This is a genomic window from Streptomyces sp. JLBG701 (genome assembly GCF_058544905.1).
Genome location: NZ_CM178588.1, coordinates 1127856 through 1583070, shown reverse-complemented (window position 1 = coordinate 1583070; position 455215 = coordinate 1127856). Strand labels below are relative to the sequence as shown.

At 70.3% G+C, this 455215-nt stretch carries 399 protein-coding genes and 8 pseudogenes (2 of these 407 only partly in view); 195 read left to right on the top strand and 212 right to left on the bottom strand.

Going from position 1 to position 455215, the window contains the following annotated elements; translation table 11 throughout:
• The 3 genes from AC5DRG_RS07240 to AC5DRG_RS07230 form a co-directional block, all read left to right on the top strand.
• Window positions 1-541, top strand: partial view of an NAD-dependent epimerase/dehydratase family protein gene (locus AC5DRG_RS07240; RefSeq protein ID WP_491808955.1) — the 3' portion only. It extends 455 nt beyond the left edge of the window; 541 of the gene's 996 nt are visible here — the last part of the coding sequence; its start codon lies beyond the left edge, outside the window; the stop codon is at window positions 539-541.
• On the top strand, window positions 538-1791 hold the full coding sequence (locus AC5DRG_RS07235) for a nucleotide sugar dehydrogenase (RefSeq protein ID WP_491808953.1): 1254 nt from the start codon (window positions 538-540) through the stop codon (window positions 1789-1791). The genes AC5DRG_RS07240 and AC5DRG_RS07235 overlap by 4 nt, the downstream gene beginning before the upstream one ends.
• A gap of 249 nt (window positions 1792-2040) precedes the next feature.
• Window positions 2041-3093 carry a hypothetical protein gene (locus tag AC5DRG_RS07230; RefSeq protein ID WP_491808951.1) on the top strand — a complete coding sequence of 351 codons (1053 nt, stop codon included), beginning with the start codon at window positions 2041-2043 and terminating at the stop codon, window positions 3091-3093.
• Here AC5DRG_RS07230 and AC5DRG_RS07225 read toward each other — a convergent pair.
• Window positions 3065-4435, bottom strand: a complete 1371-nt coding sequence (locus AC5DRG_RS07225) for an O-antigen ligase family protein (RefSeq protein ID WP_491808949.1) — start codon at window positions 4433-4435, stop codon at window positions 3065-3067. The two genes, AC5DRG_RS07230 and AC5DRG_RS07225, sit on opposite strands and share 29 nt — an antisense overlap.
• Before the next feature lie 18 nt (window positions 4436-4453).
• On the bottom strand, window positions 4454-5872 hold the full coding sequence (locus tag AC5DRG_RS07220) for a tyrosine-protein kinase domain-containing protein (protein ID WP_491808947.1): 1419 nt from the start codon (window positions 5870-5872) through the stop codon (window positions 4454-4456).
• A 113-nt stretch (window positions 5873-5985) separates the two neighbouring features.
• On the opposite strand from AC5DRG_RS07220, the gene AC5DRG_RS07215 reads away from it, so the two are divergent.
• Genes AC5DRG_RS07215 through AC5DRG_RS07205 form a run of 3 tightly spaced genes read left to right on the top strand, consistent with a single transcriptional unit; the run spans window position 5986 to window position 8755 of the window.
• A complete protein-coding gene (locus AC5DRG_RS07215) occupies window positions 5986-7050 on the top strand; it encodes a glycosyltransferase (RefSeq protein WP_491808945.1) in 1065 nt (354 codons plus the stop codon).
• Between the two features lie 32 nt (window positions 7051-7082).
• A complete protein-coding gene (locus tag AC5DRG_RS07210) occupies window positions 7083-7808 on the top strand; it encodes a sugar transferase (RefSeq protein ID WP_491808943.1) in 726 nt (241 codons plus the stop codon).
• Window positions 7808-8755 (top strand): NAD-dependent epimerase/dehydratase family protein, encoded by a 948-nt coding sequence (locus AC5DRG_RS07205; RefSeq protein WP_491808941.1) that lies wholly within the window; start codon window positions 7808-7810, stop codon window positions 8753-8755. The genes AC5DRG_RS07210 and AC5DRG_RS07205 overlap by 1 nt, the downstream gene beginning before the upstream one ends.
• 13 nt (window positions 8756-8768) lie before the next feature.
• Here AC5DRG_RS07205 and AC5DRG_RS07200 read toward each other — a convergent pair whose 3' ends face one another.
• On the bottom strand, window positions 8769-9740 hold the full coding sequence (locus AC5DRG_RS07200; RefSeq protein ID WP_491808939.1) for a class I SAM-dependent methyltransferase: 972 nt from the start codon (window positions 9738-9740) through the stop codon (window positions 8769-8771).
• Window positions 9741-9925: 185 nt separating this feature from the next.
• Here AC5DRG_RS07200 and AC5DRG_RS07195 point away from each other — a divergent pair, with 185 nt between their 5' ends.
• The 7 genes from AC5DRG_RS07195 (at window position 9926) to AC5DRG_RS07165 (ending at window position 18614) form a co-directional block, all read left to right on the top strand.
• Window positions 9926-11245: a glycosyltransferase family 4 protein gene (locus tag AC5DRG_RS07195; RefSeq protein ID WP_491808937.1), complete on the top strand. Its 1320-nt coding sequence runs from the start codon at window positions 9926-9928 to the stop codon at window positions 11243-11245.
• Window positions 11246-11285: 40 nt separating this feature from the next.
• Window positions 11286-12611, top strand: coding sequence for a UDP-glucose dehydrogenase family protein (locus AC5DRG_RS07190; protein WP_491808935.1), 1326 nt, complete (start codon window positions 11286-11288; stop codon window positions 12609-12611).
• 15 nt (window positions 12612-12626) lie between these two features.
• Window positions 12627-13604 (top strand): UDP-glucuronic acid decarboxylase family protein, encoded by a 978-nt coding sequence (locus AC5DRG_RS07185; RefSeq protein ID WP_491808933.1) that lies wholly within the window; start codon window positions 12627-12629, stop codon window positions 13602-13604.
• Window positions 13601-14668, top strand: a complete 1068-nt coding sequence (locus AC5DRG_RS07180; RefSeq protein ID WP_491808931.1) for a glucose-1-phosphate thymidylyltransferase — start codon at window positions 13601-13603, stop codon at window positions 14666-14668. Before AC5DRG_RS07185 ends, AC5DRG_RS07180 begins: the two co-directional genes overlap by 4 nt.
• Complete coding sequence (gene rfbB / locus AC5DRG_RS07175) at window positions 14665-15660, top strand: dTDP-glucose 4,6-dehydratase (RefSeq protein ID WP_491808929.1); 996 nt, start codon at window positions 14665-14667, stop codon at window positions 15658-15660. The genes AC5DRG_RS07180 and rfbB overlap by 4 nt, the downstream gene beginning before the upstream one ends.
• A complete protein-coding gene (gene rfbD / locus AC5DRG_RS07170; RefSeq protein WP_491808927.1) occupies window positions 15657-16562 on the top strand; it encodes a dTDP-4-dehydrorhamnose reductase in 906 nt (301 codons plus the stop codon). Before rfbB ends, rfbD begins: the two co-directional genes overlap by 4 nt.
• 183 nt (window positions 16563-16745) lie before the next feature.
• Window positions 16746-18614, top strand: a complete 1869-nt coding sequence (locus tag AC5DRG_RS07165) for a glycoside hydrolase family 15 protein (protein WP_491808926.1) — start codon at window positions 16746-16748, stop codon at window positions 18612-18614.
• A 51-nt stretch (window positions 18615-18665) separates the two neighbouring features.
• Here AC5DRG_RS07165 and AC5DRG_RS07160 read toward each other — a convergent pair whose 3' ends face one another.
• The 9 genes from AC5DRG_RS07160 to xylB all read right to left on the bottom strand — a co-directional run bounded on the left by AC5DRG_RS07160 (window position 18666) and on the right by xylB (window position 34126).
• Complete coding sequence (locus tag AC5DRG_RS07160; protein WP_491812986.1) at window positions 18666-23171, bottom strand: aminotransferase class I/II-fold pyridoxal phosphate-dependent enzyme; 4506 nt, start codon at window positions 23169-23171, stop codon at window positions 18666-18668.
• A gap of 280 nt (window positions 23172-23451) precedes the next feature.
• Window positions 23452-24549, bottom strand: a complete 1098-nt coding sequence (gene galE / locus AC5DRG_RS07155) for a UDP-glucose 4-epimerase GalE (protein ID WP_491808924.1) — start codon at window positions 24547-24549, stop codon at window positions 23452-23454.
• 352 nt (window positions 24550-24901) lie between these two features.
• Window positions 24902-26425 carry an acetaldehyde dehydrogenase ExaC gene (gene exaC / locus AC5DRG_RS07150; RefSeq protein WP_491808922.1) on the bottom strand — a complete coding sequence of 508 codons (1524 nt, stop codon included), beginning with the start codon at window positions 26423-26425 and terminating at the stop codon, window positions 24902-24904.
• 191 nt (window positions 26426-26616) lie between these two features.
• Entirely contained in the window at window positions 26617-27897 is a 1281-nt protein-coding gene (locus tag AC5DRG_RS07145) for a winged helix-turn-helix domain-containing protein (protein ID WP_491808921.1), read from the bottom strand.
• A 154-nt stretch (window positions 27898-28051) separates the two neighbouring features.
• Window positions 28052-28651, bottom strand: coding sequence for an N-acetylmuramoyl-L-alanine amidase (locus tag AC5DRG_RS07140; RefSeq protein ID WP_491808919.1), 600 nt, complete (start codon window positions 28649-28651; stop codon window positions 28052-28054).
• A 61-nt stretch (window positions 28652-28712) separates the two neighbouring features.
• Entirely contained in the window at window positions 28713-29726 is a 1014-nt protein-coding gene (locus AC5DRG_RS07135; RefSeq protein ID WP_491808917.1) for an acetamidase/formamidase family protein, read from the bottom strand.
• Window positions 29723-31216 carry an APC family permease gene (locus AC5DRG_RS07130; protein WP_491808915.1) on the bottom strand — a complete coding sequence of 498 codons (1494 nt, stop codon included), beginning with the start codon at window positions 31214-31216 and terminating at the stop codon, window positions 29723-29725. The genes AC5DRG_RS07135 and AC5DRG_RS07130 overlap by 4 nt, the downstream gene beginning before the upstream one ends.
• Window positions 31217-31461: 245 nt before the next feature.
• Window positions 31462-32670 carry an ROK family protein gene (locus AC5DRG_RS07125; protein ID WP_491808913.1) on the bottom strand — a complete coding sequence of 403 codons (1209 nt, stop codon included), beginning with the start codon at window positions 32668-32670 and terminating at the stop codon, window positions 31462-31464.
• A gap of 7 nt (window positions 32671-32677) precedes the next feature.
• The gene (gene xylB / locus AC5DRG_RS07120; protein ID WP_491808912.1) at window positions 32678-34126 is read right to left on the bottom strand and encodes a xylulokinase; all 1449 of its coding nucleotides are present in this window, start codon (window positions 34124-34126) and stop codon (window positions 32678-32680) included.
• Between the two features lie 178 nt (window positions 34127-34304).
• On the opposite strand from xylB, the gene xylA reads away from it, so the two are divergent.
• A complete protein-coding gene (gene xylA, locus AC5DRG_RS07115; RefSeq protein WP_491808911.1) occupies window positions 34305-35471 on the top strand; it encodes a xylose isomerase in 1167 nt (388 codons plus the stop codon).
• A 387-nt stretch (window positions 35472-35858) separates the two neighbouring features.
• Entirely contained in the window at window positions 35859-36131 is a 273-nt protein-coding gene (locus AC5DRG_RS07110) for a hypothetical protein (protein WP_491808909.1), read from the top strand.
• A 62-nt stretch (window positions 36132-36193) separates the two neighbouring features.
• Here AC5DRG_RS07110 and AC5DRG_RS07105 read toward each other — a convergent pair whose 3' ends face one another.
• From AC5DRG_RS07105 to AC5DRG_RS07095, 3 genes are all read right to left on the bottom strand, one after another.
• On the bottom strand, window positions 36194-37540 hold the full coding sequence (locus tag AC5DRG_RS07105) for an esterase-like activity of phytase family protein (RefSeq protein WP_491808907.1): 1347 nt from the start codon (window positions 37538-37540) through the stop codon (window positions 36194-36196).
• A 168-nt stretch (window positions 37541-37708) separates the two neighbouring features.
• Window positions 37709-38986, bottom strand: a complete 1278-nt coding sequence (locus AC5DRG_RS07100; protein WP_491808905.1) for an SWIM zinc finger family protein — start codon at window positions 38984-38986, stop codon at window positions 37709-37711.
• The gene (locus AC5DRG_RS07095; RefSeq protein WP_491808904.1) at window positions 38983-41841 is read right to left on the bottom strand and encodes an SCO1167/SCO6262 family helicase; all 2859 of its coding nucleotides are present in this window, start codon (window positions 41839-41841) and stop codon (window positions 38983-38985) included. The genes AC5DRG_RS07100 and AC5DRG_RS07095 overlap by 4 nt, the downstream gene beginning before the upstream one ends.
• A gap of 227 nt (window positions 41842-42068) precedes the next feature.
• On the opposite strand from AC5DRG_RS07095, the gene AC5DRG_RS07090 reads away from it, so the two are divergent.
• Window positions 42069-42251, top strand: a complete 183-nt coding sequence (locus tag AC5DRG_RS07090; RefSeq protein ID WP_491808901.1) for a tail-anchor membrane protein — start codon at window positions 42069-42071, stop codon at window positions 42249-42251.
• Between the two features lie 66 nt (window positions 42252-42317).
• Here AC5DRG_RS07090 and AC5DRG_RS07085 read toward each other — a convergent pair whose 3' ends face one another.
• The 3 genes from AC5DRG_RS07085 to AC5DRG_RS07075 form a co-directional block, all read right to left on the bottom strand.
• Window positions 42318-43220: a hypothetical protein gene (locus AC5DRG_RS07085; RefSeq protein ID WP_491808899.1), complete on the bottom strand. Its 903-nt coding sequence runs from the start codon at window positions 43218-43220 to the stop codon at window positions 42318-42320.
• A gap of 136 nt (window positions 43221-43356) precedes the next feature.
• Entirely contained in the window at window positions 43357-43653 is a 297-nt protein-coding gene (locus AC5DRG_RS07080; RefSeq protein ID WP_491808898.1) for a hypothetical protein, read from the bottom strand.
• Between the two features lie 184 nt (window positions 43654-43837).
• Window positions 43838-44437, bottom strand: a complete 600-nt coding sequence (locus AC5DRG_RS07075) for a class I SAM-dependent methyltransferase (protein ID WP_491808896.1) — start codon at window positions 44435-44437, stop codon at window positions 43838-43840.
• A gap of 152 nt (window positions 44438-44589) precedes the next feature.
• On the opposite strand from AC5DRG_RS07075, the gene AC5DRG_RS07070 reads away from it, so the two are divergent.
• The 5 genes from AC5DRG_RS07070 (at window position 44590) to AC5DRG_RS07050 (ending at window position 49665) form a co-directional block, all read left to right on the top strand.
• Window positions 44590-45384 (top strand): MHYT domain-containing protein, encoded by a 795-nt coding sequence (locus tag AC5DRG_RS07070; protein ID WP_491808894.1) that lies wholly within the window; start codon window positions 44590-44592, stop codon window positions 45382-45384.
• Window positions 45385-45428: 44 nt separating this feature from the next.
• Window positions 45429-47993 carry a sensor histidine kinase gene (locus AC5DRG_RS07065; RefSeq protein ID WP_491808893.1) on the top strand — a complete coding sequence of 855 codons (2565 nt, stop codon included), beginning with the start codon at window positions 45429-45431 and terminating at the stop codon, window positions 47991-47993.
• Window positions 47990-48427: a roadblock/LC7 domain-containing protein gene (locus tag AC5DRG_RS07060; RefSeq protein WP_491808890.1), complete on the top strand. Its 438-nt coding sequence runs from the start codon at window positions 47990-47992 to the stop codon at window positions 48425-48427. The genes AC5DRG_RS07065 and AC5DRG_RS07060 overlap by 4 nt, the downstream gene beginning before the upstream one ends.
• A gap of 23 nt (window positions 48428-48450) precedes the next feature.
• Entirely contained in the window at window positions 48451-48864 is a 414-nt protein-coding gene (locus AC5DRG_RS07055) for a DUF742 domain-containing protein (RefSeq protein ID WP_491808889.1), read from the top strand.
• A 192-nt stretch (window positions 48865-49056) separates the two neighbouring features.
• Window positions 49057-49665, top strand: coding sequence for a GTP-binding protein (locus tag AC5DRG_RS07050; RefSeq protein ID WP_491808888.1), 609 nt, complete (start codon window positions 49057-49059; stop codon window positions 49663-49665).
• A gap of 10 nt (window positions 49666-49675) precedes the next feature.
• Here the strand turns inward: AC5DRG_RS07050 and AC5DRG_RS07045 are convergent, their stop codons facing one another.
• Window positions 49676-50104, bottom strand: a complete 429-nt coding sequence (locus AC5DRG_RS07045) for a PPOX class F420-dependent oxidoreductase (RefSeq protein WP_491808886.1) — start codon at window positions 50102-50104, stop codon at window positions 49676-49678.
• Between the two features lie 92 nt (window positions 50105-50196).
• On the opposite strand from AC5DRG_RS07045, the gene AC5DRG_RS07040 reads away from it, so the two are divergent.
• Both AC5DRG_RS07040 and AC5DRG_RS07035 read left to right on the top strand, forming a co-directional pair.
• Complete coding sequence (locus AC5DRG_RS07040) at window positions 50197-50610, top strand: roadblock/LC7 domain-containing protein (protein WP_491808884.1); 414 nt, start codon at window positions 50197-50199, stop codon at window positions 50608-50610.
• Between the two features lie 126 nt (window positions 50611-50736).
• Window positions 50737-51627, top strand: coding sequence for a DUF6397 family protein (locus AC5DRG_RS07035; RefSeq protein ID WP_491808882.1), 891 nt, complete (start codon window positions 50737-50739; stop codon window positions 51625-51627).
• 1 nt (window position 51628) lies between these two features.
• On the opposite strand, the gene AC5DRG_RS07030 is transcribed toward AC5DRG_RS07035, so the two are convergent.
• Entirely contained in the window at window positions 51629-52495 is an 867-nt protein-coding gene (locus AC5DRG_RS07030) for an acyl-CoA thioesterase (RefSeq protein ID WP_491808881.1), read from the bottom strand.
• Between the two features lie 19 nt (window positions 52496-52514).
• A complete protein-coding gene (locus AC5DRG_RS07025; RefSeq protein ID WP_491808879.1) occupies window positions 52515-55028 on the bottom strand; it encodes a DEAD/DEAH box helicase in 2514 nt (837 codons plus the stop codon).
• A gap of 145 nt (window positions 55029-55173) precedes the next feature.
• On the opposite strand from AC5DRG_RS07025, the gene AC5DRG_RS07020 reads away from it, so the two are divergent.
• Window positions 55174-55968 (top strand): metal-dependent hydrolase, encoded by a 795-nt coding sequence (locus tag AC5DRG_RS07020; protein WP_491808878.1) that lies wholly within the window; start codon window positions 55174-55176, stop codon window positions 55966-55968.
• Window positions 55969-56006: 38 nt separating this feature from the next.
• On the opposite strand, the gene AC5DRG_RS07015 is transcribed toward AC5DRG_RS07020, so the two are convergent.
• The 4 genes from AC5DRG_RS07015 to AC5DRG_RS07000 form a co-directional block, all read right to left on the bottom strand.
• Complete coding sequence (locus AC5DRG_RS07015) at window positions 56007-56276, bottom strand: type B 50S ribosomal protein L31 (RefSeq protein ID WP_491808877.1); 270 nt, start codon at window positions 56274-56276, stop codon at window positions 56007-56009.
• Between the two features lie 60 nt (window positions 56277-56336).
• Complete coding sequence (locus AC5DRG_RS07010) at window positions 56337-56807, bottom strand: DUF5709 domain-containing protein (protein ID WP_491808876.1); 471 nt, start codon at window positions 56805-56807, stop codon at window positions 56337-56339.
• A 270-nt stretch (window positions 56808-57077) separates the two neighbouring features.
• The gene (locus AC5DRG_RS07005; protein ID WP_491808875.1) at window positions 57078-58859 is read right to left on the bottom strand and encodes an ABC transporter ATP-binding protein; all 1782 of its coding nucleotides are present in this window, start codon (window positions 58857-58859) and stop codon (window positions 57078-57080) included.
• On the bottom strand, window positions 58856-60694 hold the full coding sequence (locus tag AC5DRG_RS07000; protein WP_491808874.1) for an ABC transporter transmembrane domain-containing protein: 1839 nt from the start codon (window positions 60692-60694) through the stop codon (window positions 58856-58858). The genes AC5DRG_RS07005 and AC5DRG_RS07000 overlap by 4 nt, the downstream gene beginning before the upstream one ends.
• Window positions 60695-60957: 263 nt before the next feature.
• On the opposite strand from AC5DRG_RS07000, the gene AC5DRG_RS06995 reads away from it, so the two are divergent.
• Together AC5DRG_RS06995 and AC5DRG_RS06990 are read left to right on the top strand one after the other, a co-directional pair.
• Window positions 60958-62565 carry a peptide-N4-asparagine amidase gene (locus AC5DRG_RS06995; RefSeq protein ID WP_491808873.1) on the top strand — a complete coding sequence of 536 codons (1608 nt, stop codon included), beginning with the start codon at window positions 60958-60960 and terminating at the stop codon, window positions 62563-62565.
• A gap of 172 nt (window positions 62566-62737) precedes the next feature.
• A complete protein-coding gene (locus AC5DRG_RS06990) occupies window positions 62738-64150 on the top strand; it encodes a cation:dicarboxylate symporter family transporter (protein WP_491808872.1) in 1413 nt (470 codons plus the stop codon).
• Between the two features lie 99 nt (window positions 64151-64249).
• Here AC5DRG_RS06990 and AC5DRG_RS06985 read toward each other — a convergent pair whose 3' ends face one another.
• Window positions 64250-64705 carry a MarR family winged helix-turn-helix transcriptional regulator gene (locus tag AC5DRG_RS06985; RefSeq protein ID WP_491808871.1) on the bottom strand — a complete coding sequence of 152 codons (456 nt, stop codon included), beginning with the start codon at window positions 64703-64705 and terminating at the stop codon, window positions 64250-64252.
• A gap of 113 nt (window positions 64706-64818) precedes the next feature.
• On the opposite strand from AC5DRG_RS06985, the gene AC5DRG_RS06980 reads away from it, so the two are divergent.
• Both AC5DRG_RS06980 and mltG read left to right on the top strand, forming a co-directional pair.
• Entirely contained in the window at window positions 64819-66627 is a 1809-nt protein-coding gene (locus AC5DRG_RS06980; protein ID WP_491808870.1) for an ABC transporter ATP-binding protein, read from the top strand.
• A gap of 43 nt (window positions 66628-66670) precedes the next feature.
• Window positions 66671-67510: an endolytic transglycosylase MltG gene (gene mltG / locus AC5DRG_RS06975; RefSeq protein WP_491808869.1), complete on the top strand. Its 840-nt coding sequence runs from the start codon at window positions 66671-66673 to the stop codon at window positions 67508-67510.
• Between the two features lie 13 nt (window positions 67511-67523).
• On the opposite strand, the gene AC5DRG_RS06970 is transcribed toward mltG, so the two are convergent.
• A complete protein-coding gene (locus AC5DRG_RS06970) occupies window positions 67524-68615 on the bottom strand; it encodes an NAD(P)-binding domain-containing protein (protein ID WP_491808867.1) in 1092 nt (363 codons plus the stop codon).
• A gap of 73 nt (window positions 68616-68688) precedes the next feature.
• On the opposite strand from AC5DRG_RS06970, the gene AC5DRG_RS06965 reads away from it, so the two are divergent.
• From AC5DRG_RS06965 to AC5DRG_RS06955, 3 genes and pseudogenes are all read left to right on the top strand, one after another.
• Entirely contained in the window at window positions 68689-69111 is a 423-nt protein-coding gene (locus AC5DRG_RS06965; protein WP_491808866.1) for a secondary thiamine-phosphate synthase enzyme YjbQ, read from the top strand.
• A gap of 84 nt (window positions 69112-69195) precedes the next feature.
• Window positions 69196-69369, top strand: coding sequence for a hypothetical protein (locus tag AC5DRG_RS06960; protein WP_491808865.1), 174 nt, complete (start codon window positions 69196-69198; stop codon window positions 69367-69369).
• A gap of 133 nt (window positions 69370-69502) precedes the next feature.
• Window positions 69503-70306: pseudogene (locus tag AC5DRG_RS06955) on the top strand (IS256 family transposase); the annotation flags it as partial.
• Between the two features lie 15 nt (window positions 70307-70321).
• On the opposite strand, the pseudogene AC5DRG_RS06950 reads toward AC5DRG_RS06955, so the two are convergent.
• The 5 genes and pseudogenes from AC5DRG_RS06950 to AC5DRG_RS06930 all read right to left on the bottom strand — a co-directional run.
• Window positions 70322-71431, bottom strand: a pseudogene (locus AC5DRG_RS06950) (ISAzo13-like element transposase-related protein); the annotation flags it as partial.
• Between the two features lie 122 nt (window positions 71432-71553).
• Window positions 71554-72984, bottom strand: coding sequence for a group II intron reverse transcriptase/maturase (gene ltrA, locus AC5DRG_RS06945; RefSeq protein WP_491808863.1), 1431 nt, complete (start codon window positions 72982-72984; stop codon window positions 71554-71556).
• Between the two features lie 648 nt (window positions 72985-73632).
• Window positions 73633-74496, bottom strand: coding sequence for a transposase (locus AC5DRG_RS06940; RefSeq protein ID WP_491808862.1), 864 nt, complete (start codon window positions 74494-74496; stop codon window positions 73633-73635).
• A complete protein-coding gene (locus AC5DRG_RS06935; protein WP_491808861.1) occupies window positions 74493-74969 on the bottom strand; it encodes a transposase domain-containing protein in 477 nt (158 codons plus the stop codon). The genes AC5DRG_RS06940 and AC5DRG_RS06935 overlap by 4 nt, the downstream gene beginning before the upstream one ends.
• An 88-nt stretch (window positions 74970-75057) precedes the next feature.
• Window positions 75058-75933, bottom strand: a pseudogene (locus tag AC5DRG_RS06930) (ISAzo13 family transposase); the annotation flags it as partial.
• A gap of 110 nt (window positions 75934-76043) precedes the next feature.
• Here AC5DRG_RS06930 and AC5DRG_RS06925 point away from each other — a divergent pair.
• On the top strand, window positions 76044-78185 hold the full coding sequence (locus AC5DRG_RS06925; RefSeq protein ID WP_491808859.1) for a site-specific integrase: 2142 nt from the start codon (window positions 76044-76046) through the stop codon (window positions 78183-78185).
• Entirely contained in the window at window positions 78182-78868 is a 687-nt protein-coding gene (locus tag AC5DRG_RS06920) for an SPFH domain-containing protein (RefSeq protein ID WP_491808858.1), read from the top strand. Before AC5DRG_RS06925 ends, AC5DRG_RS06920 begins: the two co-directional genes overlap by 4 nt.
• 139 nt (window positions 78869-79007) lie before the next feature.
• Here AC5DRG_RS06920 and AC5DRG_RS06915 read toward each other — a convergent pair whose 3' ends face one another.
• A complete protein-coding gene (locus AC5DRG_RS06915; protein ID WP_491808857.1) occupies window positions 79008-80018 on the bottom strand; it encodes a hypothetical protein in 1011 nt (336 codons plus the stop codon).
• 256 nt (window positions 80019-80274) lie between these two features.
• On the opposite strand from AC5DRG_RS06915, the gene AC5DRG_RS06910 reads away from it, so the two are divergent.
• From AC5DRG_RS06910 to AC5DRG_RS06845, 14 genes are all read left to right on the top strand, one after another.
• Complete coding sequence (locus tag AC5DRG_RS06910; RefSeq protein ID WP_491808856.1) at window positions 80275-81528, top strand: ATP-grasp domain-containing protein; 1254 nt, start codon at window positions 80275-80277, stop codon at window positions 81526-81528.
• Window positions 81522-82763: an MFS transporter gene (locus AC5DRG_RS06905; RefSeq protein ID WP_491808855.1), complete on the top strand. Its 1242-nt coding sequence runs from the start codon at window positions 81522-81524 to the stop codon at window positions 82761-82763. The genes AC5DRG_RS06910 and AC5DRG_RS06905 overlap by 7 nt, the downstream gene beginning before the upstream one ends.
• 5 nt (window positions 82764-82768) lie before the next feature.
• On the top strand, window positions 82769-83953 hold the full coding sequence (locus tag AC5DRG_RS06900) for an ATP-grasp domain-containing protein (RefSeq protein ID WP_491808854.1): 1185 nt from the start codon (window positions 82769-82771) through the stop codon (window positions 83951-83953).
• 64 nt (window positions 83954-84017) lie between these two features.
• Window positions 84018-85316: a lysine N(6)-hydroxylase/L-ornithine N(5)-oxygenase family protein gene (locus tag AC5DRG_RS06895; RefSeq protein ID WP_491808852.1), complete on the top strand. Its 1299-nt coding sequence runs from the start codon at window positions 84018-84020 to the stop codon at window positions 85314-85316.
• A 13-nt stretch (window positions 85317-85329) separates the two neighbouring features.
• Entirely contained in the window at window positions 85330-86952 is a 1623-nt protein-coding gene (locus AC5DRG_RS06890) for a phosphotransferase (protein WP_491808851.1), read from the top strand.
• 67 nt (window positions 86953-87019) lie between these two features.
• Complete coding sequence (locus AC5DRG_RS06885) at window positions 87020-88249, top strand: ATP-grasp domain-containing protein (RefSeq protein WP_491808850.1); 1230 nt, start codon at window positions 87020-87022, stop codon at window positions 88247-88249.
• Window positions 88250-88410: 161 nt separating this feature from the next.
• Entirely contained in the window at window positions 88411-88599 is a 189-nt protein-coding gene (locus tag AC5DRG_RS06880) for a hypothetical protein (protein WP_491808848.1), read from the top strand.
• Between the two features lie 85 nt (window positions 88600-88684).
• Window positions 88685-90421 (top strand): aminotransferase class V-fold PLP-dependent enzyme, encoded by a 1737-nt coding sequence (locus tag AC5DRG_RS06875; protein ID WP_491808847.1) that lies wholly within the window; start codon window positions 88685-88687, stop codon window positions 90419-90421.
• A gap of 59 nt (window positions 90422-90480) precedes the next feature.
• Window positions 90481-91494, top strand: coding sequence for a ParB/RepB/Spo0J family partition protein (locus AC5DRG_RS06870; RefSeq protein ID WP_491808845.1), 1014 nt, complete (start codon window positions 90481-90483; stop codon window positions 91492-91494).
• 146 nt (window positions 91495-91640) lie between these two features.
• The gene (locus AC5DRG_RS06865) at window positions 91641-91901 is read left to right on the top strand and encodes an acyl carrier protein (protein ID WP_491808844.1); all 261 of its coding nucleotides are present in this window, start codon (window positions 91641-91643) and stop codon (window positions 91899-91901) included.
• Between the two features lie 86 nt (window positions 91902-91987).
• A complete protein-coding gene (locus tag AC5DRG_RS06860) occupies window positions 91988-93958 on the top strand; it encodes an amino acid adenylation domain-containing protein (RefSeq protein ID WP_491808843.1) in 1971 nt (656 codons plus the stop codon).
• 34 nt (window positions 93959-93992) lie between these two features.
• Complete coding sequence (locus AC5DRG_RS06855) at window positions 93993-96434, top strand: beta-ketoacyl synthase N-terminal-like domain-containing protein (RefSeq protein WP_491808842.1); 2442 nt, start codon at window positions 93993-93995, stop codon at window positions 96432-96434.
• The gene (locus tag AC5DRG_RS06850; protein WP_491808841.1) at window positions 96431-97729 is read left to right on the top strand and encodes a condensation domain-containing protein; all 1299 of its coding nucleotides are present in this window, start codon (window positions 96431-96433) and stop codon (window positions 97727-97729) included. The genes AC5DRG_RS06855 and AC5DRG_RS06850 overlap by 4 nt, the downstream gene beginning before the upstream one ends.
• Window positions 97730-97751: 22 nt before the next feature.
• A complete protein-coding gene (locus AC5DRG_RS06845) occupies window positions 97752-98567 on the top strand; it encodes an alkaline phosphatase family protein (RefSeq protein WP_491808840.1) in 816 nt (271 codons plus the stop codon).
• Window positions 98568-98591: 24 nt separating this feature from the next.
• On the opposite strand, the gene AC5DRG_RS06840 is transcribed toward AC5DRG_RS06845, so the two are convergent.
• The 6 genes from AC5DRG_RS06840 to AC5DRG_RS06815 all read right to left on the bottom strand — a co-directional run bounded on the left by AC5DRG_RS06840 (window position 98592) and on the right by AC5DRG_RS06815 (window position 105088).
• Window positions 98592-99914 (bottom strand): condensation domain-containing protein, encoded by a 1323-nt coding sequence (locus AC5DRG_RS06840; RefSeq protein WP_491808839.1) that lies wholly within the window; start codon window positions 99912-99914, stop codon window positions 98592-98594.
• On the bottom strand, window positions 99911-100201 hold the full coding sequence (locus AC5DRG_RS06835; RefSeq protein ID WP_491808838.1) for a phosphopantetheine-binding protein: 291 nt from the start codon (window positions 100199-100201) through the stop codon (window positions 99911-99913). The genes AC5DRG_RS06840 and AC5DRG_RS06835 overlap by 4 nt, the downstream gene beginning before the upstream one ends.
• Before the next feature lie 50 nt (window positions 100202-100251).
• Entirely contained in the window at window positions 100252-101475 is a 1224-nt protein-coding gene (locus AC5DRG_RS06830) for an aminotransferase class I/II-fold pyridoxal phosphate-dependent enzyme (protein WP_491808836.1), read from the bottom strand.
• 59 nt (window positions 101476-101534) lie between these two features.
• Window positions 101535-102290: a thioesterase II family protein gene (locus AC5DRG_RS06825; protein ID WP_491808835.1), complete on the bottom strand. Its 756-nt coding sequence runs from the start codon at window positions 102288-102290 to the stop codon at window positions 101535-101537.
• A complete protein-coding gene (locus AC5DRG_RS06820) occupies window positions 102287-103858 on the bottom strand; it encodes an amino acid adenylation domain-containing protein (protein WP_491808833.1) in 1572 nt (523 codons plus the stop codon). The genes AC5DRG_RS06825 and AC5DRG_RS06820 overlap by 4 nt, the downstream gene beginning before the upstream one ends.
• 78 nt (window positions 103859-103936) lie before the next feature.
• Window positions 103937-105088, bottom strand: coding sequence for an acyl-CoA dehydrogenase family protein (locus AC5DRG_RS06815; protein ID WP_491812984.1), 1152 nt, complete (start codon window positions 105086-105088; stop codon window positions 103937-103939).
• A gap of 105 nt (window positions 105089-105193) precedes the next feature.
• Between AC5DRG_RS06815 and AC5DRG_RS06810 the strand changes: the two genes are divergently transcribed.
• On the top strand, window positions 105194-106453 hold the full coding sequence (locus tag AC5DRG_RS06810; protein ID WP_491808831.1) for an MFS transporter: 1260 nt from the start codon (window positions 105194-105196) through the stop codon (window positions 106451-106453).
• A 42-nt stretch (window positions 106454-106495) separates the two neighbouring features.
• On the opposite strand, the gene AC5DRG_RS06805 is transcribed toward AC5DRG_RS06810, so the two are convergent.
• From AC5DRG_RS06805 to aepX, 3 genes are read right to left on the bottom strand one after another with little or no spacing between them, the layout of a single operon-like run.
• The gene (locus AC5DRG_RS06805) at window positions 106496-107584 is read right to left on the bottom strand and encodes a 2-aminoethylphosphonate aminotransferase (RefSeq protein WP_491808829.1); all 1089 of its coding nucleotides are present in this window, start codon (window positions 107582-107584) and stop codon (window positions 106496-106498) included.
• The gene (aepY, locus tag AC5DRG_RS06800) at window positions 107581-108735 is read right to left on the bottom strand and encodes a phosphonopyruvate decarboxylase (protein ID WP_491808828.1); all 1155 of its coding nucleotides are present in this window, start codon (window positions 108733-108735) and stop codon (window positions 107581-107583) included. Before aepY ends, AC5DRG_RS06805 begins: the two co-directional genes overlap by 4 nt.
• A gap of 10 nt (window positions 108736-108745) precedes the next feature.
• A complete protein-coding gene (aepX, locus tag AC5DRG_RS06795; RefSeq protein WP_491808827.1) occupies window positions 108746-110431 on the bottom strand; it encodes a phosphoenolpyruvate mutase in 1686 nt (561 codons plus the stop codon).
• Between the two features lie 110 nt (window positions 110432-110541).
• Between aepX and AC5DRG_RS06790 the strand changes: the two genes are divergently transcribed.
• The gene (locus AC5DRG_RS06790) at window positions 110542-111843 is read left to right on the top strand and encodes a JmjC domain-containing protein (RefSeq protein ID WP_491808826.1); all 1302 of its coding nucleotides are present in this window, start codon (window positions 110542-110544) and stop codon (window positions 111841-111843) included.
• A gap of 165 nt (window positions 111844-112008) precedes the next feature.
• Window positions 112009-113586, top strand: a complete 1578-nt coding sequence (locus tag AC5DRG_RS06785) for a B12-binding domain-containing radical SAM protein (RefSeq protein ID WP_491808825.1) — start codon at window positions 112009-112011, stop codon at window positions 113584-113586.
• Between the two features lie 82 nt (window positions 113587-113668).
• Here AC5DRG_RS06785 and AC5DRG_RS06780 read toward each other — a convergent pair whose 3' ends face one another.
• On the bottom strand, window positions 113669-114733 hold the full coding sequence (locus AC5DRG_RS06780; protein ID WP_491808824.1) for an amidinotransferase: 1065 nt from the start codon (window positions 114731-114733) through the stop codon (window positions 113669-113671).
• Window positions 114734-114894: 161 nt separating this feature from the next.
• Between AC5DRG_RS06780 and AC5DRG_RS06775 the strand changes: the two genes are divergently transcribed.
• Window positions 114895-115341, top strand: a complete 447-nt coding sequence (locus AC5DRG_RS06775) for an adenylyltransferase/cytidyltransferase family protein (RefSeq protein ID WP_491808823.1) — start codon at window positions 114895-114897, stop codon at window positions 115339-115341.
• Here the strand turns inward: AC5DRG_RS06775 and AC5DRG_RS06770 are convergent, their stop codons facing one another.
• Together AC5DRG_RS06770 and AC5DRG_RS06765 are read right to left on the bottom strand one after the other, a co-directional pair.
• Window positions 115342-116631 carry an ATP-grasp domain-containing protein gene (locus AC5DRG_RS06770; RefSeq protein ID WP_491808822.1) on the bottom strand — a complete coding sequence of 430 codons (1290 nt, stop codon included), beginning with the start codon at window positions 116629-116631 and terminating at the stop codon, window positions 115342-115344.
• 354 nt (window positions 116632-116985) lie between these two features.
• Window positions 116986-117717, bottom strand: a complete 732-nt coding sequence (locus AC5DRG_RS06765; protein WP_491808821.1) for a transposase — start codon at window positions 117715-117717, stop codon at window positions 116986-116988.
• On the opposite strand from AC5DRG_RS06765, the gene AC5DRG_RS06760 reads away from it, so the two are divergent.
• Complete coding sequence (locus AC5DRG_RS06760) at window positions 117626-118336, top strand: hypothetical protein (RefSeq protein ID WP_491813404.1); 711 nt, start codon at window positions 117626-117628, stop codon at window positions 118334-118336. The genes AC5DRG_RS06765 and AC5DRG_RS06760 overlap by 92 nt on opposite strands.
• Here the strand turns inward: AC5DRG_RS06760 and AC5DRG_RS06755 are convergent.
• Window positions 118292-119530 (bottom strand): IS256 family transposase, encoded by a 1239-nt coding sequence (locus AC5DRG_RS06755; RefSeq protein WP_491808820.1) that lies wholly within the window; start codon window positions 119528-119530, stop codon window positions 118292-118294. The genes AC5DRG_RS06760 and AC5DRG_RS06755 overlap by 45 nt on opposite strands.
• Window positions 119531-119700: 170 nt before the next feature.
• On the opposite strand from AC5DRG_RS06755, the gene AC5DRG_RS06750 reads away from it, so the two are divergent.
• The gene (locus tag AC5DRG_RS06750; RefSeq protein WP_491808819.1) at window positions 119701-119988 is read left to right on the top strand and encodes a hypothetical protein; all 288 of its coding nucleotides are present in this window, start codon (window positions 119701-119703) and stop codon (window positions 119986-119988) included.
• Between the two features lie 289 nt (window positions 119989-120277).
• On the opposite strand, the gene AC5DRG_RS06745 is transcribed toward AC5DRG_RS06750, so the two are convergent.
• Both AC5DRG_RS06745 and AC5DRG_RS06740 read right to left on the bottom strand, forming a co-directional pair.
• Window positions 120278-121174, bottom strand: coding sequence for a S1 family peptidase (locus AC5DRG_RS06745; protein WP_491808818.1), 897 nt, complete (start codon window positions 121172-121174; stop codon window positions 120278-120280).
• A gap of 755 nt (window positions 121175-121929) precedes the next feature.
• Window positions 121930-123294 (bottom strand): glycoside hydrolase family 125 protein, encoded by a 1365-nt coding sequence (locus AC5DRG_RS06740; protein WP_491808816.1) that lies wholly within the window; start codon window positions 123292-123294, stop codon window positions 121930-121932.
• Window positions 123295-123586: 292 nt separating this feature from the next.
• On the opposite strand from AC5DRG_RS06740, the gene AC5DRG_RS06735 reads away from it, so the two are divergent.
• The 4 genes from AC5DRG_RS06735 (at window position 123587) to AC5DRG_RS06720 (ending at window position 127911) form a co-directional block, all read left to right on the top strand.
• The gene (locus AC5DRG_RS06735; RefSeq protein WP_491808815.1) at window positions 123587-124450 is read left to right on the top strand and encodes a carbohydrate ABC transporter permease; all 864 of its coding nucleotides are present in this window, start codon (window positions 123587-123589) and stop codon (window positions 124448-124450) included.
• A gap of 61 nt (window positions 124451-124511) precedes the next feature.
• Window positions 124512-125360, top strand: coding sequence for a carbohydrate ABC transporter permease (locus tag AC5DRG_RS06730; protein ID WP_491808813.1), 849 nt, complete (start codon window positions 124512-124514; stop codon window positions 125358-125360).
• A gap of 78 nt (window positions 125361-125438) precedes the next feature.
• Complete coding sequence (locus tag AC5DRG_RS06725) at window positions 125439-126734, top strand: ABC transporter substrate-binding protein (RefSeq protein WP_491808812.1); 1296 nt, start codon at window positions 125439-125441, stop codon at window positions 126732-126734.
• A 139-nt stretch (window positions 126735-126873) separates the two neighbouring features.
• Complete coding sequence (locus AC5DRG_RS06720) at window positions 126874-127911, top strand: LacI family DNA-binding transcriptional regulator (RefSeq protein ID WP_491808811.1); 1038 nt, start codon at window positions 126874-126876, stop codon at window positions 127909-127911.
• On the opposite strand, the gene AC5DRG_RS06715 is transcribed toward AC5DRG_RS06720, so the two are convergent.
• Window positions 127905-129083 carry a glycoside hydrolase family 76 protein gene (locus tag AC5DRG_RS06715; protein WP_491808810.1) on the bottom strand — a complete coding sequence of 393 codons (1179 nt, stop codon included), beginning with the start codon at window positions 129081-129083 and terminating at the stop codon, window positions 127905-127907. The two genes, AC5DRG_RS06720 and AC5DRG_RS06715, sit on opposite strands and share 7 nt — an antisense overlap.
• Window positions 129084-129410: 327 nt before the next feature.
• On the opposite strand from AC5DRG_RS06715, the gene AC5DRG_RS06710 reads away from it, so the two are divergent.
• Window positions 129411-130874 carry a glycoside hydrolase family 76 protein gene (locus tag AC5DRG_RS06710; protein ID WP_491808809.1) on the top strand — a complete coding sequence of 488 codons (1464 nt, stop codon included), beginning with the start codon at window positions 129411-129413 and terminating at the stop codon, window positions 130872-130874.
• A 13-nt stretch (window positions 130875-130887) separates the two neighbouring features.
• Here the strand turns inward: AC5DRG_RS06710 and AC5DRG_RS06705 are convergent, their stop codons facing one another.
• The 4 genes from AC5DRG_RS06705 to AC5DRG_RS06690 form a co-directional block, all read right to left on the bottom strand.
• Entirely contained in the window at window positions 130888-131424 is a 537-nt protein-coding gene (locus AC5DRG_RS06705; RefSeq protein ID WP_491808808.1) for a cupin domain-containing protein, read from the bottom strand.
• Between the two features lie 62 nt (window positions 131425-131486).
• Window positions 131487-133007 carry an aromatic amino acid lyase gene (locus AC5DRG_RS06700; RefSeq protein WP_491808807.1) on the bottom strand — a complete coding sequence of 507 codons (1521 nt, stop codon included), beginning with the start codon at window positions 133005-133007 and terminating at the stop codon, window positions 131487-131489.
• Window positions 133004-133939 carry a 3-hydroxyacyl-CoA dehydrogenase family protein gene (locus tag AC5DRG_RS06695; protein WP_491808806.1) on the bottom strand — a complete coding sequence of 312 codons (936 nt, stop codon included), beginning with the start codon at window positions 133937-133939 and terminating at the stop codon, window positions 133004-133006. Before AC5DRG_RS06695 ends, AC5DRG_RS06700 begins: the two co-directional genes overlap by 4 nt.
• Window positions 133936-134664, bottom strand: coding sequence for a GntR family transcriptional regulator (locus AC5DRG_RS06690; RefSeq protein WP_491808805.1), 729 nt, complete (start codon window positions 134662-134664; stop codon window positions 133936-133938). Before AC5DRG_RS06690 ends, AC5DRG_RS06695 begins: the two co-directional genes overlap by 4 nt.
• Window positions 134665-134686: 22 nt before the next feature.
• On the opposite strand from AC5DRG_RS06690, the gene hutU reads away from it, so the two are divergent.
• The gene (hutU, locus tag AC5DRG_RS06685; RefSeq protein WP_491808804.1) at window positions 134687-136363 is read left to right on the top strand and encodes a urocanate hydratase; all 1677 of its coding nucleotides are present in this window, start codon (window positions 134687-134689) and stop codon (window positions 136361-136363) included.
• A 4-nt stretch (window positions 136364-136367) separates the two neighbouring features.
• Here hutU and AC5DRG_RS06680 read toward each other — a convergent pair whose 3' ends face one another.
• From AC5DRG_RS06680 to AC5DRG_RS06670, 3 genes are read right to left on the bottom strand one after another with little or no spacing between them, the layout of a single operon-like run.
• Window positions 136368-137267, bottom strand: coding sequence for an amidohydrolase family protein (locus AC5DRG_RS06680; protein WP_491808803.1), 900 nt, complete (start codon window positions 137265-137267; stop codon window positions 136368-136370).
• Complete coding sequence (locus tag AC5DRG_RS06675; RefSeq protein ID WP_491808802.1) at window positions 137264-138790, bottom strand: HAL/PAL/TAL family ammonia-lyase; 1527 nt, start codon at window positions 138788-138790, stop codon at window positions 137264-137266. The genes AC5DRG_RS06680 and AC5DRG_RS06675 overlap by 4 nt, the downstream gene beginning before the upstream one ends.
• Window positions 138787-139788 (bottom strand): ornithine cyclodeaminase family protein, encoded by a 1002-nt coding sequence (locus AC5DRG_RS06670; RefSeq protein WP_491808800.1) that lies wholly within the window; start codon window positions 139786-139788, stop codon window positions 138787-138789. The genes AC5DRG_RS06675 and AC5DRG_RS06670 overlap by 4 nt, the downstream gene beginning before the upstream one ends.
• Window positions 139789-139923: 135 nt before the next feature.
• On the opposite strand from AC5DRG_RS06670, the gene AC5DRG_RS06665 reads away from it, so the two are divergent.
• From AC5DRG_RS06665 to AC5DRG_RS06640, 6 genes are all read left to right on the top strand, one after another.
• Window positions 139924-141051, top strand: coding sequence for an ABC transporter ATP-binding protein (locus AC5DRG_RS06665; RefSeq protein WP_491808799.1), 1128 nt, complete (start codon window positions 139924-139926; stop codon window positions 141049-141051).
• A complete protein-coding gene (locus AC5DRG_RS06660) occupies window positions 141048-141713 on the top strand; it encodes an ABC transporter permease (protein WP_491808798.1) in 666 nt (221 codons plus the stop codon). The genes AC5DRG_RS06665 and AC5DRG_RS06660 overlap by 4 nt, the downstream gene beginning before the upstream one ends.
• Window positions 141710-142399 (top strand): ABC transporter permease, encoded by a 690-nt coding sequence (locus tag AC5DRG_RS06655; RefSeq protein ID WP_491808797.1) that lies wholly within the window; start codon window positions 141710-141712, stop codon window positions 142397-142399. Before AC5DRG_RS06660 ends, AC5DRG_RS06655 begins: the two co-directional genes overlap by 4 nt.
• 38 nt (window positions 142400-142437) lie before the next feature.
• On the top strand, window positions 142438-143370 hold the full coding sequence (locus AC5DRG_RS06650; protein ID WP_491808796.1) for an ABC transporter substrate-binding protein: 933 nt from the start codon (window positions 142438-142440) through the stop codon (window positions 143368-143370).
• 5 nt (window positions 143371-143375) lie between these two features.
• The gene (locus AC5DRG_RS06645) at window positions 143376-144242 is read left to right on the top strand and encodes a MurR/RpiR family transcriptional regulator (protein WP_491808794.1); all 867 of its coding nucleotides are present in this window, start codon (window positions 143376-143378) and stop codon (window positions 144240-144242) included.
• Window positions 144243-144366: 124 nt separating this feature from the next.
• Window positions 144367-145536, top strand: a complete 1170-nt coding sequence (locus AC5DRG_RS06640) for a cytochrome P450 (RefSeq protein ID WP_491808793.1) — start codon at window positions 144367-144369, stop codon at window positions 145534-145536.
• Here AC5DRG_RS06640 and AC5DRG_RS06635 read toward each other — a convergent pair.
• Window positions 145533-146726: a CdaR family transcriptional regulator gene (locus AC5DRG_RS06635; RefSeq protein WP_491808791.1), complete on the bottom strand. Its 1194-nt coding sequence runs from the start codon at window positions 146724-146726 to the stop codon at window positions 145533-145535. The two genes, AC5DRG_RS06640 and AC5DRG_RS06635, sit on opposite strands and share 4 nt — an antisense overlap.
• A 158-nt stretch (window positions 146727-146884) precedes the next feature.
• Here AC5DRG_RS06635 and AC5DRG_RS06630 point away from each other — a divergent pair, with 158 nt between their 5' ends.
• The 4 genes from AC5DRG_RS06630 to AC5DRG_RS06615 all read left to right on the top strand — a co-directional run bounded on the left by AC5DRG_RS06630 (window position 146885) and on the right by AC5DRG_RS06615 (window position 150838).
• Window positions 146885-147058, top strand: a complete 174-nt coding sequence (locus tag AC5DRG_RS06630; protein ID WP_491808789.1) for a transporter substrate-binding domain-containing protein — start codon at window positions 146885-146887, stop codon at window positions 147056-147058.
• On the top strand, window positions 147055-148332 hold the full coding sequence (locus AC5DRG_RS06625) for an NAD(P)/FAD-dependent oxidoreductase (RefSeq protein WP_491808788.1): 1278 nt from the start codon (window positions 147055-147057) through the stop codon (window positions 148330-148332). The genes AC5DRG_RS06630 and AC5DRG_RS06625 overlap by 4 nt, the downstream gene beginning before the upstream one ends.
• Before the next feature lie 83 nt (window positions 148333-148415).
• Window positions 148416-149201, top strand: a complete 786-nt coding sequence (locus tag AC5DRG_RS06620) for a cyclase family protein (protein ID WP_491808787.1) — start codon at window positions 148416-148418, stop codon at window positions 149199-149201.
• A complete protein-coding gene (locus AC5DRG_RS06615) occupies window positions 149198-150838 on the top strand; it encodes a thiamine pyrophosphate-binding protein (RefSeq protein WP_491808785.1) in 1641 nt (546 codons plus the stop codon). Before AC5DRG_RS06620 ends, AC5DRG_RS06615 begins: the two co-directional genes overlap by 4 nt.
• Here the strand turns inward: AC5DRG_RS06615 and AC5DRG_RS06610 are convergent.
• The 8 genes from AC5DRG_RS06610 to AC5DRG_RS06575 form a co-directional block, all read right to left on the bottom strand.
• Window positions 150789-152732 (bottom strand): SpoIIE family protein phosphatase, encoded by a 1944-nt coding sequence (locus AC5DRG_RS06610; RefSeq protein ID WP_491808784.1) that lies wholly within the window; start codon window positions 152730-152732, stop codon window positions 150789-150791. The genes AC5DRG_RS06615 and AC5DRG_RS06610 overlap by 50 nt on opposite strands.
• Window positions 152665-153345, bottom strand: a complete 681-nt coding sequence (locus tag AC5DRG_RS06605) for a class I SAM-dependent DNA methyltransferase (RefSeq protein WP_491808783.1) — start codon at window positions 153343-153345, stop codon at window positions 152665-152667. Before AC5DRG_RS06605 ends, AC5DRG_RS06610 begins: the two co-directional genes overlap by 68 nt.
• 75 nt (window positions 153346-153420) lie before the next feature.
• Window positions 153421-154368 carry a PDR/VanB family oxidoreductase gene (locus AC5DRG_RS06600; protein ID WP_491808782.1) on the bottom strand — a complete coding sequence of 316 codons (948 nt, stop codon included), beginning with the start codon at window positions 154366-154368 and terminating at the stop codon, window positions 153421-153423.
• A 22-nt stretch (window positions 154369-154390) separates the two neighbouring features.
• The gene (locus AC5DRG_RS06595) at window positions 154391-155857 is read right to left on the bottom strand and encodes a glutamine synthetase family protein (protein WP_491808781.1); all 1467 of its coding nucleotides are present in this window, start codon (window positions 155855-155857) and stop codon (window positions 154391-154393) included.
• A 5-nt stretch (window positions 155858-155862) separates the two neighbouring features.
• A complete protein-coding gene (locus AC5DRG_RS06590) occupies window positions 155863-157215 on the bottom strand; it encodes a Rieske 2Fe-2S domain-containing protein (protein ID WP_491808779.1) in 1353 nt (450 codons plus the stop codon).
• Window positions 157216-157255: 40 nt separating this feature from the next.
• Window positions 157256-159214, bottom strand: coding sequence for a primary-amine oxidase (locus AC5DRG_RS06585; protein WP_491808778.1), 1959 nt, complete (start codon window positions 159212-159214; stop codon window positions 157256-157258).
• Window positions 159211-160836 (bottom strand): gamma-glutamyltransferase, encoded by a 1626-nt coding sequence (locus AC5DRG_RS06580; protein WP_491808777.1) that lies wholly within the window; start codon window positions 160834-160836, stop codon window positions 159211-159213. Before AC5DRG_RS06580 ends, AC5DRG_RS06585 begins: the two co-directional genes overlap by 4 nt.
• On the bottom strand, window positions 160833-161492 hold the full coding sequence (locus tag AC5DRG_RS06575; RefSeq protein ID WP_491808775.1) for a cyclase family protein: 660 nt from the start codon (window positions 161490-161492) through the stop codon (window positions 160833-160835). Before AC5DRG_RS06575 ends, AC5DRG_RS06580 begins: the two co-directional genes overlap by 4 nt.
• 137 nt (window positions 161493-161629) lie before the next feature.
• Between AC5DRG_RS06575 and AC5DRG_RS06570 the strand changes: the two genes are divergently transcribed.
• Window positions 161630-162319, top strand: coding sequence for a GntR family transcriptional regulator (locus AC5DRG_RS06570; protein WP_491808773.1), 690 nt, complete (start codon window positions 161630-161632; stop codon window positions 162317-162319).
• 26 nt (window positions 162320-162345) lie between these two features.
• Here the strand turns inward: AC5DRG_RS06570 and solA are convergent, their stop codons facing one another.
• The 12 genes from solA to AC5DRG_RS06510 form a co-directional block, all read right to left on the bottom strand.
• Entirely contained in the window at window positions 162346-164793 is a 2448-nt protein-coding gene (gene solA, locus AC5DRG_RS06565) for an N-methyl-L-tryptophan oxidase (RefSeq protein WP_491808772.1), read from the bottom strand.
• A complete protein-coding gene (locus AC5DRG_RS06560; protein ID WP_491808771.1) occupies window positions 164790-166247 on the bottom strand; it encodes an aldehyde dehydrogenase family protein in 1458 nt (485 codons plus the stop codon). Before AC5DRG_RS06560 ends, solA begins: the two co-directional genes overlap by 4 nt.
• A 79-nt stretch (window positions 166248-166326) precedes the next feature.
• The gene (locus AC5DRG_RS06555) at window positions 166327-167175 is read right to left on the bottom strand and encodes a creatininase family protein (RefSeq protein WP_491808769.1); all 849 of its coding nucleotides are present in this window, start codon (window positions 167173-167175) and stop codon (window positions 166327-166329) included.
• A gap of 31 nt (window positions 167176-167206) precedes the next feature.
• The gene (locus AC5DRG_RS06550; RefSeq protein WP_491808768.1) at window positions 167207-167665 is read right to left on the bottom strand and encodes a cytidine/deoxycytidylate deaminase family protein; all 459 of its coding nucleotides are present in this window, start codon (window positions 167663-167665) and stop codon (window positions 167207-167209) included.
• Window positions 167662-168426 (bottom strand): amidohydrolase family protein, encoded by a 765-nt coding sequence (locus AC5DRG_RS06545; RefSeq protein ID WP_491808767.1) that lies wholly within the window; start codon window positions 168424-168426, stop codon window positions 167662-167664. The genes AC5DRG_RS06550 and AC5DRG_RS06545 overlap by 4 nt, the downstream gene beginning before the upstream one ends.
• Window positions 168423-169451 carry an ABC transporter ATP-binding protein gene (locus AC5DRG_RS06540; RefSeq protein ID WP_491808766.1) on the bottom strand — a complete coding sequence of 343 codons (1029 nt, stop codon included), beginning with the start codon at window positions 169449-169451 and terminating at the stop codon, window positions 168423-168425. Before AC5DRG_RS06540 ends, AC5DRG_RS06545 begins: the two co-directional genes overlap by 4 nt.
• Window positions 169448-170494, bottom strand: a complete 1047-nt coding sequence (locus AC5DRG_RS06535) for an ABC transporter ATP-binding protein (RefSeq protein WP_491808765.1) — start codon at window positions 170492-170494, stop codon at window positions 169448-169450. Before AC5DRG_RS06535 ends, AC5DRG_RS06540 begins: the two co-directional genes overlap by 4 nt.
• Entirely contained in the window at window positions 170491-171180 is a 690-nt protein-coding gene (locus AC5DRG_RS06530) for an alpha/beta hydrolase (RefSeq protein ID WP_491808764.1), read from the bottom strand. Before AC5DRG_RS06530 ends, AC5DRG_RS06535 begins: the two co-directional genes overlap by 4 nt.
• Before the next feature lie 5 nt (window positions 171181-171185).
• Window positions 171186-172235 (bottom strand): ABC transporter permease, encoded by a 1050-nt coding sequence (locus AC5DRG_RS06525; protein ID WP_491808763.1) that lies wholly within the window; start codon window positions 172233-172235, stop codon window positions 171186-171188.
• A gap of 26 nt (window positions 172236-172261) precedes the next feature.
• Window positions 172262-173140 carry an ABC transporter permease gene (locus AC5DRG_RS06520; RefSeq protein WP_491808761.1) on the bottom strand — a complete coding sequence of 293 codons (879 nt, stop codon included), beginning with the start codon at window positions 173138-173140 and terminating at the stop codon, window positions 172262-172264.
• A complete protein-coding gene (locus AC5DRG_RS06515) occupies window positions 173133-174788 on the bottom strand; it encodes an ABC transporter substrate-binding protein (RefSeq protein ID WP_491808760.1) in 1656 nt (551 codons plus the stop codon). The genes AC5DRG_RS06520 and AC5DRG_RS06515 overlap by 8 nt, the downstream gene beginning before the upstream one ends.
• Window positions 174789-174893: 105 nt before the next feature.
• Window positions 174894-175694 (bottom strand): N-acyl homoserine lactonase family protein, encoded by an 801-nt coding sequence (locus AC5DRG_RS06510; protein ID WP_491808758.1) that lies wholly within the window; start codon window positions 175692-175694, stop codon window positions 174894-174896.
• 148 nt (window positions 175695-175842) lie between these two features.
• On the opposite strand from AC5DRG_RS06510, the gene AC5DRG_RS06505 reads away from it, so the two are divergent.
• From AC5DRG_RS06505 to AC5DRG_RS06495, 3 genes and pseudogenes are all read left to right on the top strand, one after another.
• Window positions 175843-176493 carry a TetR/AcrR family transcriptional regulator gene (locus AC5DRG_RS06505; RefSeq protein WP_491808757.1) on the top strand — a complete coding sequence of 217 codons (651 nt, stop codon included), beginning with the start codon at window positions 175843-175845 and terminating at the stop codon, window positions 176491-176493.
• A 201-nt stretch (window positions 176494-176694) separates the two neighbouring features.
• Window positions 176695-177099 (top strand): annotated as a pseudogene (locus AC5DRG_RS06500) (zinc ribbon domain-containing protein); the annotation flags it as partial.
• 231 nt (window positions 177100-177330) lie between these two features.
• Window positions 177331-177978: a hypothetical protein gene (locus AC5DRG_RS06495; protein WP_491808756.1), complete on the top strand. Its 648-nt coding sequence runs from the start codon at window positions 177331-177333 to the stop codon at window positions 177976-177978.
• A 181-nt stretch (window positions 177979-178159) separates the two neighbouring features.
• On the opposite strand, the gene AC5DRG_RS06490 is transcribed toward AC5DRG_RS06495, so the two are convergent.
• Window positions 178160-180970 (bottom strand): SpoIIE family protein phosphatase, encoded by a 2811-nt coding sequence (locus tag AC5DRG_RS06490; RefSeq protein ID WP_491808755.1) that lies wholly within the window; start codon window positions 180968-180970, stop codon window positions 178160-178162.
• A gap of 182 nt (window positions 180971-181152) precedes the next feature.
• Here AC5DRG_RS06490 and AC5DRG_RS06485 point away from each other — a divergent pair, with 182 nt between their 5' ends.
• Window positions 181153-184026, top strand: coding sequence for an NACHT domain-containing protein (locus tag AC5DRG_RS06485; protein ID WP_491808754.1), 2874 nt, complete (start codon window positions 181153-181155; stop codon window positions 184024-184026).
• A gap of 102 nt (window positions 184027-184128) precedes the next feature.
• Window positions 184129-185091, top strand: coding sequence for a LysR family transcriptional regulator (locus AC5DRG_RS06480; protein ID WP_491808753.1), 963 nt, complete (start codon window positions 184129-184131; stop codon window positions 185089-185091).
• A gap of 80 nt (window positions 185092-185171) precedes the next feature.
• On the opposite strand, the gene AC5DRG_RS06475 is transcribed toward AC5DRG_RS06480, so the two are convergent.
• From AC5DRG_RS06475 to AC5DRG_RS06445, 7 genes are read right to left on the bottom strand one after another with little or no spacing between them, the layout of a single operon-like run.
• Complete coding sequence (locus tag AC5DRG_RS06475; RefSeq protein ID WP_491808751.1) at window positions 185172-186377, bottom strand: vWA domain-containing protein; 1206 nt, start codon at window positions 186375-186377, stop codon at window positions 185172-185174.
• Window positions 186374-186976 (bottom strand): SRPBCC family protein, encoded by a 603-nt coding sequence (locus AC5DRG_RS06470; RefSeq protein ID WP_491808750.1) that lies wholly within the window; start codon window positions 186974-186976, stop codon window positions 186374-186376. Before AC5DRG_RS06470 ends, AC5DRG_RS06475 begins: the two co-directional genes overlap by 4 nt.
• The gene (locus AC5DRG_RS06465) at window positions 186973-187866 is read right to left on the bottom strand and encodes an AAA family ATPase (RefSeq protein WP_491808748.1); all 894 of its coding nucleotides are present in this window, start codon (window positions 187864-187866) and stop codon (window positions 186973-186975) included. Before AC5DRG_RS06465 ends, AC5DRG_RS06470 begins: the two co-directional genes overlap by 4 nt.
• Before the next feature lie 3 nt (window positions 187867-187869).
• The gene (locus AC5DRG_RS06460; RefSeq protein WP_491808747.1) at window positions 187870-188745 is read right to left on the bottom strand and encodes an XdhC family protein; all 876 of its coding nucleotides are present in this window, start codon (window positions 188743-188745) and stop codon (window positions 187870-187872) included.
• A gap of 9 nt (window positions 188746-188754) precedes the next feature.
• Window positions 188755-191151, bottom strand: coding sequence for an aerobic carbon-monoxide dehydrogenase large subunit (locus tag AC5DRG_RS06455; RefSeq protein ID WP_491808746.1), 2397 nt, complete (start codon window positions 191149-191151; stop codon window positions 188755-188757).
• Complete coding sequence (locus AC5DRG_RS06450) at window positions 191148-191663, bottom strand: (2Fe-2S)-binding protein (protein ID WP_491808745.1); 516 nt, start codon at window positions 191661-191663, stop codon at window positions 191148-191150. The genes AC5DRG_RS06455 and AC5DRG_RS06450 overlap by 4 nt, the downstream gene beginning before the upstream one ends.
• Window positions 191664-191666: 3 nt before the next feature.
• On the bottom strand, window positions 191667-192548 hold the full coding sequence (locus AC5DRG_RS06445) for an FAD binding domain-containing protein (RefSeq protein ID WP_491808743.1): 882 nt from the start codon (window positions 192546-192548) through the stop codon (window positions 191667-191669).
• Between the two features lie 272 nt (window positions 192549-192820).
• Between AC5DRG_RS06445 and AC5DRG_RS06440 the strand changes: the two genes are divergently transcribed.
• The 3 genes from AC5DRG_RS06440 (at window position 192821) to AC5DRG_RS06430 (ending at window position 195952) form a co-directional block, all read left to right on the top strand.
• Window positions 192821-193975: an ABC transporter substrate-binding protein gene (locus tag AC5DRG_RS06440; RefSeq protein WP_491808742.1), complete on the top strand. Its 1155-nt coding sequence runs from the start codon at window positions 192821-192823 to the stop codon at window positions 193973-193975.
• Between the two features lie 85 nt (window positions 193976-194060).
• Window positions 194061-195308, top strand: a complete 1248-nt coding sequence (locus tag AC5DRG_RS06435; protein ID WP_491808741.1) for a sensor histidine kinase — start codon at window positions 194061-194063, stop codon at window positions 195306-195308.
• Complete coding sequence (locus AC5DRG_RS06430) at window positions 195305-195952, top strand: response regulator (RefSeq protein ID WP_491808740.1); 648 nt, start codon at window positions 195305-195307, stop codon at window positions 195950-195952. The genes AC5DRG_RS06435 and AC5DRG_RS06430 overlap by 4 nt, the downstream gene beginning before the upstream one ends.
• A gap of 23 nt (window positions 195953-195975) precedes the next feature.
• Here AC5DRG_RS06430 and AC5DRG_RS06425 read toward each other — a convergent pair whose 3' ends face one another.
• Entirely contained in the window at window positions 195976-196368 is a 393-nt protein-coding gene (locus AC5DRG_RS06425) for a DUF5997 family protein (protein ID WP_491808738.1), read from the bottom strand.
• A 58-nt stretch (window positions 196369-196426) separates the two neighbouring features.
• Here AC5DRG_RS06425 and AC5DRG_RS06420 point away from each other — a divergent pair, with 58 nt between their 5' ends.
• Window positions 196427-197200, top strand: coding sequence for a LysR substrate-binding domain-containing protein (locus tag AC5DRG_RS06420; RefSeq protein WP_491808737.1), 774 nt, complete (start codon window positions 196427-196429; stop codon window positions 197198-197200).
• A gap of 15 nt (window positions 197201-197215) precedes the next feature.
• On the opposite strand, the gene AC5DRG_RS06415 is transcribed toward AC5DRG_RS06420, so the two are convergent.
• Window positions 197216-200029: a beta-L-arabinofuranosidase domain-containing protein gene (locus AC5DRG_RS06415; protein WP_491808735.1), complete on the bottom strand. Its 2814-nt coding sequence runs from the start codon at window positions 200027-200029 to the stop codon at window positions 197216-197218.
• Between the two features lie 218 nt (window positions 200030-200247).
• Between AC5DRG_RS06415 and AC5DRG_RS06410 the strand changes: the two genes are divergently transcribed.
• Both AC5DRG_RS06410 and AC5DRG_RS06405 read left to right on the top strand, forming a co-directional pair.
• On the top strand, window positions 200248-202962 hold the full coding sequence (locus AC5DRG_RS06410; protein WP_491808734.1) for a helix-turn-helix transcriptional regulator: 2715 nt from the start codon (window positions 200248-200250) through the stop codon (window positions 202960-202962).
• A 129-nt stretch (window positions 202963-203091) separates the two neighbouring features.
• Window positions 203092-204498, top strand: a complete 1407-nt coding sequence (locus tag AC5DRG_RS06405; RefSeq protein ID WP_491808733.1) for an FAD-binding oxidoreductase — start codon at window positions 203092-203094, stop codon at window positions 204496-204498.
• Here the strand turns inward: AC5DRG_RS06405 and AC5DRG_RS06400 are convergent.
• The 4 genes from AC5DRG_RS06400 to AC5DRG_RS06385 form a co-directional block, all read right to left on the bottom strand.
• Window positions 204482-205972, bottom strand: coding sequence for a S8 family serine peptidase (locus AC5DRG_RS06400; RefSeq protein ID WP_491808732.1), 1491 nt, complete (start codon window positions 205970-205972; stop codon window positions 204482-204484). The genes AC5DRG_RS06405 and AC5DRG_RS06400 overlap by 17 nt on opposite strands.
• A gap of 47 nt (window positions 205973-206019) precedes the next feature.
• Window positions 206020-206328, bottom strand: coding sequence for a hypothetical protein (locus AC5DRG_RS06395; protein ID WP_491808730.1), 309 nt, complete (start codon window positions 206326-206328; stop codon window positions 206020-206022).
• Window positions 206329-206443: 115 nt separating this feature from the next.
• Window positions 206444-207145 carry an HAD family hydrolase gene (locus AC5DRG_RS06390; protein WP_491808729.1) on the bottom strand — a complete coding sequence of 234 codons (702 nt, stop codon included), beginning with the start codon at window positions 207143-207145 and terminating at the stop codon, window positions 206444-206446.
• A 20-nt stretch (window positions 207146-207165) separates the two neighbouring features.
• The gene (locus tag AC5DRG_RS06385; protein WP_491808728.1) at window positions 207166-207642 is read right to left on the bottom strand and encodes an Lrp/AsnC family transcriptional regulator; all 477 of its coding nucleotides are present in this window, start codon (window positions 207640-207642) and stop codon (window positions 207166-207168) included.
• A 208-nt stretch (window positions 207643-207850) separates the two neighbouring features.
• Between AC5DRG_RS06385 and AC5DRG_RS06380 the strand changes: the two genes are divergently transcribed.
• The 3 genes from AC5DRG_RS06380 (at window position 207851) to AC5DRG_RS06370 (ending at window position 211936) form a co-directional block, all read left to right on the top strand.
• Entirely contained in the window at window positions 207851-209347 is a 1497-nt protein-coding gene (locus AC5DRG_RS06380; RefSeq protein ID WP_491812982.1) for an FUSC family protein, read from the top strand.
• Between the two features lie 138 nt (window positions 209348-209485).
• Entirely contained in the window at window positions 209486-210853 is a 1368-nt protein-coding gene (locus AC5DRG_RS06375; RefSeq protein ID WP_491808726.1) for a nitric oxide synthase oxygenase, read from the top strand.
• A gap of 48 nt (window positions 210854-210901) precedes the next feature.
• On the top strand, window positions 210902-211936 hold the full coding sequence (locus AC5DRG_RS06370) for a lactonase family protein (RefSeq protein ID WP_491808724.1): 1035 nt from the start codon (window positions 210902-210904) through the stop codon (window positions 211934-211936).
• A 97-nt stretch (window positions 211937-212033) separates the two neighbouring features.
• On the opposite strand, the gene AC5DRG_RS06365 is transcribed toward AC5DRG_RS06370, so the two are convergent.
• Complete coding sequence (locus AC5DRG_RS06365) at window positions 212034-212957, bottom strand: sirohydrochlorin chelatase (RefSeq protein WP_491808723.1); 924 nt, start codon at window positions 212955-212957, stop codon at window positions 212034-212036.
• A 147-nt stretch (window positions 212958-213104) separates the two neighbouring features.
• On the bottom strand, window positions 213105-214106 hold the full coding sequence (locus AC5DRG_RS06360; protein ID WP_491808721.1) for an N-acetylglucosamine kinase: 1002 nt from the start codon (window positions 214104-214106) through the stop codon (window positions 213105-213107).
• Between the two features lie 123 nt (window positions 214107-214229).
• Between AC5DRG_RS06360 and AC5DRG_RS06355 the strand changes: the two genes are divergently transcribed.
• On the top strand, window positions 214230-214907 hold the full coding sequence (locus AC5DRG_RS06355) for a uracil-DNA glycosylase (RefSeq protein ID WP_491808719.1): 678 nt from the start codon (window positions 214230-214232) through the stop codon (window positions 214905-214907).
• Window positions 214908-214946: 39 nt separating this feature from the next.
• Here AC5DRG_RS06355 and AC5DRG_RS06350 read toward each other — a convergent pair whose 3' ends face one another.
• Entirely contained in the window at window positions 214947-215366 is a 420-nt protein-coding gene (locus AC5DRG_RS06350; protein WP_491808718.1) for an arsenate reductase ArsC, read from the bottom strand.
• A 205-nt stretch (window positions 215367-215571) separates the two neighbouring features.
• On the opposite strand from AC5DRG_RS06350, the gene AC5DRG_RS06345 reads away from it, so the two are divergent.
• Window positions 215572-216354, top strand: a complete 783-nt coding sequence (locus AC5DRG_RS06345; protein WP_491808716.1) for an aquaporin — start codon at window positions 215572-215574, stop codon at window positions 216352-216354.
• A gap of 29 nt (window positions 216355-216383) precedes the next feature.
• Here the strand turns inward: AC5DRG_RS06345 and AC5DRG_RS06340 are convergent, their stop codons facing one another.
• Window positions 216384-216695: an ArsR/SmtB family transcription factor gene (locus AC5DRG_RS06340; protein WP_491808715.1), complete on the bottom strand. Its 312-nt coding sequence runs from the start codon at window positions 216693-216695 to the stop codon at window positions 216384-216386.
• 124 nt (window positions 216696-216819) lie between these two features.
• Here AC5DRG_RS06340 and AC5DRG_RS06335 point away from each other — a divergent pair, with 124 nt between their 5' ends.
• On the top strand, window positions 216820-217251 hold the full coding sequence (locus tag AC5DRG_RS06335; RefSeq protein WP_491808713.1) for an arsenate reductase ArsC: 432 nt from the start codon (window positions 216820-216822) through the stop codon (window positions 217249-217251).
• Window positions 217252-217399: 148 nt separating this feature from the next.
• Here the strand turns inward: AC5DRG_RS06335 and AC5DRG_RS06330 are convergent.
• Both AC5DRG_RS06330 and AC5DRG_RS06325 read right to left on the bottom strand, forming a co-directional pair.
• Window positions 217400-217770 (bottom strand): annotated as a pseudogene (locus tag AC5DRG_RS06330) (ArsR/SmtB family transcription factor).
• A gap of 41 nt (window positions 217771-217811) precedes the next feature.
• Window positions 217812-218183, bottom strand: a complete 372-nt coding sequence (locus tag AC5DRG_RS06325) for an ArsR/SmtB family transcription factor (protein ID WP_491812981.1) — start codon at window positions 218181-218183, stop codon at window positions 217812-217814.
• Between AC5DRG_RS06325 and AC5DRG_RS06320 the strand changes: the two genes are divergently transcribed.
• Window positions 218165-219541, top strand: a complete 1377-nt coding sequence (locus AC5DRG_RS06320; RefSeq protein WP_491808712.1) for an FAD-dependent oxidoreductase — start codon at window positions 218165-218167, stop codon at window positions 219539-219541. The two genes, AC5DRG_RS06325 and AC5DRG_RS06320, sit on opposite strands and share 19 nt — an antisense overlap.
• A complete protein-coding gene (locus tag AC5DRG_RS06315) occupies window positions 219537-220739 on the top strand; it encodes an MFS transporter (RefSeq protein WP_491812979.1) in 1203 nt (400 codons plus the stop codon). The genes AC5DRG_RS06320 and AC5DRG_RS06315 overlap by 5 nt, the downstream gene beginning before the upstream one ends.
• Window positions 220740-220770: 31 nt before the next feature.
• Here the strand turns inward: AC5DRG_RS06315 and AC5DRG_RS06310 are convergent, their stop codons facing one another.
• On the bottom strand, window positions 220771-221856 hold the full coding sequence (locus AC5DRG_RS06310; RefSeq protein ID WP_491808710.1) for a WD40/YVTN/BNR-like repeat-containing protein: 1086 nt from the start codon (window positions 221854-221856) through the stop codon (window positions 220771-220773).
• 298 nt (window positions 221857-222154) lie between these two features.
• Here AC5DRG_RS06310 and AC5DRG_RS06305 point away from each other — a divergent pair, with 298 nt between their 5' ends.
• Entirely contained in the window at window positions 222155-222733 is a 579-nt protein-coding gene (locus tag AC5DRG_RS06305) for an Rv1733c family protein (RefSeq protein ID WP_491812978.1), read from the top strand.
• A 116-nt stretch (window positions 222734-222849) separates the two neighbouring features.
• Here the strand turns inward: AC5DRG_RS06305 and AC5DRG_RS06300 are convergent, their stop codons facing one another.
• Window positions 222850-224874: a HEAT repeat domain-containing protein gene (locus AC5DRG_RS06300; RefSeq protein WP_491808709.1), complete on the bottom strand. Its 2025-nt coding sequence runs from the start codon at window positions 224872-224874 to the stop codon at window positions 222850-222852.
• An 87-nt stretch (window positions 224875-224961) separates the two neighbouring features.
• A complete protein-coding gene (locus AC5DRG_RS06295) occupies window positions 224962-226626 on the bottom strand; it encodes an acyl-CoA dehydrogenase family protein (RefSeq protein WP_491808708.1) in 1665 nt (554 codons plus the stop codon).
• A gap of 65 nt (window positions 226627-226691) precedes the next feature.
• Here AC5DRG_RS06295 and AC5DRG_RS06290 point away from each other — a divergent pair, with 65 nt between their 5' ends.
• Window positions 226692-227423: a PaaX family transcriptional regulator C-terminal domain-containing protein gene (locus tag AC5DRG_RS06290; RefSeq protein ID WP_491808706.1), complete on the top strand. Its 732-nt coding sequence runs from the start codon at window positions 226692-226694 to the stop codon at window positions 227421-227423.
• Between the two features lie 75 nt (window positions 227424-227498).
• On the opposite strand, the gene AC5DRG_RS06285 is transcribed toward AC5DRG_RS06290, so the two are convergent.
• Together AC5DRG_RS06285 and AC5DRG_RS06280 are read right to left on the bottom strand one after the other, a co-directional pair.
• A complete protein-coding gene (locus AC5DRG_RS06285; RefSeq protein WP_491808704.1) occupies window positions 227499-228302 on the bottom strand; it encodes a pectate lyase in 804 nt (267 codons plus the stop codon).
• 46 nt (window positions 228303-228348) lie between these two features.
• Window positions 228349-229329: a pectate lyase family protein gene (locus AC5DRG_RS06280; protein ID WP_491808702.1), complete on the bottom strand. Its 981-nt coding sequence runs from the start codon at window positions 229327-229329 to the stop codon at window positions 228349-228351.
• Window positions 229330-229680: 351 nt separating this feature from the next.
• Here AC5DRG_RS06280 and AC5DRG_RS06275 point away from each other — a divergent pair, with 351 nt between their 5' ends.
• Window positions 229681-230964 carry an extracellular catalytic domain type 1 short-chain-length polyhydroxyalkanoate depolymerase gene (locus AC5DRG_RS06275; protein WP_491812976.1) on the top strand — a complete coding sequence of 428 codons (1284 nt, stop codon included), beginning with the start codon at window positions 229681-229683 and terminating at the stop codon, window positions 230962-230964.
• A 310-nt stretch (window positions 230965-231274) separates the two neighbouring features.
• Here the strand turns inward: AC5DRG_RS06275 and AC5DRG_RS06270 are convergent, their stop codons facing one another.
• Complete coding sequence (locus AC5DRG_RS06270; protein WP_491808700.1) at window positions 231275-231877, bottom strand: TetR/AcrR family transcriptional regulator; 603 nt, start codon at window positions 231875-231877, stop codon at window positions 231275-231277.
• 110 nt (window positions 231878-231987) lie between these two features.
• Between AC5DRG_RS06270 and AC5DRG_RS06265 the strand changes: the two genes are divergently transcribed.
• The gene (locus tag AC5DRG_RS06265) at window positions 231988-232785 is read left to right on the top strand and encodes an SDR family NAD(P)-dependent oxidoreductase (protein ID WP_491808698.1); all 798 of its coding nucleotides are present in this window, start codon (window positions 231988-231990) and stop codon (window positions 232783-232785) included.
• Window positions 232786-232823: 38 nt separating this feature from the next.
• Window positions 232824-233761, top strand: a protein-coding gene (locus AC5DRG_RS06260) for an IS5 family transposase (RefSeq protein WP_491808697.1) whose coding sequence is annotated in 2 segments (ribosomal slippage) — window positions 232824-233619 and window positions 233619-233761 — 939 coding nt in all. Because the reading frame shifts where the segments join, the coding sequence is not laid out codon by codon here.
• Window positions 233762-233776: 15 nt separating this feature from the next.
• Here the strand turns inward: AC5DRG_RS06260 and AC5DRG_RS06255 are convergent.
• Both AC5DRG_RS06255 and AC5DRG_RS06250 read right to left on the bottom strand, forming a co-directional pair.
• Window positions 233777-235135, bottom strand: a complete 1359-nt coding sequence (locus AC5DRG_RS06255) for a nucleobase:cation symporter-2 family protein (RefSeq protein ID WP_491808695.1) — start codon at window positions 235133-235135, stop codon at window positions 233777-233779.
• 116 nt (window positions 235136-235251) lie between these two features.
• Window positions 235252-236595 carry an FAD-dependent oxidoreductase gene (locus AC5DRG_RS06250; RefSeq protein WP_491808693.1) on the bottom strand — a complete coding sequence of 448 codons (1344 nt, stop codon included), beginning with the start codon at window positions 236593-236595 and terminating at the stop codon, window positions 235252-235254.
• A gap of 205 nt (window positions 236596-236800) precedes the next feature.
• Here AC5DRG_RS06250 and AC5DRG_RS06245 point away from each other — a divergent pair, with 205 nt between their 5' ends.
• Window positions 236801-237268, top strand: coding sequence for a DUF6214 family protein (locus AC5DRG_RS06245; RefSeq protein ID WP_491808692.1), 468 nt, complete (start codon window positions 236801-236803; stop codon window positions 237266-237268).
• A 25-nt stretch (window positions 237269-237293) separates the two neighbouring features.
• Here the strand turns inward: AC5DRG_RS06245 and AC5DRG_RS06240 are convergent, their stop codons facing one another.
• Entirely contained in the window at window positions 237294-237953 is a 660-nt protein-coding gene (locus AC5DRG_RS06240; RefSeq protein WP_491808690.1) for a DUF305 domain-containing protein, read from the bottom strand.
• A gap of 192 nt (window positions 237954-238145) precedes the next feature.
• On the opposite strand from AC5DRG_RS06240, the gene AC5DRG_RS06235 reads away from it, so the two are divergent.
• Window positions 238146-239648 carry an LVIVD repeat-containing protein gene (locus AC5DRG_RS06235; RefSeq protein ID WP_491808688.1) on the top strand — a complete coding sequence of 501 codons (1503 nt, stop codon included), beginning with the start codon at window positions 238146-238148 and terminating at the stop codon, window positions 239646-239648.
• On the opposite strand, the gene AC5DRG_RS06230 is transcribed toward AC5DRG_RS06235, so the two are convergent.
• The 6 genes from AC5DRG_RS06230 to AC5DRG_RS06205 form a co-directional block, all read right to left on the bottom strand.
• Entirely contained in the window at window positions 239636-240418 is a 783-nt protein-coding gene (locus AC5DRG_RS06230) for a TetR/AcrR family transcriptional regulator (protein WP_491808686.1), read from the bottom strand. The genes AC5DRG_RS06235 and AC5DRG_RS06230 overlap by 13 nt on opposite strands.
• A 194-nt stretch (window positions 240419-240612) precedes the next feature.
• The gene (locus tag AC5DRG_RS06225) at window positions 240613-241302 is read right to left on the bottom strand and encodes an HAD family hydrolase (protein WP_491808684.1); all 690 of its coding nucleotides are present in this window, start codon (window positions 241300-241302) and stop codon (window positions 240613-240615) included.
• Window positions 241303-241354: 52 nt separating this feature from the next.
• Window positions 241355-241684: a hypothetical protein gene (locus AC5DRG_RS06220; protein WP_491808682.1), complete on the bottom strand. Its 330-nt coding sequence runs from the start codon at window positions 241682-241684 to the stop codon at window positions 241355-241357.
• A 120-nt stretch (window positions 241685-241804) separates the two neighbouring features.
• Complete coding sequence (locus tag AC5DRG_RS06215) at window positions 241805-242491, bottom strand: phosphatase PAP2 family protein (RefSeq protein WP_491808680.1); 687 nt, start codon at window positions 242489-242491, stop codon at window positions 241805-241807.
• Window positions 242492-242559: 68 nt separating this feature from the next.
• Window positions 242560-243495 (bottom strand): M56 family metallopeptidase, encoded by a 936-nt coding sequence (locus AC5DRG_RS06210; RefSeq protein WP_491808678.1) that lies wholly within the window; start codon window positions 243493-243495, stop codon window positions 242560-242562.
• A 107-nt stretch (window positions 243496-243602) separates the two neighbouring features.
• A complete protein-coding gene (locus AC5DRG_RS06205) occupies window positions 243603-244151 on the bottom strand; it encodes a DUF5134 domain-containing protein (protein WP_491808676.1) in 549 nt (182 codons plus the stop codon).
• Between the two features lie 171 nt (window positions 244152-244322).
• Here AC5DRG_RS06205 and AC5DRG_RS06200 point away from each other — a divergent pair, with 171 nt between their 5' ends.
• The 3 genes from AC5DRG_RS06200 to AC5DRG_RS06190 all read left to right on the top strand — a co-directional run bounded on the left by AC5DRG_RS06200 (window position 244323) and on the right by AC5DRG_RS06190 (window position 249257).
• Window positions 244323-246002 (top strand): FUSC family protein, encoded by a 1680-nt coding sequence (locus AC5DRG_RS06200; protein WP_491808674.1) that lies wholly within the window; start codon window positions 244323-244325, stop codon window positions 246000-246002.
• A complete protein-coding gene (locus AC5DRG_RS06195) occupies window positions 245999-246556 on the top strand; it encodes a MarR family winged helix-turn-helix transcriptional regulator (RefSeq protein ID WP_491808672.1) in 558 nt (185 codons plus the stop codon). Before AC5DRG_RS06200 ends, AC5DRG_RS06195 begins: the two co-directional genes overlap by 4 nt.
• A 115-nt stretch (window positions 246557-246671) precedes the next feature.
• Window positions 246672-249257 carry a cellulosome protein gene (locus AC5DRG_RS06190; RefSeq protein ID WP_491808671.1) on the top strand — a complete coding sequence of 862 codons (2586 nt, stop codon included), beginning with the start codon at window positions 246672-246674 and terminating at the stop codon, window positions 249255-249257.
• Window positions 249258-249276: 19 nt separating this feature from the next.
• Here the strand turns inward: AC5DRG_RS06190 and AC5DRG_RS06185 are convergent.
• Window positions 249277-249761, bottom strand: a pseudogene (locus AC5DRG_RS06185) (VOC family protein).
• Window positions 249762-250040: 279 nt separating this feature from the next.
• On the opposite strand from AC5DRG_RS06185, the gene AC5DRG_RS06180 reads away from it, so the two are divergent.
• Window positions 250041-250712: a hypothetical protein gene (locus AC5DRG_RS06180; protein WP_491808669.1), complete on the top strand. Its 672-nt coding sequence runs from the start codon at window positions 250041-250043 to the stop codon at window positions 250710-250712.
• Window positions 250713-250920: 208 nt separating this feature from the next.
• Window positions 250921-251984: pseudogene (locus tag AC5DRG_RS06175) on the top strand (transposase).
• A gap of 9 nt (window positions 251985-251993) precedes the next feature.
• Here AC5DRG_RS06175 and AC5DRG_RS06170 read toward each other — a convergent pair.
• Complete coding sequence (locus AC5DRG_RS06170; RefSeq protein WP_491808667.1) at window positions 251994-252386, bottom strand: VOC family protein; 393 nt, start codon at window positions 252384-252386, stop codon at window positions 251994-251996.
• Between the two features lie 71 nt (window positions 252387-252457).
• On the opposite strand from AC5DRG_RS06170, the gene AC5DRG_RS06165 reads away from it, so the two are divergent.
• Entirely contained in the window at window positions 252458-253003 is a 546-nt protein-coding gene (locus tag AC5DRG_RS06165; RefSeq protein WP_491808666.1) for a GNAT family N-acetyltransferase, read from the top strand.
• Between the two features lie 30 nt (window positions 253004-253033).
• Here AC5DRG_RS06165 and AC5DRG_RS06160 read toward each other — a convergent pair whose 3' ends face one another.
• The gene (locus AC5DRG_RS06160) at window positions 253034-253717 is read right to left on the bottom strand and encodes a glycerophosphodiester phosphodiesterase (protein WP_491808664.1); all 684 of its coding nucleotides are present in this window, start codon (window positions 253715-253717) and stop codon (window positions 253034-253036) included.
• Between the two features lie 389 nt (window positions 253718-254106).
• Here AC5DRG_RS06160 and AC5DRG_RS06155 point away from each other — a divergent pair, with 389 nt between their 5' ends.
• From AC5DRG_RS06155 to AC5DRG_RS06145, 3 genes are read left to right on the top strand one after another with little or no spacing between them, the layout of a single operon-like run.
• Complete coding sequence (locus tag AC5DRG_RS06155; protein ID WP_491808662.1) at window positions 254107-255504, top strand: DUF6421 family protein; 1398 nt, start codon at window positions 254107-254109, stop codon at window positions 255502-255504.
• Between the two features lie 41 nt (window positions 255505-255545).
• Window positions 255546-256292, top strand: a complete 747-nt coding sequence (locus AC5DRG_RS06150; protein WP_491812975.1) for an SDR family oxidoreductase — start codon at window positions 255546-255548, stop codon at window positions 256290-256292.
• Window positions 256289-257359: a threonine aldolase family protein gene (locus tag AC5DRG_RS06145; protein WP_491808660.1), complete on the top strand. Its 1071-nt coding sequence runs from the start codon at window positions 256289-256291 to the stop codon at window positions 257357-257359. The genes AC5DRG_RS06150 and AC5DRG_RS06145 overlap by 4 nt, the downstream gene beginning before the upstream one ends.
• Before the next feature lie 123 nt (window positions 257360-257482).
• Here the strand turns inward: AC5DRG_RS06145 and AC5DRG_RS06140 are convergent, their stop codons facing one another.
• The gene (locus AC5DRG_RS06140) at window positions 257483-258211 is read right to left on the bottom strand and encodes a lysophospholipid acyltransferase family protein (protein WP_491808659.1); all 729 of its coding nucleotides are present in this window, start codon (window positions 258209-258211) and stop codon (window positions 257483-257485) included.
• Window positions 258212-258396: 185 nt separating this feature from the next.
• Window positions 258397-258813: a DUF4395 domain-containing protein gene (locus AC5DRG_RS06135; protein ID WP_491808658.1), complete on the bottom strand. Its 417-nt coding sequence runs from the start codon at window positions 258811-258813 to the stop codon at window positions 258397-258399.
• Between the two features lie 76 nt (window positions 258814-258889).
• Between AC5DRG_RS06135 and AC5DRG_RS06130 the strand changes: the two genes are divergently transcribed.
• The 4 genes from AC5DRG_RS06130 (at window position 258890) to AC5DRG_RS06115 (ending at window position 262057) form a co-directional block, all read left to right on the top strand.
• Complete coding sequence (locus AC5DRG_RS06130) at window positions 258890-259303, top strand: TlpA family protein disulfide reductase (RefSeq protein WP_491808657.1); 414 nt, start codon at window positions 258890-258892, stop codon at window positions 259301-259303.
• A gap of 209 nt (window positions 259304-259512) precedes the next feature.
• Entirely contained in the window at window positions 259513-260022 is a 510-nt protein-coding gene (locus AC5DRG_RS06125) for a flavin reductase family protein (RefSeq protein ID WP_491808656.1), read from the top strand.
• 233 nt (window positions 260023-260255) lie between these two features.
• Window positions 260256-261041: an electron transfer flavoprotein subunit beta/FixA family protein gene (locus AC5DRG_RS06120; RefSeq protein WP_491808655.1), complete on the top strand. Its 786-nt coding sequence runs from the start codon at window positions 260256-260258 to the stop codon at window positions 261039-261041.
• 53 nt (window positions 261042-261094) lie between these two features.
• Window positions 261095-262057, top strand: coding sequence for an electron transfer flavoprotein subunit alpha/FixB family protein (locus tag AC5DRG_RS06115; RefSeq protein WP_491808654.1), 963 nt, complete (start codon window positions 261095-261097; stop codon window positions 262055-262057).
• Window positions 262058-262118: 61 nt separating this feature from the next.
• Here AC5DRG_RS06115 and AC5DRG_RS06110 read toward each other — a convergent pair whose 3' ends face one another.
• Window positions 262119-263021 (bottom strand): endonuclease/exonuclease/phosphatase family protein, encoded by a 903-nt coding sequence (locus AC5DRG_RS06110; RefSeq protein WP_491808652.1) that lies wholly within the window; start codon window positions 263019-263021, stop codon window positions 262119-262121.
• 206 nt (window positions 263022-263227) lie between these two features.
• Here AC5DRG_RS06110 and AC5DRG_RS06105 point away from each other — a divergent pair, with 206 nt between their 5' ends.
• On the top strand, window positions 263228-264532 hold the full coding sequence (locus tag AC5DRG_RS06105; protein ID WP_491808650.1) for a DUF6986 family protein: 1305 nt from the start codon (window positions 263228-263230) through the stop codon (window positions 264530-264532).
• A 106-nt stretch (window positions 264533-264638) separates the two neighbouring features.
• The gene (locus tag AC5DRG_RS06100) at window positions 264639-266414 is read left to right on the top strand and encodes a serine/threonine-protein kinase (protein WP_491808649.1); all 1776 of its coding nucleotides are present in this window, start codon (window positions 264639-264641) and stop codon (window positions 266412-266414) included.
• Here AC5DRG_RS06100 and AC5DRG_RS06095 read toward each other — a convergent pair.
• Together AC5DRG_RS06095 and AC5DRG_RS06090 are read right to left on the bottom strand one after the other, a co-directional pair.
• Window positions 266360-267136 carry a hypothetical protein gene (locus AC5DRG_RS06095; RefSeq protein ID WP_491808647.1) on the bottom strand — a complete coding sequence of 259 codons (777 nt, stop codon included), beginning with the start codon at window positions 267134-267136 and terminating at the stop codon, window positions 266360-266362. The genes AC5DRG_RS06100 and AC5DRG_RS06095 overlap by 55 nt on opposite strands.
• A gap of 7 nt (window positions 267137-267143) precedes the next feature.
• Window positions 267144-268193 carry a LacI family DNA-binding transcriptional regulator gene (locus tag AC5DRG_RS06090; RefSeq protein ID WP_491812974.1) on the bottom strand — a complete coding sequence of 350 codons (1050 nt, stop codon included), beginning with the start codon at window positions 268191-268193 and terminating at the stop codon, window positions 267144-267146.
• 274 nt (window positions 268194-268467) lie between these two features.
• Here AC5DRG_RS06090 and AC5DRG_RS06085 point away from each other — a divergent pair, with 274 nt between their 5' ends.
• Window positions 268468-269421, top strand: a complete 954-nt coding sequence (locus AC5DRG_RS06085; protein ID WP_491808645.1) for an ROK family protein — start codon at window positions 268468-268470, stop codon at window positions 269419-269421.
• 91 nt (window positions 269422-269512) lie between these two features.
• On the opposite strand, the gene AC5DRG_RS06080 is transcribed toward AC5DRG_RS06085, so the two are convergent.
• A complete protein-coding gene (locus AC5DRG_RS06080) occupies window positions 269513-271534 on the bottom strand; it encodes an NPCBM/NEW2 domain-containing protein (RefSeq protein ID WP_491808643.1) in 2022 nt (673 codons plus the stop codon).
• A 211-nt stretch (window positions 271535-271745) separates the two neighbouring features.
• On the opposite strand from AC5DRG_RS06080, the gene AC5DRG_RS06075 reads away from it, so the two are divergent.
• Together AC5DRG_RS06075 and AC5DRG_RS06070 are read left to right on the top strand one after the other, a co-directional pair.
• Window positions 271746-271937, top strand: a complete 192-nt coding sequence (locus tag AC5DRG_RS06075; protein ID WP_491808641.1) for a hypothetical protein — start codon at window positions 271746-271748, stop codon at window positions 271935-271937.
• A gap of 146 nt (window positions 271938-272083) precedes the next feature.
• Window positions 272084-273124 (top strand): NUDIX hydrolase, encoded by a 1041-nt coding sequence (locus AC5DRG_RS06070; protein ID WP_491808640.1) that lies wholly within the window; start codon window positions 272084-272086, stop codon window positions 273122-273124.
• A 141-nt stretch (window positions 273125-273265) separates the two neighbouring features.
• Here the strand turns inward: AC5DRG_RS06070 and AC5DRG_RS06065 are convergent, their stop codons facing one another.
• Window positions 273266-274621 carry a dipeptidase gene (locus AC5DRG_RS06065; RefSeq protein WP_491808638.1) on the bottom strand — a complete coding sequence of 452 codons (1356 nt, stop codon included), beginning with the start codon at window positions 274619-274621 and terminating at the stop codon, window positions 273266-273268.
• Between the two features lie 133 nt (window positions 274622-274754).
• Between AC5DRG_RS06065 and AC5DRG_RS06060 the strand changes: the two genes are divergently transcribed.
• Window positions 274755-275960, top strand: coding sequence for a geranylgeranyl reductase family protein (locus AC5DRG_RS06060; RefSeq protein WP_491808636.1), 1206 nt, complete (start codon window positions 274755-274757; stop codon window positions 275958-275960).
• A gap of 28 nt (window positions 275961-275988) precedes the next feature.
• On the opposite strand, the gene AC5DRG_RS06055 is transcribed toward AC5DRG_RS06060, so the two are convergent.
• The gene (locus AC5DRG_RS06055; RefSeq protein WP_491808635.1) at window positions 275989-276441 is read right to left on the bottom strand and encodes a nitroreductase family deazaflavin-dependent oxidoreductase; all 453 of its coding nucleotides are present in this window, start codon (window positions 276439-276441) and stop codon (window positions 275989-275991) included.
• A 200-nt stretch (window positions 276442-276641) separates the two neighbouring features.
• On the opposite strand from AC5DRG_RS06055, the gene AC5DRG_RS06050 reads away from it, so the two are divergent.
• From AC5DRG_RS06050 to AC5DRG_RS06040, 3 genes are all read left to right on the top strand, one after another.
• Window positions 276642-277346, top strand: a complete 705-nt coding sequence (locus tag AC5DRG_RS06050; RefSeq protein ID WP_491808633.1) for a TetR/AcrR family transcriptional regulator — start codon at window positions 276642-276644, stop codon at window positions 277344-277346.
• Window positions 277347-277463: 117 nt separating this feature from the next.
• Window positions 277464-278717 (top strand): sensor histidine kinase, encoded by a 1254-nt coding sequence (locus AC5DRG_RS06045; protein ID WP_491808632.1) that lies wholly within the window; start codon window positions 277464-277466, stop codon window positions 278715-278717.
• Window positions 278714-279379 (top strand): response regulator transcription factor, encoded by a 666-nt coding sequence (locus AC5DRG_RS06040; protein ID WP_491808630.1) that lies wholly within the window; start codon window positions 278714-278716, stop codon window positions 279377-279379. Before AC5DRG_RS06045 ends, AC5DRG_RS06040 begins: the two co-directional genes overlap by 4 nt.
• Here the strand turns inward: AC5DRG_RS06040 and AC5DRG_RS06035 are convergent.
• Both AC5DRG_RS06035 and AC5DRG_RS06030 read right to left on the bottom strand, forming a co-directional pair.
• Complete coding sequence (locus tag AC5DRG_RS06035; protein ID WP_491808628.1) at window positions 279340-279639, bottom strand: DUF6332 family protein; 300 nt, start codon at window positions 279637-279639, stop codon at window positions 279340-279342. The genes AC5DRG_RS06040 and AC5DRG_RS06035 overlap by 40 nt on opposite strands.
• 73 nt (window positions 279640-279712) lie before the next feature.
• Window positions 279713-281203: an MFS transporter gene (locus AC5DRG_RS06030; protein WP_491808626.1), complete on the bottom strand. Its 1491-nt coding sequence runs from the start codon at window positions 281201-281203 to the stop codon at window positions 279713-279715.
• A gap of 85 nt (window positions 281204-281288) precedes the next feature.
• On the opposite strand from AC5DRG_RS06030, the gene AC5DRG_RS06025 reads away from it, so the two are divergent.
• Entirely contained in the window at window positions 281289-281684 is a 396-nt protein-coding gene (locus AC5DRG_RS06025) for a MarR family winged helix-turn-helix transcriptional regulator (protein WP_491808625.1), read from the top strand.
• Between the two features lie 12 nt (window positions 281685-281696).
• Here AC5DRG_RS06025 and AC5DRG_RS06020 read toward each other — a convergent pair whose 3' ends face one another.
• The 3 genes from AC5DRG_RS06020 to AC5DRG_RS06010 form a co-directional block, all read right to left on the bottom strand.
• The gene (locus tag AC5DRG_RS06020) at window positions 281697-282437 is read right to left on the bottom strand and encodes a maleylpyruvate isomerase family mycothiol-dependent enzyme (RefSeq protein ID WP_491808624.1); all 741 of its coding nucleotides are present in this window, start codon (window positions 282435-282437) and stop codon (window positions 281697-281699) included.
• A gap of 87 nt (window positions 282438-282524) precedes the next feature.
• Window positions 282525-283691 carry an MFS transporter gene (locus tag AC5DRG_RS06015; protein WP_491808622.1) on the bottom strand — a complete coding sequence of 389 codons (1167 nt, stop codon included), beginning with the start codon at window positions 283689-283691 and terminating at the stop codon, window positions 282525-282527.
• Between the two features lie 80 nt (window positions 283692-283771).
• Window positions 283772-285559: a protein kinase domain-containing protein gene (locus AC5DRG_RS06010; RefSeq protein WP_491808621.1), complete on the bottom strand. Its 1788-nt coding sequence runs from the start codon at window positions 285557-285559 to the stop codon at window positions 283772-283774.
• 215 nt (window positions 285560-285774) lie between these two features.
• Between AC5DRG_RS06010 and AC5DRG_RS06005 the strand changes: the two genes are divergently transcribed.
• The 8 genes from AC5DRG_RS06005 to AC5DRG_RS05970 all read left to right on the top strand — a co-directional run bounded on the left by AC5DRG_RS06005 (window position 285775) and on the right by AC5DRG_RS05970 (window position 295600).
• Window positions 285775-288192, top strand: coding sequence for an ATP-binding SpoIIE family protein phosphatase (locus AC5DRG_RS06005; RefSeq protein ID WP_491808620.1), 2418 nt, complete (start codon window positions 285775-285777; stop codon window positions 288190-288192).
• Between the two features lie 2 nt (window positions 288193-288194).
• Window positions 288195-289145: a LacI family DNA-binding transcriptional regulator gene (locus tag AC5DRG_RS06000; protein ID WP_491808618.1), complete on the top strand. Its 951-nt coding sequence runs from the start codon at window positions 288195-288197 to the stop codon at window positions 289143-289145.
• 46 nt (window positions 289146-289191) lie between these two features.
• Window positions 289192-290436, top strand: coding sequence for an ABC transporter substrate-binding protein (locus AC5DRG_RS05995; RefSeq protein ID WP_491808617.1), 1245 nt, complete (start codon window positions 289192-289194; stop codon window positions 290434-290436).
• Window positions 290433-291374 (top strand): carbohydrate ABC transporter permease, encoded by a 942-nt coding sequence (locus tag AC5DRG_RS05990; RefSeq protein ID WP_491808616.1) that lies wholly within the window; start codon window positions 290433-290435, stop codon window positions 291372-291374. The genes AC5DRG_RS05995 and AC5DRG_RS05990 overlap by 4 nt, the downstream gene beginning before the upstream one ends.
• Complete coding sequence (locus AC5DRG_RS05985; protein WP_491808615.1) at window positions 291371-292198, top strand: carbohydrate ABC transporter permease; 828 nt, start codon at window positions 291371-291373, stop codon at window positions 292196-292198. The genes AC5DRG_RS05990 and AC5DRG_RS05985 overlap by 4 nt, the downstream gene beginning before the upstream one ends.
• A gap of 8 nt (window positions 292199-292206) precedes the next feature.
• Window positions 292207-294258 carry a glycoside hydrolase family 31 protein gene (locus AC5DRG_RS05980; protein ID WP_491808614.1) on the top strand — a complete coding sequence of 684 codons (2052 nt, stop codon included), beginning with the start codon at window positions 292207-292209 and terminating at the stop codon, window positions 294256-294258.
• A 67-nt stretch (window positions 294259-294325) separates the two neighbouring features.
• The gene (locus AC5DRG_RS05975; protein WP_491808613.1) at window positions 294326-295210 is read left to right on the top strand and encodes a pirin family protein; all 885 of its coding nucleotides are present in this window, start codon (window positions 294326-294328) and stop codon (window positions 295208-295210) included.
• Between the two features lie 150 nt (window positions 295211-295360).
• A complete protein-coding gene (locus AC5DRG_RS05970; RefSeq protein WP_491808611.1) occupies window positions 295361-295600 on the top strand; it encodes a hypothetical protein in 240 nt (79 codons plus the stop codon).
• Here the strand turns inward: AC5DRG_RS05970 and AC5DRG_RS05965 are convergent.
• Entirely contained in the window at window positions 295584-297248 is a 1665-nt protein-coding gene (locus AC5DRG_RS05965; RefSeq protein WP_491808610.1) for a dolichyl-phosphate-mannose--protein mannosyltransferase, read from the bottom strand. The two genes, AC5DRG_RS05970 and AC5DRG_RS05965, sit on opposite strands and share 17 nt — an antisense overlap.
• A gap of 69 nt (window positions 297249-297317) precedes the next feature.
• Window positions 297318-298364, bottom strand: coding sequence for a LacI family DNA-binding transcriptional regulator (locus AC5DRG_RS05960; RefSeq protein ID WP_491808609.1), 1047 nt, complete (start codon window positions 298362-298364; stop codon window positions 297318-297320).
• Between the two features lie 130 nt (window positions 298365-298494).
• On the opposite strand from AC5DRG_RS05960, the gene AC5DRG_RS05955 reads away from it, so the two are divergent.
• Window positions 298495-299550, top strand: coding sequence for a glycoside hydrolase family 5 protein (locus AC5DRG_RS05955; protein WP_491808608.1), 1056 nt, complete (start codon window positions 298495-298497; stop codon window positions 299548-299550).
• A gap of 61 nt (window positions 299551-299611) precedes the next feature.
• Here the strand turns inward: AC5DRG_RS05955 and AC5DRG_RS05950 are convergent, their stop codons facing one another.
• The 3 genes from AC5DRG_RS05950 to AC5DRG_RS05940 form a co-directional block, all read right to left on the bottom strand.
• Window positions 299612-300430, bottom strand: a complete 819-nt coding sequence (locus tag AC5DRG_RS05950) for an SAM-dependent methyltransferase (protein ID WP_491808607.1) — start codon at window positions 300428-300430, stop codon at window positions 299612-299614.
• 86 nt (window positions 300431-300516) lie between these two features.
• A complete protein-coding gene (locus tag AC5DRG_RS05945) occupies window positions 300517-300777 on the bottom strand; it encodes a DUF397 domain-containing protein (RefSeq protein WP_491808606.1) in 261 nt (86 codons plus the stop codon).
• Window positions 300774-301652 carry a Sco1979 family transcriptional regulator gene (locus AC5DRG_RS05940; RefSeq protein ID WP_491808605.1) on the bottom strand — a complete coding sequence of 293 codons (879 nt, stop codon included), beginning with the start codon at window positions 301650-301652 and terminating at the stop codon, window positions 300774-300776. Before AC5DRG_RS05940 ends, AC5DRG_RS05945 begins: the two co-directional genes overlap by 4 nt.
• 207 nt (window positions 301653-301859) lie before the next feature.
• On the opposite strand from AC5DRG_RS05940, the gene AC5DRG_RS05935 reads away from it, so the two are divergent.
• Window positions 301860-302300, top strand: coding sequence for an ATP-binding protein (locus tag AC5DRG_RS05935; protein WP_491808604.1), 441 nt, complete (start codon window positions 301860-301862; stop codon window positions 302298-302300).
• Window positions 302301-302319: 19 nt separating this feature from the next.
• Here AC5DRG_RS05935 and AC5DRG_RS05930 read toward each other — a convergent pair whose 3' ends face one another.
• Window positions 302320-303762, bottom strand: coding sequence for a PP2C family protein-serine/threonine phosphatase (locus tag AC5DRG_RS05930; RefSeq protein WP_491808603.1), 1443 nt, complete (start codon window positions 303760-303762; stop codon window positions 302320-302322).
• Between the two features lie 45 nt (window positions 303763-303807).
• On the opposite strand from AC5DRG_RS05930, the gene AC5DRG_RS05925 reads away from it, so the two are divergent.
• Window positions 303808-304620, top strand: coding sequence for an SAM-dependent methyltransferase (locus tag AC5DRG_RS05925; RefSeq protein ID WP_491808602.1), 813 nt, complete (start codon window positions 303808-303810; stop codon window positions 304618-304620).
• 32 nt (window positions 304621-304652) lie between these two features.
• Here AC5DRG_RS05925 and AC5DRG_RS05920 read toward each other — a convergent pair whose 3' ends face one another.
• From AC5DRG_RS05920 to AC5DRG_RS05895, 6 genes are read right to left on the bottom strand one after another with little or no spacing between them, the layout of a single operon-like run.
• The gene (locus AC5DRG_RS05920; protein ID WP_491808600.1) at window positions 304653-305672 is read right to left on the bottom strand and encodes an ABC transporter ATP-binding protein; all 1020 of its coding nucleotides are present in this window, start codon (window positions 305670-305672) and stop codon (window positions 304653-304655) included.
• Window positions 305669-306715, bottom strand: a complete 1047-nt coding sequence (locus AC5DRG_RS05915; protein WP_491808599.1) for an ABC transporter ATP-binding protein — start codon at window positions 306713-306715, stop codon at window positions 305669-305671. Before AC5DRG_RS05915 ends, AC5DRG_RS05920 begins: the two co-directional genes overlap by 4 nt.
• A complete protein-coding gene (locus tag AC5DRG_RS05910) occupies window positions 306708-307676 on the bottom strand; it encodes an ABC transporter permease (protein ID WP_491808598.1) in 969 nt (322 codons plus the stop codon). Before AC5DRG_RS05910 ends, AC5DRG_RS05915 begins: the two co-directional genes overlap by 8 nt.
• A gap of 5 nt (window positions 307677-307681) precedes the next feature.
• Window positions 307682-308707: an ABC transporter permease gene (locus tag AC5DRG_RS05905; protein WP_491808597.1), complete on the bottom strand. Its 1026-nt coding sequence runs from the start codon at window positions 308705-308707 to the stop codon at window positions 307682-307684.
• Window positions 308704-310428 carry an ABC transporter substrate-binding protein gene (locus AC5DRG_RS05900; protein ID WP_491808596.1) on the bottom strand — a complete coding sequence of 575 codons (1725 nt, stop codon included), beginning with the start codon at window positions 310426-310428 and terminating at the stop codon, window positions 308704-308706. The genes AC5DRG_RS05905 and AC5DRG_RS05900 overlap by 4 nt, the downstream gene beginning before the upstream one ends.
• A 50-nt stretch (window positions 310429-310478) precedes the next feature.
• The gene (locus tag AC5DRG_RS05895) at window positions 310479-311375 is read right to left on the bottom strand and encodes a proline iminopeptidase-family hydrolase (protein ID WP_491808595.1); all 897 of its coding nucleotides are present in this window, start codon (window positions 311373-311375) and stop codon (window positions 310479-310481) included.
• A gap of 202 nt (window positions 311376-311577) precedes the next feature.
• Here AC5DRG_RS05895 and AC5DRG_RS05890 point away from each other — a divergent pair, with 202 nt between their 5' ends.
• Window positions 311578-312393 (top strand): FadR/GntR family transcriptional regulator, encoded by an 816-nt coding sequence (locus AC5DRG_RS05890; protein WP_491808594.1) that lies wholly within the window; start codon window positions 311578-311580, stop codon window positions 312391-312393.
• Here the strand turns inward: AC5DRG_RS05890 and speB are convergent.
• The gene (gene speB, locus AC5DRG_RS05885) at window positions 312377-313318 is read right to left on the bottom strand and encodes an agmatinase (protein ID WP_491808592.1); all 942 of its coding nucleotides are present in this window, start codon (window positions 313316-313318) and stop codon (window positions 312377-312379) included. The two genes, AC5DRG_RS05890 and speB, sit on opposite strands and share 17 nt — an antisense overlap.
• Before the next feature lie 110 nt (window positions 313319-313428).
• Between speB and AC5DRG_RS05880 the strand changes: the two genes are divergently transcribed.
• The gene (locus tag AC5DRG_RS05880) at window positions 313429-314115 is read left to right on the top strand and encodes a GntR family transcriptional regulator (protein ID WP_491808591.1); all 687 of its coding nucleotides are present in this window, start codon (window positions 313429-313431) and stop codon (window positions 314113-314115) included.
• The gene (locus AC5DRG_RS05875; protein ID WP_491808590.1) at window positions 314115-314966 is read left to right on the top strand and encodes an urea carboxylase-associated family protein; all 852 of its coding nucleotides are present in this window, start codon (window positions 314115-314117) and stop codon (window positions 314964-314966) included. Before AC5DRG_RS05880 ends, AC5DRG_RS05875 begins: the two co-directional genes overlap by 1 nt.
• On the opposite strand, the gene AC5DRG_RS05870 is transcribed toward AC5DRG_RS05875, so the two are convergent.
• From AC5DRG_RS05870 to AC5DRG_RS05845, 6 genes are read right to left on the bottom strand one after another with little or no spacing between them, the layout of a single operon-like run.
• The gene (locus tag AC5DRG_RS05870; RefSeq protein ID WP_491808588.1) at window positions 314963-315667 is read right to left on the bottom strand and encodes a GntR family transcriptional regulator; all 705 of its coding nucleotides are present in this window, start codon (window positions 315665-315667) and stop codon (window positions 314963-314965) included. The genes AC5DRG_RS05875 and AC5DRG_RS05870 overlap by 4 nt on opposite strands.
• A 20-nt stretch (window positions 315668-315687) precedes the next feature.
• On the bottom strand, window positions 315688-317184 hold the full coding sequence (locus tag AC5DRG_RS05865; RefSeq protein ID WP_491808586.1) for an aldehyde dehydrogenase: 1497 nt from the start codon (window positions 317182-317184) through the stop codon (window positions 315688-315690).
• Window positions 317181-317972: an alpha/beta fold hydrolase gene (locus tag AC5DRG_RS05860; protein ID WP_491808584.1), complete on the bottom strand. Its 792-nt coding sequence runs from the start codon at window positions 317970-317972 to the stop codon at window positions 317181-317183. Before AC5DRG_RS05860 ends, AC5DRG_RS05865 begins: the two co-directional genes overlap by 4 nt.
• Window positions 317969-318520 carry an amino acid synthesis family protein gene (locus AC5DRG_RS05855; protein ID WP_491808582.1) on the bottom strand — a complete coding sequence of 184 codons (552 nt, stop codon included), beginning with the start codon at window positions 318518-318520 and terminating at the stop codon, window positions 317969-317971. Before AC5DRG_RS05855 ends, AC5DRG_RS05860 begins: the two co-directional genes overlap by 4 nt.
• A complete protein-coding gene (locus AC5DRG_RS05850) occupies window positions 318517-319119 on the bottom strand; it encodes an amino acid synthesis family protein (protein ID WP_491808580.1) in 603 nt (200 codons plus the stop codon). Before AC5DRG_RS05850 ends, AC5DRG_RS05855 begins: the two co-directional genes overlap by 4 nt.
• The gene (locus AC5DRG_RS05845; RefSeq protein WP_491808578.1) at window positions 319116-320240 is read right to left on the bottom strand and encodes an LLM class flavin-dependent oxidoreductase; all 1125 of its coding nucleotides are present in this window, start codon (window positions 320238-320240) and stop codon (window positions 319116-319118) included. The genes AC5DRG_RS05850 and AC5DRG_RS05845 overlap by 4 nt, the downstream gene beginning before the upstream one ends.
• Before the next feature lie 233 nt (window positions 320241-320473).
• Between AC5DRG_RS05845 and AC5DRG_RS05840 the strand changes: the two genes are divergently transcribed.
• The 7 genes from AC5DRG_RS05840 to AC5DRG_RS05810 all read left to right on the top strand — a co-directional run bounded on the left by AC5DRG_RS05840 (window position 320474) and on the right by AC5DRG_RS05810 (window position 327925).
• Window positions 320474-321397 (top strand): flavin reductase, encoded by a 924-nt coding sequence (locus AC5DRG_RS05840; protein ID WP_491808576.1) that lies wholly within the window; start codon window positions 320474-320476, stop codon window positions 321395-321397.
• Between the two features lie 229 nt (window positions 321398-321626).
• Window positions 321627-322901, top strand: coding sequence for a branched-chain amino acid ABC transporter substrate-binding protein (locus AC5DRG_RS05835; protein WP_491808574.1), 1275 nt, complete (start codon window positions 321627-321629; stop codon window positions 322899-322901).
• 104 nt (window positions 322902-323005) lie between these two features.
• Window positions 323006-324052: a branched-chain amino acid ABC transporter permease gene (locus AC5DRG_RS05830; RefSeq protein WP_491808572.1), complete on the top strand. Its 1047-nt coding sequence runs from the start codon at window positions 323006-323008 to the stop codon at window positions 324050-324052.
• A 2-nt stretch (window positions 324053-324054) separates the two neighbouring features.
• The gene (locus AC5DRG_RS05825) at window positions 324055-325311 is read left to right on the top strand and encodes a branched-chain amino acid ABC transporter permease (protein ID WP_491808570.1); all 1257 of its coding nucleotides are present in this window, start codon (window positions 324055-324057) and stop codon (window positions 325309-325311) included.
• Entirely contained in the window at window positions 325308-326129 is an 822-nt protein-coding gene (locus tag AC5DRG_RS05820) for an ABC transporter ATP-binding protein (RefSeq protein ID WP_491808568.1), read from the top strand. Before AC5DRG_RS05825 ends, AC5DRG_RS05820 begins: the two co-directional genes overlap by 4 nt.
• Window positions 326126-326869 carry an ABC transporter ATP-binding protein gene (locus tag AC5DRG_RS05815; RefSeq protein ID WP_491808566.1) on the top strand — a complete coding sequence of 248 codons (744 nt, stop codon included), beginning with the start codon at window positions 326126-326128 and terminating at the stop codon, window positions 326867-326869. The genes AC5DRG_RS05820 and AC5DRG_RS05815 overlap by 4 nt, the downstream gene beginning before the upstream one ends.
• Window positions 326870-326920: 51 nt before the next feature.
• Entirely contained in the window at window positions 326921-327925 is a 1005-nt protein-coding gene (locus tag AC5DRG_RS05810; protein WP_491808564.1) for a DMT family transporter, read from the top strand.
• Here AC5DRG_RS05810 and AC5DRG_RS05805 read toward each other — a convergent pair.
• Genes AC5DRG_RS05805 through AC5DRG_RS05795 form a run of 3 tightly spaced genes read right to left on the bottom strand, consistent with a single transcriptional unit; the run spans window position 327922 to window position 330672 of the window.
• A complete protein-coding gene (locus AC5DRG_RS05805) occupies window positions 327922-328665 on the bottom strand; it encodes an SDR family NAD(P)-dependent oxidoreductase (RefSeq protein ID WP_491808562.1) in 744 nt (247 codons plus the stop codon). The genes AC5DRG_RS05810 and AC5DRG_RS05805 overlap by 4 nt on opposite strands.
• On the bottom strand, window positions 328643-329389 hold the full coding sequence (locus AC5DRG_RS05800; protein WP_491808560.1) for an SDR family NAD(P)-dependent oxidoreductase: 747 nt from the start codon (window positions 329387-329389) through the stop codon (window positions 328643-328645). Before AC5DRG_RS05800 ends, AC5DRG_RS05805 begins: the two co-directional genes overlap by 23 nt.
• Before the next feature lie 8 nt (window positions 329390-329397).
• Window positions 329398-330672, bottom strand: coding sequence for a flavin-containing monooxygenase (locus AC5DRG_RS05795; RefSeq protein WP_491808558.1), 1275 nt, complete (start codon window positions 330670-330672; stop codon window positions 329398-329400).
• Between the two features lie 117 nt (window positions 330673-330789).
• On the opposite strand from AC5DRG_RS05795, the gene AC5DRG_RS05790 reads away from it, so the two are divergent.
• From AC5DRG_RS05790 to AC5DRG_RS05765, 6 genes and pseudogenes are all read left to right on the top strand, one after another.
• Window positions 330790-331713, top strand: a complete 924-nt coding sequence (locus AC5DRG_RS05790) for a LysR family transcriptional regulator (protein ID WP_491808556.1) — start codon at window positions 330790-330792, stop codon at window positions 331711-331713.
• Window positions 331714-331813: 100 nt separating this feature from the next.
• Complete coding sequence (locus AC5DRG_RS05785; protein WP_491808554.1) at window positions 331814-332929, top strand: Gfo/Idh/MocA family protein; 1116 nt, start codon at window positions 331814-331816, stop codon at window positions 332927-332929.
• A complete protein-coding gene (locus AC5DRG_RS05780; protein WP_491808552.1) occupies window positions 332926-333864 on the top strand; it encodes a DUF6807 domain-containing protein in 939 nt (312 codons plus the stop codon). Before AC5DRG_RS05785 ends, AC5DRG_RS05780 begins: the two co-directional genes overlap by 4 nt.
• Complete coding sequence (locus AC5DRG_RS05775; protein WP_491808550.1) at window positions 333858-334616, top strand: cupin domain-containing protein; 759 nt, start codon at window positions 333858-333860, stop codon at window positions 334614-334616. The genes AC5DRG_RS05780 and AC5DRG_RS05775 overlap by 7 nt, the downstream gene beginning before the upstream one ends.
• 82 nt (window positions 334617-334698) lie before the next feature.
• Window positions 334699-334923 (top strand): annotated as a pseudogene (locus tag AC5DRG_RS05770) (extracellular solute-binding protein); the annotation flags it as partial.
• Window positions 334924-335075: 152 nt separating this feature from the next.
• Window positions 335076-335486, top strand: coding sequence for a VOC family protein (locus tag AC5DRG_RS05765; RefSeq protein WP_491808548.1), 411 nt, complete (start codon window positions 335076-335078; stop codon window positions 335484-335486).
• Here AC5DRG_RS05765 and AC5DRG_RS05760 read toward each other — a convergent pair.
• Entirely contained in the window at window positions 335483-335968 is a 486-nt protein-coding gene (locus tag AC5DRG_RS05760) for a DUF6174 domain-containing protein (protein WP_491808546.1), read from the bottom strand. The genes AC5DRG_RS05765 and AC5DRG_RS05760 overlap by 4 nt on opposite strands.
• 161 nt (window positions 335969-336129) lie before the next feature.
• Between AC5DRG_RS05760 and AC5DRG_RS05755 the strand changes: the two genes are divergently transcribed.
• Window positions 336130-336627 (top strand): hypothetical protein, encoded by a 498-nt coding sequence (locus tag AC5DRG_RS05755; RefSeq protein WP_491808544.1) that lies wholly within the window; start codon window positions 336130-336132, stop codon window positions 336625-336627.
• Between the two features lie 10 nt (window positions 336628-336637).
• Here AC5DRG_RS05755 and AC5DRG_RS05750 read toward each other — a convergent pair whose 3' ends face one another.
• Complete coding sequence (locus tag AC5DRG_RS05750) at window positions 336638-337774, bottom strand: acyl-CoA dehydrogenase family protein (RefSeq protein ID WP_491808542.1); 1137 nt, start codon at window positions 337772-337774, stop codon at window positions 336638-336640.
• A 307-nt stretch (window positions 337775-338081) separates the two neighbouring features.
• Here AC5DRG_RS05750 and AC5DRG_RS05745 point away from each other — a divergent pair, with 307 nt between their 5' ends.
• Window positions 338082-339212 carry a GNAT family N-acetyltransferase gene (locus tag AC5DRG_RS05745; RefSeq protein WP_491808540.1) on the top strand — a complete coding sequence of 377 codons (1131 nt, stop codon included), beginning with the start codon at window positions 338082-338084 and terminating at the stop codon, window positions 339210-339212.
• Window positions 339213-339217: 5 nt separating this feature from the next.
• Window positions 339218-340450, top strand: coding sequence for a DegT/DnrJ/EryC1/StrS family aminotransferase (locus tag AC5DRG_RS05740; RefSeq protein WP_491808538.1), 1233 nt, complete (start codon window positions 339218-339220; stop codon window positions 340448-340450).
• A 46-nt stretch (window positions 340451-340496) separates the two neighbouring features.
• Here AC5DRG_RS05740 and AC5DRG_RS05735 read toward each other — a convergent pair whose 3' ends face one another.
• The 9 genes from AC5DRG_RS05735 to AC5DRG_RS05695 form a co-directional block, all read right to left on the bottom strand.
• Window positions 340497-341564 carry a glycerophosphodiester phosphodiesterase family protein gene (locus AC5DRG_RS05735; RefSeq protein ID WP_491808536.1) on the bottom strand — a complete coding sequence of 356 codons (1068 nt, stop codon included), beginning with the start codon at window positions 341562-341564 and terminating at the stop codon, window positions 340497-340499.
• Between the two features lie 122 nt (window positions 341565-341686).
• Window positions 341687-343522, bottom strand: coding sequence for a glycoside hydrolase family 15 protein (locus AC5DRG_RS05730; RefSeq protein ID WP_491808534.1), 1836 nt, complete (start codon window positions 343520-343522; stop codon window positions 341687-341689).
• A gap of 71 nt (window positions 343523-343593) precedes the next feature.
• Window positions 343594-344331, bottom strand: coding sequence for a class II aldolase/adducin family protein (locus AC5DRG_RS05725; RefSeq protein ID WP_491808532.1), 738 nt, complete (start codon window positions 344329-344331; stop codon window positions 343594-343596).
• A gap of 1 nt (window position 344332) precedes the next feature.
• Window positions 344333-345496: an aromatic ring-hydroxylating oxygenase subunit alpha gene (locus AC5DRG_RS05720; RefSeq protein ID WP_491808530.1), complete on the bottom strand. Its 1164-nt coding sequence runs from the start codon at window positions 345494-345496 to the stop codon at window positions 344333-344335.
• Complete coding sequence (locus AC5DRG_RS05715; protein WP_491808528.1) at window positions 345493-346350, bottom strand: sugar phosphate isomerase/epimerase family protein; 858 nt, start codon at window positions 346348-346350, stop codon at window positions 345493-345495. Before AC5DRG_RS05715 ends, AC5DRG_RS05720 begins: the two co-directional genes overlap by 4 nt.
• Window positions 346347-347414: an ABC transporter ATP-binding protein gene (locus AC5DRG_RS05710; protein ID WP_491808526.1), complete on the bottom strand. Its 1068-nt coding sequence runs from the start codon at window positions 347412-347414 to the stop codon at window positions 346347-346349. The genes AC5DRG_RS05715 and AC5DRG_RS05710 overlap by 4 nt, the downstream gene beginning before the upstream one ends.
• Window positions 347411-348244, bottom strand: a complete 834-nt coding sequence (locus tag AC5DRG_RS05705) for an ABC transporter permease (protein WP_491808524.1) — start codon at window positions 348242-348244, stop codon at window positions 347411-347413. Before AC5DRG_RS05705 ends, AC5DRG_RS05710 begins: the two co-directional genes overlap by 4 nt.
• Window positions 348244-349104, bottom strand: a complete 861-nt coding sequence (locus tag AC5DRG_RS05700; protein ID WP_491808522.1) for an ABC transporter permease — start codon at window positions 349102-349104, stop codon at window positions 348244-348246. Before AC5DRG_RS05700 ends, AC5DRG_RS05705 begins: the two co-directional genes overlap by 1 nt.
• On the bottom strand, window positions 349101-350261 hold the full coding sequence (locus tag AC5DRG_RS05695) for an extracellular solute-binding protein (RefSeq protein WP_491808520.1): 1161 nt from the start codon (window positions 350259-350261) through the stop codon (window positions 349101-349103). Before AC5DRG_RS05695 ends, AC5DRG_RS05700 begins: the two co-directional genes overlap by 4 nt.
• Before the next feature lie 141 nt (window positions 350262-350402).
• On the opposite strand from AC5DRG_RS05695, the gene AC5DRG_RS05690 reads away from it, so the two are divergent.
• On the top strand, window positions 350403-351311 hold the full coding sequence (locus tag AC5DRG_RS05690; protein ID WP_491808518.1) for an Lrp/AsnC family transcriptional regulator: 909 nt from the start codon (window positions 350403-350405) through the stop codon (window positions 351309-351311).
• An 89-nt stretch (window positions 351312-351400) separates the two neighbouring features.
• Here the strand turns inward: AC5DRG_RS05690 and AC5DRG_RS05685 are convergent, their stop codons facing one another.
• The gene (locus tag AC5DRG_RS05685) at window positions 351401-352180 is read right to left on the bottom strand and encodes a DeoR/GlpR family DNA-binding transcription regulator (RefSeq protein WP_491808516.1); all 780 of its coding nucleotides are present in this window, start codon (window positions 352178-352180) and stop codon (window positions 351401-351403) included.
• A 133-nt stretch (window positions 352181-352313) separates the two neighbouring features.
• On the opposite strand from AC5DRG_RS05685, the gene AC5DRG_RS05680 reads away from it, so the two are divergent.
• The gene (locus AC5DRG_RS05680) at window positions 352314-353195 is read left to right on the top strand and encodes an SIS domain-containing protein (RefSeq protein WP_491808514.1); all 882 of its coding nucleotides are present in this window, start codon (window positions 352314-352316) and stop codon (window positions 353193-353195) included.
• Between the two features lie 16 nt (window positions 353196-353211).
• Window positions 353212-354063, top strand: a complete 852-nt coding sequence (locus AC5DRG_RS05675; protein WP_491808512.1) for a class II fructose-bisphosphate aldolase — start codon at window positions 353212-353214, stop codon at window positions 354061-354063.
• Here the strand turns inward: AC5DRG_RS05675 and AC5DRG_RS05670 are convergent.
• Entirely contained in the window at window positions 354041-354814 is a 774-nt protein-coding gene (locus AC5DRG_RS05670) for a class I SAM-dependent methyltransferase (protein ID WP_491808511.1), read from the bottom strand. The genes AC5DRG_RS05675 and AC5DRG_RS05670 overlap by 23 nt on opposite strands.
• A gap of 24 nt (window positions 354815-354838) precedes the next feature.
• Window positions 354839-355972, bottom strand: a complete 1134-nt coding sequence (locus AC5DRG_RS05665) for a methyltransferase (RefSeq protein WP_491812973.1) — start codon at window positions 355970-355972, stop codon at window positions 354839-354841.
• A gap of 81 nt (window positions 355973-356053) precedes the next feature.
• Here AC5DRG_RS05665 and AC5DRG_RS05660 point away from each other — a divergent pair, with 81 nt between their 5' ends.
• Window positions 356054-356728, top strand: a complete 675-nt coding sequence (locus tag AC5DRG_RS05660) for an alpha-ketoglutarate-dependent dioxygenase AlkB family protein (protein ID WP_491808509.1) — start codon at window positions 356054-356056, stop codon at window positions 356726-356728.
• A 24-nt stretch (window positions 356729-356752) separates the two neighbouring features.
• The gene (locus tag AC5DRG_RS05655) at window positions 356753-357991 is read left to right on the top strand and encodes an ROK family protein (RefSeq protein ID WP_491808507.1); all 1239 of its coding nucleotides are present in this window, start codon (window positions 356753-356755) and stop codon (window positions 357989-357991) included.
• On the opposite strand, the gene ilvY is transcribed toward AC5DRG_RS05655, so the two are convergent.
• Window positions 357988-358836, bottom strand: a complete 849-nt coding sequence (ilvY, locus tag AC5DRG_RS05650) for an HTH-type transcriptional activator IlvY (protein ID WP_491808505.1) — start codon at window positions 358834-358836, stop codon at window positions 357988-357990. The genes AC5DRG_RS05655 and ilvY overlap by 4 nt on opposite strands.
• Window positions 358837-358924: 88 nt before the next feature.
• Here ilvY and AC5DRG_RS05645 point away from each other — a divergent pair, with 88 nt between their 5' ends.
• A complete protein-coding gene (locus AC5DRG_RS05645; protein ID WP_491808504.1) occupies window positions 358925-360394 on the top strand; it encodes a ketol-acid reductoisomerase in 1470 nt (489 codons plus the stop codon).
• Window positions 360395-360419: 25 nt separating this feature from the next.
• Here the strand turns inward: AC5DRG_RS05645 and AC5DRG_RS05640 are convergent, their stop codons facing one another.
• From AC5DRG_RS05640 to AC5DRG_RS05630, 3 genes are read right to left on the bottom strand one after another with little or no spacing between them, the layout of a single operon-like run.
• Window positions 360420-361328: a phosphotriesterase family protein gene (locus AC5DRG_RS05640; RefSeq protein WP_491808502.1), complete on the bottom strand. Its 909-nt coding sequence runs from the start codon at window positions 361326-361328 to the stop codon at window positions 360420-360422.
• Window positions 361325-361621, bottom strand: coding sequence for a DUF4865 family protein (locus AC5DRG_RS05635; RefSeq protein ID WP_491808500.1), 297 nt, complete (start codon window positions 361619-361621; stop codon window positions 361325-361327). The genes AC5DRG_RS05640 and AC5DRG_RS05635 overlap by 4 nt, the downstream gene beginning before the upstream one ends.
• A gap of 49 nt (window positions 361622-361670) precedes the next feature.
• Window positions 361671-362243 (bottom strand): TetR/AcrR family transcriptional regulator, encoded by a 573-nt coding sequence (locus AC5DRG_RS05630; protein ID WP_491808498.1) that lies wholly within the window; start codon window positions 362241-362243, stop codon window positions 361671-361673.
• Between the two features lie 195 nt (window positions 362244-362438).
• Between AC5DRG_RS05630 and AC5DRG_RS05625 the strand changes: the two genes are divergently transcribed.
• The 3 genes from AC5DRG_RS05625 to AC5DRG_RS05615 are packed head-to-tail and all read left to right on the top strand — an operon-like array spanning window position 362439 to window position 366036.
• The gene (locus AC5DRG_RS05625) at window positions 362439-362729 is read left to right on the top strand and encodes an SHOCT domain-containing protein (RefSeq protein WP_491808496.1); all 291 of its coding nucleotides are present in this window, start codon (window positions 362439-362441) and stop codon (window positions 362727-362729) included.
• The gene (locus AC5DRG_RS05620; RefSeq protein ID WP_491808494.1) at window positions 362726-363478 is read left to right on the top strand and encodes an ABC transporter ATP-binding protein; all 753 of its coding nucleotides are present in this window, start codon (window positions 362726-362728) and stop codon (window positions 363476-363478) included. The genes AC5DRG_RS05625 and AC5DRG_RS05620 overlap by 4 nt, the downstream gene beginning before the upstream one ends.
• A complete protein-coding gene (locus AC5DRG_RS05615; protein WP_491808492.1) occupies window positions 363475-366036 on the top strand; it encodes an ABC transporter permease in 2562 nt (853 codons plus the stop codon). The genes AC5DRG_RS05620 and AC5DRG_RS05615 overlap by 4 nt, the downstream gene beginning before the upstream one ends.
• Before the next feature lie 29 nt (window positions 366037-366065).
• Here AC5DRG_RS05615 and AC5DRG_RS05610 read toward each other — a convergent pair whose 3' ends face one another.
• Together AC5DRG_RS05610 and AC5DRG_RS05605 are read right to left on the bottom strand one after the other, a co-directional pair.
• Window positions 366066-366596: an ATP-binding protein gene (locus tag AC5DRG_RS05610; RefSeq protein ID WP_491808490.1), complete on the bottom strand. Its 531-nt coding sequence runs from the start codon at window positions 366594-366596 to the stop codon at window positions 366066-366068.
• Window positions 366597-366781: 185 nt separating this feature from the next.
• A complete protein-coding gene (locus AC5DRG_RS05605) occupies window positions 366782-367105 on the bottom strand; it encodes a hypothetical protein (RefSeq protein WP_491808488.1) in 324 nt (107 codons plus the stop codon).
• Window positions 367106-367454: 349 nt separating this feature from the next.
• Between AC5DRG_RS05605 and cds1 the strand changes: the two genes are divergently transcribed.
• Window positions 367455-368588, top strand: coding sequence for an L-cysteine desulfhydrase Cds1 (gene cds1 / locus AC5DRG_RS05600; RefSeq protein WP_491808486.1), 1134 nt, complete (start codon window positions 367455-367457; stop codon window positions 368586-368588).
• A 1-nt stretch (window position 368589) separates the two neighbouring features.
• Here cds1 and AC5DRG_RS05595 read toward each other — a convergent pair whose 3' ends face one another.
• Complete coding sequence (locus AC5DRG_RS05595; protein WP_491808484.1) at window positions 368590-369063, bottom strand: SRPBCC family protein; 474 nt, start codon at window positions 369061-369063, stop codon at window positions 368590-368592.
• Window positions 369064-369127: 64 nt separating this feature from the next.
• Window positions 369128-369958, bottom strand: coding sequence for a DeoR/GlpR family DNA-binding transcription regulator (locus AC5DRG_RS05590; RefSeq protein WP_491808482.1), 831 nt, complete (start codon window positions 369956-369958; stop codon window positions 369128-369130).
• Between the two features lie 289 nt (window positions 369959-370247).
• On the opposite strand from AC5DRG_RS05590, the gene AC5DRG_RS05585 reads away from it, so the two are divergent.
• Window positions 370248-372650: a hypothetical protein gene (locus AC5DRG_RS05585; RefSeq protein WP_491808480.1), complete on the top strand. Its 2403-nt coding sequence runs from the start codon at window positions 370248-370250 to the stop codon at window positions 372648-372650.
• Here AC5DRG_RS05585 and AC5DRG_RS05580 read toward each other — a convergent pair.
• The 4 genes from AC5DRG_RS05580 to AC5DRG_RS05565 form a co-directional block, all read right to left on the bottom strand.
• Entirely contained in the window at window positions 372620-375058 is a 2439-nt protein-coding gene (locus tag AC5DRG_RS05580; RefSeq protein ID WP_491808478.1) for a right-handed parallel beta-helix repeat-containing protein, read from the bottom strand. The two genes, AC5DRG_RS05585 and AC5DRG_RS05580, sit on opposite strands and share 31 nt — an antisense overlap.
• Before the next feature lie 125 nt (window positions 375059-375183).
• Entirely contained in the window at window positions 375184-375789 is a 606-nt protein-coding gene (locus AC5DRG_RS05575) for an Rv1733c family protein (RefSeq protein WP_491808476.1), read from the bottom strand.
• Between the two features lie 178 nt (window positions 375790-375967).
• Window positions 375968-376792, bottom strand: a complete 825-nt coding sequence (locus AC5DRG_RS05570; RefSeq protein WP_491808474.1) for an MOSC domain-containing protein — start codon at window positions 376790-376792, stop codon at window positions 375968-375970.
• 42 nt (window positions 376793-376834) lie between these two features.
• Complete coding sequence (locus AC5DRG_RS05565) at window positions 376835-377257, bottom strand: DUF6643 family protein (RefSeq protein WP_491808472.1); 423 nt, start codon at window positions 377255-377257, stop codon at window positions 376835-376837.
• A 300-nt stretch (window positions 377258-377557) separates the two neighbouring features.
• Here AC5DRG_RS05565 and AC5DRG_RS05560 point away from each other — a divergent pair, with 300 nt between their 5' ends.
• Window positions 377558-378775, top strand: coding sequence for a TerD family protein (locus AC5DRG_RS05560; RefSeq protein WP_491808470.1), 1218 nt, complete (start codon window positions 377558-377560; stop codon window positions 378773-378775).
• Between the two features lie 18 nt (window positions 378776-378793).
• Here the strand turns inward: AC5DRG_RS05560 and AC5DRG_RS05555 are convergent, their stop codons facing one another.
• Window positions 378794-379987, bottom strand: a complete 1194-nt coding sequence (locus tag AC5DRG_RS05555; protein WP_491808468.1) for a glycosyltransferase — start codon at window positions 379985-379987, stop codon at window positions 378794-378796.
• Between the two features lie 39 nt (window positions 379988-380026).
• On the opposite strand from AC5DRG_RS05555, the gene AC5DRG_RS05550 reads away from it, so the two are divergent.
• Window positions 380027-380812 (top strand): glutamate racemase, encoded by a 786-nt coding sequence (locus AC5DRG_RS05550; protein WP_491808466.1) that lies wholly within the window; start codon window positions 380027-380029, stop codon window positions 380810-380812.
• Window positions 380813-380918: 106 nt separating this feature from the next.
• Entirely contained in the window at window positions 380919-381461 is a 543-nt protein-coding gene (locus tag AC5DRG_RS05545; RefSeq protein ID WP_491808465.1) for a hypothetical protein, read from the top strand.
• Between the two features lie 2 nt (window positions 381462-381463).
• Here AC5DRG_RS05545 and AC5DRG_RS05540 read toward each other — a convergent pair whose 3' ends face one another.
• Window positions 381464-382531, bottom strand: coding sequence for an O-antigen ligase family protein (locus AC5DRG_RS05540; RefSeq protein ID WP_491808464.1), 1068 nt, complete (start codon window positions 382529-382531; stop codon window positions 381464-381466).
• A 219-nt stretch (window positions 382532-382750) separates the two neighbouring features.
• On the opposite strand from AC5DRG_RS05540, the gene lnt reads away from it, so the two are divergent.
• From lnt to AC5DRG_RS05520, 4 genes are all read left to right on the top strand, one after another.
• Complete coding sequence (lnt, locus tag AC5DRG_RS05535; RefSeq protein WP_491808463.1) at window positions 382751-384361, top strand: apolipoprotein N-acyltransferase; 1611 nt, start codon at window positions 382751-382753, stop codon at window positions 384359-384361.
• A gap of 68 nt (window positions 384362-384429) precedes the next feature.
• Entirely contained in the window at window positions 384430-384909 is a 480-nt protein-coding gene (locus AC5DRG_RS05530) for an NUDIX hydrolase (RefSeq protein ID WP_491808462.1), read from the top strand.
• A gap of 54 nt (window positions 384910-384963) precedes the next feature.
• The gene (locus AC5DRG_RS05525; protein WP_491808461.1) at window positions 384964-385767 is read left to right on the top strand and encodes a 3-hydroxybutyrate dehydrogenase; all 804 of its coding nucleotides are present in this window, start codon (window positions 384964-384966) and stop codon (window positions 385765-385767) included.
• A 77-nt stretch (window positions 385768-385844) separates the two neighbouring features.
• Window positions 385845-387785 (top strand): helix-turn-helix domain-containing protein, encoded by a 1941-nt coding sequence (locus AC5DRG_RS05520; protein ID WP_491808459.1) that lies wholly within the window; start codon window positions 385845-385847, stop codon window positions 387783-387785.
• Window positions 387786-387840: 55 nt separating this feature from the next.
• On the opposite strand, the gene AC5DRG_RS05515 is transcribed toward AC5DRG_RS05520, so the two are convergent.
• The 7 genes from AC5DRG_RS05515 to AC5DRG_RS05485 all read right to left on the bottom strand — a co-directional run bounded on the left by AC5DRG_RS05515 (window position 387841) and on the right by AC5DRG_RS05485 (window position 398061).
• Window positions 387841-389238, bottom strand: coding sequence for an MFS transporter (locus tag AC5DRG_RS05515; protein ID WP_491808458.1), 1398 nt, complete (start codon window positions 389236-389238; stop codon window positions 387841-387843).
• Window positions 389239-389460: 222 nt separating this feature from the next.
• Window positions 389461-390321 carry a 3-hydroxybutyryl-CoA dehydrogenase gene (locus AC5DRG_RS05510; protein ID WP_491808457.1) on the bottom strand — a complete coding sequence of 287 codons (861 nt, stop codon included), beginning with the start codon at window positions 390319-390321 and terminating at the stop codon, window positions 389461-389463.
• A 26-nt stretch (window positions 390322-390347) separates the two neighbouring features.
• The gene (gene icmF / locus AC5DRG_RS05505) at window positions 390348-393578 is read right to left on the bottom strand and encodes a fused isobutyryl-CoA mutase/GTPase IcmF (RefSeq protein ID WP_491808455.1); all 3231 of its coding nucleotides are present in this window, start codon (window positions 393576-393578) and stop codon (window positions 390348-390350) included.
• 84 nt (window positions 393579-393662) lie between these two features.
• A complete protein-coding gene (locus AC5DRG_RS05500; protein WP_491808454.1) occupies window positions 393663-394637 on the bottom strand; it encodes a PDR/VanB family oxidoreductase in 975 nt (324 codons plus the stop codon).
• Between the two features lie 19 nt (window positions 394638-394656).
• A complete protein-coding gene (locus tag AC5DRG_RS05495; RefSeq protein ID WP_491808452.1) occupies window positions 394657-395847 on the bottom strand; it encodes an acetyl-CoA C-acyltransferase in 1191 nt (396 codons plus the stop codon).
• A 30-nt stretch (window positions 395848-395877) separates the two neighbouring features.
• Window positions 395878-396483 carry a histidine phosphatase family protein gene (locus tag AC5DRG_RS05490; protein WP_266896124.1) on the bottom strand — a complete coding sequence of 202 codons (606 nt, stop codon included), beginning with the start codon at window positions 396481-396483 and terminating at the stop codon, window positions 395878-395880.
• A gap of 39 nt (window positions 396484-396522) precedes the next feature.
• Window positions 396523-398061 (bottom strand): AMP-binding protein, encoded by a 1539-nt coding sequence (locus AC5DRG_RS05485; protein WP_491808451.1) that lies wholly within the window; start codon window positions 398059-398061, stop codon window positions 396523-396525.
• A 193-nt stretch (window positions 398062-398254) separates the two neighbouring features.
• Between AC5DRG_RS05485 and AC5DRG_RS05480 the strand changes: the two genes are divergently transcribed.
• From AC5DRG_RS05480 to AC5DRG_RS05470, 3 genes are all read left to right on the top strand, one after another.
• A complete protein-coding gene (locus AC5DRG_RS05480; protein WP_491808450.1) occupies window positions 398255-399493 on the top strand; it encodes an acyl-CoA dehydrogenase family protein in 1239 nt (412 codons plus the stop codon).
• Between the two features lie 93 nt (window positions 399494-399586).
• Window positions 399587-400351 (top strand): SDR family NAD(P)-dependent oxidoreductase, encoded by a 765-nt coding sequence (locus tag AC5DRG_RS05475; protein ID WP_471040522.1) that lies wholly within the window; start codon window positions 399587-399589, stop codon window positions 400349-400351.
• 3 nt (window positions 400352-400354) lie between these two features.
• The gene (locus tag AC5DRG_RS05470; protein ID WP_491808449.1) at window positions 400355-401152 is read left to right on the top strand and encodes a ThuA domain-containing protein; all 798 of its coding nucleotides are present in this window, start codon (window positions 400355-400357) and stop codon (window positions 401150-401152) included.
• A 36-nt stretch (window positions 401153-401188) separates the two neighbouring features.
• Here the strand turns inward: AC5DRG_RS05470 and AC5DRG_RS05465 are convergent, their stop codons facing one another.
• From AC5DRG_RS05465 to AC5DRG_RS05450, 4 genes are read right to left on the bottom strand one after another with little or no spacing between them, the layout of a single operon-like run.
• Window positions 401189-402232, bottom strand: coding sequence for an NAD(P)-dependent alcohol dehydrogenase (locus tag AC5DRG_RS05465; protein ID WP_491808448.1), 1044 nt, complete (start codon window positions 402230-402232; stop codon window positions 401189-401191).
• Between the two features lie 2 nt (window positions 402233-402234).
• Complete coding sequence (locus tag AC5DRG_RS05460; protein ID WP_491808447.1) at window positions 402235-403365, bottom strand: ABC transporter permease; 1131 nt, start codon at window positions 403363-403365, stop codon at window positions 402235-402237.
• A 27-nt stretch (window positions 403366-403392) separates the two neighbouring features.
• Window positions 403393-404904: a sugar ABC transporter ATP-binding protein gene (locus tag AC5DRG_RS05455; protein ID WP_491808446.1), complete on the bottom strand. Its 1512-nt coding sequence runs from the start codon at window positions 404902-404904 to the stop codon at window positions 403393-403395.
• A complete protein-coding gene (locus AC5DRG_RS05450; protein WP_491808444.1) occupies window positions 404901-406043 on the bottom strand; it encodes a sugar ABC transporter substrate-binding protein in 1143 nt (380 codons plus the stop codon). Before AC5DRG_RS05450 ends, AC5DRG_RS05455 begins: the two co-directional genes overlap by 4 nt.
• 357 nt (window positions 406044-406400) lie before the next feature.
• Between AC5DRG_RS05450 and AC5DRG_RS05445 the strand changes: the two genes are divergently transcribed.
• From AC5DRG_RS05445 to AC5DRG_RS05430, 4 genes are read left to right on the top strand one after another with little or no spacing between them, the layout of a single operon-like run.
• Complete coding sequence (locus AC5DRG_RS05445; RefSeq protein ID WP_491808443.1) at window positions 406401-407807, top strand: aromatic ring-hydroxylating oxygenase subunit alpha; 1407 nt, start codon at window positions 406401-406403, stop codon at window positions 407805-407807.
• Between the two features lie 8 nt (window positions 407808-407815).
• A complete protein-coding gene (locus tag AC5DRG_RS05440) occupies window positions 407816-408118 on the top strand; it encodes a 2Fe-2S iron-sulfur cluster-binding protein (protein WP_266896144.1) in 303 nt (100 codons plus the stop codon).
• Window positions 408119-408125: 7 nt separating this feature from the next.
• Window positions 408126-408341, top strand: a complete 216-nt coding sequence (locus tag AC5DRG_RS05435) for a transposase (protein WP_491808442.1) — start codon at window positions 408126-408128, stop codon at window positions 408339-408341.
• 4 nt (window positions 408342-408345) lie between these two features.
• Window positions 408346-409377, top strand: a complete 1032-nt coding sequence (locus AC5DRG_RS05430) for an NADP-dependent oxidoreductase (protein WP_491808440.1) — start codon at window positions 408346-408348, stop codon at window positions 409375-409377.
• A gap of 52 nt (window positions 409378-409429) precedes the next feature.
• Here AC5DRG_RS05430 and AC5DRG_RS05425 read toward each other — a convergent pair whose 3' ends face one another.
• The 4 genes from AC5DRG_RS05425 to AC5DRG_RS05410 form a co-directional block, all read right to left on the bottom strand.
• A complete protein-coding gene (locus AC5DRG_RS05425) occupies window positions 409430-409744 on the bottom strand; it encodes a putative quinol monooxygenase (protein ID WP_351564158.1) in 315 nt (104 codons plus the stop codon).
• Between the two features lie 70 nt (window positions 409745-409814).
• Window positions 409815-411551: a PEP-utilizing enzyme gene (locus AC5DRG_RS05420; RefSeq protein ID WP_491808439.1), complete on the bottom strand. Its 1737-nt coding sequence runs from the start codon at window positions 411549-411551 to the stop codon at window positions 409815-409817.
• A gap of 31 nt (window positions 411552-411582) precedes the next feature.
• The gene (locus AC5DRG_RS05415; protein WP_351564154.1) at window positions 411583-412374 is read right to left on the bottom strand and encodes an SDR family NAD(P)-dependent oxidoreductase; all 792 of its coding nucleotides are present in this window, start codon (window positions 412372-412374) and stop codon (window positions 411583-411585) included.
• Between the two features lie 29 nt (window positions 412375-412403).
• A complete protein-coding gene (locus AC5DRG_RS05410) occupies window positions 412404-413687 on the bottom strand; it encodes an aromatic ring-hydroxylating oxygenase subunit alpha (RefSeq protein WP_491808438.1) in 1284 nt (427 codons plus the stop codon).
• A 155-nt stretch (window positions 413688-413842) separates the two neighbouring features.
• On the opposite strand from AC5DRG_RS05410, the gene AC5DRG_RS05405 reads away from it, so the two are divergent.
• The 4 genes from AC5DRG_RS05405 to AC5DRG_RS05390 all read left to right on the top strand — a co-directional run bounded on the left by AC5DRG_RS05405 (window position 413843) and on the right by AC5DRG_RS05390 (window position 417795).
• Complete coding sequence (locus tag AC5DRG_RS05405; RefSeq protein WP_491808437.1) at window positions 413843-414298, top strand: VOC family protein; 456 nt, start codon at window positions 413843-413845, stop codon at window positions 414296-414298.
• 97 nt (window positions 414299-414395) lie between these two features.
• Complete coding sequence (locus AC5DRG_RS05400; protein WP_491808436.1) at window positions 414396-415397, top strand: thiamine pyrophosphate-dependent dehydrogenase E1 component subunit alpha; 1002 nt, start codon at window positions 414396-414398, stop codon at window positions 415395-415397.
• Between the two features lie 5 nt (window positions 415398-415402).
• Window positions 415403-416428: an alpha-ketoacid dehydrogenase subunit beta gene (locus AC5DRG_RS05395; RefSeq protein ID WP_491808435.1), complete on the top strand. Its 1026-nt coding sequence runs from the start codon at window positions 415403-415405 to the stop codon at window positions 416426-416428.
• Window positions 416425-417795, top strand: coding sequence for a dihydrolipoamide acetyltransferase family protein (locus tag AC5DRG_RS05390; protein ID WP_491808434.1), 1371 nt, complete (start codon window positions 416425-416427; stop codon window positions 417793-417795). The genes AC5DRG_RS05395 and AC5DRG_RS05390 overlap by 4 nt, the downstream gene beginning before the upstream one ends.
• An 8-nt stretch (window positions 417796-417803) precedes the next feature.
• Here the strand turns inward: AC5DRG_RS05390 and AC5DRG_RS05385 are convergent, their stop codons facing one another.
• Window positions 417804-418409 (bottom strand): TetR/AcrR family transcriptional regulator, encoded by a 606-nt coding sequence (locus AC5DRG_RS05385; protein ID WP_491808433.1) that lies wholly within the window; start codon window positions 418407-418409, stop codon window positions 417804-417806.
• Window positions 418410-418552: 143 nt separating this feature from the next.
• Between AC5DRG_RS05385 and AC5DRG_RS05380 the strand changes: the two genes are divergently transcribed.
• Window positions 418553-419206 (top strand): TetR/AcrR family transcriptional regulator, encoded by a 654-nt coding sequence (locus tag AC5DRG_RS05380; protein WP_491808432.1) that lies wholly within the window; start codon window positions 418553-418555, stop codon window positions 419204-419206.
• 7 nt (window positions 419207-419213) lie between these two features.
• Here AC5DRG_RS05380 and AC5DRG_RS05375 read toward each other — a convergent pair whose 3' ends face one another.
• From AC5DRG_RS05375 to AC5DRG_RS05345, 7 genes are all read right to left on the bottom strand, one after another.
• The gene (locus AC5DRG_RS05375) at window positions 419214-419891 is read right to left on the bottom strand and encodes an SDR family NAD(P)-dependent oxidoreductase (RefSeq protein WP_491808431.1); all 678 of its coding nucleotides are present in this window, start codon (window positions 419889-419891) and stop codon (window positions 419214-419216) included.
• 44 nt (window positions 419892-419935) lie between these two features.
• The gene (locus tag AC5DRG_RS05370) at window positions 419936-421090 is read right to left on the bottom strand and encodes a thiolase family protein (RefSeq protein ID WP_491808430.1); all 1155 of its coding nucleotides are present in this window, start codon (window positions 421088-421090) and stop codon (window positions 419936-419938) included.
• Complete coding sequence (locus tag AC5DRG_RS05365) at window positions 421087-421506, bottom strand: Zn-ribbon domain-containing OB-fold protein (protein WP_491808429.1); 420 nt, start codon at window positions 421504-421506, stop codon at window positions 421087-421089. The genes AC5DRG_RS05370 and AC5DRG_RS05365 overlap by 4 nt, the downstream gene beginning before the upstream one ends.
• 18 nt (window positions 421507-421524) lie before the next feature.
• A complete protein-coding gene (locus tag AC5DRG_RS05360; RefSeq protein WP_491808428.1) occupies window positions 421525-422643 on the bottom strand; it encodes an acyl-CoA dehydrogenase family protein in 1119 nt (372 codons plus the stop codon).
• The gene (locus AC5DRG_RS05355) at window positions 422640-425234 is read right to left on the bottom strand and encodes a putative PEP-binding protein (RefSeq protein WP_491808426.1); all 2595 of its coding nucleotides are present in this window, start codon (window positions 425232-425234) and stop codon (window positions 422640-422642) included. The genes AC5DRG_RS05360 and AC5DRG_RS05355 overlap by 4 nt, the downstream gene beginning before the upstream one ends.
• Entirely contained in the window at window positions 425231-425863 is a 633-nt protein-coding gene (locus tag AC5DRG_RS05350; protein WP_491808425.1) for a hypothetical protein, read from the bottom strand. Before AC5DRG_RS05350 ends, AC5DRG_RS05355 begins: the two co-directional genes overlap by 4 nt.
• A 94-nt stretch (window positions 425864-425957) precedes the next feature.
• Entirely contained in the window at window positions 425958-426794 is an 837-nt protein-coding gene (locus tag AC5DRG_RS05345) for an enoyl-CoA hydratase/isomerase family protein (protein ID WP_491808424.1), read from the bottom strand.
• Between the two features lie 118 nt (window positions 426795-426912).
• On the opposite strand from AC5DRG_RS05345, the gene AC5DRG_RS05340 reads away from it, so the two are divergent.
• The gene (locus tag AC5DRG_RS05340; protein ID WP_491808422.1) at window positions 426913-428133 is read left to right on the top strand and encodes an acyl-CoA dehydrogenase family protein; all 1221 of its coding nucleotides are present in this window, start codon (window positions 426913-426915) and stop codon (window positions 428131-428133) included.
• A gap of 289 nt (window positions 428134-428422) precedes the next feature.
• Here AC5DRG_RS05340 and AC5DRG_RS05335 read toward each other — a convergent pair whose 3' ends face one another.
• The 5 genes from AC5DRG_RS05335 to AC5DRG_RS05315 are packed head-to-tail and all read right to left on the bottom strand — an operon-like array spanning window position 428423 to window position 433006.
• The gene (locus AC5DRG_RS05335) at window positions 428423-429406 is read right to left on the bottom strand and encodes a Dyp-type peroxidase (protein WP_491808421.1); all 984 of its coding nucleotides are present in this window, start codon (window positions 429404-429406) and stop codon (window positions 428423-428425) included.
• A gap of 45 nt (window positions 429407-429451) precedes the next feature.
• On the bottom strand, window positions 429452-429991 hold the full coding sequence (locus tag AC5DRG_RS05330) for a YbhB/YbcL family Raf kinase inhibitor-like protein (protein WP_491808420.1): 540 nt from the start codon (window positions 429989-429991) through the stop codon (window positions 429452-429454).
• Between the two features lie 47 nt (window positions 429992-430038).
• Window positions 430039-431055: a carbon-nitrogen hydrolase family protein gene (locus AC5DRG_RS05325; protein WP_491808419.1), complete on the bottom strand. Its 1017-nt coding sequence runs from the start codon at window positions 431053-431055 to the stop codon at window positions 430039-430041.
• Between the two features lie 56 nt (window positions 431056-431111).
• Window positions 431112-432194 (bottom strand): enolase C-terminal domain-like protein, encoded by a 1083-nt coding sequence (locus tag AC5DRG_RS05320; protein WP_491808417.1) that lies wholly within the window; start codon window positions 432192-432194, stop codon window positions 431112-431114.
• A gap of 8 nt (window positions 432195-432202) precedes the next feature.
• Window positions 432203-433006 carry a class II aldolase/adducin family protein gene (locus AC5DRG_RS05315; protein WP_491808416.1) on the bottom strand — a complete coding sequence of 268 codons (804 nt, stop codon included), beginning with the start codon at window positions 433004-433006 and terminating at the stop codon, window positions 432203-432205.
• Window positions 433007-433141: 135 nt separating this feature from the next.
• Between AC5DRG_RS05315 and AC5DRG_RS05310 the strand changes: the two genes are divergently transcribed.
• From AC5DRG_RS05310 to AC5DRG_RS05265, 10 genes are all read left to right on the top strand, one after another.
• Window positions 433142-434944 carry a helix-turn-helix domain-containing protein gene (locus AC5DRG_RS05310; protein ID WP_491808415.1) on the top strand — a complete coding sequence of 601 codons (1803 nt, stop codon included), beginning with the start codon at window positions 433142-433144 and terminating at the stop codon, window positions 434942-434944.
• A 228-nt stretch (window positions 434945-435172) separates the two neighbouring features.
• Window positions 435173-435478, top strand: a complete 306-nt coding sequence (locus AC5DRG_RS05305; RefSeq protein WP_491808414.1) for an MSMEG_0570 family nitrogen starvation response protein — start codon at window positions 435173-435175, stop codon at window positions 435476-435478.
• Entirely contained in the window at window positions 435475-436806 is a 1332-nt protein-coding gene (locus AC5DRG_RS05300) for an MSMEG_0569 family flavin-dependent oxidoreductase (RefSeq protein ID WP_491808412.1), read from the top strand. Before AC5DRG_RS05305 ends, AC5DRG_RS05300 begins: the two co-directional genes overlap by 4 nt.
• An 11-nt stretch (window positions 436807-436817) precedes the next feature.
• Window positions 436818-437633, top strand: coding sequence for an amidohydrolase family protein (locus AC5DRG_RS05295; protein WP_491808411.1), 816 nt, complete (start codon window positions 436818-436820; stop codon window positions 437631-437633).
• Between the two features lie 47 nt (window positions 437634-437680).
• Window positions 437681-438202, top strand: a complete 522-nt coding sequence (locus AC5DRG_RS05290) for an MSMEG_0572/Sll0783 family nitrogen starvation response protein (RefSeq protein ID WP_491808410.1) — start codon at window positions 437681-437683, stop codon at window positions 438200-438202.
• A gap of 10 nt (window positions 438203-438212) precedes the next feature.
• Window positions 438213-439304: an MSMEG_0568 family radical SAM protein gene (locus AC5DRG_RS05285; protein WP_491808409.1), complete on the top strand. Its 1092-nt coding sequence runs from the start codon at window positions 438213-438215 to the stop codon at window positions 439302-439304.
• Window positions 439274-440767 carry an MSMEG_0567/sll0787 family protein gene (locus tag AC5DRG_RS05280; RefSeq protein ID WP_491808408.1) on the top strand — a complete coding sequence of 498 codons (1494 nt, stop codon included), beginning with the start codon at window positions 439274-439276 and terminating at the stop codon, window positions 440765-440767. The genes AC5DRG_RS05285 and AC5DRG_RS05280 overlap by 31 nt, the downstream gene beginning before the upstream one ends.
• Window positions 440764-441612 (top strand): carbon-nitrogen hydrolase family protein, encoded by an 849-nt coding sequence (locus AC5DRG_RS05275; protein WP_491808407.1) that lies wholly within the window; start codon window positions 440764-440766, stop codon window positions 441610-441612. The genes AC5DRG_RS05280 and AC5DRG_RS05275 overlap by 4 nt, the downstream gene beginning before the upstream one ends.
• Window positions 441609-442445, top strand: a complete 837-nt coding sequence (locus AC5DRG_RS05270) for a carbon-nitrogen hydrolase family protein (protein ID WP_491808406.1) — start codon at window positions 441609-441611, stop codon at window positions 442443-442445. The genes AC5DRG_RS05275 and AC5DRG_RS05270 overlap by 4 nt, the downstream gene beginning before the upstream one ends.
• Entirely contained in the window at window positions 442442-443518 is a 1077-nt protein-coding gene (locus AC5DRG_RS05265) for an MSMEG_0565 family glycosyltransferase (protein ID WP_491808405.1), read from the top strand. The genes AC5DRG_RS05270 and AC5DRG_RS05265 overlap by 4 nt, the downstream gene beginning before the upstream one ends.
• 37 nt (window positions 443519-443555) lie before the next feature.
• On the opposite strand, the gene AC5DRG_RS05260 is transcribed toward AC5DRG_RS05265, so the two are convergent.
• The 6 genes from AC5DRG_RS05260 to benA all read right to left on the bottom strand — a co-directional run bounded on the left by AC5DRG_RS05260 (window position 443556) and on the right by benA (window position 451554).
• Window positions 443556-446372 (bottom strand): helix-turn-helix transcriptional regulator, encoded by a 2817-nt coding sequence (locus tag AC5DRG_RS05260; RefSeq protein ID WP_491808404.1) that lies wholly within the window; start codon window positions 446370-446372, stop codon window positions 443556-443558.
• Complete coding sequence (locus AC5DRG_RS05255) at window positions 446365-447732, bottom strand: MFS transporter (protein WP_491808403.1); 1368 nt, start codon at window positions 447730-447732, stop codon at window positions 446365-446367. The genes AC5DRG_RS05260 and AC5DRG_RS05255 overlap by 8 nt, the downstream gene beginning before the upstream one ends.
• A 139-nt stretch (window positions 447733-447871) precedes the next feature.
• Window positions 447872-448657 (bottom strand): benzoate diol dehydrogenase BenD, encoded by a 786-nt coding sequence (gene benD, locus AC5DRG_RS05250; protein ID WP_491808401.1) that lies wholly within the window; start codon window positions 448655-448657, stop codon window positions 447872-447874.
• Window positions 448654-449688 (bottom strand): benzoate 1,2-dioxygenase electron transfer component BenC, encoded by a 1035-nt coding sequence (gene benC / locus AC5DRG_RS05245; RefSeq protein WP_491808400.1) that lies wholly within the window; start codon window positions 449686-449688, stop codon window positions 448654-448656. The genes benD and benC overlap by 4 nt, the downstream gene beginning before the upstream one ends.
• Window positions 449689-449701: 13 nt before the next feature.
• Window positions 449702-450211, bottom strand: coding sequence for a benzoate 1,2-dioxygenase small subunit (gene benB, locus AC5DRG_RS05240; protein ID WP_491808399.1), 510 nt, complete (start codon window positions 450209-450211; stop codon window positions 449702-449704).
• Window positions 450208-451554 (bottom strand): benzoate 1,2-dioxygenase large subunit, encoded by a 1347-nt coding sequence (benA, locus tag AC5DRG_RS05235; RefSeq protein ID WP_491808398.1) that lies wholly within the window; start codon window positions 451552-451554, stop codon window positions 450208-450210. Before benA ends, benB begins: the two co-directional genes overlap by 4 nt.
• A gap of 239 nt (window positions 451555-451793) precedes the next feature.
• Here benA and AC5DRG_RS05230 point away from each other — a divergent pair, with 239 nt between their 5' ends.
• The 5 genes in view from AC5DRG_RS05230 to AC5DRG_RS05210 are tightly spaced (at most 59 nt apart) and all read left to right on the top strand, a layout consistent with a single transcriptional unit that may run on beyond the window.
• Entirely contained in the window at window positions 451794-452717 is a 924-nt protein-coding gene (locus AC5DRG_RS05230; RefSeq protein ID WP_491808396.1) for a LysR substrate-binding domain-containing protein, read from the top strand.
• Window positions 452714-453817 carry a mandelate racemase/muconate lactonizing enzyme family protein gene (locus AC5DRG_RS05225; RefSeq protein ID WP_491808394.1) on the top strand — a complete coding sequence of 368 codons (1104 nt, stop codon included), beginning with the start codon at window positions 452714-452716 and terminating at the stop codon, window positions 453815-453817. Before AC5DRG_RS05230 ends, AC5DRG_RS05225 begins: the two co-directional genes overlap by 4 nt.
• Before the next feature lie 59 nt (window positions 453818-453876).
• Window positions 453877-454737 carry a catechol 1,2-dioxygenase gene (gene catA, locus AC5DRG_RS05220; protein ID WP_491808393.1) on the top strand — a complete coding sequence of 287 codons (861 nt, stop codon included), beginning with the start codon at window positions 453877-453879 and terminating at the stop codon, window positions 454735-454737.
• Window positions 454738-454743: 6 nt separating this feature from the next.
• A complete protein-coding gene (gene catC, locus AC5DRG_RS05215) occupies window positions 454744-455028 on the top strand; it encodes a muconolactone Delta-isomerase (RefSeq protein ID WP_491808391.1) in 285 nt (94 codons plus the stop codon).
• Window positions 455028-455215 carry the beginning of a CoA transferase subunit A gene (locus AC5DRG_RS05210; protein WP_491808390.1) on the top strand. Its footprint extends 568 nt past the window's final position, so only the first 188 of its 756 coding nucleotides appear in the window; its start codon is at window positions 455028-455030; the stop codon falls past the right edge of the window. Before catC ends, AC5DRG_RS05210 begins: the two co-directional genes overlap by 1 nt.

Sequence of the window (455215 nt, the reverse complement as noted above, 5' to 3'; positions counted from 1 at the left end):
GCTCGACGAGCTGATGGCGTACTGCTACTGGCGCCAGCACGGTCTGCGGGCCGTGATGGTGCGGCCGTTCAATGTCGTGGGTCCTCGGCAGACCGGTCGCTACGGCATGGTCCTGCCGACCCTCGTCGGGCAGGCGCTGGCCGGCCGGCCGCTCACCGTCCACGGAGACGGCACCCAGCGGCGGTGCTTCTGCGCGGTCGGCGACATCGTCCCCGCCCTGGCGGCGCTGGCGATGGACGAACGCGCGTACGGCCGTGTGTTCAACCTCGGCGGCACGGAGGAGGTGTCCGTCCGAGAGCTCGCCGACCGTGTCCTGCGCGTCACCGGATCGGACAGCCCGGTCGTCCACATCCCGTACGAGCGGGCATACGGGCCCGGCTTCGAGGACATGGCGCGCCGGATGCCCGACACGACCAGGGCACGCGAACTGATCGGATTCCGGCCGCGGACGGGCCTCGACGAAATGATCGCCGCAGTGGCGGCCGACAGGCGCGGAGGCATCCGGGACGCCGTGGGCGCCGTGCACAAGGAGTCGAGATGACAGACCTCGCTGTGATGGGGCTCGGCTATGTCGGGCTGCCGCTGGCCCGGGAGGCGGCCGCGGTCGGGCTGGGCGTGACCGGGTACGACGTGAGCCACCGTGTGGTGGCAGGGCTCAACGCGGGCCGGTCCCACGTGGACGATGTGTCCGACGCCGATGTGCGGGCCATGCTCGCCGCCGGTTTCACCGCCACCGACGAACCGTCCGTGCTGGGCACCGCGCAGGTGGTGGTGATCTGCGTACCGACGCCGCTCCATGCCGACGGCAGCCCGGACCTCGCGCCGGTCCGTCGAGCCACCGAAACGCTTGCCCCTTACGTCGGCCGGGGCATGCTCGTGGTGCTGGAGTCGACGACGTACCCGGGCACGACCGACGAGGTCGTGTGCCCGGTCCTGGAGCAGGCCACGGGGCTGACTGCCGGGGCCGACTTCCATCTGGCTTTCTCCCCCGAGCGGATCGACCCGGGCAACACGGGCTTCGGGCTGCGCAACACACCCAAGGTGGTGGGCGGTCTCACACCCGGCTGCGCCCAGATCGCCGCCGCGTTCTACGGCAAGGTCTGCGACAGAGTGGTGGTGGCCAAGGGCACCCGTGAGGCGGAGATGGCCAAGCTGCTCGAGAACACCTACCGGAACGTCAACATCGCGCTGGTGAACGAACTCGCCATGGTCGCCCACGATCTGGACGTCGACCTGTGGGACGCGATCGAGTGCGCGGCCACCAAGCCGTTCGGCTTCCAGGCATTCCGGCCGGGGCCGGGCGTCGGCGGGCACTGCATCCCGGTCGACCCGAACTACCTGATCCACCAGGCACGCAGGGCCGGCAGCGCGGTGCGGCTGGTCGAGCTGGCACAGGAGATCAACCAAGGCATGCCCGCGTACGTGGTCCGGCGCGCCGCCGAAGTGCTGGGCGGCATCGGCAAGCCGCTCAAGGGCGCCACCGTTCTGCTGGCCGGAGTGACGTACAAAGCGGACGTCTCCGACTTGCGTGAGACGCCGGCGCGGCCGATCGTGCGGGGGCTGCGAGCCGAGTCCGCGGACCTCATCTACCACGACCCGTACGTGGACCGGTTCACCGTGGACGGCGAGCCGGTGGGCCGGGCGGCGAGCATCGTGCAGGCGGCGGCGGCGGCAGACCTGACCGTCCTCCTCCAGGCTCACACGGCGTACGACCTGAACGCGATCGTGGCTGCCGCGCCGCTCACCCTGGACGCACAGGGCTACACCCGCTCGGGCGCCGAATTGCTGTAGCGCGTTTGGGGAATTGCTGTGTCGGTAACTGCAGCGCCCCCGCGACCACGCCGCGCAGGTTGAAGATCAAGTTGGGGAAATCCGCGATATGTCAAGTCTGGCGATTCAGTGGACTCCGGGTAGAGTGCGCCACTCGAGCGGCGCCGGCCGCTGAAATTCATCCATGCACACGGAGTTCCTGGTTTGTTCCGAGCACAGAGATCACACACGGAGATGTTCTCCAGTTCCAGCCCTGTCTCCCGAAGGGCGATGCTGGCGCTGGCGTCAATCCCTCTTCTGGCTGCCGGGCGACGCCCTTCCAGCAACAGCGGCAGTGTTCTCGTAGCGGACTACGCTACGCCTCAGTTGGCGGCCAACGCTGCCGTCGGCAAGCGCCTCGTCTTCCCGGTGGGGCGGACGTATACGGTCACGTCGCTGTCGATTCCGTCCAACTGCTACGTCGAGGGCAACGGTTCAATCCTGCGGTTCCCGGACAACTCCACCGCGTCGACCACTCAAAGCGACGCGATCCTGACGGTGAGTGGATCGGGCGTCACGATTGACAACCTCAAGTTCGACGGGCGTGCGTCGAACCAGGGAGCCACCTGGTCCCAATTCCGCCACTGCGTGAAGATCCATGGAAACTTCAGTGACGTCGTTGTCACGAATTGCGAGTTCAGTAATATCATCGGCGACGGCGTCTATGTGAACCTTGGAAGTTCCGCCAGGAACTGTGTTGTTGGGCCGAACAATACGTTCACGTCCGAGCACTTCAACCGGAACGGTGTTTCCATCGTCACCGGCAGGCAGATCGAGGTGCACAACAACACTTTTACCAAGTGTTCGCGCTCCGGGATGCCCGGGCCGATCGACATTGAGCCCAACTCGTCCAGCGAGACCCTTTCCGATGTATTCGTTCACCACAACACCATCGTGGGCGGTTCCACGACCGGTACGGGTACGCTGCCGGGTATTGTATACAGCGGCTTCCAGAATGCGGCAGCCAACAACATCAATATCTGCGACAACAACATCAGTGGAACCAGGTTCACGCACGGCGTCATGATCATCGGCATCAGTGGCGGTCCGTTCAACGCCGCGACGAACCTGAACGTCTACCGGAACAACATCCACGACATGGGAAGTGCGAACAGGTTCGGAGCCTGCATCAGCCACTACATCGGCGCGAATGTGTACGACAACACATTCAATGGTATGCAGTGGGGCGTATACAACTACAAGGGTGCTCTGGGTGCGTCGACCGGCAACGCGTTCATCGGAGTGGCAACGCCCCTTACGAATGACGATCCGCACTATGCATAGCTGACCGGGGCGGCCCGTCGAGGATCTCCGCCCGGATGCGCGCACCGATCGGCATGAGCGTGGCCGCAACGAGTGCGAAGGTCAGCGAATTGCTGATGCTGAAGGACCAGGGACGTTCCAGGACCGAGGAGAGCAGGACGGGGAGCAGGACACAGGCCGCCGCGGGAAATCCTCTGGTGCCGCCCCGGAACAGGAGAAATACCAACAGTCCGGCGAAGAGAACGAGTCCGATGACTCCGCCCGCGTACAGGACGTCTATCCATTGATTGTGCAGCGAGGGCGAGACAGCCGCGGGAATCTCGCCCTGGTGATATTTGCCTGACCAGGCTTTGCCTCCGTACCCGAGGAGCGGTGAGCCGGTCCACTCCTCCTTCGCCAGGTCCCAGATGGCGCCACGCAATCCGAGGTCGCCGGAGGCCACATGGCGGAAAGGTATGGCGAGACCGACGGCGGCCGCCGCGGCGAGGGTGACCCCGGCCAGGAGGTTGCGTCCGGGTGTCGCTCCTTGGGCCCCACCGGCCTCTTCGTCCAGGAGCCTGGGGCGCAGCATCGCGAGAAGGGCCACCGCGGCGATTGCCGTTGCCGCGGCCAGTGCGCTGCCGGTGGCAACCGCCACGAAAGCGAGGTAACACGCCAGAACGATGCGTACGCGTCCGCGCAGGCCCAGCCAGACGAAGGGTATGCACACGACCAGCAGCAGACTGAAGATGTTCTCGTTCGTGAAGACGCCCGCGTACAGGACCCCGAGGACACTGCATGCGTTGTCGCTGCGGCAGGGCCGTATGACGGTGGCCGGCTCGATGAGCGCCTCGATCCCGCCCAGCACGGTGTACAGCATCGCGACGGCTGCACCGCCGAGCAACGCGGAGCGCCCTGGACGCGCGACCGCCGCCGCGAGCAGGGCCGCGAGAAGGGTGAGCTGTCTGGGCGTCCAGAGCTGCTGTCCGTGCAGGCCGTCGGAGGCGGCGAGTACCAGGACGAGTACGACGGCGACGAGTGGTGCGGCGTTGATGCGAGCCCGCGCGATCAGCAGCCGGTGGACGACGAAGACCAGGCACCCGAGAAACAGCACACCGTTGGATACAGCGGCCACCCGGTTCACCCAGTCCGGGAACCCGATCACGGTATCGCCCAGGGGGTCCAGGCGCTCCTGTCGGCCGCCGGCGATCACATACACGATGGCGGGCAGGTTGGCCAGCACTCCGGCCAGGAAGACCAGTGTCGCGGTGAGATCCCAGTCACCGAAGTGGCCGGCCCTGCGGAGGGCCATCGTCCAGGGGATCAGAGACAGCAGCGCCAGGATCCCGATGATCAGTATCGCGGTGGACTGCTCCTGCGTCATCCGGAGCCTCCCCTATGCCTACCGGCCGTGTCCGGCCGGGTCGCGGATGTCGGCGGATACCGGCGGCGGCCCGTGCTCCGGTGTCGGAGCACCGCTCCGCCACTCCGGTTCGCCGCGAGGGTGCCTGCCGGTGAGCTTCTCGGGCGGCGTGCCGGTGAGAACGGCACCCAGGACGTGGCCACGGGCGGCGGCCAGGCTGTCGAGCGCACGGCGGACCAGGTCGTAGCGGGTCCTGCCGACCCGGATGACGAGGAGCACGCCCTCCGTCTCCGAGGCGAGGATCGCCGCGTCAGCGAAGGGCAGCAGCGGCGGGCTGTCCACCACCACGAGATCGGCGTCCGCCTCGAGCGTGCGCAACAGTTGGGTCATGTACCGGGACGAGAGCAGTGCGCTCGGGTCCGGCGGCGGAGCGCCGCTTGTCAGCACCCGTATCGGCCCGGCGTCCCAGCTCTGAAGGGCGTCGCCGAGTGTCACTCCACCGGTGACGACGTCGGTCAGTCCGGCTGTGTCACGAAGGCCGAGCGCTTCGGCCAGGCGTGGTCTGCGAAGGTCCGCCTCGACGAGAACGACGCGCCGACCGGTTCGCGCGACGTTCGTGGCCAGATCGATGGCGGTCTCGGTCCTGCCTTCGCCGGGGAGACTGCTGGTGACGAGCAGCGAACTCGGCATGCGGCCCTTGCTGGAGAAGCGAAGACGGGCCCGAAGCTGACTCAACGCCTCGTCGCGCCGCGTCGTACCGGCCGGGGTTCTCGCGCGCGACCGAAGCCGGTGGGGCTTCGGGAGAGCGCCTAGCGTCGTGAGGTCCAGACGACGACGGACGTCGCCCGGCGAGCGCACACTGGCATCCAGCGCATGACGCAGTACGGAGCCCGCCGTGCCGACGACGAGTCCGAAGAGCAGTCCGATCGCCAGATTCAGTGCCGGACGGGGGCTCGTCGGCGTCGACGGAGGCTCCGGGTCACCGACCACGCTGGCCTTGACCAGCGGTGGGGCGTCCGCCGAGGACTTCTCGATGCTGTCGATGTACTTCGTGAACTCGACGGCTGTCTCGTCGGCGATCGCCTGCGCACGTGTGGCGGACCGGTCCTGAACCCGAATGTCGACCAGGGTGGTGTCGAGCGGCGCCTGCGCGCTGATCTTCTTCGCCAGTTGCTCGGGTGTGGCGTTCAGACCCAGCCGCGAGATGACTTCATCGAGTATCGCCTGGCTGTTGGCGATCTTCGTATAGGACTTGACTCGCTGCTGCGTGAACAGACCGCCCGCGTACGCGTTGGCGCTGTCCTTGTCGCTGGTGGCGATGAACAGCTGAGCCTTCGCCGTATAGGTGCGCGGCGTCAGGACCGTCACGGCAACGGCTGCCGCCAGTCCCAGAAGGACGCACACCACGACGAACCGCCACCGCTGGCGCAGCACATCGATGTATTCGCGGAGATCCATGGGAGCTCCTCTGCGTATCCGCGCGGGCAACTTGACCCTGCATGGAGATAAGGGCATATTCTTGTTTACAACGTAAATGTACGGTATCAGCGTTTAGCCCGGGATGTGAAGCCATGGATCGTCTCCTGGATCACTGCGCGATCACCCCCTATGGCCGGAGAGCCGGCAGTTCGCGGGTCCGCGTCTTCGAATGGCTGGACCGCGTCGACACGGACTTCACGGTCAGCAGCTATGCCTCACTCGCCGATGCCGCCCCGTCCCGGCTGGCCCGGCATCCCGTGTCCGTGGCGCGGGCGGAACTGCGGCTGCGCCGCCTCTCGTCCACGCGACCGCGACGCCTGCTGCTGCATCGGGAGGCGTCCCCGCTCAGCCGCGGCTGGTGGGAACGGCGGCTGCTCACCTGCGCGGAATTCGCCGTGTACGACTTCGACGACGCCCTGCAGTGGGACCGGGGTGCCGGTGGTCTGGCCCGCAGGCTGGCGCCGAAGGCCGGCAAGGTACGGACAGCCGTGAGTCATGCGGACCGGGTCATCGCGGGCAACGATGTTCTCGCGGACTGGGCCGCACGACACCATCGCGATGTCGTGGTGATCCCCAGCTGTGTGGCGCCGGAGGACTACACACCGAAGACCTCCTACGCGCTGCACGACCCACCGCGGCTCGGCTGGATCGGCTCGCTCCACAATGAGGCGTACTTGCTCCTGATGGCGGGAGCCCTGGAGGAGGTGCACCGCCGCTGTGGCGCCCGCCTGACGCTCGTCGGTGCGACGCGGCTCTCTCTGGGCCGCATGGAAGCCTTGATCGACCGTGTCGCCTGGAGCCCTGACAGCCAGCGAACCGCACTGGCCGACGTCGACATCGGTCTCATGCCACTCCCGGCGACCGACTACAGCCTGGGCAAATGCGGCTACAAGCTGCTCCAGTACGGCGCCGCGGGCCTGCCCGCGGTGGCCACACCGATCGGCGTGAACGCCGACATCCTGCACCAGTTCCGGATGCCGGCCGCCCGTGACAACGGTGAATGGGCCGAAGCGATCCAGGGGCTGCTGGACGGCTCGGACGCCACCCGGGAGCTGCTGGGACGCGGTGCCCGGGCAGTCGTCGGCCGACGGTACTCCTACGACGCCTGGCTTCCCCGATGGACGGCGGCCCTGGAACTCGGGGAGGCGGCGTCATGACCGAGACCGGAATCGACGAAGGAATACCTTCCATGCACACCACTCGTCACCTTCACCGGCAGGTTCAGCCGCCCATGACCCCGGTGCGGCTCACGGTGTCGCGCCGGGCTCTGGACATCGCCGTCGCCCTGGTACTGCTTCTCCTGATGTCGCCGCTGCTGCTGTTTCTGGCCGTGCTGGTGCGCACCACGAGTGGTCGACCGACGATCTTCCGACAGCAACGCATGGGGGAAGGCGGACGTGAGTTCACCCTCTACAAGTTCCGCACCATGCGGCCCGACGCCACCGGTCCCCGACTCACCAGCGGCTGCGACCCACGCGTGACCGGCACGGGACGCCTGCTCAGACGCTTCGCCCTCGACGAACTGCCGCAACTGTTCAACGTCCTGCGTGGCGACATGACCCTGGTCGGCCCGCGCCCGGAACCCGCCGAACTGGCCCGCCGATTTCCGCCGGAGTACCGGTGGATGTTCCGCCACCGCCCCGGGCTCACGGGGCCCTGCCAGCTCCTCTCGCGCTCACACGCGGCGCTGCTCGACGGCATGCCGGATCCGGAGGAGTACTACCTCTCGGTCATGGTTCCGCGCCGCGCCGCGATGAACGCGGAGCTTCTGGCGCACATCACCCTGACCACCGTCGTGCGCTACATCGCCCGAACACTGTGGTACCTCCTGTCCGCCACCTGGGACCGTTCCGGCGGATCCTCCGACCCGCCGGTCAGGGACGCGACACGGTGCACCGAGGAGGGACGGTCCTGATGCGTGCCGTAGTGACCGGGGCAGCCGGATTCATCGGCTCCCATCTGTGCGAACACCTGCTGTCCTGCGGCGACGACGTGACGGGCGTCGACGCGATGACGGACTACTACGACCCCGGGCGAAAGCGGGAGAACCTCGACCCACTCCTGAGCCGGGACCGGTTCACCTTCCGTCGGGTGGATCTGATGGCGTCCGCCCTGGAACCGATCTTCGCCGGCGCCGACGCCGTCTATCACCTCGCGGGCCAGCCCGGCGTACGCGACTCCTGGGGCCCGGAGTTCGCCGTCTACGTGGAACGCAACGTCCTGGTCACCCAGCGCGTACTGGAGGCGGCCCGCGCCACCGGACTGCGCCGGCTGGTCTTCGCCTCCAGCTCGTCGGTCTACGGGGACGCCGAGACGTACCCGACCAGCGAGGCACTCCGCCCCAGCCCTGTGTCCCCGTACGGCGTGACCAAACTGGCCGCGGAGCATCTGTGCGAGACCTACCGCACCGCTTTCGGTGTTCCCACCGCCTCCCTGCGGCTGTTCAGCGTCTACGGCCCCCGGCAGCGACCCGACATGGCCTTCTCCCGGCTGGTCACGGCCGCCCTCCACCAGCGGCCGTTCCCGCTGTACGGCGATGGTGAACAGAGCCGCGACTTCACCTATGTCACAGACGTGGTGACCGCCATGCGCCGCGCGGCACTCTCCTCGTGGAGCGGCGTGGCCAACGTCGGCGGCGGCTGCGAGGTGACGATGAATCAGGTCATCGCCCTGCTCCGGCTGTTCGGGGCCTCCGTCCGCGTGGTCCGGATGCCCCGCCCGCCCGGCGATGCCCGCCGTACCGCCGCCGACATCACGCTCGCGCGCCAGGCCTTCGGTTACCGGCCCGCGACGGACGTACGGGAAGGACTCGCGGCGATGGTGGAAGCCGTGCGCACGGGCCGGCCGGTGCCGGCCGTATGACCGCCGGGCGGCTTCAGCCGTCCTTCTGCGCGCCGCGGTAGTAAGCCACGATCTCCGCCGCCGACATCGCGCCGTCCCGCTTGCGCCCCAGGAAGTAGTAGGCGGAGGCGTCGTCCGCCGCGAAGCTCGCCGGGACCAGGCGGTCGAGGGCGCGCAGCCAGCACAACAGTCCCCGCACGACGCGGCCCGTGAGGGCGGAACGTGTCAGCCCGCGGACCAAGTGGTCGACGCTCCACAGCAGTTGGGTGCCGGGGCCCGCGACCGGACCGGCGCCGAGTTCCTCGAACCGCCGGAAGAGATAGCGGTGGCCACTCGCGGTGAAGCGTGTGAAGTCGTACGCGCCGGCGTGCACCTGTTGCAGGAAAGGGGTCTCCGCGTAGACGAGTCCGTCGTCCTTCAGGACGCGGTGGATCTCGGTGACGACCAGCGCCGGGTCGAGTACGTGCTCCAGCACGGCCTGCACCAGTACCGCGTCGACGCTGCCCGTGGGCAGCGGGATCTGGTGGGCGTCCGCGACGAACTGGGTCACCGGGCTGGGGGCGATGTCGAATCCGATCACCTGGACACGGGGATCGCGGTAGACGGCGTCCACACCGTTGCCGACCGTGGCTCCGCCGACCACCAGCAGCCTCGGGGCGGGGCCGAGGAGACCCCGTAGCAGCAGATCGACGTTCCGGGGCGCGACGCGATTGGGCGGCTTCCAGACGCGGGCCAGCACGGCGGGCAGCCGATCGACACGCGCGGCGGGGTTCGGAGATGTGAGGCCCTCACAGTTTGCCCCGGTTGAGAGTGCCTCGCGGTTCAGAACGCTGCGCTCGAAGTCGACGAGGACCGGCCACCTCCCCGTCACGGGGAAGTCCGCCGACGCGTGGTACGGGCAGCCGGGCGATGTGCAGTGGAACGCCCCGCGCCCATCGGCCAGCGGGGACCGGCAGCGCGGACACACCAGCAGATGCCTGACGCGTTCCAGTTCGACCAGGGCCATGGGCGCTCCTCCGTAGGGCCTGGGGCCCTCCTCGGGTCAGTATCGACGGCCCGGCCCGTACCGGCATCCGGAGTGGCCGGTGTGCTTCCGCGTGCTCGATCGTCCCGGCTTGACCTGTCTTGAGACGAGAGAGAGCATGTACGTATACGCCGTAAATATACGCATCAACGAAGTGGTGATGGGCGATGGCGAATCGGGCTCTCGCAGCAGCGACCGGTCGGCCGAGCACCGCGCCCGGCTGGCCCGCACCGCCCCCGCCTGTGGCACCGGGGGACCGGCTGCCGCCCGCGCCGGTGCTGCCGCGGATCAAGGTGCTCCATGTGATCACCCGCCTCCAGGGTGGAGCCGGCGGCAACACCCTGCTGTCGGCCGTGGGCATGGACCCAGGCCGGTACGAGGTGTGGATCGCGGGCGGGCCGGGCGGTGAGCTGTGGGACCGGGCGCGGACAGCGGGGGTGCGCACGGTCGAGATACGGCGGTTCCGCCACGTCCTGACCCCTGCGGACGTTCTCGTGCTGTGGCGGCTGATACGCCTCGTCCGCCGCGAGCGCTTCACGATCGTGCACACCCATTCCGCGAAGGGCGGGTTCCTCGGGCGCCTGGGGGCGTGGCTGTGCCGCACACCCGTGGTGGTGCACACCTTCCACGGCCTCAGCTTCCACGACCGTATGCCCCGGACCCGACGTGCGATGTACCGCTGCCTGGAACGGGCGACGAGGCGTTGCGCCCACCGCTTCATCGCTGTCGCGCCGCGCGTGGCGCGACAGGTCGTGGAGGAGCACCTGGCTCGCCCTGGCAGCGTCCAGGTCGTGCCGTCGGCGGTGGAGCTGGGGCGCGTCCCCGACCGGTTCGATCCGGCCGCGCGGCACGCGCTCGGCACGCCGCCCGGAGTGACTCTCATTGGAACCGTCGGACGGATCGACGCTCAGAAGGCCCCCCTGGACTTCGTCCGGATGGCCGCCACCGTCCACGAGAAGTTCCCGGACACCGCTTTCACCATGATCGGTGACGGCCCCCTGGAAGGGGAGGCCCGGCGACTCGCCACGAGACTGGGCGTCGAGGTGAGGTTCACAGGACACCGTCCGGACGCCGCCGAGCTGGTGGCCGGTCTGGACGCCTTCGTGATCACGTCCCTGTACGAGGGGCTCGGCCGCGCGCTCACCGAGGCACTCGCTGCCGGTCGCCCGGTGGTCGCGACGGCCGTCAACGGGGTCCCGGACATGGTGGAGCACGGTGCCACGGGTCTGCTCGCGGAACCGGACGACCCGGAGGGCCTCGCCCTGATGGTCTGCTGGCTCCTCGAACACCCCGAGGAAGCCGCCGCCATGGGACGGCAGGGACGGGAGCGCGTGCGCTCGGTCTTCGCACCCGAGATCATGTGCAACTCCCTCGACGCCTGCTACCGCGACCTGCTGGGCCTGCCCAACACGTGGTCGGCCCCGACCGTCACCCCCAGCCATCGCCGCACGGCCCTCGCCGATCCGGTGCGGGCATACACCGCGTGACATCCGCGTCATCGACATCCCTAGCGCCCCGGAGACCGACATGCGCCTGACAGTCATCGGCACCGGATACGTCGGAGCAGTCCACGCCGCCTGCATGGCGGACATCGGACACGAGGTCCTCGGCGTCGACATCGACGCGGAGCGGATCGCCGCGCTCACCAGCGGAAGTCCCCCCTTCTACGAGCCCGGCCTGTCCGAGATGCTCATGAAGGCGGTGGACACGGGCAGGCTGCGCTTCACCACCTCACTGGCCGAGGCCGCCTGGTTCGGCGACACACACTTCATCTGTGTCGGTACTCCGCAGCACCCCGCATCGGGCGCCGCCGATCTGCGCCACGTCGAGGCCGCCGTCGACGGTCTGGCGCCGTATCTGCACAACAGCGGGTACCAGCGGGTCCTGGTGGTCGGCAAGTCCACGGTGCCGGTCGGCACGGCGGACCGGCTGACCGAGCGGCTGCACGCGGCCGCTCCGAACGCCGACCTCGCCTGGAACCCGGAATTCCTCCGTGAGGGTTGCGCGGTCCAGGACACCCTGCGGCCGGAGCGCATCGTGGTGGGCGCCCGTTCGGAGCGGGCCGAGGCGCGACTGAAGGAGCTCTACGCACCTCTGCTGGACGCCGGCACCCCGTTCATCGGCACCGACCCGGCCACCGCCGAACTGGTCAAACTGGCGTCGAACTCCTTCCTCGCCACCAAGATCTCCTTCATCAACGCCATGGCCGAGATCTGCGACGCCGCGGGCGCCGATGTGCTCACGCTCGCCGAGGCGATGGGCCGGGACTCCCGTATCGGCCCCCGCTTCCTGGCGCCGGGCCTCGGCTTCGGCGGCAGCTGTCTGCCCAAGGACATCCGGGCCTTCACCGCCCGGGGCGAGGAGCTCGGGCTGAGCGAGTCGGTGGCCTTCCTCCGTCAGGTCGACGAGATCAACACCCGGCAGCGTCTGCGCACCGTGGACCTAGCACAGCGACTCGTCGGCGGGTCCTTCGTGGACCGGAGCGTCGCGGTGCTGGGGGCCGCCTTCAAACCCCACAGCGACGATGTACGGGACTCGCCGGCGCTCGCGGTCGCGGACGAGATCCGGCGCCGCGGAGCCCGGGTCCGCGTCCATGACCCCGAGGCGGTCGACAACGCCCGGGCGGCCCACCCCGCGCTCCAGTTCGCCCTGGACGTGGCCAAGGCGTGCGAGCAGGCCGACGTCGTCCTGCACCTCACCGAATGGCCGCAGTACCGGGAGCTCGACCCCGCCGCCCTCGCCACGGTGGTGCGCACCCCGGCCGTCGTCGACGCGCGCAACACCCTCGACCCGGCGCCCTGGCGCGCGGCGGGATGGACGCTGTGTGCGCTGGGCCGCCCGCGGCTCGGCTGACCGGGAGGAGGAGCCATGCATGTCGTCGTATCCGGTGGAAGCGGCTTCCTGGGATCGCATCTGTGCGAAGCGCTGCTCCGCAGAGGCGACAGCGTGCGCTGCCTGGACAACTTCACCTCGGGCAGATCGGCCAACATCGCCCATCTCCTGCGCGAGCCCGGCTTCGACTGCACGGCCTGCGATGTCACGGTCCCGTTCAGGTCCTCCGGGGACGTGGACGCCGTCGTACATCTCGCGAGTCCCGCGTCGCCGTTCGACTACGGCCGTCTTCCGCTGGAGACGCTGGCCGCCGGCAGCCGGGGTACGGAGAACCTGCTGCGGCTGGCCGGCCGCCACAGCGCGCGTTTCGTCCTGGCGTCCACCAGCGAGGTCTACGGCGACCCCCAGGTGCATCCCCAGGACGAGGACTACTGGGGAAACGTCAATCCCATCGGACCCCGCAGCGTCTACGACGAGGCCAAGCGCTTCGCCGAGGCCCTCTCCATGGCGCACCGGCGCAGCCAGGGGGCCGATGTCGGGATCGTCCGGATCTTCAACACGTACGGTCCGCGTATGCGTGCGCACGACGGCCGGGTGGTCTCCAGCTTCATCAGGCAGGCACTCGGGGGAGAGCCGCTGACCATCTTCGGAGACGGCAGCCAGACCCGGAGCTTCTGCTATGTCGACGACATGGTCCGCGGCCTGCTGGCCATGATCGATTCGCAACTTCCGGGCCCGTTCAACCTCGGCAATCCGGCGGAGCGGACGGTCCGGGAGCTCGCCGAGCTGGTACTGCTGATCACCGGATCGGGCAGCGAGCTGAGCTTCCTTCCGCTGCCCGTCGACGATCCCGGCCGACGACGGCCTGTCATCACCCGCGCCCGCCAAGGGCTCGGCTGGCATCCGCGGGTGCCGCTTGAAGAAGGGCTGAGGCACACCGTCGACTGGTTCCTGTCGCAGCCGGACACGCTCGTACGACCCCGGGAGCAATCCCGAGTGGGGCGGCCATCATGAAAGCACTCGTACTGTGCGGGGGAGCGGGCACCCGGCTCCGTCCGATCACCCACACCTCGGCGAAACAACTCGTGCCGGTGGCCAACAAACCGGTGCTGTTCTACGGCCTGGAGGCCATCGCCGCCGCCGGTGTCACGGAGACCGGCATCGTGGTCGGGGACACCGAGCGCGAGATCCGCGAGGCGGTCGGCGACGGTTCCCGGTTCGGTCTGGACGTGACCTACCTGCCGCAGGAAGCCCCCCTCGGGCTCGCCCACGCCGTCCTGATCTCCCGGGACTTCCTGGGCGACGACGACTTCGTGATGTACCTCGGTGACAACTTCATCGTCGGAGGGATCTCCGGCGTGGTCGACGACTTCCGCCGTGAGCGGCCCGACGCGGCGATCCTGCTGACCCGTGTGCCCGAACCCACCGCTTTCGGGATCGCCGAACTCGACGCGGCGGGCCGCGTGGTGGGACTCGAAGAGAAACCGCAGCGGCCCAAGAGTGATCTGGCACTGGTCGGCGTCTATCTCTTCTCTCCCACCGTGCACGCGGCCGTACGGGCCATCGGGCCGTCCCGCCGCGGTGAGCTGGAGATCACGGACGCCCTTCAGTGGCTGATCGAGACGGGCCGCGACGTGCGTTCCACGACGATCTCCGGGTACTGGAAGGACACGGGGAACGTCACCGACATGCTGGAGGTGAACCGCTCCGTCCTGGAAACGGTCGAACCGGGGATCGACGGCAGTGTGGACGGGGCGAGTGAGATCATCGGCCGCGTCAGGATCGAGGACGGCGCCAAGGTCTTCGGCAGCCGTGTCGTCGGCCCGGCCGTCATCGGCGCCGGCACCGTGATCGCAGATTCCTACGTCGGGCCGTTCACCTCGATCGCCGAGGACTGCCGGATCGAGGAGAGCGAGATCGAGTACTCGATCGTGCTGCGGGGGGCGTCCATCGTCGGCATGCGGAGGATCGAGGTCTCGCTGATCGGCCACAACGTCGAGGTGACCCCCGCCCCCCGCACACCCTCCGTGCACCGGCTGGTGCTCGGCGACCACAGCAAGGTGCAGATCCCGTCATGACCACGACCCGCATCCTGGTCACCGGCGGAGCCGGGTTCATCGGCTCCCACTACGTCCGCACGCTGCTGGGCCCGGACGGTCCACCCGACGTCGCGGTCACGGTGCTCGACAAACTCACCTACGCCGGCAACCCCGCCAACCTGGACGAGGTACGCGACGCGGACGGCTTCGCCTTCGTACGGGGCGACATCTGCGATCCGGAGCTCGTCGGCAAGCTGGTCTCCGAGCACGACCAGGTGGTGCACTTCGCCGCGGAGTCCCACGTCGACCGGTCCATCCTGGACGCCGCCGCGTTCATCCGTACGAACGTGCTGGGCATCCAGACCCTGCTGGACGCGGCCCTGCGCCACGGCCTCGGCACCTTTGTGCACATCTCCACCGACGAGGTCTACGGATCCATCGCCGAGGGCTCCTGGCCGGAGACCGACCCGTTGCAACCCAACTCGCCCTATGCCGCGTCCAAGGCAGCATCGGACCTGATCGCGCTGGCCCACCACCGTACCCACGGCCTGGACGTACGCGTGACCCGGTGCTCGAACAACTACGGACACCACCAGTTCCCCGAGAAGGTCATCCCCCTCTTCATCACCCGTCTGCTGGACGGCAGGCCGGTGCCGCTCTACGGCGACGGCCTCAACATCCGCGACTGGATCCACATCGACGACCATGTGCGGGGCATCGAACTCGTCCGTACCGGCGGTCGCCCGGGCGAGGTCTACAACATCGGCGGCGGCAACGAGCTGTCCAACCGGGAACTGACCGAGTTGCTGCTGCGCGAGTGCGGCGCAGACTGGAAGTCGGTGAGGTTCGTCGAGGACCGCAAGGCTCACGACCGCCGCTACTCGGTCGACTTCACGAAGATCCGTAGGGAACTCGGCTACGCACCGCGGAAGGAACTGGCCACGGGGCTCGCGGAGACCGTCGAGTGGTACCGGACTCACCGCTCCTGGTGGGAGCCGCTGCTCCGACGGGCTGGCAGGTGGGCGGCATGACCTGCGAGTGGCTCGTCACCGGAGCGGACGGCATGCTGGGCCGGGAACTCGTCTCCCGGCTGAAGGCCGGCAAGGTGGACACTGTCGCCGCGGACCACCGTCGCCTGGACATCACCGACGGTGACGCGGTGCGCGCGGCCCTGGACCGGTACCATCCCGCGGTCGTGGCGAACTGCGCCGCGTGGACGGACGTGGACGCGGCGGAGTCCCACGAGGCGGAGGCGCTCGACGTGAACGGGAACGGCCCGGCCCATCTCGCCGAGGCCTGCCGAGTCCACGGCACGATCCTGCTCCACCTCTCCACCGACTACGTGTTCTCCGGTGACAGCGACAGGCCGTACCGGGAGACCGACACCCCGGCCCCGCGCACCGCGTACGGGCGGACCAAGCTCGTCGGGGAACGGGCCGTCCTGACGTCTCTTCCCGAGACCGGCCACGTGGTCCGTACGGCTTGGCTGTACGGGGCGGGAGGCGGAAACTTCGTCCGGGCCGTGATCAGGCAGGAAGAGGCCCAGGACGCCCTCTACGTCGTCGACGACCAGCGTGGGCAGCCCACGTGGACCGGGGACGTCGCCGACAGGTTGATCCTGCTGGGGAACCGCGCGCGGGCGGGTACCGCGCCGCCCGGCGTGTACCACGCGACCAACAGCGGTCCGGCAACCTGGAACCGCCTCGCACGTGAGGTGTTGCGGTTGCTGGGCGCGGACCCGGCAAGGGTGCGCCCCATCTCCAGCGCCGCCCTGCCGCGTCCCGTGCCTCGCCCCGCGTACAGCGTTCTCGGTCACACTCGCTGGTCGGACGCGGGGCTGCCGACGCTGCGCCACTGGTGCTATGCCCTGGTGGAGGCGTTCCCCGAGCTATGTGCCGCCGAACGCGGGCGATGGGCACGGCACGCCGCGTAGGCGGGCAGCAGCCCATCGCGCCGGGCCGGTCGATGCCGAGCGACGCGTCCAGCGGCGGCGCGGATGTCGGCCACGACATCCACGAGGGGACAAAGGCGATGAGTAGGCGATGAACGGGCGCCCTCACCCAGGATCGCCGTATCATGGAAGTGCGGCAAAGCGTACGACGGCGTAATTCCGATCATGAATACACCCATCGAGAATTACGCCCTCATCAGCGACCTGGAAACCGCCGCCATGGTCGGCAGCGACGGGTCCATCGACTGGCTGTGTCTGCCCCGATTCGATTCGCCGGCCTGTCTGGCCGCCCTGTTGGGCACTGAGGACAACGGATTCTGGCGGGTCTCTCCCATCGCCCGTGGTCCCTGTACGCGCCGGGCGTATCGCCCGGACACGCTGGTACTGGAATCGCGGTGGGACACCGCGACCGGGTCGGTGCGGGTCACGGATTTCATGCCGCCCCGTACTCAGTTGCCGTGCATCGTCCGCGTGATCGAAGGACTGTCGGGTTCCGTGACCATGCGCAGTGAACTGCGGCTGCGTTTCCACCAGGGCCGCGTCGTGCCGTGGATCCGCGTCACCGAGCGCTGCACTGTCGCCGTCGCCGGGCCGGACGCCGTCTGGCTGAACGCCGACGGTCCGGTGCGAGCAGGCGACAGTCATGACAGTGACGACACCGCGATCGGTGACTCGACGGTTCTCGACTTCACCGTCCCGGCCGGCCGGCGGCTGGCTCTCACCCTGGTGTGGTCGCCGTCTCATCTGCCGGAGCTGCCCGCACCGCTGGTCGTCCCGGCGGAGACGGTTCTGAAGGAGACCGGCGACTTCTGGCGGCGCTGGGCCGGCCAGTGCCGCTATGAGGGGCCGTGGCGGGACGCCGTGGTGCGCTCACTGATCACGCTGAAGGCGCTCACCTACGCTCCCACGGGCGGCATCGTCGCGGCGCCGACGACCTCGCTTCCCGGATGCATCGGCGGCGAACGCAACTGGGACCACCGGTTCTGCTGGCTGCGCGATTCCACCCTGACCCTGTCCTGCCTGCTGCGCAGCGGCTACCGGGACGAGGCGACGGCATGGCTGGACTGGCTGGTGCGGGCCATCGCGGGAGACCCCGCCGATCTGCAGACCGTCTACGGCGTCGGGGGCCAGCGGCTCCTGCCGGAGATCGAGGCGCCGTGGCTGCCCGGTTACGAGGGGTCGCGGCCGGTCCGGTTCGGTAACTCCGCGGTGAGCCAGTTCCAGTTGGACGTGTACGGCGAAGTTCTGGACACGCTCCATCTGTCGCTGCGGGCGGGCATCCCCATGCCGGCGCACGTGTGGGGTCTGGTGGAGGCGTTGATGGGCCACCTCCACCGGCACTGGCGTGAGCCGGATCAGGGGTTGTGGCAGGTCCGCGGGCCGCAGCGCCAGTTTGTGCATTCCAAGGTCATGGCGTGGGTGGCCGCTGACCGCGCCTTGCGGATGGGGGAGCTGCTCGGTAGGAACGGGTCCTCGGGCGAGTGGCGGGCCATGCGGGACGAGGTGCACCGGCAGGTGTGCCGGGAGGGGTGGGACGTGGAGCGGCGGTCCTTCGTGCAGTCCTACGGCTCGTCGGACCTCGACGCCTCGGCTCTGCTGATTCCCCGGCTCGGCTTCCTGCCGGCCTGGGACGAAAGGGTGCGCGGAACCGTCCGCGCGATGCGGGAGCTGGATCACGGCGGGTTTGTGCGGCGGTACGCACCCAACGGCCAAGGGGCGCACGACAGCCAGGGCGTGCACAGCGTGGACGGCATGCACGGTACCGAGGGCGCGTTCGTGGCGTGCTCCCTGTGGTACGCCGACGCCCTCGCCGCGACCGGCCACGCGGAACAGGCCCGGGAGGCCTTTGAGAGGGTTCTCGCCATCCGTAACGACGTCGGTCTGCTCTCGGAGCAATGGGATCCGGACGCAGGCCGTCAACTGGGCAACGCGCCACAGGCGTTCAGCCATATCGCTCTGGTGGAGACGGCGTTCGCCCTGTCATCGCCACCGTCCCCGAGGCGCCGTGGTCCGCAGGCGCAGGGTCGGCGTTGATCCGGGTCAACCGCGAGGCGCAACCGATGCGCCACATCCGGCGTGCCGGGCTCAGCTCCTGTGTCGCAGGGCGAAGCGCTCCGAGAGCGCCGTCAACGTCTCGTTGAGCCGGTCGATGTCCTCGTCGGAGTGGAGTGCCGTGATCTGAATGCGGAAGCCGACACGGTCGTGGGGGACGAGAGGGTAGGCCGCGAGCGTCACATAGATGCCGTGGTCCCACAGGAATCCGGCGACCGCCTCCAGGTCCGACGCGTTGACGAGGGGGATCCCGACGATCGGCAGCCCATGGACACTCGGCGTGTCCAGGCCGAGGCCGTGGACGTGATCAAGCACCCGTACGGTCTTGCGGTGCAGATCGGCGCGGATCGCGTCCCCACGGCGGTCGTTGACCTCCAGACCGGCGAGCGTCGTGGCGAGAGAGGCAGTCGGTGAGGGGCCGGAGTACAGATAGGGAGCCGCGGCGGTCTTCAGATGGTTCTTGAGCCAAGTGGGCAGCGCGATGAAGGCCAGCATCGAGGAGTACGCCTTGGAGAAGCCGCCGACGAGCACGATGCCGTCGTAGGTCTCGCCCAGGTGCCGGATCACGCCGTTGCCGCGGGACCCGTACGGGCACAGCTCGTCCGCCTTCCGCTCCCCGATGACGCCGAAACCGTGTGTGTCGTCGATGTACAGCGTCGCGTCCCGGTCCCGGCAGACGCCGACCAGTTCGGCCAGGTCGGCGATGTTCCCGCTCATGCTGTCGACGCCGTCCAGACAGACGAGCCGGGACCTGCCGGACGGTACGGCCCGCAGCAGATCGTCGAGCTGGTCGGGCCGGTCGGCGTGGAACCGCTGCATCGTCGCGCCCTGGCCCTGGGCCGAGACGCATCCGTCATGGACGGTCCGGTGCGCCGTGGCCTCGACGAAAACGTACCCCTGGCCGGTGAGGACGGGGATCACCGAGGCGTGGATCAGGGTGGACGTGGGCAGGAGCAGCGTGTCCGGCGCTCCGAGCAGCCCGGTGAGCCTCTCCTCGATGTCGGGGTAGAGCCGTGGGTTGCCGAGCAGCCGGGACCAGCTGGGGTGCGTTCCCCAGCGCCGGACGGCCGGCTCGATCGCGTCGATGATCTCGGGGCCCCAGTCGAAGCCCAGGTAGTTGCTGGAGGCGAAGTCGATCAGCCAGTGATCTCCGCTGCGGATGTGCCGGCCGAGCACTTCGTCCAGGACCGCGTCGCTCATGGGGCTCGTCTGCCGCAGGTGCTCGAGGTCGCCCCAGCGTGGATCACGTCGTATTCGCGGTGGTTCGGCGGCGGTGGTTTCGTGCAGGGTCGTGCGCTCTTTGCGCTCCTTGTCCGTGGCCGTCTCGTCGTCTGCGTCCGGTTCGTCTCCGACGGCTCGGGTTCCGTCCGGTGCCGTGCTCGGCCCCATGCCGACGGGCCCCAGTGCCGCCGCGCCGCTGTCCCGCGGCGACGGGTGGTCTCCGTTGCGCTGCCGCAGGACGATCTCGCTCCGCTCGACCGTCATCGGTCGTGCGAACAGATATCCCTGTCCGAACCGGCAGCCGATGGCGGCCAGCAGTTCGCGCTGGGCCGGCTCCTCGATTCCCTCGGCGATCACCTGAAGGCCGAGCGTGTCGGCGATGTGGACGATTCCCTCGACGAGCGCGACCTGCTGGGGGTCCCGTGTGATGTCGTCGATGAACGTCTTGTCGATCTTGAGTACGTCGAGGGGGAATTCCCGGAGATAGCGCAGTGCGGAGAATCCGGTGCCGAAGGCGTCGACGGCGATACGTACGCCGAGGTCCTTCAGCGCCCGTATGAGCGCGTCGATCTGGTCGTCCCGTTGCATGAGCACCGACTCGGTGAGCTCCAGCTGCAGCGAGCCCGGGGCCAGGCCCGGTGTGTCGAGCGCCTTGCCCACCTCGTCCAGAAAGCCCGCGTCCCGGAACTGGCGGGCGGACACGTTGACGCTGAGATACGGGGGCGCCGACCGCTGGGTCTGGTGCTGCAGGCGGGCGATGTCGGACGCGGCGTTCTGCAGGACCCAGGCGCCCAGCAGCGTGATGTGCCCGGTCTCCTCGGCGAGGGAGATGAACTGCTGCGGTGGGAGCAGACCACGTCGGGTGTGCGCCCAGCGGGCCAGTGCCTCGAAGCCGACGACCTCGCCCACCGTGATGTCCACGACCGGCTGGTACCGCAGGGCGAACTCCTCCTTGGCGATCGCGTGGTAAAGGTGCGCCTGCAGGTCGTGCCGTTCCATCATGCGGACACGCAACTGGGACTGGAAGCGGCGCCACTGGCGCTTCCCGGCGGCCTTGGCCGCGTACAGGGCCAGATCGGCGTGGGCCAGCAGCTCCTCGGCGTCCGTGCTGTCCATCGCCGTGGCCACGCCCACGCTTGCGGAGACGCTCACCGAATCGTCGGACAGCTGGAAGGGCCGGTTGAGGGTCTGTATCACCTGCGCGGCCAGCAGCTCGGCATCGAGGGGCTGCTTCGCGTCCTCCATCAGCACAGCGAACTCGTCACCGCCCAGTCGCGCCGCGGTGTCGGTGCGGCGCAGCGTCTCCGACAGGCGCTCTCCCACGGCGCCGAGGAGCCGGTCGCCGACCGAGTGGCCCAGCGTGTCGTTGACGAGCTTGAAGTCGTCCAGGTCGATGAAGAGCAGACAGGTGAGAGTCGACTCCCGGCGGCCGCGCAGCATCGCGCGCTCGGTCCGCTCCAACAGCAAAGTCCGGTTGGGCAGGCCGGTCAGTGAATCGTGAAAGGCCCGCTCAGTGAGTTCGTGCTCCAGCCGACGCTGTTCGGTCACGTCCCGCAGGGTGACGACAAGTCCGTTGACGGTCTTGTCGTGCCGCAGGTCGCGGCACCGCACCTCCACTTCGATGCGCCCGCTGTCCCGCAGCACCCACCAGTGGTCATGGACCTCCTGTCGCCCTTTGTCACGCATGGCCGTCAGTGTCCGGTTCGCCCGGTGGCGATCCCGGGGATCCACCAGTTCCTGCAGCGCCGTACCGATCAGCGGGGCGCTGCCGAACACGGCTTCCGCGGAGGGACTGGCGTATCGAACGGTGTTGTCGTCGTCGACAATGAGGATGACGTCCGAGGCGTTGCGCACCAGTGTGCGGAAGTACGCCTCGCTCTCCTTCCGAGTGATCTCCTGCCGGAGCCTGAAGCGTTCCGTCGCCAGCCCCGCGTGCGAGGCCAGGATCTCCAGCGAGCCGCGCATCTCGGTGAGCTGACGCTCGGGCCCCGCCACCAGCAGCACGCCCGGAAGCTCGCCGCCGGCCGGCCGGTCGGGTTGGATCATGGGGCACATCAGGGCAGTCGGCAGATCTCCGAGTTCACCGGCGATGCGCGGCCCGAGCGCGGCGACGGGGACCATGAGCGTGTCGTGGAGGGCGAGTCCGTCCGGCCCGTCCTCGGGGGTCCCACCGGTGCCCGTGACGGGCCCTTCGCCGGGGCTGTCGGGGGACCGGGCCTGGAGCGCGTACAGATCCTGGGCATGCCTGGCCGACAGCAGCATGGACCCGTGCCGGACTTTCGGCCCGAACAGTGCGGTGACCGCCGTGTCGCAGGACCGCGCGATCTCCTGCGGCCGTTCCGCCGCCACCAGCAAAGCGGTCGCCGCGCGGAGCGCCAGTTCACGCGCCACGGCCTTGCGGTGGGCCACGACCATGCCCGCGAGACGGAGGATCACCAACAGGAACAGGGCAGTGGAGAAGGCGGCGAACACCGTCGTGTCGGGAACGGTGCCCGCCTGCCCCTCGTAGAGCAGGATCCCGGGTGCGATCAGTGTGGCCGCGGCGAGCAGCACGAGCCGTGGCCACGGCGGCCGCAGCGACTGCGGCGGGGACACGGAGGCGGTCAGCGCCGCCATGGAGGGGTGCAGCGCTGCCAGACCCCACGCCGTGAAGAAGACGATCCAGCCGGAGTCCAGCAGCGTGCTGGCCCGCCACGCCCCGTTGAGCTGGAGGATCCCGTAGGCGATGTCGAAGCCGAGCAGCGTGACCGTGCCGAGGACGAGGAGCTGTACGGCGCGGTTGCCGCCGGAGAGGGGGGTGGGGGCGAGCAGCCGGGCCAGCATCGCCAGCACCAGCACGTCGCCGAGCGGGTAGGCGAGGCTGATCGCGCGCTGCTGCCAGCTCAGGCCCTCCAGCCGCTCGGGCGGCTGGACCAGATAGACCCAGACCGGCAGGGCGAGTCCGGCGGTGATGATCAGCGCGTCCAGCAGGCTGGGCAGATCACGGTCCACCCAGCGGTACCGGACAAGGCCGAACAGTCCCGCCGCCAGGAGTGGGTACACGGCGAGATGGCACGCGTCCGCCGGAGAGGGGAACGGGTTGGGCGCGCGGAAATACTCCTCCTGCGCGTTGTAGCAGGTGTAGCCCGCGGCTAAGGCCAACAGCCCGGCGGCCAGCACCCACCAGGGCCAGCGGTGCGCGGGCCGGTGGATGTGCGCTCCGGTGAGGATGGCGGCGGCACCAGCCAGCCCGATCACGGCCCAGAACGGCGTGCGTGTCGCGGGGGTGGTCATGTACAGGCTGGTGGCGGTCCCGACCAACGCGATGTACACGGCCATCAGCCGGTGGGCCAGCAGCAACGCCAAGCGCCTCCCTGCGTTGAGGAACACCAGGTCGCGAACACGCGGCACCGTACGCCTTTCTAGATCGTAGGCATGACAGGCACCGGGCTGCATCTCGTCACCGACAGTGCCGCACAGCACCTGCGGCGCCCGGCACGCACCCTCGCGAATCCCCCCAGCCGATGCGGGTGTGAGCAGGTAGCTCCAGGGCTGCGGGCCGTGGGGGGCCGATCGCGCGCACGCGGCGGAGCCGCAAATTGAACAGAGTCCCGCGCCCCTAGGGCTTCGTGTTCGGCCGCCGAGCGGAGCCCGCGTAGCCGTGGGGGTTGAGCTCCTGGAACCTCCAGGCGTCCCGGCATGTGTCGGCGAGGTCCCGGGTGGGGCGCCAGCCCCAGACGCGCGCCACGGCGGTCGCGTCGGCGACGAGTTCGGCCACGTCGCCGGGGCGGCGGGCCGCGACCTCGTACGGAATGGGCCTGCCGCACGCCTCGGAGAACGCGGTGACGACGTCGAGGACCGAGCTGCCCTTGCCGACGCCCAGGTTGTACACACGCATGCCTGGTCCGTCGGCGAGATGGTCGAGCGCGACGCGGTGGGCCTCGACGGTGTCCATGACGTGGAGGTAGTCGCGGATCGCGGTCCCGTCGGGCGTGGGGTAGTCGGCGCCGAACACGTGGACCCGCTTCTGTCGCCCGATGGCCACCTGGGCCACGTACGGCATCAGATTGTCGGGTGTGCCGTGGGGATCCTCGCCGAGCAGCCCGCTGGGGTGAGCGCCGGCCGGGTTGAAGTACCGCAGACATAGCACGGTGCACTCGGGGCACCGGTGGCAGACATCGGCGAGGATCTGTTCGCAGATCCATTTGGAGGCCGCGTATGGATTGGTGGGCCGGGCCGGGGTGGCCTCGTCCAGCGGTCCGGGTCCGGCGTCGCCGTAGATCGAGCAGGAAGAGGAGAACACGAGCTGGTGCACGTCGTGCTCGTGCATGGTCCGCAGCAGGGTGGTCGTGCCGCCGACGTTGGTGTCGTAGTACTCGACGGGCATCCGTGTCGACTCGCCCACTGCCTTGTGCGCGGCAAAGTGCACGACGGCGTCCACGGAGTGGCGGTCGAAGATGGCCGAGAGGGCGTGTCGATCACGGATGTCCAGCTCATAGACGGCACCGACGAAACGGCCGGCGATCCGTTCCACGCGGGTGAGGGCCTGCGGAGTGCTGTTGGAGTAGTCGTCGACCACGATCACCTCGTAGCCGTGGTCGAGCAGTTCGACGCAGGCATGACTGCCGATGAAGCCGGCTCCGCCGGTGACGAGGACCGTGGACGGTGCACTCGTGGGGGTCACTCCTTCGCGCGCGCGGCGTCGGTCTGTGTTCACTGCACCTCACCACCCCGGGGTGGCGGCGAATGTCGGGCGGAAGGCGTGATGGCCACGGCTGCCGCCGGCGACAACAGGATCAGGCGTGGGACGACGGGCAGCCGTTCGAGGCGGCGCGGCAGCGGACAGCCGACGCTCCACCCCGGGAAGCTCTGCCGAATCCGGTTCCCTGCGCGTCATGGCGCATCGCTCCCAGAGTGCGGTGGCAACGTCGTATGTTTACGGCGTATATGTACGACTTTCCACCTATCCCCTCCCGGCGTCAAGAGTTGCCGGTGTACTGGTCGAAACGTGCTGGCTGGAGGAAGGCGCCTGGCGGGCAAAAGCCCAGTTCAGGCGCCTTTTCGTGCCTCTAGAAGAAGCCCAGCTTCCTCGGCGAATACGACACCAGAAGGTTCTTCGTCTGCTGGTAGTGCTCCAGCATCATCTTGTGCGTCTCACGGCCGATCCCCGATCCCTTGTAACCGCCGAACGCCGCGTGCGCCGGGTAGGCGTGGTAGCAGTTCGTCCAGACTCGGCCCGCCTGGATCGCCCGACCCGCGCGGTACGCGGTGTTGATGTCCCGCGTCCACACGCCGGCTCCGAGGCCGTACAGCGTGTCGTTGGCGATCTTGACGGCGTCGTCGAAGTCGTCGAAGGACGTCACCGACACCACCGGTCCGAAGATCTCCTCCTGGAAGATCCGCATGCGGTTGTCGCCCTCGAAGATGGTCGGCTGGACGTAGTAGCCGCCCTTCAACTCGCCGTCGTGCTCGATGCGCTCGCCGCCGGTCAGGATCCTGGCTCCCTCCTGCCGGCCGATGTCCAGATAGGAGAGGATCTTCTCCAGCTGGTCGTTGGAGGCCTGAGCGCCGATCATCGTGTCGGTGTCGAGCGGGTGCCCGGTCCTGATCAGCTCGGTGCGGGCGACCGCCGCCTCCATGAACTCTGCGTAGTGACCGCGCTGGACCAGCGCCCGGGACGGACACGTGCACACCTCGCCCTGGTTGAGCGCGAACATCGTGAAGCCCTCGAGTGCCTTGTCGCGGAAGTCGTCGTCCGCCCGCCAGACGTCCTCGAAGAAGATGTTCGGGGACTTGCCACCGAGTTCGAGGGTGACCGGCGTGATGTTCTCCGAGGCGTACTGCATGATCAGTCGGCCGGTCGTGGTCTCGCCGGTGAACGCCACCTTCGCCACCCTCGGGCTGGACGCCAGCGGCTTGCCCGCCTCCACGCCGAAGCCGTTGACGATGTTGAGGACGCCCGGCGGCAACATGTCGGCGACGAGGCTGAGCCAGTAGTGGATGGACGCCGGAGTCTGCTCGGCCGGCTTGAGCACCACCACGTTGCCCGCGGCCAGCGCGGGGGCGAGCTTCCAAGTGGCCATGAGGATGGGGAAGTTCCAGGGGATGATCTGCGCCACGACCCCGAGCGGCTCGTGGAAGTGGTACGCCACCGTGTCGTCGTCGACCTCGCCGAGCGAACCCTCCTGGGCCCGGAGCGCGCCCGCGAAGTAGCGGAAGTGGTCGATGGCCAGCGGGATGTCGGCGGCGAGGGTCTCGCGGACCGGCTTGCCGTTCTCCCAGCTCTCGGCGACCGCCAGCGGTTCCAGGTGCGCCGCCATCCGGTCGGCGATCCTGAGCAGGATGTCGGACCGCTCGGTCACCGACGTCCGGCCCCAGGCCGGCGCCGCCGCGTGCGCCGCGTCGAGGGCCCGCTCCACGTCCTCCGCGGTGCCCCGCGCGATCTCGGTGAACGGCTGCCCGTTCACCGGAGACGGGTTCTCGAAGTACTGCCCGCGGGCCGGCGGTACGTACTCGCCCCCGATGAAGTGGTCGTAGCGCGCCTGGTAGGAGACGATCGCGCCCTCGGTTCCGGGTGCCGCGTAACGGGTCATGTCGGCCTGCCTCCCTCAGCAGCGCTGCCCGCCGTTGGGCAGCTCTCGGCCCGAGGCTAGGGAGGGGGACGTTGCAAGTACGTTGCGGCGGCTGAGGGTTCGGTGGACGGGGTTCGTCGGCCGAGGGGTGGGCGATCGAGAGTCGGCCTACGGAGGTTCGGTGGCTGACGGGGTGGTGGCCGCGGAGCCGATCAGCGTCCCGTCTGCTGCCCCGACCAGCCGCCCGGTGCCCCCAGCTCCGACTCGACCGCGGCGAGCCGCGCCCGCACCGCCGCCGTCGGCCGTACCGCGGCAAGCGCCCGCCATACGTCGAGATCGTCCTCGCCCCACGGCGCGTGTGCCCAGTCCGCCAGCAGGTCGGGGTCGCGTCGCGCGATCAGCGCCGTACGCAGGCCGTCGGCGAGGCGGTGCCGGAGCCGCACCACCGCCGGGGCCTGGGAGGCGGGCAGCAGCGGACCGGCATACGCCGTCGCCGCCGCCGTGACCGCACCGCTCTCCAACCGCCGCTCTACGACCACGACATCGGACTCGACCGGGACAGTGAGCCGGTAGGGGCGCGAAGCCAGCAGCCCGGGGCCGAGGATCCTGCGCAGCCGGGCCAGTTCGGCGCGCAGCGTCACCGGTGTCACCGACTCGTCCTCGTACAGCGCGCACAGCAACTCGTCGCCGGTCAGACCCTCCGGGTGGCGCGCCAACAGCACCAGGATCTCGCTGTGCCGGCGGCTGAGCCTGATCCTGCGGCCGTCGGTGAGCAGCTGGGCCTCGTCGCGGCCCAGGGCGGTCAGTTCGAGTGCGTCGGCACAGGGCTGCGCCGGGGCGAGCAGGGCCAGTTGGGACTCGGCGGCGCGCGCCACCGCCTGCACGAACGCCAGGCTGTGCGGATGCGCGAGCCCGTCGCCGCCCGTGATGTCCACGGCACCGAGCACCCGCCCGGTGCGTGGATCGTGCACGGGAGCCGCCGCGCAGGTCCACGGCTGCACCTGCCGGGTGAAGTGCTCGGCCGCGAACACCTGCACCGGCCGGTCGACGGCGACCGCCGTGCCCGGCGCGTTCGTTCCGACCGAGATCTCCGCCCAGCGCGCGCCCGGCACGAAGTTGATCCGCCCCGCCTGCCGCCGGGTCGTCGGGTGGCCCTCGACCCACAGCAGCCGGCCGTGCGCATCGCACACCGCGAGGAGGTGGTCTCCGTCGGCGGCGAAGGTGCCCATGAGCTCACGGAACAGCGGCATCACCCGCGCCAGCGGATGCTCCGCCCGGTACGTACCGAGGTCACCGTCCGTCAGCTCCACGCTCGCCGTGCCGTCGGGCCCCACACCGGCCCGCGCCGAACGCCGCCACGAGTCGGCCACCACGGAACGCACCGGCCGGCCCACCGTGCCGGCCGCGGTGAACGTCTCATGCGCGCGCCGCAGCACCCGAACACGCTCGGCAGGGTCGGCCCCCGGCTCCAGGGCAACCCATGGATCGGTCAACTCGGCCTCCACGGACGGCGATGCGGTTGGCGATGCGGCTGGGGACATCGTCACTCCGAGGTCGGCCACCGACAACCGTTTGGACGGGCCTCACCCGAACGAGCGCATTCCGTTTCGCTCTGGCGAAGTCGACCGGTGTTGAGTCGAGCGGTTTTCAGACGAGGCTGACCAGTCCTATGTAGCGACCCCAGTCCCAGTGCGGTCCGGGATCGGTGTGGTCGGTGCCGGGCACCTCGTAGTGGCCGATGATGTGCGCGCGGTCCTTGGGGATGCCGTACGTCGTGCAGATCGCCGCGGTGAGCCGGGCCGACCGTTCGTACAGCTCGTCGGTGAAGTACTCGGGCCGGTCCACCCACCCCTCGTGTTCGATGCCGATGCTGCGTGTGTTGAACTCCCAGTTCCCCGCGTGCCAGGCGATGTCCGGCTCGGGGACGCACTGCGCGACGTGTCCGTCGGCGGACCGGACGAGGTAGTGCGCCGATACCTTCTTCTTCGGGTTCTGGAAGACGGCCAGGGCCTTGGAGTACGTCGTCTGCGTGACGTGGATGATCACGCGGTCGACGGGATGGCCGGTGGGGCGGTCGGCCACCGTGTAGTTGGCGGGGCTCGCCGGCTGCCACTCGGCGAGCGGGTAGTCGACGGGCCTGCCCTGCGCACCGGCCCGCGCGTCGGGGAGCAGTGCGTACGGTACGGCGGCCAGGGCGGCACCCTTCAGAAGCCGTCGCCTGCTGGGGAGCGGTCTTGCCCGTTCCATGGGGGAGGTGCCTTTCGGAGATCCGGTGTCCTTGCCCGGCCCCGGAGGGCCCTGCTCCCGCTCAGCCCCGCAGGAGCGCCGCGGTCTCGCGCAGCCGTGCGTGCAGCCCGCGGTGGGTCTCGCGCGCGGGCAGCCACTCCTTGCGGAGCTTGGCCACGCACGTGTAGTTGGTGTCGCACACGTTGGCGAGGGGCGACTCGACGGTCTGGGTCGCGAACTGGTAGGCGTCCAACTCACTGAACCCGTAGTCGCGCACCAGCCACTGCACCAGGTCGAGCTGGGATATCCGGAACGCGTCCTCCAACGGGCGTGCCGAACCGGTCGAGATGATGTGGGTGTCCGACTCGATGCGCGGCCAGGGCGTGGCGACCCCCTTGAGGAGTTCGACGATCACCACGGTGTTCATCGCGCACTCGACCGCGACCCCGCAGGTCTCACCCTCGCCCTGCCGCGCGTGCCCGTCGCCCAGGCTGAGCAACGCTCCCTCGACGTTCACCCCGAGATAGCAGGTCACGCCCGCCCGCATCTCGGGCGTGTCCATGTTGCCGCCGTGCGCGTCGGGCACCAGCGCCGAGCGCACCTCAAGATTGGCCGGCGCCACCCCCACCGTGCCGTGCATCGGGTCCATGGGCAGCTCGACCTCGAAGTCGCTGTCGTGCGCTCGGAACAGCGCCGTACGGCGGTCCCGGTCGAGCTGCCAGATCCAGACGCGCTCCGGCAGCGGCGGCTGCAGCGTGGCCGTGGTGTGCGTCGAGGTGAGCGCACCGAACAGGGGCACTGTCGTCGACGCGGCCCAGTCGCGGGCCGGTTCGATCGACACGAAGTGCACCGCGACCGTGTCCCCGGGCTCGGCACCCTCGATGTGGAAGGGCCCCGTCTGCGGATTGAGGAACGGGAACTCGCACACCTCGGACACCAGGTCCTTCTCGGACCGTACCCGTCCCGCGAAGCAGTCTTCCGTGTACAGGTCGAGTACCGTGCCGGGCGCGATGCGCGCCACGGGCGGTGCGCCGCCGAACGTCCAGGCGTAGTCGCCCGGTTCGGGCCGCACGGTCAGGATCCGGGGGTCGCTCATCGCTGTGCTGCTCCGTTCTGTGCCATACCGGTGGAGGAGGGTTCGTCGAGGTGGACGCGGGCGGTCTCGGCTATGCGCTCGGGATGACGCCGCAGGAGCACGAGCAGCACCACGACCCCGGCCGCCATCCAGACGCCGACGACCGGTCCGGCGTACGACACCGGGGCGGTCAGCTCGGACACGAAGTCGAAGACCGGCAGCCCGGACGCGGTCAGCAGCGCGGGGACGAAGGCGACGATGCCGAGGAGGGGGAACAGCAGATGGCGTACCGGTTTGAGCAAGTCGCGCCTGCGGCGCAGGAAGTAGCCGACGCAGGCGAGGTTCACCACGATGTAGACCCCGATGACAACCGTGACGATCACTGTCGCCAGCAGCAGGAACGCCGTCACGGGATCGTACGCGAAACCGAGCCCCAGGACGGCCCCCAGCGCGATGACGGTCTGCACGGCGATTCCGGCGACGGGGGAGCGGTACTTGGGATGCAGGGTGGCGAGGACGCGCGGCAGGACCCGGATACGGGCCAGCGCGAAGGCTGTGCGCGTGGAGACGTTGGCGCACGCGTTGGCGTTCGCGATGGTCGAGTTGACCACGGCCAGGAACACCAGAACCCAGAACAGGCCGAACGAGGCCCGCGCCACGCCCTCCCAGGACGCCGCGCCGGAGGTTCCGAAGCCGCCGAAGCGGTCCGGCCCGAAGTACACCGTGATGGCGTAGGTCGTTACCACGTAGAACAGACCGATCCCGAGAGCCGAGCCGAGCACCGCGCGGTGCATCGTCCGGCGCGGGTTCCTCGCCTCCTCCGCGAGGGGTGCGGCCGCCTCGAATCCGGCGAAGGCGAGCACCGTGTAGACCGATCCGGCGAAGACCCCGGTGATGCCCTCGTAGCCCTCGGCCGTGTGTGAAGTCCCGAATACCGAGAGGGTGTTGTCCCCGCCCGCCTTGGCGATCAGCCATATGGCAAACACCAGGAAGACCAGGACCTCGAAGACCCCGAGGACCGTGCCGAAGCCAGCCGAGGCACGCACCCCCAGGTATCCCGCGATGGCGATGATCGCGGCACCCGCGAGCGACCAGGGCCACCACAGATCGGCCGGGTAGGAGGACCACTCCTCGTGCAGCGTGCCCGCCGTCGTGAAGCCGAGTTGGAGGAGCAGCAGCGGCGGGACCAGGGCCTCCACGAAGACATAGCCCCAGCCGACCAGGAAGCCGACGGCGGGGTGCAGGCCCTGCGCCGCGTACGTGGACACGGAGCCCGCGGCCGGCAGCTCGTGGGCCAGCTCCGCCACGCACGACGCGGTCAACAGACAGGCAACCAGAGCGATCAGGACGGACAAGGGCAGACTGCCGCCGGCGAAGGCCGCGCCCGCCGGAATGGACGCCGCGACCGCCGCGGCCGGTGCCATGGCCGTGATGCTCTGGAACAGGACCTCGCGCAGCCCGATGGCATCGCGCCGCAGGCCCACCGCCGTATCCTCCGACACCCCCGACATGCGAATCCCCCTTGTGTGAATCCCCCTCGTTCACGTCGACACGCCCGTCGTCGCCACGACTCGACGGCTGCGCCTCGCGTGAATCACGGTACGGCGCTTGCCGGTTGGGCAGAAGGGTGCCCAGAGGATCCGTGGACGACCGCGGAGTTGTGGATAACTCGCCCACCCGAACGAGTGGTTCGCGTGGCCGAAGGCCAGTTCCGGCCCCGAGGCCCTCAGCCCCGCGGCGCCCAGCTCGGCCCAGCTCAGCCCCGCTCCGCCACCGCCGCCGGATCGTCCAGCACCCCCCGCACCACGGAGTGCGCGGCGCCCAGCAACGGCCCCTCCGGCCCCAGCCGCGACACGGACACGGGACAGGCCGGCCCCGCCGTCCGCCGGTCCAGCTCCGCCTCCAGCGACGGCAGCAGCCAGGGCGCGAGCCCGGAGAGCGCGCCGCCCAGCACGACGCCCTCGGGATCCAGCAGATTGACCGCCCCGGTCAGCGCGATGCCCAGCGCCGTTCCCGCATCGCTCAGCGCCCGCCGTACGTCCTTGTCCCCGTCGCCGGCGCGCCCCGCGAGCAGCCCGACCCGGTCCTCGCCCGGCTCCAGACCGGCCGCACGCAGCACCGCCTCCTCACCGGCGTACTGCTCCAGACAACCGCGCCCGCCGCACCCGCACGTCGGTCCGTCGGGGCGGACCGGCACATGCCCCAACTCGCCCGCGAACCCACGCGTTCCACGCAGCAGCCGTCCGTCCACGACGACTGCCCCGCCGATACCGATCTCGGCCGACACGTGCAGGAAGTCCCGAGGGGTGCCGTCGCCGAGCCAGAGTTCCGCGAGGGCGCCGAAGTTGGCCTCGTTGTCCACGGTCAGCGGGAACGGCGTGGGCAGCAGGGCGCCGAGATCCGTGTCGTGCCATCCCAGATTCGGGGCGCGTACGACCGTACGGGCGTCGCGCGCCACCAGACCGGGCACCGCGACCGCGAGCCCCGCCGGCCACAGACCCTCGCTCTCGGCCTCGGCGACGACCGCACGTACCAGCTCGGTCAGCTCCCGGATCACCGGTTCGGCGGAACGGCCACGGTTCGTCCCGTGCCGTACGGCCCGCGCCCGTACCTCTCCCCGCAGATCCACCACGCAGGCCGCCAGATGGTCGACGCCGACCTCCGCGCCGATCCCGGCGGGCCCGTGCCCGCTGACGGCGAGTGCCGAACCGGGCCGGCCCACCCGGCCGGGCCGCTCGGGGCCCAGCTCCTCCAGCAGCCCCGAGCGAATCAGCTCGTCGACGAGGGACGACACCGCGGCACGGGTCAGACCGATGCGCGAGGCGACGGCGGCACGGGAGAGCGGCCCCTCCGCGCTGACGGTGTGCATCACGCGCGCGAGGTTGCGGCGGCGCATGCCCTGCTGGGTGTCCGGCAGCCCGCGGCCGGGACCTGCCGGGTGGGCCTCGTGCAGCGGTGCGGTCATGCCTCCCTCAGCCCTGGGTGTCCGTGGTCCGCTCCAGCAGCGGGGCCGCGTCGGAGAGTACCCCGGCGATCCTGGCCAACGTCTTCTCGTCCCGCTCCACCGCGTCCAGCACCGGCCCATGGGCGGTGTTCCAGCGCCGGGCGACCGCGGCCGGGTCCTCGCCGGTCAGCAGGCCGGCCGCCTGAGCAGCGGCGCCCAGCGCGACCAGTTCCTGGGCCTCGGGGACCTGGACGGGCCGTCCCGACAAGCGTCGTACGGTCTGCTGCCAGGCCGTGCCCCGGGCGCCGCCGCCGATCAGCAGCAGGGGCGCGGAGCGGTCCGCGTCCTCGTCGAGGACCAGGTCGAGCGCGCCGAGCAGGGAGTGGACGGCGCCGTCGTAGGCGGCCTGCAGGAGCTGGCCGCCGGTCGTGTCGTGGCGCAGTCCGTGCAGCAGCCCCGAGGCGTGCGGAAGGGCGGGGGTGCGTTCGCCGTCCAGGTAGGGGAGCAGGGTGACGCCGGTGCCGGGTTCCACGGCCTCGCGGTCCAGGCCCAGCAGGGCCGCCACGCGGTCGACGGCCTGCGTGCAGTTCAGCGTGCAGGCCAGCGGCAGCCAGTCGCCGTGCGCGTCGGCGAAGCCCGCGACGGTGCCGGTCGGGTCGGCGGGGCGCCGCTTCGAGACGGCGTACACCGTGCCGGACGTGCCGAGGCTCAGCACGGGGGTGCCGGGGCGCAGCCCGAGGCCCAGTGCGGCGGCGGCGTTGTCGCCGGTGCCCGGGGCGACCAGGGTGCCCTTGGAGAAGGGCAGGTCGTGGCTGTCACGGACGGTTCCGGCGATCTCGCCCGGCCGCACCACTCGGGGCAGCAGCGCCGGGTCGAGGCCCACGTGCCCGAGGATCTCCTCGTCGTACGACTCGGTACCGGACGCCCACCAGCCCGTACCGGAGGCGTCGCCGCGGTCGGTCGTGCCCTGGCCCGTGAGGCGCTCGGTGAGGTAGTCGTGGGGGAGGCGCACGGCCTTGGTCGCGCGCAGGGCCTCCGGCTCGTGCTCGGCGAGCCAGGCCCACTTGGTGACCGTGAAGGACGCGCCGGGCACGCTGCCGGTCCGCTCCGCCCAGGCCTTCGGGCCGCCCAGCTCATCCACCAGACGGCGGGCCTGCGGCGCCGAACGGACGTCGTTCCACAGCAGGGCAGGGCGCACCGGCGCGCCCTGGGCGTCCAGCGTGACCAGGCCGTGCTGCTGCCCGCCGATCGACACGGCGGCCGCCTCGTGCGCCGCGTCCCCGCACTGGCGCAGCGCCTCGCACAGGGCGTCCCACCACTGGCGCGGGTCACTCTCGCGGCCCGCCCCGGAGGAGACGGTGTGCGGTGCCTGGCCGCTCGCCACGACCTGTCCGGTGGACACGTCGACGACCAGCGCCTTGGTGGACTGGGTGGACGTGTCCACGCCGACGACGAGCGGACCCTCGGCTGCTGACATCGGGCTCTCCCTTTTCCGCGGCTCGCGGGATCTGACCTGGTGTTTTTCAATGTGCCCAGGCCACAGCGACCCAGACGCAGCCCCATCGGGGACATCTAGTCCCTTCCCAGAGATGCGTTCGCATACTAATTTGTAAACTGCCATGACGAAATAGTCGGAGCAAGCAAGGAGCCGCGGCATGAACTACCAGCCCACCCCCGATGACAGGTTCACCTTCGGCCTGTGGACCGTCGGCTGGCAGGGAAGGGACCCCTTCGGCGACGCCACGCGCAGGGCCCTCGACCCGGTCGAGTCGGTGCAGCGACTGTCCGAACTCGGTGCCCATGGAGTCACCTTCCACGACGACGACCTGATCCCCTTCGGGTCCTCGGACACCGAGCGCGAGTCGCACATCAAGCGCTTCCGCCAGGCCCTCGACGCGACCGGCATGAAGGTGCCGATGGCCACCACCAACCTCTTCACGCATCCGGTCTTCAAGGACGGCGCGTTCACCGCCAACGACCGTGACGTGCGCCGCTACGCGCTGCGCAAGACGATCCGCAACATCGACCTGGCGGCCGAGCTGGGCGCCGAGATCTATGTCGCCTGGGGCGGACGCGAAGGCGCCGAGTCCGGCGCCGCCAAGGACGTGCGCGTCGCCCTGGACCGCATGAAGGAGGCCTTCGACCTCCTTGGCGAGTACGTCACCGACCAGGGCTACAACCTGAAGTTCGCGATCGAACCCAAGCCGAACGAGCCGCGCGGCGACATCCTGCTGCCGACGGTCGGCCACGCCCTGGCCTTCATCGAGCGTCTGGAGCGCCCGGAGCTGTACGGCGTCAACCCCGAGGTCGGCCACGAGCAGATGGCCGGGCTGAACTTCCCGCACGGCATCGCGCAGGCCCTGTGGGCGGGCAAGCTCTTCCACATCGACCTCAACGGTCAGTCCGGCATCAAGTACGACCAGGACCTGCGCTTCGGCGCCGGCGACCTGCGCGCCGCCTTCTGGCTGGTCGACCTCCTGGAGAGCGCCGGCTACGCGGGCCCGAAGCACTTCGACTTCAAGCCGCCGCGGACCGAGGACCTCGACGGAGTGTGGGCGTCGGCCGCGGGCTGCATGCGCAACTACCTCATCCTGAAGGAGCGTTCGGCCGCCTTCCGGGCCGACCCCGAGGTCCAGGAGGCCCTGCGCGCCTCCCGCCTGGACGAACTGGCGCAGCCCACCGCCGCGGACGGCCTGAAGGCCCTGCTCGCCGACCGCACCGCCTTCGAGGACTTCGACGCCGAGACGGCCGCCGCGCGCGGCATGGCCTTCGAGCACCTCGACCAGCTGGCCATGGACCACCTGCTGGGCGCGCGCGGCTGAACGCACGCGCGCGTGCCGCGGCCCGACGTTGAAGCAGCCCGCTGCGACGTCCGTCCGTGACCGGCCCCCGTGCGGAATGCTCCGGAATCATGCGATCCACGCCATGAGTCCGTATCAACTTCCGCGCGGGGGTCGCGTCATGACAGGCAGGCCGCGACGCTGGACGGTATGTCCATGCCGCCCGTACCGCCTCAGCCGCCCGGGCCACCGGGTGACACGCCGCCTCCGGGCGGCGGCTTCGGACCACCTACCGAACGTTTCGGCCCCGTCAACGGGGAGTACGGAACCGGAGGGGGCTACGGTCCCCCTCCCGGGAGCAACGACCCGCCCTCCTACGGAGGAGGTGGCTCCGGCGGCCCCGGGAGGCGCCGGAATCCCCTTTTCATCGTGCTCGCCGTCATCGCGGTCGTCGCAGCCGTCGCCGTCGTCGTGCTGATGGCCTCCTCCGGAAACGACGACTCACCCGACAAGAAGTCGCCCAGCGAGAGCGCGAGCACCACTCCGAGTCCTTCGCTGAGCCTCCCGACCGAACTGCCGACCAGACTGCCCAGCAAGTTGCCCACCGTGGTGCCGTCACTGCCGTCGGAGTTTCCCAGTGAGCTGCCGAGCGAGTTCCCCAGCGACTTCGAATCGCTGATTCCGTTCGGGGCGGATGACTGAATCCCCTGCCGCGTTCCGAGAACGGGTGGCCGCCGTCAGGCCGGCGGCTGCCGCCCGGTGGATCAGATTCCGCGCGGCAGCCGCACGTACGTCACCGTCGTCTCGATGCCGCTGTCGACGAGCCTGCCCGCACTGTCGAACGCGCCCGTGCCGTCCGACATCCCGAAGTCGTTGTCGTTGATCAGGGCCAGGGTGTCGTGGTCCGCGCGCGCGACGCCCTCGATCTTCCCCGGCACGCCGGAGACCGTGCCCAGGTCGACGACGAGGCGCTTGGCCAGGACCGGGACGCCCGCGGCCGCCGGGTCGGAGAGCTCCTCCAAGGAGGGCGACGTGGTGTCGTCGTCGTAGGGGCCACGCAGAATGTTCGCACTCCGTGTGAGCCTGACGACCTGCAGCCGCGCGGCCTTGTCCGTGCGCTCCTCGACGAGCAGCCGGTCGCCTCCCAAGGCCACCACGGAGGAGATCTTCAGCTCGGATGGGTCGTCCTCGCTCGGGTCCACCACGTCGACCGGGTCGAACCGGTAGGCGTACTCGGCGGTGACGGCCTTCTTCTTCGGCGAGAAGCGCAGCAGGCGCGTATTGAGCGAGGCGTCACCCGCGTCGCCGTCCGGGAGGGACAGCGGGCTCTGCAGGGCCACCACCAGGTCACCGCCGGGCAGCAGGGCGAGTCCTTCGAAGCCGCGGTTGATCTTCCGGTGCAGCAGGACGGACGGCAGCGCCTCCACCACCGGGTAGTCCGTGTCCGTGACGTTCAGCCCTTCGGGCACATAGCGCGTGAGGACCTTCCCGCGCGCGGAGACGTGGATCAGGGAGGGCCCGTACTCGTCGACGAGCCAGAAACTCCCGTCCTCGGCCCGCACGATGCCCTCGGTGTCCACGCCGTTCGGGTTGTACGACAGCGGCGTCTGCGCGTTGTAGGAGTACGGCGCCTCATCGCGTCCCTCCTGGTTCGGCAGCCCGGTGACCGGCTTGCCGGAGGACGTGGTGAGGGGAATCGAATCCAGCACCTTGACGGTGTCGCCGGACACCCGGATCTTCACGATCGCCGGGTCGAAGCCCGGCACGGGGAACGTGCGCCGCTTCTTGCCGTCCACCTTGATCTGGCCGTTGGGCCCACGGTCGGTGACTGTCCAGAACTCGCCCTTGCGGCCCGCCGGGTAGATGTCACTGCCGATGCCGCCGAGGTCCACACCCCGGTCGTCGTCGACGGTGCCGGGCAGCAGCGTGTTGCTGAACGTCGCGAGCGGGATGTCGCCGAGCGTCGCGGCGTGCGTGACCTGGGCGGTCCCGTCCGCGGACGGGGCTCCCACGGCCGTTCCGGCCGCCAGGAGGGCGACCACCACGGCGAGCGGTACGCCCACCGCCGCGGAACGGTGGACTGGGCGCCGGCCGGTGGCATACGGGGACATCGGGCCTCCTGAAGGGCAAGTTCTTCGACAGCGGCCAGAGTTGGGTCCCGCGCGGAACGTCCGACGACCGTCGGATGAACACGGGGAGTCGACCGTTCGGCGAGCCGACGTCCACAACCGGAACCCATGCCTCGCAGGGCACGCTTCGCCTGCCCGGACACGCTCTGGCTACGACCTGCCCTCGACAGGGCCGAGTTCGGCCGAGACCAGGGCCGCGGCCGGTTCCCGGACCGCTCCTCCCGCCGGCACCCAGCGCCCGCGCTCCTTCCGATACGGCCACCAACGGCCGTCGCGCCCCAGGCGCAGCTGAGCCGACGCACCGACGACCGTCCACCGATTGCCCTTCGCCCGCAGCATCGGCTGTTCGTCCGCCTCCCAGGCCGACTCCAACGCGGCACGCGCGCGTGCGAGCGCCTCACCCTCGACCATCCACTCCTCCTCCAGCACGGCCAGCGCGTCCGCGCCACCCTCCCGCCAGGCCCGCACGGCCGACGCCAACTCCTCCCGACTGCGCCCCGACCCATCGGCGAGCCGGTCCCCAACCGCCGCCTCCGGCGCGCCCGCGGCAAGCCGCACGGCATCCTGATCGACCGCCAACTCCACTTCGGGAAGAGGCTGTTCCGGCCCAAGGCGAAGAGCCTCCGCCAACAGACGGTGCGCTTCTACGGCCGTCCTGGCGGCCAGGAATTCCAGGGCGGACGGGTCGACACCGGGAGCGGGCGGCGCGTCGGTGTCGAAGGACGGTGGCAGGCCTGGTTCCTCGGGGAGCTCGGGCAGTTCGGGCAGCGCCGGCAGGATGCTCCCGGTCGCGTACGCCTCCGCCGCGTCCACTCCCTCGGGCTCGGAGGGCTCTTCGACGGGGCCGGCGCCACGGCCCTGGAGATCGTCCAGCAGAGCGCGTTTACCGCGTCCCCGCATCAGGAGCAGGATGAACGGATCCTGGTCCAGCAGCCGTGCCACTTGGTAGCAGAGGGCCGCCGTGTGCCCGCAGTGGTCCCAGGGGCCGCAGGCGCACTCCGGCTCCAGATCACCCATGCCCGGCAGCAGTTCGATGCCGGCGGCCGCCGCGTCCTCGACCAGATGCGGGGGCATCTCGCGGTCGAGCAGTGCTGCGAGGTGTCCGGCCCGCTCGACGGCCATGTCCAGAAGACGGTCCCACTGCTCACCGGACAGCTTCTCCAGCAGGACGTCGGCCCGGTACCCCGTGCCGTCGCGGTCTTGGACGACGGCCGTGATGCGGCCCGGTCGCACCGACACCGCGCCCACGGCTCCCGCGCGCGCGAGCCTGCGCCCCGTCTTCACCTGCTCCGAGTCCAGAGCCGCGTCCTCCAGTGCCCTCAACCAGGCCTGGCCCCACCACGTCTGCGCGAAGCCCTGCCCGCGCACGGGCGGCAACGCGGCGAACGTGCGCTCCGTGTCACCGGCGCCGTCGTGCACGGCGTTCATCGGGTGCCCCCTCGCAGCTCCACCAGATCGGCCAGTTCCGCGTCCGTCAGCTCCGTGAGCGCCGCCTCGCCCGCGCCGAGCACCGCCTCGGCCAACTCCCGCTTGCGATTCAGCATGTCGGCGATGCGGTCCTCGATCGTTCCCTCGGCGATCAGCCGGTGCACCTGCACGGGCCGGGTCTGGCCGATGCGGTACGCGCGGTCGGTGGCCTGCGCCTCGACGGCGGGGTTCCACCAGCGGTCGTAGTGCACGACGTGCTCGGCCCGAGTGAGGTTCAGACCCGTGCCGGCGGCCTTCAACGACAGCAGGAAGACCGGGACCTCACCGTCCTGGAAGCGTTCCACCATTGCCTCGCGCTCGGCGACGGCCGTCCCGCCGTGCAGGAACTGCGAAGGCACGCCTCGCGCCGCCAGATGCCGTTCGATCAGGCGCGCCATCCGCACGTACTGCGTGAAGACCAGAACGCTCGCCCCCTCGGAGAGGATGGTGTCGAGCAGTTCGTCCAGGAGCTCCAGCTTCCCGGAACGTCCGGCGATCGTCGGCCTCTCCTCCTTGAGGAACTGCGCCGGATGGTTGCAGATCTGCTTGAGGCCGGTCAGCAGCTTCACGATCAGTCCTCGCCGAGCCATGCTGTCGGCGCCGGAGATCTCCGCGAGCGTCTCGCGCACCACGGCCTCGTACAGGCCCACCTGCTCCTTGGTGAGCAACACCGCGCGGTCCGTCTCCGTCTTCGGCGGCAACTCGGGAGCGATCCCCGGGTCCGACTTGCGGCGCCGGAGCAGGAACGGGCGTACGAGCCGGGCGAGCCGCTCCGCCGCGGCCGGGTCCTGCCCGGACTCGACGGCCTGCGCGTACCGCGTACGGAAGGTGCCGAGGCGGCCGAGCAGCCCCGGGGTCGTCCAGTCGAGGATCGCCCACAGCTCGGACAGGTTGTTCTCCACCGGAGTACCGGTGAGCGCCACACGCGCGCGTGCCCCGACGGAACGCAGCGCCCGTGCCGTCGCCGAGTACGGGTTCTTCACGTGCTGGGCCTCGTCCGCCACGACCATGCCCCACGGCAACTCGGCGAGCCGCGGCGCGTCCAGCCGCATCGTGCCGTACGTGGTGAGCACGAACTCCCCGTCGGACAAGGCGTCGAGGCTGCGCCGTGCCCCGTGGAAGCGGCGCACGGGAGTGCCGGGAGCGAACCTCTCGATCTCACGCTGCCAGTTGCCCATCAGGGACGTCGGACAGACCACGAGGGTGGGCCCGGCGGACGGCTCCTCGGTCTGCCGGTGCAGATGCAGGGCGATCAGCGTGATCGTCTTGCCGAGCCCCATGTCGTCGGCGAGACAGCAGCCAAGACCCAGGGACGTCATCCGGGCCAGCCAGTTGAGCCCCCGCCGCTGATAGTCCCGCAGTGTGGCAGCGAGGGCCGCGGGTTGAGGGACGGGCTCCTGGGCCTCCGGGTCCGCCAGCCGCTCCCGCAGGGCTTTCAGCCACCCAGTGGGCAGTACGCCGACCCGGCGGCCCTCGACCTCCGCGGAGCCAGTCAGAGCGGCGCTCAGCGCGTCGATGGGCGTGACCTTGCGGTCCTGATGCGCTCCGGCGCGGCGCACCTCCTGCGGGTCGATCAGAACCCACTGGTCGCGCAGCCGCACCATGGGACGGCCGGCCTCGGCGAGCCGGTCCAGCTCCGCGCGCGTGAGCTGCTGGTCGCCCAGCGCGAACGACCAGTTGAAGGCGAGCAGCGAGTCGGCGGACAGGAACGACGGCGTGCCCGAGACGACCTTGCCGGGCTCGCTCTCGTCGTCCGGCGGCCCGACGACCGCGCGGACGGTCAGCCCGCGGGCCAGTCCCTTGGGCCAGTGCACATCGACACCGGCTCCGGCGAGAGCACGGGTGCCTTCGCCGAGAAGCTCGGTGACCTCGTCGTCGGCGAGGTCGACCGCGTCCGGGACGGCCGCCGTCAGCAGCGGCGTGAGCGGAGCCCAGGCCCGGGTCGCACGCCCGAGCGCGCGGAGGACGTCCATCCGCGCGCGCGGGCCGAAGCCCTCGCCGCCGGCCCCGGCCCACACCCTGGCTGCATCCGCCACGAGCGCCGGATCACTCACACTGTGCACCTGGAGAACGGCCCGGAACCCCAACGCGGTGTCGTCCCGCGCGGCGGTCGAGAGACCCGCCACCTCGATCCGCAGCGAGATCCGTACGCCCGCGTCATGGCCCGCGGCGACATCGGCGGCCCACGCGAGCTGCTCGGGGACGTACTGCGGTTCTCGCGCGGCGTAGGCCGGCCCGCCCGTGACGAGCGCCGCGGCGGGGGAGCGGGGCAGCGTGTCGGCGACCGCGTCGAGGAAGGCGCGCAGCAGCCGCTCCGGGTCGGGCAGCCGCAGCGGCTCGGTGTCGTGCAGCGGTACCGCGTGCGCCTCGGGTGGCATCGCGGCGGCGAGGCGACGGACGCGTTCGACGTCCTCCGCGCGCAGGGGCCCGGTGCGCCAGGCGTCGTGGTCGCTCGCGGACAGCCCGGGCAGCAGCAGCCCGCGCGCCACGAACTGCAGCGCCAGCACTGCGGCCGTGCCCCAGAACACGGCCGCCCGGTGGCCCTGCTCGACGGCACGCGCGCGTGTGAGGACCGGAAGCGCCGCGCGCACCGGTAGCAGTACGGCAGGCGTGCTCACCAGACGCACCCCGCCGTCGGTGGGCAGTACGACGCTCAACTGCTCGACGGACCCGGACGCGACGGCCGGAGGAGCGTCGCCGTCGGGCCTCCAGAACGCGACGCTGCCCGTGCGGGCCGGATCGCCGGGCACGAACACGGCACAGCAGCGGGCCAGTTCCGAGATCTCGGACGGTGTTGCCGTGGGAATCCTCAGCACAGCGAAGCCGCATTCCTCAAACTTGACTACTGGGGGTCGGGTCGCCGATGTTACAGCACTTCGAGGGCGCGCCTTGCGTGACCGAGTGATGACCTGAGTCACTGGAGGCGGGACCAGTAGGGGGCGCGCCTCAGGGATGTCTCAGGGTCGCGGTACGGAACTGCGGGAAGCGCGGACCCGTTTTCATGACAGAGAGCGGCACAGAGGCCGCGAAGGAGGCGACGCACATGTCGAAGAACGCGAAGATCGCCGTAGGCGGGGTGGCGGTCGGGCTACTCCTGCTGATCTGGCTGCCCTGGTGGGTCTCGTTCCTGATCGTGGTGGGAATTCCGGTCGCCGCGTACCTCGCGCTGGACCCCTCGCAGCGGCGCAGGCTGCGCCGCGCCACGCGAAAGGAGCTGGGCCGCTGAGACGCCACTGCCGCCGGAACCGCTGACTGGGCCGCGCCGCGGGCGAGCGCCGCGGCCCACGCGAGCTCAACTCGGACGTACGGCCATCTTGTCGAGCGCCTGCAGTAGACCCGGCAGCTCCGGGCCCCGGCCCACCGGCAGGACCTCGCCGGGTTCGTCGTCCAGCAGCACGAACGCGATGTCGTCGGTCCTGGCCACCATCGACCAGCCCGGGCCGTCGGCGCGCAGGGTCCGTGCGTCGCCTGGGGCGAAGGACGACCGGACGCGACCGAGGGGCGGCGGCGTGTCCACGTAGGCGCGTGCCTCCGAGAGGACACGCCGGATCCCGCTGTGGCCCCCGCTCCCGCTGTCGCCGGCCTCGGCGTCCGCCTTTTCGGCCCCGTCCGCTCCGACCGCCCCGTCATCCGCCTTCTCGGCCGTGTCCGACGGGCTTTCGTCCGCCTCGGACCCGCCGTTCGGACTCGGGAAGTCGGCGTCGTCGATCTGCTCCCGCCACGTCGCCCACTGCAGAGCGATCTCATCGGCGCCCAGACGCCGCTGGGCGGGCCCCCAGACGGAGGTGTCCGGCGGCGACAGCGGAGGGCCCTCACCGAGTTCGGGATCCGGATCGTGCGGTGCGGGCACTCCCGGAGCCGCCACGGCGACCAGAAGAGGCCATCCCGGGAGGGCGGCGACGACAGTACGTTCGCTGGGCGACAGGTCGTACTCCATGCCGCAGTCCCAGGACGCGATGGCGACCGCGACCAGGGAGACGTCGTCGATGACGACCGTCCAGCGCGCACCCTCGCCGTCCTGGCCCAGCACCAGGCCGTACCCGTCGGCGAGCGGCGGGAGGCCGAGCGCCGCGCAGGCCTCCGGATAGTCGTCGCCCAGCACACTCGGGAACTTCGCCGGCGTCAGCAGCACCGCCGTGAGCACATAGAGCGCGTCGTCCTCGGCGGCGACGGCGTCCTCGTCCGTCCCGGCCATTCCAGCCTCCCCATCGGTTCGTCCATCGGCGCGCACCCTAATGCGAGCGGAATGCGATTGTCACGACTCCCCAGACCACCCGGAGCTGCAGTTTTCCGGCTGGACGGGGCGAATCGACCGCCCGTTGGCCCCGGAGTCAGGCCGCCGGCAGTCCCAGGAGGTCCCGAGCCACGGTACGCGGAGACTCGTCCCGCTCCCGCGCGAGGGCGATGACGGCACGGCACGCCAGCTCACTCACCCCGAACGACAGCGCCTCCGGCGACACCCAGGCGGCTGCCTCGTCGATCTGTTCCTGGTCGTCCTCCGCACAGGCCGAGACATAGGTGGCAGCGGCCTCGAAGAGGTTGTGCGTACGTGTGTCCCGGCCGTCGCCCATGTCGATGCGCATGGAGTTGACGAATCTGGCAAAGGACTTGCGGATCCTGTCGAGCATGCGGACCACCTTCCCCCCGTGTGGTTACCCTCGCTGATCGTTCATCTTCCGCTACTCAACGTAGAGTTGGAGTTCCGGCGACAGAAGGGGGACAGCTCGGTGAAGCGCTTCGAGCGGCTCGAACAGACGGCTACGACATCACCGATGACTACATGCGCTACGCCCTCTGTCCGTTCGTCGTGGCTCAGCCTTCCCGCACGGCCAGGGCCAGAAAGCGGGCGGGCTCGTCGACGTACGACGTCATGCGCCATCCCGAACCGGCCAGGAGTGGACGCAGGTTGGGCTCCGCGCGCAGGTCTTCCGGTGTGATTTGGCGGCCCTGGCGGGCCGCGAGCGCTGCCCGGCCGATCGGGTGGAACAGCGCCAGCCTGCCGCCGGGGCGTACCACGCGCGCCAACTCCCGCAGATTCTCGGCGGGTTGTGGCAGGTGGGCGATGAGGCCCGCCGCGAATACCGCGTCGAGCGACTCCGACCGCAGGGGCAACGCGGCGACGTCGGCGAGCAACAGCCGTCCGTCACGGTCCCGACCGGCCCGTACGGCGGCCTCCAGCATGGCCGGGGTCAGATCGGCGCCCACGACCACTCCCGAGGGCCCCACGGCCGCACGCAGCGGCGGCAGGGCGCGTCCGGTGCCGCAGCCCGCGTCGAGCACGCGGTCCCCCTCGCCGAGTCCGAGGTCGGCCACCGCGGAGGCGTAGGCGGGGCCGTCGTCGGGGAACCGGCTGTCCCAGTCGGCCGCGCGGGCGCCGAAGAAATCCTGGACGTGCGTGTGGTCGTCGCTCATGCTCCGCATGATCCCGCACCGGCATGGAAGACGCTTGTGTGCGCATGTTCGAGCGGGACGCGATCGTTCCGGTGCACCGCTGCGTCATATTGCGGCACCTTTCGAAATGCGCCCCCTTTGTGCGCACGCGCCCCGACTAGCGTCCCTGAGCCATGGGACACCTGGACCACGCCACCTTCGGCTGGCTGACCCCCGCGCTGTCGTACGTGATGGCCTGCATAGGCGCCGCGCTGGGGCTGCGCTGCACCGTCCGCGCGCTCGCCGCCACCGGGCGGTCGCGCCGCAACTGGCTCATCACCGCGGCCTCCGCGATCGGCACCGGCATCTGGACCATGCATTTCGTGGCCATGCTCGGCTTCAGCGTCAGCGGCAGCGACATCCGCTACGACGTACCACTGACCATCCTCAGTCTCCTCGTGGCCATGATCGTGGTCTGCGCCGGCGTCTTCGCCGTCGGATACAGCCGCGACCGCGTCCGCGCACTCTTCCTCGGCGGCCTCACCACCGGCCTGGGTGTCGCGAGCATGCACTACCTGGGCATGGCGGCGGTGCGCGTGCACGGCGGCGTGACCTACGACCCCGCGCTCGTCGCGCTCTCCGTCCTGATCGCCGTCGTCGCCGCGACAGCGGCCCTGTGGGCGGCGCTCAACATCAAGTCGCCCATCGCGGTCACCGTCGCCTCCCTCGTCATGGGGGCGGCGGTCAGCAGCATGCACTACACCGCGATGTTCGCGGTGAGCGTGCACGTCACGCCCTCCGGCGAGGTCCTGCCCGGGGCCACGGCGATGCAGTTCATCTTCCCCCTCGCCGTCGGCCTCGGGTCCTACCTCTTCCTGACCTCCGCCTTTGTCGCCCTGTCGCCCACGACCGGGGAGCGCGAGGCATCCGCCTCGGCCCAGCGGTCGGTCGACCGCGCCGCCCGCCAGCCGGCGGCCTCGGGACTGTGACGGTCTGAACGGCGTGCCCGAAACCACTCCCGAGCGAGGAGGCCATGCGTACACCCCGTAGGACCACCGCACCCGGCGCCGAGACGCCGCCCACGCCCCCCGTGCGCGGCCGCCGCGCGCACGCCGGACCGCCCGCCGACGAAGTCACGGAGGATCTCGACGGCTCGCCGGCGGACCACGCGCCCGCGCGCGCGGGACGCTGGCGGCTACGACCCCGAACCGTCCGAGCCAAGATCGTCTGCCTGCTGATGGTGCCGGTCGTCTCGCTGCTCGCCCTGTGGGCGTCCGCCACCGTCACCACCGCCCAGGACGTCTCCCGGCTGCGGCAGTTGCAGCGCGTGGACACCAAGGTGCGGGCCCCGGTCGCGGCCGCCGTCGCCGCACTCCAGGCCGAGCGCGAGGCGGCGGTGCGCTATGCGACCGCCCCGGCCGCCGGACGCGGCGACGACCTCAAGTCGCTCTCGGCGCGCACGGACCGGGCCGTCGGCGCGCTGCGACTCGGCGCCCGCAACACCGTCGCCGACAGCGAGGAACTGCCCGCGGGAGTGGCCCAGCGCCTCGAAGCGTTCGTCACCGGAGCCGAAGAACTGCGCTCACTGCGGACCGCTGTGCTCGACCGCCGCGTCGGCTGGGGCGAGACGTACGGGCAGTACACGAAGACCATCTCCACGGCCTTCGGCGTGGGTGGCGCGCTCACCGGCATCCAGGACGCGGAACTCGGCTCCGACGCGCGCGTGCTGCTGGAGTTCTCCCGCGCGGGCGAGGCACTGGCCCAGGAGGACACCGTCCTCGCCAGTGCCCACATCGCCGGTCGCCTCGACGGCCAACGGCTGAGGCTTTTCACCGGCGCCGTCGACACGCGCCGTACGCTCACCGAATCCGCCGTCGCGGACCTGCGCGGCCCCGAACGCGCCGCCTGGCGGAACCTCGCCGAGGGCAGCGCCTACGCCTCTGTGGGCGCGCTGGAGGACAAGGTCCTCGCCGCGACCCCGGGCGGGCGGGCGATCGGTGCGGCACCTGAATCGACCTGGGACAAGGCACACGCGCGCGTGCAGGGCGGAATGCGGACCATCGAGGAGGACGCGGGCAGCGAAGTCGCCGACCAGGCCGACCCGTTCACCCGTGGCCTGCTCACCCCGGCCGGCGCCGCGGTCCTGCTCGGCCTCGCCGCCGTCGCCGCCTCCCTCGTCATCTCCGTACGCATCGGGCGCGGCCTCGTCATCGAGCTGGTCAGCCTGCGCAACAGCGCCCTGGAGATCGCCCGCCGCAACCTCCCCGAGGCCATGCGGAAACTGCGCGCGGGCGAGGAGATCGACATCCGGGCCGAAGCGCCGACCGGGCCACCAGCGGAAGACGAGGCCGGACAGGTCGCCGAGGCCCTCGGCACCGTGCACCGCGCCGCCCTGCGGGCCGCCATGGAACGCGCCGAACTCGCCAGCGGCATCTCGGGGGTCTTCGTCAACCTCGCCCGTCGCAGCCAGGTCCTCGTCCACCGCCAACTCAGCCTGCTCGACAGCATGGAACGCCGCTCCGACGACCCGAACGAACTGAGCGACCTCTTCCGGCTCGACCACCTCACCACCCGCATGCGGCGCCACGCGGAGAGCCTGATCATCCTCTCCGGCGCGGCACCCGGCCGCGCGTGGCGCATGCCGGTCTCCCTGACGAACGTCGTCCGCGCGGCCGTCTCCGAAGTCGAGGACTACGCACGCGTGGAGGTACGACAACTCCCCGAGTCGTCCGTCATCGGCGGGGCCGTCGCGGACCTCACGCACCTGCTGGCCGAGATCGTCGAGAACGCCGCCCAGTTCTCGCCTCCGCACACGCGCGTGCGCATCACCGGCGAACCCGTCGGCAACGGTTATGTCATCGAGGTCGAGGACCGGGGCCTCGGCATGGGCAAGGAGACCCTCGCCGAGGCCAACCGCCGCATCGAGCAGTCCGAGGCCCTCGACCTGTTCGACAGCGACCGGCTCGGCCTCTTCGTGGTGAGCAGGCTCGCGGCCCGGCACGGCATCAAGGTGCACCTGCGGACCTCGCCCTACGGCGGCACCACCGCGGTCGTCCTGCTGCCCACCGCGCTGCTGCACGGGGGCGCGGCGGAACGTTCCCCCAAAGCCGCCGCGAGCGCGGACCGGCCCCTGGAACGCGAGTACGCGCCCGTACCCGCCCCGGCCCGGCACCAGGAATCCGTCCAGGCATCGGCGTCGGCGGACCGCCCCGCACTGGTCGCCCCCGCCCCCGCACCCCCACCCGCCGCGGCGGAGCCCGCGACCGAAACCCCGCCCCCCGGAGTCACCACCTTGCGGCTGCACCGCCCCCCGGACGACTCCGCGGACGCGGAACCCGAGGCAACCGAGGGAAGCGACGACCTCCCACGCCGCGTACGGCAGGCGAATCTCGCCCCCCAACTGCGCGAGCGGCGCGACGAGGATCCGGCCCCGACGACCGACCCGCGGACCGACGAACAACGCACTCCCGAACTCGTACGGGACCGCATGGCCGCCTACCGCGAGGGCTGGACGCGTGGCGGCGGCAGACAGCCCGGCCGCGGTGCCACCCCCGACCCCGCAGCGGGCAGCGACAGCAGCGAAGGAGACCCCGCATGATCCAGGACCCGGGCATGAGGGCCGCTCAGCGGTCAGGCGAACTGGACTGGCTGCTGGACGACTTGGTGCTGCGCGTGAGCGAAGTGCGGCACGCCGTGGTGCTGTCCAACGACGGGCTCGCCGTAGGCGCGTCGACCGACCTCAGGCGCGAGGACGCGGAACACCTCGCCGCCGTAGCCTCAGGATTCCACAGCCTGGCCAAGGGCGCGGGCCGCCACTTCGGCGCCGGCGGCGTGCGACAGACCATGGTGGAGATGGACGACGGCTTCCTGTTCGTCGCTGCCGCGGGCGACGGCTCCTGCCTGGCGGTCCTCACCGCCGTGACCGCCGACATAGGCCTGGTGGCGTATGAGATGGCCCGGCTGGTCAAGCGTGTGGGCGAGCACCTCTACACGCCGACGCGTGTCGCCGCGCGGCCGCCCGCCGCCGGATGATCCCGAGAGGGCGGTCCGCGCAGATGACCGAGGACACGACGGCCGGCCAGCGGGAGCTGGGCAGCCAGTGGTACGACAACGAGGCCGGGCCCCTCGTCCGCCCGTACGCCATGACAGGCGGCCGCACCAAGTCCGGCCCCAGCGGGGTGCACTTCGACCTGATCGCTCTCGTCACCCTGGACGCGGGCGCGCCCGGCGTAGACGACGACACCGCGCTTGGGCCGGAACACCGGGCCCTCATCGACCTGTGCCGCACGGAGACGCAGTCGGTCGCCGAACTCGGTGCCGGCGCCGATCTGCCCGTCGGTGTGGTCCGAGTGCTCCTCGGTGACCTGCTGGAGCTCGGCTGTGTCACCGTCAGCCGTCCCGTGCCGCCCGCGCAGCTACCTGACGAACGGATTCTGCGCGAGGTGATCGAGGGACTGCGAGCGCTGTAGATGAAGGGCCACAAACACTCAGAAGGACTCCGACGTGTGCGGTGCCGACTTGAACACCTTTTCGTGCACCGAATGGGCGAGAGCCGGTCACATCGGTCAAATAGCGGTCCAATCCCTCGAAGGGGAGCCGCGGTTGTCATGATGCTGACTTCATACGTCGACTGTTGCCGGTACTCCCGAGAGAAGTGATCGATGGTCTCCGAGCACTCCGACGCCACGGGTGGCGACGACATGACCGCCCTGGCGTTGAAGATACTGGTCGCCGGCGGATTCGGCGTGGGCAAGACCACCCTGGTGGGCGCGGTCAGTGAGATCAGGCCCCTGCGCACCGAGGAACTGCTCAGCGAGGCAGGTCAGTTGGTGGACGACACCGACGGCGTGGACCAGAAGGTCACCACGACCGTGGCCATGGACTTCGGGCGCATCACCATCAGGTCCGGCCTGTCTCTCTATCTCTTCGGCACGCCCGGCCAGGACCGCTTCTGGTTCCTGTGGGACGAACTGTCGCAGGGAGCCCTCGGCGCCGTGGTCCTCGCGGACACCCGGCGGCTGGAGGACTGCTTCCCCGCCGTGGACTACTTCGAGCACCGCCACATCCCGTTCGTGGTGGCCGTCAACTGCTTCTCGGGCGCCCGGACATACGGCGCCCACGAGGTCTCGCGCGCCCTCGACCTCGACCGGGGAACGCCCGTGGTGCTCTGTGACGCCCGTGACCGCGACTCGGGGAAGGAGGTGCTGATCCGCCTCGTCGAGTACGCCGGGCGGATGCACACCGCCCGGCTGCTCGACTCCGTCGGCTGAACGGACGACCTCAGTGCGCCACGGCCTTCTGCGCCAGGACCTTCTCGATCGTCACCCGGACGAGGAGTTCACCGGGGACGCCGTTGCGGGCACCGAACTCCTCGGCACGCTCCTCACCCATGTACCGCGCCCCGATGCGGGTGGCCCAAAGCCGGAGTTCGTCGAGGTCCTCCGCGATGCTGGCGCGTCCCTGGAGCACCACGAAGTCGTACGGTGGCCGGTCGTCGTCCACGCAGAGGGCGACCCGCCCGTCGCGGGCCAGATTGCGCCCTTTCACGCTGTCCTTCGCGGTGTTGAACACCACGTCGTCCCCGTCGAGCAGGAACCAGATCGGTGTCACGTGCGGACTCCCGTCCGCCCGCACGGTCGACAGCTTCGCGGTTCTCGTGCCGGACGAGACGAACGCTCGCCACTCGTCCTCGGTCATCTTCTGTGCCATGCCCCCATCCTCCTTGCCCGGGGGCCGGTGGTGGGGAAGGCTGGCGAGAGATCCTCCGGCAAGGGGGTGACGGCACACGGGGAGGCCGAAACATGGCGGAGAACCAGGGACTTGGCTGGCTGCTGGACGATCTGACCGAGCGCGTGGAACACGTACGGCACGCGTTGGTCCTGTCGAACGACGGCCTGGTGGCGGGAGCGAGTACGGGCCTTCGACGCGAGGACGCCGAGCACCTCGCCGCCGTCTCCTCCGGATTGCACAGCCTGGCCAAGGGCTCGGGACGCCACTTCGGGGCGGGCAGAGTGCGCCAGACCATGGTCGAGTTCGACGACGCGGTCCTCTTCGTCACGGCCGCGGGCACCGGCAGCTGTCTGTGCGTGCTCAGCGCCGCGGAGGCCGACATCGGCCAGATCGCCTACGAGATGACACTGCTCGTCAATCGCGTCGGCGAGCACCTCGCCGTGGACGCCCGACAGCCCGAGCGAGCCCCCTCAGCAGAGCTCTGACCTGCGAGTTCGTCATCCCCCGTGGAGTTATCCACAGGCCCTCACCAAGATTCGCCGAACCGGCTACGGTTTTTTCACGGCGAGCGCACACGGCGCGAGCCGCTGACTCCACGGGGGAGATCGACCATGTCCGGCGACACCATCACCAAACCGCACCACCCTTCCCACGCGCCGAGCCGAGCCGCCCGGGAACTGGGCCTCAAACGAAGCGAGTTCGACCTCGCCGTGCACCTCGGACGCATCCGGACGGTGCCGGACGAAGGAGGCGGAGGCCGGCGCGTCGCCCAGGACGAGATCGAGCGGCTGCGCTCGGAGAAGGGCTTCCCGGAAACGCTCCTTGACAGCGTCCGGGCCGTGGGCACCACAGAGGGCGCTGCCCTCATGGAGATCCCGCCGTCCAGGTTCACGCGCCTCGCCCGACTGGGCGTCGTGGTCCCGGTCAGGTTCTACCTCAACCGCTACCGGGCCGTGGTCTGGCTGTATCTCGCCGACGAACTGCGGCAGTTCGCCGCCGGCGAGGACAACACCCCGCTCATGAGCGGACGGACGCCCGAGGGGCTGCGCGACCAACTGCAGGCGGGCCTCGATCTGCGGCCCCGCAACTGGCGGGGACGGCATCTGGGCTTCCTGCTGCGACAGGTCGACACGCCCTGGGAGCGCGCCGGTGCCCTGGCCGCGCTGCTCGACCTCGTCCAGATCGCGGAGCTCGTGAAGGACCCCTATGAGCGGGCCCATCTGAACCGGTTCCGGCCCGGGCCGCCCGCCCACGGCGCACCCGGTTCACCCGCGGCGCACCTCGCCGAGAGGATCATGACGGCGGACGACCCGGACGAGATCAGCTGGCTGCGGGCGGACCTGACACAGGCGCTGGAAGAGGCCCGCCGGTACCGCCCGGCACCACGACCGAAGGCGAGGGAGCCCGAACCCGTGACAGTTCCGGACGACGCCCCGCCCCTGACCGCGGAGCCCGGGCGATCACGAGGCCTGCTGGGCTGGTTGCGCCGCTCAGGGGCGTGACCTACAGCGCCCGGAACAGACCCTCCTGGACGACGGACACGAGGAGACGTCCCTCCAGGTCGTAGATGCGCCCGCGCGCCAGACCGCGGCCGCCCGTGGCGATCGGCGATTCCTGGTCGTACAGGAACCACTCGTCCGCGCGGAACGGCCGGTGGAACCACATGGCGTGGTCCAGCGACGCCATGTCGAAGTTCCGCGGTCCCCACAGAGGTTCGACGGGGATCCGGACGGCGTCCAGGAGGGTCATGTCGCTGGCGTAGGTCAGCGCGCAGGTGTGCACGAGCGGATCGTCACCCAGCGGACCGACCGCGCGCATCCACACGGCGCTGCGCGGCTCGGCGTCCTTGATCTCCTCGGCACTCCAGCGCAGCCCGTCCGCGTACCGGATGTCGAAGGGCTGACGGCGTGCCATCCGTTCCAACTGCTCCGGCAGCGCGCCCAGATGGACCCGGACCTCCTCCGACACCGTCGGCAGGGACTCGGGGTCCGGGACCTCGCGAGACGGCGGCAGCTGGTGCTCGAAGGGACCTTCCTCAGGCTTGTGAAAGGAGGCGGTGAGATTGAAGATCGTGCGGCCCTGCTGCACGGCGGTGACCCGGCGCGTGGTGAACGATCGCCCGTCCCGCACCCGCTCGACCTGGTACACGATCGGCACGCCCGGCCGGCCCGGGCGCAGGAAGTACGCGTGCAGTGAGTGCACGGGGCGGTCGCCGTCCGTGGTGCGCCCCGCCGCGACCAGTGCCTGGCCGGCCACCTGGCCGCCGAAGACCCGCTGCAGGGACTCGTCGGGGCTGCGGCCACGGAAGATGTTGACCTCGATCTGCTCCAGGTCGAGCAGGTCGACGAGCCTCTCGGCCGGATTCGTCATGGGTGCGATTCTCCTGTGCTCACAGCTGGCCTACGTCGGTGACGCGGACGATGGCACGGCCCTCCGCGTCGGAGGCCGCGAGGTCGATCTCCGCGCTGATGCCCCAGTCATGGTCGCCGTTCGGGTCGGCGAAGGCCTGACGGACGCGCCACAGGCCGTTCTCCGGCTCCTCCTCGATCATGAGCAGCTTGGGGCCGCGGGCGTCCGGGCCGGTGCCGAGGTCCTCGTACTCGTCCCAGTACTTGTCCATCGCCTCGCCCCAGGCGTCCGCGTCCCAGCCGGACTCGCCGTCCAGCTCGCCGAGTTCCTCGACGTGGTCGAGCGCGGCGAGCTCGACTCGACGGAACATGGCGTTGCGGACGAGGACCCGGAAGGCGCGCGCGTTCGAGGTGACCGGCTTGACCTGGTCGGCCTTCTCCTGGGCCTCCTCGGCGGTCATCACCTCCGGGTTGGCGAGCTGCTCCCACTCGTCCAGCAGGCTGGAGTCGACCTGGCGCACCATCTCGCCGAGCCAGGCGATGAGGTCTTCGAGGTCCTCCGACTTCAGGTCGTCGGGGACGGTGTGGTCGAGGGCCTTGTAGGCGCCGGCCAGGTAGCGCAGCACGATGCCCTCGGTACGGGCCAGCTCGTAGTGCGAGACCAACTCCGTGAAGGACATGGCCCGTTCGTACATGTCGCGGATGACGGACTTCGGCGACAGCGGATGGTCGCCGACCCAGGGGTGGCTCTTGCGGTAGGTGTTGTACGCGTGGAAGAGGAGCTCTTCCAGCGGCTTGGGGTACGAGACGTCCTGGAGGCGCTCCATGCGCTCCTCGTACTCGACGCCGTCTGCCTTCATCAGGGCCACGGCCTCACCGCGCGCCTTGTTCTGCTGGGCGGCGAGGATCTGCCGCGGGTCGTCCAGCGTGGACTCCACGACGGACACCATGTCCAGGGCGTAGGAGGGCGACTCCGGGTCCAGCAGCTCGAACGCGGCCAGGGCGAACGTGGACAGCGGCTGGTTCAGCGCGAAGTCCTGCTGGAGGTCGACCGTGAGGCGCACGATGCGGCCCTCGGCGTCCGGTGTGTCGAGCTTCTCGACGATGCCGCCGTCCAGCAGCGAGCGGTAGATGGCGATGGCCCGCCGGATGTGCCGCAGCTGCTGTTTGCGGGGCTCGTGGTTGTCCTCCAGGAGATGCCGCATCGCGTCGAAGGCGTTCCCCGGCCGCGCGATCACGGACAGCAGCATCGTGTGCGTCACCCGGAAGCGGGACGTCAGCGGCTCCGGCTCGGAGGCGATGAGCCTCTCGAAGGTGCTGTCCGTCCACCCGACGAAGCCCTCGGGCGCCTTCTTGCGGACCACCTTGCGGCGCTTCTTCGGGTCGTCGCCGGCCTTGGCGAGCGCCTTCTCGTTGTCGATGACGTGCTCCGGCGCCTGCGCGACGACGAAGCCCGCCGTGTCGAAGCCGGCCCGCCCGGCACGGCCCGCGATCTGGTGGAACTCCCGGGCGCGCAGGGTGCGGACGCGGTTGCCGTCGTACTTGGTGAGCGCCGTGAACAGCACGGTCCGGATGGGGACGTTGACGCCGACGCCGAGCGTGTCCGTGCCGCAGATGACCTTCAGCAGGCCGGCCTGCGCGAGCTTCTCCACCAGCCGCCGGTACTTGGGCAGCATGCCGGCGTGATGCACACCGATGCCGTGCCGCACGTAACGGGAGAGGTTCTGGCCGAACTTGGTGGTGAAGCGGAAGTTGCCGATCAGATCGGCGATCTGGTCCTTCTCCTCGCGCGAACACATGTTGATGCTCATCAGCGCCTGCGCCCGCTCCACGGCCTGCGCCTGAGTGAAGTGCACGATGTAGACGGGCGCCTGCTTCGTCTCCAGCAGCTCGGTCAGCGTCTCCGTGAGCGGCGTCAGCTTGTACTCGTAGGAGAGGGGCACGGGTCGGGTCGCCGAGCGGACCACCGATGTCGGGCGGCCGGTGCGCCGGGTGAGGTCCTTCTCGAACATCGCGACGTCGCCGAGCGTGGCCGACATCAGGATGAACTGCGCCTGCGGCAGTTCGAGGATCGGGATCTGCCAGGCCCAGCCGCGGTCGGCCTCCGCGTAGAAGTGGAACTCGTCCATCACGACCTGGCCGACGTCGGCGTGCTTGCCGTCGCGCAGCGCGATGGACGCGAGGACCTCGGCGGTGCAGCAGATGACGGGGGCGTCGGCGTTGACCGAGGCGTCGCCGGTGAGCATGCCGACGTTCTCGGTGCCGAACATCTTGCACAGCTCGAAGAACTTCTCCGAGACGAGCGCCTTGATGGGCGCGGTGTAGAAGGTGACCTCGTCCCGGGCCAGAGCCGCGAAGTGCGCACCCGCCGCGATCATGCTCTTGCCGGAGCCCGTAGGCGTCGACACGATCACGTTCGCACCGGAGACCACCTCGATCAGCGCCTCCTCCTGATGGGGGTAGAGCGTGAGACCGCGCTCCTGCGCCCACGACTCGAAGGCTTCGTAGAGAGCGTCAGGATCTGCGGTCGGGGGCAACTGGTCGATGAGGGTCACGCACCCATCTTGCCTGCCGTCCTCGTCGATGGGGGAATCGGATGCTTCGCCAAAGATCACGAACGCTACGCTGTGTCGCCGACGAGGCGTCAGGGCACACGGGCAACTGGCCGACGGCATACGAGGAATGGGGCGGATAACGGTCATGATGGGACCAGCACACTCACTGTCGGGAGCGGCGGCCTGGCTCGGCGTCGGAGCCGCGGCCGCCGCGACGGGGCACACGATGCCCTGGCCGGTTCTCCTGGTCGGCGCCCTCATCTGCGCGGGCGCCGCGCTCGCCCCGGACCTCGACCACAAGGCGGCGACCATCTCGCGGGCCTTCGGACCGCTCTCCCGGGGCCTGTGCGAGATCGTCGACAAGCTCTCCTATGCCGTCTACAAGGCGACGAAGAAGCAGGGCGACCCGCGCCGCTCCGGCGGGCACCGCACACTCACCCACACCTGGCTGTGGGCGGTCATGATCGGGGCGGGCACCGCTGCCCTCGCGATCATGGGCGGCCGCTGGGCCGTGCTGGCGATCCTCTTCGTGCACATGGTGCTGGCCATCGAGGGCCTGCTGTGGCGGGCGGCCCGCGGTTCCAGCAGCGACATCCTGGTCTGGCTGCTGGCCGCGACCAGCGCGTGGATCCTCGCCGGGATCCTGGACCAGCCGGGCAACGGCGCGGACTGGCTGTTCACGCAGCCGGGCCAGGAGTACCTGTGGCTTGGGCTGCCGATCGTCCTCGGCGCCCTGGTGCACGACCTCGGGGACGCGCTCACGGTCTCCGGCTGCCCGGTCCTGTGGCCGATACCGCTGGGACGCAAGCGCTGGTACCCGATCGGCCCGCCGAAGGTCATGCGGTTCCGGGCGGGCAGCTGGGTCGAGCTCAAGGTGCTGATGCCGGTGTTCATGCTGCTCGGCGGGGTGGGCTGCGCGGCCGCGCTCAACTTCATCTGAGGGACGGGCTCAGCCCGGCAGCAGGCCCTCGCGGACGCTCACGCCCCGCCGGGGGCCGACCCCGCCCCGCCGCCGTACCGTCGCTCGAAGGCGGCGACGCGCCCCTCCGAGTCCACCGTCCGGGCCTTGCCGGTGTAGAAGGGGTGGCTCTCCGAGGAGATCTCCACGTCGACGACCGGGTACGTCTCGCCGTCGTCCCACTGGATGGTCTGTTCGCTGGTCGCGGTGGACCGGGTCAGGAAGGCGTATCCGGCGGCCCGGTCGCGGAAGACGACGGGGTGGTAGTCGGGCTGCTTGTCCTGCTGCATGGCTGCTCCTCGGGCGGCGCTCGCGGCGGTGGCGGGGATGACGGAGTTGGGAGGGTGAGGTCAGCCGGACAGGGAGTCCTCGTCGACGATGTGCATCGCCGCCTCCTCCGCGGAGGCGGCCGCACCGTCGATGCCCACGTCGGTGGCGATCAGCGCGCTCTCCTCGTCGGAATGCGCCCCTTCGTCGGGCGCCACCAGACGGCCGGAGCGGGCGGCGCCCACTTCGTTGTCCAGAACCTCGCCGTCGGTGCCCTGGCAGTCGCCGATGTCGTCCCCGTCCGGTACCGGCAGGTCGGGAAGCTCCTCGGCGAGGCGCTGGTCCAGGGTCTCGCCCCGGCTGCGCTCGGCGGCGGTCACACCGCTGTGCTCCACGGCCCATGGTCGTTCCGGCGGGGACCAGCCGCGGTCCAGTGGATCGCCGACACCGTCGGCGTCGAGGGTGTCCTCGGAGTCGAGCAGGCCCGCGTCGTCCTGAACCTCGGATCCGTCGGGCTGGTAGACGTCGTCTCCCCATCCGTCGGCGCTGTCCACGGGTACCTCCAGGTGGTGGGACGGTCCTGGCCCCACCGCGATCCGCGGCGGACACCCGGTCCACGGGACACCGGCCGCACTTCTCGCGAACCGCGTGGTTCCCGAGGACCGCTCCCCGATGCCGGTGCCGCTCTCCAGCCTTCCACCCCCCTTCGGGACCGCGCAACGGCACGGGGCACGGACGGGTGGGGACCCGTGCCACCACCGCTGTGGGGGTGGGCCACTCCGGCCAGGGACGGGGGCCCGGGCACGTGCCCGAACCCCCGGAGGTCACCCGTGCCACGACCTCCACAGCGCCGCGTAGGCACCGTCGGCCGTGACCAGCTCGTCATGACTGCCCAGCTCGCTGATGCGGCCGTTCTCGACGACGGCGATGACGTCGGCGTCGTGGGCGGTGTGCAGCCGGTGGGCGATCGCGACGACGGTGCGGCCGTCGAGGACCCGGGCCAGGGACCGCTCGAGGTGCCGGGCCGCGCGCGGGTCGAGCAGCGAGGTCGCCTCGTCCAGGACCAGCGTGTGCGGGTCGGCCAGCACCAGACGGGCGAGCGCGATCTGCTGGGCCTGGGCCGGGGTGAGCGCCAGCCCGCCGGAGCCGACCTCGGTGTCCAGGCCCTCGTCCAGAGCACGCGCCCACCCGTCCGCGTCGACCGCGCCCATGGCCGCCCACAGCTCGGCGTCGTCGGCGTCGGCCCGGGCGAGCAGCAGGTTGTCGCGCAGGGAGCCGACGAACACATGGTGCTCCTGGTTGACCAGGGCCACATGGGAGCGGACGGCCTCGGCGGGCATCCGGGACAGTTCGGCGCCGCCCAGGGTGATCAGGCCGGCCCGGGGCGCGTAGATACCGGCGAGCAGCCTGCCCAGCGTGGACTTGCCCGCACCCGAGGGGCCCACCAGGGCCAGCCTGGTGCCGGGCGCGACCTCCAGGGAGACCTCGCGCAGCACGTCCACGCCCTCGCGGTAGCCGAAGTGCACCCGGTCCGCGTGCACGTCCCGTCCGTCGGGCGCCAGCGAGTCGTCACCGGCCGCAGGCTCGATGTCCCGGACCCCGACCAGGCGGGCCAGCGACACCTGCGCGACCTGGAGCTCGTCGTACCAGCGCAGGATCAGCCCGACCGGGTCCACGAGCATCTGCGCGATGAGCGCGCCCGTCGTCAGCTGGCCGACATCGATCCAGCCGTGGAGGACGAAGACTCCGCCGACCATCAGGACCGAGCCGATCACCGTCACATGGGTGGCGCTGACGACCGGGAAGAGCACCGACCGCAGCCAGAGTGTGTAGCGCTCCCAGGCCGTCCACTCCTGGACCCGGCGCTCCGACAGCTCGATGCGCCGTCCGCCGAGGCGGTGGGCCTCGACGGTGCGTCCGGCATCCACGGTCTCGGCGAGGGCGGCGGCCACGGCGGCGTAACCGGCGGCCTCCGACCGGTAGGCGGCCGGAGCCCGCTTGAAGTACCAGCGGCAGCCGATCACCAGGACCGGCAGGGCGATCAGCACGGCGGCCGCGAGCGGCGGCGCCGTGATCACCAGCCCGCCGAGCAGCAGTGCCGCCCACACCACGCCGATCGCCAGCTGCGGCACGGCCTCGCGCATCGCGTTGGCGAGCCGGTCGATGTCCGTCGTGATCCGGGACAGCAGGTCGCCCGTCCCCGCGCGCTCCAGCACACCCGGGGGCAGACCGACCGAGCGCACGAGGAAGTCCTCGCGAAGGTCGGCCAGCATCCGCTCGCCGAGCATCGCGCCCCGCAGCCGCACCTCCCGCACGAACACGGCCTGGACGACCAGCGCGATTACGAACAGCGTGACGACGAGCCCCAGATGGAGCTCACGGGCGTTGTCCGACACCCGCTCCACGAGGCCGCCCAGAAGGTACGGGCCCGTCATCGAGGCGAGTACGGCGACCGTGTTGACCGTGACCAGCAGGGTGAAGGCACGGCGGTGCCGGCGGAACAGTTCGGCCACGTAGGCGCGTACGGTCTCGGGGGCGCCGACGGGCAGCGTGTTCGCCGTCGTCGGGGCCGCCGGGTCGTAGGCCGGTGGCGCCAGGCCGATCATGCCGTCTCCTCGATCTCTTCCAGTTCTTCCAGTTCGTCCAGCACGTCGCCGAGCGCGGCCCGTTCGCCGTCCCGTTCCTCGAACGCGCCCTTCATGGCGGCCTCTTCGTCGGTCTCGCGGGTGACCACGGCCCGGTACCGGGGGTCGGTGTGCACCAGCTCGCGGTGCACACCGACCGCCGCGACCTCGCCCTCGTGGACCAGCACGACCCGGTCCGCGTGGTCCAGCAGCAGCGGCGAGGAGGTGAAGACCACCGTCGTGCGTCCCGAGCGCAGATCGCGGATGCCGTCGGCGATCCGTGCCTCCGTGTGCGAGTCGACGGCGGAGGTCGGTTCGTCCAGGACGAGCACCTCCGGGTCGGTGATCAGCGACCGGGCCAGCGCGAGACGCTGGCGCTGGCCGCCCGACAGGGAGCGTCCGCGTTCGGTGATGCGGGCGTCCATCGGGTCCTCGGCGTCGACCGAGCCCTGGACGAGCGCCTCCAGGACGTCCCCGCACTGCGCGGCCGCCAGCGCCTCCTCGGCGCTGACGTCACCGGACGCGGGCACGTCAAGGAGTTCGCGCAGCGAACCCGACAGCAGCACCGGGTCCTTGTCCTGGACGAGGACGGCCGTGCGCGCGGAGTCCAGCGGTAGCTCGTCGAGCGGCACACCGTCCAGGAGCACCGAGAGGCCCTCCTCGGAGGGATGTCCGCCAAGCCGCTCGGCCAGCCGCCCCGCCGCGTCCGGGTCGCCGCACACCACGGCGGTGAACCGGCCGGCGGGCGCGAGCAGACCCGTCGCGGGGTCGTACAGATCCCCGGACGGCACGGCCGCAGCGCGAGCCCCCTCGGTGTCCGTCGGCCGCTCCAGAGCCAGCACGCGCGCCGCGCGTCTGGCGGACGGCCGGGAGAAGGAGTACGCCATGGCGATCTCCTCGAAGTGCCGCAGCGGATAGGTGAGGATCATGACCGCGCTGTAGACGGTGACCAGTTCGCCGACGGTGACCCCGCCCTCGCGGGCCAGGTGTACGCCGTGCCAGACGACCGCGATCAGCAGCAGACCCGGCAACAGCACCTGGATCGCGGCGATCAGGGACCACATGCGAGCACTGCGTACGGCGGCGTGGCGCACGTCCTGGGAGGCACGGCGGTAGCGGTCGAGGAACAGTTCCTCGCCGCCGATGCCGCGCAGCACCCGCAGGCCCGCGACGGTGTCCGAGGCCAGTTCGGTGGCCCGGCCCGCCTTCTCGCGCTGGAAGTCGGCGCGCCGCGTCGCCCGGGGCAGCAGCGGCAGCACCGCGAGCGCCAGCAACGGCACACCCACGGCGACGACGACGCCGAGCGCGGGCTGGTACACGACCAGGCCGACACACACGATGACGACGGTCAGCGCGGCCGCCAGGAACCGTGACAGGGCCTCCACGAACCAGCCGATCTTCTCGACGTCGCCCGTGGACACGGCCACGACCTCGCCGGCCGCGACCCGCCGGGTCAGCGCGGAGCCCAGCTGGGCGGCCTTGCGGGCCAGCAGCTGCTGCACCCGGGCGGCCGCGGTGATCCAGTTGGTGACGGCGGCCCGGTGAAGGAAGGTGTCGCCCACCGCGATGCCCGCGCCGCACAGCGCCATGAGCCCGCCGGTCAGGGCGAGCCGCGTGCCCGAGCGGTCGACGACGGCCTGGACGGCGAGGCCGACACAGAACGGCAGGGCGGAGACGGACACGAAGTGCAGCAGTCCCCAGGCCAGCGCCTTGAGCTGTCCGCCCAGCTGATTCCGCCCGAGCCACCACAGGAACCGGGGACCGGAGCGCGCGTCCGGCACACCCGGGTCGGGATACGGAAGGTCTTGAATCTGCATGACGCCCAGTGGCTCGTCTCAGGGAGGAAGGAAGGAACCGCGGAGTGCGGCAACAAACCGTGAAAGGTTCGCGTCACAGAGTGGTCGGGGGCAAACGGTTTTCCGTTGCAGCGCGCAGAACCGGACTGATGCGCAGTGGCGGTGCCCGAGGGGACTGAGAGGGCCTGAAGGCGTAGTCGAAGCTCCCTACGGGAGCCTCACGCATTCGCCGGACTCCGGGTACTCATTGCGGACGACGCCCAACTCCCCGTAGAACACCGGCCATGAAGAGACGGATCATCATGTCCATGCTCGCCGGAGCGACCCTCCTGGCGGGCACCCTCCTCGGGGCGAGCCCCGCCCAGTCCGCGTCCGCCGATGTCCCGGCCGAGTTCGGCAGTGATTGGCACGACCCGGTGACCGCCGCCCCGCCCGTCAGCAAGCCCGCCGGAAAGTCCTGCCAAGTCACCCTCGCCGAGGCGCAGTTCCGGGACTTCACGCCGTACACGGGCACGTACACGCCGCCGGACGGCTGCGGTGACCGCTGGAGCAAGGTGGTGCTGCGGCTCGACGGCAAGGTCAAGGGGCGGCAGTACGACCGGCTCGGCTATCTGCATGTCGGCGGGGTGGAGATCTTCCGTACGTCGACGCCGGAGCCCTCGCCCGACGGCATCGAGTGGTCCGTGGAGAAGGACGTCACGCGCTACAGCGACACGTTCCGCCGCGGCCAGGACGTCGAGATGCTCATCGGGAACGTCGTCGACGACACCTACACGGGCATCATCGACGTCAAGGTCACGCTGACGTTCTACGCGGGCAAGCCGGCCACGACACCCGACCGCGTGCTCACCCTCGACAACGGAACCGACGGGACGACCCTCACCACCCCGCGCAACAGCGAGCGCATCGTCGCCGAGGTGTACGCCACCGGATCGGGCGGCGGCTGCGAGGAGTTCTGGTATCTGGCGGTGCCCGACTCGGCCCCGTACTCCTGCCAGGCGGAGGGCGGCCCGTACCGCGAGGTCCAGGTCACCGTCGACGGCCAACTCGCCGGAATCGCCGCGCCGTTCCCGAACGTGTGGACCGGCGGCTGGTCCAACCCCTTCCTCTGGTACGTCATCCCGGGCCCGCGCGCCTTCGACGTCAAGCCGATCGAATACGACCTGACGCCCTTCGCCGGGATCCTCAACGACGGCCGCGCGCACAAGGTCGAGGTCTCCGTCGTCGGCGTGCCCGAGGGGCAGAGCGGCTGGAGCGCCCCCGTGAACGTGCTCGTCTGGCAGGACGCGAAGAGCGCGCACGTCACCGGGAAGCTGACGGTCCACAAGGCGGGGGAGCTCGCCAACTCGTCGACGTACACGCCGGGTTCGGAGCATCGCGTGGACACCGAGGGCGGACACCGGCTGACCGTCTCCGGATACGTCGACACCTCGCACGGCCGGGTGACGACCACCGTCAGCCGCTCGCTGGCCAACACCTCGGTCCACCGCTGGACCGACGGCGAGAACGTCGACGGGCTCGACGCCACCTGGACGGACGACGAGTCGGTCACCGTCGACGGACGCGGACCGGCCCGGACGACCCGCACCCACCGGACGTACACGATGGAGGGCACGACGACGCTCGGCGCGGACGACCGGCTGCGCACTGTGCTGACCCTCGGTGACCGTGCCGCTGTCGTCGCGTCGAGCGCCGGCCTGCGCCTCGCATGGTCGCGGCTCGACGACACCTACACCGGCGACGCCACCTGGACCGTGGGCGTGCCGCGCGACCAGCGGCACGCGGTCGGCACGACCAGTGAGCGTTACCGGCTCCACGGATCTGACGGCTGCTACGACCGCTCCCTGACCACGGTTCAGGGGGTGCTCACCGAGGACCGCGACGGCTGCTGAGGCGAGTTGTGTGCGATGCGTCACCAGGGGCGGGATTTACATGCCCGTGACACGGAAGTCTCCTACGGGATCAAGAACGGCTTCAGAGTGATCGCCACGGAAGCCGCTTTCCGTATCGCAGAAGTCACCGTTCGGGCCTCTGTGTACCAACGTCCCCCCTCAAGGAGTGCTCGTGCCGCAGTCCGTACCGGCCCTGCCGCGACGCGTCGCACGCATATTGCGTACCTCTCTCTTCGCGCAGGTCGCCTGCGCGCTGGTGCTCGGAATCGTCGTCGGGAAGCTGTGGCCCGACGTGGCCACGGACCTTCAGCCGCTCGGCGACGGTTTCACCCGGCTCATCAAGACGATCATCTCGCCGCTCGTGTTCTGTGTGGTCGTCGTCGGTATCGCGAAGGCCGGTGACCTGAAGGCGTTCGGCCGGATCGGGCTCAAGGCCCTGATCTGGTTCGAGGTCGCCTCCACGGCCGCCCTGCTCATCGGCCTGATCGCCGCCAACGTTGTCCAGCCCGGCTCGGGGATGAACGTCGACCCGTCCACGCTCGACACCTCGGCGGTCGACGCGAAGACCGGCGGCGGCTCACTGCCCTCGACGACCGAGTTCATCGTCAACGCGATTCCCACCAGTTTCATCGGTGCCTTCGCCGAGAACTCCCTGCTCCAGGTGCTGATCCTGGCCTGCCTGGTGGGCGCAGCGCTGCTCCACCTCGGTCACACCAAGGTGCCGAAGGTCCTGCCGGCCATCGAGCAGGCTCAGGAGATCATCTTCGCGATCGTCGGCTTCATCATGCGGCTGGCCCCGATCGCGGTGTTCGGCGCGATGGCCGTCCTGATCGGCCAGTACGGGCTCGGCGTGATCGAGACCTACGCCAAGCTGATCATCCTGTGCTACGCGGCCGCCGCGCTCTTCATCGCCCTGCTCGCCGTCGCCCTCAAGACGGTCACCGGGCTCAGCCTCTGGAAGTTCCTGCGCTACATCCGCGAGGAGATGCTCCTCGCGCTCGGCACCGCCTCCACCGAGTCCGTCATGCCGCGCGTCATGCAGAAGCTGCGCAAGGCCGGTGCCCGCGACGACGCCGTGGGCCTGGTGCTGCCCACCGGGTACTCCTTCAACCTGGACGGCGCCTCGCTCTACCTGTCCATCGGCACGCTGTTCATCGCCCAGGCCGTGGGCGTGGATCTCAGCCTGGGCCAGCAGATCACCGTGGTCCTGGTGCTCATGCTCACCAGCAAGGGCATGGCCGGCATCCCCGGTTCGGCCTTCCTCGCCCTGTCCGCGACCGCCTCCTCGCTGGGCGCCATCCCGGCCGGCGCCGTCGCCCTGCTGCTCGGCGTCGACCGCATCATGGACTCGATGCGCGTCGTCACCAACCTGCTCGGCAACTGCGTCGCCGTCTTCGCGGTCTCCCGCTGGGAGGGTGCCCTGGACATCGACAAGGCCAAGAGGGTTCTCGACGGCGAGATCGCGGTCGTAGCGGAAGAGCCGGTGGAGCCGGAGGCCCCCGAGGGGACGGACGCCGCGGACGAGACCCCGGAGGTCGAGGTCCCCGCCCAGTCGGCCAAGGAGCCTGCTTCCGAGGTCAGTTGACCCCGTCGTCCGGTCAGAAAGGCCGCGGCCGCCGCTCCAGCAATACGGAGCGGCGGCCGCGGCCTTTCGCAATGCTCATGCCCGCCTGGTCGGGCCGCCTCAGCAGTTCCGCCCCTGCTCGGGCATGCCGTCCACCAGCGAGTCCAGCAGGCCGCCGAGCACCTCGCGTTCCAGATTCGTCAGCGGGGCGAGGATCTCCTCCGCCGCCGACCTGCGCGCGCCCCGCAGCTCGCTCAGCGCCTTGTGTCCGTCTTCCGTGAGCTCGATACGGATCACCCTGCGGTTGGTCGGGTCCGGGACCCGGCGCACCTTGCCGCTTGCCTCCAGGCCGTCGACCAGGGTCGTCACGGCCCGGGGCACCACCTCTAGGCGCTCGGCGAGGTCGGCCATGCGTGGAGGCGAGTCGTAGTGCGCGAGGGTGCGCAACAGCCGGGACTGAGCCGGTGTGACGCCCACGGCGCGCTGCTCCAGATGGCGCTTCTGGATGCGGTGCACGCGGCGGGTGAGCCGCAGCAACTGCTCGGCGAGCAGGCCGTCGGAATCGGGGGTGGTCATACGGGAACAATAACAGGACCTTGTTCATTGTGAGTATAGGTAACAATGAGCTATGCTCCATCAGTCATCGTCGACCCGTACAGACACGGTCGACTCTTCTCCCGTAGGAGCCCATGAAACCCGACCGCCAGCCCGCATGGACGCCGTCCGCCGACGCGCAGGAACAGCCTCGGCAGGTGCGGCGCATCCTCAGACTCTTCCGTCCCTATCGCGGCCGCCTCGCCGTCGTCGGCCTGCTCGTCGGCGCCGCCTCCCTCGTCTCGGTCGCCACGCCCTTCCTGCTGAAGGCGACCCTCGACACCGCGATCCCGCAGCAGCGCACGGGCCTGCTGAGCCTGCTCGCGCTCGGCATGATCCTCAGCGCGGTCCTCACCAGCATCTTCGGCGTCCTGCAGACCCTCATCTCCACGACGGTCGGCCAGCGCGTCATGCACGACCTGCGCACCGCCGTCTACGGCCGCCTCCAGCGGATGTCGCTCGCGTTCTTCACGCGCACGCGTACCGGCGAGGTCCAGTCCCGTATCGCCAACGACATCGGCGGTATGCAGGCCACCGTCACCTCAACCGCCACCTCCCTGGTCTCGAACCTCACCAGCGTGGTCGCCACTATCGTCGCGATGGTCGCCCTCGACTGGCGCCTGACCGCCGTGTCGCTGCTCCTGCTGCCGGTGTTCGTGTGGATCAGCCGCCGGGTCGGCAACGAACGCAAGAAGATCACCACCCAGCGCCAGAAGCAGATGGCCGCGATGGCCGCGACCGTCACCGAGTCGCTCTCGGTCAGCGGCATCCTGCTCGGCCGCACGATGGGCCGCTCCGACTCGCTCACGCGGTCCTTCGCGGACGAGTCCGAGGGCTTGGTCGACCTGGAGGTCAGGTCGAACATGGCCGGCCGCTGGCGCATGGCCGTCATCACGATCGTCATGGCCGCGATGCCAGCCGTCATTTACTGGAGCGCCGGCATAGCGCTGAACATGAGCGGCACGGCCATCTCGATCGGCACGCTCGTCGCCTTCGTCTCGCTCCAGCAGGGCCTGTTCCGGCCCACCGTCAGCCTGCTCGGCACCGGCGTCCAGATCCAGAGCTCGCTCGCGCTCTTCCAGCGCATCTTCGAGTACCTCGACCTGCCCATCGACATCACCGAGCGCGAGAACCCGGTCCACCTCGACCAGATCAAGGGCGAGGTCCGCTTCGAGGACGTCGAGTTCCGGTACGACAGCGACGACAAGCACCGTCCCATCCTCGACGGCATCGACGTCACCGTCCCGGCCGGCAACAGCCTGGCGATCGTCGGCCCGACCGGCGCCGGAAAGTCCACGCTGGGCTATCTGGTGCCCCGGCTCTACGACGTGACGGGCGGCCGCGTCACCCTCGACGGGGTCGATGTGCGCGACCTGGACTTCGACACGCTCGCCCGCGCGGTCGGCGTCGTCTCCCAGGAGACGTACCTCTTCCACGCCTCGGTCGCCGACAACCTGCGCTTCGCCAAGCCGGACGCCACCGACGAGGAACTGCACGCGGCGGCGAAGGCGGCCCAGATCCACGAACACATCTCGTCGCTGCCCGACGGGTACGACACGGTCGTCGGCGAGCGCGGCCACCGCTTCTCAGGCGGCGAGAAACAGCGCCTGGCCATCGCGCGTACGATCCTGCGCGACCCGCCGGTCCTGATCCTCGACGAGGCGACCAGCGCCCTGGACACCCGCACCGAACACGCCGTCCAGGAGGCCATCGACGCGCTGTCTGCCAACCGGACCACGCTCACTATCGCGCACCGGCTGTCCACCATTCGGAGTGCGGACCAGATCGTGGTCCTCGACTCCGGGCGCGCTGTCGAACGCGGTACGCACGAGGAGCTGTTGGAGCAGGACGGGAGGTATGCGGCGCTGGTCCAGAGGGACGCCCAACTGGAACCGACAAGATGACGATATGCCGGGTTTGTGAGTGTTTGCGGGTTACCGTGCCCGCATGCAGATGAACACTCCGCCACGGAGCACGATTCGACTGACGCGCCGGGGCCGTCTCGTCCTCATCGCGACCGGGGCCGTCGTGGCCGGCACCGCCGTGGCGGTGCCGCTGCTGAGCCTGGAGAGCGAGGGGGAGACCAAGCCCACCTCCCTGGTCATCCCCGAGGGCTGGCGCGCCGGCCAGGTCTACGAAGCCGTGGACAAGGCCCTCACCCTGCCGGTCGGGACCACCAAGAAGTCGATCGCCAAAGCCGGCCTGAAACTGCCGAACGACGCCGAGGGCAACCCCGAGGGCTATCTCTTCCCGGCGACCTATCCGCTCGACAAGAAGCCGACCCCTGAGTCGCTGCTGTCCTTCATGGTCGACACCGCGAACCAGAAGTTCAACGGCGCCCCGATCGCGGCCGGCGCCCAGCGCAACGCGATGAACGTGTACCAGGCGGTCACCATCGCGAGCATCATCCAGGCCGAGGCGGCCACCAAGGCCGACATGGGCAAGGTGGCCCGGGTCATCTTCAACCGGCTGGAGCGCGGCATGCCGCTCCAGATGGACTCCACCATCAACTATGCGCTCAACCGCACCACGCTGAAGACGACGCCGGACGACACTCGGATCGAGAGCCCCTACAACTCCTACCAGCGCATGGGACTTCCGCCGACGCCGATCGACAACCCCGGCGAGGAGGCGATGCGCGCCGCCATCAGCCCCACCCCGGGCGACTGGCTGTACTTCGTCACGGTCAAGCCGGGCGACACGCGCTTCACGGCCGACTACCAGGCGCACCTGCGGAACGTCGCCGAGTTCAACGCCCAGCAGAAGAGCGCGCAGTCGGCGAAGTAACCCCGACGGGACGTCAGGCGGCGACCGGCTCTTCGGCCAACAGCCGCCTGATGTCCCGTACGGCCGCCCGGCCGGCTCGGTTGGCGCCGATCGTGCTCGCCGAGGGCCCGTAGCCGACCAGATGGATCCGCGGATCGGCGACGGCTCGCGTCCCCTCGACGCGGATGCCGCCGCCCGGCTCGCGCAGTCGCAGCGGGGCGAGGTGGTCGATGGCGGCCCGGAATCCGGTCGCCCAGAGGATGACGTCGGCGACGGCGCTGGTCACGCGTCGCCCGTCGTTCCACTCCACGCCGTCGGGAGTGATCCGGTCGAACATGGGCCGGCGGTCGAGGACGCCGTCCTCAAGCCCTTGCCTGATCGCGTCGTTCAGGGGCAGCCCGGTGACCGAGACGACGCTCTTCGGCGGCAGCCCCTGCCGTACCCGCTCCTCCACGAGCGCCACGGCCGCCCGGCCGACGTCCTCGCTGAAAGGGCCCTCGCGGAAGACCGGCGGCCGCCGCGTGACCCACGTGGTGGCGGAGGCGTACGGAGCGATCTCCAGCAGATGCTGCGTGCCGGACGCGCCCCCGCCCACGACGACCACCCGCTGCCCGGCGAACGCCTCGGGCCCCGGGTACTGGGCGGTGTGCAACTGTCGCCCCCGGAAGGTCTCCTGACCGGGATAGCGCGGCCAGAAGGGCCGGTCCCAGGTGCCGGTCGCATTGATGAGCGCCCGCGTCGACCACGTACCAGCCGAGGTCTCGACGAGCAGCCGGCCGCCGGAGCCCTCCCGCACGGCTCGGACATCCACCGGCCGCCGGACCCGCAGGCCGAAGGTGCGCTCGTATGTGTCGAAGTACTCGGCGATGACCTGCGAGGACGGCCGCGCGGGGTCGGCGTCCGTCAGTTCCATGCCGGGCAGCGCGTGCATCCCGTGCACCTTGCCGTACGTCAGCGACGGCCACCGGAACTGCCAGGCGCCGCCCGGACCGGGGGAGTGGTCGAGGACCACGAAGTCGCGCTCCGGCTCGAAACCGGTACGCCGCAGGTGATAGGCGCCGGCCAGTCCCGCCTGCCCGGCGCCTATGACGACTACCTCGACCTCGGTCACGTCCGTGTTGTTCACGCTTCTACCAACCGTGCACGGGTCATGGATCTTCCCGAGGCGGGACCCCGTGCGTGTGAGCCAGGATGGGGGCATGTCCGATGCCTTCACCACTCGCGTACTGAACGTCGCCACCGGATCTCGGGAGACGGTCTTCGACCTCACCCGCGACTGCGAGGCCTTCCTGCGGGAGGCGGCCGCGGGCCGCGACGGTCTCCTGAACGTCTTCGTGCCCCACGCCACGGCCGGAGTCGCGATCATCGAGACCGGCTCCGGCAGCGACGACGACCTCCTGGCCGCCCTGCACACTCTCCTCCCCGCCGACGACCGCTGGCAGCACCGCCACGGCAGCCCGGGCCACGGCCGCGACCACGTCCTCCCGGCCTTTGTCCCGCCGCACGCGACGTTGCCGGTGCTGGGTGGGCGGCTGGAACTGGGGACTTGGCAGTCGGTGTGTCTGGTGGACACCAACATCTCTAATGTCAACCGTCAGGTTCGACTGAGCTTCCTGGGCTGAGCAAGATCGTCCTGGGGGTGGCCGCGAAATCTCCGTACCTTGCGTGTTCGAAACGGAGAAGTCTTGCGCGGTACGGACCTGAACATGATCGAACGCCCCTACGACGGATGCGGAAAGTGCCTGCTCGGCGTTCGGCGACCGTCGCGGATGAAGCTCGCCACGTCGTCGCCGGAGCGGCAACGCGAGGACGTGCTGACCACCGCTGCGTCTGTCGGGGGCCACATCATCGGCTGGATCGCGTCCCATGAATTGGTGTAGCCGGGCAGGGTCCCGGAACGCGCGGGTGTCTGCCCGGGGCGTGCATCCGCTGGTGGTGCATGCTCCCTGAACAAGGGCAGGCCATCGCGCAAGTCTCCCTGGTGAACGGGCAGTTCAACCGGAGGAGCACGCGATGGCCTTGTCCCAGTCTGAGCTGATGCGGCAGCTGGAGTCACTACGTCGGGCCGATGGAGTTGAAGCAATCAGGGTGGTGTGCGAGCGCATCCTGCAGGAGCTGATCGAGGCCGAGGCCACCGATGTGATCGGTGCCGGGCCGCGTGAGCACACCGAGACGCGCACGACCTGGCGCAACGGCCACCGGGAGAGGCTGCTGACCACGCAGGCCGGCGACCTGCACCTGAAGATCCCCAAGGTGCGGAGCGGGTCGTTCTTCCCATCGCTGCTGGAGCGGCGCCGGCGCATCGACCGGGCGCTGTTCGCCGTGGTGATGGAGGCATACGTGCACGGGGTCTCGACCCGCTCGGTCGATGACCTGGTCAAAGCACTCGGTGCGGACAGTGGGATCTCCAAGTCCGAGGTCTCCCGTATCTGCGGCGAGCTGGACGAGGAACTGACCGCGTTCAAGGAACGGCCGCTGGATCACACCGTCTTGCCCTACGTCTTCCTGGACGCCACCTACTGCAAGGCCAGGGTCAACCACCGGATCGCCTCGCAGGCCGTGGTCATCGCGACCGGGATCTCCGCCACCGGGCACCGCGAGATCCTGGGGCATGGGGGTCCCCCCGCTCGAGCGAAGCCGAGAGTGGGGGAGGTCGGCGACAGTGAGTCGAAGCCGTTTTGGACGAAGTTCCTGCGCTCGCAGGGGGCCCGCGGCCTGGACAACGTCCAGCTGGTCATCTCCGACAGCCACAGCGGTCTGGTGGCCGCGATCCGCACCGTTTTCCTCGGCGCGGCCTGGCAAAGGTGCCGGGTTCACTGAAGCCGTAAGGATTCAACATGGTGTTTCGCTGTCTTCTGTGACGGATGCGAGTACGTCGGTGGCGGTGGCGAAGCGTCGTTCGGCGGGCGTCGGGACGTGCGGGTCTTGTTCGAGGAGGGGACGGACGTCGTCGATGGCGTTGCGGATGGTGCCGCGGCTGACTCCGAACAAGTCAGCCAGGGTCTGCTGGTTGCATAGATCTCGCTGGGAAAGGACCGTCGCCAGGATCCGGTCAGCGTCGGTGATCTTTTGACGGAAGACGCCGCCACGGGTTCCCGGGCGTCGATCACCGCCGCGCTGGTGATGCCGGCGCTGTTCGAGCGCGGCCTGGTAGGGCACGGTGATCCGGTCGATCAGCGCCTGGAAGTCCGGACGGGACATGTCGGTGAGTGCGGGGTCAGACAGAGTCTGGGCGAGATCCATTTTGCTGGTGGTGGCGCCGCCCTGCGCCCAGGCGTGCAGTTCCTGGGCGGAGGAGAAGTAGTGCGCGGTCTGCGAGATGGTGATCTTCTGCGCGTCGATGAGGGTGCGGGTCTCGCCGATGGCCTGGCCGATCGTGACCGGGTTGATGGCGAGCAGGTCGACCAGGACCTTCTGGGAGCAGACGCGGCGCAGGTAGATCACGGTGATCAGGATGCGGTCGGCGTGCGAGAGCAGGGGTTTGCCGTGTGCTCCGGGGGCCTGCAGGCGCCGGCCGCCGCGCTGCTGGAACTTGCGCTGTTCGGCCCGGGCGGCCTGCGCGGGAGCCAACTGGGCGCACAGTGCGTCCAGTTCGGCTGAGGTCATGCCGCTCAGGCGCGGGTCGGCGAGCATCGCCAGGACCTGTGACCTGGTGTGGTCGCGGTCGCTGGTGTTGATCGCGCAGTCGCCGGTGGTGCCGACTGGGGCGATCGTGTAGTTCCAGGATCCGTGCTGGTCATGGGGCGTGATCGATAGTGAGCGCAGGTGCTCGCGGCTGACGGAGATTCCCACCGGGTAGGTCCCGGTGTCCAGCTCGGCGTGAACGCGCAGGCCGGTGCGGGTGCGGGTCGCGGCGATGCTGTTGACCACGACTTCGTGGCTGGTCATGGGCCTGCCACGCCAGTTCATGGAGATGTGGGAGAACAGCCGGTGGTGAAGTCGGCCCGGGGCGCGGTCTCGTCTTTCGATCGAGCCGTTTCCCCAGAGCCGCTTCCCGCACCCGGCGTGCCGCTCTCACGGCACCGGGCGCTCCACAAGTCCCGTTCGACTATGGACAGGTGTCTTCATCCGGTGGTCGGCCAGGGTGAAGGGATGACCGTTCCCCGGTATCGGTAGCGCGTGGTGCGCACTTTGCCGGGATCGAACAGTGTCCGTTCCTCTCCTGATGGCCACCAACCTCCACCGCAGTAGCGGCGGCGGAGGTCCTTCCTGTTGATCCGGTGGTGCTTGCGGCGCAGCCACTTCATGACCTGGCTCCATGTGTACGAGCTGAGGTACTGGAAGGTCGCGCTGGACACCCCGGGGCGGAAGTACATGCACCAGCCGAACAGCATCTTGTTGATCTGGATGAGCAGTTCGTCCAGTGGCAGGCCGGTGGCTGTTCCGCGGCGGATCGTCTTAACCTTGCCCATCGCGGCCTTGAGGGCCTTGCGCGAGGGGTAGGTGTAGACGTAGCTGCGGCTGGAGCCCCGTTTGCGGTGGCGCTGGATGTGCCACCCGAGGAAGTCCAGCCCCTCGTCGATATGGGTGATCAGTGTCTTCTCCACGGACAGGCGCAAACCCATCGTGGACAACACCTCCGCGATCTCCTCGCGCAGAGCTTCGGCGTCGTCCTTGGTGCCGGAAACCATCAAGCACCAGTCGTCCGCGTACCTGGAAAGCCGGTAGTTGGGCAAACCTTGACGACGCCGCTTGTCCCGCGCCCAGGGCATGGACCCCGGACCTCCCGGCGCCTGGGCGATGTACTCGTCCAGGACCGACAGCGCCACGTTGCTCATCAACGGCGAGAGAATCGAACCCTGTGGGGTACCGGCGGTGGTCTCCCGAAGCAGGCGATCCTCGCCGAGGATGCCCGACTTCAAGAACGCCTTCACCACGGCCAGGACGCGGTTGTCTCCGACGCGCTTGCGCACCCGATCCATCAGAGCGGAGTGTGCAATCTCGTCGAAGCAGGCTTTGATGTCGCCCTCCACGATCCACTCATACGACTTGGACGTGAAGAAGCGCACCTCGGCCACCGCGTCATGAGCCCGGCGGCTCGGACGGAACCCGTAGGAACACGGGAGGAAATCCGTCTCAAAGATCGGCTCCAGCACCAGCTTCAAGGATGCCTGCACCACCCGGTCCGCGATCGTGGCGATCCCCAGCCGGCGCAACTTACCGCCCGGCTTGGGGATCATCCGCTCCCGCACCGGCAGCGGACGGAAACTACGGTCCTTGATGCTGTCCCGCAGTCCGCCGAGGAACTCCTCGACTCCCGTCCGCTCCACGATGGACGCCGCAGTGCGGCCATCCACCCCGGCGGTCTTCGCACCCCTGTTGCCCCGCACCCGATCCCACGCGACCAGCAGGAACGCGGGATCGGCGACAAGGTTGAACAGGTCATCGAACCTGCGATGAGGATCATCACGGGCCCAACGGTGCAGCTTGGTCTGGATCTCCAGTACCCGTCGCTCCGCCACATAGGTGGCAGACTCAAGTTCGTCGGTATTCACCGGCGAAAACCTCCTGGTCTTCCAGTACTTCGGCCACTGACTTGCTGGCCCCCTTCGCCATGTACGCACCTCTCGTGCGCTCGGACTACTACGGGGCCTCCGCCACGTGCTGGAGCCGTCAGCCGACGACGGGCCTGCCCACCGGCTGACTGGATGCCAGCCGGGAAGGGCACCTCCAGCACGCTTCCCACGTTCACCACTCTCCGGTCGACGAGCGAGCCGCCCAGCTCTACCCCGACAGCATCGCCACGCCTACGCCGCAGGCATTCAGCGTGGCCTTCTCACCAGCATCGAAAGACCGGCTTCGAAGTCGCCGCCCGACAGGCGGCGTGCGCTGCACCCGGCCCATATCCTCCAGATTGGAGCCGGTGGAACACTTACGGGACGTCAGACACTGGTTCCTCTCGTACGGCGTCTCGTCTTGCTTGCCGGACACGCGCCGTCTGGAAGTACCGACGCGCTCCGTCGTTGTCAGGGCTGCTCCTACCTCCCCGCGCGTCTCCACGGATCGGCTGCCCTCAGCTTCACCGGACTGCTGCGACAGCCCGGCGGCAGGGTTCTTTCACCCCTGCCCGGTAACAGTGGCGCCTCGTGGCGCACCTCGACCTTGTTCCATTTTGAGGTGCCCGGCCAATGCCGTTGTTTGAGTTAGTGAAACATCACCGGGTTCAAGGTGATGACCTTGGCCGGGACCCGGCAGGTGGGGCCGTGCTGCCGTTTCTTGACCGACGGCGAGTACTTCGAGTCCGGACGCTTGAGGACCCGCGGTGCACAACGGCTGCGGCGGGAACCGCTGTCGAGCTTGCGGCGGACCTTCGCCTCCAGCATCGCCAGGAACGAGCCGATGGCCAATGCTGCATCCTTGGCCTGCTTGACCACACTGCGCCGGACGTGCTTGAGGATCTTCACGAAAGAGATCCGATCCGGATCGATCCGCTCGCCGCCGGCAACCCTCATGATGATCCGGTTCAGGCAGTGGTGGACCACGAGATGCGCCCAGACTTCCTGGCGCACCAGGGCCGGGGCCGTCGAGCGCAGCACCTGTGCGGGGCCGCGCTGGAACGTCTTGAGCTGGCGGTATGCCGACTCGGCCTCCCAACGCTCGTGGTACAGGGCCGCCAGCTCCTCGGCGGGGTAGGCCTCGACATCGATCAGATCGGTAAGCAGTCTGATCATCTCGCCGCTGTCGACCTGATACTCGATTACCCGCACCGTCACCCCGCCCGGGTGCGAGGCCCGTTGACCGGCCAGGCTCATCCGCCCCAGGTAGCTCCCGTCCGGCAGCACCTCGACCGGTCGAGACGCGACCGTCGACCGGGCCCGGAGCAGCAGATGCGCCCCGGCGGATGTGAACGCCTTCCACAGCTCCACTCCCGGGAAGCCCCGGTCCATGATGACCAGCATGCCTGCCGCCGAACCGGCCATCTGTACCGCCAGCTCCCGCTCACCGCCATTGAAGCCGCCGACGCGGGCGTCGATCGAGGCGTGCGTGCCGGTCTCCGTCAGTGTCACACCCGGACCTGCGGAAACCCAGCCGCAGCCCCACGGGCGTCGGTCGGCCCACCGAAGAACGCCCGGTTGGCCGGGCTGTCCGGCGCGTCCAGCACGAACCCGTCCACCGCGGCCAGCCGCATCCCGCGCCAGAACGACCCGCTCAGATCCGCCGGCCCCACAGCCCCGCGGACCCGGGCGAACAGCGCTTCCAGGACCTCCTGCCCCAGCCTCTGGCGGGCCCGGGTGAACGAGGCCCGGTTCGGGACCGTCTCATGCATACCCTCCAGCGCCCCGACCAGGTTCTCCGCGACATCGTCGTAGGAGTCCTGCGCGAACAGCGCCAGTGCGAGCGTGAAGTAGACCATGAACCTCGGCGACAAGGCACCCGGCTTCACCCCGCCCCGGCCACACTCGCCCAGCACCTCATCCACCAACTCGGGCGTCACCCACTCGGTGAGCACCCCCAGCCGTACATCATCAGACAACCCCACCCACGGATGCATGACCTGACCAACGACCGCAGCAGCGACCGGGCACCCGATCAGCGAACACTGGTTGACCACGCAAACAACGGCATTGGGTGCCCGGCGGAAAGTGACAGACGCTCACCGTGAGGCCCGTCTGGGCGGCGAACGCGGCGAGTTCGGCCTTCCATAGCCGGTAGCGGTAGCTGTTGGACCCTCCGCAGTCCGCGGTGATCAGCAACCGGCCGGCATCCGGGTAGTCAACCCGGCCACGGGCCCGCCACCAGCGGCGGATCGACTCGACGGCGAACACCGAGGTGTCGTGATCGGTGCCGACGTTCACCCGGCCGCTGTCGCGGGCCAGATCGTAGATGCCGAAGGGTATCGCCACCTCGACGTCGGGACCGATGAAGTAGAAGCTGTGGTCCTCCACCTGCACCGGATCCCCGGCGGGGCGCCATTGCCGCCCGGGGGTCGGCAGCTGTCCCAGCTGCTCCTTCTTCTTGGCATCGATGCTGATCACCGGCTGACCGCCGGACTGGCACTCCTTGACCTGTTCGTTGATATAGCGGAACTGCGCGTCCCGATCGGGGTGTTGCTTGCCCTCCAGCGTCTTGGCGCTGACCTGCAGACTGAAACCCTGCCCCTTCAGCAGCCGGCCGACGGTAGGAGCGGAGACCCGATGCCCTTGCCCGGTCAGCTCCACGGCGAGGTTGCGCAAGGACTTCGTGGTCCAGCGCAGCGGCGACATCGGATCGCCCCGCTCGTCCGGCTCCACCAGCTGCAACAACGCCGGAACCAGGAAGGGATCCTTTTCCTCAGCGGGCTTGCGGCCACCCCCGGGACGCCGAACGCACCCGTCCTGCAACGGATCCTCGCCTGACTCCAGCTCGAACACGCCGTTGCGGACCGTCGTCTCGCTCACCCCGGCCAGCCGCGCCACGGCCCGTACCCCACCGTGGCCGAGCAATCGCGCCTCCTGCGCCAGCATCAGACGCCGCTGACGCTCATTCAGATGCGGCAACACGACCTGGAACCGCAGCTCACCGAGCCGCAGACAAAGATGATCAATGAGCTGATGAGCGGACGGATGGACCTGCGATGACCATGCCCTTGGGTGACGAGGCGGTCGCGCCGTCACTGCCGCACCGGCTCGCGGACATCGTCGTCCTTCGCGCACGCCCGCTGTGGCACGGCATCGATCCGGCATCGCTGTCACGGTTTGCGGACTGGACCTGGTCCCTGGCCGAGGCGCAGCCGGACCAGCACACCCAGCCCATCATGCTGTACTGGCCGACGTTCCCTTCCGTTCTGGTGGACGACTTCAAGGTGTTCACCCTCGCGGTGCTCGACTGCACCTATCCACCGGCCCTGAGCAGGATCACGGGACTGGACCGGGCCAGCGTCGCCACGGTGCTCCTGTGGTTCAAGCGTCTCCGCGTCTTCGCGACCTGGCTCCAGCAGCGCGGCATCGCCCGGCTTCGGGACGTGACCGATCACGATCTCGACCGGTACCTCGACCACGTGCGGGCGATACAGGCCAGTACAAACACGCGCCGTCAGCTCCTGAGCGCCGTGCGCGCCATCTGGGCATACGCGCCGCAACTGCCGCCGGAACACCGTATGTCCGTCACGGTGCCGTGGCAGGGCCGCTCCCCTGGGGAACTGGCCGAGGACATCAAGACCGGCCGGGGCAACAAGACTCCGAGGATCGAAGCCGCCACCATGACCGCGCTGCTGGACTGGGCTCTGCGCATCGTGGAGGACATCGGGCCGGACGTCCGCGACGCGTGGCGGGAATTCCGGCAGCTGTACACAGGCGACCACCTCAGCCACCGCCGGTACGACGGGCTGCCGCAGACCGAGCGGATGAAGCTCTTCCTCCAGGCCGCGCGTGAAGAGGGCAGGGAGCTGCCCGGCGACCCGGAGCACCCCTGCACCATCGACTTCAAGTATCTGGCCTGCCTCATCGGGCTGCCCGCGCTGTCCAACTCCCTGTCCGGAACCTCCCGGTCGCTGGCCGAAGCCGCCGGGCTGCTGGTAGCTGAGGACTTCTTCATCGGCCGCATCACGGGACGGATCGACGGCCGTCCCTGGCGGGAACGACCGCTCACCGCACCCGAACTCCCCGCCTTCGTCTGGGTCGTGACCGCGGCATGCTTCGTCACAGTGTCATACCTGTCTGGTATGCGCCCTGGTGAGGTGGCCAATCTGCGTCGCGGCTGCCGGGCGGAAGACGCCGAGTCCGGGGAACTGCTGCTGCTCGGGCACCGAGGCAAGGGGTACGACCGCAACGCGGCGGAGACGCAGCGGCCGCCGGCCCGTCCCTGGGCCGTCGTCAGCCCGGTGCACCAGGCCATCGCCTTGTTGGAGTCGCTGCACGAGACGGACCTGTTGTTCCCCACCCGTCTGCCGGGCAGCAGCGGGCGCAAGAGCCGGGCGGGCGCGCGGACCTGGGACACCAAGAAGACCAACACGGAGCTGAAGCGGTTGCAGGACTGGGTGAACTCCGCCTTCACGTCGGTCAGCGGCACCGCTGCGATACCGCCCGACCCGGTCAAGCACCTGCACGCCTCCCGGTTCCGGCGTACGCTCGCGTACTTCATCGTGCGCCGCCCTCGCGGCCTGATCGCCGCCGCGTTGCAGTACGGCCATCTCAAGACGAAAGTAACTTTGAACTACGCCGCGAACGACGACGACTCGTGGCTCGACGATGTCGCTGTGGAACGCTTCGAGACGGTCCTGGAACAGTCCGAGGACGACTGGACCCGCCTGGAGGAAGAACACGAGCACGTCAGCGGCCCGGCCGCCGCAGAATACCGCCGCCGCACCGCCGGCGCCACGGCGTTCCTCGGCCGCACCGTGCGGGCACAGGCCAGCGCAAGCCGCCTCCTGGCGCAGACGGACACCGACATCCACCACGGCGAAGCCATGACCTGCGTGCATCGCGCGGAAACCGCAGCATGCCGCAAGGAGAAACTCCTGCTCGGGCTGCCCGCCGACGACGGACCCGATGAATCGCTCTGCCGCAGCATCTGCGTCAACCTCGCCTACACCGACCGGGACATCGCCGACCACCGCACGCGCCTGACCGTCCTGATGACGGAGGCACGCGATCCGATGACCCCGCGCCCGCGCCGGGACCGCGCCGCCGCGCAGGCCGACCAGATCCTCGCGGTCATCGAACAACACGAGACGTCGCGGCCAGCAGCCGCACACACGAAGGGCGGTCAGGCGGCATGACCCGCAGGAACCGAGACCGAGATGCGGAGCGCGATGCGATACGCGCCGCAGCGACACGCCTCCTGGCCGGCTCACCCCTTCGCTCGACGGCCGGCAAACTCACAGGGACCGAGCTGATCACCGAGTGCGGGCTACGACGCGATGTCGTCTACGGCGACCACAAGGACCTCGTGGACGAGTTCAAGGCGCGGGCCAAGAAACAGAACTTCACCCCGCAGGTCGCCCAGCACATGGCCGACGAAAACGCCGCGTTGAGGGACGCCCTGGCGAAGACCAAGGACGAACTCGCCGCAGAGCGAGAACGGGTCCGCGCCCTCGTGCGCGCCACAGCCGAACTGTCACTCGAACTCGACCAAGCGCGCGAGGAACTCGCAGCAGCACAGCAGGTAACACGGCTGCCCGGCATGCGGGGGGGGGGTGACAGCACGTGGGACCGCACCGGAACGCCAGCCGTAGACGTGACCTCCGCAGCTGGAAAGTTGTCCGGCTACCTGGCGCTGTCCCGCTCGGCCTGGGATGACAGGCCGCCTCTTGAACACGGGGCTGGCGCTCGTATGATTCTGCACTTTGAGTTATCCCAAGCTGACACGGTCCGTTCAGGTCAGGCCAGGTCTCCTGGCGCCCTTACGCACCACTTCGGCGTCCTGCTCGGCAACCCGCTTGTCCGGGCGCTGGAAGCATAGGCCCCAGCGGCGCAGGTGCACCTCCTTGGCGGCGGCGCGTTCGCGCCGGGCGAGCCAGCTGCCGATGGCTGTATCCAGTGCGTCACCATCGATGCGCTGCAGGACCCGGCGCACGGTGGCCGTGGCGGGGCGAGTCCGCTCAACGCGGAATGAGCGAAAGGCCGGATTCCACTTCGGAGAAGTACGCGCCACGGGCGGATTTCGCCTGCTTGGCGCTGAGACCGGCGCGCATTTTCGTCAGATTCATCGCTTTGGCCGTCGACGCGGGGAGATGTGCGATCAGCTGTGCGTAGACGCATCGCCGTTCTTCAGCACTGCCAGGGGAGAGACCTATCTCCAGCAGATCCATCCAGTCTTTCCAGACAGCTGCCACAAGAACTCCTGTGACGCCCGGACTCCACGCCTTGTAGACGAGTATCCGCACCCCGGGTTGGGCCTCCCACTGCCGGATCCTGAAATCAACGAGGTCCGGGTGGTCGACCATTGCCTTCCGGCGATGATGCTCCACGATCAACGGAGCGGCCTGCTCACGAGCCTCGGACCAGGAAAAGACGGCCGTTCGCACGCCCAGACGCTCGGAATCGACGACGTCCCTGCGCAGCGTTGACCGCTGTTTCGACAACAGGCTCTTTTCCCAGTCGCCGAAGAGCCGGTCCAGCCTCGCGTCCTGGCCTATCGGGGCACGCAGCAGCTTCGTCGGGAGGGCATCGCTCACCAGGTCCAGTTGGGCCCGGGGGAAGCAGGGGAAGTACAGATAGCGGTAACTTTCCGGGTAGCTGACCCGAATCGCGTGCAGGATCTCTCGGTATACCTCAGGGCTGCGTGCATCGGGGCGCACATGCAGTGAGGACGACACGCCGTCGCGACCGCCGACGAGAAGACACTCATCGGTGGCCGGGGCGCTGTCGGCGTCCACCAGATGTGGCGTATAGAAGGAATTTGGCCACTTTTTCACCCGTCTGCGATATACCGGCACAACCGCCACGGGGTGATCCGCATCACCGCTGAATGTGTGGTATTCGATCCGCCATCTCCTGTCGCCTTCAAGCGCCAGCAGTCGTCCCCAGGAACCCGCCGGTCCGAGCTCTTTGTCCAGTTCGTCAAAATACTCCGACTCATCCGCTAACGAGGAGCGAATTTCATGTCGCACGGGACACCTCCTGTGCAGCCATTCCCCGGCCGGCGCAATCGTGCAGGAACGCTACCCATCGACAGCGCACCTGACAAGGAACGTTTCGCAGCGGGCGGTGAGCCGGATCGGGGGCGTCCGCCATAAACTGCTAGACAGAACCGGTGTGATCGCTAGACTGCCTTGGCATGTTCACAAAGTGAACTCAGGGGGAAGCGAGGGTGCACCACAGGCTCCGCCGGGGTTCGTCGTTCGACTTTCACTGCTTCATTGGGGGATGCAACTCGTGGACGTCACGCATGTCCTTTGCGGGTTCAGCAAGGGGCTGATCTCGGACCTTGACGGCCTGTTACCAGCGGCCTCCGTGCTCGTCGTGGAGGATGAACACGTCGCCACAGCGCGTGACGCGCACCGACGGGCCGCGAGGTATGCGTGCGTCAAAGCCGTTGTCCACGCGCCGGTCCAGGACGAACAGGACCCTGCCAGGGTGCTGCGTGCGGTTCCGAAACCCGAACACGTCCGCGCCGTCATCCCGGCGACCGAGTACGGCGTGGTTGCCGCTGCGGCTCTGGCCGACGCGTGGGGACTGCCCGGCGCGGGCACATCGGCCGCGGCGATTCTGCGGGACAAGTCCGCCCTGCGAGCCCACGCCGATTCCGCCGGACTGCCGCAGCCTTATTGGCAGCCGGCCGAAAGCGTGAAGGACGTCGTCGCGTTCCGGGCCGAACGCGGTGGCCGTTGTGTGGTGAAACCGGTCGACCGGCAGGCCAGCCTGGGTGTCCGGCTGCTCGACGCCGAGGACGACGCGGCGGCGGCATGGAAGGACGCCACAACGGCGGATGAGCCGAGGATGCGCGCTCGTGACAGGGGAGCCGGCCGCTTCCTCGTCGAGGAGCGGCTGTTCGGGCCCGAGGTCAGCGTGGAGTGCTTGGTCGACAGCGGTGAGCTGCTGTTCGTCAACGTCACCGAGAAGCTGTTGCAGCCGGGTCCGTCGCCGGTGGAGTTGGGGCATGTCGTCCCGGCGTCGCTGCCTTCCGCGGTCATCGGCGAACTTACCCGGCTGATGCGGTTGTTGGTCGGCTCGACAGGGTTCGGGTCCGGCGTGCTGCACGCCGAATGGATTCTCGTCGACGGGGTACGACCACATCTCGTCGAGTGCGCGGGGCGGCTACCGGGCGACAGCATCGACGTGCTCATCGACCTCGCCTACGGCGGCCGGATGGTGGCCGACCTGCTCGGCGTCCTGGAGGGGCGCGGCGCACCCGCCCGCGGCCCGGCCGTCGCGGGCGCGGCGATCCGGTTCCTGTCCGCACGGCCGGGCGTGGTGCGTACGGTCACGGGGCTGGCGGAGAGCCGAGCCGCTGAAGGCGTACGCGAGGTCGAGCTGACCGCGGATCCCGGCACAGTGGTCAGGGAACCGACCAGTTCCTGGGATCGCATCGGACATCTGCTCGCCACCGGCACGACGGCCGTGCACGCCGCGCGGAACGCGGCCTGTGCGGCCGGGCTGATTGAGGTCCGCACTTGCTGATCGAACGGCTTTTACGGGCCTACGTTCCGCAGTCCGCGGCCGGTCGGGCATTCGCCGTCATCACGCTGTTCGACTCCGTCGGGACAGGCTTCTACCTGGCCGGGTCCACGATCTTCTTCATCCGCGTGGTCGGTCTGAGTGAGGCACAGGTAGGTCTCGGACTGGCTGTCACGGGGCTGACGGCGTTCCTGGCGACGGTGCCGTTCGGCGTCCTCACCGACCGGTGGGGCGCCCGTCGGATGTTGATGGTGTATCAGCTGTGGCGGGCAGTGTGGTTCGCGGCTCTCGCCTTCGTGCACGGGCCGGTCGCCTTCGTCGTCGTGTCGGCGCTCCTCGGGCTCGTCGAGCGCGTGGTCTCGCCCGCGAGCCAGGCGGTGGTGTCGGTGGCGGTGCCGGGCCAGGACCGCACGCGTGCCATGGCGACGATGCGTTCGGTGCGTAACGTCGGGTTCTCTCTCGGCGCCTTGCTCACCGCTCCGCTGCTGACCATCGGATCGGCTTCGGCGTACCGAACGATCATCCTGGCGGACGCCGCGTCGTTCGTGGTCGCCGCCCTGCTGCTCGCACGGCTAAGGGTGGAATCGGCACCACCGCCCGTGCGCCGAGGCGGACTGAACTTTCTGCGCGGGTTCAGTGACCGGAGGTATCTGGCGCTCACCGCGGTGAACAGCGTACTCGCCGTGCACATGACCGTGCTGGCAGTTGCTCTGCCCCTGTGGACGGTGCGCAGGACGGACGCACCCGCCGCGCTGGTGTCGGCGCTGGTGGTGCTGAACACCGTGATGGCGGTGCTCCTCCAGGTCCCGCTCGCCAAGGGCGCCGAACAGGACGGCGGTGGTCTACGCGCGATGCGGCTCGCCGGGTGCGCGATGATCACCTCATGTGTGGTGTTCGCCGCAGCGGCGGTCCCGCTCGGCCCGGTCTTCGCCGGGGCCGCGCTGGTGGCTGCGACCGTGCTGCTGACTCTCGGTGAACTGTGGCAGTCGATCGGCGCCTGGGAGCTGTCCTACAGATACGCGCCGGAGCACCGCAAGGCCGAGTACCTCTCGATCTTCGCACTGGCCAACAGCGCGCAGGACGTGCTCGGACCGCCACTGATCACCGTCGTCGTACTCGGCTGGGGCGGGGCCGGCTGGGCCGTGCTCGGCGCACTGCTGCTCGGCGCGGTCCTGCTCCTGCCCCTGCCGGTCGCCCGGCTCGATCACCGCCTCGTCACGGCGCAAACGGAAGGGTGACGTACGTGCACGTCCTGATCATGCAACGGCCCGGCTCGACTGCGCGGTACGACCACTGGCTCCGGGCGGCCGACCCCCACGTTCGTATCACCCTGTTCACCTCGGCCAACGCCGATCGTGCGGCCGGGGACCTGGCCGAAGGGGTGCGCCGCGTGGTCGTGGAGGACTACGCCTCACCCGCCGCGACCGGCGACCTGTTCCGCCTCTGTGCCGCGGACAGGCCGGACCGGATCTTCGCGAATTCGGAGGACGACGTACTGCGGGCAGCCGAGGCCCGCACCCTCTTAGGGATCTCCGGACTCGGCTCGGCGACGGCATCGCGGTTCCGTGACAAGATCGCGATGAAGCGCCTGTTCGACGGGCTTCCGGTGCCCGCCGTGCCCTTCCGCGAGGTGCGCTGCTGCGAGGACCTGCACGCGGCCCAGGAGGATCTCGGCACCATCGTCGTCAAGCCCCGCGACGGCGCCGGCTCCGTCGGAGTGCGGGTGCTGGCCGACGGGCCGTCGGTCCGGCGGGCGTGCCTCGAGGACCCCGGCCTGCTCACCGCGCTGCACAGCGGTGGCCTGATGGCCGAGCAGTACATCGCGGGCGCCGTTCTTCACGTGGACGTCCTTGTCGACGGAGGCACGGCGCCGCTCGTCTCGCCGTCGCGATACCTCAGCCCGCCGCACCGGTTCCGCACTGACAACCTCGGCTCGGTCATGCTCGATCCCGGGTCGCTCCGTACGAAGCTGCTCATCGACACCGCCGAGCGTTTCGTCGCCAACCTGCCCGCGGGCCACGGAGTGCACGTGCTGCACCTGGAGTTCCTCGAAGACTCCTCGGGCGCGCTCTTCGCGGGTGAGGTCGCCTGCCGCACCGGCGGAGCGCTGATCAAGAACGCCGTTCGCCACACCTACGGCGTCGACTTGTCCCGGGCCGCGTGTCTGTTGTCCGCCGGGCTGTGGACGCGGCCCGGGGAACTGGCGCGCACGGCCGCCCCGACCGGCTGGCTGCTCTGGACCGGTGGCCCGCAGCCCAAGGTCCCCGTCGAACGACCGGACTGGCTCGTCGAGTTCTCCGCCCCCCAGGGCCCGGAACAACAGACCGGCCCGGTCGACGCGGTGGACGCAAAGGCCGGGTTCCTGGTCGAGGGCGCCGACGAGGAACAGCTCGAACACCGACTGCGCGCTCTGTGCCGACGCGACTGACCGCTCGGCACGCTCCGCCGTTCAGCCCGTCCTGCCTTCCATTCACAAAGGGAGAGAACCTGACGTGCACATCAACGAACCGGACATCCATGATTTCGTCGGAATCGGTTTCGGTCCCTCGAACCTGTCCGTTGCGATAGCCCTGGAGGAGGTTGGCCGCCCGCTGCGCTCGGTCTTCTTCGACCGCAAACCCGGCTTCGCCTGGCACTCCGGGCTGATGTTCGACGGTGCGGAAATGCAGGTGTCCTTCACCAAGGACCTGATCACGATGTGCAACCCGCGCAGCCGCTACTCGTTCCTGAACTACCTGGCCGAGCAGGGCCGGGACCGGCTGGCGAAGTTCATCAACCTGCGCACCTTCTACCCGACGCGCGTAGAGTTCAACGACTATTACGCCTGGGCCGCCGAGCAGTTCGACGACATCGTCCGATGGGGCACCGAGGTCGTCGAGGTGACCGCCGTGCCGGGCGAGCAGGGCACGGATCTGCTGCGGGTACTCGTCCGGGACCTGGCCGGCGGGGAGACGAGCACGGTGCTCACCCACAATCTGGTGATAGCGCCCGGCGGCGTTCCGAACGTCCCCGAGGGTGTTGAACTCGAGGAACGGGTCTTCCACGCCTCCGAGACCCGGGAGCGGCTGAAGACCGCGTTCGACGACCTGTCCGCGCCGTACCACTTCAATGTCGTCGGCTCCGGCCAGACGTCCGCCGATGTGTTCATGCACCTGCGCCGTTCTTATCCGAACGCGCGGATTACCACGAACATTCGCGGTTTCGCCCTGCGCCCCGAGGACGACACCCATTTCGTCAACGAACTCTTCCTGCCCGAGTTCCCGGACTGGTTCTACCGGCAGAGCGGCGAGTTCCGCCAGAGAATCATCGACGACTACAGCCTCGCCGCCCATACCGGTGTGAGCTACGACCTCATTCCGCAGATCTACCGCGAGTACTACGAGGACCTGTCCTCCGGGCGCGGTGCGCTCACTCTCCATCGGCTCACCGAACTGGTCGGGGCCCGCTCGGACGCCGGCCGTGCGACGGCCACGTACTTCCACCTCGACAGCGGCGAGACCAGCCAGGTCGACGCCGACGCCGTGATCCTCGCCACCGGTTACCGCTATCCGATGCCGATCCCCGCACTGGCCGGACTCGCTGGATACCTGCGGATGGAGACCCCGGAGCGTTACGCGATCCGGCGCGACTACGCCATCGAGAGCGCCGAGGACTTCGGACCGCGGATCTACCTCCAGGGTTTCGCGGAGGCCACGCACGGATTCAGCGAAGTGCTGCTATCGCTGATGCCCGTGCGCGCCGCCGAGATCGTCGAGTCCATCGCCAAGAGCACGTCCGTCGAATCCCGTTAGGAGCGCCGAACCCGTGAGTATCCCGGCCGCAACGACTCCCGACCTGCACGGCACCGTGCGTACCACGACCGACCAGGAGCGTGCTTTGGTGCGCGCGGTCTTCGAACGGCACGGTACGCCTCTGCCCGCGGACCAGGTCGCCGTCGTGTTCGCCTATCCCGGCCACGGAGTCGGCGAGCGGTTCCCGCAGCTCTCCGGCTGCACCAACCAGATGCTGTTGCTGTCCACCGCGGCAGGGCAGCTGTCCAAGCTGGGTATCACCGTGGTCGCGGCGAGCACCGAGCCGCCCGACAGGCACGCCCATCTGGGCGCGCTCAGCCGGTCCATCGCCCGGTTCACCGAGGACGACGCGGCGCAGGTGCCGCACACCGATGTCGAGGAAGGCCGCTTCCTGCTGCGCTGGACCATGGTGCTGGGCGGATCACGTGACGGTCTCCTCGTCACCGGCATCGCTGACAGCGTGGCGCACACCCGCGCGGTCATCGACATGCTCACAGCCGATCGGCTGCACGACTGGGCCGAGGCCGCCGGGGCCGGTCAGGCCGCTGTACCGAGCGGTGTGACGGCCACTTACGCCAACGGTGCGGACTCGCTGGGCATCGTGGCCTTCGAGGCAGGCGTCCCGCTCGTGGCCAAGGTCGGGCCGTGCGCGGTCATCGAGGCGGAGACCGCGTTCGTCGCCGACGTCAACGCCCGGCTCACCGCGCAGGGCCACCCTCCCTTGTTCCCGGTGCTGCACGGTGTGCACCGCGAGGGCGCGCAGGCGACGTCCCTGATGGAGCAGGTCGATCCGCTCACCCTCGACAGCGTCGTCTTCGACGACAAGGCGAAATTCGTACTCGCCGGGGACGCGCTGCTGGCACTCGAACCCCACCTCCGGTCGCTGAGCGTCCTCTACGACTCGACAGCGAGACCGCAGCGGCCCACCGTCGCGGACTACCTCCTCCGGGAGCGCTTCCACGCGATCGTGGAACACGAGGGGTTCGTCACGACCTTCCGGACCTTCTTCCCTGGCTGGGACCTGGCAGCGGTACTCGGTGCGGACGTCGTCCTCCCGACCGGTGCCAGGCCGGCGGGGTACGCGGCGATGACGCGCTGGCTGGACGAAACTGCCGCCTCGCTGCTGCCCGACTCCGGGTGCCTGGTGCACGGGGACGTGCACCTGAAGAACATGCTGCGCCGCGGGGACGGCTCTCCGGTCTTCGTCGATCCCCGCACGGTGTGGGACGGCCGGGACCGGCCGGACATCGGGTTCGGCGATCCCAGTTACGACTTCGCGACCCTGCTGCACAGCGCGCTGCCCATGAGCGGCCTGCTGCAGGCCATCGCCGACGGTACGTCCGAAGCGCTGCTGGCCGAACTGCCCGCGGCGCCGAACGGCACGCTCGACCTCTCCGGGCTGACGACCCCGTTCACCGTGGACGGCAACCTGAAGCGGTTCGAGGAGCGGCTGCTGGCCGGACTCGGCCCGGTGGACGAACCGTCCGTCCTGCGCGCCAGGCTGTATATCGGCGCGGCAGACGCTCTCGCGGGCTGGCTGAAGTACGAGCGGGCGCTCGTCACCGCGCAGGCCTGGCTCGCCGTCTACGCCTATGTCCTGTGGTATCTCGACCGTGCTCGGGCGGTGCTGGCATGACCGGGCGGACCGGCACCGGGACAGACAGGCGGAGTTGCGCCATCGGCTCGAACGAAAAGGAACGGTCATGCCCGCTCATGTGTTGATGGTGAACTCCGGCAAGTCGGAGGCGGTGGACCGGCTCCGCGCGGTGGCACCCGATGCCGAGATCGATGTCATCACCGAAAGCTCGTACGCACGGATGTACAGCCCGGACGTGCGGCTGCACTTCGTCGATGACATCGCCGACCTGACGGCCGTCCGCCGGGTGGCCCTGGACCTGCTGGGGCGTCAGCCGGTCGATCACGTGGTGGCTCCGTCCGAGCGGAGCCTTCCCGCTGGCGGCTATCTGCGGTCGTTCCTGGGGCTGGGCGGGATCGGCTTCGAGACGGCGAACCGATTTTCCAACAAGGCGGTGATGAAATCCGCTCTCACCGCGGCGGGCCTGCCCGTCGCCGGGCACCGGGTGATCGGATCGCCGGACCAGGCACCCGCCGCGGCGGCCGAGCTGGGGTGGCCGGTGGTACTGAAGCCGGCCCTCGGTACCGGCTCGATGAACACCTTCCTGGTGTCCTCGGCCCAGCAGCTGACCAAGCTGCTCGCCACGCCCGCCGCGGACGGTCTGCGCCGTGCAGCGTGCCCGCTGCTGGTCGAGCGGTTCGTCGCGATGGAGGGTGAGTACCACTGTGACGGGGTGGTCTCGGACGGGCATGCTGAATTTGCGGCCGTGCAGCGGTACTTCATGCCCCTGCTGGGCCGGACGGACGCCTTCACTGGCTCGTATCTGCTGCCCGAGGACGACCCTGCGGTCGGCACGATCCGCGAACTGCACCAGGCCACGGTGAACGCCCTCGGGCTGGACACCGGGGTGACGCATATGGAGCTGTTCGGCACCGGGGACGGGTTCGTGATCGGTGAGATCTCCTGCCGCCCGGCGGGCGGCGGAATCGTCGACGCGGTGGAGATGAAGTACGGCATCGACCTCTGGCGGGTGTTCATGGACACCGCGCTCGGCCGCCCCGCAGGGGTGAGCGGCCCGGTCGTTCCGCTGCGGGACGAGATCATCGCCAACTGTGACCTGCCGGTGCGGCCTGGCCGTGTGGTCCGTATCTCCACCGCCGACGAATTGGCCCGGGTGCCGGATGTGGTGGAGGTGCGGATGTCCACCCGGACCGGCGACACCATCGGCACCCGGCTGCACTCGGCTTCGACTACCGGCCTGGTGTTTCTGGCGACGGCCGAGGCGACGCTTGTGCCTAAACGTGTCGAGGACCTGGCCCGTGTCTACGTCCTGGAGGTAACGTCCGAAATGGGTTGAGATACGGCACCTTCACGTCCCAGGAAATTGCAAGAAATTGGCACTGCACTCGCCCTCTCGGAAACAAAACGGGCGCCGGAGTATCGAGGTTGACAGCCCCAGAAACCTCACTGATAATCGATCCGCGAGTCGTTCTTCTCTGTTCGTCAAAGGAGATCAAAATGGGCAAAGGTGAAGGAAAATATAGCCCGATGGAGGGCTTGGAAGAATCGCCGCTCGAACTGGATCCTGATGTGAAGGGCGGCGCGCCGGAGTTCGCGAGCCTCTCGCCCGAGTTGGAGCCGTGGCAGGCGGAGAGTATCGCCGCCGAACTCTCCCCTGACATTACTTTTGACGGCGCACCAGAATAAACTAGTGGCCGGCGACGCTCGAAAGAAAACCGGTCCGTCGTATCCGCCGCTCTATACACCGTTCAAACTGGCCAGTGGATGGCTGGTGCCGAAGCTCCGAGACTCGCGGCTCAGTTCGAACGCGGTGACCGTCGCCTGGGCGATCCTGCTGATTGCCGCCTCTGTCGCCCTCGCCGCCGGACGCCAAGTCCTCGCCGGTTCCTTAGTTCTCGTCGCCATCCTGTTCGACTGTGTCGACGGTGACCTCGCACGCTCCAGGAACCGGCCCTCGGTCTCCGGCACACTCCTGGAGCAGCTCGCACACTGGATCGGCAACATGTCGCTGATCGCGGGGGCGGGCGCGGCGCTCCTGCTCGCGGATCCGCAGGCGGGGAATGTCGCCCTGGTCTCGGCGCTCACCGTGGCACAGGCCGTCTATATCGCCGTCGTCCGGCAGATACGGCCCGACGCGGCGAACATCCCGGAGCACCCACGCCTGCGCCGGACGTTCCGGGGGGTCGTGCGGGTCCTGTGGCTGTTGTCTCCCATCGAGCTGCCGATAATGGCGGCGCTCATCGCCTTCGACACCTCCGCAGGCGTTCTCCGCACGCTCTTGATCGTGCTCACGCTGTCGGGCTCGCTGATCTTCGTCCCGCACTTCTTGCTGATCAGGGCCGTTGACCGCCGGAAATGGACACAGTCGGCAGAAGCCACGCCGACGCCGAAGCGTACAGGAGCCGCCACCCCTCGGCTGCTCGAAGCGGACTGGTGGGTCCCTGGCACGCCGCACCTCCCCGGAGAGGTGCGCGCAGTGCTCGGCGGACAGCCCGTCGCCGCCGGGACTCCATTCGTGAGTGCGGCTCGTCAGGAACTCGACAGGGCCCTTCCCGCACTCTTCCGCACCGCCGGCCGGGTGCTGCCGCTAGCCTGTCCCGAAGAACTCGCGCTGGAGGCGGTGGCCGGCGCGCTTGGTCGCCCGGGCGACCGGTTCCTCATCGCCGGCGGGCGCTCCGCCGTCCGTCGGTGGCGGCCGGTCGTCGAGCGGCTCGGCATGCACATCACGGTCTCGGAAGCCGTGTTCGGCGCGGGCCTGAACAGCACAACGCTTGCCGAGCAACTCGCCCAGGGGCCACCTCCACGATTCGTTCTCCTGGCCATGGCCGATCCCGCAGACGGCACCCTGACCGATCTCCCGGCGGTGCTGCACGTCCTGCGCGGCGTGCCGTCGACGGTCATCGCCGATGCCACCCTGAGCTTCTGCGCCGACGACCTGCGGATGGACGAGTGGGGTGTCGACGTCGCCATGTCGTCTTCCGCCAGCGGTGTCATGGCGCCGCCGGGCCTCAGCCTGATCGCACTCAGCCCACGGGTACTCGCCGCGCTGGAGGAGGCGGCGCCCGCACGGCTCGGCGGCTACCTGGATCTGCGCGCCCATCTCGGCGACCGGCCGCCCACGCCACCGCCGGCGGCGGCGCTGCTCGGGCTTCAGCTGTCCGTATCGCTGATCCAGGACACCGGCCTCGACTCCTACATCGCCCAACGGCGGGCCTCCGCGGAGCGGTTCCGACGGCGCTGCGCGGAGGAGGCCGATCTGACACCTGTCGCCGATCTTTGCAGCGCGGCCTGTACGGCCTTCGTCCTTCCGGGGGACGTCCGACTGAGTCGGCTGCAGGCGAACCTGTTCACCCTGTCCAGGGTCGTGGTTGGGCACGGCCGAGCACCCGACGGTGTGACCACGCTGAACGTCGGGCACTCCGGCTGGCGCGGCGCTCACGACATGGATCAGGCCGCTGCGGCGCTCGCCGATGCTCTTCGTATGTCACGCGACGCTGTGTCGGCGTAGATCGGCTCCGACTGGAAACGACTGATCAAGCACCGAATTGCGGAAGACGGGGAGTAATTGTGGAGCAACGTCCCATACGCGAGGTCGTCCGGATCGACGAACTGAAGGACGCGGACTCTCCGCGGCTGGACGGGGAAGACCTCGACCATGTTCGCGTTCTTATGGAGACGGAAACACCTCCGATTTTAGTGCACCGGCAGACTATGCGAGTAATCGACGGGATGCACCGTTTGCGTGCGGCCAAGCTCAATGGCGAGCCGAAGATAGAAGTGGAGTTCTTCGACGGTTCCGAGACGGATGCCTTTCTGCGTGCGGTGGAGGCGAACACCGCGCATGGCCTTCCGCTGGCCATGGCCGATCGGAAATCCGCGGCCCGGCGCATCATCCGGAGCCACCCGGACCTGTCGAACCGGGAGATCGCCCGGTGCGCCGGACTGTCCGACAAGACGGTGGCGGCGATCCGGCGTTCAAGCCCGGATATTCCGCAGTCGAACGTCCGGAAGGGGGCGGACGGGAGAGCCCGCCCGCTCGCCGCGTCTGAGGGGCGGCTGCGTGCGGCCAAGGTGATCGCCGAGCGCCCCGAGGCGACGCTGCGCGAGGTGGCCCGGGAAGCCGGGATCTCGTTGGGGACAGCGCGGGACGTACGCCAGCGTCTCGACCAGGGCCTTGAGGCAGCGCCGCCGGGCAGGCGGAAGGCAGCCGACCAACGGGAGGTCAAGGGAAGTCCCGCGGTCCCGGTGGAGCGCGAGACCCCGGGCCCGGCGCGGCGCGGCGCGCCGCCTGCCGCTTCTTCGGGAGCCGACGTCCGCAGGTACCTCGACCGGCTGGCCCGCGATCCGGCCGTGCGCTCGACGGACCGGGGGCGCGAGTTGCTGCGCTGGCTCTGGGCCCACGAGACGGTGCTGCGCAAGTGGCCCGAGACGGTGTCCGCGATCCCGCCGCACTGCGCCGACGTGGTTGCCTGGCTGATCCAGCAGTATCTGAGTTCGTGGCAGCGCCTCCTGGAGGACTACGGGGGTGACTCTGAAGCGTTCGGGTCCGCGGCGACAGGCCTCCATCACCGAGCCGGCTGAGGCAGCGATGCCCGCGCCTGAATTCTGGCGCGGGCATCAGTCAACCGGCTGGCTGATGCCCGCGCCAATGGCGCAGGCTGGACTTTAGACAAACCCCGACTCGAGCGCGATACTACGGCTTCCGGTCAATTGGAGAGGCGTAGATCATGGAAAACGGTAAAGCTGATCTCATCGGTCTCGTCCGTTCCGCTTGGCGGGATACGCTGGGCTACGACACGTTCAACGACGACACCGGTTTTTTTGACGCCGGCGGGGATTCGTTTGTGCTCATCTCTCTCATCGGTAAGCTGACGCAATCCTCCGGACTCACGATCAGGGCCATTGACGTCCTTCGGGCTCCCACCGTTCGAAACCAGGCCGAGTTGCTCGGCCAACTGACGGGCGAGGGTCACGGAGAGCGCCAGTAATGCGCAGTGGTCGGCTCCCCGCCAGGCTGCCTGCTGACACCGCACTTCCCGTCCTTCTCGCCGCATTCGGCCTCACACTGAGCCGATTGACCGGTGCGAGCACTGTGCAGGTCGGCGTCGCCAACGCCAAAGACCCGGTTTCGATCCGTATCGATGTCGATGACGACCTCGCGCCACAGGTGTTCGTGCGCAGCGTTGACGAATCGCTGAGACGCAGCCTGGGCAGGGACGATTTTCCACGCGAGCCGCTCGTCCGGATCTTCTATGATGCCGAACCTGCGACGCAGTGCGTTGTTTCTCTGCAACCGACCGGCGCCGGCCGATCGTTCGAGGGGCATCTCGATTACGCGACGGACCTATGGAACAGGGACGAGGCGGAGAGATTTGTCGCGAATTATTCGGCGGCGGTGGAGCAGCTTGCGAAGGCGACGGCCGAGGACTGTCCAGGCATGACGCTGGCGGATGTCCGGTGTATATCCGCCCAGGCGCGAAAGATGCTCGAAGCCGTCAATGACACGCCTCGCGTCTTCCCGCATTCATCTGTGGATGAACTCTTCCGTATGGCGGCGGAGCGATGGCCCGCTGTGCCGGCCGTGCGCGACGCGGAATCGACGCTGACGTACTCCGAGCTGGCCGCCGCCGCGGCCGAGCAGGCGCGCCTGCTGCGTACCGTCGGCGTCCACGAGGGCGACACCGTGCTGATCGCCGTTCCGCGCTCGGTGGCGGAGACAGTGGCGGTGCTGGGCACCCTCTGGGCGGGAGCCACCTATATCGGAGTCGATCTCACGCAACCCCCTTCCCATACCGGGAAGATCATCACCAAGGCAGCCCCCGCCGCCGCGATCGTGGCCGGCGACGGGGCCGGTCGGCTCAAGTCGCACGGCGTTCCCCGGGTCAGTTCATGGGCCTGGGGATGGGAGGCCGACGGGGCGGGCGTGGCGCCCGTCCGGCCCGACCCCGACCGACTGGCGTACATCGCCTTCACCTCGGGCTCGACGGGGGAGCCGAAAGGTGTGGCGATTCCGCACCGTGCGGTGATCCGGTTGGTGCACGATGCCGACTATCTGGCGCTGGGCCCGGGGGAGCGCTGTCTGCGTCTGTCGTCACTCGCCTTCGATGCCTCCACCGTCGAGATCTGGGGCAGCCTGTTGACGGGAGCGACGCTTGAAGTCTGTCCACCGGACCTGATCACCCCCGGCGAGATAGGCGCTTTTCTCGAGGAACGCCGGATCACCGTGGCCTGGCTCACGGCGGGCCTCTTCAGGCTCGTGCAGGACTTCGCGGCGACATCGTTGGGCAGCTTGCGACAGCTCCTGACGGGTGGAGACGTCGTGCCTCACGAGCACATCAAACGTGCTCTGGCGGAGAACCCAGGCCTTGTGATCACGAACGGATACGGCCCGACCGAGAACGCGACCTTCACGACGGTCCATTCGCTTCACGACCCTGCGGACATCGACGGGCAGATTCCTATCGGCCTACCCGTTCCCGGAACTCGGATATATGTCCTGGACGATCGTGCGAGGCTACTGATGCCCGGGGCTGTCGGAGAACTGTATGCCGCCGGGGAAGGACTTGCGGCAGGCTACCTCAATGACAAGGCGGAAACCGATCGATCGTTTGGCTTCTTCTCGCCCGATGTGGGCGAGCGACTGTACCGCACAGGTGACCTGGTGCGTATCGACGGGGCCGGCCGACTCCGCTTTCTGGGCAGGGTGGACGACCAGGTCAAGGTTCGCGGCTTCCGTATCGAGCCGGGGGCGATCAGTGAGTTTCTGACCGCTCAGCCGGAAGTCGAGGAGTCGGTGGTGACGGTCACGGACGGCGACAGCGCCGACAAAAGACTCATTGCCGCGGTACGGCTGGCGCCGGGGACGACGGTGAGGCCTGCCGAGTTGAGAGACCGGGTGCGGGACCATCTGCCCTCATATATGGTTCCTCCGCTCTGGGCCATTGTGGACCGGCTGCCTCTCACGGCGAATGGGAAAATCGACCGACGCCGACTCGCGGCCATCGCCATGCCTGCCGGTTCGTTCGCGAAGCAGGGTCAGGTCTGATGAAAAAGCGCGAACAGATGGAGGTTGTGAAGATATGCCCGAGTCTCGCAAAATAGCAGTCATTGGATTGGCGTGCCGCGTTCCCGGTGCGGAGGACTATCGGCGCTTTGCGCAGAATCTGCAAAAAGGAACTGATTCTGTCACGCGCCTGTCGCGAGAAGAGTTGCTCGCCCGGGGAGTTGCGGCGCGGCGACTTGATGACCCGCGCTACGTCCCCGCGCGCGGCATGATCCGTGATTCGGACATGTTCGACAATGAGTTCTTCGGCTTCTCCACGTCGGATGCGACGGCCATGGACCCGCAGCACCGCCTGTTCCTCATGACGGCGTGGCACGCGCTGGAGGACGCGGGCTATGCGGTACCACGGCTCCGATCGCGCGCCGGCGTATTCGGTGCGTGCAGCAAGAATTCGTATGCCCCGGTGACCTCGAACGAGTTGAAGCATGTGATCAACGGAACCGCTGATCATCTCAGTACGCGCGTGTCGTTCAAGCTGAACCTGCGCGGGCCGAGCATGACCGTGTCGACCGCCTGTTCCAGCTCTCTTGTCGCCGTCACGCAGGCGGCGCAGGCCTTGCTGATGGGCCAGTGCGACATCGCGCTGGCCGGGGGGACAGCGATCGATTTCCCGGAGGAGGGCTATGTCTTCCAGGAAGGTTCGATCCTGTCACCGGACGGGTTCTGCCGCACGTTCGACTCGAAGGCGGCGGGCACCGTACCCGGCGACGGCGCCGGAGTGGTGGTGCTCAAACGGCTGTCCGACGCGATCCATGACGGAGACGCGATCCGGGCCGTCATCTCCGGCTACGGCCTGAACAACGACGGGAACGACAAGGTCGGCTACACCGCGCCCAGCGTCTCGGGTCAGGTCGATGCCATCACGATGGCGCACACCATCGCGGACGTGAGGCCGAGCGACATCGGGTACGTCGAGGCCCATGGCACCGGGACGGCCCTCGGGGATGTGGTGGAGGTGGCCGCCCTGAGGGACGTGTTCGACAGGGAGACACCACGCGGCTCGTGTGCCCTGGGCGCGGTGAAGAGCAGCATCGGGCATCTGGACGCGGCAGCAGGGGTTGTCGGGTTGATCAAGACCGTACTCAGCCTGGAAGAGGGCGTCATCTTCCCCAGCGCCCACGTGGAGAAGCCCAATCCGGCTCTGGGTATCGAAGAGAGCGCCTTCCATATCCCCACCGCGTGCGAGCCGTGGCCGGACGATCGGCCACGGCGTGCCGGTGTCAGTGCCTTCGGCGTGGGCGGCACGAACGTTCACCTGGTGCTGGAAGAGGCACCCGAACGCCCCGCTCCGCCGCCGCGTCACGGGTACTGGCCGTTGCTTGTCAGCGCCAAGAACCCCGAATCGCTCCGGCTGCACCTGCGGGATCTGGCCGAGGCGCTGTCCTGCGGCATCGACCTGCCGGACGCGGCGTTCACCCTCGCTGAGGGACGCGAGGCGTTCGACTACCGCTGTGTGGTGACCGCACGCGACGTGGGCGAGGCGGCGCGGTTGCTCCGCACCGCCGAGCCGGCGCACCGTTGCGCCGTCGATGAGATCACCTTCAGCTTCCCGGCCGACGCCGGGGCAACCCCGGAACTGGTGCGAGAACTCGCCCGCCGGCACCCCGATTTCCACGACGCATGGGGTCGATGCGAAGACGCGGTGCCCGCCCTGTCCGCGGAACAGTGGGACGAGCGTGATCGTGCCGTTGCCCAGTGCGCGTTCGAGTACGCGCTCGCCCGCATGTGGGCGGCGCATGGCATCGAGCCGACGCGCATCGTGGCATCCGGACTCGGCACCGCCGCGGCAGCGGCGTTCACCGGAGAGATCGCGGTCTCACAGGCACTCAACCGTCTCGCCGATGGCGGTTGGCAAAGTGAGCGGGCGGGAGCGGGCGAACCAGGGGGCGGCATCTGGGTCTCGATGACAGAAGCCGGACCGGTCCGGATCGACGGCCACGAGGTGTCGTGCCCCGATGACGCGACCGGCGCCGTGGTGGCCGCGCTCGCCGCGATCTGGCAAACGGGTGTGGACGTGCGGTTCGGCCCCTTGTTCAGCGGCGGCGGATTCGGACGAGTGCCGCTGCCGGGTTATCGGTTCAAGACGCGGCGTTACTGGCACCCCCACTACGGGGAGCCGACAGCACGTGTGTCCCTCACTGATCCGGGCGTGAGCGACGCGCGGGCCGGGAGCGGAGCGAACGCCTCCGACGACATGATCGCGGGGCAGGTCATGGCCGCCTGGGAGACGGCTCTCGGTGAGGCGCCGGACTCGGCTGACACCGACTTCTACGATGCCGGCGGTGATTCGCTCTCCGCGCTGGTCGTCGTCTCACAGATCGAGGAACGCCTTGGCGTCCGGCTGGAACTCGACACCGTGTTCGCCGAACCGACCCCTGGAGAGCTTGCCGCCCGCGTGAGGGACTTGCTGCCTCGCGACGCGTCGGAAGACCCGCCAGGCCCGGGGGGGCAGCGGTGAATCTCCGGGATGTCGAATGTCATCCGTTGTCGTTTCAGCAAGAGGTGGAGCTGGAGCGCTACCAGCGCATTCCGTACTGTGCGGCCTGCTGCAACGAGGTGCGGCTCTACCGGCTGGAGGGAGAAATCGACACGGCGTGTCTTTCCCTCGCGGTCGATGATCTCGTCAGGCGCCATGCGGCTCTCCGTACGACCATAGGCAGCCGTGGACCAGGTCATGTACAGCAGGTCCACGCGGAACCACAGGAACCTTTCCGTACGAGCGCGTCTCAGGCCGACGACATCGATTCGCTGGCGCACGTGCTCCTGCAGCGGCGTCACACCATGGATGACATCGTGGACGGCAGGCCGCTCTTTCGGGCCGAGTTGCACCGCATCGCCGGGTGCGTGTTTCTTTCGATCACCATCAGCCACCTGGTCTATGACGGTCTGTCGTACGTGATAATCGTCCGGGATCTCGCCGAACTGTATGCCGCACGGCTGGCCGGTCGGCCGGCCGTGCTTCCACCGCTCGGGATGAGCTATGGCGAGTTCGCCGAGCTGCAGAGGAATTCTTGGCCTGAGGTGCGGCACTCTGCCGTGCCTTTCTGGGCCTCGATCGTCTCCGGGTACACCGGCATCGTCCGCTGGCCCGCCCCGTCACCTGTCCGGGCGACGTCCCCGCAGCCGGCCAGAAGAAATCATGAGCTGGCCCTGCCCGCGGACTGCTTGGCCCGGACGCTGGAACTCGCCCGTGCCCTGAGGGTGTCGCCGTTCACCGTGCTCCTCTGCGCCACCGGCGTCGCGGTCTCCCACGTCACGCGGCAGCGTGATGTGCTGCTCGGGACCCAGATCGCCAACAGGAGCACCCCGGCCGTCCAGAACGCGGTCGGCTTCTTCTCGGACATCCGGATCACCCGGCTCAATTCGCTCGGCGTCCGGTCCTTCGACGACCTTGTCGTCGCCGTCCGCGAGGACTGGCGCGCCGCGGAACGCCATCGGGACGCAAGCATCGACCCTGTGCTCGAGGCGCTCGAAGGGCCGGAGTTCGTCAAGGTCGACATGGGCGTCGACAGTAACGGGAACGAGGATCTGATACTTCCGGGAGTGCGGGTGGAGGAAATACCGGTAACCGCCGCCGACCCTTATTACCGCAAGCTGAAAATCATGTGGGTGAACCAGAAGCCCGGCTATGTCGCGAACGTCATGTACCAGCCTTCGGTCGTCGACCAGCGGGTTCCTGTCGAGATGACTGAACAGATCGTCAGCATCTTGCGGAGTCCCGGCACGTGCTTTGACATGGGAAATATTCGATGAAGATCAACCGGAGGTGTCCCGCATGCCGGATCGCAAAGTGATCGTCATCGGCGTGGATGGTGTGCGCTATGACACGCTGCAGGAGGCCAGCACCCCCCATCTCGACACCGTCGTGAAAGCCGGGTTCCTGAGTGAATTCAGCGTGAGTGATCAGGCGCCGGTGAATTCCGGGCCACTCTGGGCGACCGTCGCGACGGGCGTTTGGCCGACCTTCCACGGGGTGTACGACAACAGCCTTGCCGGCAATCGGCTGGCCTCTTTCCCCGACTTTCTTTACGCACTCACCTGGATGGACAAAAGCCTGCGCACCTATGTGGCCGCCGCCTGGCAGCCGCTGGCCACGAGAATATTCCGGCCGGCCTCCCGGCTCATGATGATGAACGGCGACACGCTCGGATACCACGAAGCCGACGAATCCGTTGCGCGCGACGCCGTCGGCGTCCTGCGGAACGACAAGGTCGATGCCGCTTTCGTCTGCTTCGGCGAGCCCGACTCGGTGGCCCATCGCCATGGCATCGGGCCTGAATACCGCGAGGCCATCGAGAGAGCGGACGCCCGGATCGGCGATATCACCGCGGCGATAGGGGAACGCAGCGGCGAGGAGTGGACGGTCATCGTCGTCACTGACCATGGCCATCGGGACGAGGGCGGGCACGGTGGCCGCTCGAAGGCGGAGAGCACCGCGTGGCTGGCCGCGGCGGGACCCGGCATCACTCGGGGACCGGCCAGCCACGCCGATGTCTTTCCTACGGTGTTCGCGGCTCTCGGCAGGACTCCCCACAGGGGCTTCGGCCTGGCCGGGACCGCGCTGCAACATGCGGGAGGCGCCGGCGAATGACCTCCAGCCCGCGCCTGTTCCGGGTCATGCGGGTTCGGCGGCGAAGGCCCGGCCGAGGGCCGCGACGGTGAGGTCCGGGTCGTCCGACACCTCGGCGAGGGTGTGCGTCCACTGCCGCAGCGCCCGTGTGGCCTCGTCGGAGGTGAAACAGTCCACAGCGTAGTCGACGTGGCAGGCGTAGCCGCCTGCTTCTGCCACCACGTCGACGAACCAGTCGAACTTCACCCCCGCCGGCACGACATGGACGCGCTCGCACGCGAGGCCGGGAAGCGTCAGCGGTGTGGGCTCCTCGACCACCATCACCACTCTGATGAGCCCTTCACCGGGCAACATGCCCGGTGTGTGCGGCAGATGCCTCGCGACATGGGCCCAGGGAACGTCTCGGTGGCGCAGCGCGGAGATCACGTCTCGTTTCACGGAGCCGCACAGCTCGCTGAACGTCGACTCGGGCAGCGCGCGCAGCCGCAGCGGCATGGTGTCGGTGAAGCAGCCGAACACCCGGTCGAGGTCGGCCGGACCCCGCTGTGACACCGGGTGGCCCATGACGACGTCCTCGACGCCCGCCGAGGCGGCCAGCGTCATGCCGAGCGAGGTGAGCATCATGACGGTGGGCGTCGTTCGCATCGCCCGGGCGCGCTTTTGGACGCGGCGAGCGACATCGGCGCTCACCACCTCGGTGACCCGGCCGCACCGATTGTCGTGCCGGGACCGGAGCGCTCGCCCGGCCGGCGGGAACGCGGGCAGGGGTTCGGCGTCGTCGAGGTAACGGGTCCAGTACGCCAAGGACGACTCGGGTATCCCGCGGGCCCGTTGATCCGCCGCGTACCGGCCGACGGTGATCCCGGGGGCGGGCGGTTCGACGGCCTGTCCGCCGACGGCCGCCGTGTACAGTGCCTCGATCTCCCTGGACAGCAGGTCGAACGAGTGATCGTCGACGACGATGTGGTGGCACTGCACGAGAAGAACGTGATCGTCGTGCGCCAGCTTCAGCAAGACCACCCGGAGGGTGGTCTCCCGGATGTCGATCGGCCGCTGCGCCGCCCTTCGCAGCGCGGCGTCGGAATCCTCGCCCTGCGCGTCCACCCGCTCCACGACGAGGCCGGCATCGTGCCGCACTCGCTGCACAAGGCGATTGTCCTCCAGGACGAACTGCGACCGCAGCGCGGGATGGCGGTCCCTGATCCGCTTCAGCGCCCGGATCAGCGCATTTGCGTCCAGGCTGCCTCTGAGCCGTTGCGCCCAGCTTTCGACGTAGGGGGGCGTCCCGACGGCGAACTGCTCCGAGAGCCAGAGCGCCTCTTGCACGAACGACAGGGGATGGTCGTCGCCGCAACGGTCACGGCTCATGGCGCTGCCTCCCCGCCCGGCGCCGGCAGGAGGCTGACGAATTCCGACAGGACATCGAACTCGAACAGCCATTCAGGCTGAGCCTGTCGGCCGGTCTCCCGCTCGATCCTCGTGCAGATCCGGATGGCCTGGAGGGACGTGCCACCGAAGTCGTAGAAGCTGTCGGATCGGCCTATCCGGTCGATGCCGAGGACCTCAGCCTGAATGCGTGCCACCGTGCTTTCGAGCGGCCCCTGCGGCGGCTCGAACTCAGCGCCCACGTGGTCTTCGCGGCTCTCGGTCAACACGACGATTCCTCCCTCTCATCCGAGTCTTCTCAGTCTTCTCAAAGGTCTTCTCAGGGGGTGTGCTGCGGGCCGGCCTGGCCGATGACGCGGCCGATGCGCCTGATGCCTTCCTTCAGTACGTCCTCGTCCACGGAGAGCGTGATACGGAAGCACTGGGTGCCGTGCTCGGCGGGACGCGGGCTGCCGGTGAAGAAGCTCCGGCCCGGAGCGATGAAGACGTGCTGCTCCTTGAGCCTGTCGTAGAGTGCGACATCATCGAACCAGTCTTCGTCGATCCATACCCAGGCGAACATGCCGCCCTCGTTCGCGTGCAGCCGCCAATTGACGCCCGGTGGCATGGCGCTGCTCAGGAGCTTCTCCACGAGCAGTCGGCGTTCGAGGTAGAACGGCCTGACCGTCGTCGAGACCGCGTCGTCGATCGCGCCCGACCGCAGGCCGGCCGCGACCGCGGACTGGGCCAGTCTGGGCGCGTGCAGGACCGAGTTGGACAGGCAGGAGACGATCGGGGTGATGAAACGCTCGGGGCCGATGGCAAAACCGATGCGCTCGCCCGGTAGCCCCAGTTTGGACATGCTGAAGCAGTTGACGACGTTCGGATGGAGCACAGGAGGAGCCTGGGTCAGACCGATCTGCGGGAAGGGGTGGCCGTAGGCGTGGTCGACGAACAGGGGCACGTCGAGCCGTTCGGCGATGTTGATGAGGCCGTCCTGCTCCACCGGACTCAGGGCGCGGCCTGTCGGGTTGCCCGGGCTGGACAGCAGTAGCATGCCGGGGTCCGGATGGCGGGCGACCGCGTCCAGGTCGAGCTCGTACCTGAAGAGCCGGCCTTCTTCCGGCACGGGGAGGGACCGTGTTCCGGCGACCCCGCCGGGCACCATGCACAGTCCCTGGTAACCGGTGTAATCCGGTGTCATCGGCAGAAGAACCCTGCGCGTTCCCGTGCTGCCGGGGCCTGCGTACACCGCGGCCGCGACGAAGCAGAGCATCTGGCTGCCGGGGCTGATGACGATGTTCTCGCTGCCTATCCTCCACCCGAAACGACTGCGGAAGTAGTCGGCGATGGCACGGACCAGGGTCGGCGCTCCCCGGGACGGGCCGTACTGGCCCGCGTCGGCGAAGCTCTCCTCGTGTGCGTCCCGGGTGAGTTGGCGCCACATCCCGGCCACGGCAGGAAGGACCGCCGGATTGCCGATGCCGAGGTTGAGCCACTCGCCGGCCCGGTCGCCCGTGGTCGAGGCTGCGATGTCCTCCATCAGCGCGCGGAGCCCGGACATTCGTGACATCTGGGCGCCGACATGGGACAGCCGCGGTGAGGTTCCGTCCGCCGCGCGCGTCATGACGGCGTCGGCAGGGACGTGGCGATGTGTCCGTGGATCTCGGGGGCCTTGTCGAACACCGCGAAGTGGCCGCCGTCCAGCGTGAGTACCCGGAACTCGCCGTCCGTCTGCGCCTCCCACGCCGCTGCCTCGTCGAGGCTCGTCCCCGCGTCCCGGGTCGCCGCGAAGACGGTGAGGGGAATGCCGAGAGGGTCCTCCGGCTGGTAGGCGTACTCCTCGTTGACCTTGAAATCGGCCAGGAGAAGGGGATGGATCGAGGCCAGGAGGGCCTGGTTCTCCAGGACTTCACGCGGAGTGCCCCCGAGACGGCGCAGGACCTCGGCCAGTTCGGTGACCGAAAGACCGCTCAGCCGGGTGCGGCGCATCGGAAGCTGAGGTGCGGGGCGGCCGGAGACGAAGAGGTGAACCGGCGCGGTGCCGCCGAGCCGGCGGATCTGCCGGCACAGTTCGAAGGCGACCAGGGCGCCCGTACTGTGACCGAGGAACGCGTACGGCGGCCGCACATCCGCGATGATCTCGGGGGCGAGCAGGCGCGCCAGTTCGGTCGCGGAGGTCAGGGCGGGTTCGCGGCGCCGCTTCTCACGGCCGGGGGGCTGCACCGGGCACACCGCTACTCCGCCGAGGGCCCCGGCGCCCCAAGAACGGTAGACCGCGGCACCCGCCCCCGCGTGCGGCAGGCAGAGCAGCCGGACCGCGGCGTCCGGCGCGGTGCCGAAGGGCAGCCAGCAACTCCTGACAGTTCGACTGGTCATAGACGACCGCCTTCCGACGCGAGCCGGGACGCCCGTCGGACCCGCCTCGTGAGCCGGAGCAGTGCGGCGGAGTCGATCTTGCCATTCGCGGTGACGGGGAACCGGTCGACGCGCTGCACGGTCCCCGGCACCATGTAACCGGGCAGCTGGCGCAGCAGTCGCGCACGGACGGCCAGGGGGTCGTCGGCGTCGGGCGGCACGGCCGAGTCGTCCGTGTAGAACAGCGAGATCCGTCCCACCTCGCCGTGCGCGCCGGCCACGGGAACCGCGACGCAGGCGCGGACACCGGGCACGCGGCGCACCGCGACCTCGATCTCCTCCAGTTCCACCCGGTGCCCGCTGATCTTCACCTGCCGGTCCGCTCGTCCGAGGAAATGAAGCACCCCCGATGCGTCGGTGACACCGAGGTCACCGGTCCGGTAGAGGCGAACCGGAGCGCCGTCCACTTCGACGGTCGGGAACTTGGCGGCGGTGAGTTCCGGGTCGCCGGCGTAACCGCACGCGAGGCCCTCGCCCGCGACGTATATCTCACCCGGCTCGCCTTGCGGGCACGGCCGGTCGTCCGGGGTGAGGACCAGCACCCTGGTACCCGGTACCGGGGTGCCCACCGGTATGCCTCCGGGCAGGTCACAATCCTCGGGACGCAACAGGTGGGTGGTGGTCAGCATGCAATTCTCCGCCGGCCCGTAGCCGTTGAGCAACGGAATGCCCGGATGCCGCCCGAGGAACGCGCGGACGTGCGCGGGGGAGAGCTTCTCCCCGCCGGTCAGCACCTGGCGCAGGCCGCTGAAACAGTCGATGTCCTCATCGACGAAGAGGTTGAACAGCGATGTGGTGAGCCACAGAGTGTCCACCCCGGCGGCCGGGACGAGTTCGCGTAACGTCCGCGGCATGAGGTGGTCCTCCGCCACCGGCACCGTCGTGCCACCGCTGACGAGTTGGCCCCACACTTCGAACGCGTACATGTCCCAGGGCAGTGGTGCGGCCTGTGGCGTGGCGTGACCGGGACCGAATCCGGCGAGTCCGCCGGGTCGGAACATCCGGGTGACCGCCTGGTGCGGGGTGACCACGATCTTGGGCCGACCTGTCGTCCCGGACGTGAAGAAGACAGTCGCCGGGGACACCCCGTCGAGCGTGCGGGCCCGGAAGCCGCGGGACCTCGCGGCGACGTCGGCGACGTCTTCGGCGGGCACCGGAAGGATGGGCTGTGGCCCCAGATCATGCGCGGACCCGTCGGCGGTGATGATCAGCGTCGCAGAGAGCAAGTCGATGACCGCCGCTGTTCGTTCGGCTGGCCAGCGCAGGTCGAGTCCGGCGTAGGCCGCCCCGCACCGGAGAATTCCCAATTGCACTGCGATGAGCTGGGCGGAACGCGGGAGAAGCAGTGGAATGACGGTACCGGGACCGACTCCGCGCTCGGCCAGTTCCGCCGCGTAGGTGTCCGCGGCGGCGTCCAGGGCCGCATAGCTGATGCGTCGCCCTGCGGAGATGATGGCGGTCGCCTGGGGCCGCCGCCTGGCGTGGGCGGCGAATGCGCCATGAATGGTTGGTTCGTATGTGAGGCTCACTGTGGCGTTTCTCCCGCTGCGAAAATGACTCCTGGAACAGCCCACATCTGTACTGGGAAGGGAATGCGGACGGCAGCGCTAATTCGCGTGGTAGCCGTCCAGGTGGGACAGGGCGTACAGCATGACCTCGTCGGTGCCGCCGCCGATCGACCATGCGGGGCTGTCCCGGAAGTACCGGGCGGTCCACGACTCTTCCATGTAGCCCATGCCGCCGTGGAACTGCAAACAGACCGCCGAGATCTCGCGGGCCAGGCGGCCTGCCTCCAGTTTCCCGATGGTCGCGAACCGGCTCGCGTCCTCACTGCGGATGTACGCCTCCGCGGCCGCGTAGGTGTAGTGCCGCAGCATGTCCAGCCGCGCACTCAGCTCGGCCAGCGTGAAGCTGATGTACTGCTTGTCGATCAGGGGCTTGCCGAAGGCCTGGCGGGTCTTCAGATAGTCCACGGTCCGGGTCAGGGCCGTCTCCATGCCGCCGACCGCGGCGTAACAGCAGACCAGGCGCTCGTTCTGGAACTGGCTCATCTGCTGGTAGAAGCCGAGGCCTATCTCGCCGATCGTGTTGCTGACCGGAACCCGCACGTCAGTGAAGGTCAGCTCGGCGGTGTCGGAAGAGCGCATGCCGAGCTTGTCGAGCTTGCGGTGGACCTGGAAGCCGGGTGTGTCCGTCGGGACGACGATCTGCGAGAAGCTGCCATAGCCGGGCTCGTCGGACGTGCGGGCGAGCAGACAGATCCAGTCGGCCTGCGTGCCGTTGGTGATGTACAGCTTCGAGCCGTTGATCACCCAGTCGTCAGCGTCGCGCGTCGCGCGGGTGCGCAGGGCGGCCACGTCGGAGCCGGTATCGGGCTCGGTCACCGCGACCGAGCAGACCGCTTCGCCGGTGGTCGCCGGGACCAGGTACTTCCGCTTGAGATCCGCGCTGCCGAAATGGTGCAGCGCCGGGGTCGCCATGTCCGTCTGGACGCCGATGCCCAACGCCACGCCACCGGGGGCAGCGCGGCCGAGTTCCTCGTGCAGGATCACCGTGTAGAGGTGGTCCGCGCCCTGGCCGCCGTACCGCTCGTCGTACTCCACGCCGAGCAGACCGAGCCGGCCCATCTTGGAGAACAGCTCGTGCGCGGGGAATATCCCATTCACTTCCCATTCATCCCCGTACGGCCCGATTTCCTTCTCGGTAAAGTCCCGGACCAGCTGACGAAACGCGTTGTGCTCAGCGGTGAAGGTGACCATGGCGAATACGGTGGCTTCGCTCGACACGCTTGTCAAGCGTCTGAAATGATGGCCTCATCGTAATTGGCTGGGATAGCAGAATGGGGAGGCTGGTACGGTAATTCAATGCCTGATTCTGTGATCGCCGCGAAATGGCTCCGTGCCGTACTTCCACCCGCCGGGCCTTTACGCAGGTACGCACTCGTTTCTCTCGTCGATGCGACGGGGACCGGTATGTTTCTGACGGTCAGCGTGCTGTTCTTTACCCGCATCGTCGGGCTCGGGGCGGGCGCGGTGGCCTCGGGACTATCGCTGGCGGGCCTGGCGGCGATGATCGCCGCAGTACCGCTCGGCAAGCTGGGCGACCGCTTTGGGTACCGGCGCATCTGGGTGCTTCTCACGGCCGTCCAGGCGGTCGTGTTCGCGGCCTACCCGTTCGTGAGCACCTTCCCGGAGTTCCTGACACTCGCTGTCATCGCCGCGCTCGCGGAAGTGGGAGGGTCGCCGATCCGGGGTGCCTATCTGTCCCAGATCGCAGGGCAGGACCAGCGAGTTCGCGCCCGAGCCTACAACCAGGCCGTCGTCAACGGTGGCATCGCCATCGGTGCCCTGGCCGCCGGGATAGCGCTGGGCGTGGGTACCCGCGCCGCGTACGTCTCGCTGATGTTGGCTGACGCCGCGTCGTTCGCCATCGCGGCCGTAATCCTGCTGACGATGCCTGCGGCCCGGTCGGCATCGTCTGCGCGGTCGCGGGCCGCCCGCCCGCGATCGGTGCTGCGCGACCTGCGGTACCTCACGGTCTGCGTGTTGAACGGGCTGCTGATGACCTACGCCGCCATCCTCACCGTGGCGCTGCCGTTGTGGATCGTGCGCCACACGCACGCGCCGACCTGGACCGTTGCCGGCACGTTTCTGGTCAACACCTTCCTCGTGGTGACGCTTCAGGTGCGCGCGAGCCGTGGCATGGACACAATTAAGGGAGCCGCCCGGGGAGTGGTGAAGTCGGGCGCTTTGCTGCTGGTCGCCTGCCTGGTGCTCGCGAGTACCGGAGCGTTGCCCGCGCTCGGTGCGGTCGTCGTCCTCGGTATCGGATGCGTGTTCCTCACTCTCGCGGAGATGCTCCAGTCGGCGGGTGGCTGGGGGTTGTCCTATGAACTCGCTCCTGAGGACCGCCAGGGCGAGTACCTCGGAGCGTTCGCGATGGGTACGCGCATCTACGACTCGCTCGGGCCGATCCTGGTCACCGTCATGATTCTCGGACTCGGCCGACTCGGGTGGGTTCTGCTCGGCGTCCTGTACGCGGGCCTCGCGCTCGGCCTTTCGGCCGCCGCTCACTGGGCCCGCCGCGCGCGCCCGGTACCGGTCGAGGACGCCGTTCACACGTGAGGGGGAGGCGGCACACCTCCGTGTGCCGTCGGGCCCGGAACCTCAGCTCCGTCGGCGGACGGCCGGGAAGAGGGTGGAGAACGCGTCGAGCAGGCGCGTCAGGTCTTCCTCGGTGATGTCGCCCATCGCGGAGATCCGGAAGACACGTCCCGACAGCCCACCCTGGCCGGCGTAGACGATGAAGCCGTCCTGCTTGAGCCGGTCGTGCACCACTTCGTAGTCGTGTCCCGGCGGTAGTCTGAAGGACTGCAGCACACAGGAGGACTCGGCGTCCGGTAGCAGCGGTTCGACGCCGAGGGCCAGCAGGACCTCACGGATGCGCGTCATGCGGTATCGGAACAACGCCTGTCGGCCGCTCCAGCCGCCTTCCTCGAAGAACTCGTCCAGCGCTTCGTCGAGCGCGTAGAACGTCTGCACCGACTGGGTGAAGGGCGTGGCTCGCCGGTCCTGCTGAGCAAGGTAGGCGCGCAGATCCAGATAGACCGTGCGGCTCGGGGCGGTGGCCGGCGCCGCGCGACGGACCAGGACGAAGGTGCTCCCTGGTACGCCGTGCAGGCACTTGTTCGCTGTGGCCGCGCAGCCGTCGAGATGCCAGCCGTCGAAGTCCAGCGTCTCGGCACCGAAGCTACTGACACCGTCGAGCAGCAGCCGCGCACCGTGAGCCGCCGCGAGCTTCGACAGCCGGGCGATGTCATTGAGCCGCCCGGTCGTGGTCTCGTGATGGACCACGGCGACGTGGGTGAAGGCGCCGTCGCCGAGAGCTCGTTCCACGGCGGACAGATCGATGGCGTCGGACCACGGAGCGGTGACCCGCTCATGGGCGATGCCGTGGGTGCGGGCGATTTGTGACATGCGCTCGCCGTACACGCCGTTCTCGACGATCAGCAGGCGGCCGTCCGCCGGTACCAGGCTGGTGAGCATGGCCTCGACCGCGGCCGTGCCGGAGCCGGTGAGCAGGACCGCTGCCCAGTCCGTCGGGTCGAGGGCGTAGACATCGAGCAGCTTGCGGCGCAGGCCGTCCTGGAGCGCGCCGAACTCGGGCTCGCGATGACAGAGATCGGGCCGGGACATCGCTTCGCGTACGCGCCGCGAGAGCGTCACCGGGCCGGGATTGAGCAGTATCGTCTTCACAGGGGACGTCCAATGCGGTCCATCAGTCGGTCGAGTACGTCGGGCGGCTGCAGGGCCGGCCGGGGGAGCGTGTCACGGGTGCCAGTACGGATCTTCATATGCGCGAAGTACGGACCGTCGTGGTCCGCGGTGCGCAGGAACGTCCGCAACTCCGTGGCCGAGTCCGTGCGCAGCACCCGGCGGTAGCCGCAGGCCGCGGCGACGCCGGCGAGATCGATCCGGGAACTGACGGTCGCCTGCGCGCCCGTCGAGTCGTGCGCTTCGTTGTCGAGCACCACATGCAGCAGGTTCCTCGGCCGGTACGCACCGATCGTCGCGAGATTTCCCATGCGCATCAGAGCGGCTCCGTCGCCGTCGGCCACGACCACGCGCAGGTCCGGCCGGGCCAGCGCCAAGCCGAGCCCCAGCGACGAGGCGCACCCCATGGAGCCGACCATGTACAGGTGATTCGACCGGTCCGCGATCGCGTACAGTTCACGGCCGGTGTAGCCGGTAGTGGCCACGACGACGGTGCGGGCCTGGTCGCTGGTGGCGACGATCGCCTCCAACGCCGCCTGCCGTGAGCCGCGCTCCGCCGCGGTCAGTACATGGCCGCGGCCTTCGACGGGCACGGGCATCGGCGGGGGTGCGGTCGCTGCCGGTGCCGGCGGATGCGGTGCGCAGCTGCCCTTCTCCAGGACCAGAGCGCACGCCTGGCGCTCCGCGGCCCGGCGATCGGCCTCGTCCAGTACGGCCGAAATCGCCGCCGGATCGCTGGGAAATCGTGTCCAGGGAATGTGCACCGTGTCCAGCAACGGGCCGGTGATGCGTCCCATCAGGTCGTGCTGCGGCTCATCGTCGACTCCCGGCGCGCCGCGATGCGTGCAGATCAGGAGCACCGGGATGCGGAAGGTGTGCAGCAGCGAGGTCAGCGGATTGAGGGCATTGCCGAGACCGGAGTTCTGCATCATCGCGATGCCGCGATGCCCGCCGATCCAAGCGCCGGCGGCGATGGCGACCGCATCGCCCTCGTTCGCCGCCGACACGTAGCCGATGTCGCCGTCGCCGATGACGTAGTTGATGAACGGGGTGAGGAACGAGCAGGGCACCCCGGCGTACCAGTCGTAGCCCCGGCCGAGGGCGTCGTGAACGAAGTCGCATGCCTGGATCATGAGCGCTCCTTCACGACTGGCCGGCGGTGAACCGGCCCGCCTGCTCCAGATCGGCGAGTGAGTTCACATCGAGCCAGTGCCCATGGATGTACATGACGCGCACCGGGTGTCCCTCGGCGACGATATGGTTGAGGAGGTCGCTCAGCGTGAGCCGGTCGAAGTCGGGGCGCATGCCGAGCGTGTCGAGACCCTGCTCGATCCAGGCGCGGCCGTCGCCCTGGGCTCGCACCATGCCGATCCAACGGCCGTCGGGCCGCGCGCCGTTGCGGAGTCCGGCGCCGGCGATGCGGCTCAGCAGAACGCGCTGCCCCCAGAGCGAACGGTCGTCGGGGGATGAACAGTACACGTCGTCGCGGGCGAGGCCCATGTCACTCTCCTGCGAATCCACGACCACCGTTAACTCGCTGTGCGACTCCATCAGTTCGCGCAGGATGTAGGAGCGGAAGAGTAGATCGCCGTAGAGGATCACCGTGTCGTCGCGGAAGGCGTGCCGTGCGCAGGCAAGCGAGGCGAGTTCACCGCTCGTGGCGTGGCCATCGTTCAGGACCAGTTCGATGTCCTTGATGTCGACGCTGTCGGCCCGGTAACCCACCACCACCGAGATGCCGTCGATCCCCTGTTTCCGGCACAGTTCGACGAGGCGTGCGAGCAGCGGCTTCCCATTGACCGAGAGCATGGTCTTGGGGCGGTCATGGGTGAGATGCGTCAGTTCGTCGCCGCGGCTCGCGGCGAGCACGACGGCTGCGGTGTTCGGCCGTGTGCCCTTCGCGTAGCGGTGCTCCGCGGCGGCCAGTTCCTCCGCGCACTGGAGGCGGAAGATCTCCTTAACGCTCGCGACGCGATCCTCGACCTCCACCAGCGACTGTTCCTCGAAGATCTGCCGGGCGGTACCCTGCATCGCGTCGACGGCGCTGCGTATGAGGTGGTTCGCCCAGATCACCAAGCTGACCCCGGCATCACGGAAGATGTGTGTCGGGGTGCTGTAGTACTTGGTCGGCACGATCACGAGCGGGGCACGCCCGCCCCATTCCTTCGCGAACTCAAGGATCTGGTCGGGCTTGGACAGGGCGCTGTGAATGAGGATGGCGTCGGCACCGGCTTTGCGGTACGCCTCGGCGCGAGTGATCGCTTCACGGGTGTCCCGCCCCGCGATGTACGCCTCGACGCGCGCGACGACGCAGAAATCGTCGTCAAGCTGCGAGTCCTTCGCCGCGGCGATCTTGCCACAAAACTCATTGATGTCCGCGAGCGACTGTCGCTCGCCGTTGATGAAACTATTGGTCTTCGGGAACGACTTGTCCTCGATGCAGACACCGGCGACGCCGCGCTGCTCAAGTTTACGCACCAGTCGACGGGCGTTGTTGAAGTTGCCGTATCCGGTATCACCGTCGAGCAGAATCGGTACCGATGTCGCGTCGGCCATGAATTCGACCATGTCGACAACCTGGGTCCAACTCGTCTCGTTGTTGTCACGCACCCCGAACTGTGCGGACAATGCGAGTCCGGAGGCCCAGATCCCGTTGAAGCCGGCCTCTTCCGCGATGACCGCGCTGATGCCGTTGTGTGCTTCGAGAATGAACTCCAGTTCGTTGGAGCGCAGCATGCGCCGCAGTCGAGCGGTTTTGCTCACCGCGTCGTCAGGGCCGACTCCGGGCCCGTTGACGACATGCTTCTCCGGAAAATGCAGCGAGGACACTCCACCTCCCAGTTGATTACCGTATGTTACAGGGCGGTCAATACTTCGGCAACGCTAGCTGGCTGTATGAGGATACGAGCAGAAAATCCACCGAGATGGGAGAGACAGGAATGACCGCCGATGAATCCGCAGTCGACGCGTTGCGGCAGCTGTTTCCGCGTGCGAGTGAGAGTAACGCGCCGCGGACGCACTGGGCCGAAGGCCGCCACCTCGTCGAGCATGGTGATCCGAAAGACCTCGAGGAGCGCATAGCCGAGCGTTTTCCCACGCCCGAGGCACTGGCTGAGTTCGCCCCTGACATGAAGGTGTCGGTGTACGGCTTCGCCGACAAGAACCGCGCCGGGGGAACCGCGGGAGCGACGGAGAACGTGCAAGACCTGTACACCTTTCCACCGACGTCGATCAGCGACGCGGTGCCGCTCTACCACTCCGGCCACACCATCGTCTGCTGGCGGATGCTGGAGCACCTGCCCGAGGCACGCCAACGGGGTGCCGGCATCCTGGAGTCGCTCGGCCTGCCGCATCAACCAGTAGCGACACGGGGGCTGTTGGACCCCTGGAGCAGCACATGGCCGTTCGTGTTGAGCATGGTGTACACACCTGCGGGAGCCGGCTCCGGACTGGGCCTGCACTATGACCGATTCGACAGCGTGGTGGTCCACCTGCGCGGACACAAGCGCTGGCGCGTGGGCCGGCATCCGTTCCTCGAATACCCCCTCTACAACGAGGAGCTCGCCGCGCGGCTGGACTTCCCGCCCTCCCTGCCACGCATGGGCACACAGTCGGAACTGGTGACCGATCTGGAGGTGATTGAGATGCGGCGTGGCTCCGCACTAATCACGCCCCGCGGCGTCTATCACACGACGCTGGCCGATGACGAAGCCTCACTGTCCCTCGGCTACCACTTCTCACTGCCCACGTGGTCGCATGTCGTGCTGGCCGCCCTGGAACGCCGGCTCACGTGCGATCCGCGCATGCGGACCACTCCGTTCGACGCCTTCGGACCGGCCGGGCCATCCGCCGAAGCACGGGAGACGATGGCCTGGGCGGCCGAGCGTGCCAGGGAGGCACTGGACGATCCCCAGAAACTGCTCGAGGAAGACCTGCTCGGCAATCTCGCCTCCCACCACCAGGCGGCCTTCCAGGTCGAACCCGATGCGGCGGCCCGGCTGCTGATCGCCGAACCGCCCGTCGTGGTCGACTACGGCGGTCAGGGAATCGATGTCGAACTGCCCCCCGCGGCCGCCGGACTCTGCGGCTGGATGCTCGCGGACGCCCCGGACTGGTTCGGACTTTCCGAGGCACTTGCCGCTGCCGAGGGGCAGTTGAGCCCTCGGGCCGTGTGGAATCTGCTTCAGCAGTGTGTCGAGGCCGGCCTGCTGCGGCGGCGGTGGGGCAGCCCGAGCCGGTAGGTTCTGCCGGCGTGGCCACGGACCGGGTGTGCAACCGCGGAATTTCCGGGGTTGCACACCCGGGTCGCTTCCTCAAGACGATCTTTCACGGTTGACCTGGTTGAAGCGTATATGTCAGCGTGCAGGTCTTATTGTCGATGTTGCCGACATCTGGTGGGAGCGTGGATGGCTCAGAAAGTCGAAGTCACAGTACAAACTCGAGGTGCGAGGCGGTCCGCACGGAAGAAACCATCGGATTTCCGCGTCCTGCTGGTCTATCCGAACATTCAGCAGGCGGCGATGATGCCCTATTCTATGGGGCTCTTCACCGCACTGCTGCGCGAACGAGGGTTCCAGGTCGATCTTTTCGACAGCACCTTCTACGCGGAGGATCTGACATCGAACTACGTCCACTACCGGACCTTCGTGAAGCAGTTCGACTGGCTCGAACGTGACGTGCATTTCCAGCAGACCAGCATGCTGGACGACTTCCGGGCCAAGGTGGCGGAGTACCAGCCGGACCTGATCGCCGTCTCGGTGGTGGAGAACACTTACTCCATCGGCCGTGCCATGATCCAGGCGCTTCCCGAGAAGGACCGTAAGATCCCCACCATCTGGGGTGGCCCTTTCGCGACCTTCGCACCCAATTTCATCCTCCGTGACAACGTGGGCGATTTCGTGTGCCGCGGAGAGGGCGAGATCGCACTGATCGAGCTGTGCGAGCGGATGTGCGACGGCCGGTCGCTGACCGACATCCCCAACCTCTGGGTCCGGGAGGACGGCCAGCTGTACCGCAATCCGCTGGGCCCCCGGGTGGACCTCGACCACCTGCCGTTCGCCGATTACAGCCTGTTCGAGGAACAGGCGATATACCGGCCGATGGAAGGCCGACTCTGGCGGACCATCGGCATCGAGAGCCAGCGCGGGTGCCCGTTCCAGTGCACCTACTGCAATTCCCCCGGGCAGAACCGCATTGCTACCGCCGAACAAGGCAGCAAATTCTACCGGCGCAAGTCGCTCGACCGCACCATGGCGGAACTGGAACACCAGCACAGGCTCCACGACATCGAACTCGTCTACTGGCTCGCAGACACCTTCCTGGCACTTCCAACGCGAGACTTCGACGAACTGGTCGAGCGCTACGAGGACTATCGCATCCCGTTCTGGATGAATACCCGGTCCGAGACCATGACGGAGCACGCGGCCGACGGTCTCGAGCGGATGAACATGCTCCGCACCAGCATCGGTATCGAGCACGGGAACCCTGAGTACCGGAGGAAGATGCTCAAGCGGTTCCAGACGAACGACCAGTTGCGCCGAGCCTTCGAGATCTGCTCGGGCCGTAGCTTCTCGACCACTGGCAACTGCATCATCGGCATGCCCGAGGAGACCCGTGAACTGGTCTTCGAGACGGTGGAGTTCACCCGTCGGCTGCCGGACGACATCGATACCGTGGGCTGCTTCATCTTTTCGCCCCTGCACGGCACCGAGCTGCGGAAGATCGCGGAGCAGAACGGTTACCTCGACCCCGAAACGTTCTGCGACATCACGGACAACGACGTGAGCATCCTCGACCAGCCGCAGCTCAGGCGCAGTGAAGTGATCGGGATCGCCAAGTGTTACGGCCTCTATCAGACCGCGCCGGAGTCCGACTGGGACCGGGTCCGGCTGGCGGAGCCGGACACCCCCGAGGGCGACGCGGCCTACAACGAGTTGGTGCGCGAGTACCGTCCCGGTGACATAGGCGCCGCAGCTGCCAGCTGACGGCGCGGCGGTTCCGGCTGCCATGACGAGAGGGCGTCCGCCGAGGCGGACGCCCTCTCGTCATGCCGGGACTTCCTTGCGTCTAGTCGAAGTAGCTCTTGAGGACACCGCGCCGACGGACGTCGAGGGTGGCGCAGTGCAGACCGCCGCCGAAGACGTAGTGATCCTTGAAGTCCACGAGAACCGGCTTCATGCCGAGGTTCTTGAGCATCTTGATGGTCGGTTCCTCGTGCTTGTCGACGACAACCCGTTCCTCGTCGAGAATCAGGAGGTTCATCGACAGCCACCGGCTGGAGAGCTGGAACTCCGCGGGCGCCACCCCCTCCGGAGCCTCGATGATCTCCCAGCCGGCCCGCTTGAACATGTCGAGGAGTTCTGGCGACAGACACGGCCGCGCCGGGCAGGTGAGCACCCTGCCCTCACCGAGCGGCACCCAGGTCGTGTCGATGTGGACCGGACCCGAGGAGCGGAAGCGTGCCCGGTGGATCCGGTACTCGCTGCCGAGGTGCCGCTCCAGCCACCTGATGCCGAGCTCGTTGGTGACCTGGCTGCGCTGCACGATGATGTCGCGGCCGAAGCGTACGAAGTCCGCGGCGTCGAAACAGGGTTCCGCCTCGTTGGTCATGTACTGGCCGACCAGCGGGCCCACGTTGTCCGGGATGTTGGGGTCGCCGCGGAAGAACGCGAGGTGTTCGTCCGGGTAGTCGTAGTCGTACATGTGCCGGCCCATCGAGCACTTCGGGGCCGCAGTCCACCGGGCCCCGCGCTCGAAGTACTGCTGGATCAGCGAGTGGTACTTGAGGTGCTCGAAGTAGCGCGGAGCCAGTGCCATCGGCGCCTCGATGATCTCGTCCCCCACGACCAGGAGCACGTCGCGGACGTCGGCGTTGAAGAAGCCGGTCGACTCGAAGTACGGCGTGCGGAACTTCTTGGTGGCGTAATCGACGGGCTCGGGCCGGGTGACCTTGACTCCTTCGTCCTCCAGGACCTTCTGGAGGTTGTCGAGGGCCTTCGAAGCGCCTTGCACCAAATGCTCGGGGTAAGGCTCTCCGGCGTGCTCCCGATAGAAGTCCCAGTAGTCACGGCGCACCATGACCTTCATCTCGTGCGTCAAGGGCGGAATCGTCACCCCCTCGATGGTGCCCACGATTACTTCCTCAAGAGGGTCCCACTCGTTGTGGGAACTGACTGCGGAAGTGGCTGTTATGTCGTCTGCGCGTGAATCCGCGATGTTCAAGCTTCGTCCTCGTCTTGAGTGAGTCTACGGACAATACTTACGGCGATGACTGAGTTCCGTGGAGCTGCGAGGTGGCATCGACCATGACAGACCGTGCCGGTATGAGCAACCAGAAACGTGTCTACGTGGACATGGTGGGAGACCTCTTTCACTCGGGGCATGTGTCGCTTCTCAAAGAGGCTCGTGAATTTGGTGACTACCTCATGGTCGGCGTGCTCTCCGACGAGGTGGTGGCCTCGTACAAGCGTCGTCCCATCATGAGTCTGGCCGAACGTATCGCGGTGATCGAAGCGTGCCGCTATGTCGATGAGGTGCTGCCGGACGCGCCGTATCGGGTCACTAAGGATTTCCTGGAGCGACACGAAATAGCGTTGGTGGTACACGGCGACGACATCATGCCCGAGGTCGTCGAGGAAATCTTTGGCGAGGTATCAGCCGTCGGTAAACTGCGGCTGGTCGCCTACACGCAGGGAATTTCCACCACAGACCTGATCACCCGGTGCCGAACGGCACGGTGATCACGATTCATGTGCTTCTCTCGCGGGTGAAGTGGCGGTACGGAGGGCGGCCCCGTTGATGTTCAGGGGCCCGTCGGGCATCTCGAACTCGTAGGTCAGCAGGGCGAGGCACTCGTCGATGTCGCGCATCATCTCCGCGGGTGAGCCAGCCGAGCCCGAGACGCAGTCCAGATAGGTCATGTCCGGGTCCAGCGGAGCACCGGGTATCACGTACAGCTGATAAGCGTCGATCATCGGGTGACCCAGAAGAACGTCACGGCCGGATACGGAAACAAGGCGGCGTGCATCTAGGGGGGCCCGCGTCGTGTACTGAAAGTGCGTCAGGCCGTCAGGCTTGCCTTCCGGAATTCCCAGCCGCCCCAGTGCGAGACCAGCGGCGACCTGTATGAGATCAAGGCCCTGGGAACGCCGGTAAAGGGGGGCCATGAATCCACCGAGCCGGCCGTTCACCTCTATGATCCGAGGTCCTTGTGCGGTCAGCTTCACCTCGGTGTGCGTGATGCCGTGCCGGACCCCGAGAGCGCGCAGCGCGGTTCCGACCAACTCCTCGATCTGGTCGAGTAGATCCGGGGCGAACGGCGCGGGACAGAAGTGGCCCATCTCGCGGAACGGCGGCGACAGGGGGAACTTGCCGGTCACGCCGATGTGCCGGATGATCTCATCGGAAGAGACTGACTCGACGGACACGTAGTCCCCGTACGGATGCGTGGGCAGCCCGACCAGGTACTGCTCGGCGACCAGATCCTTCTCACGGCCAGTGGCGGCCCGGTCCAGCAGTCGCGCGACGAGTGCGCGTCCCTCGTCCGCGTCGCGCACCGGCCGCGCGTTTCTGCTGCGCTCGCCGCACCGGGGTTTGACCACCAGGGGCAGCCCGATCTCGTGGACTGCTGCGTCCCAGTCCTCGGTGCCCGTGATCAGCCGACTGTCCACGCCGCCCGCTCCTGCGGCCGACAGCAGGGCGCGCTGGGTGTGTTTGTCGGTGAGCGCTGTGGCGGTGGCCACGTCATGACCGGGAAGGCCGAGCCGCTCGGTGAGTAGGGCGCAAATGGGAATGCCACCCTCGCTGTAGGTGACGATGCCGGTGACTCCGGCTGCTTTCAACCGCGTCGCGTCGACCGTCGCATCGCCGGTCAACTCCACCACGGTGCCTGCCGTTGCGATCAGCGGCATGTAAGAACGCGCATACGTGTCATTGCCGATGGCAAAGACGATGGGACCGTGATTTTCCAGCGCGATGAGCAGCTCGCGGGGCGAGATGGCACCCTCGCTGAACAATACACACAAGGTCACCGGGCCAGTCTCCTCTCCGTCTCCGATTTTGCCGACGGTCCTCTGCAAGCGCTGATTACCTGGCCGACCGTCCGGCTGGGCCGAACATTATGCGGCGACTCCGGGACAGGGAACACGTACGAGTGACCGTGCGCAGGGTCCGCAACAATCGGTGGCCGTCTGAAGGAAGTTCGTCTAACCTCGATTCTTCAGCAGCCGTGAGCGCTTGATCGAGCCGTCCGTTCGCCCTGTTTGTTCCGCGTGGTCGCGAGTGGGGCCTTCGCGTGTCGCTGCGGCTGCGCCGGGGTTCCACGGCACCCGGAGATCGTGCGGATCTGCTCCTTTTCTTGTCTCGTCGGGCTGGTGATCCGGTCGTCAGGTGATGGCGGGTAGGGCGGTCAGCCGGTGCCAGCAGGTGGTGAACGCCTTTGCCCAGGGCCAGGTCGTTTCGATCCGTAGCCAGCGGCAGCGGGCGTGGTCGGCGAGTCGGGCGGGCAGGTGGTAGAGGCGGAAACGCATGGTGTCCGGCTCGGCGTCGGCCAGGTCATTGATGTCGTGCAGGGTCAGCAGCCGCAGCCAGGCGTCGAGATCGGCGGCGAGGTTCGCGGCGAGCATCCAGCCGCGGTTGACTTTCCAGGAGGCCGACGAGAGGTTGGCCAGGCCCATCGCCTTGTTGGCGCGCACTCGGTCCTCCACCCCGGCGTGGGAGCGGTGCGGCACGTCGAGGAACTGGCTGTGGCTGGAGCCGACGATGCCCCGCATGTGGCGGATGTTGGTCGCGGTGATGCAGTAGCGCCAGCCGGTCTCCTTCTCGAAGTCGGTCAGCTTCTTCAGGTGTCGCCGTGACGGCTTGACGCGGCGCACGATCAGCCGCATACCCACCGGCCAGCCCTCACGGGTGTTCAGCCCAGTCAACTCGGCGACGAAGTAGCCCTCTTGGAGGCTGCCGTCCTGGTGCACGGAGGTCTCCCAGGCTGCCTCGGGCAGATGGGCGATGGCTTGCTCGTCGTCTCCGGTGATTTTCCAGCCGACGGTGACGAGTCTTGGCGACTCGCGCCTTGCGGTTCCGATCGTCGACGCTCTCAATCGGATCTCCGCCTTCGCCACCGTCCCCGTCAGTGTCCACGACTGCCGGGAACAGCGTGCGGACTACTACCCGCGCAAGCACCTTGTGGCACTGACAGACGCTGCTGCCCGTGCCGATCTTCTCTGCGGCGCCCACAGTCTGTGGCACGAGTACGTCTGTCTGCGGCTTCACCAGGCGCTGGCCGATCTGGAGAATGCCTTGGCGACTGTGCCCGATACGGTCAGTCGGGCGATCAGCTTCGAACTAGAGCTAGAAGAAGCCGAGTTGTGTGCGGCACTCGATGATTTCTCGGGGACTTCCTCGGGACCTGAGACCGAGAACGCGCGTCACTGGGAATTCGACCATCCCTTCGTGAAGTATGACGACGGAATGGACACACTGAGCGACGAGACGCGCGAACAGCTCGATCGCCGTGAGGCAGGGTTCACCACGGAGGAGCGGGAGAAGGTTGTCGCCGAGCTCCGGGTGCTGGTCACAGCACACTCCCGGTGCACCGGCATGTGGGCCTCGCTGGATGACCCCAGCCGCGAGATCTTTGGGTCACGTCCGCTGGAGTGGTGTATCGACGGCCACTCGGTGATCTCTCCTTTGAGGCTATGCGGTGAGTTCGGTTGGGAGGACGCTCTCGTCGGTCTCTGACTCGATCGAGTGGAGGCGGGCCTTGGCCAGCAGGTCGAGTCCCATGTATCGGCGGGCTTCGGTCCACTCGTCGTTCTGCTCGGCCAGCACCGCGCCGGCCAGACGGATCAGGGCGGTGCGGTCGGGGAAGATGCCCACCACGTCGGTGCGGCGGCGGATCTCCTTGTTGAGCCGTTCCTGCGGGTTGTTCGACCAGATCTGCCGCCAGATCTCCCGCGGGAACGCCGTGAACGCCAGCACGTCGCCCTGAGCAGCGTCCAAGTGGGCTGCGGCCTTGGGGAATTTGGCCTCCAAGGCATCGAGGACGTGGCGCATCTGGGCCTGGACGGCGTCGGTGTCGGGCTGTTCGAAGACGGTCCGCAGCAGGGTGGCCACCCAGGGCTGGGCCGACTTGGGGACCTGGCTCAGCAGTGCGCGGGCGTAGTGGGTACGGCAGCGCTGCCAGCTCGCGCCGGGCAGGGTGGCGCCGATCGCGTTGACCAGGCCCATGTGGGCGTCGGAGATGACCAGTTGGACGCCGGACAGGCCGCGGGCGATCAGCGAGCGCAGGAAGGCCAGCCAGCCTGCGCCGTCCTCGGCGGTGGCCACGTCCAGGCCGAGGATCTCGCGGTGCCCGTCGGCGTTGACGCCGACCGCGATCAGCGCGTGGACGTTGATGATGCGGCCGCCCTCGCGGACCTTCTGGGTCAGGGCATCGGCCCAGACGAACGCGTAGGGGCCGGCGTCCAGGGGCCGGTTGCGAAACTCGGCGACCTGTTCGTCCAGGTGCTTGGCCATCGCGCTGACCTGCGACTTCGACAGCTGGGTGACGCCCAGGCTCTCGGCGAGCTTCTCGACTCGACGGGTGGAGACCCCGAGCAGGTAGGCGGTGGCGACCACCGAGATGAGGGCCTGCTCGGCCCGCCGGCGTCGCTCCAGCAGCCAGTGCGGGAAGTAACTCCCGGACCTGAGCTTGGGAATGGCGAGTTCGACGGTGCCCGCCCGGGTGTCCCACTCCCGCGGACGATATCCGTTGCGGTGGTTGACTCTCTCGTCGCTGACCTGCCCGTATTCGGCGTTGCAGAGGGCGTCCGCCTCGGCGGACATGAGCGCATCGGCGAACGTCTTGACCATCGCGCGCAGCAGATCGGGACTCGCCGTGGCGAGGTTGTCCTCAGCGAGGACGTGCAGAGGCAGACTGTCGGGTGCGGTCATCGTGCTGATCTCCTTCGAGCTTCGACACCTCGAAGATCAGCCGGTGGCCGTTCATCTATGCGGGCCTCATCCCAACGCCGGAGCAAACCCCCGGATCAGGTCGAACCCGTACACCACTTCCCTGGACGCAACCGATCTTTGCGGAGCCATACGAATCTGACGGTTTCTACATGACAGTCCAAGCGCCGGAACCTGGCGATGAAGACGGTTCCTGGGAGATCGAGATCGGGCGTTGGGAGCCAGACGATCCCGACGAAGCGTACGGAGAACACAGCAGTGCGACTGGCAACACCCTGATCAGTTGTGCCCTTCCCGCTGCACCGGACGCCGACAAGATCGTGCACTTGCTGAGGTCTGTGGAAGAGAAGCCGCTGCTGCTTGCTCAGTGGGCCGAGACGCCGGTGGGAACGGCGCTCGCGGGGACGACGATCGAGGTGACCAAGCGCTACGACTCCTGATCGGGTGCCCGGAAAGGACGTCGGGCTGCCAGTGCGACGGACAGACGCTGCCCTACTCGCAGTGCAGCTCACTGCAGCTCCAGCCGCCGCGGTCAGTCCGTGAGGGGAAGGCCGCGGCACCGGCGCTGAATGCGCGTTCGTAACCCAGTTAATCTGGGGTTGTCCTAACGGAGGTTGGTGGACACCAACCGGGACAACTTGAACAGACAGGTTCGGTTGTCGTTCCTTGGCTGAGGAGGGGGTGCGACGACTTACTGCAGGTCTGATGTGCGGCCGTTCCAACGCCTCGTCAGTACACGGACAGCCCGTAGCTGCTCAGTACTTCCTGGATCGGCTGGTAGTAGGTGGTCCCTCCCGTGGTGCAGTTCCCGGAGCCCCCGGAGAGGATTCCGATGACCTTGTCGCCGGCGTAGAGCGGGCCGCCGCTGTCGCCCGGCTCGGCGCAGATGTTGGTCTGGATCAGACCGTAGACGACGTCCCCGCTCCCGTAGTTGACGGTCGCGTTCAGCGCGGTGACAACACCGCAGTGGACGGCGGTGATCGCTCCCCGACGGCAGACGCTCTGGCCGACATAGGCGGTCGCGGTCCCGGTGACGTCGACGGTTCCGATGGTGCCGGGGTGTGGGACGGCCGAGTTGGCGTACTGGACGACACCGAAGTCGTTGGTGGGGAAGCTGGTGCCGGTGGTGGGGCCGATCGTCGTGGTCATGGCGGTGCTGGTGTACCAGGTGGACGTGCCTTCGGTGCAATGGCCGGCGGTGACGAAGTAGTAGGTGGAGCCGCTTTGCACATTGACCCCTGCCGAGCAGCGCCAACCGGCTGTGTAGATGCCGTCGCCGCCCGACAGGAGGGTGCGCAGTCGGCCGTCGAGCCGTTCGAGGGTTGTGGCACGGGCGAAACGCCCGGTGGCCCGGCGGAGTCTGGCCAGGTCCGCGTCCGCCACCGTGGAGTCGGCGAGAACCCGCAGCTTCCCGGTGCGCTCGTCGACGGTCCAGGTCGTCCCGGCGATTCCCAGGGATTCGACGGCCGAGGCCACGCCGGTAACTGAGGCGGTGGATGGTGCGGCGCCGGCCGTAGGCGCTGCGGCCGCGCCGGTGTCGGACACGGCGAGAGCGGTCACGACAAGCAGGCTCAACACCGAGGCAATCAGCCGTGAATGTCTGATGGTGGTACGGCGTGCTCTCATCACTCAGGTCTCCCAAGGACGGTAGGTCGAGTTCGCAGCACGCCCGAATGGTCCTCGGGCGTGCTGCGCTTCCGTGCCGTGGTGCCGTGGTGCGGTGGTGCGGTGGGCGGCTACGAAGGGGGTCTGTGCCCCGACATCCCTTCGGGGACACGTGCCGACGCGCGGCTGTGGCGAGACGCAGCGATGGAGTGCCCGGCGAGGCCCGGACAAGCCGGCCAACGCCTCAGTGTCCCCGGCCGTACCCGGCGGGGGTAGGCAGCCTTCGGCCGAAGAGGGCGGCTGGAGGAGGCGGATGACCGGCGGGTCAGGGCGCGAGGGGAGAAAGCTGTCACGCAGGGGTGGCCGCCAAGGGGGAGTGGTACCGCCGCCATCGCGGTGACCAAGGTGAACAACACGAACATCGGCTCGTACGGCATCAGCCCGCAGAAGCTGGGCATCGCCGGGTCCGTCAGCGGCTCGACCCTGACCTTCACCGTGCACAGCGACGAGTACCTGATCGTCAATCTCGACGGCCGGCCCAACCTGGTCATCCCGACCGTCCCGGCCGAGACCCACCGTCCGGGGTCCAGTGGGACCGGGATCTTCAATGTGCAGAGCGCGCCCTACTCGGCCCAGCCGACCACCGGCGCCCACACCACGACGGCCTTCCAGAACGCCTTGAACGACGCCGCCGCGTACGGATCCGCGAACGGCACACGGCAGGGGCCTCGCTCCCCAGGGTTCGGCCCAGTCGTGGACGAGAGTCTCGGCGCCGGTCACGCAGGCCCGCTGTCCGTGTCCGGTGCGGCGGGCAGCGTCCGTGGGTGTGCGGGAAACAGGTGCCGTACGCCGTCCCCGCACAGGCCGAGGGCGAGTTCGCTGAACATGGCGTTGGCCCAGCCGAACCAGTCCCGGGTGAAGCGGCCGGGGTTGTCGACGTGGAAGCTCTCGTGCATCAGGCCGGTGCCGGCGGTCGTGGTCGCCAGGGTCTCCAGGGCCTGTGCGGCGGCGTTCTCGTCGCAGGTCAGGCCGGCGGTGGCGATCGCCAGCGGCCAGACGTGACCGTCCGGAGTGTGCGTGCTGCCGACGCCCGACGCGTAACGGCCCCTGAAGAACGACGGGTTGGCCTCGGAGAGCACGAGACGCCGGGTGGCCCGGTAGAGCGGGTCCCGCGGTGTGCACCAGCCGCTCAGGGGGAGGCTCAGCAGACTGGGCAGGTTGGCGTCGTCGCCGAGCAGCACCGACCCGAGGCCGTCCACCTCGTAGGCCAGGACGGACTCTCCGTCGATCTCGACCACCGCGTGCGCCAGGATTCCGGCGTCGATCTCGTCGGCCAACCTCCTGGACTCGCGGGCGAGTTCGGCGTCGCGGAGGGTGGACGAGGCCAGTTCGGCCAGCCCGTGCAGGGTCGCCGACGCCAGCGCGTTGGCCGGGACGAGGTAGCCGTGCCGGCAGGGATCGTCGCTCGGGCGGAAGCCCGACCACGTCATACCGTTCCGCCGGACGCTCGCCCCTCGACCGCCCTGGGGAAGGCTGTCACCGGCGAAGGGGCCGGACGGCCGGACGAACCAGTAGGGCGAGTGCGTGTGGGACTGCTCCGCCCGCCACATCCGCACGATCGTCCAGGCGGCTCGGTGGAAGGCGTCGTCGAGGTGGTCCACGCGACCGGTCGCCCCCCGGATCGCGTACGCCAACTGCAACGGCGCGCACAGGGAGTCGAGTTCGTACTTGCGCTCCCACACCCACGCGCTCGGCGCGGGCCGGTCATCGGGCTCGCCGTGCGCGCCGGTGGGGCCGTCGTTGAAGGCGTTGGCGTACGGGTCGAGGAGGACGCAACGGATCTGGCGGCGCGATACGCCGACCAGGACGTCGCCGACCTCCGGGTCCGTGGCCACGGCGAGGTAGGGGCGGACCTGGGCCGTGCTGTCCCGCAGCCACATCGCCGGGATGTCTCCGGTCTTGACGAAGACCTCCGGGATCTTCGAGACCTTCGAGGCGTCCGACGGTGCGATGCCCCAACTCATCGATGTCGTCCAGGTGTTGGTCAGGCAACTCTCGACGATGTCCACTGCAGGGCTGCCCCGCAGTTCGGCGGCCAGCCGTCTGCCGAGCGTCCTCAGCGACTCCGGAACCGCCCACACTGTTCCGGATGTTGATCCGGGAAACGTTACCATCGCGCCTCTTGACTCCCTCTGTGGCGTGCGCCACCGTGTGATCAACAGGGAATGGAAACGTTACCTTGATGGAGCTGGAGACCACCAGACGGTCGGGTCCGCCCGGCCTTGGTCATCGTCAACTCCTCGGAGGAGAAGGTGAGTCCGTGTGAGAGCCACTCCGGACCAGCAGCCGCACCGACCCCCGCACCCGCCGCCGTGTCCGTCGCCGCGCCGGCGAGGGAAACTCACGTCGGACACCCGGGCTGCGTACGCGTTCATGGCGCCGGCTCTCATCGGCTTCACGGTCTTCGTCGTCTACCCGCTGATCCGCTCTGCCTACTTCGCGCTGACGCGCTACAACGGCCTGACCGCCCCGACCTTCGTCGGCCTCGACAACTTCCGCAGAATGTTCACCACCGACCTGTCCTTCTGGCCGTCGGTGCGTGCCACCTTGCTGCTGGTCGTCCTGTACGTGCCGCTGTCACTGGTCATCGGCCTTGCGCTGGCGGTGTTCTGCAACCGGCGCATCCGGGGAGTCCGCGTCCTGCGCACCCTGGTCTACCTTCCGGTGGTGCTGCCCGTGGTCGCCACGATCACACTCTGGAAGTTCGTCTTCAACCCCCAAGTCGGCCTGGCCAACCAGGTGTTGACGTGGTTTCACCTCCCGACCAGTGAGTGGCTGTCCGGTTCGGGCTCGGCGATGCCGTCGATCGTGATCGTCATGCTGTGGAGCGTCGGCTCCACAATGATCATCTTCCTCGCCGCCCTCCAGGCGGTACCCACCGAGCTCTACGACGCCGCCCGCATCGACGGCGCAGGCCCCCGGACCATGTTCTTCCGGATCACCCTGCCGCTGATCAGCCCGATCATGGTGCTGCAGGTCGTGCTGCAACTGGTGACCGCCCTGCAGACCTTCAACCAGCCGAAGATCCTCTCGCCGGACGGCCTCGGCGGACCCGGATTCAGCACCAGGGTCCTGATGCTGTCGATCTACAACAACGGCTTCCCCACCCTCGGCCGGGTCGCCGACTTCGGCTACGCCTCCGCCCAGGTCTGGGTCCTCTTCCTCGTCATCGTCGTCGTGATCGCCGCCACCGCCCGCTTCTCGTCGATTTGGACCTACAGTGACCACGTCTCCTGACGTCACGACGGCGTCGGAGCCGGCGCCGTCCCCGCAACCGACGCCCATCACCAACTCACCCTTGCCGCCCCGGAAGACCGTACGGACCGCGTCCTGGTACGCCGTCGCGCTCTTGATCTCCTCGGTGATGGTCCTGCCTATCCTGTGGATGCTCACCATCGCCCTGAAGGGCCACTCGGCGGTCTTCCAGGTCCCGCCCCGGCTGCTGCCCGACGAGTTCCACTTCGAGAACTTCATCGACGGACCGAAGGCGATCCACTTCCCCCGCCTGCTGCTGAACTCCCTTGTCATCACCGGTCTTTCGGTGATCGGCGGCGTCCTGACCTCGATGATGACCGGATACGCCCTGGCCCGGCTCCGCTTCCCGGGTCGCAGGCTCTGGTTCTACGTCTTCGTCGGCTCCATGATGCTGCCCCCGGTGGTCGGCATCATCCCGCTGTTCCAGCTCTTCAAGGACATCGGCTGGTACGACACCTGGCTGCCGCTGATCGTCCCGGCCTTCCTGGGCGGCAATCCGCTCTTCATCTTTCTCGCCCGCCAGTACTTCCTGTCGGTGCCCTACTCCATCGACGAGGCCGCCAAGGTGGACGGCGCCGGACACGTCCGGATCTTCTTCAGCGTCATGCTGCCCATCACCCGGCCGGCCTGGATCACCATGGCCATCCTGGCCTTCCAGTTCTCGTGGAACGACTACCTCAACCCGCTCATCTACCTGTACTCGTCCGAGAAGTGGCCGCTGAGCGTCGGCATGGCCTCCTTCGTCTCCCAGTTCGCCGGCCAGACCCCGGACTGGAACCTCTACATGGCCGCGAACCTGCTCTACATGCTCCCGCCGCTGGCCGTGTTCTTCGTGGCCCAGCGCTACTTCATCCAAGGTCTGAGCGCACTGGGCACCGTCAACCAGCGCTGACCGCGCCCGCGGCCGGCCGGCACAGGGCTGACCGCGCACCGCGGTCGGCCGACTCAACCACGCACGCAGGAGGCCACGTTGAAACGAACACTGCACGCCGCCGGAGCGCTGCTCGCGGCAGGCGGACTGCTGGCCACGTCCGCCTGCGGCGGCTCCTCGGGGAGTGAGTCCGGCGGGAAGACCACGGTCACCGTGATGACCTGGGAGTCGAACGCGACCAACAAGCTCATCGACCAGGCCCTGGCCGGCTTCAAGGACCCCGACATCACGGTCAAGCGCATCGACACCCCCAACGGCAACTACGGGGACAAGCTCGCCTCCCTCACCCAGGCCAAGAAGCTGCCCGACCTGTTCTGGTGCGGCAACGACACCGAACTCCAGTACACGGGACAGGGCTTGCTCACGGACTGGTCCGAAAGACTGTCCGGCTCCGGTGACTTCACCACCGGCAGCTTCGTCCCCACCGCCATGAAGAACTGGACGACCGCCGACGGAAAGACCGGTGGAGTCCCCTCCCTGATGAACACCTACGGCATCTGGTACGACATCGACGCCTTCAAGGCCGCCGGAGTCCCCCTGCCGGCCGCCGGCTGGACCTGGGACGAGATGTACGCGGCCGCCGACAAGCTGCACAAGAAGGGCGCCAAGTACGGCCTGGTCGCCGACGCCATGACCAGCCTGGACGCGCCCTTCAGCCTCAGCCTCTACTCCCTGTCCGCCGGCGGCGCGCCCTTCACCGACAGCGTCCACCAGCCCACGAAGGTGACCGCCGACGCGACCTACACCGAGGGCGTCGGCAAACTCGTGGCGGGCATCAAGAGCGGTGCCGTGGCGCCTCCCGGCTACGACATCTCCAGCCAGCAGTCCCTGTTCGCGGCGGGGGAGATCCCGATGCTGTGGAGCGGTCAGTGGCTGGCCGCCGGATTCCTCACCGACAAGCCGAAGATCAAGTACGGCTTCGCGCCCCTGCCCCAGGTCGACAAGGCGGCCACCCTCTACGACGCGGTGGGCATCTGCACCCCGTCGTACACCCAGAACGCGGACGCCACCTTCAAGGTCCTCTCCTACCTCAACTCCACCGTGTGGACCAAGGTGCTCCCGGACTCGCCCGTGGCCGTGCCGGCCTACACCGGCGCTCAGGACGCGTACTTCGACGCCCTGGGCAAGGCGGGGCTGACGACCGTGGCGTCCACCGTCAAAGCGGACCTGGACGCCCCGCTGACCATGGGCGTGCGCTTCACCACCCAGTGGGCCAGCCAGTCCAACGACGTGATCACGGCATACTGGCCGGACATCCTCCAGGGCAAGAAGCCGCTGTCCGATCTGCAGACCATGACCGACAAGATCAACGACGTGATCAAGAGCAACGGTTAGGACAGGATCCAACGCCCGAGCCGCGGACGCACAGCCCCGGTCACCCCTTGCAGGCCGGGGCACGCGTCCGGAACCGGAAACGTATCCTGAGGGCGTATCACCCGGCCGCCCCGGCGATGAAAGTTGGTCTCCGCCCCACGTGAGCAGTCGTTCCCCGCAGCGCCAGAACACCAGGCCGACGATGCGCGATGTCGCGGAGCGGGCCGGAGTCGCCCTCGTCACCGTGTCGCGTGTCGTCAACGGCATCGGAACGGTCCGCCAGGAGACCGCCGACCGGGTCAACGCCGCCATCAACGCCATCGGGTACCAGCGCAACGAGATCGCGCGCTCGCTCCGCCCCGGGCAGAACTCCATGACCATCGGGCTGCTGCTCGGCGACCTCACCAACCCCTTCTACGCGTCGCTCGCCAAGGCGGCCGTCGAAGTGGCGAACCAGGCCGGTTACGCGGTGCTCCTCAGCACCGCCGACGAGGACCCGGAAGTCGAGCGCCGCGCGGTGGGCGAGCTCATCGGGCGACGGGTCGCGGGGCTCATCATCGTGCCCGACCAGGGCGACCATGCCTTTCTCAACGAGGTCAACGCCCACGACCACGTGCCCATCGTCTTCGTCGACCGGCCCGCCACCGGCGCCGAGGCCGACGTCGTCCTGGTCGACAACGAGGGCGGGGGAGCGGCGGCGACCCAGCACCTCATCGACCACGGCCACCGCCGGATCGCGATCCTGGTCGCGCCCTCGTACTACACCACCGGCCGCAGGCTGCGCGGCTACCGAAAGGCCCTGCGGCGCAACGGCATCCCCGCCGACAAGGACCTGGTCGTCACCCTGCCGCGCGGCACCACGGACGACGCCTCCGCCGCCACCCACGCCCTGCTGACGTCGGCTCAGCCGCCGACGGCGATCTTCTCGACCACGGGCTTCCTCACCGAGGGCGTCCTGCGGGCGAGTCAGCAACTGGGGGCGCCCGTAGCCGTGGTGGGCTTCGACGACTTCAAGCTCGCCGACATGCTGCCGACCCCGGTCACGGTGGTGACCTCCGACACCGAGGAACTCGGTCGCCACGCCGCCGGTCTGCTCATCGACCGCATCAACGGCGAGGACACCCCGTCCCGCAGGACCGTGCTGCCGGTGCGGCTCATCGCCCGGGGTACGGGGGAGCTCGCGCCGCCGTCTCAGTAGAGCGTCGGCCAGAGGTCGCGAGGCCACGCGAGTACGGCGTAGAGCTGTGCGAAGGCCGCCTGCTGGATCACCTCCGTGCCACCGGAGGAGTTGAAGTGCACCAGGCCGGTCGCGGGATCGCGCATCGTGGACCACACCTGGTCGGCGTAGTCGGCCATCGCGCGGTGGTACCTGCCGTCGCCGGTCACCGATTCCAGGAGCAACAAGTTCTTGAAGAAGATCGAGTTGAAGGGTACCGGCTGGCTGAACAGCCGCCCCTGCGTGACGTAGTAGGCGTACGCGGCCTCCGCGATGCGCTCGGCTCGGCGCAGATAGACACGGTCGCGGGTCGCCCGGTGCAGCAGGACGTTGACGCCGATCGGGACGCCCTGGTTGTACGACCAGACGGTCTTCTCGATGGTGCCCTGGAGGTCGAGATGGTCCCAGTACAGCCCGCCGGGGCTTTGCAGATGGGTGTTCGTCCAGTCGTAGAACCGTCTTGCCCAGTCGAGATAGCCGCTCTCGCCGGTGATCTGGTGGAGGCGCAGGGCGAGTTGGGCGCCCGGCATGTTGGAGACGGTGTTGCGGTCGTGGCTCCAGGTCGCCTGGGTCCAGAAGACGCCGCCGGGTGCGGCGTGGGAGGGGTCGGTGTCCCAGCCGGACGTGACGAGTTCGAAGATCTCCTTGGCTCGGGTCAGTGCTGCGGGTTCTCCGGTCTGGAGGTGGCGCTGGACCTTTGCCAGGCCGACCCACTCGTTGTCGTCGTAGAACATGTCGCCGCCCGAGCCGTACGGGGTGCGGGGGTAGGAGTCGTATCCGGGGAGGTCGGTCGTGCCGCCGCCGGCGTTCCAGTAGTGCTCCTGGGCCTTCGCGCGGGTGGTCAGCTCCGGCTCGTACGCCGGGTCCACCGCGGCGAGGTCGAGAGCGGCGATGTGGACCTGGGAGAAGGGCCATTCGTAGGAGTACGGCCTGTCGTCCGGGGCCGCCGGGTACTGCTCGCGGACCAGCCCGGATCCGTCTGTCGTGCCGAAGTGTCTCTCCAGGGCGGTGTAGGCGGCTCTGGCGCGGGACAGCGCGCGGGAGCGGCGCTCCGTCTCGCTGCCGTCCGCGGCGGCCGCGTTTCCCATGGATGCCGCTGCCATGGCCGTCAGGCCGGAGCCGACCAGCGCCCTGCGGGAGGGGTACCTGCGCATGGGAACGTCTCCATTCGGGTGCGGGTGAGAGGTGGTGGAAACGTTGCCATCATGCTTTCGGCGCGTCAACGGTCGTAACAGCACCAGTAGTTGGCTGCGATGACCGTTATGGTCCGGACCATTGACGTGTGAGTCCGAGGGGTGGCACCTTCGCGATGGATACGTTTCCAAGAGGTCTGGACATGTGCACCGACATGACTGTCTCCTCAAGTACGACGACCGGACCGCCCCCGGCACCGAGATCCAGATCTGGGACTGCGTCGGCGGACTCGACCAGCATTGGCGCCTCGGCTGACCTTCCCCATCCCCCACACCCATGGAGTCGGCATGACACCGACAGCGCGACGTTTCCGGAGAACCGCGGCCGGGCTGATCGCCGCCCTCGCCCTCCTCGTCCCGGCCGGCGGCGGCACAGCGGTCGCCGCCGCCTCCGCGGCGACCGTGTGCAACAAGTACTGCGACGCCCGCGACCCGGCCCTGTCCCCGCAGGACCGCCAGCCCGTGACCGCCACCATCTACTCCCGCAACATCGTGCTGCACTTCGACGACACCGACGCGATGGGCTGGGCCTCCATCACCAACGGCAGCCCGGGCGACGAGGTTTGGCTCGACCGCTCCTTCGACGGCGGCCGCACCTGGGCCTCGGGCAGCAAGCTCGGCGACACCACCATCCCCTCCGGGCAAGGTGGTTGGCGCACCCTCATGTACAACGTCGACGACTGGAACAACCTCGGCGTCGGCGCCCTGCGCGCCTGCGGCAAGGCCGGTGACCGGGCGGAGATCGCCTGCACGGCGTGGGCCCGGACGACCTGGAACGCGTACAGCCGCCCCACGGCCGCGGCCACCGCGCTGATGCAGTCGTACAACAGCTCCACCGGCCTGTTCGACACCACCGGTTGGTGGAACTCGGCCAACGCCCTGACCGCCGTCATCGACAACATCCGCGTCACCGGGATGGGCAGCTACAAGTACGCCATCGCCAACACCTACGACCGCAATCTCTCCGCCCAGGGCGGCAACTTCACCAACGACTACATCGACGACACGGGGTGGTGGGGGCTGGCCTGGGTCGCCGCGTACGACCTCACCGGCGACAGCAGATACCTCAACACCGCGCGTGCCGACGCCGATTACATGGCACGGTACTGGGACTCCACGTGTGGTGGTGGCGTGTGGTGGAGCACCGCCAAGACCTACAAGAACGCCATCGCCAATTCCCTCTATCTGGAGCTGAACGCCGCCCTGCACAACCGCATCGCGAGTGACACCGTCTATCTCGGCCGGGCCAACGCCGAGTGGGCGTGGTTCAAGGGCACCGGCATGATCAACGGCTCCCATCTGGTCAACGACGGCATCAACCTCTCGACCTGCGGCAACAACGGCGACACCACCTGGTCGTACAACCAGGGCGTGTTGCTCGGCGGTCTGTCGGAGCTGTACCGGGCGACCGGGGACTCCGACCTGCTCACCACCGGCCGCCAGATCGCGGATGCCTCGACCTCGTCAACGGCCCTCAACTCGGGCGGAATCCTGCGCGAGCCCTGTGAGACGAACGGCTGCGGCGGCGACGGGCCGTCCTTCAAGGGCGCGTACATCCGGGGGCTGAGCGCCTTCAACGCCCGGCTGTCCGACGGCCCTTACACGTCGTACATCAGGCGGCAGGCCGATGCCGCGTACGCGTACGACCGCAACGCCCTCGACGCGTACGGGCTGCACTGGGCCGGACCGCTGGACTCCACCGACGCCGCGCGCCAGCAGAGCGCGCTCGACCTGATGAACGCGGCGAACTGACACACCGGTGGGTTCAGTTGCCGATCGCGTTGAGGGCGTCCAGCAGACGAGGGCTCGCGGGGGAGCCTTCGTCCGCCGGGCCCGCTGTGCGGTGGAGTTCGCCGTCGATGATCTCGTAGTGGCCGATGGCCCGCAGCGGCGGAGAGTAGACGTGGATGGTGATGGCGCCCGCGTCGTGGTCCATCCGGTGGACGCCGGACCCGGGGAACGAGAACGACTCGCCGGGCCCGTACCGGCGGGCGCGGCGCGGGCCGCCCACCGGCAACCCCTCCTGCCAGGCGGTGCCTTCGATGACGTGTACGCCGACACAGGAACCCTGGTGGTCGTGGTAACCGGTGTCGCGCGACTCCCACCAGGTGTTCAGCCACGCCTCGGAGTGCTCGTCGCGCCACAGCAGCAGATACGAGCCGGGGCCGGAGCGGTCGAGCGCGGCCGTGTCGACGAACTCGGCCGCGCGGCGGGCCCGGTCGGCACACTCCTCCGGCAGGAACGGGCGGTCGGACGCGCCGAGTTCGGCGAGGGCGGCGGTGTCGACGGGGTTCGCGTTCATGGTCATCCCCTTGGGGCGGGTGCGTCGCTGGATGTGTGATGGATCGTCATGAGGCGGAGCTGTTAGGGGAGTTCGTCGCCCGCGAGCCAGTCGTGCAGCCCGTCGAGGTCGCCGCCCGGGGCCTCGCCCGCGCCGACGAAAGGGACCGAACGCCGCGTCGCCGCGTAGGCGCGTCCGGTTCCTTCGCCCAGGTCTCCGGCGTGTCCGCGGAGGTCGACCGCCTGGGCTCCGCACACGAGCTCGACAGCGGCCAACCGCAGTGCCAGGTCGGTCATTTCATGCAGGCGGCGGGCCGCGGTGGGGGCCATCGTGATGCGGTCCTCGATGCCGGCCGCGATGCCACTGGTGGGCTGCTCCAGAGTGACGGGTTGTGCGAGCAGGCGGGCTTCGCCGGACAGGCTCGCCGCGCCGTTGGCGAGGATCGCCAGGCCGTCGTCGGGCGCGGTGGGGTCGGCCCGGAGTCCGGTCGGGAGGCCGGTGAAGGCCGAGTCCAGCAGCTTCTGCACACGCTCGCCCGCGATGGTGACCGCCTGTGCGAGGCCGAGCCGCGCGTAGTCGAGGGCGATGGCGACCGGGGCGATGTCGTGGTTGCCGGTCGAGATCGCGCGGTCCTCGTCGAGGAGCATGATCGGACTGTCGCCGGAGGAGGCGAGCTCGGTCTCCAGGGCGTCCGCGCAGTGCCCGAGCGCCTGGCGGGTGGCGCCGTGCGTCTGCGGCACCACCTTGAAGGCCAGGGGATCCTGGATGGCACGGGCCGGCCGGGCACCCGTCAGCAGCGCACCGCCGGACAGCAGCGCACGTAGGCGGCCGATCGTCTCGTGGGCCCCCGTGTACGGGCGCACTCCGGCGACCGCCGGGTGGATGGCGTCGACGTTCGCCGTCAGGGCCTCCAGCGACAGCGCGGCCGACACGTCGAGGGCGCGGACGGCTCGGTCGGCGCGCTCCAGGGCGAGACAGGCGATGCCCACCGAGAACGCGTTGCTGTTGACGATGGCGTGTGCCTCACGCGGGCCGAGCTCGACCGGGGTGTAGCCGCCCGCGACCAGCGCCGCGCCGTCGTCGCCGTGTCCGATGAGCGCGAGGCCGATCTCGGCCAGCTGACTCAGGTCTGCCTGTCCGATCGAGCCGATCAGATGGACGCGGGGCGTCACACCGGTGTCGAGGGCCCGGCAGAACGCGTCGGCGACCTCTTCCCGTACGCCCGCCACGCCGACGGCGAAGCCTGCGGCCCGTACGACCATGGCCGCGCGGACGAATTCCGCGGGCGCCAACTGCCCGTGGCCCACGCGGTGCGCGCGTAGCAACAGGGGCTGGAACGCGGCCTGTTGGCCCGCGTCGATCGCCTCGGTCTTGATCGCACCGACGCCGGTGCTGAGTCCGTACACGGTGTCACCGCGGGCCAGCACACCCTCAAGTGCGGTGCGTGAGGCGCGCATTCGGGCACGGGCCGCATCGCCGGCGACAACGCGACGGCCTCCCGCCACCGCCACCACGTCGGCCGGGCGCAGCGGGCGATCGCCCAGGACGAGCGCGCCCTCGACCGGTTCTCTTTCGGTTGCCAGGGGTTCCGCGAGGGACGTCATTGCTTGGCCTCCCGCCCGGCGTCGGCCAGCAGCGTGAGCACCGCGTCCCGGTGCGCCGCGATCTCGCGCGCCGCTCCGAGCGGATAGTCGCCCAGCAGCCCCCGGCCGCCCTTCATACCGGTCGCACCGCCGCGGCGCGCCTCCCGCAGCAGGGTCGGTACCTCGGTCGAGCGGGAGAGCTGCGGGAACAGCTGCTCGGCGACGGCCTCGTGGACGTCGAGCCCCGCCGCGTCCATCGACGCGAACGGCCCGATCGCCGCCCAACGCGCCCCGAGCCCGGCCACGACGGCACGGTCGACGTCCCGCACATCGCAGACGCCCTCCTCGACGAGCGCGTATGCCTCGCGCAGCAACGCGTACTGGAGCCGGTTGGCCACGAAGCCCGCGTGGTCGCGGCGGAGCGTGATCGGTTCCTTGCCGATCGCCCGGGAGAGCGCGGCGAGCCGTTCCAGGGTGTACGGCGCCGTGCGCGGTCCGCCCGTCACCTCGACGAGCGGTACGAGTTCGGCCGGGTTGAACCAGTGCCAGCCGGCGAAGAGTTCGGGGCGGGCCAGGCCTTCGGCGAGGTCGGCCAGCCGGAGCGAGGAGGTGTTGGTCGCCACGATCCCGTCGTCGGCGACCAGCTTTTCGGCCCGGGCCAGCACGGCGCGCTTCGCGTCCAGGTCCTCGGCTATCGACTCCACGGCCAGCGCGAACCCGCCGGGCGCGTCATCGACCAGCACCGTCGCCGGACGTACGGATCGGGGCGACCTCTCGACGAGCCGCTCGACCCGCCGGGTGATCTCGTCCCGGGTCGCGGCGGCCGCCTCCCGGCGACGTACGAGCACGACCGTCTCGATGTCCGCGGCCAACAGCCGGGCGGCGATACCGGTGGCCATGGCGCCGCCACCGATGACCAGCACACGGCCGAAGGCCGCACTCATCTCGCTCATCCCCAGAATCGCTGCTCGTCGAGGTGGGCGAGCAGGATCTCGCCGGCGCCACGGACGTGGTCGCGCATCAAAGCGCGCGCTGCGTCCGGTGTACGGGCGCGCAGCGCGGCGGCGATGGCCAGGTGCTCGTGCACGTTCATGGCCGTCAGGGCCGTCTCGTCATGGGCGATGACCCGCCAGACCGAGTCGCGGGGGAAGACGTGCCGGAGCCCTTGGACGGAGTCGGTGAGGCGCCGGTTGCCGGCTGCCCGGTGGATCACGTCGTGGAACGCGGTGTTGGCGTCCTCCATGATCGCGTCGAGTTCCGCGTCGTCGACGCGCCCGGGCGCGCTGATGGCCTCCGTGAGGCGTTCCTGTGCCCGGTCCAGCTTGTCCAACTCCTCGGACGTGATTCGCTCGCACGCGAGGGCGCACGCGAAACCCTCCATCTCGGCGCGGAGTTCGTAGACCTCGACGAGTTCCGCCCGGGACGGAGTGCGCACGGTCGCGCCACGGTTGGGCGCCAGTTCCACGAGGTTGAGGGCCTGCAACTGACGCAGTGCCTCGCGGATGGGCGTCCGGCTGACGCCGAACCGCGCGGCCAGTTCCTCGTGTTGGAGGCGGGCGCCGAACGGCAGCTTCCCGTCGAGGATGTCGGCGCGCAGCCGGTAGGCGATCTGGTCGGCGAGGCCCGCGACGGCGAGCGTCTCAGGGGGAGTCGGTGCGGAGGGTGGTGGCGGGCACATGCCCGGATACTAGATTGGATCCATGGATCCAATCAACGGTCACTTTGACGGAAGGCACGGAGGGCACGGAAGGCTGGGTGTCCCGGCACCCACCGGTGCCCAACTCCGCTGCCGCGGCTGGGAGCAGGAGGGCGTGCTGCGCTGCCTCCTCAACACCCTCGACCCCGCTGTCGCCGAGGACTCCGCCCGGCTCGTCGTCTACGGCGGGCGCGGCCGGGCCGCGCGTTCCTGGGAGGCGTACGACGCGATCGTCGCCGCCCTCGAACGGCTCGGCCCCGACGAGACGTTGATGGTGCAGTCGGGCAAGCCCGTGGCGGTGCTGCCGACGCACCCGGACGCGCCGCGCGTGCTGATATCGACCGCGATGGTGGTGCCGGCCTGGTCGGACGAGACCGAGTTCCGTCGCCTGGAGGACGCCGGACTCACCATGTACGGGCAGATGACGGCCGCGTCCTGGTTCTACATCGGCACGCAGGGCGTCCTCGGCTTCACCCACGAGACCCTCTCCGCCCTCGCCCGCCGCCACTTCGGCGGCACCCTCGTGGGCCGCCGGGTGGTCACCGCCGGGCTCGGTGGAATGGGCGGCGCGCAAGGGCTGGCCATCGCGAACCTGGGCGGTCGCGGCCTGATCGTCGAGGTCGACCCCGAGCGAGCGAAGCGCCGGCTGGACGCGGGCTGGGTCGACCGCATCGCGCCCGACTACGCCTCGGCGGTCGCCGACCTCACCGGTTCGTCCGACCCCGCCGCCATCGCGGTCGTCGGCAACATCGCCGAGATCCTGCCCCGGCTGGTCGCCGACGGAGTCGCCATCGACGTGGCGACCGACCAGACGGCCGCGCACGACCTCGACCACGGGTATGTGCCCGTCGGGTACGCGCCGGACCTGGCACGCACCCCCGACCCCGCCTACCGGGCCGCCGTGCAGGCCTCGTTGCGCGCTCACGCCGACGCCCTGCTGGCGCTGCGCGAGCGCGGATCCGTCGTCTTCGAGTACGGCAACAACCTGCGCGCCCAGGCGGTCGCGGCCGGAGCTCCGCTGGCCGCCGAACTCCCGGGATTTGTAGCGGAGTTCGTACGTCCGATCTTCGCGCGCGGCGTCGGGCCGTACCGCTGGGTCTGTCTCAGCGGCGACCCTCAGGACCTGCGGCGCAGTGAGGACGCCGTACTCGAAGTGGTCCAATCGCCGTCCCTGGAGCGGTGGTTCACGCTCGCCCGCGCCCGGGTCGCACCACAGGGGCTGCCCGCCCGGATCTGCTGGCTCGGGCTCGGTGAGCGGCACGAGGTGGGCCTGCGCCTCAACGAACTCGTCCGGAGCGGCGAGATCGGCCCGCTGGCGCTCGGCCGGGATCACATGGACCCGGCCGCCGTCGCCTCGCCGTCCCGGGAGACCGAGGGGATGCTCGACGGCAGCGACGCGATCGCCGACTGGCCCGTCCTGGCCGCGATGCTCAACGCCGCCCAGGGCGCGACCTGGGTGTCCGTCGGCAACGGGGGCGGCGTAGGGGTGGGCCGGAGCATCCACACCGGCGTCACCGTGGTCGCGGACGGCAGCGAACTGGCGGAACGCAAGATCCGCCGGGTGTTCTGGACCGACCCCGCACTGGGCGTGGCCCGCTACGCGGACGCCGGGTACGACGAGGCCACCCGGAAGGCCCGGGCGGCGGGACTCGATCTGGGCGCGGCCGGTCCCGCCCTCTGAATGCTCACTCTCCTCCGGTGAGCAGCCGTCGCGGATTGGCGATACGGAAGGCGTATGCCGCGGCTCCGCCAAGGCCGAAACCGGGCTCCTGCGGCGGCTTGGCGTACGGCCGGTCCGAGCCCTGGACGACGGCGCCGGTGCCGAGGACGCGGACGATCGAGTCGACGGCATGCGGCCCGTAGGAGGACGTCTCGACGAACACGTTCGGGTCGTTCGCGGCCGGTCCTCCGCCCCGCGCGGCGAAGCGCTCCCCGTGGAGCGGGGCGAGCCCGGCCAGGAGCGCGAAGCACACCCGCAGCCGGGGATGGCGCGGTCGGCCGAAGGCCCGGAAGGCGAACCAGGCGGCGTGCATCTGCTGGACGTAGGGGACCATCGCGGGCCACCAGCCGGGGCCCTCCGACTCGTCGGGCGCCGGCCCGGGGTGGACCAACAGTGGGAGGTCGCGCTCCGACAGGAGATCGAGCAGCGGGGCGCACCGGGCGTAACCGGCCGCGTCGGCAAGGGCGTTCGCCGGGAGCTGGAGGCCGGCGAACCCCCGGTCGAGGTCCTTGGCCGTCGCGCTCGCGTCGATGTCCCGGACGCATGCGGCGGCCCAGGCCCCGAACGGCTCGGGAAGCGCGGCCGCCCCCTCGTGGTAGGCGTCGAGCATGGGCCGTCCCTCGGCCGCGGGCAGCCACTCCACGCCGATCGGGGCGGACAGCGAGACGAGCGCCCGGCCGAGGCCGTCGGCGGCGGCGACTTCGCGGCGCAGGGCGATGTCGTGGTCGGCGGGTGGGATCTCGTAGGGCGGTTCGCCGTGCAGGAAGAGGGTCCAGCCGTCCAGGAACGGCGGTTCGCGGCGGGATCGCAGGGCCTCCACCAGCGAGGGGGTCCACAGATGCTGGTGTACGTCGACGTTGGTCATGACGCTCCTCCCACCAAGGCGCGAAGTGCGTTCCGCACGTCGTCGGACCCCAGGATCTCGCGGCTCACCGTCTCCACGTCCACCCCGTGCGGCCGGTCGTCGTCCAGGCGGGGCACCACCTTCCGGATCGCCCGGTGCAGCAGCCCCGGTCCGCGCCCCACCGTGGCAGGTGCGGCCAGGTCCACCGCCTGGGCGGCGACCACGGCCTCCACGGCGAGGAGCTGCCGCAGGCGGGTGAGCATCGTCGTCAGCCGCCGCGCGCCGAGCGCCGCGTTGGTCGAGTCGTCCTCGACGGCGTCGGCGCCGTGGCGGGGATCGGTGGACACCGGTGTGGACAGCAGGCGGATCTCGGCGACCAGTGCCTGCGCCGTCTTGGTCAGCGGTGCGAAGCCCGAGCGTTCCGGGCCGTACGGCGAGAGGTTCGCGGCCAGTCCGCTGACGGCCGGGTCGAGCAGCCGTCGCATGCGCTCGGCGGAGACCGCCGCGGTCTGGGTCAGGGCCAGTGAGAGGGTGTCGAGGGCGAGGGCCAGGGCCGGGGTGTGGAAGTTGCCGGACGAGAGGATCTCGCCGGTGTCGGCCAGCACCACCGGGTTGTCGCCACAACCGTTCAACTCCGGTTCCAGCGCGGCGTCGGCGAAGTCCAGGGCCGCGTACGCGGCACCGTGCACCTGGGCGGCGCAGCGCAGACTGACGGGGTCCTGGACCCGCCGAGCGTTCCGGGGATCGACCAGCTCACCGCCGTCCAGCAGAGCGAGCAGCTCGCCCGCCGCGCGGGACTGGCCGGGAGCCGGTCGCAGGCCGAGGACGCGGGCGTCGAGCGGGCTCGTGTTCGCCCGGAAGCCCTCGTAGGTGAGCGCCGTGACAGCCTGGGCCAGTGCGAGGACGGCGGCCGCCTCGTGCAGGGCCAGAGCGCCCTGTCCGGCCGCCAACGGGCTCGCGCTGCACAGCACATGCCCGTCCTTGGGGCCCAGTTCGGCCGGCGCGAGCCCGGCCCGCCGTAGAGCCGTGCTCCCGTCGAGGACCTCGCCCGCGTACTCGGCGCTGCCCTCGCCCATGACGACGAGACCGACATGGGCCAGCTGGCACAGATCGGAGGCGCCGATCGATCCCACCTCGGGGATCACCGGATGCACCCGCGCGTTGAGCATCGCCACGAGCAGTAGCGGGATCTCCGGCCGCACTCCGCTGCCGCCGCCCGCGATGCCGTTGACCCGGGCGAGAACTGCGGCGCGCACGACGGGGATCGGCAGCGGATCGCCGACCGCGTTGGCCCGTCCCCTGACCGTCCGGACACTGAACTCCTCCAGTTCCGCACGGGGGAGCGCGTACGACGAGCGGGTGCCGAGCCCGGTCGTCAGGCCGTACGTCGGCACCTGGCGGTCGACCACGTCGTCCACGACGGCCCGTTCGCGCGCCAGTCGCGCCAACACCCCGTCGGCCAGGGTGACTTGGGCGCCGTGGTGGGCGACGGCGACGACATCGTCGTAGGACAGGGTCCGTCCGTCGACGACGACCCCGGTCATGCGAACCTCAATCGCTGGCCGAGACCGCGTTCTTCGGCCTTGCGGAGCATGGCCGCGCCCAATGCGATGTCGGAGAGGGAGAGGCCGCGGTGCCAGAACAGGTTCGTCTCGTCGGGGCTTTCGCGGCCGGGTTTGCGGCCTGCCACGATCTCGCCCAACTCGCCGTGCAGATTGGTCTTGTTGAGCCTGCCGGAGTCGACGTGGGCGCGCAGGGCGCCGAACGGTCCGGCGTGGGCCTGGCCCCAGTCGTCGACGACGATCTTGTCCATGATGTCGGTGAGGGTGAGCTCGACGGCGCTGTTCGTGCCGTAGGGCACCACCAGGGCACCGGGGGAGATCCACTCGGTCTTCAGCAGCGGCTCCGGCCGCTCAAGCCGGGACGCCTCGACCACGATGTCCGCGCCTTCCACGCAGCTTCGCCAGTCCTCGGTCACCACGACCGGCTTGCCGAGATCCCGCTCCAGGCGCTCGGCGAAGGCCTTGCGGCTCTCGGGGCGGCGCGAGTGGACGCGAATCTCGGTGAGGTCGAAGATCCGGTCCAGGAGGCGGACGTTCCAGTACGAGGTGGCGCGGGCGCCTATGTGCCCGAGCACCTTGGCATCCGGGCGGGCCAGATGTCGTGCCCCCAGCGCGGTGAGGGCACCCGTGCGCATCTCGGTGAGGGCGGTGGCGTCGACCACGGCCACCGGCATGCCGGTGCGCGGGTCGAAGAGGTTGAGCAGCGCCATCTCGGAGGGCAGACCGGCCTTGTAGTTGCCGACGTAGTCGCCCACGATCTTGACGCCGGCCAGGGCGAGCGGGGCGACATAGCCGCGCAGGACGTTGAAGTGACCGTTGAACGCGGGATCGGGCATGAGGTGGACACGCGGTTCGATGACCGTCTCGCCGAGGCCCTGGGCGCGCAGCCCGTCCTCGACGGCGTCGAGTATCTCGCCGTCGGTCAGGTCGAGTTGTTCGATGTCCGAGCCGTTCAGAAAGGTGAACCAGACCGGTTTCAACGTATTTCTCCCTATTTCCGGGCGCCTCCGGCCTCATTTTGTACGAACGTAACGCGCCGTTTACAGAATCCCATTGACTGCCATTCAGTCACCGACAACTCTGCATGACCATATGCAGTCGGGTAAGGGGCAGTCTTGATCAGATTCGACGCGGTGAGCAAAAACTATCCAAACGGCACCACAGCCGTGGACGAGCTGTCCCTGGAGCTGGCCGAGGGCGGCATCACCGTTCTGGTCGGTCCCTCCGGCTGTGGCAAGACCACGACCCTGCGCATGATCAACCGCATGGTCGAGCCGACGAGCGGGACCGTGAGCCTGCGCGGCCGGGACATCCGGGAGGTGCACGCCCCCGAGCTGCGCCGTGGCATCGGGTACGTGATCCAGCACGCGGGGCTGTTCCCGCACCGGACCATCCTCGACAACATCGCGACCGTTCCGCTGCTCCTCGGCTGGAGCAAGAAGAAGGCGCGGGCGCGGGCGGCGGAGCTCCTGGAACTGGTCGGGCTGCCGGCCGAGATGGCCAAGCGCTATCCCAACCAGCTCTCCGGCGGACAGCAGCAACGCGTCGGTGTGGCACGGGCGTTGGGCGCCGACCCGCCCGTGCTGCTCATGGACGAGCCGTTCAGCGCGGTCGACCCGATCGTCCGGGCGGAGTTGCAGGCGGAGTTCATCCGGCTGCAGAAGGAGCTGCACAAGACGATCGTGTTCGTCACCCATGACATCGACGAGGCGATCAAACTCGGCGACAACATCGCGGTGTTCAGGACCGGCGGCAAGCTCGCACAGTTCGACACCCCCGAGCGGCTGCTCGCCCACCCCGCCGACGAATTCGTGGCCGGCTTCGTCGGACAGGACCGGGGCATCCGCCGGCTGTCCTTCGTCAAGGCGGCCGACGTGCCGCTGCGCGACGGACTCGTGCTGTCGGCGACCTCCTCCGTTGGGAGCGCACGGGCGGCGGACGAGCCCTGGGTGCTCGTCGTCGACGAGAGCCGACGCCCGCTCGGCTGGGCCGCGGTGGCCGAACTGCCGGACGGCGGCACGCTCGCGGACGCGTCGCTGGTACCGCTCGGCCACACCTTCAGCCTCGCCGGCGACTCGGCACGGGCCGCCCTCGACTCGGCGCTGCTGTCGCCCTCCCGGCTCGCGGTGGGTGTGGACGCGGACGGCGCCGTCATCGGCGTCGCGGACGCCTACGAGCTGTCCGCCGTGATGGCAGCGGCCGAGGCGGCCGAGGTGTCCGACGCGGGCGGTGGCGAGAAATGAGTGACGGAGAGCCGCTGGTCCGCTGGGACTGGATAGGCGAGCACGCCGGTGAGCTGGCGGACTACACCGGCGTCCACCTGAGACTCGGTCTGCTGCCGGTGCTGTTCGGGCTGATCATCTCGGTGCCCCTCGGGATCCTGTGCCATCGCTGGCGCTGGCTGTACCCGCCGGTGCTGACCGTGGCCAACATCCTGTACTCGATCCCGTCACTGGCCCTGTTCATGATCTTCGTCAGGTACACGGGACTGACCGAACGCACGGTACTGATCCCGCTGACGCTCTACACGCTGTCGGTACTGGTACCCAACGTCGTGGACGGGCTCGCCTCGGTCCCCGAACCGGTCCGGCAGGCGGCCACCGCGATGGGATTCGGACCGGTACGCAGGGTCGTCCAGGTCGAACTGCCCATCGCCGTACCCGTCGTCATCGCCGGCGTACGCGTCGCCGCCGTATCCTCCATCAGCCTCGTCGCTGTGGGTCAGCTGATCGGCCAGGGCGGACTCGGTTACTACATCATCCGCGGGCTCCAGCTCGACTTCCCGACCCCGATCGTCACCGCGATCGTGCTGATCATGCTGCTCGCGCTCACCACCGACGCGCTGCTGGTGCTCGCGCAGCGGCTGCTCACCCCGTGGTCCCGGAGCAAGGTGACGTCGTCATGAACGATCTCGTGAACCAACTCAGGCTCATCGGCGACTGGTTGACCTCCTCGCAGCAGTGGCACGGCGACGACGGAATCCCGCACCGGTTGCTGGAACACCTCAGCTACAGCGGCCTGTCGCTCCTGTTCGCCGCCGTGATCGGACTGGGATTCGGGCTGCTGGTGGGGCACACCGGCCGGGGCGCGTTCGCCGTGGCCAGCGTCGCCAACCTCGCCCGGGCGGTCCCCACCTTCGGTCTGGTGGTCCTCGTCGTCACGCTCGCCGGGCTCAGCACCACACCCGTGCTGGTCGCCCTGATCGCGCTCGCGGTCCCGCCGATCCTCATCAACACCTTCGAGGGAGTCCGGGGCGTCGACCCCGCCACCCGGGACGCCGCGCGGGGGGTCGGCATGACCGAGTGGCAGGTCCTGCTGCGCGTGGAGGTGCCGATGGCGCTGCCGCTGATCCTCCTCGGCCTGCGGATCGCCGCGATCCAGGTCGTCGCCACCGCGACCGTCGCCGCCTACCCCGGACTCGGCGGCCTCGGCCGCTTCATCGTCGACGGGCTCTCCCGTAACGACTACGAGCTGGTCATCGGAGGCTCCACGGTCGTCGTCGTCCTGGCGCTCGTCGTCCAGATCGTGTTCACCGCGCTGCGGCGCGTCATCGTCTCGCCGGGCCTGCGGGTCACGGCTGCCAGATCCTGAACTTTTTCGGCTCCCGGGCCCTTGGAAAGGAAACACCCATGAGAAGCATCCACCGCGGCGCCGCTTTCGGCCTCATCGCCGCATTCGCCCTGACCGCCTGCGGCAGCGGCGACGACAGCGACAGCAACCCGCTGACGGGCAGCAGCAGCGACAGCGACGGCAAGTCCATCGTCGTCGGCTCGGCGAACTTCCCCGAGAACCAGCTGCTCGCCGAGATCTACGCCGAGGCCCTGGAGGCCAAGGGCCTGAAGGTCACGCGCAAGTTCGACATCGGGGCCCGTGAGGTCTACTACGACCAGGTCGTCAAGGGCGGCATCGGAGTCTTCCCGGAGTACAACGGCGCACTGCTGGCGGTTGCCGTCGACCCGAAGAGCACCGCGACCAGCACCGAGGACATCAATGCCGAGCTGAAGGAGAAGCTCCCGTCGTCGGTGGAGATACTCGACTCCGCCGCGGCCGAGGACAAGGACTCGGTCACGGTCACGTCCGAGACCGCGGCCAAGTACAGCCTCAAGACCCTCGCCGACCTCAGGCCGATCGCGGGGGACATGACGATCGGGGCCGGCTCCGAGTTCAAGACCCGCACCCAGGGCCTGGTCGGACTGAAGACGATCTACGGCGTCGAGTTCGGGAAGTTCCAGCCGCTCGACGCGGGTGCCCAGAGCACCCTGCTGAAGCTGCTGAAGTCGAACGACGTGCAGGCCGCCAACCTCTACACCACCGATCCCGCCATCGTCGAGGACAAGCTGGTGGTCCTCGAGGACCCGAAGAACCTCTTCTCCTCGCAGAACGTCACGCCCCTGGTCTACAAGTCCGCGGTCGACGACACGGCCAAGGCGGCGCTCAACGGCGTCTCGGCCAAGCTCACCACCGAGGACCTGCTGGAGATGATGAAGAAGCTCGTCAACGACAAGGAGGACGCAGCCACCGTCGCCAAGGAGTGGCTGACGACGGCCGGTCTCGCGAGCTGAACGCGATGACTGATGGTGCCGGTACCGACCGGCAGGGTCGGACCGGCGCCTCCGTACAGATACACCAGCTCTTCGAGGGGCGCCGGCTCACCCCGACGCAGCGCCGCATCGCGCACTGTCTGGTCCGGCAGGCGGCGGCCGTGCCCTTCCTGTCGAGCGTGGAGCTGGCCCAACTGGCAGGCGTGAGCCAGCCGTCGGTGACCCGCTTCGCGGTCGCCCTCGGCTTCGACGGGTACCCGGCGCTCCGCAGACACCTGCGGGACGTCGCACCCGTCGGCACCGGGGCGGACGGGCGGTCGGACAACCCCTACCAGCAGGCGGTACGGGCCGAGATCGACAACCTGCGACAGCTGGCGTCCCTGCTCGCGGACCCCGGGCCCGTCGAACGCGCGGGCCGGACCCTCGCCGCGTCCCGGCCCCTGCCGGTGCTCGGGCTGCGAGCCTCCGCCGCGGCGGCCCGGGGCTTCGCCTACTTCGCCGCCAAGGTGCACCCCGATGTGCGTCTCCTCGACGAGGGCGGCTCGCTGCTCGCCGACCGGATCGACGCGGCCCGGCAGGCGGGCGCGAGCGCGCTCCTGTGCTTCGCGCTGCCGCGCCACCCCCGCGAGGTCCTCGGCGCGCTCGACCACGCGCGGGACACGGGACTGACGGTGGTGACGATCGCCGACGGCACGTTCGCCCCGGTGGCCGCCCACAGCGATCTGCTCCTTCCGGCCGCCGTGGGTACGGGCCTGGTGTTCGACACGGTGAGCGCGCCCCAGCTACTGGGGCAGGTCCTTCTGGAGGCGATGTGCGACGCTCTGCCGGACGCGCAGGCCCACCTGGAGGAGTTCGACGCGCGGGCCGCGGCGCGGGGGCTGTTCGTGGACTGAGAGCCTGTGGCGGCGAGTTCGACAGCCGTCAGTTCAACAGCAGTCCTGTCCAACAGCCTTCCTGGCAAGACCAATCGACAGCCCGACCATGATCGGTGTTCCACATGACCCACCAGAGCACGCGATGACCGTCGTCGACTTCTTCCCTCTCGGCGCCGCGACCACGCTCGCCGAACTCGCCCGGGACCCGCATCCGAGACTGGCGCTGCTGCGTGAGCGCGAGCCCGTGTCCTGGTTGCCCGCGCTGGACGGCTGGCTGGTGACGCGGCGCGACCTCGCGCTGAGCGTGATGAGGGACGCCGAGACCTTCACCGTCGACGACCCCCGCTTCTCCACCGCGCAGGTCGTCGGGCCGAGCATGCTCTCCCTCGACGGTGACCAACACGGCCGGCACCGCGAGCCGTTCACCGCCCCCTTCCGCCCCCGGGAGGTGCACGGCGGTTTCGCCCCGGGCATCGAGCGGGAGACCGACCGGCTCATCACCGCACTGCTGCCGGGGGGCGCCGGCGAACTGCGGCGCGCCTTCGCCGGCCCGCTCGCGGTCGCCGTCGTGACCGAGGCGCTCGGGCTGGTCGGCACCACCGCGGCCACCGTGCTCGCCTGGTACGACGCCATCGTGCAGTCGGTCTCGGACCTCACCGTCGGCCATGAGACGGGGCCCGCCGGAACCGCGGCATACGCGCAGCTGAAGTCCGCCGTGGAGGAAACCGTCGCCGACCGGGACGCCACCTCGCTGCTGGTCTCCGCCGCCGGGCGGCTTGAGCTGCCCGAGGTGGCGTCCAACGCCGCGGTGCTCATGTTCGGGGGCATCGAGACCACCGAGGCGATGATCACCAACGCGTTGCTGCACCTGCTGCGACACCCCGACCAACTCGCCCTCGTCCGGGACGACTTCGACCTGCTGGACGGCGCGATCGAGGAGTCACTTCGCCTCGAACCCGGGGCGGCGGTGGTGGACCGTTACGCGACCCGCGACACCACCCTCGGCCCGGCCGCGATCCGCCGGGGCGACCTGGTCACCGTGTCCCTGACCGGCGCCAACCGCGACCCGGACGTCTTCCCCGACCCCGATCGGTTCGACGTCCGCCGCGAGAACGCCCGACTCCAACTGGCCTTCGCCCACGGCCCGCACTACTGCCTCGCCGCGCACCTCGCCCGCCTGGAGACCCGCATCGCCCTCCAGCGACTGCTCGAACGCCTCCCCGCCCTGCGCCTCGACCCGGACCACCCCACCGACCCCCACGGCCTGGTCTTCCGCAAGCCCCCCACGCTGCATGTGCTGTGGGACGGTTAGGCCCCTTCGCTGGTGGCCTCGCCCAACTCGTCGGCCAGGCAGGCGAGATACAGGGCCATGGTCGTCCGGTGCTCGCGCAGGGGGCGGCCGGTGAGCTGCTCGATCTTGTTCATCCGGTAGACAACCGTGTTGCGGTGGATGTGCAGGGCCGCGGAGGCCCGGACGAGGTTGAACCCGCTCTCGCACCACGCGGTGATCGTGTCGCGCAGTACCGGCCAGTCCGGCTGGGCCCGCAGCTTCGCGGCGGTCAGTTCGATCAGGCGGTGGCGGGTGGGCTGGCTCACCGTCGCCAGGACCTGGTGGACGCGCAGATCGGCGATCAGATGGACGGGGGAGTCTCCAGCCACGCGGGCGCCGAGACGGAGCGCGTCGCGGGCGTCCTGGTAGGAGTCGTGCAGACCGCCGACAGAGACGGCCGGTTCGCCGATCCCGGCCCGCGCGACCAGCCCGTCCTGCGCGGCGATGACGTCGGTGATCCGCCGGCAGTCGGCGACCAGCGAAGCCACCTCGGCACGGGCCGGGAGCCGGCGCAGGACGCCGATCCAGCCGGGAGCCGTGGAGGCGACGATGTCCTGCGGATCGGCGAAGACCTCACGGACCGTGCGGAGCAGTTCCGAGCGGACCAGCGCCATGTCCCGGGTGCGGGCGCCCTGGCGTCGGGCGCCCGCGTCGGGGACGTTCACCTCGAAGGCCACCGCGACCCGCTGCAGCCGTAGGTCGAAACCGAGTTCGGCGGCCCGGAACACGAGGAAGTCGCCCTCCACGACCTGAGGGTCGTAGGAGGCGATGTCGGCGAGCAGTGTCTCCGCCGCACGCTCGGCGAGCAGCCGGGAGCGCAGCATCACCGACTCCCTGAGCAGGATCTCCGTCTGACGCTTCACCAGCAGCCCGAAGCGGCGTACCTGGGCGGGCGTCCCGGTGATGCAGACCGTCCCCACCGCCCGCCCGTCCGTGACGATCGGAAGGGTGATACCGGGGCGCACCCCGCGCAGTTGCTGGGCCTGCGACGCGCTGTGCGTCGCGGGCTCCTGGGTGCGGATCACCTCGACCGACGCCTCGTGGAAGCTGCCGACCCGGCTGCTCTCGCCGCTGCCGATGACCAGGCCGTCCGCATCGGTGATCAGCACGTTGAAACCGATGACGGCGGAGGTGTCTCCGGCGATCTCCTGCGCGAGTGACGGGCTCAGCACGAACACTCCTCCCGTCGGGGGAATGGGCCGACGACTGGACGCAACGTACAGCGGATCTCGCGAGATCAGCCTCAGATTCGTACGGAGTGAACGGTGACGCGCAATGGTTCAGTCCCTAACCTTTGACCCCATCCACCCATGGAAGGGCCACGCCCATGATGCGCATACGCCCAATCGCCTCCGTGCAGCCGTATGCCCCGTACACCAGCGTCCAGGGCGACAAGATCGTCGGACTGGACGGCGACATCCTCAACTACGTCGCCAAGAAACTGGGGTTGGAGATCAAGCCCCAGGTGACGGACTTCGCCGCGTCGTACGGCTCCACATCATGACCGGCGTGCCGGACAGCCCCGTGGTCGTGGTGGGAGGGGGCGTCGTGGGGCTGTGCACCGCCCACTACCTGGCCGCGGCCGGAGCGGCGGTGGTGGTCGTCGAGCGGGGCGGTCTGGGCTCGGGGGTCTCCCGGGGCAACGCGGGCTGGGTCTGTCTCAGCCACTCGACGCCCGTCCCTGCTCCGGGAGTTGTGCGCTATGCCCTGCGCTCGCTGGGGCGGCCGGACTCGCCGCTCTATCTACGACCGCTGCCGGATCCGGCGTTCGTGCGGTGGCTGTGGCGCTTCTGGCGCAGCAGCACACCGGCCGCGTTCCGGCGCGGCTACGCGGCGATCGCCGAGCTCAACCGCCCCACCTTCGACCTCTTCGACGGGCTGAGCGAGGCGGGGGTGACCACGACGCTGACCCGGCCCGGCATGGTGCACGCCTTCCTGTCACCGGCCGAGGCCCGTCACCACCTCGCGATCCAGCGGGAGATGGCGGACGGACGCTATCCGCTGCCCGACGACGTCACCACGGGTACCGAGGCGCATCTGTTGGACGACGTGCTGTCGCCCCGGGTGCGCGCGGCCTACCTCGTCGAGGGGGAGGGCGTGGTCGATCCCGAGGCCTTCGCCCGGGGCCTCGGCGAGGCACTCGCCGCGGCGGGGGTGAAGGTCCACGAGAACGCGGAGGTCACCGGTTTCCGGTCCACAGGGGGGCGGGTCAGCGCGCTCACCACCAGCCAGGGCGAGATTCCGTGCTCGGCCGTCGTCATCGCGGCCGGCATGCGCTCGCCCGCCCTCCTGCGCGCACTGGGACACCGGCTGCCGCTCCAGGCCGGCAAGGGCTACAGCTTCTCGGTCGACCTGGACCCGGCGCCCCGGCACACGCTGTACTTCGGCGAGCGCAGGGCCGTCGCCTCACCGATCGGCGCCACCACGCGGATCGGCGGCACCATGGAGCTGAGCGGGAACAACAACCGGCTCGACTGGCGCCGCATCGTCGCGGTGGCGCTGGCCAGCCGCCACTACCTCGGCGACTGGTTCGACGACCCGGACGACCTGGTGAGCCGGATCCGCGACCCCTGGGTCGGCGGGCGGCCCTTCCTCCCCGACGGACTGCCACTGATCGACCGACTCCCGGGGCACGACAACGCGTTCGCGGCCACGGGGCACGGCATGCTCGGCGTCACGCTGGGCCCCGCCACGGGTCAGCGCCTGGCCGCGTACGTCCTCACCGGTCAACGCCCCGACGCCCTCGCCCCGTTCGGCTTCGACCGACTCCGCCGCTGAAGCCTGATCAAAGCGCCGCCCGACTGCGATGCTGTGAATCCCAGAGTCCCAGAGTCCCGGCATCGCAGTCGCAGGAGGCATCCATGTCCGAGCCGTCCGTCCTCGCTTCGCTGGTCTCGGCGTTGCGAGGCGGGTCGATCGAAGTCGTCGACCTCACCTCGCCGTTGTCGTCGTCCACCCCGGTGATCCAGCTGCCGCCCGACTTCGGCCAGACCGCCGTTTTCGAGCTGGAGGAGATCAGCAGGTACGACGACCGGGGCCCGGCCTGGTACTGGAACAACTTCCGCAGCGGCGAACACACCGGCACCCACTTCGACGCACCGAACCACTGGGTCACCGGGAAGGACCTCGACGACGTCGCCTCGGTGCCGGCGCGGCAGCTGATCGCGCCGGCGGCCGTACTGGACTTCACCGCCGAGGCGCAGGCGGACCCGGACTTCCTCGTCGAGGTGGACCATGTGAAGGCCTGGGAGGCCGAGCACGGTCAACTCCCCGACGGCGGCTGGCTGTTGCTGCGCACCGGCTGGAGCGCACGCTCGCACACCCAGGAGGCGTTCCTCAACGCGGACGACAACGGCCCGCACACCCCAGGACTTTCGCCGGAGTGCGCCCGCTGGGTGGCACAGGAGTCGCCGGTGATCGGCCTCGGTGTCGAGACCGTCGGCACGGACGCCGGACGCGCGCACTCCTTCGACCCGGCCTTCCCGTGCCACTCCTATCTGATGGGCAGCGACAAGTACGGGCTGACCCAACTGCAGAACCTGGCCGCGCTCCCGCCGACCGGCGCCGTCGTCATCGCGGGACCGCTGCCCATCGTCACGGGGTCCGGGGCTCCCGCGCGGGTGCTCGCCCTGGTGGAGCACCGATGAAGGTCGCGGAAGCGGTCGGCAGGGCGCTGTCGGTCGCCGGTATCGACCACGTCTTCGGCGTGGTCGGCTCGGGCAACTTCCATCTCACCAACGCCATGGTCGCGGCGGGTTCACGGTTCGTCGCCGCACGCCACGAGGGCGGCGCGGCGACGATGGCCGACGCGTACGCCCGGACGAGTGGCACGGTGGCCGCGCTGAGCGTGCACCAGGGTCCCGGCCTGACGAACGCCGTCACCGGGATCGCCGAGGCGGCCAAGAGCCGCACCCCACTCCTGGTGCTGGCGGCCGAGGTCACCGAGCCGAAGTCCAACTTCCACATCGACCAGGACGCGTTGGCGCAGGCAGTGGGGGCCGTCACCGCGCGGATCACCTCCCCGGAGGACGCGGTCGAGGAGGCCTGCGCAGCGGTACGGCGTGCCCTGCACGAGCGGCGCACCGTGCTGCTCAACGTTCCGCTGCCGGTGCAGTCCCTGGACGTGCCCGACGGAGCCCTGACGCAGGCCGCCGTGCCACCGCAACGGGCAGCTGTCGAACCGGAGTTGGCCGACATGACGGCACTGGCACACCTGCTCGCCCAGGCCCGCCGACCGGTCTTCGTGGCCGGCCGGGGAGCACGCGGCCCCGGCTCCCGGGACGCCCTCGCGGCGCTCGCCGAACGCCATGGCGCGCTGCTCGCGACCTCGGCGGTGGCCCGCGGCCTGTTCCATGGCAACCCCTGGTCGCTCGACGTGTCCGGAGGCTTCGCGTCGCCCCTGGCAGCCGAGTTGATCCAGGGCGCGGACCTGATCGTGGGCTGGGGCTGCGCCCTGAACATGTGGACCATGCGGCATGGCCGGCTGATCGGCCCCGAGGCGAGAGTCGTACAGGTCGACGACGACGCGTCCGCGCTCGGCGCGCACCGCGAAGTCGACCTCGGCGTGACCGGAGACGTCGAACTCACCGCGAGGAGCCTGCTCGCGAGGGGCGGCGAGCGGCAACAGGGCTACCGGACCGCCGACATCGCCGAGTCCATCGCCGCACGCGTGCGCTGGCGGGATGTGCCGTACGAGGACAGGAGCGGCCGACAGCGCATCGACCCGCGGACATTGAGCATCGCCCTCGACGACATCCTCCCGGCCGAACGCGTCATCGGCGTGGACTCGGGGAACTTCATGGGCTACCCGAGCGCCTATCTGTCGGTGCCGGACCACCACGGCTTCTGCTTCACCCAGGCGTTCCAGTCGATCGGCCTGGGGCTCGCGACCACGATCGGCGCGGCGCTGGCGCGGCCGGACCGGCTGCCCGTGGCGGCACTCGGAGACGGCGGCGCGCTGATGAGCGCCGCGGACCTCGACACCGTACGCCGGCTCGGGCTGCCGATGGTGGTCGTCGTGTACAACGACGACGCCTACGGGGCGGAGGTGCACCACTTCGGGCCCGACGGACACCCGCTCGACACGGTCGAGTTCCCGCCGACGGACATCGCCGCAGTGGCGCGCGGCTACGGCTTCGAGGCCGTGACCGTCCGCACACCGGCCGACCTGAAAGCCGTACAGGACTGGGTTGTCGGGCCCCGTTCCGCGCCTCTGCTCGTCGACGCCAAGGTGGTCAACGATCGTGGGGCGTGGTGGCTTGAGGAGGCGTTCCGGGGGCACTGAGGTCGGGCCCCGTCGGGATCTGCTGCTCGAACCAGACGACCTTGCCCGTGCTCAGCCTCGTCGCCCCCCAGCGCCGGGCGAGCTGGTTCACGAGGAACAGGCCGCGGCCGCCCTCGTCGCCCGGTTCGGCGTGCTGCATCCTCGGGACCTGGGGTGAGTCGTCGGTGACCTCGCAGCGCAGGACGTCGGTGCGCAGCAGCCGCAGCGAGATGGGTTTGGAGGCGTAGCGCACGGCGTTGGTCACGACCTCGCTGACCATGAGCTCCGTCGCGTCGAGGAGGGAGTCCAGGCCCCATCGGCGGAGGGTCCTGCGGGCGAGGCGGCGGGCCTGTCCCGCGGTCAGCGGCTGGGGGGCCAGGTGCCAGTAGCCGACGCTGTCCGGCGGGAAGCCCTCGAACCGGGCCATGAGCAGCGCGATGTCGTCGTCCCTGGCGCCCCGGCCCAGGGTGCCCAGGATGTGATCGCACTGAAGTTCGAGAGAGGCGGCGGCGGGCCCGCGGCCGGTGGTCTGGAAGCGGGCGCACAGTGCCTCGACGCCCGTGTCGATGTCTGTCTCCCGGGACTCGACGAGGCCGTCGGTATACAGCAGCAGCGTTCCTCCGGTGGGCGCGGGCAGCTCCACGGACTCGAAGGCGACACCGCCGACCCCGATGGGCGCGCCCGGCGGGACGCGCAGCACCTCCGCCCGGCCGTTCGGGCGCAGGAGCACGGCGGGCGGGTGGCCGGCGTTCGCCATGAGGAGCCGGTGCGATATCGGGTCGTAGATCGCGTAGAGGCAGGTCGCGATGTGGTCGCTGCCCAGCCGCTGGGCCTGCTCGTCGAGGTGGTGCAGGACCTCGTCCGGGGGCAGGTCGAGCCCGGCGAGGGTCTGCACGATGGTGCGCAGCTGGCCCATGATCGCGGCGGACGTCATGGAGTGGCCCATCACGTCGCCGACGACGAGCGCGACCCGGTTGCCGGGCAGCGGGATCGCGTCGTACCAGTCGCCCCCGACCTGGGCGGTCCTGGATGCGGGCAGATAGCGGCTGGCCAGCCGGACGCCGGTGGGCTCGGGCAGCGACGACGGGAGCATGGTGTGCTGGAGCGTGTCCGCCACGGCGGCCTCGTGCCCGTACATCACGGCCTTCTGGACGCCGAGCGCGGTGTGCGTCGCGAGCTGTGAGGCGACGAGCAGATCGTCGGAGGTGAAGGCGGGGCGGCCTGGCCGGCGCAGGAGTACGACGGCGCCCATGACGTGCCGGCGCCCGTGCAGCGGGGCGACGATCAGCCGCCGGCCCGGCGGAAGCGCGTGCGGGCGGATCACGCCGGGCCCGAGCAGCTCGGCCACTGCGGCCGCGATCCCCGGCGCGTCACCGAACGCGGGCCGGCCGGCAAGCAGCAGCTCCCCGAGCCGGCCGCCGGCGGACACCTGGACGAGCTGGGCCACGGTCGAGTACGGGTGCTCGGCGTCCGGAGCCGCGGGCGCCGGGTCGATGCTGTGCAGTTGGAGGACGACCGAGGCGGTCTCCTTCTCGTCTCCGACCGGCAACGGATCGTGCAGGTGGATGACGATCACATCCGCGAACGCGGGTACCGCCGACCGGCGCAGTTCCCGGAGGGTCTCGTCCAGGTCCATCCCGCGGGCGATCCGCCGGGTCGCCTCGTCGAGATACCGAAGCCGGTCCGTCTGCGGCAGGGCACGGTCCGTCACCGCGTCCCAGGAGTCGTCGGGCGGGGGCGCCTGCACGGCGGGGGCGGGCCGCCCGGTGCCGATCCGGGCCCCGGCGGGGCCTGTCTGGGAGGTGTCGTGCTCCGTCACGAGATTCGTCCCGTCCGGTGGGCCGGTCTCAGTCCCGCCGCCGGCAGCAGAGGAAGACCTGTTCCTCCGGTGGGACGTCGGTGACCTCCGGGGCATAGGTGTACGAGTTCTCCTCGGCGATCTCGAAGCCCGCGGCCTCGACGACCTTGTGGAGGTCCTCCCGCAGATAGCCGGAGACCCGGATCGTGTGCCCGAGGAACGGGATCGAGAAGTCGTCCACATCGGCCTCCACCATGGACAGGACGAAGAGGCCACCGGGGACCAGCAGTTGACGGATCGTCCGCAGCGCGAGCGGGATCTCCACGCGCGGCAGCATCAACAGGGAGAAGAAGGCGGTGACGGCGCCGAAGCGCCCGAGGTCGCGCGGACCGCCGGGCCGCAGGTCGGCGATGTCCAGCTGGTGGAACGTCGCACCCGGGACGTACTCCCGCGCGAGTGTCACCATCGTGCCGGACAGGTCGATGCCCACGACCTCGAATCCGGCGTCCGCCAACTGGCGCGCGGTCGGCACCCCGGTGCCGCAGCCGAGGTCGAGCACACGGGATCCCGCCCGCAGGGATCCCTTCAGCCACTCGCCGGCCGCGACCTGGCCCTCCTTGTGCGGGAAGGCCTCGTCGTACTGGTCGCCGATGGCGTCAAAGGCCGCGGCCTGACCTCTGCGGTCGATCCGTATGCTCTCGTAGTCGGACTCTGCGTCGCCATTGATCACAGAAGTCACCTTTCATGAGACATGTTGAAGTATTTCACAATCGGGCGAACGGTGACTGTGAGTGAAATGTGCGGGCTAGAGGTCGAGCTCCAGCACGCCGGAGACGGAGCGGCTCACGCAGATCATCATTGTGGTGGCGGCAGCACGGTCGGACGAGTCGATCACGGTGTCGCGGTGCTCCGGCAACCCCGCCACGACAGCTGTCTCGCAGCTGCCGCAGTAACCCTCCTCGCACGAGTACGGCACATCCGGCAGCTTCTCCCGGACGACGTCCAGCACGGAGCGGTCCGCCGGGACTGTCAGCCGAAGTCCGGAACGGCACAGTACAACATCGAACTCCCCTTTCGCTCCCACCACTTGAGCATCCGTGTCGCCCGCGGCGAAGCGCTCCGTGTACGTCGTCCGCACCGGGTCCGCCGCGCGGCACAGGGACGTCACCGCGTCGAGCATCGGCGCAGGTCCGCAGGCGTACACCGCGTGACCGGGCGGCGCGGCGGCGATCTCGGCGGCCAGGTCCGGCAGACCCGCCTCGTCCTGCGGCACGAGCAGCACGCGGTCCCCGCCCAGTTCCACGAGGTCGTCCGCGTACGCCAGGCGGGACCGGTCGCGGGCGCCCAGGACCAGCCGCCAGGGCAGGCCGCGCGCGGTGAGCTCGCGGGCCATCGGGAGCAGCGGGGTGACGCCGATGCCGCCGGCCAGCAGCAGATAGCCCTCCGCAGGGAGCAACGGGAACCGGTTGACCGGGCCTGACACCTCCAGCTCCCGTCCCACCAGCGCGGTGTCGTGGATCTCCCGCGAGCCGCCGCGCCCCTCGGGCACCCGGTGCACGGCGACCGTCCACGCACCCGTGTCCGCGGGATCCCCGCACAGGGAGTACGCGCGTCGCAGCCCGGACGGCAGGGTGAGTTCGACATGCGCCCCGGGCTCCCACGGGGGCAGCGCGCCGCCGCCGGGCCGGGTCAGCCGCAGTTCCACCACGTCGCGGGCGACCCACCGGGCCTGCCGGACCAGCAGACGTCCCATGGACGGTGCGGCGCCAGAAGACTCAGAAGACACGGAAGTACTCCCGTTGTTCCCAGTCGGTGACCTCCTGCTCGAAGCGGGCGATCTCCGCGCGCTTGATACCGGCGTAGTAGGACACGAAGTCCTTGCCGAGCCGGGCCGCCAGACCCTCGTCCGCCTCCAGCGCGGTCAGCGCCTCGCCGAGCGAGCGCGGCAGCGGCTCGGCGTGAGTGGCGTACGGCTCGTCCGCCGCCGGACCAGGATCGAAACCGCCCGCCACGCCGTCCAGCCCGGCGGCGAGTTGAGAGGCGAGATAGAGATAGGGATTGGCCGCCGGCTCGCCGATCCGGTTCTCCAGCCGCGTCGATGACGGACCGTCACCCAGGACCCGCACCATCGCCCCTCGGTTGTCACGGCCCCACACCGCACGGTCGGGGGCCAGCGACAGCGACCGAAATCGCTTGAAACCGTTGAGAGTCGGCGTGGAGAACGCGCTGGTGGCCCGGGCGTGCCGCAGCAGCCCGCCGAGGAAGGCGGTCCCGTACGGCGACAGGGGCGGCCGCCCGGACGCGGCACCATCCTGGGCCTCCGCACCCTCCGCACCCTCCGGGCTCTTCGGGGCGAAGATGCCGACGCCGTCCCGCAGCACGCTCTGGTGCAGATGCCAGCCGCTGGAGAACACCCCGGGCAGATGGGGGCGGCACATGAAGGTGGCGTGGTGGCCGTGGCGGGCGGCGACCTGCTTGACGGCGCCGCGCAGCAGCACCATCGCGTCGGCCGTGCCGAGCCCGTCGGCGGGCTGGAGGGTCAACTCCACCTGGCTCGGCCCGAATTCGACCTCCAGACTGCGCAACGGCAGACCCAGCCCCTCGATGTTCGCGCGCAGGACGTCGAGGATCGGGTCCAGCTCGTCGTACCGCAGCTCGCTGAGGTACTGGTAGCCGTGGTTGAGCATGCCGACCTCGGGAGCGGCACCCGGCTGGCCCAGATCACCGGGGCCCAGGCGCGGATCGGCGAGCCGGAAAAGGTGGAACTCCACCTCCAGACCCGTGCGGTAGGTCAGCCCGCCCGCCTGCTCCAGCACCGAGCGCAGCAGCCCGCGCGTGCACAACGGCACCGGCGCGCCCGTGGTGAAGCGCAGATCGCACAGCAGCCAGCCCGTGCCCGGCGACCAGGGCAGCATCCGGAACGTCAGCGGGTCCGGGACCATCACCATGTCGGCGGCGCCCCGCAGTTCGGGCAGCCCGAGCGGCGTCTCCTTGGTGAAGAGGGGGAACACGGTCCGCCCCGAGGTGTCCTTGGCGAGCAACGACGAGGCGATGCCGGTGCCCTCGCGCAGCACGTTGGGCAGTTCCCCCACGGTGACGGTCTTGCCGCGCAACAGCCCGTGCTGGTCGGCGAAGACCAGCCGTACGACCTTCATGCCGCCGCTGTCGGCGCGCTCGCGTATCTCCTGGGCCGCGGCGGCCTGTTCGGGGTTCCACAGGCCGTGGCGCTCGATGAATCCCACGCCGCTCAGCCGTCCGTTCCGACCGGCTGCGCCCAACTGCTGTCGGCGCGCTGCTTGGCGGTGGCGGCAGCCCAGTGCTCCTGCCAGCCTTCGGTGGGTCCGATGCCGTCGAGTGCGACCGGCCCCTGGATCCGCGCGGCCTCCTCGGACGGCAGCACCAGCGGCGGGTTCTCACCGCGCTCGACGGCGGAGACGGCCTCGCCGAGCATCCGTCGGTACATCACGATCGCCTTGTCGGATCGGCCCAGATGCTCGCGCGTGCGGTCCTGGACCGCGCCCTGGCCCTCCACCGCCCACTGGTCGTGCACGTTGATGTCGGTGCCGAGACCGGTGTACGTCGTCGTCCGCTGTTCCTCGGGGTCGTAGCCGTAGTTGTTCGCACGGCCGAAGCGCGGCCGGTAGTCGGGCAGGGTGACCGCCCCGACCCGCTGCCGGCGCATCTCCGCGCCGTCCACCGGGCCGCCGACGCTGGTGAACAGGGCGTACCAGTAAGAGGAGTTGTCGTCGATCGGCACGTGCCACTGGGTGATGGACGTCTCCGCGTCGAGCGGGATGTGGAAGGCGTGCGGGAACACCTGGTGCGTAACACGGACATGGGTGCGGCTGCCGTCCATCGTGCGGCCCTGGGTGTCGGTGCCGTCCAGGGTGCGCAGGGCGGTGATGCGGATGCCGTACGGGGTGCGCACGGCGTCGATCTCGGGGCGCCCGTACTCGCGCAGGATCTTCGTCATCGGCAGGTCCGTGCCCCGGGAGGCGGCCCGGAACTGCTTGCCGTAGCTGTCCTCGGGGTCCTCGTCCTGGAAGAAGCGGTGGAGGTAGGAGGCGTGGGCGGGGTCGATGCCGACCTCCAGGGCCTGGAGCCAGTTGCACTCAAGGAGGCCCTTCCACGCGAAGGCGTGGTCGCCGGGTGCCCGGAAGCAGTCCAGGGCGGGGAGTTCGGGCGGTTCGCCGGGGCCGAGGTAGCCCCAGATGATCCCGTTGATCTCGCGGACCGGGTAACTACCCAGGCGTACACGGGACTTGAGGGGGCTGCCGACCGGCTCGGCGGGCGTGTCCAGGCAGGCGCCGTCGCGGCCGAACAGCCAGCCGTGGAAGCAGCAGCGCAGGCCGCCGTCCTCCAGTCGGCCGAGCGCCAGGTCGGCGCCACGGTGCGGACATCCGCGGTCGACCAGGCCGAGTTCGCCGCGGTCGTCCCGGAACAGGACGAGGTCCTGACCCATCACCCTGGGCGCCACCAGGGGCCGTACGCCGTCGAGTTCCTCGCTCAGGGCGATGGGCTGCCAGTAACGGCGCATCCAGTTCCCTGCCGGGGTGCCCGGGCCGGTTCGGGTGAGCCGTTGGTTCTCTTCCTCGCGCATCAGATGCCTTTCCGACGTGTCGCCGTGAGGGGGAGTGGGGTCAGCCGCAGCAGTGGTCCGGCGTCGCGGACGACGGCTGCTTCGGCGTGTGGCAGGAGGCCGGCGCGGGCACGTCCAAGGCCGGGTTGCGGTCGAAGAAGCCGTCCGGCTCCAGCCGTAGCCGTGCCTTGGCCACCGGCATCACCGGCCACTCCTCGGGGCGCGGGAAGTGGTGGGAGCCGATCGTGGCCCACAGCACCAGGTCGGTGCCGTCCAACGAGCGGTTCTCCTCCTGCCACTTGTGCACGCCGTCGGCGCCCGGCTCGGCCTGGTTGGGGTACTCGCCGGCGACGAACCGCCGGTCCGGGTCGTAGGCCGTCGCCCACAACTGCCGCCCCACGAACGGGGCTCGGCGGGCGCACACGCTGTCCTCGCGCACCGGCAGGACCGCCGTGTTCTCCAAGTGCACGCGGTACGCGGTCGGTTCGCCCATCCGGTTGCGGGCCTCGGTGCTCTCCACCCGCCAGTGCAGGGCGCGGGAGGGGTCCGTGCTCCGGCCGCCCTCCGCCTCGCTGAGGATCGGACGCAGCACGGTCCGGGCGGCGTTGCCGTACGGGTTCAGCTCCGGGTCCGCCTCGGGCTCCGCCGTGACCTCGACCAGACGGTTGCCGGTGCCGTCCACCGCCATGTCCAGGCGTACGGCGAAGAAGTGCTGATGGTTGGTGACCGCGACGTTCGGGGCGACTCGGCGCGCGTAAGGGGTCTCCTCGTCCTCCGTCACGCCGGTCGCGGAGAGGATGCCGGTCATCTTGATCTCCAGCATCACCGAACCGTCCTGGTACAGCGACCAGTAGAAGCCGTAGTCGTAGTTGGCGACCGTGGCGAACGCCGAGATGATCAGACGGCGGGAGCGGCGGACCTCGGTGCGGCCGGTGCGGCCGTCGTGGTGCTTCCAGAGGATGCCGTCGTCCTCCTCGTGCACACAGACGGCGTTGGGGATGAGGCGGGGGACGCCGTCGCCGCCGAGCACCGCCGCGTCGAAGTACTGGATGACGCCCAGGCAATCGCAGCCCAGGGCAAGGGAGTTGGTGAGCGGGCCCGCTCCGTACTCGCCCCAGTCGAAGAAGTTCTTGCGGTACTGGGTGGAGGCGGTGTCGAAGTAGGGCACGTACATCTCGTTGACCGCCGCACGCCGGATCACCTGCCGCGGTCCCTTCCCGGCCGCGTCGAAGGTCAGGTCGTGCAGCACCAGGCCTTCGCGGTGACTGAAGCCGACCCGCACCGACCAGCCCTGCCAGTCGAGCCGTTGACCGGTGACGGTGAAGCTGGGGCCGTCGGGCTGGACAACCTCCAGTGGCTTCAGGCCTGTTCGCTCCGGCACGACGCCCGCGCCGAACGTCCCGGACTCCTCCGACAACGGGACGACCCCGTGGTCCTCGATGTGCAGGACCTCCATCGACTCCATGTCGATGATCGGCACCACGCCCTGCACCGGGCGCGCATAACCGTTGTCGTCCTCGGAGACGCGGTGCCAGACGCTGCCCCAGGTCAGCCGACGCCCCGGGTACTCGGGCGGTTCGAAGCCGCCGATCGACTCCGGGTCCACCATGACCAGCGACACGTCGTGGATGCCGCGCAGGGCGAGGGCTTCTCTGAAACGGGGGTCGGCTCGGCACGTGGCGGCGGCCTGACGGGCCTCCTCGGAGGAGCAGCCCGGGCTGCGTACGTCCAACTCCCGCCAGGCGGTGCTCTGTGGCTTGTCGCCGAGTTCGAGGGCGACCTCGTAGGCGAGGTGCGCGGAGGGGCAGATCACGACTGCGCGGGCCCGCCTCGGCTCACCCGGGACGGCACGGCGGGCGTGGTCCTCGTCGAGGGCCACGCCCCAGAAGCGCGCGTCCTCGGTGACCCGGGTGTCCGCCTTCAACACCGTGACGGCGGCGGCCAGTTCGGACACGGACAGCGGGTCCAGCGGGTGTGGAGCGTCGGCCGCCGGTACGGGTTCGGGGGCGAGGGTGCTCATACGTGGGTTCCTTCCGGTGCGGGGTCCGCCGGGGCGCCGTACAGCACGGTGCCGCCGTCGGCGCGTGGATCGGCGGCACCGTCAAGGCGGCCGTCGGCGGACAGTCGTACGGCCTGCGTGTGGCCGGCCAGATCGGTGCGGCCCGGCGCGACGACGACCGGGAGCTCCGACGGGAGCGCGGACGCGGTGGCGGGGATCGCCCCGGGCTCGGCCAGCAGGGTCTGTGTCTCGTGGCCGATGTCGCGGGCGCCGACCACCCAGCGCGGGCGGTCCAGCACGGTGGTCGGATCGGCGGCGGGGTCCATCAGGGCGGGCACGGTCTGGGCGAGGATCTGCGGCTGGGCCCGGCCGCCCTGGCAGCCGGCGGCCAGCAGCAGGTCGGCGGAGCGGCCGAGCACCGGGCACAGCGTGTGCGGGGGCCGCAGGCCGGGGCCGATGAGCGCCGGGTGGCCGGGCTCCAGGCTGAACGCCGAGCCGCGGTTGTGCAGCACGATGCCGGTGCCCGGGTCGCAGATGCCGGAGCCGAAGGTCTGGTAGACGCTCTGGATCAGGGAGATCGCGAGGCCGGAGGAGTCGACGGCCGTGATGGCCACGGTGTCGCCGGCCGGGCGGGAGGGTGGCTTCGGCGGCTGCGCGCCCGCGAGCGGCGCGGGCCGCAGCAGCCCGTCGAGGTCCGGCTGCGAGCCGCGCGGATCGCCGAGCAGGCGGTCGCGGGCTGCGGAGGCGTCTTGGCAGAGGGCAACCAAGCGTTCCGCTGGATAGGTGGCTTGTTCACTGCGGGCCGGTGGGGGCTGGTCGCGCAGTTCCCCGCGCCCCTTTCGGGGCGCTTCAGCGCACGGGACTTCACCGTCCAGTACCGCCAGCAGCGTCGCGCCCTGGCTCGGCGGGGGAACCGCCCACCAGCGGGTGTCGGCCGTGTCCAGTACCAACGGCTCGACGGTCTCCGCCCGGTGGCCGGCCAGGTCGGTCGCGGTCAGCGGGCTGCCTGCCCGGCGCAGGCCGTCGGCGAGGGCCTTGGCCACCGCTCCCCGGTAGAAGGACCACGGATCGTCGGCCAAATCCCGTAGTACGGCGGCCAGTTGCGGCTGGGGAAGCGGGGCGCCCTCGGTGAGCGGGGCCCCGTCGGGGCCGGTGAGCAGGGCGGTGAGTCCGGGGTCCGTGGCGATCTGAGTGGCCCGCTCGTCTATCGCCCGTGCCAGGCCCGGCGACACGGTGGCGCCGTCCTCCGCCAGCTCGGAGGCGTCCCGCAATGCGGAGGCGAGGGCGCCCGGAGTGCCGTACGACTCGGCGAGTGCCGCCCAGCCGGCCACCACGCCGGGCACGGTCACCGTCTGTGGCCCCTGCGCGGGCATCCGCCGGTCCGCGGCGCGCAGGGCCTCGACGTCCACGTCCTGTGCGGCGGCCCCGGCGGACACGATCGCGCGCACGGTCCCGCCGGGGGAGTGGACGAGGGCGATCAAGTCGCCGCCCAGGGAGCACTGGTGGGGGTAGACGACGGTGAGGGCGGCGGCCGCGGCCAGCGCGGCGTCCACCGCGTTGCCGCCGCGCTCCGCCGCTCGGCGGGCGGCAGTCAGCGCCGCGGGGTGTGGTGCGGCGAGGATCAGCCGGGCGTCGCCGCTCACGCGTCGTCCCGTGGCAGCAGCACCGTCCGCGACGGGGCGGCCTCGGCGCCCTGCAACGGCAAGGGGAGCGAGAGCATGTCGTAGACGCCCGCCGGGGTGTGCAGCAGATCGACCACTTCGAGGATCAACACCTCGGCGGCACACAGCAGTTGGTGGGTCTCCCAGTGGGTGGTGTAGGCGACGGCCTCGATGCTGAGGTAGTCGATGCCGGCGGTACGCACTCCGGCCTCGATGAGGCGTTCCGCGCCGTCCGGGGCCAGGCCGACCCATTCCCTGGCCTTCCACGGGCTGCGCAGCACGCCCTCGGAGTTACTGGTGCGCAGCAGCACCCGTTCCTCGTCGCCGAGGCCGGCCGCGTCCAGGTCGGCGGCGGTGATCTGCTCCTTCACATGGGTCAGGTCGAGGACCCTCGCGACGCCGTTGAGCGCGGACAGATCTAGCTGGTCAACAGTCTTTCCGCCGTCGATGAAGTGCGCGGGCGCGTCGATGTGGGTGCCGGTGTGGGCGCCGATCCGCCAGCGGCTCACGTTGGACGGGTCACCGGCGGTGCGGGACTCCACGATCTCCATCTCGGGACGGCGGCCCCAGTGCAGCATTCCGGGGTGGATGGGGACGGACACGTCGATGGCCTTGGCGAAATCCAGGTTCATGTTCATGCGGTCCTCCTATTGGATGCGGATATCATGGAAGTGGATCCAATAATCGATGGCTGTGGATGCCCTCGGGTGCGTGGGAAACTTCTCCACCACCGCGCACTCTCCGACCGACCCCGAGAAGGGCTTGACCGACTCCGATGACGCCCCAGACAGACGAGGGCCCCCTCGTCGACGACATCGCGGCCCGCATCCGCGCGCGGATCATGAACGGTGAACTGGCGATCGGCAAACCGCTCCGCCAGGCGGCACTGGCCGCCGAGTTCGGGGTCAGCCGCACTCCCGTGCGCGAGGCGCTGCGTCAGCTGCAGAACGGCGGCCTGATCGAGATGCAGCCCCACCGCGGCGCGGTGGTCCGGGTGCCCGCGCCCTGGGAGGTGCGCCAGGCGTACGAGGTGCGCGCCGAGCTGGAGGGCCTGGCCGCCCGGCGTGCCGCCACCCGCATCACCGAGCGCCAGCTCGCCGAACTGCGCGAGCACAACGCCGTCCTGCGCGAGGCCGCGGAGCGTGAGGCCGGTGGCAGCCCCGCCACCACCGCCGCCAACGACTGCTTCCACACCGTCGTCTGCGTGGCGGCCGACAATCCCTGGCTGCGCCGGATGATCGACCGCATCAACGAGAGCTTCCCGCGCAACGTCTCCTCGCTCGCCCTCGCCGGCGACGAACGCCACCGGCAGGAGAACATCCGCCAGCACGAGGCGATCGTCGAAGCCCTGACCGCCCGCGACCCCGACCGTGCCGACGACGCGATGCGCGACCACGTCATCAGCTCGGGCGAGCATCTGACGGCCTGGTACGAGCGCCGCTCCCAGACCGTGTTCCATGGCTGAGACGGCTGAGGCGACCGTGGGGCCCTTCATCGGGCCCCGCCCGTCAACAGCCGTGCGGGGGAGAGGAAATCAAGGTCCGGTCGGGCGGTCCCGCACACCAGATCGGCCAGCGCCTCCCCGATGGCGGGACCGAACTTGAACCCGTGCCCCGAGCAGGCCGACGCCACCAACACCTGGGGCACGCCCGGTACTTCGCCGACGAGGAAACGACGGTCCGCCGTCATCGTGTAGAGGCACGTCAGGCTCTCGGTCACGGGTCCGGCTCCGGGCAGCACCTGCGCCACCGCCTCGGCGAGCAGGGCGAGTTCGTCCGCGGTCGCCGGGGGACGGGGGGCGTCCGGGTCCCAGGCCGGTCCGCTGTCCAGCCCCGCCTTGAGGCCGCGGCCGTCGGCGGCCGGGAACCCGTACAGCAGGCCCTGCGGCAGATCCACCGAGAAGCTGCCCAGACCGGACCGGCCCAGCGGGCCCTCGGGGTCGGCCGCGAAGTAGGCGTTCACGATCCGAGTGACCGTCAGATGCGGTGCCAGCGAAGGAACTTGGGCTGCTGTCCAAGGACCCGTACACAGCACCAGTCGGCGCGTGCGCAGTTCGCCGCCCTTGGTGCGTACGACGACCTGGTCGCCGTCCGGCTCCCAGCCGAGGACCGGCGTACGGTCCAGCATCGCCGCGCCCGACCGCTCGGCCAGCGTGAGTTGGGCCCGTAGCGTCTCCGGTGCGTCGATGATTCCGGCCGCCGGGTCGTGCACCGCGCCGAAGCCGGCGGGCAGTCGCAGCCCCGGGAAGATCCGCGCTGCCTCGTCAGGGCCGACCTGCCGGCAGCCGGGGCCGCGCAGCGGATCGGGCCGGTCGACCGGAGCCGCGTACAACCCCCCGGTGATGTCGAGGAGTTGGGTCTTCGCGGCCTCCTCCAGCTCGGCCCAGGCCCGGTATGCGGTGTCCACCAGACCGTCCCAGTCGGGGTGCGGATAGGCGCGCCGGATCATCCGGGTCGCCCCGTGCGAGGAACCGAGCTCGTGGCCCGACGCGTACTGCTCCAGGCCCAGCACGTCGAGTCCGCGTGCGGCCAGCCGGTGCAGGGCGGCGCTGCCGTGGACGCCGAGACCGACGACGATCGCGTCACGACACCGGGGCGCCGCACGGGGTGCGGGGGCGGCCGCGACATGAGGCGCCCGCACCTCCGCATCAGGCCTCTGCCCGGCCCGTACGTCTCGCCGCTCGGCCCGTGCGTGCGCCCCATGCAGCCGTACGATCTCCCGCACCGCCTCCACCAGGGCGTCCAGGTCGGACTGGTCGTTGTAGACGTGCACCGAGGCCCGGACCACCTTGGTCAGCCCCCGGGGGTCCATGTCCCAGCGCCCGTGCCCGGCCGGTACCGCGATCAGGTGGACCCGGCGCTCGGCCAGTTCGCGCTGTACGTCGGAGGCGTCCAGTCCGTCGACCACGAAGGTGACGATGGCGCCGCCGGCGGCCGGTGGGTCGGTGATGTGCACGCCTGGCAGTTCCGCGAGCCGCTCCCGCAGACCCGTGGCGAGCCTCGCCAGGTACCCGGCGACGACGTCGACGCCCAGCGAGTCGAGGTCAGCCAGCGCGGCACCCAGGCCGAGACGCAGGGCGTGCGCGGCCTCCCACAGCTCGAACCGCTTGGCGTCGGGGACCAGTTCCCAGCTCCGCTCGGCAGTCCAGCGGGCACCCCGCACGTCGGGGGCCTCGGGGGCGAGCTTCTCCAGGAGTGGGCGGCGGACCGCGAGCAGGCCGGTGCCGCGCGGGGCGCGCAGGAATTTGCGGCCGGTCCCGATGAGGAGATCGCAACCGATGGCCCCCATGTCGACGGGCAGTTGCCCGAGCGACTGCGTGGCATCCAGCAGAAAGGGGACGCCGTGCGCCCTCGCCAACGCACCGATGCCGGCGGCGGGTTCGACCAGGCCCGAGGAGGTCGGCACATGGGCCGCGGTGACCAGTGCGGCGGGACCCGCGCGCAGCGCCGCCTCCAGTGCCGCCAACTCCACCGCGCCGTCAGGGCCGTTGGGCAGCAGCTCGACCCGGACGCCGAGGTCACGCTCGGCCGCCAGCAGGTGCAGGGCGCAGCTGACGTAGCTGGAGCGGGCGGCGAGGACCCGGTCGCCGGGTCGCAACCGCAGTGCCGACACCGCGCGTTGCCAGCCCGCCGTCGCGCTCTCGACAAGGGCGACCTCCTCCGGGCCGACGCCGAGAAGGCGGGCGGTACGCGCGTAGACGGCGTCCAGGGCGGGGGCGGCGTGTTTGGCGGCCTCGTATCCGCCGGACAGGCTCTCGGCGCGCAGGTGGTCGATGACCGCCTCGACGGTGCCGTTGGCGAGGAGGGCCGCGCCGGCCGCGTTGAAGTGGTGGCCGGTGGCGGAGCCCGGGGTCCGGGCGCGCTCGGTAGGGACATCCAGCGTGCGGGCGGCCGGGGACGAGGACGCGGTGGTTGTCCCGGTCGTCACGGGGGCGCTCACAGGGCGATCGTGATGCTCTTGAGCTCGGTGAACCCGTCGACGGCGGCGTCGCCGAGGTCCCTGCCGAGGCCGGACTGCTTCATCCCGCCGAAGGCCACGGCGGGATCGAACTCGTTGTACGTGTTGACCCACACGGTGCCCGCCTCCAGCGCGGCGGCGATGCGGTGGGCGCGCCCGAGACTGCCGGTCCACACGCCCGCGGCGAGCCCGTAGTCGCTGTCGTTGGCCAGCGCGATCGCCTCCTCCTCGGTGTCGAAGGGCATGACCGCGGCGACCGGCCCGAAGATCTCCTCCCGGGCGATCCGCATGTCGGGTGTGACGCCCGTGAACACGGTCGGCCGCACGAACCAGCCCGCCCCGGGCACCGGTTCGCCGCCCACGGCCACCTCAGCACCCTCCGCACGGCCCAGCTCGACATAGCCGGTGACACGGTCGTACTGCTCCTGCGACACCAGAGGACCGATGTTGATCCCGCCCGACAGACCCGGACCGATCCGCAGGGCCTCCACCGCGGGCACCAGCAGGTCGAGGAACTCCTTCACGACCGTCCGCTCGACCAGGAGCCGGCTCCCGGCGGTGCACATCTGCCCGGAGTGTCCGAACACCGCACGCACGGCGGCCGGTACGGCGGCCTCCAGGTCGGCGTCGGCGAACACGATGTTGGGCGACTTGCCGCCCAGTTCGAGGGTGAGCCGCTTCACCGTCGGCGCGGCGGCGGCCATGATCAGCCGCCCCACCTCCGTGGACCCGGTGAAGGACACCTTGGCGACATCCGGGTGGGCGACCAGCTCCGCCCCCGTACGGCCATCACCCGTCAGCACGTTGACGACCCCCTCGGGGACGCCCGCCTCCAGGCAGAGCGCGGCCAGCCGCAGCGCGGTGAGCGGGGTCTGCTCGGCCGGCTTGACCACGACCGTGCAGCCCGCGGCCAGAGCTGGGGCGATCTTCCAGGCGGCGATCATGAAGGGGAAGTTCCACGGCAGTACGGCCGCGACCACGCCGACCGGTTCGCGCACGCTGTAGACGTGCCGGTCGGGCCCGGCCGCGTGCACGGTGCCGGTCAGTCGGGCCGGGGCGCCGGCGAAGTGCCGGATGGCCTGGAGGCCGAGGTCCACGTCACCGCGGGCGCGCTCGATGGCCTTGCCGTTGTCCAGGGTGTCCAGGACCGCCAGCTGCTCGGCGTCCCGCTCCACCAGGTCGGCGAGGCGCAGCAGCACGTCACGGCGCTGCCGGGGAGGCAGCCCGCGCCAGCGCCGGTCGCGGTGCGCGGCGGACGCGGCGGCGACTGCCGCAGCCACCTCTTCGGGGCCCGCCTGCGCGATGGTGGTGAGCTGCTCGCGGGTGGCGGGGTCGAGCACCGGGATCCACTGCGGCGAGGTCCCCGTGGTCCAGTCGCCGCCGATGAGCATGGGCTCGCAGTCCGGCAGTGGGGGGAGGGTGATGCTGGGGTCCAAGGTGTGCTCCTTCGGGGCAAGGGGTCACGCAGGGGGCACGTCCGGGTCAGGTACGGCTCAAGTGCGGATCACGTACGGCTCATGTACCTCCGCCGGGCCGGTGGGCCGGATCGGGCCACGGCTCGCGGACCGCAGCGGACACGGCCCGGGCGGTGGTCAGGACGCAGCGGTCGAACTCCGCGGCCCCGTGCTTGGCATCGGCGTCGGTCACGTCCCGGCCCCACACGCCGGTCTCGCTGACCTGGTCCATGCGGTAGTCCCAGAAGGAGTCGACGTCGACATGGGAGGTCGCCCGGTCCATCCGCACCAGCTCCGGAGCCAGGTGCAACATGACCGACGTCTCGAAGAAGTTGGCGTGCATCAGCGCCCGGCCGTAGGTGACATGTCCGTCGACCTCGGGGCCGGGGTACATCGTCACGTACCCCAACGCCCGCACCCGCGCGTCCCGGTGACGAACCCTCAGCTTCTCGGCCGAGACGTCGAGGGCCCCGTTGTTCCAGATGTGCCCGTTCAACAGGACGAACTGCCGCACCCCGGAGGCGTACAGCGAGTCGATGACGTCCTCGACGACGGCGATCAAGGTCTCGGGGCGCAGCGCCACCGTCCCGGCGAAGTCACCGTGGGACGCGGACACCCCGAAGCTCAGGGTCGGCAGGACAGGGACCCCCGTCAGGGCGGACACCCCGAGGGCGACGGCCTCGCAGATCCGGGTGTCCACCGCGAGGGGCAGATGCGGGCCGTGCTGCTCGGTGGCGCCCACGGGGATGATGACGGCGTCCTGTGCTGCGGCGGTGGTCCCGGCTTCCGGCCAGGTCAGCTCCTCCCAAAGCACGGGGGCGCCGGTGCCGCCGAGTTGGCCGGCAAGGTCGGGGACGTCCAGTTCCGTGGGGACGGTGCGTCCGGACGGCCCGGTGATGATGGCGGACATATCTCTCCTCAAGGTCGTCGCGGTCGTGTGTTCACCACTGGCGCCGACTCTTCTCGGGCAGCAGGTCAAGGGCGCGCAGCGGGACCGGCTCGTCCCCGTCGACCGTGGTGACCCACACGGTGGCGTCCGGGCAGTAGTCGCTGATCAGCTCCCGGCACACCCCGCACGGCGCGATGATCCGGAACTGCCCTGCCGGTTTGATCTGCACGGACACCACGGCCGCGATGCCCAGCGGAGCCCCGGCCGGCGCAGCGCCCCGCGCGGCCCCCATGGCCACGCCCTCGGCGCAGACCGAACTGCGCCGACAGGAACCCTCCATGTGCACGCCGGTGTGGATACGGCCGTCCGAGGTACGCAGCGCGGTCGCCACTTCATGCCGCCCGTGCTGCCACACGCGGGCCAGCAACTCCTGTGCGGTGGCTAGGAGTTCGGCGTCCTCGGCGCTCATCGAAGGCGGGACGGAGACGGAGGTGACTGCGGCCGCGCTCATGCCGGCAGACCCAGCAGCCGGGCCATGTTCCCGCCCTCGACCAGCGCCCGGTCCTTCTCGTCCTCGATCGCCTTCGCGATCTTCATGCGCTCCAGGTCGAAGTCGGAACCGGGCCACTCGCTGCCCATCAGGATCTTCTCCGGGCCCAAGCGCGCGTACGCCCGTCGCACATCGCTCAGCAGGGTCGCGGAGGTCTCCAGGTACACGTGCGGCTGACGCTCGGCCACGATGATCGCTTCCGGTACGTTCCAGACGGCACCCATGTGGGCGATGATCGTGGGCACTTCCGGATGATCCCGGGCGATCTCCTCGATCGCGAACGGCGCGCAAAAAGCGTCGTCGAGCGCGTTGATGATCACCAGCAGCCCGCGCCGCGCACACGCCTCGAACACCGGGTCCAACAGGCCGTGGTCGGCCACGTGGTAGCCGTGCAGGCTCGGATGCAGCTTCAGACCGACGAGGCCCGCGTCGGCCATCCGGTCGATCTCCTCGATCGCGTCGTCGGCCTGCGGCAGCACCTGCCCGAAGCCGAAGAAGCGGTCCGGATGCGCGGCGACCAGGGAGGCGATGAAATCGTTCTCGATGCGCTGCGCGAGTGAGCACACCATCGCCATGTCCACCCCGGCGGCGTCCATCCGGTCGAGGATGCGCCGGGGATCGAAGGGTGTGTACGGCGGCGGGGCCTGGCCCTTGCGCGCTCCGGTGAGGTAGTCCGAGCGGCCGCGGACGTCCTGCGTGGTGTTGTAGGCGTCGATGATCAAAGCGTCACGTCCTTAATCGCTGGACTCGCGGACTCGCCGGAGTCGCCTGATCCGAAGTCGCCGGAGATCAGGGGCAGGTGACAGCGGACGCTTCTCCCCGGCGCGATCTCCCGCAGCTCGGGCATGGGCGTACGGCACTCGGCGGTGGCGATGGGGCACCGCGTCCGGAACAGACAGCCCTCTGGTGGATTCGCCGGGTCGGGCAACTCGCCCTCCAGCACCTCCCGTTCGCGCGCCGGGTCACCGCCGGGCCGCCGCAGCGCCGGTACGGACGACAGCAGGGCCCGGCTGTAGGGGTGCGCGGGGCCGGTGAAGAAGTCGTCCCGGGAGGCGATCTCGATGATCTGACCCAGGTACATGACGGCGATCCGGTCGGCGATGTGCCGTACGACGCCCAGGTCGTGCGAGATGAACAGCATCGTCAGACCCCGGTCGCGGACCAGGTCCGACAGCAGGTTCAGCACCTGCGCCTGGATCGACACGTCCAGCGCCGAGACCGCCTCGTCGGCGACCACGAACTGTGGCGAGGAGGCCAACGCCCGTGCGATGCCGATGCGTTGACGCTGCCCGCCGGAGAACTCGTGCGGTCTGCGCGCCCCGGCCTCCGCGCCCAGACCGACCAGGTCGAGGAGCTCGGCGACGGTCCGCGCGGCCTCGGCACGACTCGCGCCGCGCGCCCGCAGCAGCGGCTCGGCGACGATGTCGGCGACCCGCCGGCGCGGATTGAGCGAACCGAACGGGTCCTGGAAGACCATCTGCAACTCGGCCCGGGTACGCCGCAGTCGCCGCCCCCGCAGCCGGGTGAGGTCGGAGCCCGCGAACTCGATCCGGCCCGCCGAGGGTTCGATCACCCGCAGCAGCGCCCGGCCGAGCGTCGACTTGCCGCACCCCGACTCGCCGACCAGGCCGAGGGTCTCGCCCTGGAGGATGTCGAGGTCGATGTCCCGCAGCGCCCTGACCCGGCCCCCGGCCCTTCCCGGGTACTCGACCCGCAGCCGGCGTGCCGAGACGAGCGGGGCGCTCATTCGGCGCCTCCCCGGGTGCGGGCCTCGGCGCGCTCCGCGCCGGGCAGTACGCAGGCATCCACATGCCCGTCTCCACCGTGCCGCCGCCGCAGTTCCGGACGCTCGGCACAGGCGTCGTGCACGAACGGGCACCGGGGCGCGAAGGCGCAGCCGGACGGCCGCTCCACCCCGGTCAGCGGGCTCCCGGCGATCGCGGGCAGCCGTCGTAGAACCGGACCGTCGAGCGGCGGAACGGAGCCCAACAAGCCCATCGTGTAAGGGTGTTGAGGGCTGAACAGCACCTCGTCCCGCTGGCCCTGCTCCACGATCCGGCCCGCGTACATGACGGCCACCCGGTCGGCGACCTCGGCCACGACGCCCAGGTCGTGGGTGATCAGCAGCACCGAGGTGCCGTGGTCGCGCTGTACCTGCTTGAGGACCGACAGGACCTGGGCCTGGATGGTGACATCCAGGGCTGTGGTGGGTTCGTCGGCGATCAGTACGGCCGGGTCGTTCGCGAGGCCCATGGCGATCATCACGCGTTGGCGCATGCCGCCGGAAAGCTGGTGCGGGTAGGAGCGTGCGGCGCGGTCCGGGCCCGCGATGCCCACCTCGCCCAGCAGTTCCACCGCGCGGGCCCTCGCCTGCTCGCGCGGTACGTCGCGGTGGGCGCGGATCATCTCGGTGACCTGGGCGCCCGCCCGGTGGAGTGGGTTGAGTGCGGCCAGCGCGTCCTGGAAGACGACCGCGATCTCCTTGCCCCGGACCGCGCGCAGTTCACGTTCCGAGGCGGTGACGAGGTCGCGGTCGCCGAAGGTCACCTCGCCGGTGATGTGGGTGCGCGGGCCCCGGTTCAGGCCGACCAGGCTCATCGACAGGGCGGACTTGCCGGACCCCGACTCGCCTACCAGGGCCAGGACTTCACCCTGTCGGAGGGTCAGGTCGACGCCGTCCACGGCCGGGAGGCGGCCCGCGGGGACGTCGAACTGCACGCGCAGGTCGCGGATTTCGAGTACGGGCTCGGACACGGCCTGGACCGGGGGGTGTTCGAGTGCGGCCGTCATGAGGCGGTGCCGACGGCCAGCGCGGCCGTGTGGATCAGGTCGGCGACGCGCTGCGGCCAGACCAGCGTCGTGTAGTGGCTGCCCGGTACGTGCTCGACCGTCGCCTTCATCCGCTCGGCCATGTCCCGCTGTATCTCTGGGCGCAGGGTGCGGTCGTCGTCGGCGACCAGGTACCAGCTGGGCAGCGTGCGCCAGGCGGGGACGCCGGTCGGCTGCCTGAAGATTGCGTTCTCCGCCTTGCGCCCCTCCGCCTCGACGATGGCCCGCTGCTCGGGGGAGAGGTCGGGGCCGATCTCGGCCCAGAACTCGGGACTCGTCTCCGACTTCCACTCGCCGTTCGGGCCGCGCCGCATGTACTTGGAGATCTCGGCCTCCTCGTACCGCTCGACGATCTCGTTGACGGTCTCGCCCTCGTCGGGGCCGAACGCGCAGATGTACACCAGGCCCTTGACCCGTGGATCGCGGCCGACGTTGCTGATGACCGCGCCGCCGTAGGAGTGCCCGGCCAGCAGCACTGGGCCCCAGGTCTTCTCCAGCACGGCGGAGGTGTGGGCGACGTCGTCCGCCAGCGAGGTCATCGGATTGGTGACGGTGAACAGCCGGTGGCCGAGGGCGGCGAGCAGGGGCTCCACCGCCGACCAGGTCGTCGGCCGTCCGCCGGCGCCGTGGACCAGCACGATGTCCATGCGGCTCATCCTTTCCGTATGCGCGGATCGAGGACCGTGTAGAGCAGGTCCACCGCGTGGTTGACCAGGGTGAAGAGAAGGGCGATGGCGAGGGCGGCGCCCTGTACGACGGGGTAGTCGCGTTGCAGGACGCCCTGTACGAGGAGGCGGCCGACACCGGCGTACGAGAAGACCGTCTCGGTGATCACCGATCCGCCGAGCAGCGAGCCGAACTGGAGCCCGAGGACCGTCACGATGGGCAGCCAGGCGTTGCGCAGCACATGGCGGCGGACGACCACGCCCTCGCTGAGCCCCTTCATCCGGGCCGTGCGCACGAAGTCGTCGCCCAGCACCTCCAGGACCGAGGCGCGCACGATGCGGGTGATGAAGCCGGCCATCGACAGCGCCAGCGTCACGGCCGGCAGGATCAGATGCTGGATCCAGGGCCACACCAGCTCGGGGCGGTCCTGGAGGATCGCGTCCAGCAGCACGAAGTTGGTCGTCGGGTGGTAGGCGAGCGAGCTGGGCAGCCGGCCCAGGACCGGCAGCCAGCGCAGCCACACGCCGAACACGACGATGCCGAGCACACCGAGCGCGAACCAGGGCAGCGAGAAGCTCACCGTGGCCACGACCCGCGTCGAGGTGTCGACCCAGCTGCCCCTGCGCAGCGCGGCGATCACCCCGGTGACGACCCCGAGCACGACCGCGATCGTCATCGCCGCGAGCGTCAGCTCGATCGTCGCGGGGAGGGCGTCCCCGAGCAGCCCGAGGACGCTGTTGGACCCGAAGAAGGAGGTGCCCAGGCGCAGATGCACCAAGTCGTCGAGGAAGTGGCCGTATTGCGTGAGCAGTGGCTGGTCGAGGCCGAGCGCCTTGGTGACCCGCTCCTCGTTCGCCGACACCTCGACCGCGGACATGTCGCCCCGGCCAGCTGAGAGCGAGGTCGCGGGTGAGCCCGGCAGCAGACGTATCGCGAGGAACACCAGGCTGGCCAACGCGAACAGGACGACGGGGATGACCGCCAGTCGTCGTACGACCAACAGGGCGGTTCCGGTAGCCCACTTGGGCAGGTACACGCGAACGAGAGAAGGCGCGGACGCACTCATGCCGTCCCCCGGGGATCGAGGGCGTCGCGCAGGTCGTCGCCCACGAAGTTGCAGGCGACGACGAACAGGAGGGTGAGTGTTGCCGGGAGGACGACCAGCCGGGGCGCGGAGTACAGGAACTCCTGTCCCGCCTGGACCATGTATCCCCAGTCGGGCTGCGGCGGTTGGATGCCGAGGCCGATGTACGACAGTCCGGCGGCGAAGCCCGCCGCGACGGACAGCGTCATGATGACCTGGGCGAGCATCGGGCCCGCGATGTTCGGCAGCAGTTCCCGCAGGAGGATGCGCGGGGTGCCGGTGCCGCCGAGGCGGCAGGCGACGACGTAGTCGCGTGCCGCCTCGCGTGCCGTCAACGCGCGGGCCAGCCGGGCGAGTCCGGGCGCGAGCGAGACGCCGATGCCGACGATCAGACTGACCGTGCCCGGTCCGGCCGCCGCCACCAGCAGGATGACGAGGAGGATGGAGGGGAAGGCGAGCGCGAGGTCCACCAGACGCATCAGGGCCTGCTCGACGACACCGCCCGCGTATCCGGCGACGAGCCCGATCGCCGTGCCGGCCACGGCGGCCAGAGCCGTCGCCGCGAACGACACCAGCAGCAGCGGACGCGCCCCGTGCACCAGGCGGGCCAGCTCGTCGCGGCCCAGGTCGTCGGTGCCGAGCGGATGTCCCGCGGAGCCGAACGGCAGGAGCGCGGACGGGGTTTGGCGCAGTGGGTCGGCCTGGACGAGGAGTGGGCCGACGGCGGCGACGAGGAGTACGGCGGCCAGGACCAGCCAGGACAGGACGGCCGGCCAGGACCGCGCAAGCCGACGCCTGCGCAGGGCGGCCACGACGGACGGCCTGCGCGTGACGGTGGCCAAGGCCGCGTCAGACACTGGCTTTCTCCATGTAACACCGGTGGTTGGCAAGGGCGCTGGTGTTCATGTCCTTCACCTGCGAGCCGCTGACGACGAGGTTGGTGAAGCAGGCCAGCATCGACAGCACCATGTACTCCTCCGCCCAGCGCCGCTGGATCTTCGTGTAGGCGGCGGTGCGCTTCTTGCCGTCGGGGAGGTTCTTGGCCGCGAACAGGTCGTCGGCGAGGGAGTCGACGCCGTCGAGGGTGTCCATGCCGGTGATCTTGGAGCCGTAGATGCCGGTGGGGCTGGCCATGGCGCCGACCATGTCGTTGGCGTCGGGGACGTAGGTGTTGCGTTCCCAGATCATCAGGTCGTGGTACTCGTCGTCCGGGTCGAGGAGGCGGCCGAAGTAGGTGGCCGGGTCGACGGAGGTGGTCTCGACCTTGAACCCGACGTCGGTGAGGTTCTGGGCGACGATCTGGGCGGCCTTCGGATGCCACGAGTCGCTCGCCGCCATGATCCGGATCGTGCGGCCCTCGGCACCGGCTTCGGAGACGAGCCGCTTCGCCTGGGCGACGTTCTGGGTGCTCAGGTCGGCGAGGGCGGTGTCGTAGCCGTTCTGGGCGGGAGGGAGGGCGTAACCCTTCGGCTCGCTGCCCATGCCGAAGAACGCCTGGCTGAGGATGGCCTTGCGGTCGACGGCGAGGTTGATCGCCTTGCGCACCTTGATCTCGGGGATGCGCCGGGCGTCGATCATCATGATCGCGTCGGCGTTGTGCGGGGTGTCGTAGACGGTGACCGAGTCGTCCCCACGCAGCTGGTCGGCCGCCGAGTACGGCGTGAACTGGGTCGCCGACACATCGCCGCTGAGCAGCGAGCTGACGATGGCCGACGGGTCCTGGACCTGGCGCAGCACAAGGCGGTCGATGGGCGGTCTGCCGAGCCGGAAGCCGTCGAAGGCCTCCAGGGTGATCGCCTGGCCGGAGGTGGCGGAGGAGAAGGCGAAGGGGCCGGTGCCGACGAGGTGCTTGCCGATGTCGGCGCCGTACTTCTCCAGAGCGGCCTTGGAGATGATGCGGCCGCCGATGTCGGACAGCCGGCCGAGCACCGTCCGGTCGGGCTGCTTGAGGACCATCTTCACGGTGAGGTCGTCCTCGGCGGTCAGCGAGGCGACGTTGGTGCCGAGACTCGCCAGCGGCCGGGTACCGCCCTTGGGCAGGGTCTTGTCCTCGGGGTCGAACTGCCTGCCCAGGCTGGCCAGTACGTCGGCTGAGGTCAGGGTGGTGCCATCGTGGAACTTGACGCCCTCGCGCAGGGTGAAGGTGTACGTCAGCAGGTCGTCGGAGATCTTCCAGCTCTTGGCCAGGTCGGGCGTGGGCTCGTTGGTCTCGAAGGAGATGAAGCTCAGACCGCGGCAGATGCAGTCGACGGCCATCCAGTCGCCCAACGAGGTGTAGAAAGCCGGGTCGTTGACGGCGCTCGTCGCGTCGATGGCCAGGGTCAGCGTCCCGCCCTTGCCGCTGCCCTCGGCGTCGTCGGCCGCCGCACCGCACGCGCTCAGCAGGGCGGGCAGCCCGAAGCCGACACCCACTCCGAGGAGTCCGGCACCCCTGAGCATGGTCCGGCGCGAGACCTCCGGCGTGGTGGAGCCGGGCGAGAGCGATCCATGTGAACGGTCCGGCATGTGGGCCTCCTTGGGCACCGATCCTTGGAAACTGGATCTAATGTGTGCTGGATTGGATCCAAAAAGAGCTTCAGGGGTCACGAAATCCTCCTCGTGTCCCGGGAGTTAAAGGCGTGTGAACCGGCGCCGCATCAACTCCGGCCAGACGACGGGGTCATGGCCGGGGACGAGCTCGTAGCCGCGCTCGGCGGCGATGCGCTTGAGCCGGCGGATCGGCTCCACCGTCTGCTCCGGATCGACCCCGATCGAGGCGCCGATCGGCAGCTCGTGCTCGATGTTCTCGGTGAGGTCGGCGGCATCGAAGGCGAACACGAGCCCGCCGCCGTCCGCGAGGTCCACCACGAAGCTCTGGTGTCCCGGTGTGTGCCCGGCCGTCAGTACGGCCGTCACGCCGGGGGCGATCTCCACATCACCGTCGGCCTGCCGCCAGTCGATACGGGGATCGTCGAAGTCGACCCGGAAGATCGAGTGACGCTCCACCTCGGGCCGCCCCGACAACCCGTAGGCCAGCTCCGCCCGTTGCACGTGCACCGGCACCCGCCCCGCGAAGTGCTTCAGACCGCCCGCGTGGTCGGCGTGCAGATGGCTGACGGCCACCGCGTGGATCGCGTCCATCGCGATGCCGGCCGCGTCCAGCGCCTCCTCCAGCGGTTCGCCGGGGCCGGGCAGGACGGGACGGTAGTTGGGGGAGCCGTAGAAGCGGCGACGCAGCGCGGGGTCCCGGATCAGGGCCGTGTTGAAGCCGGTGTCGAGCAGCAGCCAGCCGCCGTCGCACTCCAGCAGTACAGCGGGTACGGGTTCGCGCAGGCGCTCCTCATACGGGGCGCCGTACACCGAGACCGACTTGGGGAGTTCCTCCCAGCCGAGCAACAGCGGCACGATCCGCCGCACGCCGTGTCGTGTCATGGTCCGATCCGGGCCCTTCCCGCGACCTATAAGGATCCATACCTTAAATATTTGGATCCAATAGTGGGTTGCGGTGACGTAACAACCTCCTCCTGAGCCGCCGTGCCAAAATGGGCACCCGCTCCATCTATCCACCGAGGTTGTACCCGTGACCAAGTCCGTGGCCCGTGAGCCGGTTCGCCGCAACGCCCGGTCCAATCGGGCCCGCATCCTGGCCACGGCCCGCCAGGAGCTCGGCCGGAACCCCGACGTCACGCTGGAGGAACTCGCGCGCGCCGCCGGTGTCGTACGGCGCACCCTGTTCGGTCATTTCCCGGGCCGCGCCGCCCTGTTGGAGGCTCTCGCCGACGAGGCGTCCGAAGCGGTGCGGGACGCGGTGGCGGTGGGCACGGGAAGGCCTGAGGAGTCGGCCGAGCGTGCCTTCGCGCGCTTCGTGTTCTCGGTCTGGCCCGTGGGCGACCGCTACCGCATGCTGCTGGCGCTGGCCCGACGCGACCTGGGCGTGGAGCGGGTGGCCGAGATCCTGGCGCCGGCCCGCGACTCGGCCACGGCCGTCCTGGAACGGGGCCAGCGGGACGGCGTCTTCCACACCCACCTGCCGGCCGCCGTCCTCAGCGCCGGGCTTGAAGCCCTGACCGTGTCCCTGCTGGAGTCCGTCAACACGGGGGCGCTGGAGGACGACGGGACCCGGATCACCATCGCCACGCTGATCGCGGCCGGGGTGCCGGAGAAGCGGGCGAGTGTCGTGGTGGACGACATCGCGAAGACGGTGGCCGGGGAACCCGCCGCGGACGCCTGAGCCTGCTCGACGGCTGACGGGGCGCCGAGGCGTACCCGGGTCAGGTCATTTGCCCCGTTTGCGGCATGGGTGTGGCGGCGCCAGCATGAGGGGGCAGTGGCCCGCACGATCCCGGCCCCCTTGTGACATCCGTACCTCGGAGCTGAGGCAGTTGGCGAAGACCGTCGCCTTCCTGAGGCCGGCGCGCATCGTCGCCTAGGCAACATCACGAACATGGTCAAGTCCGCCAAGGGCACCCTTGAGGAACCGGGTAAAAACGTCGCGCAGAAGTCCGGCCTGAACCGCTCCATCAGCCAAGAGGCATGGGGTCGCACCGAGACGATGCTGACGTACAAGACCGCCCGTTATGGCGGCACCTTGCACAAGGTTCCCGCCCCGAACACCTCCCGGCGCTGCTCCACCTGCGGATTCATCACCCCCGGCAGTCGGGAAACCCAGGCCACGTTCGTATGCAAGAACCCCGACTGCGGATGGGAAGGCAACGCCGACCACAACGCAGCCCGGAACATCTTGCACCTGTACCGGATGGGCCACGCGCTCATCCCGGCTGCCGGGAGGGCAGTCGCAAGGCGCACTCGTGGCGTCAAGTCCGCCACCGCAAGGTAGGCGGGAATCTCCTTCCTGAGCTTTGCGCAGGGAGGAGAGCACTTCAACAGTCGGTACTGGACCAGGAGTCCGCCTACGACCGGCCGGGTGACGGCAACGGCCGACGGCGCCCACGGCTCGGGCCACTCCGATGGCGGTACCTCCCGACCGAGCGTGCAGTGGCCGCGTACCGCTATGCCAGGCAGCATGTTCCTGGACATAGCACAGCAAATCGGTAAAGGACCCCATGTCATGAGCGCTGACGCGTCGGAGCAGACCAGGCAGTCGCGGCGCAGCCGTGCCGTGACCGCTCTCACCGCCCTCGTCGCAGCCGCCGCGTGTACCGCCGCGCTCGCCTCGTGCAGCACCGACAGCGACAGCGCCGACAGCGCGGCGACGTTCAGCCGCACCCCCACGGCCGCCGACACCGGCTCCTTCTCCGGCAATGTGCCCTCCTCCCTCGCGTCGAAGGCCGCGTCCGCCGAGGCGGCCGCCCGTGCCTCGGCGTCGGCCGCCGCCGCGTCCGTCTCCGCCCGTGCCTCGGAGTTCGAGGCGTCGGTCTCCGCGGAGGTCGAGCGCGCCAACGTGGCCGCTCAGCAGGAGCTGAAGGACGTCCAGGGCAAGGGCAACGCCACGGCCGACGTCTCGCTCACCGGTAAGCCGAGATCCGACACGGGCGGTCTGCTCGCCGTGGTCGTGAACATCAGGAACGGCACCGACGACACCGCCTCCTACGCCGTCCAGGTCGACTTCCGCGACCCCGACGGCAAGGTCGCGGAGACCCGCTATGTCGGCGCGGAGGACCTGGACCCCGGGGAGCTCGCCCAGCCCCTCGCCATCAGTCGCAAGCCCACGGAACCCACGCTGACCGCCGAGATCGCGAAGGCCCAGCGGTACTAAGCGCTCCGCTGGAAATCCGGTGCGTCATCTGCGGGTCCGTCGTGGCTGGTCGCGCCCACGCGGCGGAGCCGCAAATCGGTACAGCCCCGCGCCCTTTCAGGGCACTGCCGAACCGCCGTCGACTTCACCTGATCTGACCAGCGGCATTGCGGCGTCGACCGGTTCGTTCCCGGAGCGGGCGTCACTCCACCCGGTCGAAGAAGTCCAGCAGTGCGTCCGGCGACTCCGGCCCGGTAAGGGCCTGTTCCGTCCAGATGCACTTGCCCGTCGCCGTGTAGCGCGTCCCCCACCGCTGGGACAGGGCCGCGACCAGTTGCAGACCCCGGCCGCCCTCGTCCATCTCGGACGCCCGGCGGATCCGCGGCGTGGTGAGGCTGCCGTCGGAGACCTCGCAGATCAGGGTGCGGCTGCGCAGCAGTCGTAGCAGAACCGGGCCCTTGGCATGGCGTACGACATTGCCCACCAACTCGCTGACCAGCAGTTCCGTCGTCATGGCCAGGTCGTCCAGGCACCACGCGGACAGCTGTGCGCGCACGTGTTTGCGGGCCTCGCCCGCCGCCTGTGGCTCCGCGGTCAGTGGCCATACGGCGATCGACTCGGCCGGGAGCCGGTGCACGCGGACGACCAGCAGGGCCGCGTCGTCGGCGGACTGCTGCTGGGCGGGGAGGAGGCCGGCGATGAGCCGCTCGCAGAGGACGTCGAGGTCGTCTCCCGGGGCCTCGCCCAGGAGTCGGGCGAGATGGGCCATGCCCGCGTCGATGTCACGGCTGACGGACTCGATCAGCCCGTCGGTGTAGAGGACGAGGAGGGAGTCCTGCGGCAGGACGAGTTCGACGCTCTCGAAGGGCGGTTCGGCGGCGCCCAGCGGGGGATCGGAGGCCACCTTCGGAAAGTCGACCGTGCCGTCGGGCCGGACCACCGCGGGCGGCGGATGCCCGGCGCAGGCGAAGGAGCAGACGCCGGTGGTGGGGTCGTACACCCCGTAGAGGCACGTGGCGTACGAGTCGTCGCCGAGCTCGGATACGACGTCGTTGAGGTGGGCGAGGATCTCGTCGGGTGGCAGTTCCAGGTCGGCGAGGGTGTGCACGGCGGTGCGCAGCCGCCCCATGGTGGCCGCCTGCGGCAGGCCGTGGCCCATCACGTCACCGATGACGAGGGCGACCCGGGCGGCGGAGAGCGGGATGATGTCGTACCAGTCGCCGCCCACGTCCATGCCCTGCCGAGCAGGCAGATAGCGGGCCGCGGACGCGCAGGCGGGCAGCGGCGGCAGCGCCCGGGGGAGCAGACCGCGCTGGAGTTCCTGGGCGCGGGTGTGCTCGGCGTCGAACAGCCGGGCCCGTTCCAGGGCGTGGGCGACAAGGCCGCTGATCGCGACCAGCAGCGTGCGCTCTTCGCCGGTGATCCGGCGCGGCTGCTCGAAGGAGATCACGCACAGCCCGACCGAGTGGTCCGAGGCGATCAGGGGCAGGAACGCCCAGGCCTGTTTGCCGCTCGCCCCGACCTGTTCGGCCAGCGCCGGGTAGCGCGAGATGTACTCCAGCGGGGAGGAGAAGAACTGTGGGGTGCGGGTGCGCAACGCGTCCGCGACCGCGTTCCGGCCCGAGACGGGCAGGTTGTCGATGCGCTCCAGGAACTCCTCGGAGTAACCGACGCTGCCGACGACATGCGTCCGCTCGTCCTCGATGACCTGCATCATCAGCCCGGCCGCGCCGAACGGCGGCAGGACGTGCTGGGCGACCGCGTTCACCACGTCCTGCGAACTGATCGCCTTGGCGAGCGCGGCCGTCAACTCGCCGATACGGGCGGCCCGGTCGGCCTGCGCGCGGGTGGCGGCCTCGCGCTCGGCGTCCCGGGTGCGCTTGTCGTGGATGTCGGTGAAGAAGAAGGCCAGGCCGTCGGGGAGCGGGACCAGCCGCAGGTGGTACCAGCGCCGGATGCCGGGCGCCAGGATGTCGAGACCGCTGGGTGCGGACCGGGCGACGGTCTCCTCGCACTGGGCCCGCAGCCCGGGGACCCGCAGCGCGTCGAGGTCCCACGCGGGGTGGCCGATCAGCTCCTGACCGGCGCCCAGCACCCGCTCCGCCACTTCGTTGAGGAAGGTGATCCGGCACTGCTGGTCGAGGGTGAGGAAACCGTCGCTCATGTGCCGCAGGGCCCGGCTGATCGTGTCGCGGGCGCTGCGGGACTCGGTGGTGTCCCACACCGTGCCGACCATGCCGACGGGCTCGCCGGTGTCCGCGAGCTTCACCCGCCCGCGCACCTGGACCCAGCCGATCGTGCCGTCCGGGCGGTTCACCCGGTACTCGGTGCTGTACACACTCCGGTCGCGCAGCGCTTTGTCGACCTCGGCCGCGACAAGTGGCCGGTCGTCGGGGTGGACGATCTCCAGCCACGTCTCCGCCCGCCGGTCGAACCGCTCCGGATCGAGACCGAGCAGGCTCATCCCCGCCTCGTCCAGATCGACCTCGTTGGTCGCCATGGTCCATTCCCAGGAGCCGACGCGGATGGCCGCGAGCGCCTGCCGCAGCAGCGGTCCGGGCCGCTCGTCCAGGGGCGGCGGCTCCTTCGGCAGCAGCGGACGCTCCAGTCGTACGACGACCCAGGCGGCGACGGTGTCCAGGAAGGCCCACTGGTCGGGCTCGGGGGCTCGGTGGGCGTGGGTGGTGACGGTCAGCGCGCCCAGGGGGCCGTCGGGGCCGGGCAGCGGCACGGTGGCGACACCGGGCTCCCAGACGCGCGCCCCCTCGCGCACCGCACGGACCGGGGGCAGGCTTCCGTCGTCCGGGATGAGCTCCCACGGTTCGGTCAGTGTCCGAGGCAGTCCGCTGCTCGCCAGCAGATGCAGTCCGCGCAGCCCCTCGGGTCCGCCCACATGGACCATGCCGCCGACTCCGCCGAGCTCCGACACGGCGTGCTCCAGGCCGAGACGGAGCGCCTCGGTGACCGCCACGTCGTCGTCGATCGTGCGGAGAAGGGCCATTCGCCCACTCATGTGCTCAATATACAGAGAGTGAAAAATATTGGTGTCGATACGGTGGAATCCGCATTGTTCGCATGCGCCTCCGGAGCCGGGAGAGCGCGCTGAGACCGTACGCAATCCCGTTCCTACGGAGTGCTCCTCCTGGGACAATTTCGCGCACCGGCGGGGCGTGGGGGGACGGGGGCGCGGGGCTGATGAGGTACTGGCGACGCGGGTTGTGGGTGGGCGCGGTGATCGCCACGGGCGCGGTGGCGGCGGTGGCGCTGCGTGACCGAAATCTGGACGGCGTGCAGCCGCTGCTGTCGGTCCTCGGATTCCTCGTGTCCCTCGCGGGCCTGCTCTACAACACACGGCGCCCGGTCACGGTGGCCTCGCCCGGCGCACAGCTGGACCGCACCGCCGACGCGCTCGCCGACGCCGTCCGCGAGCAGTGGCGCTCGGAGTGGCGGCTGCGGCGACTGCAGGATCCGCATCCGCTGGAGGTGCACTGGGCCCCGGCGCCGGCCTGGCTGTCCGACGTCGACGAGGCCATCGGCTGGCCGTCCCAGGACGCCGAACGCCCCGATCTGGTCGGCCGGCTCACCGAGATCACCCAGCTCTTCGGCTATCTGCCGGCCCGGCGCCTGGTCGTCCTCGGCGCCCCGGGCAGCGGCAAGACGGTCCTCGCCCTGCGCTTCACCCTCGATCTCCTCGACCGCCGAGCCCCCGGCCAGCCCGTCCCCGTCGTGTTCCAGGCGTCCACCTGGCAGCCCGACCGCCAGGACCTGCGCCAATGGCTGGCGGAGCGGCTCGTCGCCGGATACCCCACCCTCGGCGCCGAGGGAGCGTCGGGAAGCGTGCCGGCCATGGAGCTCGTCGCGACAGGCCGGATTCTCCCCGTCATCGACGGCCTCGACGAAATGGCGCCGCCATTGCGCGCGAAGGCCCTGTGGCGGCTCAACACCGAACTCGACCAGGGGTCACCGCTCCTGCTGACCTGCCGCAGCACGGTGTACGCCGAGGTCGTCGAGTCCGCCGACGCGCTCACCGCGGCCGCGGTCGTCGAACTCCAGCCGCTCGACTTCGATGCGGCGGCCGAGTTCCTGGTCCGCACGGCCCGGCCCCTGCGCGGCCCCTCCGGTGAACGCGCCACCGCCTGGGACCCCGTCCTCGAACACGTCCGGTGCGACCCGGACACGCCGGCGTCCCGTTGCTTGCGTGAGGTGCTGAGCCTGCCGCTGATGGTGGCGATGGCCCGAGCCGTCTACGGGGACACGGGCACCGACCCCGCCGAACTGCTCCGGCGGCCCGAACTGGCCGTACCGGCCGCGCTGGAACAGCATTTGTTGGATGCGTTCGTACCCGCGTCGTTCCGTACGTCGAAGCGGTGGGAGAGCGCCGACGCCGTGCATTGGCTGCGCTTCCTGGCCCGGCATCTGGAGGGGCGGGGGGTGCGTGATCTGGCTTGGTGGGAGCTGCATCGGGCGTTGCCGGGGGTGTTGCGGGCGGTGGGGCCGTTGCTGTTGATCGGGGTGGTGGCGGAGCTGATCTGTCTGCTCTTGTGGCTGATCGGGGGAAGCGCCGGACCGGTGGTGGTGGCAGCGGCCGTACTGCTCGGGTTGTGCGCGGGGCATGTGGCCTTGTCCCGGGAGGGAGTGGGGCTGGGGCGGAAGGTGTTGCTGTCGCTCGCGTGTGTCGTTCCGCTCGGTGTGGTTGTCGGGGGTTTCCGGCCGTTGCCCGAAGACCCGTACCTGCGGTTCCCATTCTCCGGCATGGACGAGACACTGGGCTGGATCACCGTCGGCGCTCTGTATGGGGTGGCGGTGGCGACCGCACTGACCATCATTGGCATCACGACCTCCCCCACACCGTCGACGATGCCGTTCCCGACACCGCGCAGCCGCCGCTACGGCCGCTGGCTGTGGAAGACAATGGGAGGGCTCGGCGTCGCTGGGCTGGCGTGGTTCGTCACCAGCCTCCTCGTGCCTGCTGAAGGGGCTCTCCTATGGGGCATCCTGGCCGTCGGTGCCGTAGTCGGCGGCTACCTCGTACGCGGCGAGGGCGGGACCGTCGTCGACCGCGGAGAACGGCGCCGGATCGGCCGGGTGCGAGGCGTCGGCCGGGCCCTCGTCCAGGGACTCGGCGTTGGGCTGCTCGCCGGAACCGTGCTCGGTCTCGCCTTCGCTCTGCCCGAGGGCGGGACGGCCGCCGCGCGGGCCGCGGCGCAGGCCGAGTTCCCGTTCCATGGTTCTGTTCACCGGGCGGCGGACGGTTCTCGGTACGTCGTGGCCGAGGACGGTACTCGCTACGGTCTGCGTGCTGACGGAGACACCTACGTCGAACGGGCCCGGCCGGTCTACATCGGAGTCTTCGAGGACTCCGACCAGGGTCTGGTCTTCACCCTGTCAACGTCGGGCGAGGACCCGTGCGCGTATGAAACGGGGTGCCGCCGGCTGAGAACAGTGGTCGAGATCTCGGTTGACGCCAAGGAACCCGAGTCCTTCGCCATGAAGCTTCCTGACGGTCGCGTCGCGACGAACTACTACGTGGAAGACATCGTCGGGAAGCGTGAATGGCAGTGGCTGGCGCGGCAGACGCCGTCGGAACTCCTCGGCTCCGCCCTGTCGTTCGGGCTCCTCGGCGGTATCGGCCTCGGGATCGTCGCCGGGTTCGCCGCGGGCCTGCACCGCTGGCTCGGCGCGCCGGTCGATGTCACCCGCACGACGAGCCCTCTCGCGAGTCTGAGCTCGGACAGGGACACAGGGGTGGTCCGGGGGTTCCTGACGACAGTCGTAGGCCTCTACATCGGCTTGCTCAGCACGATTCCGTTCCCGGAAGATACGCCCACGGCAGCGCTCGTCTTCCTCCCCACCGGCCTCATCGCCTTCCTCCTCTCCGCGTGGGGCCGACTCCTCACCGCACGCCTGTGGTTGTGCCCGTCCGGCCGACTCCCGTGGCGCCTGATGGCCTTCCTCGCCGAGGCACACGAGCGAGGCGTCCTCCGCCAGGCAGGCGCCGTCTACGAGTTCCGGCACGCTCGCCTCCAGGAGCGCCTCGCCTCGGCGCCGGACGACCCCGACGCGTCCTGACCGACCCCGTTTCGACACAGCCGTGGCTCTCGGCGAACTGGTGCGCTAATTTGACGTCAGCTCACAGGTGAATGGACACCCGTGGCGAGCAGGAGGTTCTGGGTGACCCCGGCACAGCTGCGGGCCTTCTCGGCGACCGTCCGCCTCGGCTCCGTGCGGGCCGCCGCGGCCGACCTGGCCGTGACCGAGGCCGCGATCTCCACGCACATCGCCCACCTGCGCAAGGAACTCGGCGACAAGCTCTTCACGCGGACGGCCAGTGGACTCGCGTTCACGCCCGGCGGGCTGCGACTGGCGAGCCGTGCCACGGAGATGCTCGGGCTGCAGGACCGGACCGTCATCGAGGTGCGGCAGGCCGGTTCCGGTCGGCGGCTGCTGCGCGTCGCCGCGTCCAGCCTGTTCGCCGAGTACGCGGCGCCCGGGCTCATCGAATTGTTCGCGGGGCGTGCCGACGACCTGGACGTCGAGCTGAGCGTGCACAGTCCGCAGCAGTTCGGTTCGTTACTGGTCAACCGCGCGGTCGACGTGGCTGTCGGACCCCGGCCCGCAGTCCTCGAAGACACCATGACCTGCACCCACTTCCTCAACTACCAGGTAGTCGCCGTCGTAGGCCCCGACCACCCGCTGGCGTCCGGGGCTGCCGGCACCGGCGCCAACGAACTGCGCGAACAGACCTGGCTGCTCGGCCCGTCCGGGGTCGGCCGGGTCGGCATGGTGCCGTCCGTGCTGCGCCGCCTGGGCGTCCCCGAGCACAACCAGCGCATCTTCCAGAGCCACGCCGCCTCCGTCGACGAGGCCAAGCACGGCAAGGGAATCGCCCTGGCCGTGGCGTTCGCCATCACCAAGGACCTGGCGGCCGGCGACCTGCTGCAACTCAACGGCCCGTCCCTCCCCGCACGCGGCTCCTGGAACCTCCTCACCCTCCCCGACCGCGAGGCACCCCCGGTAGCCGCCGAACTCCGCCACTTCGTCACGAACCCCCGGGCCACCCAGGCGATGCTGCGCGGCACGGGAGTCACGGCGGGCCGCTTCCGTCCGGCCATTCACGTCACTCTCTGGAGTTAAGCTCTGTGCCGGAAGTGCCGCGTTGTGCCGTCGTTCGTCTGCGGCTTCGTCGTGGCTGGTCGCGCAGTTCCCCGCGGCCCTTAGGGGCGCTTCCCGCACCGCGCGATTTCGGTGGGCACCCGCAGTAGCGCCCCGAAGGTATCCGCCGGCAACAGCAGGTCCACGTACGGCAGCGCGGCGGCCAGCGACGCCGTACGCGGCTCGAAGCCCGGCGCGCCCGCCCGAGGATTGAGCCAGATCACCGTGTGCGCACGGCGCCGCAGCCGCGCCATGGCCACGGCAAGCCGGTCCGGTGGGTCCGCGTCCCACCCGTCGGAGCCGATGAGTACGACGGTCCCGCGCAGGGTGCCACCATGGTGCGAGGCAAGCAACGTGCTCAGGCAGTGCGCGATCCGCGTCCCGCCGAACCGGTCGGCGACCCGCTCCGTCGCCTCGTCGACGGCCGCCTCGGCCGAACGGTGGGCGAGGACCGTGGTGAGCCGGGTCAGTGAGGTCGCGAACGCGAAGACCTCGGCGTCCGTCGTCCGCGCGAGCGCCCGCATCAGATGCAGATACGCGACCGCCTGCGCCTGCATCGACCGGCTGACGTCGCACAGCACGACGACCCGACGCGGCCGGTCCACCGGCCCCGCGTGCACCAGCCGCACCGGCTCCCAGCCCGTACGGCGGGCTCGGGCCACGGTCTCCCGGATCGCCACCCGAGGGCCCCCGGGCCGTGCAGCGAACCGACGCGACCGGCGCACGGGCCACTCCCGCAAGGCCCGTTCGAGCCACCGCCCGAGCAACTCGGCCTCCCGCACACCGAGTTGCTCGAACGGCGTGTCCACCGCCCCCGCCACCTCACTCGGCAGCCGCTCCGGTACGGCCGTCAGGATCCGCTCGTCGAGCTGCTCGGCCCCGGTGACGGTGGGGGCCAGGGTGACCCAAGGCAGGCCAGAACCTCCAGTGGAATCAAGGGAGTTGGCGGACGGAGATGCCCCTTCGCGATTTCCTGGCGTACGTCCGTCCCGGCGAGCGTGCGGGTCGAGGGCCAGCACCGCCTCACCGAAGACGGCGCCGAACACCTCGTCGTACACCGCCAGGTCCGCGTGATCGCGTACGAGCGTGACGCGGGCCGTCCAGTACAGCGCCGTCCGTGAGGTGGGCGGGGTGATGGAGAGGGCGTTCACGAAGTCCTGGGCGGCGGTGAGGCCCACGGGGACACCCCGCTCCCTGAGCCGGGCGGCGAGCGCGACGGCGAAGGCGGCCCGGTCGACGGCGGGGAGCAGTGGACCGGCTCCTGTCACCGCACCAGCAGATAGATCAGGACGGCGACGACGACGGCCGCGACGACCGCCGGAATCAGCCGCTTGTACACGCTGCCCCCGGCCACCCGCATCAAGTCCAGCGGTGCTTCGGCCACTTGTCGCGGGGGTTCTGCCTCCGGTACCTCCGTCTCGTCCGGCGTCAGCAGCTGCGTCTCCACGTTCTCGACGAACTGCGCGAACAGTTTCTCCGAGATCTCCTTGATCATCCCGCTGCCGAACTGGGCCAGCTTTCCACTGATGTTGAGGTCGGTGCTGACCGTCACGACGGTGCGCGCCCCCTCGGCACGCAGCCGGGCGTCGACCGTCGCGGACGCGTTGCCCGCCCCGCGCATGTCCTTGCCCGCCGCGCTGATCACGGCGTGGTGGGTCGCCTCGTCCTTCTCCACGAAGCGGGCCGTGCCCGCGAACTGGCTGATCACCGGCCCGACCTTGACCCTCACCTTGCCCCGGTAGACATCACCGTCCACCCCGGTGAGCTGGGCGCCCGGCATGCACGGGGCGAGGCTCTCCAGATCCGTGAGTGCCTGCCACGCCCGCTCGACGGGCACGTCGACTCCGAACTCGTTGTCGATTTTCATGGGTTCCTCGCTTGTCCGGGGTAGCCGAGCTCTTCGAGGGCCTCGGTGATGGCGGTGCGGTCGTCGGGGCTCTTGGCGACCGCGCTGAGCGTGCCCACGATGTCGGAGCGCGCCAGCCGCGCGACACGCAGCGCGGCCAGGGCGGACACCCAGTCGATGGCCTCCGCCATGCCGGGTGCCTTGTCGAGGTCGAGCCCGCGCACCCGGCCGACGAACTCGGTCGCGGACGCGATCAGCGGCTCGTTCGCGGCCGGCACCGAGCGGCGCAGGATCTCCGCCGCGCGTTCGGGGGTCGGGAAGTCGATCCAGTGGTACAGGCAGCGGCGGCGCAGCGCGTCGTGCAGTTCGCGGCTGCGGTTGGAGGTGAGGACCACGACCGGCGGGCGCACGGCGGCGAAGGTGCCCAACTCGGGGATGGTGATGGCGGATTCGCCGAGGAACTCGAAGAGGAGCGCCTCGAACTCGTCGTCGGCGCGGTCGATCTCGTCGATCAACAGCACCGGCGGCAGCGGGCCCCGGTGCCGCACCGCCCGCAGCAGCGGCCGGTCGAGCAGGAACTCCTCGGTGAACAGGTCGGCGTCGGCGAGTTCCCGGCCGCCCGTCTCGGTGAGTCGGATGGCGAGCAGCTGGCGCTGGTAGTTCCACTCGTACAGGGCCTCGCCCGCCGTCAGCCCCTCGTAGCACTGGAGCCGGATCAGCGGGGTGTCCAGCGCCTCGGCGAGTGCCTTCGCCGCGCTGGTCTTGCCCACGCCGGGCTCGCCCTCCAGCAGGAGAGGCCGGTCGAGGACGGTGGCGAGGAAGAGGGCGGTCGCCATGCCCTCGTCGACCAAGTGCCCCACCCGGTCGAGGCGTTGGCGCACGTCGTCGGCGTCCGTGAACAGCAGGCTCACCCGCTAACCCACCAGACCCGCGGCGTGGCGGTCCCGGCAGCCGGGTCCGCAGAACCAGAACTCCTCGCCCCCGGCGGTGAGATGAGGGGTGTCGGCGCGCACGGTCACGGTCATCCCGCACACCGGGTCCACGGCCTGCGCGGGCGCCACCGGCAAGGGGGTCGGCGCCGTGGACCGCACCGCCCCCACCACCTCCGCAAGAATCGACAGCGCGATCTCGGGCGCCGAGCGCGCGCCGATGTCCAGCCCCGCGGGGGAGTGGACGCGGGCCCGTTCCGCCTCGTCCAGGCCGAGTTCGGCGAAGAGGGCGGCACCGCGGCGGCGACTGGCGACCAGCGCGATGTGCGCAACGCCGGCGTCGAGGGCGGCCCGCAGGGACTCGGCGTCCCCGCGCCCCTGCCCGGCCACGATCACCGCCGCTGTGTGCTCGGCGGGCGGGCCGTCCGGCAGGGAGCGTGCAGTGGCGTAGCCGAGCACGTCGGCGAGCGCCACGAACGCGTCGGCGATCGGCGTGTGCCCGACGACCTCGATCAGCGGCGGCGGCAGCACGGGCTCCAGGAAGATCTCCAACGCGCCTCCGGACAGACAGGGGTTGACGACGACCCGCGCGCCGGGCGCCTCCGGAAACCCGGCCGAACCCTCGGGCAGCACCCGCAGCAGCACCGGCCCGTCACCACGCAGGGCGCCCAGCGCGGCCGTACGCACCGAGCCCTCGGCGCACACGCCGCCGACGAAGCCGTCGATCGTACCGTCGCCGTAGACGATGGCCTCGTCGCCGGGGCGTGCGGACGCGGGCGGCTGGGCGCGCACCACGCGCGCGTGCACGAACGGCACACGGCGCTCGGTCAGTTCGAGGGCACGGGCACTCACCGTTTTCATGACAACCCCTCAGATGGGTGGTGTCGGTCGCCCCTGCATCGCCTCCCACACCCGCGAGGGCGTGAGCGGCATGTCGGCGTGCCGGATGCCGTACGGCTTCAGCGCGTCCACCACCGCGTTGACGATCGCGGGCGGCGAGCCGACCGTCGCGGACTCGCCGACGCCCTTGGCGCCGATGGGGTGGTGCGGGGAGGGCGTGACCGTGAACCCGGTCTCCCAGTCGGGGACTTCGAGCGAGGTCGGGATGAGGTAGTCCATCAGCGAGCCGCTGAGGCAGTTGCCGTCCTCGTCGAAGGAGATCATCTCCATCAGCGCCATCCCGACGCCGTCGGTGAGCCCGCCGTGCACCTGCCCCTCGATGATCATCGGGTTGATCCGGGTCCCGCAGTCGTCGACCGCCACGAACCGCCGTACGGTCACCTTGGCCGTGCCCGGATCGATGTCGACGACGCAGATGTAGGCGCCGTGCGGATAGGTGAGGTTCTCCGGGTTGTAGCAGATCTGCGCCTCCAGGCCGCCCTCGACGCCCTCGGGCAGATCACCGGCGCCGTGCGCGCGCATCGCGATGTCCTGGATGGTGACCGCCGCCTTGGGGTCACCGGCGACATGGAAGGAGCCTTTCTCCCACTCCAGGTCGGTGACCTGCACCTCCAGCATGGAGGAGGCGATCAGCTTCGCCTTGTCCCGCACCTTGCGGGCGACCAGCGCGGCGGCGGCACCGGAGACGGGGGTGGACCGGCTGCCGTAGGTGCCGAGCCCGAACGGCGTCTGGTCGGTGTCGCCGTGCACCACCTCGATGTCCTGCGGCGGGATGCCCAGCTCCTCGGCGACGATCTGCGCGAACGTCGTCTCGTGCCCCTGCCCCTGCGTCTGCACCGACAGCCGCACGACCGCCTTGCCCGTCGGATGCACCCGCAGCTCACACCCGTCGGCCATGCCGAGCCCCAGGATGTCCATGTCCTTGCGGGGCCCCGCGCCGACCGCCTCCGTGAAGAACGACACCCCGATGCCCATGACCTCACCACGGGCCCGCTTCTCGGCCTGCTCGGCGCGGAGTTCGTCGTATCCGGCGAGCTGCTGCGCCAGTTCCATGGTGGGCGCGTAGTTCCCGGAGTCGTACACCCAGCCGGTCTTGCTGCGGTACGGGAACTGCTCGGGCCGGATGAAGTTCTTCATGCGCAACTCGACCGGGTCCATGCCGAGTTCGTACGCCAGACAGTCCACGATCCGCTCGACCAGGTACACGGCCTCGGTGATGCGGAACGAGCAGGCGTAGGCGACCCCGCCCGGCGCCTTGTTGGTGTAGACGGCGGTCATCTTGCAGTAGGCGGCCTCGATGTCGTAGCTGCCGGTGAAGACGCCGAAGAAGCCGGCCGGGTACTTCACCGGTGCCGCCGTGCCGTTGAACGCGCCGTGGTCGGCGAGGACGTTGGTGCGGATGGCGAGGATCCTGCCGTCCCGGGTCGCCGCGATCTCGCCACGCATGACGTAGTCGCGGGCGAAACCGGTGCTGATGAGGTTCTCCGCGCGGTCCTCCATCCACTTCACCGGCTTGCCGGTGAGCAGGGAGCCGACGATCGCGCACACGTAACCCGGGTAGATCGGCACCTTGTTGCCGAAGCCGCCGCCGATGTCGGGGGAGACGACCCGGATCTTGTGCTCGGGCAGCCCCGCGACGATCGCGTAGAGCGTGCGGTGGGCGTGCGGGGCCTGGGTGGTGGACCACAGGGTCAGCTTGCCGTCGACGGCGTCGTAGTCGGCGACCGCACCGCACGTCTCCATCGGCGCCGGATGCACGCGCGGATAGACGATGTCCTCGGTGACCACGACGTCCGCGCGGGCGAAGGCGGCGGCCGTCTCGTCGGCGTCGCCCGTCTCCCAGTCGAAGCAGTGGTTGTCGGCCTTGCCCTCCAAGTCGTCGCGGATGACGGGCGCGGCCGGGGACAGCGCGGTGCGTACGTCGATCACCGGGTCCAGCGGCTCGTACTCGACGTCGATCAACTCCAGGGCGTCCCGGGCGGAGTAGCGGTCCTCGGCGACGACGAACGCGACCTCCTGGCCCTGGAAGCGGACCTTGTCGGTGGCGAGTACGGCCTGCACGTCGTTGGAGAGGGTCGGCATCCACGCCAGGCCCTTCTCGGCGAGCATGGCGCCGGTCACGACGAGCCGGACCTTCGGGTGCGCCTCGGCCAGGGTGGTGTCGACGGACACGACCCGCGCGTGTGCGAACGGCGAGCGCAGCACCGCCAGATGGAGCATGCCGGGGAGCTGGAGGTCGTCGACGTAGCGGCCCTTGCCGCGTACGAAACGCGGGTCCTCCTTGCGGAGCATCCGGCCGTGGCCGCAGGGCTTCTGGTCGTTGTCGACGAACGCGGTGAGGTGGCCGTTCTCGGAGACGGTGGTCATGACGCGCTCCCCGAAGTCGAAGTCGCCGGGGTGTCGAGGGAAGTCCGGGTCCCGGCCTCCTCGGCCGCCGCCCATCGCACGGAGCGGACGATGGTGGCGTAGCCGGTGCAGCGGCAGATCTGGCCGGAGATCGCCTCGCGGATCTCCTGCTCGGAGGGGTCGGGATTGCGGTCCAGAAGGGCACGGGCGGTCATCATCATGCCGGGGGTGCAGAACCCGCACTGCAGACCGTGGCACTCGACGAACCCCTTCTGCACGGCGTCGAGTTCACCGTCCTGCTCCAGTCCCTCGACGGTGCGCACGTCGTGTCCGCCCGCCATCGCGGCCAGCACCGTGCAGGACTTGACCGGCTCGCCGTCCATCCACACCACGCAGGTACCGCAGTTGCTGGTGTCGCACCCCCAGTGCGTGCCGGTGAGCGCGAGGTGGTCGCGCAGGAAGTGGACGAGCAGCAGCCGGCCCTCGATCTCCCGGGTGACCTCTTCACCGTTGACGGTCATGGTGACCTGCATGCCTCATGCCCCCTGTCCGTTGATCCGGGCCACGGCCCGGCGCAGCACCCGCACGGTCAACTCCCTTGCCAGATGGCGCTTGTACTCGGCGCTGCCCCGACGGTCGGTGACGGGCGAGCACGCCTCGGCCGCGATGTCACCGGCCCGCGCGTAGAGCTCCTCGACGGGCCGCCGGCCACGCAGCGCGTCCGCGATGCCGGGGATCCCCGCCGTGTTGGGGCCGACGGCGGCGAGGCCCACCCGGGCGTCGGCGATGAGCCCGTCGTCGTCCAGCCAGACCGCGGCGCCGGCCGACACCACCGCCCAGTCGCCGGCGCGCCGCTCGACCTTCTCGTAGGCGCTCGAACCGTTCGGGCGAACCGGGAAGCGGACTTCCGTCAGCATCTCCGCGTCGCCGACGGCGGTTTCGTACGGGCCCTGGTGGAAGTCCTCCATGGACACCACGCGTTCGCCGTCCCTGCCCTGGATCACGCAGCTCGCGTCGAGCGTGGTGCACACGGCCGACAGGTCCTCGGACGGGTCGGCCTGGCACAGCGAGCCGCCGAGCGTGCCACGGTTGCGGACGACGGGATCGGCGATGACGCGCTCGGCGTCCCTGAAGATCGGGAAGGCGGCCGCGAGTTCGTCGGACTCCAGCAGCTCGCGATGGCGGGTCATCGCACCGATCCGGATCCGCCCGGGCTCGGCGCGGACGTAACCCAGGTCGTCGTGCAGGTCGTTGATGTCGATCAGGTACTCGAAGTTGGCGAGCCGCAGCTTCATCATCGGGAGCAGACTGTGTCCGCCCGCCACCAGCCGGGCCGTCTCGCCCAGCCGGTCGAGCAGAGTGATCGCCTCCTCGACGCTGGCCACGCGCTGGTACTCGAACGGAGCGGGAACCTGCATGCCGGGACCCCCCTGACTTGGACGCTCTGTCCGGGGCCATTCACCGTCCGGCCGTGCGTGGTGTCAACGGCTGCTTAAGCGTTCACTTAAGTCGCCGGCCACGCGCGGGCGTCGTTCAACCGTTCGGTTGAACGCGGATTACATCCAGGGCGCGGTTTCCGCTCCGTACGGGCGACGCGGAAGGCGTCCCGACAGGGCCAGGATCGCCAGTGAACCGACCAGGGCGCCGGGTCGAGTTCGTCCTCACCCCCCATCAGAGAGGTCCACCCAGCGTGTCCAGTTTCCTGAGCAGACGACGTGTCCTCGCCACCGGTGCCGGTGCCGCCCTGGGCCTCGGCGTCGCCGCGACGCCCGCCTCCGCGGCCTCTCCCACCACGTCCCGCACCGCTTCCCGGTACGCCTCCGGCGCCGAGGAGACCAGGACCCTCGACGAGCTGTACCAGGCCGCGCTGGCCGAGGGCGGCAAGCTCGTCATCTACGCCGGCGGGGACACCGCGACCCAGCAGGACGGCACCAAGGCCGCCTTCCGCAGCCGCTTCCCCGAGATCGACCTGACGCTGATCGTCGACTACAGCAAGTACCACGACGTCCGCGTCGACAACCAGTTCGCGACCGACACCCTCGTCCCCGACGTCGTACAGTTCCAGACCCTCCAGGACTTCACCCGCTGGAAGGAGCAGGGCCGTCTGCTGCACTACAAGCCGGCCGGCTTCTCGAAGGTCTACGACGCCTTCAAGGACCCGCAGGGCGCCTGGGTCTCCGTCGCCGCGATCGGCTTCAGCTTCATGTACGGCGTCGCCGCGGCCGGTGCGGACGCCCCGAAGACGCCGCTCGACCTGATCGACCCGAAGTGGAAGGGGAACATCGCGTCGTCGTACCCGCACGACGACGACGCCGTCCTCTACCTCTACTCGCTGTACGCGCAGCGGTACGGCTGGGACTGGGTGGCCGCCCTTGCCGCCCAGGACGTCCGCTTCGCCCGGGGCAGCAACACCCCCGGGGAAGCGGTCGCCGGCGGGCAGAAGGCGGTCGGCATCGGCGGCTCGGGCTCGCCGATCGCACCGGCCGGCTCTCCCATGAGGTGGGTCGTCCCCGACAGCAGCCACCCCTTCATGGCGTGGGGTCAGCGGGCCGCGATCCTCAAGCAGGCCAAGAACTCCACGGCCGCCAAGCTGTACCTCAACTGGCAGCTGTCGACCACGACACAGCAGGCCACCTTCAACGGCTGGTCGGTACGGACCGACATCACCCCCGCCGCCGGCCTCAAGCCCGTCTGGGAGTACCCGAACGCGAACCTCGACGGCTTCCCCCGCTTCATGGCCGACCGTGCCGCGATCGAGCGCTGGAAGCAGACCTTCGCCCTGTACTTCGGCGAGGTGAAGGGCGACCCGAGCCCCGGCTGGCTCGGACTGCACCCGGGAGCCTGAGCTCTCCCCGCTCTTCACATGGGTCATACAGGCGGTCGATAGACTCGGGGACCCTGCCCGACCAGTCCGCCCAAGGGGAACCGCCGTGCCCGACCGCGTCCAGCCGACCGCGCGCGGCAGCAGACTCACCCTGGACCACGTCTCGCACGGCGTGTTCTTCGTCGTCGTCGGCGCCGCCCTCGTACAGCTCGTGCGGCTCAACTACCCGCTGTGCTGGTACATCGTGACCGTCAGCGGGCTGCTGGCCCTGACGTACCTGGGCGGCCTGGCCCTGTGGGGCCGGATCGGTCCGCTCGGCCGGCGCTCCTGGATCCCGCTGCTGCTCCTGCTGTGGGGCGTCCTCGTGTTCCTCGCCCCGGCCGCGCTGGCCCCCGCCTACGGCTGGGGCGCCATCCCGCTGGCCTGCGCGGCACAGCGGGTGCTCGGCCGCCGGGCCGCGACCCTCGCGCTGGCCGCCATCACCGTCGTACTCGGCGCGGCCCTGATCCAGTCCGACGGCCGCTACGGACTGGACGCCGTCCTGGTCCCGGTGGCCGCCGTGTGGGGAACCGTCGCCCTCTACCGGGCCCAGCAGCGGGATGCCGAGGTGCGCCGACGTCTGGTCGTCGAGCTGCGCGACACACGCGACAGCCTCGCCCGACAGCAGCGGCAGGCGGGCGTACTGGGGGAGCGGGCCCGGATCGCCCGCGATCTGCACGACACGCTGGCCCAGGAACTCGCCGGCGGCCTGATGCTGCTCCAGGCCGCCGAACGCGACTGGGAGGAGCGTCCGGAGGTCGCGCGCACCCGCGTCCGAGCGGTGGCCGACGGACTCGACGCCAACCTCGCCGAGACCCGGCGGATCATCCGCGACCTCACCCCGCCCGCCGTCGCCGAGAGCGGCCTCGACGGCGCGCTGCGCGTGCTGTGCGCCCGCTCTCTCGCGGACGGGACCGCGGCCCGCGTACGGTTCCTCCCCGTCGGCGAGCACCGTCCCGCCCTCGACGAACACGCCGCCACCGCCCTGTTCCGGGTCGCGCAGAGCTCGCTGGCGAACGTCCGCGAACACGCCCACGCGGTGAACGTCCTGGTCACCCTCCGCAGACACCCGGACCGGGTCGACCTGGAGGTGAGCGACGACGGCATCGGCTTCGACCCGGTGGAACTCTTCGTGACCGCCGCCCAGCCCGGCCGCGGCTTCGGCCTGCCCGCCGCCCGCGCCCGCCTGCGCGAACACGGCGGCGACCTCGACATCAGCAGCGCGCCGGGCCGCGGAACCAGAATCCGGGCCACGGTGTACACACCCGCCCGGCCGCACCCGGTCGTCCCCGTCCCCACGGCGACCGCGGGATGACCGCCGCGCCGCTCCGCGTACTGATCGCGGACGATCACGCGGTCGTGCGAGCCGGACTGCGCGCCCTCCTGGACGGCGAACCGGACCTCGACGTGATCGCCGAAGCCGGGAGCGGCGAGGAAGCCGTCCGGCTGACCGTCCGGCTGCTGCCGGACGTGACGCTGATGGATCTCCGTTTCGGGAGTTCAGGGGCTGGCATCGACGGCATCGAGGCCACCCGGCGGCTGGCCGCCCAGGCGCCGGGCGTGGCGGTGGTGATGCTGACCAGCTACGCGGGCCGGGCCGATGTCGTCCGCGCCCTGGAGGCGGGCGCCCGCGGCTATGTGCCCAAGGCCGGTGCGCCTGAGGAACTGTTCCGCGCGGTGCGCACCGCGGCCGCCGGCTCGGTGGGACTCGCGCCCGAGATCGTCGGTGAGCTCGTCGGCCAAGTCGTCAGCCCGGACCACGAGTTGAGCGGCCGTGAGATCGAGGTCGTCCGGCTGATGGCGGACGGTCTCAGTAACCGGGCCATCGCCGAGGCACTGTTCCTCAGCGAGGCCACGGTCAAAACCCACCTCGTGCGCGTCTACCGCAAACTCAAGGTCGACAACAGGGCGGCGGCCGTGTCGGAGGCCGTCCGCAGAGGAGTCCTGGAACTCACCTGAAGCCAGGGGGAGCGTCCGGTCGGCTACTCGCCGTGCTCGGCGTTCTTCTCCTGCTTCTCCTTGATGCGCGCCGCTTCCTTGCGCACCTCGGCCTGCGTGGCACGCTCCCGCTCCAGCCACTGGGGCTGCTCGTCCCGCAGCGCGTCGATCTGCTCGGTGGTGAGGGCCTCGGTGACCCCGCCGCGCGCGAGACCCGCGATGGAGACGCCCAGCCTGGCGGCGACCACGGGGCGGGGGTGCGGACCGTTGCGCCGCAGCTCCTGGAGCCACTCGGGCGGATTCGCCTGGAGCTCGTTCAGCTCGGCACGCGAGACGACACCCTCCCGGAACTCGGCGGGGGTGGCCTCTAGGTACACACCCAGCTTCTTCGCCGCGGTCGCGGGCTTCATCGTCTGGGTGGTCTGGTGCGACTTCATGATGTCAAGAGTATCGACCGCGCGAGAGACCTCCGACCACGCCGGGTAACCTGGCGGAGTGACAGGCTCGGAAGCATCCCCCTCTTTCCGGCTCGCGTACGTCCCCGGGGTGACGCCCGCCAAGTGGGTGCGGATCTGGAACGAGCGCCTGCCCGACGTCCCCCTGATCCTCGTCCCGGTGACGGCAGCCGAGGCATCCGATGTGTTGCGTGGCGGCGCGGCCGACGCGGGTTTCGTACGGCTGCCGGTCGACCGTACGTTCTTCAGCGCGATCCCCCTCTACACCGAGACGTCGGTCGTCGTGGTCCCCAAGGACCACGTCGTGACGGCGGCGGAGGAGGTGTCGGTCGAGGATCTCGCCGACGAGGTGGTCTTCCACCCCCTCGACGACCTCCTCGACTGGGAGCGGCTGCCCGGAGAGGCCGCCTTCGAGCGCCCGGCCACCACGGCGGACGCCATCGAACTCGTGGCGGCGGGCGTGGGCGTCCTGGTCGTCCCCCAGTCGCTGGCCCGGCTGCACCACCGCAAGGACCTCACCTACCGGCCGGTCGTGGACGCCCCCCAGTCGAGCGTGGTCCTGTCCTGGCCCGAGGAGGCGACCACCGAACTGGTCGAGGACTTCATCGGCATCGTCCGCGGCCGCACGGTCAACAGCACCCGGGGCCGCACCCAGCCCGAGCCCGCCGCGCAGCCGAAGGCCAAGCGCCCCGAGACGGGCGGCGCCGCACGCCGCAAGCCCGCCGCCGGAAAGGCGACGGGCAAGAGCCCGCGGAGCGGTTCCGGCGGCGGCGCGAAGAGCGCGAAGCGCGGCAAGCCCCGCCGCCGGTCGTAGACCAGACCTCAGACCTCAGGCCGCGTAGGTGGCGTTCCGTGCCGTGTTCACCACCGTCTGCCCGCTGGCGGAGGTGAACAGCCCCGCGGACACCCAGGCGTTCACCGTGGACTGCACGCGCGCGACCAGGGCGGCCTTGTTGGCGAAGGGCGCGCCGGCCCAGACCTCGTCGAGGAAGGTCGTGCCGTCCGCCTTGGCCGGATTGGCGACACCGGAGTCGGTGTTCCCGAAGTACACCTTCGGCTCGGACCGCCGGAAGTACGCGTGGGTCGCGTCCTCGGTGCCCTCGGAGAACGGGGCGAACTCGGTGCCGTCGAGCGTGAAGTGCAGCGGCCTGCCGCTCACCGGGGTGAGCGTGGGCAGCAGGTCCCCGGAGAGCCCGGCGTTGCGATACAGCCCGAACGGCAGGTAGCTCGTTGCGGAGTTGCGCCCGACGAGGTTGACGGGCCCGTAGAACAGGGTCTGCAACAAAGGATCGTCGAGGGCCTTCTCCACCCGGAGTCGGAAGGGCACGCCGATCCGCACCACATCCCCGCTCCGCCACGTCCGTGACACACCGAAGTAGCTCCCGGGCACCGGAGTCCCGCTCACCACACTCCCGTTGACCGTGACCCGGAAGCCCCCGGTCGCCCAGGACGGCACGCGCAACCGCAGCGCGAAGGACGCGGTGGAGCCCCCGAAGGTGAGCGTCGTGCCCTGCTCCCTCGGATAATCGGTGGCCTGGGTGACGGTGACCCCCTTCGCGGCCCAGGTCAGCGTGGACGGGCTGTACAGGTTGACGTACAGGGCACTGTTGTCGGCGGCCGTGAAGTACACCGAGTCCTGGTACTTGGTGGCGCTCTCCATGCCCGTGCCCTCGCAGCACGTCGTCCCCTGCTTCGGGGTGTAGTCGCGCACATGCCCGGGCGTCAGACCGATGAAATACGTGACGAGCGGCTTCTCGGCATCCACGGGTCCGACGTCCCGCTTGGATCCAAGCACCTGGTTGTAGAGGGCGCGCTCGTAGTAGTCCATGTACTTGGCGTCCTGCTCGTGGAAGAACAGGGTCCGGCTCAGCTTCAGCAGGTTGTACGCGCAGCACGACTCGGCGTTCGTGTCGCTGATCGTGCCCGCGATCGCGTCCCGGGCCCGCCAGAACTCGGCGTTGCTGGTGCCGCCGATGCCGTACATGCGATGCGGTACGACCATGCCCCAGAAGTTCCTCGCGGCCGTCAGGTAGCGCTCCTCGCCCGTCGCGTCGTACAGCCGCAGGTAGCCCGTGAAGATCGGGATGTGCTGGTTGGCGTGCAGCCCGTTGAGCGTGTCGGTGTTCGCGGCACACGCGTCGATGAGCGAGTCGAGGTCGAACAGGCGGGCCAGCGCGAGGTGTTCGGCCTTGCCCGTGAAGGCGTGCACATCGCAGATCGCCTCGACGATGCCGCCGAACTCGCCGCTGGAGAAGATCCCCCACATGCGCTGCAGTGTGGCGTCGGGCAGCACGGACAGCCGCGAGTACATCCAGTCGCACATCCCGGACGCGAGGTCGAGCGCCCGCGCGTCGTCGGTGTGGATGTGGGCGTCCAGCAGACCGCGCAGGATCTTGTGCGCGGTGTAGTACGGCGCCCACACCCGCGTGTAGTCGCCGCTGGTCATCGACTCCAGCTGGATGAACTGCGTCTCCGGGTACGCGGCCAGGAACCCGGGGTGGCTGGGCGCGCCCCAGGTGCGGCGCAGAGTGGCGGTGAGGCCCCGGCCGGAGGTGTCGGCGAAGGTGGAGCCGCTCGTCTCGTCGAAGGCGTACGACGCCAGATCGCCCCGTCCGGCCGAGGAGTCGGCGGCGCGGTTGTTCTGCAGGGCGGTGATCTCGGCGGCGGTCAGGGCCCGTGCCCAGACGTTGAACTCGTCGTAGGCGCCCGCGAACACGGGGTCGGTGGAGTAGTTGGAGCGGCCGAGCCAGTTGTTGGTGAGGGTGCCCAGCGTGGCCGGGGTGAGCGTCATCGCCGTGTTCTGGGCGACGGCGGTGCCGTTGACGTAGAGCGTGCCGGTGGAGCCCGTGATCGTCACCGCGAGGTGGCTCCACTGGTCGAGGGGGAGTGCGGTGGTGCCGTTCAACCCCTGTTCGCCGCCGGGTCCGTTGGTGGTGATGGCGAAGCGTGGCACCCCGCTCGCGTTGCGGGCGGCCAGGTACAGGTACCGGGTGGTGTCGTTGCCGTAGTCGAAGACCCGGGCCCAACTGCCGTCGTGGGTGGGCTTCACCCAGGCCGACAGGGTGATCGCGGAGGCGCCGCCGAGTACGGACGCCGGCAGGTCGACGTACTGGTAGGAGCCGCGGCCGTTCTGGACGCCGGTCCCGAACCTCCCGGCGACGGAGAGCACCGCCGGGTCGCGCCGCAGGGCCTCGCGGACCTCGGCGAGCGCCCCGATCATGTAGTGGATCCGGTCCGCGTACGCCGTGTCCCCGGTGCTGCCGTAGGCCTGGGACAGCATCGTGAGGAAGTGCCCGGTGTAGTGGCCGCGCAGGTTGCCGTTGGCCTCTCCGTCGAGCCCCTCCCAGCCGCCGGGGGCCACCGCGCCGAGGGTGTCGAGGCCGGCGTTGGCGCGGAAGACCTGGAGCAGCCGGTCGACGTCGTAGCCGCGGCCGTAGTCGAGCATCAACTGGCGCTTCGTGGCGAAGGTCCCGGTGCCGAGCTTCACGTCCTTGAGCTCGAACGGCCGGGCCGCCCATGCGGCGGGCGGGGGCACGGTGGCGGCGGTCGCCCGGCCGCCGCCCGCCGCGAAGGAGATGCCGGGAGCGGCCGCGGCGAGCACGGCGGTCTGGAGGAGGTTGCGTCGGGAGAGGGGCGGTGCCATGTGCTCCTCGTTTCTGCGGGTGTGGGGGTTCGGTATATCGGACGTCGTTCGAGAAACCGCCCAGAAGATAAGCAGGGGACAGGAGGGCGTCAACGGTACTGACGAGTTCGGATCGGGCTGCCATCCCTCGAAGTGCGGCCCGAATTCCCGTGATTGCGGCCGCTGCCCCGACGGCCGGAGCCCCTCGTTCCCACGTGTCGAGTGGCAGAATCTGCCCCGTGGACCGGGGGATCCTTGAGCGTGAGCCCGAGCTGACACGACTGGTCGCGGCCGTACGGGAGGCGGCGGACGGGGCCGGATCCGTGGCGCTCGTCTTCGGCGAGGCCGGGATCGGCAAGTCGAGCCTGGTGAAGGCGATGCCGGACCGGCTGCCCCTGCAGGCCCGCGTTCTGGTCGGCCAGTGCGACGACCTCGCCACCCGGCGCCCGCTCGGCCCGTTCCGCGACCTCATCGGCAGCGTCGGCGCAGAGTTGGCGCAGGCGGTGATGGAGGGCGTCGACCGACATCGGGTGTACGAGGCACTGCAAGGGGAGTTGGCCGGAGTACCTCATCCGGCCGTGCTCGTCGTCGAGGACGTCCACTGGGCCGACGAGGCATCGCTGGACGCCCTGCGCTTCCTGGTACGCCGGATGGAGCGGCTCCCCGCCGTACTCGTCCTCACCTACCGCGACGACGAGTTGAGCCGCGAGCACCCCCTGCGCCACCTGCTGGGCCAGGTGTCCCGCGCGGACCGCGTCCACCGCCTGCCCCTCGCCCGACTGTCCCGGGCCGCGGTACGCACGCTCAGCGCGGCCAGCCGCCTCGATCCGGCACAGGTGTACGAGGTGACGTCCGGCAACCCCTTCTTCGTCACCGAGGTCGTCGCGGCGGGCGGCACCGGGGGAGTGCCTCCGACGGTGGTCGACGCGGTGCTGGCCCGGCTGCGGGGACTGGACGGCGCGACTGTGGACGCCCTGGAGCAGCTAGCCGTCGTACCCTCCGCTGTAGAACGCTCCCTCGTCGACGCGCTCTTCGCGGAGGACGTCGCCGTAGTAGACGGGACGGATGAAGTCACGGGCGGTGCAGCGCCGGGTAAGGGGCGCGGGGAACTGCGCGACAAGCCCCCACAGACCCGCGGCCAAAGAACTGCCTATCCAGCAGAGCTACTCGCGGAGGCCGAGCAACGCGGGCTGCTGACCGTCACACCGGAACGGGTCACGTTCCGCCACGAGTTGATCCGCCGAGCCATCGCCGACTCCCTCCCCGCCGCACGCCGGATAGAACTCGACCGCAACGTCCTCGCCGCACTGGTCGCACGTCACGGCTCCGACCCCGCCCGCATAGTCCACCACGCCGCCCGGGCCGGCGACCGTGACGCCGTAGCCCGCTACGGACCCGACGCCGCCCGAGACGCCGCAGGCACCGGCGCACACCGCGAGGCCGCCGCCCACCTGCGCCTCGTCCTGCGCGAACGACACCGCTACGCCCCCGCCGAACTCGCCGACCTGCTCGAACGCTACGCGGTGGAGAGCTACACCATCGCCGACTCCGCCGCCGCCGTCACCGCCCAGAGGGACGCCGTCGCCCTTCGCCGCGCCCTCGGTGACACCCTCGCCCTCGGCGCCGACCTGCGCTGGCTGTCCCGGATCCACTGGTGGGCCGGATACGCCGACGAGGCACGGGCCGCCGCCCGGGAGGCCATCGCCGTGCTGGAACACGCGGGCGACGACCGGCTGTTGGCGCTCGCCCTCAGCAACACCGCCCAGCTGCGGATGCTGTCCGACCGCTACGCCGAGGCCGTCGCGTACGGCGAGCGCGCCATCGAGCTGGCCCGCAAGGCCGACGACCCGGCGATCCTCGCGCACGCCCTCAACAACGTGGGCAGCGCACGCTGGAAGAGCGGAGACCCACGAGGGCGCGATCAGCTGGAGGAGAGCCTCGAAGTCGCCCTCGCCGCGGGCGAGGTCGAGCACGCGTGCCGCTCCTACGCCAACATCATCTGGAACCTGCTCGAAAAGGCCCGGTACGCCGAGGCCGACGACTTCCTGCCCCCGGCGATGGAACTCGCCGACCGCGCCGAACACGTCGGCTTCCTCAACTATCTCCACATCGAGCTGGCCATCCGGCGACTGGCGGCCGGGGACTGGGACGAGGCCGAGAAACACGCCGAGTTCGGGATGCACGACTTCGTCCCGGCCCGCTGCCCCGCGCTCACCGTGGTCGCCCGCGTCCGCATCCGGCGCGGCCTGCCCGGCGCCGACGAACTCCTCGTAGAAGCCCGGGAGATCGCCGAACGCACCGGGGAGCTGCAACGCACCGTGCCGGTGGCGTCCGCCCGCGCCGAGGCGGCCTGGCTGCGCGGCGACCACAGCGCCGTCATCGAGGCCGTCGCACCGGTCTACGCCCAGGCCGGCCGCCTGGGCAGCGACACCTACCGCGCCGAACTCGGCCACTGGCTCGCCAAGACGGGCCACCCGATCCCGGCCGACGGCTCGGACCATCCGTACGCCGTACAGGCCGCCGGGGACTGGAAGCGGGCGGCGGCCCTCTGGCAGGCGGCCGGCTGTCCGTACGAGCACGCCGCCGCGCTCGCGGACAGCCCGGACCCGGCCGACAAACTCGCCGCGCTCGCCGCGTTCGACACACTGGGCGCGGAACCGGCGGCCCGGCTGATCCGCGCCGAGCTGCGCGGCCTCGGCGTGCGCCACATCCCCCGCGGCCCGCTCGCCGCGACCCGCACCAACCCCGCCGGCCTCACCGAACGCCAACTCCAGGTCGTACACCTGCTGGTGGAGGGCCTGACCAACCCGGAGATCGCCGACCGGCTCGTCGTCTCCGTCCGGACGGTCGACAACCACGTACGCGCCGTCCTCGACAAGCTCGACGCACCCACCCGGCGCCAGGCAGCCGCACGTGCTGCCGAGCTGGGGCTCGTGGCGGGCCCCGAAACGTAGGTACCCCACCGGCCCGAGCTGGGTGACGCGCACGGATGCCCGCGCCGGGCAGCGGGACTAGAACTGCTGATCGACCTGCCCGACACGGCTCACGACGGCCGTGAGAGACACAGACACGGGGGATCAGCGATGTCCAGCACTCCTGCCCAGGCGGCGCGCCGCGAACTCACCGACTTCACCGGCGAGTTGATCGGCCCCGACGACCCCGGCTACCAGGACGCCCGCACCGTCTACAACGCCATGATCGACAGGCGCCCCGCGCTCATCGCGCGCTGCGCCGACTCCGACGCGGTCGCCCGTGTGATCGGCTTCGTCCGCTCGCACGGCCTCCCCCTCGCAGTCCGTGGCGGCGGCCACCACGGAGCGGGCCTCGGCACCGTGGACGACGGCGTCGTCGTCGACCTGTCGCCGCTCAAGGACGTCCACGTCGACCCCGGGGCCCGCACGGTACGGGTCGGCGGCGGCTGCGTATGGGGCGAGGTGGACCGCGCCACCAACGCGCACGGGCTCGCCACCCCCAGCGGCATCATCTCCACGACCGGCGTCGGCGGCATCGCGACCGGCGGCGGGCTCGGCCATCTGACCCGCAAGTGCGGGCTGACCATCGACAACCTGCTGGAGGCCGACGTCGTCCTGGCAGACGGGCGGCGGGTACGCGCGAGCGGCGACGAGAACAGCGACCTGTTCTGGGCGATCCGCGGAGGCGGCGGCAACTTCGGCGTCGTGACGTCGTTCCTGTTCCGGCTGCACGAGGTGAGCACGGTCGTCGCCGGACCGACCTTCTGGCCCATCGAGAACAGCGCCGAAGTCCTCGCCGCCTACCGGGACTTCCTGCCGAACGCACCCCGCGAGCTCAACGGATTCTTCCTCCACGGCACCGTCCCGCCGGCCCCGCCGTTCCCCGAGGAGCTCCAGCTGCGCAAGACCGCGGGCGTCGTGTGGTGCTACGTGGGCGACGACACCGAAGCCGCCGCACGCGCCATGGCACCGCTGCTCGACGCCCTGCCGCAGCCGATGCTGCACGCGCCCGGCCCGATGCCGCACCCGGACATGCAGGCCATGTTCGACGCGCTGTACCCGCCCGGCCACCAGTGGTACTGGCGCGCCGACTTCGTCAACGACATCCCGGACGAGGCCGTCGAACTCCACGCCAAGTTCGGCGCCGAAGTACCCACGATGCAGTCGACGATGCACCTCTACCCGATCGACGGAGCCGCCCACGACGTCGGCCCCGAGGAAACCCCCTGGGCCTACCGCGACGCGCGCTGGGCGTCCGTCTATGCCGGCGTCGACCCCGACCCGGCCAACGCCGACCTCCTCAAGCGCTGGACCGTCGACTACTTCGACGCCCTCCACCCGTTCTCGGCGGGCGGCGCCTACGTGAACATGATGATGGACGAGGGCCAGGAACGCGTCCGCGCCAGCTACCGAGGCAACTACGCCCGCCTGGCCCGCATCAAGGCCGACCGCGACCCGGACAACGTCTTCCGCCTCAACCAGAACATCCGGCCGGGCGAGGCTATGGGTTCTGCGTGAGGACGAAGTCCAGCGCGGCACTCACGTTGACCAGTCCGGGCCCGGTGGCCAGGTCCGGGCCGGGGCCGGCGGGGTTGTCGAACCTCGGGTGATTCCTGCCCTTCGTGACGTCGTTGGCGGTCCTGACGAGCGCCTCGGCCACCTGGGCGGGGGTCAGGCCCGGCCGGGCCCCGAGGAGCACGGCCACCGCTCCCGCTATCTGCGGGGCCGCGGCCGACGTGCCCGAGAACAGTGCCCAGCCGTCCTTCCGGCCCGTGTGGTCGCCCGGGATGCCGGTCGGGTCGGTCGGGTCCGGCTCACTCTCGGCGACGTCGATCTCACAGCCGGGCGGCACCGGCAGCATCAGGTACTGGGCACGGGGCAGCAGGCCGACCAGACCGCACACCGTCGGCACGCGGACATCGTCGATCCAGGGGCTGAGGTACCCGCTCGCGTAGTCCGACGCCCGCAGCCGGCCGGCCTGATCCGCGAACGCCCCGCCCGCGGCGATCACGCCGGGCACCTGCGGTTCGATGGCGAACTGGCCGTTGCCCGCGGAGAAGACGACGACGATGCCCTGCTCCACGGCGTCCAGGACCTCCAGCGCGAAGATCACGTCTGCCTGACTCGGCGGCCCGAACGGGGGGAAGTCCCCGTCCCCGCCCCACGAGTTGGTGAGGACCTGCGGGCTGTCCGCCTTGGCGCGCAGGAAACCCGCCGTGGCGGCCGTGAGGTCGCCCCGCTGGTTGCTCGCGCGGTACGGGCGCAACTGCGCGCCGGGTGCCACGGCGAAGATGTTCGCCGACTCACCGGTGCCGTGCCCGATCGGGTCCTCCGCAGGGCTGGTGCCGGGGACGAGCGCGACGGTCGGGGCGATGTCGTAGTCGTGGGAGGTGAAGTAGGCGTGCTCGGCCTGTCCTGTGTCCACCATGGCGACCTGCACACCACGCCCCTCGTGCCCCGCCTCGTGCGCAGGGGTCGCGTTCAGCAGCCTGGCCACGTCGTCCGGGAGCGTGAGGTGGAAGACGGAGACCTCCGGCGGCTTGGCGGCGGCCGGGTGAAGGCGCATGGGCGTGCGCGGACGCTCCAGTGCCACGGCCTCGATGGCGTCCTCGCCGGGGGCGGCGCCGATGCCGAGGGCGTCCGGCTGCCGGGCACCGACGATGTCGAGGTGCGTGACGGTACGCTCCCGGTTCATCGGCCCCAGCTGGTCCACCTCGTAGCTGGCGATCCGTCCGGTGGTGAGCTGTTCGTACGCGGCCGGCGTACCGGCGACGGTGAAGCCCAGCCTGCTCTCGGCGGTCACGGTCAGCCCCGCTGTCCGTGCGTACTCCTTGGCGCGTTCCCGGGTGGCGCCCTCGGCGCGGAACGGCCTGGCCGAGGCGAAGCCGGTCGTCTGGGTCATCGGTACCCCGCCCTGCGAGCGGGCGGAGACATAGCCGTACACGGTTTCCGGAACGTCCTGGCCGTACTGGGGCGTTGTGGGGTTCGTCATCAGTCCTCCAGAAGCGGAGGCCCGGACACACGCGGCACGGCAGCCGGTCACGAACTCCGGTCGCGGGCTCCAGGCGTGGGAATCGGCAGCACGGTGACGGACTTCGCGATGTTCGCGAGCGCCTGCGGCACGGGCAGCGTCCGGGGACGTGAACGGCTCTCGAACTGCGCGACGCCGAAGGCCTCGGCGAACTTCCGGCTCGACCCGGTGACGAGTGCCCCGGCGGCCATGGGCACCACGTCGATGCCATGACGGGAGCACCACGGGACCAGGTCGTGCACCGAGGCCTCGGCCCACAACTCGACCAAAGCCTCGACGAACTCCTCCTCGGGCGCGTCACCTTGCCCTGATGTCACTTGGTTCTCCTAGTGGTTCACTCACCATCTCAATCTTCGCATTTGTTGCATTGCCTCGCAAAAGATGCTAGAGGCTGCGGCGGGAGACTGAACGGGTGTCAGACGGCTGTTGTTTCTACGCCGGCGTCGCCGGAACCGTCCGCACCAGCCAGTCGTACGCGCCCCGCGCCGTGAACTCCCCCTGACCGCCGCGCACCAGCAGATCGGCGCCGGCGAACTCCGGAGTGTCGGCCTGCGCCGCGACATACGGGATCGCGATGCACCGCATCCCGGCGGTGCGCGCGGCGATGGCGCCGGGGGCCGCGTCCTCCATGACCACGCAGTCCGCCGGGGCGACTCCGAGCCTGCGGGCCGCCTCCAGGAACACGTCGGGTGCGGGCTTGCCGTGGGCGACCTCGTCGGCCGACACGACGGTCCGCAGATGAGTGTCCAACCCCGTACCCGCCAGGATCGCGTCGATGGCCTCCAGCGACGACCCCGAGGCCACGGCCATCGGCACGCCCTCGGTCGCCAGCAGCTCCACGAACTTCCGCATCTCGGGGTACGCGCGCGTGGAGGTGCGGGCCAGCTCCAGATAGCGCCGGTTCTTGGTGGCGAGGAGTTCGTCCACCGGGGCCGGCAGCCCGTACCGCTCCTTCCAGAGCGCGACCGTCTCCTGGGTGCTGATGCCGACGTACCGCTCGTGGTCCGCCCAGGTGAAGTCGGGGACGCCGTGCTCGGCGAGGGTCAGCCGACCCGCCTCGAAGTAGTTCGGCTCGCTGTCCACGAGGGTTCCGTCGAGATCGAAGATGACCGAGAGTGCGCCGAGATTGCTCATGGGGCCAAGGATGCCAAGCGTCAGCGCCCTGCCGAGCGGCCGATCGACTCGACCAAGGGCAGCAACCGGTGCGGGACCCGCTCGCGCAGGGCCACCTCGGTCCTGGTGCGGACGACCCCGGGGAGACTGATCACCTTCTGGATCACGTCCTCCAGGTGGGCGTTGTCCCGCGCCACGACACGCGTCAGCAGATCCCCGCCGCCCGCGATGGAGAACGCCTCGACGATCTCCGGTACGGCGGCCAGAGCGTCGCCGACATCGTCGAGCCGCCCCTGGGTGACCTCGATGTGCACGAAGGCCAGCACCGGGTGGCCGAGGGCGGCGGGGGACAGCGAGGGACCCGTGCCGGTGATCACGCCGTCCCGTTCGAGGCGGTCGAGGCGGGCCTGGAGGGTGCCGCGCGCGACGCCGAGGAGGCGGGCGTACTCACGCACGCTCGTACGCGGCTGCTCCAGCAGCAGCCGCAGGATGCGGGTGTCGAGCTCGTCCACGGCCATGGGGTCCGACCTCCTCGCGTGTGGTCCGTTGGCCCGCCAACGGACGCTCCCGAACCGATATCCCTGTACCAATGGCACAGCATATTGGACGCCACTTGAGCCAGTCGCCACGATGATGCTGCAATGACCTCGTCGATGGCGCTGCGGACCTCCGCGGCGCCTTTTTCATGCCGGTGTGCCTGCCGGTGTACCCGAGGGGCGGGATGCGGTGCTGAAGAGGGCCTTCGTGGCGCCCGATCCGGGGCGGACGCGGCTGCGCTTCGCCGCGCGGGCCGTCCTGGGGATCGGCTCGGCGGTCGTCGTCTGCGGCCTTGCCGGGCACTCCTTGGCCGGTGCCGTCACTGGCGGACTTGCCGCGCTCCTCGCCCTGTTCACCGTCACGGACGCCACGGTCCGCGGACAGGCGGTCACCACCGCGCTGCTGCCGGCCGTCGGCCTGCCCGTGCTCGCCGCCGCGGCCGAGCTGCACGACCACCCCCTCGCCCGGGACCTCGCCTTCCTCGCCGTGGTCGGCGCCGGCGTCTACGCGCGCCGCTGGGGCCCGCGCGGGCACAGCCTCGGCGTCTTCGCGTTCATGACCTTCTTCGTGGCGCAGTTCCTGCACACGACCCCCGGGCAGCTGCCCGAGCTGTACGCCGCCGTAGCGCTGTCCCTCCTCACCGCCGCGACGGTCCGCTTCGGCCTGTGGTGCTACGAGCGCCACCTGCCCCCGGCCGCCGTGCCCGCCCCGCCCGCCGGCACCGGCCTGGCCCGCGTGACCACGCGTCAGGCGATCCAGGCGACCACCGGAGCCGGCTTCGCGCTCGTCGCGGGCCAGTTGCTGTCCGGGGAGCGCTGGTACTGGGCCGTCGGCGCCACCTGGTGGATCTTCGTCAACACCGCCTCGCGCGGCGAGACCCTGGTCCGCGGCTTCCGCCGGGTCCTCGGCACGGTCATCGGCATCGGCCTCGGACTGCTGGTCGCCGTCCCGGTGAACGGCTCCCCGATCCCCACGGCCGCACTCGTCGCGGTCTGCGTCTTCGGCATCTTCTACACGGCCGCCGTCTCGTACACCTGGATGATGCTCTGGGTGACGCTCATGGCCGAGCTGCTCTACGGCCTCCTGGGTGTCCTGGATCCAGGCCTGCTCGCCCTGCGGTTCGCCGAGACGGGCGTCGGCGCGCTGGGCGCCGTACTGGCCGTGATCCTCGTGCTGCCCGTCACCACCCACACCACCACCGACGCCTGGATCCAGCGCGCCCTGCGCTGCGTCCACGCGTGCACCGCCGAGACCGCCGCCCGCCTGGCCGGCGCCCCGCACGCCGATCCGGCTCCGCGCGTGGCCGAACTGGAGCAACTGCTCGGCCGGGTACGGCTCTCGGTCGCCCCGCTGGTGCACCCGCTGAACCCGATGCTCGGCCGCAAGCGCCGCGCCCGCCGCGTGCTGGCCCTCCTCGACGACTGCGCCCGCGAGATCCGGGGCCTCGTCGCCGTCGCCGCCGACCCGGAGGCCTCCCACGACGCCCGCCTGGCCGCCGCCTGCTGGCGCGTCGAGGCCGCCGTCGAGGCGCTCACCGCGGGCCGGGCCGACGCGGTCGACGTCGTCGCAGGTCAGCCACCGGTGGCGGAACCCGCGCTGGCACACCTCCACGGCCTGGAGCGGGCCCTGGCCGAACTCGCCAAACCCCTGCGCACGCCCTCGGGTTCACCGCTCGTCGGCGCCTGACACGGAACGCAAGGCACATTTACCGGCCATCTACAGGGTGGATCAGGCCACCGGGCGGGTAATCCCGGCGCTATCCGACACACGGAACCCGCGGCCCGTGCGGGAGCGGGCCGCGGGCGAGCCGCCTGGGGGTGTGCCATGCGGAACTTCCCACGGAATTCCCGGCCCGCGAACGGACCCGGGAAGCCCCTGACCGAGGGCGGCTGTCCGGCGCCCAGGGCGGAGGATCCGGGCGGCTGGCTGACCCGCCGCGAGTCGGGCGGCCGCGACCCCGACTCCGTCGCCGCCCGGGTGACCGGACTCCAGGGCCGCCTGCTGACCGGAGGCCAGCCCGCCCCGGCGCGTCCCGCCCCACCGTCGTACGACACTCGCCCCGCCCCACCGCCTTACGCCCTCCTCCGCGCCGCCACCGAGTTCCTCACCCTGCGCCACACCGAGGAGCGCCTCGGCGACCCCGCCCGCCGTATCGCCGCCGCTCACGCGGAGATTGCGCGCACGGGCACGTACCGCCACACCACCGAGGAGCTCGTCTTCGGCGCCCGTGTCGCCTGGCGCAACGCCAACCGGTGCATAGGGCGCCTGTACTGGCGTTCCCTGCGTGTGCGCGACCAGCGCGAGGTGCGCACGGCGGATGACGTCGCCGAGGCGTCGGCCGGACACCTGCGGGAAGCCACCCGCGACGGCCGGATCCGCGCGCTCATCACGGTCTTCGCACCCGACGAGCCGGGCCGCCCCGGACCGCGGATCTGGAACGAACAGCTCATCCGGTACGCCGGCTACCCCCGCCCCGACGGCGACATCACCGGCGACCCGCGCAACGCCGGCCTCACCGCGCTCGCCCTCCGCCTCGGCTGGCCCGGCGGGTCCGGAACGCCCTTCGACGTCCTGCCCCTGGTGGTCCAGGGCGCCGGCGACGACCGGCCCCGCTGGTTCGACGTACCGGACGACGCGGTGCTCGAAGTGGAGCTCACCCACCCCGAACACACCTGGTGGCGTGCCCTGGGCCTGCGCTGGCACGCCGTACCCGCGCTGGCGAACATGTGCCTGGAGATCGGCGGCGTCTGCTACCCGGCCGCCCCCTTCAACGGCTGGTACATGGGCACCGAGATCGGCGCCCGCAACCTCGCGGACGCCGACCGGTACGACCTCCTGCCCCGTATCGCCGGCCACCTCGGCCTCGACACCCGCAGCGACCGCTCCCTGTGGAAGGACCGCGCCCTCGTCGAGCTGAACCGCTCGGTGCTGCACTCCTTCGACCGTGCGGGAGTCACCGTCACCGACCATCACACCGAGTCCCGGCGCTTCATCGACCACCTCGGCCGCGAGGAACGCAAGGGCCGCCCAGTCGGCGCCGACTGGTCATGGATCGTGCCACCGATCTCGGGCAGCGCCACGCCCGTCTTCCACCGCACCTACGAGGCGGTGGAGCGGCATCCCGCCTACGTCCACCACCCGGAGGCCCACGCCCGGGCGCGCGGCGACATGCTGGTCCAGACCACTGAGTGATCGACTGCTACCGTCACCCCGGACAGCACAGACCGAGAGGGGACAACGGTGGCAGACGGTGGCAGGCTGCAACGGCGGGCGTTCATCGGGTCGTTCACGGCGGCGGGCGGCCCCGGGGTCGTCACCGCGGCCGTGAACCCGGGCACCGGCGCGCTGACCGCCCTGAGCAGCGTGGACGGCGTCCCCGATCCCTCGTACCTCGCGCTGTCGCACGCCGGGGACACCCTCTACGCGGTCAGCGAGACGGCCGAGGGCGCGGTGGCCGCGTACCGCGTCGCGGGCGACAAGCCCGAGCTGAGCGCACGACCGGTGCCGGTCGACGGCGCGGGGCCCACGCACCTGAGCGTGTTCGACGGCCACGTCCTGACCGCCAACTACGGCTCCGGCAGCGTCACCGCCGTGCCCGTCCGCGCCGACGGCACCCTCGCCGACGCCGCGTCCGGCGTGCTCCGGCACACCGGCTCGGGCCCGCACGCCAAGCGTCAGCAGAGCCCGCACGCCCACCAGGTGCAGCCCGACCCGAGCGGCCGATGGGCGGTCAGCGTGGACCTCGGCACGGACTCCGTACGCGTGTGCACGCTGCAGGACGGGAGCCTGGAGCTGCACCGCGAGTTCGCGCTGCGCCCCGGCTCCGGACCGCGCCACCTGGCCTTCCACCCGGACGGCTCGTACGCCTACGTGCTCAACGAACTCACCCCCACCGTCACCGTCTGCCGCTGGGACGCCGAGAGCGGCTCCCTACGACCCCTGACGGAGACACGGGTACTGCCGGGCCCCGCGGACGGCGACGCCTACCCCTCGGGCATCGTCACCTCCGCGGACGGCCGCTTCGTGTGGACCGCGACCCGCGGCGAGGACGTCCTGTCCGTGCTCGCCGTCGAGGGGGAGGGGCTACGGCTGGTGGGGACGGTGCCCTGCGGGGGCCACTGGCCGCGCGCGATCGCCGCGGCAGATGGGTTTCTGTATGTCGCCAACGAGCGCTCCGGAGACGTGACCTGGTTCGCCCTCGACCCGGAGAGCGGACTGCCGCGGCGCGGCGGCTCGATCGAGGTGCCGGCGGCGTCCTGCGTGGTCCTGGGCTGAGCCCGGCCGACCCGCTCGGAATGGCGAAGGGCCCGCTCCTACGAGAGGAGCGGGCCCTTCGCCGTACGGAGGAAGCCGTACGGCGGTGTGGTGTGCGTCAGCGGGCCGGCGCGCCCTGCGGCTGCGGCGGGGCGATGCCCAGGGACGTCGTGTACTTGGACAGCGCCAGCTTGCCGATCGCCGGGTACGGGCCCAGCGCCTCGGCGGCGGAGCAGCCCGCCTCCTTGGCGGCCGCGTCGAGCAGCTCCGGGTCGATCTCGGGGCCGATCAGATAGGGCGCGAGCGCCAGCTGCTGCGAGCCCGAGGCGCGCAGCTGCTCGGCGATGGCCGAGATCGAGCCGTCCTGGTCAAGAGCCGCCGCCATCACCGGCACGGCGAGGCGCGCGGCGAGCAGCATGCCGGTGATCCCGGCCGCCTGCACGGCCTCCTCGCCGCCCACCGAGGCCAGGATGATGCCGTCCGCGGCCGTGGCCACGGTGAACAGCCGGGCACGGTCGGCACGGGCCAGACCCGCCTCGGACAGCCGCACGTGCAGCCCTTCGGCGAGCAGCGGGTGCGGGCCGAGGACATCGGTGAGTTCGGCGGCGACCCGGCTGTCCATGACCGCCTGGCGGACCTGGCGCAGCAGCGCGTTGTCCGGGCCGGCCAGCAGCGGTACGACGACGGCGACAGGGCCGTCGGGCTGCTTGACGTCCGCTCCGGCGGCCTTGGCCTGCTCGTAGCGGGCGGTGCGCTCCTCGGCGGCGTGCGCGAGCACGGACGTGAGCGTGGGGAACTCGGCGTCGTCCCCGTCGAGGTAACCGATGCGCGCGTCCAGACCGGGGAGCTCGGAGCGGGCGATGCTCACGACCTCTTCGGCGAGGCTGCGCGTGGCGGCGCTGGGCGTGCCCGGCACCGCGAGGACGAGCGCGGGCGCGCCCTCGGGAGCCGCCAGCGGCTCGGGTCGGCGGTGCCGCCCGGGCTGGCGAGGTCGCGGCATTCGTACTGGCAGGCCGGACGCGGGCCCAGTGGGGGAGCTCATGGCGACGCATGTTACTGGCTTCCTGGGCTCCCCTGTTCGGGGAGGGTGCAGGTGAGCGGTATCCGTCCGCTTTTGTCTGATGAGTTACGCGGGGATCAGAAGTGATCACCTCGCATTCCGGACATCCGGCGGACCGAGGGAGAGGGATCAGTCCCCTCTTGTGGTGACCACTCTTGTGGTCACCACGTGCAGCATCTTCTCGTCACCCGGCAGGGTGAGCGCCCCGCCCGCCAGCGCGATCGCTATGCGTACCGAGCCCTCCAGCGGATCACCGTCGGCCGGCACCTGTCGCGCATGGGGGAGTCGCTTCGCCAGCTCCTCCTCCAGCGGTACGAGGAGAGGGGCGCCCATCCTGAACAGGCCGCCGGTGAGGGCGATCCGGGGCTCTCCCGTGCCGGGGCAGACGGCGGCCGCGGACTCGGCCATGTGCCGGGCCGCCGTACGCAGGATGTCCTCGGCCACCGGGTCGCTGTCCGCGCAGGCGGCGACCTGGGGCGCGAAGGAGGCGAGCACGGCGGGGCGGTCGGGGCGCGGGTAGAGGGCGCCGGGCAGCCCCGGCATCGGCCCGAACCGCTCCTCGGCGCGGGCCAGCAGCGGTGCCGAGCCGCCCGGCCGGCCGTCGTAGGCGCGCAGGGCCGCTTCCAGTCCTGCCCGGCCGATCCAGGCCCCGCCGCCGCAGTCGCCCAGCAGATGGCCCCAGCCGTCCGCGCGACGCCACCGCGTCAGATCCGTGCCGATCGCGATCATCCCCGTACCGGCCGCGATCACGGCACCGGGGTGCGGGCCAAGGGCGCCGGTGTAGGCGGTGACGGCGTCCGCGACGAGCGCGACCGTGCGCACGCCGAATGCGCGGGCCAGGGCGTCCGGCAGTTCGGCGCGCAGCGCGTCGCCCAGGGTGGCGAGCCCGGTGGCGCCGATGACCGCCGTGGCCGGCCGCGTCACGCCCGTCTCGGCGGCCAACACGCGGACCAGGGGCACCAGTTGTTCCATGAAGTGCCCCGGGTCGATCCCCCGCGCACCGGTACGGACCGGCTCCGCGGACTCCCGCTGGGCCAGCGGTCCACGGTCCGCGGCGCCGACGACGACCCGCAGGCCGGAGCCGCCCGAGTCGACGGCGAGGATCCCCGACCCGTCGGAGGGAGCGCTCAACGGGCTCCCCTTTCTTCTCGGCGACCTCGATGCGGAGGAAGAATAGTGCCGAGGGCGCCGTCTGTGTGCGAGGGCCTCTCTGTTTGTGCGGTCCCCCGGTGTGTGCCAGTAGGGTGACGCGCTGTGGCACCACGACCCTTGCATGAACTTGTAGAAGCAGGCTGGGCGAAGGCTCTTGAACCTGCGGCCGAACGCATCGCTGCGATGGGGGACTTCCTCCGGGCCGAGATAGCGGCCGGCCGGACCTATCTTCCGTCCGGAGCCAATGTCCTGCGGGCCTTTCAGCAGCCGTTCGATGACGTCCGTGTCCTGATCGTCGGTCAGGATCCCTATCCCACGCCGGGGATGGCCATCGGGTTGAGCTTCGCGGTGGCGCCAGAGGTGCGTTCGTTGCCGGGCAGCCTGGAGAATATCTTCCGTGAACTGAATACGGACTTGGGGCTGCCCAGGCCGTCCAACGGCGATCTGACGCCGTGGACGCAACAAGGCGTGCTGTTGCTGAACAGGGCGCTGACGACGGCACCTCGCAGTCCTGCCGCGCACCGGGGCAAGGGGTGGGAGGAGGTCACCGAGCAGGCCATCCGGGCGCTGGCCGCGCGCGGAAAGCCCTTGGTGTCCATTCTGTGGGGGCGTGACGCCCGCAATCTGCGGCCGTTGCTCGGAAATCTCCCGGCGATCGAGTCCGCTCACCCCTCGCCGATGTCCGCGGACCGTGGATTCTTCGGCTCGCGCCCGTTCAGCCGGGCCAACGACCTGCTGGTCGGGCAGGGAGGACAGCCGGTGGAGTGGCGCCTGCCGTAGGGGGGCGTCACGGAATCCATGAGGATTGGGGCGCCGTGTTCACCCCTCCTGCTTCGCGCCGATCTCGGCAATCAGGGTTTCGATGCGCGTCTTGATCTCGTCGCGGATGGGGCGGACTGACTCGATGCCCTTGCCGGCCGGGTCGTCGAGGGGCCAGTCGAGGTACTTCTTACCCGGGAAGACGGGGCAGGCGTCGCCGCAGCCCATGGTGATGACGTAGTCGGATGCCTGAACGGCCTCGGTTGTGAGGATCTTCGGCTTCTGGTCGGAGATGTCGACGTCGACCTCCTTCATTGCCTCGACCACGGCCGGGTCGACCTGGTCGCCCGGGATCGAGCCTGCGGAGCGGACCTCGACCCGGTCGCCCGCGAGGTGGTTCAGGAATCCGGCGGCCATCTGCGAACGCCCGGCGTTGTGGACACAGACGAACAGCACGGAGGCGAGCGGAGTCGAGGACATCGGTTGTTCCTTCATCAGGCAGAACGGGGGTGGGGGCGCAGTCGTGGCGCCCCTTCAACGGGTCATGGGCCCAACGAGCGTTGGGCGCAGGTCCCATGGATCAGCGCAGGGTGGTGTCAGTCTCAGCTGATGTGAGAGTATCAGCCCATAATGACGTCAGTCGACGCTGATCTAACCCGGGTTCCGGCTCTCCAAGGAGTGTTCGTTGGCCGCCATCCATGAGTCCGCCGCGGAGCCCGTCATATCCACCGACGCGCCCCAGCCCGCACCGGGTTCCAACCCACCCCGTACGCCGCTGACCGCCAAGGTGGCCGCTGAGCTGGTCGGGACGGCTGCGCTGGTGGCGATCGTGGTCGGTTCAGGCATCCAGGCCACCGAGCTGACGCGGGACGTCGGTGTGCAACTGCTGGCCAACTCGCTGGCCACGGTCTTCGGCCTCGGCGTCCTGATCGTCCTGCTGGGACCGGTCTCCGGCGCCCACTTCAACCCGGCGGTGACGCTGGCCGAGTGGTGGACGGCGCGGCGGGGTGGCGCCGGAGTCACCGCGCGGGAAGTGGCGGTGTACGTCCCCGCGCAGATCGCAGGGGCGATCGCGGGCGCCGTGCTGGCGAACGCGATGTTCGGTGACCCGTTGGTGAAGTGGTCGACCCATGAGCGGTCCGCCGGTCACCTGCTGCTGGGCGAGGTCGTCGCCACGGCCGGTCTGATCTTGCTGATCTTCGGTCTGGCCCGCACCGACCGCCTGCGCTTCGCGCCGGTCGCGGTCGCCTCTTACATCGGTGCCGCCTACTGGTTCACCTCGTCGACGTCCTTCGCCAATCCGGCGGTGACGATCGGTCGTGCCTTCACCGACTCCTTCGCAGGCATTGCGCCCGGCTCGCTCGCCGGGTTCATCGGCATGCAGCTGGTCGGTGTCGTGGTGGGGCTGGGGTTGGTGGCGCTCATCTTCATGTCCGGTCGAGCCGAGGCCGAGCGACCCGTCGAATGACGGAGGTCGTCAAGGGCGCGGTAGGCGCGTCAGCATGGGCGCTTGCGGCCCTCGTCGGCCGTCTGCCGTGCTTCGGCGGCGAGTTGGGCGAACTGATTCGACAGTGCGGACAGCACCTCAGGCTTGAGCCGGTAGTACATCCAGCGCCCGCACGGCTCGGTCTCCACGACGCCCGCCTCGCGCAACACCTTCATGTGATTGGAGAGATTGGTCTGCCGGGCACCGGTCTCCGTGACGAGGTGGGTCGTGCACAGTGACTCGCGTGCCAGCAGTGTCACGATCTTCAGTCGCAGCGGGTCGCTGAGCACGCGCAAGAGGTCAGTGTCGACTGATGTCAGCATGCGCTGATAATCTCATATTGTGGGGCGCTGTGGCCATTGAACGCCGGACTCGCCCCCGCAGCACTGCCGTCTCGGCGCGAACCGCTCGCCGAGTCATGCGCCACCCGCACCGCAAGGAACGATCATGGTTCACCCCCGTGCCTCTGTCCTCTTCGTCTGTGTCCACAACGCCGGCCGTTCTCAGATGGCCGCCGGATTCCTGAACCACCTCGCGGGCGACCGGGTCGAGGTCCGCTCCGCAGGGACTCTGCCCGCCAAAGACGTCAACCCTCAAGCCGTGCAGGCCATGCGCGAAGCCGGCATCGACCTGACCGGCCGGACTCCCGCGCGCCTGGACGTCGATACCGTGCAGGCCAGCGACTACGTCATCACCATGGGTTGCGGCGACACCTGCCCCGTCTTCCCGGGCAAGACCTACCGCGACTGGGATCTCCCCGATCCCGCGGGCGCCGACCTGGACATCGTCCGAGGCGTCCGCGACGCCATCAAGGTCCGGGTGGAAGACCTCGTCGCCGAAATCGACGCCACCCATCGCGCCCGCCTCGGCCGATCCTGACCTTCTCGCGCCGGGTCACCCTGTCCGGTGAGGCAAGGGGACTCTCTGGGGGCATAACGAGGCAAAGAATGTGCTCAGCGCAATCGTGGAACCGAGGGCAACGCGGCGTCGAGCGCCATGTGTTTGCGTCGGCAGGACCATGGTGTGCTCAGCGACGAGGCGAACCCCATCCCGGGCGCCGGCACGGGACCGTGGTGCACGAACTCAGCACAGCGGCGAGCGCTGCGAGGACCTTGGGGTCGATGCGGTAGTAGACCCAGGTACGACGGCGCTGCGAGGTCAGCAGCCCGGTCTCGCGACGCCGACGTCCGCGATGTCGCAGACGCATGCCTCGCCGGCGGGGTGCGAGGCCACCCGGGACAGCAGCCGCAGCCGAACCGGATCGGAAAGGGCCTTGAACAGGGCCGCCAGCTTCTCCGCGTCCGAGGCCGACAGCTCGGCGGCGATGATCGGAGAGCAGCAGGGCACGGCCGCGCTGTCAGCGGTCACCTCGGACGGAACCGTACTCAGGTTCGACATGCCTCTATTTTCGCATGTGTCGATACAGTGGGCAATGACCGTCAGGGAGATGTGGTGGCGCTCCGCTCCTGTAGTGCCAGTAGTGCCGACATGGCCGCCACCGGCTGCGGTGCGATCCGGTAGTAGATCCAGGTTCCGCGGCGCTCGGACGTCAGTAGCCCCGCTTCCCGCAGCTTCTTGAGGTGATGGGAGACGGTCGGCTGCGACACCCCTACGTCGGAGATGTCGCACACGCACGCTTCGCCTTCCGGGTGTGAAGCCACCCGCGAGAACAGGCGCAGCCGCACGGGATCGGCGAGCGCCTTGAACATCGAGGCCATCTGCTCGGCGTCGACCTCCGACAGTGCCGCGGAGGTGAGGGGTGCGCAGCAGGGGGGGTGCCGCCTGGAGGGGCGTGTCTGCGTTCCGCGAATTAGACACAGCACACGGCGAACTTCCCGTCGTCATCATCGGAGCAGGCCCGGTCGGCCTCGCAGCCGCGGCGCACCTCGTCGAGCACGGCCTCGAACCCGTCGTCGTCGAGAGCGGCCCCACGGCCGCCACCTCCGTCCGCGACTGGGGCCACGTCCGGCTCTTCTCCACCTGGGACGAGATCATCGACCCCGCCGCGGAAAAACTCCTGGCGAGCACCTCCTGGATCCGACCCGACGGCACCACCTACCCCACAGGCGAGGACTGGGCCGATCACTACCTACAGCCTCTCGCCGAGACCCTCGGCACCCGCATCCGCTACGGCACCACCGTCACCGGCGTCGCCCGCCAGGGACGCGACCGCATCGTCGACGCCGACCGCGACCAACAGCCCTTCACCCTCCACGCCACCCACCGTGACGGCACCGAGACCCGCATCCTGGCCCGCGCCGTCATCGACGCCTCCGGCACCTGGTCCACCCCCAACCCGGCCGGCGCCAACGGCCTGCCCGCCCTCGGGGAGCGCTCCCTCGCCGCCCGAGTCGCCTACCGGGTGCCGAACCTCGCTCATGACTCGGACCGCAACCGCTACGCCGGCAAGCGCACCGCAGTCATCGGCAGCGGCGCCTCCGCCTTCACCACCCTCGCTTCCCTTGCCGAACTCGCCAGGACGGCACCCGGCACCCACGCCCTCTGGATCCTGCGCCGAGGCATCAACGCCTCCACCTACGGCGGGGGAGAGGCGGACCAGCTCCCCGCCCGCGGAGCCCTCGGCCTCGCTGCCAAGGCGGCCGTCGAGGCTGGGCACGCAGACGCCCTCACAGGGTTTCGACTGGCCGAAATCTCCGCCAACGCCGATGGCACCCTCACCCTCGTCTCCGAGGACGGCATCCGCTCCGACGCCGTCGACGAAGTCATCGTCCTGACCGGCCTCCGTCCGGACCTCTCCTACCTCAGCGAGGTCCGCCTCCGCCTCGACGAACGCCTCCAGGCACCCACCGAACTCGCCCCCCTCATCGACCCCAACGTCCACTCCTGCGGCACGGTCTACCCCCACGGTGCCAAGGAGCTGTCCCACCCCGAGCAGGACTTCTACCTCGTCGGCATGAAGTCCTACGGCCGCGCACCCACGTTCCTCGCCATGACCGGCTACGAGCAGGTCCGCTCCATCGCAGCCGCCCTCGCAGGCGACCACGAGGCCGCCGAGCGCGTCGAGCTGACACTCCCCGAAACCGGCGTCTGCGGCGGATCCGGCCTGTACGACGAGCCCGCCGAGAACTCCGACGCGAGCTGCTGCGGAACGCCCCAGACCCTGCAGATCGGCATCGGAGCCCCCGCCGGTTTCAGCACCGGCGATTGACACTGTGCAGCCCGTCGCAGCCCGGCCGGACACCGACTCAGGTCACCGTCCGCGCCGGGCTCTGCCAGCTCTCTGCGTGACCGAGACAACCAGCTGGGGAATCGTCTACTACGCCTTCCCCGTCCTGAATCCGCAGATCACCCGCGACACGGGCTGGCCCCCAGGCGCCACCACAGCCGCTTTTTCCCTCGCCCTGATCGCGTCCGCGCTCACCGGCATCCTGGTCGGGCGCGTCATCGATCGTCGCGGACCGCGTCTTGTGATGACTGCGGGCTCGGTTCTGGCCACACTCGCCCTGCTCGTCATCGCCGCCGCCCCGAACCTGCTTTGTTTCACCGTCGGCTGGCTTCTCGCCGGGACCGCGATGGCCGCCATCCTGTACCAGCCCGCTTTCATCGCCCTCACCCGCTGGTGGGCCCCCCACCACGTACGTGCCCTCACCTGCGTCACTCTGGCCGGCGGTCTCGCCTCCACCGTGTTGGCGCCCATCACGGCTGCTCTCTCCGATCAGCTGTCGTGGCGAGCCACTTACGCCGCCCTGGCCGTTCTCCTGGCAGCCATCACCGTCCCTGCCCACGCGATCGCTCTCAACGCTCCGTGGCCGCGGGCACACCGACCCGAGATCCGGCCTTCATCGATGAGCGAGGTACCCGCTGAACGCACGCGAAGGTTCTGGATCCTGGCCGGCGTTCTCACGCTGTCCGCGCTCGCCGCGTACGCCGCGGTGATCGCACTCGTGCCGCTCCTGCTCGAACGCGGCTACACCACCTCACAAGCGGCATGGGCTCTCGGCCTGGGCGGAGCAGGACAAACCCTCGGACGCACTCTCTACGCACGCTTTGCCGCCCACACGAACCCGACCCGGCGGACCACAGCACTGACAGCGCTCGGCGGTGCCGCCACCGTCGCCCTGGCTCTGACCCCGGGGCCGTACGCACTCCTCGTCGCACTCTCCATGGCTGCCGGCATGGTTCGCGGCAACCTCACCCTCCTCCAGGCCACAGCCGTGACCGACCGATGGGGAGCCGCGGACTACGGCCGGACGTCCGGCATTCTCGGCGCCCCCGTCACCACTGCCGCGGCCCTTGCCCCTTTCACCAGTGCCCTGCTCGCCGGCCCGATGGGTGGCTACGCGCCGCTCTTCCTGGCCCTCGCCTCTCTCGCCTTCACCGCCTCGGTGCTTGCCTGCTTCACGTGAAGAGGGGACCACCTCGGAGTTCCCTGGAGCCTCAGCCGACGACCGCGGCGCGTACGCACAGCACATCCGGGAGATGGGACGCCAGTTGCTGCCAGCTGTCGCCGTCGTCGGCCGACGCGAACACCTCGCCGTTGCGATTGCCGAAGTAGACCCCGGCCGGGTCCGCGTCGTCCGTGCACAGTGCGTCGCGCAGCACCGTGCCGTAGTGGTCCTCCCGCGGCAATCCCGCGGACAGCGGCTCCCAGGTCTTGCCCGCGTCCGCTGTACGGAAGACGCGACAGCGCCGGTCGGCGGGCACCCGGTCCGCGTCCGCGTTGATCGGGAACACATACGCCGTGTCACCGCGATGCGGGTGGGCGGCCGCCGCGAAACCGAACGTCGACGGCAGGCCCTCGCCGATGTCCGTCCAGTGCGCGCCCGCGTCGTCGCTGCGGTACACCCCCCAGTGGTTCTGGAGATACAGCCGGTCCGAAGTCGCCGCGTCCTGGGCGACCTTGTGCACGCACTGCCCGAACTCGGGGTTGGGATCCGGCAGGAACACCGCGGAGACCCCGGAGTTGGACGGCGCCCAGCTCGCGCCGCCGTCGAGGGTGCGGAAGACCCCGGCCGTTGAGACGGCGACGGTCACGGCGCGCGGGTCGCGCTTGTCGGTGAGCACGGTGTGCAGACCCTCACCGCCGCCGCCCGGCACCCACTTCGAACGCGTGGGGTGCTCCCACAGGGGACGCACCAGCTCGAAGGTCTCGCCGCGGTCCTCGGAGCGGTACAGCGCGGCCGGTTCCGTGCCCGCGTACACCACGTCGGGCTCGGCCGCCGCCGGGTGCAGTTGCCACACCCGCTCCAGCGAAGCCCCCGTGTCCTTGGGGAACTTGACGGCCGGCCGGGCCGGTTCGGCCCAGGTCCGTCCCAGGTCGTCGGAGTGGAACACCGACGGCCCCCAGTGCGCACTGTCGCCGCCGGCGACCAGTCGCGGGGTGCTCGCCCTGGTGTCCACGGCGACCGAGTACACGGCCTGGGCGTTGAAGTAGGGACTCTCGTCGAACTCCCAGGTGCCGCCTCGCCGGCGCCCGATGAACAGGCCTTTGCGCGTGCCCACCGCCAGCAGTACCTCGGTCATGCCGATCACCTCCGCTGTGCTTCGACTTCTTTGTCCCAGCCACCGGCCAGTCTGCACCCAGCCACTGACAGTCACCTCTGGACTGGGAGTCATCGCAGGTCAAAGCGGTGATGCCGACCTGGAGCGCGGGCGTGCGGTCACCCGTTCGTGAAGGCGCCTGCGCGAGCGGCGGGGCCCGTGGGACCGTCGGGTCGGGGATTCGACGTGAGCATCGAGGAGACGTCTCCCGTATGGGAAGGCGGTTCTGCATGTTCTTGCGCTCATGAGGAGGATGCCTTCGATGGCGTTCCGTGGCCGGTTGGCGTTACGTGGTCCGAAGGTGTGGCTGTGGCGCTGGCGGCGCAATCCGCTCAAGCGCCGGGCCGACGCGGTGGAGGCCTGGGTCCTGCTGGGTGTCTGGGTGTTCACCGTGCTCGTCGGGGTGGTGGCCGGTCTGACGGCGACCCGGTCCGTCGAGCAGGGGCTGGCCCGGGAGCGCGTCGAGTGGCGTCCCGTCGTGGCCCTGCTCACCGAACAGGCACCCGGCACCTCGACCATGGGCACCGGCGTCGAACGCGTCTGGGCGAAGGTGCGCTGGACGGCGACGGACGGCTCCCCGCACTCCGGCCAGGCGCGGGTACGGCCCGGCAGCACCGTCGGTTCCCCGGTCACCGTGTGGACGGACCCGGGGGGCCATCTGGTGACCAAGCCCGCCACCGTCGCCCAGGCCCGGTTGCGCGCCGCGCTGGTCGGCGCCCTGGCGGGAGTCGGCACCGCGCTCGTGCCCTTCGTCGCCGGCCGGGGCCTGTGCGGCCGGCTGGAGCGCCGGCGACTGGACCGGTGGGACGCGGAGTGGGCACGGTTCGGGCCGCAGTGGGGTGCACGACGGGCCGACTGACGGGGGAGGTGTGTCAGGCGTCTCCGGCCGTGGTGCGGCTGCACACGCGTGACCCTGGATCCACAGCCGCCCCCGCCACGAACACGTTCGTGCCGCCCCGCCACGAACAAGTTCGCCTACCTGTCCGCCACCACCTCCCGGCACGCGCTCAACAACTGCTCGTCCTCGAAGATGTCGTGGCTCCCGTGCCCGCCCGCCCTCCTCCCATGACGGCGGGGAGCGGCCAGCTCCGCCCGTACCAGGTCGTGCAGAGGCGCGCCGGCCGATCCCAGGGCGGCAAGGAACGCGGCGATGGGGCGGCGCGTGTACGCGTTGTCCGACCAGGCCGCCCGCAGCACAGGAACGGCCACGTCCGTCTCTGCGGCGACCCGCCACAGGGCGCAGGCGGCGGGCACCCGCTCCCACAGCTGGTCGGACTCGGTCAGGCGGCGCAGCGCGGGTACCGCGGGACGGGCCGCCGGTCCCAGCCGCGCCAGCGCCTCGGCGGCCGTCCGGCTGCCTTGGGGGCGCTCACCGGTCAGCTCCCGGCCAAGGACGGGCAGCACGGCCGACGCGTCGCCTTCCACCGACCACAGGGCTTCCGCGGCCACGGCCGCGCACGAGGTGTCCAGCAGCTCCCGCAGCACCGGTATCGCCGCACGAGCGGCGGGGCCGAACGCGCCGAGGGCCCGGGCCGCCCCGTCCACGACCGATTCCCGCAGCCGCAGCCCGTCCGGCATGCCGTGCAACAGCCGCAGCACCTCCGGCAGAGCCTCCCCGTCCTTCAGAGCGGTCAGCGCCACCAGCAGCGGCATGGCACGGTCGTACGTCTCGGCCGAGCCGACGGGGACGAGCCCGAGCCTGCGCCGCAACGCGGGCGCCAGCGGCCCCGCGGCCCGGCCGAGGTGGGGGATGACGCGTCCCAGGTCGTCGGGCACGACCGGCCCCGCCAGGACCTCTTCCAGCACCGGCACCGCCCGCGGATCCCCGCTCCGGGCAAGGGCCTTGAGCGGGCCGCCCAGAGTCGGCGCCCCGCGCTCCCACCGGCGAACCCACAGGTCGGGTCGGTCGGTCACCAGCGCGGCGAGCCGGTCGGCGGCCGGCAGGGCCAGCTGGAAGAGCTCCCCGAGGACGGACACCGAGGCGTCCACCAACCGGTCCTCCTCCGCGCCCAGTTGTGCGCCGATCAGCGCGACCGTCGCCGAGTAGTCGGCGCGCCACTCCCGCAGCAGCCCCGCGGACATCCACACGGCATTGCACCGGTCGGTCGGGTCGGGGCTGCTCAACTGCCCGTTGAGCAGAGCGATCCGGTCGCCCACCCGGCCGCCCAGCGCGGTGTGCAGCGTCCGCAGCAACTGCGAGCCCTCCTCGTCCGAGGGGCGCAGCCGCCGCAGCCGGCCGACGAGCGTGTCCGTGTCGGGCCGGTCGGGCTCGTCCGGCACCCGGGGCCGCTCCTCGGACCGGTCCCGCAACAGCCGCACGACAGTGGGCACCAGGTCGGCGGAGACCCGGTCGGGAGCGCGGCCCGCCAACTGGCCCAGCGCGGCGAGCCGCAGTCCGGGACCGTGCGGCGGCGCGCTGTAGGAGGTGAGGAGGTCGACGGCCTCGGCGGCCTGCCCGGGGTGGCGTCCCGCGAAGAGTCCGAGGCTCTCGATCAGGGTGAGCAGGACCCGGTCGTCCCGCTCCACGGTGATCCGCTCCCGCAACAGGCCCAGCACGCGCACCGGTTCGTCGAGGAACCGCACGAGCGCCACGCCTGCCGCCCGTCTTACCCCGGCGTCCCGGTCCCCGGCCAGTACGGCGAAGACCTCGGCACCCGCCCGCACCGCGGCGTGGGCGCTCGCGCAGATGTCGTCCGCCTCGTCGGCCGTGTCGTGGTGATCGACGTCCTCGCCGCCGATGCTGACCAGCAGCTCCACGATGCCGCCCCGGTCCGGCACCTCCTCCTCGGCGACGAGCGCGAACAGAAACGGAACGCAGGCGAGCGTCGAGTCGTACACGTCTCCCTGGTGGTGCACGGCGCCGTACATCCCGTCCAGCGCCACCTCCCGCTCGGCGGGGTCCGCGGAGGCAAGCCCCCTGAGTAATCCGGGCACGTCCTCCGCGGTGCCGTACGCATGTCGCATCGAAGCCCAGTCGACGTCGTCGATCCCCGTGAACACGTTGTCCTCCCCAGGCGAAGTACCAACTGATCGCGAGTCTGCACCACGCCACCGACAACGAACCGGAATCCGACCGAGAGCTCCCTCTCAGTCGCCCGGCAGCGCGCGCTCCAGGATCGCGTCGAGGTCTGCCGAGCCGGGCAGCGTGCCGAACGCGTGGCCCCAGTCGCCGCCGAGCCGGGTCGCGCAGAAGGCGTCGGCGACCGCGGCCGGGGCGTGCCGGACCAGCAGCGAGGCCTGCAGAGCGAGGGCGATCAGCTCCACCAGCCGGCGGGCGCCCGCCTGCGTGCCGTCGCCCAACTCCCGCCTGAGACGGGCCACCGCGGCGTCCAGCCGGGCGTCGGCGCCCTGCGCCAGGGCGAGTTCGGCGAACAGGGCGTCGGCGGTACCGGAGTCGCGGACCAACGCCCTTAGCACATCAAGGGCGTTGACGTTCCCAGAGCCCTCCCAGATGGAGAGCAGGGGGGCCTCGCGGTAGTGGCGGGGCATGCCCGACTCCTCCACGTAGCCGTTGCCGCCGAGGCACTCCAGCGCCTCCGCGGTGAAGGCTGGTCCGCGCTTGGTCACCCAGTACTTGCCGACGGCCGTGGCGATCCGGCGGAACGCCTGCTCGTGCGCGTCCCCGCGCAGCGCCCGGTCGGCCGCGCCGGCCAGCCGCAGGGTCAGGGTCGTGGCGGCCTCCGACTCCAGGGCGAGATCGGCCAGAACGTTGCGCATCAGGGGCTGGTCGAGCAACCTCGCTCCGAACGCGCTGCGGTACCGCACATGATGGCCCGCCTCGACCAGCGTCTTGCGCATCAGCGTCGCCGACATCATCACGCAGTCCAGACGCGTGCAGTTGACCATCTCGATGATCGTTTTGACGCCCTGTCCCTCCGGCCCGACCAGCCAGGCGACCGTCCCGTCGAACTCGGGCTCGGAGGAGGCGTTTGACCGGTTGCCCAGCTTGTCCTTGAGCCGCTGGATGCGGAACGTGTTGCGCGTCCCGTCGGGCAGGACGCGCGGCACGAAGAAGCACGACAGGCCGCCCGGAGCCTGGGCCAGGACCAGGAAGACGTCGCACATCGGGGCCGACGTGAACCACTTGTGCCCGCGCAGCGTGTACACACCCGGCTCGGCGGTCGGCGTGGCCGCCGTGGTGTTCGTCCGGACGTCGGAGCCGCCCTGCTTCTCGGTCATCCCCATGCCCGCGAGCAGCCCGCGCTTCTCGGTCGGCACCCGCAGGACGGGGTCGTACTCGCGGCCGGTCAGCAGGGGTTCGTAGACCTTCGCCAGCTCCGGCTCCTTGCGCAGCGCCGGGATCGCCGCGTACGTCATCGAGGTGGGACAGCCGTGACCTGCGTCGGTGTGCCCCCACACCAACCCGCCGCCGGTACGGGCGACATGAGCACCGGGCCGGTCCTCCGCCCAGGGCGCGCCTGCCAGTCCCTCGCCGACCGCGACCCGCATCAGGTGGTGCCAGCTCGGATGGAACTCGACCTCGTCGAGGCGATGCCCGTACCGGTCGTGCGTACGCAGCTCCGGCTCATGGCGGTTGGCCTGTTCGGCCCACTCCTGGGCCTCCTCGCCGCCGGCCAGCCGGCCGAGCCGCCGGATGTCCTTCTCGGCCCATCCGGCACCTTCACGGTGCAGGCCTTCCAGCAAGGCCGCGTCGTCGGAGGCGTCGTACGGGGCCAGGGGAGGGGGCTGGTTGGTGACGTCGTGCGTCGCGTGTCCCTCGTGCTGTTGCGTGTGCGCCGGTATCGAGACCATGCAAGGAGTGTTGCACTATCTCTGCGGTCGCAGCAATCGTGCAACACGACATACAGTACGTGACCATGGGGACGAACGTGACGGCGCAGCCGGGTGAGCTCGAACTGCGCCCGCTGTCCGCCCGCTCGGTCGTCCTGAGCCTGCTGCTCGGCACGCATCCGCCCGAGCTGCCGGTCAGGGAACTCGTGCGCGGTGTGGAGCCCTTCGGCGTCGGCGGCTCCACCGTGCGGGCGGCGCTCAGTCGCATGGTGGCGGCCGGTGACCTGCGGCGCACGGACACCGTCTACCGTCTCAGTGACCGGCTGCTGGAGCGCCAGCGGCGCCAGGACGACGCCGTGGAGCCGCGCACGCGCGCGTGGAGCGGCGACTGGGAGATGGTCGTGATCACGGCGACGGGACGCGGCCCAGCTGAACGGGCCGATCTGCGCTCCCGGTTGACCACGCTGCGGCTCGCCGAACTCCGTGAGGGCGTCTGGCTGCGCCCCGCCAACCTGCGCCGCTTGCTGCCGGAGGACCTCGACCGGGTGGCCGAGCGCTGCACGGCCCGCCCCGACCGCCCCGCCGACGAACTGGCCGGGAGCCTCTGGCCGCTCGACACCTGGTCCGTCACAGGCCGGACGCTGCTCGCCCGGGCCGCCCGGGCGGATCGCCCCGCGGACCGCTTCACCGTCTTCGCGGCCGTCGTACGACATCTGCTCGCGGACCCCGTCCTGCCCCCCGAACTCCTGCCCGCCGACTGGCCCGGAGCCGCCCTGCGCACCGCGTACGCGGACTACCGGCGGGAGTTGAACGTCTGACCACGCATGACACGGCGGCCGTGCGAAGCGCCGTGCGGGGACGCTTCGTACGGCCGCCTTCACCTACCGACGGGGCTACTTGTAGGTGATGTCGGACGTCGCGTACTTGCAGTACGTGCCGTCCGGGCCGGAGCCGTTCGTGGTCGGCTCCGCCCCCGTGTTGTTGCCGATGTACTTCTGGCAGGGGACGATCTTCTTGCTGCTGTCGCCGACGATCGTGATGGCCTTGAGGGTCGCGCTGTCGCCGTAGTTGGTGTTGATGCCGACGAGCTTGCTGCCCGAGTAGGTCGCCTCGATCGTGTTGAGGTTGATCGTCCGCTTGTACTGCGTCGAGCAGTTGCCGCAGGACCGGACGAAGGTGCCAAAGGTCTGCACGGCGAAGTTGGAGATGTTCAGCGTTCCGGCGCCGTTGAACTGGAACACCTTGTCGCTGGCCGACCGTGCGCCGCCGCCGGAGACGGTGTAGACGTTGGACGACGAGGAGCCGCGGAACGTCGCCGCGTCCTCGCCGACGTCCTCCCACCAGACGTTCTGGAGCGTGCAACTGCCCGCGCAGTGGATGCCGTCGGCGGCGGGGGCGCCGATGATGACGTTCTTCAGGACCGTGCCGGCGGCCAGTGACAGGATCGGCCCCTGGTCCTCGTCCTGGCTGCCGCTGCCGAGGTCACCGGTGCCGTAGAGGCGGATCATCCCGTAGTCCTTGGTGCCGGACAGCGAGATGGTGGAGGAGACCGCCTGACTGCCGGTCGCGGTGGGCCAGGTGGCGGCGTTCGCCGGGGCCGCGCTGTTTATCATGATCATGCCAACCGACAGGCTGAGGGTGGCCAGCGTGCCGGTCAACGCGCGCCGACGGGCACGCGGATGTGCTGCAGAAGTCATGTCCCGATTCCTTCTGTTTTCAAGCGGTTGGGGGGTTGGCGGGTTCTCAGAGCTTTCCGGCGCCCGCACCGGACGTCACCGAGGCGACGACCGTCGAGGCGGACTCCGCGGTGTAGCTGTAGGGCGGCGCGGTGAACGTGCCGACCCGGGAGATCTCGGTCGCGGCCCCGCCGAGATCGTTGCCGCGCAGATTGGCGTATCCGTCGACGTCACTGCTGCGGTTCGTGGTGACAGCGACTCCCGTGTTGCGGAAGACGTTGTTCTCCACGAGCATCTGGGCGCCCATGCGCGAGTGGCAGGCGGTCTCCGCGCCGTCCACGTAGTTGTTGTAGAAGTGCCCGGTGCCGAAGCGCAGGCTGGGGATGCGCGAGTAGACGTTGCTGAACTGGTTGTGGTGGTACGTCACCCTCAAGTGACCGGTGTCCTCACCCGCGTTGTTGTCGCTGTGACCGACGAGCGAGCCCTTGAAGTGGTCCTTGAAGGTGTTCCAGGACACCGTCACGTAGTCGGAGCCGTGATTGATGTCGAGCAGACCGTCGTAGTAGTCCTTGTCGTGATCGCGGTCGGCCGAGAAGGAGTTGTGGTCGATCCAGACCTTCGTCGACTCCTGCACGGTGACGCCGTCGGACGGTGCGAGCGGCTTGCTGATGTTCAGGTTGCGGATGACGACGTTCGTCACTTCCTTCAGCCGCAGCCCGCCGCCCGTGAACCCGGACGACGAACCGACGCCCAGGACCGTGGTGTTGGAGCCGATGTCGACCTGACCGCTAAGCGTGATCAGGCCGTTGACCTTGACCACCTTGGCCGCGCTGCCGGTGACCGCCGACTGGAAGGCGGACAGCGTGCTGACGGTGACCGCCGTGGCGCTGCCGCCGCCGGTCGTCCCGGCGCCGAACCCGACCGGCGAGGTGTCGGCCGCCCCCGCCGACTGCGGGAGGGCGAGGACGGCCACCGCCGCGAGCGCGGCCGCGCCGGCCGCCGCGAGGGCGGATCTTTGCGCGTGTGTACGTGGGGGGCGAGTACGCATGCGGGTGTGTCCCTTCAGGGGGAGCGTTCTCTCCATGTACATGAACGTTGTTCACCATGTTGTGTCCATCCGCCCTACCATGTACGGGCGGGTCACACTGCTGAACGGAACGTAGGGGGCAAGCGCTTTCTAGTCAACGCTTTGCGCAGAACACGTCCGACCGGTCGCGAAAGGCAGGAAGAGTTGTCCTGCTCATGGCGTGGGAGCGCTTCCATGGTGGCCATGTCCATGCCACGATGCGGGAGATTCCCTCAGCAATTCCCTCGCGAGCCGCGATCCGACTGAAGGGACAAGGACGTGCCCCCCAGCGTCGGCAACACCCTCAACTCCACGAACTCATCGAGAAAGCCCTTGCGTTCCGTGCTCGTCGCGCTCTTCGCGGCGCTGGTGCCGTTACTCGCGACGACACTCCTCGCCGCGCCGGCCGCGTCCGCCCGGGCGGACGCGGTGCCCACGGCCACGCTCACCGAGGTCACCGGCTTCGGCGCCAACCCCAGCAACCTCCAGATGTACGTGTATGTGCCGGAGAGCGTCACCGCGAACCCGGCGGTCCTGGTCGCCGTGCACTACTGCACGGGATCCGGCCCGGCGATGTACTCCGGCACCGAGTACGCCTCGCTCGCCGACCGCTACGGGTTCGTCGTCGTGTACCCGTCGGTCACCCGGGCCAGCAAGTGCTTCGACGTCTCCTCGCCCCAGGCGCTGAGCCGCGGCGGCGGCAGCGACCCCGTCGGCATCAAGTCGATGGTCGACTGGACGGTGAGCACCTACGACGCCGACACCGGCCGCGTCTTCGTCACCGGCATCTCCTCCGGCGCGATGATGACGAACGTCCTGCTGGGCGACTACCCCGACGTCTTCGCCGCCGGAGCCGCCTTCGCGGGCGTGCCGTTCGGCTGCTTCGCCACCACCGACGGCTCCGAGTGGAACAGCGCCTGCGCCCAGGGCACTGTGGCCCACACCCCGCAGGAGTGGGGCGACCTCGTCCACGCCGCCTACCCCGGCTACACGGGCCCGCGCCCTCGGATGCAGCTGTGGCACGGCACCGAGGACGACGTGCTGCGCTATCCGAACTTCGGGGAGGAGATCGAGCAGTGGACGAACGTCCTCGGCGTCAGCCAGACACCGGCGGCGACCGACTCACCCCAGTCCGGCTGGACCCGCACCCGCTACGGCGCCACCGGTGACCAGGCCCCCGTCGAGGCGATCAGCCTCCAGGGCGTGGGCCACAACCTGTACAGCTACGGCGTCATGGGCCCGCTCGCGATCGCCTTCTTCGGCCTCGACGACGAGGGTCCCGCACCCCAGCCCCCGGCCGGCCCCTGCCAGGTGAGTGTCACCACCAACGCCTGGAACACGGGCCTGACCGCCAACGTGACGATCACCAACACCGGTACGACGACGGTGAACGGCTGGCAACTCGCCTTCACCCTGCCGACCGGCCAGACCATCACCAACGGCTGGAACGCCACGTACACACCGAGTTCAGGCGCGGTGACGGCGACGAACGCCTCGTACAACGCGACGATCGCCCCGAACGCGAGCGTCAGCATCGGGTATCAGGCGAGCCACACCGGGAACAGCGCGGCACCGGGTGCCTTCACGCTCAACGGGACGGCGTGCGGCGCCGGTTGACGCAATGGGCGGCGGGGTGGCCGTAGGAGACGTATGACTCCGGCCACCCCGCCGCCCGAAGCGACGAGCGCTCGCGTGATCTAGGGCCTGTCTCTTCGATCATGCTCGGAGTCAGGTGACGAGTGCGGCCGAGGTGCCGAAGTAGACGCGTCTGTAGTTTTGTCGGGATGAGTCTGGCGGTCATCCTCTCGGGATGAACATGCCGGTGCGCCTTCTGCGTAGAAGGGCGTGTTGTTGTACGCCTTGCCGCCCCCAGCTCTAGGCAGGGTGCGGCGCGGCGGCACTGGCTCTCGGTGACAACTGCGGCGTCCTATGCGCGTACCGCGGCAACCGCCTCATCAAAAGCCTGCTCCATGTCGACTGTGCCGTTGCTGCGGACCCAGGTTTCCGTTGCGGCTTCGGAGCACGCCAGGGCGCAGGCGACGAGCGCGCGGGCCCGCAACTCGTTCATGGGGTCCGCCGTGGCGCCCAGTCGTCTGGCGATGTCCGGCAGTAGTAGCTCCGTCCACTGGTGCCGTTTCTCCAGCTGACGCCCCCGGAGAGAGGGCGACGCGTGGAGCATGCTGGTGATCTTGAGGAAGGCCTCCGGCGTATAGGGAAGAGACTCGACGAGCGCCTTGAGGGCCGCCCGGAGCGCCTCCCACGGGGGCTCGTCTGCCGGACGGGCTTTCAGCGCGGCCTGCAGTGTCCGGCCGCTTTCGGCGTGGTCGCCGAGCACGATGTCTTCCTTCGTGCCGAAGTAGCGAAACAGCGACCGCCGCGAGATGCCGATCTCGCCGGCGATCTGTTCCATGGTGGTGGCTTCGAAACCGTGCTCGAGGAAGAGCCGCATCGCGGTGGCGGCGATCTCGGCCTGCACTGCCCGCCGGGTGCGCTGCCGCAGCCCGGACGGGCTGCCTTCGCGATCGTTCATGAGCCACAAGCCTACCGCGTTGTGCACCCAGTACCCTATTGGCACCGTGTGACAAGTTAGGCGTATGGTGCCACACGCTGAGTACAACCGCCGTCTCCCGGGAGCAGCCCATGAGCGCCGTCGACTACCGCGGCCAGATCACCCTCATCACCGGTGCCAGCGCTGGTATCGGAGCAGAGTTCGCCCGCCAGATCGCCGCACGTGGCTCACACGTCGTCCTTGTGGCCCGGCGCCGGGAACGGCTCGAGAAACTGGCCGCCGAACTCACCGCGGCTCACGGCGTCCAGGCCACCGCCATCCCTCTCGACCTCAGCCAGCCCGCTGCAGGGCAGACCCTCGCCGAGGAAGTGGCACGGCGCGGCCTTACCGTGACGAGCGTTGTGAACAACGCAGGCTTCGGCACTTTCGGCCCGTTCCACACCGAGGACCCGCAGCGCCTGCGGGAGGAGATCTACGTCGACGTCGCAGGTGTGGTTGACATCAGCCGAGCATTCATCGAGCCGCTGCGGACCTCCGGCACCGGGGTGCTGATCAATGTCGCGAGCATGGCGGCGTACCAGCCTGTCCCGAACATGGCCGTCTACGCGGCAGCCAAGGCGTTCGTGCTGAGCTTCACCGAAGCCCTGTGGCAGGAGTCCCTCGGCACCGGTCTGCGCGTGCTTGCACTGTCTCCCGGCGCGACCAGCACCGAGTTCTTCGACGTCATCGGCACGGACACCGCGGACGGCGGTACCCAACGCCAGACCCCCCAGGAGGTCGTGGCCACAGCACTGCGGGCACTCGACCGCCGCACGCCACCGCCGAGCGTCATCTCCGGCCGGCTCAACCGCGTGATGGCGAGCCTGGGCCGGGCAGTCACTCGGCGTCGCGCGGTCCTGCTCATGGGATCCATGACCGCCGCCCACTAGGAACTGGCTCTTCGATCAGATGGGTCGCTGTTGCGGTCATGCTCAGCAGGAAGGATCTGACCGACGACGAGTGGGCGGTGCTGGAGCCGCTGCTACCGAAGAGCAACAACCGGTGCGGCCGGTGGCGGGACCACCGGCAGGTGATCAACGGGATCATTCACCGGCTCAGCACCGGGGCACAGTGGCGTGAACTGCCCGAACGCTTCGGCCCGTGGAAGACCATCCACAAGCGGCACATGGTGTGGTCGGCCGACGGCACCTGGGAGATGCTCCTCCAGCGCATCCAGGCCCTCGCCGACGCCGCAGGCGGCATCGACTGGAACATCAACGTCGACTCCACCATCGTGCGTGCCCACCAGCACGCCGCCGGAGCCCCGAAGTCCCCACCGCGCGCACCGCTCGCCGCCTCAAAGGGGAGCCCGAGGAGAGCCGCTTCACGTGCCCGTGAACGTGAACCGGCGGCTCCTGCGGGAGGAGGCGGTGCGGCAGGCGAGAGCCTCGGCCGGTCCCGTGGCGGGCTGACCTGCAAGCTGCACCTGAGCGGGGAGGGCAAGTGCCGCCCACTGTCGCTCGTCGTCACGCCGGGGCAGCGGGCGGACTGCACCCAGTTCGAGGCGGTGATGGAGAAGATCCGCGTCCCGCGAAGCGTCCCCGGCCGTCCGCGCCGCACCCCGGACAGTGTCGGCGCGGACAAGGCGTACAGCAACCGCAGCAACCGCGCCTACCTGCGCAGACGCGGCATCCCTCACGTGATCCCGGAGAAGAAGGACCAGCAGGCCAACCGTCTGCGCCGAGGTTCACGCGGCGGACGACCTTCCAACTTCGACAGGAGAGATACAAGCAGCGCAACACCGTTGAGCGAGCGATCAACAAACTGAAGCAGTTCAGAGCCGTCGCCACTCGCTACGACAAGCGCGGATACGTCTACCTCGGCACGGTCACCGCCGCCGCACTCCTGATCTGGCTCCGGTCATGATCGGAGAGACAGGCCCTACACCGCCTCTTCCCGGGACTTCTCCAAAGCCACCTCGGGGACGGGCGAACCGGCCTTCACCGGAAGGTGGTTGAAGAGCAGGTTCAGTACGATCGCCGTCAGGCAGCCCGCGCTGATGCCGCTGTTCATGACCGTCTGGAACCAGTCGGGGAACTTCTCGTACACCGTCGGCACGCCGACCGGCAGTACGCCCACGGCCACCGAAACGGCCACCACGGTCAGGTTGTGGTTGTCCTTGAAGTCGACCTGGGCCAGCGTCTTGAGGCCGCTCGCGGCGACCGTCCCGAACATCACGAGACCCGCGCCGCCCAGCACCGGCGCCGGTATCGCCGCGACCACCGCGCCCAGCTTGGGCAGCAGGCCGAGCAGGACGAGGATGCCGCCCGCGGCCGCGACGACCCAGCGGCTGCGCACCCGGGTCATGCCGACCAGGCCCACGTTCTGCGCGTACGCCGTGTACGGGAAGGTGTTGAAGACGCCGCCGAGGACGGTGGAGAGGCCGTCCGCGCGCAGGCCGTCGGCCAGGGAGCGCGGCTCGATCTTCCGGTCGGTCATCTCGCCGACCGCGATGAGGTCACCCGTCGTCTCGGTCATCGTCACCAGCGCCACCACCAGCATCGAGATGATCGCCGACGCCTCGAAGGTGGGCGCGCCGAAGTGGAAGGGCGTGCTGATCCCGACCCAGTCGGCGTCCCCGACCCCGCCGAAGTCCGTGAAGCCGAAGGGGACGGCCACAGCGAGGCCGACGGCGATGCCGATCAGTACCGCGATCCGGCTCAGGAAGGCCGGCGCGAACCGCTGCACACCGAGCACCACGGCGAGCACGAAGCCCGCGAGAGCGAGGTTCTTGGGCGCGCCGAAGTCCGCCGAACCCACGCCGCCTGCGGCCCAGTTGCCCGCGACCGGCAGCAGCGAGATACCGATGATCAGGATCACCGTGCCGGTGACGAGCGGCGGGAAGAAGCGCAGCAGCCTCCCGAACACCGGGGCGAGGAGCACGATCGCGAGTCCCGCGACGATCACCGAGCCGTAGATCGCGGGCAGTCCGCCGCCCGTCGTACCGATCAGCACCATCGGCGACACGGCCGCGAACGTACAGCCCTGCATGATCGGCAGCCGCACACCGAAACGCCAGAAGCCGACACACTGGATGAGCGTCGCGATGCCGCAGACCAGCAGGTCGGCGGTGATCAGATATGCCAGGTCGGCGGGCGACAGCTTCATCGCGCCGCCCACGATCAGCGGGACCGCCACCGCGCCCGCGTACATGGCGAGCACATGCTGGAGCCCGAAGGCGGCCAACTGGCGTACGGGTGGGACCTCGTCGACGGGATGCGGGGGCGCGGTCGTGGACATGGACACTCCTGAGCGGCGGGTACGGGAGGGGGGACATCCGGACAACACGAGACCGTAAGCGGCCTAAACAGTTTGTTGATTTCTGAGTTGTTGCCGCTGTGTGTACTGCCCATCGGTTATGCGTGCGCCCCATGTGCCGCTGTGAGCAGCGAGTCCCAGTCCGGCAGCTTGACCACGCCGCGCCCGAGCGAGGCTCCGAGCTCCGCCTCGGCCCGCTCGATGGCCTCCCAGCCCGCCCACGCGACGGGCTCGATCCCGGCGGCCCGCAGCGCGGAGAGGGGATCCTCGGGCAGGTGCTTGCGTACGAGCGCGGGGGCGTCCTGGAGCAGGGATGTCACCGTCTCCTTCGCGCACGGACGGTTGGTGCCGATGACGCCGGTCGGGCCGCGCTTGATCCACCCGGCCACGTACTCGCCCGGCGCCGTGGCGCCCTCGCGCAGCACGCGTCCGGCCAGGTGCGGCACGACCGCCTGCTCCGTGTCGAACGGCAGCCCCACCAGCGGTACCCCGCGATAGCCCACCGAACGCAGCACCAGCTGAGCCTCGATCTCCTCGAACCGCCCCGTGCCCGTCACGCCGCCGTGTCCGTCCGGCGCGGTCCGCTCGAAGCGCACCGCGCTCACGCGCCCGGCGTCCGCGAGCATCTCGACGGGCCGCAGGAAGAAGCGCAGCCGGATCCGGTGCGCGGCCTCCGTCGGCGGCGCCTGTGCCCAGCCCCGCAGCACCTCCACGTTGCGGCGCTGCACGGCGGGCAGCTCGGACGGGTCGGCGTAGTCCGGATCCAGCGCCAACTCAGCCGGATCCACGGTCACTTCGGTGTCCGGCAGGGTGGCCAGCTCGCGCAGCTCCTTGGTGGTGAAACGGGCTTGGGAGGGGCCACGCCGGCCCACCATCTGGATCTCGGACACCCGGCTCGCGGTCAGTGCTGTGAGCGCCGCCTGCGGCAGGTCGGTCGGGCTCAGCTCCGCCGGGCCGCGGGCCAGCATCCGGGTCACGTCCACCGCGACGTTCCCCACGCCGATGACCACGGCCGACCTGGCGCCGAGCACGAAACCGTCGTCGACGGAGTCCGGATGGGCGCTGTACCAGGACACGAACTGGGTCGCCGACCAGCTGCCCGGCAGATCCTCGCCGGGAATCCCCAGATGGCGGTCGGTGGCGGCGCCCACGCAGTACACGACCGCGTGGTACAGGTCCCGCAGCCGGTCGGCGGGCAGCCCGCCGGGGCCGATCTGGACACCGCCGAGGAACCGCACCCGCTCGTGTTCGAGCACCGTCCGCAGATTGTTCTGCAGCGACTTGATCTTCTCGTGGTCCGGCGCCACGCCGTACCGCACGAGGCCGTACGGGCACGGAAGCCGGTCCAGGACGTCGACGAGTACCTCCGGGTCCTGCTGGACCAGGCTCTGGGCGGTGTAGACCCCGCTGGGTCCGGAGCCGACGACGGCGACACGCAGCACGCGGAACTCCTTATCCGAATCCATGGGACCAGGGGAGATCGCTGACGCCTCCAGGATCGCACCACCGGTGCTCCGCTGACAGGGTGCTGCGCGACGCACGGGCGTGCGTGTCCCTTCGTATGGAGTGTGATCATGCGGTTACGTTGCGTGTGTGCTAGAAGCATCCTTTCTTAATCTTTCCGATCGTTGTCCGACGGACGGCGCGGTGTCCGTGTGGCCCGCATGGGAAGTGCGGGAGCACGAGGGCACGACCTCGTGGTTCAACGTGCGGCTGGCCTTCACCGACGGTGCCCGGGTCGATCTGCTGGCCGTGATGACCGAGGGGTGTCTGTCCCTGGAGGACGTCCGGGCCCAGCCCGCCCTGTCCCTGGACGACCTGTCGATGCTCGCCGACTGGATCGAGGGGCCGCTGTCCGAGGCGTGCGGGACGGCTCCCGACCCCGAGGGCCAGATGGGTGAACCCGTCGCGGCGAGGCGCGCCCGCCCGGCCTGGCCTCGTGGCATCGAGGGGCGGTGGCTCGTCGCGCAGGAGTACCGGGCGGCCCAGGAGGAGGGCGTGGACCCCGTGCTCGCGGTGATGTGCGCGACCGGGCACAGCCGGCGCAGGTCGCTCAGGATGATCGCCCAGGCGCGGGACGCGGGCTATCTGACACCTCGTCACGCACGGCGCTGAAGAGGCCCGTTGCCGAACCGACCCGTTACCGCATCTCCCGCATCCGCGTGATCTCGGTCGTCTGCTGAGCGACCACGTCGTCGGCCATCTCCTCCATCCGGACGTTGTTGCCCTCGGCCTTCACGTCCGTGGACATGGTGATCGCCCCTTCGTGGTGCGTGATCATCAGGTCCAGGAAGAGCTCGTCGAACGCCTTTCCCTTCGCCGCGCGCAGCTTCTTCAGCTGTGCCTCGGTGGCCATTCCGGGCATCGCTGCGTGCTCGTGCCCGTCGCTCTCCTCGTCGCCGCCGTACGTCTCCAGCCAGCTCTTCAGCGCCGTGATCTCCGGTCCCTGCGCGGCGGCGATGCGCTCCGCCAGCCGCTTCAGCTTCGTCGACTCGGCTCGCTGCGGGGCGAGTTCGGTCATCTCCAGGGCCTGGGTGTGGTGCTCGATCATCATCCGGGCATAGGAGAGGTCCGCCGAGTTGGGGGAGTCGTCGTCGCGCTCCTCGGCGGCGTCCTGGGCGGAAAGGGTCCTGTTCCCCTCACCGGGCTTGCCCGGTGCGATGACCGAAGGCCCGCTCTGCGCACCGGACTTGGCGTCCGCGCCGGACGACCCGGAGTCGCAGGCTCCGAGCGCGAGCGCGGCCAGGGCGGCCAGCGAGGCCGTGGCCAGGGGCGCGCCGTACACGCGGCTGAAGAGCACAACGACCTCCTGGGGAAGGCGGGTTGAGGGTCGCCTCGTGAGTCCCGGTGACTTAACTTGCACCCTTCCGCGCTTCACCGATCGAAAACCTTCATGACGAGTTCGTTGCCCCCTGTTGATATGTGCATGATGAAGACGATACTGCGGAGATCCGTGCACCGTTCCAACGCGAACGGAACGAGGGAGGAACCAGTGACCCTGTCGAGCGATCCTCGAACGAGGCACAGACGCCTGGGAGTTGCGGCGGCCGCCGCCGGACTGCTGGCCGCGCTGCTCACCGCCGGCCCGGCGGCCGCGACCCCCGACCCCGGGGACAGTCCGGCCGTCCAGGAGGAAGTGTCCACGAGCGCGCAGGCCCAGGCGAGGGAGGCGATCGAGGCCGGCGAGATACCCGGCCAGGACGAGGTCGTCCACTCCGCGAACATCGAACACCTCGTCAACATCCCCAAGGAGACGCTGGCCGGCACCAATTCGGACCTGGCCTTCCAGGGCCACTATGCCTTCGCCGGCAACTACGACGGCTTCCGCGTCTTCGACATCAGCAACCCCAAGGCGCCCACGACCGTCGCCCAGGTGCTGTGCCCCGGAGCGCAGAACGACGTCTCCGTCTCCGGCAACCTGCTCTTCCTGTCCACCGACTCCTCGCGCAACGACAACTCGTGCAGCAGCACGACCCAGCCCGTGACCGAGAAGTCCTCGTGGGAGGGCATGAAGATCTTCGACATCAGCGACAAGGCCAACCCGAAGTACGTCGCCGCCGTCGAGACCGCCTGCGGCTCGCACACCCACACGCTGGTGCCCGAGCGCAAGAACGTCTACATCTACGTCTCCTCGTACTCGCCGAACGCCACCTACCCCGACTGCCAGCCCCCGCACGACGGCATCTCGGTCATCAAGGTGCCGCGCAACGCCCCGGAGCAGGCGGCCGTGGTGAGCTTCCCCGTCCTCTTCCCCGGTGAGGGACCGGACGGCGGCGGCAACCCGGGCGCGCCCACCAACCCGGGGGTGTCCAAGACGACCGGCTGCCATGACATCACCGTCCTGCCGTCCAAGGACCTGGCCGCCGGTGCCTGCATGGGTGACGGCATCCTGTTCTCCATCAAGGACCCGGAGCACCCGAAGGTCATCGACCAGGTCCAGGACAACGTCAACTTCGCGTTCTGGCACTCGGCGACCTTCAACCAGAAGGCCAACAAGGTGGTGTTCACCGACGAGTTGGGCGGCGGAAGCGCGGCCACCTGCAACGCGGCGACCGGCCCGAACCGCGGAGCCGACGGCATCTACGACATCGTCGGCAGGGGCGACGACCGCAAGCTCGTCTTCAAGAGCTACTACAAGATCCCCCGCTACCAGGCGGACACCGAGAACTGCGTGGCGCACAACGGCTCGCTCATCCCCGTCAAGGGCAAGGACCTCATGGTCCAGGCCTGGTACCAGGGCGGTGTCTCCGTATGGGACTTCACCGACTCCGCGAACCCGAAGGAAATCGCCTACTTCGAGCGGGGTCCGCTGACCCTCGACCGGCTCACGGGCGGCGGATCGTGGTCGGCGTACTACTACAACGGCTACATCTACTCCAACGACATCGCCAAGGGCTTCGACGTACTGAAGCTCAGCGACCGGCGCACGGATCCGGCGAAGCGGATCCATCTGCGTGAGCTCAACGTCCAGACACAGCCTGACTACTTCGACTGATCGACCGAATCCGACTGGTCGACCGGTTTCGGCCGATCGGCTGATTCCGGCTGACCGACCGGTTTCGGCCGCTCGGTCGGCGCGGGCCGTTGGAGCGGCACGCGCTCTTCGGCCGGCCGCTCCTCGGTCGCGAAGAAGCGTGACAGATCCATGTCCCGGGTCCCGCCGGGCGCCTCGGCGTCCGGCGGGGCACCTAGGTCCCGGTCCAGTCCGTAGCGCTTGAACAACTCGGCTCGCAGCACCGGCACGGGCATCGGAACGCCCGGCACCAGCGCCGCGAAGACCGCGCCCATCAGCAGGGCGCGCAGCATCGGGTAGTCGGCGTCGACATTCGGCGAGCCGTGCCGGGCGACCGTGTCCCGCAGCAGCTGGGCGAGACGCTGCTGCTCAGGGCACTGCACGAAGCCCTCGGACTGGAGGATCCCGGCCATGTGATGGCGCATCAGCACGGGCCAGTCCCGGGCGAGACCGAGGATCGCGTCGATGGCCCGCGCCATCCGCTCCTCGCCGTCCTCGGTGCACGGCTCCCGCTCCAGCGCCTCCTCCAGCGTGCGGTGCATCATCCGGTGCACGGCGGACTGGACGAGCTGGCGTTTGCTGGGGAAGTAGTACGACACGAGCCCGCGCGCGGAACCCGCCCTGTCCGCGATGGCGCCGAGAGTCGTCGCGTCATATCCATGCTCGCCGACGAGTTCGACGGCCGCCTGCAGAAGCCGTTCCCGGGAACGCCGTCGCAACTCTTCATTGACCGAGGCGCTGCGCGGGGACATGCTGTACTCCTGCGTTGACTGGTTGGCAGCCAACTATAGTCAACGCATCCGGACCGGCTGTCCGCGAGGGGGTCGGGGCCGGGGCTGCCGTCCGCCCTGGGTGACGCGGGGGATCATCCAGGGCGGGCGCTTTTTCTCCTGGTGGTAGCCCGAGGCGACCGTTTGGTGCTCTTGATCCCCTGCTGATGCCCAGGTCAGCCCATCAGATCCAACACCGGCCGCAGCCCGTCCGGCCGCTCGGCCACCGGCAGATGGTCCACAAAGTGCACCCCGCACCCCAGAGCCAGTGCGCCGCCGTCGGCCCGCCGGTCGTCGCCGACCATCAGCACGTCCTTCGGATCGACGTCGAGCGCCTCGCAGGCCGTCGCGAACAGCCGCGGGTCCGGCTTCTGGATGCCGTGCTCGTACGACAGGACGTACGCGCCCACATAGGGGTCGAGGCCGTGCTCGCGGAACACCGGGCGCACATCCCAGCCGATGTTGCTGACCACCCCGACGCCGATTCCCCGCTCACGCAAGGTGCGCAACACCTCGGCGGCATCGGGGTACGGGGCCCAGGCGCCGGGCGTCATGTGCCGGTCGTACAGCGCGTCGTGCAACGCCGGGTCGGGGAGCGGCACTTGACGGCAGAGCTCGGTGTAGGCGGCCCGATGCAGCTCGGCGCTCTGATCGCGGATCTCCCACACGCCGGCGACCGTCTCGGGCAGCCACCCCGGGGACGCCCCACCGGGCAGCGCCCCCACGGCCTCCAACGCCTGCGCGGCCTCGCTCAACTCCGCTTCCGGAAGCACGATCCCGGCGTCGTCCAGCACGGCACGCAGCCAGGACTCGGTGGACTCGACACGGAAGAGGGTTCCGGAGAAGTCGAACAGGACGGCAGCCATGAGCTGGACTTTACCTGCGGTTCTGTCCAGCGCGTGGCCGCGGCGGTGTGCGTCAGGTCAGCGGGGCGGGCGCCGGGGTGCCGTAGAAGGTGACGGTCGGCCAACCGCGTTCGGCCGCGAGTTCGTTGAGGAGGTTCGCGATCTCGATCGGAGTGATGGTGTTCTCGGCGGGGGTGTTGTCGACCTGGAGGCTGAAGGTGAGCGACATGGCCGCGTCGATCGGGCCGATGCTGTAGCTCCCGGTGAACTTGGTGCCGGGCGGGAAGTCGGCCGAGGACGACTCGGCTGCCACTGCCTCCGCCGACCCGGCGGTGCTCAGAACCGCGCCCGCTGCGGTCGTCCCCGTGTATCCCAGCAGCGAACGTCTCGAAATGCTGGACAAGTTGCCCCTCCCCGATGGCTCCGCCGGGTGTCTCCCGGAGTCGTGCTTGATCGTAGGTACGAGTCCGGGGCAGGTGGGGCTGAATAAGATCGTCCGCAAGTGGAGGCGATCCTCGTGTGGTCAGTGCGGCTCGGGCCCATGTTCGAGCCGCTGGTACGACATCACCGCCAGTGCCACCACGAGCGCTCCCAGCAGCCAGCCCCCGAGCACATCCGAAGGCCAGTGGACGCCCAGCCAGACGCGGGTCAGGCCGACGCCCACGACAGAGATCACGGCCACGGTCACGGCCGTACGCCACAGGGTGCGGCCGGGGTCGTAGCGGTGGAGGAGGTACAGGAGGAGGCCGCAGACCACCGTGGCGGTCAGGGCGTGGCCCGAGGGGTAGGCCGCGTACTCGGCGGAGTCGACGGGGTCCGGCCAGACAGGGCGGGCGCGGCCGACCGCGGCCTTGAGGCCCTGTTGGAGCAGTGTGCCCAGCGCACATGTGGCCGCCAGCCACAAAGCCGTCCGCCACGCGGAGTGGCGCCACACCAGCCATAGCGCCGCCGCCCCGCACACGATGCGCATCGTCAGCGGATCCCACACCCAGTCCGTGAGGACGCGGAACATCTGGGTGATACCGGGATCGTCGACGGCCCAGCGGTGTGTCGTGCGGGAGATGCCCTCGTCGATGCCGATCAGCGGCTGCCACTCTGCCGCGACCAGGGCGAGCAGCAGCGCGGAACACGCTGCCAGAGCGAGTGCGGCGCGGGCTGCCGTGCGGTGGTTCGGCGGGCGGGGCGGGGAGACGATGTGCTGGTGGTGCATGAGTCGATCCTCGCCGACCCCTGGGGCAGGAGGCCAACCCCGGAGCGACGCGGTCGCCGTCGGCGCGGCTATCCCAGCGCCCGCAGCCCCGGCATGAACGCCACCACCAGCGGGACCACCGCCACCAGCGCGGCGGCCGCCGTGAGCCGCAGTCGCCGGGCCGTCGTGAGCCGGTCCGGGGGAGTGAGCAGCCGGTTCACCCGGTGCGGGACATGCGTCTGCGGGGTGGGACAAGGGCCGAACACGCCGCGATCCTCGTTGAGTTCGACCAGCGCGAGGGCGGTCGTGAGGCGGCCGAAGCGGCGGGAGGCCATGTCGTCGGCGGCGAGCTCGACCAGTCGGTGCATCTCCTCACGGAACGCGGCGAAGACCGGCACCTGGGGAAACCCGCCCGCCAGCGCGGACGAGCAGTGCAGCAACCAGTCGTGCCGGGCTCGCGCATGACCCTGCTCGTGCGCCAGTACGGCGTCCAGCTGCCGCCCCTTCAGCCGGCGCAACGCGGCGGTGGTGACGACCAGCCGGGGCGCCGCGCCGGTCAGCCACCACGCGTCGGGCCGCTCACCCTCCAGGACGACGAACGAGTCGGTGCCCGGCTGCTCGCCCGGCAACAGCGGGGCGCGCACGAGGAGTTCGGCCCGTTCCTGGCGACGCCGGGCCCGGGCTCCTACGATCTCGCGGACCAGCATCGCCCCGGTCCACACCCCTCCGCACGCGAGCGTCACCGCGGTCGTCGCCGCCCAGGGGCCCGCCGTACCGAGCGCGTACGCCTCCACGACCGCACGCGGCGCCGTCGCGAAGAGATGGCCGCGCACCGCCTGCCAGGCATCCGCCGCGCTGAGCGCCATCGACAGCGCACAGCACAGGAGAACGGCCACCACCACGCACTGCCACACCCACAGGGCGACCACCGGTTCCCGGTCCGGCCAGTCCGCCCGGGCGAGCAGCCGGGGCGCGACCACGGCGGTCAGGGCGCCGAGCAGCAACAGTGCCGCGGGGACCATCATGAGAGCACCCTATGAGCGGCGCGGCGTTCATAGGTACGGTCTGTGACGGCAAAGTGACGCAGACCACGATTCCGTAAAGCCATGCCGGCCTTGTGCGTCGGCGGGGTTCAGAGGGTCAGCAGCATCGCGACCATGGCGATCCCCATCGTCAGCCGGCACGCGCGTGACAGCTCCGGCCGGTCGCCCCACCCGACGGCCCCGGCACCGCCCGCCACGGCGGCGACGGGCACGAGGCGGACGCCGGACAGCAGGACGTATCCGGTGAAGTAGAGCAGCAACGCGCCGGTCAGCAGCGGGATTCCGGAGGTGCCCGGGCCGTGGTGGTGTACGGGGGAGGCGGCCATCGCCACCGCCATGTAGACCATGGCCGAGGCTCCCACCAGGTGGTGCAGATGGTGCGGGCTCGTCCGCGCCGCCCACAGGGCGCGCAGCGCGGCCGCACCGAACACCGCCGCATAGACCGGCCAGGCCCACGACGGAGGACTGAAGACGGCGGCGGGCACGGCCATCGCGGCCATACCGAAGCCCATCAGAGCCTCACCGCCCGCGGCGCGCCGCTGCTCCTCGACGTTGCTGCGCATCCGCAGCAGACAGTAGGCCCCGGTCGCCGCGCACAGCGCGACGAGAAGCCAGCCGGGCGAAGCCGGTCCGTGCACACGTACCTCCCCCACTCGACGTTCCGGGATAGGCGGGCGGTCGACGGTCAAGGGATGCCCAGGCAATGCGGGGCGCAACCGAGCGCAAGGGGGTATGCGGGGGAGCACTCACGGAGCGCGGCAGATGAGGATATATGTTTCACGAGTAAAATACCTGCTAAGCTTGTTCCCATGAGCAGTGTGACCCCCACCCCCGGAACCCCGCTCCTCAGGCGCCTCCCGCTCACCGGCGTGCTGCGCCTCGGTCGGCCCTCCGACATCTGGTTCAAGCCCGCCCTCAGCGTGGTCGCCGCGGTCGCCCCGCCCAACCTGACCCTGCTGGCACTGGGCCGCCTCGATCTGGCGATGTACACCATGACCGGGTCCCTGTGCGCCCTCTACGCCCACAACCGCCCCTACGCCGCCCGGGCCCGCGTCCTCGCCTGGGTAGTGCTCGGCATGATCGGCGGTCTCGCCGTCGCGCTGGTCACGGCGTCGCTCACCACGAACTCCGTGGTCCTCGTCACCGTCGGCGCGCTGCTCGCCGCCGTACAGAAGGCGCTGTGCGACGCGACTCGTATCGGCCCGCCCGGCAACGTGGTCCTCACCTTCATCAGCTCCGCCTCCCTCTTCGCACCCCAGACCCTCGCCCAGATCCCCGGACACCTCGCACTGGGCGTCGCGGCCGGGGTCTGGGCCTGGCTCGTCGGCATGGCGCCCGGGCTCGTCCGCCCGCACGGCCCCGAGCGCCGGGCCACCGCCCAGGCCCTCAACGCCGCCGCCACCTACGCCGAGACCCGCGGCACCGGCGACGGCCACGCCCGGGCCCGCGCCGCCGCGGCCGCCGCAATCCAGGCCGCCTGGCAGTCCCTGCTGTCCACCGGCGCGCGCACGGAACCTCGCCGCGCCCTCGAGCGGCTCGTCGTCCGCGCCGAGGCCGCCCTCGCCGCCCCCGCCGACACCGACCCGCGCCGGCTGCGCACCTGGGCCCGCGGCCTGCGCGGCACCGGCCCGGTCCCGGCGCCCGACGGCCTGGCGGCGTCTGCCGACGAACTCCTCGGCGTGGACGCCGAACTCGCCGGCCTGCCCAGCCCGTTGTGGACCAGGCTCGGCCCGCTAACTCCCATCGCCATGCGCACCGCCCTCGGCTGCGCACTCGCCGGTTACGCCTCCCTCGCCCTCGGCATCGGCCGCCCCTACTGGGCCCTGGTCACCGCTGCCTCCCTCTATCAGGCCAACGTCACCCTCACCTGGAGCCGGGGCGTCCAGCGCGTCGTCGGCAACCTCGTCGGCGTGCTCGTCTTCGCCGCGATCGCCCCGCTCACGCACCTTCACCCGGCCGCCCTCGTCCTGTCCTGCCTCGCGTTCAACTTCGGCGCCGAGGCACTGATCAGCCGCAACTACTGGCTCGGCAGCGTCTGCGTCACCCCGATGGCCCTGCTCATCACCGAGTTCGCCGCGGTCCAGCAGCCCGGCGAGCTGATCACCGACCGGGTCGTGGACACCCTCGTCGGCGCCCTGGTCGGCTTCGTGGCGGCCGTCGCCGTCACCAACCGGCGGGCGGGCGACCGCATCGAGGACGCGCTGACCGTCGTAGAACGCACCCGTGAGCACACCGCCCGGCTCCTCGCGGAACCGGATCCAGCGCCCGCAGCCCTGGAAGCGGCCCGCCGCGGCCTCGCCGCCGGGCTGGTCGAGCTGCGGGCCACCGTCGACGCGGCGTCCGGCGAATGGTGGCAGCGTGCGCTGCCGCAGGAGCGGGTCGTGCGGGCCGAGCAGTCCGGACACCGTACGCTCGCGGCGACGGTGCGGCGCCAGGGGTGGTGCTCCTGGAGCGGCGAGAACAGGACGACGGAGGACGTACGGCCATGACGGGGACGAACGGACGGCCGGCAGCGGAAGGCGGCGCGACCGCATCGGGGAGAGGGGACAGGGTCGCCGGGGTCGTCCGGCAGTGGCAGAGCGTTCACCCGGACCTGGACACCGGGCCGATGGAGATCATCGGCCGCATCAACCGCTGCGCCGCCCTCCTCCAGCAGGCCGAGGACGCCCCGCTGCGCCGCGCCGGTCTCAGCCGCCCCGAGTTCGACCTGCTCGGCGCGCTGCGCCGCACGGGCCATGAACTGACCCCCAGTGAACTGGCCCGCGAGACCTTCTCCTCGGGCGCCGCCGTCACCAAGCGCCTCAAGCAGCTCACCGAGCGGGGCCTGGTCGAGCGCCGCGGCGACACCCGGGACCGCCGCGTCGCGCACGTCCGCCTCACGGACGCCGGACGCGAACTCGTCGACGGCATCCTGCCCGACCAACTGGCCTACGAGACCGTGGCGCTGTCGGGCCTGGACCCGACGGAGCAGCGTGAACTCGCCGGTCTGCTCGGCGACTTGCTCGGTCAGCTGGAAGGACGCCTGGGTGCGGTTCGTGTTTGACCGGCCGACCGGCCGATTCCGGACCGTTGACGTGAGCTGCCCGTCCTCCTTACGTTCGTGCAGGTCGGTCGATTGATCGACTGGCGTACGACATGCCGAACAAGGGACTGATGCCGTGGCACCCGCAGCCTCCGCCACCCCCGAGACGCTCACCGTCGACCTCGGCGACGAGACGGGACCCTTCCACGGAGGCGCGAGCGGCACGCTCTACGGCCTGTACGGCGACGGCGTGCCCAGCCGCAACCTCGTCGAGGGCATGTACGTCCGCACGGTCTCGACCAAGGCCCAGGACGGCACCCAGCACCCCGGCGCCGACGCCCTGGAGATCCTGCCGTCCTTCGTCGAGGCGGGCGGCAAGGACGTCTACGTCTACCTCCCCGACATCTACCGCGGCTTCCCCTACGAGTGGCCCGGCGACACCGGCGAGGAGCGGCTCGCCGGTTTTCGGGCGAGGATCCGCAGGCACGTCGAACAGGTCCAGGCGTTGGGCGCCTACAAGTCCCATGTGGTGTATGTGCCGTTCAACGAGCCCGAGGGCAACATGTTCGGCACGGAGGAGTGGAGCTACGACCAGGTCTCCTGGCGCACTGATCCACGGCACTACTTCGCGGCCTGGAAAGACGTGTACCGCCTCATCAAGGGCCTCGACCCCGCCGCGCGCGTCGCGGGCCCCAACACCTGCGTTCTGTACCCCGAGGTCATGGACTTCCTGGAGTTCGCCAAGGCCGAGGACGTACTCCCCGACGTGATCACCTGGCACGAGCTGTCGTCGCCGGACGAGATCCGCACCAACGTCGCCAAGTACCGTGACATGGAGCGGGAGTTGGGGATCGGCCCGCTGCCGGTCAACATCAACGAGTACGCGCACAACTACCACGTCTCCGTCCCCGGCCAGATCGTCCAGTGGATCGCCGCGATCGAGGAGTCGAAGGTCGACGCCGACCTGGCTTACTGGAACATCGACGGCAACCTCAACGACTCGGCCGTGGAGGCAAGCAAGGGCAACGGCCAGTGGTGGCTGTTCAACGCCTACGGTCAACTGACCGGGAACACCGTCCGGGTGACGGCCCCTCACCCCGACGCGCAGTACACCCTCCAGGGCGTCGCCACCGTCGACCGGGAGAAGCGCCAGGCGCGGGTGCTGTTCGGCGGGACGGGCGGGGCCGTGGACGTCGTCCTCAGCCGCGTCGACCCGGAGGTCTTCGGTACGACCGTCCACGCGCGGCTCCAGGAGATCCCGTGGACGGGCCAAGTCGGCGCGTCCGCCCAGCCGTTGCGGCTCCGGGACGGTGAACTGCCGGTCGTGGACGGCAGAGTGACGGTGTCCCTGCCCGACGCCGACGAGATGTCCGCCTACCAGGTGATCCTCTCGCCCGGCGGACACGGGGCCGCGCCGGTGGAACCGTCGGTGAGCTGGCGGCGCACCTACGAGGCCGAGGACGCGACCCTCACCGGAGAGGGGTGCACGAGGCTCGGGCCCGAGGGATCCCCTTCCGACGTGGGGAAGTTCGCGACCTCCGGCGGCTACCACGTGGGCGGCCTGCGCACCGGTTCGGACGTCGTCGTCGCCTTCGACGTCGAGGCCCCGCGGCAGGGGACGTACGACGTCACCGTCCTCGCCAACTCCCACAACCTGGCCGAGCGGGTGCGGGAGCAGGGCCCCACCAACGTCTTCCTTCGCGTCGACGGCGAGGCCCCGCAGGAGCTGCGGCTGCCGCTCGGCTACAAGTGGGCGGTGTGGGGCCGCACCGACACCCGGGTCGAGCTGACCGCCGGCCGGCACACCCTCACCCTGGCCACCCGGGACCCCGACCTCGGCGTCACTCGCGGCGACGCGGTCGTCGACCGGCTCGACCTGGCCCTGCGCGACGACCAGGTCACCGCGCCCGCCCTGTACGACGCCGAATACGCGGCCCTGGGCGGCGGGGCGCGCGTCAGCCACGCCCACCGCGGAGCGTCGGGACCGGGCACCGCGGTGCTCCCGAGAGGCGGCACCGTCACCTTCTGGGTGCACGCGGCCGACGACGGCGAGGCGACCGTCATCGTCGACCGACTAGGGCCCGGCGAAGGCCTGTTGACGGTCAACGGCGAGGAGGCCGGGCGGGTCGACGGATCCGCCGCCGCGGTCTTCCTCGCCGGAGGCATCAACAAGCTCACGGTCACCGGGACTTCGGAACGCCTCATCGTCGACCGACTGCGTGTGGGCCCCGCGCGCGGACTGCTGCCGACCACCGTGTACGCCGCCGAGGAAGGCACCCTGACCGGCAGCGCGAAGGTCACCGGCGCCCACACCTTCGCCACCGGAGGCAAGGCGGTCGACGGCATCGGCAACGGACCCGCGAACACGCTGACTCTGACCGTGACGGCAGCGCGCGACGGACGCCACGCGCTCACGATCCGCTACTCCAACGGCGAACAGGCCCCCGCCACCCACTACAACCCCGACCCGGTCTGCCGCCACGTGGACATCTCCGTCAACGGAGCCGCCCCCCACCGCGTGCTGTTCCCCACCACCTTCCACTTCAACAACTTCTGGAACCTCTCCGTCCCCGTCACCCTGCGACAGGGCACCAACACCCTGACCTTCACCGCCGACGAACTCCCCGACTTCGACGGCCGCACCCGGAACCAGTACGGCCAACGCTCCGCCTGGGCCCCGGTCCTCGACCAGGTGACGGTGACACCGCTGGGCTCTTCCTGAACGCGACCTTCTGCGACAGTCAGCCCTCGTCCCCCGCCCGGTAGACACCGAACATCGCCCCCTGCGGGTCCCGCGGCACCGCGATCCGACGTCCGCCGGCCAGGGAGGTGGGCTCCATGAGGGCTGTGCCGCCGGTCTGTGTCGCCGTGCCCGCGCTCGCGTCCACGTCCTCCACAGCGAAGTACGGCAACCAGTGCGGCGGCACCTCGGGCGGGAACTTGGCGTCCATCGTCATCATGCCGCCGAAGTCCGCGCCGTCGATGCCCCCGGCCCGAGCAGCACCGTCCCGCCGGCCGCGGTCACGTCCCGGGCGGCGGCGTCCGTGTCCGGCACGGAGAACGACACGTTCCAAGTGACTGGCTGCAACTCCTGGTACAGCGGCGTCAGCACGGCGACCGCCACGTCCCCGAGGTGCGCGACCGTGTAGCCGCCCGCCTCCTGCCGCGGATCCGTCTCCGCGCGCCAGCCGAGGCGCTCCGCTGGTATGCGGGTTGTTTGCCGCACCGTACTTCACCAGTCCCGCTCAGCTTGTTCTTTGTGGTCTGACCTCGATCGAGCGGACTGCGTACCCGCGGTTCAAGCGGCTGATCACCGCGCATGAGCTGCACTTACCGGCGACTCGGGACTCAGGGACGACGTCCTCACCGGCCTTGACCATCCGTTCCGGTTGTGAGGGCTGGGACGTTTCCCGGTTGTGGGAGCGGAGGGGTGGATAGCGTGCCCAGGTCACTGTTCATGTGAGCGTGCACCACGTGCACAGGGGGGAAGTCACACATGCGGAGCATGCGCAGAGCGCTGGGGCGGCTGTCCACGGCGTTACTGGCGGGGGCCCTGCTCGTCCTGGTCGGTACAGGAACCGCCCAGGCCACCACCACGGTCGAGATCCCGGCGGCCACCGACGGCGGTATCTCGGCGACCGTCAAGTTCTACGGCGCCGTGGTGCCCCAGCCCTACAACCCGGATCCCACCGCCTACTTCGGCGACCGCAAGTGCCAGCTCATCTACCACGACTACGACCCGACGGCAGGCTGCGGCGGCTTCAAGCTGAGCGTCACACTGCACAACGTACGCAACCAGCCCGGCTACATCGCGGGCCTGAGCAGCACCGGCGGTTACTTCCAGGCGTACGCCGACACGGCCCGCACGTTCGGCTGTCTGCGCGCGGACGGCACGTTCGACCACAGCACCAGTTTCGTGGTCCGTACCCAGCAGCAGCCCCTGTCGGCGACGTACTACGAGCCCGACAGCAACTACATCCTCTACGCGCACCGGAACTACTCCGGCGAGTACGGGCCGCATTTCTACGTCAACTTCGCGCCCGTGCAGGTGAATTGCCCCGACGGCACGACACCCACCCAGTACGGCCTCAAGGTCACGAACGTCAGCGTCACCATCGACGACGCGAACGTCTTCGGCAACACGACCTGGAGTACGCCGGGGCCGTTCTACGCGTAACGGCACCCAGGACACATGCGCGGACGAGGGCCCCGGCAGGGAGCCCGGGCCCTCGTTCCGTATGCGCCTCCGCTTGTTCCTTCTGGTCTGACCTCGAACGATGTGCCGAACGTGATCGCTCGTACGGGGATTCCGGGGACGTGAACACGGCCTCCGTCTGATCCTGTGCGTTCGAGCTGCTGACGCCCTGCTGTGCACCGACGGGCCGGTGACCACACCGGTGGACCTCACCCTGACGGCCGAGCACCGACGCGGGCACGGCGCGATGTACGACGCGCTCAACTGCGGGAACGTGGATGTGCCCCGGTTGCGGCAGGTGCTGGCCGGGCTGCCGCAACCCGAGGCCGCCGACGGGCGCCTGGTCACGTCTACGGCCGCAGCGGACGCTCGTCGGACCAGTTCGTGCCCGGCTGGCCCTACTCGTTCGTCGCCACGCTGGAGTCGGGCCGGACCTCGTGGTGCCAGATCCTGGACGCGCTGCGGCTGGGGCCGGCCGACGATGTCGCCGAGGTCACCGCGGCCCAGGTCCGCCGCGTGGTCACCGACCTCATCGACATGGGGCAGTGGCAGCCGGGCGACCGCGACATCCTGATCGTCTTCGACGCCGGCTACGACGCCCCGCGCATGGCCTGTCTGCTGGAAGGGCTGCCGGTGGAAATCCTCGGATCTCACCGCCGCAGGGCGGACGCCCGCCGAAGCACGGCAGGGAGTTCCGCTTCGCCAAATCGGAGACCTGGGGCGATCCGGATACCGCAACCGTGCAGGTCACCGACCGATACGGCACTGCTCGCGCGATGGCCTGGGACCGCATCCATCCCCGTCTGGCTGTGGACGTCGGCCACCGGCCTGTCGGGCGTGGACGTCGACCTGCGCTGGCAGGCGTTCCTCCGCAGATTCGATCTTCCGGATGATCAAGCAGACGCTGGGCTGGCCCCGCCCGAAGCTCCGCACACCCGAGGCGGCGGACCGATGGACCTGGCTGGTCATCGCCGCCCACACCCAACTCCGCCTCGCCCGCCCGCTGGCCGCCGACCTCCGCCCCCCTGGGAGAAGCCGGCCGAGCCCGGCCGACTCACCCCCGCCCGGGTCCGCCGCGGGTTCAGGAACCTCCGCCCGAACTTGCCCTGCCCGGCCCGTGCACCGAAACCCAACCGGCCCGGCCCCGGCCGACCTCCCGGCTCGAAGAACCGGCACACCGCCACTCGCCACTACCTGGGCAAAACGGCGAAGCGGCCCGAGACCATCACCGAACGCGACCAGGTCAGACCATAAAGAACAAGCTCAGATCCCGGGCCGATACCGAATCGGATGTTCGGCAGGCACCTCGACGAGCACGATTCGCGTCCCGTCCGGATCCGCGATCCACATCTCGATCAGCCCCCAGGGCTCCTTCACCGGCGGCCGCACGATCTCCACTCCCCGCGCCCGCAGCTCCTCGTGCGCCGCGCCCACGTCCTCGACCTGGAGCCACAGCCGCACGGACGGAGACGGCGGGCTCTCGGACCGCCCCGACACCTCCAGGAACCCGCCCCCGAGGAAGTACACCGTCCCCCGATCCGGCCCTTCCCCGAACTCGCGGTAGACGGCCAGCCCCAGCCACTCGCCGTAGAACACGCGGGACCGGTGGGGATCGGTCGGCCGCAGCAGGATCCGGCTGCTCAGTACGTGAACCATGCCGCCGGAGCCTAATGCGGCAGCGCTACCCTCGTCCGAGCCCGAGCCGTGTACAGATCGGAGTTTCGCCCATGGAGACCGCCGCCACCGGACTCATCTTCCGCGACGCCACGGACGCCGACGTGGACACCCTGGTCGCCCTGATCGAGTCGGCGTACCGAGGGGACGCCAGCCGGGGTGGCTGGACCACCGAGGCGGACATCCTGGAGGGTCAGCGGACCGATCCTGAGGGTGTGCTGCAGGTGATCAAGTCGCCCGACAGCAGGCTGCTGACCGTGGAGCGGGACGGCCGGGTCGTCGCCTGCTGCCAGCTCGAACACCGCGGCACACACGCCTACTTCGGGATGTTCGCGGTCAGCCCCGCAGAGCAGGGCGCCGGCCTCGGCAAGGTGATCATCGCGGAGGCGGAGCGCGCGGCCCGCGAGACCTGGGGTGCCCAGGAGATGCACATGACCGTGATCTCCGTACGCGACGACCTCATCGCCTGGTACGAGCGCCGCGGCTACCGCCGTACGGGCCGGATGACCCCGTTCCCGTACGGCGACGAGCGCTTCGGCATTCCGCAGCGCGACGACCTTCAGTTCGAGCTGCTGGTCAAGGAGCTCGCGACCTCATGACGCGCCCGGAGTGAGGAGCCCGCACAATCGTTACGCCGTGAAGCGGCCGGTGCGTTTGATCTCCGGATAGTCGGTGGTCGCGCCGTCCAGTTCCAGGGCGCGTACGAGGCGCAGCTGGTCCTGCGTGTTCACCACCCAGCCGATGACCTTGAGGTCCGCCTTGCGGGCCTGCTCGGCGATCTCCAGGGTCAGCCGGCGGATGTTGAGGCAGACGGTCGCGGCGCCGGCCTCGACGGCGCGGTCGACGACGTCCGTGCCGAACCGGCTGGCGATCAGCGCGGTCCGTACACCCGGCACCAGGCGGGCGATCTCGGCGATCGCCTCGTCGTGGAACGACGACACCTCGACCCGGCCGACCAGATCCCGCTTGTGCATGACCTCGGCCAGCGCCCGCGCCGCCGCCAGGTCCTTGATCTCGGCCTGGAGCGGCGACCTGACGGCGTCCAGGACCTCCTCGAAGACGGGGACGCGCTCCCCGCGGCCCGCGTCCAGGGCGCGCAGTTCGGCGAGGGTCTTCTCGGCGATCGGGCCGGTGCCGTCGGTCGTACGGTCCACGTCGGCGTCGTGCATGACGACGAGGGCGCCGTCCTTGCTCAGGTGCAGATCGAGTTCGATGACGTCGAGGCCGGCCTGCTGGGCGGCGACGAAGGAACGCAGGGTGTTCTCGGGCTCGACGCCCATCACTCCGCGATGACCGATGGTAAGGAAGTTCAAGATTCGACTCGCTTCCGTCGACGGCGGCTCGGCACGCGCGCGGACCGGAGCGGACGTCCGCGCGGCAGTTGCCGCAGCCTAACCGCCCCGTCCGGCGATGTACCCGTACGTACACAGGGGATCGGGGCGACGGACGGGACCGACCTGGAACGGACCCTCACGGGCGGTCACCCTGGCGTGGGCGAGTCCTGCGCGGATTGACCGGCGGGGCGACGCGCGCTCCGGTCACTGTGGCCCATAGCGGAAGTCGTCGCCGTTTCGGTGTCAAGCAGGAAAAAGAGCGGTGACGATGAAGTTGCACAGGATAATCTCCCGAGTCTCCCCTTGCTGGAAGAAACCTCATACGCATACGGTGTCCATACGCGAGGTTCTCCCGTGGAGGATGGGAAATGACGGAAATTCTTGTGCAGGTGGGTATGCAGGAGCAGTTCGCTCCCGCGTCGAGGGTGGTGGAGCATCCGGCGTGGCCCGTGCTCAAGGATGCCGTGGAACGGATCCGGCCATGGCAGTCCCAGGACGGCTCGATCGACTTCGACGCCGAGGGGGCCCCGGACCGCGCCGACGCCGAACTCGTCGTACGCCGTGTCGTGGGGGCGGTCGAGGAGCTGTCCCCGCTGCTCCCGCACGACGCCGCCTATCACGCGGCCCTGGTGAGGGACCTGCGCCGCTGGTCCGACGGCGGCTTCCCGGTGCCCGACTTCCTCGACTCGCTGCTGGCCTTCCAGCCCGCGGCCACGCGCGCGGACGGCCTGCAGCACCTGGTCGTCTTCCCGATGTACACGCAGAACGGCAATCCGGACCGCAACCTCGAAGCGGTCGTCCTGCGCATGGTCTGGCCCGACTGGCTGGCCGAACTGGAGCGCACCCGCTACGACAACCCGCTGTTCTGCGGCATCAAGTTCGAGGACTTCACGGCCGGGTACGACACCAACTCCGCCGTCCTCTTCCCGGAGACCATCGCCGTCCGCGAGGCCCCCGAGCGCTTCAGCTGGGGCGGCATCTTCTGCGACCGCGAGGCCGCCCGCTTCCGCCGGGTCACCGAGGCCGCCGTCGGCATCCTCGGCCTCGACCTGCCCTCGGACGTCGCCGCCATGGTCCACGACCAGAAGCGCTGCGAGGAGGCCTTCGTCCTGTGGGACATGGTCCACGACCGCACCCACAGCCACGGCGACCTGCCCTTCGACCCGTTCATGATCAAGCAGCGCCAGCCGTTCTGGATGTACGGCCTGGAGGAGCTGCGCTGCGACCTCACCGCCTTCAAGGAGGCCGTGAAGCTGGAGGCGGAAGGCGTCCCGCAGGCCCGTGACGTGCAGTTCGCCGTCCTGTTCGACCGCATGTTCCGCTTCCCGGTCACCGGCGAGCGCGTCCGCAACTACGACGGTCTCGGCGGCCAGCTCCTCTTCGCCTACCTCCACAAGCACGACGTCGTCCGCTGGACCGACAACAAGCTGCACATCGACTGGCAGCGCGCCCCCCAGGTCACCAACCAGCTGTGCGCCGAGATCGAGGACCTCTACCGCGCCGGCATCGACCGCCCCAAGCTGGTCCACTGGTTCAAGGCCTACGAGCTGGTCTCCACCTACCTCGCCCCGCACCCGGGCTCCCGCTGGGCCAAGGGCCCGGACGCCCTGGACCTGACCCAGCCCCCGCGCAAGCTCGTCGATGAGGTGCTTCCGGACGAGTTTCCGCTGAGCATGTTCTATGAGGCCCTCTCCAAAAAGCTGAAGAACGTGATCGCCTCCACCAAGGGCATCACGGCGGAGAGCGCCGAGCGGATCGCCGCGTGAGCGACCGCACCACCAGTACCACTGCTCAGGAGGCGATGAACATGGGGAACGGGGCTCTCAGCGGTGCGGTGATCGCGGTCGCGGGTGCCGGCGGACCGGCCGGCCGGGCGACACTGCTCAGGCTCGCCGAGGCGGGCGCGACCGTCGTCGGTTCGGACAACGACCCGGAGCGCCTGGCGGAGGCCGTGGACGCGGCCAGCTACGCGCACGGCGGCGCCACCGTCGTCGGCGACACCGTCGACCTGCTCGACCTGCAGTCCACCCGCGACTGGGCCATCCGTATCGAGAAGGACTTCGGCAAGGTCGACGGCCTCGTCCATCTCGTCGGCGGCTGGCGCGGCAGCGAGACCTTCACCAAGACGGTCCTCGACGACTGGGACTTCCTGGAGATGCTGCTCATCCGCACCGTGCAGCACACCTCCCTCGCCTTCCACGAGGCGCTCCAGCGCAGCGATCGCGGTCGGTACGTCCTGATCAGCGCGGCCGGCGCGAGCAGGCCCACCGCGGGCAACGCCGCGTACGCCGCCGCCAAGGCCGCCGCCGAGGCGTGGACGCTGGCCATGGCCGACTTCTTCCGCAAGGCGGGGGGCGAGCAGGGGCCGACGTCCGCGGCTGCGATCCTGGTGGTGAAGGCGCTGGTGCACGACGCGATGCGCGCCGAACGCCCCAACGCGAGGTTCGCTGGCTTCACCGACGTCAAGGACCTGGCCGATGCCGTCGCCGGAGTCTGGAACAAGCCCGCCGCCGAAGTGAACGGAAAACGTCTGTGGCTGACCGAGCAGCCGTGAACCCTGCCAAGACCGACGCCCGCCGCCACCACGACCCGCAGATCCGCGGCTTCGCCAGCGACAACTACGCCGGGGCCCACCCCGAGGTGCTCGCGGCCCTGGCCCTGGCCAACGACGGCCATCAGGTCGCGTACGGCGAGGACGTCTACACCGAGCACCTCCAGGGCGTCATCCGCAGCCACTTCGGCGCCACGGCGGAGGCCTTCCCGGTCTTCAACGGCACCGGCGCCAACGTCGTCGCACTCCAGGCGGTCACCGACCGCTGGGGCGCGGTGATCTGCGCCGAGAGCGCGCACATCAACGTCGACGAGGGTGGCGCCCCCGAGCGCATGGGCGGCCTCAAGCTGCTCACTGTGCCTACGCCCGACGGCAAGCTGACGCCCGACCTGATCGACCGGCAGGCGTACGGCTGGGACGACGAGCACCGCGCGATGCCGCAGGTCGTCTCGATCACCCAGAGCACGGAACTCGGCACGCTCTACACGCCGGACGAGATCCGCGCTATCTGCGATCACGCCCACACACGCGGCATGAAGGTCCACCTGGACGGCTCCCGCATAGCCAACGCGGCGGCCTCCCTCGACGTCCCGATGCGGACCTTCACCAACGCCGTGGGCGTCGACATCCTCTCCCTCGGCGGGACGAAGAACGGCGCGCTGTTCGGCGAGGCGGTCGTCGTCATCAACCAGGACGCCGTCAGCCACATGAAGCACCTGCGCAAGCTGTCCATGCAGCTCGCCTCCAAGATGCGCTTCGTGTCAGTGCAGTTGGAAGCTCTGCTGGCCAAGGACCTGTGGCTGCGCAACGCCCGCCACTCCAACGAGATGGCCCAGCGCCTGGCGGAAGGCGTACGAGCGGTCCACGGCGTGGAGATCCTCTACCCGGTCCAGGCCAACGCGGTCTTCGCCCGCCTCCCGCACGACGTCAGCGAACGCCTCCAGAAGCGCTTCCGCTTCTACTTCTGGAACGAGGCGGCAGGCGACGTCCGCTGGATGTGCGCCTTCGACACGACAGAGGAGGACGTCGACGCGTTCGTGGCGGCGCTGAAGGAGGAGATGGCCCGCTAGGTGGCGCCGGGTGCGGAGTCGCGCCCCGAAGGGGTGCGGGGCTGTATCGATATGCGGCTCCGCCGCGGGGCGCGACCGGCCCCCACCGACCCGCAGACAAAAACCCACAACTGCCCGAGCGAACTACCGGGCGTCGGCCTCTCGAACCTCTTCCGGCGTAGGCGCGGTGCCACCCAAATGCGCCGGCATCCACCACGTGTCGTCGGGACCCTTGGGCCGCACGGGGTACGCACGCTGAGCGGCTTCCAGCAACTCCTGCACACGGTCCCGCAAGCGCCGCGTAATCGCGCCCGCGTACTGGTCGTGCGGGGCCTCGACCGGCTCGCCCACCCGGATCGTGATCGGGGTGTGGCTGCGCTTGAAGTTGCGCGGGTGGCCCTTGGTCCACAGTCGCTGTGTGCCCCACACCGCCATCGGGATGAGCGGGACGCCGGCCTCCTGGGCCAGGCGTGCGGCGCCCGACTTGAAGGTCTTGAGCGTGAAGGACTGCGAGATCGTCGCCTCCGGGAAGACCCCGATGATCTCACCGGACCGCAGGGACTCCAGCGCGTGCTCGTACGCCTTGTCGCCCTTTTTGCGGTCCACGGGGATGTGCTTCATCCCGCGCATCAGCGGCCCGGAGATCTTGTGGCGGAAGACGGACTCCTTCGCCATGAACCGAACGAGACGTTTCTGCGGGAGCGCAGCCAGTCCGTCGAAGATGAAGTCCAGGTAGCTGATGTGGTTGCTCACCAGCACGGCGCCGCCCGAGCGCGGGATGTTCTCCGAACCCTTGCAGTCGATCTTGAGGTCCCACGCCTTGAACAACGTGAGGGCGAGACCGACGACGGGACGGTAGACAAGCTCTGCCATGGAGGTGGCGGCCCTTCTCTCTGCCTGGGAAGGGTTCTCCCGGCGGGAAAGTTACGCAGCCGTAGGTTTACGGCATCTCGCAGATCGTGCCCCAATAACGGGCGACTGGCCAGTCCTCGTGCCTGTGAACTGCGAGATCCTCGTCACGTGAGCCGGGTGATCCACCTCGGGGTTTTAACCTCCCTTTACTCCGTGCGAACCGCCACCCGCCGTACCAGCAGGTACATCTCGCACCCCAGGCAGTAACCGAACGAGGCATTGAGGAACGCCGCGGCGAGCGCGGCCCCGGTCGCCGCCAGACCCAGCCAGTCCGGGCCCAGCGTGAAGCCGACGAGACCCGCGCCCGCGAAGAGGAGCCCCACCGCCTGTGCGAACCGCGGCGGCTCGGGCGACTCGAACTCCGTCGGCGGCCCGATCCGGGGACGTACCGCCTTCCGGAAGAGCCAGCCGTACGGCGATCGGCCGACCCCGCCCGCCGCGCCCAGTGCGAACGCCAGGGTCTGCCACGCCAGCAGCCACGCGCTCCCGGTGATCAGCACGACCGCCAGTACCACGGTCGTCACGGCCGCCCCGAAGCGCGGACCCCTCGCATCGATGTCCATGAATCCAGCATTCCGCAAGGGAAAGGGTTCGTGGCCTCGGGAATCTTTGCAGTCTCGTGAACGCTTGCAGCAGGTGATGACCGGACTTGTGGTGTGCGTGGTGGTGCTGGCGGCGGCGAGCGCCTATGGAGTGCTGCATCGGCGGCGGAGCGGGAGAGTGCGCGTGCGCGGGCGCGACGACGGAAAGCGGCTGGGGGCCGCCGAGTTGGGCGGGGAGTTGGGTGAGCGGGCCACCCTCGTGCAGTTCTCCAGCGCCTTCTGTGCGCCCTGCCGGGCGACCCGCCGAGTCCTCGGCGAGGTGGCGGACATGGTCCCGGGCGTGACCCACGTCGAGATCGACGCCGAGGACCATCTCGACCTCGTACGCCGCCTCGACATCCTCAAGACGCCGACGGTGCTGGTCCTCGACGCCGACGGGCACATCGTGCGGCGCGCCACCGGCCAGCCCCGCAAGGCCGACGTGATCGCCGCGCTGGGGGAGGCGGTCTGAGCGCCGCGGCGGCCGGTGTGGGCCATCTTCCATATGCCGGAACGTACTTGACTGTGCGCACCACGTATCGTCAGCCTGACCGTATGCCTTCGGAACTCCTTCTCTTCGGGCGGGTGCACGTCGACCTGGCCCGCACCGCGAGCGCGCGCTGTCCGGGCTGCTGAGCAGCCACGGACCCCCGACGCCCCCTCCCGCAGAAGGACAACTTCATGACGGCCACACCCGACCTCGGTACTCCTCGGCTCGCCTCTCCCGATCTGCTCCGTTCCGTCTTCCGGCGGCACGCGGCGGGAGTGGCCGTGATCACCGCGCGCGGTGACGCGGGTCCGGTCGGCTTCACCGCCACCTCCCTGGCCTCCGTCTCCGCCGAGCCCCCGCTGCTGTCCTTCGGTATCGGCACCGGTGCCTCCAGTTGGCCGGCGATATCCGGGACCGACCATGTCGGCGTGCACATACTCGGCGAGCACCAGGAGCAGTTGGCCGCCACCTTCGCCCGCAGCGGTGCCGACCGGTTCGGGGCGTCCACCGCCTGGCGCGAGGGTCCCGAGGGCGTGCCGGTCCTCGACGGCGTGCTCGCCTGGCTCCTGTGCAGGGTCGTCGCGCGCGTGCCCGCGGGCGACCACCGGATCGTGCTGGCCGAGGTCGTCCTCGGCGACCAGACCGGCGCGGGCCGCCCGCTCCTGTACCACCAGGGGCGCTTCAACGGGCTGCGTGACTGAATCCACGCCGTGCTCCTGGTGCGGGACCGTCGAGTTCCGATTACGCTGCGTTGCGAAGGTCACAGTTCAAAGCGCTTGCTTAGCGGGAACCCCCTGAGGGAGCGTAGTACTGCGTACTGGCGAGTAATATTTCGCTCGGAGCGCGGGCCGCCCCCACCGGGAACGGCCGTGAGAGGCGCCTATGCTGCCTGCAAGTAGGCAGCTGAAAATGACGATGCAGTAGGAGAGCCGGCGTGAGCTTGAGGATCGTTGTCACTGTGAAGTACGTGCCCGACGCCACTGGCGACCGGCACTTCGCCGATGACCTGACCGTCGACCGTGACGACGTGGACGGTCTGCTCTCCGAACTGGACGAGTACGCGGTCGAGCAGGCGCTGCAGATCGCCGACGAGGCGGACGACGCGGAGATCACCGTTCTCACGGTCGGCCCCGAGGACGCCAAGGACGCGCTGCGCAAGGCGCTGTCCATGGGCGCCGACAAGGCCATCCACGTCGAGGACGACGACCTGCACGGCACCGACGCCATCGGCACCTCCCTGGTGCTGGCCAAGGCGATCGAGAAGGCCGGCTACGACCTGGTCATCTCCGGCATGGCCTCCACCGACGGCACCGCCGGCATCGTGCCCGCGCTGCTGGCCGAGCGTCTGGGCGTCCCGCAGGTCACCCTGCTCTCCGAGGTCTCCGTCGAGGACGGGGTCGTCAAGGGCCGCCGCGACGGCGACGCCGCGAGCGAGCAGCTGGAGGCCTCCCTGCCGGCCGTCGTGTCCGTCACCGACCAGTCGGGCGAGGCGCGTTACCCGTCCTTCAAGGGCATCATGGCCGCCAAGAAGAAGCCGGTTCAGTCCTGGGACCTGTCCGACCTCGACATCGAGGCGGAAGAGGTCGGTCTCGAAGGCGCCTGGACCGCGGTCGACTCCGCCACCGAGCGCCCGGCGCGCACCGCCGGCACGATCGTCAAGGACGAGGGCGAGGGCGGCAAGCAGCTCGCTGAGTTCCTCGCGGGCCAGAAGTTCATCTAGGCCCAACTGCTCAACGCCCCCTCAGACTTCGCAATAAGCAGGAGAGCATTCCCATGGCTGAAGTTCTCGTCTACGTCGACCACGTGGACGGTGCCGTCCGCAAGCCCACCCTTGAGCTGCTGACGCTCGCCCGCCGCATCGGCGAGCCGGTCGCGGTCGCCCTCGGCAACGGCGCCGCCGACACCGCCGCCGCCCTCGCCGAGCACGGCGCCGTCAAGGTACTGACCCACGAGGCCGCCGAGTACGCCGACTACCTGGTCGTCCCGAAGGTGGACGCGCTGCAGGCCGCCTACGACGTCGTCACCCCGGCCGCCGTCCTGGTGCCGTCCTCCGCCGAGGGCAAGGAGATCGCCGCCCGTCTGGCGCTGCGCATCGGCTCCGGCATCATCACCGACGCCGTCGACCTTGAGGCCGGCGACGAGGGCCCGGTGGCCACTCAGTCGGTGTTCGCCGCGTCCTTCACCACCAAGACCCGCGTGTCCAAGGGCACCCCGGTCATCACGGTCAAGCCGAACTCGGCCGCCGTCGAGGCCGCTCCGGCCGCCGGTGCCGTCGAGGCTCTCGCGGTCACCTTCTCCGACAAGGCCACCGGCACCAAGGTCACCGGCCGTACCCCGCGCGAGTCGACCGGCCGCCCGGAGCTGACCGAGGCCGCGATCGTGGTCTCCGGCGGCCGCGGTGTGAACGGCGCGGAGAACTTCGCGATCATCGAGGCGCTCGCCGACTCCCTCGGCGCGGCCGTGGGTGCTTCCCGCGCCGCCGTCGACGCCGGCTGGTACCCGCACACCAACCAGGTCGGCCAGACCGGCAAGAGCGTGTCCCCGCAGCTGTACATCGCCTCCGGCATCTCCGGCGCGATCCAGCACCGCGCCGGCATGCAGACCTCGAAGACGATCGTGGCGATCAACAAGGACGCCGAGGCCCCGATCTTCGACCTCGTCGACTACGGCGTCGTCGGCGACCTCTTCGACGTCGTCCCCGCCCTCACCGAGGAGATCAACGCCCGCAAGGGCTGATCGGCTCGATCCGGCTGTACGAGGCCCCCGTAACCGTTCGTGCGGTTACGGGGGCCTCGGCTCATCCCAGGGTCAGCGAGGCCTGCACGGGCAGGTGGTCGCTGGGGAACTGCCCGTTCATCGCGAAGGTGTTGATCGAGGCCCGGTGGACTTTGACGCCCGGCGTGGCGAGGATCCAGTCGATGCGGTCGCCCCTCGGGGTCAGCGGCTCGTAGCCGTGGAAGGTCGCGTACAGCGCGCTGTGCCGTGCCGCCACGTCCCAGGTGTCGACGAGTCCCGAGCCCACCAAGGTGTCGTAGGCCGGGTTCTTGTGCGCGGCGACGTTGAAGTCGCCGGTGACCACGACGGGCAGGGTGCCGTCGAGTTGTGCGATCCGCCGGGTCATCAGCGTGGCGCTGCGCTCGCGCGCGTACTGGCTCACGTGGTCGAAGTGGGTGTTGAGGACGTAGAACTCCCGTCCGTCGTCGGCGAGATCACGGAAGCGCACCCAGGTGACGATGCGGGGGAAGCGGGCGCCCCAGGTGTTCGAGCGGATGACTTCCGGGGTGTCGGAGAGCCAGAAGGTGTAGTGCTCGAGCGGGACCAGGCGCTGGAGGTCGTAGTAGATCGCCGTGGACTCGTCGCGGCTGCCTCCCTCGCGACCAGTGCCGATCCAGTCGTAGTTCGGCCCGAGGTCCGCGTCGATGTCGCGCAGCTGCTGGTAGAGGCCCTCCTGGGTGCCCATGATGTGGGGACGGGTGCGGTGCAGCAGCTCACGCATCACCGGTCTGCGGGCGGTCCAGCTGTTGGGCTCGGTGGTGCTCGCGAAGCGCAGGTTGAAGGACATGACCCGTAGCGGGCCGGGGCTTTTCTTCGTCGAGGCGGACGACTCGGACAGTGTTGTACTGGAGAGGGGCACGGTGACCAGTGCGGCCAACGCGGCCTGTAAGCCCAGACGGCGCGTGACTCGGTTGTCGTTCGGCACGGGGGCTCCTTCGGTGGGGCGGCCGGCGAGTCGTGCATACGAGTCGTGCGTACGGGAGTGTGATACCCCCGGTTGAGATGGGCGTGAACATGCCGAAAGCCCGGAGTGGCCCCGTTCGGAAGTGGTGTTGACCATCCGGAAGGTTCCCGGATAACTTCGTTCTACGGATTGTTGATTCCGTAGAGCGGAAAACTGGAGGGTGTGGCATGGGGCAGGGCCAGCAGGAGCAGGTGGCGACGAGCCTCGCGGGCGCCGTCAGCGAAGAGATCAGCGCCTCCCTCGCGCCGGTCGACGCGGAGCTGGAGCGCCGCTACCCCGGAGACCCGGGCACCCGCCAGCCCGTCCACACCGTGTACGTCCCTGGTGACGTCTTCGCCGCCGACACCATCCGCTCCTGGGGCGACCAGGCCCTCGCCGCCCTTGACGAACACGCCCCGGACGCCGCCTCCTTCGCCGGCGTCCTCGGCCTGACCGACGAGCTGGCCGGGCCGGTGTACGACCGCGTACGCGCCAAGCTGGAGCGCGAGCCCATCGAGGACCTCCGCGTCGACTTCGAGGACGGCTACGGCCCCCGCCCCGACGCCGAGGAGGACCAGACCGCCGCCCGCGCGGCCCGGCTGATCGCCGAGGCGTACGAGAACGGCACGGCAGCCCCGTACATGGGCATCCGTATGAAGTGCATGGAGGCGCCCGTCCGCGACCGGGGCATCCGCACCCTCGACATCTTCCTGACCGGCCTGATGGAGGCCGGCGGGCTGCCCGACGGGCTGGTCCTCACCCTGCCCAAGGTCACCTACGCCGAGCAGGTCACCGCCATGGTCCGCCTGCTGGAGGCCTTCGAGAAGGCGCGCGGCCTCACGCCCGGCCGGATCGGCTTCGAGATCCAGATCGAGACCAGCCAGTCCATCCTCGCCACCGACGGCACCGCGACCGTCGCCCGCATGATCCAGGCCGCCGAGGGCCGCGCCACCGGACTGCACTACGGCACCTTCGACTACAGCGCCTGCCTCGGTGTCTCCGCCGCCTACCAGGCCAGCGATCATCCGGCCGCCGACCACGCCAAGGCGATCATGCAGGTCGCGGCGGCGGGCACGGGCGTACGCGTCTCGGACGGCTCCACCAACGTCCTGCCGGTCGGCAGCACCGAGAAGGTCCACGACGCCTGGCGGCTGCACTACGGGCTCACGCGGCGTGCGCTGGCGCGCGCCTACTACCAGGGCTGGGACATGCACCCCGGCCACATCCCGACCCGGTACGCGGCCGTCTTCGCCTTCTACCGCGAGGGCTTCGAGCAGGCGGCGGCCCGGCTCGCCCGGTACGCCAACCGCGCGGGCGGCGACGTCATGGACGAGCCCGCCACCGCCAAGGCCCTCAGCGGCTATCTGCTGCGCGGCCTGGACTGCGGCGCCCTCGACCTCGCCGAGGTCGCCAAGGCCACCGGGCTCACCCGCGCCGATCTGGAGGGCTTCGCGACGCCCAGGCGGGCCGACCTGACGGTCTCGGTCAAGTAGCGGCCCTGTCACAGCCCTGACAGGGCCCAGTTTCCCTTGAGGCGTTGTCACCCCTGCCCCGTACTGTGTGGGGAACGCATTGGCACGTCACAGGAACGGGGCAGAGGTGTCTTCGGGGGAGAGCGGACAGGCGGACGGGACCGGGCGGCTGCTGGCCGGGCGGTATCGCGTCATGGCGCAGCTGGGGCGCGGCGGCATGGGCGTCGTCTGGCGGGCCGTCGACGAGGTCCTCGGCCGTGAGGTCGCCGTCAAGGAACTGCGCACCTACACGGACTCCGACGCACCCGAACTGGCCGGCCTACGGCTGCGCATGCAGCGCGAGGCCCGCGCGGCGGCCCGGGTGCGCCACCCCGGAGTCGTCGCCGTGCACGACATCGCGGAGGTCGACGGGCGTCCGCTGATCGTCATGGAGCTCGTCGACGGACCGTCCCTGGACGACGTGCTGCGCGAGCGCGGCACCCTCGACCCGGGCGAGGCGGCCGGGATCGGCGCGAAGGTGATGGACGCGCTGGCCGCCGCCCACGCCGCCGGAGTCCTGCACCGCGACGTGAAGCCCGGCAACATCCTGCTGGAGCGCTCGGGCCGCGTCGTCCTCACCGACTTCGGCATCGCCACGATGGACGACCCGGGCGACGGCTCCGCCACCCACCTCACCCGCAGCGGCGAACTCGTCGGCTCCCTGGACTACTTGGCCCCCGAGCGCGCCCAGGGCCACGACCCCGGCCCGGCCTCCGACGTCTGGGCCCTGGGCGCCACGCTGTACGCCGCGGTCGAGGGCGTCTCGCCGTTCCGCCGTACGTCGACCTTCTCGACGCTCACCGCGATCGTGGCCGAGCCGCTGCCGGAGCCCCACCGGGCCGGTCCCCTCGGGCCCGTCCTGCGGGAGCTGCTGGACAAGCGGCCCGAGGCCCGCCCGGACGCGGACCGGGCGCGCGAACTGCTGCGGGGGGTGGCGGACTCGCCCGCCCCGGACGCGGCGACCACCACCCTGCGCGCGGCGGCGGCGCCGCCCGCTCCCGAGGAACCCTCGCGGGAGCCGACGGAGCCATCCGTCCCGGCGGTGCCGCCGGGATTCGGACCACCACAGCCGATGGAGCCGATGGCCCAGGGCTTCGGGGCGCCGGTCCCGCCGGCGCAGGGCTCGGACATACCGGGGCCCATGGCTTCCCCCGCACCCCAACCAGGGGCTCCCACAGGGACCTTGGCCGCTTCCGACCCGCCTCGCCGCAAGAGTCGCGTCCTGCTCGCCGCCGTAGCGGTCACCGTCGTGCTCGCGGTGGCCGGAGCGACGGTCGCCCTGCTGAACAACACGGGCGACGCCGAGGCCGGCGCCGGGCCGACGGCATCCGCAGACCGCACCACCGCCTCCTCCCGGGCTTCCGGCCGCACCGACGCCGACTCCTCGGACGAAGCCAAGCCCACCGGCCAGGGCGACGAGAAGACGCCCTCGCCGACGGAAAGCACAGACTACGAGGGCGGGTCCACGACCGGCGCGGCCCCGACGCCCTCCCCGTCGAAGACCGCCGACGGCGATGACACCTCGGGCGCCGGTTCCGGCAACGGCGGTGCGACCGACGGGGGCACCGAGACCACCGAGGCTCCGGCGTGCTGGTCCGTGGGCTCCGGCAAGTACAACTGCGAGGTCTGGACCACCGCCAAGTCGTACACCGCCTCCGGCACCGAGGCGGGCGTCCTCAACCAGGGCACCAACTACTTCTACTGCCAGTCGAATCTGGGCCGGCGCGAGACATACGGCGAGTGGACCAACGTCTGGTGGGCGAAGACCGACGACGACAGCGGCAACACGGACGTCTGGGTCAGCGACGTCTACATCACGGGCGGCGACAACGACGAACCGGTTCCCGGACTCCCGGTCTGCTGAGCCCGTACATACCGCTCAAGCCCTGACGCAGTCACCAGCTTCTCCTCGGCGAACAGCCGCGTGCCCGCCTCGCACAGCCGCCCGTCGGCACGGACCCGCGCGCAGAACTCTTCCGGTGTGTCACCGAACAGCTCTCTCAAGCGCGCCGATCCGCCCAGGAGTTCGGTGAGCAGCCGCCGCTCGCCCGGGTGCCTGCGGGGCGTGCCGGTGCCGTCGTGCAGGACCCCGCGGCGGTTGACGTACACATACGCGCCCGGAAGCGGCCGGCCCTCGTCCGTCTCGACGCGGACGTCGGAGCCGGGCAGCCAGGCCCGGTCGTACGGGACCTCGCTCGCGTCGATCGCCGTGAGCTGCTCGGCGTCGAGCCAGGTCACGAACAACTCCCGTACGGTGCCCGGCGCGTGGAAGGGCGACGCGGACACATAGCCCATGCGGCTCACATGCGCGGAGACACCGACGTCGATGCCCGTGACCACCGCCTTCATCAAGGGGATCGGTGAGGTGATCCCGGACTCGGCCATTTTGTCGCGCAGTTGGCCGGGGCAGGCGTTGGAGCCGACGGCCAGGACCGGGGTGCGGTTGGCGAGGGCGGCGCGGTCGAGGGCCAACAGCCGGTCGCCGGCGAGGAGTCCGGACTCCTCGGGCCAGGCGCCCGGATAGCTCAGCGGATGGTCGCGCGGCGCCTCGGCCAGGCCCAGCGCCTCAAGGGTGCGGTCCTCCATGCGCGACTCAGTCCGCCGGCGGCAGCTCGCCCGAGCCGCGGGTGATGAGCCTGGTGGGCAGCTCGATGCGCTCCGGGACGACCAACGTGCCCTCCAACTGCTGGAAGAGACGATCGGCGGCCGTACGTCCGAGGGCCGCCGCGTCCTGGGCGACGACGGTGATGCCGGGCTGGAGGAGGTCGGCGAGCTCGATGTCGTCGAAGCCGACGAGGGCGACGCGGCGCGGCTGTTCGGCGAGGACCCGGATCACGGTGACGGTCACCCGGTTGTTGCCGGTGAAGATCGCGGTGACCGGGGAGGGGCCCGAGAGCATGTCCTCGGTCGCCCGGCGCACCCGCTGGGGATCGGTGACGCCCAGGGACATCCAGGAGTCCTCCACGGGTATGCCCGCCTCCTCCATGGCGGCCCGGTAGCCGCGCAGCCGCTCGACGGCCGTGTGGATGCGGGGCATGTCGCCGACGAAGCCGATCCTGCGGTGTCCGTGGGCGATCAGGTGCGCGACGCCGTCCCGGGCGCCGCCGTAACTGTCGGACAGCACGGCATCGGCGTCGATCTTCCCGGCCGGACGGTCCACGAACACCGTCGCGACGCCCGCCCGTATCTCGGGCTCCAGATAGCGGTGGTCGTCGCCGGCCGGAATGACGACCAGCCCGTCCACCCGGCGCGCGCACAGCGCCAGCGTCAACTCCTGCTCGCGGTCCGGGTCCTCGGCGCTGGAGCCGTTGATGAGCAGGGAGCCGTGGGCGCGGGCCACTTCCTCGACCGCGCGGCTGAGAGGGCCGTAGAACGGGTCCGCGAGATCCTCAAGGACCAGGCCGATGCTCGCGGTGCGGCCCTTGCGCAGCACCCGCGCGCTGTCGTTGCGGCGGAAGCCCAGCGCCTCGATGGCCTCCTGGACGCGGCGCTCGGTGTCCGGCGTGACGCCAGGCTCCCCATTGACCACGCGCGAGACGGTCTTGAGGCCGACGCCGGCACGTGCCGCCACGTCCTTCATGGTCGGACGGTTGCCGTAGCGGTTTCCGGGGTGGCGGTCTGCTCGGCGGGCGGTCTCGGCCACGATGCGCTGTCCTGTCCTGTCGTCCACGGCGGTACGGCGCTCCCTTTGTCCGGGGATTGTCCGGGAGAATCCGTCAGATGATCCACAGGGAACCATGGGATTGTCCATGGGGATGCGTCGAGCCATGGGTATGTATGAGGATGTGGCGTCGAGCATAGAGCCTGGACAACGTTGTCATATGCGCGAGAGACTGTCCACCGCAATCTCCGGCCTGCGCCCCCACCGTCAGACCGGGCAGCCCTTTTGTCTTGGTTGACTGGGAGATCTGACACTGATGCACACCGACCTGGTGGCCGCACTCGACATCGGCGGAACGAAGATCGCCGGAGCTCTGGTGGACGGCCACGGCCGGATCCTGGTGCGCACCCAGCGCGCGACGCCGGCGAAGGAGGACGGCGACACCGTCATGGGGGCCGTGGAGGAGGTGCTCGGCGAGCTGACCGCGGCGCCGTTGTGGGGGCGCGCGAACGCCATCGGAATCGGCAGCGCGGGCCCGGTGGACGCCTCGGCGGGCACGGTCAGCCCGGTGAACGTGCCCGGCTGGCGCGGCTATCCGCTCGTCGAGCGGGTCAAGGCCGCGGCCGGGGGTCTGCCCGTCGAGCTGATCGGCGACGGAGTGGCGATCACGGCCGCCGAACACTGGCAGGGCGCCGCCCGCGGGCACGACAACGCGCTCTGCATGGTGGTCTCGACCGGCGTCGGCGGCGGTCTCGTCCTCAACGGGCAGCTCCACCCCGGCCCCACCGGCAACGCGGGCCACATCGGGCACATCAGTGTCGACCTGGACGGCGACCTGTGTCCGTGCGGTTCGCGCGGGTGCGTGGAGCGGATCGCGAGCGGTCCGAACATCGCCCGGCGCGCGCTGGAGAACGGCTGGGAGCCGGGCCCGGACGGCGACACGTCCGCCGCCGCGGTGGCCGCCGCGGCCCGCGAGGGCGACCCGGTCGCCGTGGCCTCCTTCGGGCGCGCGGCCCAGGCGCTGGCCGCCGGCATCGCGGCCACCGCGACCCTCGTCGAGATCGACATCGCCGTGATCGGCGGGGGAGTGGGCAAGGCGGGCGAGGTGCTGTTCACGCCCCTGCGCAAGGCCCTGAGCGACTACGCGACCCTGTCCTTCGTCCAGCGTCTGACGGTGGTCCCGGCCCAGATGGGCACGGACGCGGGGCTGGTGGGGGCGGCCGCGGCCGTGCTCGCCAGGCGGACGGGCACGACCGCGGCCGGGGTCTGAGCAGGCCGTTTGCAGGAACGTTCACTCGGTTGCTGAACTCGACAGACGGGCTCAGTGATTCAGCGGATTGGCGGTGCACCGGCTCAGTGGTTCAGCAACTGAGCTGTGCGTCCGCCCAGTCCGCGTGGTCCGAGTCGATGCCGTCCCCGCCGTCGGTGACGAGGAGGCGGACGACCTGAGCGCCGGTCACGTCGGCCGTCACCGGCTGGGCCGGCATCGCGTTGGTGAGCACGCCGGTCGAGGCGACCTCGGTGCCGTCCGCCCAGATCGCGAAGGCGACGGTCCCATTGGCACCCTTCTCGTCGTCGACGCCGACCTCGGCGGTGACCGTCTCGCACGCCCCGCCGGTGTAGTACTCGACGGCACTGTCCGCATGGACGCCGAGCCCCTTGGCGTACACCACACCGCCGAGGGTGATCGGATTCCCGTCTCCGGCGTCGCTCTCCCCGTTGCTGGTGTTGCGCTCGACCGGCCCCCATCCGTTGGTGGCCGACAGCCACGGCAGATCACCGAACCAGGAGATCCCGGAGGGCGGCGCCACCACCACCGACACCGTCAGCGGCAGCACGCTCTCGACCCGTAAGCCGGTCGGCGAGCGGTAGTTCGCCGTGAGGGTGAGGTCGTACGACCCTGTCGGCGTCCCCACCGGAGCGGTGACCGTCCACTTCGTGCGCAGGGCTCTGCCGGTCCGCAGGACGGGTGTCGTGGTCGGTGAAGTCGCCCTGACGGCCCAGCCCTCGGGGCCGGTGAACGCCACGGACACGTGCTTGGCGGGTGTGCGGCCCAGGTCGGTGACCGTCGTCGTGAGCGCGGTCGGCTTGCCCGCCTCGGTCAACGGGGTGCCGTCGAGGGCGAGTTCGACGGCGGGCGGGTTCGTCGCCCACCGGGGGTCGGCGGAGACCCGTACCAGGACCGTGCCGTGGGCCGGGACGGTCGCCGAGATGGTGCCCGCGGTGTTGTAGCTCCTGTACTGCCACAGGTCGCGCATCGTGTACGCGTCCGCGGTGGGCAGCCCTACGGCCGCGGCCGTCGTCGCGATCCGCTGCGCGCTGCCGGACTCGTTGAACAGGGCGACCGTGCGGCTGCCGTCGCTCATCTCCTTGGCGACGACCCAGCGGCCGCCCGCTGAGGACACGACCGTGCCCTGTTTGCCGAGGGGATCCTGGTCGACGGCGATGACCTCGTGGTTGCCGAGGATGTCGAAGGTCCCGTCGGTCGCCTCGCGCAGGTCGGAGCCGATGAGCAGCGGTGCGGCCATGACGGACCACATCGAGAAGTGCGAGCGGTATTCGGTATCCGTCATGCCGCCGTTGCCGACCTCCAGCATGTCGGGGTCGTTCCAGTGGCCGGGGCCGGCGTATTGGGCGAGCGGCAGGTTCTGCTTGAGGATCGACAGCATCGAGCCCCAGTTGTCGCTGATGTCACCGGTCGTGCGCCACAGGTGTCCCACGTCCGCGGCCCACTCCCAGGGCCTGTTCTCGCCCCATTCGCAGATGCTGTGGACGATGGGCCGACCGGTCGCTTTCAGTGCGTCGCGCATGGTCGTGTACCGCAACTTGGCGTCCACGCCCTGATTGTTGCAGTTGTCGTACTTGAGATAGTCAACGCCCCAGTCCGCGAACTGCTGGGCGTCGCTGTACTCATGGTCCAGCCCACCCGGGAAACCGGCGCTGTTGCACGTCTTCGTGCCGGCGCTGGTGTAGATGCCGAGCTTGAGTCCCTTGGCGTGCACGTAGTCCGCGACTGCCTTGATTCCATTGGGGAAACGGACCGGGTCGGGCACGAGTTCTCCGTCCGCGTCCCGGGTGGGCAGGGCCCAGCAGTCGTCGAGGTTGACGTACTCGTATCCGGCGTCCTTGAGGCCCTTTTCGACGAAGAGGTCCGCGATTCCCTTGACCATGGACTCGTTGAACTCGGCGCGGCAGTGCGTGGAGTTCCAGTTGTTGAAACCCATGGGCGGAGTGAGGGCGAGGCCGTCGGCGAGCGTGGGGGTCACGGTGTCCGTGACGGGGGCTGCCGCGACGGGTGCGGCGAGACCGGCGCCGCACAACAGGGCTGCGGCGAGAGATCCGACCACTCTTCGGCGGGTTGTGCGGGTGTGAAGGTGACGCATTGTTACGTTCCTCCGAACTCGCGAAAGGTGGGATGATGTCATGTGCGCGTCAGTGGTGCGCGTTTACGGTAGGAGGTGTTGGATTCTGATGGAAGGTGAGAGGTGATGTCGACGGGGCTCGACTTGCCGCAGGTGCGATCAGACATCGGATGTCCCGGCGAGATCCGTGACTCCCGCGTGACCCCAGCCCGCTTCCGTAGTTGAACCGGTCATGAAGAAGCGCAGCATGCTCGCCATCGCCTCCCTCGCCGCCGGTTTCGTCGTCGCGGCCGTCACTCCGTCGCACGCGCTCGGGGAAGAACTCGGGGACCTCAACGTGGGTGACACCCTCAGCACCGTCGACCACACCGTCGCCAGCGACAGCCTGGCCGCCGACGAGAACGCCCTGGGGCAGAACGACTGACCTGCGCGAGGCGGGTCGGTCCAGGCGCCGGTGTCCCTGAGAAGGGGCGCCGGCGCCTCTTGTATGCGCTCTCAACTGGGGCTGGTTTCCGTGGCAGGGTGGAGCGGGCAAGCCACAGGGGGCCAATAGAAGAGGGGGAACTGTCCGTGATCGTCTGGATCAACGGAGCGTTCGGTGTGGGGAAGACCACCACCGCACGGGAACTGATCGATCTGATCCCGAACAGCACGCTCTTCGACCCCGAGGTCATCGGCGGGGCACTCGCGCATCTGCTTCCACCCAAACGCCTCGCGGAGGCGGGCGACTTCCAGGACCTGCCGATCTGGCGTCGTCTCGTGATCGACACGGCGGCCGCGATGCTCGCCGAGTTGGGCGGGACCCTCGTGGTCCCGATGACCCTGCTGCGCCAGGAGTACCGTGACGAGATCTTCGGCGGTCTCGCCGCTCGCCGGATCGCCGTCCGGCATGTCCTCCTCGCTCCGGCTGAAACGATCCTGCGCAAGCGGATAGCGGGGCGCGAGGTTCCGCCCGACCTTCCCGACGGCGACATACGAATACGGCAGTGGTCCTACGACCACATCGAGCCGTACCGCGCCGCACTCGCGTCCTGGCTCACGGCGGACGCCCACCCGATCGACAACGGCGCCCTCACCCCGTACGAGACGGCCGCCCGCATCGCCGAGGCCGTCGGCAGTGGTGCCGTGCGCGCCTGCGACATCGTGCAGACGCCGGAACCCACCGCCGAGACGCTCGCCGCCGGTGTGCTCCTCTTCGACGAGCAGGACCGGGTACTGCTCGTCGACCCCACCTACAAGGCCGGCTGGGAGTTCCCCGGCGGCGTCGTCGAACCCGGCGAGGCACCCGCGCGCGCCGGCATGCGCGAGGTCGCCGAGGAGACCGGGATACGGCTGGAGGACGTACCCAGGCTGCTCGTCGTGGACTGGGAGCCGCCCGAGGCGCCCCGCTACGGCGGTCTGCGCCTCCTCTTCGACGGCGGCCGCCTCGACCCCGCCGACGCCGACCGACTCCGGCTGCCCGGCCCGGAGTTGCGCGACTGGCGCTTCGTGACCGAGGAGGAGGCCGCCGACCTGCTCCCACCCGTCCGCTACGAGCGCCTGCGCTGGGCGCTGCGGGCACGAGAACGCGGGGCGGCGCTGTATCTGGAGGCGGGCGTCCCGGTCGGCTGACCGAACGCGCCGTCGCCTGCAACTACGCGGAGGCGGTCCAACTGCTGTACGCCGCCCGGAGTTCGTCGTACGGACAGGGCGTGCTCCGGCTCTCGTGCCGGAGCCGTCCGACGAAGTCGGCCATCAGGGCGGAGAAGCGGCTCAACTGCCCGCGTAGTTGCGCAGGAACAGCGCCTCCGTCACTGACAGCCGCTCCAACTCCTCGGGGGACACACTCTCGTTCACGGCGTGGATCTGGGCCTCCGGCTCGCTCAGGCCGATCAGCAGGATCTCCGCGCGCGGGTAGAGCGCCGCGAGGGTGTTGCACAGCGGGATGGAGCCGCCCTGGCCGGCGTACTGCATCTCCTGACCGGGGTAGGCGACCGCCATCGCGTCCGCCATCGCCGCGTACGCCGGGCTGGTCGTGTCGGCGCTGAACGCCTGCCCCTGACCGACCTGCTCGATGCGCACCTTGGCGCCCCACGGCGTGTGCGCCTCCAGGTGGGCCTGGAGCAGCTTGGTCGCGTGGACGGCGTCGACGCCCGGCGGCACGCGCAGGCTGACCGCCGCGCGGGCGCTCGCCTGCACCGACGGGGTGGCGCCGACGACCGGCGGGCAGTCGATGCCGAGGACCGTGACGGCCGGGCGCGCCCAGATGCGGTCGGCGACCGTGCCCGAACCGATCAGCTCCACACCGTCCAGCACCTTGGCGTCCTGACGGAACTGCCCCTCGTCGTACTGGAGCCCCTCCCACGACGACTCGTCCGTCAGCCCGTCGACCGTCGTCGAACCGTCCTCGGCCCGCAGCGAGTCCAGTACGCGGATCAGCGCGCCCAGCGCGTCGGGCGCCGCGCCGCCGAACTGGCCCGAGTGCAGGTTGCCTTCGAGGGTGTCGATCCGGATGCGCAGGAGGGTCATGCCGCGCAGCGTGGAGGTGACCGTCGGCAGCCCGACCCGGAAGTTGCCCGCGTCGCCGATGACGATCGTGTCGGCCTTCAGGAGCTCGGGGTGCGCCTCGGCGTACCGCTCCAGACCGCCCGTGCCCATCTCCTCCGAACCCTCGGCGATCACCTTGATGTGCACCGGGACGCCGCCGTTCGCCTTGAGGGCGCGCAGCGCGAGCAGGTGCATGATGACGCCACCCTTGCAGTCGGCGGCCCCGCGCCCGTACCAGCGGCCGTCGCGCTCGGTCAGCTCGAACGGAGGGGTCGTCCAGGCGGCCTCGTCCAGCGGCGGCTGCACGTCGTAGTGGGCGTACAGGAGGACCGTCTTCGCGCCCTCGGGCCCGGGCAGATAGCCGTACACCGACTGCGTGCCGTCCGGGGTGTCGAGCAGGGCCACGCCCTGGAAGCCTTCGGCGCGCAGCGCGTCGGCGACCCAGTTCGCGGCGCCCTCGCTCTCGCTCTTCGGGAACTGGTCGAAGTCCGCCACCGACTTGAAGGCCACCAGTTCGGTGAGCTCCGCCTTCGCCCGGGGCATCAGGGAGGCGACGGTCTCGGCGACCGGATTCGACGACATGGGCACGCTCCTTGTGGGTGCGACGTTGTACGTATGAAGTCCTGTGATCCTCCCACAGCGGACTGTGGCGACCTCCGCCGTAAGATGCGGGAGACAGGTGCGGCAGCGGCTTGATCAGGAGCAGTAGACCATCGTGAGCAGCGAGAACTCTTCGGCGGACGACGTGCAGCGGGTGTGGGACGTCGTCGTGGTGGGCGCGGGACCCGCGGGGGCCTCGGCCGCATACGCGGCGGCGGTCGCGGGGCGCAGCGTCCTGTTGCTGGAGAAGGCCGAGCTGCCCCGGTACAAGACGTGCGGCGGCGGCATCATCGGCCCCTCGCGCGACGCCCTGCCGCCCGGCTTCGAGCTGCCGCTGCAGGACAGGGTGCACGCGGTGACCTTCTCGAACAACGGTCGCTTCACGCGCACCCGCCGCTCCAAGCAGATGCTGTTCGGGCTGATCAACCGGCCCGAGTTCGACCAGCAGCTCGTCGAGCACGCGCAGAAGGCGGGCGCCGAGCTGCGTACGGGCGTCACCGTGTCGCGGGTCGAGCAGCACGGGTCGGCGGTGCCGGACCGGCGCACGGTCGCCGTGGTCCTCCAGGGCGGCGAGACGCTGCTCGCGCGGTCCGTGGTCGGCGCCGACGGCAGCGCCAGCCGCATAGGGGCACACGTCGGGGTGAAGCTCGACCAGGTGGATCTGGGCCTGGAGGCGGAGATCCCGGTGCCGGAGACGGTCGCCGAGGACTGGGCGGGGCGGGTGCTCATCGACTGGGGGCCGATCCCGGGGAGTTACGGGTGGGTCTTCCCGAAGGGGGACACCCTGACGGTCGGCGTGATCTCCGCGCGCGGCGAAGGCGCCGCCACCAAGCGCTACTTGGAGGACTTCATCGGGCGGCTCGGCCTCGCCGGCTTCGAACCGAGCGTCTCCTCCGGGCACTTGACCCGCTGCCGGGCCGACGACTCGCCGCTGTCTCGCGGGCGGGTGCTGGTGTGCGGGGACGCCGCGGGGCTGCTGGAGCCGTGGACACGCGAGGGCATCTCGTTCGCGCTGCGGTCGGGCCGGCTCGCGGGGGAGTGGGCGGTCCGCATCGCGGAGGCGCACGACGCCGTCGACGCCCGGCGCCAGGCCCTGAACTACGCGTTCGCGATCAAGGCGGGGCTCGGCGTGGAGATGAGTGTCGGCAAGAGCCTGCTGACCGTGTTCGAGCGCCGCCCCGGCCTCTTCCATGCGGCCCTCACCGGTCTGCGGCCCGCCTGGAATGCCTTCGCGGAGATCACCCGCGGCTCCACGTCCCTGGGCGAGCTCGTCCGCTCCCACCCGATGGCCCAGCGCGCCCTGACCGCGCTCGACCGGTAGACGTCACGGGGCCGGCGGCCGGCGCCCGTCAGGCGGCCTCGACGGTGATCCGGAACACGGGGTGCTTCGGGGCGGCGGCGAGCAGTTCCTCGTCGGTGGAGTTCGCGTTCACGTCGCCGAAGAAGCGCCCCACCTCCCAGCCCCACTTCTTGAGGTAGGTCCGCAGCACGACCGGCTTCTCCTCGTCGGACAGCTCGACCGCCGTGAACTGCTGCACCCGGCGGCCCACCTTGAGCTGTCCGCCCCCGGCCGCCCGTACGTTCCGCACCCACTCGGAATGGCCGCGCGCCGACACGAGATATGGCCCGCCCTCGTAGGGGAGGGGATTCACGGGCACCTGGCGCCACTCACCGCTCTTGCGGCCGCGGACCCAGAGTTCGGCGGTACCGGCGAGGCTGACGCCGTGCCGTGCGAGCCAGCCGATCACGCTGTTCATGGTCCTGTCGAAGGCCTTCGGCTTCATGTAGTGGGTCGACGACATGATTCCCTCCCGGGGTGGCGGAGCCTGATGCGGAGTGCGGCTTGGGTGTGCGGCTTCGGCGAGCAGATTCGGAGAGCACTGCTCTCGCTTGAGAACAGTCTGTGGGAGATCGGTGATCCAAAGCAAGAGCACTGCTCTCTTTTCTGTGCACCGCTCTCGTATGAGTGCAGTGCTCTCGAAAACATGGAACACTCCTTCGTGTGAGCAGCAGCACCGCACGGGGCGCCCGCGCCCGAGCCAGGATCGAGGTCACCGCGGCCATCAAGGACGAGGCGCGCAGACAGCTCGCGGCCGAAGGCGCCGCCAAGCTCTCGCTGCGGGCCGTCGCCCGTGAGCTCGGCATGGTCTCCTCCGCGCTGTACCGCTACTTCCCCAGCCGCGACGACCTGCTGACCGCGCTCATCATCGACGCCTACAACTCCCTCGGTGAGACCGCGGAGACCGCCCATACCGAGGTCGGCGCCGCCACCCCCGCGCGGCGCTGGATCGCGGTGTGCGAGGCGGTGCGCGGCTGGGCACTGGGGCATCCGCACGAGTACGCGCTGATCTACGGCTCACCGGTGCCCGGCTACACCGCACCCGAAACCACGATCCCGGCGGCGGCCCGCGTCGGAAACCTCCTGATCGGCATCGCGCGCGACGCGCACCAAAAGCACGGCCTCGCCAGGGCGCCGCTGCCCGCCGAGCTGCGCCCCGAGGCGCAGCGCATGTCCGTCGACCTCGCCCCTGACCTCCCCCCGGAAACCGTGGCGTCCCTGGTCGCGGCCTGGGCGCAGCTGTACGGGCTGGTCGGTTTCGAGCTGTTCGGACAGTTCAACCGGGTCGTGGAGGACCGCGAGCGATTCTTCCGCCACGCCGTGACCCAACTCGCCCAAGGGGTGGGCCTGGTGTATCCGCCCGAGTAGATCCCCATCGGGGACGACGGGGGCCGGGACACGGGCGGACGTACTTCGAGGGGAGTACGTGTGATCACCTCGCCCGGCGGACGCCCGGGGTGGCGACCGGCGTCTAGCGTGGCGGACATGGACGAGCAGCGTGTGGGCGGGGGCGGACCGCCCCAGTGGTGGCGGCACGGGCCGCCGTGGCTGAAGCAGGAGGAACGGGCCGCGCGCTGGCCCTGGCGTTCCACCCTGGTGCTCACCGTGTTCGTGATGGCCGGGTCCCACTTCGCGGCGCAGGTGCAGGAGGGCGAGCGCGCGGCGCTGGACCCCTTCGCGCGTGCGCTGCTGCTCGCGTCCTGTCTCCTGCTGCTCTGGCGGCAGCGGCATCCGGTGTTCGTCGCCTTCGGTACGGCGACCACCGCCATGGTCTACTTCGGCGCCGGATATCCGTACGGGCCCATCTTCGCCGCGGTCGCCCTGGGCTGCTTCAGTGCCATCGTCGCCGGGCACCGTCGGGCCGCCTGGGCGGCGGTCGGGATGCTCTGGGTCGGGCAGGTGCTGATCGCGCACTGGCTGTACCGCTGGCTGCCGCCCTCCGGCGACGACGCGGCGGCCTGGGGGCAGGAGGGTGTCGTCGCCGCCTGGGTGGTCGCCATCGTGGCGGTGGCCGAGGTGGTCCGCGTACGGCGTGAGCAGTGGGCGCGGGAGCGCGCCGAGCGCGCCCAGGCCGCTCGGCGCCGCGCCGACGAGGAACGGCTGCGGATCGCCCGCGAACTGCACGACGTCCTCGCCCACAGCATCTCCGTCATCAACGTGCAGGCGGGTGTCGGCCTGGCGCTCCTCGACTCCGACCCCGAGCAGGCGCGCACGGCGCTCACCACCATCAAGGCCGCGAGCAAGGAGGCGCTCGGCGAGGTCCGCCAGGTGCTCGACACCCTGCGCGCGCCCGGCGCCGCGCCGCGCGCTCCGGCGCCCGGCCTCGACCGGCTGCCCGAGCTGGTGGAACAGGCGGCGAGCGCCGGCCTCACGGTCGACGTCGAGGGCGAGCCGCCGCGGCTCCCGCCCGGTACCGACCTCGCCGCCTTCCGTATCGTCCAGGAGGCCCTCACCAATGTCGTACGGCACTCGGGCTCGCGGCACGCGCGTGTGCACGTCGGGCTCGCGGGCGGCGCGCTGCGGCTGTTGATCGACGACGACGGGCCCGCGACCGGTGCGGACGCGGGCGGCAGCGGCAACGGGCTGGCCGGAATGCGGGAGCGGGCCGCCGCGCTGGGTGGCACGATCGAGGCGGGCCCGCGTTCCGGTGGCGGGTTCCGGGTGCTGGCTGTTCTGCCAACCGAGGCCAGGCCCGAGGTCGAGCCAGAGATCGAGTCAGAGGTCAAGGAGGACCGGTGATCCGTGTACTGCTCGCCGACGACCAGTCACTGGTCCGGGCCGGATTCAAGGCGCTGCTCGACGCCCAGCAGGACATCGAGGTGGCAGGAGAGGCCTCCGACGGCGAGGAGGCGTTGCGCCGGGTGCGCGAGCTGCGCCCGGACGTCGTCCTGATGGACATCCGCATGCCCCTGCTCGACGGCCTGGCAGCGACGCGTCGTATCACCGACGACGTGGACCTGAAGGACGTGAAGGTGGTCATGCTCACCACCTTCGAACTGGACGAGTACGTCTTCGAGGCGATCCGCTCGGGCGCCTCCGGCTTCCTGGTGAAGGACACGGAACCGGAGGAACTCCTGCGTGCGGTAAGGGCGGTGGTCGAGGGCGACGCGCTGCTCTCGCCGGGTGTGACCCGCCGGCTGATCGCCGAGTTCGCGGCCCGTTCCAAGGAACCCGCGACCGCCGACGCCCTCACCGAACTCACCGAGCGGGAACGGGAGGTGATGGCCCTGGTCGGCATCGGCCTGTCCAACGACGAGATCGCCCGCCGCCTGGTCGTCAGCCCCCTCACCGCGAAGACCCACGTCAGCCGCACGATGGTCAAACTGGGCGCACGGGACCGAGCCCAACTGGTCGTGCTGGCCTACGAGTCGGGGTTGGTACGACCGGGCTGGCTGGGCTGATCGGCACCCGGCCGGACACCCTGAGAGAAACGAACCAGCACGCTCACCACCCGCGCGAAGAAGAGGACGGGCGCGAGCACGAGCCCCGTACGCAGCAGGAGGGTCGCCACGGTCTCCGGAAGATCGAACAGCAGCGCCGGACCGGCGACGGCCCCGAAGGCGACCGCGGCCGCGAACCCCGCGCTGAACAACGCGTACCCGATCTCGACGGTCACCGCGTCCCGCGCGGCCTGCGAACGCCGTCCTCCGTAACTCTCCATCCGACGAGTCTCACAGGCGTGCGCCCGGCGGAGCAAGCAGGCCCCGCCGGGCGCACGTGTCGGATGCGTCCCCCTAATCGCGGACCGCCACGCGCTCCGCGTCCACCTCCTCCGTAGTGGACTTGGCGACCACGATGGACTGTTGCCTACGACGGTTGCGCAGACCCGGCAGCGTGATCAGCAGCCCGCCGACGGCGATGCCCGTGACCACCATGAGGCCTGGCCGGTAACTGTCCAACACGCCCTGCAGGGTGGCCTGTTCGGGGGCGTGTGCGGTGACCACCGCTGTGACGATCGCGAGGAAGATCGCGCCGCCGACCTGGACCGAGGTGTTGAGGAGCCCCGAGACCATGCCCTGCTCGTGGTCCTCGACGCCGTTGGTGGCCTGGATGTTGAGCGAGGGGAAGACCAGCGCGCAGGCCGCCCCGATCAACAGCATGGACGGCAGGATGACCGCCGCGTACCCGGGATCCAGGCTGACGCGCAGGAACAGCGCGTATCCGACGACCATCAGCGCGAAGCCCACCGCGATCAGCCGCTGTGTGCCGAACCGGTCGACGATCGAGCCCACCTTCGTCGAGGACACGGCGACCACTGCACCCGCGGGCAGGAAGGCGAGGGCCGTGTGCAGTGCCGACCAGCCGAGCAGCGACTGCATGTACAGCGTGACCAGGAACTGGAAACCGACGTACGACCCGAAGAAGGCCATCGCGCCGAGCTGGGCGCGGATCTGGTTGCCGGAGCGCAGCACGCCGAGCCGGATCAGCGGACCGGCCGAGCGACGTTCCACGCCTACGAAGACGGTCAGGAGGGCGGCAACGGCCAGGAAGGACAGCAGGGTCCGGGCGGATCCCCAGCCGACCTCCGGGGCTTGGACGACGGTGAAGACGAGCAGCAGCATGGACGCGGTGCCGAGGACGGCGCCGGGGACGTCGTAGCCGTTGTGGTCCTTCTCGCGTTCGCTGCGCGGCAGCAGCTTCAGGCCCGCGAGCAGGGCGATGAGGGCGATGGGCGCGGGCAGCAGCATGGTCAGGCGCCAACTGGCCTCGGTGAGCAGGCCGGAGAGCACCAGGCCCATCGAGAAGCCGGTGGCGGCGCAGGTGGTGTAGATCGAGAGCGCGCGGTTGCGCAGCGGGCCCTCGGGGAAGGTCGTGGTGATGATCGACAGGCCGGCCGGCGCGGTGAAGGCCGCGCTCAGGCCCTTGATGAAGCGGCTGGCGATGAGCAGCGGGCCCGAGTCGACGAGCCCGCCGAGCAGCGAGGCGAGCGCGAAGACTCCCAGGGCGACCAGGAACACCTGACGGCGCCCGAGCAGGTCGGCGGTCCTTCCGCCGAGGAGCAGGAGTCCGCCGTATCCCAGGATGTAGCCGCTGACGATCCATTGGAGCGTCGACGTCGACAGGTCGAGTTCGTCGCCGATGGACGGCAGGGCGACGCCGACCATCGACACGTCGAGTGCGTCCAGGAACATCGCGGCGCACAGCACCAGCAGGGTGCCCCACAGCCGGGGCGTCCAACGAACCGCCGAAGACGGGGCGGTTGGGGTGGTGAGCGGAGAGGTCATGCCGCAGACACTACATGCGTATGCATCCAATGCAAACGCATTTAATTCCGATGCAACAAACCCGGCTCTCTGCTACGGTGCGGCCATGGCGGCGAAGAAGGCCGAGCAGGCGCTCGTGGATCAGTGGCGGGACATCCTCGCGCTGCACGCGCGCACTCAGTGCGAACTGGACCGCGCGCTGCACCAACACGGCCTGTGCGCCAGCGACTTCGAGGTGCTCGACGTCCTGGCCGACGGATCCGCGCCGGACGGTTCCTGCGCCTTCCGTGTCCAGGAGATCTCCGAGCGGGTCCATCTGAGCCAGAGCGCGCTGTCGCGGCTGGTCGCCCGGCTGGAGAAGGACGGGCTCGTCGAGCGCGGTATGTGCGCGGAGGACCGGCGGGGCGTTCGCGTGACCCTCACGGCGAAGGGGCGCGCGCTGTATGGCGAGGTGCGGCCGGTGCAACGCGCGGTGCTGACCCGGATGTTGGCGGGCGGCTGACCCGGGGTCGGCTCAACTCCACACGACGCCCGACTTGTCCCGCCACAGAGCGGCCACCGAGCGGTCACCGGTCACGCTCGGGAAGGCTGCCCGGTTCCAGAGCGACAGGTACAACTGGTCGGCGGACCCGGCCACTTCGCAGTCGGCGACTTCCACCCCGTCCCGCTCCGTGACAGGCGCCTCGGGCGACAGCCGTACGGTCCACACCGCGTCGTCGATGTCCGTCGCCCGCACCCGCAGCACACGGGGCTGCTCACTGCGGACCCTGCTCCTGCTGCGCGCGTGGAAGCCGCGGAGCAGCTCGTCGATGCCGTCCGCCGCGAAGTCGCCGCCGATCTGGCTGGGGGTGCCGCCCCTGGCCGACTCGGCGTCGACGCGGTGCACGGTCGTCTCGTGCGCCTGCCGCCGGGCCCAGAAGGCGAGCGGCGAGGGTGCGGGCAGGAAGTGCCAGCACCGCACGTCGGGGGAGGCGGAGGCGAGGGTGTCGACGAGACGCGCGTGGCCTTGACGGAACCAGGCCAGGAGTTCGGTGCCGTCGAGATCCGGGAGCCCTCCGTCGGGGTGGTAGGAGGTGTGCCCCTCGGCGACGAACGCCGCCGCCCACCGATGCACCATGCCCGTGTGCCGCAACAGGTCCCGCACCTGCCAGTCGGGGCAGGTCGGCACCTTGGCATCGGTTCCCGCCTCCTCGGCGGCCCCGGCGAGCAACCGGCCCTCCCGGTCGAGAACGAGAACGAACTCGTCAGTCTCCATGAGGGTGAGTGTGCCGGATGGAGTGCGGTCGAAGGGAAGACCGCGTGGGGCGTCGAGTGGGCCGGTGTGCGCGGGCCGATGTCGTTGTCAGCCCGCCACCGTCACGCGACGCGTGCCGAGCCCGATGGCCGCGGCGACACCGGCCAGTACCGCCACGCTCAGGAGGGCGGTGGGCAGTGAGAACCACTCCGCCATGAAACCGATCGCGGGCGGGCCGAGCAGCATGCCGCCGTAGCCCAGGGTCGACGCGACGGCGACGCCGCTCGGGCCCGCGAGCGTACCGGCGCGTTCGACGGCGACGGGGAAGAGGTTGGCGAGTCCGATCCCGGTGACGGCGAAGCCGATCAGGGCCGCCCACAGGGACGGGGCGAGCGAGCCGAGGAGCATTCCGGCCGCGGCGGTACTGCCGCCGGCGACCACGGTGCGGGTCCGGCCCAGGCGTTCGAGCAGCGTCGTCCCGGTCAGCCGGCCGACGGTCATGGACAGGGCGAAACAGGAGTACCCCGCCGCCGCGAGCCCCGGCGAGGCGTCCAGATCCTGTTCGAGATGCAGGGCGCCCCAGTCCGCCATGGCCCCTTCGCCGAACGCGGTGCACAGCGCGATGAGGCCGAAGACGGTGACGAGTCCGCGGGTGCGACCGTCCATACGGCGTGGTGCGGCACCCTCGGTTCGCATGCTCTCCGGCGCCGCCGGCGGCTCCAGGCGCAGTAGGGCGCGCCCCGCGACCACGGTCACGAGCAGGCCGATCACGGTCAGCCCGAAAAGGTGCGGGGTCGGCGACAGTGTCCCCGCGACCAGCCCGCCGAGCCCCGCGCCGACCATGCCACCCAGGCTGAACGCCGCGTGGAAGCTGGGCATGATGGGCCGCCGCAGCGCGGCCACGAGATCGACGGCTGCGCTGTTGAAGGCGACGTTGATCCCGCCGTAGGCGGCCCCGAAGACCAGCAGTACGGCGCCGAGGGCGAGGGTGGAGTGGGTGAGCGGGGGCAGGGCCACGCTGAGGGAGAGCAGGACGGCGCAGACGACGGTGACGCGGTGGTTGCCGTAGCGGCGGCACAGGCGGCCGGTGAGCGTCATCGTGATGACGGCTCCGGCGGAGACGCCGAGGAGGGCCAGTCCCAGGCCGCTGGCGGAGGCGCCGGTCTGTTCCTTGATCGCGGGGATTCTGACGACCCAGCCGGCGAAGACGAAGCCGTCGAGGGCGAAGAAGACGGTGAGGGCGATACGGAGTCGGGTGAGGCCGGGGCCCGGCACGGCGTTGTGCGTTCGGGGTTTGTTTATTAGCGGCACAAAATCAGGCTAGGGGGGAGCGATGGCTGGGGCAAGGGTCACACTCACTCGGTGCTGCGCAGGGCGAGCCAGGTCTCGCGCCGCACAATGCCGTCGGCGTCCAGCAGCTTGTCGCTCTGGAACTCCCGCACCGCCGACTCGGTTCCGGCACCGAAGTCGCCCTCCGCGTCCGTGCTCCCGAGGTCGTATCCGCGCTTCGTCAGCATGCACTGCACCTGCAGTACACGGTTGCCACTGTCTCCCCGACGCGTGCGTCCGTTGCCCTGGTAGTACGTGCAGTCCGAGATCCAGGGCGGGGTCGCGGGCTCGGTGGCTGGATTACTGGGCGACGGAGTTGTGTCGGCTGTGGCGCTGGGCTCGACACCAGGAGCAGAGGGAGTGCTGCGCCCGGCTGGGGTGGCGGAGCCGGCGGCCTCGGGACGCGAGGCTGTGCTGTTGGGGTTCGCGCCGCCGTCGACGCTCTTGCCGGACGTGGACCTTGCGCCCGAGGCCCCGGGCATCGGCCGGGAGGCGCTATCGCCGGGCACTGCGCCGCCGGTCGTCGCTCCGGCCCCCGGGGAGGAAGCGGTTGGAGGGGCGTCCTGACGAGTGATCACAAAGACCCCCGCGGCCACCGCGCAGAGGGTGATGCCCGCGGCGATGGCCAGTACCGTCTTCTTCCGTGCCCGGGTGCGGACTCCTTGCTCGCGGGGCCGAGCCGATGGCGTGACGGAGGAAGGGTCAACGGAGGAAGGGTCAACTGCCTCCTCCGGGGGTTCGAGAACGGGCGGACCAGGTCGCTCCGACTTCTCGGCCGGTGCCGGCGGCATCGCCATCGGCCGGTCGTCCGGAGACCGAAATCCAGCCCGCCGCTCGACCGGGAGGCGGTAGAGCACCTCGTACGCCCGCTGCCGGGCCAGCAGTTTGCCGCCCAGCGGCTCGGGCCAGACGGTCGTTGCGGTGTGTGCCCCGGCCGTGTCGATCAGATCCCGCGCCGTGGGCCGCCGCTCGGGCTCCTTGGCCAGACAGGCGGTCAGTAGTGAGCCGAGCGCCGCGTCCGTTGCCGAGATCTCACCGATCAGCTCCGGATCCGGCTCCTCGAACGCCACCCGGTGCATCACGTCGATCCCCGTGCCGTCGCCGAACGGGGCACGCCCCGCCGCCGCGTACACCAGTGTCCCGGCCATCGAGAACACGTCCGACGGCGTGTCGGATCTGCCGGTCCTCAGGTGCTCCGGCGACATGTAGGCCGGAGTTCCCACCCGGATGCCCGTGCCGGTGATCGTGCTGGCGTCCGTGGCCCTGGAAATGCCGAAGTCGATCACATGCGCGCCCCTGACGGACAACAGCACATTGGACGGCTTCAGATCCCGGTGCACGATCCCCGTGGCGGCAAGGTCGGCAAGCGCCTGCCCCAGCTCCGCCACCAGCCACCAGACCGCGGCCGTCTCCAGGGCGCCATGCTCCCGTACGGCGTGCGCCAGATCGAGCCCGGGGAGGTATTCGGTGGCCATCCACAGCAACTCGTCCTGGAAGCCCGTACCGCACAATCTCGGTGTGTGCTCCATGCTGACCCGGGCGAGCATCGACGCCTCACGCTCGAACCGGCGCCGGAAGTCGGGGTCGTCCGCGTACTCCGGCCTGATCACCTTCACCGCGGCCAGACCGGGGCTGCCGTCCGCGGGGCGTGCGAGATAGACCCGTCCCATACCGCCGCTGCCGAGCAGGGCCAGCGGCACATAGGGGCCGATGTGATCCGGGTCGCCGGAGCGCAGGGGTGAGGCACCGGTCTGCCGCAGCCCGGCGGCCTCGCTCGACGCCAAGTCCGGTGGTACCGGCCGCTGTTCTGACACGGATCCCCCGAAGTGATTTTCGCCGTACGTCAGTTCGGCCCCAAGGGAAAACGAGGCTAGCCCAGCTGTGGCGTACGTTCAGGGTTTCCCTCACTTCCGTCCCACGGGACGGCTTGTTCCGGTCGCCCCAAGGCGTCCGTCGATCTGACTTGTCCGATTCTTGTGTGGCGCGCACGCTGGGTCTGTGAGGACCTCACCGCACGAATAGAGCAAGAATGGCCACTTATGATCAGAGGAGCGGTCACTGCGGGTGGTCCGTCGATGTCGCAGCAGTCACCGTCAGCCTGGACGGCATCGTCACAGGATGGAGCGAGGGCGCCCGGCGGCTGCTGGGCCACCGCGCCCCAGAGGTCGTAGGACGCCCCGCAGCCGATCTGCTCCTCGACCGCGAGGCTCCCGAGGCGGCCGGGCTCTCCCTCACCGGCTCCCAGGAATGGAGTGGCACCGCGGCACTGCGGCACCGGGACGGCCACCGCGTCGAAGCGGCCCTGCACGCCCATCCGTCGCTGGGCGGTGACGACACGTCCCAGGGGTTCGTCGTGACCATCACCAGCGGTCCTGCCGAGTCGGAGCACGATCGGAGGATGGTGGAGTGGGCGTTCGCCCAGGCTTCCATCGCCCTCTCCACCCACACCACGGCGTCCGGATCGTGGCATGGGAACACGGTCGCCGAGGTCGGAGGGGGGCGGCACGAGGCCGCCCTTGCCGACCAGGACTTCCTCCGCTGTGTCCGCCGAGTCGCCGTAGAAGCGACACCGATGCGCTACGAGCGCTTCGCCCAGGAGCCGCCCTCCGCCCCCACTCCGACTCCCGCCTCCGCCCGTGGCCGCGCCTGGGTCATAGAACTGTGGCCCGTCCGGGATCCCGCCACCGGCGAGGTCGTCGGTGTGGGCACCGCCGCATTCGACAGCAGCGACCAGCACTCGGCCCGTCAGCGGCTGGCCCTCCTGCAAGAAGCGGGCACCCGGATCGGCACCACCCTGAACGTGACGCGCACAGCCCAGGAGCTCGCCGACCTCGCCGTCCCGAGGCTCGCCGACTTCGTCAGCGTGGACCTGCTCGACTCCGTGTTGCGCGGGCAGGAGCCGGTCCCCGGACCGGTCGACGCGGCCGTGGTGCTCCGCAGAGTCGCGCACCAGTCCGCCGCCGAGGGCGAAGGCGTGCCCGAGGCCGCCATCGACCTCGGCGGGATCGACACCTACCCTCCGTTCTCGCCGCCCGCCCGCTGTCTGACCAGCGGGCAATCGGTGCTCAGCGGCGCGGACGACCCCGACTTCACCCGCTGGATCGCCAGTGACGAGACGCGCACCGCTCGCGTCGAGGAGTACGGATTCCACTCCGTCATGGCCACCCCCTTGCGCGCCCGGGGCATCACCCTCGGGGTCGCGGTCTTCGGCCGTGCCGAAGGCTCCCCGCCCTTCGAACAGGACGACATGGTCCTCGCCGAGGAACTCGCCGGCCGGGCGGCCGTCGGCGTGGACAACGCGCGCCGCTACACCCACGAGCGCACCAACGCCCTCACGCTCCAGCGCAGCCTGCTGCCCCGCGACCTCCCCAAACAGGCGGCCGTCGAGGTGGCGTACCGCTATCTGCCGGCCGGCACGGGTGCGGGAGTGGGCGGCGACTGGTTCGACGTCGTGCCGCTGTCCGGCACCCGCGTGGCCCTGGTCGTCGGAGACGTCGTCGGGCACGGCATCCACGCCTCCGCCACCATGGGGCGGCTGCGCACGGCGGTACGCACGCTCGCCGACGTGGACCTGCCCCCGGACGAACTCCTCACCCACCTCGACGATCTGGTCATCCACCTCTCCTCGGACAAGAACGAGATCGCCCCGGACGAGCCGTACCTCGTCACCGGCGAGATCGGCGCGACCTGTCTGTACGCCGTCTACGACCCGGTCTCCCGCGTCTGCACCCTCGCCAGCGCCGGCCACGTCCCGCCCGTCGTACTGCTCCCCGACGGCACGGTGAGCGTGGTCCGTCTCACCCCCGGTCCGCTGCTGGGCGTCGGAGGGCTGCCGTTCGAGTCCACCGAGCTCGAGCTGCCCGAGGGCAGTCTGCTCGCCTTCTGCACCGACGGCCTGGTCGAGGCCCGCGACCGCGACATCGGACTGGGGCTCGAACGGCTCTGCGAGGCTCTGGCCGGCCCTGCTCCCTCGCTGGAGGCCACCTGCGACGCCATTCTCAAGGCCCTGCTGCCCGACAGCCCCGCCGATGACGTGGCCCTGCTCCTCGCGCGCACCCGTGCCCTGCACGCGGACCAGGTCGCCGCCTGGGCGCTGCCGTCCGACCCCGCGATCGTGGCCGACGCCCGGGCCCAGGCCTCCCGCCAGCTCGCGGTCTGGGGGCTGGAGGACGCCGCGTTCGTCACCGAACTGGTGGTGAGCGAGCTGGTCACCAACGCCATCCGCTACGGGGCCGTACCGATCGGTCTGCGGCTGATCCGGGACCGGACTCTGATCTGCGAGGTGTCCGACGCCAGCAACACCGCCCCGCACCTGCGCCGCGCCCGCACCTACGACGAGGGTGGGCGGGGGCTGCACATGGTCGCCCAGCTGACCCAGGGCTGGGGCACCCGCCAGACCACCGTGGGCAAGACCATCTGGGCCGAACAGACCCTCCCGGCCGGCTGACCATGGCAGAGCGCACAAGAAGCGAGGGCTCCGGCGGCGAGGGTTCCGGTGGCGGGACGCACACACTCGGGCTCCTCTACCCTCCGGCCGGTCGGTCCCGCGACTACACCACCATGCAGCTCGCCTTCATCGGCGGCGTCGCCGAAGCCGCCACCACGTACGGCTACGACCTGCTGCTCTCGCCCGGCGACACACACGAAGACCCCTCGTTCCTGCGGATGGTCGGCGACCGGCGGGTCGACGGCGTGATCGTCATGGAGATCCGCCGGGAGGACGATCGCGTCGAGCGTCTTGCCGAGGCGGGCTTCCCCTTCGTCGCCATCGGCCGCAACGACCGGGCCGACGTGTCCGGCTGGGTCGATCTGGACTTCGCCGGTCTGGCTCGCGGCTGCGTCCAGCACCTCGCCGATCTGGGCCACAGCAGAATCGCCTTCGTCAACCGGTCGGAGCAGCTGTTCGACAGCGGGTACGGTTTCGCCCGCCTCGGGGACGAGGGCTACACCGAGGCGATGAAGAAGCTGCTGCTCATCCCGCACGCCTACCTCTGCGGCGACGACCTCGCCTCGGGGGAGGAGGTCGTGGAGCGGATCCTGCGGGACGACCCGGCGACCACCTCCCTGGTCACCCAGAACGAGGCGGCCCTGGAGGGCATCTACCGAGGGCTCACCCGGCACGGCCGCAGCGTGCCGCGCGACTTCTCGGTCGTCGGCGTGTCGGCCGGCCCCTGGGCCGAGCGGGTGACCCCGCCGCTCACCGCCGCGGAGATACCCGCCAAGGAGATGAGCCGGGTCGCCGTGGAGCTGATGATGCGGCGGCTGCGCTCACCCGACTCGCCTCCCCGACACGTCCTGCTGAAACCTCTGATCACCCTGCGCGCGAGTACCGGTCGCTGCCGGCCGGTGCCGGGTTCGGAACCCGAGCCGGAGTTCCCCGATTTCGACCTGGATTTCTGATACGTCGGTTTCTGCACCAACATCACCGACCCCTTGGGAGCACCACATGTCGTACCCCGTCGACCGCCGTGCCTTCCTGCGTACCTCCGGCGCGGCAGCGACCGCCGCCGCCCTCGGCCTCGGCGGAGCCCTGACCTCCTGCGGCTCGGACAAGTCGGGCCCGGTCACCCTCACCTGGTGGGACTACTTCAGCCTGGACAACTTCCAGCCCGGAATGAATCGCCTCATCAGGGACATCGAGGCCGGCGTCCCGGACGTGAAGATCGAGCGGCGGTCCTTCCCGTTCGCGGAACTCGACCGGCAGATCACCCTGGGCGCGATCTCCGGCGACCTGCCCGACATCGCCATCGTCGACAACGTCGCCATGAACACCCTGGGCGGCAGCAACCTGCTGGCCGACCTCACCGACAGAGCCGAGAAATGGGGCCAGGCCGACCAGTACTACAAAGGCCCGTGGGACGGCTGCCAGGTCGGCGGGAAGACCCTCGGCATCCCCAACAACAGCAACTGCCTCGCCCTCTACTACAACACCGCCATGCTCAAGTCCGCCGGAGTGGAACCCCCCACCACCTGGGAGGAACTGGCCTCCGCCGCCCAGCGGCTGACCAGCGGGGACCGCTACGGCCTGGCGCTGAGCGCGATCAAGACCGAGGAGGGCGTCTTCCAGTTCCTGCCGTTCCTGTGGCAGGCGGGCGGCGACCTGGACACCTTCACCACGTACGGTGCCACCGCACTGTCCTTCCTCGACGACCTGATCGCCAAGGGCTCCCTGTCCGAGCAGTGCGTGGGCTGGACCCAGCAGGACGTCAACACACGCTTCCTCAACCAGCGCGCGGCGATGCAGATCAACGGCCCCTGGCAGATCCCCACGCTGAAGAAGGCGGACTTCGAGTGGAACGTCGTGGCCCTGCCCCGCGACCAGGAGGCCGCCACCTGTCTGGGCGGGGAGAACTGGGTCCTGATGGCGGACAGCGAGCACCTGGACAAGGCGTGGGAGGTCCTGGAGTACACGCAGCGCCCGTCGGTACTGGTCCCCTACCTGGTGTCGTTCGGTGAACTCCCCGCCCGCAAGGACCTCGCCGACCAGGGCACATGGGCGTCCGACCCGGCCCTGCGGCTCTTCCTCAGTCAACTGCCCCTCGCCCGTCCACGCCAGTACGGCGCGCACTACGCCGAGGCCTCGCAGGCCGTCGCCGAGGCGGAGCAGGCCGTGCTCACCGGGTCGGCCTCCGCCTCCGCGGCGGCGAAAACCGCGGCCGCCAAGATCGACAAAGCTCTGGGCGAGCAATGACGCAATATCTCTCCCAGCAGAGGAGATCTCTCTCCCCGTCCGCACGCCGCCGACGCGCGGGCTACCTGTTCTGCCTGCCCGGCATGGCCTTCCTCGCCCTCTTCCTGGCCTACCCGCTCTTCTACAACGTGTGGACGTCCGTCCACGATGTCGACCTGGGCCAACTGCTGGGCGGGGCCGAGCAGTTCAACGGAGCGGAGAACTATCGGGTCGTGCTCGACGACCCGGCCTTCTGGCACTCGGTACGCCTCTCGCTGGTCTTCACCCTGGGCTCGCTGCTGTTCCAGTTCGTCATCGGCTTCGCCCTGGCCCTGCTCTTCGCCCGCCCCTTCCCCTTCAACGGCCTGTTGCGCTCGCTCCTGTTGGTGGCCTGGCTCCTCCCCCCGGTGGTCAGCGGCACCCTCTTCCGCTGGATGCTGGACGCGGAGTCCGGCGCCTACAACGCCCTGTTCGAGGCGGTGGGCCTGGGCTCGCTGTCCCACTACTGGCTCACCGACCCGTCCACCTCCATGGCCGGGGTCATCTTCGCCAACATCTGGGTCGGCGTGCCCTTCAACATGCTGCTGCTCCTGGTCGGACTGCACACCATCGACCCCCAGCTCCACGAGGCCGCCGCCATCGACGGCGCGGGCGCCTGGCAGCGCTTCCGCCACATCACCCTCCCGCTGATGCGGCCGGTCTCGGTGACCGTCCTCCTCCTCGGCCTCGTCTACACGTTCAAGGTCTTCGACATCATCTTCGTGATGACGGGCGGCGGCCCCGTCGACGCCACCCGCGTGCTCTCCCTCTACGTCTACGAGGTCTTCTTCACGTTCTTCCGGTTCGGCCAGGGTGCTGCCGCCGGCCTGCTGCTGCTCGTCGTACCGCTGCTCGCGGGTGTGTTCTACGTACGACGGCTGCGGCGCGAGGAAGAGGCTTCGGCGGGAGGCGCCGTATGAAACCACCACGCCGCCCCTGGCTGCTCACCGCGATCGCCACCGTGATCACCGCTGCCTTCCTGCTGCCGGTGTACTGGATGGCGAAGACCAGCGTCACCCCGCCGGACCGGATCCTGACCCCGACCCCGCAATGGGTGCCCACTCCCGTCACCGGCGAGAACTACTCGACGGCACTGGGCTATGAGGGGCTGACCAGGGCCCTGCTCAACAGCCTGGTCATCTCCTGCGGAGTGGTGGCGCTCACCCTGCTGCTGGGCGTCCCCCTCGCCTACGCGCTCGCCCGGGTCCGGATGCGGGGTTCGGGCGCCATGGTGCTCGCACTCCTGGTCGCCCAACTCCCGCCCGCCATCGTGCTGGCGGCACCGCTGTTCATCCTCGAACGCCGGGCCGGCCTCACCGACACGTACCTGGGACTGATCGCCGCCGACACGACACTCACCCTGCCCTTCATGGTGATCGTGCTGCGTCCCGTGATGCGCAGCGTCTCGCCGGAGCTGGAGGAGGCCGCACTGGTCGACGGCTGCGGACTGCCCGGCGTGCTGCTGCGCGTCGTCCTGCCGCTCATGGTGCCCGGAGTGGTCGCGGCGGCCGGACTGTCCTTCCTGATCGCCTGGGGCGAGTTCCTGTTCGGCCTCACGCTCGCCCACGGCCCGGACGTCCAGCCCGTCACCGTCCTGCTCAACGCCTTCGTAGGCCAACACGGAACGTCGTGGGGCGCCCTGATGGCCACCGCCACTCTCATCAGCATCCCGGTGGTCTGCGTCTTCGCCGTCTTCCAGCGCTTCATCGTCGGCGGGCTCACCGCGGGCAGCGTAAGGGGCTGATGATCGCCATGTCCTCACTGCACCCCCGTGACCACACCCCCTGGGTGGCGCCGCCTCCGCCCCTGACCCCCGCCGGGCCCAACGCACTCGACCCGGTGGTCAGCGCTTCCGTCGCCCACGCCGACAAAGACGGCGCGACCCTGGACGTACGCACCGCGGCCGGACGTACCGGCACGCTCCGGCTGCGCCCCGCGACGGGCAGCACCCTGCGGATCACGCTCCGAATGGCCGACGTGCCGACCGCACCCCGGGTCTCTGTGGTCACCGCGCCGACGGACAGCGGCTGCACCGCCGAGCGATCGCGGAACACGCTCACCCTGCACCTCGACGTCGTTCGCGTCGATATTCAACTCACCCCATTCTCAATGGAGTTGACGGACCGTCAGGGCAAGATCCTCCGCCAGGCCACCGACGTGAGCGACCCCAGCGACCGCACGATCGTGCTGCCGCTCGGCGTCACCGAACTGACGGACGGCAGCCTTGCCCACCACGACAGCTGGATCACCGAGCCCGACGAGCACTTCTACGGCCTCGGTGAACGGTTCACCGGCCCGGACCTGCGCGGACAACGGGTCGACTGCTGGATCGAGGACGCCCAGGGCTCGACCGGCACCCGCTCCTACAAGGCAGTCCCGTTCCTGCTCTCCAGCCGGGGCTACGCCGTCCTCGTGGACACCACGACCGCGACCTCCTTCGACCTCGCTCACAGCAACACCGGCGCCTGGTCGATGACCGTCCCGGACGAGGTCCTCGACTACTACCTGATCACCGGCACCCCCGCCGAGTGCCTGACCGCGTACCGCGATCTGACCGGCCCCGCCCTGCTGCCCCCGAAGTGGGCGTTCGGCCCTTGGATCTCCGGCGGCTTCCGCCAGGACAGCGCGGCCGAAGTACGCGAACGCGCCCGCCGGATCCGTGAACTCGGCTTCCCCTGCGACGTCCTGCACATCGACGCGTACTGGCAGCGGCACGGCTCGTGGTCGGACATGAGCTGGGACACCGAGGCGTTCCCGGATCCCCGCGGGCTGATGGCGGATCTGGCCGGACAGGGCTTCCACGTCTCGCTCTGGATGAACCCGTATGTCAGCGTCGACAGCCCCTACTTCACCGAGGCGGATCGCAACGGCTGGTTCCTGCACACCACTTCCGGCACCACCTGGATCGGCCAGGTCTGGGGCGGCGCGCATCCGGACTCGGCCGTGCTGGACCTCACCCACCCCGGCGCCGCGGACTGGTTCCGGGCTCGCGTCCGCCAGGCCCTGGCCACCGGGGCGGCGGTCCTGAAGACCGACTTCGGCGAGGGGGTCCCCGCCGACACGCTCGCCCACAACGGCATGACCGGCGACCGCCTGCACAACCTCTACCCGCTCCTCTACAACGACCTGGTCGCCGAGATCACCCGAGAGACAGCGGCGGTTCACGGCCTGACCTGGGGCCGCTCGACCTGGACCGGCGGTCAGAGACACGGCGCCAAATGGACAGGCGACCCCAACGCGAGCTGGCCCGACCTCGCCTCCACCCTCCGGGCAGGCCTCTCGCTCTCGCTCTCCGGCATCCCCTTCTGGAGTCACGACATCGGCGGCTTCCACGGCACACCGGACGCCGAACTCTTCGTACGCTGGGCCCAGTTCGGCCTGCTGTCACCCCTCAGCCGGTTCCACGGCATGACGTCCCGGCTGCCCTGGGACTTCGGCGAGGAGGCGTACGCGGCCGTCCTGCACGCGGCCCGCCTGCGCATGAGCCTGCTGCCGTACGTCTACTCGGCCGCGGCCGACGCGGTTCGCGCCGGCGAGCCACTGGCCCGCCCCATGCCCCTGGACCACCCCGACCGCCCGGACGCCCACGCCGCCGACCTCCAGTACCTGCTGGGCCCCGACCTGTTGGTCGCCCCGCTGTACGCACCGGGAGGCCGACGGCAGGTCTGGTTCCCGCCGGGCGAGTGGCTGCCCTACGGCGGCGGATCCCCGATCACCGGTCCCAGCTGGCACCGCGTGGACATCCCACTCGCCACCGCCCCCCTATGGCTGCGAGCATCGCCCATGGGAGGTTTGCGGAGATGACGCCGCACGAGTCGCCGATCACCCTGCGGGTCGCCCGAACCCGTCCTCATCCCCTCACGGAGCAGCCATGACCGAGCAGTTGGCGGGTCAGCGGACCCTGACCCGCATCACCGACAAGCAACAGCTGGGCCCCGACGCGCAGGTCGACGACAAGGCCCTCGTCTTCGTACCCACCGACCCGGCGCTGACCGACCCGTTTCTCGTCCTGGTCGAGGACTGGTTCTCCACTCCAGGATTCGAGTGGCATCCGCACCGCGGACTGGAGACCGTCACCACTGTCGTCGACGGCGTCCTCGAACACGGCGACAACCTCGGCCACACGGGGGCCCTGGAGCCCGGCGAGGTGCAGTGGATGACCGCAGGCCGCGGCATCGTCCACCGCGAGCTGGCCTACCGCGACGAACACGCGCACGTCCTGCAGATGTGGCTCAACCTGCCCGCCGAGAAGAAGCTGACGCCCTCGCGCTACCAGGACCTCACCAGCGCCGCCATGCCCCGAGTGCGCACGCCCGGCGTCACCATCGACGTCCACGCCGGCACCGTCGGCGGCGTCATGGGCGCGGCCGAGACCCACCACCCGGTCCAGGGCGTGGTCGCGACGCTCGACCCCGATGCCTCCTATGACCTTCAAGTCCCCGCCGAACACCGCCTGTTCGCGTATGTCATGAACGGCCGACTGCTGATCGGGGGCCGGGAACTGCACGCCGGCCAGACCGGCTGGTCCGACCCCGTCGCCGGCGCCGCGGCCACCACGCTGCACCTGGCCGCCGTAGACCCGGAGGCGCCCGCCCGCGTCATGGTCTACAGCGGCACACCGCTGCGCGAACCCGTGGCCCTCGGCGGCCCGTTCGTGATGAACACCAAGGCGGAGATCACCCAGGCGTTCACCGACTTCCAGGCCGGCGCCTTCGGCCCGGTACCGAACCAGGCGCGCCTCGCGTACGACCGATGAGCGCCCTTGCCCCCTGTCCACCGATGTCTGAATTTCACCCCGGGATGCCAAACAGGAACCAGGCGCCGTAGCCAAGCCGTTTCGCACTTCTTACTGTCAGCGCAGCCACGCACCTCATATCGGCCGATGTCCATGATCAGGAGACGGAAGATGAGGAACGGGATACGCGCCGCAGCCGCGACGGTGGCGGGCATGCTCTTACTCGCCGCCTGTGGAGGATCCGACGGGGATTCCGGGACGTCGGGAGCCTCGGGCAAGACCCGCATCAACTCGGCGCCGACCGCACCAAGTGGGAGCCCGGCTTCGAGGACGACGATCCCGTACGCCATGACCCTGGTCGCACTCGCGCTGTACGCGTGGCGGGGAGCGGAGCTCAGATCCAAGTGCTGAGCCACATCCGGGCGTACCACGACGAGTAGGAGATCGTCTGCCCGGTGTAGATCGGGAAGAAGTAGATGAAGTTCCAGGCGATGAGCAGCACGAGCACGCCTGCGGCCACCGCACCCCGGGCGCGGCGTGTTCGATCCGCCTCCGGCGGACCCAGCAGCGCGCCCAGCATCATCGCCACGGCCAGGCACAGGTACGGCACGAAGACGACGGCGTAGAAGGAGAAGATCGTTCGGTCCTGGTACAGGAACCACGGCAGATAACCGGCCCCCACCGCACACAGGACGGCTCCCGCACGCCAGTCGCGGCGCAGCGCCCACCGGAAGAGCAGGTACACGAGTGCGCAGCATGCCGACCACCACAACAGCGGGGTGCCCAGGGCGAGGATCTCCTGTGGGCAGTTGGACGTCGCGCGGCAGCCCTCCTGTCCGGGTTGCGGCGACTCGTAGAAGAACGACACGGGACGGCCGAGGACGAGCCAACTCCACGGGTTCGACTCGTACTTGTGCGGAGTGTGCAGCCCCACGTTGAACTGGTAGACCAAGTACTCGTAGTGCCACAGGCTGCGCAGCGCGGCCGGAATCCACGACCAGGTGCCGCCGCGGCCGTCCGCCCAGTGCCGCCCGTAGCCATTGTCGGAGAGGAACCAGCCGGTCCACGTCACCAGATAGGTCATCAGGGCGACCGGAACGACAGACAGCACCGACCAGCCGAGGTCCCTGCGCAGCACCGCCCGGTAGGGGTGGCGTGCCCCCGCGACGCGGCGGGCGCCGACCTCCCACAGCAGGGTCAGGATCATGAAGAAGGCCATGACATACAGGCCGTTCCACTTGCTGGAGGCCGCCAGCCCCAGGAAGAAGCCGGCCGCGATCCGCCAGGGTCGCACTCCCGTCCCGGCGCGGTCCCCGGTGTCCTGGTCCGGGCCCACGTGGCCGTCCCCACCCACCGGCAGAGCCGCCGCCAGCCGGGCTCGTGCCCAGTCCCGGTCGATCAACAGGCAGCCGAACGCCGCCAGCACGAAGAACATGACGACAAGGTCCAGCAGAGCGGAGCGGCTCATCACGTAGTGCAACCCGTCCACCGCCATCAGCGCGCCGGCCAGACAGCCCAGCGCCGTCGAGCGGAACAGGCGGCGGCCTATTCGGCACAACATCAGCACCGACAGCGTGCCCAGAAGGGCCGTCATGAAGCGCCAGCCGAACGGGGTCAGCCCGAACATCCACTCCCCGAGGGCGATCACCCACTTGCCCGTCGGCGGGTGGGCGACGAAGGCCCCGGTGTCCGAGAGCGGGATCACCTGAGGGTGCGCCAGGATCTGCGGGTCGGCGATCTTACGGTCCGGCCAGGTGCCCTCGTAGCCGAGCCGCAGCAAGGCCCAGGCGTCCTTGGCGTAGTAGGTCTCGTCGAAGATGAGGTTCCGGGGTTGCCCGAGGTGCCAGAAACGAATCGCTCCGGCCAGGACGGCGACCAGTATCGGCCCCAGCCAGCCCAGAGCCTTGTCCGGGAAAGGCGGAACCAGGCGTTCGCGGATATCGGTCCGTGGGCGCTCGGCGTATCCGAACAGGCGTAGCCGTGCCTTCCAGTCGCCGGGCTCGGTCGTCGGCCGGGTGCCGTCGATGAGAGGGGAGCGCGTCGCGTTGCTACTTGTCACCCGACGAGACCTTAGTTCGTGTCCTGCATGTCGGTTCGAAGGGATGGGTGTTGGCTGCCAACACCCGGTTCAGCTTCGCGGTGCGGCCGTGCTGTGCCGGATCACCAGGCGGGTCGGGACGAGATCGGTGCCGGGCGGGGAGTCGCCGCCGGTGCGGATCTGCCGCAGGGCGCCCTGGACGCAGCGGCGGCCGACCTCGGCGAAGTCCTGGTGGACGGTGGTGAGGGGTGGGACGAAGTAGGCGGCGTCGGGGATGTCGTCGAAGCCGACGACGCTGACGTCCGAGGGGACGCTCAGACCGCGTTCGTGGAAGGCGCGCAACAGGCCCAGGGCCATTTGGTCGTTGGAGGCGAACACCGCGGTGCAGTCGGGCTGTTCGGCGAGTGCGAGGCCGGCCGCGTAGCCCGACTCGGCCGACCAGTCGCCGCGCAGGGGAGGCGGCACCGGGCGTCCCGCCTCCTCAAGGACCGTGCGCCAGGCCTGGGTTCGGCGCTGCCCGGCGAAGGACTCTTCGGGGCCCGTGAGATGCCATACGGTGCGATGGCCCAGGTCCAGCAGATGTTGGACGGCCTTCCTGGCGCCGTCGGCCTGGTCGGTGTCGACCACGCTGTAGCGGTCGCCGGCGTCGGAGTCCACGACGACGACGTGCACGCCGGGCGGCCGTTGGACGGTGCCGGTGTCGAGGAGATGGATCTCCATGATGACGACGACGGCGTCGACGGCGAGCTCGCCCATGCGTGTGAACGCGCCCAACACGTTGTCCTGGGTGGGGACATCGATGGGGATCAGGGTGATCGCGTACCCCTCGGCCGCGGCGTGCGTGGCGATCGCCTCCACGGTGCGGCTGTTGCCCGTGGAGGACAGGCTGAAGAGGATCACGCCGATGGTGTTGAACTGGCCGTAACGCAGGGCGCGGGCCGCGCTGTTGGGCCGGTAGTCCAGCTCCCGCATCGCCGCGAGCACCTGCTCCCGGGTCGAGTCGATCACCCCGGGATGACCGTTGGAGACCCGCGAGACCGTCTGGGACGACACGCCCGCCAGCTTGGCGACATCCGCCATGGAGACCCGCTGTTTGCGGCGCCCGCCGGGCACGCCCGAGCCGCCCCGTTCCACCATGCGTGCCTCCTTCGGCCGGGTCCCGAACCTGTTGCGCGATGCACCGGATGTTACGTGTGAGAAACCTTGACGGTCGCCGTGCCGCCGGGCATGTTTACGTAAACATGCCGTGATCCGAAAGGGCAAGTTGATGCGCAAGTCCCCTTCCACAACCGGCTTCACCCCTCGGCTGCGTGCCGCCTTCGTCGCGGTCGCGATCGCCGCGGTCACCGGTACGACTCTCGCCGGCAGCCCCGCCTCCGCCGCCCCGGCCACCGACACGGCCCAGTTCAAGGGCGTCAACTGGGCCGACCCGCGCGACAACTTCGCCGACGACCTCCTCCAGCTGTCGGGCCTGTCGACCACCGACACCTACGCCCAGACCTACGGCAAGGCGAGCCGGATCATCTCGGCGTTCCGGGCCAACCTCGGGGCGAACACCGTACGGCTGCCCATCAACCCCTACACGGTCAACGGCAGTTACTGGAAGTCGTATCGCGGTGTCATCGACGCGGCGTCCGACAAGGGCTTCAAGGTCATCGTGTCCTACTGGGAGGGGACGGGGGAGCGCAAGGACGGCTACATCGACGACGAGGCCACCTACTGGCCCATGTGGAACAACGTGGTCAAGGCCTACAAGAACGACCCGCGGGTCTACTTCGAGCCGATGAACGAGCCGCACGGCTACACCGACACGGAGTGGGCCGACATCGCCGCGAAGTGGCTGCAGACCTACCCGTCGGTGGCGCGGGGCCGCGTGTTCGTCAGCGGCGCCGGCTACAACGACCACGTCACCACCGTCTGCGCCGACCCGCGCCTCAAGGGCACCTACCTGTCGCTGCACCACTACGGGTTCTGGAAGTCGTACGCCACCTACGACGAGTGGGTCGCCGACCTCAAGGTGCGCATCGGCGACTGCGCGAACCGGACCGTCGCGGACGAGTTCGGCTCGCCGATGACCACGGGCCTGAACTACAACGTGCCGACCCCGGACGACAACTACGTCAACTTCCTCCAGGCCGTCACCGACACCTTCCGCGAGCTGAAGATGGGCTCGGTGTACTGGCCGGGTCTGCGCACCGACGACACGTACTCCCTGCAGGCCCTCGTCGGCGACCCGAACCGTCCGTGGCTGGCCACCACCAACCAGTCCGGCGCCGACCGGCTCGCCTGGGGCTGGGGACGCGGCAAGCCCGTACAGGACTGAGCCGGGATTCGGCTGCCAACCCGTGCGGTGAGAGCACGGGTTGGCGGTAGCCGGTTCACCGCTACGGCTTGATCCCCACCCCGGTCCAGAGGCTGACCTCGACGTCCGTGGGCTCGCTCGCCCTCTGCTCCCGCGGCTCGGGCCGCCAGCGATGGCCCACCTCGATGCCGGGCTCCAGCAGGTCGAGACCCTCGAAGAAGCGGCCGACCTCCTCCTTGGAACGGACCTGGACGGCCGTCCCGGCCGCGATGTAGATGTCGCAGAGCGTCTGCCAGGTGACCGGGTCGAAGTCGGGCGTGCAGTGGCTGATGGCCAGCGCGCTGCCCGAGGGGAGTGCCTCCAGGAGGCGGGCGACTATGCCGTACGGGTCGAGGTCGTCCGGCACGAAGTGCAGCAGCGCGTTCAGGGACAACGCCACCGGCTGCGTCAGGTCCAGCGCCTCGTGCAGTTCGGGTGCGCCCAGGATGGCCTCGGGGTCGGTGAAGTCGGCCTGGATGTACGTCGTCGCGCCCTCGGCGGTGGAGCGCATGAGCCGTTCGGCGTACTTGAGGACGAGGGGGTCGTTGTCCGCGTAGACGACCCGCGCCTCGGGCACCACCGCCTGGGCCACCTGGTGCAGGTTCGGTTCGGTGGGGATGCCGGTGCCTATGTCCAGCCACTGCCGGATCCCGTGCTCCCGGGCCAGGACACGAGTGGCCCGGTGCATGAACGCGCGGTTCTCCGCGGCGCACACGAAGATGGCCGGGAACACCTCGGCGACCTTCCCCGCGGCCTGCTGGTCGACCTCGAAGTGGTCCTTGCCGCCGAGGTAGTAGTCGTACATCCGGGCAGAGTGGGGCCTGCTGGTGTCGATGTCCCGCGCGGCGTGCGAGTTGGTCATGCTGTCCCTTTCGGTGTGTGCGTGGGGGGCGTGTCGGGCAGGTCGCGGCCGGGGCGGCCCGGGTCCTGCCCGCGCGTACTCGTGGGTCAGCCGGCCGTCAGGTGATCGGCGAGGCCCCGTTTGACTCCCGTGACGAACGCGGTGATCTCCTCAGGGCTGCAGATCAGTGCCGGGCCGCCGGGGTCCGTCGACTGCCGCAGGGCCACGCGTCCGTCGTCGAGCTGCTTCGTCTGCACGCACTGGCCCCCGTTGGGACCGCTCCACGGAGATTCCCAGCCCAGTTCGCCGAGGTCCGAGGCCGGCATTCCGTTGTAGACGTCACGGACCATGCCGTCGGTGGTGGTCATGCGTACTCCTTTCGCATGCGGCTCAGAAGCGCCCTGCTGTCCGCGTCCGAGGTCAGCAGCGACATGCGGTTGTGCGCCTCCAGATGGGCCGCGACATCGGCGCGCTGGTCCAGGTACATGGCACCGGAGAGGATCTCGCTGTAGACGATGTCGGGCAGTTCGGGCTCCTCGAACCGGAAGTAGGTGAAGGGAGCGCAGGCGCCGACATGGGCGCCCGCGGTGAACGGCACGACGTCGACGCTGACGTGCTCCAGCTCCGAGGCCTCCAGGAGCCGGTCGATCTGCTCCCGCATGACCTCCGGGCCGCCCACCGCCCGGTGCAGTACGGCCTCTTCGAGTACCACCCACAGCGTGGGGGCGTCGGGCCTCTCCAGCAGGCCCTGGCGGCGCAGCCGCAGGTCCACCCGCCGCTCCAGGTCTTCCTCGCTGCCGTTGGGTAAGCCTCCGCGCAGGACCGCGCGCGCGTACCGGGGGGTCTGCAACAGGCCCGTCACGTAGTGGGGTTCGTAGGTGCGCAGCGTCTTGGCCCCGGTCTCCAGGCTCACGTACCCGCTGAACCAGCTCGGCAGCACATCGCGGTACATGTGCCACCAGCCGGGCTCGTTGGCCCGCTCGGCGAGGGAGACGAACTCGTCGATCTCCTGCCGCTCGGCCCCGTAGGTCTCCAGCAGCTTCTCGACGTAGAGGGGCTTGAGACCTACGTCCGCCTTCTCCAGGCGGCGGATGGTGAGAGCCGTCACACGCAGGGCCTTGGCCGCGTCCTCCAGTGACGCGCCCGCACTCTGCCGCCGTTCCTGCAAACGGCGGCCGAGGATCATGCGGAGAACGGTGGGCGCGTTGGTGCCGCTGCCCGCGCCCGGACGGCTTTCGCTCAACGCCCTACCTCCTGAGTGTCTGTCACCAGCACCAGTCCCACGGTGACTTGGGAGGTCACCGGACGGAACGGGTGTGCTGAAATTATCAGGCAGTCGGTTGCAGCTTGAACTTGCCTGCGAGCATAGTTACTTGTGTGAATCGTTTCGACGATCTCATGGAACTCCGCCCTGCCGCAGGCCTGCCCGCCCCCACGGAAGGCAATCCCCGTGTCCCCCCACACGACTTCCTCCCCACAGTTCTTAGACGTCATCGCCCCGGAGCGCACACACTGGCTCGAACTGCCCGCACACCGCACCAGTGTCGGAGTAGCCCGCCGTTCGATGAACGCCCGCCTGACGGCATGGCGACTGCCGGCCGAGCTGTGCGCGGACGCCGTTCTGCTCCTGTCCGAGCTGGCCACCAATGCCGTACGGCACACACTCGGCGCGCGGTTCCTGTGCGGCGTAGGGCTCGTCACGGACGCGTGCCTCCGGCTTGAGGTGCACGACCACGACCGCACAGGCTGCGATCTGCCCCGGTGCGAGCCGGGCCTCGACGACGAGGGCGGACGCGGGCTGCTTCTGGTGGAGGCGATCGCGGACGTCTGGGGAGTCGACCGGTCGACACGCACCGGCGGCAACGCTGTGTGGGCGAACCTGACGGTTTGAGCGTGCCCGGGAAGGGAGTTCAGTCCTTCGCGGGGGTCAGCTCGGCGAGCAACAGCGTGCGGTCGTCCGCTCCGGCCGCGGGGGACGGGGCGCGCAGCAGCCGTTGGCACATGGCGCGCAGCGGGTCCTGGTCGCCGGGGTCCGGGGGCTCGATTGCCGCCGCGTCCAGGGAGCGCGCGAGCCGGGTGATCTCCTGGTCGATGTCGGCGTCGCGGGACTCGACGAGGCCGTCGCTGTAGAGCACGAGCAGGGCCGGTTCGGGCAGGGTCAGTACGGTGGCCTCGTAGCCGCCCGTGCCGAGTCCGAGGGGCAGGCCGGGGCTGGTGAGCGTGACCGGCGCGGTCCTGCCGTCGGGGCCGCGCAGCAGTGGGGGAGGGTGGCCGGCTCCGACCAGGGTGCAGGTGCGCTGCCGGGGGTCCCACTCGGCGTAAATGCAGGTCGCGAACGAGGCTCCCGGGGTGTCGCAGGCCAGTGCGTCGAGGCGTCGTACGAGATCGGCGGGCGGGATGTCGAGCCCGGCCAATGTACGGACGGCGGTGCGCAGCTGGATCATAGCGACGGCCGACTCCGGACCGTGCCCCATGGCGTCCCCGACGACGAGACTGACCCGGTCACCCGGCCGCTTCATGACGTCGAACCAGTCACCGCCGATGATGTTGCCCTCCCCGGCGGGCAGGCAGCCATGGGCGACGCGGCACCCCTCGACCTCACGGGCCGCGCCCGGCAACAGACTGTTGCGGATGGCCAGGGCGGTGCGACGCTCGCGCTCATAGAGGCGCGCGTTGTCCAGGGCTACGGCGGCCCGCGCGGCCAGCGACTCCACCGCCACGACGTCTCCGGGCCGGAAGGGCGCCCGGTCGGGGCCGCGGGTGCAGGCGACGAAGCCGACCATGGTGCCCCGCAGTTGAAGCGGAACGACGAGAAAGGACGTCATGCGCAGCAGATCCTCGACGCGTGGGTCGCCGCCCCCGGAGGCGACCAGACGCTCGGATGTGTGGGGGTCGACCGCGTCGCGCAACTGCGCGTGCCCGGAGGCCAGAGCGCGGGCGTACGGCGTCTCGCGAGGGAAGACGATCACCTCGCCGACCGGCAGTATGCCCTCCCAGTCCTCGGGTGCGTCGGTGCCGACGCGAAGGGCGAGTCGGCGTGCCTCTATCTGGGGCGGATCCGCGGTGGCGTACGCGTTCTCCTCGCGCAGCCAGCGCTCCAGCAGGTAGACCGACGCCACGTCGCAGAATCCGGGTGTCAGCGCGTGCACGACATGGCTGCCGGTCAGTCGCAGGTCGAGTTCCGAGCCGAGGACATCGGCCGCGGGCGAGAAGACCGACCGACGGGGCCGGGGCAGGGCGGCGGAGGTGTCGTCGGTGCGGCCGCGCGGTTCGTTCCGCAGGGGTCGTGCCTTTCCGGGTGGGGGGTTCCGGCCGCGCGGCGGGGCAACGGCTCGCCGCGCGTAAGTCGGCAACTATATGATGATGCGTCAAGATCCCTGATGAGCTGGGGAGTTGTGGTGTCGGACAGCGAAGGTATTCGGCCGGGGAGCGATCCGGACAAGGCGAGTGTCGCCCGGATGTACGACGCGATGCTGGGCGGACAGCACAATTTCGCCATAGACCGGGAGGCCCTCGCGGCGTTCACGGCCATCGACCCACAGGTCCGCACCCTGGCGCGGGCCAACCGGGCCTTCCTCGGCCGGGCCGTGCGCTTCCTGGTCGAGTCGGGGGTGCGGCAGTTCATCGACCTCGGCTCGGGCATCCCCACGCAGGGCAACGTCCACGAGGTGGCGCAGGCGGCCGCCCCCGGAGCGAGCGTGGTCTACGTGGACAACGACCCCGTGGCCGTGGCCCACAGCGCGTCCCTGCTCTCCGACAACCCGGACGCGGACATCGTCGACGCCGACATCCGGCGGCCGGCCGACATCCTGGGCTCCCCGCAGGTACGGAAGTTGATCGACTTCGATGAGCCCGTCGCCGTACTGGTGAACGCGATCCTGCACTTCGTCTCGCCCGAGGAGAACCCGGCCGGCATCGTGGCCGCTTTTCGCGACGCCCTGCCCGAGGGCAGTTGGCTGGCCATGACCCACGCCACGAACCAGGACCGTCCCGACACGGCCGACGCCGTGGGCAAGCTGTACCGGGCCAGGGCCACCTCACCGGTCACCGCCCGCTCCCACGACGAGATCCTCGACCTCTTCGCCGGCTTCGACCTCGTGGACCCCGGCCTGGTCTACGTACCCCTGTGGCGCCCGGATCCCGACGACCTGATCCCGGAGAACCCGTCGGAGTACTGGGTGTTCGCGGGAGTCGGCCGCAAGAGTCCGTGAACGGGCCGCATGCCGGGCGGAGTTGACGACAATCAGTCGACCAACGGGTAGTGGCAGGCGGTGTGGCGGCCGGTGGGCGTGAGGGTGAGCCGCGGACGTTCCACGGTGCAGCGCTCGCGGGCGTAGGGGCAGCGGGTGTGGAACGTGCAGCCCGTCGGCTTGTCCACCGGGTTGGGAACCTCGCCGGTGAGGACGATGCGTTCTCGGCGCGGTGTCTCTGCGCCGGTGCCGTCGTCGATGTCCGGGACCGCGGACAACAGCGCCTGTGTATAGGGGTGAGCGGGTGCCTCGTAGAGTGCTTCCGTCTCGGCGAGTTCGACGATCTCGCCCAGGTACATGACGGCGATCCGGTCCGACACATGACGGACCACACCGAGGTCGTGCGCGATGAAGACATAGGTGAGCGCGAACTCCTCCTGGAGGTCCGCGAAGAGGTTCAGCACCTGGGCCTGGATCGACACGTCGAGGGCGGACACCGGTTCGTCGGCGACGATCAGCTTCGGGTTGGTGGCCAACGCCCGTGCGATACCGATGCGTTGGCGCTGACCGCCGGAGAACTCGCGCGGATACCGGTCCAGATGAGCCGTCGCCAGTCCTACGACGTCGAAGAGCTCGGCGACCCGGCGGCGCACCGCGGCCGCGTCACCGTAGCGGTGGACCAGCAGCGGCTCGGCCACGATGTCCCCGGCGCGGCGGCGGGGGTTGAGCGAGGCCTGCGGGTCCTGGAAGACCAGCTGCATGCCGGGGCGTACGGGGCGCAGCCGGCGCGCGGACAGGGTGGTGATGTCCTGACCGTCGAACTCGACCCGTCCGCCCGTGAGTTCGGTGAGCCGGACCAGACAGCGGCCGAGCGTGGACTTGCCGCACCCCGACTCGCCGACGATGCCGAGGGTTTCCCCGGCCCGTACCTCCAGGGACACTCCGTCCACGGCGCGCAGAACTTTGCGGCGCCGGGAGATCGGGTAGTGCTTGGTGACGTCCGTGGCGCGCAGCAGGACGTCGCCACCCGGAGGTGCGTTCTCGTCCACTGCCACGATGTCCTGTGCTGTCACGACGCCGCCTCCGTGTCCATGTCTGTCGCGTCGTCCCTGACGTCGCTCGCCGCCGCCCGTGCCGTCAGCCGCAGTGACGCGCGGTCGTCGGGCGGCAGCCAGCAGGCGTCGAGGTGGGTGTCGCCCGCGAGCACGGGCCGCTCCTCGCAGCGGTCGTGACGCAAGCGGCAGCGTGGCGAGAATGCGCACCCCTCGGGCAGGTTGCCCGGCGAGACAGGTACGCCCGCGATGGTGGGCAGCCGCCGCATCCGGGCGCCGCCCACGCGGGGCACCGAGTCCAGCAGCCCCCAGGTGTAGGGGTGCCGCGGATCGTGGAACACCGCCCGGCGCGGGCCTTCTTCGGCGACCCGGCCGCCGTACATGACCAGGACCCGGTCGGCGGTCTCGGAGACCACGCCCATGTCGTGGGTGATCAGCACCACGGCCGAGCCGTTCGCGTTGAGGTCCCGCATCAGGTCGAGGATCTGGGCCTGGACGGTCACGTCGAGAGCCGTGGTCGGTTCGTCGGCGATCAGCAGCGCCGGGTCGCAGGAGAGCGCCATCGCGATGACCGCACGCTGGCGCATACCGCCGGAGAACTCGTGCGGATAGGCGTCGGCGCGGGACGCCGCGTCGGGGATGCCGACGTCCGACAGCAGCTGCACCGCGCGCGCGTGCGCCTCCTTGCGGGGTACGCGCGCGTGCGCCCGGATCTGCTCGGCGATCTGCCAGCCCACGGTGTACACGGGGGTCAGCGCGGTCATCGGATCCTGGAAGACCATGGCGATCTCCCGGCCCCGTATCGCGCGCATCTCCTTGTCGGGAAGGGCGAGCAGGTCACGGCCACGGAAGAGGACTTCGCCCGACACCGTCACGTTGGGGTTGGCCAGCAGCCGCAATACGGCCAGCATCGAGACGCTCTTGCCGGAGCCCGACTCGCCCACCACGCCCAGGACTTCGCCGGGCGCGACGGAGAAGGAAAGGCCGTCGACCGCCGTGACCGGGCCCGTGCGGGTGCGGAAGGAGACCCGCAGATCTCTTACGTCCAGCAGAGGCTCAGGCATGGCGGGCCCTCGGATCGAGTCGCGCGTACAGGATGTCCACCAGTGCGTTGGCCAGGACCACGAAGAACGCCGCGTACAGGACCGTTCCCATGATCACGGGCAGGTCCAGGTTCTGCAGCGCGTCAAAGGTGAGCTTGCCGATGCCGGGGAGGCCGAAGACCACCTCGGTGAGCAGGGCGGCGCCGCCCACGAGCGCGCCGAAGTCCAGGCCGAACAACGAGACGATCGGGATGAGCGAGCAGCGCAGCGCGTGCCGGATCAGGATGCGCCGCTCGGACAGGCCCTTGGCGCGCGCTGTACGTACGTAGTCCTCGCTCAGCGCGTTGATGACCTCGCCGCGCAGCAGGCGGGCGTAGATCCCGGCGTACAGCAGCGCCAGGGTCAGCCACGGGAAGAGCATGTGCAGCGCCCACTGGCCCGCGTCCTGGCCCAGGCCGACGTATCCCGGTGGCGGCACCCACGAGAACACCGAGCCGTGCAACTGCTTCTGGGTGATGAGGTTGACGACCTCGCCCAGCCAGTATGCGGGGAGCGAGACGCCGACCACGCCGACCAGCATGATCAGCGGGTCGGCGGCCTTGCCGCGCAGGGTCGCCGCGGCCGTGCCCATGAGGATGCCGGCGGTCATCCAGATCACCGCCGCGCCGACCACGAGCGACAGGGTCACCGGAGTCGCCTGCACGATCTGCGGGATCACCCGGGAACCACGGTTGACGAACGACTCCAGATCACGGTCGATCAGCAGATGACGCATCATCAGCAGATAGCGGACGGGCATCGGACGGTCGAGGCCGAAGGAGTGCCGTACCTGGGCGAGCGTCGCCGGATCCGCGTTGCGGCCCGCGATGCGCGCCGCGGGATCGACTCCCGGGGTGGCGAAGAAGATCAGGAACACCAGCACACTGATCGCGAACATCACCAGCAGGGCGGACGCGAAGCGCTTGGCGGCGAATTGGAGCATGGAAGTCACACCCCTCCGCGCAGCCGGGCGCTCGGGTCGAGCGCGTCCCGTACCCCGTCGCCCAGGATGTTGAGGGCCGCCGTGGTCAACGCGATCAGCAGCCCCGGGGCGATCGTCACGGTGGGCCGGGTGTAGAGCAGTCCCAGGCCGTCCTCGATGATCGTGCCCCAGCTGGCGTCGGGCGGCTGCACGCCGACGGACAGGAAGGACAGGGCCGATTCGGTGAGCATGGCGAGGGCGGTCATCAGCGGGACGAAGACGATGGCCGTGGGCAGGACGTTCGGCAGCACTTCCCGGCGCAGGATGCGCAGGGTGGGCGCGCCGGAGCCGACGGCCGCCTGGATGAACTCCTTGTTGCGCAGCACCAGTACCTGACCGCGCAACGGCCGCGCGATGTACGGCACATAGATCGCCGCGATGATCGCGATGGGCAGCCACAGGCTCCCCGCGTCGACGGTGAGCGGTCCGAGGTGCAGCCCGTCGGTGAGGAGTACGACCGACAGACAGATGGCCAGCAGATACACCGGGAACGCCCAAATGACGTCCAGGATGCGGGAGATGACCGAGTCCACGGCGCCGCCCGCGTATCCGGCGACGATTCCGATGGCCGTGCCAAGGAGGCAGGTGAGCAGGGCCGCGGTGAAGCCGATGAACAGGCTGGTACGGCCGCCGTACAGCAGCCGTGCCATGACGTCGCGGCCCTGGTTGTCGGCGCCGAGGAAGTAGTGGGCGGGGTCCCAGGTGGGGCCGATGGGTGTGACGCCGAGGCCGAGGCCGGTGCTGCTCGGGGTGAGCACCGGCACGGTCTCGCCGTCCACGACCGTGGTGCCGGAGACATGGGACTGGAACGGGTCGGTGTGGGCGATGTGGTCCGCGTAGAGCGGAGCACACAGGGTCGCCAGCACGACCAGGAGGAGTACGGCGGACGCGGCCAGCGCCGACCTGTTGCGCGACAGGTCGGCGGCGGCCGTCCGCCAGGGGCCCGGCGAGCGCCGGGCCTCCGCGGTCAACACGGGCTCAGCGAGGCTCATTTGACCCACAACTGCCCGAGGAGCATGTAGAACTGCTTGCTGAACTGGTAGTTGCCGACCCGCGTCGACGTGAAGTCGATGAGCTTGGGGTTGATCAGCGGGACGACCGGGGACTCGGCCATGATCTCCTGGTCGATGGCGCCCCACTGCTTGTCGGCGCTCGTCGGGTCGGTCTGCGCGGTCGTCAGCGCGGCCTGCATCTTCGCGTCGATGCCCTTGTCGCAGAACCCGGAGATGTTGATGCTGGAGTCGCTGCCCGGGTGGTAACTGGCGCAGGACAGCAGCACGTTGAGGAAGTCCGAGGCCGCCGGATAGTCCTGGTACCAGGACGTCAGCGCCAGCTGCACCTTGTTCTTGGTGTTCTGGATGTAGGTGAACTGGATGTTCCCCGACAGCGGCTTGAGGGTCGCCTTGTAGCCGAGCTGGGTGAGCAGGCTCTGCAGGTACTGCCCGATCGACTTGTTGACGTCGTCGTCCTGGACGACGATGCCGACCTCCTGCCCCGCCGTGCCGGACTTCTTCACCAGCTCCTTGGCCTTGGCCAGGTCCGCGGCAGTCCAGGTCTTGCCGCCGCCCTTGGTGTAGTCGCACGCGTCGACGTGTCCCGGGAAGCCCGGCGGCAGGATCGTGCACGCGGGAGAGGCGAGGTTGGTGCCGCCGTACAGCCGCACCACGGCGGACCGGTCGACGGCGTAGTTGATGGCCTGCCGCGCCAACTTGTTGTTGAAGGGCGCCATGTTGACGTTCAGCGTCGCGTACCAGAACGCCGTCAGCGGGTTCACATGCGCCTGGGAGGCGTACTTGGTGCCGATCTCGTTGAGCCGGTCGGCGGGCGGCGGGTCGTACATCCAGTCCGCCTGGCCGTTCTCGACGGCGGTGACCTCGGACTCGACGGTCTGACCGAAGGTGTAGTCGATGGCGTCGGGGTAGCCCTCGGGCTGCGCCTGCCGCGACCACTCCTTGAAGTGCGGGTTGCGCACCAGCTTCAGCGCGCGGTTCGGGTCGTACGACGCGGCCATGTACGGGCCGGTCGTCGGCAGCGGCTTGGTGCCCGCGTCCTTCGTCGGCGAGTCCTTCGGCAGCACGCTGGCGTGCGGGACGGCCAGCTTGTACGGGAACTCCGTGTCCGCCGCCGTGAGGTTGATGGTGACCGTGCCCGCCTTCGCGTCGCCGGTCACGCCTCCCTCGAGGGTGCAGGAAGCCGGCTTCTTGATACAGGCGTCCGCTCCGACGATGCCGTTGTAGAAGGTGCCCGCGGTGGGGCTGGAGACCTTGAAGATGCGCTGGAAGGACGCCACCACGTCGTCGGTGGTCAGCGCCTTGCCGTTGGAGAAGGTGACGCCCTTGCGGAGCGTGAAGGTGTACGTCTTGCCGTCGTTGGTCACCTTCGGCATCGCCGTGGCGAGGTCCGGGACGACGGTGAACGACTGCTGCCCGTTCACCTTCTTGAAGGCGAGCAGCCCGTCGTACATCGACTGGTACAACTGCCAGTACTGGAGCGTGTAGTTGACCTGCGGGTCGAGGCTGCCGGCGGCCGCGTGGGCCAGGAGCTTCAGGGTGCCGCCCTTGTGCTGCGGCTGGAAGGCGGACGAGCCCGAGCCGGAGGACGAGGTGGTCGGGTCGGAGGAGGAACCGTCGTTGGAGGACGAACAGGCGGCTGCGGTCAGGGCCAGGGCGACGGTGGCCGCGGCGAACGCGCCCCGTCTCGTGCTGCGGGACATGGCAAGGGGCATGGCAGGGAACTCCCGTCGGGGGATCGGGCTGCGGAGTCTCAGTCGGTGGAGTCGAGGAACTCGCCGACGACCCGGAGGTAGAGCTCCTCCTCCTCGACGTGCGGCATGTGGCTGGAGTGCTCGAACATGTGCCAGCGCGCGTCCGGAACATGGTCGGCGAAGGGGCGGACGGTCTCGGGAGTCGCCTCGTCGTACCGTCCGGACACCAGCAGGGTGGGCACCTCGATCAGGTGCAGGCGGTCGATGACCGACCAGTCCTTCATGGTGCCGGTCACATGGAACTCGTTGGGGCCGTTCATGGTGTGGTACACCGTCGGATCGGCCTCGACATTGGCCCAAGTGGCGTCCACCTCGGGCGGGTTGGGGACGACCCGGCAGACGTGACGGTCGTAGAAGACCTTCTCGGCGGCCCGGTAATCGGGGTGGTCCGTGGTTCCGGCCGCCTCGTGGAGGAACAAGGTCTGCTGGACATCAGGCGGCAGGGCGGCCCGCAGTTCGGCCGCGCCCGCGAGCCACAGCTCCATGGACGCGGGGGAGTTGGCGATGACCAGACCGCGCAGCCCGGGTGGGCGGCGTACGGCGTGCTCGGCGGCGAGCATGCCGCCCCAGGACTGGCCGAGGACGTGGTAGGCGTCGGCGATGCCCAACGCCTTGAGGAGGGTGTCGAGTTCGTCGAGGAAGAGCTGGACTGTCCAGAAGTCGGCGCCCTTGTCGGGCAGATGGGTGGACAGTCCGGTGCCGAGTTGGTCGTAGTGCACCACGGGGCGGCCCTGCCGGGCGATGCCCGCGATGCTCAGCGTGTAGTTGTGACCGGCGCCGGGGCCGCCGTGCAGGACCACCAGGGGTGTCCTGCCCGGTTCGCCCGTGATCCGGTACCAGGTGGAATAGCCGTTGAAGTCGACTGTTCCGGTGTGATTCGGTTCGGGGATCGCCACGGAAGAGCCTCCTGGACCGGCCATAATCAGCCAGTCCATGTCTCAAACGAGGTGGATGTGACGGGATGGCTGACATACTGATCGGGGAAATGGTCAGCCCACAAGACCTTTTAATTGTGCGAGGGGCAGAAGTAACGGCGTGTTTACGTGCCCGGCTCCGCGACCGTTCTGAGGAGGACAACTGACATCCGCACCTGACCCGTTGGACTCGTCGACCTATCCGGAGGGCGAGTTCTCCCGGATGCTCGACCGCGCTCTCCTCGGCGGCGCGCCCTCGCCGGAGCTGCGCCCGGTGCGGGTGGCCTCGGCGGTCGACGAGGTGTCCGACCGGCTCCTCACGGCGATCGCCGTCGGGGACTTCCTTCCGGGGGAGCGGCTGCCGGCCGAACGCGAGCTCACCCAGCTCCTGGGGGTGAGCCGGCCGACCGTGCGCGAAGCCATCGGGCGTCTCCAGGCCGTGGGTGTCGTCGAGATCCGCCGGGGCCGCAACGGGGGAGCCTTCGTGCGGGACAACTGGAGCGAGTCCACCGCGGCCGCGGTCCGCCGTACGCTGCTGCCCCGCTGGGAACAGTTCGAGCAGCTCTTCGACCTGCGCGGCCTTGTGGAGGGCATGGTGGCCGCGACGGCCGCCCGGCGTCGGCGGCCCGCGGACCTGGAGCCGATGCGCGAGGCGCTGACCGCCTACCTGACCGCAAAGACCCCGCGCGACGAACAGGCTGCGGACAGCGCGTTCCACCAGAGCATCCGTACGGCCACCCGCAACCCGCAGATCACCATGCTCAGCCGGGACCTGCTGGCCCGGATCAGCCTGGGCTTCCCGGTCGAGCCGTGGGGAAAGGGCGAGCGGTCCCACTTCCACGAGGGAGGCGAGGACCACAAGGCCCTGTACGAGGCCATCGCGGCGGGCGAGCCGGAGCGCGCGGAGGAGATCGCTCGGCATCACTTCACGATCAGCGCCGACATGATCCGTGACGTACTGGCCCGCGTCCGGGCCGGGGATCCTACCTCCGGGACATGAGGCAGATCAGGTCGAACAGGACGGTGGCCGCGGCGATCGACGTGATCTCGGCGTGGTCGTAGGCCGGAGCCACCTCCACCACGTCCGCGCCGACCAGGTGCACGCCCGTAAGGCCCCGCAGGACGCGCAGCAGCTCGCGGCTCGTCAGCCCGCCCGACTCCGGGGTGCCCGTGCCGGGCGCGAAGGCCGGGTCCAGTACGTCGATGTCGACGGACAGGTACACAGGCAGATCGGCGACCCGCTCCGTGACCGCCTGGATCGCACCCGAGGTGCCGAGTACGTCGAGGTCGCTCGCCCGGATGGTGCGAAAGCCGAGCCTTTTGTCCTCGTCCATGTCCGCCCGCTCGTACAGCGGGCCGCGGATGCCGACATGGATGGAGTGGTCCTCGACCAGCAGCCCCTCCTCGAAGGCACGCCGGAAGACGGTCCCGTGCGTCGTCGGGGCGTCGAAGTAGGTGTTCCAGGTGTCCAGGTGCGCGTCGAAGTGGACCAGGGCGACCGGCCCGTGCTCGCGCACCACCGAGCGCAGCATCGGCAGTGCGACGGTGTGGTCCCCGCCGATCGCCAGCACGCGGCGCCCGCCGCGCCCCACGTCCCGCGCATGCCCCTCGATCTGGCCGAGGGCCGTGTCGATCGAGAACGGCGTGACCGGGACGTCGCCGGCGTCGACGACCTGGATCCGGTCGAAGGGAGCCGTGTCCAGTTCGACGTGGTGGCCAGGACGCAGATGCCGGGACGCCTGGCGGACGGCCATGGGGCCGAACCGGGCGCCGGGGCGGTAGGACGTCCCGGTGTCGAACGGCACCCCGAGCACGGCGACGTCGTAGTCGCCGACCCGGTCGATCTCCGGCACCCGGGCGAACGATCCGGATCCGGCGAAGCGGGGCACTTCCGTGCCGGAGACCGGGCGGATGGGGTCTGGCATGCAGCACTCCTGACTGTTGAACAATCCTTAGGCGCTCAGCCTGCACAGAAGCCGTTTCGGCCGTGTAACGCCGTAATTTTTGTTCAACACTTTTGCGCTACGCTGCCGACATGTCGCAGACCATCACGGGCAAGGATTCAGGTGTCGGCCGCTTCGCCGGCGTGGCCGACACCCTGCGCGAGCGGATCGTCGAGGGGCGGCTGCCACCCGGAACGCCCCTGCGGGACGTCGCGCTGGCCGCCGAATTCGGGGTGTCCCGGAACACCCTGCGGGAAGCCCTGCGCAGCCTGCACGACGAGGGCCTGGTGGTGCAGCGGCTGCACCATGGCACGTCGGTGACGACGCTCTCGGCGACGGACGTACGGGACATTTTCGTCGCCCGCCGCGCCATCGAGCTCGCCGCGATCGACGAGAGCCCGCTGGCCGCGGAGCCGCTCCTCGACGCGTTGGAGACAGCGGTCGCCAGGGCGGAGACCGCGGTCGCCGTCGAGGCCTGGAACAAGGTCGGCACGTCCTCGCTCCGCTTCCACCAGGCCCTCGTCGCCCTGCTGGGCAGCCACCGCATGGACGCGTTCTTCCGCGTCATCGTCGCCCAACTGCGGCTGGCCTTCGCCGTCATGACGGACGAGGCCGGATTCCAGGCGCCGTGGGTGGCCCGCGACCGTGAGATCTGCGACCTCGTACGCGGCGGTCGCCGCCAGGACGCCAAGGACGCCCTGCGGCTCTACCTCGACGAGTCCGAACGCCAGGTGCTGGACGCCGTACGCGCCGACTCCCGAACAAAAGGACACAGTTGATGAACCGTCAGCCTGCCGGGCCCGCAGCCGCCTACCAAGCGACCGAGGGCGGAGTCCTCGACGTCGACCGTGCCTTCTACGACCGTTTCGCGGGCGTGCGCCACGAGTTGGTGGACTCCTTCGAGATACCGATCCGCTCCGGCCGCGCCTGGACCGTGCCGCAGGGCCACCTGTGCCGCATCGTCACGGTCGAGGGGCCGCAGGTCGGCGACCTCAACGTGTGGAGCCTCAACGATCCCCGCGAGCGCATGTGGGCCGCCCGCACCCGCCAACTCCAGCGCGCGCACATCTCCACCTACGACCGGGTGTGGTCCAACCTGCCCTTCCTGCGGCCGCTGTTCACGGTCACCGCCGACAGCCTCGCCGACTACGGCACCGACGCCGACGGCGGACGCGTGCACGACCTGCTCGGGACCCGCTGCGACCCGTACGTCAACCGGATGCTCACCGGCGAGGACTTCGACTTCCACTGCCACTCGAACCTCGTCCGGGCCGTCATGCCGTACGGCCTCACCGAGTTCGATGTGCACGACGTGCTCAACGTCTTCCAGTGCACCGGACTCAACGGCGCCGACCAGTACTTCATGAAGGACTGCCCCGCGCGCGAGGGCGACCACTTCGAGTTCTTCGCCGAGACCGACCTCCTGTGCGCCCTGTCCACGTGCCCCGGCGGCGACCTGTCCGTCCCCCTGTGGGGTCCCGACGCGAGCGACCCGTTGGACGTCTGCCGCCCCCTCGGCATCGAGGTCCATAGACCGGACAGCGCTCTGCTCGACGGCTGGACCCCACCGCCCCGGGCCGCCTACCGCAATCTCCACGGCATCCGGCGACCGGAATGGGGCCGCTCCTAAGCCTGTTGGGACTGGCCCTGCGCCTCGTCGATCCCCGCCATCAGCGCCTGGTGACTGAGGCGTACGTGCTCGCGCATGACGCGCTCCGCGCCGTCGCCGTCCTTGGCGAGGATCAGGTCGAACACCCGTCGGTGCTCGTTGTCGGACTCCGCGAGGCGGCCGGGGAGGGACAGGGACGTGCGCACCAGACGGGTGTAGGCGAGCTGGTTCATGAGGGTGCGGTAGTGGGCCTCCAGCTTGCCGTTGTCGGCGCCGGTGACGATCAGGTCGTGGAACTCGTGGACCAGCTCCGCGTACCGCTCGGCGTCACCGTCCTGAACGGCCTTGTCAGCCGCGCCCATGTTGGCCCGCAGCAGCTCCACCTCGGGCACGTTGCCCCGGAACGCCAGCAGCCGGGCAGCGGCACCCTCCAACAGCTCCTTCATCTGGAACAGTTCGGTGAGCTCCCGGCGGGACGGCACCGCGACGAAGGTCCCGACGCGTGGCCGGATCTCCACCAGCCCCTCGATCTGCAGTTGCTTGAGAGCCTCGCGGATCGGGGTGCGACTCACCCCGAAGGTCTCGGACAGAGCCATCTCGGAGAGGCTGGAACGGGGCGCCAGCTCACCGCTGATGATCATCTGGCGCAGTTCCTCGGCGACCCGGGCCTGCATGCTGGTCTGGCTCAACCGCTTCGACCTCGGCTCTCTGGGCTCTTGCATGGCACGTGACAGTACCCGCTTCACGACTTGAGGATGAACGGGTCCGCGGCCGGCTCCTCGCCGGTGTTGACCCACACGCTCTTCAGCCGCGTGTACTCCCGGATCACCTCCGTGCCCTGCTCGGTGCCAAGGCCGCTGTTCTTGAACCCGGCCCGGGGCGACATCGGAGACATCGAGCGGTAGGTGTTGATCCACACCGTGCCCGCCTCAAGGCGCGACGCCATCCGGTGGGTCCGGTTCAGGTCCCGGGTCCAGATGCCCGCCGCGAGGCCGTACGAACTGTCGTTGGCGAGCGCGACCGCCTCCTCCTCGGAGGAGAACGGCATCATGGTCGCGACCGGACCGAAGATCTCCTCCTGGCAGATCCGCATCGAGTTGTCGGTGCCGGTGAAGACGGTGGGGGAGTAGAAGTACCCGCCCAGATCCGTCTTCGGCCGCAGCCCGCCGCAGGCGAGCCTGCCGCCCTCGGCAAGCCCCAGTTCCACGTACGACTCGACCTTCTCCAACTGCGCCGCGATGGCCAGCGGCCCCAGCTCGGTGGCGTCCTCCAGCGGATCGCCGATCCGGATCGTCGCCGCACGCGCGGTGACGCGGTCCAGGATCTCGTCGTACACCTCGCGATGGACCAGGACCCGACTGCCCGCCACACAGGTCTGGCCGGCCGCCGCGAAGACTCCGGCGATGATGCCCATGGCCGCCGAGCCGAGGTCGGCGTCGGGGAAGACGATGTTGGGTGACTTGCCGCCGAGTTCGAGGGTGCAGCTGATGAGGCGGTCGGCGCAGGTACGGGCGATACGGCGGCCGGTCTCGGTCGAGCCGGTGAAGGTCACCTTGGCCACGCCCGGGTGCTCGGCCAGCGGGGCGCCCGCCGTGGCGCCGAAGCCCGTGACCACGTTGACGACTCCCGGGGGGAATCCGGCCTCCTCGAACAGCGGGGCGAGCGCCAGCAGGGAGGCCGAGGTGTGCTCGGACGGCTTCACCACCACCGTGTTGCCGGCCGCGAGCGCCGGGGCGAGCTTGGTCGCGGTGAGCAGGAGCGGGGAGTTCCACGGGGTGATGGCACCGACGACGCCGACCGGCTCGCGCAGGGTGTAGTTGAGCAGTTCGCGGCTCGCGCCGGGGATCACCTCACCGTGGATCTTGTCGGCCAGCCCGGCGTAGTAGTGGAAGTACTCGGGCAGCCCGGCCAGTTGGGCCCGCATCTCGCGCAGCAGCTTGCCGTTGTCGAGGGTCTCGGTGCGGGCCAACTCCTCGGCGTGCTCGCCGATCAGGTCGGCGAGGTTGCGCAGCAGGCGTCCGCGCCGGGTCTGGCTCAGGTCCCGCCAGCGAGCGTCCTCGAAGGCGGTGCGGGCGGCGGTCACGGCGCGGTCCACGTCGGCGGCAGTTCCGTCGGCGGCCTCGTACCACGGCAGGGCGGTGGTCGGGTTGAGGCTCTCGAAGTACCCGCCGGAGACGGGCGGGGTCCACTCGCCGGCGATGTAGTGCTGATGGCGGGGGAGTCGGCTCGGTGCGGTCATGCGCGCAGACACTCCTGTCCGGTGTGCGTGAGGATCGCGTGGGTGAGGTCGTCCGGGCGCTCCAGCGGCAGCAGATGGCGTGCCCCGGGCACGACCGTCGCGCGGGCACCGGGGATCCGCGCGGCCAGTCGCCGGGACATCTCCGGGGTCGAGCCCGGGTCTTCGGCGCCGGTGATGGCGACGGTGGGGGCGGTGATGCGGGGGAGCCGGGGCCAGAGTGCGGCGTCGGCGGTCGCGAAGACGTCGTAGCAGGCGAGGTACGAGGCGCGGTCGGTGGCCAGCAGCGTGCTCAACACGGCCGCGGCCAGGGCCGGTTCCCGGTCCCGCCACTCGGGGGCGAACCACCGCTCGACGGCCGCCCGCGCCGATGCCCCGAAGTCCTCGGCGGCCAGCCGTCTTCGACCCGCGACCGCCGAACGCTCCTCGGCACTGCGGTCGGCCACCGAGCTCACGAGGGTGAGCGAGGCCGCCAACTCCGGGGAGAAGACGGCGAGTTGCTGTGCCACCAGGGCGCCGAGCGAGAAGCCGACCACATGCGTGGGCCCCGCGAGCGACGCGGCCACATCCCCCGCCAGCTCATCCACGGTCACCCCCGCGGTCGCCGTCGGCGAAGCACCGTGCCCGCGCAGATCGACCAGCAGAACGCGGTGGTGCGCCGCCAACGCCGGAAGGCACCGCTCCCACATCCGCCGGTCGAGTCCGACACCGTGCAGCAGCACGAGATCGGGGCCCTCGCCGTGGACTTCGTGGGCGAGGGGCTGCGGCAGCCGCCGTGCCGTGCTGCTCACCGCTCGCTCGACAGCGGGGCCAGCCGGGCCTGCGGCCTGCCCTGGGCGGCCGCGGCGAGCCCGATCACGATCTCGTCCGCACCCGGTCCGTCCGGTACGCGGACCTCGATGCTCTGGTGGTGCGAGCGGATCGTGGCGTCGGTGACGTGCTTGAGCGGGATGTCGAAGACGGTGCCCGCGGCCGCCCGCTTCTCCACCGCCGGAAGCAGGGTGGTGGCGTTCGCCGCCTTGCGGAAGAAGTCGCCGAACTTGAGGGTGTGGATCAGTCCGGACCCGTGCTCGATCTCCCCGTCCAGGCCCACGATCGCGGCCTTCCCGTACGCCTCGACGGGCGCGCCGAGTGCCTCGACCACGCGCGGGGCGAGCAACTCACCCAGTTTCGGGGCGACTTCGTCGATGCCGGGCAGCAGGTCCGGTACATAGCCCTGGCCGGCCCAGGGGTTCTCGATGATCGCGAGGACCACCGCCGTACGGGCCGGCGGGTCGACCGGGCGGCCACCCTCGGTGTGGACGTCCTCGACGTAGGTGATGATCTTGCGGACGTTCATTGGGCGTTCTCCAGCTTCTCCAGATCGGCCGGGCGGACGACGGGGTCGGTACGGCGGTCCCCGATACGGGCGTTGGGCCGGGGGCCCGAAGCGGCGGCGGCGACCACGACGATCTCGTCCGGTCGCGGTGCGTCGGGAACGCGGACATGTGCGGTCTGGTAGTGCGAGCGGGTCGCCGCCGCGGTCTTGTGCCACAGGGGTACGGTCAGCGGCTGGCCGGCCGGCAGCCGGTCGTCGCTGAAGACGATGATCGACGTGCCCTCGACGAGCTCGCGGAAGACGTTGCCGAAGAACGGGGTGTGGATCAGCGCGCCCGCGTGCTCGATCTCCCCGTCAAGCCCGACGACGGCCGCCTTGCCGAAGGCCTCGACCCGCTCCACGCCGCCCAGCTCCGCGAGCAGCCGCCCGGTCAGCAGCCGCGCCAACTCCGGTGCGACGGCCTCGACTTCGGGCTGCAGATCGGCGACGAAGCCGCGCCCGGCCCAGGGGTTGCGGATCACCGCGGCCGCCGTGACCCGACGTACCGGAGTCGCGACCGGGCGGCCGAGCTCCAGCAGCACCTCGTCGACGACGGTCACGACCTTCCGCAGGCCCCTCACGCGGTGAACTCCGGCATGACCTTCTCCGCGAACAGCTCCAGGCTGCGCATCGCCTTGCGGTGGGCGAGGCCCGGATGGGTGGTCCACAGCAGCAGGTGTTCGAGACCGATCTCGTCGCGCAGCTCGGCGACCTTCCCGGTGACGTACTCCGGCGTGCCGACCAGCAGATTGCGGGAGTGCAGGAAGTCGTACGACAGCTCGTGCGCGGCGCTCAGTTCCTCGCCGGCCTCCATCAGATTGCCGAGCCCCCGCCAGTGCATGATCCAGCGGTAGGTCGTCATCAGGGCTTCCTCGAACTCGGCGCGGGCCTGCTCCATGGTGTCGGCGACATAGACGTCCCGGACGAGGCCGATGCCCTCACCGAGCGCGTACGGACGCCCCGAGGCCTCGCTCGCCGTGCTGCGGTACAGCTCGAAGCGATCCTTGAGGGCGGACACCGGCGGCAGCCAGAACATGCCCTGGACCCCGTCCGCCGCCGCGGCCGCGATCGAGCGCGGGCTGTCGATGACCTGCCACAGCGGAGGGTGCGGACGCTGCAACGGGGACGGCGTGACCTGCATCTTCGTGATCACTCCGGCCGACGTGTAGTCGTCGGTGGCGGGTGAGAGCGGGTGGTTCCACTTCACGCCGGGGGCCGGAAACTCGTAGAACGGGCCCCGGTGGGAGAAGAACTCGCCGCTCCACGCCTTGCGGAGGATCGCGACCGTCTCCTCGTACAGCGCGCGGTTCTGCTCCTGGTCGCGCGGGTCGGCCAGTGCGTTGAGGTTGAGCGCCTCGCGTCCGTACAGGCCTCGGCCGAGGCCCACCTCGACCCTGCCGCCGGAGAGTTGGTCGAGCATCGCGATGTCCTCGGCGAGGCGCAGCGGGTGCCAGAAGGTCGCGATGTTCGCGGCCTGGCCGATGCGGATCCGTTCCGTGCGGGCCGCGATGTCGACGCCCATCAGGACCGGGTTCGGGGTGATCTCGATCGCCTCGTGGCCGAAGTGGTGCTCGGTGTACCAGGTGGACCAGAAGCCGGCCTGTTCCGCGGCGATCGCGAACTCCCGTGCCTCGTCCATGACTTGGGCGTACTCGCCGAGCCGGCCGGGCGCTCCGAGGTTGTGGAATATCGAGAATCGCATCCGACGTCCTTCCTGCTCGGACTGTGCCATGGCAGCCGAGGCTAGGAGGCTGGTTCCTGGGGCGTCAAGCGTTAATGTCGACGAAACAGAGATGACCTGCGCAGTTGATGACACACCAGGTAACGGCACGGGCGTGCGGGCCCTGCGAATTGACACTGCTGGGCGCTTTCTCTACCGTCCACTGCCATACAAGAAGCGCGTGCCATACAAGACGCGAGTGTAGGGAGCAGCCGATGACGGAAACTCTCGACCGCACGACGCACATCCGCTCCGCCTGGCAGGCCGCCTGGGACCACGGGCGGGTCGAGGCGCTCGACGAACTGCTCAGCGACACCTACGTGAGGCGTCGCGGGCCCGCCGCCGCGCCGCAGAACCGGGAGGAGTTCAAGGACTCGGTGCGCGCCGTCCGTCTGGCCTTTCCCGATCTGCGGACGGAGATCGAGGAGATCGTCGAGGACGGGGACGGCGACCGGCTGGCCATCCGCTGGCGCTGCACCGGCCACCACACCGGCGCCTTCCTCGGCGTCCCGCCGACCGGGAAGGCGGTCGAACTGTCGGGTGCGACCTTCGCCCGCTTCGACGGGGCGGCGGTGGCGGAGGAGTGGGTGACCTGGGATCCGCGCCAGCTGCTGGAGGCCCTCGGGGTCATCATGACCACGCAGCGGGCAGCCGTGGACGCCGACCTCGTCCGTGGGGTGCACCGCAAGTTCGTCACCGGTGTGACGGTGGTGACCGCCGACGACGCCGGAACCCCGAAGGGCCTCGCCGTCAACGCCTTCTCCAGCATCTCCCTTGACCCGCCGATGGTGCTGGTCTGTGTCCAGCGCGGCTCCGCGACCCACCCGGTGCTGCACCGGGCGAGCCATCTGGGCATCAGCATCCTCGCCGCCGACCAGTTGGACATCGCGAGGACCTTCGCCTCCAAGGCGGACGACAAGTTCGCCGGGCTGTCGTGGACCCCGGGAGGCTTCGGTACGCCGTTGATCGACGGGGCGTGCGCACAGCTGGAGGTGGAGATCGGTGAGCGGCTGGAGGCGGGCAGCCACACCGTCTTCACCGGGCGCGTGGTCTCCGCCCGCTACGACGATCTCGCCCCGCTGGTGTACGGCGGTGGCGGGTTTTTCGACATCTCGCACACGGCGCCGCTGCCGTGGTGAGGTCGCCAAGGACAGTTGTATAACCTGAATTCACTCCTGCCGGAGCTGGGGTGATTTCTCGAAGTCGGCGGCCCGATCCATGTGCCGGGCCGCTACTTTGACGTGCTTTCCGCTTACTCAGCGCTACGGATCACGATTCCATCGCGAAACATAAACCGAACATTGGAATGTCCTTACCTGTAACAAGCGCACTCCAAATTTCCCCCTACCTGAGGCGATGAGGAGTGGGATGTCCAGAACCAGATCAGTCAAGTTTTTCGCGACGGTTGCGGTGGCCGGACTCGCGGTGAGTGCGTGTGGGGGCAATGCCTCGGGCGGCGCGGACGACAGCTCGTCCGGCGGTGACACGCTTGTCATCGGAGTGGACCTGCCGCTCCAGGGAGCGTCCAAGGACGCGTCCGAGTCCACGGTCAACGCGATGCAGCTCTACCTGGACCAGATAGGGAGCAAGGCCGGCGACTACAAGGTGAAGCTCAAGGTCTACGACGACTCGACCGCCGCCAAGGGCGGCTGGGACGACGCGACCTGTGCCAAGAACGCGCAGGACCACGTGGCCAACACCGAAGAGGTCGCGGTCATGGGCACCTACAACTCCGGCTGTGCGAAGATCGAGGCCCCGGTGCTGAACCAGGACCCGAGCGGCCCCATGCTGATGGTGTCCCACGCGAACACCAACCCCGGTCTGACAAAGGCATGGGACCCGGGCGAGCCCGAGAAGTTCTTCCCGTCGGGCAAGCGCAATTACGCCCGCGTCATCGCGACCGACGACTACCAGGGTGCGGCGGGGGCCCAGTTCGCATCCAAGGACCTCGGCGTCAAGAAGTGCTACATCCTCAATGACAACCAGACCTATGGCCAGGGTGTCGGCAAGGCATTCGAGACCGAGGCGAAGAAGCAGGGAATAGATGTCCTGGGCAACCAGGCATGGGACGCCAAACAGCCCAACTACACAGCGTTGTTCACCAGTATCAAAGCGTCGAACCCGGACTGCGTCTACCTCGCCGGAATCTTCGACAACAACGGCGGCCAGCTCGTCAAGGACAAGGTCAAGGTCCTCGGTGACAATTCCAAGGTGAAGCTCATCGCCCCCGACGGCTTCAGCGGTTACCCGGAATTCGACGGACTGACACAGGCCCAGGGCGCCTACATCACGTTCGCCGGCCTGACCGCCACGACGCTCCGCGAGGAGGGCGGCCCGGGTGCGGATCTGCTGGACGCCTACAAGAAGAAGTACGGCTCCGACCCGGCGAGCAGCTACGCCCTCTACGGCGTGGAGGCGCTGCAGGTGATCCTGCAGGCGATCGAGAAGTCCGACGGCACCCGCAAGAGCGTCACCGAGCAGGTCTTCTCGGGCAGCGGGATCAGCATCGCCGCCGACAAGTCGATCGTGGGCAAGAAGCTGGACATCTCCCCCAAGACCGGCGATGTGAGCGTCCTCGACATCTCGGTGCTGCAGCTCGTGAACAAGGAAGAGAAGTTCCTGAAGCCGTGGCCCGTCAGCTGAGTTGACGCCAGGGGCGGGCGTCACCCGACCAAGGTGGCGCCCGCCCCGGACCGGCTTCCGGTCCGCTTCCCCCCGCACCGCTCCCCGACCCTCGCGAGGCCTTCATGGCAGCAACTGCCACCAGCACCGTGGTGCCGGCCGCGATCGACCGCAAGGCGGTCATCCAGCGCATCGCCACCCAAGTCATTCTCCTCGGCGTGGTCGTCTGGCTCGCCGCAAACCTGATCAACTCCCCGTCGCAGTTCTTCGAGGCGGGCATGGTCGGGCTCAACCTCGGCATGCTCTACGCGCTCATCGCGCTCGGCTACACCCTCGTCTACGGCATCATCGAGCTGATCAACTTCGCCCATGGCGACCTGTTCATGCTCGGCGCCCTCTTCAGTGGATTCCTGCTCACCACCGTCATGGGCCAGGAACACTCCAACGTGCTCGGCATCGTGCTCCTGCTCGTCACGATCGTCGGCACCATGATCTTCTGCGGCGGCATCAATGTGACGCTCGAATTCGTCGCCTACCGCCGCCTGCGACGCGCTCCCAAACTCGCCCCGCTGATCACGGCGGTCGGCATGAGCTTCATCCTGCAGTTCATCGGCCTGAAGTGGAACGGCTCGACCCCCAAGCAGTGGCCGAGCGTGCTTCCCGAAGGGTCCTTCGGGATCGGCGACTTCCAGGTCGACTACAGCCTGCTCGCGGTCATCGCGGTGACCGTTCCGGTCCTGCTGCTCCTGCGCTGGGTCATCACCAGCACCAGGCAGGGCAAGGCGATGCGGGCCGTCGCTCAGGACCAGGACGCCGCCCGGCTGATGGGTGTCAACGTCAACCGGACCATCTCCTTCACCTTCCTGATCGGCGGGGCACTGGCCGGTACCGCGGGCGTCATATACCAGCAGGTCGTGGGGACCACGGCGTACAACCTGGGATTCCAGCTGGGGCTCATCGCCTTCGTCTCCGCGGTCCTCGGCGGCATCGGTAACATCAGCGGCGCCGTGCTGGGCGGCATCCTCATCGGCCTCATCCAGGGCTTCAACGACGGCCTGCCGTACGGGTTCGGTCAGAAATGGTCCCAGAGCGTGGTCTTCGCGATCCTCATCCTGCTGATGGTCTTCAAGCCCGAAGGCCTGCTCGGCAAGCCGACCACGGAGAAGGTGTAGCCATGGTTTCCGACGTTTCTGGCCGGTCACGGCGGATGCCGGGCCTGGCGATGCCCCACCGCATGCGCTGGGCGCTCGGGTACACCGCGGCAGCGGTCCTGGTGTTCCTGGCCTACTACTACATGATCCCGAACCTGAGCCCCGACGCCCAGACGTTCTTCCGGAACTGGCTGCCGCTCACCTCGATCAACGAGGCGCTCGTCTGGATGATCTGCGCGCTCGGCCTGAACATCGTGGTCGGCTACGCCGGCCTGCTGGACCTGGGCTTCGTCGCCTTCTGGGCACTGGGCGGCTACACCGCGGGCTGGCTGATGTCCGGCTTCTTCTACCAGGTCGACTTCCACTTCCTCAGCGGGGCGCTGGACACCCTCCCCGGAATCCACATCAGCTTCTGGCTGGTGCTCGTCATCGGAGCGGTGTTCTGCGCGGTGTGGGGCGTGATCATCGGTGCGCCCACTCTGCGTCTGAAGAGCGACTACCTGGCCCTGGTCACGCTCGGCGCCGGCGAGATCATCCCGCAGGTCTTCACCAACGGCGACGACATCGGCGGCTTCAACCTGACGAACGGCACCAAGGGCATCACCCCGGTCGACCCGATCGCCATCGGCTCCACCAAGCTCGGGCCGTTCGACCTGGTGTGGAAGTACCTCATCTTCGTGCTCATCGCCGCCGTCGTCGTCTTCATCTCGCTGCGGCTGCGCGAGGGCAGGCTCGGCCGCGCCTGGCTGGCCATCCGCGAGGACGAGCTCGCCGCGAGCATGATGGGCGTCCCGCTCATGCGCACCAAGCTCTCGGCCTACGCCGTCGGCGCGGTCGCGGGAGGCCTGGCGGGCGTCGCCTTCGCCACGCACATCGGAGGCGTCCTGCCGGACCGGTTCAACTTCTCGATCTCCATCACCCTGCTGGCGATGGTCGTCCTCGGCGGCATGGGCAACGTCTGGGGCGTCATGCTCGGCGCCCTCGTCCTCGCCTGGGTCAACTCGACCGGCCTGCCGCAGTTCGGGACGTCCTTCAACGAGCAGTTCGGGACGAACGTCAACTTCCCGTCGTACAACTACCTGCTGTTCGGCGGCATCCTTGTCCTGATGATGCTGTTCCGCCGCGAGGGCATCCTGCCCGAATCGCGGACCCGGCTGGTGCTGCACGAACCGAGCCGGACCGACATGGAGTCGCTGCACGCCGACATGGAGGCGCCGGCTCCCGAGTTGGACGACACTTTGAAGACCGTCGCGGCCGACGGATCGGGGGAGAAGGCATGACGACAACCCCTCAGACGGCACCGCAGGACGCCCTGACGGGCGTGAAACTGCACGCCGACCACATCACCGTGAAGTTCGGCGGCCTGGTCGCCGTCAACGACGTCAGCTTCACCATCCCCGAGCAGTCGGTGGTCAGCCTGATCGGGCCCAACGGCGCCGGTAAGACGACGTTCTTCAACGTCCTCACCGGCCTGTACCGGGCGACCAGCGGACGCGTCGTCCTGGGCGACAAGGACATCACCAACCTCGTCCCGCACCAGATCGCCGCCCTCGGCATGGCCCGTACGTTCCAGAACATCCGGCTCTTCGGCCTGATGACGGCCGAGGAGAACGTCAAGGTCGCCATGCACTCCAAGCTGCGATCCGGGCCCTTCCACACCATCGTGCGCACCCGCCGACAGCGCCGCGAGGAACGGGAAGCCCAGGAAACCGCCCGGGAGTTGCTGGAGTTCGTCGGCATCGGGAAGGTGGCGGGCGAGTACGCGCGCAACCTCTCCTACGGCGACCAGCGCCGCCTGGAGGTCGCACGGGCCCTCGCCCTCGACCCGACCGTCCTGCTCCTCGACGAACCGACCGCCGGCATGAACCCCCAGGAGTCCGGCCGGTTCACCGAGTTCGTCCACCGGGTGCGGGACGAACAGGACCTCTCGGTGTTGCTCATCGAGCACGACATGAGCGTCGTCATGCAGGTCTCCGACCGGATCACCGTGCTCGACCGGGGAGAGAAGATCGCCGAGGGCGGCCCGGACGACATCAGGTCCGACACCCGGGTCATCGAGGCGTACCTCGGCAAGTCCGGAAGGGACAAGACCATATGAGCGGGGCCAACGGCGTGATCGAGACGCGCGAACCGATGCTCGAACTCGACGAGATCCAGGTCTACTACGGCAACATCGCCGCGGTGAAGGGCCTGTCGCTGACCGTCTACCCCGGCGAGATCGTCACCCTGATCGGCTCGAACGGCGCGGGCAAGTCCACCACCCTGCGGGCGATCTCAGGGCTGCTGCCCGTCCGCAGCGGCACCATGACCTTCCAGGGCAAGAAGCTCAACGGCATACCCGACCACGAGGTCGTCCGACGGGGCATCGCCCACTCGCCCGAGGGGCGGCGCATCTTCCCCAAGATGACCGTCGACGAGAACCTCGACATGGGCGCCTTCCTGCGCAAGGACAAGGGAGGGATCGCCGAGGACCGGGAGATGATCCTCGAACTCTTCCCCCGGCTGCGGGAACGCCTCCACCAGAAGGCGGGCACCATGTCCGGCGGTGAGCAGCAGATGCTCGCCGTCGGGCGGGCGATGATGGCGAAACCGCAACTGCTCCTGCTCGACGAGCCCTCCATGGGTCTCGCCCCGGTGCTCGTCGACGTCATCTTCGAGACGATCGTCCGGATCCGCGAACAGGGCACCACGGTACTGCTCGTGGAACAGAACGCGCTGGCCGCGCTCGAAGTCGCCGACCGCGCCTACGTCCTGGAGTCCGGCTCCCTCAAACTCCACGGCCCCGCAGACGAGTTGGCCGAGGACGAGGAGATCGTGAAGGCCTATCTCGGCGGCTGACCGAGGCGAGATGGTGGCGCGATCGAGGCATGACGACGGGGGAGGGGCGGGATGACGCGCACGCATCGACTTGGTGTGTTGATGGGTGCCGTCTCCGCCGTCCTCGTCGGCGTGTCCTTCGTGGCGAGCAGCAAGATGGCGCACTATCCGTTCCTGGGCGGGCAGTCGGTTCGGTACGCCTTGGGGTTCCTGCTGCTGGCCGTCTTCTGCGTGCGGCTCAACTGGGCACCGGTCCGCCGGCTCACACGACGGCTGTGGGTGCGGCTCACCCTGGTCGCCGCGGGCGGCATGGTCGGCTTCAACGTGGCGGTGCTCTGCGCCGAGCGCAGCGCGGAGCCCGCCGTCCCGGGCGTCGTGGTGGGGTGCACGCCGGTCGTGGTGGCGATCGTCGCGCCGCTGATGGAGTCGCGGCGCCCCTCCGGCCGCGTGGCCTTGGGGGCGCTGGTGGTGGCGACGGGGGCGGCGGTGGTCCAGGGGCTCGGACGGACCGACGCGGCGGGCCTGATCTGGTCTCTGGCGGCGATGGCCGGCGAAGTGGTCATGGCCCTGTTCGTCGTACCGGTACTGAGAGTGCTCGGACCCCTGTTGCTGACGACCTGCGCCTGCGCGATCGCCTCGGTGGAGGCGGCGGTACTGGGCCTCGCCGTCGACGGCCGGGGATGGGTGCGGATGCCCGACGGCGTCGAGACGGCGGCGCTGGCCTGGCAGATCGTCGCGGTGACGGTCCTGGGAATCGTGCTGTGGTTCGGGGCGATCCATCGCATCGGGGCGGTCGGCATGGCACTGCTGTCCGGCCTGATCCCGGTCTCGGCCGCACTGACGGCACCCCTGGTGGGCACGGGATCCTTCGGCCCCGGCCAACTGGCGGGAAGCCTGCTCGTGGCGGCCGGCGTGGCACTGGGCGCGACGGTCGCGGCGGACCCGCCGGAGACGGGGCTGCCGGAGGCGAGACCGATGAACCCCGGTGCACTACAGCGCCCCGTAAGGGGCGTGGGGAACGGCGCGACCAGCCCCCACCGGCCCGCGGCCAACGAACCGCCTATCCAGAGCGCTTAGCGGACGGTGAGCCCCCCGCTGATGACCAGCGTCTCGCCAGTCACGTAAGAGCCATCGCACAGCTTCCACACCCAGTCGGCGATCTCCTCCGGCCGAGCCGCGCGGCCCAGCGGAATCGTGGCGACGGCCTGCTCGATACGACCGCCGGCCCGCGTCCCGGGCGTGTCGACCCACCCGGGGGCAACCGCGTTGACGGTGATGTCGTCGGGGGCCAGCTCCACACCGAGCGACCGGGTCAGCGTGACGACGGCGGCCTTGGAAGCGCTGTAGAGGAGCTGCCCGCGAGAGACGGCCAGGGCGTCTATGGAGGCGAAGTTCACGATGGCGCCGCCACCGGAGGCACGCAGCGCCGGCACCGCCTCGGCGATGGTGTTGAGCGTGCCGAGGACGTTCACGTCGAAGATACGGCGGTAGACGGCCTCGTCGAAGTCGTCCAGCGTGGTGGGCGGGTAGATCCCGGCGGCGTTGACGACGGCGCGCAAGCCACCCGTGGCGCCGTCGAGGGCGGAGGACAGCGCCCCGCGGTCGGTGATGTCCACCGCGACGGCCCGGAAGGCGGCACCGAGAGCCTCCGCCGCCTTGGCCAGCGCGTCGGCGTCGCGGTCGACACCGAGAACGCCCCAGCCCTCGGCGAGGAACCGTTCCGCGACGGCCAGACCCATTCCGCTGCCAGCGCCCGTGACAAGTGCCGTGTGGGATGCGTGAGTTGACGTGTGCTCAGTGGGCGAGGAAGCCGCCATCGATGACCATCTCCGTTCCGGTCGTGAAGGTGGAGTCGTCGGAGGCGAGGTACGCGACCGCCCCGGAGATCTCCCGGACGTGGGCCCGGCGCCCCATGGGGGTCTGCGGCACCACGCCGCCTTCCTTCTCGTTCTCGTTCATGGGCGTGCTGACCCCGCCGGGGCAGATCGCGTTGACGCGGATGCCGTCGGCGGCGAGTTCGAGCGCGGCGGTCTTGGTTACCGCCACCAGGGCCGCCTTGCTGGCGCAGTACGCGACGTACCCGACCGCCCCGACGATCCCGAACACCGACGAGACGTTGACGACGGACCCGCCCCCGTTCTCGCGCATCAGCGGCACGGCGGCCTGGATGCCGAGCAGCGGGCCGGTGGTGTTGACGGCGAGCGTCGCGTTCCAGTCCTCCACGCGCTCGTCGAGGAGCGGATTCACGTGGATGATCCCGGCGTTGTTCACCAGCACGTCCAGCCGGCCGAACCGGTCCCGGGCGACATCGACGGCCCGCGCCCAGTCGCCCGGCGAACTCACGTCGAGTCGCAGGTACTCCACATCGAGGCCCGCCTTGCGCAACCGGACCGCTTCGGCCTCGCCCAAGTCATCCAGTACGTCGCACGCCAGGACCCGCGCTCCCTCGGCGGCCAGCCGTTCGGCGTGCGAGGCCCCCTGGCCACGTGCCGCGCCGGTGACGAGAACGGTCTTTCCCGACAGCCGCGTCCCTGTATTCAACGAGGTATTCAACGAGAACCTCCTGCGGCACTGCGCGCGAGCGGGGTGAGTGCCTTGTGGGCGGCATCCATCTGCTTCAGCCACACCTTCCGTACGATGTCGATCCGCGCGTCCGGGGTCTGCCGGCCGCTGAAGAAGCCGGACAGCGCGACATCGCCGCGTTGATGGAGCTCCAGGAAGCGGGCGACGAGTTTCGACTGGGCGGAGTAGACCGGGAGTTGAGGACCGCGCGGGGCGGCCAGCCCGATGAAGAAGAGCCGCTCAAGACCGACGGGGACGGTCAGCCCGGCGACCCGCAACGGGGTGCCGTCCTGCCAGGTCAGCAGCGCGGGGTCGAGGAACGGGAACGAGGTCTTGAACCCGGTGGCCCACACGATCGTGTCGAACTCCTCGACCGAGCCGTCGGTGAAGTGCACGGCAGGGCCGTCGAAGCGCTCGATGCCGGGGCGGACGGTGATCCGGCCGTGCTGGATCCAGTACAGCAGCAGGTTGTTGACGACCGGGCGCTGCTTGTTGAGGTTGCGGGTGGCCGGCTCGGGCAGCCCCCGGTAGGCGGTGGGCGGTCCGACGGCGACGTCGATGAGCACGCGGGTCAGGCGCTCCTGCGCGAAGGCGGGAAGCCTGGCCAGCCAGTGCAGCTCCGCGCGCGGCTTGCCGAACAGCGCCTTGGGCTGGAACACCTGGCCGTGCCGTACGGAGACGTTCGCGTCCAGACGGGCGTTGGCCGCGTCCACCACGAGGTCGCACCCGGAATTGCCGGCGCCCACCACCAGGACGCGGTGGCCCTCGATGTCGCCGGCGTTGCGGTAGCCGGCGGAGTGCACCTGCTTGCCGGTGAACTCCCCGTCGTAGCACGGTATGTAGGGGTCGGTGAGATGGCCGTTGGCGACCAGGACGGCGTCGTACTCCCTGCTCTCGCCGCCGGAGGTCTCGACGATCCAGCCGTCGCGTCCCGCGGGGCCGACCGGCCTCACCTGCTCGACCTCGGTGCCGAAGGTGATCCGCTCGTGCAGCCCGTGGTGCGTGGCGAAGCTCTCCAGGTACGACCGCATCTGGTCGCGGCTCGGGTAGACGGGGTAGTCGGCCGGCATGGGGAAGCCGTCGAAACCGGAGACGTCGCGTGAGGTGATCAGGTGCAGTGAGTCGTAGTCGGTGTGCCAGTGGCCGCCGACCCGGTCGGTGCGCTCGAAGCAGTCGACGGCGAAGCCGTGGTCGGTGAGGACCTGCAGTGCGGCCAGGCCTGCGGCACCCGCTCCGATGACGCAGTAACGCGGCGACGTCATGGTGAGCTCCCTCGCTGTTGACCGTCACGCTCCATGCCGCGATTATGAGGAGCCTTTCACCCATCGGTGAAGCCTCGTTTTCCTTGGCTGCCCAAGGCTGAACCTATGGCTGGCTCCATGACCCTGCAGCAGCTGACCTATTTCCTCGCCGCCGTCGAGCACGGCTCGTTCTCCGCCGCGGCCGAGGCCCTGTACATCGCCCAGCCCAGCCTCTCCGAGCAGATCAGACGGCTGGAGAACGAACTCGGCGTCCCCCTGTTCATCCGCACCAACCGGCGTCTGGTCCTGACCGAGGCCGCCCAGCTGCTCCTGCCCCGCGCGCAGCGTGCCATCGAGGCCGCGAACGAGGCGGCCGCGTGCGTACGCGGCGTGCGCGAACTCACCGGCGGCACCGTGGCCTTCGGCACCTTCAGCAGCGCCCAGCACCTGCTGCTCACCGAGCTGGTCGCCGACTTCCGCTCCCGGCACCCCGGAGTGCGGGTCCGGATGGTGGGGCTGAACTCCTCCGAAGTGGCCGACGCCGTCCGCGAAGGGCGTCTGGAGGCCGGGCTCGTCGCCCTGCCCGTCGACGACCGTGGGCTCGATGTGAGCGACGTGGTCTGGACGAGCGAGGCCGTCTACCTCAGCGCCGACGCCTCCCGCACCACTTCGCCCATGACCTCCCAGCGCCTGGCCGAAGCACCGCTGATCCTCCCGGAGGCACGGTGGGGCAACGCCGACCCCACCCGCCGCCAGCTCCTGGAACGCGCCCAGAAGGCGGGCACCCAGCTCACCCCCGTCGTGGAGGTCGAGTCACCGGCCTCGGCCCTCGCCCTCGCCGCCCGCGGTGTCGGCGACACCGTCGTCTCGCTTCCCCTCGCCCGTTCCCTGGGCGGGTGCGATCTCCTGCACTGGACGTCGCTGGACCCCCCGCTGTACGAGACCTTCGCGTTCATCACCCGCAGCGAAGCCCATCTGTCACCCGCGACCCGAGTCCTGGTCCAACTCGCCCGCCGCCACCTGGAACGCCTGACGCCTTCCTCACCGACGACAACGCGGTGATCGCTGCACAGGGGTTGTCCTGACATTCGGTCCGCGCCTAGGGTCGCCGGTGCAAGCGCTTTCTGCTCGCCCGGCCCCCCACCGGCAGAGGAGGACCCCCATGTCCCCGCTCCCCGCCCGCCGCCGCGTCGCCGTGATCGGTACCGGTGCCATAGTCGGCGGCAGTCACCTGCCGGCGCTCAGAGCCCACTCCGACCGGGTGGAGCTCGTCGCCGCCGTCGACGTGGACCAGGACCGGCTCGACGCCTTCCGGGAGCTCGCGGGCGGCGAGGTCGCGGCGTACACATCGATGGGCGAAATGCTCGAAGCCATACGACCCGACCTGGTCCTCATCGGCACACCACCGTCCCTGCACCGGGAGCAGACGGTGGCCGCGCTGAAGGCGGATGCCTGGGTGCTGTGCGAGAAGCCGCTGTGCCTGTCGCTCGCCGAGTACGACGACATCGCGGCGACCGAGAAGTCGTCGGGGGCGTACGCGTCCGTGGTCTTCCAGCACCGCTACGGCTCCGGCGCCGTCCACGCCCGTGAGCTGATCGCGAGCGGGGAACTGGGTGCCCCGCTGGTCGCGCACTGCCAGACCACCTGGCACCGCGACGCCGCCTACTACGCGGTGCCGTGGCGCGGGCGGTGGGCCACCGAGGGCGGCGGACCGACGATGGGCCACGGCATCCACCAGTACGACCTGCTGCTGCACCTGCTCGGCGAGTGGGCCGAGTTGCGGGCCATGGCGGCACGTCTGGTCCACGACACCGAGAGCGAGGACGTCTCGACGGCCCTCGTCCGCTTCCGCAGCGGCGCCCTCGCCACCGTCGTCAACAGCGTGCTGTCCCCGGCCGAGGTCAGCCGCATCCGCGTCGACTGCGCCGACGCGACGGTCGAGCTCACCCACCTGTACGGGCACCGCAACGAGGACTGGGTCTACACCCCGGCCCCGCACGTCGCCTCCGAACGCGCGGCCGCCTGGCACACGCCCGCGGCGGACGTGCCCAGCTCGCACACGGCGCAACTCGGTGCTCTGCTCGACGCGTACGACAACGGTGTCAGGCCGCCCGGCAGCGGTCCCGACGCCCGCGCCACCCTCGAATTCGCCGCCGCCCTCTACAAGGCGGCGTGCACCGGGTTGCCGGTGCACGCCGGCGAGATCGGACCCGGCGACCCCTTCTACCCGGCCATGCACGGAGACCACCCCCACTGGGCCCCCAAGGAGCGCGCATGAGCATCCGAGTCAGCCACACGCACGGCGAGCACATCGCGGTCGCGGCGGCCGACGGCACCGAGATCCTCCGCTACGTGTACCGCCCCGACCCCGAGGCGTTCGAGTCCCGCAAGCCGTACGCCCACCCGGTGCGCACGCTCGCCGGACGCACCGTGACCGGCTACCGCCCCAGCGACCATCGCTGGCACAAGGGTCTGCAGATGACGGCGAGTCATCTGTCCGGCCAGAACTTCTGGGGCGGCAACTGCTATGTGCACGGCGAGGGTTACCTCGCCCTGCCCGATCGCGTCGGCTCGATGCGGCACGACGGGTTCACCGAATTCACGGTCGACGAGGAGCGGCTCGCCCTCACCGAGGCCCTCACCTGGGTCGCGAACCACGGCACGGAATGGGCGCGGGAAGAGCGCGGGCTCACCGTCCACTCGGTCGACGAGGAAGCCGGCGCCTGGGCCCTGGACTGGTCGATCCGGCTCACCAACACCCGCGGCGAACCCCTGGTCTTCGGCTCGCCGACCACCGCGGGCCGCGAGCTGGCCGGATACACCGGACTCCAGTGGCGCGGCCCCCGCGACTTCACCGGCGGCACCGCCTTCGGCCCAGAGCTCGACGGGGGAGCGGGCGCGGACGCGGGCAAGCTGATGGGCATCCAGGGCCCGTGGCTCGCCTACACCACCGAGCACGACGACGTCGACGCCCACTCCACACTCGTCTTCGCGCACGCCCCCGAGAACCTCGACCCCAAGTCCGCGATCCACGACTCCCACTGGTTCGTGCGCTCCGAGCCGATCCCGACGGTCGCGTTCTCCTGGGCGTTCTTCGAGGAGTTCGAGCTGCCGCCCGGCGAGTCGTTCGGCTACCGCTACCGGGTCGTCGTCGCCGACGGTGCCTGGGACCGCGACCGCGTCGGCACCTACCTGGAAGGCCTGTCGTGGTGACCGAGCCCAAGCCCGCCCTTCCGCACCCGCTGCCCGGCGCCATCGGCCTGTCCCACCTCAGCGCCTACGACTGGGAGGCCGCCGACGGGGTGTGCGGCGGCAGCCCGCATCTGCACCTGGTGTGCACGGAGGCATACGTCGTCACCGGCGGCCGGGGTGCGGTGCAGACGCTGAGCCCCGACGGCTACCGGGACATCCCGCTGGAGCCCGGCTCCGTCGCCTGGTTCACCCCGGGCACCGTGCACCGCATGGTGCAGGGCGGCGATCTGCGCATCACCGTGCTGATGCAGAACAGCGGTCTGCCCGAGGCCGGGGACGCCGTCTTCACCTTCCCGCCCGAGGTACTCGCCGACCCCGAGAGGTACGCGGCCGCGGCAGCGCTGCCGCCCGGTACCGGACCGGAGACGGCGGCAGCCGCACGGCGCCGCCGCGACCTGGCGGTGGAGGGCTATCTCGTCCTGCGTGAGGCCCTGGTCGCCGGGGACAGCGCCCCGTACGCGGAGTTCCAACGCGCCGCCGCCCGTCTCGTGCGCGACAAGGTGCCGGTGTGGCGCGAACTGTGGCGGGCCGGCGCGGTGGCTGCCGCCGAGCGCACCGGTGTCCAGCTCGACGCGCTGGAGAAGGGCGAGCCTCCCCACCTCGCCGAGGCGACCGCGTATCAGGCCGCTCCCACTCGGCTCGGTGGGTTCGGGATGTGCGGGCGCCGGGACGAGTACACGCTGCCCGGCACGACGTTGCCGTACGGGGACTAGTGAGCTGGTTGTGAGTTGGTTCGGCACCACGTGGGTTGCTTTCCGTACCACTTCGCGAGTTCGCATACGTCGTGGCGATTGGCTGCGATCTGCGAGGGGATCCGGGGAATCGGTCGGCGGCGGCCAGGCCGTGTTGCGCTACGCGTGGTGGGCCAATCCCGACCACGCGTAGCGCACCGAGCAGGCGGTCGCCCTGTTCGAGAAGCGCCATCCCAACGTGCGGGTGCAGGCGTCGTTCTCCAGCTACGACGCCTACAAACAGAAGCTCGCCGTCCAGGCCACGGGCGGCGACGCACCCGATGTGATGCCGCACACCTCCGAGATCGACCAGGAGCGAGAACCCGAGCGGGGTGAGCGCGGGCGGCTGTTTCCTCCTGGTGGTCCTCGTGGGCGGGCCGTTGTCAGTGGCCCGCGCTACGTTCCATGTGACCGGATTTCAGTCCCATCCCGGGAGGAAACATGGCCTCGCGCCTCAACCCGTACATCAGCTTCGACGGTGACGCCCGGCAGGCGATGGAGTTCTACAAGGAGGTCTTCGGCGGCACCCTGAACCTCAACACCTATGGCGAGTTCGGACAGAAGGACGCGCCGGAGGCCGACAAGATCATGCACGGCATGCTGGAGACCCCCAGCGGCTTCACCCTGATGGGCGCCGACGCCCCGCCCGGGATGCCGCACACCCCGGGCAACAACTTCTCCGTGAGCCTGAGCGGCGAGGACGACGCCGAGCTGCGCGGCTACTGGGAGAAACTGTCCGCCGACGGCTCCGTGGCCGTGCCCATGGAGAAGCAGATGTGGGGCGACGTGTTCGGCATGTGTACCGACCGCTTCGGCATCCCCTGGATGGTCAACATCGTCCAGCCGCGCTAGCTGTCCGCCGGCTCGTAGGCGCTGACGACGTACAGCGCTTCGTCGTCGATGGCGTTCTTCTCCCAGTCCAGCTCGATGCGGACCGGGTGTCCGTCGGGCGCGTACTCGGCCTCGGCCGTGTCCGCGTCGTCGGCGCGGGCCTGTTCGAGTTGCCTGAGCAGCGCGCCGAGAGTGGGGACGGCGTCCGGGGTCCGCTTCACCACCTGTCGGCCGCTCGCGTCGAGCCCGACCGCCTTGACCACCGCGCCGTCCCGCACGGTCACCCGGAACGTGCCGATCAGCGCCCGCTCCCCCTGGCTCGACATGAGCGTGTACGCGTACGAGGAGGGCTCCTCCCAGGCGGGGCCCTCACGCAGGGTGGAAGGCGCTGTTTCGGCCTTCACCGACGCGTCCTCTCCACCGCAGGCGGTGGCGGTCAGACCGGTGGTCGTCAGTACGACGGCGAGCAACACCGGCCGGGACAGGGAACGCACGGCAGCCATGGGAGGGCCCTTCTTCGCAGACGGTCCCTCCTATGACGCCTGGCGAGCCTCGAACGTTCGGCCCCGGCAGGCGGTGAACACCCGGCGGCGTCCACCCGTAACCCTTGCCGTACGCCTGTCCGTCCGCGCGGGCGGGAACAGCCTGGATACGGAGCAGCGACTTGCCCCAGCAGCAACCGCGATCGCGCACGGGTGGCCCCCGGTCCGCCGCCCGACTGGTGCGTGGCGCCGCACTCGCCGGAAGCCTGGCCCTCCTCCCGCTGGCGGCGGCCTGCAGTGGGGGTGAGGACGACACCGAATCGGACAGCAAGGCTTCACAGTCGTCGGCCGTCGAGGCGGGAGTCATCGCACCGGCGAAGGTCGAGGTCATCGCGAATCTGACGAGTTGTGAGGCCAGGATCCGGGTGGAGGCGGAGGAACTCCGTGAGGGCGTCTGCCACACCAAGGGCGGCGACTACCTCATCACCACCTTCCCCGAGGAGAAGTACAAGCAGGCCTGGCTGGACACCATCAGCATGTACCAGGGCAACTATCTGGTCGGATCCCGCTGGGTGATCAGCGGCCAGTCGAAGGTGCTCCGGCAGTTCCAGCCCAAGGTCGGCGGCACCATCGTCCACATGACCGGGATGGGCCCCACCCCCGCCCCGAGCGCGTCCTGATGTAAGTGCCCTACAGGAAGGGTGTGTTGGCGTCGAGCCCGGACAGGACCCGGCCGTACAGCTCCAGGTTGGTGGCCGGGTTCACGAACGAGTGGAGGCTCAGGGCGTGCAGATCGCGGACGGCCCGCTGGACGGGTACGTCCAGGTGGAGCGAGGACGCGCCGGACGCGGAGCCGATCAGGTCGACGGCCTCTTTGCACAGCCGCGTCACATAGCCGCTCTGGGCCCGGATCCGGGCCCGCTCCTCCTGCGAGTACGGTCGGCCGCTGTCGGCGCCGTCCTCGATCCGGGCCACGAACTCGGCGGTCAGCAGCTCGGCGCAGGAGATCTTCAGCGCCGCCTCGGCCGCCTGCAGATGGGTGATCGCCGCCTCGCTCTGGCGCTGGTAGAAGGTGTAGGTGATGCCCCGCCGGTGGATCCGTTCGGTGAACTCTGTCAGGGCGGATCGCGCCAGGCCGAGCGCGTTCGGCGCCGTCCAGGCACAGAACAGCAGCAGGACCGGCATCCGGTAGAAGGGGTCCTCGGCACTGGCCTTCGAGGGGAAGGCGCCGCCCAGCAGAGGCCCGATGGGAAGCACACGGTGGGCGGGCACCAGGACGTCGCGGGCGACGACGCTCGCACTGCCGCTGCCGGCCAGCCCCGAGACGTGCCAGTCGTCGAGGATCTCCAGGTCGGCCATCGGGACGGCGGTCCACAGCACCTCGGGCGGCCCGTCACCGGAGTCAACACGGGCCGTCAGAAGGTGCCAGTCGGCGTACTGGCAGCCGGTGGCGAATCCGGAGGTGCCGTTGACCACGTAACCGGCGTCCGTCGCCACCGCCGTAGCGTCCGGAATGAGCGTGCCGCCCACCCGTATGTCGGGGCCGGTGAAGATCTCGTCCTGCGCCTCGTCGGGGAAGAGCGCCGCGATGAACGCGCAGCCCGCCTGGATCAACGCCATGAACGCGGCCGAACCACAGGCGGCGGCGACCTCGGCGATCGCGTCGACCTGGGTGTGCAGCGGGGTCTGGTAACCGCCGTACCGCCGGGGGATGTTCATCCGGAAGATCCCCGCGTCCGTCAGCGCCGCGACGACCTCGGGTGTCACCCGCCGCTCCCGCTCGGCCCGCAGTGCGTGCTCACGGACCAACGGCCCCAGCGCCCGCACGCGTTCGACTAAATCGGCTTCGGAACGAGACGCTGACGACGCAGCCATGGACGACCGCCCTCCGGGCACGACGAGCCCTCACCGTGACCCGAAACGCCCGCACTGTCAATGGAATCCGGCTTCCTCCACCGCGGCAGCCCTCTTGACAGCGTGCGTACTGTTTCGCGACGTTTGAGCCCCGCCGAAAACTCGGATATCGGTCATCGTCCGGAAACGAACGGCTACCGGCGTGGATCGGCGGGGATGCTCGAAAGAGTGGCTGGACGCGGGCGCCGCGTCATGGGGGGAGCTGTCGATCGTGCGATCCATGAGCAGGAGACCGGATGCCTCGGCAGAGGCGGACATCACCGTCCACAGATCCGACGAGCTGAGCGCGTCGGTGCGGGCCGCCTGGCACCGGGCGATGGACGAGTCGCCCGAGTACGCGAACCCTTTCCTGGCACCGGAGTTCGCGCTCGGCGTCGGCAGGCACCGGGGCGGGGTGCGGGTGGCGGTGCTGCGTGAGGGCGGGGAGCCCGTGGGCTTCTTCCCCTACGAGCGCAACTCGTTGGGCGTCGGCAGAGCCGTCGGCCTCGGACTTTCCGACTGCCAGGCCCTCGTACACCTTCCCGGGGTGACGTGGGACGCCCAGGAACTGCTGCGGGCCTGCGGGCTTTCCATCCTGGAGTTCGACCATCTCGTCGAGGAACAGAAACCGTTCGGCAGATACGTCACCGGGACCTTCGCCTCACCCGTGATCGACCTCAAGCCCGGCGACAGCGGCTATGCGGAATGGCTGCGCGGCGCGTATCCCGGGCAGGCCAAGACGACGCTGAAGAAGGAACGCCGCCTGGGGCGCGACATCGGCGAGGTGCGGTTCGTCTTCGACGAGCGCGACCCGCGGATGCTGCACCGGCTCATGCAGTGGAAGTCCGCCCAGTACCGCAGAACGGGACGGATGGACCGGTTCGCGCGGCCGTGGATCGTCGACCTGGTGGACGATCTCTTCCAGGTCCGTGAGGAGCACTTCACCGGCGTACTGTCCGTGCTGTACGCGGGTGACCGGCCGGTGGCCGCCCACTTCGGACCGAGGTCGCGCTCCGTGCTCGCGGCCTGGTTCACGGCGTACGACCCCGAGTTCCAGCGGTACTCGCCCGGGCTGATGATGCACCTGAGGACGGCCGAGGCGGCGAGTCGGGGCGGCGTGAGCCTGCTGGATCTGGGGCGCGGCGACAAGGAGTACAAGGACTGGCTCAAGACCCGTGAACTGCGCGTGGGTGAGGGGTTCGCGACCCGCCCCCATCCGGTGGCGGCGGTGCACCGGCTGTGGCGCAGACCGGTGCGGGGCCTGCGCAACACGGTCCTGGCCCATCCCGGGCTGCGGCGGCCGGCCGACCGGCTGCTGAAGACGGTCGGCACGCTGACCACGTCGCGCCGGGCGGACTCCGGAAGGAAGTAGTGACCATGCCGTACGGATCGCGGCTCGCCGCGATGATGGCACGGCGACTCGGTCGCGAGTGCGTCTACACCCCCTCGGCGCGGCTGGCCCTGTACCTGGCCCTGAGGCGCTGGTGCCGGCCGGGCGCACGGGTCCTGATGTCGCCGGTGACCGACGACGTGATCCTCTTCGTGGTCCTCGCGGCCGGCCTGCGCCCGGTCCAGGCCCCCGTGTCCCTGGGGGACGGCAACATCGACCCGGCCGCCGTACCAGAGGCGACCTGGCGGAGCGTGGACGCCGTCCTGACCTCGAACCTGTACGGGATGCCCGACCGCGTCGTCGAACTGCGCCGTCGGTGCGCGGAGTTGGGGATCCCCCTGTTCGAGGACGCGGCACACGCGATCGGCACGCATGTGGACGGACAGCCGATCGGGACCTTCGGGAAAGCGGCGGCGTTCAGCCTCTCGAAGCACGTGGCGGGGATGGCCGGCGGCTTCCTCGCCGTCGAGGACGCCCGCACCCGGCGGGAGTTGGAGCGGCTGCGCGACGACCTCCTGGTGCCGCGCCGCCTGGCCGACGACCTGGCCACCACCCTGCGCCCCCTGGCACGATCCACCGTGCGCGGCCTCCACCTGGTCCGGCCCGTGTGGCGCACGATGCAGCGCCTGGGCCTGCTGGAACGCGACGACTTCCGCATGGCCCTGCACGCGCCCCGCCTCTCCGGCTGCGCCCACCAGGCACCGAGCCTGCCCGCCTACGAACCATGGGTCCGAGTCGACCTGCACGGCTTCCGCAACCGCCACGGCCCCCTGGTACGCGGCCAGTTGCTGCTCCGGACGGCCCGCCTCGACCAGGACCTGGCCCGGCGCAGGGCCGGCGTCACGCTGCTCTCGGGCACCGACTGGGCGTCCCAGGCACTGCGCGACCGCACGGCCCACGACGGCCCCCCGCCCCTCTTCCGGGTACCGCTCCTGGTCCACGACCGCGACACCCTCGTAGAACGGCTGGTCCGGCACGGCGTCGTCTCCGGCTACGTCTACGACCCACCCCTCGACGACTACGCGGGCGCGGAGTTCGTCGACCCGTCCCCCGACCCGACGGCCGCCCGCTGGTTCGCCTCCCACGTACTCCCGGCCGACCCCCTCCTGGCCCGCACCATCATCAGAGCCCTGACGAAGGAGCGGGCGACCACCGCGTTCCCCACCCTGACCCTGGCGGAGTCACGGCCCGGCACCCGGCCGGATGTCGGCGGTGCGTGAGAGCGACAGACGTGCCGACAAGGGGTGGAGGCGACCCGTCCGGGAATCAGCGCGGCTGGTAGGCCTTGGGCAGACGCATCCCCCGGTCGGCCATGATCTGGCGTACACGGTTGGGGTAGTTGGTGATGATGCCGTCCACGCCCATGTCCATCAGGGCCTCCACCGTGGCCGGATCGTCGCAGGTCCACGGCACGACCTTCAGGCCCCGGGCATGGGCCTCGGAGATCATGGCCGCGTCGGGGTAGAAGCGGAAGCCCGGGTCACCGACCTTGCCGCTCTGCGGGAAGCCGTAGTTGGGGGAGAGGGTCCGTACGCCGGGGATGGTGGCGGCGGCCTTCACGAAGTCGCCGTCGTAGTCGTCGGCGTCGATCCCGCCGAGCCAGGGAGAGGCACCCGGCCGGCCGACCTGGAGGAAGTCGTAGTTGGTGAGCGCCACCAGGGGCCAGCGGGGCGCGAGCCGGTGCATCGCCTTGAGCGCGCCCCAGTCGAAGGACTGGATGGTGACCTGGCGCTCGATGCCCGACGCGTGGATCTCCTCGTAGACCCGGCGCACGAACAGCTCACGCGGCGCGGTCTGTTCGGGCGCGCCCGCCTCGACCTTCGTCTCGATGTTGAGGGTGACCTGCTTGGCCCGGTAGCTCTTGACCAGGTTCAGGACGTCCTTGAGCTCGGCCATCCGGAAACCGTGGATCACTTCCTGCTCGGGGAAGCCGGGCAGCTGCTGGTAGCCGCAGTCCATGGTCTTGATCTGGGCCAGGGTCAGGTCCTTGATGTACTTCCCGACGTACGGGAACATCGGGTCGCCCGCGGTGACCGGCGCCGTGTCACGGCATTTCTGCGCGCTGACCTGGCGGTCGTGGGTGACGACGACCTTCTCGTCCTTGGTGATCTGGGTGTCCAGCTCCAGGGTGGAGACCCCCAGGCTCATCGCCTTGCCGAATCCCTCCAGGGACTCCTCGGTGGTCATGCCGATGCCGCCGCGGTGGGCCTGCAGGTCGAAGTGGGTCTTCCGGGGCGGCACGCCGGGTCCGTGGCCCGTCGTCGCGTGGGCGGCCACCGGCAGGGCGAACACCGGCACCAGGGCCAGGCCGGCGAGGAAATGTCTTGCGGACATCGCAACCTCACTCGTGTTGGGGTGGGCAACGTGCGAGCAACCCCAAGACGGTAGTGGGGACTTGAGCGTCCGCGAAGGCATCGACGTGATGCCGCTGTGAACGGTCGGGGAACGCGGGCCCGTCAGCCCAGCGCGCGGTCCAGGTTGAAGGCCGCGCTGATCAGCGCGAGGTGGGTGAAGGCCTGCGGGAAGTTGCCCTGTTGCTCGCCGGTGTGGCTGATCTCCTCGGCGTACAGGCCGAGATGGTTGGCGTAGGTGAGCATCTTCTCGAAGGCCAGGCGGGCCTCGTCGAGCCGTCCGGCGTGGACCAGGGCCTCGACGTACCAGAAGGAGCAGATCGAGAACGTGCCCTCGTCGCCGCGCAGTCCGTCCGGGCTGGCCAGTGGGTCGTAGCGGTAGACCAGCGAGTCCGATACCAGTTCCTCGGTGAGGGCGTCGAGGGTGGAGAGCCACTTGGGGTCGGTGGGGGCGATGAACTTGGTCAGCGGCATCATCAGCACGGACGCGTCGAGCACGTCGCCGTCCTCGTGCTGGACGAAGGCGCGGCGCGTCTTCGACCAGCCGCGGCTCATGATCCGGCGGTAGATCGTGTCGCGGCACTGCCGCCAGCGGGGCAGGTCGGCGGGCAGGCCGCGCCGGTTGGCCATGCGGATGGCCCGTTCGATGGCCACCCAGCACATCAGCCGCGAGTAGAGGAAGTTCTTGCGGCCGCCGCGGGTCTCCCAGATGCCCTCGTCGGGCTGGTCCCAGTGCTCGCAGACCCACTCCACCAGCGCGCACACGTCGTCCCACTGGTCGCTGGAGACGGGCTGCGCCCACTTGTCGTAGAGGTAGATCGAGTCGATGAGGGCGCCGTAGATGTCGAGTTGGAGCTGGTCGGCGGCGGCGTTGCCGATCCTCACCGGGGCGGACGCGCGGTGTCCTTCGAGGTGGTCCAGTTCGCGCTCGGGGAGGTCGGTGCGGCCGTCGATGCCATACATGATCTGCAGTGGGCCGGAGTGTCCGCCGTCGCCCGGGCTGACGTGCCGGGTCACGAACTTCATGAACGCCTCGGCCTCGCCGGTGAAGCCGAGGCGCAACAGGGCGTAGACGCAGAAGGCGGCGTCACGGACCCACACGTACCGGTAGTCCCAGTTGCGTTCGCCGCCGAGCTGTTCGGGCAGGCTCGTCGTCGGCGCGGCCACGATCGCGCCGGTCGGCGCGTAGGTGAGCAGCTTCAGGGTGAGGGCGGAGCGGTGGACCATCTCCCGCCACCGGCCTCGGTACTTGGAGGCGGACAGCCAGCGCCGCCAGTACGCCACCGTGGTCGCGAACTGCTCCTCTGCCTCGATGCGCGCGCAGCGGCGCGGCTCGACGTCGCCGCCGAGCTGGTCCAGCGCGAACACCGCCGACTCGCCCTCGCCGAGCTTGAAGTCGGCGCGCGCGTCGAGGCCGTCGGCTTCCAGGGGCACGGTGGAGGTCAGCGCGAGCGTCAGGTCGGCGGACTCGAAGACCGCGACCTCGCCCGCCATGCGGAGGGTGTGCGGCTGTGCGCCGTAGTCGAAGCGTGGCGCCACGCGCGTGCGGAACGGGATGGAGCCGCGCACGCACACGACACGCCGGATCAGCCGGTGGCGCTCCGTCTCGACCGGCCCGCCGTTGACGGGCATGAAGTCCTGTACCTCTCCGACGCCGTCCTCGGTGTAGAAGCGGGTGATCAGGACGTTGGTGTCGGGGAAGTAGAACTGTTTGGTCTTCGCCGGGACGACCGCGGCGAGCTCGAAGGAGCCGCCGCGCTCCGCGTCGAGGATCGCGCCGAAGACGCTCGGGGCGTCGAAGGCCGGGCAGCAGTACCAGTCGATGGTTCCGTCGGTACCCACCAGGGCCACGCTGCGCAGGTCACCGATCAGCCCGTGCTCGGCGATCGGCAGATACCGCGAGGCCCCGGGGGCGTCCTGGTCACTGGATGTCTCCGCCATGACAGCCTCCCTGGCCCAGCACGCGCTCCGTACCCCCAGACTAGGCGCAATGGGACAGAGAGGTGTCGATCTCAGTCCTTGTAGTCGGGAGCGACCCGGTCCAGCAGGCGCAGCAGTGCCGCCCAGGCCAGATCGTAGGCGTCGTCGTCCGTGAGGTCGGCGACGTCCTCGCCCGCGAGCTGGCGTGCCGTGTACTCGGCGACCTCCGGCGACGGCAGCACCAGCGGGCCGCCGGCCTGGGCGGTGGTCTGGATCTCGCAGGCCTTCTCCAGGTAGTACATGCGCAGGAAGGCCTGGGCCGCACTCGCGCCTACGGTGAGCAGGCCGTGGTTGCGCAGGATCATCACCGGGCGGTCCCCGAGGTCCTCCGCCAGGCGCTTCTGCTCGGCGAGGTTGAGGGCGACGCCCTCGTAGTCGTGGTAGGCGACCCGGTCGTAGAACTCCATCGCCATCTGGCTCACCGGCAGCAGCCCGCCGCTCTGCGCGGCCACCGCGCAGCCGGCCTTCGTGTGGGTGTGCAGCACGCACTGGGCGTCAGGGCGGGCTGCGTGGATCGCGCTGTGGATGACGAAGCCCGCCGGGTTGACCCGGTACGGGGTCGGTTCGACGGGCTGTCCGGCGAGGTCGATCTTCACCAGGGAGGAGGCGGTGATCTCCTCGAAGAGCAGGCCGTAGGGGTTGATCAGGAAGTGGTGCTCGGGGCCCGGCAGCCGCAGCGAGATGTGCGTGAAGATCAGGTCAGACATCCGGAAGTGCGCCACCAGCCGGTAGACGGCGGCCAGTTGGCGCCGCAGTTCCACTTCTTCCACGTCACTGCTCCTTCTCGGCGAGGGTGTCGGCGATCAGTTTCTGGAAGCGTGCCGTGATCTGGTCCCAGTGCGCCACCAGGTGGTTGCGGTCGGCGCCGGGGGAATGCCGGCCCTGCTGGAGCGAGCGGAGCACCGGCAGATCCTGGTCGTTGACCTCGAACAGCACCTCGCACAGGTTCTTGCGCGCGGTGTCGTACGTCGCCGTCGCGGCCCCGGCCGCCACGAACACCGCCATGTGCTCGGCCGTACGGTCCGGCGCGACCGGCTCCAGGGCGATCACCTGGAAGAAGTCGGCCTCGATGAACAGCAGGGCGTTGGGGAACACGCAGAAGATGTCCTGCTGGTCACGCAACTCGACGGGCACCTCACCGAGAAGGGGGAGTGCGGCAGTGCCGGAGCCGCCCGCCGCGGTCTGCCCGGAGGCCTTGGCGGCGGCGCCGCGCGGGTAGTAGCCGCCGACGATCTCCGGCGACAGCACCCGGTCCTCGATGTCCAGCAGGGTCGCCGCCGGTCCGACCTGCGGATGCACGAACGGCAGATGATAGAAGTCGAGGAAGTTCTCCACGACCAGCTTCCAGTTGGCGTCGATGTCGTACGCCCGCTCCTCCGCGAGATGCACCGCATTCAGGTCGTACGACGCCCAGCGCGCCGCCAGTGGACCGAGCAACTCCTCGACCGTGTCGGTGGGTTCGCCGAGGTGGACGAAGACCATGCCGGCCCACTCGCTGTGCGCGACGGGCAACAGACCCAACTGCTCACGTACTTCGGGATCGGGGCCGGAGCCCTTCGTGCGGTCCCAGTAGGGGGTGCCGCACAGCGAGCCGTCCAGGTTGAACGTCCAGAAGTGGTACGGACAGCGCAACCGGCCCCGGGTGCTGGGCTGTTCGGAGAGCACGATCCCGCGGTGCCGGCAGACGTTGTGGAAGACCCGCAGGGTTCCCTCGCGATCGCGGATCAGCAGCAGCGGGCGGCCGGCCACACTGATCGGCCGCGAGCTGCCCGGCTTGTCCACCCAGTGGCTGAACCCGGCCCACACCCAACGGCGTTCGAAGATCAGCCGGCGTTCGGCGTCGAAGACGTCCTGGTCCGTGTAGGCGCTGGCGGGGAGGAAGCTGGTACCGGCCGGGTGTCCGTCCAGGGGGCCCGTCGCCTGCCTGACGGTCATCGTGCTTCCTCCGTCTTCTCCGTCTTCACGAACAGCTCCTCGGCCCACGACTTGAGCAGCAGCGCCTCCCTCCAACGGTCCGACAGCTCCTCGCCGTCGGCGCCTGTGATGGCGTACGGCGTCGTCCCGAGCTCGCACAGGAAGACCAGGTCGGCGTCCTCCGCCGACCGTGTGCGCCAGGACCGTATGGCCCGCTCCCACCAGCCCCGGAACCGCTCCACCTGCGCCCTGTGCTGCGCGAACTCCAGCGGAACCTGGACCTGTTCACGGGTGGCGACCCTGCCCTGCAGCGACGCCCCGCGCTCCAGCAGCCGACCGATCATGGCGTCCACGCGAGGCTCAGGAATGTCCGGCAGCTCGTTGCCTACGACGTAGTGCGACAGGTCCAGCGAGAGCGGTACGTCCGGCATCTCCCGCACCAACCGGTCGGTGAACGCGAGGTCGTTGGTGAGGGTGTAGCGGTGTGTCTCCAGCTGGAAGCCGAAGCCGGCCGCCTCCGTCTCCTTGCGCCAGCCGCGCACCAGCTCCGCCGCGTCGGCGGGGTCGTCCGGGAACAACTGGCCGCACACCACGACGAGTTCGGCACCGACGGTCGTCGCGTACTCCAGGCTCGACGCGAGCGGACTGCGCTCGTTGACGAAGGCGGTCACCAAGGAGCGCAGGCCCGACGCCCGCAGCAGCGGCGCCACGGCGTCGGCGGTCGGTGCCTCACGGGCGTACAAGTCGAGCCCCACGCCCACGAATCCGGCCTCGGCGATCCGCTCGACCCGCTCTTCGAGACTCCACGGGCGTGCGGACCGCCAGGGCAGGCCCTCCATCGCCCACAGTGACTGGAACACGGAGAGGGTTCTCACGGGGCCACCTCCACGTGGCCCGCGGGGACCGGCTCGTCGGCGGGTGCCGCCGGTTCGCTGAGGGTGCGTGCCCCGGGTCCCCGGTACCGCAGGCCGACCGGTTCGCCGACCGCGGGCACGGTGCCGCCGGCCGGCACGGTCACCACCAGCGGCTTCGCGCACCCGGCCACGGTCACCGTGACGCGCGTACGCGGCCCTTGGAACACGACCCCCTCGACCGTGCCGGGCACGGCATCCGGGTCCTCGGTGAGGGCGAGGTCCTCCGGCCGGATCACCGTGGACCCGTCCGGCGCGCCCTCGACGGGCACCCCGAGTGCCTCGACGCGTCCGCCGTCCACCGGCAGCAGGTTCGCCTCGCCCAGGAACTGCGCCACGAACGGCGTGGCCGGGCGGTGGTACACCTCCTCCGGTGTGCCGATCTGCTCGATGCGGCCGCCGTTCATGATGGCGACCAGGTCGGACATGGACAGCGCCTCGGTCTGGTCGTGGGTGACGGCGACGGTCGTGGTGCCCGTCTCCCGCTGGATGCGCCCGAGTTCGTACTGCATCGCCTCCCGCAACTGCTTGTCGAGGGCTGCCAGCGGCTCGTCGAGGAGCAGCAGCGCGGGCTCGTACACGAGGGCCCGGGCCAGCGCGACGCGCTGCTGCTGGCCGCCGCTGAGCGACTGCACCCGCCGGTCGCCGGTCTCGGGCAGTCGTACGAGGTCCAGGGCCTGCGCCACCCGCTCACGCCGCTCCTGCTTGGGCAACTTCCTTGCCAGTAGCGGAAATTCGACGTTCTGGGCGACCGTGCGGTGCGGGAAGAGGGCGTAGTTCTGGAACACCACGCCGACGCCGCGCTTCTCCGGCGGTATGCCGGTCAGGGGCAGACCACCCAGCAGGACGCTGCCGGAGGTCGCCTCGGTGAACCCGGCCAGCACGTTCAGGGTGGTCGTCTTGCCGCTGCCGCTGGGGCCCAGAAGGGTGACGAATGAACCGGCGGGCACCGTGAGGCTCACGTCCCGCAGGATCGGGGCGCCGCCCAGGCTCACGTTCAGGGCGTCGATCTCCACGGACACACTCATCGGTTCCTCCTCGGACGGCCAGGGAGAGTACGGGGGCGGCCCAGCAGCACGGTGAGCCCCAGCAGCGCCACCGCCATGCCCATCACCAGCGTGCTGACCGCGGCGATCGCGGGCGAGGCCTGCTGCGCCGCGTCCAGCCACAGCAGGGTCGGCAGGGTCTCCTCGCCGGGCGGGGCCAGGTAGTAGGAGAGGACGGACTCGTCGAAGCAGAGCCCGAAGGCGAGCGCCGCGCTGCCCGCGATACTCCGTGCCACCAGCGGGAGTTCGACCCGCCACAGCACCGACGGCCAGCCGTGCCCCAGGCTCCGGGCGGCGTGGGACAGCGCGGGGTCGACCTTGCTCAGCCCCGCCGACACCGACAGGTACACCAGCGGTACGGCGAGGGTGGCCTGGCCCAGGATCAAGGTGCGGATGCCCGCGCTGCCGCCCAGGTCGTCGACGGCCAGGAACAGGCCGAGCGCCAGCACCAGCGGCGGTACCACCATCGGGGCGAGCAGGACGGTCCTCAGCAGACGGGCGCCCCGGCGGACGCGGCGCAGCGCGAGGGCCGCGCCGGTGCCCGCGAGCACCGCGAGGACCGTCGCCGTACCGGCCGTGTAGAGGGACTGTCCGAAGGCCGCCTGCCAGTCGGCGTCGGTGAACACGTCCGTCAGCCAGCGCAGGGAGAAACCGGAGGGCGGGAAGGTCAGATAGCGGTCCGCGCTGAACGCGATCGGCACGATCGCCAGCAGCGGGGCCAGCAGAAAGAGCGCGGTGAGCACGCCGATCGCCGCCACCCAGGGTGCCAACCGCCGCAAGGAGCCCCGGAGTTCCGTCGTCACCTCGTCCATCAGACGCGCTCCCACTGCTCGCTGATGCGGAAGAACCGGTCGGCGACCAGATACAGGCCCAGCGTCGCGACCAGCAGCACGACACCCATGGCCGCCGCCCCGCCCAGGCTCTGCATCCGCCCGAACTCGGTGCCGATCACGATCGCCGTCACCTGGCTGGACGGACCGCCCAGGAAGGCCGGAGTGACATAGAAACCGAGCGACATCACGAACACGATGACGGCCCCGGCCACCGCCCCCGGACCCAGCGCCGGAAGCACCACCGTCCGCAGCACCAGCCACTCGCCCGCGCCCAGACTCCGGGCCGCGCGCAGCTGCGCCGGGTCCAGGGAGCGCAGCGCCGCGTACACCGGCAGCACCATGTACGGCAGCATGATGTGGACCATCGCCGGGACCAGCCCGGGCAGCGTCTGGTAGAGGCCGAGCCCGTCCTGGGAGAGCCCGAGGGCCTCGGCGAGCGCGTCGAGGGCGCCCTGCGGTTGCAGCACCAGGACCCAGCCGTACGTCCGCACCAGCAGCGAGATCCAGAACGTCAGGAACAGCACGCCGAACAGCACCCGGCTCACCGTCTTGCGGGCCAGGCCCAGGGAGAGGGCGTACAGGATGCCGAGGACACCCGTGCAGACCGTGACGAGCGCCGCCAGCCACAGGGTGCGCCAAGCCGCGCGCAGGAACAGGTCGTTGCGGAAGGGCTCGGCGAACATGCCCACCGGACCGTGGTCCGCGCTGCCGGCCACGACCACGGCGACCAGCGGCCCTGCGAGCCCGAACAGCAGCAGGGCCAGCGGCGGCAGGAACAGCCAGCGGGCGCCTCCCGAACTCCTGGCCCGGACCGGCGACTTGGTGAGGACGGCCGTCATGCGCCCACCCACGCCGTGAACTTCTCCACGTACGTCGCATCGGTCTTGCCCAGATAGTCGACATCCACGCTGAGCTGCTTGGCCACGTTGTCCGGTGCGCTCGGAGTGAGCGCCAACTGCTTGTCGGACAGCAGGTCCAGGGCCTTGGAGACGGTCGGTCCGAGATAGATCTTCTTCGACATGAGCGCTTGCTGCTCGGGTGTCGACATGTAGTCGAGCAGCGCGTTGGCCGCGTCAGCGTGCTGCGGGTTCTGCGGCATCGTGAACGAGCTCCAGGGGTAGAGCATCGCGTCCTGGAAGGTGAAGTCGACCGGCTTGCGGTCGTTCTTGAGCTGGATCAGGCGGGCACTGGAGGTGGCGATCATCGAGGCGCTGCCCTGTGCCATGTACTGCTGGCCTTGGGCGTAGGTGTCGTAGAAGATCATGTCCGACTTCAGCTCGTCGAGCTTGGCGATCGCGCGGTCGAAGTCGAGGGGGTAGACCTTGTCCTTCGCGACGCCGTCCGCGAGCAGGGCCAGCTCGAAGGCGCCCATGTAGAGGGACTTGGGGAAGGCGCGCTTGCCGGGGAACTTCTTGGTGTCGAAGAAGTCGGCCCAACTCGTGGGCGTGGCATCGAGTTCGGTGGACCAGCCCATCACCTGGCTCCAGGCGTAACCGCCGGCGCAGTAGTCCTGGTAGGCCTTCGGGACGAGGTCGCAGCGGCGCACCCAGTCCGCCAGCTTGCCGGGTGCCGTGCCGCCGGCGATCAGCCCGGCCACCGAGTACCCGTCGAAGTCGATCAGGTCCCAGGCCGGGCTCGAACTGTCCAGCATCGAAAGGAACTTGCCGTAGTCCCAGGCCGCCTGGACCACGCGCGCGCCGGAGACGTCGGAGTACGGATCGAAGCACTGCTTCTGGCGTATCTCGTACGTCTCACCGCCGAACCCGGCGAGGACCACCTGACGCGATCTGATCCGCGGCCATTCGGCGTCGACGTCGGCCGGCGCGGAGGCGGAACCGGTCAACGCGCCGCCGCCCTTGTCCGAGCCGCACGCGGAGAGCAGGGCGGGTGCGGCGAGAGCGCCGCCCGCAGCCCACAGGGCCCGGGACATGAACTGGCGGCGCGAGACCGTGGAGGAAGGGGAGGAGGGGGAGGACGTGACGGGAGGGCGGGACATGGGACCTCCGACGGATTGGCTTCGGAACCGGGATAGCGCGGTTGAAGTGGAAGTAGACTAGGACTGGAACTTCCGAAGTTGCGGTACCGAAATAATTCGGCCGCAGATACTTACGCGCAGGAAACACGGCCCGAGGACGGAATGACGCAGACCGTGCTGGACGCCACCGATCAGGCCCTGCTCGCAGAGGTCCGCCGCGACGGCCGCGTCACCTACGAGGCGCTCTCCCTGGCGCTCGGCATGTCACGCCCCGCCGCCCGCGCCCGCCTCCAGCGGCTGCTCGACGCGGGCGTCGTCAGCATCGTCGGCATCGTCCACCCGTCCGTCTTCGGCCTGACCGCGTACGCCCATGTCGCCGTCGACGTCGGCGGGCCCGTCCTGCCGGTCGCCGAGCAGGTCGGCGCGATGGACGACGCGGTCTACGTCTCGGCGGTCGCCGGGCGCTTCCCGCTCGTCGCCGAACTGCGCAGCGCCGACCAGGACGCCCTGGCCGCCGCGGTACGCCGGATCGCCGCGCTGCCCGGCGTGCGCGACACCCGGACCGCCGTCTACACGGCGATCGTCCAGCACGCCCACTTCCCGCCCGGCACCTTCCAGTCGACCGCGGTCGACGCGCTGGACCGGGCCCTGATGGAGCGGCTCCAGCGGGACGGCCGTACGCCCTTCGCCGAACTCGGCGCCGCCGTCGGCCTGTCCACCAGCGCGACCCGCACCCGGGTGCTGCGCCTGCTCGAATCGGGTGCCGTGCACATCGGCGCCCACGTCCGGCCCGACGCGCTCGGCGCGACCCGGCTGAGCGGCTTCCAGCTCTCCCTCGACGGGGAGCGCTCGGCCCAAGCCCTCGCCGTGGTCGGGGAGTTGGACGAGGTGGAGTACCTCGCCCAGACCATCGGCCGCTGCGACGCCATCGGCACGGCCGCGAGCCACTCGGCCGAAGGCGAACTGCGGCTGCTGGAAACGCTGCGGGGCGTACCGGGCGTGCGCTCGGTGGAGTCCTGGACGCATCTGCGCCTGCTCAAAGAGGACTACGTCCCACCGCGCGCCGACTGAGGGTCCCGGCTGCCGTGCGCCGGCCGAGGGTCCCGGCTGCCGTGCGCCGGCCGAGGGGCCGGTCAGGCGCGCGTTGGCCGAGGGTCTCGTCAGACGGTGACGACCCCGACCCCCGCCTCCTCGAACCGCCGCACCATCTCCTGGTCGACCGCCGTGTCCGTGACCAGCGTGTCCACCGACTCGGCCGCGCAGATCCGGGCGAACGCCCGCCGGCCCAGCTTGCTGGAATCGGCGGCCACGACCACGCGCTCGGCACGCTCGCACAGCAGCCGGTTGATCGCGGCCTCCGCCTCGTCGTGCGCCGCCGCGCCATGGGTGACGTCGAAGGCGACCACCCCGAGCACCGCCACGTCGATCGTGATCTGGCTGAGCACACCGTCCGCGAGCGGTCCGACGAGTTCGTACGAGGACGGGCGCGCGACCCCGCCGGTGACCACGATCTTGAACTGGGGCCGTACGGCAAGCTCGTTGGCGATGTTGAGCGCGTTGGTGACGACGGTCAGTGCGGGTGAACCGGACGTGAGGTCAGCGCGCACGGCCAGGGCACGGGCCACCTCCGTGGTGGTCGTACCGCCGGTCAGGCCGACCGCTTCCCCGGGTGCGACGAGATCCGCCACCGCCTTGGCGATGCGCTGCTTCTCGGAGGCGTGCCGGGCCGTCTTGTAGCGCAGCGGCAGCTCGTACGACACCCCGTGCACGACCGCGCCGCCCCTCGTGCGCACCAGCATCTGCTGCTCGGCGAGCTGGTCGAAGTCACGCCGGATCGTCGCGGCCGACACCGCGAGATCGGCCGCCGCCTCCTCGACGTCCAGCCGGCCGCGCTCGACGAGCAGCTCCAGCAGCGCCTTCCAGCGGGCGTCGCGCGACATCCGCGCCCTCCGTCTCCCTGATCGTTCCTCGATCTCCTGGCGAGATTAGCGCACCCTATCCCTCTCCGAATGCTTGATTGTGCTCGAAAGCTCGCTATATCTTGCAAGAAACGTCAACCAGGGGGGGCGCGGCATGACCCATGTCGAGGACGAGCTGAACAGCCAGCCCGAGTGCTGGACGCGGGCCGCCTCGGAGGCGCCGGGGCACGCGGGTGTGCTGCCGGCGCCGGGGGAGCGGGTCGCGATCGTGGGGTGCGGGACGTCGTACTTCATGGCGCAGGCCGTCGCCGCACTGCGCGAGGGGGCGGGCCGGGGCGAGACCGACGCCTTCGCCGCGTCCGAGTTCCCGCACGGCCGCTCCTACGACCGTGTCGTCGCCCTCACCCGTTCTGGCACCACCACCGAAGTACTGGAATTGCTGGGGCAGTTGAGCGGGCGCACGCGCACGACCGCCATCACCGCCGACCCGAACACGCCCGTCGTGGCGGCTGCCGACGACCTCGTCGTGCTCGACTTCGCGGACGAACGGTCCGTCGTACAGACGCGGTTCGCGACCACCGCGCTCACGCTGCTCCGCGCCCACCTGGGACTGCACACCGATGCCGTCGTCGCCGACGCGCGCACCGCGCTCGCGGCCCCGTTGCCCCAAGGGCTCGTCGACTGCACGCAGTTCACCTTCCTCGGCCGGGGCTGGACCGTGGGCCTGGCCAACGAGGCCGGACTGAAGATGCGCGAGGCCTCCCTGTCGTGGACCGAGGCGTACCCGGCGATGGAGTACCGGCACGGGCCCATCAGCATCACCACCGGGGGTACCGCGACGTGGATGTTGGGGGAGGCGCCGGAGGGGCTCGCAGAGCAGGTGCGGGCGACGGGCGGGTTGTGGGTCGAGGGTGGTCTCGACCCGCTCGCCGAACTGGTCCGCGCTCAGCGGCTCGCCGTAGCGGTTGCCGCCGCGCGCGGCCTCGACCCGGACCGGCCGCGCCATCTGACCCGTTCGGTGATCCTCGCCCCCTGATCCGGAAGGAGCCGTCGTGCCCCTCGCAGCAACCGGCGAGCTGGTCACCCGGGCCGCCGCGGCCCACTCCGCCGTCGCCGCCTTCAACGTCATCACCCTGGAGCACGTCGAAGCCGTCATAGCCGGCGCCGAATCGGTCGACACGCCCGTCGTCCTCCAAGTCAGCGAGAACGCCGTCAAGTTCCGCTACGGACGACTGCTCCCGCTCGCCCGCGCCGCCGTCGCCGCCGCCGAACGCGCCGCCGTGCCCGTCGCGTTGCACCTCGACCATGTGCAGAGCGACGCGCTGCTGCGTCAGGCCGCCGGTGCCGGATTCAGCTCCGTGATGTACGACGCCGCCCGCCTGCCCTACACGGAGAACCTCGCCGCGACCAGGGCCGCCGCCGACTGGTCACATGCCCAAGGGCTGTGGATCGAGGCCGAGTTGGGGGAGGTCGGCGGCAAAAACGGCGAGCCGCCGCTCGACCCCCACTCACCCGGCGCCCGCACCGACCCCGCCCAGGCCCGCGCCTTCGTCGCCGACACCGGCGTGGACGCCCTCGCCGTGGCCGTCGGCAGCTCGCATGCCATGACCACACGGACGGCCACCCTCGACCACGACCTGCTCAAACGGCTCGCCGCGGCAGTGGACGTACCCCTCGTCCTGCACGGCTCTTCGGGAGTACCCGACGACGAACTGACCGCGGCCGTCGCGGGCGGCATCGCCAAGGTGAACGTCGGCACCGCCCTCAACCTCGCCATGACCAGCGCCATCAGGGAGTTCCTCGCAGCCCACCCCGAGGCGGTCGACTCGCGCAAGTACCTCAGCGTGGGGCGGGAGGCGATGGCACGGGCGGTGGCGCGGATCATCCGGGTGCTGCTGCGGTGAGCACCGGCTGGTAGTACCCCGTGGCGGCGGGGCCGTGCCAGGTGACGTCGGTGAAACCGGCCGCGGTCACGAACTCCGTCAACTGCCGCCGGGTCAGGGCCCAGTGGACGGTCCGGCGCACCCGGACACTCCAGGCGTCGCCCTCGGGGACGAGCTGGAAATGCTCCAGGTCGTAGCGTTCGCCGTCCTCGTGCCAGTGCCACAGCTGAAAGGTGATCGCCTTGCCGCCGGAGAGGTGCGAGACCTGGGGAGGCATCGCCGCGGGCCTGGTCCGGCGGGCCTCGTCGTAGTCCCGGACGGTGAGCACCAGCAGTCCGCCTTGCCGCAGCACCCGCCGCATGTTCAGGAGCGCAGCCTCGACATCGGGCGCCGACAGCAGATGCGTGAGCGCGTTGTCGGCGCACAGGACGACGTCGAAGGTGGACGCCGGGAACGGCAGCCGGCGCATGTCCGCGGCGGCCGCCGGAAGACGCAGGCCACGGGAGGCGGCCTCGGCGACCGCGCGCGCCACGGCCACGGGACTCAGGTCACTGCCGACGACCCGATGCCCGGCCCCCGCCAGCCCGATCGCCTGGGTACCGATCCCGCACGAACAGTCCAGGACCCGGTGCGCTGCCGCCCCGAGCCGCCGCCGGAGCACCTCGTCCAGCACCGCCGCCTGGCGCGCCATGCTCGCGTTCCAGTCCGGGAAGATCAGGTGGTAGTCGGGGGCCAGCTCGTCGTAGAAGTCCCTCACGGACGCGTCGGACACACCCCCACGGTAGCCCGCGTGGCCCTAGTTCTTGACGGCCCTCAGCACCACGAACTTCGGGTCACCCGCGACCAGTTCACTGTTTCCGAACAGTCGCCGCAGCTTGGTGTGATACCCGAGATGCCGGTTGCCGACCACCCAGAGCTCGCCGCCCGGCCGCAGCGCGCGCCGCGCCCCGCTGAACATCCGCCACGCCGTCGCGTCCGTCGTCGCCTGGTGCGAATGGAACGGCGGGTTGGTGAGCACGAGATCGACACTGTCCGGCGCCACTCCCGTCAGCCCGTCCCCGACGCGGAACTCGGCGTGCCCGGGAACGCCGTTCGCTTTGTACGTCGCCTCCGCCGAGGCCACGGCCTGGAACGACTCGTCGACGAACAGCACCTCGGCCTCGGGATTGGCCAGCGCCACCGCCGTACCGATGATGCCGTTGCCGCAGCCCAGGTCCACGACGCGCTCGGCGCCCCGGCTGCCCGGCAGATGCCGGAGGAAGAAACGGGTGCCGATGTCGAGGCGGTCGGCGCAGAAGACGCCGGCGTGGTTGACGACGGTGCGCTCGGAGACCGCGCCGATACCGTCCGGGAGCGTGTAGCCGTACGGCCAGGGGTTGGCCGGCCGGGGCTGCGACGGCTGCGGGGTGCAGAAGATGAGCCGGGCCTTCTTCTCGGCGAGGGAGGTCCGGGTCGGGCCGAGGATCCGCTCGAACAGCCTCAGCGTCGAGGTGTGGATCTCCTTCACCATCCCGGTGCCGACGACGATCGTGCCCTCGTGCACGGCGGGCGCCAGCCGCAGCAGCTGGTCCTCAAGGAGCGCGAGGCTCTTCGGCACCCGCACCAGCAGGACGTCCACCCGGTCCGGGGGCGGATCCTGGGTGGTGAGCAGGCTTACGGCACCGGGCTCGACGCCGGCCCGCGCGAGGTTCGCCCGGGTCGCCTCCTGGGTGAGGAACGAGTCGGTGATCTGCGTCGGCCGGTGCGCCCGGAGGGCCGTGACCAGCGCGCCCCAGCGGTCCCCGACGACCACGACCGTGCCGGACAGCGGGACCCCCTCGTCCGCGAGATGCCTGAGGAGATAGTCGTCGGAGGCGTCCCAGGCACGCAGCTGATCGCGCGGGTCCTCGGGGAAGCGGGCCAGCGCGAACTCGCCCCACGGAGTCTTCATACGGTCGTTCATCGTGCGCCCAGGCTAGCGGAGCCGCAGCTCAGGGCCGCAGCTCAGGCCAGGTCGGGCAGGATGGGGAGCATGGACGCCGAGCTGTTTCCCAGGCCCCGTGCCCAGGTCGCGCCGGGCGCCGTGCACCTGCCGGACTGGCTGGACCCGGCCGGGCAGCGCGAGCTCCTCGACGCCTGCCGGGCGTGGGCGCGACCGCCCGCCGGCCTGCGCACGGTCCGTACACCCGGCGGTGGGACGATGACCGCCCGCCAGGTGTGCCTGGGCTGGCACTGGTACCCGTACGCCTACGCCCGCACGGTCGTCGACGGCGACGGAAGCCCTGTGAAACCGTTCCCGGAGTGGCTCGGCGGACTGGGCCGGCGTGCCGTGACCGACGCGCTCGGTCCGGAGGCGGCCACGGGTGCGACGTACGACATCGCACTGATCAACTTTTACGACGGCGATGCCCGCATGGGCATGCACCGCGACAGCGACGAGCGGTCGGACGCGCCGGTGGTGTCGCTGAGCCTGGGCGACACCTGCGTCTTCCGCTTCGGCAACACGGAGAGCCGGGCCCGGCCGTACACGGACGTCGAGCTGCGCAGCGGCGATCTCTTCGTGTTCGGCGGGCCCTCCCGGCTCGCGTACCACGGGGTGCCGCGCGTGCACCCGGGCACGGCGCCGCCCGAGTTGGGCCTGACCGGCAGGCTGAACGTCACACTGAGGGTGAGCGGCTTCCCGGTTGCGCCGCCGCTCGCGGGCTGACCGGATCATGGGAGACTCCCCCTCATGAGCGGCAAGGCGGACCCCCGGCCTGCGGGGGAAGGGACCACCTCAAGGACGCGGTTGGACCGGGGGCGCGGTGCGCTCGGGCCCGCGTTGGAGCTCGTGCACACCGGGCGCGCGCCGACCCGGGCCGTGCTCACCGCCGAACTCGGGGTGACCCGGGCGACGGCCGGCGCGGTCGCCGCCGAGCTGGAGGCGCTCGGGCTGATCCGGGTCGACGCCCGGCCCGCCGCGGCCGCCGGTTCGCAGGGCCGGCCCTCGCATCGGCTGGAGGTTGCGGAGGCAGGGCCCGTCGTCCTCGCCGCACAGGTGCACGCCGACGGGTTCCGGGCCGCGCTGGTCGGCCTGGGCGGGCGGATCGTCGCCACCGCACCCGGCTGCGAAGCCGTCGACGCCGACCCGGCGAAGGTGCTCGGGTCCGTCGTCGAGGCCGGCGCGGAGCTGCTCCGGTCCACGGGACGGCGCTGTGTGGGCGCCGGGCTCGCCGTGCCGTCCGCGGTCGCCGAGCCGGACGGTCTCGCACTGAACCCGCTGCACCTCGCCTGGCCCGCGGGCGCCCCGGTGCGGCGGATCTTCGACGAGTGCGTGCGCGCGGCCGGCATCACCGGACCCGCGTTCGCGGGCAACGACGTCAACCTCGCCGCCCTCGCCGAACACCGGCACGGCGCCGGCCGCGGCGCCCGGGACCTGCTGTGCGTGGCCACCGGGCACCGGGGCGTCGGCGGCGCGCTGGTGCTCGACGGGCGGCTGCACACGGGCAGCTCGGGTCTCGCGCTGGAGGTCGGCCACCTCACCGTCAACCCCGAGGGCCGTCCCTGTTACTGCGGCAGCCGGGGCTGCCTCGACGTCGAGGCCGACCCCCTGGCCTTCCTCACGGCCGCCGGACGCGACCCGGGCCCCGAGGTGTCGCTGCTGCAGCAGGCCAACGACCTGATCCGCAACCACCACGACGAACTGTCCGTGCGCACGGCTGTGGAGGCCCTGATCGACCGCCTGGGCCTGGGCCTGGCCGGCCTGGTGAACATCCTCAACCCGGACCGGATCATCCTCGGCGGCCTCCACCGCACCCTCCTCGACGCCGACCCCGACCGCCTGCGCGCCGTCGTCGCCGACCGCAGCCTCTGGGGCCAGAGCGGAGGCGTCCCCATCCTGGCGTGCACCCTGGACCACAACAGCCTGGTCGGAGCGGCCGAGTTGGCGTGGCAGCCGGTACTCGATGATCCGCTGGCCGCGCTCACCTAGTTCGTGAGGCTCCACAGGGCCGCCACCAACGGCCGCCGCAGATCGGCCCGTCGTACGCACAACCCGATCGGGAACGGCTCCGGTGGCGGATCGGCGGGCAGCACGGACAGCCGGTCGCGCACCGCGCTGTGCTCCAGTACGAGGCGGGGGACCACGCCCGTGCCGCAGCCCAGGGCGACCAGCGTCAACAGCCCTTCGTGGCCGTCCGGTTCGCAGACGACGTGGGGTGTCGTGCCGCACGCGCGGAACCAGCGGTCGGCGGCCTCGCGGACCAGCCCGCGGTGCGGGAGGACGAAGGGGCCGTCGAGCCTGTGATCCGGGCGGTCCCGCGCCGTGACGAAGACCAGCTCGGTGACCGCCACCGTCCGGCTCACCAGCGGCTCCGGCAACCTGGCCGGGATCCCCGCGACCGCCACGTCCACCTCGCCCTCGTCCAGCCTGGCCAGCGCCGCCGCCGCGTCGCCGGTGCGCAGATCCAGCCGTACCTGCGGGTGCGCGGCACGGAACGGGGCCAACAGATCGGGCAGGAGGGCCTGGCAGGCCGTCACCGTCGCGAACACGGTTACCCGGCCGGTGAGTTCGGCCGGGTCGGGATGCTCCTCGCGGTACGCGCGCCACAACTCCATGGCCTGGACGGCGTATTCACGGAAGCGATGCCCTTCCGCCGTCAGCGACACCCCGCGCGGGCCACGGTCGAACAGCCGGTGCCCGAGGCCGGCCTCCAGCCGCTGCACGGTCCGCGTCAACGTCGCCGCGCTGACATGGCAGTCGAGACTGGTCCGCCCGAAGTTCAGCGACTGAGCCAGATGCAGGAAGAGACGCAGCTCGCGGTGATCATTCAGCATACCGTGACCTGGTCCTTTCATTCTGTGCAACAGTGCGATGCGCAAGTTGCGCTTGCCGCAACACTCACGCCGAGCCTACAACTCGACCATGACCTCGACCACGCACACCTCCCGCGTCTTCCCCCTCGAAACGATGGACGTGCCCGGCGGCACGGAGACCATCCTGCGGGGCGGCCGGCACCTCTTCCCGCTGCTGCCGCAGGCCTTCGAGGGCGTCAGCCGCATCGGCGTCATCGGCTGGGGCCCGCAGGGCCGCGCCCAGGCCCGCAACCTGAGGGACTCCCTCGCCGGCACGGACATCCAGGTCACCGTCGGGCTGCGCCCCGGATCGGCGTCGGCCGCCGACGCCCGCGCCCACGGCTTCACGGAGGAGGACGGCACCCTCGGCGACTGGCTCGCCGTCACCGCCGACAGCGACCTCGTGATCCTGCTCATCGCGGACGCCGCGCTCGCCGCCCACCACCGGGAGATCTTCGCGGCCCTCAAGCCCGGCGCCACCATCGGCCTCTCGCACGGCTTCCTGCTCGGCCATCTCCGGGAAACGGGCGGGGAGTTCCCGCCCGGACATGGAGTGGTCGCGGTGTGCCCCAAGGGCATGGGCGACTCGGTGCGCCGCCTCTACGAACAAGGCGCGCAGATCAACGGCGCCGGGATCAACAGCAGTTACGCCGTACACGCCGACCCCGACGGCCGGGCCACGGACCGCGCTCTCGGGTGGTCGGTCGCACTCGGCTCGCCGTACACCTTCCGCACCACGCTGGAGAGCGAGTACCTCTCCGACATCGTCGGCGAACGCGCCATCCTGCTCGGCGCCGTCCACGGCATCGTCGAGAGCCTGTACGTCCGCTGCCGCCTCGCCGGAGACGACGAGGTGACCGCGTACGCGAGGTCCTGCGAGAACGTCACCGGGCCCATCGCCCGCACGATCTCCCACGCCGGGCTCCGCGCGGTGCGCGAGGGCCTGGACACCGCGGGCCGGGAGGTCTTCGACCGCGCGTACTCGGCGACGTACGCCCCCGCGCGCGAGATCGTCGCCGAGATCTACGACGAGGTCGCCGACGGCACCGAACTGCGCAGCGTGATCCTCGCCGAACGGCGGCTCGGCGCCCGCCCGATGAGTGTGATCGGGGGTTCGCCGATGTGGGCGGCGGGGGAGCGGGTGCGTGCCCGGAGGGCCGAACGCGAGCTGCCTGTCGACCCGTTCACCGCCGGTGTGTTCGTGGCGACGATGATGGCCCAGGTCGACGAGTTCGCCGAGCGCGGCCACCCGTGGTCGGAGATCGTCAACGAGTCCGTCATCGAGGCGGTCGACTCCCTCCTGCCCTACATGCACGCGCGCGACGTGGCCTACATGGTCGACAACTGCTCCCGCACAGCCCGCCTCGGCGCCCGCCGCTGGGGCCCACGCTTCCAGACGGCATACGAGCAGATTGCCTACCCGGACGCCGAACTCCCGGCGGATACGGCCCTGTTGACGGCCTTCGACACCCACCCCGTCCACGAGGCCCTGTCGGCGGCGGCGAAGCTCCGCCCGTCCGTGGACATCTCGGTGGCTTAGAAGCCGGCGTATGACGCGGGGCAGTTCAGGACCAGTCCACAGCGAACGCGCGGGCGGGATTGTGGGTGAAGACGTGTTCCACCAGGTCCTCGCCCAGAGTGAGCGCCAGCCGTGGGCGGACCCGGCGCAGCAGGTACGGCATCCCGGGGCCGCCGTTGACCGAGCGGGCCCCGGCGGTCGTGGTGTCGCCGCCGAGGAGCAGCCGGTCGCCGAACCCGGCGTCCGCGAGAGCCCGTAGGGCGTCCGGCATCCGCCAGTCCGTGGCGTGGTTGGCGCGTGAGGGTCCGTCAAAGGCCAGATAGCAGCCCACCTCTGCGGCCAGGCGCTGCACCACCAGGTCGGGGGAGCGGTTGAGATGCCCGAGGATCACCCGCTCCGGCGGCACCCCCAACTCCCCGCACAGCAGGTCCAGTACGTCGAGTGCGCCCGTGCCGAGCTCCAGGTGCACGGCGACGGGCGCACCCGTCGCGTGATGTGCCTCGGCGGCAGCGGCCATCGTCCAGCGAGCGTGGCCGTCGAGGGCGTGGAAGCCGCCCGCGACCTTGACCAGCCCGGCGCGCACCCCTGACGTGCCGATACCTTCGGTGAGTTCGGAGACGAAGACGTCGGCGAGCTTGCCGCGCAGCTCGGTGAGGATCTCCTCGTCGTAGTGGACGGCCTGGTGCAGTCCCGTCGCGGCCACGACGTGCACCCCCGTCTCCCGGGACAGCGGAGGCAGGTCGGCGGCCCGCCGCCCCAGCCCGTAGGGCGTCCACTGCACGACGCTGCCACCGCCCTGCGCGCGGAACGCGACCAGCTCGGCCCGCGCCGCGGAGACGCTGCGCAGCTCCTGGCCGGGGAGTTGAGGGCTGCCGAAGAAGAGGTGGTCGTGCGCGTCGCACACGCCCAGGTTCTGCGGCCGCACATCCCCGAGCACCGTACGGACCGTGCTCACCACTGCCGGCCCCGCGGCAGGCGATCCCTTCCCGGCGACGACAGGTGCAGCACCTGGCACACCTCACCCTCCGCCTTGGGCGCGTCGTGCTCCCAGAGCGAGAAGTGGACGAGCTCCCAGTTCCGCGTGTCCACGACGACGGCAGCGAGCACCGCCCCGTCCTGACCCGACAGCCGCCCGACCTCACCCACCGCGTCCGCCATGACCTCGGACCCGACGCGAGTCACGCGCGCGCGGATGGCGCCCATGTCGTTGTCGGCGGGCAAGGTGAGCTCGTACTGCATGGCGTGCATGGGAGGCCTCCTCAGGCGGGTGGCGAACTCATCTTGCGGAGAGGAACCCCTACCGGGGCGAGAGAAGCGACAGCAGTCCCCGGACACCGGCGTCGAAGGCGGCAGGCGAGCCGGACGCGCGTGCCATGACATAGCCTCCCTGGACCGTCGCGACGACCGTCGCCGCGATCTCCTCGCCGTCCAGCGAGGGCGCGAACTGCCCCTGCTCCTTGCCCTCTTCGACGATCCCGGCGATCCGCTCGCAGAGCCAGTCGAGCGTCTCGTCGACGGGTGCGCGCAGCTCGTCGCTGGCGATGACGTCGGGATCCATCGTGAGCCGCCCGACCGGGCAGCCGCGCAGCACCTCGCGCTCGCGCCGCAGATACGCCTCGATCCGGTCGTACGGCGTTCCCGGCCCGCCCAGTACTCCCTCGGCGGTAGCGCGCAACTCCTCGGCGGTGCGTCGGATCGCCGCGAGGGCGAGATCCGGCTTGCCCTTGAAGTGGTGGTACATGCTGCCCTGGCCGGCGCCGGCGCGCTCCAGGATCGCCTTGGGGCTGGTCCCCACGTAGCCGCGCTCCCACAGCAGCTCACGGGTGGACTCGATCAGTCGCTCCGGGGTGCTCATGATCTCACTGTACATACCGGTAGGTACAGAAATCGAGGGCTTGTCGCAGGCCCCAGGAGCAGCCGCGAAGTGCCCGCGTACTCCCCCGGAGGTACGCCCACTGCCGCTGGCCGTACGACGACCCGGACCCCCTCCCGGCGGGAGCCTCGAAACATCACCGGAAGACCCGGAAGACCAGACCCGGAAGACCCACCTAGGAGATGAATCGAGATGGAGACCCTCGCGATCTGGGACGGCGGGCCCGGCCCGTGGATCCTTCTCTTCCCGCTGATCTGGGCGGCCGTCGTGATCGGCGTCGTGACCGTGCTGCGCCGCACCGTCTGGCGCGGACGTCGCGGAGCGTGGCGCGCTATGGCCGACCCCCGCCCGACCGGCGACGCGCCGATCGCGGTGCTCGGCCGGCGCTTCGCCTCCGGCGAGATCGACGAGGACGAGTACTGGCGCCGGCTGTCCGTCCTGGACGAGCAGTTCGGCCCGACGGGCAAGGGCGGTGCGGCATGACCGCCACCACGACCACCACACGGATGGCCGCCTGTGTCGTCGACGCGGTGAAGGTGTACGGCGGTGGCGACACCGCCGTACACGCCCTGGACGATGTGAGCGTCGGCTTTCCGGCCGGCCGGTTCACCGCGATCATGGGGCCCTCGGGCTCCGGCAAGTCCACCCTGATGCACTGCGCGGCCGGCCTGGACACCCTCACCTCGGGCGCCGCGTTCATCGGCGACACCGACCTGGGCAGCCTCGACGACCGGCGCCTCACGCTGCTGCGCCGCGACCGTGTGGGCTTCGTCTTCCAGGCCTTCAACCTGGTGCCCACACTGACCGTCGCCGAGAACATCACCCTGCCCCTGGACCTCGCGGGCAACAAGGGCGAGGGGGAGTGGATCGACGCGCTCGTCGACGTAGTCGGCCTGCGCGACCGGCTCCACCACCGGCCCTCCGAGCTCTCCGGCGGCCAGCAGCAACGCGTCGCCGTGGCACGGGCGTTCGCCGGACAGCCGGACGTCGTCTTCGCCGACGAGCCGACCGGCAACCTCGACTCCCGCTCCGGCCAGGAGGTCCTGGGCCTGCTCGGCCGCGCGGTGCGCCAGATGGACCGCACGGTCGTCATGGTCACCCACGACCCGGTCGCCGCCGCCCACGCGGACGAGGTCGTCTTCCTCGCGGACGGTCGCCTCGTCGACCGGATGGAGTCCCCGACCGCGGACAAGGTCCTGGACCGCTTGAAAGCCTTCGAGGTGCCGTCATGAACGCCTCCGTACGCCTGAGCGTGTCCTCCCTGCGCGCCCACAAGCGCCGCTTCGCCGGTACGTTCCTCGCGGTGTTCCTCGGCGTCGCCTTCCTCGCCGGGACGCTCGTCATGGGCGACACGCTGCGCGCCAGCTTCGACACGATGTTCGGCAACGCGACCAGCGGCACGGACGCCGTGGTCCGCAGCGCCGATGCCATCACAACTCCCGGCGAATCCGAGGGTGTTCGCCAGCCGGTCGACACTGACCTCGTGCGGACCGTCGAGGACATCCCCGGTGTCGCGGCCGCCGCCCCCAACATCCAGGGCGCGGGCCAGCTCATCGGCAGCGACGGCGAGCCCATCGGTGGCCAGGGCCCGCCCACCCTCGCCGGCAACTGGATCACCGACCCCGAGCTCAACCCGTACCGGCTCGCCGAAGGCCGTGCCCCCGCCAAGTCCGGCGAGGTCGTCGTCAACCGGGCGACCGCCGACAAGGGTCACCTGAAGATCGGCGACACCACCGTCCTGCGCACCCCCGACCCCGTCAAGGTGACGATCGTCGGCCTCGCGACCTTCGGTGGCGAGGACGGCATGGCGCAGGTGACCTTCACCGGGATGACGCAGGCCGACGCCGAGCGGTACCTCACCGCGAAGCCCGGCGAGGCCGCGAGCATCCAGGTGCGGGCCGGTCCCGGCGTCGGTCAGCAGGAGCTGGTCGACCGGCTGACTCCCGTACTGCCCAAGGGTGTTGAGGCGATCACCGGTCAGGAGTCCGCGCAGGAGAACACCGACATGATCTCCAGCCAGTTCCTGACCATCTTCACCACCCTGCTGCTGGTGTTCTCCGGCATCGCCCTGCTGGTCGCGACCTTCTCCATCCACAACACCTTCGCGATCGTCGTGGCCCAACGCACCCGCGAGAACGCCCTGTTGCGCGCCCTCGGCGCCTCGCGCCGCCAGGTCACCGCATCGACCCTCGTCGAGGCGAGCGTCGTCGCCGTCACCGCGTCGGCCGCGGGACTCGCCGGCGGCATCGGTATAGCGGCCGGGCTGCAGGCACTGTTCCCGGCCATCGGATTCCCGTTCCCCGAGGGCGACTTGGTGATCAGCGTCCTGTCCATGGCGCTGCCGCTCGCCGTCGGCATCGTCGTCTGCCTCGGCTCCGCGCTGCTGCCCGCCGTACGCGCCGGCCGCACCGCTCCGATGGCCGCGCTCCGCGAGACGGCCGTCGACCAGTCGGGCGCCTCCCGCGCCCGTGCCGTCACCGGAGCCGGACTCGCCGCGCTCGCCGTCGCGGTGACCCTCACCGGCGTCCTCGTCTCACCGTCCCTGTGGCTGGCGGGACTTGGTGCGACACTCGCCCTGGTCGCCTTCGTCGTCCTCGGCCCGGTCGCCTCCACCACTGCCGTTCGCGTTCTCGGCAGCCCCCTCGACAAGCTGCGCGGCGTCACCGGCGGGCTTGCCCGGCGCAACGCCCTGCGCAGCCCGAAGCGGACCGCCGCCACCGCCAGCGCCCTGATGATCGGCGTGGCCGTCGTCTCCCTGTTCACGGTCTTCGGGGCCTCACTGAAGGCCACCATGGACCAGACGGTGTCGCGGTCCTTCGCCGGTGACGTGGCCGTGAGCACCCCGTCGTTCGGCGCGGGCGGCAGCGGACTGAGCCCCCGGCTGGCCGGGGCGATCCAGGAACTGCCCGAGGTGGACACGGCCGTAGGACTGGGCCGCGGCGTCGCCGAAGTCGACGGCAAGGGAAGGGCGTTGACGGTCACCGACCCCACCGCACTCGCCCGCACCTTCTACCTCGGCCAGGTCGACGGCTCCCTGAATGCCCTCGGTGCCGACGGCATGGCCATCACGGAGGGCGAGGCTGACAAGCTGGGCCTCAAGACCGGCGACACGGCCCAACTCGCCTTCACCGACGGCGACAAGGAGACCTTCACGGTCCGAGCCGTCTACGGCCGCTCCGAACTCGCCGGCGACTACGTCATCACCCGAGACGCCTGGGCCCCGCACCGCACCCAGGACTCCGACACCCTCGTCGCCGTCTCCTTCAAGGACGGGGTGAGCACGGACACCGGCAAGGCGGCAGTGGAGAAGATCGCGGCGCAGTACGGCAATCCCGAGGTGCAGACCCGCGACGAGTACGCGCAGTCCTCGGCGGGCGGCATCGACATGATGCTGACCCTCGTCTACGCGCTGCTCGCCCTCGCGGTGCTCATCGCACTCCTCGGCATCGCCAACACCCTGACCCTGGCGATCCACGAGCGCACCCGCGAACTGGGCCTGCTCAGGGCCGTCGGCCAGACCCGGTCCCAACTGCGGGCCATGGTCCGCTGGGAGTCCGTCCTGGTCGCCGCCTTCGGCACGGCGGGCGGGCTCGCCCTCGGGGCTTTCCTCGGCTGGGTCCTGGTCAAGGCCTCCGACGGCGCGAGCGCGAGCGCCTTCGCCTTCGCGATGCCGCCCGTGCAACTGACGGTGGTGGCCCTGGTCGGACTCGCGGCCGGAGCCCTGGCGGGCCTGCGCCCGGCCCGGCGCGCGGCACGCCTGGACGTACTACGGGCGATCGCCACGGAGTGACGTACCGAGGTGACCCGGTCCCTGTTCGGTCAGCCGGCAACGGCGGACCGAACAGGGATTCCGGCCCTGCGACTGTCCGCGGGGTGTTCGGTCTCCACGAACCTGTGCGTCGGCTGCTCAGCAGCCGTACGACGAGGAGGTCGTGGCGGCACGGCCGCCGTCGCCGAGGGCGCCGGGAGCGTGAACCACACGGCCTTGCCCGACTCGCCGTCGGGCCGCACGCCCCAGCTCTCGCTGACCGCGGCGACCATGGCGAGTCCCCGCCCGCAGGTGGCGAGCGAGTCCGCGTCCTCGACCACCGGGAGCCGGGGATCGTGGTCGTACACCGAGACCGTGAGCCGGTCGAGCAGCAGCTCCATCTCCACGGTGCACATCTTGTCGGGCTGGGCATGCCGGTGGACGTTGGTCAACAGCTCCGTCACACCGAGCGCGGCCCGGTCTATCAAGGGATCCAGATGCCAGTAGCGCAACTGCGCCGATACGATTCTGCGGACCTGGCCGATCCGCGACGGCAGGGCTTGGAGCTCCACCGTGCAATGCCTGCTTGGGTGGCTGATCACGGCTGCGACTCCCCGACTTAGAGGTCCGGAAGAACACGGAGTTTTGGATCCAGCAGGTGCCTGAGGGAATACGGCCGCCTGCTGTCGTGGCCGGCGGGGCTGGTTCGCAGCGTTATCGCCGGTAAACCCAGAGTGACGTGAGAACAGCGTGACGCAGGGGGTGCGGTCCCGCAACTCGCGGTGTCTCAGCCGCCGCGCCCCGACGCCCTGCGCACGGCCTCTATGAACCGTCGCGCGGCCGGCGGCCCCGGTTCTCCGGGAGCCGGATCGTGCTCACCCAGAGTCAGCAGGTACCGCTTGCCGTTGAGGTCGGCGAGGGCCGTGTCCTCGGCGCCGAACCAGGGCTTCGACGCCCGCACCGCCTGCACCGGCGCACTGTCGATCTCACTGCCGTAACTGGTGAGCAACTCCAGCCTGCCGTCGCTGATCCGGACCTGTCCGGCCCGGGTGAGCGAGCGCAGCCGCTTCCCGATCCGCACGCCCGTGGCCGTGAACTCCGGCTCCGCCATGGTGCCCCGCCCCCTTGTGCGCGTCGGTCCGCCGGATCCCGCGCCTGCGTCGGGCGTGATCCGGCCTGTGTCGTGATCCAGTGTGCGCCCCCGTTCGAGGCCTTACGTCCCCGTCCGGTGCAGTCTGCCCGCCCTCGACGTCGAGCACCAGTACGCACGGCGCGCGCGGCGCGAACGCCCGGAGCACTCGCCCGAATGCGCCCCCACCAGTGCGCGCACCTTTGCCCCAGGGGTGCCTTTGGGGTGCTCAAAGCTGTGTTTATGCAGGTGAGAAGCGTGCGGAAGGTGTTTATGATCGATGCGTCGGCCGCGCGAGGCGCCGTCGTCGCGAAGCCTAAGGAGCCCCGCCGTGAGCACCCCTCAGCAGACCCGGACCGGCGCAACCCTCGACACCCTCGACGTCGACCACACCGACCGCGGCTACCGCGACTGGCTGAAAGAAGCCGTCCGTAAGGTCCAGGCCGACGCCGGCCGCTCGGCCGACACCCACCTGCTCCGCTTCCCGCTGCCCGAGCGATGGGGCATCGACCTGTACTTGAAGGACGAGTCGACCCACCCGACCGGCAGCCTCAAACACCGTCTGGCCCGCTCGCTCTTCCTCTACGGCCTGTGCAATGGCTGGATCAGGCCCGGACGCCCGGTGATCGAGGCGTCCAGCGGCTCGACGGCCGTCTCCGAGGCGTACTTCGCCCAGCTGATCGGCATCCCCTTCATCGCGGTCATGCCGCGCACGACGAGCGCCGAGAAGATCCGCCTGATCGAATTCCATGGCGGCCAGTGCCACTTCGTGGACGACTCGCGCAAGATGTACGAGGAGTCCGCCGCCCTCGCGGTGGAGACCGGCGGCCACTACATGGACCAGTTCACTTACGCGGAACGGGCCACGGACTGGCGCGGCAACAACAACATCGCCGAATCCATCTTCCGTCAGCTGGAGTTGGAGCGGTTCCCGGAGCCCGCGTGGATCGTCGCCACGGCCGGCACCGGCGGCACCTCGGCGACCATCGCGCGCTACGTCCACTACATGCAGCACGACACCCGCATCTGTGTCGCCGATCCGGAGAACTCGTGTTTCTTCGAGGGCTGGACCACCGGCGATCCGGACGTCACCACCGACTGCGGCTCCCGTATCGAAGGCATCGGTAGGCCGCGCATGGAACCGAGCTTCGTGCCGGGCGCCATCGACCGCATGATGAAGGTCCCGGACGCCGCCAGCGTGGCGGCCGTACGGGCGCTGGAACAGGCCATCGGCCGCAAGGCGGGCGGCTCCACGGGCACCGGACTGTGGAGCGCCCTGAAGATCGTCGCCGAGATGGTGGCCGAGGGACGTACGGGCAGTGTGGTCACCCTGCTGTGCGACCCGGGGGACCGCTACCTCGACAAGTACTACTCGGACGCCTGGCTGGCCGAACAGGGCCTGGACATCACGCCGTACACAGCGGCGATCGACTCGCTGCTGGAGACAGGTGTGTGGGCCGACTGACTCACCGCGCGGCGAGCCGCAGGTCCAGCGCCGTCACCGCGTCCTTGAACGCGCGGCCGAGTCCCGCGCGGCCCACCCTCAGGGCGAGCCGGAACGCCGCCGGCCCGTCGGCGGCGAAGGTCCACTGCACGCGCGTGCCCGTCCCGGCCGGCGCGAGCCGCCACTCCTCGACCAGCGCACGGGCGCCCGGCGCGTTGGTCTCGTCGACGCGATAGGCGTACACCTCGGGCCCTTTCGCCGCGAGAACCGTCTCCCAGAAGTACGTACCGCCCCTGAGCCGGACCTCGCGCCCCGCGCCGTCGTTCGTCGGCCGCGCGATCCGCACCGCCGAGAACCACGCGGCCCAGCCGGGCACGTCCTCGGCGAGCGCGCGGAACACGGCCTCGGGTGGTGCCGAGATCTCCCGAGCGAAGACAAGGCGTACGGGGGCGGTGTCGACGAAGTCGATTCCCACCGGGCGCAGACGGCGAGCCATGGACGAAACCCCCTGTGTGGAGGCGGGTGTTGACCGGGCAGCGACGACGATAGCTGACGTACCGTCAGTTGTCGCCGCTCTCCTCGGACTCGCCCGCCACGACCAGTCGCCGCAGATGCTCGGCGATCTCCGACCGGGCGTCGGACGGCAGCCCGGCGTCGGTCACCAGCGTGTCGACCTCCTCCAGCGCCGCGAACGAACTCAGGCCCACCGTCCCCCACTTGGTGTGGTCGGCGACCACCACGACCCGCCGCGCGGACTGCACGAGCCGCCGGTTGGTCTCGGCCTCCGCGAGGTTCGGCGTCGACAGGCCCGCCTCGATCGATATCCCGTGCACACCGAGGAACAGCACGTCGAAGTGGAGAGCCGCGATCGCCTGGTCGGCCACCGGCCCCACCAGCGAGTCGGAGGGCGTGCGCACCCCGCCCGTCAGCACGACCGTGGCCGCGCCCTGCCGCTGCCCCGAGCTGCGCTGCGCCGCGTGGAAGACGTCCGCCACCCGCACCGAGTTGGTGACGACCGTGAGGTCGGGCACCTCGACCAGATGCTGCGCCAGCGCGTACGTCGTCGTACCGCCCGACAGTGCGATCGCGCTGCCCGGCGCGACGAGTTCCGCCGCGGCCCGCGCGATGTCCTCCTTGGCCGTCAGTTCCAGCCCGGACTTGGCCTCGAAACCCGGCTCGTGCGTGCTCGCCTCGACCACCGGGACCGCGCCGCCGTGCACCTTCTCCAGCATGCCCTGGCGGGCGAGCGCGTCGAGGTCGCGGCGGACCGTCATGTCCGACACCCCGAGCTTGCGCGTCAGCTCGTTGACCCGGACGCCGCCGCGGCGCCGGACCTCGTCCAGGATCAGGGCGCGCCGCTGCTCCGCGAGGAGGTTCTGATTCTCGCTCACGTACGCTCCGGTCCTTTCGCCTCAGCCGTCCCACACGCCCAGCACACCCAGTCCGACCAGGACATTACCCCCTGCCTCGGTGCGCGGACGACCCATCCTTTCATGGGCGGGCACCGGTCGCGCCACTGCCTGTGTGACGCGCGCATGTCACCCAGGCGTCACTGACCGCTCCCTTTTCACGCGGATCGGGGAGATTCCGTGACGAGAGGTGTACGACACGCCCGGAACGGAGATCCTTGAGGCCGCGTGGACAGACGCGGACAGCAGGTCACGGGGGAAGTGCGAAACAGTGGAACGTGCGCAGGAACATGCCTCGACCAGCGGGACGAACGGCTTCGCCCGGAGGCGAGAGGGAACAGAGACCGCCCTGGAACTCCTGGTTCACGGAGTAGGCGGTGCCACACCCGAGAAGATGCTCAACGATCCGCGGACGGTGCGGATCACCGGTGACGACACGGCGGCGGTCTTCCGGCGCGCCGACGACGTCGACGCGGAGGACACGCAGGACGCGGGAACCGGACGCGACGACCGTCGTGGCGGGCCCGTGCCCGAGGCGTACGTCTGGTCCAATCTGACCTCCGGCAACGGGACACGCGCCCTGTGGCTGTTGTTGCTGCCCTTCATGGTGGTCAACCTCGCCCACTGGATGCGCCCGACCGCACGGGGCAGGGCGCGGGCGGTCCGGCTGTACGGACTCCTGGTCCGGCTCGTGGGACTGACCCTGACGGTGCTGCTCGTCGCGGCCGCCTGCGAGGTCGCCCTCGACCTGACGGCCTGGCAGTGCGCGGGCACACGCGCGTGCGCCGACCGGCACACCTGGCTGGGCTTCCTGTCACCTGCCGAAGCGGGCAGCGGCTGGTGGAACCCGCCCGGCCGCCGGCTCGCCCTCGCCGCCCTGGTGCCCGCCGCCCTCACCGGCCTGCTCTGGTACCTCTCCCGGCGCACCTGGAGCGCCTACGAGTCGGCGCAGCCGATCTCCCGCGCCCCGGAATCCGACGAGGACACCGACCGCACCTCCCTCGGCCGTCCCGGCTTCTGGTACGGACGTCGCCTCGTCGCCCGGCTGCGTGCCGCCCACACCGCCGCGGGCCTGCTCACGATCGCCGCGGCGATCGCCGGCCCCACCGCCCGCCACGACCGCGCGCCGGGCGGCCCGGCCCTCCTGGAAACACTGGGCGACCTCCTCCAGGTGGCCTTCGTCGCCGGAGCGGTCGCCGTGCTGTGGGTGGTCTGCCGCCGGGGCCGCAGCGAGAACCGCCTCGACAAGGAACTCGACGAACACCTCGTACGGCGGCTGCCGCTCGGCGCGCTCGTGCTGCTCGCGCTGACCATGGTGTACACGGGGTGGTCGCGCCCGGAATGGCGATCGGAGGGCCGGCTGCCGGGCGACACGACCTTCGGCACCCTCGCCCTGGTGCAGGGTCTCATCGTCATCGCCCTCGCGGTGGTCGCCCATGTTCTCCACCGCACCCATCCCGACCCGCGCGCCGCCATGCGCGGACTGGGCGGCCCCGCCGTCGCGATGCTGGCTTGCGCCCTAGGCGGGGTGATGTCCGGCGGTGTCTCCCAGCGGGTCGCCGACTGGCTGGACGGCACGGGGACCTCCATCGCCGGACCGCCCGTACTGCTGACCTGGCAGGCGTCCGTGATCCCGCCGGTGCTCGTCGTCCTGCTCGTGCTCTGCGGCTGGCTGGGACGGCGCACCTGGCGGCTGCGCCGGGCCGAGCTGGCCGAGGTGGACGTCGACTACCCCGGGGAGTCCAAGGACAAGGCGCGCACCGGCCGGATCGCGAACACGCGCGCGATGGCCGCACTCACCGACCGCGGCCCCCTCCTCGTCGCCGTCATCTCCTCCACCACCCTGCTCCTCGGCGCCGCGGCGCTCATCGGCGCCCAGGCGACGGACAAGGCGCCCGCCGCAGCCGCACAGCAGACACCCGCCTTCGTCCACGGCGCCGCCCAGACCGCACAGGCTCTGGGCTCCTGGCTCATCGGCCTCGGCTTCATCCTGTTCGTCACCTGGGGCAGGCGCGCCTACAAGGACGCCTCCGCACGCCGCACCATCGGCATCCTCTGGGACGTCGGCACCTTCTGGCCACGCGCCGCCCACCCCTTCGCCCCGCCCTGCTACGCCGAGCGCGCGGTACCCGACCTGACCTGGCGGATGGCGACCTGGACCCGCGCCACCGGCGGCCGGCTGGTCATCTCCGGTCACTCCCAGGGCAGCGTCCTGGCGGCCGCCGCGGCCTGGCAGCTCGAACCGGCGGTGCGCAAGCGGGTCGCCCTGCTGACCTACGGCTCCCCGCTGGAGCGCCTGTACGGCCGCTGGTTCCCGGCCCACTTCGGACCGGCCGCGCTCACCGCCCTGCACCACGAGGTCGACTGCTGGCGCAACCTGTACCGGCTCACCGACCCCATCGGCGGCCCCGTACGGCTGCCCGGCGACTGCGGCCCCGAGGTGGACCGCGAACCCCTCAAGGACCCACTGGCGTACGGCCGCACCGAGAAGCACCCGCTGCCCGCGCCCGTCCTCGGCCACTCCGACTACCAGGCGGACCCGGCGTTCGCCGAGGAACGGGAGCGGCTGCTGGCCCGGCTGCGGCCGGACCTGCCCGGCCCGCGCCACAAGGACGCTCCGGACGCGCACCCGGGCGGGGAGGCTCAGGGCAACTCGGGCAGGTCCTCGGCGTAGAGCAGCGTCAGGTCGTCCGTGCTCGGCTCGGCGAGCTGGGCGACCCGGCCCGCGTGCCGCTCCACCATCGCCTCGAAGGTCTGACGGGCGGTGCGGCCATTGCCGAACGCGGGTCCCTTGGGGATCGCGGTGAAGTACTTCAGGAGGGCCTCCGCCGCGCCCTGACCCAGCCGGTACTCGTGCTCCTCGGCCTGCTGCTCCACGATCCGCAGCAGTTCCTCGGAGTCGTAGTCGCTGAAGGTGATGGTGCGTGAGAACCGGGACGCCACACCGGGGTTGACGGAGAGGAAGCGCTCCATCTCGGCCGTGTAGCCGGCGACGATCACCACCACCGCCTCCCGGTGATCCTCCATCAGCTTCACGAGCGTGTCGATGGCCTCGCGGCCGAAGTCACGGCCGGAGTCCTCCGGCGAGAGCGCGTACGCCTCGTCGATGAACAGCACGCCGCCGCGCGCCCGGTCGAAGGCCTCCTGGGTACGGATCGCCGTCGAGCCGATGTGCTCACCGACCAGGTCGACACGGGACACCTCGACCAGGTGACCCTTCTCCAGGACCCCGAGCGAGGCGAGGATCTCGCCGTAGAGGCGGGCGACCGTCGTCTTGCCGGTGCCGGGGGAGCCGGTGAAGACCAGATGGCGCCGGGCGGAAGCCGCCTTGAGGCCCGCCAGCTGTCGGCGCCGGCCCACCTCGATCATGTCGGTGAGGGCCCGCACCTCGCGTTTGACGCTCTCCAGGCCCACCAGCGCGTCGAGTTCACCGAGTACGGCCTTCGAGGTCCGGGCCGACTTCTCCGGCTCCGTGGCCGCGACCAGCGGCTCCTGCTCGGTGGTGCGCTGGCCCGGGATGGCGCTCAGCAGCCCCGCTGACGGGCTTGACGTCTGTACGGCCGTCTCCCGTGCGGCGGGCGGCCGCAGGCCCGCGCTCTCGTCGCTGGTGCAGTCCTCCACGACGGGGCCCGCACCGGAAGGCGTGTCCGGGCCGCCCTCGGCGAACTCGTAGCCACCGCGCGCGCACCGCTCCGTACGGCACTTCTTCAGCGTCGCACGACATCCGTCGATCACATGGAAGCCGTAGCCGCCGCTGCCCGTGACCCGGCAGCCCAGGAAGCTGCCCCGGCCGCCGGCCGACACATAGAAGCCCGCTTCCGCGGGGGAGTCGACCGTGCAGCGCTCGATGGTGGGGTCGGCGCCCTTGGTGACGATCACGCCGGTCTGGGTGCCGTCGATGGTGCAGCCGTTGAGGGTGCCGCCGCTGCCGTGGTCACGGAACCAGGCGCCGGTCGCCGCGTCCCGGATGCGGCAGTCGTCGAGCTGCGCTGTGGCGCCGTCGCTCACCGACACGGCCGTGTTCCGCACCTGCGAGATGTCGCTGTCGACCACGTCCGCGCGCGAGCCACGGTCCAGGACGAACAGGGCGTCCGGCACGTCGTGCACCCGGCAGGAGTCGAGCACCGCGGTCGCGCCGTCGCTGACCCACACCGCCGGATAGTCGCCGGTGCTGTCGAAGATCTCGCACTGGTTGGCGTCCACGCGCGTGCCCGGATCCCACACCGACAGGCCGTTGCGGCCGAACTGACGCACCGTCGTCCGCGTCAGCGTCAGCACGGAACGCGAGCGCAGGTCGACCGCGTTCTCCGGGATGTCGTGGATCCGGCAGTCGGCCAGGGTCAGCACGGCGTCCGTGTCGAGCGTGACGCCGTCCGCGGTGGTGCGGTGCACATCGCAGTCTGTGAGATGCGCGGTGGCCCGGCCGGTGATCTGAACGCCGCTGCCCCTGACCTCGTAGACCTCACAACCCACCGCCTCCAGGGCGGAGTTCTCGCCCGTCGCCGCCAGGCCCACGCCCGAGGTGTGATGGATCCGGCAGCGCTCCAGACGCGGATGACCGCCGCCGCGCACCGCGACGCCCGACTGGCCCGCCGCGACGACCTCGCACTCCTCGAACACCCCGCCCCCGCCGTCGAGTACGGCGATACCGATACCCGCCGGATTGTCGACGGTGCAGCGCCGCACGGTCGGGCGTGCGCCGCCGCGTACCTCGATCCCGGCCGCCGACCGGGTGACGACACGGAGGTCCAGCAGCTCCGGCGCGCCCTCCTCGACGAGCACCGCGGGCGCGGCCGCGTCCTGGCCCTCCACATGGAGGTCCTGGACCACCGCCGAGGCACGCACGGTCAGCGGCACCCCGTCCAGGGGCGCGATCCGCACCGAACCCGGAGAACCCTCGGGGCCGCGCAGGGTCACCGACCGCTGCACGACGAGGTTCTCCCGGTAGGTGCCGGGGGCGACGGTGAGGACGTCGCCGTCGGCCGCGGCCTCCAGGGCGGCGGCGAGCGATGCGTACTCACCCGTGCGGCGCCGCCACCTCGACGTGCCGGTGTGCGTCACCTGGACCGTGCCCTGTGCCATGGCGCTGCTGTGCCCCCACCTCGGTCGTACTGATGGCTCGTTCGCCTGCGGGTTGATGCCGAACTGTTCGGCCGGTCCACCGTAGCGTGCGTGCGGGCGGTGGGTTGACCAGAGCCGGAAGGCTGTCAGCTGCCGGTGCCCGTCCTGCCCCAGTCCGGGCCCGCGCTGTCCCAGGCCTGGTCCCAACGGGCGTACCTGCGACGGACCATGCGCCAGACGAGGAGCCGCCTGCCGCCCTCGACGAGGCCCGCGGTCAGCAGGGCCGCGCCGAACCCGGCGAGGACGGCGTGCGTGGTCGCCGTCGCGGAGTCCAGCGGGCGGGCCGTTATTCGGCCGTGCAGGTCCGTCCACAGTGTGAAGTGGTCGCCGCGGTGCGGCGTTTCGAGGCTCGCCATCACCGTGCCGTGCTGCGCGGTGCCGTCCGGCGCGGTCCAGTCGGCGAGCACCCGGCTGCGGACGTCCCGGCCGGTCGAGGTCTCCGGGTCGGCGTCCAGCGGCGAGCGACCCACCTTGCGGACCACGGTGGCCGTCACCAGGTGCCGGGCCTTGCGCTGGTCCCGGACCGACTGCTGCAGCGCGTCCTGGGCGACGCCGCCGACGACGGCGCCGATCACGGGCGCGACGAGGAGGACCATCAGCAGGGCCGCGAGCGCGACCCAGGCCTCGGCCAGATCGGTCCCGCGGCGCAGCGGATTGTGCCGCCAGCGCCAGAGACCGCCGATTGCTCGCACCGTCCCGCACCCCCTTCCCGCTCCGTGATAACCCCCGGCGGAGCCGTTCACGCGCCACCCCGGTCAAAGAGAGAGCGAAATCACCTCTGACCGGGCCCTCTCATGCACTCCTCACAAAATGCCAACGCGCAGGCCCAGTGCCCGGGTTCCCGCACCGCGGACCAATTGGGCACGGCATCTATTCGAGGATCGTGACCGGATCGCCGACCCGGATCGTGCCGCCTGAGAGGGGCACCAGGTTCTGTCCGAAGACCAGCCGGCTGCCGAAGCGGCGGTGCCGTGCCAGCGTGTGCAGCGGCTCCCTGCCGCGCTCGGCGGTCCTCTGGTCGGTCGTGGTCACGACGCACCGGCCGCACATCTTGGCGACCCGGAGGACGACCTCGCCGACGGCGATGCGCGACCAGCCGTCCTCGGCCCAGGCATCGGTGCCCGCCACGACCACGTTAGGCCGGAAACGGTTCATGGGCAGCGGGCCCTGGTCGGCGTGATCGCCTTGCGCGATCAGGGCGTTGAGGGCCTCGAGAGAGGCGACGGTGGTGACCAGGAGCGGGTAGCCGTCGGCGAAGCTCACCATCTCGCCCGGGAGCGCGAAGTCCGGGTCGACGGGTCTGCGGCTGGCGGGATCGTCCATGTGTACGAGGCGCACGTCGGCGCCGAGATAGTCGCTGCACCAGGCGTGCGCGGAGTCGTCGGCGAGGACCCCTTCGACCTTGTCGCGGAAGACCTCCACCAGCACCGTGCCGGCCGGATCGGGCACGGGCACGGTCAACGCGGTCCGGCCGGGTGCGGACAGACGAACGCCGCCACCGGGGGCGAACTCGGCGGCGGCGAGCGCGAGGCGCGGTTGCTGGCGTTGTGTGACGACCTTTCCCCCGTCGTCGATCAGTACCCAGCGTCGATCCCCGCCCAGCCCCCAGGGCTCCACGACGGCCTGCCGGGGCGAGAAGCCCCGGAACGCCTTGACCGGGTGGACGTGGATCGACTGCAGTTCCGCTTTCCCCATGACGCCATCGTGCCAGCTGGCACAGACATCACGGGTTTCGAATCAGTAGCCTCGGTACTGCTGGTTGTTGTACGGGTCCTGGTACGGAGCCGGGGTGGGCCGGGGAGCCGCGGGGCGCATCGCCTCGTAGCCGGTGCCGCCGGCAATCGGCCGCGGCGGCTGTTGCTGCGGTCCGGGGTAGCCCCGCGGCGCGGCCTGCTGCGGGATGTACGCGGCGGGCGCCTGCTGCAGCGGGGAAGGCTGCTGCGCCTGCGGATAGCCGTAGGACTGGGAGGGACCCGCCGGAAGGGCGGGCAGTGCCGACGGGAGCGCGGGCAGGTGACTGCCCGTGTCGTAGGCGGCGGGAACCCGGATCGGAGCGATCTGCGGGGTGCCCCGCTCGGCCACGAGCGAGTCGTAGATCGGAGTGTCCGGGAAGGAGGCGGAGTAGTAGCCGCCGCCATAAGTGGAGCGGGGGGAGGTCATGGCACATAAGTTAAGCCCACGATGTGCTGGTTGGGGAGACCGATAAGAGGGTTGTTTTCCGTGTCGGCAGTGACGTGGGATCCCCAATGCGAGCGAACTTGGCAAAAATGGGCATCAATCCACGCTGGGATCGTGTAAAAGCCGAGTTCCCGGCGGGTTACCGTCGGTTGACCACCGGCCGACCTGTGCACGTCGTGGGTGTTCGCTGTCGCGGGGAATAGGTTGGGCGTGTAGAGAAGGCAATGGACTGCCGGGGCCCGGCCTGGCGCGCTGACAACCCTCATGGGGGCGGACATGTCAATGGCTAAAGGATCGAATGTTCCGGTGCCGACCACGGCCCTTCGCGTCGAACTGGGCTGGCGCTCCGGACCCGGCGCACCGGACGCGGACGCCTCTTCGCTGCTGCTGGTGGGTGGAAAGGTCCGCTCCGACGGGGACTTCGTCTTCTACAACCAGCCCGTGCACACCTCGGGTGCCGTCCGGCACGAAGGCAAGCGCAACGCGGGCGACCGGGTGACCGACACCCTCCTCGTCGACCTCGCGCGCGTGGAGCCAGCCGTCGAGACCGTGGTCGTCGTCGCCTCGGCCGACGGCGGCACGTTCGGGCAGATCGCCGATCTCTACATCGAGGTCCGGAACGAGGGCGACAGCAGTGTGGTCGCCCGCTTCGACAGCACCGGCGCGACCGTCGAAACGGCCTTCGTGCTCGGCGAGTTCTACCGCCGGCAGGGGGCCTGGAAGTTCCGTGCCGTGGGACAGGGCTACGACAGCGGACTCGCGGGCCTGGCCACGGACTTCGGGATCAGCGTGGACGAACCGCAGCGCGCGGCGCCGGCCGCTCCACCGGTCACGACGCCCCCGCCCCCGCCCGCGGCACCGGTCCGCCTGACCAAGGTCACGCTGACCAAGGAGGCTCCCTCGGTCTCCCTGACCAAGCAGGGCGGCACGTCGGGTGCCCTGCGGGTGAACCTCAACTGGCAGGTGCACAAGCAGTTCTCGGGGTGGGCCAGCAAGCTGGGCCGGGCGGTCGCCATGCACGCGGACCTCGACCTCGACCTGTGCGCCCTGTACGAACTCAGCGACGGCAGCAAGGGGGTCGTACAGTCACTCGGCAACGCGTTCGGGGCCCTGGACCGGCCGCCGTACATCCATCTCGACGGCGACGACCGGACCGGAGCCCTCGCGAGCGGTGAGAACCTCACGGTCAACCTCGATCACAAGCAGGCCTTCCGGCGCGTCCTCGTCTTCGTGACCATCTATGAAGGCGCGCGTTCCTTCGCCGACCTGCACGCCACGGTCACCCTCACGCCGCAGCACGGTGCGGCGATCGACTTCTCGCTCGACGAGTGCACGGTCCCCTCGACGGTGTGCGCGCTCGCGCTGATCACCAACACGGGTGGCGACCTGGTGGTCCAGCGCGAGGCCCGTTATCTGGTGCCGGAGCGCGGTGTGAGTCCGCAGCGGACCGTCGACTACGCCTACGGCTGGGGCATGAACTGGACCCCCGGCCGGAAGTGAGCCCTCTCAGGAGTGGGCTCAGCTCTCGTCGGGGACGGCGTCCGGGCGGGCGTACGTGCGACCCTTCCAGGCCGCGCCGCGTCCCCTGTAGTGCTGCACCGCGGAGTCGACCGTCATGAGCAGGTAGAGGAACGCCGTGAAGGGCAGCAGGGGAGCGAGCCACAGCGGCTGCCGGTAGTAGCGGAGCATCGGGATGTATGTCGCCGTCATCAGCGCCCAGGCGAGCGCCCCGAGGATCGCTGCCGCCATGGAGCCGGCCGTCATACCCACGACCAGGGCCACGGGTGGCGCCAGGTAGACCAACGCGAGTCCGGCGACCGTGCCGATCAGCAGCAGCGGGTTGTGCCGCAGTTGTGCGTACGCGCTGCGCGAGACCATCCGCCACAGATCGTGCAGCCGTGGATACGGGCGCACACTGTCCGCCCGCTCGGCCAGCCCCAGCCAGATGTGGCCCCCGCCGCCCTTGACCGCGCGCGCGAGCGCCACGTCGTCGATGACGGCATGGCGGATCGCGTCCGGGATCCTGGCCCGTTCGGCGGTCTCCGCGCGCAGCAGGACGCAGCCGCCCGCCGCGGCCGCCGTGCGCGCCCCCTTCTTGGCGATCCGGCGGAACGGGTACAACTGCGCGAAGAAGTAGACGAAGGCCGGTACGACGAGCCGCTCCCAGACGCTCTCCACCCGCAGTCTTGCCATCTGCGACACGACGTCGAGGCCCTCGGTGCGCGCCGCCGACACCAACTCCCGAAGGCTGTCCGGCGCATGGGCGACGTCCGCGTCCGTCAGCAGCAGGTATTCGGGCTCACGCGCGCGTGCCAGGCCGATGCCGTGCCGCACCGCCCACAACTTGCCCGTCCAGCCCGAGGGCGGTTCGCCGGGGGAGTCCACGGTGAGCGGCAGCCCGCCGTGGCGGAGGGACAGTTCGCGGGCCAGGTCGCCGGTGCCGTCCGAACTGCCGTCGTCGACCAGGAAGACCTCCGCCCGCCCCGGATAGTTCTGCGCGAGCAGCGACGGCAGGCTCGCGGGCAGGACGGCGGCCTCGTCGCGGGCCGGTACGACGACGCAGACGGACGGCCACACGTCCGGATCCCTGCGGGCCGGCAGTCTGACGTCCGTACGCCAGAAGAAGCCCTGGCCGAGCAGCAGCCACAGCCAGGCGGCGAGTGAAACGGCAGCGGTCCACACGATGGCGCTCACAGGCGTAGTCTGCCCCACCGGCCCGGCCGGACAGGGCACATCGTCTATCGTGGCCGGGTGAAGATCGCGCTCATGGACTCCGGAATCGGGTTGCTGGCGGCCACCGCCGCGGTACGGCGTCTGCGACCCGACGCGGATCTCGTACTCTCCCTCGACCCCGACGGCATGCCCTGGGGTCCGCGGACTCCCGAGGACCTCACACGGCGCGCCGTCGCCGTCGCCGAGGCCGCCGCCGCACACCGGCCCGAGGCCCTGATCGTCGGCTGCAACACCGCCACCGTGCACGCGCTGCCCACCCTGCGCGCCCTCCTCGAACCCGGCATTCCGGTCATCGGCACGGTCCCGGCGATCAAGCCGGCCGCGGCAGGCGGAGGTCCCTTCGCGATCTGGGCCACGCCCGCCACCACCGGCAGCCCCTACCAGCGCGGGCTCATCGAGGAGTTCGCCGACGGTGTGCCGGCCACCGAAGTGCCCTGCCACGGTCTCGCCGAGGCCGTGGAGCACGCGGACGAGGCGGCGATCGACGCCGCCGTCGCCGCTGCCGCAGCCCTGACGCCCGACGATGTAACGACCGTCGTCCTGGGCTGCACCCATTACGAGCTGGTCGCCGAGCGTATCCGCGACGCCGTGCAGCGCCCCGGCCGCCCGCCGCTCGTCCTGCACGGCTCGGCCTCGGCCGTGGCGGCCCAGGCCCTGCGCCGGATCGGCGAGGACGCCAACCCCCAGGCCGCACCGGACAGCTCCCTCACGGTGCTGCTGAGCGGTCGCGAGGGCCCGCTGCCCCCGGCCGCGCTGGCCTACGCGGAAGGCCAGCTCCTCCAGGTGGCCAGCCCCGCCCGTTGACCCAGGGTGACAAAACGGACGCCCTCGGTCCACCTCTCGCACAACCGGAGCAGTCACCCTCCGCAACCCGGTACCCGCGCAGCGAAAGCTGAGTAATCTCGTAGGCATGAGGGACCACCCCCGCGGCGAAACCCCGCACTCCGAGGTCTGGACCGGACGCGCCACCAACCGGTTCCAGTGGCTCCCGGCGCTCGCCGGCGCCGCGTGCGTGGCGCTCGGCATCGAGTTGGCCGTCGACTCCAACTGGACGTCCGGCATCGGCCCGCTCGTGATGTCCGTCGTCGGCTGCATCGCCGCCGGACTGCTGATCCTTTTCGGCACCCTCGCGTTCGTGCACGTCGCCCTGAAGGTCGACGAGAAGTCCCTCGAAGTGCGCTGCGGCCACATCGGCGTGCCACGCCGCCGCATCCCTCTCACCCAGGTCGTCGGAGCCGACTTCGCCCCCGTCGTCACCCCGCGCCACTGGGGCGGCTGGGGCTACCGCTGGCGGCCCGAGATGGGCACCGCGGTCGTCGTACGCCGAGGCGAGGGCATCGTGCTGCGGCTGGGGGACGGTCACACCTTCACCATCACCGTCGACGACGCCGAGGCCGCCGTACAGGCCATCAGGGACCGCCTGAGGCCGACCGGGACCGGCGCGGCGCGCTGAGGTCACGGAGTCAGCCGGTCACCACGGGGGAGTACGTCCCTGTCGTGCGCCTGTGACTCGTCGGCGAAGGGGCGGGCAGTGGCCAGTCCCGCCAGCAGGCCCGCACCGACCGACACCGCGGTGAAGCTCAGTGCGTTGCCGACCGAGGCGATGACCGCCACTGCTGTGAGGGCTGCGCCCGCGGAGAGCGCGATCGGAGTGGAGCGCGGGCTGCGCCACAGGGCGAACAGCATCCAGCAGAACGCCGTGGCCAGCAGAGCCACGCCCACCACTCCCTGTTCGGCCGCCTGCTGGAGCGGCGCGGAGTGCGGCTTGCCGTCGGGCAGCAGAGACTGGGTCGCCGTCGTGCTCAGCTCACCGAATCGCCCGGGGCCCACGCCCAGGGCCGCGTCCCCGCGCGCCAGATGCAGGGCCTCGTGCCACAGCTCGATCCGGTGCCGGGTCAGCTGACCCTCCAGTGACGCGACGAGTCCGTCCGGCAGCACGTGCCCGGCGACCGCCCACGTCGCCCCGGTCGCCAGCGCCGTGATCGCCGCGAGCCCCGCGATGCCCGGGCCGCGGCGGCGCAGGTGACCGGCGGCCAGCGAGCACACCACCACAGTGGTACAGGTGACGAAGCCGATGGCCGAGCCGAGGAGACCCGCGGTGACCACGATCCCCACGGCCAGCAGGCGCAGGGCGATCCGCAGGGTGGCCACGGGGGAGGCCCACGCGGCACAGCACGCGGCACCGGCGGACAGGGTCAGCAGGGCGGCGGTGGCACCGGCGTGCCCGAGCGGGGCTACGATCTGCGGCCCGGGGGCGAGGTGCGGAACGGCCAGCGTGAGCCCGAGACCGGCCAGCGCCGCCGCGCAGGGGGCCGCGACCGGCAGAAGCACCCCGCAGATCCGGCCCGCGGCGTAACCGGCGGCTACGGCGAGTACCGCGAGGAGCATGCCCTCGGGGCGGCCTCCGTGCACGGCGGCCGTGATCAGGGCCCAGGCGGCGCAAGCTCCGAGCACGACGACGCCCGCGGCGTCCGAAACGTTTCGTCTTTCACCCTCCGCCGCCGGACCGGCCGCAGACGTCATCCCCGTGGACCCCACCCAGTCCCCCCGAACCCGGTCGCCCCCGACCTGTGACCGACCCCTGCCACCCGCACGACAGAGGCTCCGGCACACCGTAACGGCTGATGACCGATTTGTGGACGAGTTGCGCCGGAACGAAGCGCCGGTTGCATGTCCGGGCGACAGGTGCTGCCATGTGGACCGCGCTGTCGGCGTCAAGGTCGTCCGCCGTACACTCCGGGAGTGACCGTCACCGCAACCTCCGTGGACGATTCGGACCAGCTGCGGCCGCAGACCGCGCCCGCGGCGCGCGGCGCACGGCTCGTGCGCCTCGTTCCGGCCGTCGCCGCAACGCTCTCCGGAGTGCTGCTCTACGTCAGTTTCCCGCCACGCACCCTCTGGTGGCTGGCGCTGCCCGCCTTCGCCGTCTTCGGCTGGGTGCTGCGCGGCCGCAGTTGGAAGGCGGGCCTGGGCCTCGGCTACCTCTTCGGCCTCGGCTTCCTGCTGCCGTTGCTGGTGTGGACCGGCGTCGAGGTCGGCGCCGGCCCCTGGATCGCTCTGGTCGTGGTGGAGGCGGTCTTCGTCGCGCTGGTCGGCGCGGGCATCGCGGCGGCGTCGAAACTGCCCGGCTCGCCGTTGTGGGCGGCCGCGCTGTGGATCGCAGGGGAGGCGGCACGCGCGAGTGCACCGTTCAACGGCTTCCCCTGGGGCAAGATCGCGTTCGGGCAGGCGGACGGCGTCTTCCTGCCGCTGGCCGCGGTGGGCGGCACCCCGGTGCTGGGCTTCGGGGTCGTCCTGTGCGGCTTCGGCCTCTACGAGGTCGTACGCCTGGTCGTCGAGGGTCGGCGCACTCGCGCCGTGCGGCGAGGGGCTGCCGCCGTGGCCCTGCTGAGCGTGGCCGTTCCGGTCGTCGGAGCCGTGGCCGCCCGGTCCCTGGTGAGCGACGAGGCAGAGGACGGCACCGCGACCGTCGCCGTCATCCAGGGCAACGTGCCGCGCTCCGGCCTGGAGTTCAACGCCCAGCGGCGCGCGGTGCTCGACTACCACGCGCGCGAGACGGAACGTCTGGCCGCCGAGGTCAAGGCGGGCAAGGTCGCCAAGCCCGACTTCGTGCTGTGGCCGGAGAACTCCTCCGACATCGACCCGTTCGCCAACGCCGACGCCCGCGTCGTCATCGAGGAGGCGGCCAAGGCGATCGGCGTGCCCATCTCGGTCGGCGGTGTCGTCGAGCGAGACGGCAAACTCCTCAACGAGCAGATCCTGTGGGACCCGGTGAAGGGGCCTATCGACACCTACGACAAGCGGCAGATCCAGCCGTTCGGCGAGTACCTTCCGATGCGCTCGATCCTCGGGGCCATCAACAAGAACTGGACGAGCATGGTCCGCCAGGACTTCAGTCGGGGCAGCAAGGCGGGCGTGTTCACCATCGACGGCACCAAGGTCGGCATGGCGACCTGCTACGAGGCGGCCTTCGACTGGGCCGTGCGCGACACCGTCACCGACGGCGCCCAGCTGATCTCCGTGCCGAGCAACAACGCGACCTTCGACCGCAGCGAGATGACCTACCAGCAGCTCGCCATGTCGCGCGTCCGTGCCGTCGAGCACAGCCGGACCGTGACCGTGCCGGTGACCAGCGGGGTCAGCGCGATCATCATGCCGGACGGGAAGATCACCCAGAAGACCGGCATGTTCGTGGCCGACTCGCTGGTCCAGAAGGTGCCCCTGCGCTCCTCGGAGACGCCCGCCACGCGGCTCGGCATCCTGCCCGAGATCGCTCTGGTCCTCGTCGCCTTCGGCGGTCTGGGCTGGGCGATCGGCGCGGGTGTGCGCGGGCGGCGCGCCGGTGACGCGTAGCCGTACGCCCGTCGTACGCCCCCGGAACTGAGCCAAGTAGCCATGGACCGGCCCGTTAGGGTCGGTCCATGGCTACTCCTGACTTCATTCGCGCCATCCGGGCTTCCGCGGGCCAGCAGCTGCTGTGGCTTCCCGGAGTCACCGCCATCGTCTTCGACGACGAGGGCAGAGTGCTGCTGGGCCGCCGCTCCGACACCCGCAAGTGGTCTGTGATCGGCGGCATCCCGGACCCGGGGGAGCAGCCGGCGGCCTGCGCGGTGCGCGAGGTGTACGAGGAGACCGCGGTGCGCTGTGTCGTCGAGCGGGTCGTCCTCGTCCAGGCCCTGACCCCCGTCACCTATGAGAACGGCGACAGGTGCCAGTACATGGACACCACGTTCCGGTGCCGGGCCGTCGGCGGTGAGGCCCGGGTCAACGACGACGAGTCGCTGGAGGTGGGCTGGTTCTCGGTGGACGCCCTGCCGGAACTGAACGAGTTCGGGATCTTCAGGATCAAGCAGGCACTGTCCGATGCACCCACATGGTTCGACACCACGAGTCTCGGCTGAAGTATGGGCTGTGACCACATGTGGTGGCTCGGTGGTGCTGCCTAGGGTCGAGGCATGACCGTGCCCAGTGCCCTCCCCGGTTCTCCCACACCCTCGTCGCTCGACCTCGGTGGCCGTACCGCCCTCGTCACCGGCGCCGCAGGCGGCATCGGCCGCGCCTGCGCGCTGCGGCTGGCGGCCGCCGGGGCCAAGGTAAGAGCGGTCGACCGGGACGCGGCGGGGTTGGAGGCGCTCGCCGAGCGGTCCCGGGGCCTCGCGGGCACCGTCGAACCGCACGTCCTCGACCTCACCGACCTGGACGCGGCGGAGTCGGCCGCCGCGGGCACCGACGTCCTGGTCAACAACGCAGGGCTGCAACTGGTGCGCCCCATCGAGGAGTTCCCGCCCGACGTCTTCCACACCGTGCTCACGGTGATGCTGGAGGCGCCGTTCCGGCTCATCCGCGGAGCCCTGCCCCATATGTACGGGCAGGGGTGGGGCCGCATCGTCAATGTGTCCTCCGTCCACGGTCTGCGCGCCTCGGCGTTCAAGTCGGCCTATGTGGCCGCCAAACACGGCTTGGAGGGGCTGTCCAAGACCGCCGCCCTCGAAGGTGCACCCCATGGCGTCACCTCGAACTGTGTGAACCCCGCCTATGTGCGCACCCCACTGGTCGAACGGCAGATCGCCGACCAGGCCCGGGCGCACGGCATCCCCGAGGAGCGCGTGCCGGCCGAGGTGCTGCTCCAGGACAGTGCCGTCAAGCGGCTCATCGAACCGGAGGAGGTCGCCGAGGCCGTGGCGTATCTGTGCGGCCCGCAGGCGTCCTTCGTGACCGGCACGTCACTCGTCCTCGACGGGGGCTGGACCGCGCACTGAACGGGCCGCGGGCCGGTGAGTCGTGGAGTTGTCCACAGGGCTGACGGGACCGTCCGGTGATGAGGAATCCTGTGGGCATGTCCCGCGATCACGTGCAGTCCGCCGAGCACTCCGCCACCGAGGCCGGAGCGCGGCCCGGCAGCGCCGAGGCGCCGTTCCTGGAGCTGCTGGCCCGGGGAGCGTCCGCCGACGCCTACGAGCAGCCGCTGCTGCTCGCCCGTGCCGAGGGACTTCCGGCCGAGCGGATCGCCGCGCTCGAACACGCCAAGCTGCTCTCGCTGCGGGTGCGCTCCGAGCTGGAGGGACGGCGGCGGCGCGAGGCCGAGCTGTCCGCGCTCTTCGAGACCGCCCACGACCTGGCGGGCCTGCGGGACCTGGACGCCGTACTCCAGGCGATCGTCCAGCGCGCCCGCTCCCTGCTCGGTACGGACGTGGCCTATCTCAGCCTGAACGACCCGGCCAGGGGCGACACCTACATGCGGGTGACCGAGGGTTCGGTCGCGGCCCGCTTCCAGCAGCTGCGGCTCGGGATGGGAGAAGGGCTCGGCGGTCTCGTCGCCCAGACCGCACGTCCCTATGTGACCGACGACTACTTCAAGGACGACCGCTTCCAGCACACCCTCACCATCGACGCGGGCGTGCGGGACGAGGGCCTGGTGGCCATCCTCGGGGTGCCCCTGATGCTGGGGCACCACGTCATCGGGGTGCTCTTCGCGGCGGACCGGCGGGCGCGCGTCTTCGAGCGGGAGCAGATCGCGCTGCTCGGCTCCTTCGCGGCGCTCGCCGCGGCCGCCATCGACACCGCGAACCTGCTCACCGAGACCCGCTCGGCCCTTGCCGAACTGGAGCGGGCCAACGAGATCATTCAGGACCGCAGCGGAGTCATCGAGCGGGCCTCCGACGTCCACGACCGGCTCGCCGAGCTCGTCCTGCGCGGCGGCGGGGTCCACGACGTGGCCGGCGCGGTCTCCCAAATCCTCGACGGGACAGTGGAGTTCACCGAGGCGGCACCCGCGGTGGCGCTTGAGGCATCCCGCGCGGAGGGCCATGTCGTGCGCCACGAGGACGACTGGATCGCCGCCGTGGCCGCCGGCGGTGAGCTGCTCGGCGCGCTGGTGCTGCGCGGCCACCCGGGCCTCGACCCCGTCGACCAGCGCACGCTGGAGCGCGCCGCCATGGTCACCTCGCTGCTCCTGCTCGCCCGGCGTTCCGCCGCGGAAGCCGAACAGCGCGTCCGGGGTGAGCTGCTGGACGACCTGCTCGACGCCCGCGACCGCGACCCACGCCTGCTGCGCGAGCGCGCCTCCCGGCTGCACGCCGACCTCGACGCCACCCATGTCGTCCTCGCCGCCCGCCTCGACGCGACGGCGGCCGACGCCGACCAGGAGGCGGACACCCGCCGGCGCCTCTGGTCCGCCGCGTCCCACCTCGCCGCGACCCGGCACGGCCTGGCCGCCGCCCGTGACGGCGGCACCGTCCTGCTGCTGCCGCTCATCGCCGGCGACACCGCCACGGACCTGGCGTGTCGCACCGCCAAGCACCTGGGCACAGCCGTCCACGAGCCGGTCACCGTCGGCGCCTCGGCCCCGGTCGAGAACCTCGCCGCACAACCGGACACCGTGGCCACCGCCTATCAGGAGGGCCGGCGCTGCCTCGAAGCGCTCCGGCTCCTCGGCCGCTCCGGGGACGGCGCCGCCGCCGAGGACTTCGGCTTCCTCGGGCTGCTCCTCGCCGGCGACCGGGACATCTCCGGCTTCGTCGACCGCACCATCGGCCAGGTCGTCGCCTACGACGAGCGGCGCGGCACCGACCTGCTGCACACCCTCGACGCGTACTTCGCCTGCGGTATGAGCCCGGCCCGTACGAAGGACGAGCTGCACGTCCATGTGAACACCGTCGCCCAGCGGCTGGAGCGTGTGGGCCGCCTGCTCGGCGACGACTGGCAGAGCCCCGCCCGTGCCCTGGAGATCCAACTCGCCCTGCGGCTGCACCGGTTGGCGACGCCGACCCGCCACTGACCCCCGTACGCACGGACGTACGGGGGCCGGCCCCAGGGCGGGCGGGATCGCCGGATCAGGCGGTACGCGCGTCGGCCGCCGGCACCGTCGCGGGCCGTTCCTCACCGGTTGAGGCCTCGATCTCGGCGAGGTCGCGGTGCCGGGTCTCCTTGGCCGCGCCCACCGCGATCAGCGTCACCACCACCGCGGCGATGACATACAGCGCGATCGGGGTGGAACTGTCGTAGTCGGCGAGCAGAGCGGTGGCGATCAACGGCGCGGGCGCTCCCGCCGCGACCGAGGCGAACTGGGCGCCGATGGAGGCGCCGGAGTAGCGCATCCGGGTCGCGAACATCTCGGAGAAGAACGCGGCCTGGGGCGCGTACATCGCGCCGTGCAGCACCAGCCCCACGGTCACGGCGAGGATCAGGTTGCCGAAACCGCCCGTGTCGATGAGCGAGAAGAACGGAAACATCCACAGGCCGATGCCCGCCGCACCCAGCAGATAGACGGGACGTCGTCCGATCCGGTCCGACAGCGCGCCCCAGAGCGGGATGACGGCGAAGTGCACGGCGGAGGCGATGAGTACGGCGTTGAGCGCCGTCTGCTTGGAGACGCCGGCCGACGTGGTGGCGTAGACGAGGATGAAGGCCGTGATGACGTAGTAGCTGATGTTCTCGGCCATGCGGGCGCCCATCGCGATCAGCACGTCGCGCCAGTGGTGCCGGAACACCGAGACGAGGGGCAGCTTCTCGGTCTGCTCCGTCCGGTTCGCCTTCCGGGCCTCCGCCTGCGCCAACGCCTCCTTGAACACGGGCGATTCATCGACAGAAAGACGAATCCACAAACCGACGACCACCAGCACACCGGAGAGCAGGAACGGGATTCGCCAGCCCCAGGTGGTGAAGGCGCTGTCCGACAGGACGGCGGTCAGCAGCGACAGCACGCCGGTGGCCAGGAGCTGACCCGCGGGCGCCCCGGTCTGCGGCCACGAGGCCCAGAATCCCCGGCGCCGCGTGTCCCCGTGCTCGGACACCAGCAGCACGGCCCCGCCCCACTCGCCGCCGAGCGCGAAACCCTGGACCAGACGCAGCACGGTGAGCAGGACCGGCGCGGCGGCGCCCACGGTCGCATGCGTCGGCAGCAGTCCGATCGCGAACGTCGCACCGCCCATCAGCAGCAGGCTCAGCACCAGCAGCTTCTTGCGCCCGAGCCGGTCGCCGTAGTGCCCGAAGACAAGGGCACCCAGCGGGCGGGCCGCGAAACCGACCGCGTAGGTCAGGAAGGACAGGAGCGTGCCGACGAGCGGGTCGGAGTCGGGGAAGAACAGCTTGTTGAAGACGAGGGCGGCCGCGGAGCCGTAGAGGAAGAAGTCGTACCACTCGATGGTGGTGCCGATGAGGCTGGCGGCGACGATGCGCTTGAGACTGGCGGGGGTGCCGGGCGTCGGTGGAGCGGATGCTGCGGAGGCCATGTGCGCCACTTCCTCGTGTGCGATGGGGACGGGTACGTGTCGGCACACCGTAGGAAGAGGCAGGTCAGGCGGACATGTGGTGGGACTACATAGTTCGGGGGTGGAGTATGCGTGCGCCCTCTATGCCTTCACTTCGAAGTCCGAGTGAGGAGTTTTGTTCCCATCACGTAGCGTCACGACGGTACTGGGCAGGCCTGGGCTTTGTGGGCGGCCGGCCTTTGTTCAGGCGTCGTACGCGTAGAAGCCTCGGCCGTTCTTACGGCCGAGGTGGCCTGCGGCGACCATGCGGCGCAGTAGTGCCGGCGGGGCGTACAGCGGTTCCTTGAACTCCTCGTACATCGACTCGGCGACGGCTTGGGCGGTGTCAAGGCCGATCAGGTCGAGCAGGCGGAGCGGGCCCATGGGGTGGGCGCAGCCGAGTTCCATGCCTTGGTCGATGTCCTGGGGCCGGGCGCCGCCGGACTCCACCATCCGGACCGCGCTGAGCAGGTAGGGCACGAGGAGGGCGTTGACGACGAAGCCGGAGCGGTCGGGTGCCTGGATGGGCTGCTTGCCGAGTTGCGTGGCCAGGTCGCGGGTGCGCTGAACGGTGTCCGGGCTGGTGGTGAGGGCGGGAACGAGCTCGACCAACCTCTGTACTGGGACGGGGTTGAAGAAGTGCATGCCGATGACCTGGCCGGGCCGCTCGGTGGCGACGGCGAGATCGGCGACGGGGATGGAGGAGGTGTTGGTGGCCAGGATCGCCGCGGGGTCTTCGACCGCCTTGTCCAGGGAGCGCAGGACGTCGGTCTTGATCTCGCGGTTCTCGGCGACGGCCTCGACGACGAATTGACGGTCGGACAGGTCACTGAGGTCGTGGGTGAACGAGAGCCGGGCGCGGGCCTGGTCGCGCTGTTCCTCGGTGATCTTGCCGCGCTGCACGCCTCGGTCGAGGGAGGCGGTGACTCGACGGCGGCCTGCCTCGACGGCGTCGGGGGTGGCTTCGGCGACACGGACGTCGAGGCCGCCCAGGGCGGCGACTTCGGCGATGCCGGAGCCCATGAGGCCGCAGCCGACGACGCCGAGACGGGTGACGGAGTCCATGCGATGTCCTATCCGGTCAGTGGTGGTCAGACGTTGCGGCGGTATTGGCCGCCGACCTCGAAGAAGGCGTCGGTGATCTGCTGCAGCGAGCAGACGCGGGCGGCGTCCATGAGGACGGCGAAGACGTTGTCGCCGCCCACCGCCGCGTCCTTGAGGGCAGCCAGGGCGGCGTGGGCCGGCTCCTGGTGTCGGGCCTGGAAGTCCTGTACGCGCGCCAGTTGGGAGTGCTTCTCCTCCTCGGTGGCGCGGGCGAGTTCGATGACGCCGGGCTCGGCGATGTCGGCGTGGGGGTTGCGGAAGGTGTTGACGCCGATGAGGGGCAGGGTGCCGTCGTGCTTGCGCTGTTCGTAGAGCATCGACTCGTCCTGGATACGGCCGCGCTGGTAGCCGGTCTCCATCGCGCCGAGCACGCCGCCGCGCTCGCTGATCCGCTCGAACTCCTCCAGGACGGCTTCCTCTACCAGGTCGGTGAGTTCGTCGATGATGAACGAGCCCTGGAGGGGGTTCTCGTTCATGGCCAGGCCCCATTCCCGGTTGATGATCAACTGGATGGCCAGGGCACGGCGGACGGACTCCTCAGTGGGGGTGGTGACGGCCTCGTCGTAGGCGTTGGTGTGCAGGCTGTTGCAGTTGTCGTAGATCGCGATGAGCGCCTGCAGGGTGGTGCGGATGTCGTTGAAGTCCATCTCCTGGGCGTGCAGCGAGCGGCCCGAGGTCTGGACGTGGTACTTCAGCTTCTGGCTGCGCTCGCCCGCGCCGTACTTCTCCTTCATCGCGACCGCCCAGATACGGCGGGCCACGCGGCCGAGGACGGAGTACTCGGGGTCCATGCCGTTGGAGAAGAAGAACGACAGGTTCGGGGCGAAGTCGTCGATGTGCATGCCCCGGGCGAGGTAGGCCTCGACATAGGTGAAGCCGTTGGCCAGGGTGAAGGCGAGCTGGCTGATGGGGTTCGCGCCGGCTTCGGCGATGTGGTAGCCGGAGATGGACACCGAGTAGAAGTTGCGGACCTTCTGTTCGATGAACCACTCCTGGATGTCGGCCATCATCCGCAAGGAGAACTCGGTCGAGAACAGGCAGGTGTTCTGGCCCTGATCCTCCTTGAGGATGTCGGCCTGGACTGTGCCGCGCACGTTCGCCAGCGCGTCCGCCCGCAGCTCGGCCGTCTCCTCGGGCGACGGTTCGCGGCCCTCGGTGGCCCGGAAGCGGTCGAGTCGCTGGTCGACGGCGGTGTTGAGGAAGAAGGCCAGGATGGTCGGCGCGGGCCCGTTGATCGTCATCGACACCGACGTCGTCGGCGCGACCAAGTCGAAGCCGTCGTAGAGCGCCTTCATGTCCTCCAGCGTGGCCACTGAGACTCCGGAGGTGCCGACCTTGCCGTAGATGTCGGGGCGTTCGTCGGGGTCGCGGCCGTAGAGGGTGACGGAGTCGAAGGCGGTGGACAGGCGGGTGGCGGGCTGGCCCTCGGAGAGCAGCTTGAAGCGGCGGTTGGTGCGGAACGGGTCGCCCTCGCCGGCGAACATCCGCGCCGGGTCCTCACCGTCACGCTTGAAGGGGAACACCCCGGCGGTGAAGGGGAAGCGGCCGGGCAGGTTCTCCCCGCGCCAGAACCGCACCAGCTCCCCGTGGTCGGTGAAGCGAGGCAGGGCGACGCGGGGGATCTTGTTGCCGGAGAGCGACTCGCGGGTCAGCTTGGTGCGGATCTCCTTGTCACGGACCTTCACGACCTGCTCGTCGCCGGAGTACGACGCCACCACGGCGGGCCAGTTCTCGATCTGCTCGCTGATGTCGTGCGGCAGCTGCCTGCAGGCCTTGTCGAGCAGCGACTGCACGTTCTCGGCGTCGGAGCCGGCCTCGACGAGCTCGCCCCGGACCGCGTCCAGGCGCTGCACCCGCCGTGCCGCCTCGGCCAGTTGGGCGGTCTCGCCGTGGTAGGCGCGGACGGTGTCGGTGATCTCGGCGAGGTAGCGCACCCGGTCCGCGGGAACCACCTGTCGGATGCCGGAGGAGTGGCGAATGGCGATCGGTGCCAGCGTGCCTTCGGACAGCGGCAGTCCCTTCTCGGCCAGGGCGGTCTTCAGGTGCTGGTGCAGCGCGGTGACGCCGTCGTCGTTGAACGTCGCCGCCGAGGTGCCGTACACCGGCATGTCCTCGGGCCGCATCCCGAACGCCTCGCGGTTGCGGACCAGTTGGCGGCCCACGTCGCGCAGCGCGTCCTTGGCGCCGCGCCGCTCGAACTTGTTGATCGCCACCACGTCGGCGAAGTCGAGCATGTCGATCTTCTCCAGCTGCGAGGCGGCGCCGAACTCCGGCGTCATCACGTACATCGAGGTGTCGACGAACGGCACGATCGCCGCGTCGCCCTGGCCGATGCCCGGCGTCTCCACGATCACCAGGTCGAAGCCGGCGGCCTTGACGACGTCGATCACGTCGGACAGGTGCTCGGGCAGCTCGCGGCTGCCGCGGGTGGCCAGGCTGCGGAAGAAGACCCGGCTGCCGTCCAGGGAGTTCATCCGGATGCGGTCACCGAGCAGGGCGCCACCGCCGCGGCGCCGGGTCGGGTCGACCGCGATCACCGCGATCCGCAGCTTGTCCTGCTGGTCGACACGGAACCGGCGCACCAACTCGTCGGTCAGCGACGACTTCCCCGAACCACCGGTGCCGGTGATGCCGAGCACCGGAACCGAGCCGGCGGCAGCCGTGGCACGCAGCTGTGCGAGGAACTCGGGGGGCAGTTTGCCGAGTTCCGCACCGGTGACGGCGCGGGCGATCGCGAACCGGTCACCGGCCAGTACGGCGGCCGCGTCGGCCGGCTTGCCGTCCCAGAGGTCGAAGTCGCAGTCCCGCACCACCGAGTTGACCATCCCGGCCAGGCCCATCCGCTGGCCGTCCTCCGGGGAGAAGATGGTCACCCCGCTGTTGCGCAGACGGGCTATCTCGTCGGAAACGATGACGCCCCCTCCGCCGCCCACCACGCGGATGTGGTCGGCGCCCTGCGCACGCAGCGACTCGACCAGGTACTCGAAGTACTCGACGTGCCCGCCCTGATAGGACGAGACGGCCACGCCGTGCGCGTCCTCCTCCAGCGCCGCGTCCACGACCTCCCGCACCGAGCGGTTGTGGCCCAGGTGGATCACCTCGGCACCCTGGGACTGGAAGATCCGCCGCATGATGTTGATCGACGCGTCGTGCCCGTCGAACAGAGCTGAAGCGGTGACCAGGCGAACAGGGTGCACGGGCCGGTGCAGATCGCTCATGAGGGCCTTCCCGGACGGAGCGGGGGGTATTGCTGACGCCAGAGATACTAGGACGTCCTAGTAAATTGCTGGGGGTGATCGCCGTCACAGGTCGAGGACCAGGCGAGGCCCGCACGAGCGGGAGACACAGATGAGCATGGTGTCGCCGGCGGCCCGCTCGTCCTCGCTCAGCAGCGAGTCGCGATGGTCGGGTTTGCCGTCCAGTACGTCCGTCTCACAGGTGCCGCACGTGCCTTCCCGGCACGAGAAGTCCACCGCGACGCCTGCCTCCTCGACGGTTTCGAGTACCGAGCGGTCCGACGGCACGGTGAGGGTGAGCCCGGAACGAGCGAGCTCCAGCTCGAAGGCCTCGGCCGGGCCGGACCCGTTCGGCTGCGTCGGGGCGAACCGCTCGACGCCCAGCGTGCCGGGGGGCCAGCCCGCGCACTGCTCCTGCACCGCCAGCAGCAGGGGTTCGGGACCGCAGGCGTGCACCAGGGTGCCCTCCTCGGGTGCGCCGAGGTGGGCGGCGAGGTCCAGCAGGCCGTACTCGTCCTGCGGACGGATGAGCACGCGGTCCCCGTGCGGGGCGAGGCGGTCGAGGAACGCCATGGAAGTGCGGGTGCGGCCGCCGTACAGCAGAAGCCAGTCGGCTCCCGCGGCCTCGGCGGCCTCCACCATGGGAAGGATGGGCGTGATGCCGACGCCGCCGGCGATGAACAGATGGCGTGCGGCGGGCCGCAACGGGAAGTTGTTCCTCGGCCCGCGGACCCGCACGGTGGTGCCTTCGCGCAGATGGTCGTGGACGTACGCGGAACCGCCCCGGCCCCACGGCTCGCGCAGCACGGCGATCTGCCAGGCCGCACGGTCGGCCGAGTGGCCGCACAGGGAGTACTGACGGATCAGGCCGCCCTCTTCACCGTCGTCGCCGTCCAGGAGTACGTCGATGTGGGCGCCCGGAGCCCAGGCGGGAAGTACACCGCCGTCGGGGCGGCGCAGGGTGAGGGAGACGACGCCGTCGGCGGCGGGGGTGCGGGTCGCCACGGTGAGGGTCGTCCAGGCGGGCAGTTGGTCGTTCATGGTGAGTCAGCTCCGGGGGTCAGGCCTGCGTCGGCACATGAAGCAGCAGCGCGTCGCCCTGGCCGCCGCCCCCGCACAGGGCCGCTGCTCCGCAGCCGCCTCCGCGCCGTCGCAGTTCGGCCGCGAGGGTCAGCACCAGCCGGGCTCCGGTCATGCCGACCGGGTGTCCGAGCGCGATCGCGCCGCCGTTGACGTTCACCTTGTCCAGAGGGATGTCCAACTCCCGTACGGAAGCCAGAGCCACTGAGGCGAACGCCTCGTTGATCTCGAACAGGTCCAGATCGGCGCACTTCAGCCGGCCGTCCCGGGACAGGGCGTCGCGGACCGCGCCGGCCGGCTGGACGAGCAGCGAGGGGTCGGGGCCCGCGACCGTGCCGTAGGCGCCGATCTCGGCGAGCGGGGTCAGGCCCTCCCGGCGGGCGCGCTGCGCGCTCATCACGACGACGGCCGCGGCGCCGTCGGAAAGCTGTGACGAGTTGCCCGCGGTGATCGTGCCCGCCCCCGAGAAGGCCGGCTTGAGCCGCCCCAGTCCCTCTGCGGTGCTCCCCGGCCGTACGCCTTCGTCGGTGTCGACCACCGTCTCGCCCCGGTGCCCGCCCACGGTGACCGGGACGATCTCCTCGGACAGCGCACCCGACTCCTGCGCCTGGGCGGCCCGTTGATGGGACAGCGCGCTGTACTCGTCCTGCTCCTCGCGCGTCAGGGCGTACGGCTGCTGATAGCGCTCGGTGGCCGCTCCCATGGAGACGCCGTCGAAGGCGCAGACGAGGGCGTCACGGTCGAGGGCGTCCTCCACCGTGGTCGAGCCGTACTTCCAGCCGGTGCGTGATCCGCGCAGCAGGTGCGGGGCGCCCGACATGGACTCCATGCCACCGGCCACGACCACGTCGTGACGGCCGGAGGCGATCATGAGGTCGGCCAGGGCGATGGCGTGCAGACCGGACAGGCAGAGCTTGTTGACGGTGCTCGCGGGGACGGAGAACGGAATGCCGGCGCGGATCGCGGCCTGCCGTGCCGGGTTGGGGCCGGCCCCGGCCTGCACGACATGGCCCATGACGACGGCTTCCACGGCTGCCGGGTCCAGGTGCACGGCGGCCAGCGCCGCGCCGATGGCGTGGGCGCCGAGGTCGACGGCGGACACCGTGCTCAGGGCGCCCATGAGTCTGCCGATGGGCGTCCTTGCTCCGGCGACGATGACGGATCCGGGCATGGCCGGGACCTCCTGGGGAGTGGGACGGGGTCAGGCGGCCGCGTCGACGGCACGTCGGGCGATCATGTGGGCCGTTTCGTTCACCGAGTGCAGAACGATCCGGCCGCCGGGCATGCGCCGCACCCGGCTGACGGACGTGTAGCCGGGATGGAACCAGAACATCGTCGGCAGGCCGAGCACCGTCGCCAGGTAGGTGTTGGTGATCCCGCCGTGGCACACGACCGCGACCCGCCCGCCGGGATGGGCGTCGAAGATGGTGTCCATGGCGCGTACGGCACGCGCACGGAAGGCATCCCAGTCCAGATCGGGCACGAAGTCCTCGTAGCGTCCCTCGGCGAGTGCCGCCCCGCGGGGGTCCTCCGCGCCGATCTGCTCCGGTGGCATGTAGGGGTGGGAGACGTCGGTGTCCCACTCGCGCAGGTCGTCGAGGACGGTGGCCGTCATGCCGGTGAGCCGTTCCAGGGGAGCCACCGTCTCGCGGGCACGCAGGAACGGGCTGGTGTACAGGGCGTCGACGTCCTCGTGCACGAGCCAGGCGGCGAGACGCTCCGCCTGGGCGCTGCCCTCCGGCGACAGCCCCGGGTCGAACACACCCGCCAGGGGGAGGCCGTGCCGGACGAGGAGGAGTTCGGTCATGGGTGATCCTTCGTACGCGTGAGGGACGGGCGGGTCGGCTCAGCCGGCGATGGTCCGTTCCGAGCTCCAATAGGGGCGCCGCATCGCACGCTTGTCGAGCTTGCCCATCGCGTTGCGCAGCAGCTCGGGGACGAACTCGTACGACTTCGGGCACTTGTAGGCGGCGAGGCGGTCGCGGCAGAACCGGTCCAGGTCCTCGGTCGGCGGCTCGTCGGCCGCGGCCACGACCAGCGCCCGCAGCGACTCGCCGAAGTCCGCATCGGGCACGCCGATGACCGCGACCTCGGCGATCGCCGGGTGCTGCCGCAGGACCGCCTCGCTCTCGGCCGGGTACAGGTTCACGCCGCCGGAGACCACGACGTCCGCGGCCCGGTCGGTGATGAAGATGTAGCCGTTCGCGTCGACGTAGCCGATGTCGCCGAGCGTGAAGACGCCGGGGGAGAGGTAGGCGGACCTGGTCTTGTCCGGGTCCGCGTGGTAGCGGACGCCCTGGTCCTTCGGTGCCCGGAAGGCCAGCAGTCCTTGTTCGCCGGGCGGCAGTTGCCGACCGTCGTCGTCGGTGACCAGGACCTCGAACGGGGGCCGGACCCGCCCGACCGAGCCCGGGTGCGCCAGCCACTCGGCGCTGCTGATGCGGGCGACGGTTCCCGCTTCGCTGGCGCCGTACGACTCGGTCAGCACCGGGCCGAACCACTCGATCATGGCTCGCTTCACGTCCGGCGGGCACGCGGAGCCGGTGTGCGAGACCTGCCGCAGGCTGGAGACGTCGTAGCGGGCGCGGACCTCTTCCGGGAGGGCGAGGAGCCGTTGGAAGTGGGTGGGCACCATCACCGTCGAGGAGACCCGCCACCTCTGCACCCGGCTGAGGAACGTCTCCGCGTCGTATCTGTCGAGGACGATGACCGGCTGACCGGCCGCCAGGTGACGCAGCGAGGTCAGCGGCGCGTTGTGCTGCAGCGGGCCGCACACCAGGTGCGGTCCCGGCGGGAATCCCGGCCGGGAGGCCATCGCGGCGAGGTAGGCGGAGCTGTCGGCGACCGGGCCGCTCACCCAGCGCACCTCGGTGCCGCGCGCCCGTCCGGTGGTTCCCGAGGTGTAGACGAGCGGAGGCCGGGCGGGCCGGTCCGTCGGGGCCGTGTGCCCGGCGGGCGCGGCCGCGAGCCATGCGTCCCAGGCGAAGGCGTGCCCCACTGCCGGGGTTCCGTGCATCACGACCGGAAGGCCCAGTTCCCGGGCCGCGTCGAGGGCGGCACCCGCGCCGACCGGTCCGGCGATGATTCCGGTCACGCCCGCGTCGATGATCTGGTCGACGAGTTCGCCCGACGTGAGATTCCGGGATGTGGCCACGGTCCCCACTCCGGCACGCAGGCCCGCCAGATGGGCCACCAGCGTCGGGATCGCGTTGTCGCCGAGGGCTGCGACCCGGTCGTCGGGGCCGGGCGCGAGCTCCAGCAGCCGTGCCGTCGCCCGCGCCACCTGGTCGGCGAGGCCCGACCAGGACAGCACGCCCAGGTCGTCCGCCAGGGCGGGCTCGTCGGGTGTCTCCTGGGCGCGACGGTCGAGTGGCAGCAGCGACATGGCTCCTCCGGCGGCTCCTGGGCCTCTCCCGATTCGAAGGGAGAGGAGATGCGGAGACTGTAGCGTTTATCAAGAAAGTACGGAACACTCTGGTTCCAGGTGGAGTCATTTCCCCAAGTTTCAGAGGTGGTGGCGGTGTATTTCCGATCACCGTTACTCAAACTTCCGTCTGGTAAGTATTCGAGGAGGAGCCATGTCCCAGCCCGATCCGGACGCATGGCGCACACAGGTCCGGCAGTGGCTGGCCGGCGTGCTCGAACCGGCGCGGGCGCCGCAGTCCGCCACAGGGGCGGCCGACCTCGCCGTGTTCCACAACCTCCCGGAGGACGAGGAACGCCTGCTCCTGGAGCGCTGCCGCGTCTACCAGCGCGCCCGCTTCGACGCCGGGTACCAGGCACTGACCCTCCCCGAGGACAAGGGCGGCGCGGGCCTGACCGCCGCCCACGTGGCGGCCTTCGCCGAGGAGGAGTCCGCCTTCGAGGTGCCGCCGTCCACCGAGCTGATCAGCGTCACGGTGCGCCTTGTCGGCATGGCGGTCTCCCTGTTCGGGATGGCCGAGCAGCGTGACACGTACGCGCGCGCGTTCCTGCGCACCGACCTGCTGGCCTGTCAGCTCTTCAGCGAACCCGGTGCCGGATCCGACCTCGCGGCCCTGCGCACCCGTGCCCGCCAAGAAGGCGACGAGTGGGTGATCGACGGTCAGAAGGTGTGGACCTCGGGCGCCCAGTTCGCCGACTACGGGCTGCTGCTCGCCCGCACCGACCCGGACGTGGTCAAACAGGCCGGCATCACCGCCTTCCTGGTCCCGATGGACGCCACCGGCGTGGAGGTGCGCCCCGTCCGTCAGATGAGCGGCGGCGCCTCCTTCAACGAGGTCTTCCTCAGCGGCGTCCGTGTTCCGGACCGGCTGCGGATCGGGCGACCGGGCCAGGGCTGGGAGGTCGCCACCACCACGCTCGCCTTCGAGCGGACCGCCTCCGGCGGCGGCAACCGCCGCAAGGGCGGCACTTTTGCGGACGTCCTCGCACTCGCCCGCTCCCTCGGCCGCACCGAGGACCCGCTGGTCCGCCAGCGCCTCGCCGACCTGTACGTACGCGCCGCCCTGCGCGCGGCCACCGTGGACCGCGTCGCCAGGACGAGCGCCGCCGGCGGCCGGCCGGGCCCGGAGGCGTCGCTGACCAAACTCATGGCCTCCGACCTGCTCACCCGCACAGGACAGGTCGCCGCCGAGCTGATGGGCGCGCGGATCAGCGCCGACACCGGGGAGGCGGGCACCTTCGCCTGGGCGCAGCACCTGCTCGGCGCCCCCGGCTACCGGCTGGCCGGAGGCACCGACCAGATCCAGCGCAACCTGATCGGCGAACGGGTGCTGAAGCTGCCGCCGGAGCCGCGGGTGGACCGCATGCCGTTCTCGCAGCTTCCCGGCAACTGAGGCGCAGGGTCCTCTTCAACAGCAGCATTCGGCAGTCACATTCGGCAATCGCATTCGGCAGTCGCGTTCGCCAATCACAAAGGAGTGACATCGATGGATCTGGGACTGACAGGCGCGAAGGCGCTGGTGACCGGCGCGAGCCGGGGCATCGGCCGGGCGATCGCCACCACCCTGGCGGCCGAGGGCTGTGCCCTGGCGCTGTGCGCCCGGGGCGAAGAAGGACTGGCCAAGACCGCCGCCGAACTGCGCGGCGAGGGGGCCACGGTGTTCGCGGAACCGGTCGACGTCACCGACCCGGCCGCGCTCGTGGGCTTCGTGCAGCGCGCGGCCGGTGAACTCGGGGGCCTGGACCTGCTGGTGTCCAACGTCTCGGCGGGCAATGTGAAGGGCCCCGAGTCCTGGGAGGCCAGTCTGCGCGGCGACCTGATCCCGTTCGCGGGACTCGTCGAGGCGGCCCTGCCTCACCTGGAGGCCTCCGACCGGGCCGCCGTCGTCGCCATCGGCACCACCAACGCCTCCGACACCGCGCGCCCGGCCGGAGCGAACTCGTACTCCGCGCTCAAGGCAGCCGTGGTCCAGCACGCCTCGGCCCTCGCGCACGCCCTCGCGCCGAAGGGCATCCGCGTCAACACCGTCTCGCCCGGCCCGATCGACTTCCCCGGCGGCGCCTGGGAGACCATCCGCACCAGCCGCCCGGAGGTGTACGAGGAGGTGCTCGCCAAGCTCCCGATCGGCCGTTACGGCACCGCGCAGGACGTGGCCGCGGCGGTGGCGTTCCTGCTCGGGCGGACCGGCTCCTTCTGCGTCGGGGTCAACCTCGTGGTGGACGGCGGGCTGCTCACCCGCGTCCAGTACTGAGCCGTGGCGGGCCCGGCCGGCTGCCTGGACGCCGTGTTGGTCTGCGGCGGCCGCTGGCACGACTTCGACTACGCGCGGCTCCGGCTGCTGGAGCTGCTCGGTGAGCATCCACGAGTGCGCACCACCGTGTATCAGGACTACGACTGCGTGGCCGCGCTCGACAAGGCCGACCTGCTGGTCACCTACACCTGTGACGTCCGGCCCCGCCCGGCACAGCGGGCCGCGCTGGCACGGTTCGTCGAGCGGGGCGGGCGCTGGCTCGCCCTGCACGGCACCAACTCGGTGATCGAGCCGTCGGCGAGTGACGGACCGCGGGTGTTCACGACCCCGCGGCTCCTGTGGGAACTGGCGCCGGTGCTCGGCAGCCAGTTCCTGGCCCATCCGCCGATCGAGCCGTATGAGGTGCGGGTGACGCAGCCCGAGCATCCGCTGGTCGCCGGGGTCGGCCCGTTCACGGTGACCGACGAGCTCTACGTGTGCGAGCTGCACGGGGAGTTGGAGGTGCTGCTGCATGCCGAGTACACGGGGCCGTGCCGCGGTTTCGCCGAGGGTGACACGGCGGCCCTCGACGCCGCGCCCCGACCGGTGCTGTATCTCAAGCGGCACGGTCTCGGCGAGGTCTGCTACTTCACCCTCGGGCACTGCAGGGGCCGTTACGACGTACAGGACCTGGGCGTGGACGACACCGGCCGGGTGGATCGCGGGCCGTGGGAAACGCGGGAGTTCATGACGGTGCTGCGGCGGTGTGTGGGGCGGACGGTGAGTGGGCGAAACCCGGCAGAGGAGCGGGCCGGCACCTGAGCGAGGCTCGGGCGCCGGCCCTGCACGGGGCGCGGCTCAACCGTGCGGCAGTACCACCGCGCGGCCGTTGATGTCGCCGGCGTGCAGACGCTCGTAGGCCGTCGGCGCCTCGTCGAGTGTGAAGGTCTCGACGTGGGAGGAGACCAGCCCCTGTCGCGCCAGCTCGACGACCTCCATGAGTTCCGGGCGGCTGCCCCAGTAGGGGAACGAGGCGGAGACCTCGAACGGCAGCCCACCGCCGAAGCCGACCGCCAGGGTGCCCCCACCGATGCCGACGATCGTCACGTCGCCCTCCACCGCTACCGACGCCGCGGCCACCGCGAGCGTCGCCTCGGCTCCCACGAAGTCCAGCACCACGTCCGCTCCCGTCCCGCCGGTGAGCTCCCGCACCCGTGGGGCCGCCGCGCCGTCGGAGAGGAGCGTCTCGTGGGCGCCGACGGTGCGTGCCAGCTCGAGTTTCTCCTTGCTCACGTCGAGGGCGACCACCCTGGCCGGTGTCAGGGCGCGGAGCAGCTGTACGGCGAGGTGACCCAGGCCGCCGACCCCGATCACCACCGCTGTGCTGCCCGGGACCAGCTTGGGCAGTGACTTCCTGATCGCGTGATAGGGCGTCAGCCCCGCGTCGGTGAGCGGGGCGGCCTGCACCGGGTCCAGTCCGTTCAGCGGCACCAGGTGGCGGGGCGAGTCCACCAGCATGTACTCGGCGAGCGCACCGGGGGAGCCGAGTCCCGGCGGCAGGATCCCGAGCCCGGCGGCGCGCGGGCAGCAGTTCTCCTTGCCCTGGGCGCAGTTGTGGCAGTGCTCGCAGCCCCACGGGCCGTACACCGCCACGTCGTCGCCTTCCGCCACTGCCGTGACACCGCTGCCCAGGGCCGCGACCGTGCCGACACCCTCGTGGCCGAGCGTCATCGGCAGCGGGTAGGGGAACTGCTCCTCGGGCCAGCCCATGACCGCCAGGTCGGAGTGGCACAGCCCTGCCGCCGTCACCTTCAACAGCACCTGGCCCGGGCCCGGTTCGGGCACGGGAACCTCGACGACCTCGGGGGCGTGTCCCACCCTCCGGTACTGCACAGCCTTCATGGTCAGATCTCCTTGCTGGTGGCAGGCAGGGCGCCGCTCTCCGGGGGAGTCCCGGCGCCGGCAAGCGAAGGGATTCCCTTCCGGCGGCGCAGCACGGCAGGCAGGGCGATCCGGCCACCCGTGAGGACCAGCGCCACGATGAGGACCGAGCCGGTGAACAGGCTTGCGGCCCACTGCGCGCTGGTGGCGAGCCCGAGTCCGGTGATGCCCGTGCCGAGCAGGAGGACCGCGAGCACCGTGCCCCAGGCGTTGAAGCGGCCCGCCCGCAACTGGGTCGCCCCGACGAAGGCGGCGGCGTACGCCGACAGCAGATACGGGGTGCCCGCGGTCGGCGAGCCGGATCCGACCGAGGACGCGAAGACGATGCCGGCGAAGCCGGAGAGCAGCGCGGAGGCCACCAGGGTCAGAAAGCGCAGCCGGTCGGTGCGCACGCCCTGCAGCCGGGCCGCGTCGGCGTTGAAGCCGGTCGCGTACAACCGGCGCCCGGTGGCGGTGTGTTCCAGCAGGAACCAGATGGCGAGCGCGGCGAGCAGCAGATACAGCACCGGCAGGGTGATGCCGCCCGCGTCCAGCTGGGCAATGCTCGCGAACGGCTTGGCGAGCAGCTGCACACCGGTGATGGAGCTGTCGTTGGTGACCATGGTGATCAGCGACTGGATCAGCGCTCCGGTGGCCAGGGTGGCGATGAACGAGTCGACGCGCAGTACCACCACCACGATTCCGTTGACGACTCCGATCAGCAGCGCGGCGGCCATCGCCAGGGTGATCGCCGCGCCGGGACCGAGTCCGGCGGAGACCAGGAAGCGGGCGGTCAGCACGCTGGTGAGCGACATGGTGTAGGCGACCGAGAGGTCGAAGACGCGTGCGGCCAGTGGCGGTACGACGCTGAGTGCCACCAGGCCGGCCACGGCGTTGCCGTTCAGTACCTGCTTGACCGTGATGATGGTCGGGAACGTGTCCGGCGCCCACACAGAGAAGAGCACGACGATGACCAGCCACACGTATACGGCGCCGATGTTCCGGAACGACAGGGCGGTCACCGCCCGCCGGCCCAGTGCCCCGGGGACGAACACCGCGGACCTCTGCGGTGCGGACGGCGGCAGCTGCGCCGCCCGGGTCGGTGTGGATGTCATGTCAGAGGGTCCCTTCCAAGGCTCATGTCACTCGGTTCCTTCCATGGCGTGCACGAGCGCGGACTCGGTGACGTCCCGGCCACTGATCTCCCGTGCGATCCGGCCGTCGCGCACCACCAGGACACGGGTGCACAGAGCGAGCAGGTCCTGCGTGTCGGAGGAGCACACGATGACGCCCATGCCCTCGTCGGCCTGACGCTCTATCAGGTCGTATAGCTGCAGGCGGGTGGCGACGTCTACGCCCGCCGTGGGCTCGCACAGCGCCAGCACCGGCGGGCGCTGTGCCAGACAGCGCGCCATGACGACCTTCTGCTGGTTGCCGCCGCTCAGGGTGGTGATCCGCGCCCCGGGTCCGGCCGTGCGCACCCCTACCCGCCTGATCCAGTCCTCCGCCAGGGCGGACTCGCGGCGCCGGTGCAGTCGCCCCGCCCGGGCGCGCAGTCGGTGCAGGAGCGGGAGGGTGAGGTTCTCGCCGACCGAGAAGTCGCCGATCACTCCCTCGCCCGCCCGGTCCGCCGGGACCAGGGGAAGGCCCAGTGCGCCGGCGTCACGCGCCTCGGTCCACCGCTCGGAGCGTTCCGGCAGCCGCAGCCTGCCGCTCACCGGCCCGGCATGGGCCCCGCACACGACGTACGGCACGATCTCGTGGCCGGAGCCGACCAGGCCGGTGATGCCCAGACGCTCGCCCCTGGCCAGGTCGAGGTCGACTCCCCGCAGGGGCCCGGCCCACAGGTCACGGACCTCCAGCACCGGGTCGGCGGGACCGGCGGAGGGCGCCGGGCGGTGGTCGGTCTCCGTCTCCTCGCCCGCCATCAGTTCCGCCAGCGAGCGCGGAGTGAGCTCGGCGACCCGGCGTGTGGCGATCCGGCGTCCGCCGCGGATGACGGTGACCCGGTCGGCGAGCGCGAAGATCTCGTCCATCCGGTGCGAGACGTACAGGACGCCGGCGCCGGCGTCGCGGACCTCCCGCACGATGTCGAAGAGGCGGGCCACCTCGCCGGGCGGCAGCACGGCGGTGGGCTCGTCGAGCACCAGGACACCGCGGCCGCCGTCCCAGCCCTGCAGCGCGGCGGCGATGGCCACCACCGCGCGCTGCACGGGAGTCGCCGCCACCAGGGGACGGCGTACGTCGATGCCGAGACCGAACCGTTCGACGAGGGCGGTTGTGCGTCTCTCCATCTCCGGCCAGCGGATGTTGCCGAAGGCCGTGCGGGCGAAGCCGTGACTGAGCGCCAGGTTGTCGATGGCGCTCAACTCGCCCACCAGTCCCAGCTCCTGGTGGACGAAGCGGAGCCGGTCGTGGCGGGAGGCCGTGACATGGCCGAGGTCGAAGGGCTCGCCGTCGAGTTCGGCCACCGCACCCGGCTCCGCGTGGTGGAAGCCGGCGAGGATCTTGATGAGGGTGGACTTGCCAGAACCGTTGGGCCCGATGAGGGCGTGGATCTCGCCGGGCGCGACCTCGAGATCCACGTCCCTCAGTGCCTGGGTGCCGCCGAATCTCTTCGACAGGGCGGCCACCCGCAGTACCGGCCCGGTCAACTCAGGCCCCAGAGCGCCTTGAACTGCTTCTGGTAGCTCTCGACGATCGGGAAGTCACCGTCGGCGGAAGGCAGGTTGTCCTTGGTGACGAGCATGTTGGGCAGCGCCGCCTTCTGGTCCACGGCCATGGACTGGCCGGTGAAGTGCCGGGCCAGCGCGTCGGCCTGGAGCCAGGCCGTCTCATGGGAGTTCAGCGCCATCGCGCCGTCGGTGAGACCGCTCTGGATGTACTGGTAGTTCTGTGCGTCACCGACGTTGACGACGATGTGCTTGCCGGTGACGCCGGCGGTCTTCAGCGCGGCCGGCACACCCACGTTGAGCAGGCCCAGGGAGAACACGACATGGGTCACCTTCGGGTGCGACCGGAGGTACGACACTACGCGGTCCGGCATGTCCTTGCCCACCGAGGTGATCGGCACGTCGACGTTGTCCAGCGCGCAACCGGCGCACCACTCCTTGTACTTGGCCGCGAAGGCGTCCTTGACCGGCTTGAGGATCGTGTAGGCCGGAAGGTCGAAGTAGACGGTGTTCGCCTTTGCGTCGCTGTTCGACACCACCCATGAAGCGAGCATCTCGCCCTGGACGCCCACGTCGTCCGGCCCGTTCTTCAACAGGGAGATGCCGTCGCCCACCACGTCGTCGGCGTTCGACTGGATGACGGGGATACCGGCCGCCTTCAGCTGTGCCAGCTGCTTGGCGTAGACGGCACGTGGGAAACCGGAGGCGACGACGGCGTCCGGCTTGTCGCGTACGGCCTGTTCGTAGGCCGCCTGGACGGACTCCGGCGTGCCCTGGGTGGCGATCTGCTTCACCTTCCAGCCGAGTTGTCCCGCGGCGCCGGTGAAGAAGTCGGCGAGGTCCTTGCAGGACTGGACGCCGCACAGGATGAAGTCGATCTTCTTGCCCTTGGGGATCTGCTTGCCGACCGGCTGGGTGACGGAGATCGCGGCCGGGCGCTGCGCATACGTCTTCAGAGCCGCACGGGCCGCCGTCAGGCCGGGCGATCCGGGCGCCGCCGCCTGCGAGGAGTCTGCGGCCGGGGTCGTGCCGCTGCCGCACGCCGTCAGGGTGAGCAGGGCAGTGACGGGGACGATCGCGGTGAGGGCGCGGCGGACCGCGCGACCGGGTCTGGAACTCATCGTTGAGTACTCCCGTGGTGTGGCGCACGCAAGAGGTGCTGGGGAATGCAGGGCTGCGTCGATCGCCGACGTGGGGTACGGCGCGGGGCGCCGGGGTGAGAGCCCCGGGGCGCTGGGGCCGGGACGGGCAAGACCGTTCCGGAACGGAGAAACTTATGAGGCACTACAGCCTCAAGTGGGTCGGAGTGTGACATGCCCCGGCGTGCTTGGGGAGAGGGTCTCCGCAAGAAAATCCAGGATTTAAAGCTGATTCCGCGATGACCTCGGCAGATGCCGGCTCGTTCACCGTCGCGAGTGTTGCTCCCGACCGCAACCGGTAACTACACTCGCTCTAAAGTTTCTGCCGGAGGAGAGATGATGGACGAAACATCGGAGCTGGGCACGGCGCGGTGCCCCGGGCCCAGCGTCCAGGACTACCTCGACCAGGACAGCCGCCCTGTTCCCCCCGCCCTGAGGTACGAGCGGAACGACCACCTGGGCAGCGAGGACATCGACACCGCCCGCTTCACCTCCCGCGAATGGGCCGACCGCGAGATGCGGCAGGTGTGGCGCCGCGTCTGGCAGTTCGCCTGCCTGGAGAGCGAGATTCCCGAGGTCGGCGACCACGAGGTCTACGAGATCGGCGACGACTCGCTCATCGTCGTGCGCACGGCCCCCGAGGAGATCCGCGCGTTCGTCAACGTCTGCCTGCACCGCGGACGCAAACTGCGCACCGGCGGCGGCAACGTCAGCGAGTTCCGCTGCTCGTTCCACGGCTTCGCCTGGAACCTCGACGGCACGATGCAGACCCCGCCCTGTGCCTGGGACTTCCCGCACGTCACCCCGGAGAAGTTCGCCCTCCCCGAGGCCCAGGTGGCCACCTGGCGCGGCTTCGTCTTCATCAACATGGACCCGTACGCGGAGTCCTTCGACTCCTACCGCGGCACCTTCGACGACTACTACATCTGGCCACTGGAGAAGCGCTACAAGTCGCTGCACATCGCCAAGGTGCTGCCCTGCAACTGGAAGATCGCGCAGGACGCCTTCATCGAGTCCTTCCACGTGATCGCCACCCACCCGCAGATGCTGCCGTGGCTCGCCGACGCCAACTCCCAGTACGACGTCATGGCGGACCAGCCGAACTGGAACCGGATGATCAACATCCAGGGGGCGCCCAGCCCGCACGTGGCGGAGTCCGTCACGGAGGAGGACGTCCTCGAGACGTTCTACGACTCGCGCGCGTTCTACGCCGCGGCCCAGGGCCGCGACCTGGTGATACAGGAGGGCGACGAAATGCCGGCGATCCCGCCGGGCGGCACCGCCCGCCAGGTCCTCGCCGAGCGGATGCGTGCGCAACTGGCGGCCACCTCGCGCCAGGACTTCTCGCAGACCGCCGACACCGAACTGCTGGACGCCATCAACTACTTGTTGTTCCCCAACTTCAACCCCTGGGGCGGGGCCAAGTCCAACATCATCTACCGGTTCCGGCCCAACGGCCTCGACCCGGACTCCTGCACCGCGGAGATCATCTTCATGTCCTCCCCGAAGCAGCCCGGCGAGATGCCGCCCCCGGTGAAGATCCGCTGGGTGCCGGAGGACATGCTCTTCGCCGACATCCCCGAACTCGGCGTGCTCGGCCCCGTCTTCGACCAGGACTGCGAAAACCTCCCCTACGTCCAGCAGGGCCTCAAGGCGATGCGCAAGCCGGGCATCACCCTGGCCAACTACCAGGAGAGCCGCATCCGCCACTTCAACCGGACGCTCGACCAGTGGATGGACCAGTGACCCACCGCGTGGCGGTCAGACCCCTGGGCGTCGAGCTCGAAGTCCTCGACGGCGAGGACCTGTTCACCGCCGCCCGGCGGCTCGGTTACCGCTGGCCCACCGTCTGCGGCGGCAAGGGCACCTGCCGTACCTGCTTCGTCCAGGTGGAGGACGGCGCCGAGAACTGTTCCCCCGTGGGCCCGTTGGAGCGCGAGGGCATCGAGGCCCTGCGCAGGCCGGTGGACGGCCTGACCCGGCTCGCCTGCCGGCTGCGGGTCGAGGGCCCGGTGACCGTGACCAAGCGCGGCGTGCGCCGCCGAGTGCAGGAGTGAGACCCCCATGTCCAAGCAAGTGATCCACCCCCTGACCGGGCATGTGTACCGGCTCACCGAGGACGGACTCGTCGAGGTGACCGACCCCAGGACCGGGGCACAGGGCGTCTTCGACTTCCAGGCCCGGTGGCAGTCGGGCGAACTGCGCCACGCCGACCTTCAGATGGCCGGCTGGGTCGGCCGCCTCGCACAGCGGCGCACCCCGCCTCGGCCGGAGGCGTGACGCCGTGTCTCCGCGCACCACCCGCGTGGTCTGTCTGGTACGCCGCCCCGAAAAGGAGCCGGCCCCCGGTGACTTCACCGTCGAGGAACGCCCCCTGCCACCCCTCGGTGAGGGCCAACTCCTCGTCCGCAACCTCTACATGAGCGTCGACCCGTCCATGCGCGGGCGGCTGGAGAGCACCGAGAAGCACTACACGCACAACTTCACCCCCGGATCACCGCTCGACGGCCGGGCCCTGGGTGTCGTGGAGGAGAGCCGCTGTCCCGGCGTGCCGCCCGGTGTCTATGTCCGCCACCAACTCGGCTGGCGGGAGCGGGCCGTGCTGGACGGGGCGGACACCGACGGAGCGGATCGCATCGACCCGCAACTCGCCCCGCTGCCCACCTGGTTGGGGCTGCTCGGCCAGACCGGATTCACCGCGTACGTGGGCCTGACCCGGATCGCGGCGCTGCGCCCCGGCGACACCGTCTTCGTGTCGGCGGCGGCCGGGGCCGTCGGTACCGCCGCCGGCCAGTTCGCGCGCCTGCTGGGCGCGGACCGAGTCGTCGGCACCGCAGGCGGGCCGGAGAAGTGCGCCCTGCTGGTCAAGGAGTTCGGCTACGACGCCGCCGCGGACTACCGTGCCGAGCCGGTGCGCGACGCCCTGGCCCGGATGGCACCCGACGGCATCGACGTGTACTTCGACAACGTCGGCGGAGAGCAGCTCGCCGCCGCCCTGCACGCGCTGCGGACCGGTGGCCGGGTCGCCCTGTGCGGCATGATGTCGCAGTTCGGCGGCGCCCGACGGGCCGTGGACATCAACCAGTTGATCCAGGCGGTCCTCAAGCGGCTGACGCTGTGCGGTTTCATCGTCCGCGACCACGACGATCTGCGGCCGGAGTTCGAGCAGCGGGTCGCGGGCTGGCTCGCCGAGGGCCGGATCACCGCGCGGGAGACGGTCGTGGACGGGCTGGAGAACGCCGCGGGAGCGTTGCTGTCCCTGCTCGGCGGCGGAAACGTGGGCAAGATGCTGGTCTGCCTGGGCGATTCCGGCTGAAACGGCCCCTTCCGGCAGGCTGAAACGGCGCCCCCCGGCGGGGGGCGCCGTTTCAGCGCATGGGCTGTGACGCGGCGACGGTGTGGGCCGTCAGGGAGACCCCGACTCGGGTCAGCCCCGCCACGGCCGCCCGGAAGTCCTTGATGTGCGCGGTGGAGAAGTGCTCGTCCAGGGCCTGCCGGGAGGTCCAGTGCTCGTACACCCGGATACGCCGCTCGTCGGCGGGATCGGCGGTCATGGCGTAGTCCAGACAGCCGGGTTCCTGCTCGCGGGTATGCCGGCCCAGCTCGACGAGGGCCCTCAGCATGCCGGCGCGGTCGGCGGGCTCGTAGTCCATCCAGCCGGCGACGATGATTTCCTCAGCCACGGGATTCCTTTCGCGGTCGTGCCCGCGGGCCCGTCGCCCCGGTGCAGGGGAGCGACGGGCCCGCGGTGCTTCAGATGCCGAGCGGCGCCGGGACGCTGTCCACGGTGACGGTGCCCTTGTCGCCGTCGACCGTGATCACCATTCCGTCCCGCAGGCGCTGTGTCCCGACCTCGACGGAGATGACGGCCGGGATGCCCAGTTCGCGGCAGACCACCACGGCGTGGCTGTTGAGCGCGCCCACGTCCACCACGGCCGCTCCGGCGACCAGGAACAGCGGGGTCCAGGCCGCGTCCGTGATCGGTGCGACCAGCACCTCCCCGGGCTCCAGCGCCTCGCACGAGGCCGGGTCGGTGACCACCCGCACGCGGCCCGTGTAGGTGCCGTGGCTGCCGCCGACACCGCCGAGGACATCACCCTCGACGGCCGCCTGCGTCCGCTCCTCGGCGCGCCGGGGCCAGGTGCCGATGTCGGTCTGCGCGTCCTCCGCGACGAAGAACGGCGGTTCCAGGTCGTGCAGGGCGGCGTACTCCTCGAGCCGCCGCGCGATGACGGGGCCGAAGGACCCCGGGGCGGCGACATAGCCGTCGAGCTCGGTGTCCAGCAGCATCATCACGTCCTCGGGCCGGGCGAAGAGCCCCGCCTCGACGCCGCGGCGACCGAGCTCCCGTACGGCCATGCGGATCTCGTTGATGACGGTGACGCAGTTGGCCTTGGTGCGTTCGCGGGCCGGGATCCACACCTGGGAGGCGTGCATGCCGGCGTCGAACATGGGCTGTGTCTCCTCGGGCAGTGCGGCCCGGATCTCCTGTGCTGTCTGCTCGCGCCGTTCGGTCAGCCGTGTCCGGCGGGCGGCGGGGGAGTCGTCGTCGGGACTGTGGCGGATCCGGTCGACCAGGGCCAGTGCCTGGACGGGCGCCGCCTCCCAGGACAGCGCGTGGATGTCCCACTCGTTGGGGCCGCGGTCGCCGGATTCGGCCAGGAACTCTTCGAAGGCGTCGCGGAACGTCTTCACGTCGCCGCTCGCCCCGTCGAGGGCCTGCTCCACGGCGGCCGGACCCTGGTCGAACAGCGCGCTCAGCTCGGCCGAGGCCGCCACCTGGCGAGCCAGTGTCCACAGTCCGGTCGAGGGGGAGGCGGAGTCGACGTCGCCGAGACCGCCGATGAGGTCGAGCATGGCGCCGGGGCGATCCACGCTCGCGCACAGCGGGCCGAGGATCGCCGGTCCGACGGACGCGGGCAGCGAGGACTCGACGTGCCGCTGGAAGGTCGTCTCCACCTCGTCCAGCAACGACCGTGCGTACGCCACCAGTTCGGCCTCGGACAGCCGCTTCAGGTCGGGCCGGGAGCGGCGCAGTGCGCGCAAGCGCTGCCGGTCGGCGTCGGCCTCCGGGAAGCCGCTCTGGCCGAGCATCCGCTGAAGCGTCCCGCCCGCCTTGGCGGTCAGCTCCTCGTCCTGGTCGTCCGGGTGCGCCAGGTACACCGGCGTGTCGGAGCGCTGTCCGACGAAGGCCGCGTCGATCTGGTCCGCCGTCTGGCCCATGCGGATGCCGAACAGCCGCATGTGGGAGAGGTTGAGGTAGAAGTGGCCGCCGAACATGCCGACGAACGGCGGTCGGGGGCCGGCCACCTCCTCCTCGCGGTAGATGCCGAACCCGACGAAGCCGCGACGCCAGCCCTGCAGGCCCTGCCCCCACACCAGGGTCCAGCCCAGCGGGCTGGCGGGTTCCGGCAGGGTCTCGCCCGCGTTGGCGCGGGTGTAGTGCGGCAGCCGCTCACTGCGCTGCCAGTCCGTGATCCAGCTCTTCATGGCCGAGGTCTCCCGCTGTCCGTACCCGCGCCTACCACTGCGCCGTTCCGCCGTCGACACTGATCAGTGCGCCGGTGATTCCTGTGCCGGCCTCGCTCGCGAGCAGCGAGGCGACCGCCGCGATCTGCTCCACCGTGGTGATCTTCTTGGTGGCGGCGTGCTCGGCGAAGCGGCTCAGCCACTCCTCGTAGCTGATGCCCTCGGCCTCGGCCGCGGCTGGCCCCGCGGCGCGCATCAGGTCGGTGTCGACGGCGCCGGGGCAGATGGCGTTGCAGGTGATGCCCTGGGTGCCGTACTCGAAGGCGGTCGCCTTGGTCAGGCCGTGGATCGCGTGCTTGTTGGTGATGTAGTGGCTGATCCCCGGCTTGTTGGCCTGCTTGCCCTCGACGGAGGAGATGTTGATGATGCGGCCCCAGCCGTGCTCCAGCATCTTCGGCAGCGCTCGGCGGGTGCCGTAGAAGTAGCCGTTGACGTTCAGCTTGAGGGCGTCGTGCCATGCCTCGTCGCTGAGTTGGTGGATGGGGGCGAAGCCGGAGCTGCCGCCGACGTTGTTGACCCAGATGTCGAGCCGGCCGAAGCGTTCGGCGGCGAAGTCGGCGAGGCCCTCGATGTCCTCCTGGCTGTTGGCGTCGCAGGGGTGGAAGACGGCCCGGTCCCCGGCGCCCATCTCCTCCAGGGCCTGCTTGCCCTTGATCTCGGATCGGCCGCTGATGACGACCGTGGCGCCGTCGGCCACGAAGGCCTCGGCGATGGCGCGGCCGATGCTGCGCGTGCTGCCCGTGATCACTGCGACACGTCCGTCGAGGCTGCCCGTAGCCACCATGCTGTTCTCCCGCGAGTGTTGTTGGTTCGTCACCTGGTGGCTCTGGCGGCTTGGGCGCCGTCTTCCAGGTGTTGGTGGATGGTGCGGTGCAAGTGCTGGAGTCCGGGCTCGTTGCGTCCGAAGACGAAGTCGGTCCCGTCGAGGGCCTTCAGACCCTGCTGGACTCCGTAGGTGGTCGCGTAGTCCTCGTCGCGGACCACCTCGTGGAACCACTCGCCGAACCGGTCGGCGGCCTGGCGCTCCTCCTCGGTCACCGCCGGCTCCCGCAGCAGGATGATCTGCTGGGTCACCGACTCGGTGGCCGTCCGGGGGAGCACCAGGGAGACGGCGATCTTCTGGCGCCAGCCGCCGGCGATCGCGAGGCCCGGGAAGAGCCAGTAGATGGGCCCGACGCAGTCGCCCGGATCGCGCTGGTCCGGGGGCAGTTCGACCGCCTGCGCGATGGGGCGCAGGGCCGGTGCGATGCGCTGGTGGGGGCCCCAGGTGTCGTGGGCCATCATGTTGGAGAGGTTCGTCTCGAACACCGTCTTCGGGTGCAGCGAGGCGAAGTGGTACGTCTCCAGATATCCGTCGAGGGTGACCTTCCAGTTGGGACTGGTCAGCTCGCTGGTGGCGTAGTGGTGGCACTCCGCCAGCCGCATACCCTCGAGGAGCGGCTGCAGATCGCCCAGCCAGGCGTCCAGGTCGGGCTCGGCCGCCGGGTCCAGCGAGACGAAGACGATCCCCGCCCGCTCCCCGGCCGGAAGCCCGACCAGGCTGCGGCCCTCACGCGGAACGTCACCGAAGGTCTTCTCGGCGTAGACACCCCGCAGTTCGCCGGACAGGTCGTACGACCACGAGTGGTACGGGCAGGTGAGCCGCCTCGACACCCCGCAGCCGGGTTCGAGGAGCTTGGCCCCCCGGTGCCGGCACGCGTTGATCATCGCGTGTACGGCGCCCTGGCGGTCCCGGGTGATCAGCACGGGGATGCCGAGCACGTCGATCGCCTTATAGGTGTTCGGACCGGGCAGCTCGCAGGACATGGCGAGCGGCAGCGGGACGCTCCGGTGGACGGCGTCCGTCTCGCGTTGCCAGCGGTCGGCGTCGAGGTAGTTGGCGACGGGTTCCGTCCACTGCCCGTCCGCCTCGTGCGTCGTGTTGGCGCGGTAGTGCGCCATCACGCGCTCGACGAGTTCGGCGGCCTCCCGCCGCATCGTCAGGGATGCGGCGTCGGTGGACCGGTCCTGGCTGATCCACGAGGAGTATTCGGGGGCCGAGGGCGGGTTGCGGTCGGCGTCTGTCTCCCGGATCTCCGGCGAACTGGTCTGGACCACGATGTCCTCACAATCCTCCCAGCCGCGAGCCGGTGACCGGCTTCGGAATGCGACAGCTGGGCTGTGTCCGAAACTGCAACAGGACTTAGTGTGCTCTGTCAATAGAAAGTGGTGAAGTTGCGGCTCGGTCTCCCGTAGGGGTGGGTGCGATGGTCATGGTCCGACCGTTCGAGGTGGGCCTGGTGGTACGGGACTTGGGGCCGATGGAGCGCTTCTACCGCGACGTGATCGGCTGTCGCGCCGTGCACCGCTCGCGCGTACCGGTGGCCGTCGGCGGCCCGGCCGGACTGGGCGGCGAGCTGGTCGTCGTCTGGCTGCAGGTGCCCTCCGGGGGATGCGTCAAGCTGATTCTTCCCTCGTCGCCCGCGGTGCCGGCCCTCGTGGCGCATCCGCTGGCCGGACGTGCGGGGCTGTCGTATCTCACCTTCCGTGTTGACGACGTGGACCCCGTGGTGGCCGCGCTGAGGGCTGCAGGCGCCAAGCCCTTGTCGGACCCGGTCGTCGTCCGCGCGCACGGTCGGCGGATCACCTTCTGGACGGATCCGGAGGGCAATGCGGTGGAGCTGGTGGACGACCGCGGCGAGGAGTCGGGTCCGGGGCGTAGTAATTAGAGAATCTCTTCAGTAAGGTGCGTGACGCTGGTTACTGTAGAGCGACACTAGAAAGTCCACTTCCGTGGCACACCTCCCTCGGGCGAAGGGGCGGACGATGGCTCAGAAGAAGTCGGCCGATGCGGCCGCACACCAGGTATCCGCGCAGGTCATCAGGGATCTGCACGAGCGCATGGTGCGCATCCGGCTGTTCGAGACCGAGGCGGGCAAACTCATGGAGGCCGGCAAGCTGCCCGGCTTCCTGCACCTGTATGTCGGCCAGGAAGCCGTGGCCGCCGGCGTGATGGCGGCCCTGCGCGACGACGACCAGATCACCTCCACCCACCGGGGCCACGGGCACGCCGTGGCCAAGGGCGTCGGCCTCCGCGAGATGTACGCCGAGCTGTACGGGCGCGTCACCGGCGCCTGCCTCGGCCGCGGCGGCAGCATGCACATCAACGACCTCACCCGCGGCATGCTCGGTGCCAACGGCATCGTCGGGGCGGGCGTCCCGATCGCCGTGGGTGCCGCCTTCGCCGCCCGCTACAAGGGCGAGGACAGCGTCGCCGTGACCTTCTTCGGCGACGGCGCCACCAACATCGGCGCCTTCCACGAGGGCGCCAACATGGCCGCGATCCTCGGCCTGCCCGTCGTCTTCGTGTGCGAGAACAACGGCTACGCCGAATTCACGCCACAGTCCGGGCACATGCTGCTCACCGACGTCGCCGACCGGGCCGCCGCCTACGGCATGCCCAGCGTGATCGTCGACGGCATGGACGCGCTCGCCGTCCATCGCGCCGCCGCCGACGCCGTCGAACGGGCCCGGGCCGGCGAGGGCCCGATGATGATCGAGGCCAAGACCTACCGCTACTTCGACCATCAGGGCGTCAAGGGCCTCCGGCACCCCTACCGCTCGGACGAGGAGGTCGCCGAGTGGAAGGCCCGCGACCCCATCGACCTGCTGGAGACCTGGGCCGTCGCCGACGGCGCCGCGACCCGCGCGGAGCTGGACGACGTATGGCAGCGCACCCGCGACGAGATCGCCGAGGCCATCGCCTACGCCGAGACCAGCCCGCTGCCCGACCCCGCCGACCTGCTGCTCAACGTCTACTCGGGATGACCGCCATGACCACCACCACCGAAGCACCGGCCGTCGCCCCGAACGCCGCGGCCCGCAAACTGACCTACGTCAAGGCCTTCAACGAGGGACTCGCCCAGGCCATGCGCGAGGACGAGAGCGTCTTCGTCGCCGGCGAGGACGTGGCCGGATACGGCGGCGTCTTCCGCATGTTCGACAACCTGCTCGACGAATTCGGCCCCCGCCGCATGATCGACACCCCGATCTCCGAAGCCGCCCTCGTCGGCCTCGGCGTGGGCGCCGCCGCCCGCGGCCTGCGCCCGGTCGTCGACCTCATGTTCATGGACTTCATCGGCGTCTGCCTCGACCAGATCGTCAACCAGGCAGCGAAGATGAAGTACATGTTCGGCGGCGCGCTGTCCGTGCCGCTCACCATCACCACCGCCTCCGGAGCCGGCCTCGGCGCCGCGGCCCAGCACAGCCAGAGCCTGGAGGCCTGGCTGGCCCACGTGCCCGGCCTCAAGGTCGTCATGCCGTGCGACGCGTACACCGCCAAGGGCCTGACCGTCTCGGCCATCCGGGACGACAACCCGGTCGTCGTCATGCTCAACAAGGTCCTGCTCGGCAGCACCAGCGAGGTGCCCGAGGAGATCTACGGCATCCCGCTGGGTCAGGCGCAGATCGCGCGCCAGGGCAGCGATGTCACCGTGATCGCCCTGGGCCGCATGGTGGGGGAGGCCCTCGCGGCGGCCGACGAACTCGCGGCCGAGGGCGTCGAGATCGAGGTGATCGACCCGCGCACCGTGCAGCCCCTGGACACCGAGACGATGTTCGCCTCGGTCCGCCGCACCAACCGGGTGCTCGTGGTGCACGAGGCCGTCACCTTCGGCGGGCTCGGCGCGGAGATCGCCGCCCAGATCCAGGACGCCGCCTTCGATCACCTGGACGCGCCGGTTCTGCGCATCGGCGCCCCCTTCTCACCCGTCCCCTTCTCCCCGGTCCTGGAGAAGGCCTACGTCCCCGATCGCACCCGGATCGCCCAGGGCTGCCGGCGTCTCCTCGAAAGGTCGTGACCGACGTGGCGGTCGAGGTTCTGCTGCCGAAGATCGGCCTGACGATGCAGGAAGGCACGATCGACGAATGGCTCGTGCCCACCGGCGCCGCCGTCGCGGAGGGCGACGCCCTGCTGCGGCTGGCTACCGACAAGGTCGACGTGGACGTCGAGGCGGAGGCCGGGGGACTGTTCCACCCGGTGGTCGCGGCCGGGGCCACCGTCCCGGCCGGGGCCCTCATCGGCTGGCTGCTGGCCGAGGGCGAACAGCCACCGGACCCGGTGGGTACGCCGATGCCCGCCGGGTCCGGGTCCGGGACCGCTGCGCCCGCCCCCGAGGCCGGCGCGGCGCCCTCCGTGAACGGCACCGGTGAGAACGGCATCGGTGACCGGCTTCTGTCCTCGCCGAACGCCCGGAGGGTCGCCGCGGCCGCCGACGTCGACCTCACCTCCGTACGGGGCACCGGTCCCGGCGGACGGATCGTCTCCGAGGACGTGGAGGACTTCCTCGCGGCCCTCCCCGGCGACCTCGTCACCCTCGTCCCGTCGGGAGACACCCCCGCCTCACCGCTGGTCCGCAAGCTGGCGAAGGAGCGGGGCATCGATCTCTCCGAGGTGAACGGCACCGGGCCCGGCGGCCGGATCCGCAGGGCGGATCTGGATGGCGTCACTCCGGCGCCCGAAGCCACTCCCGCTCGTCCCAGTGAAGTCATCCCACTCACCGGGATGCGCGGCACCATCGCCCGCAGGATGCACTCCAGCCTCCAGGAGATGGCGCAGCTGACGCACGGCTACGAGGTGCGGATGGACGCCGTGGTGTCCCTGCGGGACCGGCTCAAGGAGGAGTGGGCCGACAGCGATCTGCCGGTCCCCAGCATCAACGACTTCCTGCTGAAGGCCGCGGCCCTGGCGCTGCGCGAGCACCCGCTGCTCAACGCGACGGTGCGGGAGGACGGTATCCATCTGCTCGACGAGGTCCACCTGGGCTTCGCGGTGGCCGTTCCGGGCGGCCTGATGGTCCCCGTGATCGAGGACGCGGTGGCGCTGCCGCTGCCCGAGATCGCCGGCCGGTCGAGGTCCCTGGCCCAGGCCGCACGCGAAGGGCGGATCTCCCCCGCGCAGTTGGAAGGGGCCACCTTCACGGTCACCTCACTCGGCGGATACGGCGTCGACTTCTTCACCCCCGTGATCAACCCCGGCAACGTCGCGATCCTCGGCGTGGGCCGGCTCAGGGACGGCGTCGAGTGGGTGGACGACCGGCCGCTGCGGACTCGGGTGCTCACCCTCAGCCTCACCTTCGACCACCGTGCCGTCGACGGGGCACCCGCGGCCGAATATCTGCGCACCGTAGGTGAGCTGCTGAGCAAACCCCTCCGCCTGCTGGTGTGATCCGAGGCCTATGTGGCCGGCTCGGCGATCCGCTCCGCGAGGTTGCCGACCTCGCGGACGAAGGAGCGGTGCCCCAGCGACCGGTAGACGTCGTCACCCCGGACCTGCGAGATCGCCGCGGTCTCCAGCAGCGCCAGCAGGCCCAGGCCGATCACCGCCGCCTCGGCGTCGGAGACCTGACCGCGGGCCTTGCGGATCAGCCGCACCAGTTCTTCCAGCAGTTCGGTACGGCTCTCCTGGCGCAGTGCCTCCGCGTCCTGGCTCATGCCGGCCGACGACACGAAGAAGACGGTGGCGGCGGACCGGTGTTCGCCCAGCCAGGCCAGCAGCGAGGTGATCGCCGCGCCGATGTCCGAGTCGGGTTCGTGGGCCTGAGTGAGTGCCTGCAACTGCTCGCGCAGCGCGGCGGCGAACACCCGCATACCCTCCGCCAGGACCTGGTCCTTGGAGGAGAAGTGGTAGTACACCGCTGCCGAGGTCATCTCCGCACGCGCGGCGATGTCGGCCACCGTCACCTCGTCCGGCGGCTGGGTGGCGAACAGCTCCGTGGCTGCGTCGATCACCCACTGCTTGCGCGACGGACGATGAGCGGCGCGGGTTCCGGATGTCGTCATGGTGTCAAGTATGCCGGGAGCCCGGTGCTCCGGAGGTGCTTGTGTAGCAGGAATTATGCCGTCGGGCGGGAGTAGTAACTGGATACAATGGTCAGTACGCAGGGCCCACGGACGCGGGTTCACGGCAGTCGGCAGGGAGCATGATGGCCACCACGAAGAACGGCAAGCAGCCCGCCCACCGGCCCTCGCGGCGGCAGCACATCATCTCCGCCGCCGTGCGGGTGTTCGGCCGCAACGGATTCGCGGAGACCAGCATCCAGGACATCGCCGACGAGGCACAGGTGGTGCCCACCGCCGTCTACTACCACTTCGACGGCAAAGAGGAGTTGCTCGAACTCGCGATGCGACGGGTCTTCGACCAGCTGAACGCGGTCGTGGAGGCGGCACGTCCGGAGACCGAGCCGGGTGATGCGGAGGGCCTGGTCCGCGTCATCGACGCGGTGTGGGACTGGGTGGAGCAGAACCCGGACGAGGCCCGTCTGTACCAGGTCCAGGTAGCCTCCGCCAACGGCAGCGTCAAGGTGCTGCGGGACGAGTTCGAGCAGCGGCACATCCAGCGTGGCTACGACTATCTGCCCGAGGGCACCACTCGCAGCCCCCGGGCGGCGAAGGCCCGGCATGCGGGGCAGGCCCTCGCGGTCCGCACACTGATCAGCACGACCATGCTCGTCACGGCGCTGCGGGCGGAGGGCGGACCGCTGTCCCAGCTGCCCTCCCGGTCCGTGCTGGAAGCGGTCAGGGCGCTGGCGCTGCGCATCGTCGGCGCCGAGGAGAAGCCGGCCCCGTCCCGGACCTGACGCGGGTTCACCACGGCAGCGGCCTGCGGTCGGCGAACAGCCCGCCCGTCGTCTCGTCGCCTTCGGGAAGGGTCGCCAGCCAGACCGGCGTGTCCGCCCCCTCCGCCGGACCGCGCGGAGCGGACGGCCCGCCCATGCCGCTGCGGGTCCAGCCGGGGTCGGCGGCGTTGACCAGGACGCCCGTGCCGGACAGCTCGGCGGCGAGCATACGGGTCAGGGCGTTGAGCGCCGTCTTGGAGATCCGGTAGGCGGGGTGCCGACCGGAGTCCATCAGCGCCAGCGAACCGTAGGAGCTGGTGACGTTCACGACCCGCCCGTAGCCGGCTTCCACCATGCCTGGGACGATGGCCTCGGCCACCCGCCAGGCGCCGGTGAGGTTCGTGTCCAGGGTCGCCCGCAGGATGTCCTCATCGACATACGGGGGCCGCAGTTCCCGGTCCAGGGACACGCCCGCGTTGTTCACCAGCACGTCGATCCCACCGGTCAGCCCCGTCGCCTCCCGGACCGCTTGCGTGACGCTCTTCGCGGACGTCACGTCCAGGGCCAGCGGCAGCGCCGCCGGGCCGATGACGCGGCACGCCTCCTCGGCGGCCTCCCGTCCTCGCGCCCCGACCAGAACCCGCAGCCCCTGGTCGGCGAGCTGTCGGCACATCTCCAGGCCGATGCCGCGTGCCCCGCCGGTCACCAGCGCCGTTCTCCCGCCGTGCCGCATGCTTCGCCCGCCGCCTCTCACACCGTCAGAACCGAGCACGCGCTGATCCCGGGCGCCCCGTACACATGGGTGAAGCCCACCCGGGGGGCACCCGGCACCTGCACACCGGGCGCCCGGCCCTGCAACTGCCGTACGACTTCATGGAACTGCCGCAGCCCGGAGGCGCCGACGGGCTCTCCGCCGGCCAGGCAGCCGCCGTCGGTGTTGACCGGTATCCGGCCCGTCGGATCGGTCTCCCCGGCGGACAGCAGTTCCTCCTGCTCGCCGTGACCGCACAGCCCGGTCTCCGCCAGGTGGATCAGCTCCGAGCCGCTGTCGGTGTCCTGCAACTGGGCGACCTGCACGTCCGCGGGCCGCACCCCTGCCGCGCGGAAGGCCGCCTCCGCGGCGTCGACGCTGGGGCTGTGGTGGGGTCCCGGCGGCAGCCAGGGCGAGAACACCTCGAACGAACCGAACCGCCGCGTCCGGAAGGCCAACGACGCCAGCCTGACCGGTTGTTCGCACAGGTCGAAGGCGCGGTCGCCGCGCGCCAGCACCAGCGCGGCCGCGCCCTGACCGGGCGAACAGAACATGTACTGGGTGAGCGGGGGACTGACCTCGGCGGAGTCCAGGATCTCCGGTTCCGTCAGCGGCTTGCGCCGCCAGGCCAGGGGGTGGTGCGAGCCGTTGCGGAAGGCCCGCGCGGCGACCATCGCCAGCGCCCGCTCCGAGATCCCGTGCTCGTACAGGTATCGCTGGGTCTTGAGGGCGAAGAACTGTGTGGTGAGCATCATGCCGGTCTCGGCGTACCAGTCGCCCAGACCGTAGCGGGCCGCGGAGACGTGGAACGCGCCCCGCTCGTGCTTGTCGAACCCCACCGCCAGTCCGAGCGAGGCCTCGCCCGCGCGCAGCGCGTTGGCCACCGCGAGCACGGTGGAGGCGCCGGTCGCGCAGCCGTTCTGCACATTGACGAAGGGCACACCGGTCAGGCCCAGGCGGCCCACCAGCGTGTCGGGCTTGCCGGACACGTCGGAGCCGCCGGCCGCGTAGCCGATGTCCTCCCAGGCGACACCGGCGTCGGCCAGCGCCTCGCGTATCGCACGCTCGGCCATGTCCATGCCGGTGACGCTCTCGTCGCGGCCGAAGGGATGCATCCCGCACCCGACCACGTACACCTCGTCCGTCCGGCTCATCGCTCCCCGTTCGGGTCCGGACGGAACGCGAAGGTCACGACCTCGGTTCCGTCCTCGTCTTGGTACGCGGGCACCGTGGTGAGCCGGACCGGCAGACCGATCCGTATCTCCGCGCGGGGAACCGCCAGCAGCGCCTCGACCAGCACCTCACCGAGGTCCACGTAGCCCACGTGGTAGGGCCGGTGACCGCCGGACGGCGGGCGGTACGGCGGCTTCGGCGCAAAGGCCTGGAGCGTCCACGACCACACGCGCCCGCTCACGGGCAGCACATGCGCGGACATGGCGCCGTCCGAACACTTGGGGCACGAGTCCTGCCGGGGGAAGACCACGGTCGTGCACGCGGAGCAGCGCGCGCCCGCGAGACGCGGTGGATCCCCGTCGTCGAACAACACCTCGTCGATGACTCTGGTGGTCATGCCGTTCCGCCTTCCACGTCACCAGCCCAGCAGCCCGGCCAGCCGTTCCCGATGGTGTGCGGCGCCGCCCAGCAGGACGGCGTCGGACTGGGCGCGCCGGAAGTACAGGTGTGCGTCGTGCTCCCAGGTGAAGCCCATGCCGCCGTGCAGCTGCACGCACTCGGCGGCGACGGACACGAACGCCTCGCCGCACCACGCCTGTGCCACCGCCCCCGCCTCGGCCAGCGCCTCGGGCGAGGCGGCCGCCCGCACCGCGCGAACCACGGCCGACCGCGCGGCCTCGACCTGGAGCAGCATGTCGGCACAGGTGTGCTTGACCGCCTGGAAGCCGCCGATCGCCCTGCCGAACTGGGTACGGTCGCGCACATGGGCCACCGTCATGTCCAACGCGGCCTGCGCTCCGCCCAGTTGCTCGGCCGCCAGAGCCACCAGGGCCACGTCCAGGGCGCGGGAGACGACGTCCGCCCCCTCGCCTCCGGCGGTCAGTGCCCGGGCCCGGGCACCGGAGAAGGTGACCACCGCCTGACCCCGGCTGAGGTCAAGGGTCGGCACCCGGCGCACCGTGACCCCCGGCTCGCGCGGGTCGGCGAGGAAGAGGTCCACCCCGTCGGCACCGGCCGCGGCCACCACCAGCGTTTCGGCGTCGGCGCCGTCGAGGACGAACGGCGCGGTGCCGTCGAGCAGCGGCACGCTGCCCTGCCAGGAGACGGCCACCGGCACGGCGTCGGAACGCCACGCTCCGTCGGGGGCCGCCACCGCCAGGGCGTGCACCGTGCCCTCGGCCAGTTCGGCCAGTGCCCTGTCGGCGGTGCCGCAGCCGGCCAGCACCTGGCCGGCCAGGACGGTGGAGGACAGCAGCGGTACCGGCGCCAGCGTCCTGCCCAACTCCTCGCAGACCACGGCGATTTCGGCGAGCCCGCCCATGCCGCCGGCCGGCTCGGGCAGACCGAGGGCCGCGAGTCCGACCTGCCGGCCGAGGGTGTCCCACAACTCGGCGTCCACGCCGGGGGAGTGCTCGGACATCCGGCGTACCGCGGCGGTCCCGCCGGCGTCCGCGCACACCGACCGAACGGTCTCGCGCAGGTCGTCCAGTTCGGTCTCCGACAGGGCGGCGCCGTCCGTCACGGTGCTCGTCATCGTGTGCTCCCGCTCTCGTCGCACCGCTCCCGCAGGGCACTGTGCGCGGCCGCCATCCGGGCCACCGGCACGCGGTGCGCGGAACACGAGACATAGTCGAGGCCCAGGTCGTCGCAGAACGCGATCGACTCCGCGTCACCGCCGTGCTCTCCGCACACGCCCAGCTTGATGGCGGGCCGTACGCTCCGCGCCCGCTGCGCCGCCAGCTCGATCAGGGCGCCCACCCCGTGCCGGTCGAGCCGGGCGAACGGGCTGGCGGTCAGAAACCCGCGCTCCTGGTAGTTGGCGAGCACCTGGCGCTCGACGTCGTCCCGCGAGAATCCGTAGGTGAGCTGAGTGAGGTCGTTGGTGCCGAAGGAGAAGAACTCGGCGTGCTCGGCCAGTTCGCCGGCCAGCAGCGCGGCCCGCGGGGTCTCGATCATCGTGCCCAGCCGGTACGGGACCTCCACTCCGGTCCGGGCGGCGACCGCGTCGGCGGCACCGCGCACGTACGCGGCCGCGGCGGCCAGTTCCTCCGGCATGCTGACGAGCGGGATCATCACCTCCAGCTCCGGGCGGACTCCGGTGGCGGCGACATCGGCCCAGGCGGTGAAGAGCGCCTCGGCCTGCGCCGGGTAGAGCCGCTCGTGCAGCAGCGCCAGCCGCACTCCGCGAAGCCCGAGCATCGGGTTCGCCTCGCGCAGCGCGGCGGCCCGCTGCTCCTCGGCCGCGTCCAGGGCCTGCCCGGGGGCGGGCAGGAACTCGTGCAGCGGGGCATCCAACAGGCGCACGGTCACCGGGCGGTTTCCGACCGCCGCCAGCAGTGCCGTGAAGTCCTCGTGCTGGGCGTGCTCCAGCGCCAGCAGCGCCTCGTCGCGGGCCGTCGGGTCGGCGGCCAGGATCACCCGGCGGATCAGCGGCAGCCGCTCGCCGAGGAACTGGTGTTCCGTACGGCACAGCCCGACACCCTCCGCGCCCAGGGCGACGGCGGTGCTCACCTCCGCGGCCGTGTCGGCGTTGACCCGCACACCCAGCCGGCGCATGCCGTCCGCCCACTCCAGCAGGGTGGACAGTTCGGGCAGCGGTCCGGCGACACTGACGCTCAGCGTCCCCGCGTAGACGGCGCCGGTGCGGCCGTCCAAAGAGACGGGGTCGCCCTCGCGCAGCACCCGGTCCCCGATCCGCACCGTCCCGGCGGCCCGGTCCACGCGCAGCCCCTCGGCGCCGCACACCGCGGGCTTGCCGGCGCCCCGCGCCACCACGGCGGCGTGCGAGGCGATGCCGCCGCTGCCGGTCAGCACGGCGACGGAGGCCAGCATTCCGGGCACGTCCGCCGGGTTCGTCTCGGCAGCCACGAGCACGACCCGAGTGCCGTCCGCGGCCAGTTCGAGGACACGCTCGCTGGACAGCGCGACCGCTCCGGTCGCCGCCCCCGGGGATGCGGGCAGCCCCCTCACCAGGAGCTCCTCCCCGCCGGTCAGCCGGAGTTGGGGGTGCAGCAGTTCCTGCACCTGCGTGGGGGTGATGCGCCGTACGGCCTCTTCGCGGCCGAGCGCCCCGTCCCGGGCCAGGTCAGCGGCCAGACACACCGACGCCCGAAGCGGCGGGCGCAGTTGCGCCGAGGCGGCGAGCAGGGAGATCTCGTCGTCGCGTACCTCGAAGTCGACCGACACCGGCGCGTGCAGATGACGCTCCAGGGTGAGCAGGGAGTGCTCCAGCAGGGCGGTTCCCCCCGCGAGCCGCTCCAGCGGTTCACCGGTGTGGGGCGGCGGGGCGCTGCGGCGCACTCCACGGAAGAAGGAGCCCTGGGGAGAGAGGCGTCCGGTCTCGGGGTGGCGGCTGACCGCCGTGCCGTGGCCCGAGTGGTCCGCCGGGCCGATGCGCAGTGCCTGCACGTGCAGGGCGACGGCGAGATCGGCGGGGAGTCGCTGGGCCCGGCGGGACCTTCTCGCGCGCGGCGAGTCCCATCGGCCGAGAAGGGCGCGGGCGGCCAGCGCGAGCTGCTGCGCCGGGTCGTCGGGGAAGGGCCTGGAACCGTGCTGCGCCACCAGCGCCAGCAGTGCTTCGACCTGTTCCCGCGGCTCGGGCGTGTCGAGGAGGGCGTCGTCGAGCACCGCACCCGGGACGTCGAGGGCGTACTCGGCGATCATCCGCACGGTGGCGGCCCACACCTCGTGCAGTGCCTCCGCCCGACCGATGACGGCGCACAGGTCGCCCGCATTGCCGGGCGTCACGCCGAGACACGCCAGGTCGGGCGGCAGTCCGGCGATCTCGGTCGGAGCGCTGGCCGACAGGCGCAGCAGCAGCGGCCGGGTCGGGTCGCCGATCCGCCGTCCCGAGAGTTGTTCGACCAGTTCGACGGCGGATCTCGCGGTGTCGGGTTCGCACAGGGACGCGGAGGCGTCGGCGGGCACGGTGAGGCCCGGCACGACCGGCAGCCCGAGGGCCACCAGCCGGTCCATCGCCGCGCCGTGCGCGCCCAGTTCAGCGGCGTCGAGGCCCCGGATCCGACCCTGCCCGTAGGGCACCAGGCTCCGGCCGGGGGTCTCGGACGGTGTGCGGGGAGCCTCGGACTGTGCGAGCGGGCCCGCCTCGCGGTCGGTGACGCTCAACCTCGGCTCCTTGTGACCAGCTCTTCTTCGCGGGCCTCGTCCTGGGCCCGGCTGATGCCGAGAACCAGCAGCAGCTCTTGGTGCAACCGCATCCACACGGTGTGGTACGAGTCGCACAGCGGTGAGGCCAGCCTTTCGAGCGCGCCCCCGTCGAAGTGGTCGAGGGCTTCCTCCAGGGCCGTGAGGTAGCGTCCGCTGCCCGCCAGCACCCGCTCCAGCCTGCGCAGCACGGGCTGGATGGCCTCGTGCACGTCTTCCAGCGACTCGCGCACCTCGGCGTCGTAGCCGCTGTCGGAGTGGTCGTTGGCGGTTCCGTCGGGGCGGCGCTGCCAGGCCGTGCACACGTCGCGGATCTTCCGGTTGACCGGCAGGAAGGCCTCGTACGCCGCGGTGATCCGCTCCTCCTGCTCGGAGCCCGCGGCAACCCGCAGGATCCGCGAGGCGGTGGCCTTGGCCCGCTCGGTCGGCAGCACCACCGGTCCCTTCACCATCGCCAGCCCCGCGTCGACCAGGGGGCGGTGCTCGGACTCGGGCCGGCCGCGCCACATGCCACGCAGAACGAGGTCGACGACGGCTTCGGTGAGGCTCTCGTCGGGAGCGTCCGGAAGGTCCACGGCAGCAGATTGCATCGCCACACCTTTTCCCTGGTTCAGTGGTGACCGGTTCCTCGGTTCTGTGTTGCCCGGAGGTTACGCTCCGGGCGGGGTGTTAGTGAAGAGGGATTCAAGAAACACTTTCGGGTTCCCTGGCCCCGGTCCCGCTGTCGCCCGCCTTCGAGCGGCCCCGGGCGGCGAGGAACGACACCATGCGGTCCTGTGCCTCCCCGCCGTCCGCCAGCAAGGCGATCAGTCGCGCCTCTTCGGCGAGGTGACGGCGCAGTTCTTCCCCGGCACCGGCGCGCAGCAGACCCTTCGCGGCGCGCAGCGCGTCACCGGCGCCGGCGGCCAGACCTGCGGCGGTCCGGCGGGCCGCGTCGTCCAGTTGCCTGTCGTCCACGGACCGGGAGACCAGGCTCAACCGTTCGGCGTCGTCGCCGGTCAGGACCCGGTTGGTGAGGATCAGGTCCGCCGCCAGGCGGGGACCTGCCAGGCGCGGCAGGAACCATGAGGCCCCGCAGTCCGGGGTGAGCCCGATCGCCGTGTACGCCAGTCGGAAGCGCGCGGACCGCGCCGCCAGGACGATGTCGCCCACGAGGGCGAGGCCGATCCCGCCGCCCGCGGCCGCGCCGCGCACGGCCGTCACGAGGGGCACCGGCAGGTCGTGCAGAGCCTGTATCGCGGCGTGTGCAGCGGTCGCCACGGCGTGCACATAAGCGCCGGTCTCGGCGCCGCGACCGGCGAAGGCGCGCAGGTCACCGCCTACGCAGAAGCTGCCGCCCGCCGCCCGCAGCAGGACCGCGCCGCCCGGGTCCGCCGCCACCTCGGCGGTCGTGTCCCGCAGTGCCTCCGCGGTCCTGAGGTCCAGGGCGTTGCCCCGCCCGGGATCGTCCAGTCTCACCTCGACGACACCGTCGGGGTGGCGCACGATCCGGACCGGCTCGGCGCTCGCGGGGAGGCTCATGGCTTTCTCCTGTCGTCTTCCCGTCACCGGGTGCCTCCCGGCAAGATACTGAAGACGCTGTACAGTTTCTAGGACGCGACGGGCGCCGATGTCCGTACGCCTGTCGGCGGGAGGTCCCGTGCCCATCCAGTTCGATGTAGATCCGCCTGTTGCCCAACTCGCCGCGTCCACCGCCGAGTTCGTACGCGAGGTGGTGATCCCGGCCGAGCGCGAGTGCCGTGGGTCTGTGCACGACGCTCCAGAGGCCCTGCGGCAAGCCCTGCAGAAAGGTGCGCGTGAGGCGGGTGTGTTCGCTCCGCATGTGCCGACGTGGTGGGGCGGCCACGGGCTCGACCTGCGCGGACAGGCTGTGGTGTTCGAAGCCGCGGGCTACTCGCTGCTCGGACCGCTGGCGCTGAACTGCGCGGCCCCGGACGAGGGCAACATGCACCTGCTGGAGAAGGTGGCCACCGAAGAGCAGAAGCAGAAGTACCTGCGGCCGCTCGCCGCAGGCGAGACACGGTCCTGCTTCGCCATGACCGAACCGGCGCCCGGGGCGGGTGCCGATCCCCGCTCCTTGCGGACCACCGCGACCCGGGTCCCCGGTGGCTGGCGCATCGACGGCCGCAAGTGGTTCATCACCGGGGCCGACGGGGCCGGCTTCGCCATCGTCATGGCCCGCACCTCCGGCAGTCCCGGCGACCCGGGTGGCGCCACCATGTTCCTGGTCGACGCCGACACCCCCGGCATGCGCATCGTCCGGACCATCGAGACGCTGGACGAGTCGCTCTTCGCGGGGCACAGCGAGATCGTCTTCGAGGGGTGCGTGGTGGGGGAGGAGCAGGTGCTCGGCGCGGTGGACCGCGGTTTCGACGGCGCCCAGGTCCGGCTCGGTCCCGCCCGGCTGACCCACTGCATGCGCTGGCTGGGAGCCGCGCGCCGCGCCCAGGAGGTGGCACTGGAGCGGGCGGGCAGCCGGACCGCGTTCGGCTCGGTGCTGGGTGACCTCGGCATGGTCCAGCAGATGCTCGCCGACTCCGAGATCGACATCGAGGCGAGCCGCGCGCTGATCCTGCGTACCGCCTGGGAGTTGGACACCGGCTCCGCCGCCGCCGTGCAACTCACCTCCGTGTCGAAGACTTTCGTGGCGGAGGCGGTGAACCGGGTGGTGGACCGGGCGGTGCAGATCTGCGGAGCGCTCGGCATCTCGGCAGCCGACGCCCCGCTGGCCCGTCTGCTCAGGGAGGTGCGGCCGTTCCGGATCTACGACGGCCCTTCGGAGACGCACCGATTCGCCATTGCGCGCCGCGCGGTGCGGCCCTACCGACAGCCGCGAACCGGTGCCGCCGACGGCTCATGACGGCGTCGCCGTGGGAGGCGTTCCGGGCCCGTCTCGCCCGGGATCCACGGCTCAGGCGATGTCCCGCCGCGCAGCCCGGACGTATACCGCGTGGTTCTGTGCGCCGGACGGGCCGTCGACTGCTCGCGACTACGTCGACCGTGAAGCCGTGAGTCGGCGCGGTTCGGTGCCGGTCTGGTGCTGACTTTCAGGCTGCCCGGGAGGCAAATCCGCAGGTCCTAGTTGTGTCCGGACACCGTAGAAACCCGCACTTCAGGTGCACATGTGGTGGGGCAACATAGTTAGTGGGCTACGTGTGCGTGTGGCCCCCATGACTGGACGCTGAAGCCGCTTCCGGGGCGGCGGGCAGGTCGTCGAGAAAGTCGGCGGTGGGTACGTGGAACAGGGTGCCGGTCACCGCTGTGGAGAAGTCGAGCAGTCGGTCGTGGCTGCCCGGCGGGTCGCCGATGAACATGTTCTCCAGCATGCGCTCGATGACCGACGGGGTACTGGAGTAGCCGATGAAGTACGTGCCGAACTCGCCGCGCCCGGGTGCGCCGAAGGGCATGTTGTCGCGCAGGATCTGACGTTCGGTGCCGTCGGGGTCGGTGATCGTGGTGAGCGCGACGTGCGAGTCGGCGGGCTTGAGGTCGTCGGGCAGTTCGATGTCGGAGAGTTTGCGTCGGCCGACCGCCCGCTCCTGTGCCTCGACCGGCAGGGCGTTCCACGCCGGCAGGTCGTGCAGGTACTTCTGCACGATCACGTAGCTGCCGCCGGTGAAGTCCGGGTCCTGCTCCGGATCGGCGGCACCGATCACGACGGCGGTGTTCGCGGCGGGTCCGGTGGGGTTCTCGGTGCCGTCGACGAAGCCGAGGAGATCGCGTTCGTCGAAGTACTTGAAACCGGACACCTCGTCCTGGACGGTGACCGCGCCGCGCAGCCGGTCCATCAGCTGCGTGGCCAGCTCGAAGCACAGGTCCGCTCGCCGGGCCCTGATGTGGAACAGCAGGTCCCCCGGCGTGGCGGGCGCGGTGTGCCGGGCGCCGGCCACCTCCCGGAAGGGATGCAGCTCGGCCGGCCGGGGCCCGGCGAACAGCCGCTCCCAGGCGCCGGAGCCGATGCCCGTGACGCAGGTCAGCTCACCTTCCGGGATCCGGAAACCGACGGACCGCACCAGACCGGCGACGTCGGACAGCAGCTCCCGTACGGCCGGTTCCCCACCGGGATCGACGGTCACGACCAGGAAGACGGCGGAACCGGTGAGTGGGCTCAGTACAGCCTGCGGCTCGGGCACGGACACTCCTCATTCCTCGGCGGAACTCTTCGGTGAGATTCTCCGTCAGGCGGAGGTCTCGGCGGTGGCGGTCAGCACCGCGCGGCCGAGAATGTGGCGGGCCATGGTGAAGCCGAGGAAGGCCGGGGTGCTGTCGGCCGGGATGCCGATGGTCTCGACATCGAGGGCGTGCACCACGAAGACGTAGCGGTGCGGGCCGTGCCCGGCCGGCGGGGCCGCGCCGATGAAGCGTCCGATGCGGGCGTCGTTGGGCACCTGGAAGGCACCCTCGGGCAGGCCCGAGCCGGTGTCGTCGCCGACGCCCTCGGGCAGCTCGGTGACGGTGACGGGGAGGTCGGCCACGGCCCAGTGCCAGAAGCCGGAGCCGGTCGGGGCGTCCGGGTCGTACATCGTCACGGCGTAGCTCTTGGTGCCCTCGGGGGCGCCGCTCCACGACAGCTGGGGGGAGACGTCCTTGCCGCCCGGCACACCGAAGAGGCCGGAGTACTGCTCGGTGGGGAGAGGAGCGCCGTCGGTCAGCGTGGTGCTGGTGACGGTGAAGGTCGCCGCCTCGGGGAGACGGGCGAAGGGGTCGTTGGCGCTCACGGTGTTGTTCCTTTCGTGGGACGTGCGGGGATGCGGGGCAGGCTCGTTCATTCCGGCAGGGTGATGTCCGCGCCGGACTCCTTCTGCTCGGCGACAGTCGCGTCGGCGGGCCGGTCGACGTACTGGACGCGCTCCTTCGGGCTGGGGTCGAAGGTGAGGCGGAAGACGTCGGGGCGGGAGTAGTGCCCGGCCGGGTCGTAGGCGTTCTTGGCGATGGCGAGGAGGGCGAAGTCGAGGTCGGCGTAGAGGATGCCCTCCTCGGTCTCGGGCAGGGGCTTGGCGAGTTCGCTGCCTTCGGGGCCGTAGATGCGGGTGAATCCGCCGCCTTGGAGCAGGAGTTCCTTCTTCTCCTCGGTGTCGCAGAACAGGTCCTGTGCGGCCTGGCCGACCGTGGCGCAGGGTGCGAGGACGAAGGTCTGGCCCTCGACGGCGTACACCAGGCTGACGGCGGTGTTCACTTCGGGCCCGAGGGCCGTCGCCTTGCCTCGGTAGACGGAGAAGCTGGGCCAGGAGGCGACGTGGATCTGCTCGCCCTTGCTGAACATCGTGTACTTGGTCAACGGCTGCATGTTCTCGGCACAGTTGAGCGCGCCCAGCCGGCCGAGTCTGGTCTCGTGGACCTGGATGTCGCTGCCGTCGCCCTCGCCGAAGACGGTTCGTTCGGCGTGGGTCGGCTTGAGTTTGCGGCGTACGGCGAGGATGCGGCCGGTGTCGTCGATGGTCGCCTGGGCCATGTAGAGGCTGCCGGTGATGGTGCGTTCGGCGAAGCCGAGGACGACGAAGATGCCGTGCTCGGCGGCGGCCGCCGCGATACGGGCCAGGTGTTCTCCGTCGCGGGTCATGGAGTTCTCCGCGTACCGGGGGACGTACTGCATGCCCGACAGCGGGGAGTCCAGCCAGATCCACCACGGGTAGCCGGGCAGGAACACCTCGGGGAACGCCACCAGTTGTGCCCCGCCGGCGGCGGCCTGGGCGATGAGGTCCACGGCGTGGGCCACTCCGGCGTCGAGATCCAGCCACTTGGGTTCGGCCTGCACGGCCGCTACGCGCACTACGGAAGACATGTCTCGTACTCCATTCGATCGGGTGTGCAATTCGCCGCTCGGCAGCTTCAACAGCTTCAGTAGCTGAAGCGCGTGACGGCTTCCTCGTCCCAGGTGATGCCGAGCCCGGGTCCTAGGGCGGTGATCGTGCCGTCGACCGGCCGCAGGGGCTCGGCCAGCAGGGGTCCGGCGAAGTCGAGGTGCTCCAGCCAGTGGGCTGTCGGGGTCACGACCAGGGCGTGCGCGCTCGCCTCCATGAAGAGGTGGCTGGACAGCGGGAGCGAGGCCGCGTCCGCCTGGCCCATGGCATGGATCCAGCCGGTCACCCCGCCGATCTTCATGATGTCCAGCATGCAGAGATCACTGGCCCGGGCGGCGACCGCGTTCGCCATGCCGCGCGGGAACCACCAGTTCTCACCCGTCTGCACGGGCACCGGCGAGGCGCGCCGGACAGCGGCGTGGCCGTGCAGGTCGTCGGCGGGCACCGGCTCCTCCACCCACGTGAGGTCGTACGCGGCGAGGCGGTTGATCCGCTTCAGGGCCTCGGTGGGAGTGAGCGACTGGTTGTAGTCGACCATCAGCGCCACGTCGGGGCCGATGATCGCCCGGACCTCCCGTACGACCGCCACGTCGTCCTCCGCGGTCCGGCCGGCGAGCTTGATCTTGATGCCGCGGAATCCTCGGGCCACCGACTTCTCCAGGACCGGACCGTCCACGGCCGGATCGACGACGCCGTAACTGTCGTACGCCCGAAGGGGTTTGGGCTCGCCGCCGAGCAGCGTCACGACAGGGAGCCCCGCCGCCTGGCCGAGGGCGTCCCACAGGGCCATGTCGAGGCCGCCGACCGCCATCCCCACCAGGCCCTGCCACCCCAGGAGTTTGAAGCGCCGGTCGAAGTCGCGCATGCGCTCCGCCGGAGCGACCGACTTCCCGGTGAGTTCCGGCCCGATGTCCGTGACGAGGCGAACCAGGGCGCCCAGCGTCCGGTCCGTGTAACCGAAGAGGTACGACCGGCCGCTGATCCCCTCGTGGGTGTCGACGTCGATCAGGACGAGCGGCGCCGTGGGCACGTCGCCGACCGCCGTCCGTACCGGCCGGGCGAGGGGGACGTCGACGGCGCGCGCCCGGACCGACCGCACCGTGAGCTGTTCGCTCCCCATCGGACGGCTCACTCCGCGTACGAGGGGTCGGTGCGGTCGAGCAGGCGGCGCAGGGCGGCCCAGTCGCGGCCGTGGATGAAGGCCTCGTTGGACGTGTCGAACTGCCGGGCGGTGTGCTCGGCGATCTCCTCGTCGCACTCGATGACCGCGCCGCCGGCCTGGGCGGCGACCTGGATCTGGCAGGCCAGTTCGAGGTAGTAGAGGTCCTCGAACGCCGAGCGGACGTCCTCGCCGGTGGTGAGCAGGCCGTGGTTGCGCAGGATCAGGGCCCGCTTGTCGCCGAGGTCGCCGAGCAGCTTGTCCTGCATCGCCTCGTCCAGCACGATGCCGCCGAAGTCGTGGTAGGCCAGCCGGCCGTGGAACCGCATGGCGTGCTGGCTGATGTCGAGCAGGCCGCGGGGCTGGGCCGCCACCGCGGAACCGGCCTTGCTGTGGGTGTGCAGCACACACGCCACCTCGGGGCGGGCCTGGTGGATGGCGGAGTGGATGATGAAGCCGGCCGGATTGGCGCCGGACTCGGGGCCGTCCAGGACGTTGCCCGCGAGGTCCACCGTGACCAGGTTCGACGCGCGGACCTCCTCGTAGAGCAGACCGAACGCGTTGATCAGGAACCGGTCATGGGTGCCGGGCACCCGGGCGGAGATGTGGTTGTAGATCATGTCGGTCCAGCCGTACCGGGCGATCAGCCGGTGGCAGGCGGCCAGATCGACTCGTACCGCCCATTCCTCCGGGCTCACCCGCTCCCGGACCGTGGGGTCGGGGAGGGCGATGTGGTCCCAGGTGGGAGTGGCCGGGCGAGGAGTTGTGATCATGGGCGATCCTTCCCGAGCGATGGGGGAGACGCTACGGCGATCCGGTAGCCCGGCAGAGGTGGGAATCCTCCACTCCTGTCACCTGCCGGGCGTATGATTCACACACCCTGCCGTGGCTGGACCCAAGGACATCGCATGGACAGCACCGAAGACGAGCTGCTCGAACGGCAGCGCCGTCGGGAGCGCGAACTGTCCAGCCTGTACGCCACGGCACGCTCCTTGACCGTCCTGCGCGGCCTGGACGAAGTGCTGGCCAGCATCGTCGAGCACGCCCACGACCTGATCGGTACCGACCTCGCCTATCTGGCGGTACTGGAGGAGAACGGAACGTATCTGCGGGTGCGCTCCACGGCCGGCACGCTGACGCCCGGATTCGGTGAGCGGGTGCACGCGCCGGCCCACGTCGGCATCGCCGGGCGCGTGGCCACCACGCGGGCCCCCTACTGGGAGAGCGACTACCTGGCCTCGACCGAGATCGTCCACGATCCGCGTGTCGACAGCGCCATCGAGGCGGAGGGCATCGTGTCGATGCTCGGGGTGCCGCTGGTCGCGGGCGGCCGGTTCCTCGGCACGCTGATCGCGGCGAACCGGCAGGAGCGGCCGTTCGTCCGGGACGACGTGGCCCTGCTGACCGCCTTCGGGGACCATGCCGCGGTGGCGCTGGAGAACGCCCGGCTGTACGACGAGAGCCGGCGCGCGCTGCAAGCCCTGGAAACGGCGTACGCGACGATCGAGGAGGCCGAAGCCGTCCACGAGGCGCTCACCCGCCTGGTGCTGGCCGGCGGTGACGTGGGCGCGGTCGCGGACCTCGTAGTGGACACCCTGGGCGGCGCAGTCCTCGTCCTGGATCACGCCCAGCGCGTGCTGGTCGCGCGCGGGCAGCCCGCCGACGAGGACGAGACGCAGGTGCGCGAGCGGGCCGTCCTCACCGCAGCCCCGCGCATGGCCGCGGTCATCGTCCAGGGCATCGAGGAGAGTCGCAGGTCCGGCCGCTGCGTCACCGTCGAACGCGGCGACACCCTGCGCCACACCGTGGCCGCGGTCGTCGTCGGTGCGACCCACATGGGTGCCCTGGTCCTGTCACGCCACAGCGACCCGAACCCGGTCGAGGCGCGCACCCTGGAGCGCGCCGCGCAGACCACGGCCCTGCTGACCCTGACCCAGGACGCGGTCGTACGGGCCGAGGAACGCGTACGGGGTGAACTCCTCACCCAACTCCTCACCGCCCCACGCCCGTTCTCCACCGAGCTCGCCTTGCGTGCCCGCGCGCGACACATCGAGCCCGAGCGGCTCGACACCGTCCTGGTGGTGGACGCGGCGGAGGACCGGCTCGGCGACACCACCCGCCTGCTGCACGGTCTCGCGGAGGAGTACGACGGCCTCGCGGGTGAGCACCTCGGCGTGCCCGTCGCGCTGGTCCGTGCCCGGGACGCCGATCAGGTCGCGAACAGCGTTCACCAGCGCCTCAGGAGCGTGCTCGACGCCCCCGCTCTCGTCTGTGCCGCACCCGTGCGGCCCGGTGCGGAACCACTGGCCGCCAGTGTCACCGTGGCGAGCCGCTGCTGCCGGCTGCTGCGCGGGATCGGGGTGCGGGACGGCGGTGCCACCACGGAGCGGCTCGCGCTGTACACGATCTTGTTCGACCCGGACCGGGATCAGGATCTCGACGCGTTCCTGGGCCACTCCCTCGGCAGGCTCGTCGCGCACGACGCCGAACGCGGAACCGACCTCCTGGACACCCTCACCGCGTACTTCGCCAACTCCCGCAACCTCGCCGCCACCGCCCGCGCCCTGCACATCCACACCAACACGCTCCTCAAACGGATCGAGCGCGTCGGCGGCCTGCTCGGGTCCGACTGGCAGCAGCCCGACAACGCCCTGAGGCTTCAGCTCGCGGTCCATCTGCACGAATTGGCCCGGCAGATCGAACAGCCCTGAGGAGTTCTCGGGGAACGCGGCAAGGTGCTTCATCCGTGGCAGCGCGGCATTCGGCGCATTCAATTTGCCACAGAGGCAACTCTGTGTGCTCGAAACGCCACTTGGCGTGAGGACTACGTAACTCCGCTTTATTCCGGATGACGTCGTTCGGTAATTCGTGCTGGCTGAAGTGGTCCTCACAAGCAGCGGCGAGGTGCCAAGACCTCGGCGCCCCGCATGGAGGATTTCATGCCTGAGCTGTATTTCCATGTGCGCTGGCCCGACGGAGAGACCCAGCGCTGCTATTCACCTTCCACGGTGATCGAGGACTACCTCACCACCGGTGGCGTGTACGAGCTCGGCGACTTCGTGGAGCGGAGCCGGACAGCGCTCGGTATCGCGAGCGACCGGGTGCGCGAGAAGTACGGGTTCGCCTGTACCGGGGCATCCGACCAGCTGGCGCAGATCGAGGAGACCGCGGCGACGTACGCCTCCCTCGACGGGGCGAAGGTCGCCGTCGAGGCACTGAGCAACGCCGACGGGAGCGTGCGGTGAGCGCGCGGCGGCTGGCCGGGGCCCACTACCCGGTGGCGGTCGTCGGCGGTGGTCAGGCCGGTCTGTCGGTCAGTCACTGTCTGCGCGAGCGCGGCATCGAGCACATCGTCGTCGAACGGAACCGGGTCGGCCACGAGTGGCGCGAGCGCCGCTGGGACTCGTTCTGCCTGGTGACCCCCAACTGGCAGTGCAAACTGCCCGGTTACCCCTACCAGGGGGACGACCCCGACGGCTTCATGGTCCGCGACGAGATCATCCGGTACCTGGAGGGGTACGTCGCCCACTTCCAGCCCCCGTTGGTGGAAGGCGTCGACGTCACCGGACTGCGCCGGGGCGCGGGCGGAGTCTTCGAACTGACCACCAGTGAAGGGGAGTTCACGGCCGACCAGGTGGTCGTGGCCACCGGCCCCTACCACACCCCCTCCGTACCGCGACTGGCCGAGCGGCTGCCCGAAGGCATCGAGCAGATCCACTCCTCCCGCTACCGCAACGCGGACCAACTCCCCGACGGCGCTGTCCTGGTGGTCGGGACCGGACAGTCCGGCTGCCAGATCGCCGAGGATCTCCACCTCGCCGGACGCCAGGTCCATCTGGCCGTCGGCAGCGCGCCCCGCGTGGCCCGCTTCTACCGCGGCCGGGACTGCGTGGCCTGGCTCGACGACATGGGCTACTACGGCAAGAGCATCGACGACTTCGACGACGCGGGTGCCGTCCGGATGCGGGTCAACCACTACGTGACCGGGCGGGACGGCGGCCGTGACATCGACCTGCGCGCCTTCGCCCGGGACGGGATGCGGCTGTACGGCCGACTGACCGGCATCGACGGCAGGCGGCTGGAGTTCGCCGACGACCTCAAGGTCAACCTCGACCGCGCGGACGCCGTCGCCGAGGGCATCAAGGACAGCATCGACGCGCACATCACCGCACAGGGCATCGCGGCCCCCGACGAGCCCCGGTACGTACCGGTGTGGGATCCCTCAGAGCAGGCGGCGCAGGCGGCGCAGACGGACTCCCTGGACCTGGCGGCCTCCGGCATCACCTCCGTCGTCTGGTCGACCGGCTTCACCCGCGACCACCGGTGGGTCGAGATACCCGCCTTCGACGGCCGCGGCTACCCCATGCACTGGCGGGGCGCCACCAGCACCCCCGGCCTGTACTTCCTGGGCCTGCCCTGGCAGCACTCATGGGGCTCCGGACGCTTCGAAGCGGTGGGCAGGGACGCCGAGTTCCTCGCGAACCACATCGACGCCTCCCGCCGCATGGCCGACGTCTGCGGCACGCTCACCGGCGCCCCCAGCGAACTCGCCTCCGCGCTCCCGATCGGCTGAGGAACGAGAAAATGGTCTACGACGCACACCGCCACATCGGCGTCCTGCCCGCCTACCCCTTCTACGGCGGCCCGCCCGTCCACCCCGACACCACGGCCCGTGCCACGGTCAAGCAGCTCGTCGCCGACCTGGACGCGGAAGGCACCGAACGCGCCCTGGTCATCCCGAACTACGGCGTCCCCGACCCGGCCATCGCCTTCTCCTTCAACGAGTTGGCGATCGAGGCGGCCCAGAGCGACGACCGGATCCGGGCCGGCCTGTGGGTCTCCCCGCGCCCCGAGGACGAGCACCGCACCACCCAGGCCCTCGCCCTCGCCGGCGAACGGGGCGTGAAGGCGCTCAAGCTCAGCTTCCTGCTGGGCGGACGCCCCACCGATCCGGCCTGCCGTCCGATGCTGGACCGGATCTTCCGTGAAGCCGAGCGCAACAACCTGGTGGTCCACGTCCACACCTCCCCGGGCGCCGCCTCCGACATCGACGAGGTCGGCCACCTCGTCGACTGGTACGCCGACCGAGTGCCGGTCCATCTCGTGCACTTCGGCGGCGGAATGAGCGGCCACATCAAGCTCGTCGGCTCGCGATTCTTCGACTGGATCGAATCCGGCAAGCGCGTCTACACCGACCTCTCCTGGGCCATCGGCTTCACTCCCCGCTGGCTGGCCCAGGAGATCGAGCGCCGCGGCATCGGCCACGACCGCGTGCTCTTCGCCAGCGACCAGCCGTGGGGCGACTTCACGGGCGAGTACGCCCGCCTCGCCGAAGCGACCGGTGGCGGCGAACTCGGCGATCTCGTCTTCCGGGACACCTTCGCCACGCTCTACGACTGACCTCCCCAACTCCAGCCTCAACCAGCCCCTCGCACAAGGAGACAGCCATGTCCGAAACCGTCGAACTCTCCGAGATCGAGCAGAAGTCCCTCAACGAGATCCCCCACCCCTCCCTCCCCGAGGGCACCAGCATCTACGGCTCCACCAAGGTCTTCCCCGACTACAAGGCCGAGGACGGCGAGACCTACTTCACCCTCGTCCACGGCATCGCCCACGAGTCGTCCGTGTCCTTCGTCGCCGTCCTCCAGGCCACCCGCGCCCTGCGCAAGGGCTTCGAGACCGCCATCTACTTCTACGGCCCCGGCTCCCTCAACTGCCTTGCCACACGCGGATTCCCGACCGTCGGCAACTCCGCCTTCCCCGGCGAGCACAACATCAACAACCAGCTCAAGACGTTCCTCGCCGAGGGCGGCAAGGTCTTCTGCTGCCGCTTCGGGCTGTCGCTGCACGGTGCCCGCGAGGAGGACCTCATCGAGGGCGTCATCCCGACCCACCCCCTGGACGTCCAGGACGCGCTGATCCACTACGCGCGCAAGGGCGCCATCATCAACTCCACCTACCAGCTGTAAGGGGGACACCGTGAGCGTTGGCACCGGTACGACCAGTACGGCGGTGGATGTGCGGATCATGACCCGCGCCGAACTCGCCCTGCACGGAGTCCAGTTGGCGGCTCCCGTGCGGCGGCCCGACGGTGCGGGGCCGAGCGACGACGGACACGTCCTGGTCGACGGTGCCAATGCCGCGCTGCCCACCAACCCCGACAGCCCCTACTCCGTACGCGACGGCAAGGTGTGGCTCGGCGAGGACGACACAGGGTTGAGCCTGACCGCCGTACACCGACCGAAGTTCTACGACCTGACGACCGCCGACGGCACCCGTTACGAGCAGCTCGCCCGCCTGCACGGCGCCGACGTCCTCGCCACCACCGTCGTCCAGACCTGCATCCGCTACGCCGAGTCCGACCGCTGCCGCTTCTGCACCATCGAGGAGTCGTTGCGCTCCGGCGCGACGGTGGCCGCCAAGACACCGGCGCAGCTCGCCGAGGTCGCCGAAGCCGCCGTACGACTCGACGGCGTCAAGCAGATGGTGATGACCACCGGCACGACGACCGGACCCGACCGGGGCGCCCGCAATCTCGTACGCTCCGTCCGCGCCGTTCTCGAAGCCGTGCCCGGACTGCCGATCCAGGTGCAGTGCGAACCGCCCGGAGACCTGGTGTGGATACGGGAGTTGTACGACGCGGGGGCCACCGCCATCGGCATCCACGTCGAGTCTCTCGACGACGAGGTGCGGCGGCGCTGGATGCCCGGCAAGTCGAGTGTCCCGATGGCCGAGTACGAGGCCGCGTGGGACGAGGCGGTACGTGTCTTCGGGCCCAACCGGGTCTCCACGTACCTGCTCGTCGGCCTCGGCGAGGATCCCGACGAACTCATCGCGGGGGCGGGGGAGTTGATCGCCCGGGGCGTGTACCCCTTCGTCGTCCCCTTCCGCCCGATGGGCGGCACGCTCGCGGCCCGTGACGGGGTCGCGGCCCCCAGTGCCCAACTCCTCACGTACGTCACCGAGGGCGTCGCGGCCAAGCTGCGCGCCGCCGGGATGAGCGGTGCCGACCAGAAGGCCGGCTGCGCGGCCTGCGGGGCGTGCAGCGTGCTGAAGACGGCGGGCGGGTGATCTCCGTGTACCTCGACGGCTCCACGGCACCGCCCATGGCGGACGGGCCGGTCGACATCCTCGCGCTGCTCGGCGACCGCAGCACGCTCGCCCGCCGGCCCGCGTTCCACATCGAACAGGCCGCCGACAAAGCCGAGTTGGCCGCCTATCACCGACTGCGCCGGGACGCCTTCGTCCACGAACAGGGCCTCTTCACCGGCCACGACCTCGACGAGCGAGACGCCGACGCCCGTACGCTCGTGCTGGTCGCCAGGGACGACGCGGGGACCGTCGTCGGCGGAGTACGACTCGGTCCTGTCACCGACGGCCCCGACATCGGCTGGTGGGCCGGTGGCCGGCTCGTCGTCGCACCCGGCGCCCGTGGCCCGCAGGGCATCGGGGCCGCACTCGTCCGGGCGGCCTGCGCGCGGGCGGAGGCCGAGGGCGTGCTGCGCTTCGACGCGACCGTCCAGGCCCGCAACGAAGTCCTCTTCAGGCGGCTCGGCTGGCACTCGGTGCGTGGAACGACGGTCGCGGACGCGCCGCATGTGCTCATGCGGTGGCCCATCGGGCGGATCGCGGCTCTCGTCGCGGCCACCAAGTCGCCCCTCGGGCCGCTCCTCGCGGCCCTTCCCACGGCCGTTCCCGGCACCCCGGGTGTGCTCGGCGGCGGCTTCGTGGGCGACGACGGGGCGCCGGTGCCCGGTACGGATGTGATCGCCGCCTGTGACGCGATCGTGCCGTCGATGGTCGAGCGGGATCCCGAGTGGGCGGGCTGGTGTGCGGTCCTCGTGAACGTCAACGACCTTGCCGCGATGGGCGCTTCACCGGTCGGGCTGCTCGACGCCGTGGGCGCGAAGGACGCCGCACACGCCGCGCGGATCCTCGCCGGACTGGGGCGGGCGGCACGGGCGTACGGGGTGCCGGTCCTCGGTGGCCACACCCAACTGGGCGTACCCGCCGCCCTGTCGGTGACCGCCCTCGGCCGCACGGACCACCCGGTCCCGGGCGGCGGCGGGCGTCTGGGACATGCCGTACGGCTGACGGCGGACCTCGGCGGGAGCTGGCGCGCGGGCTACCGGGGCCGCCAGTGGGATTCGTCCACCCATCGTCGTACGGACGAACTGCGCGCCATGACCGGCGCGGTGGCCGCCGCGCGACCCGCCGCCGCCAAGGACGTCTCGATGGCGGGGATCGCCGGCACCCTCGGCATGCTCGCCGAGGCGAGCGGCTGCGGGGCCGTCCTCGACGTGGCCGCCGTGCCCCGGCCGAGGACCGCGACGGCGGGCGACTGGTTCACGTGTTTCCCCGGCTTCGCGATGCTCACCGCCGACGCGCCGGGCGCGCCGCCCCTGCCCGCCGGGCCCGCGACGGGCGCCGTGTGCGGAGAGCTGACCGAGGGACAAGGCGTCGGGCTGCGCTGGCCCGACGGAGAGATCACAGAAGCGGTCGCCGCCACGGTGACCGGGATGGGGACCGCATGAGCACCCTGCGTATGGCGGCTGTCGCCGCCGAGTTCGGCCGCGACCTCGAAGAGGACTTCGCCACCGCCGAGCGGCTGATCAAGGAGGCCAGGGAACAGGGCGTACAGCTCCTCGCCCTGCCGGAGGCCTGCCTGGGGGGCTACCTGCTCAGCCTCGACGACGACAGCGAACTGGACGAGGGCCCGCCCGCACTCGCCCTCGACGGCCCCGAGATCCGCCGACTCGCCGCCCTGGCAGGCGAGTTGACGGTCGTCGCCGGATACTGCGAGGCCGCCGGAGAGGCGCGCTACAACAGCGTCGTCTGCGTCAACGGTGATGGCGTTCTCGGCAACCACCGCAAGGTCCACCAGCCACTCAGCGAGGACGCCAGCTACGCCTCCGGCGACCGCTTCCACGCCTTCGACACCCCGGTCGGCCGGATCGGCATGATGATCTGCTACGACAAGGCGTTCCCGGAGTCGGCCCGCGCACTGGCCCTCGACGGCGCCGAGATCGGCGTGGTCGTCTCGGCCTGGCCGGGCGCACGGACGAACGCCGTGACCGATCTCGTCAACGACCGCTGGAAGCGCCGCTTCGACCTGTTCGACCGGGCCCGCGCCCTGGAGAACCAGATCGTGTGGCTCTCCGCGAACCAGGCGGGTACCTTCGGGTCGCTACGCTTCGTCGGCAGCGCCAAGGTCGTCGACCCCGGCGGCGAGATCCTCGCCGACACCGGTGTCGAAGCCGGCCTGGCGATCGCCGAACTCGACGTCGCCCAGGCCCTGGAGACCGCCCGCCGCTCGATGGGACACCTGCGCGACCGGCGCCCGGAAACCTACACGCACGCAGGAGCAGTCACCGCATGAGCAGCATCCGGATCGCGGCCGCCGCCGCCCACTTCGGCCGCGACCTGGAGTTCGACCTGGCCCGCATCGCCAAACTCGTCGACGACGCACGGGCGTCCGGCGCCGGACTGCTCGTCCTGCCCGACGCCGCGCTCGGCGGCTACCTCGCCGACCTGCGCCACCCCGACCCCGAGGCGCTGCCCCCGGCCCTCAAGCCGGACGACCCGCTGATCCTCCAAGTCGCCCGCCTGGCCGCCGAGATGGTGGTGTGCGTCGGCTACTGCGAGGACGGCGGCGACGAACGCTACAACGCGGCGGTGTGCGTCAGCGGCGACGGCGTTCTGGGCCGCCACCGCAAGGTCCACCTCCCGGCCGGGGAGACGGCCGCGTACGTGCCGGGCGACCGCTTCGACGCCTTCGACACGCCGGTCGGCCGGATCGGGATGCTCATCGACTACGACAAGACGTTCCCGGAGTCGGCGCGTTCACTGGCCCTGGACGGCGCCGAGATCCTCGCCTGTCTGTCCGCCTGGCCCACCAGCATCACCAACCGCGCCCCCCGCATGGCCCAGGACCGCCAGGCCAAGCTCTTCGACCTCTACGACCAGGCCCGCGCCGCCGAGAACCAGGTCGTCCTCGCCTCCTCCAACCAGACCGGCGCGATGGGCGGCATGCGCTTCCTGGGCCAGTCCAAGGTCGTCGGCCCCGGCGGCGACATCCTCGCCCGCACCTGGGCCAAGGCGGGCTTGGCGGTCGCGGAGATAGACGTCGCCGCCGAGATCGACCGCGCCCGCCGCATCCTCCGCCACCTGGACGAGCGCCGCCCCGCCGCCTACCGGGAGACCGAGTCGTGAAGATCGCCCTGCTCAGCTACTCCACCAAGCCCCGCGGCGGCGTCGTCCACACCCTCGCCCTCGCCGAGGCCCTCGCCGCCGCCGGGCAGGACGTGACGGTGTGGACGCTGGGCCGCGGCGGCGACTTGGGCTTCTTCCGGGAGGTCGACCCGGCGGTGAACACGCGGATCGTGCCGTTCCCCGACGGACCGCAGGGCGAGAGCGTCGGCGAGCGCATCCTCCGCTCGATCGCCACCCTCCGCGACGCCTTCGACCCCGCCCCGTACGACATCGTCCACGCCCAGGACTGCATCAGCGCCAACGCGGCGGGCCCCTGCGTCCGCACCGTCCACCACCTCGACCAGTTCACCACCCCCGAGCTGGCCGCCTGCCACGAACGGGCCCTCGTCGAGCCCTACGCGCACCTGTGCGTCTCACGGTCGGTCGCCGCCGAACTCGCCGTCGGCTGGGGCATCAAGGCCGAGGTGATCCCCAACGGCGTGGCCTACGAGCGCTTCGCGACCACCGACCCGGCCTCGCGGGCGAGTTGGCGCTCCCGTCTGGGCCGCTACGTCCTCACCGTCGGCGGCATCGAACCGCGCAAGGGATCACTGGACCTGCTGGAGGCGTACGCCCTGCTGCGCACCGCCCACCCCGACGTGCGGCTGGTCATCGCGGGAGGCGAGACCCTCTTCGACTACCGCGACTACCGCGCCCGCTGGGAGACCCGGGCGGCCGAACTCGGCGTCGAACCGCTCGTCCTGGGCCAGGTCGCCGAGGAGGAGCTGCCGTCGCTGGTCGCCGCTGCCGACGCCTTCGCGTTCCCGTCGGTCAAGGAGGGCTTCGGGCTCGCCGCGATGGAGGCGCTGGCCGCGGGTGTCCCGCTGATCGTCCGTGATCTGCCGGTGCTGCGGGAGGTGTTCGGTGGCGCCGCCCGCTTCGGCGCCACCCCGGAAGACCTGGCCGACGAACTCGGCCGAGCCCTCACGCAGCAGGACCCGGCCCGGCAGGCCGCCGGCCGCGAACTGGCGGCCCACCACACCTGGGACACCGCCGCGCAACGCCACCTGGACTTCTACCGCTCCCTGAACTGAGCGCTCCCGCACCAGGATTCACCTCAGGGCGCTGCCGTCAGTCGTCCTGCGGCGGGGTCTCCCTGAAGCGGGCGGCCAGTTCGCTGCGGGAGCGGATGCCGAGCTTCGCGTAGATGTGCGTCAGGTGGTACTGGACGGTCTTGACGGAGATGAACAGGTCCAGGGCCGTCTGCTGGTTCGTCGCCCCGGCGGCGACGAGCCGGGCCACGGCCTGTTCCTGGGGCGTGAGCCGGGAGAGGCCGGGAGCGACGCGGGCGGCGTGCAGGCCGCCCGCCTTGAGTTCCCGGTCGCACCGTTCGACGTAGGTGCGGGCGCCGAGGGTGACATAGGCGTCGCGGGCGTTCTGGAGCACGGTGTCGGCCTCGCGGCGCTTGCCCGCGCGGCGCAGCGTCTGGCCGTAGGCGAAGTTGACCCGGGCCCGGTCGTAGGGCAGCGGCAGGTTGTCCAGGTGGGCGAGGGACTGCTCGAACTCCTTGCGGGAGGTGTCGATGTCGCCGCGCGCGGCCGTGAGCCGCCCACGGGCCAGACCGAGCCGGGCCAGGGTGGAGCGGTGGGAACGGAGCGCGGCGAGTTCCTCGTACGGGGTGAGGAACGCGTCCGCCTCGTCCAACTGGCCTGTCATCACCAGGGCGTTGGCGTAGACGTCCGGCCAGGGCCAGAACCCCGGCTCGTCGATGGCCTGCCGCGCGGGCAGGTGGACCAGCGGGGACAGCGCCTCGATGGCCCGCCCGTAGTCGCCGCGTGCCTCCGCGACCTGGGCGCGGGCCAGACAGGCCGGGACCAGCATGACCTCGTAGTGGTGCACGTCGGCCGCGGCCTCGCCCAGATGGTGGTCGGCCAGGTCCCAGTCGCCGCGCAGGGCGTGCACCTGGGCACCGGTCCAGTGGACCAGCGGACGGACGAGTTCGATGTGCACCTCGGCGAGCCGGGCCGCCGCACGCTGCACGGTCTCGACGGCCTCCTGCCATGCCCCCAGGGCGAACTGGGTGCGGGCCAGCCAGCCCTGGGCCCACAGGGAGATGCGCGTGGAGCCCATCCGGTAGCCGGTGGGGACGGCGGCCTCCAGTCTGCGGCGGGCGGCCTCGGGGTCGTCCAGGGCGAGGTCCACCCAGCCGCGGCCGAGCTGGAAGCGCTGGGGCTGGGCGCCGCCGGGCAGTTTGGCGGCGGCCGAATCGTACGCGGTCAGGGCTTCCGTCGGTCGGCCCATGGCGGCGAGTCCGAGACCCAGGATGGCCTCCGACTCGACGGCCGACGGGTCGCCGGGATCCGCCAGTTCGACGGCTCGGCGGGCCCAGGCGACGAGATCGGCCGGATCCCAGCGCCCCAGCGCGTGCAGGACGCGGCGCTGGCAGAGCTTCGCCATCACCTCGGGATCGTGCTCCGGGTCGCAGCGATCCTGCGCCCGGGTCAGGAACACCTCGGCCTCCGACGGGCGTCCGCGCATGATCGACAGATAGGCGAGCACCACGTCGCGCAGGGCGCCGGCCGGGAAGCTCTCCAGCTCGGCGGCGAATCCGGCGGCCTGCGGAACGTCCCCGGCACCGATCATGGCGTCGACGGCACGCAGCAGCCGGTCCTGGCGAAGGGCGCGAGCGGGACTGAGCCGGCCGGCGCGGACCAGGATGTCGGCCACCGTGGCCCATTCACCGGCGGCCGCGCGTTCGACCGCGTACCGGTCGAGTTCCTCGGCGAGTTCCCCGTCCACGGTGGTGGCCGCGGCCACCCGGTGCGTCAGCCGCCGGCCGGGGCCCTCGACGGTCACCGCCGCCCGGCGGTGCAGGGCGGCGCGGCGGGTCAGGTCGATGCCGGTGAGGACGGACGCCCGGATCAGCGGGTGGGTGAACGCCAGCAGTGTGCGCCCGGGATCGACGGTCGCGGTCAGTAGCCCCGCCGCCCGTGCCTCGTCCACCGCGGGCAGGGGGTCGTCGAGGTCCGCGAGGGCGGCGGCCTCGGCGAGCGACACGTCGTCCGCCAGGACGGAGCACGCCTCCACCAGGGCCCGGGCCGTGTCGCCGCACCGGGTCAGACGGTGCCGTACGGCCGAGGCGTAGCGGGCGGGCGCGGGCAGATCGGGGCGCCAGTCCCGCCAGGTCTCGCGGGGCAGCTCGCGCAGCAGTTGGGTGACGTAGCGGGGATTGCCCAGGGTGTGGCGGCACAGGTGGCGGGCCGCGGACAGGTCGAGGTCGACGCCCTCGATCTCGCGGGCCAGCGTCCCGACCTCCTCGGGGGACAGCGGCCGCAGCCGTACGGCGTCGTCGCGACAGCCGTCCAGGAACTCCAGGGTCCGCAGCACCGAGGGGGCAGGGTCCGGCAGCAGGTCCTCGCCGGGCCCTCGCGTCTCGTGCAGCTCGTCCGGTGAATCGCGGGCGACCAGGACGACGAGGACCTTCTCCTGCGACATCCTGCGCACCGCGGAGCGGATCGCGCGCAGGCTCTCCACATCGGCCCAGTGGGCGTCCTCGACGATCACCACGAAAGGCCCCTGCTCCTGCCGGGCCGCCCACTGGCGGTGCAGGAGCCGGCCGGTGTCCAGGACCGCCTGCGGGGAGGCGGAGTCCGGCACGGCGGAGCCGGGCTCACCGGCCTGTACGAGCTGTTCCGCGATCCCCAGGGCCAGAGCGGACTCCCAGGACACCCCGGCCACGCGCAGGACGCCGGGAGCGGGCATGTCGTCGGGTGGCCGGTGGGCCCTGAGGGTGTGTTCGACGACGGCTGTCTTGCCGATGCCCGCCGGTCCCTCGACCAGGAGCAGTGAGGGCCGGCCCGCGCAGGCCGCGTCGAGCGAGCGGGTCAGCGCGGTGCTCTCGCCGACCCGCCCGATCAGGCGTTGCTGCTGCTCAGGGCGGTCATTCATGTGCCAGGACGCTAGCACCGCCGCCCGCGAGCGGCTCGGTCACGGAAGCGGCGCGGGCCTCGGTGCGCTCGGCCGCCCGGCGCGGGACGAAGCAGGTGACCAGGGCTCCGACGAGGGCGACCGCGGCGAAGACGTAGAAGGCGTGGCGCGGGGAGAGGCCGGCGCCCATGAGCGCCCCGCCGACGAGGGGGCCGCCGATGCCGCCGAGTCGGCCGAATCCCGCGCACCAGGCGACGCCCGCGGCGCGGGCCGGGGTGTCGTAGTAGTTGGAGACGAAGCCGTAGATGAGGACCTGGGTGCCGATGGTGCCCACGCCGGCGGTCGCCACCAGGGCCAGCAGGACGCCGAGCGACAGCCCGAGCGGGAGCAGACACAGGGAGGCGGCGGCCAGCACGAAGGTAGTGGCGATCACTCGCTGCGGGCCGAGCCGGTCGGCGGACCGCGAAGCGATCAGGCCGCCGATGATGGCGCCGCCGTTCAGGGTGAGCAGGAAGAGAAGGGCGTACGACTTGCCGAAGCCGCTCTGCCCCATGATCTCCGGCAGCCAGGTGTTCAGGGCGTAGGTGAGCAGCAGGCCCGAGCAGCTCATCAGGCCCAGGAGCAGGGTGGCCGGCGCGTAGCGTCGGGTGGCGAGGGCCGCGAAGCCGACCTTGGTCTTCTCCGGTGCCTCGGCCGAGGCACCGTCGGGCAGGGCGATCCCCGTGCGGGCGGCGACCTCGCGGGCCCGGGCCTCGTGTCCGCGGGCCAGCAGCCACTTCGGTGACTCGGGCAGGCGCAGCAGCGCGACGGGCAGCAGGAGTACGAGGGGTGCGGCGCCGAAGAGGAACAGCTTGCGCCAGTCGTCGCCGCCGGAGGCGAGCGCCAGCAGGGCCGCGAGGACACCGCCGGCGGGGACCCCGCTGTAGACGATCGCGTTGTAGACGTTACGGCGGTGGGGCGGAGCGAACTCGGCGATCACGGCACCGGCGGTGGCCACCAGGGCGCCCACCCCGATGCCGGTGAGGAAGCGCAGGAACCCGAAGACGGTGATGTCGGTGGCGAAGGAGCTCAGCCCCATGGCGACGGAGAACCAGACGATGCCGACCAGCGTGACGCGTCGCCGCCCGAGATGGTCGCCGACGGCTCCGGCGAGCAGCGCGCCGACCATGACGCCGACCAGTGCGTAGGAGCCGAGGGCGCCCGCCTGGCCCGCGCTGAGCTGGCCGATCTGGCTCGGGTCCCGCAGGAGGATGGGGACGACGGTGCCGTAGACGACGAGGTCGTAGCCGTCGAAGAGGAGGGCGACCGTGGTGATGGCGACGATCCAGCGCAGCGTGGCGCGCTGTCGTGGGTCGGCGGTTCTGGGCTGCTGGGTGTTCATCGTGGTGACCCCTTTTTCGTGAGAGCGGATGGGTCTGCCTCCGCTGTCCGGGCATGGGGGGACCCCGGGCAGCGGCATGCGGTACTGGGGAGGTGGGGGGCATGGGACGTGGGGAGGTGGGGACGGGGAGCAGGCGGTCTCAGCCGAGGTCGCCGCCGGCGACGGGGAGCACCGTGCCGGTGATGTAGGACGCCTCGTCGGAGGCGAGGAAGCAGATCGCGGCGGCCTGCTCGTCGAGCGTGCCGTACCGCTTCAGCAGACTGGAGGAGAGCGTCTGGTCGATGTGGGCCTGGAACCAGTCCTTCTCCCGCGCGGTCCCCGGCGTCGGTGTGCCCCGGGAGATCCGGCGCGGGGGTGCCTCGGTCCCGCCCGGGGCGGTGGCGACCACGCGGACGCCGGCGTCGGCACACTCGTAAGCGAGTGACGCGGTGAGCGCGTTGACGCCGCCCTTGGCCGCGGAGTAAGGAATGCGGTGGATACCGCGGGTCGCCGCCGAGGACACGTTGACGATCACGCCGTGCCCCCGCTCCGTCATCGTCGGCAGCACGGCACGGCAGGACCACAACGTCGTCAGCAGCGAGCGCGTGATCTCCGCCTCGATCTCCCGGGCGGAGAACTCGGTGAACGGCTTGAAGTTGATGGCTCCGCCCACGTTGTTGACCAGGACGTCGATCCGGCCGTGGTGCTCCAGCGCCGCGGCGATCGCCTCCTCCGCCCCGGCGTACGCCTCCAGGTCGGCGGTGACCGAGTGCGCGCCCAGTCCTACGGCCACCTCGTGCACCAGCTCGGAGCGGTCCACGAGAGTCAGCCGGGCGGACTCGGCGGCCAGGCGGCGGGCGACGGCGAGACCGATGCCCTGGGCCGCGCCGGTGACCACGACCGTCCTGTCGGCGAACCGGTCCGTGTGGATGGTGGTCACGCTCATGCCGCCTCCGCCGTCTCGCGTACGGCGGCCGGGGCGAACTTCTCGTAGTGGAAGCTCGCCGGAGTCACACCGAGCGAGGCGATGTGGCCGCGCACGCCCTCGACCATCGCGGGCGGCCCGCAGAGGTAGACGTCCGCGTCGCCGTCGTGGAGTGTGCCGGAGTCGATCAGGTTCGTCACGAACCCCTTGTTCCGGGCGCTGCTGGACGCGTCGGCCACGCAGTGGTCGAAGGTGAAGGACGGGATGACCCCGGCGTAGTCCTCCAGGGTGTCCAGATGGACGAGGTCCTGGTCGGTGGTGACGCCGTAGAGCAGGTGGACCGACTGCTGCCCGTCCGGGCTCTGGGCCAGGCGTTCCAGCATCGACAGCAGGGGTGCGAGGCCGGTGCCGCCGGCCAGGAACAGGGCGGGCCGGGTGCGTTCGCGCAGATAGAAGCTGCCCATCGGCCCGGTGAAGTCGATACGGTCGCCCACCTGTGCGCGGTCGGCGAGGTACGAGGACATCGCGCCGCCCTCCGTGAGGCGCACCAGGAACGAGACGAGGTGCTGGTTCGGGCCGGAGCTGAAGGAGTACGACCGGCTCTGGTCCGTTCCCGGGACCGCGATGTTGACGTACTGGCCGGGCAGGAAGCCCAGCGCCGCCCGGTCGCCGACGTCGAGGGTGAAGCCGACGGTGGTGGGGGAGTGCCGCTGGATGTCCACCAGGGTGGCCGTGTGGGACGCGGCGGCGGTCTTCGCGGCCGCTGAGGTCGACGGAATACGCAGCACGAGGTCGCTGTGCGGGGTCATCTGGCAGGGCAGGCAGTAGCCCTGGGCGGCCTCGTCCTCGGTCAGCGCCTCGTCGATGTAGTCACCGCCGTCGTAACTGCCGGACTCGCAGACCGACTTGCACGTCCCGCAGGCGCCGTCGCGGCAGTCGAGCGGGATGTTGATACGGGCCTTGTACGAGGCGTCGGCGACCGTCTCTCCCGGCCGGCACTCGACGAAGCGGGTGATGCCGTCCTCGAAGCCCAGGGCGACCTGGAATGTCATGAAGGTGCTCGTTTCAGACGTGGTAGATGTCGACGACGTGGTGCACGTAGTCGTTCTTGAGGACGACCTTCTTCCGGGTGATCAGCGGGTCGGGGCCGGCGAGGTCGATCCGGTAGAAGGACGTGCCGAAGTACGTGTCGACGGTCTGGTAGCGGTAATAGAGCGTGAACCAGTTGAAGCGCACGTCCACCAAGTCGCCGTCCTGGCCGGTGATTTCGACGTTGGTGATGTTGTGGCCGGTGCGTGGCTCGGGCAGGCTCGTCGCGGACGAGCGGTCGGTGCGGATACGGAAGACCCGGTCCTCCAGACCGCCGCGGTTCGGGTAGTAGATCAGGGAGATCTCGCGCTGGGGGTCGGCGGTGAGTGCGTCGTCGTCTGCCCAGGCGGGCATCCAGAACTCGGCGTCGGGGTGGTAGCACTCCAGCCACTGCTCGAACTCGCGGTCGTCGAGGTGGCGCGCCTCGCGGTAGAGGAACTGCCGGATGCCCTCCAGCGTGACTTTCTGGATCGCCGTGGTCGTCACTTCGCCACCTCCAGGGCCGCACGCAGGGTCTGCAGCCAGTAGCCGTGCTGGATGGGGTAGAGGCCCTCGTCCTCGGTGCGCACCCCGCTGGCGATCGGGTTGATGCCGATGCGCTTGGCGTCCTCGTCCGAGCCGTCGATCTGGTGCACGGCGCCCCGGCTGAGGTCGTTCCACGGCATGGACTCGGCCAGGTAGGTCTTCTGGCAGGAGCGGAACTCCTCCAGATCGTCCGGGGTGGCCATACCGGTGGCGTTGAAGAAGTCCTCGTACTGCCGGATGCGGGTGGCCCGCGCCTCGGCCGACTCGCCCTTGGGGGCGATGCAGTAGATGGTGACCTCGGTCCTGTCCACGGAGATCGGCCTGAAGTGCCGTATCTGCGAGCTGAACTGGTCCATCAGGTAGACGTTGGGGTAGAGGCAGAGATTGCGGGAGACGCCGATCATCCAGTCGGCCTTGTCCTCGCCGAACCGCTCCACCAGCTCGTCGCGCTTCTCCGCGAGGGGCCGGTTGGCGGGGTCCAGCCACTTCGTCCACAGCAGCAGGTGGCCGTGCTCGAAGGAGTAGAAGCCGCCCTTCTGCTTGGACCAGCCGCCGGCGTCCATGGTCTTGGTGTCGTTGGTCGACTCCCCGGTGGTCCTGCGGGCCTGGGTGGCGGCGTAGTTCCAGTGGGTGGCGGAGACGTGGTAGCCGTCCGCGCCGTTCTCCGCCTGGAGCTTCCAGTTGCCGTCGTAGTGGTACGTCGACGAGCCGCGCAGCACCTCCAGGCCCTCCGGGGACTGGTCGACGATCATGTCGATGACGACCGCCGAGTCGCCCAGGTGCTCGGTGAGGGGCTTGACGTCCGGATTGAGACTGCCGAAGAGGAAGCCGCGGTAGCTCTCGAAGCGGGCGACCTTCTTCAGGTCGTGCGAGCCGTCCGTGTTGAACTGCTCGGGATAACCGGCCTCCCGCGGGTCCTTGACCTTCAGCAGCTTCCCGCTGTTGTTGAACGTCCACCCGTGGAACGGGCACGTGAAGGTGGTGCGGTTGTCGGTCTTGCGGCGGCAGAGCATGGCCCCGCGGTGGCTGCACGCGTTGATCAGGCAGTGCAACTCGCCTTGTTTGTCACGGGAGATGACCACGGGCTGCCGGCCGATGTAGGTGGTGAAGTAGTCCCCGATCTCCGGGATCTGGCTCTCGTGCGCGAGATAGATCCAGTTCCCCTCGAAGATGTGCTTCATCTCCAGCTCGAAGAGCTCCTCGTCCGTGAAGACACCCCGGCGGACGCGGTACACGCCGTCCTCCGCGTCCTCCACGAGGGCGTCTTCGAGGATGGTCCGCGCACGACTGTGGGCTTGGGCCATGGTCCGTCCCTCCGAATCGATCAAGCCAGTTGGCCGACCGCCGCGTGTTGCGGCTGCTTTTCAGCACCATGACATCGCGGTGAAAGGTCGGCCCTAGGCATTTCCCCAGGGTTGACCCAGGGGGGTATTGATATCTCCGGCGTCTCAATAGGCTGCAATCAAGTATTTGTGGTGTACGGGATTCGCTCTCTACGCTGAGGCGCATTCGAGGGCGCCGGAACAGGAAAAGGGGCGGCCCGATGGAAGTCAGGAACCTGGAACTCAGACACCTTCGGTATTTCGCGGCCGTCGCCGAGACGCGTCATTTCGGAAAGGCCGCGGAACACCTGCACATGGCTCAGCCCCCGCTCTCCCAGGCGATTCGCCGCCTGGAGGCGGAACTGGGCGTGGAGCTGTTCACCCGCACCACCCGGCAGGTCGCCCTGACCGGCGCCGGCGAGGTGTTCCGCACCGACGTGGAGCGCATCCTCAAGGCCGTCGACGAGGCGGTGGCCAGGGTCGGACGCTTCGCGTCGGGGGCGGAGGGGGTGCTCAGGGTCGGCCTGACGGGATCCGCCTCGTACCGACAACTGCCCCTGCTCGCACGGCTGGTGAAACGGGAGATGCCGCAAGTGATGCTGGAGGTGCACACCGAGATGCTCACGCCCGCCCAGGAAGCGGGGCTGATCGAGCGCCGACTCGACGTCGGCGTCCTGCGCCCGCCGGTGCGGCAGGAGGGGATCGTCCACCGCCCCATCGCCGACGAGCCCCTGGTCGTGGCCGTCCCCGAGGAGCACTGGCTCGGCGAGGCGGACTCCGTACGCGTCGAGCAACTGCGGCACGAGAACTTCATCATGTACGGCGCCACGCTCGGCTCCGTCGTCAACGACGCGGTCGTCCGCAGCTGTCTCGCCTCCGGTTTCTACCCGCACCACGCCTACGAGGTGACCGAGACCTCGGCCGCCCTGGCGCTGGTCGCCGCCGGACTCGGGATCGCCGTGCTCCCGGACTCGATCCGCTCCGCACCCCGCGAGGGAGTGCTCTGCAAGGACATCGAGGACGCGCTGTCGGTCCGCCTGGACCTGGCCTGGCGCGAGGGCGACGAGTCACCGCTGCTGCGGAATCTCCTGAAGGTGCTGGAGCAGAACGACGTATTTCTAGAGGTCTCCGAGGGAGCGGCATGAAGATCGTCAAAGTGGAGGCAATCCCTTTTGCCATTCCGTACCGGAAGCCGCTGAAATTCGCGAGCGGTGAGGTCCGTGCCGCCGACCACGTCCTGGTACGAGTGCACACCGACGAGGGCCTGATCGGGACCGCCGAGGCACCGCCCCGCCCGTACACGTACGGCGAGACCCAGGAGTCGATCGTCGCGGTGATCGACAAGCTCTTCGCCCCGCAGATATTGGGCCTGACGGCTCTGGAACGGGAGGCGGTCCACGAACGACTCGACCGCACCGTCGGCAATCCGACCGCCAAGTCAGCTGTCGACATGGCCCTTTGGGACATCCTCGGCCAGGCCGCCGGCATGTCGGTCTCCGGGCTCCTCGGCGGCTACACCGACCGTATGCGGGTGAGCCACATGGTCGGCTTCGCGCCCGCCGACGAGATGGTCGCGGAGGCGGAGCGGATCCGGGACACCTACGGCATCACCACCTTCAAGGTGAAGGTCGGCCGCCAGCCCTACGGCGACGATGTCGCCGCCTGCCGAGCCCTGCGCGAGGCTCTCGGCCCGAAGGTCGACCTCTACATCGACGGGAATCGTGGCTGGACGGTGTCCGAGTCGGCCCGCGCCCTGCGCGAGATGGCCGACCTCGGCCTGACCTTCGCCGAGGAACTCTGCCCCGCCGACGACGTGTTGGGCAGACGCTGGCTGGTCGCCCAGAGCCCCATTCCCTTCATCGCCGACGAGAGCGCCACCCGGGCCGCCGAGGTGACCCGCGAACTCCTCGGCGGCTCCGCCACCGCCATCAGCATCAAGACCGCGCGTACCGGTTTCACCGCCTCGCAGCGCGTGCTGCACGAGTGCGAGGGACTGGGCGTCGAGGTGGTGATGGGCAATCAGATCGACGGCCAAGTCGGCACGTTGTGCTCGGTCGCCTTCGGTGCCGCGCACCGCACGACCACCCGGCAGGCCGGCGAGCTGTCCAACTTCCTCGACATGACCGACGACCTCCTCACCGAGCCGCTGACCATCGAGGACGGCACCCTGCGCATCCGCGAGGGCGCCGGACTCGGCATCGACATCGACCCCGACAAGCTGGCCCGCTACCGGCGGGACCTCTGACACATCGCTGATCACATTACTGACGAACCCTCAAAAATCTTTCTAGGGACGGGAAGACCATGACCGACATCATCACCGAGCAGGCCACCGCCGCAGCCTCCGGCGCCGCAGCCACCGAGCGGTTCCGCAGCAGGCAGCAGTCCGGTGCCGCCGACGCCGACACCCAGCGCGTCGACACCCTCGCCACCGAACTCATCACCGCCGTCCACGACATCGTCCGCCGCCACAAGGTCACCTACGCCGAGTACGACGCCCTGAAGGCATGGCTGATCCAGGTCGGCCAGGACGGCGAGTGGCCGCTCTTCCTCGACGTGTGGATCGAGCACGTCGTGGAGGAGGTAGCGAACGAGAACCGCGAAGGCAGCAAGGGCACCATCGAAGGCCCGTACTACGTCCCCGACTCCCCGCGCCTGCCCGCCGAGGCGACCCTGCCGATGCGGGACGGCGAGGAGGGCACACCGCTGCTCTTCCAGGGCCAGGTGACGAGCGTGGACGGCACACCGCTGTCCGGTGCCGCGGTGGAGATCTGGCACGCCGACAACGACGGCTACTACTCCCAGTTCGCCCCCGGCCTGCCCGAGTGGAACCTGCGCGGCCATGTCGTCGCCGACGACACCGGCCACTTCTGGATCAACACCATCGAGCCGGCGCCGTACCAGATCCCGACCGACGGCTCCTGCGGCCGCCTCATCGCCGCCGCGGGCTGGCACGCCTGGCGCCCCGCGCACCTGCACCTGAAGGTGTCGGCGTCCGGCCACCAACTCATCACCACCCAGCTCTACTTCCAGGGCGGCAGCCACGTCGAGGACGACATCGCCCAGGCCGTGAAGCCCGAACTGATCCTGGCCCCCACCCCGGTCGCGGACGGCAAGCTCGACGGCAACCAGGTCACCTATGACTTCGTCCTCGACAAGGCGTGATGCACGGTGCTGTTCTCGGTACGGATGGACGTCGCGATTCCGCGTGACCTCGACCCCGAGGTACGCGCGGACCTCGTGGCACGTGAGAAGGCGTACTGCCACGAACTGCAGAAGTCGGGGGAGTGGGTCCACATCTGGCGGTGTGTCGGCCAGTACGCCAACATCAGCGTCTTCGACGTCGCCGACAACGAGGCGCTGCACCGCCTCCTGTGGAACCTCCCGCTCTTCCCCTACCTGAGCATCGAGGTCACACCCCTGGCACAGCACCCCTCGGATCTGGCGGCCGCCTGATGGACAAGGTGGTCGCCACGGCCCCGGAGGCGGTGGCCGAGGTGCCGGACGGCGCGACGCTCGCGGTGGGCGGGTTCGGGCTGAGCGGTGTGCCGAACGTGCTGATCCGGGCCCTGTACGAGCGCGGCGTCAGCGGGCTGTCGGTCGTCTCCAACAACTGCGGGGCGATGGAGTCCGGCCTCGCGGT

Bases quoted from the DNA above. Each gene is read 5' to 3' on its own strand.
- AC5DRG_RS05700 (WP_491808522.1), bottom strand. From the start codon at position 349,104: ATGACGGCCGTCCTCACCAAGTCGCCGGTCCGGGCCAGGAGTTCGGGA.
- AC5DRG_RS05635 (WP_491808500.1), bottom strand. From the start codon at position 361,621: ATGCACGCCATGCAGTACGAGCTCACCTTGCCCGCCGACAACGACATG.
- AC5DRG_RS06495 (WP_491808756.1), top strand. From the start codon at position 177,331: ATGAGCGCTGACGCGTCGGAGCAGACCAGGCAGTCGCGGCGCAGCCGT.
- AC5DRG_RS07210 (WP_491808943.1), top strand. From the start codon at position 7,083: ATGCACACCACTCGTCACCTTCACCGGCAGGTTCAGCCGCCCATGACC.
- AC5DRG_RS06650 (WP_491808796.1), top strand. From the start codon at position 142,438: ATGAGAAGCATCCACCGCGGCGCCGCTTTCGGCCTCATCGCCGCATTC.
- AC5DRG_RS07185 (WP_491808933.1), top strand. From the start codon at position 12,627: ATGCATGTCGTCGTATCCGGTGGAAGCGGCTTCCTGGGATCGCATCTG.
- AC5DRG_RS06045 (WP_491808632.1), top strand. From the start codon at position 277,464: ATGGACGAGCAGCGTGTGGGCGGGGGCGGACCGCCCCAGTGGTGGCGG.
- AC5DRG_RS06460 (WP_491808747.1), bottom strand. From the start codon at position 188,745: ATGAAAACGGTGAGTGCCCGTGCCCTCGAACTGACCGAGCGCCGTGTG.
- AC5DRG_RS05230 (WP_491808396.1), top strand. From the start codon at position 451,794: ATGGAAGTCAGGAACCTGGAACTCAGACACCTTCGGTATTTCGCGGCC.
- AC5DRG_RS07205 (WP_491808941.1), top strand. From the start codon at position 7,808: ATGCGTGCCGTAGTGACCGGGGCAGCCGGATTCATCGGCTCCCATCTG.
- AC5DRG_RS07015 (WP_491808877.1), bottom strand. From the start codon at position 56,276: ATGCAGCAGGACAAGCAGCCCGACTACCACCCCGTCGTCTTCCGCGAC.
- AC5DRG_RS05370 (WP_491808430.1), bottom strand. From the start codon at position 421,090: ATGAGCCGGACGGACGAGGTGTACGTGGTCGGGTGCGGGATGCATCCC.
- hutU (WP_491808804.1), top strand. From the start codon at position 134,687: ATGGATCCAATCAACGGTCACTTTGACGGAAGGCACGGAGGGCACGGA.
- AC5DRG_RS06125 (WP_491808656.1), top strand. From the start codon at position 259,513: ATGACGGCCACACCCGACCTCGGTACTCCTCGGCTCGCCTCTCCCGAT.
- AC5DRG_RS05945 (WP_491808606.1), bottom strand. From the start codon at position 300,777: ATGACCACCACCGACGGCATGGTCCGTGACGTCTACAACGGAATGCCG.
- AC5DRG_RS05865 (WP_491808586.1), bottom strand. From the start codon at position 317,184: ATGACCGCACCGAGCCGACTCCCCCGCCATCAGCACTACATCGCCGGC.
- AC5DRG_RS05270 (WP_491808406.1), top strand. From the start codon at position 441,609: ATGAGCAGCATCCGGATCGCGGCCGCCGCCGCCCACTTCGGCCGCGAC.
- AC5DRG_RS05435 (WP_491808442.1), top strand. From the start codon at position 408,126: ATGTCCAAGCAAGTGATCCACCCCCTGACCGGGCATGTGTACCGGCTC.
- AC5DRG_RS06530 (WP_491808764.1), bottom strand. From the start codon at position 171,180: ATGGACATCGTGCTGGTCCACGGCGCCGGCGGACGGCCGACGACCTGG.
- AC5DRG_RS06590 (WP_491808779.1), bottom strand. From the start codon at position 157,215: ATGCGCGAGGAAGAGAACCAACGGCTCACCCGAACCGGCCCGGGCACC.
- AC5DRG_RS06170 (WP_491808667.1), bottom strand. From the start codon at position 252,386: ATGGTTCACGTACTGAGCAGCCGGATCCTGCTGCGGCCGACCGATCCC.
- AC5DRG_RS06280 (WP_491808702.1), bottom strand. From the start codon at position 229,329: ATGCGTACTCGCCCCCCACGTACACACGCGCAAAGATCCGCCCTCGCG.
- benC (WP_491808400.1), bottom strand. From the start codon at position 449,688: ATGACATTCCAGGTCGCCCTGGGCTTCGAGGACGGCATCACCCGCTTC.
- AC5DRG_RS05560 (WP_491808470.1), top strand. From the start codon at position 377,558: ATGGCTAAAGGATCGAATGTTCCGGTGCCGACCACGGCCCTTCGCGTC.
- AC5DRG_RS05995 (WP_491808617.1), top strand. From the start codon at position 289,192: ATGTCGTACCCCGTCGACCGCCGTGCCTTCCTGCGTACCTCCGGCGCG.
- icmF (WP_491808455.1), bottom strand. From the start codon at position 393,578: ATGAGCGATCTGCACCGGCCCGTGCACCCTGTTCGCCTGGTCACCGCT.
- AC5DRG_RS05790 (WP_491808556.1), top strand. From the start codon at position 330,790: ATGACCCTGCAGCAGCTGACCTATTTCCTCGCCGCCGTCGAGCACGGC.
- AC5DRG_RS06095 (WP_491808647.1), bottom strand. From the start codon at position 267,136: ATGGAGGACCGCACCCTTGAGGCGCTGGGCCTGGCCGAGGCGCCGCGC.
- AC5DRG_RS07055 (WP_491808889.1), top strand. From the start codon at position 48,451: ATGACCGAGGACACGACGGCCGGCCAGCGGGAGCTGGGCAGCCAGTGG.
- AC5DRG_RS06400 (WP_491808732.1), bottom strand. From the start codon at position 205,972: ATGACGAACCCCACAACGCCCCAGTACGGCCAGGACGTTCCGGAAACC.
- AC5DRG_RS06445 (WP_491808743.1), bottom strand. From the start codon at position 192,548: ATGCAGGTTCCCGCTCCGTTCGAGTACCAGCGCGTGGCCAGCGTCGAG.
- AC5DRG_RS05580 (WP_491808478.1), bottom strand. From the start codon at position 375,058: ATGGCACAGGGCACGGTCCAGGTGACGCACACCGGCACGTCGAGGTGG.
- AC5DRG_RS05880 (WP_491808591.1), top strand. From the start codon at position 313,429: ATGTCGCAGACCATCACGGGCAAGGATTCAGGTGTCGGCCGCTTCGCC.
- AC5DRG_RS06695 (WP_491808806.1), bottom strand. From the start codon at position 133,939: ATGAGCGAGATGAGTGCGGCCTTCGGCCGTGTGCTGGTCATCGGTGGC.
- AC5DRG_RS07125 (WP_491808913.1), bottom strand. From the start codon at position 32,670: ATGACCGCACCGCTGCACGAGGCCCACCCGGCAGGTCCCGGCCGCGGG.
- AC5DRG_RS05320 (WP_491808417.1), bottom strand. From the start codon at position 432,194: ATGGGGAGCGAACAGCTCACGGTGCGGTCGGTCCGGGCGCGCGCCGTC.
- AC5DRG_RS06020 (WP_491808624.1), bottom strand. From the start codon at position 282,437: ATGGAGACTGACGAGTTCGTTCTCGTTCTCGACCGGGAGGGCCGGTTG.
- AC5DRG_RS05495 (WP_491808452.1), bottom strand. From the start codon at position 395,847: ATGCCCGGATCCGTCATCGTCGCCGGAGCAAGGACGCCCATCGGCAGA.
- AC5DRG_RS05955 (WP_491808608.1), top strand. From the start codon at position 298,495: ATGCGCAAGTCCCCTTCCACAACCGGCTTCACCCCTCGGCTGCGTGCC.
- AC5DRG_RS05735 (WP_491808536.1), bottom strand. From the start codon at position 341,564: ATGTCCGCAAGACATTTCCTCGCCGGCCTGGCCCTGGTGCCGGTGTTC.
- AC5DRG_RS05395 (WP_491808435.1), top strand. From the start codon at position 415,403: ATGACCACCACCACCGAAGCACCGGCCGTCGCCCCGAACGCCGCGGCC.
- AC5DRG_RS05900 (WP_491808596.1), bottom strand. From the start codon at position 310,428: ATGTCCCGCAGCACGAGACGGGGCGCGTTCGCCGCGGCCACCGTCGCC.
- AC5DRG_RS05960 (WP_491808609.1), bottom strand. From the start codon at position 298,364: ATGGTGGAACGGGGCGGCTCGGGCGTGCCCGGCGGGCGCCGCAAACAG.
- AC5DRG_RS06965 (WP_491808866.1), top strand. From the start codon at position 68,689: ATGTCCGATGCCTTCACCACTCGCGTACTGAACGTCGCCACCGGATCT.
- AC5DRG_RS05545 (WP_491808465.1), top strand. From the start codon at position 380,919: ATGAGGGACCACCCCCGCGGCGAAACCCCGCACTCCGAGGTCTGGACC.
- AC5DRG_RS05760 (WP_491808546.1), bottom strand. From the start codon at position 335,968: ATGGCTGCCGTGCGTTCCCTGTCCCGGCCGGTGTTGCTCGCCGTCGTA.
- AC5DRG_RS06600 (WP_491808782.1), bottom strand. From the start codon at position 154,368: ATGGGACGTCTGCTGGTCCGGCAGGCCCGGTGGGTCGCCCGCGACGTG.
- AC5DRG_RS06365 (WP_491808723.1), bottom strand. From the start codon at position 212,957: ATGAGCTCCCCCACTGGGCCCGCGTCCGGCCTGCCAGTACGAATGCCG.
- AC5DRG_RS06865 (WP_491808844.1), top strand. From the start codon at position 91,641: ATGGAAAACGGTAAAGCTGATCTCATCGGTCTCGTCCGTTCCGCTTGG.
- AC5DRG_RS06255 (WP_491808695.1), bottom strand. From the start codon at position 235,135: ATGTCCACGACCGCGCCCCCGCATCCCGTCGACGAGGTCCCACCCGTA.
- AC5DRG_RS06620 (WP_491808787.1), top strand. From the start codon at position 148,416: ATGTCCGAGCCGTCCGTCCTCGCTTCGCTGGTCTCGGCGTTGCGAGGC.
- AC5DRG_RS06830 (WP_491808836.1), bottom strand. From the start codon at position 101,475: ATGTCCGGGCTCCGCGCGCTGATGGAGGACATCGCAGCCTCGACCACG.
- AC5DRG_RS06630 (WP_491808789.1), top strand. From the start codon at position 146,885: ATGCGCATACGCCCAATCGCCTCCGTGCAGCCGTATGCCCCGTACACC.
- AC5DRG_RS06215 (WP_491808680.1), bottom strand. From the start codon at position 242,491: ATGCACCACCAGCACATCGTCTCCCCGCCCCGCCCGCCGAACCACCGC.
- AC5DRG_RS06270 (WP_491808700.1), bottom strand. From the start codon at position 231,877: ATGAACGATCGCGAAGGCAGCCCGTCCGGGCTGCGGCAGCGCACCCGG.
- AC5DRG_RS05570 (WP_491808474.1), bottom strand. From the start codon at position 376,792: ATGGGGAAAGCGGAACTGCAGTCGATCCACGTCCACCCGGTCAAGGCG.
- AC5DRG_RS06290 (WP_491808706.1), top strand. From the start codon at position 226,692: ATGGGGACGAACGTGACGGCGCAGCCGGGTGAGCTCGAACTGCGCCCG.
- AC5DRG_RS05450 (WP_491808444.1), bottom strand. From the start codon at position 406,043: ATGAGTTCCAGACCCGGTCGCGCGGTCCGCCGCGCCCTCACCGCGATC.
- AC5DRG_RS05295 (WP_491808411.1), top strand. From the start codon at position 436,818: ATGGTCTACGACGCACACCGCCACATCGGCGTCCTGCCCGCCTACCCC.
- AC5DRG_RS06810 (WP_491808831.1), top strand. From the start codon at position 105,194: ATGCCTGATTCTGTGATCGCCGCGAAATGGCTCCGTGCCGTACTTCCA.
- AC5DRG_RS05365 (WP_491808429.1), bottom strand. From the start codon at position 421,506: ATGACCACCAGAGTCATCGACGAGGTGTTGTTCGACGACGGGGATCCA.
- AC5DRG_RS06640 (WP_491808793.1), top strand. From the start codon at position 144,367: ATGACCGTCGTCGACTTCTTCCCTCTCGGCGCCGCGACCACGCTCGCC.
- AC5DRG_RS06430 (WP_491808740.1), top strand. From the start codon at position 195,305: ATGACCGCCGCGCCGCTCCGCGTACTGATCGCGGACGATCACGCGGTC.
- AC5DRG_RS05465 (WP_491808448.1), bottom strand. From the start codon at position 402,232: ATGAAGGCTGTGCAGTACCGGAGGGTGGGACACGCCCCCGAGGTCGTC.
- AC5DRG_RS06030 (WP_491808626.1), bottom strand. From the start codon at position 281,203: ATGACCTCTCCGCTCACCACCCCAACCGCCCCGTCTTCGGCGGTTCGT.
- AC5DRG_RS05500 (WP_491808454.1), bottom strand. From the start codon at position 394,637: ATGAACGACCAACTGCCCGCCTGGACGACCCTCACCGTGGCGACCCGC.
- AC5DRG_RS06375 (WP_491808726.1), top strand. From the start codon at position 209,486: ATGCGGAACTTCCCACGGAATTCCCGGCCCGCGAACGGACCCGGGAAG.
- AC5DRG_RS07085 (WP_491808899.1), bottom strand. From the start codon at position 43,220: ATGGCCGGGACGGACGAGGACGCCGTCGCCGCCGAGGACGACGCGCTC.
- AC5DRG_RS07000 (WP_491808874.1), bottom strand. From the start codon at position 60,694: ATGCAGATTCAAGACCTTCCGTATCCCGACCCGGGTGTGCCGGACGCG.
- AC5DRG_RS06710 (WP_491808809.1), top strand. From the start codon at position 129,411: ATGACACCGACAGCGCGACGTTTCCGGAGAACCGCGGCCGGGCTGATC.
- AC5DRG_RS06920 (WP_491808858.1), top strand. From the start codon at position 78,182: ATGACCCGCAGGAACCGAGACCGAGATGCGGAGCGCGATGCGATACGC.
- AC5DRG_RS06210 (WP_491808678.1), bottom strand. From the start codon at position 243,495: ATGATGGTCCCCGCGGCACTGTTGCTGCTCGGCGCCCTGACCGCCGTG.
- AC5DRG_RS05685 (WP_491808516.1), bottom strand. From the start codon at position 352,180: ATGTCGCGCGACGCCCGCTGGAAGGCGCTGCTGGAGCTGCTCGTCGAG.
- AC5DRG_RS06645 (WP_491808794.1), top strand. From the start codon at position 143,376: ATGACTGATGGTGCCGGTACCGACCGGCAGGGTCGGACCGGCGCCTCC.
- AC5DRG_RS05855 (WP_491808582.1), bottom strand. From the start codon at position 318,520: ATGAACGTCCGCAAGATCATCACCTACGTCGAGGACGTCCACACCGAG.
- AC5DRG_RS06155 (WP_491808662.1), top strand. From the start codon at position 254,107: ATGACGGAAATTCTTGTGCAGGTGGGTATGCAGGAGCAGTTCGCTCCC.
- AC5DRG_RS06715 (WP_491808810.1), bottom strand. From the start codon at position 129,083: ATGCGCAGGTACCCCTCCCGCAGGGCGCTGGTCGGCTCCGGCCTGACG.
- AC5DRG_RS06130 (WP_491808657.1), top strand. From the start codon at position 258,890: ATGACCGGACTTGTGGTGTGCGTGGTGGTGCTGGCGGCGGCGAGCGCC.
- AC5DRG_RS05400 (WP_491808436.1), top strand. From the start codon at position 414,396: ATGGCTCAGAAGAAGTCGGCCGATGCGGCCGCACACCAGGTATCCGCG.
- AC5DRG_RS05405 (WP_491808437.1), top strand. From the start codon at position 413,843: ATGGTCCGACCGTTCGAGGTGGGCCTGGTGGTACGGGACTTGGGGCCG.
- AC5DRG_RS05985 (WP_491808615.1), top strand. From the start codon at position 291,371: ATGAAACCACCACGCCGCCCCTGGCTGCTCACCGCGATCGCCACCGTG.
- AC5DRG_RS06025 (WP_491808625.1), top strand. From the start codon at position 281,289: ATGGCGGCGAAGAAGGCCGAGCAGGCGCTCGTGGATCAGTGGCGGGAC.
- AC5DRG_RS07200 (WP_491808939.1), bottom strand. From the start codon at position 9,740: ATGGCCCTGGTCGAACTGGAACGCGTCAGGCATCTGCTGGTGTGTCCG.
- AC5DRG_RS07235 (WP_491808953.1), top strand. From the start codon at position 538: ATGACAGACCTCGCTGTGATGGGGCTCGGCTATGTCGGGCTGCCGCTG.
- AC5DRG_RS06055 (WP_491808635.1), bottom strand. From the start codon at position 276,441: ATGTCGTCGACCCACTACATGAAGCCGAAGGCCTTCGACAGGACCATG.
- AC5DRG_RS05360 (WP_491808428.1), bottom strand. From the start codon at position 422,643: ATGACGAGCACCGTGACGGACGGCGCCGCCCTGTCGGAGACCGAACTG.
- AC5DRG_RS05515 (WP_491808458.1), bottom strand. From the start codon at position 389,238: ATGGCCTCCGCAGCATCCGCTCCACCGACGCCCGGCACCCCCGCCAGT.
- AC5DRG_RS07090 (WP_491808901.1), top strand. From the start codon at position 42,069: ATGTCGAAGAACGCGAAGATCGCCGTAGGCGGGGTGGCGGTCGGGCTA.
- AC5DRG_RS06115 (WP_491808654.1), top strand. From the start codon at position 261,095: ATGGCTGAAGTTCTCGTCTACGTCGACCACGTGGACGGTGCCGTCCGC.
- AC5DRG_RS07040 (WP_491808884.1), top strand. From the start codon at position 50,197: ATGGCGGAGAACCAGGGACTTGGCTGGCTGCTGGACGATCTGACCGAG.
- AC5DRG_RS06425 (WP_491808738.1), bottom strand. From the start codon at position 196,368: ATGAAGTCGCACCAGACCACCCAGACGATGAAGCCCGCGACCGCGGCG.
- AC5DRG_RS06415 (WP_491808735.1), bottom strand. From the start codon at position 200,029: ATGGCACCGCCCCTCTCCCGACGCAACCTCCTCCAGACCGCCGTGCTC.
- AC5DRG_RS06075 (WP_491808641.1), top strand. From the start codon at position 271,746: ATGAAGAAGCGCAGCATGCTCGCCATCGCCTCCCTCGCCGCCGGTTTC.
- AC5DRG_RS05485 (WP_491808451.1), bottom strand. From the start codon at position 398,061: ATGTCGCTGCTGCCACTCGACCGTCGCGCCCAGGAGACACCCGACGAG.
- AC5DRG_RS05290 (WP_491808410.1), top strand. From the start codon at position 437,681: ATGTCCGAAACCGTCGAACTCTCCGAGATCGAGCAGAAGTCCCTCAAC.
- rfbD (WP_491808927.1), top strand. From the start codon at position 15,657: ATGACCTGCGAGTGGCTCGTCACCGGAGCGGACGGCATGCTGGGCCGG.
- AC5DRG_RS06085 (WP_491808645.1), top strand. From the start codon at position 268,468: ATGCACACCGACCTGGTGGCCGCACTCGACATCGGCGGAACGAAGATC.
- AC5DRG_RS05605 (WP_491808488.1), bottom strand. From the start codon at position 367,105: ATGGCGGAGCCGGAGTTCACGGCCACGGGCGTGCGGATCGGGAAGCGG.
- AC5DRG_RS07225 (WP_491808949.1), bottom strand. From the start codon at position 4,435: ATGACGCAGGAGCAGTCCACCGCGATACTGATCATCGGGATCCTGGCG.
- AC5DRG_RS05655 (WP_491808507.1), top strand. From the start codon at position 356,753: ATGAGCGGCAAGGCGGACCCCCGGCCTGCGGGGGAAGGGACCACCTCA.
- AC5DRG_RS06285 (WP_491808704.1), bottom strand. From the start codon at position 228,302: ATGACTTCTGCAGCACATCCGCGTGCCCGTCGGCGCGCGTTGACCGGC.
- AC5DRG_RS05595 (WP_491808484.1), bottom strand. From the start codon at position 369,063: ATGGCTCGCCGTCTGCGCCCGGTGGGAATCGACTTCGTCGACACCGCC.
- AC5DRG_RS05305 (WP_491808414.1), top strand. From the start codon at position 435,173: ATGCCTGAGCTGTATTTCCATGTGCGCTGGCCCGACGGAGAGACCCAG.
- AC5DRG_RS05730 (WP_491808534.1), bottom strand. From the start codon at position 343,522: ATGGCGGAGACATCCAGTGACCAGGACGCCCCCGGGGCCTCGCGGTAT.
- AC5DRG_RS06105 (WP_491808650.1), top strand. From the start codon at position 263,228: ATGGGGCAGGGCCAGCAGGAGCAGGTGGCGACGAGCCTCGCGGGCGCC.
- AC5DRG_RS06450 (WP_491808745.1), bottom strand. From the start codon at position 191,663: ATGCAGGTCACCATGACCGTCAACGGTGAAGAGGTCACCCGGGAGATC.
- AC5DRG_RS06000 (WP_491808618.1), top strand. From the start codon at position 288,195: ATGGCAGAGCGCACAAGAAGCGAGGGCTCCGGCGGCGAGGGTTCCGGT.
- AC5DRG_RS05420 (WP_491808439.1), bottom strand. From the start codon at position 411,551: ATGAAGAGCTGGATCACGGACTGGCAGCGCAGTGAGCGGCTGCCGCAC.
- AC5DRG_RS06555 (WP_491808769.1), bottom strand. From the start codon at position 167,175: ATGTCCGCCATCATCACCGGGCCGTCCGGACGCACCGTCCCCACGGAA.
- AC5DRG_RS06310 (WP_491808710.1), bottom strand. From the start codon at position 221,856: ATGACCGAGGTACTGCTGGCGGTGGGCACGCGCAAAGGCCTGTTCATC.
- AC5DRG_RS06755 (WP_491808820.1), bottom strand. From the start codon at position 119,530: ATGACCGCACCCGACAGTCTGCCTCTGCACGTCCTCGCTGAGGACAAC.
- AC5DRG_RS07020 (WP_491808878.1), top strand. From the start codon at position 55,174: ATGATGGGACCAGCACACTCACTGTCGGGAGCGGCGGCCTGGCTCGGC.
- AC5DRG_RS07215 (WP_491808945.1), top strand. From the start codon at position 5,986: ATGGATCGTCTCCTGGATCACTGCGCGATCACCCCCTATGGCCGGAGA.
- AC5DRG_RS07100 (WP_491808905.1), bottom strand. From the start codon at position 38,986: ATGAACGCCGTGCACGACGGCGCCGGTGACACGGAGCGCACGTTCGCC.
- AC5DRG_RS05710 (WP_491808526.1), bottom strand. From the start codon at position 347,414: ATGAGTGTGTCCGTGGAGATCGACGCCCTGAACGTGAGCCTGGGCGGC.
- AC5DRG_RS05875 (WP_491808590.1), top strand. From the start codon at position 314,115: ATGAACCGTCAGCCTGCCGGGCCCGCAGCCGCCTACCAAGCGACCGAG.
- AC5DRG_RS06610 (WP_491808784.1), bottom strand. From the start codon at position 152,732: ATGCCCCGGAGGTCACCGACGTCCCACCGGAGGAACAGGTCTTCCTCT.
- AC5DRG_RS07045 (WP_491808886.1), bottom strand. From the start codon at position 50,104: ATGGCACAGAAGATGACCGAGGACGAGTGGCGAGCGTTCGTCTCGTCC.
- AC5DRG_RS05805 (WP_491808562.1), bottom strand. From the start codon at position 328,665: ATGGCGGCTTCCTCGCCCACTGAGCACACGTCAACTCACGCATCCCAC.
- AC5DRG_RS06785 (WP_491808825.1), top strand. From the start codon at position 112,009: ATGGCTCAGAAAGTCGAAGTCACAGTACAAACTCGAGGTGCGAGGCGG.
- AC5DRG_RS06150 (WP_491812975.1), top strand. From the start codon at position 255,546: ATGGGGAACGGGGCTCTCAGCGGTGCGGTGATCGCGGTCGCGGGTGCC.
- AC5DRG_RS07035 (WP_491808882.1), top strand. From the start codon at position 50,737: ATGTCCGGCGACACCATCACCAAACCGCACCACCCTTCCCACGCGCCG.
- AC5DRG_RS07070 (WP_491808894.1), top strand. From the start codon at position 44,590: ATGGGACACCTGGACCACGCCACCTTCGGCTGGCTGACCCCCGCGCTG.
- AC5DRG_RS06585 (WP_491808778.1), bottom strand. From the start codon at position 159,214: ATGAGCACCCTCGCCCCCGAACCCGTACCGGCGGCCGACGCTCCACAC.
- AC5DRG_RS05830 (WP_491808572.1), top strand. From the start codon at position 323,006: ATGGCAGCAACTGCCACCAGCACCGTGGTGCCGGCCGCGATCGACCGC.
- AC5DRG_RS05665 (WP_491812973.1), bottom strand. From the start codon at position 355,972: ATGAAGACTCCGTGGGGCGAGTTCGCGCTGGCCCGCTTCCCCGAGGAC.
- AC5DRG_RS05785 (WP_491808554.1), top strand. From the start codon at position 331,814: ATGTCCCCGCTCCCCGCCCGCCGCCGCGTCGCCGTGATCGGTACCGGT.
- AC5DRG_RS05445 (WP_491808443.1), top strand. From the start codon at position 406,401: ATGGACGAAACATCGGAGCTGGGCACGGCGCGGTGCCCCGGGCCCAGC.
- AC5DRG_RS06660 (WP_491808798.1), top strand. From the start codon at position 141,048: ATGAGTGACGGAGAGCCGCTGGTCCGCTGGGACTGGATAGGCGAGCAC.
- AC5DRG_RS07140 (WP_491808919.1), bottom strand. From the start codon at position 28,651: ATGGAACGGGCAAGACCGCTCCCCAGCAGGCGACGGCTTCTGAAGGGT.
- AC5DRG_RS05705 (WP_491808524.1), bottom strand. From the start codon at position 348,244: ATGGACGAGGTGACGACGGAACTCCGGGGCTCCTTGCGGCGGTTGGCA.
- AC5DRG_RS06840 (WP_491808839.1), bottom strand. From the start codon at position 99,914: ATGAGCCGTGACCGTTGCGGCGACGACCATCCCCTGTCGTTCGTGCAA.
- AC5DRG_RS06470 (WP_491808750.1), bottom strand. From the start codon at position 186,976: ATGAAAATCGACAACGAGTTCGGAGTCGACGTGCCCGTCGAGCGGGCG.
- AC5DRG_RS06180 (WP_491808669.1), top strand. From the start codon at position 250,041: ATGCGCAGAGCGCTGGGGCGGCTGTCCACGGCGTTACTGGCGGGGGCC.
- benA (WP_491808398.1), bottom strand. From the start codon at position 451,554: ATGGCCCAAGCCCACAGTCGTGCGCGGACCATCCTCGAAGACGCCCTC.
- AC5DRG_RS06165 (WP_491808666.1), top strand. From the start codon at position 252,458: ATGGAGACCGCCGCCACCGGACTCATCTTCCGCGACGCCACGGACGCC.
- AC5DRG_RS06135 (WP_491808658.1), bottom strand. From the start codon at position 258,813: ATGGACATCGATGCGAGGGGTCCGCGCTTCGGGGCGGCCGTGACGACC.
- AC5DRG_RS06845 (WP_491808840.1), top strand. From the start codon at position 97,752: ATGCCGGATCGCAAAGTGATCGTCATCGGCGTGGATGGTGTGCGCTAT.
- AC5DRG_RS06735 (WP_491808815.1), top strand. From the start codon at position 123,587: ATGGCGCCGGCTCTCATCGGCTTCACGGTCTTCGTCGTCTACCCGCTG.
- AC5DRG_RS06750 (WP_491808819.1), top strand. From the start codon at position 119,701: ATGACAGTCCAAGCGCCGGAACCTGGCGATGAAGACGGTTCCTGGGAG.
- AC5DRG_RS05835 (WP_491808574.1), top strand. From the start codon at position 321,627: ATGTCCAGAACCAGATCAGTCAAGTTTTTCGCGACGGTTGCGGTGGCC.
- AC5DRG_RS07030 (WP_491808881.1), bottom strand. From the start codon at position 52,495: ATGACGAATCCGGCCGAGAGGCTCGTCGACCTGCTCGACCTGGAGCAG.
- AC5DRG_RS05540 (WP_491808464.1), bottom strand. From the start codon at position 382,531: ATGACGTCTGCGGCCGGTCCGGCGGCGGAGGGTGAAAGACGAAACGTT.
- AC5DRG_RS05325 (WP_491808419.1), bottom strand. From the start codon at position 431,055: ATGTCTTCCGTAGTGCGCGTAGCGGCCGTGCAGGCCGAACCCAAGTGG.
- AC5DRG_RS05490 (WP_266896124.1), bottom strand. From the start codon at position 396,483: ATGACCGAACTCCTCCTCGTCCGGCACGGCCTCCCCCTGGCGGGTGTG.
- AC5DRG_RS05530 (WP_491808462.1), top strand. From the start codon at position 384,430: ATGGCTACTCCTGACTTCATTCGCGCCATCCGGGCTTCCGCGGGCCAG.
- AC5DRG_RS06535 (WP_491808765.1), bottom strand. From the start codon at position 170,494: ATGACGGCCGCACTCGAACACCCCCCGGTCCAGGCCGTGTCCGAGCCC.
- AC5DRG_RS06035 (WP_491808628.1), bottom strand. From the start codon at position 279,639: ATGGAGAGTTACGGAGGACGGCGTTCGCAGGCCGCGCGGGACGCGGTG.
- xylA (WP_491808911.1), top strand. From the start codon at position 34,305: ATGAACTACCAGCCCACCCCCGATGACAGGTTCACCTTCGGCCTGTGG.
- AC5DRG_RS06700 (WP_491808807.1), bottom strand. From the start codon at position 133,007: ATGACGTCCCTCGCGGAACCCCTGGCAACCGAAAGAGAACCGGTCGAG.
- AC5DRG_RS05765 (WP_491808548.1), top strand. From the start codon at position 335,076: ATGGCCTCGCGCCTCAACCCGTACATCAGCTTCGACGGTGACGCCCGG.
- rfbB (WP_491808929.1), top strand. From the start codon at position 14,665: ATGACCACGACCCGCATCCTGGTCACCGGCGGAGCCGGGTTCATCGGC.
- AC5DRG_RS05385 (WP_491808433.1), bottom strand. From the start codon at position 418,409: ATGACGACATCCGGAACCCGCGCCGCTCATCGTCCGTCGCGCAAGCAG.
- exaC (WP_491808922.1), bottom strand. From the start codon at position 26,425: ATGACCCGTTACGCGGCACCCGGAACCGAGGGCGCGATCGTCTCCTAC.
- AC5DRG_RS05615 (WP_491808492.1), top strand. From the start codon at position 363,475: ATGAACGCCTCCGTACGCCTGAGCGTGTCCTCCCTGCGCGCCCACAAG.
- AC5DRG_RS06540 (WP_491808766.1), bottom strand. From the start codon at position 169,451: ATGAGCGCCCCGCTCGTCTCGGCACGCCGGCTGCGGGTCGAGTACCCG.
- AC5DRG_RS07195 (WP_491808937.1), top strand. From the start codon at position 9,926: ATGGCGAATCGGGCTCTCGCAGCAGCGACCGGTCGGCCGAGCACCGCG.
- AC5DRG_RS07190 (WP_491808935.1), top strand. From the start codon at position 11,286: ATGCGCCTGACAGTCATCGGCACCGGATACGTCGGAGCAGTCCACGCC.
- AC5DRG_RS05480 (WP_491808450.1), top strand. From the start codon at position 398,255: ATGTCCCAGCCCGATCCGGACGCATGGCGCACACAGGTCCGGCAGTGG.
- AC5DRG_RS06855 (WP_491808842.1), top strand. From the start codon at position 93,993: ATGCCCGAGTCTCGCAAAATAGCAGTCATTGGATTGGCGTGCCGCGTT.
- AC5DRG_RS05870 (WP_491808588.1), bottom strand. From the start codon at position 315,667: ATGCAAGAGCCCAGAGAGCCGAGGTCGAAGCGGTTGAGCCAGACCAGC.
- AC5DRG_RS06790 (WP_491808826.1), top strand. From the start codon at position 110,542: ATGACCGCCGATGAATCCGCAGTCGACGCGTTGCGGCAGCTGTTTCCG.
- AC5DRG_RS06350 (WP_491808718.1), bottom strand. From the start codon at position 215,366: ATGTCCTCGACTCCGCTCGCCTCCGTGCTGTTCGTCTGTGTCCACAAC.
- AC5DRG_RS06655 (WP_491808797.1), top strand. From the start codon at position 141,710: ATGAACGATCTCGTGAACCAACTCAGGCTCATCGGCGACTGGTTGACC.
- AC5DRG_RS05825 (WP_491808570.1), top strand. From the start codon at position 324,055: ATGGTTTCCGACGTTTCTGGCCGGTCACGGCGGATGCCGGGCCTGGCG.
- AC5DRG_RS05255 (WP_491808403.1), bottom strand. From the start codon at position 447,732: ATGAACACCCAGCAGCCCAGAACCGCCGACCCACGACAGCGCGCCACG.
- AC5DRG_RS05950 (WP_491808607.1), bottom strand. From the start codon at position 300,430: ATGACCAACTCGCACGCCGCGCGGGACATCGACACCAGCAGGCCCCAC.
- AC5DRG_RS06925 (WP_491808859.1), top strand. From the start codon at position 76,044: ATGACCATGCCCTTGGGTGACGAGGCGGTCGCGCCGTCACTGCCGCAC.
- AC5DRG_RS06405 (WP_491808733.1), top strand. From the start codon at position 203,092: ATGTCCAGCACTCCTGCCCAGGCGGCGCGCCGCGAACTCACCGACTTC.
- AC5DRG_RS05780 (WP_491808552.1), top strand. From the start codon at position 332,926: ATGAGCATCCGAGTCAGCCACACGCACGGCGAGCACATCGCGGTCGCG.
- AC5DRG_RS05695 (WP_491808520.1), bottom strand. From the start codon at position 350,261: ATGTCCCGCCCTCCCGTCACGTCCTCCCCCTCCTCCCCTTCCTCCACG.
- AC5DRG_RS05520 (WP_491808459.1), top strand. From the start codon at position 385,845: ATGTCCCGCGATCACGTGCAGTCCGCCGAGCACTCCGCCACCGAGGCC.
- AC5DRG_RS06690 (WP_491808805.1), bottom strand. From the start codon at position 134,664: ATGTGCCCGCCACCACCCTCCGCACCGACTCCCCCTGAGACGCTCGCC.
- AC5DRG_RS06455 (WP_491808746.1), bottom strand. From the start codon at position 191,151: ATGACCACCGTCTCCGAGAACGGCCACCTCACCGCGTTCGTCGACAAC.
- AC5DRG_RS07135 (WP_491808917.1), bottom strand. From the start codon at position 29,726: ATGAGCGACCCCCGGATCCTGACCGTGCGGCCCGAACCGGGCGACTAC.
- AC5DRG_RS05910 (WP_491808598.1), bottom strand. From the start codon at position 307,676: ATGCTCCAATTCGCCGCCAAGCGCTTCGCGTCCGCCCTGCTGGTGATG.
- AC5DRG_RS05345 (WP_491808424.1), bottom strand. From the start codon at position 426,794: ATGAGCCTCCCCGCGAGCGCCGAGCCGGTCCGGATCGTGCGCCACCCC.
- AC5DRG_RS05815 (WP_491808566.1), top strand. From the start codon at position 326,126: ATGAGCGGGGCCAACGGCGTGATCGAGACGCGCGAACCGATGCTCGAA.
- AC5DRG_RS07005 (WP_491808875.1), bottom strand. From the start codon at position 58,859: ATGATCGGCCTGGCGCCACCGGCCTACGACCCGGCGGCCCCGACGACG.
- AC5DRG_RS05460 (WP_491808447.1), bottom strand. From the start codon at position 403,365: ATGACATCCACACCGACCCGGGCGGCGCAGCTGCCGCCGTCCGCACCG.
- AC5DRG_RS05630 (WP_491808498.1), bottom strand. From the start codon at position 362,243: ATGTACAGTGAGATCATGAGCACCCCGGAGCGACTGATCGAGTCCACC.
- AC5DRG_RS06510 (WP_491808758.1), bottom strand. From the start codon at position 175,694: ATGACACGACACGGCGTGCGGCGGATCGTGCCGCTGTTGCTCGGCTGG.
- AC5DRG_RS06390 (WP_491808729.1), bottom strand. From the start codon at position 207,145: ATGAGCAATCTCGGCGCACTCTCGGTCATCTTCGATCTCGACGGAACC.
- AC5DRG_RS06265 (WP_491808698.1), top strand. From the start codon at position 231,988: ATGAGCGCCGTCGACTACCGCGGCCAGATCACCCTCATCACCGGTGCC.
- AC5DRG_RS05990 (WP_491808616.1), top strand. From the start codon at position 290,433: ATGACGCAATATCTCTCCCAGCAGAGGAGATCTCTCTCCCCGTCCGCA.
- AC5DRG_RS06340 (WP_491808715.1), bottom strand. From the start codon at position 216,695: ATGCTGACATCAGTCGACACTGACCTCTTGCGCGTGCTCAGCGACCCG.
- AC5DRG_RS07105 (WP_491808907.1), bottom strand. From the start codon at position 37,540: ATGTCCCCGTATGCCACCGGCCGGCGCCCAGTCCACCGTTCCGCGGCG.
- AC5DRG_RS06615 (WP_491808785.1), top strand. From the start codon at position 149,198: ATGAAGGTCGCGGAAGCGGTCGGCAGGGCGCTGTCGGTCGCCGGTATC.
- AC5DRG_RS05260 (WP_491808404.1), bottom strand. From the start codon at position 446,372: ATGAATGACCGCCCTGAGCAGCAGCAACGCCTGATCGGGCGGGTCGGC.
- AC5DRG_RS05915 (WP_491808599.1), bottom strand. From the start codon at position 306,715: ATGCCTGAGCCTCTGCTGGACGTAAGAGATCTGCGGGTCTCCTTCCGC.
- AC5DRG_RS05690 (WP_491808518.1), top strand. From the start codon at position 350,403: ATGACGCAGACCGTGCTGGACGCCACCGATCAGGCCCTGCTCGCAGAG.
- AC5DRG_RS05795 (WP_491808558.1), bottom strand. From the start codon at position 330,672: ATGACGTCGCCGCGTTACTGCGTCATCGGAGCGGGTGCCGCAGGCCTG.
- benD (WP_491808401.1), bottom strand. From the start codon at position 448,657: ATGAGCGTGACCACCATCCACACGGACCGGTTCGCCGACAGGACGGTC.
- AC5DRG_RS06490 (WP_491808755.1), bottom strand. From the start codon at position 180,970: ATGAGTGGGCGAATGGCCCTTCTCCGCACGATCGACGACGACGTGGCG.
- AC5DRG_RS05810 (WP_491808564.1), top strand. From the start codon at position 326,921: ATGACGCGCACGCATCGACTTGGTGTGTTGATGGGTGCCGTCTCCGCC.
- AC5DRG_RS06515 (WP_491808760.1), bottom strand. From the start codon at position 174,788: ATGCCGGACCGTTCACATGGATCGCTCTCGCCCGGCTCCACCACGCCG.
- mltG (WP_491808869.1), top strand. From the start codon at position 66,671: ATGCAGATGAACACTCCGCCACGGAGCACGATTCGACTGACGCGCCGG.
- AC5DRG_RS06680 (WP_491808803.1), bottom strand. From the start codon at position 137,267: ATGACCAACGTCGACGTACACCAGCATCTGTGGACCCCCTCGCTGGTG.
- AC5DRG_RS07230 (WP_491808951.1), top strand. From the start codon at position 2,041: ATGCTGGCGCTGGCGTCAATCCCTCTTCTGGCTGCCGGGCGACGCCCT.
- AC5DRG_RS07220 (WP_491808947.1), bottom strand. From the start codon at position 5,872: ATGGATCTCCGCGAATACATCGATGTGCTGCGCCAGCGGTGGCGGTTC.
- AC5DRG_RS05720 (WP_491808530.1), bottom strand. From the start codon at position 345,496: ATGACCGTCAGGCAGGCGACGGGCCCCCTGGACGGACACCCGGCCGGT.
- AC5DRG_RS05745 (WP_491808540.1), top strand. From the start codon at position 338,082: ATGAGCAGGAGACCGGATGCCTCGGCAGAGGCGGACATCACCGTCCAC.
- AC5DRG_RS06885 (WP_491808850.1), top strand. From the start codon at position 87,020: ATGCCCGCTCATGTGTTGATGGTGAACTCCGGCAAGTCGGAGGCGGTG.
- AC5DRG_RS06675 (WP_491808802.1), bottom strand. From the start codon at position 138,790: ATGACCGGGGTCGTCGTCGACGGACGGACCCTGTCCTACGACGATGTC.
- AC5DRG_RS05975 (WP_491808613.1), top strand. From the start codon at position 294,326: ATGACCGAGCAGTTGGCGGGTCAGCGGACCCTGACCCGCATCACCGAC.
- AC5DRG_RS05310 (WP_491808415.1), top strand. From the start codon at position 433,142: ATGGACAGCACCGAAGACGAGCTGCTCGAACGGCAGCGCCGTCGGGAG.
- AC5DRG_RS05625 (WP_491808496.1), top strand. From the start codon at position 362,439: ATGGAGACCCTCGCGATCTGGGACGGCGGGCCCGGCCCGTGGATCCTT.
- AC5DRG_RS06225 (WP_491808684.1), bottom strand. From the start codon at position 241,302: ATGGCTGCCGTCCTGTTCGACTTCTCCGGAACCCTCTTCCGTGTCGAG.
- AC5DRG_RS07165 (WP_491808926.1), top strand. From the start codon at position 16,746: ATGAATACACCCATCGAGAATTACGCCCTCATCAGCGACCTGGAAACC.
- AC5DRG_RS07180 (WP_491808931.1), top strand. From the start codon at position 13,601: ATGAAAGCACTCGTACTGTGCGGGGGAGCGGGCACCCGGCTCCGTCCG.
- speB (WP_491808592.1), bottom strand. From the start codon at position 313,318: ATGCCAGACCCCATCCGCCCGGTCTCCGGCACGGAAGTGCCCCGCTTC.
- AC5DRG_RS06980 (WP_491808870.1), top strand. From the start codon at position 64,819: ATGAAACCCGACCGCCAGCCCGCATGGACGCCGTCCGCCGACGCGCAG.
- AC5DRG_RS06745 (WP_491808818.1), bottom strand. From the start codon at position 121,174: ATGAGAGCACGCCGTACCACCATCAGACATTCACGGCTGATTGCCTCG.
- AC5DRG_RS05845 (WP_491808578.1), bottom strand. From the start codon at position 320,240: ATGCGATTCTCGATATTCCACAACCTCGGAGCGCCCGGCCGGCTCGGC.
- AC5DRG_RS07080 (WP_491808898.1), bottom strand. From the start codon at position 43,653: ATGCTCGACAGGATCCGCAAGTCCTTTGCCAGATTCGTCAACTCCATG.
- AC5DRG_RS05980 (WP_491808614.1), top strand. From the start codon at position 292,207: ATGTCCTCACTGCACCCCCGTGACCACACCCCCTGGGTGGCGCCGCCT.
- AC5DRG_RS05620 (WP_491808494.1), top strand. From the start codon at position 362,726: ATGACCGCCACCACGACCACCACACGGATGGCCGCCTGTGTCGTCGAC.
- AC5DRG_RS05680 (WP_491808514.1), top strand. From the start codon at position 352,314: ATGACCCATGTCGAGGACGAGCTGAACAGCCAGCCCGAGTGCTGGACG.
- AC5DRG_RS06625 (WP_491808788.1), top strand. From the start codon at position 147,055: ATGACCGGCGTGCCGGACAGCCCCGTGGTCGTGGTGGGAGGGGGCGTC.
- AC5DRG_RS07075 (WP_491808896.1), bottom strand. From the start codon at position 44,437: ATGAGCGACGACCACACGCACGTCCAGGATTTCTTCGGCGCCCGCGCG.
- AC5DRG_RS06995 (WP_491808873.1), top strand. From the start codon at position 60,958: ATGAAGAGACGGATCATCATGTCCATGCTCGCCGGAGCGACCCTCCTG.
- AC5DRG_RS05565 (WP_491808472.1), bottom strand. From the start codon at position 377,257: ATGACCTCCCCCCGCTCCACTTATGGCGGCGGCTACTACTCCGCCTCC.
- AC5DRG_RS05380 (WP_491808432.1), top strand. From the start codon at position 418,553: ATGGCCACCACGAAGAACGGCAAGCAGCCCGCCCACCGGCCCTCGCGG.
- AC5DRG_RS06570 (WP_491808773.1), top strand. From the start codon at position 161,630: ATGACGCCCCAGACAGACGAGGGCCCCCTCGTCGACGACATCGCGGCC.
- AC5DRG_RS05840 (WP_491808576.1), top strand. From the start codon at position 320,474: ATGACGGAAACTCTCGACCGCACGACGCACATCCGCTCCGCCTGGCAG.
- AC5DRG_RS05905 (WP_491808597.1), bottom strand. From the start codon at position 308,707: ATGAGCCTCGCTGAGCCCGTGTTGACCGCGGAGGCCCGGCGCTCGCCG.
- AC5DRG_RS07060 (WP_491808890.1), top strand. From the start codon at position 47,990: ATGATCCAGGACCCGGGCATGAGGGCCGCTCAGCGGTCAGGCGAACTG.
- AC5DRG_RS05740 (WP_491808538.1), top strand. From the start codon at position 339,218: ATGCCGTACGGATCGCGGCTCGCCGCGATGATGGCACGGCGACTCGGT.
- AC5DRG_RS06960 (WP_491808865.1), top strand. From the start codon at position 69,196: ATGATCGAACGCCCCTACGACGGATGCGGAAAGTGCCTGCTCGGCGTT.
- AC5DRG_RS05415 (WP_351564154.1), bottom strand. From the start codon at position 412,374: ATGGTGGCTACGGGCAGCCTCGACGGACGTGTCGCAGTGATCACGGGC.
- AC5DRG_RS06880 (WP_491808848.1), top strand. From the start codon at position 88,411: ATGGGCAAAGGTGAAGGAAAATATAGCCCGATGGAGGGCTTGGAAGAA.
- catA (WP_491808393.1), top strand. From the start codon at position 453,877: ATGACCGACATCATCACCGAGCAGGCCACCGCCGCAGCCTCCGGCGCC.
- AC5DRG_RS05275 (WP_491808407.1), top strand. From the start codon at position 440,764: ATGAGCACCCTGCGTATGGCGGCTGTCGCCGCCGAGTTCGGCCGCGAC.
- AC5DRG_RS06005 (WP_491808620.1), top strand. From the start codon at position 285,775: ATGGCCACTTATGATCAGAGGAGCGGTCACTGCGGGTGGTCCGTCGAT.
- AC5DRG_RS06195 (WP_491808672.1), top strand. From the start codon at position 245,999: ATGACGGGGACGAACGGACGGCCGGCAGCGGAAGGCGGCGCGACCGCA.
- AC5DRG_RS05645 (WP_491808504.1), top strand. From the start codon at position 358,925: ATGACCTCGACCACGCACACCTCCCGCGTCTTCCCCCTCGAAACGATG.
- AC5DRG_RS05350 (WP_491808425.1), bottom strand. From the start codon at position 425,863: ATGCAATCTGCTGCCGTGGACCTTCCGGACGCTCCCGACGAGAGCCTC.
- AC5DRG_RS05820 (WP_491808568.1), top strand. From the start codon at position 325,308: ATGACGACAACCCCTCAGACGGCACCGCAGGACGCCCTGACGGGCGTG.
- AC5DRG_RS06985 (WP_491808871.1), bottom strand. From the start codon at position 64,705: ATGACCACCCCCGATTCCGACGGCCTGCTCGCCGAGCAGTTGCTGCGG.
- AC5DRG_RS06295 (WP_491808708.1), bottom strand. From the start codon at position 226,626: ATGGTCTCGATACCGGCGCACACGCAACAGCACGAGGGACACGCGACG.
- xylB (WP_491808912.1), bottom strand. From the start codon at position 34,126: ATGTCAGCAGCCGAGGGTCCGCTCGTCGTCGGCGTGGACACGTCCACC.
- AC5DRG_RS06080 (WP_491808643.1), bottom strand. From the start codon at position 271,534: ATGCGTCACCTTCACACCCGCACAACCCGCCGAAGAGTGGTCGGATCT.
- AC5DRG_RS06335 (WP_491808713.1), top strand. From the start codon at position 216,820: ATGGTTCACCCCCGTGCCTCTGTCCTCTTCGTCTGTGTCCACAACGCC.
- AC5DRG_RS06065 (WP_491808638.1), bottom strand. From the start codon at position 274,621: ATGTCGTCGAATCCGGTCGCCGAGACCGTCGCCTCCCTGATGCCCCGG.
- AC5DRG_RS06200 (WP_491808674.1), top strand. From the start codon at position 244,323: ATGAGCAGTGTGACCCCCACCCCCGGAACCCCGCTCCTCAGGCGCCTC.
- AC5DRG_RS05225 (WP_491808394.1), top strand. From the start codon at position 452,714: ATGAAGATCGTCAAAGTGGAGGCAATCCCTTTTGCCATTCCGTACCGG.
- AC5DRG_RS06140 (WP_491808659.1), bottom strand. From the start codon at position 258,211: ATGGCAGAGCTTGTCTACCGTCCCGTCGTCGGTCTCGCCCTCACGTTG.
- AC5DRG_RS06705 (WP_491808808.1), bottom strand. From the start codon at position 131,424: ATGAACGCGAACCCCGTCGACACCGCCGCCCTCGCCGAACTCGGCGCG.
- AC5DRG_RS07050 (WP_491808888.1), top strand. From the start codon at position 49,057: ATGGTCTCCGAGCACTCCGACGCCACGGGTGGCGACGACATGACCGCC.
- AC5DRG_RS07160 (WP_491812986.1), bottom strand. From the start codon at position 23,171: ATGGCCGTGTACATCGCGTTGGTCGGGACCGCCACCAGCCTGTACATG.
- AC5DRG_RS05510 (WP_491808457.1), bottom strand. From the start codon at position 390,321: ATGGACTCCGTCACCCGTCTCGGCGTCGTCGGCTGCGGCCTCATGGGC.
- AC5DRG_RS06385 (WP_491808728.1), bottom strand. From the start codon at position 207,642: ATGGCCGTGGACGAGCTCGACACCCGCATCCTGCGGCTGCTGCTGGAG.
- ilvY (WP_491808505.1), bottom strand. From the start codon at position 358,836: ATGCTGAATGATCACCGCGAGCTGCGTCTCTTCCTGCATCTGGCTCAG.
- AC5DRG_RS05660 (WP_491808509.1), top strand. From the start codon at position 356,054: ATGGACGCCGAGCTGTTTCCCAGGCCCCGTGCCCAGGTCGCGCCGGGC.
- AC5DRG_RS06825 (WP_491808835.1), bottom strand. From the start codon at position 102,290: ATGACCAGTCGAACTGTCAGGAGTTGCTGGCTGCCCTTCGGCACCGCG.
- AC5DRG_RS05315 (WP_491808416.1), bottom strand. From the start codon at position 433,006: ATGATCACAACTCCTCGCCCGGCCACTCCCACCTGGGACCACATCGCC.
- AC5DRG_RS06815 (WP_491812984.1), bottom strand. From the start codon at position 105,088: ATGGTCACCTTCACCGCTGAGCACAACGCGTTTCGTCAGCTGGTCCGG.
- AC5DRG_RS05970 (WP_491808611.1), top strand. From the start codon at position 295,361: ATGAGGAACGGGATACGCGCCGCAGCCGCGACGGTGGCGGGCATGCTC.
- AC5DRG_RS06550 (WP_491808768.1), bottom strand. From the start codon at position 167,665: ATGAGCGCGGCCGCAGTCACCTCCGTCTCCGTCCCGCCTTCGATGAGC.
- AC5DRG_RS07065 (WP_491808893.1), top strand. From the start codon at position 45,429: ATGCGTACACCCCGTAGGACCACCGCACCCGGCGCCGAGACGCCGCCC.
- AC5DRG_RS05475 (WP_471040522.1), top strand. From the start codon at position 399,587: ATGGATCTGGGACTGACAGGCGCGAAGGCGCTGGTGACCGGCGCGAGC.
- AC5DRG_RS07130 (WP_491808915.1), bottom strand. From the start codon at position 31,216: ATGTCGGGGGTGTCGGAGGATACGGCGGTGGGCCTGCGGCGCGATGCC.
- AC5DRG_RS06485 (WP_491808754.1), top strand. From the start codon at position 181,153: ATGAGGTACTGGCGACGCGGGTTGTGGGTGGGCGCGGTGATCGCCACG.
- AC5DRG_RS06910 (WP_491808856.1), top strand. From the start codon at position 80,275: ATGCAACTCGTGGACGTCACGCATGTCCTTTGCGGGTTCAGCAAGGGG.
- aepY (WP_491808828.1), bottom strand. From the start codon at position 108,735: ATGATCCAGGCATGCGACTTCGTTCACGACGCCCTCGGCCGGGGCTAC.
- AC5DRG_RS06230 (WP_491808686.1), bottom strand. From the start codon at position 240,418: ATGTCCCCGCGCAGCGCCTCGGTCAATGAAGAGTTGCGACGGCGTTCC.
- AC5DRG_RS05525 (WP_491808461.1), top strand. From the start codon at position 384,964: ATGACCGTGCCCAGTGCCCTCCCCGGTTCTCCCACACCCTCGTCGCTC.
- AC5DRG_RS06575 (WP_491808775.1), bottom strand. From the start codon at position 161,492: ATGAACATGAACCTGGATTTCGCCAAGGCCATCGACGTGTCCGTCCCC.